This window comes from Sodalis glossinidius str. 'morsitans' (assembly GCF_000010085.1).
GTDB lineage: Bacteria > Pseudomonadota > Gammaproteobacteria > Enterobacterales > Enterobacteriaceae > Sodalis > Sodalis glossinidius.
Genome location: NC_007712.1, coordinates 2864170 through 3318931, shown reverse-complemented (window position 1 = coordinate 3318931; position 454762 = coordinate 2864170). Strand labels below are relative to the sequence as shown.

Below are 454762 nucleotides of genomic sequence, written 5' to 3'. Positions count from 1 at the left end.
GTGCGAAATATGGCTTCCGTATCGTTAAACACACGCTTGGAGTGAAACCACCGGCGCGTTCATTGCTACAGGTGGCGAAAGAGTTATTACACCGTTCAACATTACCTCAAAGCGCCTGTGAGTATGCGCTAAATATATTGGTCCATGCCAACCGGCTATCGCCTCAGCAATCCGCCGCGGTGCAGGAAACCATGGCGCACCTCGTCAATCTATCGAACGGCGGTCTGCTTTCACAGCATAAGCTTGAAGATGTCCTGCTGGATATTCAGCTCGTCACCCACAGCATGGCGTTGAGGGATCTGGAACCGGGAAAATTGGTGGTCTGCTATACGCCAGAGAATCATTACCATATGTTATTAAGTTTGGGCGACAATCATTTTGCCGGCGGGAACAATCATCAATTTAATAACAAGTTGGGGGAGAAGGATAATATCATTGGCGCCCAGCAATTAGGGTTGTTCAACAAAGGTTTTCTGCAGTAACAGGATCTTTCCTATCGGGTGTTGAGCGGGGAGGTTAACGTCGAAAAAACGCGCGTGGCCGCGCAAGGTAGCGCAAGCGCTTAATGATTTGCCTGGGGTGCCCGTTCAGGCCGGCAAGCAGGACGGTACGCGTATCATCCCCGGCGATGGCGAAAAAGAGAATCTTATCTATATTGATGCCAACGCCACCTATGATTTTACTTTCCAGTGGGCCTTGATGAATGATGATGCGCCGGCCATATTACTGCCCCAATGGGGAAGCGCTCTTTTGACGGTGCCGCTAGTGATTATCTAGATACTGGAAAATGGCACGCGGATGATCATCATGCAGCGGCGCCTGCCGCAGTGGGGCTACCACAGTAACGGGAAATTGGCCCGCTACATCGCCAGGAAATAAACGACTATACCGCGTGCCTCAAAGTTGGTAAAAAGCAGGTGCGCGCGGTACTACCGGTCGACTCGGTTGATGAAAATCTGATCTATGTTGACCCGGACTGCTTGCTACGCAGCCGATTAACGGCGAATGTGGTATTGATGGATGATGAGACGTGCGCGCCAGAATAGAACGCGCCGTCCACGACCGTGGACGGCGCATGAGTGAAGCGCGTAGTGTCTCGTTTTATTTCGCCGTAGCGATTTCGCTTACCAGAAAGTCAACGATAGCGCTGAGTTTAATCATCCGTTTCTCACCGCTGCGCCGGTTTTTGTACTCGATTTCTTCCGTGTCCAGATTGCGATCGCCAATCACCAGCTGATGCGGTACGCCGATGAGTTCCATATCGGCAAACATGACGCCCGGACGCTCTTTGCGGTCGTCGAGCAGAACGTCAATACCGCGTGCCTGCAACTGCTGGTAGAGGTCTTCCGCTACCTCTTTCACCCGGAAGGATTTATGCATGTTCATGGGCAAAATCGCGACATTGAAGGGCGCCAGGGTTTCCGGCCACAGAATGCCCCGGTCGTCGTGGTTTTGTTCGATAGCGGCCACCACCACGCGGGTAATGCCGATACCATAACAGCCCATGGTCAGCGTTTGGTTACGGCCATCTTCTCCCTGAACGGTGGCTTTCATCGCTTCTGAATATTTGGTGCCCAACTGGAAAATATGGCCCACTTCAATGCCGCGCTTGATTTGCAGTGTACCGTTACCGTCCGGACTGATATCGCCCTCGACAACCTTGCGCAGGTCGGCTACCTGCGGCAGTGGCAAATCCCGTTCCCAGTTAATCCCAAAGAAATGTTTACCCTCGGCATTGGCGCCGGCGGCGAAGTCGCTCATCACCGCCACGCTGCGGTCAATGACCAGCGGCAGCGGCAGATTGACCGGTCCAAGTGAACCGGGGCCAGCGCCCACCGCGAGACGGATTTCCTCTTCGCTGGCGAACGTTAGCGGGGCGGCAACCTGCGGCAGCTTCTCGGCCTTGACGTCGTTAAGATGATGATCGCCGCGGACCATCAGCGCCACCAGCGGATGTCCGGCGTCTTCGCGCGCACGAACCAGCAGCGTCTTGACGGTTTTTTCCACCGGCAACGAAAATTGCGCCACCAGCTCGGCGATGGTGCGGGCGTCAGGGGTATTCACCAGCCGCATGTCTTCGCCCGGCGCGGCGCGCGCGGCGGCAGGGGCGACCGCTTCCGCCAGTTCAATATTGGCGGCGTAATCTGATGCCGTTGAGAACACGATATCGTCCTCACCGCTGCCGGCCAGTACCTGAAACTCATGTGATGCGCTGCCGCCGATGGAACCGGTATCTGCCTGCACCGCGCGGAATTCCAGGCCCATACGGGTAAAAATAGCGCTATAAGCCTGGTACATGGCGTCATAGGTCGCCTGCAGCGAAGCCTGGCTGGTGTGGAAAGAATAAGCGTCTTTCATCACAAACTCCCGCGAGCGCATAACGCCGAAACGCGGGCGCACTTCGTCACGGAATTTGGTTTGGATCTGATAGAAGTTCAGCGGCAGTTGCTTATAGGAACTGACCTCGTTACGTATAAGGTCGGTTATCACCTCTTCATGTGTCGGACCCAGCACGAAGGCGCGCGCGCCGCGGTCGGTAAACCGCAGCAGCTCCGGACCGTATTGTACCCAGCGTCCGCTTTCTTGCCACAGATCTGCCGGCTGCACCACCGGCATGGACACTTCAATCGCGCCGGCGTTGTCCATCTCCTCGCGCACGATATTTTCTACTTTACGCAGCACGCGCAAACCGGTGGGCAGCCAGCTGTAAAGGCCGGACGCCAGTTTACGAATCATCCCGGCGCGCAGCATCAGCTGATGGCTGACCACTTCCGCGTCAGCGGGGACTTCCTTGAGGGTGGAGAGCAGATATTGGCTAGTACGCATGTTAGTTAAGTTCCACAAAAGCGGCTCAATGCCGGAGGCTGCCGGCAGGCAGCAAAAATATCGAAAGTGCTATAGTCTACCAGGGCCCGCCGACGGCCAAAAGGACCGGCGGGAAATTTAACGCATTACCCGGAGGCGCTGCCGGCGTCGTCGGCCTCGGGACTGCGATTTGGGCCGGCGGCGCCAGTTATGGCGTCTGAGGCAGCATCGATGGCTATAACTTCAGCCGTGTTCCCGCTCATGTGCCAACTGACATTAAAATCCAGCAGCGCCGCGGCGTAATCTCGCGTCGGCAGGCGCCTCCTGGGCAAAGCTCGCGCGGGCATCGGGCCGGCTTTCGGCATAGGGCAGATAGGGTTTGATATCCACCACCGGCGTGCCGTCCACCAGATCCAGACTGCCGAGACGTAAAATGACGTCGGCGCCGCACAACGTAACGCCTTCCAGCGCCACCAGCGACATCCCGATTGGATTAGGGCGAAAAGGCAATCGGGTAGCAAAAACCCCCAGCCGGCTATTGCCGCTAAGCCGCGGGGGCCTGACCGTCGGCCGCCAGCCGCCCGCTGAGGTTTGATGAAAAACAAACAGTAGCCAAATATGGCTGAAATCCGCCAGGCCGCGCACCGCTTCTGCTTGATTATAGGGCGGCAATAGATGTAACTCGCCGGTGCCATCCGCCACCAGCCCCGGCTGGCGCGGCACGGCGAATTTTTCTTTATAGGACGAGCGAATGACGCCTATTTGCTGAAAGCCAAAAGCTTGAGTCATTGCGACACGCTGAGCGCGGTCCCCTGGCAGATGGCCTGTTGATAGCAGCCGGCGACGGCGTTCACGATCTGGCACTGATGCAGCAAGACGCCATTGCCTTTCATCGCGGCGGCGCGGGTCTGCATATTGCGGCGGGCGGTGCTGATGCTCGGCGGCGGATCCTGCAGGCTGACTTTGCAGGTAGAGCCATAGACTTCGCCCAAATCGCGGAACGGTTTGCCTACCAGCTCTTCGGGATTTTTATACAACTTGGCCGGCAGCGGCGCGCTGCGCGGGGCGGTTTTATGCACGGCGGTGGTAGTGTCTTTGGACGGGTTTTTGGGGCCGCTTTGGGGAGCGGAAGGTGCGTGGTGTAGCCCGTAGCATCCCGTCAGCGAGAGAAGGAACAGCGAAACAGGTAATGCGCGCATCATTTTTCCTCTAATTATTGTTATAACGGCTGCTATTGAAGCAATCTACGGCAGAAATAACAAGACGGGCCGTAGCCCGTCTGATTAAAACACCTTGAAAAACTGTTATTAACAATTACCAGCCTTTGACTGCGCCGCCGTTAAAAATTTTGTTGGCGGCTTCGTTTACTTCATCGGACTGATAGGCCTGTACGAATTTCTTCACGTTTTCGGCGTTTTTGTTATCTTCCCGCGCCACGATCAGATTGACATAAGGCGAGTCTTTATCCTCGACGAACAGACCGTCTTTGGTCGGCGTCAGGCCAATCTGGCTGGCGTAGGTGGTATTGATAATCGCCAAGGCGATCTGCTGATCGTCCAGCGAGCGCGGCAACTGCGGGGCTTCAAGCTCCACCAGCTTCAGGTTTTTCGGATTGTCGGTCACATCCAGTACGGTTGGCAGCAGCCCCACGCCCGGTTTCAGACCAATCAGCCCAACTTTTTGCCACAGCAGCAGCGAACGGCCCAGATTGGTCGGATCATTAGGCAGCGCGATTTGGGCGCCGGGTTTGAGTTCGTCCAGCGATTTGATTTGTTTGGAGTAGCCGGCGATGGGATAAACAAAGGTATTGCCTACGGCTGCGAGTTTATAGCCACGATCTTTGATCTGCTGATCTAGGTAAGGTTTATGCTGGAAAGCGTTTACATCGATATCGCCCTTGCTCAGCGCTTCATTCGGCAAGACGTAATCGTTAAAAGTGACCAGCTCCACATCCAGGCCGTATTTCTCTTTGGCAACTTTCCGTGCGGTTTCGGCGACCTGTTGTTCCGCGCCGTTGATCACGCCAACTTTGATATGGTTCGGATCTTTTTCATCCTGTCCGCAGCCGGCCAGCGCCATCGCGGTTACCAATGCCGCCACCTTTGCCAGGGTTTTTACATTGAAAGACATATCCCTTTCCTCACAGTGAGATGTAGTGTCCATGCGCCGTTACATCGACGCTGGGACGGGTCGCATTATTTATGGGTAACGGCGGAGACAAGACGATCACCACCGAGTTGTATTAAATAGACCAGAACCACCAACAATACTAATACGGTATTCATCACGGTGGCGTTATAACCGATATAGCCGTACTGAATGCCGATTTGCCCCAGCCCACCGGCGCCTACTGCTCCCCCCATGGCGGAATACCCCACCAACGTAATGAGCGTGATGGTCGCGGCATTAATCAGTCCCGGCAGCGCTTCCGGCAGCAGTACCTTGCGAATAATCTGGAGTGGCGTAGCGCCCATGGCTCGGGATGCTTCTACCAGACCGGAGGGGATTTCCAGCAGCGCGTTTTCGACCATACGGGCGATAAAAGGGGCAGCGCCTATCGTCAATGGTACAATGGCGGCCTTAAGGCCGATTGAAGTACCCACTATGATACGGGTGAAAGGAATCATCCAAACCAGCAAAATAATGAACGGCACTGAACGAAATACGTTCACCAGCGCCGATGCCAGCCGGTACAGTTTGGCGTTATCGACAATCTGGCCGGGCCGGCTGACGTAAAGCAGCACGCCAATGGGCAAGCCGATGACGAAACCAAAAAAGCCCGAGACAAATGTCATCATCAGAGTTTCCCAAACTCCTCGAGACAATAGGGCAATCATTCCATCAGACATAACCCAGCACCTCTACTTTTACCTGATGTTGCTGCAGATAGGCGATGGCCGAAGCGGTGTCCGCTTCATCCCCGTCCATTTCCGTTAACATGATGCCGAATTTCACGCCCCCCGCGTAATCCATCTGGGCGCTGATGATGTTGTTGTTGACGTTAAAACGGCGCGCGGTTTCCGACAAAAGCGGCGCATCCACCGACAGACCGGTAAATTCCAACTGCAAAATGGGAATGCGGCCAGGCGCACGCTGGCGATGCATGCGCTGCTGATAGTCCTGCGGAATATCCAAATGCAGCGTGGAACGGATGAAGGCCTGGGCCAGCGGCGTCTTCGGATGGGAGAACATTTCGCTTACCGTATCCTGTTCGATGAGCTCTCCTTGACTGATTACCGCGACCTGATCGCAAATGCGTTTTACGACATCCATTTCATGGGTGATTAGCAGTATGGTCAGGCCTAGGCGCTGGTTGATGTCTTTCAATAACGCCAGAATAGAGTGGGTGGTAGCGGGGTCCAGCGCGCTGGTGGCTTCATCGCACAGCAGCACTTTGGGATTACTGGCCAACGCACGCGCGATGGCGACCCGTTGCTTCTGGCCACCCGAAAGATTTGCCGGGTAGCTATCTGCTTTATCCTCCAGCCCCGCCAGCGCCAGCAGTTCAGTGACCCGTCGGGCGATAGCGCTTTTGGGCAGGTTATCTAATTCCAACGGCAGCGCGACATTACCGGCCACCGTGCGCGAGGAGAGTAAGTTGAAATGCTGGAAGATCATGCCAATCTGACGACGTGCGTCGATCAATTTCCGCTCGGGCAGATTCGTCAAATCGATACTATTGACCACCACCGTCCCGGATGTGGGCCGCTCCAGCAGATTAACGCAGCGTATCAGCGTGCTTTTCCCTGCGCCGGACGCCCCGATGACGCCGTAAATCTGCCCGGCGGACACATGAAGGCTGACATCTGACAGCGCGGTAATCGTCTGCGCGCCCAGCGTGAATTGCTTAGTGATGTGAGAAAGTGTGATCATGCTTAATTTTTATATATAGGCCGTGTCGCGAACGTATAAAGGGGCAAACCAATGCCAACCGGCATCGAAGTGCGTGGATGTTAAGGCGTCTATACGTCTAAGTCAACTGCGTTACGTTCCATTTTATGGGTTTCTCTTCCCATGTCAAAACATGCGATACTTACGGCTTACCCGTAATCAGGAGCCTTGCAGTGGCACAGTCTGTTTCCGCAATTTTTTTAGACCGTGACGGCACGATTAATGCCGATAACGGTTATGTCCATGAGATTGACGATTTTCAGTTCATCGACGGCGTGATCGAAGCCATGCAGGAATTGAAAAAGATGGGGTTTGCCTTGGTGATGGTCACCAATCAATCCGGACTGGCCCGCGGCCTTTTCAGCGAAGATCAGTTTATGCGTCTGACGGAATGGATGGACTGGTCATTGGCGGATCGCGACGTCGATTTGGACGGTATCTACTTTTGCCCCCATCATCCGCAGGCGGTGGTTGAGGCATTACGTCAGGAATGCGATTGCCGCAAGCCAAAACCCGGAATGCTGCTGGACGCACAGCGCCACCTGCATATCGACATGGCTTCTTCCTATATAGCGGGCGACAAACTGGACGATATGCTAGCGGCCCAGGCGGCGGGGGTTGGCACGCGGGTCTTGGTGCGCAGCGGTAAAGCGGTAACGGAGCAAGCCAGCGCGGCGGCGGATTGGGTCATTGATAGCCTCGCTGCATTACCGGCCGCGATTAAACAGCGTCAAGCGGGCGCGTAACGGATATTTAGTGAACGTTTGAAAAAAAGTAAGGATATTCCCTTGTCATTTCAGAACGGCTCCCTATAATGTGCCTCCATCGACCGGTCATGTGAACATCATCACGGTGAACGGAAGGGTTCAGAAACAGGCGAAACTGCTTGACACTGAATGAGGAAGGCGTAATATGTGCCACCCGTGCGGGTCGAGAAAACAGCCGGCACTGCTCTTTAACAATTTATCAGACAATCTGTGTGGGCACTCACAAGACGATATCGACATACCGAAATATCAAGTCTTGAAGAGTGAACAACAAATATTCATATGAATACCAGTTTTGATTCTTTGAGCATCAAGCTTTTAATTGAAGAGTTTGATCATGGCTCAGATTGAACGCTGGCGGCAGGCCTAACACATGCAAGTCGAGCGGCAGCGGAAAGAAGCTTGACTTCTTTGCCGGCGAGCGGCGGACGGGTGAGTAATGTCTGGGGATCTGCCCGATGGAGGGGGATAACTACTGGAAACGGTAGCTAATACCGCATAACGTCGCAAGACCAAAGTGGGGGACCTTCGGGCCTCACACCATCGGATGAACCCAGATGGGATTAGCTAGTAGGTGGGGTAATGGCTCACCTAGGCGACGATCCCTAGCTGGTCTGAGAGGATGACCAGCCACACTGGAACTGAGACACGGTCCAGACTCCTACGGGAGGCAGCAGTGGGGAATATTGCACAATGGGGGAAACCCTGATGCAGCCATGCCGCGTGTGTGAAGAAGGCCTTCGGGTTGTAAAGCACTTTCAGCGGGGAAGAAGGCGTTAGCGTTAACAGCGCTATCGATTGACGTTACCTGCAGAAGAAGCACCGGCTAACTCCGTGCCAGCAGCCGCGGTAATACGGAGGGTGCAAGCGTTAATCGGAATTACTGGGCGTAAAGCGTACGCAGGCGGTCTGTTAAGTCAGATGTGAAATCCCCGGGCTTAACCTGGGAACTGCATTTGAAACTGGCAGGCTAGAGTCTCGTAGAGGGGGGTAGAATTCCAGGTGTAGCGGTGAAATGCGTAGAGATCTGGAGGAATACCGGTGGCGAAGGCGGCCCCCTGGACGAAGACTGACGCTCAGGTACGAAAGCGTGGGGAGCAAACAGGATTAGATACCCTGGTAGTCCACGCTGTAAACGATGTCGATTTGAAGGTTGTGGCCTTGAGCTGTGGCTTTCGGAGCTAACGCGTTAAATCGACCGCCTGGGGAGTACGGCCGCAAGGTTAAAACTCAAATGAATTGACGGGGGCCCGCACAAGCGGTGGAGCATGTGGTTTAATTCGATGCAACGCGAAGAACCTTACCTACTCTTGACATCCAGAGAACTTGGCAGAGATGCCTTGGTGCCTTCGGGAGCTCTGAGACAGGTGCTGCATGGCTGTCGTCAGCTCGTGTTGTGAAATGTTGGGTTAAGTCCCGCAACGAGCGCAACCCTTATCCTTTGTTGCCAGCGATTTGGTCGGGAACTCAAAGGAGACTGCCGGTGATAAACCGGAGGAAGGTGGGGATGACGTCAAGTCATCATGGCCCTTACGAGTAGGGCTACACACGTGCTACAATGGCGCATACAAAGAGAAGCGATCTCGCGAGAGTCAGCGGACCTCACAAAGTGCGTCGTAGTCCGGATTGGAGTCTGCAACTCGACTCCATGAAGTCGGAATCGCTAGTAATCGTGGATCAGAATGCCACGGTGAATACGTTCCTGGGCCTTGTACACACCGCCCGTCACACCATGGGAGTGGGTTGCAAAAGAAGTAGGTAGCTTAACCTTCGGGAGGGCGCTTACCACTTTGTGATTCATGACTGGGGTGAAGTCGTAACAAGGTAACCGTAGGGGAACCTGCGGTTGGATCACCTCCTTACCTAAGCGATACGTTGAGTGACGTGTCCACACAGATTGTCTGATAACTGTCACGAGCAAAGCAGCCCGTCGGCGGCTTTTTCCTGTTCACCCGGCGAGCAAGGTAAAAGTCATTGGCGGCTGAGCGAAGTTACCACCGCTTTTGCGGTCAGGGTTACCCGCTTTGCCTTACTGAAAGCGGTGCCTTCCACGCCAAAGTATCGCGATGCCCGCGCTTTTCGAGTCCCCTTCGTCTAGTGGCCTAGGACACTGCCCTTTCACGGCGGTAACAGGGGTTCGAACCCCCTAGGGGACGCCACTTTGCTTGTTATTTCAGAGCGCGTTTATCAAGCGCGCTGCGAAATACCGCTCTTTAACAATCCGGAACAAGCTGAAAATTTGAAACACATGCTGAAGTGCAAACTCAGTATGCGAGTCTCTCAAACGAAGTAAGCAAACCTGAGGTAACGCGCAAGCGTTATCACTGTAGCGCGCAGACAGCTCAGGGTTGTGAGGTTAAGTGACTAAGCGTACACGGTGGATGCCTAGGCAGTCAGAGGCGATGAAGGACGTGCTAATCTGCGAAAAGCGCCGGTGAGCTGATATGAAGCGTTATCAGCCGGCGATGTCCGAATGGGGAAACCCGGTGCAACTCGTTGCATCATTGTCAGGTGAATCCATAGCTTGACGAAGCGAACCAGGGGAACTGAAACATCTCAGTACCTTGAGGAAAAGAAATCAACCGAGATTCCCCCAGTAGCGGCGAGCGAACGGGGAACAGCCCAGAGCCATCATCAGCTTGCGCATCAGGAGAACGGTCTGGAAAGTCCGGCGACAGAGGGTGATAGCCCCGTATCCGAAGGTGCGCTTGTTGTGAGCTCGATGAGTAGGGCGGGACACGTGATATCCTGTCTGAAGATGGGGGGACCATCCTCCAAGGCTAAATACTCCTGACTGACCGATAGTGAACCAGTACCGTGAGGGAAAGGCGAAAAGAACCCCGGCGAGGGGAGTGAAATAGAACCTGAAACCGTGTACGTACAAGCAGTGGAAGCATCCTTCGGGGTGTGACTGCGTACCTTTTGTATAATGGGTCAGCGACTTATATTCTGTAGCAAGGTTAACCGTATAGGGGAGCCGTAGGGAAACCGAGTCTTAACTGGGCGTCTAGTTGCAGGGTATAGACCCGAAACCCGGTGATCTAGCCATGGGCAGGTTGAAGGTTGGGTAACACTAACTGGAGGACCGAACCGACTAATGTTGAAAAATTAGCGGATGACTTGTGGCTGGGGGTGAAAGGCCAATCAAACCGGGAGATAGCTGGTTCTCCCCGAAAGCTATTTAGGTAGCGCCTCGTGAAGTCATCTACGGGGGTAGAGCACTGTTTCGGCTAGGGGTCCATCCCGGATTACCAACCCGATGCAAACTGCGAATACCGTAGAATGTTATCACGGGAGACACACGGCGGGTGCTAACGTCCGTCGTGAAGAGGGAAACAACCCAGACCGCCAGCTAAGGTCCCAAAGTCATGGTTAAGTGGGAAACGATGTGGGAAGGCCCAGACAGCCAGGATGTTGGCTTAGAAGCAGCCATCATTTAAAGAAAGCGTAATAGCTCACTGGTCGAGTCGGCCTGCGCGGAAGATGTAACGGGGCTAAACCATGCACCGAAGCTGCGGCAGCGGACGTATCACTTAAAACGCTCCACGCGACGATGAGCGGGCGCGTGCAAGCCACATTCCCGTTAAGTCGGCAACAGCCGGACAAGGGCAAGGCGTTTTAAGGATACGTCCGTTGGGTAGGGGAGCGTTCTGTAAGCCTGTGAAGGTGGCCTGTGAGGGCTGCTGGAGGTATCAGAAGTGCGAATGCTGACATAAGTAACGATAAAGTGGGTGAAAAGCCCGCTCGCCGGAAGACCAAGGGTTCCTGTTCAACGTTAATCGGAGCAGGGTGAGTCGACCCCTAAGGCGAGGCCGAAAGGCGTAGTCGATGGGAAACAGGTTAATATTCCTGTACTAGGTGTGACTGCGAAGGGGGGACGGAGAAAGCTAGGTTTGCCGGGCGACGGTTGTCCCGGTTCAAGCGTGCAGGTGGAAAGAGCAGGCAAATCCGCTCTTTCATAACACTGAGGCGTGATGACGAGCTACCACGGTAGTGAAGGAATTGATGCTACGCTTCCAGGAAAAGCCTCTAAGCTCCAGGTCACATCGAATCGTACCCCAAACCGACACAGGTGGTCAGGTAGAGGATACCCAGGCGCTTGAGAGAACTCGGGTGAAGGAACTAGGCAAAATGGTGCCGTAACTTCGGGAGAAGGCACGCTGGCATGTAGGTGGAGGGCCTTGCGCCCCGAGCTGAAGCCAGTCGCAGATACCAGCTGGCTGCAACTGTTTATTAAAAACACAGCACTGTGCAAACACGAAAGTGGACGTATACGGTGTGACGCCTGCCCGGTGCCGGAAGGTTAATTGATGGGGTTATCCGTAAGGAGAAGCTCTTGATCGAAGCCCCGGTAAACGGCGGCCGTAACTATAACGGTCCTAAGGTAGCGAAATTCCTTGTCGGGTAAGTTCCGACCTGCACGAATGGCGTAATGATGGTCAGGCTGTCTCCACCCGAGACTCAGTGAAATTGAACTCGCCGTGAAGATGCGGTGTACCCGCGGCAAGACGGAAAGACCCCGTGAACCTTTACTATAGCTTGACACTGAACATTGAGCCTTGATGTGTAGGATAGGTGGGAGGCTTTGAAGTGTGGACGCCAGTCTGCATGGAGCCAACCTTGAAATACCACCCTTTAATGTTTGATGTTCTCACTCAGGCCCGTCATCCGGGCCGAGGACAGTGTCTGGTGGGTAGTTTGACTGGGGCGGTCTCCTCCCAAAGCGTAACGGAGGAGCACGAAGGTTAGCTAATCACGGTCGGACATCGTGAGGTTAGTGCAAAGGCATAAGCTAGCTTGACTGCGAGAGTGACGGCTCGAGCAGGTGCGAAAGCAGGTCTTAGTGATCCGGTGGTTCTGCATGGAAGGGCCATCGCTCAACGGATAAAAGGTACTCCGGGGATAACAGGCTGATACCGCCCAAGAGTTCATATCGACGGCGGTGTTTGGCACCTCGATGTCGGCTCATCACATCCTGGGGCTGAAGTAGGTCCCAAGGGTATGGCTGTTCGCCATTTAAAGTGGTACGCGAGCTGGGTTTAGAACGTCGTGAGACAGTTCGGTCCCTATCTGCCGTGGGCGCTGGAAGATTGAGAGGGGCTGCTCCTAGTACGAGAGGACCGGAGTGGACGCACCACTGGTGTTCGGGTTGTCATGCCAATGGCATTGCCCGGTAGCTACGTGCGGAAGAGATAACCGCTGAAAGCATCTAAGCGGGAAACTTGCCTCGAGATGAGTCTTCCCTGAGGCCTTGAGCCTCCTAAAGGGACGTTAAAGACGATGACGTTGATAGGTCGGGTGTGTAAGCGCTGCGAGGTGTTGAGCTAACCGATACTAATGACCCGTGAGACTTAACCTTACAACACCTGAGCTGTTTGAGAGAGGGCGAAAGCCAGAGCTGTAACGAACGTTAGCGGCAAAGCGCAAGCGACATGAACGCGAGCGCCAGAAAGACGATATCAGCGATGTTCCGGATAACGCCCGATGGTCACGCAAGTGAGGGTTGGGCAGCAAGAGCAGTCTGCATGGTGAAAGCGGTGCGGAAAACGAATTTGCCTGGCGGCACGAGCGCGGTGGTCCCACCTGACCCCATGCCGAACTCAGAAGTGAAACGCCGTAGCGCCGATGGTAGTGTGGGGTCTCCCCATGCGAGAGTAGGGAACTGCCAGGCATCCATTACGTCCTAACGGGTAGCCCGTGACGAGCAGTATCAACGAGCCCTCTGCAACCGCAGAGGGCTTTTTGTTTTTGAGGACCATGGCGACCTGCTGCCGGCGACGCAACAGTCAACGCCCCGCCGGTCGACAAGCAAGCGATAGGTAAGTACAACAGCGCACCAGAACCGCAATGACGGGCGCCAAACGGGTCGGCCCGCCGCGACAGGTGCCCTCGATTGCGGGCGTTACACAGAGCCTTTCTGTTAATAAGCGGCAACATAGCGGCGGACATTTCTGCTCTACCCTTCGACCCAGAAAGAGCGGGTCAGACTTTGATTGGCAGGTGCCAAGGAGCTAAACAGGCTATTGTAAAGACGCAGAATTGCTGCCCGGCGTGAAAAGCAGGTCATTCTGGCGCTCCGGTTGAGAAAAGCCCTCTGCGTATGTAGAGGGCTTTTTTTGTCCCAAGAGAAATAGCGCAGCGTAACCCAGCGGCATTTGTCCTTCGGAGTCTGTGCATAGAGTGTTAAGCGATGACAGGCTAGCTTCCGTGAGATCTATTTCCACTCCGCGTGCCAACGCTATCGGCAAAAAAATAAACAAAAAAAACGCGGGCAGGGCGTTCGCGTAAACACAGCCCGCAACCCCGAGCCATCGCCTCTTATAAGAAGGGAAATCGCCCCGGCGTGTTCACATGAGAGGCAGATAGTCGAGCTTCCAGCACACCTACCGGTAACCACCTTTGTGAGTAGGTGACTCAAATTTTCAAACTAAATGTTTGCGTAAGATTAATAAAATTAAGAAAAATAAAAAGACGGTAGTATTTGTAAGCCATGATTTGAATCAGGTGGCTGCTATTTACAATAAAGCAATAATCATAGAACATGGTAGTGTTGTTTTTGATGGTAACGTTGATGATGCTATTAGACTCTACACATCGCGTTGAAATTCAATCACACGGATATTGATTTGAAAGGATGTTATGGAAATATTGTCTCATCGTGGATACTGGAAAGGCCTGCTAAGAAAAACAGCACGGCTGCGTTCCGTCGTTCGTTTGAACTTGGTTATGGCACTGAAACTGACCTGAGTTATGTTAATGGCTAACTTGTCATCAGTCATGATATGCCTGACTCAAGCGCTATCGCAGTAGATGTATTATTCAGTCTATACAATAGTAGTAAATTTCAATACCGCCCCACGTTAGCGCTAAATTTTAAGGCTGATGGATTACAGAAGCTTGTTAGAGAAAAATTAAATTACTATCATATCCAAAACTATTTTCTTTTTGATATGTCTATTCCTGATCTTCTCACTTACAAGAATGAGGGCTTAAAGTTTTTTATTCGCTTTAGCAAATATGAACCTGAATTTGCTCTTCTGGAAGATGCAGCAAGGGTTTGGCTTGATGGTTTTAAGGAAACGATATTAGATGAAGCGCTTATTATCTCATTGCTAATTTGTAATAAAAAATTCTGTTTGGTGTCTCCGGAGCTTCATGCCCGGGCGCATTTCCCCGTCTGGGAGATAATTAAGCGGCTGCCTGATAGCATCTTGTTATCAAAAAACTTTCTTTTATGCATTGACTTATCTGAAGATGCAACGAGGTTTTTCTATTGTAACTAAAATCAAAGCTGTCATTTTTGATATGGATGGTATGCTTATTGAAGCAAAGGACTGGCACTATGATGCACTCAATAAAGCGCTCAATCTTTTTGGGTTAGAAATCACTAGACAGGAACATCAGATCGTTTACGATGGGTTGTCGACGAAAGATAAACTTATCATGCTGAGTCGAGATAAAGGTCTTTCCCAATCATTGCACGAATTCATCAATGATGATGAAACGAAAATATACGATGGAAATAGTCAACAATTTTTGCAAACCTATGTTCCACCATGAATATGCTTTATCGAGTTTGCAACGTGAAGACTATAGGCTTGCTGTTGTATACAATTTCATCAAGAATTCAATTGAAGTGATGATGGATAAAGCGCATTTGGCACAGTACTTAGAATTCACTATATCTAATCAAGATGTGGTTAAAGGTAAGCCTGATCCTGAAATGTATAATAAAGCGATCTCCACTTTGAATCTAATGCCGCAAGAATGTGTGATTGTTGAGGATAATGAAAACGGCATAAAGGCAGCTCGCGTCAGTGGTGCGCATGTGCTTGAGGTCGACACCGTTTATGACGTCAACTTTGATAATATTAAAAAATTTATCTTAAGTGTAGAAGGGTCTTAACACAATGATCAATATCATCATACCAATGTGTGGTCAAAGTCTTTACGAAACGTCTGATGATTTCATCTATCCGAAAATTTTAACTGAGGTTGCAAACAGAACGCTATTGGAGTATTCCCAGGACATCTTTGACACCTTGAAGGAAGAAGCTAGAAAAATATTTATCATCCCACAGGTTAGACTTAAAGAACTGGGTCTTAAAACGCTGATAGAGACTATTAGTGATTCGACGGGCATAATTGTACGCTTTACAGGGTGATACTAAAGGCGCCGTGTGTAGCTGTCTCATGGGTGTTGATGAGCTGGATTTGGAGGCGGAACTGATCATTTCGTCTGCCGATCATTATATCAAGGATGATCTGCAAAGTATTATCGAGTATTTCCGCAGCCAACAGGCTGACGCGGGCGTTCTTTCTTTTGAGTCTGTGCATCCAAAATGGTCTTTTGTTAGATTGAATGCGGATAAGCAGGTTGTCGAAGCCGCCGAGAAAATTTCCATTAGCAGCAATGCCGTGTCGCAGTTCCTCGGTTTCTTCGGCGGCTCGCGTTTCGTGCCGATTGTTTGCTCTTTTGCCGCAATTATTGTCGGCGCGGTGATGATGGTTGTGTGGCCCTGGTGTCAGAAAATTATTTTCAGTCTCGGCGGCCTGGTCGATGCCACCGGATATTTGGGTACGTTTATTTATGGCTTTGTACTGCATATGCTTGGGCTGTTTGGATTACATCATATTTTCTATTTGCCCTTCTGGACTACGGCGCTTGGCGGCAGTGAGGTGATAAACGGTCAGCTTTATGAAGGCACCCAGCGCATCTTTTTCGCGCAGCTGGCGGATCCCAACACCCCGCATTATTATATTGGTACGGCGCGTTTTATGTCCGGGCGTTTTATTACCATGATGTTTGGACTGCTCGGCGCGTGTCTGGCGATGTATCATGCGGCGCGGCCGGAAAACCGCAAGCGGGTGGGCGGGTTATTGCTGTTGGCGGCGCTCACCTCCTTTTTGACCGGCATTACCGAACCTATCGAGTTTTCATTTCTGTTTATCGCTCCGGCGCTGTATGTGCTGCATGTCGTGCTCGAGGCGTTTATGCTGGCCCATATCCTGCACATTACCATTGGCCAAACTTTCTCCGGTGGCTTTATCGACTTTATCTTGTTCGGCGTTTTGCAGGTCGAGGCGAAAACCCATTGGTTATGGGTGCCGGTAGTGGGCGTTCCCTGGTTTCTGATTTACTACTTCTCCTTCCGTTATCTGATTCGCCATTTTGATTTTAAAACGCCCGGCAGGGAAGACATGGCTGCCGTAAGCGAATCGGTGGTCAGCAGTCAGCGGGCGGAAACGATTATTAAAGCGCTGGGCGGGCGGGAGAATATTGAAGAGCTGGATTGTTGTGCGACCCGTTTGCGGGTCACGGTGCGGTCCCCGCAAGAGGTGGATGAAGCGATGCTGACGCAAAGCGGCGCCCGTGGTGTGATTAAATGTGGTAATAGGGTGCAGGTGATATTCGGCCCTCATGTCACGGTGATTAAAAATGAAATAGAGGAAGCGATTGCGTCATGACTGAGTCTATGCTGACGACGATTAAAGGGAAACTGGTGGTGTCGTGCCAGGCGCTGGAGCAGGAGCCGCTGCACGGTGCATCGATAATGGCGCGTATGGCGCTGGCGGCACAACAGGGGGGAGCGGCGGCAGTCCGCGCCAACGGTCTGGCGGATGTGGTGGCTATCCAACAGCAGGTCGCGCTGCCTGTTATCGCTATCATCAAGCGGGATTATCCCGATAGCGAGGTGTTCATCACCGCCACGGAGCGGGAGGTTGATGAGCTGATGGCGGCCCGGCCGCCAATGATTGCAATGGACGCCACCGACAAGCCGCGTTCCGCCGGCGGCTCGCTGGCCCGGCAAGTGGCCTATTGTCGGCGACAGTATCCTGATTTGCTGTTGATGGCCGACATTGCAAGCGTGGCCCAAGCGCGTCAGGCCGAACAACTGGGTTTTGATGTCATTGGCATGACGCTTTATTGTTATACCGAAGAGAGCCGGGGGCGGATGCTGGCCGAGCAGGATTTTGCTTTCCTGCGCGAGGTGCTGGCGGCGGTCAGCCGACCGGTTATCGCCGAAGGTAATGTATTGACGCCGGAAATGGCGGCACGTTGCCTGGCATTGGGCTGTCATGCGGTGTGGTGGGCGGGGCTATTACCCGTCCGCAGCAGATAACGGCGCGTTTTGTCTCTGCAATCGTCGCCGCTAACATCGTGCCAGAGGGGAATTAACCAAAGGCATCCGCCGGGAACGCGACCCACCGGTGTCTCAGGCTGGCCCGCCGGAATTAACGCCGCGAGCGCCGGGGGAAAGAATTAACGCGCCAACCTGATGATGCAACGGGAAAGAGGGAGGGTCATCATCCGCCGTGCGGTACATAGCGGTGATAGGCTAGTTGCTCAGGGCATACAGGCTGTAGCCGGCGGCGGCGCCGGCAACGTCCCAGGTAAAGTCCTTCCAGCTCCAGCCGGTGCCTCCGGGCCGGCTGTCTCAGGCCTCTTTTAGCGCGCCGAAGGTGATAGACAGCTCAAAACCAATATTACGACTGTGTGCGGGCGAGGCCGATTGATGCTCGGCGATCGCGCTGCCGGCCACCGCCAGCAGGGCAGAGCCAACAAAGTGCTGGGTCTTGTCGCGACCGGTCCAATTGTCCTGTGCCAGGTGGCTGCAGCCTGTGCACCACAGCAGTGGTAACAGCCACAACACGGGTAACGATAAACGGCGGCCTCTATGCATCAATGGGTTCCTGCTGGCACTGGCGACATAACGCTCCAGAAAGCGTCGCCGCCGGGAGAGGGCATCTCGGTTTAGAGGATCCGGCTAATTAAACGGTCAATGCGGATCCGACGCAATCGGCGGATAAGCTTGCGGACTTTAACCGGATAATCGGCGATGCTCTCAAGTTCGGTAAAATGCCGCACTACCTGGGTGTGGGTGCGGATCCGGTTGAGCTCTTTCTCACGCTGCGGGTGCAACGCCTGTGCGGGATCGTGAATAAGCAGCGCATTTTCCAAATCAAGCCGCCAGGCACGCGGGTTGAGGTTATTGCCGGTCAGCAATTGCCACTCCTCGTCTACCCATACGCCTTTCAAATGGTAACTGTTGTCGTCGTCCTTCCACAGACGTACCACCAATTGACCGTTGTCCACATACCGCTGCAGGCGGCTAAGAAAACGGCGCAAATTGATTTCGTACAAATACGGCAGGGCGCTGATAATCTTGAACTGCTGATCTTCAGGGATATAAAAATCGTTGGCGGTCTTATCGCCGACAATGATTTCCACCTGCCTGCCCAGACGCAGCAGACCGATTAAATCCCGCACCAGCAGAGCCGGTAAGTTGAAATAGGGCGTACACAGCGTCAAGGTGTCGCGGGTGGAACACAGTAAATGATGAATCGTTTTGTTCAGCGGGCTTTGCTTGCCCAATCCCACTAACGGGGTAATGGCCAATTCATTCGGACCTGCTTCACCTTGATAGCGATAGCCGGTTTCACGCAGGGTTTGGCGAAACAGGCGGGTATCATTTTTGATCTCGAGGCTTTTTGGCCGGGCGACGTTATCCAGCCGGTTTACCGCCGGCGCCGTGAGCAATTGTTGTTTGATGTAGGCAAGTAGCGTGTCGGCCAGGGAGGGATTACGGATAATCTGGTAACGATCGTAGCGATATTTATCCTGCTGATGCAGATAAACATCGTTCAGGCTGGCGCCGCTGTAAATCACCTGGGCGTCGATAATAAAGCCTTTCAAGTGCAGGACGCCCAGCGCTTCGCGGGTATTGACTGGTACGCCGAAGACCGGCACGTCCACGCCGGGATGCGCTTGCGCCATACGGCAGTACCAGTCGGCATTGGTATCAGCGGCGGCGGCACCGATACGACCGCGTTGCGCCCGGTGCCAGTCAACCAGAATCGCTACATCCAGCGATGGATCGTTACGTTTGGCGTCATAAACGGCTTCAAGCACTCGTTGACCGCCCTGATCCTGCTCCAGATACAATGCGACCAGATAGATTCGTCGCCGGGCGCCGGCGATGGCCTGTATGAGCGCATGATAGAAATCTTCAGGGCTGTAAAGCGTTTTAACATCTGCAACCGTCTGAGGGATTTTTGGCAGTTGTGCAAGGTGTTGTTGGTGTTTACTGCGTTTAGAAGTTGACAACATCACAGTGCGCTTCTTCTCTTATCATCGAAGGTTGGAATGACCCTATGCAAACAAATATTTGCGTTGAATCGATCATAATATCACTACTTCTGTTGATTGTGGGCATGTTTCAACTGCCCGGCTAATCCTTGCCCGCTATCGGCGGAATTCATGCTGTAGCCGGTTCCAGCGCCAGAGCCAGCGCGACGATACCGTCCTGCAATTGAATATCCACCGTAAACCCTAATTTGCGCGCTAGCGTTATCATGCCGCGGTTGTTGGGCATGGTGATAGCGGTCAACCGCTGCAGACCGTGGGCGCGGGCGTAATCAATCATCTTTTCCAGCAGCATGCGCCCAAGCCCCAGTTTTTTCAAATCGGAACGTACCAGTACCGTGAATTCCGCATCGGTATTGTCAGGATCGGCGATGACGCGGGTAACACCGATGATAACTTCACGATCCTGCTGTTGTATGACAGCCACAAACGCCATTTCACGATCATAGTCGATTTGCGTCATATATGCCAAATCTTCATGGGTAAATTCGCTAATTTCGCTGAAATAGCGGTAATAGAGATCCTCGCGGGTCACCAGGCCGATGAAGGCTTTCAGCAGTGGTTCATCTTCCGGCAAAATCGGTCGGAACAAACAGCGCTGCCCGTTGGTTAGCGTGACGACCGATTCCAGCTGACGCGGATAGGGGCGGATGGCCAGCCGTGCACCGGGATCGCCGTGGTACTCGCTTAATTGCAAGCTGACATCCAGCGCCGTCATATCGCTGCCGCAGGCCAGCAGCGGATGGATATTCAGCGCGGTGATTTCCGGGCAATTTACCACCAGATCGGAGACTTGCACCAGCAATTGGCTGAGCGCCGCTAGATCCAAGGGATACAGCGGGCGGTTGTTGCGCAGGGCGCCCATCTTTAACCCTTGTAGCACCAAATGATGCGCCAGCGCCATATTGAGCGGCGGTAATGCTACCGCCACCGGCGCCCCCGCGCGCCAGTCGCTTTCGCCATCGCCTAACAGGATAAGCGGGCCAAATACCGAGTCTTGTTCTACGCTGATGCGTAGTTCCTGCGTGCCGGCGCGGCTGGCCATGCTTTGTACCGCCAGCCCTTCAATGCGCGCCATGGGATAGGTGATCGCCGCGCGCTCAAGCATCGCGCTGGCCGCCTGCGCCACTTCCGCCGCGTTGCGTAGCGCGAGTATCACCCCCTGCACGTCGGATTTATGCGCGATATCGGCGGACCGCAGTTTTAGCGCCACCGGATAGCCGAGTCCTTCGCTGAGCCGTACCGCGTCGTCGCTGTCGGCGGCGATCCAGGTGGGCAATGTCTTGATACCATAGGCTTTAACGATGGGCCTGACTTCGTGGGTTTCCAGTCGGGTAATGCCCTGATCCAGCGCTTCGCGGATCATCTGGTGGACGTGGGCGGCATCGACGGTCAACCCGGCCGGCAGCGCTGGCGTTTCCATCAGTTGCCGCTGATTGCGCCGGTATTCCGCCATGTGCATAAAGGCTGTCACGGCCCCTTCAGGGGTACGGTAGGTGGGCACTCCCGCCTCGGTGAACAGGCGGCGCGCCTGCTGAGAAGAATACTCGCCGCTCCAGTTGGTCAGCAGGTTAACCGGCCCGGAGCGGGTGGCATCGGCCAGCGTGGCAATCACCTCGCGGGCGGTTTCGCTGCTGGGCGCGGCGGCGCTCGGAGCATGGATTATCAGCAGCGCATCGAAATCCTTACTGCCCAATAGCGCCGACAGCGCGGCGCGGTAACGCGCCGGTGTTGCATCGTCGGCGAGATCCAGCGGATTGCCGGGTGTTAACGTCGCCGGTAACGCGTGCGCCAGCGCCGCCAGGGTGGCGTCATCCGGCTCCGCCAACCGGCCGTGGCGGCGCAACAGCTCATCCAGCGCCAGCGCGGCGGGCGCAATACCGTTGCTGATGATCATTAAGCGTTCGCCGCGCAGGGGGCTCATATGGCTTAAGGTTTCTACCGCCGAAAACAGTTCGTGGGTGTCGCGTACCCGCAGTAGCCCGGCCCGTTGAATGGCGGCGTCATAGGCGGCATCGCGGCCGGGAGGGTAGTTGAGCAGCCGCTGCGCCTGGATGGTGCGGCCGCTTTTGATCACCAGAATCGGTTTATTGCGCGCCGCGCCACGGGCGGCAGAAAGGAAACGTCGGGCGTCGGAGAGATGCTCCAGATGCAGAAGTATCGCGCTGGTCTTACCATCGCGCGCTAGAAAATCCAGCATATCGTCGACATAGATATCAATGCTGTCGCCGAGAGCGATAAAGTAGGAAAACCCGGTGGCGCGCTGCTGCGCCCAGTCGAGCACGGTATTGGACACCGCCGCCGACTGCGAGATAAACGCCAATTTACCGCGATGGATGGGGACTGGCGAAAAGCTGGCGTTCAGATCCTGCCACGGCGCTAGCAGCCCCAAACTGTTGGGTCCCAGCAACCGCATGCCGAAACGCTGAGCACAGGCGCGCAGGTCGTCAAATTGCGTCGCCGGCGCCGACAGCACGATGGCCGTCTTGCAGCCTCGTTCGCCCAGAGCGGTGAGCAGATCCACATTGCGTCGGCCGTGGGTACACACTACCGCCAAATCCGGCGGCAGCGGCAGCGCCGCCACCGAGGGATAACTGAGCACGCCGCAGACCGCCGGGTATTTCGGCGTCACCGGCAGCACTGGCCCGCTGAAACCGCCGTCAAGCAGATTGCGCATCATCAGATTGCCGGCGCGGCCGGGTGTGTCCGACGCACCAACCACTGCAATCGATTTAGGCCGCAGCAGCGCCTCCAGTCCCCGTAAACTCATCACTGCCTCCCCCGCTGGTTGACGGGATAATTGTACGCGTTTTATTCCCTTTCTGCTGTGACGACGGGGACAATCCGCGCGGCGCATGGGATTTGCCCGCCAGATAACGATGACGAAAGAGCGCAAAATGGGCCATTAGTGCATCAGCCGTGGCATGATCACCCGTCTGGAAGAGCAAAGCGGCGGCCACCTCCGCAGTGCAATGGTGACCCTCGCCATGGCTGCCGCGCAGGCCGTATTGCGACACGGTGGGCAATTCCAGCGACAATACCGGAAAATGCGTCAGCCACGGGCTTTTGCGGAACATTTTGCCCGCCTCGGGCCAGGTACCGTCCAGCAGAATAAACAGCGGCGGCCGCGCGTCGGGCAGAATATGGTTGACGACCCGCCGCCCGCCCGGCATATGGCTTGCGGGAAACACCACATAAGGCTGACGGTCCGGATCGGCCACCGCCGCCAGCATGGCCGGATCCGGTTGGGTCCGTGACCAGAGAAACGCCTGTGTGGCGGGCAGTATATCGGCGATCAATCGGCCGGTATTGCTGGGTTTCAAGGGGTCGGCATCGAACATTACCACAAAACCGGCTGCTGGTCTGCTGCAGCATAGTGGTGGCGCATAAACAGCGCCGGCGCGGTAGCAGGCAATGCTCGCAGCATAGCACGCGGCAGCCGCGGGCGCGAAACGGGCTCGTCGATTGCTGCAAACGGAATTGGCGCAAGGCCAGAACGGCGTTTTGGGTCATGGGAAGATCGACGGTATCAAAAGAGGACGAGTGTACCGGAGCGCTGAGGGGAAGTGTAACGCTTTTTTCCTGCTTGCCGCCGTGGTGGCGCCCCGCTGCGGCATCGCACATATGGCGGACCCTGAGCAAAACACGGGTAGTGGAGACCGCCCGCCCTGTACGGTATTGCCAGTGAAACGCTTGCGGCAACGCTCGCTGTCGAGCGGCCTGCACCACCGCGCGGATAAGTCACCCGTGGCGCTCAGCGGAGCAGGTCAGACGCACCGGGCGCGTCTCACGAGGTGGTGCCTTGCAGGGAGAGTCCTTCATCCGTCACTCCTCGAAAGGGGCTTTGGGCATGGCGCCATTCAGTGAGTCCACTTTTTGTCCCTGCTTGAACAGCATAATTGTAGGAATACTGCGAATGCTGAAACGGTTACTGAGCGTCGGCTCGGCTCGGCTTCGGTGTTGATCTTGATGAAGCGCACTTTGTCGCGATGTTCGCCGGCGACGGCATCAAAAACCGGCGCGAAGCCGACGCAGGGGCCGCACCACGGCGCCCAGAAATCGATAACGACGGGAAGATCGTCTTGCAGCAGTTTGTCCAGGGTGGCGGCCGTGGAGTGGACAACCGTTCCGTCCAGTACCGGTTCGCCACACCGGCCGCAATTGGCGGCATCATTGATCCTATGGTCCGGCAGGCGATTGGTTGCCAGGCAGGATGCACAAACCGTATTCATAATGTTGCCTCTGATAAGCGAGTCTGCCGGGCGGGAGACTTTTAGACCGATTACATGCGCGCTTTTAGTGGGTAAGTCGTCAAAGTATGGTAAAAGAAATACCGGGTGACAAAATGATTTGTTCAATGGTTTCGATAGTTGCCGGCTTTTACCTTAACCCGGTAGCTATATGGATGGAGATGGGGTAATCTTCGCGCCCATCAGAGGGGGGAGGGCAATATGAGTGATAACGATTCGTTAAAGGGCAAAAACGGCAAAGTCCGCGTGATGTATGTGCGCAAAGAGGAAGAGCAGGAGCAAGCGCGCCGCCCGTCCTCGCGCGCCTCCGCTGACGATCGCAGGGGCGACCAGCGCAGTGAGGGCCGTAGCCCGTGGAACACCTCCGGCGATCGCGCCTCGGGTGAGGTGTCGCGTCGCGCCCGTCAGGACTCCCCGTTCCGCGACGATAGCACTGGCCGGCGTCCGCGCGGCGATGCGCCGGATTCGCCGTGGAAAACCTTTTACGCCGGCGATGATGATGCCACCGTGCCAGATCATGGCGGTATCAGCGGCAAAAGTCAGATTGATCCCGAACAATTACGCCGCCAGCGCGCCGAAGAAACCCGTGTCTACGGTGAAAATGCCTGTCAGGCGCTGTTTCGCAACCGGCCGGACGCCATTGTCCGGGCCTGGTTCGAGCAATCGGTGACGCCGAGGTTTCGCGATGCGCTGCGCTGGATGGCGGCCAATCGTAAAGCTTATCATGTGGTGGAATATGATGAGCTGGCCAAAGCCTCGGGCACCGAGCACCATGGCGGCGTCTGTTTTCTGATTAAAAAGCGCGCCGGACTTGATGCCGACGGCTATCTGGCCAGCGCCGCTGCGCAACAACAGGACTGCGTGCTGGCGCTGGAGCAGGTGAGCAATCCCCACAATCTCGGTGCGATGTTGCGCAGCTGTGCCCATTTCGGCGTAAATAGCGTGATGGTAAGCGACAGCGCCCTGCTGGATTCCGGCGCCGCGGTGCGCACCGCGGAAGGGGGGGCAGAGCACGTCAAAGCCATTAAATGCGATGATGTGTTGCAGGACCTGCAGCGTTTCCAACGTGCCGGTTACACCGTGGTCACGCTCGCCGGTAACAGCGGCACGTCGCTGTCGACGGTCAAAATGCCTGCTCGGACGGTGCTGGTGCTGGGAGAAGAAGGTAGCGCGTTGTCGGAAGCGGTACTGTCGCAGGCGGATATCGCTGTGACCATCAACGGCAGCGGCCGGGTACCGAGTTTAAATGTGTCCGTCAGCGCCGGTATTCTGCTGGCGGAATGGTGGCGGCAAAACCACGGCTAACGGCGGCGCAACGGCGCAAAAAAAACGCCGCGGGAGAGTCCTCGCGGCGTTTGCTAGGGTAGGCGGTTAAACGCACTTCAGCACATCTTCTTACGCGTTAAGCGTGGGTAACGGATTGACTCACTTCAGTACATCTTCTTCCACGATAAGCGTGTCCAGCTTATTCAACAGCTTGCGGGTCAGGCTTTCCAGTTGCTGCTTTTCCGCTTCATTAAGCGTCGACCATAGGGAAAGCAGGCAGTTGTACTGCGACGGCAAGAGGTTATCCAGAAACACCTGGCCGACTTCCGTCAGATGCAGATGCAAGCAACGGCGATCATTTTCGCTTTCTTTACGCTCAATCCAACCGCGTTTCTCCAACTCATCGGCGATACGGGTGGCATTGGTGCGCGATGAACCCAGCGCCGAGCTCAATTCTGACGGCTGAATGCTGTGGGTGGCCTGAGATTCCAGCGTTACCAGCGCCATAAACAGGGTTTCATTGATTCCCTGGGCTTTCAGCATACGGTTGCGATTTTCCAGCAATTTCCCCTGCATATGCATGCACAAACGGGTCAATAGCACTTCCTGCAAAGGAAAATCGCTTTTTTGCTGCGCGCGCAGCGTTAACATCTGTTCAATCGGGGTGAACGAGCTTTCCATCGTAACCTACACCTCATTAGTTGCATTATTTATAATAACAGATGTAATAAACAATGTAAATATTGTCATGATGGAAAGTTTAGGCATCTATATAAGTGTTTAGGTAATGTTAATTTAGCTGTTCCCTTACTCGGTCGGTCAAAACATCATCAGGCACTTATATACCAGGCCGTACACCAGCGCGCTGGACAGCGTCGCCAGCACAATGCTGCGGGTGCGGCCAAATAGCAGCGTCAAGGTCAAGAAACCCGCCAGTGCGGGCCACGTGCGCTGATGCTCGTGCATAATGTCGGGTAGGGTGGATACCACCAGCAATGCACAAATGGCGGCAATGCCGATACTGTCTAGTACCCGCCCCAGCAGGCCATTGCGCAGCAGCCGGCCGCCGGTGTTGCCCGCCAAGCGCAGCGGCAACCAGCGGAAAATTTGCCATGCCTACCACACAGCAATGATAAATACCGTACTACTCACGGCAGTCCTCCTGCAATGGTGATAGCAGCGCCGCCAGACAGTCGCCGCTGATGCCGCCGAGAATCGCCATGGGGATGGATACCAGCCACAGGCCCGCCAGCGTACCGAGCACCCACGACAGCCAGGCGCACAGCGCAACGCCTATCATCCAGGCCTCCGACCAGCTGCGGTTGTCCTGGCTGAGCCGGCTAATTGCGGCGGCAAACACCTCATCGGTCAGGCCGAACGCCCAAAGGGCGGTTTTACGTGGCGACAGCGCGCCAGGAATACGTTGCCGTAGCGCCGGTCCGTAGAGTAAATGACTGACGTCCATGGCCATTACCGTTAGCGCGGCCAGCCAGCCACAGCGAAACGCCGGCGTTGAGCAGGGTAGTAATTACAAACTGGCTGGAGCCGGCGTAAATGATGCAGGAAATGAACAGCCCCTCCAGCGGTGTGAAACCGAGCTTTGCGGAGTTCAAACCAAAGGCGAACGCTACGGGCAAATAGCCGATGACAATCGGCAGGCTGTCCAGGACGCCCTGCCGAAATGTCGTGGGCGCGGTTTTGGCCGCGAGGCCGGCGGTTGTAGGCTCCATAATGAACGGCTTTCTTTCCTTTGATAGAGGGCAAAAGCGCGGCCTGCGCTTGGGGCTCGGGGGTTAACTGTATCGATTGCATGAGAACCCGCCGCGCGCCGCGGCGAGCGCGGGATCAAGCGCCGGGCAGACCAGCGTCTTCGTGATGGCTGCCGCGCAGCCACAGCAATAAATTCACCAGGCAGAGCAGGCCGCCGGCGAGGCTGACGCCATTCCAGCTGGCGTTTTGGTAGGCCGTCGCCGACACCAGCGAGCAGAAGGCGCCGCCGGCAAAATAGCTGGTCATATAACCAGAGGTCAGGTGGTTGAGCGCCTCCGGCATGCAGCGGTAGATAACGCTTTGGTTGGTGATGTGCAGCCCCTGTGCCGCTAAATCGAGCACAATTATGCCGAGCACCAGCGACAGCCAGTGGTATTGACCGTACCACACCAAAGCCCAAGAGAACAACAACAGCCCGCTCAAGGTGGTGATTTTGGCTTTGCCACGGTCCGCCAGCGCGCCGGCGGCGGTCCGGGCCAGCAAAATGCCGAGCAGCAGGCCGCTCATGATGGTGCCCACCACTTTGCCGCGTCGGGAAGGATCGGCCAGCGGCACCAGGATCTGCGCCGCCACGGAAAACAGACCGGTCAGGGCAGTGCCCAATAGCATGCAGGTAACGACGGCGCTGAGGCGGTAATCACCATACCGATCACGGCCAACACCGACATCACCACGATCATGCTGCGGCGTTCAAATTTATCGCCGAGAGGCACCAGGAACATCAGACCGCAGGCATAGCTAAACTGCGCCGCCGTTACAATAAACCCCGCCTCGCGTACCGACAAATGATAGGTCCGGGCGATGGCATCCAGCAGCGGCTGGGCATAATAATTACTGGCAACGGCGAGGCCGGTAGCGATTGCTATGATGAGGGTTAAGGCTGGGGTGATCTGTGGACTTTTTCATTCAGGATTCGTTTAACCAATAGGCGGGTATTATTACCGATTAACAACAAAAAGACGAGGGGTGAATACCCCTCTCCTGTTTTTCGCCGGCATCATTACGTTGCCGGCGCGGGTGAACGTCCCTACCGGCTTTCTGGCCGGTTCCTGACGTGCTTACTTGGCGGCGGCCGCCGCGGCGGTGTGTACCCAACCGTCAAACAACGCCTGATGCGCCTTGATCCAGCCATCGGTCTGGCGTTTGATATCCGCTTCTTGCGCTTCACCCTGATGCATCCGCGCGTTTTGCGCGTTGATATCGGCAATCGGCAGCTTCATGATGGCGAACAGCTTGGCCGCTGCCGGATTGGCCTCAGCCCACTTTTTATTGGCGACGATGCGCATGCTGTTGACCGGGAAGCCGTAATCGGTGCCATTAGGCAGCTTGGTACTGATCGTTTTCTGCTCGCGCGGCAGCGAGGAGAACGGCACCTGCAGCCAGACCACATCGCGTCCCGGTACCAACACGTTGCTCACCCAGTAAGGCATCCAGGTGTAATACAGAATAGGTTTACCTTCTTTGAAGCGGCTGATGGTATCGGCCATGATCGCCGCATAGTTGCCTTGATTGTGTTCGACCGTCGCGCTCAGGCCGTAAGCCTTGATGTGATGGTTGATGACCACTTCACAGCCCCAGCCCGGTGTACAGCCCGACAAATCCGCCTTGCCGTCACCGTTGGCGTCGAACAGCTTGGCGATTTTGAGATCTTTGAGCTGGTCAATCGAGGTGATGTGATACTTCTCGGCGGTCTTTTTATCGATCAGGTAGCCCTGGGCAGCCCCTTCAACATAATTACCCTGGCGGTAAAACTTTGCTTCGCCGGCGGCGGCCTGATACTGATCCGCATGCAATGGATCCCAGTTCACCGCCATGAAAGTGGCATCGCCAGAGGCAATTGAGGTATAGGCCACGTTGTAATCCACTTCGCGCGGCGACTGGACCGAGTAGCCCAATTTTTCCAGGGCTTTATCCACCAGCAGGGTTTGAAAGGTTTCTTCGGTAATGGTGCTTTGCACCGGTTGTATCTGAATGCTTTTGCCCGGCAATTCGGCGGCAAAAGTGGTCTGTGCGGCGAAAACCGCGGTGAGAGCGAACGCTCCTAATCCTATCTTGCGCATGGGTTTACCTTGTATTGGTCGTTGTAAGAATACGCCGCGGTCCAGACCGAGGCGCCAGGTTAGTCTGCAGCCGCTTCGGCCGCGCTTATCCAGCTGTCGAACTGTTGCCGGTGCGCGGCAATCCAGCTATCCACGTGGCGGGAGATTGCCTTCGGGGTATTTTCTCCCTGATGCATCCGCCGGTTCTGCGCATTCGCATCGGCGACCGGCAAGGTCATGACGGCAAACAGCTTGGCGGAAGCCGGGTATCCTGATTGCCCGGATAGACGGAATGCGGTACCTGCAGCCAGACGACATCCCGTCCCGGCGCACCAGTTCGGCGCTGAGCCAATATGGCGTCCAGGTGTAGTACAGCACGGGCTTGCCCTGGTGGTAGCGGGCGAGGGTATCGGCGATGATCGACGAATAGTTGCCCTGATTTTGCGTCACCGTGGCTTGCAGGTTGAACCCCTTGATCTGCCCATCGATGACATTGCCGTAGACCCAGCCGGGGTTACAGCCGGTGATATACGCTTTGCCGTCGCCATCGGTGTCGAACAGTTTGGCAAGCTTGGGATCGCGTAATTGATCCAACGTACGGATATGGTATTTTTCGGCGGTCTTTTTATCGATCAAATACCCTTGGGCGGCGCCGGCGATATAGGTTCCCTGACGGTAGAATTTGCCATCGCCGCCGGCGTTGTCGTACATCTCTTCTATCTGGGGCTTCCAGTTTACCGCCAGATAGGTGGCGTCGCTGTTGGCGATAGCGGTGTAGGAGACGTTGTAATCCACTTCGTTGATGGGCTGAACATCGTAGTCCAGTTTTTCCAGTGCCTGGTTTACCAGCTCGGTCTGGAATGCTTCTTCCGCCAGTAACTTTGTACCGGTTTGACAACCACGCCGTTACCGGGCAGGGCTGCAGCACAGACCGAGCGGGCGAATAATGAAGTGAGCGCTGGCGCCCAGATAAAGGAATGACGCATGGGGGATTCCTCTTCTTTTAAGGGGGTCCGCGGCGAGTACGATGCCGCGGTCTGCCCTTGTGGAAAGGGTTAGGTCTGACGGCGAAACGGTCGGGTTATCAGGCCCAGCGGACCGCTGGTATACCAGAGACGGTTGCCGCGGCTGCGGCTGTCGCGGCCTAAAGACTGCGTCAGCCGATCAAGGATAATCGCCAGGATCACAATGCCGACGCCTCCGACTGTGGCCAACCCCATGTCAAGGCGGCCGATACCGCGCAGCACCATCTGTCCCAGACCGCCGACCGCGATCATCGAAGCGATAACCACCATCGACAGCGCCAGCATCAGCGTCTGATTGATGCCGGCCATGATGGTCGGCAAGGCCAACGGCAATTGCACTTTGAACAGCATCTGGCTCGGGCTGGTGCCGAACGATTCGGCGGCTTCGACCAGATCCGCCGGCACCTGCTTGATGCCGAGAATGGTCAGTCGCACGATGGGCGGCAGGGCGAAGATAATGGTGACCACGACGCCGGGCACGTTACCAATACCGAATAACATTACGATCGGCACCAGATAGACGAATGCCGGCGTCGTCTGCATCGCATCCAGCAATGGACGGATGATTTTCGCCGCCCTGACGCTACGCGCCAGCCAAATACCGAGCGGCAGCCCGATGATGACGCAGAACAGCAGCGACGTGAGTACCAGCGCCAGCGTCACCATCGCCTGTGACCAGGCCCCAATGGAGCCGATGATAATCAGCGACACCAGCGTCGCGGCCCCCATACTGAGCGTCGACATCTGCCAGGCCAGTAAGGCGAAAATAACCATCGCCACCGGAGCTGGCAGGCCCAGCAGCAGATGCTGAAAGCCGCTTAAAATGAAATCCACCGGGACGCGGATGCCCTGAAACACCGGACGGAAATGCAACACGACCCAATCGATACCTTCGGTTACCCAGCAATCGAGGGGAATCAGCGTCTGATGGAAAGGATCGAGCAGGCTGAAATGCGCCGGCGCGTCGGCCGGGCCGCTGTTGAGCCAGTCAGCGCTTTGCTGTGCCGCATGTGGCGCGGTGGCATCCCCTGCCAGCGCGGCGTTGGTCGCGGCCCACGGATCGGTCGTGGTGTTAGTCATTATTCATGCCCTCTTTATCCAGCGCCTGCAGCAACATGCCTTTAGAAATAATCCCGATGTATTGATTATCCTCACCGACGACCGGTACGGCGCAGGGCGCCTGGGCGACGGTTGAAATCAACTCACTTAACGGCGTTTCGGCGGGGACGGTGGCAGGCGTTGCCAGCAAGGCGTCTTCCAGCGTGCCATTGGCGGAAAGGGTGGCTTTCAGGGAATCAATGGAGACCACGCCGATGAATTTCTGACCGCGTTCCAGCACATAGCCGAAATCACGATCCTCATCTTGCAGCAGTCTCAGCGCGGAGCGCGGGCCGACGCCCGGGGTTTTACGAATCAGGGTTACCGGCCGGCGACGGGCAATATCCTTGGCGCTGAAGACCTGCGAAATATCCACACCGCGGAAGAAGGTGCGGACATAGTCATTGGCCGGGTTATTGAGGATCTCGTCCGGCGTGCCCATCTGCACTACCTTGCCCCCCTGCATGATGGCGATGCGATCGCTGATACGCATCGCCTCGTCAAGATCATGGGAGATAAAAATGATGGTGCGCTGGTGGCGGGACTGCAGCTTGATAAGCTCGTCTTGCATTTCGGTGCGAATTAACGGATCGAGGGCGGAAAACGCTTCATCCATCAGCAAAATATCGGGATTGATGGCTAGCGCACGCGCCAGGCCGACACGTTGACGCATTCCGCCGGAAAGCTCGTCGGGCCAGGAATGTGCATGCTGCTCCAGACCCACCTGCTACAGGGCTTCCAGCGCTTTGGCGTGGCGTTGCTGCTGAGGCACGCCGTCAAGCATCATGCCGAAGGCGGTATTATCCAGCACATTTAAATGGGGCATCAGAGCAAAAGACTGGAACACCATACTGATTTTCTTACGTCGCACCTCGCGCAGGGCGGTATCGGCGATCTTAGCAATATTCTCGCCGTCAATCAGCACCTCGCCCCGTGTCGGCTCTATCAGACGATTGAGAAGGCGTACCATAGTGGATTTACCCGAGCCGGATAATCCCATGATGACGAATATCTCGCCTTCTTCAATGGCCAGACTGGCATCTTTAACGCCAACCGTCAGACCGGTTTTAGCAAATATAGTATTTTTGTCTTGCCCTGCGTTAATCAATTTGAACGCCCTCTCAGGGTGTTAGCCAAATATTTTATAAAGGTTCTTTACTTCAAGTTTTACTGCCATGAAATTATAATTTTCCCGTGTGTATCTATTTTATTAAATAATCCTGACCAAAATTAAAACGCCCTATACCCTAACATACTTAGATTCTGAGACAACCCCTGAGTGCCCTAAAAATAGAATATTCCTGACGCGGAATCGGCCTAATACGGCCGAATCCACTACGGATTGCAAGGGTTTGCGGCGAATATCGCCTTGTGAAAAAAAACGCTATATTGGCTCTGAAGGGATGGCGGTATCCACGTCATAAAGCGGCGCGGAAGGGACGTTAATAAATATATTCTATCCCCATCACTGACTCTTTTTTGCGCATATTCGGCGCAAGCATGAATCCGTGCCTGCGCGATATATTACGGAGATTTATCTCGCCAGCCATGGCGGCAGGATAATAGCCAACGGCGTTTGTTGACTGTCTGGAAATAAGATTGATAGACCGAATTTAACGCAAGAATAGGAATGAGAGCGCCGTGGCGGAAGGAGCCCGGAGCGGCCCGCGCGGCCGCCCCAACCGGGCATAGGTGGCCCCAATCCTAACGGGCCGCCGGTTAAAATTTGCCACTGCTGCAGAAGGGCTCGTCAGGTAACTTTTGCCACTAATGCGAGAGGCCTCCCGCCCGGTAGTCCTTATAAGGCCAGGTCCTCATCTTTGGTGTTGACCGCCCGACCCATGACATAGGATGAACCAGAGCCGGAGAAAAAGTCGTGGTTTTCATCCGCGTTTGGCGACAAGGCCGAGAGAATGGCGGGATTGACCGCCGTCATCGAGGCCGTGAACAGCGCCTCGTAGCCAAGATTTATTAACGCTTTATTGGCGTTATAATGCAGGAATGCGGTGACGTCCTCCGTCCAGCCAACGTCGTCATAAAGCGCGGTGCTATAGGCCAGCTCATTTTCGTAGAGATCCTGCAATAAATCATAGGCGAAAAGCTTCAATGTCTCACGGTGCTCGGGCGTCGCCGCTGCCAGACCGCGCTGAAATTTGTAGCCGATATAATAGCCGTGGACCGCTTCATCGCGAATAATCAAACGAATTAAATCGGCGGTATTGGTTATCTTGCCGAGGCTAGAATAATACATCGGCAGATAGAAGCCAGAATAAAATAAGAATAATTCCAGAAAAACGCTGGCCACTTTCTTTTTCAGCGAATCATTGTCATGATAATGGCGGAGAATAATTGCCGCTTTATTTTTCAGGGCCGCATTTTCCTCACTCCAGCGATAAGCGGCGTCCACATCCGCCATGTAGCAGAGGGTGGAGAATATCGAGCTGTAGGAGCGGGCATGAACCGCTTCCATAAAGCAGATATTGGAAAATACCGACTCTTCATGGGGCGTCAGGGCGTCGACCATTAGCGCCGGTACACCGAGGGTATTTTGCACCGTGTCCAGCAGCGTCAGGCCGGTAAATACCCGGATCGTCAGCTGTTGTTCCTGGGCGGATAGAGCGTTCCAAGACGGGGACGTCTATTGGACAGCGGTAATTTTTCAGGCAGCCAGAAATTGGCGGTCAAACGGTTCCAGACTTCCAGATCTTTATCGTCCTGAATACGGTTCCAATTAACCGCCTGGACGTGCGTACGCGTAGATTCGAGGGGCATCGCTTTCTCCTTGACCTTATAGGGCGAACGACACGCAGCCGGCGACTTCAGTATCTTCCAGCGCCAACTGGCGAATGCGGATGTAATAGAGCGTTTTAATGCCTTTTTTCCAGGCGTAAATTTGCGCCCGGTTAATATCGCGCGTGGTGGCGGTATCGCGGAAAAAGAGCGTTAGCGACGGCTCCTGATCGACATGCCGGGTGGCCGCGGCGTAAGTATCAATAATTTTCGCCGGCCCTATCTCATAAGCATCCTGGTAGTAGTCCAGATTCTCGTTGGTCATATACGGCGCGGGATAATAAACCCGGCCGGTTTTGCCCTCTTTGCGGATCTCGATACGCGAGACAATAGGATGAATGCTGGAGGTCGAATGATTGATATAGGAGATGGAGCCGGTGGGCGGCACCGCCTGCAGGTTTTGATTATAAAGCCCGTGTCGTTTAACGCTCTCCGCCAGCGCCCGCCAGTCCTCCTGGGTCGGTAGCTGGATATGGCTTTTGGCGAACAAACGCCGCACGCACTCGCTTTTCGCCTCCCAGCGCTGGCTGACATAGGGCGTGAAATACTCGCCGCTGGCGTAGCGTGATTGCGCAAAACCGCCGAAAGCGCGCCCGCGCTCTATCGCGAGCCTATTGGAGGCGCGCACCGCATAATAAGTCACGGTATAAAAATAGAGATCGGTAAATTCGATGGCCTCCGGGCTGCCATAGTAAATGTGCTCGCGCGCCAGATAACCGTGTAGGTTCATTTGACCCAGACCAATGGCGTGGGAGTGCTGATTTCCTTCGGCTATTGAGGGCACGGAACCGATTTGGCTCATGTCTGACACCGCCGTCAGTGCACGCACAGCGGTATACACCGTGTGGCCAAAATCGGGCGAGTCCATTGTGTGCGCGATATTCAACGAGCCCAGATTACAGGAAATATCACGACCCACCTGACGGTAGCTCAAATCTTCGTTGTATTCGGTGGCGCTGTTGACCTGTAAAATTTCCTAGCACAGATTACTCATATTAATGCGCCCGGCGATGGGGTTGGCGCGGTTTACCGTATCCTCGAACATCATGTAGGGATAGCCGGACTCAAACTGGATTTCGGCCAGCGTTTGGAAAAAGGTGCGCGCGTTGATGGCGGTCTTGCGAATCCGCTTATCCGCCACCATTTCGTGATAGTGTTCGCCAATCGCCAACTGGGAGAACGGCTGACCGTAGATACGCTCCACGTCATAAGGTGAAAAGAGATACATCGGCTGGTTGTCCCGCTCCAGCTGAAAAGTGATATCCGGGATCACCACGCCCAGCGACAGGGTTTTAATGCGGATTTTCTCGTCGGCGTTTTCGCGTTTGGTGTCCAGAAAGCGCAGAATATCAGGATGATGGGCGTGCAAATAGACGGCGCCCGCCGAGCTGATTGGCGTAGGAAAAGGCGTCCTCAAGCATTTTCATTACCGGGATCACCCCGGACGATTGATTCTCGATACGCTTGATAGGGGCGCCCGCTTCGCGCAGGTTGGTCAACATAAACGCCACGCCGCCGCCGCGCTTCGACAGCTGGAGCGCGGCATTCACCGCCCGGCCTATCGACTCCATATTATCTTCGATACGCAGCAAGAAGCAGGAGACATACTCTCCGTGCTGCTGTTTGCCGCAGTTGAGGAAGGTGGGCGTCGCGGGCTGGAATCGGCCGGAAAGCATTTTAGCCATCATGGCGCTGGCGAGGGTTTCGTCGCCGGCGGCCAGCGTTAACGCGGACCATGCACACCCTGTCCTCAAAATCCTCCAGATATTGCTTGCCGTCGAAGCTTTTCAGCGCATAACTGGTGTAAAACTTCAGCGCGCCCATAAAAGTCTGAAATGTAAACCGTTGGGCGCGGGCTTCGGCGAACAGCGACGCGATAAACGCCTGACTGTAGGGCGCCAGCACCTTAGCTTCGTAATACCCCTCGTCGACCAGGCACTGCAACTTTTGCTCAAGCGAGGCGAAGGTGCGACTGTTCGGGATCACATGCTGCTGCCGGTAGACTTCCACCGCCAGATGATCCTTATCGAACTGGATGTGGCCCGCCTCATCATACAGGTTAAGCATGGCATTGAGGGCATGGTAATCCAGCGCCTGTAACGCGGGTTCGATTATGCTAAGTTCTGTCGCTGCCAAAATTCGGTCACTCCCTTTCGTACCTGTGTAACATCTTCCGCCGTTCCCAATAGCTCAAAACGGTAGAGCAGGGGAACCTGACATTTCTTGGCGATGATATCGCCCGCCAGACAGAAGGCTGCACCAAAGTTCCGGTTGCCGGCACCAATGACACTACGCAATAAGAAACGGTTTAACGGATCGTTGAGAAAACGGATGACCTGGCGGGGTACGGCCCTGCGCGTCGAGCCGCCGCCATAGCTCGGCAAGATGAGAATATAGGGGGCATCCGCTTTCACGCTCTAGCGCATCTCAACGAGGGATACGCAGCGCCGGCAGCCCCAATTTGCTGACGAAGCAGTGTGTACTCTCTGAACTGATGGAAAAATACACCAGCGCGGTCATACCGCGCCTTAAGCCGGAATGGCGCTGGCGGACAGCAGACTGATTTTGTCCGGGCGGAAACCGCTCCAGTACTCTTGCGGGGTTTGTACGACCGGGACTTGCTGATAACCGAGCGCCCGCACATGATGCAGCGCCTGTTCGTCGTCCAGCAGATTAACCAGCCGGTAATCGATGCCTTTATGGTCAAGCGCGCGGCAGGTGGCGTGACAATGGACACAATCCGGTTTAGTATAAATAGTAATAGCCATGATTCGTATTTACCTCTCACAGTAAAGGGGTTGCGGACTTGCGAGAGCGCTGCCGCCACGTTGTGGTGCTGAACATGTAATGCATACTATATCTAGATATAAATCAGATCAAACGTACAATATATAGTAATACCTGGCGAAGGATGCCAGCGGCTGAGTAAAAAAAGCAAATAAAAAACCCGCTCCAGGCTTGGAGCGGGTTCATCGGAGTAGTAAGCGGGAGGAAAGGCGGTGAAAAAAAATTTTCCCAGGCCTGTCACACCCTCTGCGCGTTATCGGTCTCGGTTGCTATTGGAACCGGCTATTTCAAACTAACGGCGCGCTAACAATACGCCTACCACAATGCCTACCGCGGTGGTGATGCCCAGGCTATGCCAAGTTTTTCCCACCACGAAGTTTTTGGTTTGCACCGCGGCGTCACGGTCATATTGCGCGCCATCGCGGGCGTATTGACCTATCCGGCTGTTGCCATTCAGTTTGGCACGGGTATCGCGCAACGCGCGCCTGGTTTTCGCCTGCAGGTCGCTGAGTTCGTCCTGGGTCGTCTTATCGGTCGCTTTCAGCAGCGAATCCAGGGTATCAGCCAGCAGAGAAACATCGTCTTTAAAATCCAATTGGATGTCCTGTTTTTCGGTTTTGGTAAACATGTGTTTCTCCTGTTCAAAAGTAGGTTGTTTAATTATAGACCTATTTTAGATTTCAAGCGGCGACATCGCACCGGACGCAACGGGAAAGTCTCAGCTTTTTGGATGATTCTGAAAGGCGGGAGTGCGGCTTCTCTCACTCCACCTTACCGATTACATTAGCTGTGATCACTTCACCGTGACTGAAGAGAGGACAAATAATGTACTTAGGACCCGATGAAGTAGCGCGCGAACTGGAAAATTCCGGCTTTGAGCGGGACACTATTACCCGACAAAGCTACGGTTACCGTAAAGGTCACAACTATGTCTATGTTAATTGCGAGGCCATACTGGGCAGGACCGCGCCAGTGTGAGCTATCATGCTTTTCCGCCGGATCCTGAAGGCCAGGATAGCCACTATGGTATTCCCCACGGCTTTAGCTCGCGCGCTTCCCTCGCCCGTTATCTGCAAAAAATGTTCAATTGATCTTGTGATCGCCTGAGCTCCCGCTCACCTTGACGGCGGGTCGCCCCTTCCGGCCGTAATATCACGGTCGGTAAGCGCCGCCATTCTCACGCAGATCCCTGCGCGCGTTTGCACTGAATTGATGAAAAAATCGGCGGCCTTGCACCGTCGCTGCACATATTAACACCAGTCTGCCCCCTTTCTCTCGCCGCCTGGCGTTAAGCAAAATCGCTAAAAAACGGCTAACAAAACCGCCTGAAAACGGCTCGGAGCAATGCTGGTTATTAATTAATTGATTAGTTAATTCTGACACGGGAGATTGCAAATCTGCCTAGCCGCGCGCGGATTTGCTGGGGGGAGTTTGCCGGCGGCAGGTTCATTCCCTCAGGGGAATGCAATAAATGATACAGTTTCGGGAGTAGCAAGCATGAAAAAAATCGTCGCACTCTTTCAGACAGCGCTGCTCTGCAACAGTTTATGGCTGGTTAGCCAGGCGCACGGCGCGCCGGCGGCCACGCGCTCAGTGTCGATGCCGGTCTGCATGATCAGTTGCCGGCGAAAAGCAGCGGCGTCATCAACCTGGTGACCGATGCACACTATCTGCCCTGTGAAGTGTTTGCGGAAGATAATAAAACGATGATCGGCTTTGAACCGGATTTATGGAACGCCATGGGTAAGATGCTGGGCGTCGAGATTAAACCGGTATCCATTGATTTTGCCGGCCTAATCCCCGGGGTGAAAAGCGGGCGCTATGACATGGCGATGGAATGCATCTCCGATAGCGCGGAACGCGAACAGCAGGTGTCATTCGTCAACTATGCCTATGCCACCAACGAAGTCTATACCCTGGCCGAGAATAAAAGCATTACCACCGATCCGCTGACGCTGTGCGGCCTGAAGGTCGGCGTCCAGGCCGGTACCGATTTCGAGCACGCCGTTACCGATATCCTGAATCCGAATTCCAGCAAGAACGGCAAAGCAGTAATCGCGATTACCCGCCTTCAGTCCGCCGATGCGGTACTGCTGGCGCTTTACGCTGGCCGCATCGATTTTGTTCTAAACGATGCTGCGGTGGCCGCCGAGATCAAAAAAGTGGCGTCGCGGCCAATTCGTACCGTCGTGATGTCGCTCCTGCCCAAATACTATCTCGGCATCGTCGTGCAGAAAGAAAACACGGCGCTGGTGCAGGCGCTGCTCGGCGCATTGAACGTCCTGTGGCGTAATGGTGAATACGAACGCATTATGCGTAAATGGGATCTGCAACCGGTAATGCTGGAACAGCCCGGAATCAACCTGTTCAGCACCCGGCCGATGAAATAAGTGCGCACGTATGATGAACGAACGCGTTGATAGCGCCGCGCCGCTCAGCGCCGCCCTTACCGCAGCGGTGGAGCAGTGCAAGGCGCTACTGCACCGCGTCGGGTTGTCGCACCGGCTGGATGCCTATCCCTCACGGCTGTCCGGCGGCCAGCAGCAGCGGGTGGCTATTGCGCGCGCCCTGGCGATGAAGCCAAGCCTGATGCTGTTTGATGAACCGACCAGCGCGCTCGATCCCGAGCTGGTGGGGGAGGTGCTGGACGTGATGAAAGATCTGGCGAAGCAAGGGATGACGATGGTCGTGGTGACCCACGAAATGGATTTCTCCCGGGAAGTGGGCGATCGCGTCGCCTTTATGGACAACGGTTCGATTATCGAGCAACGCTCCCCCGACGAGCTGTTTCATACGCCGCAGCATCCGCGTATCCGGGCATTTCTGGCAAAGTATTTGTCTTTATTATGTAACCTATCGTAATGAAAAATATTAATTTTAAGTTAACTAATCAATTAAATTTCCCTTTTTGCAGTCTTGACAGGCACGTTTGGTAAGAGCATGTTATTAATTAATAATCTTGGCTCGTTATGCTACTGATGTTGAAGAGAGATCCCATGACAGATAATCAGTCCTATCGCATCAGCCGCCCCGGGCGGGACGACCGTTCCCCCGCCGCGCCGTTTCCGCACGATGGGATGACGGTTGTGGAGAAGCGTTACCCGGGGCGCTGGATAACCACCGGCGTTCTGGCGCTGCTGCTGATACTTCTGGTGCGTTCGGTGGTGATGAATGACAATTTTGCCTGGCCGGTAAGTGGGGCGCTACATGTTTTCACCCATTATTTTGAGTGGGTTATGGGTCACCCTATGGCTGACGGTGGTCATTATGCTGCTGGCCATCGTGCTTGGGGTGGTCATCGCCGCCATGCGGCTGGTGAGTAACCCGCTGCTCGCCTGGTGCAGCGGCGGCTACATCTGGTTTTTTCGCGGCACGCCGGTGCTGGTGCAACTGATTTTTTGGTACAACCTGGCTGCGCCGGATCATTCTGCCGCAGGCGGTGTCGTTCATTATCCCGCCCACCGGTAATCAGGTGATCGGTATGCTGAAAACCACCTCGCTGGTGAGTGTGATTTCACTCTCGGATCTGCTTTATTCCGCACAGTCTATTTATTCGCGAACGTTTGAGAATATTCCTTTGCTTATCGTTTTCTGTATTTTGTATCTGGCGGCAACGACGCTTTTAAGCGCTATTCAGTCGCGAATAGAAAAATATTTCCGCCGCAGCCAACGCGACGCATCGGCCTGACCATGACCGGGAAATAAACCCTGTAGGCAAGGGAGGGGGGAGGGATTACCCCTACGGGTAAGGTCGCCAGAATAAAGTTATTCAGGCGCTTATTAGCGGTCGGGTAGGCTTTGTTGAATAAATCAGAACTTGTGACTACGCCCCCCTAGCAGATCGATTGTTATGCGATCCGGATGCTGTTCGGCATTCCTAACAGCGTCATTTTGTTAAGCGTTTTGAACCGGAATATAGCTATTTCAGCCACTAAGCGTCGATGATAGCCCACTTGCTTTTTCCATACATCGTTACTGCTGCTTAGACGCTGATTCGCAACGGTGTAGTTACGCTCATGGTATCGGTCTGGCCAATATTGCGCCCCACCTCGTGGAGGAATAAGAGGCCTTATTTTCTTCCTCAGCAGAGCATCATGACAGAGCGGGTATCGTAAGCGCCATCAGCCGACGCTTCCCTGATTTTCCGCTGGGTCTGGTTTATCAGAGCTGGTAGGGCCTGAGCATCCGTCGTACCGCTCAGCGATAAGTCAACACAGATAATCTCATGCGTTACACTGTCTGCGGCCATATGCAGCTTACGACACACCCTCCGTCTGTCGGCACCATGCTGTCGGACTTTCCATTCGCCTTCGCCAAAGACCTTCAGGCCGGCTCCGTCAATGACTAGAGGTGAGATTTCACCACGGGTCGGCGTTTTTATGCTGATCTTAACTGTCTTTGCTCGCTTGCTGATCAGCGAGTAGTCTGGGTATCTTAGCGGCAGCACCATCAGTTTAAAAATGGCGTCAACGAAGCCCTGTAAAGCGCTTAACGAAAGGCCAAACACGCGTTTCATCATCAGAACAGTGGTGATAGCCATATCTGCGTAGTGAAGCGGCCGGCCACGCCGTTCAGGCGTTGTTTTTTCCGTCCATGCAACAATTGCCGACTCATCCAGCCATATCGTCAGAGCCCCGCGTTGCTTGAAAGCTTTGTTGTAAGTGGACCAGTTGGTGATTTTAAACTTTTGCTTTACCATGGAGTGCAGATGTTGAAATGACGGTAGTGATCTGAGCAGACGATCACCTAAAAGTTATATTTATTCAACAAAGCCGGTCGGGTATCAATGGCCGCGTCGGGAGTGGTTGTCGGAAAATTAATGTGCGCCGGGCAATGTCCGGTGGGAACCGTGATATTCGCCGGCTGGGACGGCGAATAAAATAACGCCGGCGCGGACCTTCCGCGCCGAATAAGGTCCCGCGGTTGACATTCTTCGCCGTCGGAAATAAACGCCGCTGGAGATAAAACCGGCCGGCACAATAGCCCTTTTGTTGACCTGGAGCTGGCATGGAATTAGGATTATTTAATTTGATGTCTTATAAAGATAATGCGCACGGAATACAGGGCGTTATCAGGATACACGCAGTATGGTGTCATTGGCGGAGGAGATCGGATTTTCCACCGCTTGGTTCGCCGAGCACCATTTTACCAACTATTCCATTAGCGTTTCGCCGTTTCTGATGGCCGCCCACATGGCGGGTTATAGCAGGCGTATCCGGCTGGGGACCGCGGTTGTCGTTTTGCCGCTCTATGAGCCGATGCGCCTGGCGCAGGAAATCGCGCTGCTGCTGTCGCACTGGGACTTTATCGAGCGCACGCTGACCGATGGTCACGCCGCTGCGGCCTCCTGGCAGGGGGAGCAGGTAGAAACCGATTTTTTGCTGACCCCGTTACAATCGCCGCTACCGCCGCTATATCTCACCACCACGCAGCCGCAGGTGCTAAAACGCTTCGCGCACTTGGGGGTGACACTCTTTATGACCGCGGGCTGGCGCGGCTAAGCGCCATGGTACGCGATGCGCGGGTGAGCTGGGTCGAAGCCGGACTGGATGCGCAGATGCCGGTCGCGGTACAGCAGTATATCCACGTCACCGACAGCCATCAGGCGGCGCTGGCCTGGCTTTACAGCAAGCCCGCCGTGGTTGCACCGGTGGTGGGCGTCACGGCGCTGCGACATTTGGGGAAGATGCGCTCAGCGCCGTGGAACTGACGCTGAGCCGCGAGGAAATCGCGATGCTGGAAGCCCCCTATATCCCGCACCCGATCGTTGAACATTCATGATGCGGCGGTTTGATCGCCTATAGCAGAGCAGATTATGAAAAAGACCAACAACAATTAGCCGATCTTGAACAGCAGTTGCAGCAGCAGGGCGTGCAATATTGCATGGGCGCTTATGTGGATATTCACGGCGTGCCGAAAGGCAAAGTGGTGCCAATTGGCCATTTTCGCCAAATGGCGGCGGGATCCGAGTGTTACACCGGTTATGCCCTGGATTGTCTCGGTCAATTGCCGAACGAAGATGGACTTACCTCGATTCCGGACCTGGACGGGATCATTCAACTGCCGTGGGAGCCGAAAATCGCCTGGATGCCGGCGGACAACGCCTTTCAGGGCGAACCCTATCCCCTCAGTACCCGGGTGGCGTTGAAGAATGTGCTGGCGCAGGCCGACGCCATGGGCTTTGGCTTTAATCTGGGTATCGAGTGCGAAATCTATTTGCTTAAACACGAACCGGACGGCGGGCTGGCGGTGCCGGACTCGGATAACAAACTGAACAAGCCCTGTTACGATCTGCAGGGGTTCGTCGGCCAGTTCGCCTGGCTCGACAAAGTGTCGTCCACCATTAATCAATTGGTGTGGGATCTCTATTCGCTGGATCACGAAGACGGCAACTCGCAATTTGATTTCAAATATGCCGATGCCCTGACCAGCTGCGACCGTTTCATATTTTTCCGTTTCATGGCCAAGCATTATGCCTGGGAGTTAGGGCTGATGGCGACCATGATGCCGAAACCTTTTGCCCACAAAACCGGGACCGGCGCGCATTTCAATATGTCGTTGTTTGATAAGACCAGCGGTGAAAATATCTTCCAATCCTAGCAGGACCCGCGCGGATTGGGCCTGTCCCAGATGGGGTATTACTTCATTGGCGGTCTGCTGCGCCACGGGCGCGCGCTGTGCGCCGCCTTCGCACCCACGGTGAACAGCTATAAACGGCTGGTACGCCAGGGGGCGATGAATTATTTCTCCTGGGTGCCGGTATTCAATTCCTATGGGTTTATTAACCGCACCAATTCGGTCCGGGTACCCGCCGGCGGTGGCCGCTGCGAATCGCGCAACGCCGACGGCGCGGAAACCCCTATCTGGTGGCGGCGCTGGCGGCCGGGCTGGAGGGGATCCGCGACAAGATCGATCCCCGCGAACTGAACGAAGACAATTTATACGCCATTAGCGAGCAGGAACGGCAGGCGCGCGGCATTGATTTTTTGCCGCAGAACCTGCTGGAGGTGGTAGAGGCGTTCGACAGCGATCCCTTTGTCGAGCAGACGCTCGGTAAAGCGCTGAAGGATGAATTCGTCAAATACAAATTGCAGGAGTGGAATCAGTATCACCTGCATGTCAGCCAATGGGAGATCGAGCGCTACAGCACGATCTTTTTAGGCGCAGGTGCACAGCGAGTCGCCGGGTTAGGGAGTATAGCGATGAACGAGCAGCAGTTCATGGAGGTAGTGGTCACCGAGAAGCGGGATGAGGGAACCGGGGTGATCCTGTTAACCCTGGCGCGCCGGCGCGCATATCGCGGTCCGGCTAAGTCCCACGCTCCTGCAACACTACTCCTTGTGCGGCGATCCCGCTCAATTACACTGTTATCAGTTGGCGGTGCTGGTCACCCGGCATTCCCGCGGCGCGGGGCATTATCTGCGACAACAGGTGCAGCCGCGACAGGTCCTGTCTATCGGCGTGCCGGTGACGTTGTTCGCGCTACAAGATAAGCCCTATCCGGCGCTACTGCTGGCGGGCGGCATCGGCATTACACCGCTGTTGCCTATGGAGTTGACCCTGGCGCGACAGGGGCACGCCTACCGCCTGCATTATTTCGGCCGGCAGGACACGCTAAGCGCGTTCACGCCGCAGCGAACGTGGCGGGAGTTGCACCGGCGCTTAGGGTGCACGCTCACTCGCCGACGTAGCCAGGCGAGCTGCTTGGGCGTTGGTTGCGGCACGTCGGGAGCAGCGCTATCTATGTATGCGGCTCGCAGGATTTTACCGCGCAGGTGCGCGATTTTTGCGCCCAGCATGGCGTTGCCGATGACGACCTGCATTACGAGCTGTTCTCGCCGCCGGCTCTGGCACAGGAGGGGGGGGGTTATAGTGTAGTTGCACCCGTCAGGGCAGCGGGTGCCGGTGACGGGCGAGCAGACTATCGTCGAGGCGCTTAGCCTGGCCGGCATAGACACGGAAACTGCCTGCGGCATCGGCGTCTGTGGCACCTGTCAGGCGCGGGTAGTGAGTGGTATTCCTGAGCATCGCGACAGCTATTTGACCGCGGCGGAAAAAGCGCAAAATCACCGGATAATGCTGTGTTGTTCGCGTGCCCGTACGCCGGAATCGTCATCGAATTGCAGGACTGACCTGCCGTTTATGCCGGTTTGACCGCCAGGTGTTCAAACACAAAGTCGCGCATGAAATTAATAGCGTGATTGCATTTAAACTTCGGGAACATAACCGTGCGGAATAACACCCTGTCGAGATAGGTGGAAATAAACATCGCCATATCGTCGGGATTGACGTCGCGAAATACGCCGGCCTGGATGCCGTCGGTCAGCATGTTTTTCAGCACTACCGACTCTTTTTCATAAAACTTTTTTATGGCTTTATCGATTTGCGGCGTGCGGCCGTGGGTACCGGCATAGTCCAGGCTGATTTTTGCCAACTTTTGCAGCAAATAGAACTGCATAATATGAATTTGGATCCATAGAAACAGCACTTGCTGGGAATCCTGGGCGTCATCTTTGATTGCCTCAAACTGCTCGAATGCTTTTTCTACTGTGGATTCAATGACTTTAAGGAAGAGATTTTCTTTGGAGCCAAAACAATAATATATCAGCGCAGAGTTGTGGTCCGTAGCATCGGCTATATCTTTGATGCGGACTGAAGAGTAATTCTGCTGGGAAAGTAATTCCAGCGCGCAATTAAGCAGGGTATGTGCCATATCACCCGGCTGATTTTTCTTTCCCTTAACGGTGGCGGTGGACCCTATGACAGTCTTGGTAGCGCGAGTTTTCATAATCCTATCCGGCTCAGAGAGCCTGTTTTTCAACGAGCAAACGTTGGCAGGAAAACAGGGTTCCCAAATCGTACAGGGCTTGGGCTAAATAACACTCCGCGGCGGTGTGCACCAGCGGGTAAATAGTACCATAGACCGGAAATTAGTAACAAGTTAACTATCTGGTTAATTAATCACCGCGCGTGCGGTACAAGTAGGGGGCTTTGATGCAGGATAAGCACTATTGTGAGCTGGGGGATTTTAAGTTGCAAAGCGGCGAGCGTCTGCAAAACGCCCGGCTGAGTTATGTCACCTATGGACGTCTTAATCACTAGCGCGATAACGCCATTTTGCTGCCCTCCTGGTATGCCGCCAACCATCGCGGATGGGCGGCGCTGATTGGTGCAGGGCAGGTGCTCGATCCGGCCCGGTACTTTATTATTTGTACCGACATGTTTGGTAACGGCTTCTCCAGCTCACCCAGCCATGCCTGACCGCAGCAGGGCCGGCGCTTTCCGGCTGTGATGCTTTTGGATAACGTCCGGGCGCCGCACTGGCTGATTTGCGAACACTGGCATATCGAGCGGCTGGCGCGCTTATCGCCGGCTGGTCGATGGGCGCGATTCAGGGTTATCAGTGGGCCGCGCTGTACCCCGAGGTGGTAAGCGTACTGCTGGCGGTGTGCAGCAGCGCTAAATGCTGGCCACTGAATTAGGTTTTCCTTTCCGGCATTACCGCCGCCTTACAGGCGGATCCGCTGTTTTGCCACGGCGACTATTCGCAGCCGCCGCTGAAGGGATTGGCCGCCTTCGGCCGCTGCTATGTGGGTTGGGCCTATTCCGCTACGTTTTATCGCCAGCATCTCTACCGGCAATTAAATCTTCCGACCCGCGAGGCGCTGCTGCAATTTTGGGAGCAGGATTACCAAGGGCGCGACGCCAACGATCTGTTGTGTATGTTGCACAGCTGGCAGACGGCCAATATTGCCGATAATACCCGGTTCAATGGCGACTTCAACGCAGCGATGGCGGCGATTACCGCCAGAACCGTCGTGATGCCCTGTAGCACCGACAGCTATTTCACACTGGAAGAGGCAGAGATAGAATGCGGCAGGTTAGCGCGGGGGGAATGGCGGCCGCTGACGTCATTGTTCGGCCACTGTGCCGGCGCGTTGGGCCGGCTGCCGGCGGAAAGCGCGTTTATCTGTCGGGCTATGGCCGACCTGCTGTTGGCGTAAGGTTACACACTTGCCACCGCTGGACGAGGGCGGCGCACCGCCCCGGTCCGACCGGCCGTTATTCGACGATTTCCAGCTCGACCACCCGCCCTTGATCAAAGTAGGTTTCCAGACCGGTGACGCGCAGCTCCAGCGCCCCGTCAATCACCTCGCCGATATAGGAAATCGGCAGCGGCTCTTCGGCGGTGTCGTCGCCGTAGACGACGCAAAATTGCTGCCGCGGGCTGTAGAAGCGGACCGAGCCGGTCGCCTTGCCGTATTTCTCCCGGCGCAATTTGCCGACTTCTTCAGTTTTGTATTTATTTTCCCAGGGGGCGACGATGGGCATGGTAAAAAACACCATATCGCCAATAAGCTTGCCGTGCTGGAGAACGCTTTTCATCGGCAGTTTAGCACGCAGTTCTTTGGCTAGATTGGGCACTTTATCTTCCCAGACTTTAATAAGGCAAACCGGTTCACCGGCAACGTTTATTCGCAATTTCATGGTGGTACCCGTGTTGGTGATAGCGTGAAAAGGAAAGTCAGGCCGGTTTGACCCGGCGGAAACCGTCGCCCAACCCCCAGGGCAGGATAAAGTCGATCCACATATGCAAACGGTTTGCATAAGACAGGGCGGCATGAGAGAGGAGGCACAATTCCTCAAGTGTGGTGCAGCGGCAGGCGGCATCGACATAAAGGTGAATCAGACTCGCGGCGTGTGGCAGACTGATGAAATCGAAAAAATCCGCTTTGTATCCGATGATCTCTTTTATCAGCGATTGCAGCGTCTTCAGGTCGGCATCGGTATCTTCCACACCCGGATAAGGCCCCAGCGCTTTTACTTAGTCTGGCTGGTCGAACCAGATTTTCTCGCGCTCTTGCTCAAAACGCGCTATCACCTCATCAATGGTCATCATATTCTCCAAGTAGAGTAGGGGGACCGTGCCTGGGGCGTCTGCGTGACCCGAGCACGGGCGTGATGCTCGCCCGTAGGGGCATAGTAAAAAGCTGTTAATTAACTAATTAAAGGCAAGGATTGTGCCAATTCATTGTCATTAGGAAAGATGTTTTTTTCAGTCGGTTGTAATAAAATAACCGTGCATGCGCGCTAGGATGAATGGCGTGTTGTGCAGAAAGAGTGCAACGGAAGCACCCTTTATGTGAGTGCACCCTGCCAGGCTGAGCTTAACCTAACTCGGCTGGATCAGGCCGAGCTAGGCAGGGCAGCGGCGGAGATATTCACCGCTGCGTTCTGGTTGGCGGGCGCAGGCGGCCTAACCGGCGGCGTGTGCGGTGGCGCGGGCGACCAGAGTGGGATCCGGACGTTCGCCGGTATAAAGCACGAACTGCTCCAGCGCCTGGATCGCCACCACCTCGGCGCCGGTAATCACCGGTTTTTGCAGGGCGCGTACTGCCTGGATTAGCGGCGTTTCGGCGGGCATGGCCACGACGTCAAACACCACTCTGGCGGCGGCGATGAGCGGGTAGCTGAAAGGGAGCGTCTAGCTCTGTGCGCCGCCCGCCATGCCCAGCGGCGTCACATTGACCAGCATGCCCGCCTGTAGGCCTTGTTCATCCTGTTGCCAGCGATAGCCGTAAAGCGTGGCCAAATGGCGACCGGCGTGTTCGTTGCGCACCACAATCACGCCGTCGCGAAAGCCCGCGTGATGCAAGGCGCCGGCGACGGCCTTGGCCATCCCGCCGCTGCCGCGCAGGGCAAAGGACAGCCCCGGGTCCACCTTATGCTGGGCAATCAAACGCTCCACGGCAATATAATCCGTGTTATAGGCTGTCAAATGGCCGTCGGTGTTGACGATCGTATTGACCGATTCGATGGCCTGCACCGAGGGATACAGCTCTCTTGAACGGCATGGAAACCGCGCAGCCGCGAATACCCAGCGCACGCACCCCGCCAATGGTGGCGGCGATATCTTGGGTGGTGAACGCCTTGTAGAGATAGTTCAACCCCAGCTGCTGATAGAGATAATTATGAAAACGGGTGTCAAAATTACCCGGCCGCCCGGCCAATGACATGCATAGCTGGGTGTCTTTGTTAATGTCCATCGTGGCTCCCTGGTTGAGGATAATCCGCAGTCGCGGCAAAACGTGCCGCACACTAATCATTAAAGCTTAACCAATTCTGCTGAAAATGAAACCGCTTCCCTTGACAGGGTGTGCGCTTACTTTTGCCCTCATGGGAGGTGTCCGCGGGGATGGGTAAGCGTGTCTGGCATCGCGGGCGCAACGCCGGACGCTCGTATGCCGCGACCGGCGATTGCGCGTTACCGTCCGGCCGGTGTGGCAGCTCTGGCATAACCTTCAAAGGCGACTACACTCAGAGCGTGTGTAACGATAGCGCCGGGATGTAGTCTAGGCCAATGCGCCAAGACGTTGCCGTATGTTGGTACGCTGACCAGGCCCGTTTGTATAAGCGGGGTTTTGCTTAAGCCGGTTTGCTACGGGTAACGACCGATCCTGCGCAGGTCTGAGCCAGTGAGAGGGGAGTTCATTTTGTCATTGCGAAAGGACGCACCGACAGGGGAAGGCGGCTTCTCAACTGTCAGACTGCACAGGCGGTCTTGGCAGAAGCGAACGGACATAACTTATATTCGTGCTCAGGGGTGACTAAAGATGGCCAAGGGATCGTCGAAAAAACGTGAGGAAATCATGCCCACCTCCACCACGACAATGGCGAGCAAAGTGGATAATCAGGTGGAAGTGCTGCTGGACGGTCAAGGCGTCCACATCGCCCACCCAATACCGATAATGACATCAAACATTTGGATGCCGGCCGTATCACGCGCGTCAGAGAGGGGAAACCGGTACCACTCGGGGCGACCTGGGATGGGTTGGGGGTGAATTTTGCCATTTTTTCCGCCCATGCTACCCGCGTAGAGCTCTGCCTGTTCAATGAGAACGGCGAAGAGTATGACCGCATCGAATTGCCGGAATACACCGATGAGGTATGGCATGGCTATCTGCCAGATGCGCGCCCGGGTCTGCTATATGGTTACCGGGTGCATGGACCGTTTGAGCCGGCGCAGGGACATCGCTTTAATCCCGCCAAGCTGCTGCTCAATCCTTACGCGAAACAGATCTGGGGCGAGCTGAAGTGGGATGATGCGCTATTTGCTTACGACATTGGCTACGAAGACAAAGAATTAACCCTGGATGAACGCGACAGCGCGCCGTTTATGCGAAATGCCGGGTTATCGATCCGGCGTTCTCCTGGCCTGCCAACGGCAAAAGCTTCATCTCGTGGGAGAAGTCGCTTATCTATGAAACGCACGTGCGTGGTTATACCATACGTCATCCGGCGGTACCGGAGCATTTGCGCGGCACCTTTTCCGCGCTCAGCGTGCCGCAAATCGTTGACTACATCAAAACGCTCGGCGTCTCCGCCATTGAGCTGATGCCTATCCACGCCTTTGTTGACGATCGCCATTTACAGGAGAAGGGGTTACATAATTTTGGGGATACAACACCCTCGGCTTCTTCGCGCCGCATCCCAAATATATGGCTACCTCAACAGTCAACGAATTCAAGCAGATGATCGCCACTCTGCACGCCGCGGGCATCGAGGTCATCCTTGATGTGGTGTATAACCACACCGCTGAAGGGAATGAACTGGGGCCGACATTGTCGCTGAAGGGCATTGATAACGCGAGTTACTACCGCCTGTTCCTCGAAGAAAAACGCTATTACATCAATGATACCGGCACCGGCAATACGCTCAATTTAAGCCATCCCCGCGTGTTGCAAATGGTGACCGATTCCCTGCGCTATTGGGCAACGGAAACGGAGATGCAAATCGATGGTTTCCGCTTCGATTTGGTGACGATCCTCGGCCGGGAGAGTTACGGCTTTGACGAAGGCGGCGGCTTTCCGCTGGGATGAGCCTAATGGAACGAGCGGTATCGTGATTCGGTGCGGAAGTTCTGGCGTGGCTATGAGGGGCAACTGGCGGAAATCACCACGCGTCTGGCGGGCTCGGCCGACATTTTCAATCATCGTGGCAGCAAACCGCACGCCTCGGTCAATTTCATTACCGCTCATGATGGATTCACTCTGAACGATGTCGTCTCTTATGAACATAAGCATAATGAAGCCAACGGCGAGGATAACCGCGACGGCCACAGCGAAAATATTTCCGCCAATTATGTGTGGAAGGCCCGACCGACAACGCGGCGATCAATGCGTTGCGATTGCTGCAAATGCGCAACATGCTGGCGACGCCCATGTTCTCCCAAGGGACGCCGATGCTGCTGGCGGGTGATGAATTTGCCCGGGACCCTACAGGGCAACAACAACGGTTATTGTCAGGACAGCGAGATAAGCTGGGTAGATTGGAATATTACCGACAAAGGTCAATCGCTTATCCTGTTTACCTACCGTCTTATTGCCCTGAGTAAGCGTTTTTCCATACTGCACCGGGGCCGTTTCCTTACCGGTAAACTGAACGAGAAACTGAACATCAAAGATGTTACCTGGTTTCATCCCGGCGGCGAGGAGATGAGCGAAGAAGCATGGGGGATGCGCACCTGAAGAGTATCGGGATGTTGCTGGACGGGCGCTCCCAACCGACGGGGCTGCTGCGGGTGGGATCACAAAGCACTGTGCTGCTGCTGTTTAGCGCCTCGCATGAATATGTGGTGTTCACATTGCCGGAAGTCGCGCACGGCCGAGGCTGGCGCCATATCTTTGATACCTTCCAACCGGATGATATCAGCGAACACACCTTCGATTTCGACCACCATTATACCTGTCCATCGCGCACCGTGGTGTTATTTGAACTGGTGAATAGTAAATCGTCGATGGTGGTAGCCTGACGTGCGGCACCCGGCAGGCAGGTCGAATCGCAAGGCGGCATCTATCGGCGCTGGTCGAATCATAGGGCGATATCTAACGGCCGGTCCGGAGGCAGAAGGCATACCGCGGGTGTCCGATAGGTCAAATCGGCGGGTCAGTCGTCCTTGGCCGGCCCGGCGCGCAGCGCGCGGAACTTCTCGCGAATCACGGTCGGGTGTACTTCCGTACGGTAGGTGGCCTGCGAAGAGAAACCGCAGTCGACGCCGGCTATTACGTTTTCACGACCCACGCGTTCGGCGATCAATTCCGGGTGTTCAACGGTGTTACTGGCATGGCAAATAACCCCAGGGATAAGCCGTTTCCCTTCCGGCAGTTTAACCTGCTCCCAAAAGTGATATTCATGTTCGTGACGGACGTTACCTGCCTCGAATGAGTAATCGCTGGCGTTGATACGCAACATGAAGCGGACGAACTCGATGAACGGGACATCGTGGATACGTGGCCCTTCATTGATAATGTAGCAGGTATGGTAACGGATCTTCTCCTGCGGCAGACCGCGCAGCGCATGATTCAGGATCTCGATATAGGCATTGGCACGGCGGTGTATTGCCGCATTATCCAAGTGGCGGTCGGCAAATAAATCCGGCAGGAAGGGGTCATCAATCTGAACGCTGAAGCCGGCGTCGATAATGGTTTGGTACTCCACGCGCAGCACTTCGGCTACGGCGCTGAGATAGTCTTCTTCGCTGCCATAAAATTCATTGCTGCCCACGCCGGTCGGCGCAACCGAGGGTAAAAATGCTCCCTGGCAAGTGGTCGTTTGCAGGGCTAGCTTTAAATTGTCGATATCACGCTGCAATTGCGGCAGGCCCACATAGAGCACCGGGCCGGTGCAGGCCACCGGCACAAACGGCATCAAACGCCGCATATCCCGCGCCCGGACGGGGTTCAAATCCCTCGATGCGCTCGCGCACGTAGGAAAAGAATCCGGTTTTGGACTGTTCGCCGTCGGTCACGGTATCAATGCCGTCCGTCACCTGTTCTTCGGCGGACTGGCTGACAGCCTGACGAATGGCGCTATCCAGCTCAGCCTGGTTATCCTGTTCATCGATATTGGCTTTCATCAGATCCAGCAGGGCAATCGGGCGCGGCAGACTGCCGACATGGGTGGTGAGAATGAGCGAACTGGCTGAAACTTCTGACATACTAAAACTCCTTTAACGGCGCTCTGCATGGGCCGAGTGAGCGTGGCTCGATATTAGGTGAACAGGAATCATAGGTGAAACCCCGCATGGCGTATATTCTGTTATTAGCATGAAAGCTAATGATTATGCTGTAAAATAAAGATCACATTTCCCAGAACATTATCGGACGCCATGACGGATATTCTCCCGGTCGAACTTTCACATCCACAGCTAAACGCGCTTATCCAACAGCTTGATGACTATCAAACCGGGCTCTATCCGCCACAGAGCCAGCATTTGCTTTCGCCGGCGCAAATGGCGCGGCTGAAAACCTTTGCATGGTTGGCACGGGTCCGGGGCGAGGCGGCCGGCTGCGCGTGTTTAGTGATTCATCCAGACGGCATCGCCGAGGTGAAACGGGTCTATGTCGCGCCTGGTTTTCGTGGTTATGGCATTGCCTCAGGATTGTTATCTGCCCTGGAGGCGGAGGCCAGCGAATTAGGTCTGGACACACTGTGGCTGGAAACCGGAATTTACCAACCGGACGCCATCGCTCTGTATGACAAATGGGGGTATTTTCCCACCGCCGCGTTTGGTGCTTATTGTGACGATCCATTAAGCGTTTACTGGGTGAAAACGCTGACGAGCCCTACTGCCCAGAGGCCTAAAATAGATTGATGCCGCCCCGTGATGACGTCGATATCACAGGTCGGTAGGTGAAGAAAGTGAGATCGGTTTGCGGACTTCCCTGATTAATATAGGAATAAGAGCATGCGTTAAAGGTAAAAAGGAAAATAAAGCCTCCTATTGTCGATTTTAGCGGCACAACAGAGGTTGTCGCCTTTTCTTTTGCAGCCACACGCCTTTTTCTGTAATGATAAATAGCACGTGTTAATCAAATTATATTCACACGCTTTTAGCAAAAAAATATTTAGTGAGGGCAAAACCGGCGACGATATGCCGCAAGGAATTTAGCTTACATAATACGCTAGTATTACTATTATTCCACAGAAGGCGTCCGCCAGTCTATGATTTATTCCTTTGCCGTGATTGTACGGGGATATTTATTCTTTCTGGCGATGATTTAAGAAAAGCACTATGGCTGCGGGGGCATTTTTTTCTTGGCATGAAGTATCTCTTCGACGGGGAATAACGGCGTCAACCGTGATGAATACTTTTCTGACGGGTGGCATTAGAGCGTAAATGTGGTAGGTAACTACCGCACCCACTTCGGGCCGCAGCTAAATGATGATGTCTATTTGTAGATGAGGCCATGACCTGCAAGGAAGGATTCGATTTTTATGGTTATTGGAATGTACCCATGTTTTTGAGCGTCGGCAAACGCCCCACTCGCGGTATTTGGGATAAAGGCTCATCATTGTTCATGGAAATCGCGCGGCGATTTTCCATTGATAAGCTGACGGGAACCGATCTCAGTCTGGGCCGCCTTAAAGACTGGTGTTTCGCCGATAATTTTATCTACGATATAAGCCGTAATGCCGCATCCCTGCAAAGCACGTGGTATATGGGGTTGGGTGCCGATATTGATACCCACAGTGACTTGACACTTTTGTTATATATTTACGCAAAATATCAGTGGCAATATTATGGTGCCAACAATGAAAATAGTTGGGATGGCTATGGGGTCAAAGTAAACTATCTTTAACCTATCACACACCCTGTGGGGCGACGGCCTGAGCTATATCGGTTTCACCCATTTCGATTTGGGCTCCGATTTGGCCGAAAAGTCCGGCGGCGAGCGCAGCAAAACGCTATCGCTTCCAGACATATCCTGGCCCTGGCCTATAATCATGTGCATTGCTCGCGGGTCGCTCGCTACGTCCACTACGGTGGGCAGTGGCGCGATGGCCGCTAGCTGAACTTCGGCAACGGGCCGTTTAGCGTCCCTCCACCGGCTGGGGATAGTATTTTGTAGTGGGATATCATTTTAATGATGCATGCCGCCCCGCATGAGTGCCACCTTTTACGAGCGGCGTTTCTCGTTGCCGCTCGGCTGCCCATGCGCCATTCATCATTTTCATCCGATTCCCGTTAGATGCGGCCGCCCAAGAGACGTTTATCGTTTCTGCTCGGCCGTCATGTGGTCGGCGCCTATGTCTTGTTCAGCGCTTTATCCCGGCTACCCTGGGTGTGTGGCTACCCACGCAACATTCAGCGCTTGAGCTCACGCGCCGCGGCGCGGGCGTGTTGATATTCGTGTTGGAACAGGCACATGCGCAACGTATTGCGATATTGGCCGTTGATAAAAAACTCTTGCAGCAAAACCCCTTCCTGCTTGAAACCCATCTTGGTATAGATATGGATGGCTTTGGTATTTTCTTCATCAACTATTAAATACAGTTTATGCAGATTAAGCACCATAAAGCCGAAATTCAGCGCCAGATGCGTCGCAACGCTGGCGTAGCCTTTGCCCTGATGCTCGGGTGCCACTAAAATGGAAAACTCGGCGCGCCGGTGGATATGATCGATATCCACCAGTTCGACCAGCCCGACGCTTACGCCCAGCTTGTCAATGATAAACCGGCGCTCGCTAATATTGTGAATATTCTTTTGATAAAGATCTTTCAACTCCACATAAGCTTCATGCGGCTCTTCAAACCAGTAACGCATCATCATCTCATTATTATTGAGTTGATGAATAAAATGCAGATCCTCACGTTCCAAGGGACGGAGTTTAATATGATGATCCTCTGGATTTTTGCTTGATAGTTTCATTTTTGCATTCTCTAATATTTTAGTTAAAACATAATGATGTTGATCAGTTATCGGCGGTTTTGGAGAAAAGATTAATGATCATAACGCCGGCGATAATCAGGGCAATACCAAACATTGCCACGGCATCCAACCGTTGCCCATACAAGAAATAGCTCACGATGGCGACAAAAACAATACCTAACCCGGACCAGCTTGCATAAGCGATACCCACGGGTATGGTTTTAAGGACCAGCGACAACAGGGTAAATGAGATAGCATAGCCGACTATCACCAAAAGTGAAGGCGTCAATTTGCTAAAGCCCGCCGAAGCCTTGATGGACGAGGTGGCAATGACTTCCGCGATAATAGCAATAAACAAATAGAGATAAGCCATAGATGACTCTGAACAGGATAATTAGACGTCAAGACTAACACTTTTCGCCAACGGACAAAATAGTCTAGTCTGACACGCATTGTGAGCAGGGCGGGCCGCGATTGACAGTAACATTGCCCAATGTGTTTAAGGTAATAAAGCACCTTATTCACCGTGTAACCGGGTGGCGTCGAAAGTCACTACCCGGACAGCGTCTTCTACCAAAAGTGGTTACTTACCGGCCGTCGCCTCAAGCCGGCAGTTATCGCCAGAGGGTTGCGGCTGTTGAGCGGTTTCCCGCGCCGGCCGCCATCGCGGCGCCATTACGAAATCGACGGCGCGGGTGAAAGACTGCTGGCATTATCGGCCAGCGCCGCCGCCAGATAATCTATTAATACCCGCATTTTGGGCGGCAACTGCGGATTGGGGCGATACAGCACCCAGGCTGTCCCTTGATAGGGGCCATCATAGCGCCACTGGGGCAACACCGGCACCAGCATTCCCTCCGCCAAGGCGGCAGCGGCGGTAAAGTGCGGCAGGCAGGTAATGCCCAGATGATCCAGGACAACCGCCATGCGCGCTTCGCTGTGGTTACTTACAAAACGGCCCTGGACTTCAACCTGGCGCCGTTGCTCTCCTTGGCGAAACCGCCAGCGGTTATCCTCCGGGGTTTCGCCCAGCCAGATACAATCATGCTGCGCTAAATCTTCCGGCTGCTCTGGCGTGCCGTGCCGGTTGAGGTATTGCGGCGTGGCGCACAGCAACTGGCGTACAAACGTCAGCGGCCGGCCAGATTCTCCGGGGGGCCTATCGCCGATGGCAATAAGCATATCGAGATCGCTCGCCAGCAAATCCAGCAGGGTATCGGTTAATTGCAGCGCAACGTCCACCTGTGGATAACGCTGCAAGAAAGGGCCCATCAACGGGGCGATAACGAATTTGCCCAGCGCTTTCGGCACGCTCAGCCGGACCTGACCCTGCGGGGCGGACATCACCCGGTCGGAAATTGCCAGAACATCGCCGGTGCTGGTCAGGATCCGTTGACAGCATTGATACACCTCATTACCCGCTTCGTTCAGGCGCAGGCAGCGCGTGCTGCGTTCCAAAAGCCGCCTTTCTCCACCACCTTGACAATATCACCATATTAGGCAACAGCGGTAGCAGTTGATTTGTTCTCATAAGGAATAAGTGTTGTTCAATTTTAGATAATTATTGCTCAGACAACAAAGGAATATACTGTAACCCTTGCCAAAGATCATCGATTACGGATTAGACATGCAGAATATCGCGTCATTACTCCAAAGCCGGCCGGTGCCGCAGTTAGCCGATGCCATGCTATTGCTGGTCGCGGTAATTTGGGGAGCAGCTATGCCGCTACGAAACAGGCGCTCGTGTATTATCCGGTACTGGGTTTTATCGCACTGCGTTTTACGTTGACCTTCCTGGTGCTCCTGCCGCAGCTGCGCGGGGCCGACTGTTCGCCCCGGTCTGCCGCTGGAGCTGATTCTGCTGGGCGTATTTATCTGCGAGACGCGGGGCGTGGCTATTATCAGTGCCGGTAATGCGGCCTTCTTGATCAGCATGTTCGTCATTTTTACGCCGCTGGTGGAATGGTTGGTTTGCCGGGGGCGGCTCGACCGAAGACTGTTGCTGTCGGCGCTGCTGTCGTTGCTGGGTGTCTACTGGTTATGCGGCGGGCGTGCGCTGCATCTGGGCCGTGGGGACGGGTTGGTGACGGCAGTAGCACTACTTCGCGCCTGTCTAGTGTGTTACACCCGGCGCTTGACTGCGCACCGACCGGTGCCGGCGTTGGCGCTGAACGCGGTACAGACCGGGATGGTCGCGGTCGGTGGTTGGCTATTGCTGCTCGTCACGTTTCGCTCGCCGCCGCCTTTGCCCGCATCATGGTCATTCTGGGGCATTACCTTGTATCTGGCATTGTTTGCCACGCTATTCGCTTTTTTCGCGCAAAATTATGCCGCCGGCCGAACTTCGCCTTCGCGGCTTTCGCTGTTGCTGGGCACCGAGCCGTTTTTTGGCTCACTGCTGGCGGCTCTGCTACTCAATGAACATCTTACGACATCGGGATGGATCGGCGGCGGCTGTATCTTCTCCAGTCTGCTGATGGTGCTGACACGCCGCCGCGCCATGCTTAGCCTTGCGGGATAGTGCAACGCGATGGTCGACGATTGCCGCAAAATACCGCGCCGCGTCTTGCTCGCATGATTAAGCTTGAGAGCCGCCGGCCACGGGCAAACGTGCTCTGTTAACCCGTGTTCATCGACGTGACAGCGCCGCGAAATCTTGTCGTCTGCCGCTGCGGCATAACCTTTTGTGGCTGCCGGCATTGGATCCCATCGTCTCTGCCTTTATGATAACCGGCCGAGACCTCCCTATTAATCACTGGACGAAACTATGCTGCGCCTTTCTTTGAAGCTTTGCCCAGCCGCATTGCCACTGGTTGATTGCCAGAGTTGACGGCCAGGATATCGGGCTGGCGAAGCTTCTTTGCGAAATGTCCAGACCGGATACCGGTGCCTTGGGCGGCCAGTTGAAAAAGATCTATTTTCTGCGCGAATTCCGGTTGGGGCTATGGCAAACCCCTGTTCAGCACGGTGGAGATGTTCGCCAGGGAAGCCCGGCAATCGCAGCTCTGGCTAGAGGTACTGCCGCAAAACCAGCAGGCTAAAACCTTCTACGAAAGTCAGCAAATGGCGGTCAGCGGCGAAACCGCTTACGAGAGCGGCAGCCGGTATACGCTGCTGCTTATTCTGAGCAAAACGCTGTAGTTGCTGCGGCAGCGGCGTGGCGGTCCAGCAAACGCAGCACCAGCGCGGCGACTGCCATCATCTCCTCACGTTGCCGTCCGGCCTTGCCGACCACGCGCATTCCTTGCAGCAGTGCCAACATGAGCAGGGCGGTGTGCTCCGCATTTAACCCTGGATCGACCGAGCCGTCTTCCTGACCCGTGCGGATAAACGCGGTTATCCGGGTTTGATTGGCGTCCAGCGCCTGACGTACCAGCCGCGCCAGCGCCTCTTCCAGCGCACAAAGCTGTGTCGCGCTGTCTGCCACCAGACAGCCGCGGATCCCCTCGACGCCCTGCGAGAGCGCGGCGTAGTCTTGTAGCAGCACCGCTACCTTGTCGCGGCAGGTGACGGCCTGCGCCAGCGCCTGGCGCGTCTCCTGGCGTCGCTTACAAAGATAGAGTTCAAACACCTGTAGAAAAAGGGTTTGTTTATCGCGAAAGGCTTTGTAAATGCTACCAACCGTCAACCCCATGTCAGCGGCCAAATCGGCCACAGAGGCGGCATGATAGCCTTTGTTGCGGAACATCTGCATCGCCCGATCCAGCGCTTGCTCGGTATCAAATTGGCGTGGCCAGCCGCGGCGTTGTTTACGGAATTTTTGCCCATGGTGAGAGTATAGGAAAGGTTCTTTTCCTAAACAAGCCCGCTGCATCTGCATTACGGCCAGGGCCAGGTAAGCTGGCTGCCGTTGGCGGGCGCCGCAACCAGCGGAGCGTTATCATGAATAACTATCTGCACCAGCAACTGCGGCTGCTGTTGGGGCGCTGGCGCGATCGCGGGCTGGTGGCGTTGCCCGCGCATGGCCTGCGGCGCACGTAACGATTTGAGCGATATGGCGAGGGTAACCGTCGGGCATGCGATGCTGGCCGCAGGCGATATTCAAACCGGCGTGACCGCTATCGTGCCGCCGGGGGACAATCTTTATGCCTCACCGTTGCTGTGCGGCGCGGTGGTGCTAAATGGCTTTGCCAAACCTGTTGGTCTGGTGCAGGTAGCTGAACTGGGGCTCTTGCAAACGCCGATTCTTTTGAGTAATACCCTGGCGGTCGGCACCCTGTTCACGACGCTTGTGCGTGACGCTATCGCGCGCAACCCTGAACTGGGACGTACGTTGCTGACGGTGAACCCGCTGGCGCTGGAATGCAATGACGGCTGGCTGAATGACATCTAGGCGCTGGCCAGCGCTTCGGCATAGGTAGCCCGTGGTAGCGTCAGTGCCGGGCGTGGCATGAGCTGCTTCGGCCTTAAGGGAGGGATTGGCAGCGCTTCGCGGTTGTGCCCGACGCTGAACGCCACGCTGGGGGTGCTGGTGCTGGCTAATTTCGGCTGTCTCTCCTCTTTGACGCTGGATGGGGTGCAGTTGGGGGCGGCTATCGCGCCGTTATTGCCGGCATTGCCCGCCGCGCCGGCGCGGGACTGGGCCGCATCGGCAGTTATTGGGGGCACGGTTCAGGGGATATCGCTGTGGCGTTCTCCATCCGCCCGGTGCCCAAGCCGCCGGCGGACGAGGCGCTGGAGCCCCTCTTGGCCGCGGCGGCGGATGCCACTGAACATGCGGTTGTTGATGCGTTACTGAGCACCAGCCCCGTCACCGGTTTTCGCGGGCATCATCGTCCCGCACTGCGGCAGGTGTTAAATCGCCTGGCGCAGCAATATCTCGTTTAAGGAGCCGCACATGCGGGTATTTATTTCGGCGGATATCGAGGGCGTAGCCGGTCGCGAACAGTGCCGGGCCGGCAGCGCTGATTATCCGCTGGCGCGTGCGTTGATGGAGCAGGAAGTCAATGCCGCGATCGATGGGGCCTTCGCCGGCGGCGCCAGCGAGGTGGTAGTGGCCGACAGCCACGGCGCGATGGAAAATCTGCGCGCCAACAGAATAGACCCGCGCGCGCGACTGCTGCAGGGTAAGCCGCGGCCGTTCTCCATGGTGGAAGGATTACAACAGCAGATTTTCGACTGCATGATGTTTATCGGCTACCACAGCGCTGCCGGAGAATTCGGCGTGCTGGCCCATACCATCAATGGCTGGGCATTTTACCGCGTAACGCTCAACGACGAAGTCATGGCCGAAAGCGATCTTTACGCCGCCCTAGGCGCGGAACTGAAGACGCCGCTATGGCTGGTCAGCGGGGACGATAAACTACAGCTCTGGGATCGCGCGGCATTACCCCTTTGCCGGTTCCGTCAATGACTAGAGCACTTTTCATCTATTCCGGTTTTTTCGCATATAGCACTGCCTCAGTAGATAGAATTCCTAATCCACAGATGCGCTGAAATAGATGAAAACCGCTCTAGAGGTGAAATTTCACCACGGGTCGGCGTTTTTATGCTGATCTTAACTGTCTTTGCTCGCTTGCTGATCAGCGAGTAGTCTGGGCATCTTAGCGGCAGCACCATCAGTTTAAATAGCCATATCTGCGTAGTGAAGCGGCCGGCCACGCCGTTCAGGCGTTGTTTTTTCCGTCCATGCAACAATTGCCGACTCATCCAGCCATATCGTCAGAGCCCCGCGCTGCTTGAGAGCTTTGTTGTAAGTGGACCAGTTGGTTATTTTAAACTTTTGCTTTGCCATGGAGTGCAGATGTTGAAATGACGGTAGTGATCTGAGCAGACAATCACCTAAAAGTTATATTTATTCAACAAAGCCACTATGCCACTGATCTTTATCAGGAATGTCCTAGTTTAGCGTCAGAATTTTATTATTAAGACTAGAGGATTGCGGCTGTGGCTGGATATATTTGATGTCAAAATTGTTGATGATATTGCCTGCCAGCTTGATTTGCATGGCGTTTTCTTTATTGACTCTGACATGAATAACATAATGGGTGTCAGTGGTATTGTGCGCAAAACGATCGTATTCCAGCTTAAGATTGCCCGAGGGGCTTTGTGTGGATGCATCGCTCATCAGGCCTTGTGAAAACAGTCCTAATGCCGCCAGCACCACGAATAAAAACAGCAAGAAGGTGCCCCAGCGCTGTAACCTCCAGGCGAGGCGCTGGAATGCCATATGTTCTTTGACCGGATATTGTCTACTGCGCTAATCATCGGATGATGATCGATTCTCCATGCTTATTACCTCAAACAGGTCTGCACTAGCATGTTTTCCTCGATACGCTTTGGCAAGTATAATAGATGTAAAAAAATGATATAGAGCAAATCGCTAATCCCCTGCGACCACAGTGGCGCGTTAAGGTCGGGGGTGCTAGGATGAAAGCGAATATGTTAGCTGGATAGAGGGAATCACGGTTGTGTTCAATGACAGAACAACCGGTGGCGTAATGCCAGACGGCCTGAAACGGCGCTAGCCATGGCGCAACGCCGTGGCTGCATAATGAGGAAACCCGCTATGCTGAATATTTTCGATTTTGTACGTTTTTTTCGTGGAAAAATGCATCACGCCCAGCATCCGGAGCCGGGCGATCCGGATCTTGTCGCGCGGTGGACGCCCTTGGCGGACGGTGGAATATTCGTGAGGTGGATGTCTGTATCACCCGGTTGCGGGTGACCGTTAAAGATTTAGCAAAAGTGAACAGCGACACCTTGCAAAGCCTGGGTGCGCTGGGCGTCGTGATTTTTGGCTATCAGGTGCAGGCCGTCTTCGGCAAGCGTTCCGACAATCTGAAGCGGGAAATGGAAGAGCGGTTTGGTTTGAATGAAACGGGGAGTTAATGTCTGACGCGCATGCTGCCTGCGCACAGACTTTGCGACTGGCTTTAATAAACCGGACCGCGGCTGCGTGGCGTGTTTACCCCGCGTGCGACGCCAGATTGGCGAACGTTTTCTCTATCGCATACTCCCCCGGATCTTTATGCCCGGAAAGATTGTTGCTGTTGAGATAGGCCGAACGGCCGGCGTTCGCCTTATCCATCGTGGCGGTGGCTTCGGCATCCGCCGCCTGCTGCAGGCTATCGCCGTCGGCCAACGCTTCCAGAGCCGGCTGCAACGCATCTATCAAGGTTCGATCGCCGCGCTCGGCGCCGCCATAGTGTTTCATCCGCTCCAGCCCGGCCAGCAGCGCTTGCGCGAACGGTTGGCCCTCCGCCACTTGCTGACCGGCGGCGGTAAAGAATATCGACATCAAAACGCCATTGGAGCCGCCCATGATGGTGGCCAGTTTGTCGCCAATGACCGTCAGCAGCGCTGCGGGGTCATCCTGCGGTAATTTCCCGTCACGGTTGAGCGCGGCGATTTCGCGCGCGCCGGCGGCGAAGGTAGTGCCGGTGTCCCTATAGCCGACCAAACTGTCCAGCCGATTAAGTTCATTTTCCAGCGCTTGCAGGGTGTCGGTGACGACATCAATCATGTTACCCGTGCGGGCGTTGACGGAGGGCTTGATGGATGTCGCCGCGCGGGGATTGTCGGCCTGTTGCCGTGTCAGCGGCTGCCAGCGCACCGCCGGTTGCCAACCGGCGGTTTCTACCTCGGAGAGCAGCGCGGTGGTAAGCGTCGCGTCCAGCGCCATAAGCGAGAGCGAAAAACCTTTCATGTCCAACGCGCTGACCAGCGGCGCGGCCCGATAAGATAGCTTAGGCGTTCACCCAGCGGCGAATGGACCAACTCCTTGGTCAGCACGCTTATCTCCAGGGGAGAGACGCCGCCCAGGTTATTGATAAGCGCCGCCACCGGCCCCGATGCGGGGAGATGGGCGCTGAGTTTATCCACCATGACCTGAATGAGCTCGCGGCTATTGACGGTGGGCAGCGTTTGGGCCCCCGGCTCGCCGTGAATACCCAGACCCAATTCGACGTGGCCGTCTTTGATACGCTATGCGCCGCCTTCCTCCTCCGGTAGATTACAGTCGGTCATCGCGACGCCGATGCTGGCGGTGGCGCCGATAGCCTTGCGTGCCAATGCAGTCACCTCCGCAAGCGTTAGCCCCTGCTCGGCCGCGTAACCGGCAATCTTATGGATGAGGGCGGTACCGGCGATGCCACGCGGCTGTTTATTATCGGGCAGAGAGATATCGTCATCCACTATGACCAGCTCTACCCGATAGCCCAGGCGTTTGGCTTTTTCCGCCGCTAGGCCGAAATTGAGCCGGTATAGTTTTTCACAATCAGCAGACAGCCCGCCTCGCCGGTAACGGCCAGAATAGCGCTTAGGACGGCATCGACGCTGGGCGAGGCGAAGATGTCGCCGCAAACCGCCACGGTCAGCATACCTTTACCCACAAAACCCACGTGGGCCGGTTCGTGCCCGGAGCCGCCACCGGAAATTAGCGCCACCCGATCCTTGCGCCATGCTTTGCGCACCACCACCCGGATAAACGGGTCCACATCGAGCTGGACGAGATTTTGCCAGCGGGAAGCGACAATGGTCCCTTCGATAGCATCATTGACCAGGGCGTTTCGGGTGTTCATAAAAAATTTGGACATAGGGCAAAGGCTTTTTTATGGATGAGCAGGTTAAGCCGCGGGTGCTGCCAGAGTCGCTACAGGGCAGGTTGGCGGCGGTGAATAAGTTGCAATTATAATTGATATGGCAGGTGGTGCAGTGATATGGCTGGCAGCCAAGGGCTGCATCGGTCGTGGCGCGACCCGGCGTTGCTCCCCGCCGGGGCAGGACGGGAAGCATCGGTACGGGATCTGTGGTCGGACGCCGCGGAAGGCCGTTAATCGGGCAGGGTGATCGCCAACGTGCTGATATTAACCGGCGCCTCAGTACGCAGAGAGCGATTAGCGGCGATACCGGTCATAATCGACAGCGCGCCATCGAGAAAGCCCGCGGCGCGCTGAAGCGGATCGTCCGCTGGCGCGCCAAACAAGTCGTTAAGTATCACCTGGTCGCCGCCGCCGTTCACGTAGGATTTTTCCACCAGTTTCATCTCCAGTCTTCCCCGGCTGCCGTTGAACACGACGTTAAGTCCTTCCCAGGGAAGGTAGGCGTTAAGTGGATAGGTCATGATAGCACGGTTTTTGTAGCGCACCATGACACCCAATACGTCCTCGATGCTGATGCCATCGTCGAATACGCTTTTATCGCGGTAATAACCATCATCATGCTCCGCTTCCAGATAGAGGGCGCGCAGGATCGGACTTTGGTGGCAGCGGGCGTAGAACTCCGTAACGCCGCGCTGCTCGGCATTGGCCCGCCCGTAGAAGCGGAGATCACCTTGGGCATAAACCGTCTGCGGTTCGCTGCCCAGCCAGAAATTGACCAAATCAAAATGGTGGGTAGATTTATGCACCAGTAATTCACCGCTGTTGTGTTTGTCGCGGTGCCAGCGGCGGAAATAATCGGCGCCGTGCTGGGTATTGAACAGCCACTCAAAATGCACCTAAAACACATCGCCGATGGTACCGGCCGCCAGCAATTCACGGATTTTGCTGTGGTGCGGCGCGTAGCGATAGTTGAAGGTGACGCGTAATTGCCTGCCGGTGCGCCGGATGGCATCCACTATAGCCTGGCATTTTTCTTCATCTATGTCATTGGCTTTTCGCTGACCACATCGCAGCCCAGCTCCATTGCCCGCACGATACAATGATGGTGGGTGCGATCGACAGAAGTGACGATAACCACCTCCGGCCGTGTTTCGGCGATCATGCGATCAAACTCCTGCGCCTGATAGAGCGGCACCGGCGCATGTCCGTGTTTGCCGATGAGGCGGTTGGCGTAGTCCATTCTGACGCGGTTGGTGTCACAGAACGCCACCCAGCGCGCCCGATCGCGGAAATAGGTCGCGATGGCGTTGATATACAGGCCGGCGCGCCCGCCGGTGCCGACTAACGCATACTTTTTCATTTCCTACCTCTTGATGTTTATGATGAGCCGTCATGTCATTGACAGCCTTAGCGGGATAGTTCTATGTTGGCCGTTCTTGACGCCGCACTTATCAACGGGAGGACAGCGTGCCGCAACGTTTGCTGGAGGTGAACACGCCTCTCATCTGGCACTGGCCGCATGCGCTGTCGCTGCTGGAAACACTTGAGCGTTACCGCTTTACCGGGCTTATCATTCATCAGTAAAATATGTTGGCGCCCCCTTTGCCCTATTACCAGGGCGCGGATCGCAGCAATCTGTATCACGAGCGCGAAAGCGCGCTGTACTATCTCCAGCGTATCGGGCGACTCTGTCGGCAGCGGCGGCTCACACTGTGGCTGTAGGGGGAGGCGTTCCCCAATGACGGTAAGCTGGCCCATCAATATCCCGAGCTGCGCCTGATGGACGCCGCCGCCCAGGGACAACGGTTTTTGCAGCATTTTTATCAGGCGATTGTTAGCGCCACCCTGGCGATGTTGCCGGACGTCAGCGGCGTTATTCTTAGCCTGCAAACGCCGGAATTTCATCCGCAGCAGTGGCACGCTTCTCTGGATGCGCTTTATAGTCAGCTGCTGCGGCAGAATAAAAAGCTGGTGTTGCGCGACTACACCGATTACGATTGGTCGCGGCGCCAGTTGCAAAGCACCTTGGCGCAGATGCCGGCGGATGTGCGCGCGCAAAATCTGGATTGACATCGATTTGTGGGGTATCGATTACGGCTGGACATTGCTGCCCTGCCTGTTGATTGATGAGCTGCAGGGCAGACTCAGCTGGGCGCAGTCGGTCGCCGGCGATCGGCTGGAGACCATCACCACCCGCATCGATTGGGAATGGATCCACAACGGTCCCCTGCTGGGATCTATCAATGAAGGCAATCTTTACGGCCTGGCGCGCATTGCAGGCGGGGATGTGCCGGACGCCTTATCTTCTGGGCTGGGTGATGCACCAGCATAGCCAACTGCCGGCGGATATCGATACCGCCCTGCGCCTGCTGCATTCCGACAGCTGCAGCGCCAACTGGCGTCAGTCGTTTCAGGCGCTGTTGCCGCGTGAAGATGAGCCGACGGGCCGCGCGCAGCTGGAATTGATGCAGCTCGAACAACAGCAGAATCTTTTTTTGGCCGAATATCTGTACACCCAGGCGCAAGCCCTGGGGCGCGCTGGTGATATACCGGCGGCGTTCGCCGAGGTTTTGTGTCACGCTTGGGCTGCGGCCGTCCGCTATACCCGTCTGTTCGGTCATGCCCGCCAGGTCATCAGTTTGCGGTGGTATCTGAATCAATACGGCGAGGATCCTGCCCGTCTGGGGCATCTAATCACTGCCATTGATGCAGCACAGCATTATGCGGAAAAGACCAGCCTCTGGCTGGCAGAAGAAGACGTGAATGTCGCGCATAACCTTCCCCTGTTGCTGGATCCCTCTCGCCTTGGCCTGCTGGCCGAAAGCTGTCGGCAACCGGCTGACGCAATTTTGTAATGCAGTAATGCTAAAAGCGCGACGAAGAATTTGAAGCGATATTTTGAAATCAATAGGGGACGAGGGGAGATAAATCCGTGGAAGCGTGATAGGCATTGCAATTCACGCTAAAAACCTGTGATTTATATCACATGCTAAGTTAAAAAATGTGTGATCGAGAAGGCACGGCGCGGAAAGAAAGGTGACCTAGATCACAGCGGGGAGGTGATGCCCGAACGCCGGGCCGTCAGCAGCTATCGCGGAGAAAGCTTTGACACCATCCATTGTCGGCGTACGTTAAAAACAGTGTTTCACTGGATTGCCGGCACTCAGTTTCCGACAAGATGTGCAGATAAAGTTCCGGCTCACTTTCCTCCAGCCGCGATCCGACAAAGAGGGCGCGCAGCGAGACATCTGCCACCCGCGGGAGACCGGTTTCACCGCGCTCCCAGCGCTCAATCACCTCGCTTTGCACCCCCATCACCGACGCCAGTTCATGGACGCTCATGCTCATTTCACGGCGTAGAAAATGAATTTCATGACAGGATAAAAGGTTACGTCTATTGATGAGTAATTTTGCCAGCACCTGATGCAGGGCAGGTTTGTCCTCTATTTCTATCTGTATGCGCACTGCGTGCTTCTCACAGCGGTAGCCGTTGGTCAGCCAAACGGTTTCCAAACCACAATCAGTGTAATGATGCATAAACATTCCTTGTAAAAGCCGATCCCGTGGACTGATGACTTATAAAGAACTCTGCCGGTGTTGGCAATAGAGGTCCGTTTAACGTTTGTAGCAAAATGCCGTGGTGTGGAAACGGCGCTTGGACAAGACTTGGCACAGCCTCAGGTACTCAACGAGGGCGTAGTGAAGACGTTGGCAAGGGACGTTGTGCGTATTGCCATTGAGTGGGGTGAAAGCGTTGGCGCAGGTCACGGGTAAACTAGACAGCATGCCACCGACGGGATGGCTCAGTATGAGAAGGCTGTAGGTGACAGGGGCGCTCAACGAATGTGCAAGCGTGTATACTTTGACCACATTTGATAACGTCAACCACAATAATATTTCATTATTATTGTGGTTGTGGGCCATTTTACTATGATGCCAACATGCACTCCGCCCTACAGCCAGCACATAGAGGACGTCAAGATGATACTTAACGCATTCCAGTTAACGGGCAAAATCGCGCTGATCACGGTCTGTAATACGAGACTTGGGCAGGTGATGGATATCGCCCTGGCGGAGGATGGCTGCGATATCATCGGTGTGAATCGCAGTGAACCTGACGAGACGGCGGCGCGAATGAAAAGCCTCGGCAGGCGGTTTTATGGGATTAACGCCGATTCAAGCGATACCGCCGCGATCCCCGATATTCTCAGCTAAGCGCTGGCCCAGGCGGGGAGAATCGATATATTGGTCAACAACGCGGGCATCATTCTGCGCCAGGATGCCATTGAGTTTACCGAGCAACAGTGGGATGCGGTTATGGATCTCAATATCAAATCCCTCTTCTTTTTGTCGCAGGCGGTGGCGCGGCAGTTTATTCGTCAGGGTGACGGCGGCAAAATCATCAATATCACCCCCATTTTGGCACTAATAAAAACAAACATTTTCATAAAAATCAGTAATTTATATAACTGTAATTGCGTGCTTAAAACGAACATAGCGTGTACGTTTGGGTCAATTTGTGGATCATCAAAAAGGTACTTGACTGCTGCGATACCTAAACCGAGAGCGGTAAATACAATCCCTGCCAATCTGTTGATGAATAGTGGAGAATTCTTTGTGAAAAGCGCCAAACTCCTTGTTGATCAAGCCAAATTCTTTATTGATTTCAGCTTTAAGAGAGAGCAAATCACTTTTGGTTGAAAATTCCTCAGAGCGGGTAGTAAGCTTTGTCAAATCCATTTTGATCTCGACTACATCAGCCTCTAAGCGCTCAACTCGTTTTTCTAGTCTGTCCTGCATGCTTCCTCCTCCTCCTCCTCCTCCTCCTCCTCCTCCTACCCCATTACCATGTCTGATTATAGTCTCATTGCTTCGCCGTATATCACTATCACCCACTAGATATAATGAAAAATCCATTTCCATTATTTTACCTCGCACACTTTTTCAAGATTTTCAAGCCATTGTAAAACAGCGATAGAACGATAAAGGCTAAGGTGACCACAGTTCAAACAATGTACTTGATAGTAGCTTTTTATCAGACCGGATAGGCAGCTTTCATCACCCCAAGTTAGATATGAAACATAAGAATTTATTAAAGCGTCTTTCTTCTCAGCTACCGGTAAACTGTTAAAATTAGCTACGAATTTTTTACTCTGCAAGAGTCTTCTTTCAGGAACCGTCAACTCGTCAGAACCACATGAAGGGCAACAAAAAGAAACACCTTTCTCAGCAAGAAACTTACGGAAAAGTACTGAGGTGACTTGCATAAGAGTTTGTTTATAATTAGCTAATTTTTTATTTTTGCGTTCTTTAGCTTCTTTATTCAGTTGCTCTTCAAGAAACTTACGCATAAGAAAATTGTGGAGTTCCTCTTCGGTTGGTTTCTTAGCTTTGATTATTGTTGATTCTCCAAAGGATTAAATCTGACGGCACTTCTAAATAATCAGGTGCAAAATGCGCATAAACCATCGTTTGTAAAATACTTGAATGTCCCAAAATTCTTTGCAGGGCCAGTATGTTCCCTCCATTCATCATAAAGTGACTGGCAAAGGTATGGCGCAAAACGTGCACTGCTTGACCTGCTGGAAGGTTGGGGGCGATTTCTTTAATGCAGTCTCTTACATATCGATAGTTGAGATTTGCAAATAGCCGGCCGTTCTGAATACTGTCTCTGATTTGAGCACAAAGTTCAGTGGAAATGAAAACTGCCCTGTTTTTGTTGTTTTTTGTATTGAGATAGGTAACCTTGTTTCCTATTACCTCTTCACGCCGAAGTTTGAAAACCTCTCCCCAACGAGCTCCAGTTGCCAAGCAAAGCTTTGCGGCTTTAAGGTTATCTCCCTCTAATCTAGCGAGTAATGTGTTAATTTCCTCACGAGTTAAGAACCCCATTTCTTGAACTGGTAGCTTGATTTTTTTCATTTCTTTGAGTGGGTGCTCGCCATGGTAATGTCCTAACTCAATCAGAACGGAGAATACTGCTCCTAATTTTTCTTGATCGAGATTAATGGTTTTTGCCTTTTTTCCTTCAGCAAGGCGTAGCACTCGATAGTCAGAGAATGAAGCTTTTGTAATTTGTCTGGCTTTGGGGTTTCCCATTTTAGCCGCCATTACTCGCAACTTATGCACCGTCTTTAGGCCATCTTTAAGGTTTTGGCCGTGATGTTGAAACCAGAGTTCTATCAATTCTGTTAGTGCTCGTTGGTCAGCAGGTTTTTCCACCCAATCTTTATTGTTTTGTGTCGCAATTATCCAGCGTTCAAATTGCTGTGCCTCTACCTTGGTTTTGAATTTTTTGCGAACGCGCCTACCCTGCCGACTTTGCGGGCGAACATCTACCATGTACCCTTCGCCGTTGAGAGGTTTAATGCTCATTGCACAAGATCTCCTACCGTCACCATTCCACCTTTGCCCCAAGATTTTTTGAGCCAGTAAGCAGTTAACCAGCCTCTTGAAGTTTTTGGGATCTGGATGTGCTTGCGTGCCCATCAGGTGAGAGAGCTGGGTCAATTTGCCCGGATTCTGGAGCTATGCTTCCCGTCATTAACCACAGCGTGTACTTGGTAAATCGTGGATGATTTGTCACTTTATCTAAAATCAATGCACCAACACCTTTTACTCCTGATTCATAGTTCTTGATTGTTCCTAGGCCAATCCCCAGAGCTTCGGCAAATTCGCTTTGCGTCATGCCCTCTGCTTGTCTTATCACTTTAAGTTTTTTTGCATGCGGCATTGATAAGATCACCATAAGGATCCTATCCTCTGCGTTAGGTCACCTATGGGTGACATTTAGTAACGTTAAACTGCGTGATCTTAAAGGGTACCATTATGGGCAAAAACCGACAAAAAAAGCTTATGCATGTGAGAGTGGAGGATCTCCCATCTGACTATCCCTATGGTGACATTTTGGAAGAGTCAATCTCCGACTATGCGAGACGCATCGGGAAAAATAAGCATACGGTTCGTACCCGTGCCGATGTTGGTGACCTTCCCATTCTTCAAACCAGGCCTGGGGCAAAGCGGCGCGTAAATCTTTACGCTATTTACTTGAATGCTAAACGTTACTTCGAGAGGATGGGCAAGTGAAAGGTAAATGCGCCCTGCAAGGTTTTGTATGAAAGATATTTTGCTTATTGCGCACTACATGATCGTTCTTGGTGCCATTGGTTTCATGCTCTATGTGTTCTTCAACAGACTAATAGACATCATTCAGCAAAAACGTGCCGACGACATGCGCAAAGCCTATCAGGCCCGCAAGGCAGCGTTGAACGCCAAGCTCGCCAACGTTTGTAGGAGAAAGCCAATGCAACCGGCCTACGCCACATTGATAAATGAACTTGTGCAGGAATACCACACCAAGCGGGCAAACCTCCGCGCGGCGACAGCCACGCCGCCCGAGTTGCAGCAACAGCTAGACGACGATTACGCCTACCGGCTGAGTATTGGTCTGGAGGATGCCTTAGAAGATGCCTATTCCGCCGGAGACATCGACAGCGCCAGGCAAATAGACCGCGTTATTCGGCGGTTTTACACCGGTCAAGGGGTAGTCTATGCAGCGTGATAGCCTGAGTACTGCGCAAGATCCTTTCGAGGCGAACTCAGGACCGGGCCATGTTGTTACCTGCACAAAGTTTACGCGAGGTGGCGGCGTTATTAGCTGTGAATACCGAGCGGAAGACAATGACAGCAACACTATTGACGCGAGTCATTATGCTGCGGGGATCATTAAAAGTCTGGGGTGCGTTAATGACGACCTTCTTTGTCAAGAAATTCATGCTCATGCTCGGCGACATAAACAGCGCCTTGAAGATCAGCGATTAGCTTTTTTATCTGAGGAATAGTCAGGGCTGTCAATATTTCATCGGCAGGCGGTAACGGATTTTTACTGGATTGATAAGAAAAGCGTAGCGCATAAGCCTGACCGATGTACCTGGAATCAGCCTCAAAGATAACGAATGACTTAGCAAAGTTGAATTTATCTTCAATGCTCATGTTTATTATCTCCTTTTTGTGGGTGGTGATCATGCCCGTGTTCCGCTCAGAACATGACGGACATGGTGAGATTACCACAGAACCATGCGCCGGGCATGGCTAAAACCCGGCCATATTTTATTAACGCGAGGGTTAACATAAATGAGCGAAAAAAGTCGAAACAACGAGGCTGGCAGAATCCATGTCACTGAATTCCATCGTAGATATTTCAAAGATGGTCGTTATGTGGGAGCGCTTAAAACCAGTGGTTTTGGTTCTGCACCAGAAACACGTGAGGAATAAATCATGATATTGCAAGATTTATGGTGGATGGATTATTTGGTACCGGTACTCCTGTTACTTATTGCGCTGCCACTCTCCCTCTATGCAGTCATTATCGATATCAGGGAAAGCAGGCAGCGCAAAGATGACCAGATACGCGCCAAAGCCCACCGAAAACATGCGGCAAGGCATGTCAAAAAAGTTTATCGGGGATAAAAAGGAGTCGGTCATGAATCATTTTTATGCCGACTATATGAATGAAGCATTACGACATTATTATGTTGACTGCGCGAATAAACCGGAAAAGAGGCTGGTCTATTTTCGTATTCATGGCACATGAAATACGCGAAATTTATCAGATCGCCTTTTTCATCGGGGATAGTGGAAGTGTAGAGGCATTAAAGCCCGCACTTAAATCCCTGGCATTAGGCGATGTCCCCGGGCCGATATTGCCGAAGGAGGTGCAGCGTTATGTTATGCTGTCCTGTTCAAGCAGCTGCTAAAAATACCTGTCACCATTAAGGATTTTTATTATGAATACCGACGATATGGCCCGTATTCTCTATCATGTATTGCCCGCCATGCAAAATGATTTTTCTATTCGGGCACAGGATGATTACACCTATTTTTATGTTGATCCACAACAGTCTTACGCACAGGCATTTATTGCCGGAATAGAAAAGGATTTGAGGCGGCGCATAAAGTGGTTAATGGAGAATCACACTGATGGCTTAGTGCCACAATAATTTATTACCCGCCATTAAAGTGAAATAAAAAAGGCGCAGGGCGCTAGGGCTTCATACGGCCTGAATAAAGGAGAACTTACCATGACTGAAATAATCCATTCCCGTCAGGACGGCGCGCCGGGTCGCTACCGCCATCCGCCATCCGCCATCCGCCAAAATTTGGCGAATCTGAGTATCTGAATATTGGTGCGGAAGCCAGAAAAAACGAACTTGCTCATACGCTTGCGGTGATACGCACCATGCTGAAATCGAAACGCGAACGTGGGCTGGCGCCAGAAAAAATACTGGATGAACTGCTCGCCTGGATGCCCCGGCATTTATCGAAGCTTGACACGCATGAGGGGCCGAAGCCATGAACCACCTGATGATAGACATTGAAACCCTCGGCGTTCGCGGAAGTCGATACGGCGTTGTGGTGGTTACGTCAGGATGCACAAGCGCGCGCCGAACTGATTATTGAACCGCGCTCTTCTGCGCGAGATGCCCTGAATGACATCAACGCCAGCCAGATACCCGCTGGCCGCAAGCACCTGAATATCTGGTGCAAGGGAGGCAACTTTGACGTGGTGATTATAAGCGCCGCCTTTGAGCGCCATGGCCTGCCCATCCCCTGGCATTACTGGCGGGTGCGGGATATGCGCACTCTGCAATGTCTGGCACAGGCAACCGGCTGCTCGCCCGCGCGCCAGACCCTGAAGCACCACTCCCTTGAGGATGCCTGCTATCAGGCGCAGGTGGTGGCAGAAATCTGGCAGCGTCATTCCGACGCTTTTATCGAACATTGCTGAGGACATGCAGATGAAACCTATCCTGAAATGGGCGGGCGGCAAGTCTCGCCTGATGCCCCGCTTGCGCCCCTTCCTGCCGGCGGCTGACTGTCTGGTCGAACCTTTTGTCGGCGGTGCCTCGGTTTTCCTCGCTACTGACTACCCTCGCTATGTGCTGGCAGACATTAACCCGGACCTTATCAATTTCTACCAGGCGGTTGTTGATAGCCCGGAAAGCGTCATACAGGCAGCGCTGCCGCTGTTCAGGCACGCTAACACTTCTGTTGACTATTTTCGTTACCGCACCAATTTTGCCCAATGGCGAGCGACCAGGGGCATTAAACGTGCCGCCGTGTTCCTTTACCTCAATCGCCATGGCTACAACGGCCTGTGCCGCTACAACCTGCGTGGCGAATTTAACATCCCGTATGAACATTACAAAAAGCCCTATTTCCCCGCCGCAGAAATCCGCCTGTTCGCCGAAAAGGCGCGCGATACCCATATCCGGTTTGTCTGCCTGCCCTTTGAGGAAACACTGGCGCTCCATGTAGATGAGCACTACGCAGTGTATACCGACCCGTCTTATTTCCCGCCTGAAGACAGGGACGGCTTCACCGGTTATTACATCACGCCGTTGAGGAAATGCGCCTTACCGAGCTTCGCCGCGAGGACACTCTCCTGGCGAAAAAGCAGGTTGACGACCAGCTGGAAACGGTGAGTTCCAGTATTTACTGGCGCTTTGACCAGCGCGAAAAGCAAAAGGGCTTTGACAGCGCCCGCCGCTGGCTAACCGAGTCCGTGGTTAAGGTGATGTTGCCGCGCATTGCGTGTGCAAACGCCGGCTACCGCCTGAATGAAATAGCAGACGACGATTTCCGGGCGCTGTTTGGCGACCGCGCAACCCAATCCCCCCAGCATAATGGCGTGGTGGCCTTTTTACGCCTGCGCACCCAGCGTCAGCGTCTGCCCGACCTGGACAGTCATGCGCTCAAGTCCCTGGCGAACGACGCCGCCCATGTTGCCGCCACGGAAGTGGCCCGCCTGACCCACGCGCAGTGCGATAAAAGCGAATGGCGCATCGTCTATGACCACCTGGCCCACATTGTTCATCTGCTGGGCCTACAGCCGCCGCTCTGGCGCAAGCTAGAAAAATGTTTTGTTCCCTTTGATGCCCAACCGGCCATCAGACGAATGTGTGATGCGCGGTGGTGGCTGAACAGCCTGCGCCGTACCGCCAACGAGTGGCGCAAATGCATGGCGCTGGAAGATGGAGAGGGTAACCGTATCAGCCTGATGGATGGCTATGCCGCCAGCCAGGCCAATCCCGCCATCCGACACACTGAGCTGATGGTACGACTACAGGGGTATGAAGATATCGCCAATGAACAGGGCTATATTGGCGCATTTGTAACTGTTACAGCCCCCTCAAGCCATCACGCCACGCTGGAAAATGGGCGCGTTAACCGTAAATGGAACGGGGACAGCCCGGCAGACACCCAGCGCTACCTTAATGGCGTCTGGACTTGCGCCCGCGCCAAATGCCATCGCCAGAAGCGGCGCTTTTTCGGTATGCGTGTCGCCGAGCCGCATCATGACGGCGCGGTAGAAATCTATAGTTCAGGTTTTCACACCTGCGAATATCCGCTTGATGTCTTTAATTACGACGAGCCTGCAAATCATCGTTTTGCCGAGGTTGAAGTATTCGGCGATATCGCCCATGGAGCGAGAGGCAGCAAACTCGCCAGTAGCACAATTACCATCAAGAAGGCGCTGTCCCTCCACCAAATGGTTGGCCGCGCCGTCGAGTGCATAGCGAGTAAAATTGATAAGTCCGCAGAACGGACTATCGTTGAAGGCGACGGGTCCGCCGCCACCAACACCGGCCACCGGTCGACGGCAGACGTTAGCGGCATCGGATCGGTTGCCGCGTCTCTCGGCGCGCAGGGTAAGGCTAAAGCCGCTGAGGGCAGCGCAATCGTACTGTGCTACCGCAATGATGAGGGCGACATTATCCACATCCGCGCCAGCAAGATTGGCGACAACGGCGTGAAACCGGATACCTGGTATGTGCTTAATGCAAACGGCGAATTTGAAGAGGCCGGTGATTGAGCCCTGGGGAGCCATTTACGACGCCTTGCCGTGCGTTCCTTTAAACCAACATTTCCTGTTAAACCGAACGCCCATTCAATACTTATTAAGAGGTCATCATGCGAATTTACATTGCCGGTCCTATGACCGGAAAACCCGATTTCAACCGGACAACTTTTTCCCTGGCCGGCTATCCGCTCAGGGCGCTATTCCACTCAATCCCACCATGCTACCGGATGGTCTTTCCGAGGCTGACTGCATGCGCATCGGCCTGGCCATGTTGCAATGCACCGACGGAATTTACCTGCTGGACGGCTGGCAGGACAGTGCGGGTGCCTGTGCTGAAGTTGCCTTGGCTAAAAAGCTCGGATTGGCGTGCCTCTCTCAGACGGCACACGCTGCCATACCTAGGGCCGATTTTACAAGCGTCAACGAGGTTTCCGGCTAGAAGGGAATGACTTTTGAAGAGGCTTTCAAACGCTGCAGGATGCAGCATGCTGAGGTACTGAAAAGGCTTGCGGATAACTAAAATCACTCGTCGTTTCCAGTCCGCTGCCATCGTGATTTCTGGCTGCACAAAAGTGCACAATTTTTACCACCCCCGAAAACCCGTCTCGGGCCAGTACTGGCGCGGCGTCTCCCCCTCTGCATAGGTGCACAAAAAAGCCCCCTTTTTGCGCGCTGAGGGGTTTTGGCGGCAAGAAACCCTGCGTGCACTTACCGACGAAAAAGGCGAAAAAATACGCCGCCGCGGCACTGCACGGCGTTAAATTTTCATTGGCGGGAGGTTATCGTGTTTTTACATGTGCCTTGCTTGGTGGGCTGTTCAGGGGTTAACGAGAATGGCTATTTTTGTTTGAGTGAATTTTTGGTGCGGGCCAGACGTTTTAGACAAGATCAGGGTTCGATCTCTGAAATCGTCTTAACATGCTTTATTTGTCGTTTTCTGAGATTTCCCCTTATTGTTTCAACCTTCTATCAATAAACATTAAATTAATTTAATAAAAATCATAAATAATATATATTGATAGTTATAATAATTATTATCGTTGTTAGACACACTCATAAAAGTTAAATGTAATTTATAGTAAAGGATATGTGATATGATTATTGGCGTAATTAGTGATATACACCAGAATGGTAAGCGTGAGAATGATATACTTGAGGTGTCATTGAAAAATATGGTAAATAATGGAGCCACAGCATTAATTATGGCCGGTGATATTGGTGATTATCATAGAGATAGAGAAAAGGCTCTTTCAATTATAACAAATTGTTTCCCAAGTGATTTTCATAATCACATGATGCTTATGTTGGGTAATCACGATGTGAGAACAGGAGCTAAACCAGATCAATCTTTAGACCCGGATTTGGTTGGTTTATATCACAAACATTTAGATAAATTTGGCATTAAATACTATGATAATATGATGTGTATTGATGCTTGGTTTAATGAATATCATGTTTTATGCTTGAATACCGATCTCGGTCTTAAAGATAAAATGTATTTGAATGATAATTCAATAAGATGGCTAAAAGAAAAGTTAGCTGAAAATAGCGACATCCATAAACCAATTTTTGTTGTCACACATCAACCATTTAACTCCTCTCATTGGAGAGCAGGCCTCTTTGGTGGTTTCGGCGATCAGGATGAAATCCTAAAGGAATTATTCAACGAATATCCGCAAATCATCATGCTGAACGGCCATATACATAATGGTTTTGGAGTAATTGAATTTATTCAACGCCCTTTTGGTACACTGGTTGAAATTCCAAGTTTGACGAAAGGAGAAAATGGAGTTAAATCAGATGGTCCTGGTTGGTTAATAAAAACAAGTCGTGAATCACTAGTTTTTGAAGCATGGGATTTCTTTAACAACAAGAGATTAGACCAATATGACCAGACTATCAATCTCCCTCAATTATCGGTTTTGGCTAGAGAGCTAACTGAATTAGAGAGAAATGACCGAAATGACCTGTTGACCAATGCGTCAATATTAATGAACAAAAAATATCTTAACGATATGCCTGATGGCAACAATACCGTTAAAGAACAAAATTATTACAAAATTGATAAAATATATGATCAAAAAACCTGGCTTAAAATTGATGAATTACGGCATGAAATCATTGATTATTTAGATGAAAAATCATTCCATACTTTTCCCATAATTAATGGAAAAGATATAACCGAAGAGGCGTTGCGCAACGCATTAAATGAACAAAATCATATAATCATTAAGATGTATGATGGCGGATGGGCATCTAAAATTTTTATTCCTTCAGTTGTAGAAGAAAACAAAATAATAAAAATTGCCACGAACGCAGGCTATCAGACACACGTCTATTACGATAACAAAGAGGTGGTTCTCAATAGAGGGGATGCCTTGACGCTAACCACCAAAGTGATTTGGCATGAGTTATGAGCGTCTGATTATTAAGTCTTACTTGCTCCCAGCGCATCCAGCAGGGCATAAGACTTAAAGCGGATAACCTCCTGCCCCAGCCAGCCATTGAGGGAGAGCAGGCTTTCCATCACCGGTGTCAGTTCATTGATGGCAAAGACCTTCGCTGCCTTCTCTACGTCCCGAAATTACTGCTGCTGTTGGGGATAATCCCCATCAGCTGCGGCGGGACGCGATGCATGGCCAGCATATCGTCGCGCGTCGCGTCCTTGATGTTCATAAATTCATCTTTGGCTGCAATCTGGCTAAAAGGTTTTATCTGGATGCCGTCCTTTGAACCGCTACCGTATGTAAAAACACATTCCTGAAGGCCCCGTTGCCACGGGCACTGCTCAGGGCCTGCTCCAGTTTTTTGGCCCCTTCCGGATCTGCCAGCGCGTCCGTCAAATGGACCAGCACTCCGGCATGGCTGCCGTTCTCAAAGAAGCGGGTACGAAACAGCGTGGCCACCTGACTCAGGCTGGCGGACACCAGTCCTGCCAGATATTCCGGTAGCCCGTAAATTTCCTGATGAATATCCGGGTTCATCAGATGAAATACGCTGTCGGGGGCAAACTCATGCTCTTCCATCCAGCTTTTCACAAACCAGTAGCGCCCTGCCTGCTCACCGCGCCGCATATATTTGGCGGGCGTGCGGATTAACCGGATTACCTGTCCCAGCCGGTTACGCCTGGCTTCCAGATAGGCATTGCCAAACACCAGAAAATCCAGCACAAGCGCTTTCATATCATCATGCGTCAGCAGCAGGTGTGGCTCAACGCAGCTTATGATCACATTGCATTTAAAAAACAGCGGCGACTGGTGATAGACCGCCGAGGAAAATGCCCGCGCCAGTCCGTCAAAGCTGATGGGCGGCTCATACCAGTGCCCGCTTCAGTGCCGGGGAATACTGCAGGCACTGGGCCGCCGGAAAGAACTTACGCACCAGTGACCAGACCGCTTCACCGGCACCGGTACCGTCAATACCGATAAACTGGACCTGATAGCGCCGGGTTATCAGCCGGATGGCTTCTGCCTGCTGCTCAAACTCCAGGCCGCGTAACTGCTGGCGCTCCACGATACGAAAGGTGCCGCCGGCGACCTGTGGCGGAGCCAGCACCACCAGACCTCCGCTATCCCCCTTGCCGCCGCTGCCGGTCGGATCGTACCCCAGCCATACCGGGCGATCGCCCAGCGGGCGCGGCGCGAAGGGTTGCCAGTCTGGCCAGACGTTTTTGTTGTAGCCATCGACGGCGCAGCGCAGCAGTGCATCATAGTCGAACGCGGATTCGCCCCTGCGCACAAATTCACACATAAACAGATTGGCAAATTCGTCCGGTCTGTACTCGGCCATCAACGCATTGATATCAACGCGATCATACCCCTGGTCGATGGCATCGCGCAGGGTCACACGTTGTCGCCAGAGGTTATCTCCCCCCCCCCCCCAGCGATCGCCGTGAGCCAGTCTCACTGCATACCCTGACGGCGCACCGCTACCGCTGTGAGCAAACCAATTTCGATACCTTCCTGTCGTATACGCAGATTGATGCCTGGAGCGGCCACCCGCAGTTTCATCAGATGATAAGCGACCAGATCGCCCGCCAGGAGGCGAATGACCGGCTGATGGTGGGCTTCAACGGCACTTCTCGCGCCGCGAAGTCGGACCGGGCCAAACATCCGCTGCTGCAGGACACCAAGAAGGGCTGGTTACAGCACCTGCGTGAGGACGCGCCACAGCGCATCATGAAGGGGATCACCCTGACTCAACGCGATGAAGACGGCAAGATTGTCGCCAAAGGCAAATATGCCCACCTCGACGCCTTGGTGTATGACGCCCTTACCTCCCTGCTTAAAACGCTGGCGTACACCCTGAGAAACAGGGCCGCCGACGGGGACAGCGCCGAGGCATTGTCACTGCTGCAACAGGCCTTGCGCCTGCACAGCGGTAATCGAGGTCAAGCGGGATATCGAAGTGCTTGATCGCCAGTTGAAAAAAGCCGCTGAGTCGACACCGGCCAGCAAGACGACGAAACGCACACCGGCGGGACGAAAACGCGCCGCCGAGTGCCGGGCCTTACTGGAGCGCGACTGGGCAACGTTTTCCCGTGTGGTTGACCGTGCCGTCAGCGTACCGATGAGCGATTACCAGCGGGCGGTGCTGGTCTCCTTTAGCTACAACGTCGGTGCCGCCGCGTTTGAGCACTGGTGCATTTTTCGAGGGAGGCTTTTGAGGACGCCACCGGCGTCAGAAGACGCGTAGACCAGTCCCACACCTGGCTGATAGAGTGACCAATACCGTCAAAGACCGGGGCCAGAGGCGTAAAGACCGCCATAAACGCCTCTTTCAGTGGTGCCAGTCCTGCTCAGGCCGGTGAAAAAACCGGAGAAAAACGCCTTAAGGGGTTCCCAATACGTCCAAATCAGTACGCCCGCGGCCACCAGTGCCGCAACCAGCAGGGTAACCCCCGCTCTGGCAACATTGCACAACATACCAAAGCCCGAAGTGGCCAGCGTCCTGAGCCCATTGCCCAACACGGCCAGCGCTGCCCCCGTCCGGCCCTGGCCGCACCCCGTGACAGGCCCATCTGCAGGGCATTGCCAGCAGCGCCCCGCGGTTGCGCAATGCGCCCAGTTTCGCCGCCCGCGTGCATCAGGGCGTTAAACAGGGCGTCATACTTGCCGTTAACGGCGGCCTCCATCACCGCGCCCATGCCCACCATGGCCTCTTCGCCAAACAAATCTTTTTTCAGGCGCGCCTGGCTGGGTTGGTCAAACGTGCGCAGCGCCTGCCTGGCCTCCTTGAGGATCTCCGCCATGGCCGCCATGCTTTCCAGACTGACGCCCAGATCCGCCGCCATCGGGCCCGCATAGGTCATGGTTTCCCCCAGCTGGCGTAAATCGGTATTGGTACGGGTAAACGCACCGGTCAGGACGTCGGACACGCGATCCATCTGCCCCGCATCCAAGTAGCCCAGGCGGGTCAACGCCTGCACGCTGGACATGCCGGCATCAAAATCCCGTCCAGGGGCCAGCAGGCGTTGTGAGGCATACAGCTCGCCCCCACCCGCCGCCATGGCGTCGGCCCCTCTGCCCGCGAGCTTGCCGCGCGTCTCTTTGGCGCGGGCATAGCTGGCCTGCATGCGCGTCAGGGCACTTAAATGGCGCTGCTGCGCGACCAGCTGGCGGTTATAGCTTTCAGTGCGGCGGGTGAGCTGCGCGGTAGCGTTATCGCTCTGACGGATGGAAATGCCGTGACGGTACAGCTGGGCGGCCACCGCCTGGAGTTTTTTCTTCTCCTTCGGCAATAAGCTCATCAGTTTCTACGCAGGGACAGCGGATAACGCATCGTCCGATGTCGTCCCAGTCGCTGCCGAGTTCGGTGCCAAAAAATCAGCCACGCCCGCCGCAAACTGTGAAAAGTACTGAACATTCATGGTGATAATTTTTCCGTCAGGCGTGGGTGTGTTACGCGGGCAGAAGCGTGATCAGGGCATTCACATCACTGGTCATCACGTCATACAGTTTCAGGCCGCGCAGCGCACCGACCTGTTTTAGGGTATCGGTTATCGTCACTTCCGTGATTTCTTCGCCGCTGGTACGTTTGATGGCAACACTCAAAGGGATAATTTTAGACATAAGTCGCGTCTTCCTGTGGTTTCATAAAGGGATGGTGCCTGGCGTATCAATGACCCATGTTGGCACGGTGACTCTCCAGCAGATCCTTGCCGCCGACTTTCCAAATCATGTTAATCATATCGACTTCGAGCACATCCTCGCGTTCGATGGCGATGCGACAATAGGTATTTTTCAGCGTGTACTTGTGCTGGGTGTTTTCTCCCTCCTTGGCGGCCCCCCAGTCCAGCTCGGTAAAGCGGCCACGCGTCTAGATTTCACAGGCGACGGCCTGCCTGCTGGCAGCATCCGTGTAGGAGCCCGCGAAGCGCAGCTGCAGGCTGTCAATGGGGCCGCCCAGGGTTTTCAGCAGGCTCACTTCCAGCCCGCACATGGTCAGCTCCATATCCAGGGCGCTGCTGTCAAACCCCATCAATACCGCTACCGAGCCTGGCATGCCGGCCCCCTGATAGTCTTCGGTTTTCAACGACAGCTTGGGTGGCGTAATTTCCTCAATCAGCCCCAGATAGGTCTGGCCGTTAATATAGGTATCGAACATAAACAGCTTTTTCGGCATTCCCATGATGTCTTCCTTACCCCAGCTGATTGAAAACGGCGAAGTATTCGTCCGTGAAGGTCTGGATCAGTCCCATGCTCTCCAGTGGCGGTACCGGCGTGTATTTGTAACGGATATGTGCCTGCCCTTCGCGCAGGGTTTCTTTCGGGTTATCGGCCGGATCATACCAACAGGAAAAGCCCAGCAACCGTCCCGACGTCACCAGCTGCATCCCCTTGCGGTTGATGCCGTCGACCACATCTTTCACCAACAACGGGGTAAGCGTTTTATCCATATAGGAAAAATGCGCCTCGGCGATCATGTCCGCCAGGATCTGCGCGGTACGGGTATAGAAGCCACCACGCTTGATAAGCGTGGTGACGTGATGCGCGTTGAGGTCGCTGGCATCGGTGTCCTTGCCCTGCAACGACCACCAGATGTCCGCAGAAATCCCCAGTACGCCGTCCAGCGCCACATTCGATAACGATTTGTGCCAACCCTGCTCCGCATCCAGTTTTGCCCGTAGCCCCAGGGCATAGGCAGTGGCCGGTACGGTCTCGTTTTTACCTGACTGGGCGTTGTAGGCAATAAAATCCGGGTAGATGATCATCAGCTCGCGCTGGCTAAAGGTCTTGCGGTAGGTTTTCACCCCTTCAAGGGTCTTCTTACAATCTGGCAGGATTGCCCGCGCAGGGCCTGGCGGCAATGCTGTATGACAAAAAAGCGGAGACCGTACCATGGAATTTGTCGACACCCTGCTCAGCAATGAGGATGCCCGCCGCCCGGCGTTTGATTTGCTGATGGGCGGAAAGCGCGTCGGGACGGTGAATGACCGTCTTCTCTCCCTGACGCTGACGGATAACCGGGGATTTGAGGCCGACACGCTGGAGATGGTGCTCGACGATGCCGACGACGGGATAGATTTGCCTGCTCGTGGCGTACAAATCTCCGTCTCCCTGGGCTGGGAAGGCGAAGCGCTGGTTCATAAGGGGCTATTTACCGTCGATGAAGTGAGCCACAGTGGTCAGCGCGATAGCCGGACGCTACCGCCTGCAAACCGGCGTGAGCCGCAGTCTGAAGGACGTGGAAATTGACCACGCCGATCAGACTCAGGAGAGTGATATCAGCTTTTTAACCCGCATGGCTGAACTGCTGGGTGCCATTGCCACCATCAAGAACGGCATGTTGTTGTTTATGGTGCCAGGGCAAGGAACAACGCAAAGCGGTAAGCTGTTGCCAGCCATCAGCCTGACCCGTGCAAGCGGTGACCGGCACAGCTTTCGGGTGGCGGACTGTGACGCCTATACCGGCGTACGTGCCTACTGGCTGGATTTGAATGTGGGCAAAAAAGCGGAAACGACCCTGACGCGCAAACGGGCGTCCGACAAGAAAAAACACGCCTCCTCCCGCCGTGAAGGGGATTATCTTGCCGGCGCGACGGGCGGCAGCGGCGAAATGGTCCACCCTACAACGCGGTGCAGCGGAGTTCGGCATTACCCTGGCCCGGGGCAGACCCGATATTTACCCTGAGCTGCCTGCGCGCGTCAGCGGCTTCAAGCCGGCCATAGACAACGCCGGGTGGGTGATTGCCCGTGTGGTCCATACGCTGGGCGAGCGGGGGTATGTCACTGCTCTGGAGCTTGAGGTCAGCCTGCGGGATGCCGAGATGGCGCTGGCTGACAAGGTGTCAACATAATGACACACTATCCGTAAACAAATAGTGTCATTGTGGGAAGTTTTATGGCGTTCAAGTGTCCACGTTGCGGCGCGGTGGCAAAAACCCGCACCAGCGAGGGAATGAGTTCGGAAACCCGGCGCAGCTACCATCAGTGCCAGAATCTGTTATGCGGTAGCACCTTTACCACGCTGGAAAGAATGCTGAACACGCCGAAGTCCGTTGACTTGCCGAAAGATTTTACCCTGCCCAAAACGTTTTTCTCCGCACACATTACGGCAATGACCTGCTGACCCTGAACCTCTCTTAACTCTCTGCATCAGGCAAAAACGGCAGCCCAGGCGATGCTGTGTGCTGTCGTTGACGACAAAAGAAAAGCCCCGGAAACCGGGGCCTTTTGGTCAAAGATGGACGTTATCTGGACACTGCGAAATTAAATCCCTTTATTTTCAATGCATTGCCATTTAATTTAACGCTCCAGAGGGGGTATTGTGTAGTCGAGGAATTGACTATGAAAATCCATGAAATCGGCTCTTAGAGTTGAGTATGGGTCATTTTGTGGATTTGTATTTTAATAAATGCAAAATATCAATAAATTAAGTTAATTAAAAAAGAGGATTTATCCTCCCTTATGTCGTTTCAGGGAGGGGTACGCGTGGCGTCCTATACCGTCTCAAAAAGCGCAGTGATGGGTATCACCCGTCTGCTGGCCAATGAATGGGCACAGAACGGTATTAACGTTAACGCTATCGCCCCCGGCTATATGGCGACCAACAATACCGACGCTTTGCGCGCCTCAGAATTCCGTAACCAGGAGATTCTGGCGCGTATTCCCGCCGGCAGCTGGGGCGAGCCGGCCGATGTCATGGGGCCAGTGGTCTTTCTTGCCTCTGCCGTCGCCGATTATATCAACGGCTATACCATCGCCGTGGATGGCGGTTGGCTGGCGCGTTAAATCTCTTTATAAGCGAATTCGATATGGAGTAGACGATATGAAAATTGCTTTGATCAATGAAAATAGCCAGGCGGCGAAAAATGAACTGATTTTTAATACGTTGCAGGGTGCGGTAGCCCCACTCGGGCATGAGGTTTTCAATTACGGTATGTATTCCGCCGACGATCCTCACGTGCTCACCTATGTGCAAAACGGCATTTTGGCCGCCATTTTGCTGAATTCGGGGGCCGTGGATTATGTTGTTACCGGCTGCGGTACCGGTACCATGCTGGCCTGCAATTCTTTCCCCGGCGTCATTTGTGGCCTGGCGGTGGATCCGTCCGACGGTTATATGTTTGCGCAAATCAATGATGGCAATGCTATCTCGCTGCCGTTCGCCAAAGGATTTGGCTGGGGCGCGGAACTGAATATGCAATACATTTTTGAAAAACTGTTCGGTAGCAAAGGCGGTCAGGGATATCCCCGCGATCGGGTGGTGCTGGAGCAACGCAATAAAAAAATCCTTGATGGGGTTAAGGCCGTAGCCTACCGCGATTTGCTCTCCATCCTGCAAGATCTTGACCATGACCTGGTCAAAGGCGCCATCAGCGGCGAGAAATTCAAGCAGCACTTCTTCGCTAATTGCCAGGATAAGGCCATCGGTAGCTATATGAAACCCTGCTGACGTGACAGCGGCTGTCTAGTGTCCTGCCGTGCTAGGACCGCCGGTTCTGGTGACGACGGTGTTGGCAGGAACGACAGATTGCCAACGTCGCCAAAATTACCGGTCTTCCAACGATGCACATTGTTCGCCGCGATGCCGGAACAAGCCGGTACAAGGAGCAAGGCAGGTCGCTTATGAAGCTAACTGCCTTTTTATGCCCTTTAAAGGCCTTGTAAGCTGCCTTACAACCGCCTGCCGATGACGTTTACGCCTGGCAGGGCGCCGAAATGGATGCCATGTTCAGCGCCATGTGCTGTGAAAATATCCCGGTTTATATCCCCGCAGACGTTTGGCAGCGCGTTAGTGAGTTGACCGCTAGCGCCTAGCGGGCGTGATGCACCACCCGCATTCCTCTTTTTCTCAGTCCGCCTGACGCAGAAAAGACGTTCGTCCACCGGTGCCTGCAGGGCTCCAGAGGCGGGCGTTGGTACCTTGGTTCGCTCTGTAGCGCCCCTACGGCGCCCAATGGGCGTTTTTACCCTCACTTCCCGGCGGTGTATGACTATGCCGCTGCGTCGGGCAGCGGCACTAGGCCGTCAGGCGCGCGGCGTAGGCATAAAGAAGGGTAAAAATCCACCGTCGGTTGCTGCTTACCAATATCGCACGTGATTTTAGGCCTATCATTGATATATGTCTTTATGAAGCTCAGGGTGGCCGCCTCTATTTACATAATATTGGAAAGCAGGGATCATTTTATTGCGCAAGTCGTTTCGTTAATCCTATGCCTGGCGGTACCCACGGCGTGTGAATAATCTTATTGGCTCGATGTAAGAAAATTAATAATCAGTGTGTAAAATGATGTCAGGCTATAACATTATACTGCATAAGGGAGTGATCGGCGGTTATGACACGCGCGGGGCAGTGCTATTGTCCGCAACCTATGTGATAATTAAACTGATTATGGCGAACGGTTCTTCCGGCCGCATCAACGCTCTTTAAGTTTTCATCTTCTATCCGATAAATCCGAAACGTGCGCTTCGTCGTGGTAGGTTAAGGATATGTGGTTTGGTCAGTGTGCGATTTTTTTATCGTCTTGTGACCCACCGGCCGATGAAGATAGTCTATATTTAGCGCGCAATTAAAATATCATAAGTGAAAGCATTCTGACTAAGTACCTGTAATACGGTTTAATTTAATGACGGAGGCGCGATGAACAGCGGAAAAATCACCCCGAAGCATGCCCGGCGGCGGTGAGAATATTTTTCTAACACCCGGCGCGGCGCCGTAATAGATCCCATGACGGCGCCTGATCTTACCGCTATGTTTCGCGCGCATTTCGTCCTGCCCGACCCGGAGCAGGCCAGTAGAGCTATAGTTATTAATCCGGTACCGTAGTTTGGGTAGCGTATAAAAAAGGAGAATTCACCTATGATCACACGCTCTTTCCGGTGGACCTGGAAATCTTTTATCACACTAGGAGCTGTATTAAGCACAGCGTCCGGGCTGGTAAAACCCCTGCCACCAGTAAAGCGCACGCCGCAGGATGAAACGCTGCAATCGCCCGATATCATGCTGGGACAGCTTTACATCGATGTACAAACCGCCAAACTGTATCCCGATCAGAAAACCTTTGCCGATGCGGTTCCGCGTCGCGCGCCGTCGGCTATCATTGCGGACTATCAAAACAAACGTTTGCGCAAAAATTTTAATCTGCGCCATTTCGTCGATAAAAACTTCATTTTCCCTACCGACCGGGTGAAATATGTGACGCCGACCGGCCAAAGTTTGCGTGAACATATCATCACGCTATGGCCGGTATTAACGCGCAATGACGCCAGGGTCCGCCCGCATGACTCGCTGTTGCAGATGCCCCATGACTATGTGGTGCCGGGTGGCCGTTTCCGCGAGATCTATTATTGGGACAGCTATTTTACCATGTTGGGGCTGGCGGAAAGCGGAAAATGGGACCTGGTGCGTGGCATGACTGAAAATTTCGCCCATGAGATTAACGTATTTGGCCGAATTCCCAATGGTAATCGCAGTTACTATATCAGCCGCTCCCAGCCGCCGTTTTTCTCGCTGATGGTGGATTTGGTTGCCAGCCAGGATGGCGCTGAGGTATATCAGCGCTATTTGCCGCAATTGAAGAAAGAGTATGACTATTGGATGGAGGGCTATGAGACCCTCGATCCTGGTGTAGCGGCCGGACGTTTGGCCCGTATGCACGATGGTGCCTTTTTGAACCGCTATTGGGACGACGAGGATACGCCGCGTACCGAATCTTATCTGGATGATATTCTTACCGCCAGCGAGGCAAAGGACCGTCCTGTGGCGGAAGTCTATCGCGATTTGCGTGCAGGTGCAGCCTCTGGCTGGGATTTCAGTTCGCGCTGGTTCGATAATCCTTTGGAGCTCTCTTCAATTCGCACGACCTCCATCCTGCCGGTGGATTTGAATGCGTTGATGTATCACCTGGAGCACACGCTGGCCAATGCCAGCCATATGGCAGGCGACAATGAGGCGGCCGGCCGCTACAGCCTTGCCGCACAATCCCGTAAGGCGGCGATTAATCAGCATTTGTGGAATGAAGCCGAAGGCTACTATGCCGACTATGATTGGTTGCTGGGGAGGCTGCGCGACCAATTGACCGCCGCAACGGTTTTTCCGCTTTACAACAAAATTGCGCCGCCGGACTACGCCCGCTGTACCGCGGTGGTGATACGACAGCAGTTGCTTAAGCAGGGCGGTATGATCACCACGACCAATGTTTCCGGCCAGCAATGGGATGCACCCAATGGCTGGGCACCGCTGCAATGGGTAGCGGTTGAAGGCTTGCGTCACTACGGCGAAGAGGCCTTGGCAGAGCAGATAGCCACCCGTTTTCTCGGCAATGTGCAGCGACTTTACAATAACCAGCATAAACTGGTGGAAAAATATGTGGTGGAAGGGAGTGGGCTTGGGGGCGGCGGCGGTGAATATCCGTTGCAGGATGGCTTCGGCTGGACCAACGGTGTGACCCTGAAGTTGATGGTGATGTATTGCGGTAAATCGCAAGACAATGTGGAAAATGTCGAGGCGCTATTGGCAGAAGCAGATACCAGCCAGCGTGCCCTGGTGACATCTTGACGCTTGGGGCGGCGATATCGCGCTCTACGCCTGTCCGTCGCGGCGGGGGATTACCTCGTCGGTGCGAAAATACTGCCTGCTATCGCGGCGGTAGTTCCCCTAACGTGTCCCCGCTAGAGTGTCGTGTATTCCCACGCTGTCGGGGCGGTCTTTGCCTCACCTCCGAGCTAAGGAGTTGGCGCTGGCCGGCAACCGTTTGGTTCCCGGTAAATGGGTTGCCCAGGTGATGGTTATCTCCCTCTGCCTCATTTTGCGTCCGGCGTCCAGCATTCTGCATTCTGCATCTGGCGTCTGGCACAGTCGTTTAAACCTTCCTCCCAGCGATGATAACCAAAGTAATCCCTGTGGCGCTGCTGGCTAAATCCCATCCCTCGCAGCGGTTATTGCCGTTCACGCTAGGAAAATGTGTTGATCCGTTATTGTAATGAGACATATTTAAATTGGTGCAACTAATGCTGTGTGTGATAATAAATTAGGAAAGGTAATTAAGTCTAGGACCAATATTTCCCGGTAGGCTGCGCTTTTGTTCAATGCGTTTTACGATGCCAACAGGCGATGACAATGGCTATATTGAAGCGGCTTAATCAGCTCGCCGACACATTTTCCGATCATAACTTTGCGCTGGCAAAAAAGATAATAATTGGCGTGGTGATCCTGCTGGCGGTTTTTTTAATTGGCCGTATTTATGAGTCGTAGCAAGGTCCGGTGCTGCATCGCTGGCATACCTGGGTACCAGATGAAATGACAGCCGCCGATATTGATAACGCCAGTTTCGCGGAATATCTGGCCCGGGAAGAAAACCTGTTTCGCGACATGAAGGCGAACGTGACGGATAAAATCACGCCTGAGGAAGCAACGCCGCTCAACCGTTATTACGCCGGCAGCTTGATTTATCTGGGAAAATTGGCCCGTGACTGGAATCGCTAGTACGTACTGATGCCGGCAGGCCAGCCTCGTGGCGCGGTGCTGCTGCATGGGCTGACCGATACGCCCTATAGTCTGAAAAGCATAGCGGAAGACTATCAGCAGCAGGGCTTTGTCGCCGTGGCGCCGCGTTTGCCCGGGCACGGCACGGTGCCGGCGGCGCTCACCAATGTCGATTGGGAGGATTGGCTGGCGGCGACGCGGTTGGCCGGGCCGTCAATGCCGCTGCATCTGGTCGGTTTTTCCAACGGCGGTGCGCTGGCGATGAAATATTCGCTGGACAGCTTGCAGGATACGACGCTGAGCAAACCTCAACAAATTATTTTGCTTTCGCCGATGATTGGCGTCACCTCCTTTGCCCGGTTTGCAGGTCTGCCGTCGATTTTTCCGGCATTTGCCAAATCAGCGTGGCTCGGTGTGGTGCCGGAATTTAATCCCTTCAAGTATAATTCATTTCCGGTCAAGGCGGCGCGGCAGTCCTATTTACTCACTCAGGCGCTGCAGCGGCAGATTATTCATGATGCGCGCAGCCATAAGCTCGACGAACTGCCGTCCGTGTTGACATTACAATCGGTTATGGACTCTATGGTGAGCACGCGCGCGGTCGTGCAATCGTTATATAACCATCTTAAGGATAACGGCAGTGAACTGGTCATTTTCGATATTAACCAGGCCGCCAGTTTCCGCCCCTTATTCCGGCGCTCCTCCTGGACCGCGGTGACGACGCTGTTACCGGTGCAGCCACGGCGATATACCACGTCGGTCATCACCAATGCTTCGGAGACGTCGCTGGACACCGTGGCAAGAATTACCCCCGCCGGGCAGGTAAATGAACAAATCCAGCCGCTGAATATTCGTTATCCCGAGGAGATGTATTCTCTCTACATGTGGCCGTTCTGTTCCCGGTTTCCGACTCCTTATACGGCAGCCAACCGGCCGGCGAGAAGGAATACGGCATCAGCTTCGGTACCCTCTCTTATATCTCGATCATTGTACTCAGGGTATTATGCTCCCCGACTGATCATCGGGAAGTCGTGGGTGAGATGGAACCCTCCCTCGGGCTTAGAGCCTGTCCAATAGATTCATCCCCCACGACTTATCTCCCGCCTTCAAGACTGGACGGTATCCTGTGCCTGGAGCACGTATCTATAAGGAAGGTCATGGCGGTTTCCTGATTCACCCAGAAGGAGATAGCACGTGCAAATTCTCACCCCTGTCGGCATTGATGTTGCTTCCCAGAAATTTGACGTTGCAGTCTGGAAAGGTAAAGCAGCCTACAAATCCAAAGCCTTTTCTAACACGCCTAAGGGTTTCGATGCGCTGAAAAAATGGCTTGAGCCGTTCGGTGACTGCCATATATGCATGGAAGCAACAGGTGCTTACAGTGAGCCATTGTCTACTTTCCTGGCTGATGCAGGTTACGCTGTAAGCGTGGAAAATCCAGCATGCATAAAATCATTCGGCTGCAGTGAACTGAGTCGTAACAAGACAGATAAAGGCGATGATAGCAGCAAAGCTGTCGTGGCTTGGGCTGGTCTGAATCCGATGTTGCAGGAGTCTGGGCTGTGGAAAGGTAAAAGTCAGATATCAAAGGTGGGCAACGCCATGATACGTAAAGCCCTGTATATGCCGGCTCTGACGGCAATGCGCTATAACCCAGCAATAATAGCGCTGAAAGAGCGTATGAATGCACGTAATAAATCAGGGAAAGTTGTCGTGTGTGCGGCAATGAAGAAACTATTGCAACAAGCTTACGGAGTGCTGAAATCAGGACAGGTGTTCGATGCTGGAATATGTCTTGCAAGATAACTGGCAAGACGGTATCTATTCGGGGAGAATCATCGGCTCTAATCGTTGGGCTTGACGCACTGATGCGGGCGACCTCCAATCCGTTTTTCCCGTATTTGCTGGCACGCATTAACCATAATATCGCCTGTAGCCATCAGCCGGATGTGGTGCAATGCTTACGGTCATTGTAACTTTCTGGCCAGCGGGGGGCAAAGGCGAGATATCGGGTCCTGTAAAGGCAATCTATCTTGCGCGACGGCCCTTTTGAGCGCTGCCGGACTAAAAGCGTAGCCTGTTTACCGCCCGCCTGATACTTTGGTGGGGGATGGCGTGATGTGCTGCGGTTATTATTAAAAACGGTGCTCGATGAGCACGATATTTCCAGACAGTTGTTAAAAAAAGACGTGCATTTAAGAAAAAATAACGATTCACTTTCTTTCTTTTAATATCTATCGGTTATTGTGTTGCAATGACATTACCAAGGGAATCGCTATTCTAGCGATAATAGCTCAATATTAATTAAAAGTTATCACTTTGGCCTCGGCGAAGACGAGGTAAAAGCACGTACGCCACGACCGTCAGGAGAGGGTTAATCAGGGCAGGGGGTTGAGACGTTAAAAACACGGTGCGTTAGGGATTTTTTTTATGCTGAAACAGGTAATCATACGGCATGAAATACAATGAAAGTTAAATGAGTTTATAATTATTACTTGCTGGTGGCTTTTTTTACCTATAGCGCTTAATGCTCATTGATAATGTTATATTGTAATAGGGTTTTTAATATATTGAGGTGTCACTTCACAAGATTAATCGCATTGTACGACGTTTTATGGCTGTCTGGCCCGAGTTAACTTTCTATTGCTCGAGCAGGAGTGTTTTGTTTATTCATCCTGTTTTTGCTTAGGGGGCAGCCATTTATCGCATCTGCTTAAGTAATAATTAGGATAGCTGTCATGTACAACAATATACTCGTGCCGGTCGATAAGGCCTTCCTCCATGGCTTTGTTGAATAAATATAACTTTTAGGTGATCGTCTGCTCAGATCACTACCGTCATTTCAACATCTGCACTCCATGGCAAAGCAAAAGTTTAAAATAACCAACTGGTCCACTTACAACAAAGCTCTCAAGCAGCGCGGGGCTCTGACGATATGGCTGGATGAGTCGGCAATTATGGACGGAAAAAACAACGCCTGAACGGCGTGGCCGGCCGCTTCACTACACAGATATGGCTATCACCACTGTTTCTGATGATGAAACGCGTGTTTGGCCTTTCGTTAAGGGCTTTACAGGGCTTTGTTGACGCCATTTTTAAACTGATATTCCTCCACGAGGTGGGGCGCAATATTGGCCAGACTGATACCATGAGCGTAACTACGCCGTTGCGAATCAGCGTCTAAGCGGCAGTAACGATGTATGGAAAAAGCAAGTGGGCGATCATCTAAGTCTGCGTGACTATGATGCGCAGGTAGGTGAGGCAATGGCGATGGTCAAAGCGCTTAACAAAATGACGCTGTTAGGAATGCCGAACAGCATCCGGATCGCATAACAATCGATCTGCTAGGGGGGCGTAGTCACACAAGTTCTGATTTATTCAACAAAGCCAAGCGACACTGGACATTGCTGCCAGCAGTGATATTGCTCAGTTTACGGTCAGTAATGACTCTGACGGACGGTTTTGATGCTATTACTGATGAACTGAGAAAGTATCCGGTGGTGTTGGTTCTGATAGAGGCCACTGGTGGACTTGAAGCTGCCGTGGCCTGCTTGTTTCAGGCTGAAGGCTTTGACGTCGCGGTGGTCAATCCCAGACAGGCTCGTGACTTTGCCCGCACTATGGGCTATCTGGCAAAAACGGACCGTATTGATGCACGGGTGCTTGCACAAATGGCGGAGGTCATTAATCGACATCCAGGGCGGGAACGCTTTATCCGTGCCATGCTGGATGCGGAGCTTCAGGTTCTTGCTGCGATGGTAGTGCGCCGACGCCAGCTGACAGCGATGTTGATTGCTGAGCGTAACCGTCTTTATCCCGTTCATCCACAGAGCAGGAAAAGTATCAATATCATCATCAAAGAGCTGGCTGCCAGACTGAGCAGTATTAAAGGGGTTGGTACGATGACGGTTGCAGCGTTGCTGGTGGAGGTTTCCGACCTGGGTAGCCTCTCGAGACGAGCCATCAGCGCGCTTGTAGGCGTTGCTCTCATAAACCGGGACTCGGGTACCATGCGGGGCCGGCGAACCATCTTTGGCGGAAGGGGCGGAGTCCGAACAGCGCTTTATATCGCCGCACTTGTCGCAACCCGCTTTAATCCGGTGATAAAAGCATTTTATACGCGGCTGCTTGCAGCGGGAAAAGCCAAAAAAGTCGCTCTGGTTGCCTGTATGCGTAAACTTCTGACTATCCTGAACGCGATGCTCAGAAAGAACGAAGAGTGGGATGAATCGTACCATCACGTTTCTCTATAATTTTATCGTTCAAGACAGTTGCTTCTCTTCATTCGTCGGAATCACCGCCACGATGGGCGAGCCGTGTACTGATATTATCCCCTCGTGGCCTGCAAACAGTTGCACATTCTTCACCGTATCGAGTTGTACACCGAATACGGCCAACCTCTGAGTGGTCAATTCACGCACCAGTGCCGAGTTTTCCCCAATACCGCCGGTAAAAATCAAGGCATCAAAGCGATGCAGCGATGTGAGGTGCGCACCAAGATGACGGGCAAGACGGTGCACCATTACGTCAATGGAAAGTGTAGCGCCTGGATCGCCGTTACTGCGTGCTTCCTGCAATGTGCGGCAATCGCTAGAAAGCCCGGATAAGCCCAGTAAGCCTGAGTCGTTGTTCACCATTTTGTACAGCGACTCGATGGTCTGACCGGTGCAGCGGGCAATATAGGCAGCGGCACCAAAATCCAGATCGCCACAGCGCGTTCCCATCACCAGTCCTTCCAGCGGCGTCATGCCCATTGAGGTATCCACGCTTTTGCCGTTTTTTACGGCGCATACCGACGACCCATTGCCAAGATGGGCAATAACAATGCCATGATCGGAGGGATCAAGGTTCAATCGGGCAACGGCTTCTGCGGCGATAAACCTGTGTGACGTGCCATGGAAACCGTATCGCCTGACCTGATGAAGCTGTTGATAGGCAAGAGGAATGGCGTAGGTATAGGCTGCCGGTGGTAGGGTCTGGTGGAAGGCCGTATCAAACACGGCAACCTGCGGCAGATGCGGTAATAACGACATTGCCGCGTCGATACCCGTCAAGTTCGCCGGGTTATGCAACGGGGCCAGAACGGAGAGTTCACGAATGCGGGTAATGACGTCATCGGTGAGCAGCACGGAGTGTTTGAAATCGCTGCCGCCATGGGCCCACGCGGTGGCCAATCGCGCAGACGCGCGAAAGTAACGCCAGATGTTCAAGTTTTGTGAACAGCGTTTTCAGCGCGCAGCTGTGGCTGGCGTCAGTCAGTCGCTCCGTTGCTTTATTACCCGCCGCATCTTTGAAGGTAATACAGGCCTCTCTGCCTGCCCCAGTTTTTCCGCCAGACCGGAGAGCACAGGGGCGTCGTCATTGAGCGGGATCGCTGAAAATTTCAAAGAAGATGAACCACAGTTAATGACCAAAACCAGTGACGCTAACGACATAATGACCTCTGTCTGTCTTTTTTATTTTGACAACTATTCGTTGAAAGGGATGAGAGGAAATTGCTCATAGATGAAACGAGTTGGCGCCTTACTGGCAATAGCAATATCTTCTTCCGCCGTACCGCCGCTGATGCCGATAGCGCCGAGCAGTACGCCACCTGACCAACAGGGCAATCCGCCGCCAAAGCAGCAAATCCCTGGTTCGTTTTGTAGGCCATAAAGTCTGGCACCAGGCTGCACTTGCGTTGCCAGTTTGTGCGTCGGCATTTTCAGTGCCACCGCCGTCCAGGCTTTTTGTCCCGCTAGCGTGTGGCTGACGAGTAGGGCGTTATCCATGCTAAAGAAGTAACGCTGCTGACCGCAGGCATTCACCAGACTGAAAACGATGGGTACGTTAGCTTCATCTGCGGCATCAATGGCCAGAGTAATACGGTGTTCCAGTTCAGCATTGTGTTCAGGGAGCATGGGGTTTCCTCGCGTGGACACTACTGACCGTTAAAATCGAGTGAATCGACAATGCCGACAACAGCAGCATCAATGACGGAATGTTCTTTACTGGTACTCATGCGTGCGGAACTGCCTGTCGTCACGATCACCGTTTCCCCATTACCTGCACCGACAAAGTCCACGGCAACCTGCGCGGTGCCCGTGGGGCGATAGTGTTCATCCAGGCGAGCGACAATGAGCAATTTTGCGCCATTAAGCGAAGCGTGTTTAGTGGTTGAAACTAATGCACCGGTTACCTTTGCCAGATACATGTGTCCTCCTGGTGACATTGAACAATGACGAGGCCGCGGTCCCGGATTTTATCACGGTCTGCGGGGGTTATTAGCGTGCGATTGCCGATATAGAGTGTCTGCCCTTTCTGATACTGGCGTATGTCGCAAAGGGTGACCAGCTGCTTATGGACATTGGCTAACGGTGTTTGCTCTGGACAGATGTGTGCTGGCCTATCACGGTGAAGCCATATTTCACAAGCGTGCCGGCATAATGCGCAAGGCGTGCCCGCAATGCCTGCGGTAGTGCACTGTTTTGGTCGGGCTGGCATTCGGCATTGAGCGTCACGATGGCTATTTTTTTCATCCAGAGCGCATAAAATGCCCATCGACATACCAGGTTATCGCGGATACCCAGAGTGATTTTGCTCAGGCTATTGGTAGACAGCGCCGGAAAATAGACGTCGCCACAGGGTTTACCCACCGGCGATTCCTCCTGATTCCCGCACATCACATTAATGCCACGTTGGGTCAGTGCTTCAAGGCAGGCGGATTGCAATGATGATTGGCTGGCGCTGTGGGAAAACACCATGTCCAGCAAATAGCTACAATGGTGCAGGGTGCTTAGATACGCCAGGGTCGCCGGCAGTGACGTAAGACTTCCCCGCTTAAAATCACGTGCATCATTTTATTTGGCGTCTGCAAGCGCAATCTGCGTTGTTTCAGAAGGTCTTCAATCATGGTGTCGAGCAGGTATGAGAGTCGTTGCTAGTCCATCGTTTCCTTCTCAGTGGCTGTGCATCGCAATGCAAAGGGGGGTGACCAAAAGCGGGTGCGCCGCCTGAATCACCTGCTTGCCAGTGGTTTGGCGAAAGACATCTGCAAACTGATAAAAACTACTTGCGCCGCCCACCAAATAGATCACTTCCGCCGGATAATGCGCCAGCCATCCGGCCACCAGATGGACCATTTTTTCCGCCACCGGGCGAACTATGGCGAAGACCTGTTCTTCATGTTCGGGCGCTTTCTTCATCTCTTCCGCTTCGGCAAAAGAGATACCCAGCGCCCCGGCTAGTACCAGCGTCATATGGTTGCCGCCGGTAGGCTCGTCAGCGCTGAAGATGACGTCACCCTCACGCAGAATGCTTATTCCGGTGGTGCCGCCCCCGACATCAACGACCGCACCGCCACGTATGTTTAGCGCCCGGGCTGCTGCCACTGGTTCATCTACGATCTCAGTCACCTCAAATCCGGCAGCCTCCACCATGTTGATAATCACTTTGGTATTGCCAGGGAGGATACCAGGCGGAATAGCGGTTGCCGCATGGGTTAGTGTTCTGTTTAGCCGTTCCTCCAGCGTCGCCTTCAGGCCGCTGATCACCCGGCTGGCCGTGAGAAAATCCACCACTACGCCATCTTTTACTGCGCGGGAAGGATGGCTGATACCGGCTACCGGGTTGTCCTCTTCATCCAGCACGACTAATGCGATATTTGCCGTACCCGGATCGACACCCACTTTCAATGCGCCCTGGCAGGGCCGGCAGTCACCGCTTCTGACCTTTTCTGCCAGGTCCTGTAAACGCAGGGTCCCAGGGCTGTCAGCCATAATGGCATTCCGTCAGAACGCGCTTAACGCAATCGCCATTGCGTAGGCTAAAACCATTGGCCTCTTCCACGTCGATATGCATTTCCAGAACGGCATCGGCGCTTACGCGCACGACAACATGGCTCAAAATGCCGCCACTATGGCCATCAATACGAACATCGATCTCCATTCCGTCGCGCAGACCGTAGTGTTCCGCTTCGGCGGGTAATATATGGATGTGTCGCCAGGCTATGATTGCGCCACCCGTTTTGGTGACGCGTCCTCGTGGACCGATGATGTCAATGCCTGGTGAGTCCTGCAGATCACCTGACATTCTGACAGGAGCTTTCATGCCCAGAACAAAGCCATCGGAAACAGAAATTTCAATTTGGGTGGCGCTGCGCAGCGGGCCGAGCACGCGCACTTTGGTTAATTCACCTTTGGGGCTGCGCAGGGTCACGGTCTCTTCGGCGGAAACTGGCCAGGCTGCTTTACCGCTTTCATGCGGGTGAGGGTGGAACCGTAGCCGAATAGGGCGTCCATGTCTTCCCGACTTAAATGCACATGGCGATTGGAAATACCGACGGGAATTTCCAGTGTCTGCGGTCTCGGTGGTTCCGGGCGACTAAACAGGCTGTCGTGGGTCGCGAGTTCCTAAATAATTTGTTGGGTAATCCTTTCGGCTTGCTACTGGTTGTAATTCATAACGTCAACGACCTGAAAATGATGAAGGGAGCAATATCCAGAATATATTGCCCTGCGTTGGGCTTTTTGCCGTCACATAGGACTTTTTTGACCGCCCGGTGAGCAAAGGACAAACCTGTCCAGATCTACCCGGCAATTTGTGTCAGTAGCAGATCCACATCTGCGGCGGTAGGCTGACAAGGATTTGACGCGGTGCAGCCATCGGCTAACATGGCGCTGATTAGCGACTGGCGCAAGGACTCGAAATCGGAGAGATCTTTACCCAGCTCACGTAACGGGAATGCCAAAACGTTGATTAATCTTTCTGATACGGTTTATCAGTGCATTCAGGGTGTGTTTTTGTGTGCCGGTCTGAATACCCATGATGGCGGCACATTTCAGGTAACGTGGTAGCGCATGCGGGGCATGGCGAGCATTCCAGTCAATAACGAGGGACAGCAACATGGCGTTAATTTTGCCATGGGGTATATACAACATACCGCCGATGGCGTGTGCCATGCCGTGCACCAGCCCCAGTCCAGCAGAGTTAAACGCCATTCCGGCCATGCAGGATGCATTGTGCATATGCGCGCGGGCCTGAATGTCTTTCTCATCCTGGAAAATATCGTGCAAGTATTGCCAGGTTAGCGCAATCGCTTTTTCCGCCAGTGCGTCGCTAAAATCATTTGCGCCGGAGGAGACCAAAGCTTCAATCGCATGTGTCAGTACATCCATACCGGTATCGACCGCGACCTGAAGAGGAACCGATAACACCAGATGCGGATCCAGGATGGCGTAATCGGGAACCAGTTCCTCGGCAATCAGGGGATATTTTCGGCCATTTTGCGGATCGGAAATAATGGCATAGGAGGTGACCTCTGAGCAGGACCCGCTGGTGGTGGGGATGGCAATAAGAACTATCGTATGGTCGGGGAAAGGTTGTGCACAGGCAGGATTATGTTGTTGTTGTGTCAGGTGACTGACAAAAAAATACAGGGTGAGGGAAAAGAGGGCAGAAAAAGCCTCGCTGGCGACCAGGCGGGTAATAACTTTCGGGGCGTGAGTCGAATAACCGACACGTTGTAATGAACGCGCTGTGGGCCAACCAAATGCATGAAAATCCATGCCTTTGATTTATGCTGTTGCGCCTTGTTTGCGCCGACAACGTATAGGGTAAGCATTAGCAGCAGACCGCCAAAAATGGCCCATGGGGGTAAGTTCGCCATGGGGGATGACGGGGCGTGTGGCATAGGGTTGAACAAGTAAGTGAATGGATAGGTGAGTGAGTGTTTCTAATGCGTTAGCCAAATGGGACAAAAAAATCCACGCCAGTGCGTGGATTTCAGTGGTTTTCATGAGACGGCATCCAACTTCATGAGACAATAAAGTTGATTTAGACGTTGAACAGGAAATTCATCACGTCGCCGTCTTTCACCACATATTCTTTTCCTTCGGAACGCATTTTGCCGGCCTCTTTCGCGCCTTGCTCCCCTTTATAGGTAATGAAATCGGCAAAGGAAATGGTCTGGGCGCGGATAAATCCTTTTTCAAAGTCGGTGTGGATTTTCCCGGCCGCCTGCGGCGCGGTGGCGCCGACCGGGATGGTCCAGGCGCGCACTTCTTTGACCCCGGCGGTAAAATAGGTCTGCAAATTGAGAAGCTCATAGCCGGCGCGAATGACGCGATTCAGGCCCGGCTCTTCAAGCCCCAGCTCCGCCATAAATTCTTCGCGCTCTTCTTCATCGAGCTCGGCGATATCGGATTCCACCGCGGCACAGACCGCGACCACCACCGACCCTTCAGCCGCAGCAATGGCGCGCACCTCATCTAGATAAGGATTATTCTCGAAACCGTCTTCGTTGACGTTGGCAATGTACATCGTGGGTTTCAGCGTCAAGAAGCTTAGATAGCGAATGGCGCTTTTCTCTTCGACAGACAAGTCAAGCGTGCGTAGCATGCCGGCATTGCTCAGGTGGTGCATGCATTTTTCCAGCGCCGACAGCTCCAGTTTGGCATCTTTATCGCCACCCTTAGCCCGTTTTTGCACCCGGTGGATGGCGCGCTCGCACGCCTCCAGGTCGGACAAGGCCAGCTCGGTATTGATGACATCAATATCTTCCGCCGGACAGACTTTCCCCGCCACATGAATGATATTGTCGTTTTCAAAGCAGCGCACGACATGGCCGATGGCCTCGGTCTCACGGATGTTGGTCAGGAACTGGTTGCCCAGACCTTCCCCTTTAGACGCGCCTTTCACCAGTCCGGCGATATCGACAAACTCCATGGTCGTCGGCACGGTACGTTGCGGCTTGACGATCTCCGCCAATTGATCCATGCGCGCGTCGGGCATCGGCACCACACCGGTATTCGGCTCAATGGTACAAAACGGGAAGTTGGCTGTTTCGATGCCCGCCTTGGTCAGCGCATTAAACAAAGTGGATTTGCCCACGTTGGGCAACCCGACGATACCGCATTTGAAACCCATGGTAATTTCACCTTAAATAGCTATATTATCAGCCGGTTAACTGCCATTGCCGGCATGAGATCATTCTAAACATTCATTATACACAGAATCCGGCCATTACTTGACGCCCGGTGTTTAACCGGGGCGATAGGCATGCAGGCGATTCATGGCCTTCACGGCATCCTGGGTCACGAGGATCTCCGTGCAGCGTACCGCTTCGTCAATGGCGCTATCTATTAGCTGGCGTTCTGCTGTGGGCGGTTTGCCAAGCACGAAGCCCACGACTTGATTTTTGTCCCCCGGATGGCTGATGCCGATACGCAGGCGGTGAAACTGGGGATTGTTGCCCAGGCGGCTGATGATGTCTTTCAGACCGTTATGGCCGCCATGGCCTCCCCCCAGCTTCAGCCGGGCGCTGCCGGGCAACAGATCCAGTTCATCGTGTGCGACCAGAATGTCCTCCGGCGCGATGCGGTAAAACGTGGCCATCGCCGCCACCGCTTTCCCGCTAAGATTCATAAAGGTCGTGGGCACCAACAGGCGGACATCCTGGCCGCCGAGGGTCAGCCGGCCGGTATAGCCGTAGAATTTACTTTCTTCTTTCAGCGTCTGCCGGTAGCGCTCCGCCAGTAACTCAACATACCAGGCGCCGGCGTTGTGGCGGGTGGCGGCGTACTCAGCGCCGGGATTGGCCAGGCCTACAATTAATTTGATCTTCACGTCTTGTCTTACTCTCATCGGGCGGTTTGCGTGTTAGTTTACTCTGCCCGGGCAAAACAATTCAAATCCACGGCAGGGCCGTGTCGGTGCGGTTTGCGTCGATTTGTGTGATTTATTGAAAGGTCTGTGATCGTCACCACAAGGTGAGAAATTTACTCTGGCTATACTTTAAGCAGTACAAGGATTGACGCCGGGCAGGGCGTCAGAACGAACATTCAGGAGGTGTAGCATAAGACGTAAATCAGCAATGCTGGTCGGCAATGACCTCATGGGCGCAGGCATGGTACTGATGGTTGCCAGTATCGCCGTATCGGTACTGAACCAGTTGCCCCAGATCACTATGCTTGCACTGATGGCCAACGGCGGCATTATGGGCATTTTTGTCGGCGCACTGTTGTGGCGCGCGTATGAGCGGTCACGAGGAAATTTCGGATCGCTACTGGTGGCATCGCCGTTTTGACGCGCGTTGCCGAAAAAACCAGAATGCCCGCTACCATTAACGCGTAGCCCGATCCCGCCCAGACGGGCAATGCAAGGCTGACATAAGACGTGCGGCTGGGACAGGGTATGGTCAAAATCGTACGCACCGCCGTGCCTAGAGCAGGGAGGGATCCCCGGCTGCTGCGGTTATACCGTTAGCCTTACCGGCAATGGCTTTAAGACTAAATCGCACAGTGGCTACAAGCTTATGCGAATCCCCTGGTGGGAGATAAACAGACTGTGCTTTTTGGGCAAACCGCGGTGATATTTCCGGGCGCCGTCTGACCAGCGCGGGCGCCCCTGTATGATCAGTGCTCAAACATGGCCGAGATGGATTCTTCATTGCTAATGCGGCGAATCGCCTCCGCTAGCATCCCGGACAGCGTCAGCGTACGCACGTTGGGCAGCGCCTTGATGGCCGGATCCAGCGGGATAGTATCGCAGACGATCACTTCATCTATGACCGAATTCTTGATGTTCTCATAGGCATTGCCCGAAAAAATCGGGTGCGTGGCGTAGGCAAATACCCGCTTGGCGCCGCGTTCCTTCAGCGCTTCGGCGGCTTTGCACAAGGTACCGCCGGTATCGATCATATCATCCACCAGCACGCAGTCGCGACCCGCCACGTCGCCGATAATATGCATAACCTGAGACACGTTGGCGCGCGGGCGGCGCTTGTCGATAATCGCCATGTCGGTATCGTTAAGTAGCTTGGCTATTGCACGTGCGCGCACGACGCCGCCGATATCGGGGGAAACGACGATCGGATTTTCCAAATCCTGCTGCAGCATATCTTCCAGCAGGATCGGGCTGCCGAACACGTTGTCCACCGGCACGTCGAAGAAGCCCTGAATCTGTTCAGCATGCAGGTCGACTGTCAGCACGCGGTCAACGCCGACGCTTGACAGAAAATCGGCCACGACTTTGGCGGTAATCGGAACGCGGGCGGAACGGACGCGGCGATCCTGACGCGCATAGCCAAAGTATGGGATAACGGCGGTGATACGACCGGCGGAAGCCCGGCGCAGCGCATCAACCATGACCACCAGTTCCATCAGGTTGTCATTGGTGGGCGCGCAGGTGGACTGAATGATGAAAATATCGCCACCGCGAACGTTTTCATTGATTTGCACACTGACTTCACCGTCGCTGAAACGGCCGACGGCGGCATTGCCGAGACTAGTATATAAACGGTTGGCAATACGTTGCGCCAGTTCCGGGGTAGCGTTTCCAGCAAAAAGCTTCATATCGGGCACGAGAAGAACCTCAGGCTTGCGTCCAGAGAAGGTATTGCGCCAGCCTGACGCCGGGGAAGGCGGCGGCGCCATTCGGGGCAATGCCATACGGGTAATGCATCAGGCCACCGTCAGGCGGCTCATTGCGCCCCTGACAACGCGCGGTGCAGCGGGGAAACGTTAACGCCTCGGGCCACAAAACCGCGCATCCATGCCGGGGCCTGCGATAAAACCTGACGGGCGGCGGCCTCGGTATCGAATTCGGCAAATACACAAGCGCCTGTGCCAGTCAGTCGTGACGGCGCGTATTCTAACAGCCATGAAAGATGCTGTTCAACCGCGGAAAAATGTTTTCTTGCGATCGGCTCACAATCATTATGAAAAGGCGCGGTCATGAGCTGGGCTAGTGAGCGCTGCGGTGCGTCTCTATTAAGCTCAGGATCGCCGAAAATGCGTGGCGTGGCAATACTGACCGGCGGCACGGCGACCAGATACCATTTTTCCGCCGGGGCAGCCGGCGTGAGGCGCTCGCCGATGCCTTCGGCAAACGCCGCCTCGCCGCGCACAAATACCGGTACATCGGCGCCGAGCGACAGTCCTAACTGCGCCAGAGTGGCCACATCCAGCCCGCAGAGCCACTGGGCATTAAGCGCTACCAGCACGGTGGCGGCGTCGGAAGATCCTCCCCCGAGACCCCCACCCATCGGCAGGACTTTCTCCAACTGAATATCTGCTCCCGGCGCCGCGGGGTCACCCGCTGCAAAACAGTGGCGCTGCAAAAGCCTTGCGGCGCGCACGATAAGGTTGTCTTGTTCCGCTACGCCCGCGATCGGGTTCATCAGGCGAATGCGGCCGTCGGCGGTGGGCGTGATGGTCAGCGTGTCGCCATAATCCAGAAACTGGAATAGCGTTTGCAGCAAATGATAGCCATCGGCGCGTCGGCCGGTGATATATAAAAACAGATTAAGTTTGGCCGGGGCCGGCCACTGGCGTGTCATTACAGGCTCCAGCTATCCATTTTCAATTTGATGCGATTGTCGCCCTGGCGCAACTTCAGATTCGACGGCAGCGCCGGGACGGTATCGTCGTGATAGCCTTGATAGGTCACGGTCCAGAGCTGCCCGTTGTGGCTATAATTCAGGGTATGCAGATAGCCGCGGGAATCCAGGGTAAAATCGGTGGCATCGCCTGGCAGGCCGAGCATCCATTGGCGCAGGTCGTTGAGCGGGATAGACATGCCGGCCAGCTTCTGGATCATCACCTCGGGATCATCGCTGACATAGCGTTTGCCCTGATTGTTGACAAGCTGGGCCACGCCAGGCTGAACATTCAGATCCATCTCGGTGCTGCCGAGCGGGTTGGTCAAAATCAGCCGGTAGCGATCGGCGCTGGTCTGCTGCCAATTGAAGAGGGCGTAAACTTTCTGCTGGCTGGAAAGATAGGCGAAGGCGCCGCGGGTCTGGTAACGGCCGAGTGCGGAGAGCGACTGCTGGTGGGCGCGCCATTCCGGCGACGTCTGGCTTTTGGCCGGGCCGGAAGGCGTATGGACACTACAGGCTGCCAGCAGCAGACTGGCCAGCGGCAGCAAACGGAAAACGGCGTAATTACGCTCATGCATGACTTCAACTTCCTTCAATATCGCGGGATGATTGGCTTTCTTTCACGCTAGCGGAGGGCATCGTTAGCGTCAATGGCTTTAATAGTTTGATTTTATACCCTTACAAGTTGTACACCTTAAGGGGAGGAAAGTGCGGTGCGGCTTTTCTTGCACCTGTGCATCAAGTAGAATGCGCGCAGACGATAACCATATTAACGCTTGTACTACTCTGTAACCTTAATCCATGACATTGCTCGCACTCGGTATCAATCACAAAACAGCGCCGGTCGCTTTGCGCGAAAGGGTGGCGTTCTCACCCGAGACCCTCGACCAGGCGCTGGGCAGCTTGCTTGCGCACCCGCTGGTGCAGGGCGGCGTCGTGCTGTCTACCTGTAACCGCACTGAGCTGTATTTGAGTGTTGAGCAACAGGCTGATTTGCAAGAGGCGCTGGTACGCTGGCTGTGCGATTATCACCAGCTGGAGCCGGACGAGGTGCGCCAGAGTCTTTACTGGCATCTGGGCGACGAAGCCGTCAGCCATTTGATGCGCGTTGCCAGCGGCCTGGACTCTTTGGTGCTCGGCGAGCCGCAAATTTTGGGACAGGTAAAGAAAGCCTTCGCTGAATCCCGCCGGGGGCACGGCCTGTCGGTGGACCTGGAGCGATGGTTTCAGAAATCCTTTTCGGTTGCCAAACGGGTCCGCACCGAAACCGAGATCGGCTCCCACGCGGTGTCGGTGGCGTTCGCCGCCTGCACGCTGGCGCGGCAGATATTTGAATCCCTGGCCGACGTGACGGTGCTGCTGGTGGGCGCCGGCGAAACGATTGAGCTGGTGGCGCGCCACCTGCGCGAGCATAAAGTCAAGCGCCTGCTTATCGCTAACCGCACCCCCGAGCGGGCGCAGCGGCTGGCGGAAGACGTTGGCGCTGATGTCATCAATCTGGCGGAAATTGATAGCCAATTGGGTGAGGCAGACATTATTATCACCTCTACCGCCAGCACGCTGCCGATTATCGGTAAAGGAATGGTGGAGCGAGCGTTGAAACAGCGCCGTTATCAGCCCATGTTATTGGTGGATATCGCCGTACCGCGCGATATCGAACCGGAGGTGGCAAAGTTGGCAGATGCCTATCTGTATACGGTGGACGATCTCCAGGCCATCATAGAAAAAAATCTGGCGCAGCGTAAACATGCCGCGGTATTGGCGGAAACCATCGTTGCGCAGGAAAGTATGGATTTTATGGGTTGGCTGCGCAGCCAGTCGGCGGTGGAGGCGATTCGCGATTACCGCACGCAGGCCGATAGCCTGCGGGAGGAGTTTGAAGCCCGCGCGCTGGCCGCACTGCGCCTTGGCGCCGACCCGGAACAGGTGGTGAAAGACATGGCGTACAAGCTGACCAACCGTCTTATCCATACGCCGACCAAATCGCTGCAGCAGGCCGCCCGCGAAGGCGACGCCGAGCGTCTACAAATTTTGCGCGACGGTCTCGGACTGGACACGCACTGATATACATAAGGTAAACCACCACGTATGAAGTCCTCGATAGTCGCCAAATTGGAGGCGTTGCAAGAGCGCCGCGAAGAAGTGGAAGTTCTGCTCGGCGATCCCGGCGTCATATCCGATCAGATCCGTTTTCGCGCCCTGTCGAAGGAGTACGCGCAGCTGTCTGATGTTACCCGCTGTTTTCAGCATTGGTGGCAGGTACAAGAAGATATCCACACCGCGGAGCACCTGCTGCAGGATCCGGAAATGCGCGACATGGCGCAGGAGGAGCTGCTGGCGTCCGGCGCCAGTCTGGAGCAGCTTGAGCAGCAATTGCAGGTGCTGCTGTTGCCGCGGGATCCCGATGACGAACGCGGCTGTTTTCTGGAAGTGCGTGCCGGCACCGGCGGAGATGAGGCGGCGCTGTTCGCAGGCGACCTGTTTCGCATGTACAGCCGTTACGCCGAGACCCGGCGCTGGAAGGTGGAAATCGTCAGCGCCAGCTACGGCGAGCACGGCGGCTTCAAAGAGGTCATCGCCAAGGTGTCCCATGAGGGCGCCTACGGACTACTGAAATTTGAATCCGGCGGTCATCGCGTGCAGCGCGTACCGGAAACCGAATCCCAGGGCCGTATCCATACCTCTGCCTGCACCGTGGCGGTGATGCCGGAAATCCCGGAGGCGGAGCTGCCGGAAATCAACGCCGGCGATCTACGCATCGACACCTTCCGCTCCTCCGGCGCGGGCGGTCAGCATGTCAATACCACTGACTCGGCTATCCGCATTACCCATCTGCCCACCGGGCTGGTGGTGGAATGCCAGGATGAACGCTCCCAGCACAAGAATAAAGCCAAGGCCCTGGCGGTATTGGGCGCGCGTCTGCGCGCCGCCGAAGTCCAGCGCCGGCAGCAGGAAGAGTCCTCCACGCGCCGTAATCTCCTGGGCAGCGGCGATCGGTCCGATCGCATCCGCACCTACAATTTTCCCCAGGGGCGGGTGACCGATCACCGTATCGGCCTGACGCTTTACAGGCTGGATGAAGTTATCGAAGGCAAGCTCGACATGCTGATCCAACCTATCATGCAGGAGTATCAGGCTGATCAGCTCGCCGCGTTGTCCGAGACGCCCTGATGACCTGGCAGCAATGGCTGTCCCAGGCCGTGTCCCGGCTGCGCGCGTCCCAAAGTCCCAGCGCCAGGAGCGATGCCGAAATTCTGCTGGCGCAGCAGACCGGCGTGGCGCGCACCCGTCTGCTGGCTTTCGGCGAGACCCCGCTGACGGATGCCCAGCATGCTACGCTTGAGGCGTTATTAGCGCGGCGGGAACGGGGCGAACCCGTAGCCTATTTGACCGGCGAGCGTGAGTTCTGGTCTTTGCCGCTACGCGTGTCGGCCGACACGCTGATTCCGCGCCCCGACACCGAATGTCTGGTTCAGCGCGCTCTGGACTTGCTGTCGCCCGGCCGCGCCGAGGTGCTGGATTTGGGTACCGGCAGCGGCGCCATCGCGCTGGCGCTGGCTTCGGAGCGGCCCGAATGGCGGATAACCGGCATCGATCGCCTGCCCGGCGCCGTGGCGCTCGCCCGCGCTAACGCCGCGCGCTTGGGGCTGAGAAATGTGCAGTTCCACGAAGGTGACTGGTTTAAACCATTGCAGGCGCAACGCTATCGTCTTATTGTGAGTAATCCGCCTTATATTAAGGCGGACGATCCCCATCTCATGCAGGGCGACGTACGCTTCGAGCCACGTAGCGCACTGGTGGCGGGGGAGGATGGGCTCCAGGATCTGGCGGCAATCTGCCGCGGGGCGGGGGCCCATTTGGAACCTGGCGGCTGGCTGGTGTTAGAGCACGGCTGGTGCCAGGGGGCAGCAGTGCGCGGCCTGCTCGCGGATACCGGTTTTGGTCAGATAGCCACGCTGCGCGATTATGGCGACAATGAGCGCGTCAGCCAGGGACAATGGTCGCCCGCGCAAGCGTGACCGACGTCAAGGGGGAGGAAATGCGTGCGCGACGAGCGACAACGGGATGATCGAGGACCAGGAATGGTCGCACCTGCCAGCAGTTTCACCGCGGTATGCCCGTCCGGACCATGTTTACCGCCGCTTGTTCCCGGGTGCCATTTGTTTGTCACGCCGGCTGCATCGCCGGCGCTTATCAGACTCACCCTGTTAACAGGACCATTATGAGTACGATTGCCGATTTTGAATATAACCAGCATCCTTTAAGCGAGGGGATGCTGCGCGTAACCCAGGCCATCCGGCCCGATTTTGCCATCGAAAGCGTCCGCGCCCGGTTACAAAGCCTGACGGAAGAAGCACGGCGCCGTATTCCCGCCGACCTGGCGCAGGATGATCAGCTCGACCTGCTGATCGAGCTCTTTTACCGCACCTGGGGCTTTGGCGGCGTCGGCGGCGTTTACCGTCTGTCCGATGCACTGTGGCTGGATACGGTATTGGACCGCCGTCAGGGGCTGCCCGCGTCACTGGGGATTATTTTGCTGCATATCGCCCAGGCACTGGGGATCCCCTTGATGCCGGTAATTTTCCCGACGCAGATGATCCTGCGCGCCGACTGGCTGGACGGCGAGATGTGGCTGATGAATCCCATCAATGGCGACCCGCTGGATGCGCATACGCTGGATATCTGGCTGCGGGGTAATCTCGGCGAGGGGGTGCAGCTTGCTGAAGAAGATTTGGAAGAGGCGGATAATAATACCGTGGTGCGCAAATTGCTCGATACCCTGAAAGGGGCGCTGATGGACGAAAAGCAAATGGAGCTGGCGTTGCGCGCCAGCGAGGCTATGCTGGAATTTGACCCGGCGGATCCCTACGAAATCCGCGATCGCGGCCTGATTTATGTCGAGCTGGAGTGCGACCACGTGGCGCTCAACGACTTAAATTACTTTGTCGAGCAATGTCCGGAAGATCCGGGCAGCGAGATGATTAAGGTTCAGATTCACTCCATCGAGCAAAAATCGGTTACCCTACATTGATCGGCGGCGGTGTTTGCCACCGGTTGCCGGACAATTTTAATCAAAAAGGTGAAGCATGAAACATTTGGTGGTCAATATTGGCGACATCCAGGCAGCGAACGATCTGCCCTTCGTGCTGTTTGGCGGCATGAACGTGCTGGAGTCGCGCGATCTGGCGATGCGCATCTGCGAACACTATGTCACCGTGACGGAGAAACTGGGCATTCCCTATGTGTTCAAGGCCTCGTTTGATAAAGCCAACCGCTCCTCCATCCATTCCTATCGTGGACCGGGTCTGGATGAGGGGATGAAGATCTTCTCCGAGCTGAAAGCGCAGTTTGGCGTGAAGGTGATAACCGATGTGCACGAAGCCGGCCAGGCGCAAAGCGTGGCGGACGTAGTAGATGTGATTCAATTACCCGCATTCCTTGCCCGCCAGACCGATCTGGTGGAGGCCATGGCCCGCACCGGCGCGGTGATAAACGTAAAAAAACCGCAGTTCATCAGCCCGGGGCAGGTCGGTAATATCGTCGATAAGTTCCGGGAAGCCGGCAACCACCAGGTGATCTTATGCGATCGCGGCAGCAATTTCGGCTATGACAATCTGGTCGTTGACATGCTCGGCTTTAATGTGATGAAACAGGTTTCCGGCGGCTGTCCGGTGATTTTCGATGTGACTCATGCCCTGCAGACCCGTGACCCGTTTGGCGCCGCCTCCGGCGGGCGCCGCGCACAGGTGAGCGAATTGGCCCGCGCCGGTATGGCGGTCGGTATCGCCGGCCTGTTCATCGAAGCGCATCCGGACCCGGCGAATGCCAAATGCGATGGCCCTTCGGCCTTGCCGATTGCCAAGCTGGAGCCGTTCTTGCGCCAGATGAAAGCGATTGATGAATTGGTCAAATCCTTCCCCGAACTCGATACCGGCCACTAACGCCGGCAGAACGCATTGGCAGGGAGAGTTCCCCTGCCAGTCATCGCGCCAGTAAAACCTCCGCGCCCGGCCACCCGGCAATGTAGTTCCCGCGCCCGATACCGCTGTCGTAACACCTTCGCGCGCGCCGGGCACCCAGGTGGTGACCCTGCCATAGCTGTCGCCTGGCGAGCATACCGTCTGAAAACCCCGCACGCTGAGCGGGCAACTCGGCGCGAGAGGTTGGACGGGGGCGCCAGCCCCCAACGTTGTCCACGTCGCAATGAGCGGCTTTGCTCCGCGTTAACCCGCTTTGCACTCGGCGTGCGAGCCCGCGGGGTTACCTTCTTTTCCCCGCGTCCGTCAGGGTGTGTGAGTCCCGCATGGTGCCCTTCTTTATCCCGCGTCCATTATGGCGTGAGAGCACCGCGTGATCCCTTCCTTTACCCCGATGTCGGTCTTAGGGCGGCATTAACCCTTGCCGAGCAGGGCAACCAGCGTTCAAGCAGGCCGCGCACCATGTCCGTTAATAATGCAGTACCACCGGCGCCGGCAGGTGTGTTAACGCCTGCGGCAGGGTGCTGCAAAATGACAGCCGGCCGGGGATTGGCAGGACATTGGCGCGCGCCAGCGTTTTTAACGGCTGAAACGGAATATCGGTCACCAGCACATGCTGGCCCGCGGGCAGTCTGTCGCAGAACTGCATGAAGGCCTGCAGTCCGCCGGCATCCAGTACCGGCACCGTATCCCATTGCAAGATGAGGTATTTATCCTCGGGCGTTAGCGCACTGAGCTCGGCAAAGATACGCTCGGCGGCAGCAAAGAACAGCGGGTCGTTGACGCTTACCATCCGCGTCGCCGGCAGGTCACACGGCAGCTCGGTCAAACGGGTCATGCGGCGCATAAACAACAGTGACGCCAGCACGATCCCAACGGTAATAGCGATAACCATATCGAACAACACGGTCAGCGACATGCACAGCAGCATAACAATGATGTCGTCTTTCGGCGCCCGTCGCAGCAGATAAATGACCTTATGCGCTTCGCTCATGTTCCAGGCGACCAGCAGCAGTAAGGCTGCCATGGTGGATAACGGCAACCAGGAAAGCGCGGGGGCCAGCACCAGCAGCGCCAGCAACACCAGCAGGGCATGCACCAGCGCCGAGACGGGGGAAGTGGAGCCGGCGCGCACATTGGCGGCGGATCGCGCGATGGCGGCCGTCGCGGTAATGCCGCCGAAAAACGGAGCCAGCACGTTGCCGATGCCCTGGCCGATGAGCTCATTATCAGATTGATGCTTTTTACCGGTCATACTGTCCAGCACCACGGTGCACAGCAGCGATTCAATCGCCCCCAGCAGCGGCCAGTAAATCAGTACCCCAAGAGTCACAATACCCACCAGCGTATCGGCAACAGTAAACATGGGCAGCGCCGAGAGCAGGCCTGCCACTTTGCCAAGATAATGTTCCGGCAGCGAGGCGGTATGCAGACCAAAGAAATCTTTGATCTGCATGGTGCTGATAGTAATGGCGATACCTGAGGTAAAGCCCAGCGTGACCGGCAGCGGAATAAATTCGATCAAGCGGCCAAGACGCGCCAGCCCCTGATAATCAGCAGTAATCCGGACATCAGTGTGGCAATCAGCAGCCACGCCAGCCCGAATTGCTGCTATACCGGGTAGAGGATTACCACGAAAGCTGCGGTCGGACCCGACATGCTGAACCGCGAGCTGCCGCAAAGGGCGATCGCGATCCCCGCAACGGCGGAGGTATACAGCCCGTATTGCGGCGCCACCCCGCTGGCAATCGCCAGAGCCATCGCCAGCGGGATGGCGATAATGCCGACGGTGATGCCGGCGATGATATCTTTGAGCAGGCGTTGCGAGGTGTATCGCTCCTTCTAGCACGCACCAATAAGCGCGCTGAAAGGGCGTATGCCGGAGAAAAAATGCGTCTTCATTAACTCAGTAAATCAAAGCAGGAAAAACGTCGGCCGGCCGTTGAGATGAACTCCTACCATACGCCGAGCGGCAGCAAAAAAACCAGCACCAAATCAAGGCAGAAGGAAAAAAGTGAACCACAGCCGCATTGGGGCGATGCGGAAGGCGCCGCAGGCGAGGGCGGTGAGCGCAGGTTACAGCATAATTGTCATCAGATAAGCGACAAACAGCGCCAGATGGGCGGCACCGTTCAGCACATTGGTGCGTCCGGTGGAGAGAGAGACCTGGCACACTATCAGCGCGGTTAACATGACTACGATTTGCGGCAGCGACAAACCGAACGTCAGCTGATTGCCGGTGAAGATGGCGATAAGCGTCACCGTCGGCACCGTCAGAGAGATGGTCGCCAGAATCGAACCGAAAAACAGATTCATCGCCCGCTGAACCTGATTGGCCAACATGGCGCGGATGGCGCCCAGGCCTTCGGGAGAAAGGATCAGCAGCGCCACCAGGAAGCCGGTCACCTGTTTCGGCGCATTGATAGCGGTCAGCAAATGATCGAGCGGATCGGCATTGACTTTGGTTACTGCGACCACCGCGATAAGGTGAATGATGAGCTACGCGCCGTGCCACAACGACCCATGGGCAGAGGGTTTGCCGTGCGGATCCTCACCGTCTTCGTCCTCATGCTCATAGATAAACCATTTCTGGTGCGTGCGTGTCTGGATCAGTAAAAAAACACCATACATGGCGGCGGAGACGGCGCCGGCAATCAACATTTGCGCGACGGTGAAATTCCCCCCCCCCCCCCGGCAGCGCGGCGGGAAAGACTAGCACGATAACCGCCAGCGGCATGATCGCCATCAAATATTGTTTGATGCCCGCCAGATTGAGTGACTGGGTAGCGAATTTACTGCCGCCCAGCAGCAACGAGAAACCGACCAGGCCGGTCGTTACGATCATGATGACCGAGTACAGCGTGTCGCGCATCAGCGCCGGTGGCCATCAGCGCCGAGATGAGGCTGACTTCAAGAATGACCACGGACAGGGTGAGTATCAACGAACCGAGGGGCTCACCCAGGCGATGCGCCAGCACGTCGGCGTGGCGCACCACGTTGAAGGCGCTGACCAGAATACCGAGCAACGCCAGCAGATTGATCACCACCAGTGCACCTAATCCTGTAGCGGTGCCCCAGAGGCTGAGCACGCTAAGCGCGGCCAGAGGGAAAAGCAGGCTATATTCTTTATGGCGGGTCTTAACCGCGGGGGTGGTAGACGTCATGGTTGGCGCTCTCTCCTGAATAAAACGCGGGATCTCTTGCCCGCGATGCCGCCACGAGCGCGTACCGGTGACCATTACCGGCAGCGATAAGTTTAACATAAAGCCAATCGGGCCAGGGTGATATTTGCATAAATTGACGTTTAGGCCAAGAAATGGCGTAAGAGGGCTATAACTTTTATTGTAAAATAATGTTCATTAACATATATTTGATTATATAGACTTTTTCCATTTATTTTTGACATTACAGTGATAAATATTGTCAATATCTTGCCAAATAAGGCGCTTTTTGGCCTATGATGAATGAAGTAAATGTGGGTCAGTTAAGAAAAATCTGCTTGCGTGGCAAAACGAGCAATGAACTTCCCAGCGACAGCACCGGGCGTCAATGAGGGAGCACTGACTGGGCCATCTATGGCGCCGTACCCGCCGACAGACGGGGACCCGCCACCTATACTGAATAATGCCAATGTATATCAATGAGGCTGTATGCTCTATCAATCCAATTCGTCTTTGCCGGACAGCGTTACCGGGTGCTTGCCCAAGCACGCGCAAGATATTTATCGCGAAGCCTTCAACAGCGCCTGGGATCAGTATAAGGATGCAGCCGAGCGCCGCGGCCACGAATCGCGCGAGGAAGCAGCGCACAAAGTTGCCTGAGCGGCCGTGAAACATAAATACCAGAAAGGGGATGACGATCGCTGGCATCCCAAAAAGGCCGTTTCAGGGGCTAAACAATAACGCATAGACTCTGCGGAGGGGGCTGGGCCAGCCCCCGCAAATTGTCGCTTGCGACATCCCGCGGTTGACCGTGGTTTTGTCTCGGTCTTAGGCCTCGGCTGTATGAGCGAGCCGCAAGAAAATGGCTTAACCGCGCGGCCACGATGACCGCTGAGAGCCATCAAGGTGAGCCGCCAGACGCGATCATCCCCTGCTGCGGCAGTGCTATTCGCTCCTGTTGGCGTTGTTAGGCTGTCCTCAGCGGCAACAAGGGCGCCATTATCGATTTTTATTCTAAATGTGACTCGCTTCAAACTTGATTGCGGCGCTGGAAACACATATGGTCATATTGTTGATAATTTAATTATGAGCAATAGAACTTAAGAATATTGTTGCGCATTGGTGGCAAAGCTTTGCCGCCGCGTTTGAGTGTGATTGCCAGGAGAAAGTAAGCTATTGTTAAAGCGAGACTTTTTACAGAAAGCGGATTGTAAAACGGCCTTCGGCATTATCGATGAATCGCTGCTGTTGACGCCGGAACAACGGCGGGCATCGCTGGCGTGTATGCTGAGGCGCCGGCCGGATAATAGCCCGGTGTGGGTTTTCGGCTACGGGGCGCTGATGTGGAACCCCATCTTTGAAGCGGAGGAAGTGCGTCCGGCCACGCTCGCGGGCTGGCATCACGCATTCTGTTTGCGTCTTATCTCCGGTCGCGGCACTACGGCGCAGCCGGGACGCATGTTAGCGTTAAAAGAGGGCGGTCAGACCACGGGGCTGGCGTTTCGGCTGCCCGAAGCGCGGTTACATGAAGAGCTGGAGATGCTGACCGGCTGCTATATTCCCACCTGGAGTGAATTAACGCTCGATAGTCGTGACAGTGTCACCACACTGGTCTTCGTCATGGATCCTTGCCACCAACGCCAGTATCTCTTCGCCCTGGAGCAAGAGCTGAACAATTACGGCATGCAGAATGAGTGTATGGTGGAATTGGTCAAGCAGGTGCGCCGGCTGATTCAGGGGCGGGCGGCGGTGAACCAAACGCCGCGGGATGAACCGCCGCTTGCGGTATAGCTCCGCGCTACATAAGAGATGCCGCCGCAAAGGGCGGCGGCCCCAGGAGGCCATGCCGCAAACGCAGACATCTCCATGCGACACTGCCGTGTCTTAGCTGACGCCCTCGCGCTCCCAGCTTCCGTTAGGGTTCTCTGGCTGCCATCTGGTGCCTCTGCGTGCGCAATCAGGATCCGCTGGTTTTTATCGCTGTTTTGCCGGTTCGCGCCGTAGCGGGGGTGATAAAGCGGGCCACCAACCGTTTTCTGACCCGCACCACAAATTGCTCCTGAAACAGCACACACACCGTCACGGTCAGTATCAGAAACAAGGCATAGCCGGTCAACGACAGCTGCACGTTGGCGGCTGCCGCCACGCAGTCGCTCCACTGGTTAAGGCACTGTCCGGGAGCGCCCCGCACCAACTGTTCCACTGTCATGAACAAATTGTACAGCGGCACATGCAGGGCGAACATGGACAACGAGGCCGCGCCGAGGCGGGGTGACCAGTGGCGCAGCCAGGCACTGTCCGGATTGCGCGCCAGCGCGCACAGATAGAGAAGCATCAACTGCGACGGCAACAACAGACCGTTATGCAACAGGAAGTACCAATATTTGGGGCCGTGGGTAAACAGCACGGTGGCCGTCAGGAAACACGCCACGATAAACAGGACCATGGCTCGGCGTGCGCTAGCCGACAGCACATGCCCTGCTTGATGTATCCGTTTGAAGAGGGCGTAAGCCAGGATGCCGCCGAAAAACTCCGGCACGCGAAACAGCGGCAGACGCTGCAGCAGTCCGGTATATGGCATGCCAAACTGTTGCTGCCAGATAACCCATACCGGCGGCAGCAGATAGGCCAGCATGCAGATCCCGAGCCAGAGCCAGGGATTGCGCACATTCATCAGCCGCGGCGCTGCCCAGGGGAACAATAGGTAAAAGAAAAACAGCGCCGACAGCGACCAAAGCGGCGCATTAAACGTCAGAAAATAGGGATTCCACGCCTGCAGCATCAAGAGCTGCAGCACGCTGTTGAACGCCAACTGAACATTATCCATGTAATGGCGGAACAGTTCCGGGTGGGTCTGGCCCAGCACTTCATTGGTGTCATAAACCACAAACCGGATTGTCGCGCCGGGGCCTTCGGGCGGTATTGCCAGCCATTGCATGAGGGTGACGACCAGCATGGACGACAGCAGCGCCACAATGTGAATGGGATATAGATTGAACAGCCGTTTACGCCAGAAATTGCTGGCCGGTTCGCGCAGTCTACGGCCGCGTACATATACGTGGGCCAATAAAAATCCGGACAGGGCGAAGAAGGCGCTGGTGGCGAAAAAGCCCATACTGGTCAGCTCGCTCAGCCCGAACACCGCTTTGAATTGCGGATAGTGATGGGCGGTATGATAAATCATAACGTAACAGCCAAGCAGGAAGCGTAGCCACTCCAGGCCGATAAACCGTTCCTTTTCCAGTTGCGTCATTTTTCCTTCTCCGGGCTGTAAGCATCAAATACGGTAACGGACAGGTCAAACATATAGATATTTAGCAGTATATTTCTTGTGGTTTAGAATGGTAAGTCATCTCACTGTCTATGCCCATTCTGAATGTGTTAGAGTAAGCGTTATCGGGTTACTTTATGAGCAGTCCGGCAACTTGCCGGTCATCAAAGCAACGGCCACAGCGGCACAGCGGCGAACAGAGAGACCCATGAACGTCTTTATACCAAACCGGCGGCTTCGCGCCGTCACGTCACCTGTCATTATGAGAGTTTTCTTAGGCACCCTGGCGGGTAACGCCTTCTTCTGTTCGCTCCCCGCCGCCGCGTGGGTAACCCAGCCGGAAAATGACGCTGCGTTGCTAAGCCAGCAGCAAGCGCTGCCTAATCTTGGGAGCGCAAGTGTAAACGAAAGCGGTACGGAAAAGAAGTTGGCGACGTTAGCGCGACAAATGGCGGAAGTCAACCAGGATGAAAATACCGATCAGACCTGGCGCAGTTATCTGCTGGGGGAGGCGAAGGATCGCGTGTTGGACCGATTGCAGCAAAAGAGCGAAGCGTTGCTGTCTCCCCTTGGCTACACGACCGTCACCCTTGACGTGGATGAACGCGGTCGCTTTAACGGCAGTTCTGGTCAGTTATTGCTGCCGCTGGTCGATCAGAAAACGCGCGGTCTGACCTACAGTCAACTAGGGTTGCAGGGCGTCGATGACGGCGTTGTCGGCAATATGGGCCTCCGCCAACGCTGGAACGCCGGGCGCTGGCTACTGGGCTACAACGTATTTTATGATCAATACCTGAACCAGGATGCGTCGCGTCGCGGCAGCATCGGTGCGGAAGCGCGCAGCGATTATCTCACGCTGTCCTCCAACTATTATTACCCTCTGTCCGGTATGCATGCCGCCAATGATGACGAAGATGAGCTCTTACGCATGGCCCGGCTACGATATCACCACCCAAGGATATCTGCCGTTTTATCGCCAGCTGGGCGCGTCGGTAAAATACGAGCACTATTTCGGCCAGCGGGTAGATCTTTTCGATAGCGGTAATTATCGCTCAAATTCGGCAGCGGTGGAGCTCGGCGTAAGCTATACTCCCGTGCTGCTCATGACGTTGTCCGCTAAACATAAGTTGGGGGACGGCGGCGAAAGCGCGGAACAGTATCAACTCACCCTCAATTACCGCCTTGGGGTCCCGCTGCATAGGCAACTGTCGGCGGATTACGTCGCAGAGGTGCACTCGTTGCGGGGCAGCCGTTATGACCTGGCGCAGCGCACTGCGGTGCCGGTGCCGGAATTTAAACAGCGCAAAACCCTGTCGGTATTTCTGGCGACGCCGCCCTGGTCGCTACAGCCGGGAAGCTCATTGGCGCTCGAAGTCCAGGTTTCGGCGCGTTACCCTCTGACCACGGTGAGCTGGCAGGGCGATACCCAGGTGCTAAGCCTGACGCACGTAACGAGTACCGCCTATCGGTGACGGTGGAAGATGAGAAGCAACAACGGGTAACCTCCAACTGGATAGTGTTAAAACTTAGCGCGCCGCTGCAGGCGGTCGCCCATCCCGACGAAGTGTTAATGTTTCCTGCCGGCGACGCGACATGAGTTAATGTGACTTTCGGCGCGTCGCCATAGCACGAAGGTGAGCGTTGCTACTGGCGCGGGAAATAGGGGTTGGGGTAAAAAGCGATGGAATGTATTCCTTTCCTCGCGGTGGTGAAATAGCACAGACGAAACAGCAGGGGGGATGAATATTGTTGGCAATGCCTGAAAATCGCGCTACTTTATCTTAAGGCTCAATGCGAAGCGCTTCATTAAATATCACAACGGTTTTATAGCCTATTCTCCATTTTTTCTTCATTATTGCGCATAAATTGAGTGATAGGCTTTAACATATTTACTCAGGCTCGTACTACTTGAAGTTAACTCGCGTAAAGTTATTCTTGTAATGCACGCCACGGTGTTTGATTCTTGCCGAGGCATACAGGTAAAAATAATGAGGAAATATCATGCGTAAATTAACTGCTTTCGCTCTGGCCATTACAATGATGTTAGGTATCGTCCAGCTTGCTTCCGCCGCCGATACGGCCACGGCGCCGGCCGCATCGGAGAGCGCAAAAATGTATCATCATCCGAAGCACGGACCGATGATGGAACAAATGTTCAAAGGCTTAGATTTGACGACCGCACAGCGGGAACAGATGCGTGATATCGCACGCGATGCGATGAAAAATATGAAGAAGCCATCGGCTGATGAACATAAACAGCTCCATGATGTCATCGCTGCCGATAATTTTGACAGTAGCAAAGCGCAGGCACTCGTCACCAGCATGACGCAGGCGCAAAATGAGAGAATGCTGGCCCATCTGGAAATGCAGAATAAAATGTATAATGTCCTGACGCCGACGCAGAAACAGGAATTCAATAAGAAATTTGAAGAGCATCAAACGAAAATAATGGAACACGGAAATAATTAATTCCACCAAGATGTCATTATTCCATCGCAGCCTGAGGCTGCGATTTTTTTTACCTGAAAATCCTGGGCGCTGGCCCAACGGATATGTTTCTGGCGGTAGTCCTGCGGGTGCACTGTTCAAGGGCCATAAATTCTCTTATTATGCGGGAGAGAAGGTCGATACCGGCATTCGTCTCAGACCGTCGGCCTGGAGCGCCAACCATGCGGTTACGTCATATCGAAATCATTCACGCCATCATGGCGTCCGGCAGTATCAGCGGCGCGCCGGCTTAATGTCTCGCAGCCCAACATCAGCCGCGTGCTGGCCCATGCCGAACAGCAACTCGGTTTCGCCTTGTTCGACAGGCTGCCTTCCAGCCTGCAGCCCACGCCGCGGGCACAGCGGCTAATGCCGGAAATCGAACAGCTTTATCTGCATTTGCAGCGTATCGACCAGCTTGCCCAGCGTTTGCGCGAACCGCAGCCGCAGCAGTTGCGCATCGGCGCTGCGCATGCGATGGGTCAAGTTTTTATGGCGCAGGTACTGATGGACTACCGTCGTCTGGCGCCGCCGCTGTCGGCGGAGGTAGAATTGGTGACCGGTCATCAGGATACCCTATGCCAGGATCTGCTGGCTGAACGGCTGGATCTGGTGCTGGCGTTTGGTCAATCGGTGGCGCCGGGCCTGACGGCAGAAGTGCCTTATCGTGCCGATATGGTGCTAGCCGGCGGCGGTGTGGGGATTGTCGATACGTTTACCGCCAGCCGCTACGCCGCGCAGTTGCAGGTGGTCGCAATCCAGGAGGCGCTGCCGTTTGAGGTGCAGTGGCTGACAACCGCGTCTCAGGCCGCCGAACCAGCGGTGTTGCTGATGCGCAGCATCATTAGCCGGCAACGGGAACCGTGGCGTGATGCGTTGCATTGTGCTCGGACACGGGACGTGAGGGCAGGCTGGTGGCAGCCTTCCCGTGGGATGTAAGCCCCGGCATGACGCACAGGCAAGATATCGCGGCAACGTGCCGGCGCACGGCTGTCCACGCCTCGGCTGTGTGCTATTTCCAGAAATCGTCAAAGACCGTCACCGGTGGGTGGCGCTTGTGCTCGGTGCGCAGATACCAATTTTCAATCACGCGCGCTGCGGCAGCATCGATGGTTTTGCCTTCCAGATAATCATCGAGCATCTCGTAAGTGACGCCCAGCGCTGTTTCATCCGGCAATGCGGGGCTCTCCTCCTCCAGATCGGCAGTCGGTGCTTTCAGATAAAGATGCTCAGGGCAGCCGAGGTGCTGCAATAGGGCGCGACCCTGCCGTTTATTCAGCCGAAAGAGGGGATTGATATCGGTACCGCCATCACCGTACTTGGTGAAAAACCCGGTCACCGCCTCCGCGGCATGATCGGTACCCACCACCAGACCAGCGGTCATGCCGGCAATGCTGTATTGCGCTTTCATGCGTTCGCGGGCTTTTTCATTCCCTTTGACGTAATCGCTTAATACGATACCCGCCTCGCTCAGGGTCGCTTCGCTGGCCTGGATGGCGCTTTTGATATTGATTGTGATCACCCGGTCAGGCTCGATAAACGCAATCGCGTCCTTGCAGTCCGCTTCGTCTTTCTGCTCGCCGTGGGGCAGGCGAACGGCGATGAATTGGTAATCGGCAATGCCGGTTTCCTGCCGCAGTTCGCTAATGGCCTGTTGGCAGATCTTGCCCGTCAGCGTCGAATCCTGGCCGCCGCTGATGCCCAGCACCAGGGTGCGCACAAAAATATGCTTTTTCAGGTAGGCTTTGAGAAACTCCACGCTGACCCGAAATTCGGCCGCCGGGTCAATCGTGGGTTTCACGCCCAGCGCCGCTATTATTTCTTGCTGTATTGCCATTCGCTTTGTCTCCTGAAACGTAAAGCTACGGATATTGCAAACGTCATGGTGAGGGTGATGCCAAAAGTGTAAAGCCTAACGCTTAGAAGAGAAAGCGTTACCCGTCTACGATGACATTATCCGTTCCCACCCTTGGCGTTTATCAAAAATAAGCACCAAAATGAACGACCTATTTGAAAAAATGCGTTTTGGCATCTAGGCTTACTGATACACACAATGAATGAGGTAACCTCGATGAGTAATAAAATGGTTCTGGCTCTTTCCGCCGCTGCGGCGATTTCTTTCCTTTCCGGCTGTACCGCTTACGATCGCGCCGACAGCTATGTGAATAAGCCTGTCGTCAGCGATGTGAAAAAAGGCATGACCAAAGAGCAGGCGCGGGCCATCGGTGGTGTGCCGGCGACGTCCTCGACCATGATTAACGCGCGTGGGACCTGTGATTCTTACGTACTGGGCAACCGTAACGGCAAACCCATCAATTATTTCGTCAGCTATGATGAAACCGGTAAGGTCCTGAATAAAGGGTTCCAGAGCTGCCAGGAATACGACACCAATCCTCAGCAGGGCCAATAAATCTGCCCATGACGGACTTGAGTGCGCAGCGCTATCTTCCGCTTTGCCCCAAGGCGGCGTAACAGCAACGGGTCAAGTTAACTGAGGCTTTAACGCTGTCGTACTGACGTATAACGTTGGCTGCTGGATCGGGTCGACGTCCTGCAACAGGGGATTTAGCCCGTGCCCCCCGGTGGGGGTCACGCGGCACACGCACTGCACGCTTTAGCGCATTATCCCGGGCAAAATCCAAACGCGTTGCTGCCCCGTCGCGATCAGGGTACGCCTCGTCGCTCAGCGGCGGGAGGCGCTATCGCGTCAACGCCTTCGACGGTTAACCACTCCCTAGCGACGGTCAACCACTTTCGCACCTAAACGACGGTTAACGGTCCTTGGCGGTAGACGTTACTTCCACGCTGATTCTTGGTCGTCACCGACAAGCGCCATCGCTTCACGCTAAGCGGGTCGTTATCAACGCCCTCCCTTGTCCCTCGTCTCGCCAGGTCGTCCCCCGCGGACAGACGCGCATGACGTTCCACCACTCGGCATCGGCCGGGATGTTAAGAAACATGTCTTCGTAACAGGTATTTTCGTTTTTTTTTACCTATCGGTCCCCTCGGCACGTTAGTGCCCGCAGGTATAATGAGAGTGAACATTCATTATGGTATTAGGCGCGATGTCTCTCTTAAGATTTTTGGCGGTAGGTCTGATATTTTTCGTCGTGGCCTGCGATCGGCAACCGGAAGCCAGTCCCGACGATGTGGTAACCGAGGTGGGTGTGAAAACGTTGCAGGCTCAGCCGGTTACGTTGATCAGCGACTTGACCGGTCGGGTAAAAGGTAGGCTGGTTTCTGAGGTTCGCCCCCAAGTGGACGGTATCATTCAAAAGCGGCTATTTACCGAAGGCGATGAGGTCAAGGAAGGGCAGGCGCTGTATCAAATCGACCTCGTCAGCTACCAGGCCAGCTATGATGAGGCGCTGGGGCAATTGAAAAATGCCGTCGCGGTGGTGAACAGTAGCAAACTTAAGGCGCAGCGCTATGCGGCGCTGGTTAAGGAAAACGTCGTCTCCCACCAGGACGCCGATGAAGTGGCGGCCACATGGCAACAAAATGTCGCCGCGGTGGATCAATATCGTGCCGCGGTACAAAGCGCGCGTATCGATCTGCAACGAACGCTTATCAAAGCGCCTATTTCCGGCCGCATCGGGATATCGTCGGTTACCCCCGGCGCTCTGGTAGAAGCCAATCAGTCCGACGCGCTGGCCACGATCCGCGCGCTGAATCCTATCTATGTCGATCTTACCCAGTCCAGCAGTCAGCTGTTGCAACTGCGCCGCCAGCAGGCGTCGCTGAAGCAGGAAGGCGACACGGTACCGGTGAAGGTCACGCTGGAAGACGGCTCGCGCTACCCGCATACCGGTAAACTGGAACTGATCGAGGGTGGCGGTGGATGAGGCAACGGGCACCGTCACGCTGCGCTCTATTGTACCCAATCCCCAGCAGGGCATAACCCGCGATGCCAAAGGTAATGCGACCGCTCTGGTGGTCGGCAACTATAACAAAGTGGCCAGCCGTCAAGTGACCGTCGATCGGGTTATCGGCAGTCGTTGGCTGGTCAGCGCAGGATTGCAGGCGGGCGATCAGGTGATCGTGGAAGGCACCAGCAAAGTCCAGGTCGGGATGACGGTGAAGGCGGTTGAAACGGACACGTCGTCCAGCGCCGCGCAAGCGACCGACGATCGCGGAGGAGAGTGACATGTTGGCTGGTTTTTTCATCCGCCGCCCGGTTTTTGCCTGGGTGATTGCCATTATTATTGTGCTGTTTGGTCTGTTAAGCATCAACACCCTGCCGGTGGCTCAATATCCGGACGTGGCGCCACCGCAAATTACCATTGAAGCTACCTATACCGGCGCCTCGGCAGAGACGCTGGAGAGCAGCGTGACGCAGGTTATCGAGCAGCAGCTTACCGGCCTTTGACGGGCTGTTGTATTTTTCGTCCACCAGCACGGCCTTCACCGGCCAGTCTAAAATTACCGTCATCTTTGAACAGGGCACCGATCCGGAATTGCGCAGGTCCAGGTGCAAAATAAAATCCAGCAGGCGGAAAGCCGGCTGCCGGATTCGGTCACGGCGCAGGGGGTCACGGTGGCGAAAGCGTAGTCCGACTTTCTGCTTATCATGACGCTTTATGATAACGCCAATAAAAGCACCTCCTCGGACGTGGCGGATTACCTGATAAGCAACATGCAAGACACTCTGGCGCGCGTACATGGTGTCGGGGATGTGCAGGTGTTCGGCTCTGAATATGCGATGCGCATCTGGCTCGACCCGGCGAAACTGGCGGCGTATTCCCTCATGCCATCCGATGTGGAAACCGCCCTGGAAAGCCAAAATACCCAGGTCTCCTCGGAGCAAATAGGGGCGCAGCCCACCGGTAAAGAACAACAACTGGTGGCAACGGGACGCGACGGCGAAATCCATGGAGGAAATTACCGGCGCTCTTATCGGCATCGCCTTGGTCCTGTCGGCGGTATTCCTGCCTATGTCGTTTTTCAGCGGGTCGACCGGGGTCATTTACCGACAGTTTTCCATCACCATTGTGTTTTCCATGATTCTGTCAGTGGTGGTGGCGCTGACCCTGACGCCCGCGCTATGCGCCAGCTTTCTCAAGCTGCATGATGACGAGCATAGCGAAAAGGGGTTTTTCGGCGGCTTTAACCGTTACTATAACGCGCTGCAAGCGCGCTACGAAAATCGCGTCGGGCATGTCATCCACGGCCCGGTCCGTTATCTGCTGCTGTATGCGGTTTTGCTTTTGGCCTGCGCCGTGATGTATCTGCGTTTGCCCACCGGCTTTCTGCCGACGGAGGATCAAGGGTACATCATGGTGCAATACTAACTGCCGTCAGGCGCTACGGATAGTCGAACGCAACAGGTGAGCCGCGAGATCCAGCAGTACTTCCTGCCAAAGAAAAAGACAACATCAACGTCGGCATGTTGGTGAACGGTTTTAGCTTTGCTGGCGGCGGTCAGAACGCCGGGGTGGGTTTTATCGCCCTGAAAAATTGGAGCGATCGTCAGGGAGCGGCAAACACGGCGGACGCCATCGCCCAACGGGCGATGAAACAATTTGCCAGAGTGTGCGCCAATACGCTGCCGGATTAGCCAGTTCCAGCTTTTCTGAGCAGACTGGAGCAGCTTAAATACCATTGACAGGGTGGTTTTTCTCGAACCACACTTCTTTGCGCGTCTACTTCGTAGCCTCACAGTCGCAAAAGCCGATTCAATCGGCTTTGTCGTTCTTATTGATGCCCAGTGCTCTGACGGGAAGTCGTAGAATGCCAGCAGTTCTTTTCGATCTTTCTCCAGCTTCTTCATCGCTGCAGGATACTTCGCTGAAAACCTTGCCAACAAAACATCAAAAGCGTCATTAGCGGCATCGCGGCTATTTCGAGGAAATGCACCGTGCAATTAAATACCAGTTTCACTGCATCTGGGATTCAATGCGAGCCAGAGAATACTGAAGAAAGCGACTTCCAGAAATGGATATCTTTGTACTGGCTGATGTTTTAACGGACTTATACAGTGTCACAGGACATGCATACAAGGAAAGACACGGACTAAAAGAATAATTACCACTGAATGACTTATATTGCTACTCTTTTTTAAGGTAAGAAATGATGATATTACAATGTTTATGGTGGATGAATTATTTAGTGCCGGTACTCCTGTTATTTATTGCGCTGCCGCTCTCCCTCTGTGCGGTCATTATCGATATCAGGGAAAGCAGGCAGCGCAAAGATGACCAGATACGCGCCAAAGCCCACCGAAAACATGCGGCAAGGCATGTCAAAAAAGTTTATCGGGGATAAAAAGGAGTCGGTCATGAATCATTTTTATGCCGACTATATGAATGAAGCATTACGACACGGGCACAGGATGATTACACCTATTTTTATGTTGACCCACAACAGTCTTACGCACAGGCATTTATTGCCGGAATAGAAAAGGATTTGAGGCGGCGCATAAAGTGGTTAATGGAGAATCACACTGATGGCTTAGTGCCACAATAATTTATTACCCGCCATTAAAGTGAAATAAAAAAGGCGCATGGCGCTAGGGCTTCATACGGCCTTAATAAAGGAGAACTTACCATTGTGGTGCTTTCGGGCAGCAATACCCCCAGGGTTTTACGTTTCACTATACGCATGCCCATTACAGCATCGCCGCCAGGGGGGCCAGTCTTGGTAAGGCTGGGAAAGTGATTGCCACGCTGTCCGCTCCCGGCACCTGTACGCAGGAGGCGGCATGAGTCGCGGTGCCTGGTACAACGAGATTGACCCCTTTGTTGCGCAGTGGCTCCGAAACCTGATTGTCGCCGGTCATATTGCGCCCGGTGATGTTGATGAACGCTCAATTGAGGATGTGAACCCCGATGACTTGCGAGACTACACGCAGTGCCATTTCTTCGCCGGTATCGGCGTCTGGTCGTATGCCCTGAGTAACGCCGGCTGGCCGGACGACAGTCCCGTATGGACAGGTTCCTGCCCCTGCCAGCCTTTCAGCGCGGCAGGCAAAGGAGGCGGGTTTGATGACTAGCGGCACCTGTGGCCTACGTTCCATTGGCTCATCAGCCAGTGCCGCCCTGAGTGCGTGTTTGGCGAACAGGTTGCAGGCAGCCATGCAAATATCTGGTTCGACCTTGTACAGGCTGATCTGGAGGCCATGGACTGCGCCTTCAGGTGTGTGCCGTTTCCGTCTGCGGGCGTCGGTGCCCCGCACATCCGCGACCGCGCCTACTGGGTGGCCTACGCCGACCACGCGGGACTGGAAGGACGGTTACGAATGCCTGAACGTTCCCCTGAATGCGTTGCTGGGCCGCGTAGTGTGGTTAGCGGGCTGGCCGACGCCGAAAGCGTTGGACGAACAAATGGCGAGGCACAGCCGAGAGGCGGCAGTCCGTTTTTCGGAGCGACCCCGCAAATCGTCCGAACTGGGAATAGCGGTACTACTGACCGAGCCCATGCGAATAACGGCTTCTGGCGAGAGGCTGACTGGCTCTTGTGCCGGGATGGAAAGTGGCGGCCACGCTGTTTGTCCACGCTTTCCGCGCCGGCGTGACGGAAGGGAAGCCTGATATGTCACAGTCCAGCGCCGTCATCCGGTTGCAGAAAATGATTGAGCTGACGGAGGGCGAGGAATGACCGATTACGACGCTTTACTTAAAGCCGCCTTTGAGGTGTGGGCCGGCAAACGCCATTTTGATCTCACAGAGTTGTCGCCACATATTATCGATAACCTGGGCGATGATATTAATCACTATCAGCACCCTGAGACCACTCTGGTTTTTACCTGCTTCCGCGCCGGTTTTGATGCAGCTGACGCGCTGTTGCCGGGGTTTTATGAAGGGCTGGGGAAGTTGCCTGATATGCCGCAGTCCAGCGTCGTCTATCCCTGGAACAATAAGCCCCTGCTGCCTATTGAGCGGTGCATCCCGACCCATGAGGAAATGCGCCTTACCGAGCTTCGCCGCGAGGACACTCTCCTGGCGAAAAAGCAGGTTGACGACCAGCTGGAAACGGTGAGTTCCAGTATTTACTGGCGCTTTGACCAGCGCGAAAAGCAAAAGGGCTTTGACAGCGCCCGCCGCTGGCTAACCGAGTCCGTGGTTAAGGTGATGTTGCCGCGCATTGCGTGTGCAAACGCCGGCTACCGCCTGAATGAAATAGCAGACGACGATTTCCGGGCGCTGTTTGGCGACCGCGCAACCCAATCCCCCCAGCATAATGGCGTGGTGGCCTTTTTACGCCTGCGCACCCAGCGTCAGCGTCTGCCCGACCTGGACAGTCATGCGCTCAAGTCCCTGGCGAACGACGCCGCCCATGTTGCCGCCACGGAAGTGGCCCGCCTGACCCACGCGCAGTGCGATAAAAGCGAATGGCGCATCGTCTATGACCACCTGGCCCACATTGTTCATCTGCTGGGCCTACAGCCGCCGCTCTGGCGCAAGCTAGAAAAATGTTTTGTTCCCTTTGATGCCCAACCGGCCATCAGACGAATGTGTGATGCGCGGTGGTGGCTGAACAGCCTGCGCCGTACCGCCAACGAGTGGCGCAAATGCATGGCGCTGGAAGATGGAGAGGGTAACCGTATCAGCCTGATGGATGGCTATGCCGCCAGCCAGGCCAATCCCGCCATCCGACGGACTGAACTGATGGTGCGTATAAGGGGTTATTTACTGATATTTGCCCGCCTGGAAGACATGCCCCGCATCCTGGAAATCCTGCGCGACTATGCCACGGCGGCAGACTGCGAAGAATTACGCAGCGCCGTCGCGGCAAACGCCCGATTTGATGCCAAAGCCATTGACCCGGAAAAAGGCAGCGCCACCGCCTGGGTTTCACGCTGGGGCATTCGTCAGTTTCAGTTTATCGGGTGCATTCCCGTCACCGTCTGGCGGGAGCTGCGCTGCCTGAATGACAGCGAAACCGCGCACGGCCTGAGCGTGGAATTTGCCGCCTGCCACGATGCGGCCAACGCCCCGACTGGGCCGGGTATGTCAATGCACAGGGTGGGCCACTGGTCAAGCGTTATGATCTGGCGGTGCGCACCTGACGAGGGTGCATCATTATGGCTTGCGCGATCGCATCAGCCGACACGGCCCGACGGTACGCTATGCCCGTCGTCAGCTGCTGGGCTTTACCGACGCCGACCGTGACTGGATAGCCGATCTGGCGCTGGCCCACCTCGCCCGATAGCCGCCTTGTAACGCCCCTGACACAAGCCCTACCTCGTGCCGCGCCCCCCCCCCCCCGACGCGGCACACTGACAGATGAAAACTGCACTCGCTGACATTAAACGCCTGCTGGCCAACCTGATCCGCTTAGGTGTCGTCTCCCGCGTGGACACCACCACCGGCCGCTGCCGGCCGTCTTTTCCGACATCCACTCGGCGCCCTCCGCCGCGCCGGATGTGGTACACCTGACGTTCCCGGATGGCGCGGTGATGGAATACGATCCGGACACCGGCGCACTGACGGCGCGCGGCATCAAAACCGCCCAGATTCAAGCCAGCGAATCGGCCGCGGTGACGACCCCCATAGTCCTGGTGACCGCCAGTGAGCGTATCACGCTCGATACGCCGGAGGTCGTTTGCACCCAGCATCTGCGCGCCCGCACTCTCAGTATCACCGAGGGCGGCACGATGCAGGGCACCCTCACCCACAGCGGCGGTAGCCTGACCTCCAACGGCGTGACGCTGGACAGCCACCGGCAAAGCGGCGAGGGGCTGTCCGATATGGCCCATCTGCGCCAGTCAGTGGCTGATATCCTGCAAACGCCCACCGGTAGCCGCGTTATGCACCGGGACTACGGCTCGACACTCTTTGCGCTGATTGACCAGCCGCAGACGCCGGCATTAAGGCTGCAAATCATGGCCGCTCTCTACGGCGCGCTGCTGCGCTGGGAAGATCGCCTGACGCTCACCCAGCTCCGGCTATCCAGCGCGGCCAGCGGAAAAATGACGGTTGACCTGGTGGGACAGCGTACCGATACTGCCGCACCGCTCACCCTGACGCTGCCCTTAGGAGGATAACCGTGGCGACCATCGATTTAAGCCAGCTTCCCGCGCCCAACGTCATTGAGTCCCTCGACTTTGAGACGCTGTTTGCCCAACGCAAGGACAGCCTGATAGCCCTTTATCCACCAGAGCAGCGCGAGACGCTGCAGCGTACGCTGCGCTATGAATCCGAGCAGCTGGTTAAGCTGTTGCAGGAAAACACCTACCACGAGCTGTTGCTGCGTCAACGCATCAATGAGGCTGCACAGGCGAACATGCTGGGCTACGCCACCGGCACCGACCTCGATCAGTTGGGCGCCAACTATAACGTCCAACGCCTGGTCATCACACCGGCGGATGACACCCAACTTCCGCCAACGCCGGCGGTGAAAGAAAGCGATCGGGATTTTCGCCTGCGTATCCAGCAGGCGTTTGAGGGACTGAGCGTCGCTTACCAGTTCCACGGTCGCAGTGCCGATGGCCGCGTCGCGGATATCTCTGTTATCAGTCCGCAGCCCGCCTGCGTGACCGTTTCGGTACTTTCCCGCGAGGGCGACGGCACCGCCAGCGCCGAGTTGATAGCGAAAGTTGCCGCCGCCCTGAATGCCGACACCGTGCGCCCGGTTGCCGACAGGGTGACCGTGCAATCCGCGCGCATCGTACCCTATGAGGTGGAGGAGGCCTCCATCTGTTACCGGGACCGGAAGCTGGCCCCATCCGCCAGGTGGCAGAGCAACGGCTTGACGCCTACGCCCGCGACCAGCATCGGTTGGGGCGGGATATCCGGTTGTCCGCACTCTATGCCGCCCTGCATGTGGAGGGCGTGCAGCGCGTGGTATTAACACGCCCCGAGGCGGATATCGTGCTGGATGCCACCCAGGCGTCATACTGCCAACGCCATACACTGACCCTGGGAGGCAGCGATGCATAACGGTCGTTTACTGCCGTCAGGCTCGACGCCGCTCGAAGTGGCGGCTGCTGCGGCGTGCGCCCAGCTGGCACAACTACCTGTCCCGCTGCGTCAGTTGCTCAACCCACAGACCTACCCGGTGAATTTGCTGCCGTATCTGGTGTGGGCCTTTTCCGTTGACCGTTGGGATGAAAGCTGGCCGGAGGCGGCCAAGAGTCAGGTGATTGCCAGCAGCCATTTCATTCATCGCCACAAGGGCACTATCAGCGCCTTGTGAAGCGTGGTAGAGCCGCTGGGCTACCTGATAGAGGTGCGCGAATGGTGGCAGCTGAACGAAACGCCCGGCACGTTTCGCCTGATTGCGGACGCAAAACCCGTCAGCCGCCACATGACCGGGCTGTCGGTCAATCTCGACGTTAACGGCCAACTTCCGGTCGCCGTCGGCAGCTATGATGGCGATATCCTGACCGTGAGCATCACATCATGAGCATCAAATTTTTTGGCATCCTGACCCACTAGGGTGCGGCGCGGCTGGCGAACGCCGCCGCGCGGCCCTCAATCAACTGAGCGTTGACCCGCTTAACGGCAACCAGATCATTACCGAGCAGGTTATCCCGGAAAATGAGGGCGGATGGTGGATAAGGGAAATGGGCCTGTTTGACAAAGACGGCACCCTGATAGCGGTAGCCAACTGCCCGGAAAGCTACAAACCCCAGATGCAGGAAGGCAGCGGGCGCACCCAGACCATTCGCATGATCCTGATCGTCAACAGCACCGAGGAACTGGCGCTGAAGATTGACCCGTCCATCGTGCTGGCGACGTGGCACTATGTGGATGATGGCGTTATCGAGGTGAAAGCCTATGCCGATACGCTGATGAAAGCCCATCTCAATCATGCCGATCCGCATCCACAGTATGCGCCCAAGGCCAGCCCGGTTTTCACCGGCACACCGATTGCACCGACGGCCAAAACCTTTCCGCTCAATACGCCGGTATTGCTGACCGACGTGCTGGACGCCAGCGGCAAGGCTGGCAATAAAGGGACACTGGCCCGCGCGCTGGATGCTATCGCCGCCCAGGCTAAACCGGTCACTGTGGTAGTGTGTGTTCCCCAGGGCAAGACCGAAGCGGAAACCACCACCCATATCATCGGCGGCGTCACCGCCGAGGGCAAAAAAACCGGTATCAAGGCGCTCTTGGCCGCACAGGGCCAGCTCGGCGTCAAGCCGCGTATTCTCGGTGTGCTGGGGCATGATACCCAGGCGGTCGCTGCCGAGTTGCTGGCCGCCGCACAGCGCCTGCGCGCCAAAATCGATGAGCAGACCGGCGCTGGCATAAAACCCTGTCCAATGTCGGCGTTAATGGCGTCACCGGCATCAGCGCGGATGTGTTCTGGGATCTGCAGGACACAGGCACTGACCTGCTGAACCAGAACGCCGTCACCACGCTCATCCGCAAGGACGGCTACCGTTTTTGGGGCTCGCGCACCTGCTAGGATGATCTACTGTTCCAGTTTGAAAGTGCCACCCGTACCGCCCAGGTGCTGGCCGATATCCTGGCCGAGGCGCAAGATGTGGGCCGTTGACCAACCGCAACATCCCTCGCTATGGCGGGATGCGTCCGCCAACGACAAGGAAACGCTCAGGGCGGGCAAGCTGACGATTGATTACGACTATACGCCGGTACCGCCGCTGGAAAACCTGGCGTTACGCCAGCGTATTACCGATCGTCATCTGATGAACCTCACCCCAGGGTGTCAAAGGTTAAATGGAGGAGGCCATGGCCTTACCACGCAAGTTTGAAGCGTATCGCGGTGCCGGCATGGGCGGCGCGGTGAATGTTGATATGGGGCTCGAAGACGGCGAGCTAGATGCAGAAATCACCCTGGGTGGTATCGATCCGCAGATTTTCCGCCAGTGGGCTATTACGAAGGCCGACGGTATCCCGCTGCGCTTTATGGGCAGCTACCAGCGTGACGACACCGGCGAAATCATCGCCGCTGAGGTGGTGATGCGCGGCTGTTTCGCTGAATTTGATTTTGGCAACCATAAATACGGCGACAACACCCAGACCAAGCTCAGCGTCAAAAACGTTTATTACAAACTGAACCTAGGCGGCGAGGTGTTGATTGAAATCGACACCCTCAATATGGTGGAAGTGGCCGGCGGTGACGATCGCCAGGCCGAACACCGTCGCGCCATTGGCCTGTAATACAGAGGAGACCGTACCATGAAAGACATCACCGTCCCGGAAACAGCGGAGATCCAGGCACTAAAACAGAAGCCCGTCACCCTTGAAGTGCCTATCACGCGCGGCAAAACCTGTATCAGCTGGCGGCTATCCTGAAGCTTTTTTTGTGCCGAACTCGGCCCTGTCCGCTTCCCCGACAGACTGACGGTCGACGATTTAATGGCGGCATCAGGCCCTGATCCGCAGTGGAGCGGTTGATGAGTGATAAAGACCTTCACCTCCAGGTAATATTAAGCGCGGTAGACAAGCTTACACGCCCGTTTAAGGCCATGCAGGCCAGCAACAGGACGCTGGCGTCAGCGGTAAAATCCGCCAAGGACTAACTGAAACAGCTGGAGAAGCAGTCAGGCCAGCTGCAAGGGTTCGTCAAAACCAAACAGCAGGCCGCCCAGGCCGCTAGCGCGTTACGCGCCGCCCGCGACCAGGCCAGCCGTCTGGCGCTCGCCATGAAAAGCACCGACGCCCACGCCACTCGCCAGGTCAGGCAATTTCAACAGGCCCGCGCGGCCGTCGCGCAACTGCAGGCCAGGTACAGCACGTTGCAGACAGTCAGTGCACCGCCCTGCAACAAAGCGGCATCGCCACCCGTCAACAGCTGACGCCCAGCGTGCCTTAAAATTCCGCACCGCCGAGGCCAATATCCATCTGGCTACCCAGCAGCAACGCCTTGAACAGCAGGCCGCCCAATAAAAGTGGGTTAACCGATACCCGCAGCCGTTACCATCAGGCACTGGGGGTATGCAACCAGCTCGCCAGCACCGGCGCGGCCATGGCGGTCACCGGCGGCGCCACACTGCTGGGCATGAAACCGGCGTTAAGCGAAGCGGCGGCCTATAGCCAGCATGTGCAGTGTTTCAGGGCGCAGGGAGTCAGTGAGCTGCAAGTACGAAATGCAAAGGACTTTGTCGCCAGCCATCCTGTGCTGGGCAACAGTCAAACGGAATTAATGAAGTTATACACGGAATCATGGGCCATCACCCGCGACCCGCACCACACTCAGGATGCCACCGTGCAGCTTGCCCGCGCAGAAACCGCTATCAAGATGCTGGGCAATCAAGGTTTGCTTACCCCTGAGCAGACCGAAAGTTTCAATCAGCTGTCTTACGCCATGCTGAAGAACGCCGAGCTGCGCAACGAGATCCGAAACGGCTCGCCAGCTTTATCAATGAATCGGTGAAGGCGTTTGCTGTCACACAAACCATGGTGACGCCGAAGGATACCAATGATTTTATGAAGCGCGGCGGCTCAGCAACCAAGGATATCGACAGAAGCGAATATTTTTATGCCTTCGGGCACTTAATCCAGGAAATGGGCGGCGAGTACACCGGGAACACCCTGAACTCTGCCCGGCGTAACTGGATTGGCAAGAGCATTACCGAGCGCAGCAAGGATTGAGATGGATCGCATCGGGCTGATTAAAAATACCATCTACTCCAAAACCGGCCATGTCAAGGATTTTAACCTGGTTAACCAGGAAAAATTCATCAAAACGCCGTTTAAATATTTAATGGAAGAGGTGGTGCCTTTTCTCTGCTGTCCAAGGCGATACGGCGTACTGCCACGGCGGGACGTTTGCTTCTGGTGGGTACCCTTCGGCATATTGGTACTGCCATTGTCTGGCTGGGGCGCCTGATGTTCGCCAACCCGATCCTGGCGATAATTGGCGTCATCGCCGGTACGGCGGTGCTGATATGGCAAAACTGGGATACGCTGGGACCCAAATTCACCGCGCTATGGGAGTCCGTCAGCCAGACGACGCGGGAAAAATGGCAGGCTATCCAGGATTATTTACAGGCGCTGCCTGGCCGATTTAAGGATTTTGGTACCCGTATCATCGATAGCCTGATGGACGGCATCAATGAAAAATGGCAGGCGCTGAAAAATAAACTGACCTCGCTGACCGACTACCTGCCGGACTGGATGAAGGGCAATACCACCGTGCAGGCGACTGCCGCGCTGCATCCGCTGGCAAACTACGCCGGCGAGCACGACAGGGGCGGGCGTATCCCGGCCGGGCGCTTTGGTCTGGTGGGCGAAGCCGAACCGGAAATCATCAGCGGGCCGGTCAATGTCACCAGCCGCCGCGCCACCGCCAGCCTGGCCGCTGCCGCCCTGATGATGGGCGGTATGTCGTCCGCCCTTGCCCAGGCACCGCTGCATCCTTACAGCCTGCCGGCCAGCCATTATCGCACCCAGCAGGGCAACCAGGCTCCCGCCGGCGGCGTGACCCATATCAGTATTGAGGCGCCCATTCAGATTGTGGCGCAGCCGCACCATAGCCCGCAGGATATCGCGCGGGAGGTGGCCCGCCAGCTTGACGCCCGTGAACGCCAGACCCGCGCTCACAGCCGTTTTGAAGACAGCGAGTAAACAACGATGATGATGGCATTAGGCATGTTCGTTTTTATGCCGCACACCGTGCCCTATCAGGAATTTCAACACCAGATGGCCTGGCGTCACCCGTCCAACAGCCGGATAGGCCGCCGCCCGCAAAGCCAGTTCCCCGGCCCGGATGAAGAAACCGTCACCCTGAGCGGCGTCCTGTTGCCGGAAATCACCGGCGGCCGCGTCTCGTTAATGGCGCTGCAAAAGATGGCGGAAACCGGTAAAGCCTGGTCGCTGATTGAAGGTAACGGGGCTATCCATGGGATGTTTGTGATTGAAAACCTGAGCCGCATCAAAAGCGTGTTTTTTTCCGACGGCACCGCGCGGCGCATAGAATTTACCCTGACGCTTAAACGCACCGATGAAAACCTCAAAGAGATGTTCGGTGACCTGTCGCAGCAGCTGAACGACCTGAGTGGCGCACTCTCCGACACCCTGGGCGGGCTGCTATCATGAGCCTGTCGGCCTTGCTTGATAGCGCCACCGGCGGCCATACCCCGGACTGGCGGCTGAGCGTCGACAGCGTCGATATTACCGGCAACATAGCACACCGCCTGATGTCATTAACCCTGACGGATAACCGGGGCTTTGAGGCGGACCAGCTGGATATTGAACTGGATGACAGCGACCGTAGTCTGCTCTTGCCCCGCCTGGAGGCTAACGTTGCCCTGTCTCTCGGCTGGAAGGAAACCGGGCTGATAAATAAAGGCACCTTCCGTCGATGAAATCGAGCACAGCGGCGCCCCAGACCGGCTGACGATACACGCCCGCAGCGCTGATTTTCGCGCCTCGCTCAACGTCCAGCGCGAAGCGTCCTACCATAACACCACCCTCGGCGATGTGGTGAAAACGCTCGCCGCCCGGCATAAGCTGACGCCGGTGATGAGTCAGGCGATGGCCCGCACCAAACTGGCCCACAGCGACCAGAGCCAGGAATCAGACGGTAGCTTCTTAACGAGACTGGCAAGGGAACATGGCGCAGTGATGGCGGTTAAACAAGGGAAAATGCTGTTTTTTAAACAGGGGCAGAACCAGACCCTGAGCGGTAAACCGCTTCCGGCGCTGACCCTCACCCGCCAGCAGGGCGACAGTCATCAGTTTACACTCGCCGACCGCGACGCCTATACCGGCGTGGTGGCGCACTGGCTTAATACCCGTAAGGTCAAATCCGAGGCGGTCCGCGTCAAACGCAAGCGGAAAAAGCGGTCCACCAACACAGAAAAACAGGGCGACTATCTGATAGGCAGTGAGGAAAACGTGCTGGTTCTGTGCCACACCTACGTCTCAAAGCACAATGCCGAACGGGCGGCCAGAGCGAACTGGGAACGGCTGCAACGCGGCGTCGCCACCTTCTCCATCACGTTGTCACGTGGCCGCGCGGAACTCTCTCCTGAAATGCCGGTCAAGGTCAGCGGCTTTAAACGTGAAATCGACCAGGCCGCCTGGACGCTGGTTACCGTGACCCACACGCTGAATAGCAGTGGATTTACCACCGCCCTGGAGTTGGAGGTGAAAATCGATGCGCTTGAAATGGAATGAGAAAAGCCAGAATGCTATACTGGCGCTACGACCGACCTTAGTCGGGCGCGTATGGAGAGCACTCACGCCATGATGCATTGCCCCCTTTGCGGCCAGGCCGCCCATACCCGTACCCGCCATTACATTACCACCACCAGAGAGCGCTACAATCAATGCACTAACATTAATTGTGGTCACACCTTCATCACGCATGAAACCTTTACCCGTTCTATCTGTGTTCCCCGGCAGATAGAACCCGCCCCACCACACCCAAGCCAGAGCGGCCAGGGAATGCTACAGTTTGGATAGCCCGCCCTAAAAATCATAAGCGTCTGCGATATTTTCAAAAAAAAGCCCCGGAAATCGGGGCCTTTTGGTCAAAGATGGACGTTATATGGACACTGCGAAATTAAATCCTTTTATTTTCAATGCATTGACCTTTAATTTAATGCACCCGAAGGTGGCTTTTTTGTGCACGTCGTGCGCAGGTTTTGGGGGGGAACGGCATATCAGTGGGAAGGGCAGAGAAACCAAAACACCGGCGCATCAGCCAGTACGATGGCGTTCATCAAGGTGTTGTCTGTCAGGTGGTGGTACGGTTTACCACGTTTTCTGTTTTGGCTGCGGGTAAATGACGCCCGATACCATAACGATAAATCGCTGCCCCAAGGATCCCGCCGATAACAGGCGCAATCAGCGGTACCAGGAAGTAGGGAATCTCTCTGCCACCCGTCATCGCAACCGATCCCCAGCCATTGAGGAAGGTGAAGAATTTGGGACCAAAGTCGCGTGCTGAGTTCATGGCAAAACCGGTCAAGGGCGCCGTTTGCTGCGCTGATAACGGCCACCAGCATACCGATCAGAAGGGGCGCAAGCGGCCCTTTAGGAACGCCGTTACCATCATCGGTTAGCGCCATGATGAGTCCTAGCAAAATTGAGCTGATGATGATTTCCACTAATCCCGCCAGCCATACGCTGATGGAGGCGGCCGGATAAGTTGAAAATATACTGGCCAGAAACAGGCTATCCTGGCGGCCTCGTATCATCTGATGAGCATGCTCGTACTCGGCAAACATATTGTGGTAAATCAGATAGGTCAATGCCGCGCCGCAAAACGCGCCGGCCATTTGCACCGCAATGTAGGGCACCACTTTTTGGGGGTCAAAACTGGAAAACATCCATAAGGATATCGTCACCGCCGGATTAAGATGAGCGCCGGAGATACCTGCTGTCAGGTAGACCGCAAGCGCAATGCCGAGCCCCCACACCACGCAAATTTCCCAAAGACCAAAGCTGGCCCTCGCCACTTTTGCCGCACTCAGAACGCTGGTGCCGAAAAAAATAAATAAGCCGGTACCCATAAATTCTGCAATGCAAAGTCCGGTTATCGATTCGTAATATTTACTCATGATGGTTTCCTGTATTAAGCACGGTATTTATCGCTTAACGGTGTAAGAGTGCAAAGGACGTGAAAAATCACTGCATTATTTCTATTGCTGATTAAACGCCAATATGGCAATGAAATCCCATTAATTCGACCATTTTTTTCAGACTTTCTATTTTGTCTTCGGGGTGCGATTTAGCGTTACGCATCGGATAAATTCTACCGAGCAGGTTATATTTATTTTCCCCGAAGGGGTGGTAAGGAAACAGGTGGATCGTATCGATGCCGGACATCAATCGGGCGAACTCTGCAATACCACAGATTTCATCCGGGTTGTCGTTGACGCCGGGAATAACCGGAATGCGGACAATGACTTTTGTGATAAAGGAAATTCGGATCAGGTTATCCAGAATTTTGCTGTTATTTACCCCCGTGTTCTCTTCATGAACGGTAGGATTAATGGCTTTAATGTCGGTTAATGCCAGGTCAATCCAGGGGAAAACATCTTCAATGACTTCTTTCGTCGTCAACCCGGTGGTCTCTATGGCGGTATGCCACCCTTTTTCTTTGCACGTTTTTAATAATTCGCGCGCGAATTCGGGTTGTGCTAGCGGTTCCCCGCCCGATAGCGTAACGCCGCCGCCAGAGCGCCGAAACAGATTTTCCTCTTTATTGCAATTCCCGTATCACGTCACTTACCGTCATCCGTTTGCCCTTCATCTCCAGAGCCTGGGTCGGGCAAACACGCGTGCAGTCACCTCACTGGATGCAGAGCTCACGATCAACAAAAAAAGGGTTGTCGGGAGATAGTGCCTTTTTCTTGCAGGCATCAATGCATTTTCCCAGAGGATACAATCGCTTTTTTTATAAATTAGTTCAGGCTGCGGGCGTTGTGATTCCGGATTGCTACACCACTTGCAAGACAGAGGGCAGCCTTTAAAAAACGGTATTGTGCGGATGCCGGGGCCGTCGTGTAGGGAATAGCGTTGAATGTTGAATAAAACGCCCTCGGTATCGTATTCGACTCACTTCATAACATTACTCGTCAAAAAAGCGATCACAGGTAACAGCCAGTCAGCCGCTAACATCGGGTCTGATAGAGGGCCATGCTGGTACGCATGGCCCTGACAGGGGGGGCAAAATCAGAAGTGCTGCTCGGTACGGCTGATGATGTCATCCTGTACTTCTTTGGCCAGCGCCACGAACTGAGCGCTATAGCCCGCAACACGAACCACAAGATCCTGATGCTGCTGCGGGTTTTTCTGCGCTTCCACTAACGTGTTGCGGTCAATGACGTTGAACTGTACGTGCATCCCTTTCTTATCGAAGTAGTTACGCACCAGCCCGCCAAAGTTACGCAGGCCTTTCTCTCCTGCCAGAGAAGAGGGCAGGAATTTCTGGTTATAGAGCGTGCCGTTCGATGCGATGAAGTGATCCAGCTTCGCCACAGAGTTCGCTGCTGCGGTTGGGCCCTGAGTATCTTTTCCCTGACGCGGCGATACGTCGTCCGCCAGAGGTTCTTTCGCCAGGCGGCCATCCGGCAGTGCGCTCACGTCTTTGCCAAACAGAACGTTAGCCGATACCGGGTAGATGTCCGCCTGGAACTGCCCGCCGCGCGGGTTGGTGTATTTTTCCACTTCCTGGCAGTAGAGCAAGGCGCAGTTGCGGGCGACAAGGTCCACTTCGTCAATGTCGTTGCCGAAGCAGGGTGTGTTTTCCAGAATGTGATGGATCTCTTCATAACGAGCGTTGCCTGCTGCGGGCGTAACCGTGGTACTGGAGAGTTGGCGGTACACTTCATTTTTGATCGCCGCCGGATTGAGGGAACCGTGCTGGTCGATAATGCGTTTTACCACCTCATAGATGTCTTGCTCGCCCAGAGACGTTTTTGCTGAGGAGCCCTGTGGATTCGCCGCGCCCACCGGGTAACTGAAGTTGGCATCCAGGGCACCTTTCAGTTCCTGGAGTGTCAGGTGCTTGTCTTCAAACACCTGTTTCTGGATGGCATATACCGAGCCGCCGGTATCTGCCACGCCGGATGCCTGTGGGCCGGTAAAGTTATAGATTGCGCCACCTTCCTGCAGGGATTTACCCCGTCCGATGCAATCATCCACCAGTGCAGAAAGGAACGGCAGTGGGCAGCGTTCGCCATGCGCAATATCCATACTGTTACAGGCTTCAACCAACTGGTGCACGAAATGCGCCATCTGTTTTTTGGAGGCCGTGTAGAAGTCATCTATGCAGGTTTACTGGGTCATTACCCCGTGACCTTGCCGAGCTGTTTGCTGCCTGAGCGGCCGTTGTTAAGGGTAATTTCCAGCACTTTTGCCACGTTAAAGAACGCGGCATCATGCCAGCCTTCAGTGCGATGTGGTGCCTGAGGTTCTACGCAACCGATGATGCAATAGTCCCGTGCGTCATGCAGGGAGACGCCACGGTTTTGCAACGCCGGTATGATAACCTCATCGTTATACATGGCCGGCACACCCAGCCCCAGACGCACCAGTTCGCAGGCACGATAGAGGAATTCATCTGGCGTGCCCTGCCAGACGCGAATCGAGAAGGATGGCTGCGGTAGGCGCACATGTGTGGTCGCGTCCAAACACATGTAGGTCATGGGTTGGTGGCGTCGCGGCCATCTTCCGTTTGTCCACCGACGCACAGGTTCTGAAACACGGCATAATCTGCAAATGCTTGCGCGGACACTTCGTCGCGGGTTTTGTTGATGTCGTTAAGCTTGATCCAGCAGTAATCTACCAGCTCCTGGGCAAAGTCATGGCTTATCGAGTTGTCTGCAGCAAGGTAGGGGTACATATACTGATCGAAGCGCCCCAGAGAGATCGAGTGACCACTGGATTCAATTTGCAGCATGCTCTGGATAAACCAGAACGTCTGACATGCTTTCCAGAACGTGGTGGCGCCAGATTCCGGCACACGGGTACAGTTCTGGGAGATGTGTTCCAGTTCGCGCTGGCGAGTTGGGTCGCGTTCTTCTCGCGCCAGGCGAGACGCTTCCTGAGCATAGTGATGGGCGAAGTTGATAGCCGCCTGGTAACTTATGATTACAGAGTTATAGAACTGTTCTTTTTTAATGCAATCCGACGAGCTGCGATCAAGATTCTCCAGCGCGCGGGTAACTTCATTGATGATGACGCGAAAACCGATTTTCAGCACTTTACTGTAGTCAACGCTCACATGGCCTACACCACCGAAAAAGTAGTTGCCGACGGTGAACACACCATTTGCCCATACTCTCTTTGGTCCCCTCCGACATATAAGAGGCAGACAGCGAACTAGTGGTTTTAGTATTGAAACGCCTGGTGCAGTTCCTCCACCGTTTTTTCTCGATAATAAAGGGATCAGCAACACGGTGTGCCATGGTGTCAAACTCTTTCTCAACCCAATCGTATGAGAATTCTGGGCAGATCTCGGTCGATCGAGGATTAATTGTTACTGCACCAACAATTAATTCATCCGGGCGAATCGTGATGGGTAATTCATTGAATATTTTCTCAATGACTTTTGCCCGGTGTATAATGGCAGGAAGATGCTCGTTCTCTCTATAAGCCTCGGTTGCCAACACTGCGCGCTCTGATTCTACGTAAGGTTTTGCATGCAGAATCGTATTCTTGAGTCTTACAACACGATCGGTCGGATTGGTAAATATTTTCTCTAACATATAATTACCACCGAAATGATATTGGCGTGATCGAGCAACCACACCTGAATTGTTTAACCTGACGGCAGTGCCGGGTACACTAATGAATAATGCTGGTGTCTATTAAGCTAATAAACTGACGTAATATCGCTGGGTTCCCCATCCAGCTGGCTGTGGTAACAAGGTTGCCGTCCTGAACGGCTTCATCCTCTGCTACAATAACCCGCTGACCACCCGCCATTTCAACCTCTGGCTTTAAGGTAAAATATCCCGTCAGTTTCTTTCCCTTTATCACGCCAGCTGCAACCAGAATTTGTGGCCCATGGCAGATTGCAGCGATGGATAGTAAAATGTTATTCGCATAATGAATAATGTTCAGTACCGATTCACTAAGGCGAAGATACTTGGGGGGACCGACCCCCAGTAATATATACGCCAGCGTACTCTTGCAGCCTGATTTCATCAAAGGATGCGGTTAATCGAAATAAATGACCGGGTTTTTCGGTATAGGTTTGATCGCCTTCAAAATCATGGATGGAGGTCTTAATATAGTCCCTGGCGCGTTTCCCTGGGCATACTAAATCTACTCTTAAACCTAACATGCTTAATGCCTGCTATGGCACTATGACTTCATAGTCTTCAGAGAAATCGCCTGCGAGTATCAGAATTCTTTTCATAAGCGAACTCTCAGAATGTACTGGCATCATCCTCAATATTGCGCATGGCTTCATTCACGGCGGCAACCTCGCCGAATATGACCAGTGTCGTGGGCAACTGCCTACCGGGCATTTTTTGCGCGGCAACGCGGTTTTTTATCAATTTGTCGGCATAATTACCTATTCCCGTCTCTTCCACGGCCATTCTGGAAATGGCCTGCAACACCTCTTCCTGTAGAAAAAGCTGGCGAATACCAGCAACAAAACGGGCACGATCCTGCATTGAGCCGTGGCGATACTGAATTTGCGCATGCTGTACTGCGGTGATGGCTTCATCCATTGTCGCAAAAGCGCCATCGCAGTTGGAAAGGGCGGCGGTAGGCTCAGCGCTCACACGGCTCGCCAGCACGCTGGCGACGATTGCTTCAATGCTGTTGCGGTCAGGCGCAGTCGACAAAGCAGGGGCGTTGTGTTCCTGCGCTTGCGGCGCTGTTTTGGTGTATTTACTCAGGACGCGGGAGATGGCCTGGGTAATTTCAAGATCGTTCATGTTCTACTTTCCTTACTCCACGTCACACAGGTTGCCGCTTGTCATCAAATGTACGGTGTAGTTGTCGATTTGATCGGCGTTGGATCCAGGGTGGCCAGCAGTTGCTTCCCGACATCTCTTGCCGCAATCACTGCCTGACGCACCGCGCCCGAGTCACCTGCGAAAGTGAAGATCACTTCGTTACTAAAACTGGTGCCTTTCGCCGGGCTGGAGTAGCCACCGGTTCAATCACTGCCGCTTTCGCCGCGGCATCGGTAACCACTACGCCAATCGCCGCAGGCGAGGCGAACGTTATGCCGAAGGATTTACCCAGCGGTGCGCCGAGAGCTTTATTCAGGGCATAGCTGGCACGTGCGGTGTATTGGAATTCCAGATGACCAGCCGGTGTCCCATAGACATCACCCATTGTTCGCTCAATTTCAGACAGGGGGACTTCCACCGCACGGCGCATATCGGACACCCCGAAAATGATCAAGCAACCGTGCCCGCCGCCACCTTCGGTATCGCGGGCCAGTTCGATAGAAATAATCTCACTGTTGGTGGCTTTAATGGCTTCATCTGCGGCGAAAATATACGGGCCGGCACCCGTGCGTGTGCCAAGAATACAGATTGAGCGATATTTCTTGTCGATATGATGATCAACATTGGCAATAACCAGCCCGATAGTATGTCCCAGTTCCGTACCGACAAACTCCGTTAAACCACAGCCGGCAAAGCTCGCTGCTGTTTTGTTGTTAGTGCGCACGTCGGTCTGTTTATTCATTACTTCAGAGATAATCTGTTCAACAAGATTATCTCTCATTGTCAGTATACTCTGGCTTTATTAACTAACAGCTTTCGGCAGAATTTTTTCCACTTCGATATGCGGGCGTGGAATAATATGAACAGAAACCAGTTCACCCACTTGACCTGCTGCTGCCGACCCTGCATCAGTTGCTGCTTTTCTGCGCCAACATCACCACGGACCATGACGGTAACCAATCCAGAGGCTTTGTTGAATAAATATAACTTTTAGGTGATCGTCTGCTCAGATCACTACCGTCATTTCAACATCTGCACTCCATGGCAAAGCAAAAGTTTAAAATAACCAACTGGCCCACTTACAACAAAGCTCTCAAGCAGCGCGGGGCTCTGACGATATGGCTGGATGAGTCGGCAATTGTTGCATGGACGGAAAAAACAACGCCTGAACGGCGTGGCCGGCCGCTTCACTACGCAGATATGGCTATCACCACTGTTCTGATGATGAAACGCGTGTTTGGCCTTTCGTTAAGGGCTTTACAGGGCTTCGTTGACGCCATTTTTAAACTGATGGTGCTGCCGCTAAGATGCCCAGACTACTCGCTGATCAGCAAGCGAGCAAAGACAGTTAAGATCAGCATAAAAACGCCGACCCGTGGTGACTCTAGTCATTGATGGAGCCGGCCTGAAGGTCTTTGGCGAAGGCGAATGGAAAGTCCGACAGCATGTTGCCGACAGACGGAGGGTGTGGCGTAAGCTGTATATGGCCGCAGACAGTGTAACGCATGAGATTATCTGTGCTGACTTATCGCTCAGCGGTACGACGGATACTCAGGCCCTACCAGCTCTGATAAACCAGACCCAGCGGAAAATCAGGGAAGCGTCGGCTGATGGCGCTTACGATACCCGCTACTGTCATGATGCTCTGCTGAGGAAGAAAATAAGGCCTTTTATTTCTCCACGAGGTGGGGCGCAATATTGGCCAGACCGATACCATGAGCGTAACTACGCCGTTGCGAATCAGCGTCTAAGCGGCAGTAACGATGTATGGAAAAAGCAAGTGGGCTATCATCTAAGTCTGCGTGACTATGATGCGCAGGTAGGTGAGGCAATGGAGATGGTCAAAGCGCTTAACAAAATGACGTTGTTAGGAATGCCGAACAGCATCCGGATCGCATAACAATCGATCTGCTAGGGGGCGTAGTCATGAGTTCTGATTTATTCAACAAAGCCCAATCCGGAACTAATTTTCTCGTAACCTACCAGCGTAACGTTCGCAGATTTAACCATAGTATCTGCGGCTTCGATTGTGGATACCAGACCTTTTGTTTCAACCATACCTAATGCTTCTTGTTGCATAACGACCTCAATATTTCCAGGTGAGAGTAAAAGTCAGTAATAAATTAACCCACTGGGGGTTGTCCATATACATTAAAAATTCATGCAATATTATATTATGGCGCTAAGGGTAAAATGTTTTGCCCGTTAGAGAGATTTTCTTGTTATTCGGTTTTACCCTGGACAAGGCTTTGTTGAATAATAGGGAATCATGCTGTTTTGCCATACTCGTTTTGGTGGAAAATGCTTGTCACCCTAGGTGTGCTGTTTTTTTACGCGGCCTAACTGCATGATTTTACGTTGCCAGGATCAGCAGTTGTACTGGAGGGGCAGCATAAAATCGGTTTATTCAACAAAGCCGCTGGACAATAAAATCCTCCCTGTAGGCAAAGGGTGGCGAATAACTCAGGCGATGCCCTCAAATGCGCAAGAGATAGCGGCGGCATCCTGAGCGATCATCTTTGTATCTTGAAATTTAGTTAGCATGGTGACGAATAGATTTGTCAAGGTGTATGTAGTCTGATTCATCCCAGGGTTTATAGCCCGTAGAGAAGCTAATGACGTCTATACTGAGCCACTCATCTGAAACCCGAACAGTTGTTCGTACTCCATAACGTATTTGCAAGGATGGGTAATAATGAGTCTGCCAAATCCACTTTTTGTGGGAGTTAATGTTTCTAAATCGACACTGGACATTGCTGCCAGCAGTGATATTGCTCAGTTTACGGTCAGTAATGACTCTGACGGTTTTGATGCTATTACATCAGGAACCACTTCAAAAAGCTGGCTGCCAGACTGAGCAGTATTAAAGGGGTTGGTACGATGACGGTTGCAGCGTTGTTGGCGGAGGTTCCCGACCTGGGTAGCCTCTCGAGACGAGCCATCAGCGCGCTTGTAGGCGTTGCTCTCATAAACCGGGACTCGGGTACCATGCGGGGCCGGCGAACCATCTTTGGCGGAAGGGGCGGAGTCCGAACAGCGCTTTATATCGCCGCACTTGTCGCAACCCGCTTTAATCCGGTGATAAAAGCATTTTATACGCGGCTGCTTGCAGCGGGAAAAGCCAAAAAAGTCGCTCTGGTTGCCTGTATGCGTAAACTTCTGACTATCCTGAACGCGATGCTCAGAAAGAACGAAGAGTGGGATGAATCGTACCATCACGTTTCTCTATAATTTTATCGTTCAAGACAGTTGCTTCTTTATTCCGCCCGGCGCCATGGCGTATAAATGTGATAACCCCAATGCACGGGTGGAGTTGTTGGACACAGGACATTTTGCTCTGGAGACGCATGCGGCACACATCGCCTGACGTATTCGGGAAACGTTTGCAAATGATAATGGTTGAGGGCGTCCGGCTATTGTTAATCACTATTCAACCCATTTGATGGTGCGAACTTGGTGCTGCAGAGTATAAGCAGGCGCTATTGCCCCTAATGCTGATGGCAGAGGGAGTTGCAGAGGGCTTATTTCCTGGGGAACCCGAGAGTGCAGATCGGTGCAGGGCGGCTAACTTGCCTCAAAATACCTAAGGGGGAACACGCCGGGGTTCCGCACACCTGGGTTTTCCCGCTATCGATAAGCATATCATTGCTGCCAAGCGGGAACCCATTGCCGTGTGCTTATACATGAGCATATAAATGATCACTGTGCTCGTTATGACAAGATCATCTAACAGCCAAGTCAGTAATTAGACTCCATTGGTTCCTTCTGCACATTGTTAGACAGTTTTAATGCCTTGTAATCCTCACTATACTGGGTGAGATAATTAAATGACCGCTCCCATGCTATTGATAAAGCATCACTAAGGGCTTTTTCACATTGCGTATTTTTATAAATAGCCACAAAAGATTCATAATCTGAGATAAATCCATCTAGATCTTTATTACAGGATTTGGTTTTGCTTAGATTGATTCCTTTTTGGTTGGCCACCCAAAGAGACTCGTGAATAGAGTGACCGCCATCGTAATTCATAAACATAATTGAACCTAGCAAACCCATTCGTAGATCGATATCGGTGCCTTGATTTTTTAAATGATTTATAATAGATAGCATGATACCAGTCGAGCCCGATACCCCACCAGAGTAAGGTAAACCATGCTGTAATGCATTTTTAACGGCTGGAAAATTGTTTATATTTTCTGCTGAGGGGATGTGATATCGGTTACATGGTCTGACTTCTGATGTCATGCGATCAGCATTGCTAACCGCAGGTGGTTGGTAACGTAGCGTTATTCCAGCGGTAGGTATTGGGATAACGTTGGATTCTGCGATCTCCTTTTTTTCCATAGTACGGCCAGTGCGTGGCTGTATATACCGTTTATAATTAACGTTGGTCCATATTTGCCACAATTCGTGCTTTATTACAGGCAAGCCATTGATCGCATTGAAAAGTTTAACTGCTAAATAAGGAACTGCGATGCATTGCTCACCGGTTTTGATATCAGCGCACAGAATTTTTTGCAGTTTTGTAAGAAAAGAGGGCAATTCAAATGTCGATGTGGACAATGCTTTTATTTCAGGGAATGCTTTAAACCAGAATCTTTTATCCCCAACAATCTGTCGATGAAGCCCTTTCAGCACTTTTCTCAGCATTCTGTCTTGCTTGTTACAGGATAGTGTAGACAGATAAGTAGAGTAGTAATGGGCTATGGTAGACATGGCAGATTTTACTTCATCAGGGGGATTGGCAACCAGCGATGCTATCCAGTTTGATTCAAATACGCGACCATACACGTTATCATGAAGACGCGTTGGCGACAGGTCGCTATCTGCTGTCGGTAGTTGTCTTAATAAACATGGGACCACACTTTGTACCTTAGAATCAACCACATTGGCCAAAGTTTCTAATCCCGCACGGCGTAGAAGGTTTGCATCTTCCTTTAAAAATTTACGTGTCGAGGAAAGCGTAAGCGTTTGGTGATTAAGATATCTGGATTGCCATGCTTTAAACAGATTAATCATCAGATCTGCGGATTCGTTTTTTAAGTCGATAGCGGCATCACGGAGTATATACATCCACAGAAACACTACTTCGGAGGGTGTTTTATATACTTCATCATGTTTGAATATCGAAAGTGGCTCTTCCTTATATATTCTTTTTAACTCCTCAAGACTACTTTCTTTGAGGCGTTTCAGATCGCCTGCTGTAAAATGATTACTAGGTAAATATTCCGAAGAGTCTTCTATAAAGTAATGCATAAAATCAGGAAGATTACGCAGATAAGATGCAGCGTCAGCAGCGTATTTAGTCAATCTGGCTGATTGTTTGACCTTATTTTCATCATCAAATGAAAAATGAAGATTGCTGGGGAATTCTTTCTTCAAGACAAGTATATTGTCATCTGGGATTTTATCCGAGATCAGATTTGCTATATTAACCCATGAGGCGCGTGACTTTATTGGCATTACATCGAAGTTTTTTAACGCTGCCAATCTTGCCATGGCGGGTTGATGCAATGCAGCATCCAAGTGGGGAATATTTATCTCGTTTAAAAAATCATGAACATGAGAAAAAAATAACGCATTATCGTAATGCTTTTCGCGGTTGCTTGTTTCTGAAGTTTGGCGCTCCTCTTTTTCTGTGTTTAAAAATGTATCATTATTTTCTAGCGTCTTGTGGCTGGCGTTTGGTTTCATTAAATCATTGTTTATTACTAAAGATAATGCACTATCCTTATTCTGCTCTTGATCTAAGCTGCATTCTACTCGCAATGCACCCTCGATGATAAATTCCAAGTCCCAGCCGCCCTGGGGATTTTCTGTGATCAGTGCTTTAAATTTATCTTGGTAAGCGGCGCCCACCATTGTACTGAGGGAGTGAAATGCTTTTATGCATTGCAATGCGAACTGAGGTTTGGACAAGTTGCCTTGATGTGTCAAATCATAAATGTGACCTAGCGCTTCTTTTTTTCTTGTGCCACAGAACCAATCTTTAATCTTATCCCAAATCCTCATTACCGTGGCGTCTTCTTTCGTCATTGCCAAATTTTTAACGTATGCAATTCTTGCATCGCTAATTGTTTCTGATATGAACGGTAAGGTGTTACTTTTAATCGTCATTGCCATAATTTTATTCCTTCATAAGAATTGATTTAAGGTGTCTATTTCTGTCTGAATTTATATATTTCTAATTATAACTCCACAGTGTGAGCTGCAGGATTTTAGGCATATGGTTCGGCTTGGGCATTTTTCGGCTTCTATTGCCAGTTTAATTTACTTATTGATAATCATATAATTGTTGTGTTTCCCAGCTTAAAAATGCCAGCTTTCTATTAGGTGAACTGAAGGAAATGCCTCCTATTTTCTTTGCTATGTGTAGCAAGATACATGAATAATGTAATATGTGTGTGCGCACAATCGAAATTGTGCACAAATAAGGTAAAAGCTTGAGTTCCACAGTCAGGCCGCCCTAAAACCGCCCGATAATTTGAGCGGCCAAAGGGATGCTTAGTAACGCTGAAGTGCTGGTGGGGAAGTGTACTCGTAGCGGCATGACGGAGGGCAGTAAGGCAAAGTTGGATATGCCGGAAAACGTTTACGCCGTCAATTTGTAGCTACTGACTTGTCCCCGTTGGTGCTTGCGCCAAAAAAATAAAATGTTTAGGGTTCGGCATCACAGCGGGGCACAATACTTAGCCCTTACTTGAACTCCAGTCCCCGTCGCTTAAGAAACGCTGTTGTCATCTGGCCCATGATGTCACGCTCAATGTCGCGTTTAACCTCTATGCCGAGTTGACGCGAGGCATCATCATCGTCTATCAAACCTACAGCCTTTAACCGGAGGGTCAACATCCGGTTAAAGTCAGCGTTCATCGCCTCCTGTAGTTTAGCGTGCTGCTGGTGATAATCGGTGGGGGCAATTCTTTTTAGTACCGCTTGCCACGGTTGCCATTCGGTGGAGAGATAATAAAAGAATTCTTTTTTTTCAGTACGTTCGACCCTTTCCTTCGCGTTTGCCAAATCCTCTTCCGTGACCCATGACACATTAAAGAAGCGCATATCCACTGTATCCAGTGGAAGCGATAACGCGGCGCGCAGCTTAATTTGATAAGCCAGATAGACTTCAATTTCATCAACAAAATTTAATGAATTTGTTTTCTCGCGGGCAATATCACTCAAAATTTCCAAGCGAAACAACCCCCGCGCAAGTGCAATCAATTCATTTATGCGTTCATCATAATGCCCCTTCTCGATTTCATCAGTCAAGATCAGCATTTTCATTTCATTGTAGGCCAAAGATACTCGATCTTCGCAGCTCTGGCTCGCCTCTTCAGAAATTTGAAACGTCATGGTGCGTAATACTGTATTTTCCTCATCTGCCAGTTTAGTCAGCCAGGCCGATACGGCATTTTTAAAGTTCGTGTTTCCGTAGTTGACGCTGTAGGATAAACGGTCTAGAAAAAGGGAAAATGCACTGGCGCCCGGCTCTGCCTCAATTTCTTGCCAGCGCTCAATGGATTGCTGACCCCATTTGGCAACGCATATGCTTAGGGCGGGAGGGGGAAGGGTAGAATGGCTGGACGGCATGGAAAAAATGATACGAGGCCCTCTGTAGCGTACCCCGTTGACTCTACGCTCAAGCCGCTCGACTTCTCTAATTGGCAAAGGATTGAGGGTAACATTTACCAAGGCATTCTGTGGCAGCGATTCCAGCCCCGCTGTCAAGCGGGTTAATTGGTTTTTTTTAGATCAAGATCATACAATCCGGTCGGAAAACGAACCGGCAGGTATTCGATGTTGTTATTCCCGGCTTTAAGCGTACGGAGCAATGGCGGCAGGTTTTCCGGCAGCCTGGTAATCTGGTTATTGCCGACAGCGAGTTCTTCCAGAGCCATCGGTAAGTTTTCCGGTAAATATGTTAACTCATTGTAGGGAACCACCAGATTTCTCAGCTCAGGTGGTAGGTTTTCGGGCAGCGACGTTAAGTTGGCCTCGCTAGCCCGGAAAAAAGTTAAATTCGGCGGCCAGTATTCTGGCAGTTGGCCCAACGGATTCACGCTGGCATTCAGCGATTCTAGAAATAAAGGCAAATATTTCGGTAGTCGAGTCAATTGGTTATTGCTGACATCCAGCGTACGTAATCGTGGCGGCATTTTTTCCGGCAGTTGGTCTAGCTTGGCGCTACTGACGTTCAAATCGCATAGACTGTGTGGTATAGAATTCGGCAGCTTGGTTAACGGGTTGCCGCGGATATCAAGCTTAGATAATCGACTCGGTAGCAGTTCGGGCAGATGCCTTATTTGGTTGTTGCTGGCCTGTATCGTGGTCAGTGTGGACGGTAAAGCTTTAGGTAGAGAGGTCAACGAATTATCGCTGACTTGAATCGATTCCAGCTCGGCTGGCAGCAGCTCAGGCAACCGAGTCAATTTGTTATCGCTAACATCGAGTTCCTTGAGATTGGGAGGTAGTTTTTCCGGTAAACTTCTTAGCCCTAGCTTGCTTAAATCCAGACAACTCGCATCTCTTGCGAGGCAATCATTCAATCTCTCGACCGCGATATCCCGTAACTCTCCCGCTTTCTTATTGCCTTGTTGCCATGTCTTCCACTCGTTCTTTATTGCTGTGTTTGTCTTTCTAGGTTTTGAGGGCCGAATATAATCCTTTACAGAATTAAAAAAATTAACATACATATCATATACTCCTTTGTGTGTGTAATTAGATAAGCCTCTGTTTCCAAAAATAACTGCGCATGCACTCACCCTCGCGTCAGGAAAGAGCTTGACGGGAAATACGCTATGCATGCGCATTAGCTCAGTCCTGTTAACTGTTATGTCCGAATACGACAAAAATCCGTTGATAATATGGATTTTATTTGAATGAGCGAAGCAAATATTATTTATATCACCAGCTCACATTATACTGTTATTTATTCAACCAAGGTTAAATAAGCTAGGATTTTGAAGATTTATGCGGCAATGTGTTAGTTTAGTTCAAATACTGATTATCATATGAATTTATTTGTATTGGTTCTATAATGCTTAAAAATTATAAATTACTCTATTTAATTTTTTATTATTTTATAACGCTGGGCGGAAGGGTTAATAAAACCTTGTGGGTCTCTAGCCAAACGTAACAACGCCTGCTGCTCAGGACTTTTGTCTTTTGGCTGGATATTTTACCTGTGCACAGTGCGGGAAAAAATAGTCGCTATAACTGACGCCCATGACGCGAATGCCCAAGATGCACGTCCACCCGATGCGATATTTTATCATCAGATGCCCAAAGCATGTACCGCTTGGCTTCACGTCGATCCCTCTTGTCGAAACGCGCCACGTCATTTCATCCCTTCATCATTCAAACGTCATTGCGTCGTCATAATCCCACCCCCACCCCATGCTGGGCTCAGTTTAGCGCGCCGGGGAAGTCACCGGCGTCCCTTGTCTACGGCAGCGGGAATTTTTTTATGATGCACTTATCTAGACCTCCGACCACACGCTATCAGGCTATCGCCATTCAGCTTGAAAATGAATTACACCGCCATTACCGCTGCGGCGAATACCTGCCTTCGGAAAAGCAGCTTGCCGAGTGTTTTGCCGTTAACCGGTACACGCTGCGCCGGGCTATCGAGGAACTGGTCAATAAAGGCCTAGTCCAGCCTCGTCAGGGCGTCGGCATTTTGGTGTTGATGCGGCCGTTTAATTACCCTTTGCACTCACAGGCGCATTTCAGCCAAAACCTGTTGGAGCAGGGTAGTCATCCGACCAGTGAGCGTCTTTTGGCCGTGCTGCGCCCCTGTCACGCCGATGTGGCCGCCGCGCTGGCCTGCGAGGAGGGGGACAACGTTATCCATTTGCGTACGCTGTGTTGCGTTAACGGCATCTCGGTGTGCGTCATAAACCATTATTTGTCCGATCTCAGCTGGTTGAAGCGCTGCAACGCTTCAACCAAGGGTCGCTGCACGACTTCATTCGCCAGGAGATTGGCTATCCCCTCAGTCGTCATCAAACGCGTGTCAGCGCACGTCGGGCGGATGCGCAGGTAAGTAAATTGCTAACCCTATCGCTGCAGTCGCCGCTGTTGTGCATACGCACTCTGAATACTTTATCCGGTAGCAACATAATGGCGGAGTATTCCGTCAGCCTGACGCGAGCCGACATGATTGAACTCACCCTGGAGCATTAAATGGATGCACCCGAAGCCCGCCAATGCTGGATGTCTGTATTGGCACGCATGGGCGGAACCGGCCGGCGTTTTATTCTCGGTGATGCCACGGTAACCCGGGCCGTAATACGTCTTGATGACGGCACCTGCGGTTACAGCTACATCCTGGGTTGAGACAAAGATCATGCCGAGCTTTGCTCCCTCCTTGACGCACTACTGCAACAGGGCGGGCTCTGGGCGAGAGCTTTATCGCCGCGTTATTGCGCCGCTGGCGGCCGAGCAGAGCAGCCTGCGCGCCCGGGAGGTAGCCAGCAGCCGCGTTGACTTCTTTACGCTGGTCAGGGGGGACAATCTGTGATCTTACTCGCCGGTTTTACCCGTCCGGTGGCGGACGCACAGCACACGTTTCGCCGTACCCTAAAAGCGATGAGCGAACCGGGTACTCTCGTCACTCTGCCGGTTATCGCCGCCTTGGGCCGTCTTTCGTCCGCCGCGACGGCGGTGTTGATGACGCTGGTCGATCGGGAAACGCCCCTGTGGTTGGATCCCGCGTATCAGTCTGCGGTTTCACACCGGTGCGCCGGTGACGGAGGAGTGCACTGCGCCCTTCGACATTCTGCACGTCGATAGCCTGCAGCCTCTCAGTGCATTTTGCGCCGGCAGCGCGCTATCACCGGAAAACAACACCACGGTAATAATGGACCTGCCCTCCTTGCACGGCGGCGAAACGCTGCGCCTGAGCGGTCCTGGGATCCAGGGTGCGCACGAGGTCGCACCACGGCTGCCGAGTAACGTATTGCAATACCTTACCGATCGGCCGCACCGCTTCCCGCAGGGCCTCGATCTGATTTTCACGTCCGGCAGCCAATTGCTGGCGCTGCCGCGGACAACCCATGTGGAGGTGTACTGATGTACGTTGCGGTAAAAGGGGTCGAAAAGGCCATTGAAGCCGCTCATTCATTGCAAGCCGCCCTGCGGCGCGGCGAGTCTGACCAGCGGGAACTGGGCACCGGCCAGATCGAACAGCAACTGGGGTTGGCGGTCGATCGCGTGATGACGGAAGGCGGCGTCTACTATCCTGAACTGGCCGCGCTCGCGATCAAACAGGCCAGCGACGATTTGGTGGAAGCGATTTTTTGCTGCGCGCCTATCGCACTACGTTGCCGTGGGTGGCCGATAGTCTGCCTCTTGAAACCGGCCAAATGCGCCTTGAACGCCGTATTTCCGCCGTCTACAAAGATCTCCCCGGCGGACAAGTGCTGGGTCCGACTTATGACTATAGCCACCGCCTACTCGATTTCACCCTGTTGGCCGAGGGAGAGGCGCCCGTGGAGCCGCGGGCCGCCTGTTCACATATGTTCGACCTGATGACGGCGGAAGGTCTGGCGGCTCATGAAAAAGATGATGGTAGCGAACCGCCCGGACATTACCCGTCAACCCCCCAGCTATCCCGCGCCGCGTGCGGCGCGATTGCAGCAATTGGTGCGTGGCGACGAAGGTTTTCTGCTGGCGCTGGGCTATTCCACCCAGCGGGGCTACGGCCGTAACCATCCGTTCGCCGGCGAAATCCGTACCTCGACCCTGCTGCCCTCGTTATACGCTAATTATCTGCCCGATAGCGGCCATATTTGGGTGAACCACGGAGGGGACTGGACCGATTTGGTCGCCGCACCGGTGCGTCAAATCTTACTCTTGCGCCGCGATACTCTCGGTTAAGTGAGCCAGTTTCTGCGCTCGACATTGTCATGCAACCGCTGCTGGAGCGCGGAGTGGGGCGTGACGAGAGCGCCGCGCCGGCCAAAACGTTGCTGACCCGATTGAATGTGCCCGAACGGCTGTGGCATCTGGCGCCGTCTACGTTTTCCGGCGGGGAACAGCAGCGCGTCAATATTGCCCGCGGGTTTATTGCCGAATACCCGATTCTGCTGCTGGATGAGCCGACCGCGTCCCTTTACAGCGTCAACAGCGCTGCGGTGGTGAAGCTGATTGAAGAGGCGCGGGCGCGCGGCGCCGCCATTGTCGGCATTTTTCACGATAACGCGGTCCGTGAGCGCATCGCCAACCGTTTATACGTTCTACATCCAGTGACTTAGGAGGCCGCGGTATGATCATCAATAATGTCAAGCTGGAGCTGGAAGATGAAGTGGTCAGAGGATCGCTATCGGTTGAACAGGGCGTGATACAGGCCTTTTCGGATACCGCAAGTCAGCTGCCGCAGGTGATTGACGGAGAAAGCGGCTGGCTGATGCCGGGCATGGTTGAACTGCATATCGATAATCTGGACAAATTCTTTACCCCGCGGCCGAAAGTGGACTGGCCGGCCCATTCGGCGATGAGCAGCCACGATGCGTTGATGATCTCAAGCGGAATAACTACCGTGCTCGATGCCATTGGCGTCGGCGACGTGCGCGACGGGTGCCATCATATGGAAAACCTGAGCAAAATGCTCCAGGCGATTCGCTATAGCAACCGGCACGGCCTGAACCGCGCCGATCATTTGGTACATCTGCGCTGTGAATTCCCCCATGACTCGACGCTTGGCCTGTTTGAGCAGTTGAAAACGCTGGAAGAGCTTGCGCTGGTTTCGCTGATGGATCACTCACCGGGACAGCGATAATATGTTTCGCTGGAGAAGTATCGTGACTATTTTCAGGGCAAATACGGTCTTAATGATTTGGAAATGGGCGCTTTTGAACGTGATCAATTGGCGCTCGCCGAACGCTGGTCCCAGCCGAACCGCCTTGCCATTGCCGCATTGTGCAAAGAGCAGGGCATTCCGGTCGCAAGCCATGACGACGCCACCGAAGCCCATGTGGATGAATCTCATGCGGTCGGCAGCGTGATAGCCGAATTTCCTACTACGCTTGATGCCGCGAAGGCGTCTCGCCAGCGCGCCATGAAGATATTAATGGGTGCGCCCAATATTGTCCGCGGCGGATCGCATTCCGGTAACGTTGCCGCCGCTGAACTCGCGGCGCACGGGCTACTGGACATTCTGTCCTCCGACTACTATCCGGCCAGCCAGTTGGATGCCACGTTCAGTATTGCCTTCGCCGAAGATAATCCCTATGACCTCCCGGCCGCCGTTGCGCTGGTGACGCGCAATCCGGCACAGTCGATTGGACTACAGGATCGCGGTGTGGTGGCAGAAGGGAAAAGTGCAGACCTGTTACGTAAAAGCCCATCGGCAACAGGTGCATGTTCAGCGCGTCTGGGCGCAGGGGCGGACGGTCTATTGATGGCGAGGCTTATCTGGTTGATGGGCGCTTCAGGCGCCGGGAAAGATACGCTGTTGCAAGCGTTGCGGGAAAGCATGCCGACGGGCCTGCTGGTGGCGCATCGCTACATTACCCTTGCGGTGGATGCCGGCGGTGAAAACCACATCGCCTTGAGAGAAGTGGAATTTCAGCGCCGCTGGGAGGCAGGGTTGTTTGCCGTTCACTGGCAGGCGCACCATCAGCATTATGCGCTGGGTATTGAAATCGACCTTTTGCTCGCCCGCGGGCTGGACGTGTTGGCCAATGGTTCGCGTCTGCATTTGCCCGCGCTGACGGCCCGCTACGCCGGCAGGCTGTTGCCGGTCTGCCTGAAGGTATCGCTCGGTGCTGGCAGAGCGTCTGCGCCGGCGCGGTAGGGAAGACGAAATGGCGATCGACGCACGATTGGCGAGGGCAGATGCGCCGGTGCCGCCTGGGTGTTACCACATCAGCAATGAATGATGTGCCGCTCAACACGACCCTGGCGGCGTTACACCAAGTATTGGAGCGCACGCGATGCAGCTGACCTTTCTGGGGACCGGCGACGTACAGCAGGTGCCGGTATTCTGCTGTGACTGCGCGGCCTGTTTGCGGGCGCGACAGCGGTCCGTGCTGCGCCGTACCCCAACCAGCGCATTGATTCGCTGCGAAGATGAGGTGATTTTGCTGGATGCTGGCCAGACGCATCTTGAGCAGCGTTTCGCCCCGGGGGAGATTAAGAGCATTCTGCTGACGCACTATCATATGGACCATGTGCAGGAGCTGTTTTTACTGAGGTGGGGAAAGGCCAGCGTATCCCGGTTTATGGACCGCTGGATGAACAAGGGTGTGACGACCTCTATCGCCATCCGGGACTCTTGCACTTCGAGCCGTTTTTGGCGCCGTTTGTGCCACAGGTGTGGGGAGCGCTGACCCTGACCCCCGTCCCGTTAACCCATTCCAAGGTCACTTTCGGTTATCTCATCGGGTATCGCGACCAATAGTTGGCCTATCTCACCGACACGGTGGGCTTGCCGGATGATACCACCCATTTTCTGCAGCGGCAGTCGTTGACAGCGGCCGTGCTGGACTGCAGCCATCTCCCGAGCAAAGCGATACCGCGCAATCATAACGATATCACCCGCGCGCTGGAGATCCACGATAGGCTACAGCCGCAAGACGCCTGGCTGACGCATATCGGTCATGAGGTGGATAACTGGCTGATGCAGCATGCTTTACCTGCGGGTGTCCACGTCGCCTCCGACGGACTGACGCTAAACCTGGCATAACGTCGACGGCGCCTTTTTTTCATCATCTTTTTGTCATCAGCGCTTCATCTGCGTCGCCCTTAATAAAGATCTCTACACAGTTTCTCAAGCGACGGTAAAACTTATGGCACAGGCAATATCACGACCCGTCCCTGCCGAGCAGACCATGCCGGCGTGGTCAGTGAAAAAAAGTGCTCGCGGTAAAAGGTTTGGCCAAAGCCTATAGCGCCCATGCGCGGGTATTGGACGAGATTCATTTTGATCTGCACGCCGGTGAGATGGTGGCGGTTATTGGCCGTTCCGGCGCCGGCGGGGCAAATTATTCATCTGCATGATGACGGCAGCGAACACAATATCGTCGAATTCAACGCCCGGTAACTGCGCCAGTGGCGCAGCGAATGCAGCATGATATTTCAAGATTTCTGCCTGGTGCCCCGTCTCGATGTGCTCACCAATGTACTGCTCGGTCGCTTGAGTCAAACCTCGACGCTAAAATCCTTTTTCAAGGTTTTTATCGATGAAGACTGCGCCCGCACCATTGGCCTGCTGGAATGGCTGAATATGCTGCCACAGGCGCTGCAACGCGCGGAAACCCTCTCGGGCGGCCAGATGCAGCGTGTCGCTATCTGCCGCGCGTTGATGCAAAACCCGAAGATCTTACTGGCGGACGAGCAGGTCGCCTCGCTGGATCCGAAGAATACCCATCGCATTATGGAAGTACTGCGCCAGGTAAGCGAAAACGGCATCAGCGTGATGGTTAACCTGCACTCCGTCGAATTGGTGAAAGCGTACTGCACGCGCCATTGGCATAGTGAAAGGACGCATCGTGTTTGACGGCCACCCTTCCGAGCTTAACGAAAACCTTCTTCATACCCTGTATAGCGAAGACCTCAGCCAACTTAACTAACTTTCACGGGAAACGGACGCAGCAATGAAAACACTCGTAACGCTCACCGCGCTTATGGGCGGAATACTGATGTTCACCGCCGCTCGGGCCGAAACGCCGAAACAATTGAATCTGGGTATTTTGGGCGGTCAAAACGCGACACAGCAGATTGGTGATAACCAATGCGTAAAAACATTCTTCGATAAAGAGTTGGGCACCGATACGCAGCTACGTAATTCGTCTGACTATTCAGGCGTTATTCAGGGACTGCTGGGCGGCAAGGTCGATATGGTATTAAGTATGTCGCTGTCCTCCTTTGCATCGATTTATATCAAAGATCCGCAGGCGGTGGATATCGTGGGTATCGCCACAGATGATACCGACAAGTCTACGGGTTATCACTCGGTGGGGCTTTGTTGAATAAATATAACTTTTAGGTGATCGTCTGCTCAGATCACTACTGTCATTTCAACATCTGTACTCCATGGCAAAGCAAAAGTTTAAAATAACCAACTGGTCCACTTAAACAAAGCTCTCAAGCAGCGCGGGGCTCTGACGATATGGCTGGATGAGTCGGCAATTGTTGCATGGACGGAAAAAACAACGCCTGAACGGCGTGGCTGGCCGCTTCACTACGTAGATATGGCTATCACCACTGTTCTGATGATGAAACGCGTGTTTGGCCTTTCGTTAAGGGCTTTACAGGGCTTCGTTGACGCCATTTTTAAACTGATGGTGCTGCCGCTAAGATGCCCAGACTACTCGCTGATCAGCAAGCGAGCAAAGACAGTTAAGATCAGCATAAAAACGCCGACCCGTGGTGAAATCTCACCTCTAGTCATTGACGGAACCGGCCTGAAGGTCTTTGGCGAAGGCGAATGGAAAGTCCGACAGCATGGTGCCGACAGACGGAGGGTGTGGCGTGAGCTGCATATGGCCGCAGACAGTGTAAAGCATGAGATTATCTGTGCTGACTTATCGCTCAGCGGTACGACGGATGCTCAGGCCCTACCAGCTCAGCGTCTAAGTGGCAATAACGATGTATGGAAAAAGCAAGTGGGCTATCATCGACGCTCAGTGGCTGAAACAGCGATATTCCGGTTCAAAACGCTTATGGGCGATCATCTAAGTCTGCGTGACTATGATGCGCAGGTAGGTGAGGCAATGGCGATGGTCAAAGCGCTTAACAAAATGACGCTATTAGGAATGCCGAACAGCATCCGGATCGCATAACAATCGATCTGCTAGGGGGGAGTAGTCACACAAGTTCTGATTTATTCAACAAAGCCGTGTTAAGATTAAACTTTTGATAAAATCTGGAATACATTTCACCAAGATTTTTTTCATTTCTATCTTTCCCGAAAGACTCTTGTCAGATACTATTTTAACCTCATGGCCACCCACTTTAAAGGTTGTTTCATATAAAGGTTCCGGCTTTGGCTTGTCACGATTTTGCACAATATCACCATGTTGTGGTGCATCCAGTACTCTGCTGAGGTCTAACTTCTCGAGAAAATCTCGTTAGGTTTTTTTCTTTATAGGTTCCAATAACAATATCATTTTGAAAAGGGGTGTGAAAAGCATTTTTAGGATGAGATGCCGCACCTCCTTGTTTACCCCTAACGTCATCCCTGCTGTTATGGCAGGCTTTTGTATTTGAAAATACAGTTGATAAAGGGACATTAATTTTTTTTGGTCTATTCTGGGGGTTTTGTCCGTTTGACACTGAATTGATTTTATCAATTATTCCACCTAGTCGATTCTTGCTTGATAAATTACGTGGCATGACATTTACATCATAATCACTTATGTGTTTTAAGATAAATAGATCCTCTAGGCGCATAATTATTCCTTCTCGACGTAATGAAAATGCTCTTGCAGTAGAAATTCCTAAAGCCCGCGACGCACATAGTTAAACGCTTCCAGGTTGCCACCATCAGTTTATGGTGGCGGTGTACCTAAGTGAAGTAATGTTAATGTAATCGAAGAGACCGTCGTTGACTAGAAACTTAATAGCGCTCAGTCGCCTGATTATGTGCAGCAGTACGAGAAACGGTCATCTCCTTCGTCTTGACGTAATGTTGTACTCGTAAACAAGAACGGAAATAAACGCAGCATTTAACCGGTCTCCAATGGCCGGTTTTTTTTGCGAGGCACGCGCATAGCAGGCGGCGCACTGACAGAACAAAGAGCGCAGCCGGATGGCCGCTGGGACCCGCGCAAGCGGTGCGGCTTAACTGGATACCCCGTAACACCGCCATGCGGCTAAGCCGGTCAGTTTACGGCGGTGTATGCACCATGGCAGTTTGCTTCGCAACGCGCCATTACGATACGCACAGCACAGCGATGGTATTTATTCACTGAATGGAGTGCAAAACCGTAAAAAGGCGTTGCGGTATATCTTGGGATGCTTACGGGGTAAAAATCGCGCCACGGACTGGGACTTGGCGCGAAACGGATTGCATTTTTCACGTAGCGACGCCTTGATGCGCATAATACTAGTTATGTTAAATTTAGTTAACCATTTTCTGTCCACGCCGCCCAGATGCTGGCGGCTGGCAAGAGGCCGTTTTATTTTCGAGTCAGGGCTCCGCCCTGACGTTTACTTTGGTGATGTGTCGTCTGTCCATTCGGAATCTACGTTAGCATCGTCTTCGTCGGAAGAAGACTCTGATTCCTCTACTACCACCATTCGCTGCAATCATCCTCTTCGTCGGAAGAAGACGATGATTCCTCTACCATCACCCTGCGCTGCAATATTGTACCAATGTCCGACGGACGATTATTTTTTTTCTCAACTTTTACTTTTTCTATTATTCTTAAAATTTCTTCTTTCTCTGCTTCAGTCATATTTACAGGCACCCTACGTTCCGCCATTGATATCCTGTGCAACGGAATATCCCCTTCGTTACTTTTTACCCTTATTGTTTTTCTTAATTTTCCTTTCGCATTTATTAGCGAGCTAACGTCTTGGAAGGGGGAATTTGTACCCATTTTTTGCGGTGGCGGTGGCGGTGGCGGTGGCAATTGATCCTTTTGCATAAAGTCAGGTGCTTTGTGACTCTGGTTTGATGATGAGTTAATCTGCGCATGAGGCACTGGGGTTGTTGAAGTGCTGCTTTCTGTAGAGAGATTGCCTGTTGGCGATTCTGAAGGCTGTTCCAGATCTCTTCGGACTTCTGGTTTTTGTTGGTTTTTAGATTGATCGTGAATCATATCAAGATCTGCACCCTGGTGGTCTGAGTCCTGCGTTGTCTCAAGCTCAAATGGAGGGGGCACCATTGGTGCCAGTACTTGCGGTAGTGGTAGCTGCTGCTTAAGCGGAATGTGCGGTTGGCCTGATGATGGCTTGCTACCTTCATGAGATTCAGCGGCCGATGATTGGCTGTTTTTTGAGGCCTGGGGGGCTAAGGTCGTGTGATCATCAGACTTTCGCAATTCAAACTCCTTATGCACTTCACCCTTTTCTAAGGTGGCACGTCGTGTTGCATTCTTTTCAAAGAGTTCACCTTCTACACCAGGAGATGAGCTCTCTATCGGCGTTTTTAAAGGCTGGTTTTGATCTCTCTGTACGTTTGTTTTTTTTTGCTCTCCAAATAGATGTTGAGGCTTCTCAGCACTGGACATAAAAGGCCTAGTTGGTGGTGGAATAACGGGCGTGTGTTGAGTCTGACCTGATGATGAAATGCACTCTTCTTGAGATCCAGTATTTAGCGGTTGGCTAATATCTGAAGAAGTGGGAGGGTTTCCGGGCGAGTCATTATTGTACTCCTGTGCTTGAGTAGGTACGTTTTCACTTTCCCCTTGGTTTTCCCTATTGGTTTGCGCGCTGATATGGTTTGCAGGAGCTAGCATAGGCTTGTCGCCGCTATTGTTTTGAGAGGATTGATCTGCGGTGGTACTGTCGCTGGCTTGATGAGTCGGCGCGGTTGAGCGGCTTTCGTCAGCTTGCGGTTCCTGATATGAGGAATCGCTAACGCTGGACAGAGGTTGGTGATGAGAAGAGGGGCCACTATCGTTTTGCTGCCCTTGAGAGACCTCGTCATTTCCTATAAGCTGGGCATACTGCTGTAATGGCAAGACAGACACGGTTATCTCACTGCGGTTCGAGGTATTGCCGTGCTCATCATTTGCCACTGCCGAGATAATCATCTGATTACTGCCCGCAGGTTGATGATAAGGAAAATGGATGGCGAATGCCTGTGCGCCTAATTGTCTTATATTCCCCCCCCTTGCGCGTAGCGCGTGGTCATCCCATTGAATAGATTTCAGTCTGAAAGCACTTCGGAAAGTGTATTTGAGCAGTTTCGTTTCTCCAGGATACCCCTCAATCGTCGGTGGAAGTGAAAACTCAGGCTGCTGGCTTGTCTGTTGGTAATCCAAAACAATATGATTATTGCGTTCCACCAAACGATAACGGCTATCGGCCACTTTTCCTTTTATTGCTAAATTGCCAGGGTCCAATTGTTGGGCTAATGGGACGCCGAGTTGGTAATTTAGCGACAGCCCGAAAGTGGTGTTACTCCCGCCATGGCGATAAAAGATGTTATCCAGACCGAAGGTGATTAATGGCACCGGCGTATAGCCTATACCTAGTGTAAGAGCATAAGGATTGCGGCCGCGAGAAGCATGCTTGCCAAAAGCGACGCCTTCGCCAAAATAGTTTTCAAATTTGAGTTTTCCGCTAAATTGCGGCAGTGAGGGGAGCCAGCCTTGCGCGCGAATGTCGTAGCCATGGGCTACGCGCTCATCATGTCCCGATATGGCGTGTACAGCACGCCAGCCGGTAAGGCCGTAATAACCATTAACGGCGAGATGGAGGTAGTCACGACGATACTCGACACCCAATCCGAGGCGTTGATGCGGACTACCCGATATTTGCGCGTCGTAAAAAGCGTTGTAACCCGCAAGCCAGCCTGCACCATAATGCCGCTGTCCGAGACCAAGATTAAGGATATTGCGGTTTTCGCTGCGACGTAAGCCCAGCTGATTAAACAATAAGCGTTTATCATCTTCATACAGAGGATAAAGTACATCTAATGAGCCGCTCGAGATTTGACTTTCTGATAAGGGTAAGTTTACCCGCGCCTCACCTGCTGCTTTATTAGCGCTGGCGCTATTTTCCTCAGATGGCGTCGACATCCTCGAAGAGGGAATCGGCGGGCCCAGTGAGGAGGTCAACATGTGTTTGCGACGCCCTGATTCAGTCGATGCGGTGTGATTAGATTGATGAGGACTCGGGGCAGCTTCGATCTCTTTATTCCTTGACCACTTATTGCAGCTAACTAATGAGGTGACTAAAATTAAGGCAGAGATATATCCTATAACTTTGCGCATAGAATTTGACTTTTATAAAATGATTGATGTTAACCGGTTTGATTGACGTGGGGGCTAAGTAGAACAAGTAAAGCCGCCCTGTCCGCAATTTCTCACACGGTCTAAAATTAGTTTGTATGGGCTGAAACTAAACGACGAGTTTAATATAACTTCATTCTGCCTCCCGGTGGTTTAAAATAGGGCTATTTTAAGCTGTCTTTCTGGCGATAATGTTATGATCAAAGAATAACGCACAAGAAAAACCTCACGGCGCTCCAAGACGAAAATGTCTTTCGGCGTCGCTCTATATTAATGGGTTATTTTGCATGTAATTATCTGTTTACAAAATTAGGGTTGTTAATTCTTTCCTACCTCGTTACTGAATTTGCATCCCTTCGTGGCGACAGGGTGACAATGCTTTTTAATATCGTTAGCAAAAAATACAAGAAACTATTGCAATCTAATTGCAAAAAACACTTATTTCATTGTGTCCAATGCTGTCGGGTGCCGTTAAGCTTGTTGGGTCATAAGAGCTTTTAATGTTCCGGCAGAGTGAATCAACATCTGTATTTCTTAGCGATAACACTGCCCCATAACGCATGCAGATATTCCCGTTGTGTTAGATCAATAAAATCCCGGTAGTCTCATGCACCCGACACGGCTTTTTTGATAGAATCTAGTTCATTATCGCTGCTTGAGATTTTCTGCACAGCGGGTTGGGAATGTGTGCGGATAAGGGCAATAAACGCGCTATATAGCAGCACGGTTTAATCAATCCCAGTGCCACAGCATGAATTGCTGCTCTAATGTATTGGCGTGCAGGCAAGGTAAAACAAAACATACTTTGGCGTCCAGCCTGGAGGGTAGCATATAGACACGGGTGAGAACGGTTGAAGCAACAATGAATACGAAAAGCGCGATTGCTTTTTTTAATTAATACTCCATCACGGCTTTGTTGAATAAATATAACTTTTAGGTGATCGTCTGCTCAGATCACTACCGTCATTTCAACATCTGCACTCCATGGCAAAGCAAAAGTTTAAAATAACCAACTGGTCCACTTACAACAAAGCTCTCAAGCAGCGCGGGGCTCTGACGATATGGCTGGTATGAGTCGGCAATTGTTGCATGGACGGAAAAAACGACGCCTGAACGGCGTGGCCGGCCGCTTCACTACGCAGATATGGCTATTTAAACTGATGGTGTTGCCGCTAAGATGCCCAGACTACTCGCTGATCAGCAAGCGAGCAAAGACAGTTAAGATCAGCATAAAAACGCCGACCCGTGGTGAAATCTCACCTCTAGTCATTGACGGAACCGGCCTGAAGGTCTTTGGCGAAGGCGAATGGAAAGTCCGACAGCATGGTGCCGACAGACGGAGGGTGTGGCGTAAGCTGCATATGGCCGCAGACAGTGTAATGCATAAGATTATCGGTGCTGACTTATCGCTCAGCGGTATGACGGATGCTCAGGCCCTACCCGCTCTGATAAACCAGACCCAGCGGAAAATCAGGGAAGCGTCGGCTGATGGCGCTCACGATACCCGCTACTGTCATGATGCTCTGCTGAGGAAGAAAATAAGGCCTCTTATTCCTCCACGAGGTGGGGCGCAATATTGGCCAGACCGATACCATGAGCGTAACTACACCGTTGCGAATCAGCGTCCAAGCGGCAGTAACGATGTATGGAAAAAGCAAGTGGGCTATCATCGACGCTTAGTGGCTGAAATAGCTATATTCCGGTTCAAAACGCTTAACAAAATGACGCTGTTAGGAATGCCGAACAGCATCCGGATCGCATAACAATCGATCTGCTAGGGGGGCGTAGTCACAAGTTCTGATTTATTCAACAAAGCCCTCCGCCATGCTGAGTTTTTGGCAAAAAGCTCGGCAGGGCAGATTCATTTAGTGAATATTATCCAGAAATTCTCACCGTTGCTGATGTGTGGGTTTGTTTCCGATGCGCGCAAGATGGAAGAATTTCTTACGCAATCGGCGAGAGAAAAGCTGAGTGATTTCGCCAAGAAAATCGCTATACCGCAGGACAATGTCCATTGTCATATCCGCGCCGGCAATGTTCGCGACAAGGTGACGCGGGCGGCGGATGAACTGGCGGCCGATGTCATCATTATTGGTTCACGTAATACCAATATTCAGACCCACCTGCTTGGATCCGATGCAGCGGACATTGTGCGTTATGCCCGTGTGCCGGTTTTTGTTATTCGCTGATTGCCTAAGCCGGAAGAAGATACGTTTTATGAAGACAGAAAACCAATTACACGCGGTGGAGTCGATGCCGCATTATTACCAGCTGTCGGTGACGGAAACGCTGGAGAAATTAAACAGCACGGCGGAAGGATTAAGCTGTGAATAGGCCGCTATGCGTCTGCGAACGCACGGTGAGAACGTGCTGCCGCAGAAAAAAGGCCGGCCGGCATGGTTACGCTTTCTTGCACATTTTCAATGACGTATTGATTTATGTGCTTTTGGCCGCCGCGGTATTGACTGCCGTGATGGGGCATTGGGTAGATACTCTGGTGATTCTGGGCGTGGCGGTGGTGAATGCGCTTATCGGACATATACAGGAAAGCAATGCGGAAAAATCTCTGCAAAATATCCGCAACATTCTTTCCAGCGAAGCGGTCATTATTCGGCAAGGAGCCCACGAAACGGTGCCCACCGCAGCGCTGGTGCCGGGGGATGTCGTGGTTATCCGCGCCGGCGATCGCATTCCGGTGGATCTGAAAATTATCGAGGCGCACGGTCTGCGCGTTGAAGAGGCCATCCTCACCGGCGAATCCACGGTCGTGGAAAAAACCACCGTCGCGCTGGCGGGCGAGCTATCGCTTGGCGATCGCACCAATCTGGTGTTCTCCGGGACAACCGTGAGCTCTGGCGCCGGCAGGGGCGTGGTGGTGGCGCCCGGCGGCGCGACCGAATTGGGTCATATTAACCAGATGATGTCCGATATCGAGCAGCACCATACGCCGCTGCTGGTGCAAATGGACAAACTGGGCAAAAGCATTTTCATCAGCATCTTGGTCATGATGGCCGCGTTGTTTGCCTTCAGCCTGCTGTTTCGCGAGATGCCGCTGACGGAATTGATGCTGTCTCTTATCAGCCTGGCCGTGGCCTCGGTGCCGGAAGGGCTGCCCGCCATTATCTCCATTATTTTGTCCCTTGGCGTACAGACCATGGCGCGTCAGCACTCCATCATTCGCAAGCTGCCGACCGTGTAGACGCTGGGCGCGATGACGGTCATCTGTTCCGATAAAACCGGCATGCTGACCTGAATGAAATGACGGTGAAAGCGGTGATTATCGCCGATCGGGTGTATCGCGTTGAGGGGGACAGCTATGCGCCGGTGGGCGCCATGCACCCCGTGGACAGCCAAACGCCCGTCGCCGTCGCCGTCGGTTCGTTGCTGGAGCGGTATTTGCGCACAATCGATCTCTGCAACGACAGTCAATTGATGCAGGATGAAAATGGCCACTGGCAGGTTACCGGCGGACCGAGGAAGGCGTGCTGAAAGTGCTGGCGGCCAAAATGACGCTGCCCCCCGTCACCACCGCGTTGCGCAGTAAAATTCCCTTCGATTCACAGTATTAAGTACATGGCGACGCATCATCTTGTCGGTGATGAGGAGTGTATTTTGCTGACCGGCACGCCGGATGTTCTGTTCCGGCTGTGCCGTGAAGAGCAAACGGAAAACGGTCTGCAGCCGTTTGATCAACTTTATTGGGAAAGTAAAATTGCTGAGTATGCTCGCGAGGGGCTACGCATGGTTGCCGCCGCCTGGAAACCGGTTACAGCCGGGCAGGGGGAACTGACGCATCAGGATCTTGAGCAGGGCGTAATTTTTCTCGGTATCAGCGGCATGATGGATCCGCCTCGTCCCGAAGCGATCGTTGAGATTCGCGACTGCCTGCAGGCCGGCATCCGGGTGAAGATGATCACCGGCGACCATCCGCAGACGGCGATGAGTATCGGTCAGATGCTGGGTATCGGCAACGCGCACCAGGCCATCACCGGTCAAGAACTGGAGGCGATGGACGATAACCAGCTCAGCGAAGCGGCGCAGGCGTATGATATTTTCGCGCGCACCAGCCCGGAGGATAAATTCCGTTTGGTGCGGGCGCTGCAAAGTCAACAGGAGATCGTCGGCATGCGGTGATGGCGTGAATGACGCGCCGGCCTTGAAACGGGCCGATGTCGGTATCGCGATGGGCATCAAAGGCACCGAGGTGACCAAAGAGGCTGCCGATATGGTGCTGACGGATGACAACTTCTCCACCATCGCCAGCGCGGTACAAGAAGGACGGCGCGTTTATGATAACCTGAAGAAAACCATTTTGTTCATCATGCCGACCAATCTGGCGCAGGGGCTGCTGATCATTATTGCGTTGATCGCAAGGAATCTGATTCCGCTTACGCCCTTGCTGATTTTGTGGATGAATATGGCAACCTCCGCCACGCTTTCCTTCGGCCAGGCGTTTGAGGCGGGCGAGGCGAATATTATGCGACGGCCGCCGCGCGATCCCCGCCTGCATGTGATGGACAAGTTTGCCCTCTGGCGCGTAGCGTTTGTCGGTGGCATGATCGCCTTTAGCGCCTTTGTGTTGGAGGCCTGGCTGCAACCGCGCGGGCATTCTCCGGAATTTATACGCACCGTGCTGCTGCAAACGCTGGTGTCAGCACAGTGGTTCTACATGATTAACTGCCGCGTTGTGGACGGCTTCTCACTCAATAAAGGCCTGCTGGCTAACCGGGGGGATTTGGGTGGTCAGCGCCGTGCTGCTGCTCCAGCTGCTGATTATTTATGCTCCCTTCATGCAGACGCTGTTTGGCACTGAAGCATTGCCGTTCCGTTACTGGGTTATCACGTTGGTGATCGCCCTGCGTTGCAGGGCGCCCGCCTTTAAGGGGCTTGGCGACATCAAGGACAGTTCTTCTACCGCGAAACGTCGAGTAGTGCTGTCGTCAGCCGACGCTTATCGGGATGCCGCTGCGGGGTCCACCTGCCAACCGCCGCCCAAAGCGTGGTAAAGATCGGTTTGCGCCTGCAGCAGATCGTTTTGTAGTGTGATTACGCTTATCTGGGTGGCATAAAGCGTGCGCTGTGCGTCCAACTCCTCCAGATAGGACGCGTAGCCGTTAATATAACGGTTATGCGCGATACGTAATTGCTCCTGCACCACCTCCTGCTGCGAGCGGGTTTGCGCAAGCTGATCGCGCAGCTGCAATATATTGTCCAGGCTGTTATTGACTTCGCCAAAGGCGTTGCGTACCGTTTTCTCGTAATTATATAGCGTTTGGTTACGCGAGGTGGCGATGTCCACCTGCGTATTCAGCGCTTCACGGTTAAGTAGCGGGGCCAGAATACTGCCGCAGACGCTCCACAGACGGAAAGGGTTATCAAGCAATTTCGCCAACGCGTCATCCTGCAGTGTGCCGGTGGCGGTCAAATTGATCGACGGCAGAAAATTGGTGCAGGCGGCGGCCAGAGGTGTCAGCGTCAATCAGCTGGCGTTCTGCCTGCACGATATCGGGATGACGGCGCATCAGCTCCGACGGCAGCACCGCGGGCAGCGGCAACGCGACAATATGATTCATGTCGGCGCCGCGAACCACGCTGCCGGGATTGCTCCCACCAGGATGCGCAACGCGTTTTCCTGCTCGGTGATTTGATGCGTCAACTGCGGTATTTGCGCCCGCGCGGCCTGATATTCCGCTTGCGATTGCTCCAGCTCCAGCCGTGAGGAGTAACCGGTTTCAAATTGCCGGCGCGCCAGGTTGAGCGAGTTCTGCCGCGTTTGCAGCGTTTCCCGGGTCGGCGTCAGTTTTTCATCCAACGAACGCAGCGTGAAATAACCCGAGGCGACGGTCAGCATAGCCGCGGCCGCCTGCTGTGCTTCCAGAATTGCCCGTGCCACGGCGGCGCTGTCGCGCTGCGCCCCCAGAGATCGACATTGTCGCTGGCTTGTAATCCCCCCCTGATAAAAGGTGCTGTGGATAGGCAGACCGGTCACCGAGGAAAGCGTGCGGGCACGGCTACCGTTGATTTGTGCCTAAAGCGTCGACAGCCTGTCGCCCTGAATTGCCCGCAGGAGGGCGCGGTATTCCTCGACCCGCGCCCGGTGGTGAGGATATCGGTGTTATTGCGTAGCGCTTGTTCCACCAGTGCGGAGGGGGCCTGTGTTGGGTCGATTGGTGGGCTGGAGCCGTCTGGCCCCAGACGCAACTGGTTAAAGGGCGGCGCAGGCATTGACGGGCCGTCAGTGTTTCACTCCCTCTGCCGCACCAGACACAGCCGGCGTGCTATCAGGGGCTGTTGAGGCGCCGTCCGGAGACGCCGGTGTCGTGTCAGGGTCAACCTGAGCTCTCTCCTGCACGGCCGGCGAACTGTCGGTGTCGATATCCACCTCCACCGACATCCCGGGACGCAGCAGTCGGTACAGGGCATTATCGTGGTCGATGTGCACGCGCACGAGAATACGCTGGGCGATTTTGACGAAATTACCGGTGGCATTGTCGGATGAAATGGCGCTGAACTCGGATCCGGTAGCCGGCGAGATACTCTCCACCACGCCGTTGAAGGTAGCATGATCAAGGGCGTCGACGCTGAAGCTGGCCCGCTGTCCCAGCCGGATCCGGGCCATTTGCGTTTCTTTCATGTTGGCTATGATCCACATGTGTTCCGGTACCAGCTAGGTCAAATGGGTGCCGGCACTGACATAGGCGCCCTGACGCACCGAAATCTGGCCCAACTGGCCGTCGCGAGGTGCAACAATGTGCGTATTGGCCAGATCGATTTGCGCCTTTTCCAGCGAGGCTTTGGCCTGGGCGATATTGGCGACCGCCTGACTGGCGCTGGCGCGTGAGGCATCACGCTCACGCAGCGATAACGAACTGTCGGCGACCAGATTCTCCACGCGTTGCAAATCCAACTGCGCTTTGCGTGCCTGCGCTTCGGCGTTTTTCACCTCGGCGCTGCTGTACGTTATTATCCAACGCCGCGCGCTTCATCAATAATTGCGCTTGAGCTTGATGTACCTGCTGACGATAAATGCGCTGATCGATAACCATCAGCATATCATCCCGCCGGACCCAGGCAAAATCCTGCACCCGCACTTCGGTGATATAGCCGCTGAGCTGGGGGCTGATGACGGTGACTTGCCCCCCTCCCCCCCCCGGACATAAGCGTTGTCGGTTGACTGAACCTGGCGGGTGAAAGGGGGCAATTGACAGGCGTAGAGAATCATCAATACGCCCATAAGCGCGATCGCCGCCGAAATCATGATGGTTAAAATGCGCGCGTTACTGCTTTTTTCTTTTTCCGGCGCCGCCGCCGTTGCCGCTTGTCTTATCGTCGTGGCCCTGTGCACGTCGCGCCTGAATGCGCAGCCGCAGTAAACGCCATAGAATCCATACCAGCGTCACCAGCGCAATCGCTGTGGTCAGCAGGTAGACATCGTTATAGGCCAGCGTATTGGCTTCGCGGCTTGCAATGCTTTGCAACTGCGACAACCCCTGTACCCCTTGTAGATAGCTGTCGTTCAACACGCCACCGTAGGCGGCGGTATAACTGTTCACACGCTCCGCTACCAGCGGATTCGCCAGCGTCAACCGCTCGGTCAGTTGGCTGGAGTGAAATTTTTCGCGCAACACCTGAAAAGTGCCCAGCAGGCCGCCGATATTCTGACTCATACCGAAGAGCACCGAAAAACTGACCAGATTGCGCGGCTCGGCCACCACGCCGCCTATCCCCGCCAGCAAGGCCGGCGCCAGAAAGAAGGCGCCGCCGAAGCCGAGCAGAAACTGGCTGAAATAGAAGTTTTCCGGCCGGGTTAGGCTATTGGAATGAGCGTCTTCTCACCGCCGGCCGGTGGCGGGCGCAAACAATGACTCTCCCCGTCAGCCGATGGTGGGCACAAGCAATACCCGCCAACGGCACCTTGGCAGACGGGGTGATTTTTCCTCCCGATAAGCGGCGCTGCCGCAACGCCCCCCTGCCGACAGCCGGTTGCGGTCCGAATTCTGGACCGTCTGGCCGCTATGCTGCGAAACGCATCATGGCCTTGCCTGCCAGCGCCAGTCCCTGACTTCAGGCAAATCGTCGCCGTGGGTGCGCACATAGTGATAGTGCTCATCAAGCTTGCGGCGGAACAGCCCGAGAGCCGCTGTCGCCGCCGGCGTGTGTTGCAGTCCCGGTACCCGCTCAATGGCCTCTATCGCTAAATGGAAACGGTCCACCTCGTTGAGCACTGTCATATCGAACGGAGTGGTGGTGGTCCCTTCCTCCATAAACCCGCGCACGTGGAAATTGGCATGATTTTGACGTTTATAGGTCAGGCGATGGATCAAATAGGGGTAGCCGTGATAGGCGAAGACCACCGGACGATCCGGCGTGAAAATCTCATCGAAAAAGGCGTCGGTGTGGCCGTGGGGATGCTGCTGTTTTGCCTGTAGACCGAGTAAATCGACCACGTTGACGACGTGGATGATCATCTCGGGCAGATGTTGGCGCAGTAAATCAACCGCCGTCAGGGTCTCCATGGTCGGCACATCGCCGGCGCAGGCCATGACCACATCAGGACCCTTACCGCACTTACCGCCGCTTTCGTTGCCGGCGACGATGACATTGATCCGGTCAAAGGTATTCAGGCAGTGATCGCCGACCCACAGCAGAGTATTGGCGACCAGATCGACGAATTCCGGATCCTGATGGCTGTAACCGTTATGATCCTGGCGCCAGACGTGGGAGGAAAGCAGGTAGTTAAGGGACGATACCGGCTTGCGCCAGGGCAGGGCGCGTGACACCTTCAGCCATTTGGCGTGTTGATTGAACATGGAATCGACGATATGGATGAACGCTTCATAACAGGTAAACAAGCCATGCCGGCCGGTGAGTAAGAGCCTTCCAGCCAGGTATTGACCACCATGCCCGGCCCGCCGTGACCGGGGCCGTAAATGTAAATCACATTGGCATCGCGCGCGCGAATAATGCGGTTCAGGTGGACATAGATAAAATTCAATCCCGGGGTCGTGCCCCAGTGGCCCAGCAGGCGGGGTTTGATATGTTCGGGTATCAGCGTCTGACGCAAAAGCGGGGTGTCCAGCAGATAAATTTGCCCGACCGAGAGATAGTTGGCCGCCGACCAGTAGCGATGCATTAGCTGAAGTTCTTCGGGCGAAACGGCGGTCGCGGGCCGCGTAGCAGGGGTGTCCATCTGAGCTGTACCTCCAAAGGCTGGCTATGTGGAACGTCTACCCCAAGTCTAGACCGGCTTGCCCGGCCTTGCCGCCTTGGCGGGCCAGGGAACTGTTGGTGAATGTTACCGACCGCGCGGCGACGCAGGGCGCCTCCGCGGGGAAGACTTTATAGTAGCGGCTGCTCTGCCGCGTTACCGTGTGCGGGTGTTGGCCGACTGCGCGGCGCCTGGCGCAGCAGCCGCAGGCCGTTGGCCACCACCAGCAGGCTGGTGCCCACATCGGCGAAGACCGCCATCCACATGGTGCCCGCGCCTGCCAACGTCAATAGTAAAAACACTGCCTTGATGCCCAACGCCAGCGCAATATTTTGTATCAGAATGCGGTGGGTGGCACGCGACAGCCGGATAAACTGCGCAGCCTTGCGCAAATCGTCATCCATCAGGGCGACATCCGCGGTTTCAATGGCTGTGTCGCTGCCCAACGCGCCCATAGCGAAACCGATATCCGCCCGGGCCAGCGCCGGCGCATCATTGATGCCATCGCCTACCATTCCTACCGTGCCCCGGTCCGCCAGCTGGTTTATCTTTTGCAGTTTGTCTTCCGGCAATTGATCGCCATAGGCTTCATCGATTCCCGCCTGCGCCGCAATTGCCCTGGCGGTGTGCGTGTTGTCGCCGCTGAGCATCAATATTTTGACGCCGGCCTGGTGCAATTGTGCGATGGCTGCGCGGCTATGTGATTTCAGCGTATCCGCCACCGCAAACAGCGCCTGTACTTTTCCCTCGCCCATCAGCATTACCAGGGTTTTGCCTTGCTGTTCCAGCGCGGCTGCCCGCGGATCGAGGACGTCGGTTGACAGCCCCAGTTCATCCGCTAGCCGCCGGTTGCCGAGATACCACTGGCTGTCCGCCGTCACTCCCGTGATACCGCGGCCGGGCAGGGCTGTGAAATCGGTTACCCTGACGGGAGCGTTGCCTTCCCGTTCGGCCGCCTGGATAATGGCCTGCGAGACCGGATGATCGGAGCGGGAAGCCAGCCCGGCCGCCAGTTGATAGAGCGCCTCTGCGTCCCGTACGCCGAAGGTGTGGCGATCGGTCAGGATGGGTTTCCCGTGCGTCAACGTGCCGGTTTTATCGAGCGCCAGCCAGCGCAGGCTCCGCCCTTTTTCCAGATAAACGCCGCCTTTAATCAAAATACCCTGCCGCGCCGCGGCGGCTAGACCGCTGACGATAGTCACCGGCGTTGAAATGACCAGAGCGCACGGACAGGCGATCACCAGCATCACCAGAGCTTTGTAGATCCACTCATACCAACCGCCGCCCAGCAATAACGGCGGCAAAAGCGCTACCAAGACCTCGAGAACTAGGATCAGAGGGGTATAGATACGCGCGAAACGGTCGACAAAACGCTGGGTCGGCGCGCGGTTCCCCTGCGCTTCGCTGACGGCGTGGATGATACGGGCCAGGGTTGTATCGCCGATGGTGGCGGTGACCCGGTAGCTAAATGAACCGGCCTGATTGAGCGTGCCGGCAAAGACCGTATCCCCCGGCCGTTTTTCCACCGGCAGGCTCTCACCGGTGATAGACGCCTGATCCACCGTTGAATTTCCTTGCTCAACCGTGCCGTCAAGGGCGACGCGTTCGCCGGGTTTGACCCGCAGCAGGCTGCCGACCGGTACCGTATCGACCTCAACCTCTTGCCAACTGCCGTCGGCCTGCTGCTGGCTGGCGGTCGCCGGCACGCTTTGCAGTAAACCGCTGATGGCGTTGCGGGCGCGATCGAGGGAACGGGCTTCTATCAGTTCGGCGAGGGTAAACAAGACCATAACCATCGCCGCCTCAGGCCATTGCCCGATTAACAGCGCGCCGGTGACGGTGATGCTCATCAGCGCATTGATATTCATTGTCCCCTGCCGCAGGGCCAGCCAGCCTTTTTTATAGGTCGTCAGGCCACAGGCGACGACCGCCAGCAATGCTAGCACGGCGCTGATTCCGTCCGGCCACGACAACCAGTGGCTGATTTCCGAGGCAAAGGCGGCGATAGCGGCCAGCACCAGCGGCCAGCGGCGTTGACGCGGCAGATCGTCGTCGGCGAGCGGCGCGTCGGCCGCCGCGATCTGCGGGGTAAAACCCAGGGACCGTATTGCTGCAAGGATGCTGTCAAGGCTGTCCGGGCGATGGACCACCATCAGCACCCGCTGCATAAGATTGAATTCCATCGCCGTTACCGCAGGCAGAGACGCGAGTTTCTTGCGGATCATCCCTTCTTCGGTGGGGCAGTCCATCTGCATGATACGAATAGGCGTGCGCACGTCGCCGTCCACTTCCCGCGCCGCCGCGAGGGGTTCTTGTCGCGGCTCGCTTCGCGTGGCGCCGGCACCCTGCGGGCGGGCGCCGCAGCAGGTGTTGCCGCGGGTCTGGACGCCATCCGCAATCGTAGCACCAGCGGCAAGGGGGCGTGCCGTGGTAATTTTCGCGGCGCGACGGGGTAATTTCTCGTTGCCGTTCATGGTGGCAGTCTCCCGATGGCTTGTCGTTAGTTGTCAATTTAACACCCTGAAGCTACTATAGGGTCAAGAGAGTATTGAGGAGATCGGAATGAAAATCGGCGAATTGGCCCGTCAGGGCGGCTGCCCGATAGAGACGGTGCGTTATTACGAGCGGGAGCAACTGCTGCCGGCGGCACTACGCGACCAGAACAACAACTACCGCCACTATGACAAGCGCCACCTGGAGCAGTTGGTCTTTATCCGTCGCTGCCATTCGCTGGAGATGACCCATGACGAAATCCGCGAACTGTTGGCGGCACGCCAGGAGCCTGATGCCAGCTGTAGCGCAATCGATGGTTTGATTGAGGCGCATTTGGAGCACGTCCGCACCCGCATGGCGGAGCTACAGGCGCTGGAGGCGGAGCTTAACGATTTGCGCGGCCGCTGCGATGCCGCGCGCGCGACGCATCATTGCGGCATTTTGCATGAGCTTGATCATAAAGCGCCGCCGACGCGGGAGCAGACCGCAGCGCACGGCAGTCATGTCGCTGGCCGCCTGCATGGCACCGACGTCAGCGGCAGCGCTTGAGCGGCCGCACAGCACACGCCGCCCGACATCAGGGTGATCTGGCCCGTGGCAACCTTCTTTCCTTTTCCATTCGAGGCCATACCATGACGGATAAAAAGCCGGAAGAAACGACGATCGATGAGGGATTGGCAAAGCTGCATGAAGCGAGCAAGCAACTGACGGAACAGCAACTTGACGCCCTGGCGCCAGCCGCGAAGAATAAACCGGACTGACCACCAGGTTGTCTGTAGCCGGCGATGCAGCCGTATGGCTGCGCAGGTGCGGCCGTCAACCGGTAGATTCACAGGCAACGCAACTGGTAGTAAACCACCCTTTCCTCTTCTCGCCTCTTTTAGGGGCTTGCCACGCTATTTTTTCAATTACGCTTACAGACGTGCCAATCATTAATTGATTGGTTAATTAACTATTTAGTCATTGAAGGAGGCGCCCTATGTCATCTGATTATCCTTTCCCTCCGCTGCCGGAGCAAAACCATCCCTTCCTGGTCCTTTTGACGATGGATCCCCGCCCGGATCATGGTGAAAATCACTATCGCGGCTCTGGACGCCTGGCGGGTAAAAAAAGCCCTCATTACCGGCGGCGACTCCGGCATGGGCCGTGTGGTCGCTATTGCCTACGCCCGTGAAGGGACGGATGTGTTGATTGCTTATTTGAATGAACACGACGATGCCAAAGATACCGCCCGTCTGGTGCAAGAAGTGGGGCAGCAGGTGAAGCTTGCGCCGGTTTATGTGATGCTGGCCTGCGATGAAGCATTATCGGTCAAGGGTAAAAAAACTGAATGATATCTCTGGACAGGACATAAACAAACTCAGCGGGAATCAGCGCCGGCGCCACGGAGGATATGCGGTCGCCCGCCAGTAATTGATAGCTTTACCAGGTCACCAGCAACATACCCGTTATTCGGGTTATCGCGCTTGTGGGCGTTGTTCGGCGAAGGGCGAAATCAAGCACCAGCCCGCCGCCCTGGATCAATAAAGGCGTTAGCGAAGCGCAGCATCCTGCCGTTTTTAACACCGAGAGGTATTTTTCATCGACGTGCTGGAGCAAGCCATAACGAACGGCTTCCCTGGCGAAAGTGGGGAGCCCTACAGAAAGGGTGCAGCGCAGTAGCGCCAAACGAACATTATGCAGGTGGCGTTCAATTTCAGATACGCCGGACGCGTCGTTGTTTCGCGCAATGTTCGTCGGAGAAAGGAAAATATTCTCAGCGCTGGGCACAAAGCCGCGTTAGGGGAAACCGGGCCTGTTATTTCTCTCGGGGGGAACCAAACGCTGCCTCAGCGTTCAGTATAAAAAGGCGTCATTAACGGTGTCGGCGTGCAGGGGTTTTGCAGGGCCAGCGCTCGTTCACCGCCAGACGAGCGCCAGCTTGGCCGTAGCGGAAGAATGCTGTTCCTGTCTGGTGCGGCTGATGTCTCATGGCCACCCTACGCTATTGCCCGTCGGTATGATGCAGGGATGTTTGTTCGCGCCAGGTCAGCCAGACGCGCATATCAAATTCCCATTGATGATAGAGGGGGTCCATATGGCAGCATAATTGATAGAAAGACTTGTTATGCTCCTTTTCTTTAAGATGGGCCAGCTCATGTATCACAATCATTTTGAGGAATGCTTCCGGCGCGGCGCGGAATAAGGCGGCGATACGGATTTCGTTTTTGCTTTTAAGCTTGCCGCCTTGAGGGCGAGAGACGAACGTGTTGGTGCCCAACGTCCCTTTGATGGGATTTTGCCGGTTATCAAAATAGACCTTGGCGAGGGCGGAGGTGTTTTTCAGATAGCGCTGTTTTAGTTCGCTTACATACTGATACAGCGCTTTATCCGTTTGGATAGCATGACGGTCGGGATATCGGCTCTCCAGCCAGGGGCCGATCCGGCCCTGCGCCATCAGGTGACGAACGCGGTCGACCAGGTCGGCGGGGTAACCGGTTAAATAAGGGAGATCGCTCATTGCGGTTGCGTCATGTCTGCTCTGAAGACTGGTGCTTAAAAGGGACGGCTGGCGTAGCCGGTGACTTCCTTCAGCCCCGTCTCCCGCCCAAGCGCCGTCATAGGGTGCACCACGACCAGACCGCGCACTTTTTTCTTCAGCGCGCCCATGTCGGCCTGCTCTTTTTTACTGATTGGCCGGCTGAACGATAATGTCTGTAACTGTTGCGCTTGTTTGCTCAGCTTTGCCACGCGCAGGTTTTTCAACCGGTGAATTTCCGCTTCCAGAGAGGTTTTTTCCTCGCGATGCTGCGCCATAATGCCGGGATCGCCCTGTGCAATGACGCTTGCCTCTTTATGATTTAAAGCATCCAAACGGTCGCTGAGGCGTTTGATTTCTGTTTTTTCCTGTTCTTTCATGTTATCCGATCCGTACCCGCGTGTTTACCGATGTCATCAGGGGTAATGTCCTTAGTGTATCAGGATGCGCGCCGCTTTGCTGCGGCATAGTTGCCGGTCGGGCGTTGTCGGCTCCCCCTGGTACAGGCTCACAGGCTCACAGGCTCACAGGCTCACAGGCTCACAGGCGCCGGCAACATTCTGTCCGCTGCTTGCTGGGCGTCGCCGGTCAGCCCTATTCGGCTTCCTCCGCCTGCATCTGCCGCACCGCCAGCAGCAGTTGTTGCTGCAGCCACCGGCTTGCGCTATCGCCACGACCACTTACCATATCCAGGCTGAAGGCTGTGTCAGCCAATTCAGGGGGTAGGGAGTGTATATGCAGTGGCGCGATCGGCGATGCAGACAAAATCCTCGCGGTACAGCGGCACCACCCTCATGCGTTTCGGCGGCGTCAGATGCCCCCCGATAGCGATGTCGACCTGTGCATTATCCAACTGGGTATAGATCCGCTCCCGATCCAGCGTACACAGGTGCAAATCGATACCGGGCGCCAGCCGGCGCAGGCGGCGAACAATATGGGGAATCAGGACAATATCGGCATAATCGCTGGCGGCCAGCGTAAAGCGGCGGCCGTGAGCCCGATCGGGATCAAATGCGCTGTCCCGGTTGAGTGTGTTGCGCAATTGGTCAAGAATCGCAGCGATGGCCGGTATCAGCGTCTGCGCTTTTTCGGTGGGCACCATGCCGCCGGCGGTGCGTACGAACAGCTCGTCCTGAAACAGCAGACGCAACCGGCCCAATGCATTACTCACCGACGGCTGCGCGCGGTTGAGCCGTTTGCCGGCCAGAGTGACGTTTCCCGTTTCGTACAGGGCCTCAAACACCACCAGTAAGTTAAGATCCACGGCTGAAAGATTCATAAAATCAATATTAGAAATATTGTTTATCCATTTCAAGAATTGTTTGTTCTCCGGCTATCATGCTGCGATAACGCGAGGTGATAGGAGAGGCGCCATGTCAGTTGTACTTGTAACCGGTATCGAACTTTTTGATGGTGAAAGCCTGAACCCTTCCTGGGAAGTCGCGCGCAGGCTGGATGGAGAACAGGTGGATGGAGCGACGCTGGTGGCGCGCCAACTGCCGTGCGTAATCGGGCGGGTTAACCCGGCGTTGTTTCAAATGCTGACGGCGCTGCGTTCGTCGCTGGTCCTTTGCCTCGGTCAGGCCGGCGGCCGTGTCGATATCACGTTGGAGCGGGTGGCGATTAATATTGTCGACGCGCGTATTCCCGATAACGCCGGCCAGCAGCCGGTGGATGAACCGATTTTCCCGCAGAGACCCGCCGGCTATTTTTCCACGTTGCCCATCAAGGCCATGGTGCGGGCGCTGCGCCGACAGGGGATCCCCGCCTCTGTTTCCCAGACCGCCGGTACCTGTAATTGTAACGCGATTTTTTACGGTCTTTGCCACTATATCGCCAGCCGGCAACCCCCATGCGCGGCGGATTTGTCCATTTACCCTATTTGCCGGAGATGGCGGCGGCGCATCCCGGTGCGCCCAGTATGGCGTTGGCGACCCAACTTGACGCCGTAAAGACGTTAATCCGCACCGCCTTAACCACTACCAGCTATATTCGCGTGGGGCCGGCGCGCTGCATTGACGTGGGAAATAGGGCGAAACCCCCTCTTCACCGGGGCTTATTCACGCTTCGTGGCGGTGGACTATCCGGTATAGTTGCCGCGATAGCGCCCGCTGACGACTTCTGGCGCGGCGCCGGAAATGAAGAGAATGAACAGAAAAACAAAACGACGGTGCCCAGACGGTCTGTGTCTGAATGGCGTCTGGGCAGGGTGGATCCTGGCGCTGGCGGCGTATCTGACGGACAAAACGCTGTTGTGCGCCGCGGCAGCTTGCGCCGCGCTGGGTCTGTTAGGCCTATATTTTGTCAAAACGAGGGTGGGAAACCGGACTATGTTTGGAAAAAAAATGCCTGCGCAAGCGTCGCTTCCGCCGGAGCCTGCGCCCATGCCTGCAGGCGCTTCTCCGCGGCTGGAAAAACAGCACGCTACCTTGATTGCCAAAAGCGCCGTGTTTACCGGCGATATCGATATTGAAGGCGATATCCATATCTGGGGCAAAATTACCGGCAATATTCGCGTCAAAGAAGGGGCTATCCATGTGATGCATGCGGGCCAGGTCGAAGGGGAGTTGCTGGCGCCTGAGATCATTATCGATGGCAAGGTGGAAGGCACCTGTTGTGCCACGACCTTGGATATTCTGGAGCACGGCGAACTGCACGGCGTCAGCCGCTGCGCCGGTATGACCATACAGCGCGGCGGGCAATTTGTCGGCCAGTCAGAGAGCGGTGAACCGCTTTCTCTGCAAAGCGGTACCCAGGACGCATTAAGCCGCCGCCGCGGCACCAGCCATGATAGCAAGGGCGCCAGTCATGAGAACAGCGGTGACCCTCGCGACGGCAGCGGCACTCACGCCAGCAGCGGCGTCAGGCAAGACCGCCGCGCTCGTGAGGATCGGCCAAAAGTCTCTCCGGCGCCGGCGACCCATGACGGGAAAGCCACGGCGGAGTAAACCCTTGCCTGTCCATGATGGGGCGAATTGGCGAATGCGCGTTTGGCGCCGGCGCGGGACGTTTTAGCGGTCGTGACCGACGTCCTGCGGCGTTAAGGGGCGTGCCACCCGGCAAGGATTACCGAACGCCAGTACCGAAGCCGGTATATCCCGCGTGACCACGATACTGGCACCGATAACCTTATTGTCGCCGATGGTGACGTCCGGCAAGATAGTCACGCCGCCGCCTATACAAACGTTATTGCCGATGGTGATCGATGCGCAGTCGAGGATGACCAGATTGACGTTGGCATAAACCTGTGCGCCTAGGTGAATATTGTAGCCATGTCGCAGTTAAACGGCGGCTCTATACATAATCCTTCGCTGCTGCTGCCCAGCAGGCTCTTCAGCAGGCTCTTCAGCAGGCGTTGACGCCTCGCGTCGTCCCGTGGATCGCATTGGTTATACTGCCATAGCGTCACTTTGGCCGCCTGCCGCGCCTGACTAAGTCGCGGATCTCCTCAGGGGTGGTAAAGCAACCCCATCGCCGCTTTTTCTTTCATTGTCGTCTCCTCTCTTTGCCGTCAGGGTCGCGCCGTGGCCGGCAGCGAGAATTCCCACATCGCCGGCGCCAGGGAGATAGCGAGTGCGACCATCGCCAGCGCGAAGCCGGCGTAAATCAGCGAACCGGACGTGGCGTTGAAACCGCGCCCATCCACCATTAGCAGCAGCAGCCAATCGCTGGCCGAGCCTTCCGCCAGCTCCATCGCCAGCACGATGACGCCTATCATTAGCAACTGACGGTTTTTCATCACTTTCAGCAGCGATTCGCTGCGCCGCTTTTCTGCCGCCGCCTGGGCCTGACCCGTACCGGCCGGGATCGCACGCCATCCCCAGGGAACCGTCGGCAGCGCGATACCTGCAATCAGCAACAGATGCCATTGAATGGGGAAAATTACTCATCGCAAAATAGCCACCGCCGCCGATGTGCCGCTGGGGTCGATGACGTATTATTTCGCGGGTATGCAACAACTGCTGAAAGAAGCGTTCAGCCAGTTTGCAGTCGCGATGTCGGCGGATTATGTGGCTCGGCTCGGGCTGGCCCGCAGCGCTGACGAGGTGGGGGATGCTATCGTGGATATCATCTGCAGCGACGAGACTACGCGGGGGCGCAATTTACTGTTGAGCTATGAATTGTACCTTTACGGCAGCCGACATCCCGAGCTGAAACCGGTGATGCAGGACTGGATGGCCCGCAGTCAGCGTGCGCTGTTGCGCTTTTTCGATCTTCCCACCGCCCGGGCGCTGGATGCGCTGATTGAGGGAATGACGCTGCATCACTCGGTGGATCGGACCCCCGCCAGCCGGCAATTGTTTGCAGTTGCCCCTTATTCTTCGCACCGTCCCCGGTGGCCTTTCGCCTATCCTCTGCCGTCTGAAGTCTGAGACTTCCCTATGGCCTCCACCTGTAGCTTTTTCTCTTTTCCTCGTTTGTCGCTTATGGTCGGGATGACATGGAAAACGTGGCGCCGGCGGATTTTTAAGCGTTCCGAGACGTATTTGTTTGAACTATATCGCTTGCGAGCGCCCACTAATTTCACAGAAACCGCTTTTTATACTAGCCTGTATATATACATCACTCATGAGGAGGTAGCGATGAATGAACGTCCTTCTAACCTGGCGAATAACGGACATCGGGTCCTGCTGGAGACCCTCTACTATGGCGAAACAAAAGCCACCTATTTGATGCGCGCCTGCGAGGCGATCGCTACCTGCGGCATCCGCGCCGGTGCTCTACTGGTGATCGACCCGGCGGCAAAGCCGCGGGACGGCAGTATTGTGGTCATCCAGATTGGCGAAGATCTCTCTTTGCGGTGGCTGCGCGGCTGCGGCCGGAAAAATATCTGGAAAATCTCGACGCGCCCGGACGACATCCTGCTGTGGTAGGACGACGATACCGCACCAAGCGGCATTATCTTTTGGGGAATGTTGATCTATATAGTGAACGGCGAGTCGACACAATAGTCAAATAATCATAATCAATTCTCTTCGCCTACCGCGCGATATTTCCATTTTTCCGTAAAAGAGCGCGCCAAAGAATTTATCCGCGCTTGTTGATGTTCCTATTTTTTCCCGATCCGTACCGCTGCGTTTACAATAATCGCCGTATGTGATTATGCGCAGTCTCATCAGCTATCCTGGCGCATTACGCCTTTTATTATCACGGCTGCCGACGGCAAACATTTTTATTATTTGCCGCTTCAAACACCTACCATTTGCCGTTTCTGCTTCGCTTCACAAGTTTAATATTCCATGTTTTATACTGTATGTAAATATAGTAAAAAAACATTCGGAGCCATGAAGTATGCTCTTTTTTCGCGCAGATGATGATGCCGGCGTTATATATATTTCCATTTTTGTTGAACGTGTACCGGCCGGTTTTCCAATTCCGGCGCAGGATTATATTGAGAACCGCATTGATCTCAACCTTGGGCTTCGAGGATATTAATTGCGTTTCGGTGGACAATCAACAGGGGATGCGTCTGGCGATGGCGCACCTGCAACAGCGCCAGTGCGATGCCGTCACGCTGTTTACGCCGCCGCCGGACACGATTTCTCCTCGTATCGAGCGCGTGCCGGTCTGGCTTTTCCTCGCGACCTGTTGTTTATCGGCTTCGATGATACGGAATGGGCCTCGGTTATAGCCACGCCGCTGACCGTTATTGCGTAGCCGATTTATGACATCGGCGCCGGCGCAGCCAATAAGCTTATCGCGGTGCTAACCAAGGAAAAAAGCATCAGCGACAGTTGTCAGACCCGATTGCCCGTCACGCTGATTGAACGGCAATCGACAATAAGAAATAAGACAGGAGAATAAGGCATTATGCGAGTCACTGAAATTAACACTCAATTGCTTAAGGACAAGCTTGCTGAGAAATTTGGCATGTCGCAATGGTATTGGGATGTCCGCGCAATTTGCCTGGTGGAAATTAAAACCAACGATGGGACCCCGGCTGGGGTGAGTGCTTTGGTCCGGCCGAAACCAATGCCGTATTGATAAAAGAACTTTACGCGCCGCAGCTCATCGGCCGCGTCGCCATGTTTGGGAAACGCTTTATAACCGTACGTGCGATTTCCGCCTTGTCGGGAATCGATATCGCCCTGTGGGATATTTACGGTCAATATATTAATCAGCCGATAGGTCAATTGCTTGGCGGTGATCTAGCGCAGCCGGTGTTACCTGATGATTTTGCCGGTTATCGCGAGGTAAGGGATTTACTGGCCGCAGCAATTCAGATTTGCCCGGGCGTGGTTTACGAAAGAAGAGATTACCCTCGGCACTAACCTGATACATTTTTACGGCTAATTCCTGGCCCTGTCGTTAGGCTTTCTGATCCTGACGCCGATATTTACCTATCTGAGCTGGCAATAGGTATTTTATATTACCGGTGGGCTTGGCGTCCTGATTGTGGTCCCCATGTTCCTTATTTTTCTCAAAAATGTACCGGATTCACCGCTTGAAAACAATGCCGCGGCCAGCACCGAGGATGCGCCGGTTAAAGGGATGGTGTCTTTTCGCGATTTAGGCGGCGCGCCTTTTTTGTTGCTGATTTTCAGTTATTTCGCCAACGGTATGCTGTTTTGGGATGTGACCCTGTTCATTCCGATGGTGGTAAGCTCACTCGGATTCAGCGGCTTGTGGCAGGGGCTGGCCAGTTAATTGCCGCCGCCGGATTGTCGGTGGCGGGGATCTTGCTGATGATGCTTCCCCTGATTGCCAGTCCGGTGGTGAAAATGGCTGTCATCACTCTCTCCATAGCCTGGTTTACCAGCTGTTTTACCACCAATATCTGGTCCATTATCACCTCCAGCGTCAGAAAAGAGGCGGTCGGGGCGGCATCCGGAGTCATTAACGGTATCGGCGTGGGCATCGGGGGTACCACGGCGGGCTTTGTGGTCGAGTTTCTTCACGGCAGCACGGGCTCCTATCTGCCGGGCTTTATGGTCATCGGCGCCGTCGCGATAGCGCAGCTGGCCAGCGCCGGGATCATAACCGGGAAGCTGAACGTTCCCATCAGCACTTCCAAAACAAATAACGCACCGGCCAGCAGCACGTTATACACCGCCGCCAGCCCCGCGCCCACTTCGCGGGGCGCGACCTCGCGGCCCAGGGGCGATCCCAGCGCCAGTGATAATTTGCAACAGTGCGTGGATAAGCGTTGCCACCACCGGCATGGCCGGTTTTGCGGCTGCCAATGCCCGGGCAATGCTGACCAGCGGGCAGCCATAGCGATCAGCCACCAGCCGGCGCCCGCCACCAGACCGCAGAACAGCAACACGCCTGCCCGGCGCGCGGGGGCGGTAACGCCCTGCAAAAAACTTTCCTGACTGATGAGATGCGGCAAGCTGTAGCCGAAAAAGAGGTGCTGTATGGCATGAAGCAGCATTGCCAGCAGCATACCGCTAATGCCGGCGACGATGCCGGTGAGGATGACCACCAGAGCCAGATGAAATATGAGCGTGATGGAGATTTTGTCATGATGCGATTTAAACGGTTGGGATTGAGATGATAGCGTCATTAAAACGACATTGCCCGGTGAAGATGAACCCTTTAAAGCAAATTACCACGATAAGGGCTGCTGTTACCCGCGATAAACGGTTACCGAGGGGGACAATGGTGTTTTTCTTTTGTTTATTTAAGGATGGTTTACTCTTTAGCCTACATTCAGACGGGCTTCCTGTGTAGCAGGGTGTAGCGGGGCGCAGTGCGACAGCGAGGCAACCCTGTGGAAAGCTTTTTGCGATCGGCCTGGCGCGATCAGGTGTTGGCTAACAAAGCTGTATATGATAATAATTATCACTTTCAAATATAGAGACAGGGTATACATGTTTTTAAAATCAAGATGATAATAACTTTAGGGGCGCTGTGCGCTGCGGCGAACTTGCCTGGCAAGCACCTATCCATTGACCCTAACCGATATGGACGGCCAAACGCTCACTCTGGCGAAAGAGCCTGAACATGTCATATTGCAAGACGGTCGCGATATCCTTTCCTTGGCGCTGCTAGATCGGGAAAATCCTTTTCGCCGCGTGGTGGCCTGGAATAATCTACCTAAAAAGCAGGATGTCCAGACCTGGGCGTTGCTGAAAAAAACTGGCCGGCCGCCGGCAACATTATCGACATGGGATTTAACGATCAAGGACAGGTCAACCTGGAGAGCGTTATTGCCCAGAAACCGGACCTGATGATAGCTCAGCTACGGGCAAAACCAGCGCTGGAGCAGAGACCGGCGTTATCAGCAATCTGCAACAGTTGGGTATTCCGGTGCTGTTTATCGATTATGAACTGTATCCGGCACAAAACACCGCCCCGTATCACTTTGTTAGGCAAGGCGTTAAATTAAGAGGCGCGCGCCGGAGAATATACTGCGTTTTATCAGCAACGCTTCGCCCATATTCAGCAAACCATTAATAATATTAAAATTAAATCCACGGTATTTATCGAGCCTATCGCTAGCAATAGCGATTGCTGCTGCTTTACTCATGGTCACAACGGCTGGGGCGGACTCGTGGAATCTGTCGGCGCCTACAATATCGGTTCATCCCTGTTGCCGGGCGCATCTGGCTTTGTTTCGTTAGAAAAAATCATCGCCATGAAGCCGGACGCTTATATAATGACAGGTTCCAAACGACCGAATAACAATATATTGCCATTTGGTTATGGCGTTAGCTATGAGCAGGTGCTCAGTATTTAATACCTTTATTCACCGCACCGGTTTGGACGCCATCGCGCCGGTCAAGGCGGGGGCGGTTTTTGGGGTATATCATTATTTTTATAACCATCCATATAATATCATCAGAATGTAAATTCTGGCCAAAGACCTCTATCCACAAGCGTTCCCCAGCCTGGATCCGACGGCGGATTATCACCACATTATTATCACCTTCACCCGCATCCCGGACACGCTGAGCTACCAGCCTTAGCCTTAAGGCGTGACTGCTGTCAGCCGGCGACCGGGTGAGAAGTCACCGCGGAGCGTTTGACGCCATAAGGTGCGCCGCCGGTGATTTATGGTCAGGGGGAACGTTGACGACGTACCCCCCCTCAACAGTAGAGAAGGGCACAGACGCGGGGCGAATGTGCACGCCACCGCCACCGCTTTCGGCGGCAGAAAATGACGGCGAAGCAGGGCGTCGACGCACAGGCATAGGCCGCCGACCTACCGCGCACGGCGTTCAGAATGGCGCCAACGCAGGACAGCCGGCGGCAAAAACGCCGTCATGGGGTCGGACCTCAGTCCGCGGCCGTCATGCCTTTATACGATGTCCATAGCACTCTCTTACTCAGCCAGCGCAGGCTTTGGAACTCTTGGGCGAGGCGCATTTCATCACGCCTGCCTACCGCGATATCTCAACGACGATATCCGCGAGCGCGCACCTGTTTCTTACTCATAAGGAATACGCAAGTAATGTGTGCGTAGAAAAAGGAAACTTTGTCAACCTTTTCGCCGATGTTGCAGCCGCCGGAAAAGTGGGCTTATGGCAATTATCAGGTCAAGCTTATTGATTTCATTAGGGTGCGCTTTAATTATTTACCTGAATAAAGTGAAAAAAAGGAGATGTCATGCGAAAGCAAACGATTTCATTTATTGCGCTGATTTACCTATCGTGGCCGAGACTAATAGAAGTCAATACAGCAATGAGAAAAATGTTACATAGTGTGATGAAAGAATATCTGCGTATGAGTGGGTAAACATAACTTAAACGAACATTTAAAAATAGCCCTATTCATTGCCACTCCTAATTTTCATTTAAGGAAATTCAGTTAAGATCGCTCCGGTTTGTAGCGTGGTCATTCATTACAGAACTTTACCGTTCGGCGGAAATACAGCTCACGCCAATTATGCTGCTTGCTGCTGCTCGATCTTGGCTCGCCATTTTTAAGGGAAATCAAATAATGTCTGAATTTTTGCCGTTCTCCCGGCCTGCGCTGGGCGACGCCGAGCTTGCCGCCGTCGGGGACGTGCTGCGGTCCGGCTGGATCACCACCGGGCCGAAATGCGCGCAGCTGGAGCAGGCTTTTTGTCAATTGACCGGCAATCGACATGCCATTGCCGTGAGCTCTGCGACCGGCGGTATGCACGTGACGCTCATGGCCTTGGGGCTAGGGCCGGGCGACGAGGTGATTACTCCTTCGCTAACCTGGGTTTCCACCCTGAACATGATCTGTCTGCTTGGCGCCGAACCCATCATGATTGATGTCGACCGTGACACGCTGATGGTGACGCCGGCGTTGATTGAAGCGGCGATCACACCGCGTACCCGCGCGATTGTACCGGTACATTACGCCGGCGCGCCGGCGGACATCGACGCCATTCGTGCGCTGGGCGAACGCTACGGTATTCCGGTGATTGAGGATGCGGCGCATGCAGCGGGAACCGCTTACAAAGGTCGTCACGTGGGCGCCGCCGGCACCGCCATTTTCTCGTTCCACGCCATCAAGAATATGACCTGCGCCGAAGGGGGGATGGTGGTGACGGATGACGATGCGCTGGCGCAGCGTATCCGCAGCCTGAAGTTTCACGGCCTGGCGGTGGATGCGTTCGATCGCACCATGCAGGGCAGGGCCCCGCAGGCGGAAGTGATTACGCCGGGCTACAAATATAATCTGGCCGATATCAATGCCGCCATCGCTCTGGTGCAGCTCGAAAAACTGACGCAGCACAATGCGCGCCGGGCGGCGCTTGCCCAGCGCTATTTGCACGGCCTGGCAGACACGCCGTTTTTGCCGCTGGTGCCGCCAGCCTGGGAACACCACCACGCCTGGCACCTGTTTATCATCCGCGTCGACGAGCGGTGGTGCGGTATCGATCGCGACGGCCTGATGCAGGCGCTGAAAGAATGCGGTATCGGCACCGGCCTCCATTTTCGCGCCGCCCATACGCAGCGTTACTACCGCGAGCGTTTTCCCGATATGGTCTTGCCGGCCACCGAGTGGAACTCCGTGCGTATGTGTTCACTGCCGCTTTTCCCCTCCATGAACGATGACGATGTCGAGCGTGTGATTACCGCGCTGCGCGCCATTGCCAAGGTTTGATATGACGACACCCATGAAAATTGACAAAGTTTCGATCGTAATTCCGGTCTATAACGAGCAAGAAAGCCTGCCAGAGCTGATGCGCCGCACGGTGGCGGCCTGTGAACAGCTCGACGCCGCCTATGAAATCTTGCTGGTGGATGATGGCAGCAGCGACGATTCCGCCGCCGTGCTGACCGCCGCGGCGGAAGCGCCGGGCAGCCATATCGTCGCGGTATTGCTCAACCGCAATTATGGTCAGCACTCCGCCATCATGGCGGGGTTCAGCCATGTTACCGGCGACCTGGTGGTGACGCTCGATGCGGATTTGCAGAATCCGCCGGAAGAGATCCCGCGGCTGGTCGAGGTGGCGGCGCAGGATTACGACGTGGTGGGCACCGTGCGCCAGAATCGGCAGGACAGCTGGTTCCGCAAGCGTGCCTCACGCATGATTAACGCGTTGATCCAGCGTACGACCGGCAAAGCGATGGGTGATTACGGCTGCATGTTGCGCGCCTACCGCCGCCACATTATCGACGCCATGCTGCACTGCCACGAGCGCAGCACGTTCATACCGATTCTGGCCAATACCTTTGCCCGCAAAACCATCGAAATACCGGTAATGCATTCGGAAAGGGAGTTTGGCGATTCCAAATACAGTCTGATGAAGCTCGTCAATCTGATGTACGACCTCGTCACCTGTCTGACGACCACGCCGCTGCGCATGCTGAGCGTTATCGGCAGCATGATTGCCCTGCTGGGGTTTGCCTTTTCCCTACTGCTCATCACGTTGCGCCTGTTTCTCGGCTCCCATTGGGCGGCTGAAGGTGTCTTTATGCTGTTTGCGGTGCTGTTTATTTTTATCGGCGCGCAATTCATCGGCATGGGGCTATTGGGAGAATATATCGGCCGTATCTACAACGATGTGCGTGCCCGTCCCCGTTATTTCGTCCAGTGTGTGGTCAGTCAAAATCCACTCTCGTCTCAACAGGAAACACAATGAAAGCTGTCATTTTTGCTTATCATGATATGGGCTGCGTGGGCGTCACCGCCCTTATCAACGCAGGCTATACTATCGAGGCCATCATTACCCATCCTGATGCGCCGTCAGAGAAAACGTTTTTTGGTTCAGTGGCGCGCATCGCCGCGGAACACAATATTCCGGTTTTCGTGCCGGATGACGTTAACCATCCGCTATGGATAGCGCGCATCAAAGCGCTGGCGCCGGACGTGATTTTCTCGTTCTACTATCGCCAGCTGCTTTGCCAGGACATCCTGAGCCTGCCGACGGTCGGCGCGTTCAACCTGCATGGTTCGCTGTTGCCGCGCTACCGTGGCCGCTCGCCGCTGAATTGGGTGCTGGTTAACGGAGAACAGGAAACCGGTGTCACCCTGCATCGTATGACGGCGCGCGCTGATGCGGGCGCCATTCTGGCGCAGCGCAGCGTGGCGATTACGCTGCAGGATGACGCGCTGACGCTGCACCGCAAGCTGTGCGAAGCGGCGGCCGGGGTGCTGGAGAAGGTATTGCCGGCGATTCGCGAGCAGCGGTGCACTGAAACGCCGCAGGACGAGAGCATCGCCAGCTATGTGGGCCACCGCACACCGGAAGATGGCCGCATCGACTGGGGGCAGCCGGCCGCGACCCTGGCCAATCTGGTACGTGCCGTGACCGATCCCTGGCCGGGCGCCTTCAGCTATGCCGGCGGCGAGAAATTTATCATTTGGAAGGCGCAGGTACGGCCGAATAGCGCCGACGCGCAGCCCGGTACGGTACTCTCCATCGATCCGCTGGTTATCGCCTGCGGCAGCGATGCGCTGGAGGTTCAGACCGGCCAAAGTCAGCAGGGCGTGTATATGCAGGGCGGCCAGCTGGCACATGCGCTGGGACTGGTGAAGGGTGCCTTGCTGAATCCGCGTCCGCTGGTCAGCCATAAGCGTCGCACCCGCGTACTTATCCTGGGCGTCAACGGCTTTATCGGCAACCATTTGACCGAACGCCTGCTGCGCGACGGCAATTACGAGATTTACGGTCTGGATATTGGTACCGATGCGATAAGCCGCTTTATGGTGAACCCGCTATTCCATTTTGTCGAGGGCGATATTAGCATCCATTCGGAGTGGATCGAATATCACATCAAGAAATGCGATATTGTCTTGCCGCTGGTGGCGATTGCCACGCCCATTGAATATACGCGTAATCCGCTGCGGGTGTTTGAACTCGATTTTGAAGAGAACCTGAAAATTATCCGTCACTGCGTTAAATACCAAAAACGCATTATTTTCCCGTCGACGTCGGAAGTCTATGGGATGTGTACCGACCCGGTATTTGACGAAGATGACTCCAGCTTGATAGTGGGGCCCATCAATAAGCAGCGCTGGATTTACTCGGTGTCCAAACAGCTTCTGGACCGCGTCTTGTGGGCCTATGGCGAAAAAGAAGGGCTGCGCTTCACGCTATTCCGTCCCTTTAACTGGATGGGGCCGCGGCTGGATAACCTGAACGCGGCGCGTATCGGCAGTTCGCGCGCCATTACGCAGCTGATTTTGAATCTGGTGGAGGGTTCGCACATCAAACTGGTGGACGGCGGTGCGCAGAAACGGTGTTTTACCGATATCAGCGATGGCATTGAGGCACTGTTCCGCATCATTGAGAACAAGGACAATAATTGCGATGGTCAGATAATCAATATCGGTAACCCGGACAATGAAGCCAGTATCCGGCAGTTGGCGGAATTGCTGCTGGCAAGCTTTGAGCGTCATCCGTTGCGTCAGCATTTCCCACCGTTTGCCGGCTTCCGGGATGTGGAAAGCAGCAGTTACTACGGTAAAGGCTATCAGGATGTGGAGCACCGTAAGCCGAGCATTCGTAATGCCAAACGCTTGCTGGGCTGGGCTCCTTCGGTGCCCATGGCTCAGACCATTGACGAAACGCTGGACTTTTTCCTGCAAACCGTCGATTTGCCGGACGCGGCGCAATGAAAAACGTCGGCCTGCGTATAGATGTCGATACCTGGCGCGGTACGCGCGACGGTATGCCGCGCCTGCTGGAATTGCTGGCGGCGCAGCAGATCCAGGCGACGTTCTTTTTCAGCGTTGGGCCGGATAATATGGGGCGTCATTTGTGGCGCCTGGCAAAACCGCAATTTTTGTTGAAGATGTTGCGCTCCCGCGCCGCTTCGCTTTACGGCTGGGATATCCTGCTGGCCGGCACCGCCTGGCCGGGTAGAAAAATCGGCCAGGGGCTGGCGGCGCAGATCCGCGCCGCTGCAGCCGACCATGAAGTCGGGCTGCACGCCTGGGATCATTTTGCCTGGCAAACCTGGGCTGGCGTATGGAGCGAGCGGCAATTGACGGAACAGATTCGACTGGCGCGGGATGCGCTGACCGCCATTATCGAGCGGCCGGTGACCTGTTCAGCGGTCGCAGGCTGGCGTGCGGACGATCGCGTGGTGCAGGCCAAGCAGCCCTTTGACTTTCACTACAACAGCGACTGTCGCGGCACGGAGCCGTTTCGGCCGTTGCTGGCCAACGGCGCGTTTGGCGCGGTGCAGATCCCGGTGACGCAGCCTACCTTTGACGAGGCCATCGGGCAGACGACTACCCGTGCCGGCTACAACCATTTCATTCTCGACAGCATCAAGGCCGATCGCGGGACGCCGGTTTACACCATTCACGCCGAGGTTGAAGGGATTGCGCTAAGCGGAATGTTTCAGGAACTGTTGTCGATGGCGGTGGCGGAAGGAATCCGCTTTTGTCCGCTGCGAGAGCTTCTCCCCCAGGATACTGCAGCACTCCCGGTCGGTCAGGTGGTGCGCGGCGAGATTCCGGGACGAGAAGGGTGGGTTGGATGTCAGCGCTTGTTAAAGTGAGTCGATAATGAAATCCCTTAAACCCGGTATCGGGCTGATGTGCATTATTGCCCTATATTATCTTTTGCCGCTGTCGTTTCGCAGCCTGTGGCAGCCGGATGAAACCCGTTACGCTGAAATAAGCCGCGAAATGCTGGCGAGCGGCGATTGGATTGTCCCCCATTTCCTGGGGCTGCGTTATTTTGAAAAACCGTCCGTCGGCTACTGGATTAATAACCTTAGCCAGTGGGCTTTTGGCCACACCAATTTTGCCGTGCATTTTGGTTCCGCGTTCTCGATTGCCCTGACGGCGCTCATGGTGTACTGGCTGGCGTTGCGGTTATGGCAGGACCGGTGGCTTGGTCTGACGGCGGCGGCGATATACAGCTCCTGCCTGCTGGTTTACAGCATCGGGACCTATGCGGTGCTCGACCCGATGATCGCCTTGTGGCTGGCGGCCGCTATGTGCGCTTTCTGGCAGGCGGTACAGGCGCCCCGCGGCTGGCGTAAGGGGCTGGGTTATCTAGCGCTGGGCATCGCCTGCGGGCTGGGATTCATGACCAAAGGCTTCCTGGCGCTGGCGGTACCGGTGCTTAGCGTTCTGCCGTGGGTCATTGCGCAAAAACGCTGGAAAGAGGTGTTTATTTATGGGCCGCTGGCGCTACTCGGCGCCGTAGCGACAAGTCTGCCGTGGGTTATCGCCATCGCGCGCCGTGAGCCGGATTTTTGGCATTATTTTATCTGGGTCGAGCATGTTCAGCGCTTCGCGGAAGACAATGCCCAACATAAAGCCCCTTTCTGGTATTACTTGCCGGTGCTGTTGGCGGGGACGTTGCCCTGGCTGGGGCTGCTGCCAGGCGCGCTGCGTCGCGCCTGGCGTGAACGTCAAACGCAGAGTGGGGCGTTCTATCTGCTGGGCTGGGTCGTCATGCCGCTGCTGTTTTTCAGCCTGTCGAAAGGCAAGCTGCCGACCTATATTCTTCCCAGCTTCGCGCCGCTGGCCCTGCTAATGGCGCGCTATGCAGCGACGTGTGGCGGGCGGGCGCTAAAGGTTAACGGCGTCCTGAATCTGCTGTTCGGTCTGTTGTGCGTCATCACGGTAGCCAGCGTGTTGGCTCCCTGGGGCCTGGCGCAGCATCCGCTCTTTGTGCAGAATGAAGTTCGCAAAGTGCTGCTGGGGGTGCTCGGTTTCCTGGTCTGGGCGGCGGTGGGCGGGCTGACCCTGCGCGCGCCAACCGTATGCTGGCGCTGGGCGGCGCTGTGTCCGCTGGGGATTGCTCTGCTTGTAGGGCAGGCGATACCACAGCAGGTGATCGACGCCAAGCAGCCGCAGTCATTTATCCAGACCGTGCGGCCGCAGCTGGAAAAAAGCCGCTTTATTTTCGCCAATAGTGTTGGCGTGGCGGCAGGGCTTGCCTGGGAGCTGCAACGTAGCGATATTTCGTTATTTGAACTCCAGGGAGAGCTGGCCTACGGTCTGAGCTATCCCGACGCCGCAGACCGTTTCATCCGTGAAGAGGATTTTTCCGACTGGCTTCGTGAGCGCTGCAAAGAAGGCTCGGTGGCGCTGGTGGTGCTGCTCCCTGACGGTGAGACGCAGATTAGTCATCTGCCGCGTGCGGATGAGACGTACCGGCGCGGACGGCTGGTGCTATTAGCGTACCATCAGCGCCGGCCATGATGTATCTGCTGATTTTTCTCGTGAGTCTGCTCAGCTGCGCCGGGCAGCTGTGTCAGAAACACGCCGCCGGTGCTTCATCCGGTGCCGGCGAGCTGCGGCATCGGGTGCGCTGGCTGGCAATAAGTCTGTTGCTGCTGGGTGGCGCCATGCTGGTGTGGCTCTGGGTCTTGCAGAGGGTCCCGGTAGGCATTGCCTATCCGATGTTCAGCCTCAATTTTGTGCTGGTGACCCTGGCCGCCCGTTGGCTGTGGCGAGAACCTGTATCGTTACGCCACGGCTGCGGTCTGCTGCTGATAGTCGCAGGCGTGATGTGCATGGGGGTGAATTTGTGATGGGCTACGGCTGGGCGTTGTTCAGCGTGGCGTTGGTCAGCGCCGCACAGCTGCTGTTGAAATGGGTAATGATGCATTTGCCGCCGCTTGGCGCCCTCCGACTTTGGCTGGACCCGGCTTACGCGGAACCCCTCGCTTTGCTGATGGGGGGCTTGCTGGCCTATGTCTGTTCCATGGGATGCTGGTTTATGGCGCTGCGCCGTTTGCCGTTGAATAAAGCCTATCCGCTGCTCAGCCTGAGTTATGTCCTGGTGGCCGCTTGCGCGCTGATGATCCCCGAATTCAATGAGCGGTTTACGTTTTCGCGCCTGATGGGCGTGGCGCTAATTTGCGGCGGCCTGTTGTTGATTTGCCTGCCCGCCGGCGGCAAGGGCGACACGCCGCGCCGCTGAGATATCCAACGACGGCAAGGGCGACACGCCGCGCCCTGGCGATTATCGGCGTGGTCCTAATGTTGCCTTCAGGTCAGGGTGGCATAATAGGCCACTGCGACACATGGCGTGCTGTGCAGGCGCCAGCCCGCGACGTTTACTATCGAACGCCGCCCGACAAATGACGTACACCGATGTGCGCTTTCCCCCGCTTTTACTTACTATGCATGCTATGACCACATTCTCGCCGGCTCTGGAAAAGCTTAACGTTTATTTGTTTCAGTTAATCAATGCCCCCGCCGCAATTAGCGCCGGCATGCTGCGGGTGGGAATGTTTTTCGCCAGCGACGCCGTGGCGTTGTTTCCGCTGGTATTGCTGTTCGATTGGTTCTGGCGCGGAGAAGAGCAAAAAAAGCCGTGCTCTACGCCACGCTCAGCATGCTATTGGCGCTGGCGATCAATATTGCGCTGGGTATGATTTGGCAACACCCGCGGCCGTTCATGATCCCCCTCGGGCAAAATTTCCTTTATCACGCGGCCAATAATTCTTTCCCCAGCGATCACATGTCGCTAGCCTGCGCCATAAGCTTTAGCCTGATAGCCCGCGGTACCCTGCGTCGGCAGGGGCTGGCGCTGTTCGCCCTCAGCGTGATGGTCGCCTGGGCCCGGGTGTATATGGGCGTTCATTTTCCGCTGGATATGATGGCATCGCTCGGGGTTGCGCTGGTGAGCGCGGCGTTAAGCCTGCGCTGTGCCAGGGCGATAAATACCGTTTATGCGTATGTTTATCCGCTTTATCATGCTCTGCTCGCCTCGGGTATACGCAAAGGAATAATGAGATAATCAACGTTCTGCGCCAGGGTAATGCTTCCTGAGGAGGCTGTAAGTTCTGCCGATTATTCGGCTAGCCTGGCGCTGCACCTGCATACCACACCCGCATCTACACCCACATACCGCATCTGCATCCTCACCTGCTGGCGATTAGGGCAAACGGCCGGTCAAACGTCGGTGAAAATCGCCGCTGCGTGCGTCAAGACGGGTTAATGGTCACTTCGGCGCTGTGGGCCTGATATTTGGTGACAATGGCGTCCAGCGCCGCCACGCTTGAGGTGTCCCAGATTTGCGCGTGGGTCAAATCGATGATCACCTTTGTCGGATCCTGACCGTACTCAAAGCGCTCGATTAAATCATTGCTGCTGCCGAAAAAGAGCGGGCCGTGCCCGATACTGTACCATGCTGCCATCGGCGGCCAGTTCGCGCTCGGCATTAATCACATGCGCCGCACGGGTGCTGTACGGTTCAAGAAAGAGATAATGTGAATGACTAACGTTTTCAGGATCAAAACATCTGCGCTCATGTGCTCAATAGCATTAGCCCTGCCGCTGATGGCGGGGCGGAAGAGACCATTGTGGTGACCGCCCAACAGGACGCGGGCGCAGACGCTCCCACCGCCGGATATACCGCCAAGACCAGCACTGGCGCGACCAAAACCGATAAGCCGCTTATCACCACCGGACAATCTATTTCCGTCATTACCCGTCAGCAGATAGACGATCAGGGCGCAATGGATTTAAATCAGGTGCTGAATTATACCCCCGGTGTTTTTACCAATTTTGCCGGTGCGGCGACGCGTTTTGACACCATTTCGCTGCGCGGTTTCCACGGTGGTGTGTGGATAATACCTTACTGGACAGTTTTGAAGATATCAAAACCTACAGCGGCAATTATGACCTGTGGATTCGCAATTAGCAGCAAACGCTTAGGAATTTGGCGCAATTCGGCATCCGGACGGTGTGTTACAACTTCGCCGATTCTGGATTGGACGCGCACCGATTTGGAATATGAATTACCGGACGGTGCCAAAGCATTGCGGTTCGACCAGGTGGCCTTCGCCGTCTTTGAGCTGCATATTCTGCGGCGCGCCGGTGCCGAGGTGGATTACAGCGCCGAGGAAATTCAACAGGCGGCGCAGCGCTTCACCGAGATGAGCGACGAGGACAAAACGCGCCTTGCCCGCAATATCATCGCCGGCCTACCGGGCGCTGAAGAGGGCTATACGCTTGACCAATTCCGCGCTCAACTCGCGCGGTACGAAGGCATCGATCACGACATATTGCGTGAGAACTTCGCCTATTTCCTGCGCGCCATTATTCCGGTCGCGGAAGAAGTGGGCGTCCGGATGACGGTACATCCTGACGATCCGCCGTGGCCAATTCTGGGGTTGCCGCGTATTGTTTCTACCGCTGACGATATGCAATGGATGGTGGATACCGTAGCGAGCATGGCTAACGGCTTTACCTTCTGTACCGGCTCCTACGGCGTGCGCGCCGACAACGATTTGGTGGGAATGATCGCGCGGTTCGGGCCGAGAATTTATTTTGCCCACCTGCGCTCGACCCAGCGCGAAAGCAATCCGCGCAGTTTCCACGAAGCCGCACATCTGGCGGGAGATGTGGACATGTTCGCGGTCATTAAGGCCATCGCACACGAAGAACAACGGCGTAAGAACGCCGGCGACGAAGACGCAATCCCGATGCGTCCCGACCACGGCTACCAGAGATGCTCGACGATCTGACCAAGAAAACCAATCCGGGGTATTCCGCTATTGGCCGGTTGAAAGGTCTGGCGAAAATACGCAGCGTCGAACTGGCTGTCCAAAGCGTCTATTTTGCTCATCACTGAACCGCTTTGGCACGGTAGATCCGTGCCGTTTGCTAAAAATCCCTTCGGCTTATCGTCCGGTCATTTTGCCGGCGGGCCTAGGGGCAGGAGGCTTTCATGGAAACAACTATCGCCACCGGTATGCTGAGCGTTGCCCGGCCCGCCTGGGATACCTCACGCCTGACGGCGCGGATGGTGCATTTAGGCTGCGGCGCCTTTCATCGCGCCCATCAAGCGCTGTTCACCCATCATCTGCTGGAAACGACGACATCGGACTGGGGGTATTGCGAAGTCAATCTGATGCCCGGCAACGATCGGCTTTTGATTGATGCCCTGCGCAAACAACACTTTCTCTACACTGTCGCGGAAAAGGGCGCCGAGGCCACCGAACTGAAGATTATCGGTTCAATGAAAGAAGCACTGCATCCCGAGCTGGATGGTTGTCGCGCCACTCTGGAAGCCATGGTCCACCCGGAAACGGCCATCGTATCGCTGACCGTGACCGAAAAAGGGTATTGCGCCGAAGCGGCCAGCGGTGAACTCGATCTGACAAATCCACTGATTAAGCATGACTTGGCCACGCCAGATCAACCACGTTCCGCCATCGGCTATATCGTTGAAGCGCTGCGCATGCGTCGGCAACGGGGCCTACCGCCCTTTACCGTGATGTCCTGCGACAATCTGCGCGAAAATGGCCATGTGGCGCGGGTAGCCGTTCTGGGACTTGCCTGGGCGCGCGACGCCGGCCTCGCCGACTGGATAGCGAATAAGGTGACTTTTCCCTGCACGATGGTTGACTGCATTGTTCCCGCCGCGACCCCGGAAGTGTTAGACGAGATTGCCGGCAGCCTCGGGATTTACGATCCCTGCTTCATCGCCTGCTAACCTTTCCGCCAGTGGGTAATCGAAGATAACTTCGTCAACGGCTGCCCCGATTGGGACCGCGTCGGCGCACAGTTTGTGGATGATGTGGTTCCCTTTGAAATGATGAAACTACGCATGCTGAACGGTAGCCACTCTTTCCTCGCCTATTTGGGGTAGATGCAGGAACAGGCGCCGACTTTGTCCATGCCCGCCGGTACGGATTTGGCGGCCTAAGCCAGACTGTTAATTGAACGATTCAGTAACCCCTCGCTGCGTCATCGCACCTGGCAAATCGCCATGGATGGCAGCCAGAAACTGCCGCAGCGCATGCTGGAACCTATCCGTCAGCACCTGGTGCAGAGAACGGATTATCGCCATTTGGCGGTGGGTGTGGCGGGGTGGATGCGCTATATCCTGGCAGAGGATGAGCAGGGCAACGCCATTGAGGTAGTGGATCCTCTAAATGGTACTCTCCAGGCCGTTAACCGGCAACATCCCAGCGGTCCGGCGCGTGTGCAAGCATTGCTCGGCATCCGCAGTATTTTTAATGACGATTTGCCGGCGAATGCGCAATTTGTTGCGGCGGTCACCGACGCCTATGAGTGGCTTTGCCGGTTGGGGGCCAGGGCCGCGGTGGAAGCGCTGAGCCGCTAACCTTCCGCACGCGCGGAATGTTTCGTGGCCTGGCGCCCGGCAGGGTCGTCAGACAGGTATTTGCTTTTGCGCTTGCCTGTCCGGCCGCGCGCGGGCTAAATGCGGTCCGACACGGCACAGCACAGCATGTCAGCGAGCGACAGTGGCTGAATCTTTCGACCGCTGCCGGCCGTGTAGAATTATGCCGCCATCCGTTACGCCGGCTGGTCAACCAAATTGACAAGAGAGCGCCCAAAATGGCATCGCGGTTGAAAGTATGCCATGATAGCGACAGGGCCAAGGGCCGGCGCTAAGGCGGTATTTGGCTATTGCCGCCGCGCTTTTCCCAGTGAAAGATGTTAACCGACAGTGACAAAGCCACTATGAAATCGAGTCTCATATAACAGCATCCTTATCAGGAAGTGGGCGGTATTCTGCGTGACATGATTGCGCAAAAGCGTTACGTACTCGGCGAACGTTTGCACCCCCGAGCGAGAAATTGCCGATAGGTTGAACGTGAGTCGGACCTTGATTCGCGAAGCGCTTATTATGCTGGAGCTGGAAGGACTCATCGAGGTCCGGCGCGGCGCGGGCATTTTTGTCATCAGCACACCCGTGAAGACATCGTCAGTATGTGTCAGGCGTTGTCGCTAGAGGAAGAAGAGCTGGCCTCCGATTCTCCCAACGGCCTGGAAAATGGCGATATGCATTTTCACCTCGCGGTGGCCGCCGCAACCCATAACAGCATGTTGGGGAGCTGTTCAAACAGTCCTGGGAGTGGCGCGAAAATAATCCCATGTGGATCCAGCTGCACCGCCATTTGGCGAACACCCGCTATCGTAAAGAATGGCTGCATGACCATAAACAGATTCTGGCGGCGCTGATTAAAAAAGATCCGCGTAGTGCTAAATACGCTATGTGGCAGCATCTGGAAAACGTCAAATTGCGCCTGCTTGAATTCTCCGACGTGGATGATATCTACTTCGACGGTTATCTGTTTGAATCCTGGCCGCTGAGCCACAGCGAGTAAGCTTTCGGCAAGCGGGTCGGCGTGCAAACTCTCGCGGCCTCTGTTTCTCTGTCCTATCACCGCTCATTTCTCTTAGCCGATAACGAGCAATCTTAAACGCTCAACTTTGGCGCATGGGTGGTATACCTGAGTCTGAACCTGAGCCTCAGCGTAAGTAAGGGCATGGCAAAGACCCCACACCTTATCAAATACTTAGCGTTTGTCCCTGGCGATGAGGTCACACCTACGCGCGCTGGCGTGAAGCAGGCTATCTAAATCAATTACCTGATGGCCTTGAACCTTATGACCTTTATAGTGGAATAGTTTTGTTTCGCCAAAAGCAACCCTCTGTATCGCACAGTGAAGCAACGCTTATAAAGGAAAATACTATGTCAATTGAGATTAAAAGCTCGCTCTTGTTACCTTTTAATAGAACGATATTGAACGTGCTATCAACAGCGAGAGTAAGGCAGACGCAGTGGCGTTAACGCTGTGGGATAAAATTAAAGATTGGTTCTGTGGTACAAAAACCAGTGAGGTACTGGAAAGAATTTTTATGCTCACTCAATATTGAGGATAACGTTAATACGGAATAGGCTTTGTCTGTCGCCCTTGCATTTTATCAACTGAGAGATATGGCGTATCTCATTCATTTTGATAAATTCCGTGCCTCCGTCACGGCGGATAAAGAAGGACATAATGCTATCAGTTTTGAGATTGACGGTGTGATGGATAAACGTAGTATCTCTTATGGCCGGCATCACGAAGATGTAAATGCTATCAAACGGCAAACTTTAACGAATTCCGGTGAGTTTTTAGACAGTGCCCATGTCGGCGATAGACAAATAGAAGCCGCTTTGGCAGAGGTTAGTTACGATAAAGATCTTAACCTGTTTACGGTAGTATACCAGGGTAACTGGGACAGATTGTGTTTAGACAGGCTAACTACGGCGACCAAAGACGCGATGGCAATGCACCCCAGCCTCGCGCAAGAGTGGCTGACTCTACATATGAAATCTTTTGATTATTTTGCCAGACTCCGTTCTTCCCGAGTTATGCTCATTTCTGGTGTATGAGGTTTCGGAGAAGGTGGCGTATCCTGCTGATTGATTCCGTGGATGATTTCAACAACAGAGAGACGATACGCCATGAAAAAGTCTACCCTACAGGTCTCCGCAGAACCAGATATTACCGGTGAGCCCTTGCATGAACTCATCCGTCATGGTGCCAGACAACTGATAGCCGCCGTCGTTGAGGCTGAGCTCGAAGCCATGCTGAACGCCGTCTTGACGATGGGCGTCATGCCGTCGTCCGTAACGGTTATTTGCCACAGCGTTCAACAGCGCGTTGCTGCCGCCTTATCTGAAGCGAGCAAAAAGCGTCGAAGCGTTGCTGCCATGGCTGTATCTGCGAGGCATATCCACCGGTGATTTTCATGAAGCCCCGGGGGCTCTACTCGGTGAAAAAGCCCATGGCCTCTCCGCGAGTACCATCAGCAGACTAAAACAGCAATGGCTTGAAGTGCACAGGCAATGGTGCCTGCGTGATTTAAGCGATACGCGCTACGTTTATTTCTGGGCTGATGGCATATACAGCTATGTCAGGCAAGATGATCGCCTTTGCCTACTGGTTATTATCGGCGTCACTGAGCATGATCGCCATACACCAGATTTGATAATAACTCTTCCTCCCTTGAAACTGAGACAAAGATGGCCGAGATTGAAAAGAGTGGAATTCTGTCTTTTGGCCGTTCGATTGATGCCCTGCACAAAAATAGAATTGAAATGTTTGCGGTGGAGTTTAATGAGAGATGTCATAACAGTATTAAGCAGGGTATTTTCGCCGGGGGAATACAATGACATCTGATCCTGCCACGGCTGGACCGGGTTCGGAAGAACCGCTTTACGCACAACCTTTTTACGCAAAACCCGCTTACGTAGTACCTGCCCCTACAGTACTTGCCCATCACGAACCTGCTTACTCTGAACCTGTGGGTCCGGAACCTCTTTATGCGGAACCCGCTTTTGTAAGCCCCGTTTATACTAAAGCGTCGTCTACGAGACCGGAACACGATGAACCCATTTACGCTGAACCTGTTTACCTTGAACGCTACACGGAAGCATTCTCTCGTTTGGGGCGCCTTACGGCCAGCGTTCCAAGGTCAAGGAGGGTATTTTTTCACGAACACGAAAGGAGGAAGATAACGATCGCGTTACTAGCGACAGGTACCTTGATAACGCCGCGGCTCAGACAGCCATACCCTCAACTCATTATTATCAAGGCCCAGGAAATGGCAATGTTTATGGCTTTATTGAATAAATATAACTTTTAGGTGATCGTCTGCTCAGATCACTACCGTCATTTCAACATCTGCACTCCATGGCAAAGCAAAAGTTTAAAATAACCAACTGGTCCACTTACAACAAAGCTCTCAAGCAGCGCGGGGCTCTGACGATATGGCTGGATGAGTCGGCAATTGTTGCATGGACGGAAAAAACGACGCCTGAACGGCGTGGCCGGCCGCTTCACTACGCAGATATGGCTATCACCACTGTTCTGATGATGAAACGCGTGTTTGGCCTTTCGTTAAGGGCTTTACAGGGCTTCGTTGACGCCATTTTTAAACTGATGGTGCTACCGCTAAGATACCCAGACTACTCGCTGATCAGCAAGCGAGCAAAGACAGTTAAGATCAGCATAAAAACGCCGACCCGTGGTGAAATCTCACCTCTAGTCATTGACGGAACCGGCCTGAAGGTCTTTGGCGAAGGCGAATGGAAAGTCCGACAGCATGGTGCCGACAGACGGAGGGTGTGGCGTAAGCTGCATATGGCCGCAGACAGTGTAACGCATGAAATTATCTGTGCTACTTATCGCTCAGCGGTACGACGGATACTCAGGCCCTACCAGTTCTGATAAACCAGACCCTGCGGAAAATCAGGGAAGTGTTGGCTGATGGCGCTTACGATACCCGCTACTGTCATGATGCTCTGCTGAGGAAGAAAATAAGGCCTCGTCTAAGCGGCAGTAACGATGTATGGAAAAAGCAAGTGGGCGATCATCTAAGTCTGCGTGACTATGATGCGCAGGTAGGTGAGGCAATGGCGATGGTCAAAGCGCTTAATAAAATGACGCTGTTAGGAATGCCGAACAGCATCCGGATCGCATAACAATCGATCTGCTAGGGGGGCGTAGTCACAAGTTCTGATTTATTCAACAAAGCCGATGTTTATGCGAAAATCGAGCGAACCACGAGCAGTTTAATGGAGGAAATTGTGAGTGATGTGAGAAGGCATGAAGAAAAATACCCGCTACTTACGGAGTATTTGCGCAGGTATAATTTTATGTAAAGTGTTGTAATTAATGTTATAAATCGCTAACTAATCTCATTGCTTCATTAAGCCATGCTGAAGCCTGGTCATTTAAGGCGCATGGCCGCTTTGTCCGGTGTTTATTGAAAATATACGGCTACCGCCGATGCGGTTAACATTCTGTTATTATGAAGCGGGGCGCATTTATCGCTGTTGTGGTTAGGAGGATAATTATTAATTATGCGACAGAAATTGAAGGTGCTAGGTAATACTCAATCAGTGACGCCTCTGCATGTATTAGTTACTGGGATTAGCCGAAGGCGTTAGTCATAAATTCGAGCTATGATACCGTATCGGTCGTTATATTTACCGCACCATTTTCCGCTGAAGAGTTATAAACTTATCATTATCTCACATAAATTAGCTTATACGCTTGTTCCTTATGGCCATCGAGGCAACAATAAGGGCAACTTCCCATTTTTAGACTCCATTGTATTATTAAGGTTAATGCCGTAATTCAGTGCGATGATACCGAATTTTAATAGAATTAATTTGGCATTGGGTTTATGGTTTCTACATATTTACTGATACGAACAGAGAGATAAATATGAGTCTACTTCCCATGGCATTTGGCGGATGGCAAAATGGTTATTTACGTTTCGGTAATAAACAAGCGCTAACGACCGCGCCCGGCAGCGCAAACAGCCTCACGCGCGCGGCGATAATGGGGAAGGTATATAAATTTGCTAGTAAAGTGACGAGCGTCAAAAATACGGTGCTTGATTTTGTGAGAAAACATCCCAAGACCCTTACTGCGACCATTGGTATTACCACATTGCTGGTAGGCGTCAGTCTGGCGAACCCTGGGCTAGCGAGCACGGGCATTGCCGCTATTATTACCGCTATTGTTTATATCTCACCCGCAACGGCGGCGTCCCCGACGAAGCCGGATTAGACTGCCAGCGTCATAATAAAACCCGGGCCGCGAATGGCCGTTGTCATTTAACTTATCTCGTTCACAGCAATGGTCGGTCTGCCCTGATTTTTAAAGAGCAGGGTTGCCCGACGGCAGGCAATCAAAGCAAACGTTCACCGGTGAGACTTAATGCGCGCGGCACTATCGACACCGTCAGACGGCGCTTTTGGCGCAAAGCGGGGGCTGTTGCGGGTGATGCCCGGTTATAGCGGACGTTTTAACCCTGCCATGATAAGTGCGATAATGTGAGTCAGCGCGGATAGCTGCGCTTGTGCAGGACCGCTGGTGGCAACCAGGTCTGGATGGTGATACTGATAGGTGGCATTCAGGAGTGCGATGGCCGTGGCATGGGTATCGCCTACGCCCGGCAAGGTGCCATCACGCCGCCCCTCGTCGAGAATATGCGTCACCTGGTGCGATCAGATGTGCTGAATGCGCCTTTTCAACCTGGGGGGCCTCTTTTACCACTCTGCCAAGCGCTCGTCCGCAGGACCCGTGCGCTGCGCAATCGCCTGCGTTTGAGCGGTGATCCGCGCTAGCCAACGTTCAATCACTGCTGCCCGCAGCGCGGCCTTGGTGGGAATATACCGATAAACGTTGCCATGGCTCATTTTCATGGTTTGCGCGACTTCGGTTACGGTCAGTTTTCCAGCCCGTGTCTGCGCAACAGCGCTTCCGCAACATCCAGAATGAGGGGCAGCATCTCCCCCGGGTCTACTTGCGGGGCCGGTTGTGTACTATCGTGATTCGTCATTTATCTGTAGCCATAAAACGATCGCCTTGTATGGTGTCGTAGGGGACCACCACTTCAATAACGGCCAGACTCTCTGCCGAGAGCGTTAGCGGCGAAGCCAGTGCTTCCGCCAGATGCTTCGCCGTGCGTGAACCCACTAAAGGTATGATATCCCGCCCCTGGCTGGCAACCCATCCGATGGCTGCCTGTGCCGCGCTGATCCCCTCTTTGGCGGCAACGGCGGCAAGCGCATCCACCAGCCGCGCGTTGCGTGTCAGATTATCGCCCTGAAAGCGCGGGTAGTAGGCGCTGCGCATATATCCCGCGCCGCTGCCGCCGGTCAGCAAACCTCGGCCCAGTACGCCATAAGCGGTAACGCCGATGCCTAGCTCACGACAAAGCGGCAACATTTCCTGTTCAATATCCGGCGACATCAGGCTGTATTCAAATTGCAGGGCGGTGAGGGGACAAGTGCTATGCGCACGTCGCAGGGTATCGGCATCCACATTGGTGATGCCGATATAACGCACGTAGCCTTGCTGTACCAATTCATCGATTGCACCGATCGTGTCTTAACCGGTACGGCAGGATCCCGCCCGGTTTGATACAGATCGACGTAATCCGTCCCCAACCGCCGCAGACTATACGCTAGCGCCGTTTTCAGGGCCTCCTGACGTGCGTTAATCCCTATAAATGCCCCGTCAGGCCCGCGTTGCGCGCCCGATTTAAGCTAGATGAAAGCCTTTTCGCGCTTACCGCGTAGTCCTTCCGCCAGCGACGCTTGGCGATAGCTGTGTCCATAGAATTCGGACATCCCCATACAGCCTAGTTCTATAGCTGAAACGGTCGGACCGTTGTGACCTAAAATACGCGTGGCGAAAGTCATAGTTTCAACTCCTCAACAAGGGACAGGCTTTCATCGTAATCGCTAAAGTAACAAATGACAAAATAATTTTTTTGTCATTTTCCATGTAACATTGGCACCAAGCATAAGGTATAAGGCATTTGTCGATTGGTGGTTTTCGTTGTCGCAGCACAGGTATATAGCCCAGAACGGTTGCCGCGAGGATGATGATGATGTGTACCACGCAGGGAGAGAAGGAGACGGCGCTGCGCCGTCAGGCAGACAACGGGACGGAAGGCGTCAACCGTCCCTCTCCTGACATCAAAGGCGCAGGGATGCAGGCGCCGGGCGTAGATACGATGGCTTACTGGCCTGCCCGTGGGTGGTGAACCGCGTCGTTAAGCGTTGTCACAGCTTAGTCGAAGCGGTGTTCGGACTCGGCCTTGCGCTGAAATAAGACACGCTATATGAGGATCTCGGCGGGCGTGGGTTGCTGCTGAAATAACGTCATGGCCTCATCATGAATGCCGCCAGCGGCAGCGCGCCGGGCGGCTTGTCCCGGCGTCAGCTCTGTCCGGAGCCGGGGTGGAATCAACTCGATGACCTCGATTTTCCCTTTCAGAGCTTCGCGCAAACATAGCTGTAATTTCGAGTAAACATGTCGATTCTCTTTTGTTATCAATTGGCAGATGAATCAATCCAGAAGCTTAAAACTTTAGAGAATCGCTTTTCTAATGCGTAACTATTCAGTTGGCGGCGTCAGGATCATGATGATATTCCACAGGGTAATTGCCCGGTGACACCGCGGAGGAACCAGCGGCTGCTCGGGTATTGCCGCCTTGGCGCTGTACCTGTTGCCGTGATGGCCATAGAGTCGTTCACTGGCATCACCTTGCCCCAGTACCGCGCATTCAGGTTGCCTGTTGCCAGCTTTTGAAGACAAATTCCAGGCTATACCCATCAGGATCTCTGACTTGAGCAGCGTAGTAGCGTGGGTCATAGTGCAGTTGCGGACCCGGGGGATGTATTTCGTTTGCCCCTGCCGATAATGCTTCGGCATGGTTTACCCTCTCCTGAGATTTGGTCGCGAAGCCAATGTGGATGGAATCCGTTGCCACTGTTCCTTGCCTGAGCCAGAAGGCTATCCGGCCGTTAGCGCCAAACCCTTTTAGGTCGGGATGGCCTGCAGATCCGTCTTTGCCGTTATAATCATAGCGACGGTCGAGGCCGAGTAAGGGAAGCACCCTGGTATAAAAGGCGAGGGCGCGCTCCATATCGCTTATGGTAATAAAGACATGATCCAGCATGCTGCACTCCTGTATCTGAGAATAACCGCCCGAAACCTCTGCTCTCCGGGCATAAATTTCACCGCCACCGGCGGGAGCAATAAAGCAATAACAGATGAGAAATCTGACACAGCCAATATTACGCCAGGCCAGCAGGCGCGGCTGATGCAATGCTGTTTAAAGGTTGCCTAATCCTGCTTTTCTCTTGTTGCCGGTGTACGGCCATGGTATTTATCGTCAATAGAAAAACAATGGTATGAACTCCGCCAGCTGGCCTCGGGCGCCGGCAATCAGCGCACCGAAACCGGACTACCGCATGTGGCGATGGTGCAGGGAGAGATCCCCGAACACCGCCTGACCGCGGTCTATGAACCGATGATTAATCTCATCCTGACCGGATCAAAAAGCATGACGGTGGGGAACAGAACCTACCAATACGATCCTGCCACCTATTTTGTAATGTCGATGGCTTTACCGGCCATCGGTAAAGTGCATGCGGATGATAAAACCGGCGCGCCGTATCTCGACGTCAGCCTGACGCCTGAACCGGGGATTATCGCGGACCTGCTGGCCAATATGCCTGATTCTGGCACCGCACCGCTGCACGGCGCAGGATTTGCGGTCGCGCCGGTGACAGCGGAATTATTGGATGCCTGGATAAGGTTGCTACGTTTGATGAATAAGCCGGACGACATCACCGCGCTTAGCCCTGTGCAGTACTAAAAACGGATTCGATTAATGCAAGTCCGGGCAAAGCTCGTCGCCCGACGTGAAAATATCACCACAATTGCCCTCTCTGTCGGCTATCAAAGCCATACGCAGTTCAGCAGGGAGTACTCACGCCTGTCGGCCGGCCGCCGTCAGTGGACTTCGCCAGACTAAAAACACGGCAATGGCGGCGCAAGATAAAGCGGAGTGCCTACTCGCTCTCTATTACTAACCGTTCGTCGTACGTTAACCGCTCGGCTAACCACCATAGGTGTGCGAAGCCCGTGGCGGCGAAAAAAAAGCCTGCGCGGCGGAAATGTACCACAAGAGAGACGGGACTGGCTTGGGTGTTAGATTGGTGAAAGTTAACATTGCTTAGTGATTTTAATCGTTAACGGTGGATGGGGTGAGTGAATCAGTCTGCCTTCCTCTGTTGCTGCAAATGGGCAGTATGCGGGTGAAGCAGGATAGATACCGTCTTGCCAGTTACTTGCAAGACATATTCCAGCATCGAACACCTGCCCTGATTTCAGCACTCCGTAAGCTTGTTGCAATAGTTTCTTCATTGCCGCACACACGACAACTTTCCCTAATTTATTACGTGCATTCATACGCTCTTTCAGCGCTATTATTGTGGGTTATAGCACATTACCGTCAGGGCCGGCATATACAGGGCTTTACGTATCATGGCGTTGCCCACCTTTGATATCCGACTTTTACCTTTCCACAGCCCAGACTCCTGCAACATCGGATTCAGACCAGCACGCGCGATCATGCGTGCATCGCCTTTATCTGTCTTGTTACGACTCAGTTCACTGCAGCCGAATGATTTTATGCGTGCTGGATTTTCCACGCTCACAGCGTAACCTGCATCAGCCAGGAAAGTAGACAATGGCTCACTGTAAGCACCTGTTGCTTCCATGCATATATGGCAGTCACCGAACGGCTCAAGCCATTTTTTCAGCGCATCGAAACCCTTAGGCGTGTTAGAAAAGGCTTTGGATTTGTAGGCTGCTTTACCTTTCCAGACTGCAACGTCAAATTTCTGGGAAGCAACATCAATGCCGACAGGGGTGAGAATTTGCACGTGCTATCTCCTTCTGGGTGAATCAGGAAACCGCCATGACCTTCCTTATAGATACGTGCTCCAGGCACAGGATACCGTCCAGTCTTGAAGGCGGGAGATAAGTCGTGGGGGATGAATCTATTGGACAGGCTCGAAGCCCGAGGGAGGGTTCCATCTCACCCACGACTTCCCGATGATCAGTCGGGGAGCATAATACCCTGAGTACAATGATCGAGACCAGGCTAAGGGCGACGACAGACACAAAAAAGCCTGTAGGGCTTGCGCCGTGCGGGCTCTTAGGACTTCATCGGAGACTCTGGTAATCACCGATGGAGAATTTTGGTGGAGCTGGCGGGATTTGAACCCGTGGTGTTATTTTTATAATCTGATGAATAGATTAAATTTATTTCTTTATGGATGCAGTGCGGCGCTTTTACGGAGCCTTTGAGGTCTTTTTGTGGTACACACTTCATCTATGGAAAATTATTTTGCACTCCTGTATTTCCATCATACTCTTTTAGGTATGTACCATAGTGTCGGAAAAGCATTTCTGGCCCTTTATGCCCCATTTGCCCCGCAAGCCAGAACAGGTTGACGCCACGACTGATGTGACGAGTTGCAAAAGTATGCCTTGTCTGATAAGGGTTACGATACCGTATCCCAGCCTTTCTTAATGTTGGTACCCAAGCCTTTTTTCTTATGGCGTCAGCTCCCGCCCAAGCTTTATTGGTTTTAGGATCATTAAAAACAGTATCTCCTTTCAAAAAAGTAAATTCTTTTTGCTCGATCAGTGCGCGTATCGCCTCATCATCAAGAGCAATAGTTCTAGTTCCGGCCTTTGTTTTTGTCCCTTTTATAATACCAACTACACTCGCCTGTGAAATAGAGACCGACCGATGAATAAAATCAACATCACTCCACCGTAGAGCACATAGCTCAGAGCTACGCATGCCTGTATAAAATGCAAATCGAAAAATATTTTCCCATTGCTTATAAGTTGTATTATTGAGAATAGCGTTGACCCCCAGTGGGCTGAATGGATCAACAATGTACTCACTATCTTTTTGTCTTTCACTAGATTGATATCGAGAAGCAGTAACTAGTGACACGGAATTTATATTTATTAAACCATCAGTTACGGCTTCGTCAATAGCGGAGCGTAAGAATGATAACTGGTTCCTGATGGTTTTTAAAGTAGTAGCTTGTGATTTTATCCAATTTTTTATAATTGCAGGTGAAAGATCCGTTATCGTTAGATTATGGACATCTTTAAGCGCAGACCAACACTTACGATATCCACATATAGTTGATGGTGAAAGACTTCTTTTTGTACATATCACCAAATACTCATCTAGATAATCTCTTACGAGTTTGCCTTTGCTATTATTTCCAAAAATTTTTAGCTTAGATGATTCAGGAAACTGCTCCGTATAGACAAAAATCCCTCTTTCTATTTTGTTATATATTTCACCAATTAGCCGCTCAGCATACTTGATATTTTTAGGATTAACAGTAAGATTGGATAATGGTTCTCGGCATTTTATTCCTTTATATATAAAAGTTATATTTATTGTTTCACCTGAGCGGTGTTTTCTTACCGTGACTCCGCGCGGTAGTTTGCTACGTTGTTTTTCCTAGCCCACTTGAATACCTCACTTAAATCTATCCATCGTTCTTTTACACCATCAATTTTTAAAACTTGGACGCCCTCACGACAAAGTCCTCGCTGGATTCGTTTGTTTATTGCTTCAATATTTTCTCCCGTATTTTTGCAGTATGTTGATATTGGTATGCATTCAAAGCTGATCATAATATATCTCCATGATTATTGATGTTTATTGCATTCAATTTTTATGTTTTAAAATAAAGCCACTGCGCCGTTCGTTATTATGATGAACAGGTGATGAGTTATAAATCGTAGAAGTGTTTTGTGTGTAGTGACTCAGTGTGAGGGGAAGTATTTACATCCATCCGTTCCGCAAACATGATTTGCAGTAATCTTTACGCGCCATTGCCCAACACATGTTATGCGGTGATTTAGCTTGCTTGGCAGCCTTGCCCCATTGCACTATTGCCTCAGCAAATTCACGATTGCTTTCGAGAGCTTTTGCTAACAGCACTTCTTTGAATTACTTCACGTTCTTCATGGCAGCTAAATCTCGTTGTTGTAGGTGGCATGGCTCATCACGTCCCAGTGCCGCCCGTTGTCTTTTGATAATGCCCGCCATCTCCGATTAACGGGGATTGATAGATATTTGCGTCGGTAGGTGCGTTTGGCGTAGATGGCACCTGAGCGCCACAGGCGGATGAGCATTTTAGCCCGCCGACGGATGTCGACGGGAATTCGGGGTTTCATGCACGGTTCCTCTTACGATGCGAAGCTGATTTGCTTTTGATGGGTAAAATCGCCGTTCCAGCTGAGTTTCATTGGCACCTTGCCGCGACGGTATAGGTCATAGATGCGCTCAGCCCCTTTACGCAGTAATACTGGCTGGTATTTAATGAAGTCGTCTGCACCGTGAACGCTAATCATGTGTTGGTGCTCAGTCAGGTATTTGTCGCGAGCGTACGATGTGGCCCGCCAACGGATGCCGGATTTGCTTTCGTTGTAGAGCCAATTGCGTTCAGCGAGCCAGCCGTTAACCTTTTGGGTATTGACGCCGTTGAGCATTTTGCAGAACTGGGTAGAGGTCATGCCCTCCTTGAATAAGTTCTTGAGGTCGTGAATTTCTGCCTCCTGTTCTTTTTTGACTAATACCAGTGCAGCTTCACTCTTTTTCGATTCCAGCAGGGCTTCCAGCGCAGAGATGTAATTTTCTGGCAATGCAGGGGCTGCGGTGATTGCCTGCGCTTTACCAGACTCAAGAGCGAACCAGCGATCAATGACGGAAGCACGACGTTTCACGTCAGCCGGTAATGAGGATTTCGGTATGACGGCGGTCGAGAAGGAACTCGCCGACATAGCCACGCCCATCAATAGCAACGATCACACCTTCAACTATCGTAACCTTTTGATTTTTATGATCACCCAAAGTTGGGGCATCTTTTTCTATCTGATAAAGCTGTCCAAGCATCTCCCATACGTCACGGATAACATGGTCGTGTCGTTTACCGACAAGCTCCGCAATCTCGCGGCTGGACATGGTCAATGTTTGTGCAATGGTTAAATTTTGCATACAGATATACCTCGTTGGTTAAAACGATAATGGAACCCCGGCACGATACCGGGATTAAAGAATTAGTGTTTTCTGATAAGTGGCTTATCTAGAAGATCTGGACTGGCATCACCAGACATTACCAATGTGCGGCAACCAAAGTCCTGTAGTATCTTAACAAGCGAGTGGATATCGTGGCGTAGGCGTCGGACATAGTCTGAGTCAACACAATCCTTGTCATCGATGTTAATTACTCTGTGGTGTCTATGCTGGTAGAAGACTAACCAGCGGCCTTCCGAGGGGATGGTTACTTTGATCGATTCATCAGATATGGGTGCATATAATTGAGCCTCCATGCGGTTAAACTCTGCAATGTAAGCTTCCTTGAACGCTGCTGCCTTCTTGCCGGTGAAGCCCATAACGAGGAAGACGAAGCCGTCTTTTGTCATTTCATAGGTTTCAATTTCACGTTTGTCGAAGCCAGCCTGTACTTCCACTCCGACGGCGCAAAAGTTCGCCGTCGTGAAAGCTGCTGAGCATTCGAGTGATCTGATCTTTTTTAGTACGTCCTTGTGCTGCTTTTCAAAATATTCAGCGACAGCAATAGACGTTGTAACGGCTTTACCGTTATGAATGGTAACTTTAGGTATGGCAAGAGATGTGTGAAGAGCCATGATAGCCTCCGAATAGTGAACTAAACTTATTCACCACCGTCGAGACCAATCTAGGGTGGCGAACTGAACGGAGTTGGTCTTACCGGGTTCACCTTCCGGCGAGCCTTTCGGCTCCCCCATCCAGCCCACCATTGAGATGTGGCTAAATGTGCGACATAAAAAACACGCTCGCGGCGTGTCATTCTGTCGCGGTGAATCTCGGCGGGAGACCAATCCCGGCACCTGAATTTCCAGATGCAGATTGACTATAGCGCATGGGTTATCCTTGCGTCAATGGGGCGGTGGATTTCTGTTTTTAGTGGCTGGATAGGGAATTGTAAATTACTGATTAATAATTAATTTTACTGCACACCCCCCGGTTACGCCACCATGTCAACGCGTACTCCATTGGCGGTATAGCCCTGCACCCGAACACCGTTCACACGGTGGCGTTTCCGGGTCAAGAACCGAATATGGTCGTCATAGACGTATAGCCATTTACCATCAATGGCGACATGCTTAAAGCCGAATCTTTCAACTTTCGATGCCTGGACAAAAGGAATAAAAGCCTTTTTAGACAATTTCTTACCTGCACATACCCCCTCATCTAGCAGACCCTTACCTCTGATTCGGTAGACCCAGAAGCTTTCAAAGCGCCCGGTAATTTTTCGTGCGGATGCTCACATAACCAAGCAGGGTCATCAATCGGCTGAATTCAGCATCATTCCTGAAGATGCCGGTCAGGTAGTCTACGGAGTACCGATGCCAGTCCAAGCGCTGATAATTTTTGGCGAGGCCCGAATAGCGCTTTGTATCCAGCAACTCGTACTTATCCGATTGGTGTGGGTTCTGGAAGACGAACCAGCCATCCGTTGCCTTCCGCCGCACACCTAAATCTATTTGCAAGGCAAATGTTGATAATGGCTTGCCATTGCGACGCTGCTTAAAACGAGTACATGCGGAACTGTTAATCAGGATATTCAGGCAATAATCGTCAAGCTTACGAGGCTGCACAAAAGACAATAAACCTTTATATTTCAATTTATTATCTGCACATACCCCCTCATGGTACTCATGAGATACTTTATCGCTCCCCGCCAACCCGGTATCGCTATCAGTCTCATGCGCAGAGACGCCGGAATGCAGCCAGACAAGGCCGTTACCGTTATGCCGCAAGCCAAGGTCGGTCAGCGTGCATGTGCCGTTGTTGATGGGCGTCCAGTCACCGGAGATGACGTGACGGCGTAGAGTGGCTATATCGCGCTCTGCTGGCCGGATTTCGGGCGCAGCGAGGGCAGGGAGCGCTAACTCCCGATTTTGTAATTGCATGGTTGAACCTCGATAGGGTGGTAGGTGGGATTACGCCTGCATCAAAGTATTCATAAGGTGATTGCGCAACTTCGGTGTGAGGACATAGCGAACGATGGCAACGCCCATTTCGGCGAACTCCAGGACGATATTGTCTTTGCCATCCCGTGAGATTTTTAATTCGTAGATATGTGGCTGCCATTGCTCGAGACCTGTTGGCGTAGGCAAGGTTTGGTTATAGTTCATGGAGGTAACTCCTTCCGTTGATGTGGTGGATACGCTACACTTGGCCTAAACAGGAGGATTTCCCCATGGGCCAAGTTGCATTTGATACATTGCAGGCGTCAGAAGAGCTTGAAACCGCTGGCATCTCTAGAGATCAGGCTAGGGCGATTTCGCTCGTTGTACGCAAGTCTCATGAGGTGACGGATGTTGCAACCAAGCGTGACCTTGAGGACGTGCGCAAGGATCTGACTTTTCAGATAACTGACGTTCGCAAGGATATGCAATTAGTCCGCAAAGATTTACAGCTTGAGATGGCTGGGATCCGCTCTGAGCAAAAGGTAATACGCTGGATGCTCGGCTTTGGGGTTATCGGTATTCTTTCTTTGGTCGTGAAAGCGTTTGTAATGCCTGCGCTGTAAAACGGGTGATTGTGGTGTATGCCTAGATTCAGTAAAAACAATACATCTGTTTGTTTTTACTAAAATTATAAGTGTTAATCTTTATCCTCAGCGACACACCCACGCTAATAAAATGTTTATTCCAGCAAAGCCGGGCAATTCACTAAATTGACGTCAAAAGGGGATTGAATCCTCGTAAGCATCGACTGGCGGTACGTCGTGGGATGGCTGTCCGCTGTAATGCGGGTTATGGCGGCGATCGTCCTTATCCTTGAGTGTAGAAAGCATACTATCGATAGTCTTGGCATTCTGGCTTTCGAGACGCTCTTTGATGGTCTGCTTCGTATCAGGATAGAACGGGATACGGATTTCAAAATTGTAGGTGTCTCCGCCGTCCTGCTTGGTGCGTAAAATCTTCTGTAACAGTAGCCCTACACGCTTTCCTGCGAACTTAGGAACGATAGTTTGGCTGGCGCTGAGCATCTTTTCGCTGATGCTTTTGACTTCGGTACAGCCCATGATGGCTTGGATCATGTTAACGCCGTAGCTATTGGCCGAGCCGTCTTTCTTGTTAATGCAGACGGAAAGGTATTGGATAAGTTGTCCGTCTGTTGATTCGCCTGAAAACTCAATGAACGTCGCGCCACCTGGACTTTTCACTACCTTGGCTTCGTCGATAGTGATAACGTAAGCACCGGATTCTTTGATAAAGTTGCTCTGGCCTGCGGATATGGCGGCTGATTCGTCGTAGGTGAATAACGCCTTGCTCATAGTATAATTTACTTTAAATTTCAGATGGTTATAAAGCTATAGTAGCGATAAAGTGGCTGTGAATACACTCAATTTAGCTCGAAACTTGTTGAACTTACATCATCCTTGATGAGTTCTGGAACATATTCCTTAATAAATTCAACCAATTCTTCGGCAACGGCCATTACGTCTCTGTGCATATTGGGATATGCATAAAAACTTATCGGCATAAACTGTTTGATGAGATAGGTACCGGGATTGGCCGCCGGCTGGTATTTACTGAACAAGTTGTAAGTAAATTTTCTTGCACTGAACCAGTCAAGATAGCAGCGCCATTGCAAACTATCGGTATAGTTCTCTGGGTCTAGAGAGCCGGTAAGCTTGTGGTCGTAGATAGTGGTCGCATCCATAGCATCGACAATGCCGACAAAGGTTACGCGCTCACCATTAACCATTTGCTGTCTGGTAATTTTCCTCTTTCTTGTTTCTGGTAAAGCTATTTCACTTTCTATTTTACTAAAATCAAAAGTGAACCCGTCCGTTTGCTCGATATTCAACTCCCCCAAAGAAGCCTTTTCTAAGACTTTGTGAAAAGCTGACCCTGCGGCCATAGCTTCCGTTGGAGGCGTCTTTTTCAGCAGATAGTTAATAATTTCATCCAGTTCTGCATCGGGATGAGCCTTCCATCTGCGGAAGGCTTCAAGATTGGTGGCAGATATCCTGATCATTACGCTGCCACCTTGATGTATTTACCTTCGTCTTTATTGAACGAGAATCCTTTACTTTTAGCTATTTCGTTCAAAAGGCGTTTATGCTCTGAAGGTGCTTCCCAGAAATGCTCTACGGCATCCTGAAAGTCTTCTTCGCTTTCGAGGCATTGTAGATCAACTCGAAGACGCTGTAGATCTTCTTGGGATTTTCTCGCTTCTTCAGACTGTTTATTTAGCTCTTGCTTGATGGCACTGATGATAGCTGATAAATAATCTGGGCATTGACTGAAATGCGGGACTTCCTGAACTGGCAGCTGTGCCGGATTTTTGCCGAAGCCGGAGGCGCTGGGATTAAAGTCGAGCAATCTTTTTGTATTCTGGCCTGAGCCTTCAATGCGGATTCGTCCCATAACGTTGGCGACTTTGTAAATCTCACCTTTAGAGCCACCTTGAATATCAAGACGTTCAACTAAATCCTCTCCAACCTGCTTTTCTTCCATGTGAGCTATCAGGATAATATCTTTACCAAATGATTTAAGCAGATTTAGCCATCCCGAAAATCCTGCTTTCAAGGCACCGAAACCCTGTAAAGATAGCTGTCCGCCAATTCCCTTGAACTTTGGATTTTTGCGTATCAATTCGGCAGAAAGTGAATCGAGCACCCGACCCGCGGTATCAACCACAACGGTATTGTAAGTCGCCAAGTCAGTAGCGGTGATTTGCTCTATTTCGCTCCAGCTGGCTATTTGGACTGTATCTTTACGAAACTGTGAGCGGTAAGCACCGTTATCAAAGTCGAGCAACACAGGAGAATCAGCGGTAAAGGCCATGGATGTTTTCCCCAGTCCCGGTGGTGCGTAAAGGCAGGTGATTAGGTTTTTTACTTCGATAGGTTGGGATACTTTAACTATTTTTAATGCCATTATGCTACCTCACTATAATCTATGATGGAGTCTTCATTTTTTCTGTTTAACAAAATGCCTTCAGCGACATTGACGCAAAGAGAATAAAAATAGTCATCCCATGATTTGACGGCTTCAGGGCTAAAAATGGAGCCATTTTTGGTTATCTCTTCCGGCAAGGCATGGCAAAGACCAAACTCTTCAGCTCCTTTGAAATGTTTCTCAAACAGCTCTGTGGCTATTTTCCTTATAAAATCTTCATCTTCTATTTTTTGTTGATGCTTCTTCTCAAGATAGTCGTAATATTTATCTTGTGCTAAATAAGGGTTCATTATGGCCTCCCGGGGCTGCGAAGAAAATCAATCAGACGATCAAGCAAGCTTTTCTTATCGGAAATCATGACTTTCTTGCCGGTTAATTTATTGGATTGATGGTGCTGAATAGACAGCACAGGGTCAAAAGGGCGAGCGGATGTCGCCCCTGCAATAGCGAGGTACATAGAATTATTCCTTGTGTTATTTGATGGGGTTTATTGCTTGGCGATGACGCGTTTAAATATTAAAATAAGTGTCAGCTACGATGTTTGCCAGTATCTCATGTGCTGGTGATTTCTTTGCCAAGCCTTTTTCATAGATATCCAGAATTGATTTTTTAAAATCTTTCTCATCTTTCAAAAGCCATTCCTGCCCTTCGGCCAGTGCCTTCCATTTTTCCAGTTCGCCTTTGAGTGACATAATTTCATCGTTGGCATTTTCTAAGTCTGTGATAAGAGTATCTTTACTTAACCAGCCAAGCATGCTTTCTTCTGCGCGGTTTAGCTCTTCTGTGGCAATGGCCGATAATTTTGGCGCGTAATTGATTACGGAATCGTCATGGAATAAAACAACTTCGTTTATGCTGTCGCTACAAATGATGTTATTCATAGAGTTGCTCCTTTGGTTTTAACATATCAAGAATTTTATTTAAGGTTTCAGCTTGCACGAATTGAACAGCAATGCACTCAAGAAAAAGGCGGCTGAACATTAGTGCGATAGCTGAGAAGATAACTATCTTTGGCTCTGCATCCATGATGCCAATGACAGTGGTTATCCCTGCCGCTATCCATGTCATAATTGAAATGACGTTAATGATTTTCAGTGTCCAAAAAGTTTTAAACATATCTTTTTCCTTATTATTTTTGCATAGTAATTTTCCGCATTAAGGATTAATCTCATCCATCTGATATCTCAACTTTGGCTCAGGACTGTACATCTGCCATAATGCTTCAACCAGCGCTGCTTTAATTAGATTTTCGCCATTTACATGATAATCGTACATTGAAGGTAATAACTCAAAGAGAACCTTACCGTCATCGGAAATAATTTTTACTCTCATTCCTGCTTCACTTAAAAATATGTTCAGCATTTCTGCGGTTATTGCGATATCCCGCCTGAAATAAATCCACATTCTCCAAGCAGCACGAACCCTCCTCAAATTCCACTACCGTCCCACGATGTGGATATCTGGCTTTCATGTGCTTGTGGGCGGAAAGGGTGATTTGCTCTTGGTACTGAAATAAATTCGTTAGGGTGATTGGGGATACTGCTTTGTTTATCCTGCTAACTTTTCTCTTGCTGGCTAATTCAACCTTTGACGGGGTGGGGCGGCTAATCGTTAGTGTTGTGCCGAAATCATTAACGTCTATTGGCTGCAAATGAGCACGACGCTCACGGCGACGCGCAGCAGATGAGCCTTTGTACGCTGTTCTGCGTTGCATATGACCTCCTACATAGGCTTTGGTGGTGTGGTGGCCGGTGCTGATCTCCGACATTCCGCCACATTGAGGCCATGACCCTCCCCTCTTTTCAGGCGGCCATTAGGGGAACTTGTGCATCAGCCTGCACATTCACCATACCCTAAAACTCACGCTTGGGTATTGATTAGCCTTTCGGCTACGTAGAGCGCATGGCTCATTGTTAAAAGAGCGGTTACTGCTTCCCACCAGCTGACTCGTCTTGCGTCTGTCTGGTGGGTTGATGGAGTGATAATAGCTATATCTATATAAGGCTTTTATTTTCCTCTATAGCGATATCTGGCTGTTTACCAAAGAAATTTTTTTGATAGAAAAATGCGTTTTACTAGATTTGTTCTAAATGAAGAGCGTTAGAAGGGGGGAGTGCGATTACCAAGTATGGGAAGACCAAAAAACTTGACCAATTACTCGGATACATTCTCTGAATTCATTCAACGACATCACTTCGTCGGGATATTCTTCTCTGTTAAAAGAGCGAATAACGACCTTGCCTGGAGCAGATATTAATGTCTTTATGCGTAAAACATCATCATGACATATTGCATACGTTTTACCATCTTCGATTGATGTCTTGTCAATGTTAATGCCTACTATATCCCCATTATTCAAAGCAGGCTCCATGCTACTACCAGACACACGGACAAGTTTTGCAGCTGATGGAGAAACGCCCATATTATGAAGAGAATACTTACTAAAAATTATTGAAAATTCAGAATCTTCATTTAGTTCGCATGATCCAGATCCCGCAGATAATTTAACATTCAATAATGAAATCTCCACGAACTTATCTGAAAAATCATAATTATTCTCTACATCCCCCCAGACACTGATTTTTTGGCGTGTACTTGTGATATCTGAGATAGAGTGTTTATTACTTACGTCACTATTATGCATTTCCCCTATCCCGCTAGCAAGCCATTCGGGGCGAACTCTTAAAAACCTAGCGATCTCAACAACCTTGGTTGAACTTTTGGCGGCACCCGATGTTAGTTTCCACACGCTTGACTGTGCCATACCAACAGCCTTTGCTAGAGTGCTTTGAGTACAGTTTGCCTCTCTCATGGCAGTTTTTAATCGTTCTGAAAAGTTCAATTTCATCAACCTCTTGGTTTACCAACCTCATTCTATCGCTTAAGCGATATGAGGTCAAAGGGAGCAATAGCTATTGACTTTTCGCTATTGCGATAAATATAATCACCCTGGCTTTATAGAAAAGGTGATTTATGAAGAATATTGCGGTAAAAATGGCTATTGAAATTGCCGGAAGTCAAACCGCATTAGCCAAAAAATGCGGGAAAGCGCAATCAACAGTTTGTGATTGGTTAAACGGCAAAAAAAGAATTTCTCCCGAGCATGTACCTGCACTAGTCGAAGCGACTAAGGGGAAAATTCCTGCTTACAAGTTTCGTCCGGATCTTCCGGAACTGTTCCCCCATCCGGAACAGACAGTCTAACCAGTAGTACCCGCTCTCTAACAATCGGCCTTCTGCCGTACGTCGCTGAAAAGCGAACTCAACATCCCACAGTACCCACTCACTGTGACTCGCTCACGGCATTGTCACGTCTATTGATTACCACACAAAGGATTATCACTTATGGATTATGCAAATCCAAACAAACCTGACACACATGAGATTAACCGCGTCGAAACCGACCTGCTGCTGGCTATGTCTGCACTGACCCAGCGCGGCTTTTCAAAGCTGGCAGGGTGGAATGAATCCAATGTCAGCCGCTACAACCTGCGCGACATGGCGACTGCAATGGTGATTTTAGGTCAGGCATGGGCAGTCAGTCCAATCGCTCAGATAGCGAAACAGGCGGTAGCTGCCGTGCTGGCACCTAAAGAAAACGCCCCCGGCACGGAGATGCTGGAGGCGTGAGACATAGCGAAGATATTCGTAAGTAGCGGAGAAATCATGAAGCCACTACATGAAAAATGCAAGCAAAAACATCATCACCCGCCGGATTATCCCGGTGGGTTAGAGGACATCGCCCAGCGCAATACGGCTTTTGGTAAGCGTCTGGTGGAAGAATTCCGCAAGTTGAAGGAGAAGTCAGAAAAATGAGTATGTCATTGATAGCTAAGGCTATGAATATCAAAGTCGGTAACCCTATACGTAAACTGGTTCTCCTTAAGCTGGCTGATAATGCCAATGACAAAGGGGAGTGCTGGCCTTCGTATCAGCATATTGCCGATCATTGTGAATGCAGTAAAAGCACAGTTCGAGATCACATTGATGCACTGGAAAAAGCGGGTTTGTTGGTAAAAGAAAATCGTACCGGCACAAATAATGGTAAAGGTAATACATTCAACGTTTACCATCTGAAATTGGATAACCCTATGCCGACTCCCAGCACACCCCCTATGCCGACAGGCGGCACCAGAATTAGTCACTCTTTTGAACCAGTTATGGAACCTAAAACCCCCTTACCCCCTACCGGGGGCCTCTCCCCGGAACCGGCAGGAAAAAACCAAACCCCCAACCAAAACCTGACCAGCTTTCCACGCAGGACTATCAGGTAGCACTGGCAATCTACAACGACACGGTAGCCGACAGACTCCCCCACGCTGTAGAGCTTAACGACAAGCGGCGCGAGGGTATCAAACGACTCATGGGTCAGCTGGCACGAAAAGACCTTCAGGGGTTCCGGGCCTACGTGGAGGCGTTTGTGACCCACGCGCCGCCGTTTTACTTCGGGGGACAATGACCGGGGCTGGACGGCCAATCTTGACTACCTGCTTCGTGTTGACACCCTGACCAAAGTCCGGGAGGGCACGCTGTGACAGACCAGGAAATCGAAGCCAGTGTCATCGGTGGTCTGCTGCTAGGCGGTTACACGCCTGATGCGGCGGATGTCCTCGCTACGCTGCTGGATGACGACGCTTTCACCGCCAGCCTGTACCGTGAGACGTTCCGCGAAATTCGGCGGCAGGCGAAAACCCGTGGCTTGATTGACGGGCTGATGGTGGGTGAGGCGATGGGGAGCGGCAACTTTGGCGCGGTGATGGAAACGGCGAAGAAGTGTCCCAGCGCAGCGAATCTCAAGGGGTATGCGCGGGTACTGGCAGACTATCAGCGTGTGCGGCGGGCGCTTCACGGCGTTGTTGGGCGATGGACTGGAGCAGATACGCCAATCCTCGAACCATGAACGTGCGTTGGCAGTGATGGGGCAGGTGTTAGCCTCCCTGCGTGATATCGACTGCCCCGCCGACGAAGTCCGCCCAATGCATATCGACGAGCTGATAGCCCCCTACACCGCGCTTTTGGAAAAGCGCCTTAAGAATGGCGAAGCCTCGGACTCACTGAAAACGGGCATTGACGCACTTGATGAAATTCTTGGTGGTATCAATCCGGTGGATCTGGTGATTGTTGCCGCCCGTCCCGGCATGGGAAAGACTGAATTTGCCTTGAAGGTGGCGGAGGGTGTCGCTGCACAGCATACCACACGCCAGATTGACACGGAGAACGGCGCGATAACTGAAATCGAACGCAAGGGAGTATTGATCTTCTCGATGGAAATGGACGCGATGCAGGTTATCGAGCGCTCATTGGCGGGAGCCAGCCATCTTCCGGTTTCAACGTTGCGAAAGCCTTGCCGGATGGATGACGAAGGCTGGGCAAGAGTATCCGAGGGGCTTCGACGCTTACAGGGGCTTGATGTTTGGGTCGTGGATGCATCATCACTGACCATCGAGCAGATACGGGCCATTTCTTACCGGCACAAGCTTACCCACCCTGCGTTATCGCTGATTATGGTTGATTATCTTGGCCTGATTGAGAAGCCCCGAGCAGAGCGTAATGACCTTGCCGTCGCGCATATTTCCGGCAGCCTCAAGCGTATGGCAAAGGAGCTTAAAACGCCGGTGATGTCGCTAAGTCAGCTATCCAGAAATGTAGAACAGCGCACCAATAAGCGGCCTACCTGTGCTGATTTAAGGGATTCAGGCAGCATCGAGCAGGACGCCGATAGCATCATCATGCTCTACCGCGATGCGGTGTACAACGAGAATAGTCCAGCGGCGAAATACGCTGAACTCATTGTCACTAAAAACCGGTTTGGCACCTAAGGAACGGCTTACCAGGAATTCAAAAACGGGCATTTTATGCCAACCGATCAGAAACAAGCTGCGAACGCTTGCCAGAGCAACACTAACGTCGCGCCAATGAAACGTTATGCCAGTGGTGCAGCAGTTTAACGTAAACAGCAAGGAAAATACGAATGACGGCATATTTAACAGAAGAACTCGAGGGGCCGCTTTTCATTGCAGCCCTTTTTGTTTGGGTGGGTAAATTCAGAGGTGCTGATGGAAAAAAGAAGCTTCCTGCTGCGTGATGAACGAATACGAGAAAACCTGAAAGCGTTTATTGATTCACTCCCACCGACGAACACCGCCCCCTCGAAATCACCATCAACGACAGCACAAGAAGTGTGACGCAAAACAGTCTGCTGCATGCGCTATGCACCGATGTCTCGTGGCAGGTCTTGTGGGCAGATAAACCCCGCTCGAAATTGGACTGGAAAGCGTTATTCGTCTCCGGCCATGCCATCGCCACAGGTAGGCCAGGGGAAGTCGTTACAGGGCTGGAGGGGGAGTTTTGCAGCATCCGCGAGAGCACGGCTCAGATGGGCGTGAAGCGCATGAACAGTTTGATTGATTACGCGCAAGCCTGGGCAGTGGGAAACGGTGTCAGGCTGCGGGAGGTGCGTTATTCAGGGGATTATTTTGGAAGGTCAACATGAAAAAGAGATTACAGAACACCAGTATTACTTTTCGGATGATGCAGCACTGCTTATTCAGGCCGACCGGGCGCTCGCGCAATAAAGTCCGCGAGATACCGTGCGAGGAGGCGGTGACCACTTACGACTACAGCGCTCATATGCGTGATGTGCGGATGATGCGCGCCCGGGCGCGGAGCAGAATAGCCGAAGCAGAGATGAATTGATTAACCGAATTTAGGGGTGAGTATGATTATCGAGCTACCTTTCCCGCCGAGCGTCAACCATTACTGGGTGCGCAACGCAAGACGTGTTTACCTCAGTGAAGCAGCTAAACGCTTTAAACGCCTGACTGGGATTGCTGTAGCTAGAGCTCGAATGAAATACGGGCATCAAAAATTCTGCGGCGAGGTGTCGGTGCTGATGAATCTCTATCTCCCGGATAAACGCATGAGGGATGTAGATAATTACAGTAAAGAGGTATTTGATGCGCTGACGAAAGCGGGTATTTGGAACGACGACGGTCAGGTGCGAGTGATGACCGTCAAGAAGATTGATGACAACGGCGGCGTCAAGGGCGGGAAGTGTGTGGTGGTGATTGATGAATATTGCGGGGAGGCGGCATGAAAGATATTCGATACCTGTTAACGGCATGGGGAAATTGGAGCGGCTCACGCATTGGCACCGAGTACAAGGCAGCATGGCCTATTGTCACGGCCAGCAGTGATATCCGGCCCATGCTGTCCGATGAGGACGGGGAGATAGTTGACCGGGCGGTAGGGCGGCTCAAGTACTTCGACCCGCTGGGCTACGATATCGTGGTGGCGTATTACAAGGGCAAGGTGTCGTGCAGGGCGATAGCACAGGAGTTAGGGAAGCCCACCTACTACATAACGGGCTTCCTTGCTCGTGCCGAGGCTTACATAGCGGGTAGAGTTGCTGAACTTTTGGAGGCAGCCTGATGTTACACTGATGCTACAAAAAACGCTTTGATAATCAGTGAGGCTACGCCAGCAATGAGTGCGCTAAGCATCCATCGGATGAGCTTTTGTTCGGAGCGAATACCTGCCATCTCAAGCTGCAAATCTTTGCGAACTAAAGATATTTGAGAATCTATTTTAGTGTCGACTTTCTCGAAACGAGCTGCCATATCTTTACGCACATCCTCTAGGTCTCGCTTAGTAGCGACATCAGCCACTTCGTGAGACTTACGGACTGCAATAGAAATCGCTTTGGCTTGCTCTTTCTTCAAGCCTGACTTTTCCAGCGTTTCTACGAACTCTTGAGTATCAAATGTAACTTGACCCATAGTGATCCTCCTGTTTAAAGCAAGTGTAAGCGATCTAGGCGCTAACCTGCAAAATTTTGCAAGTTCGGTTTGACAATGCATACAGCTATCGAGATACTGACCGCACTAGAATCTAAACAGCGGTTAACCGCACCCGATAGCCATGCGGCTTTTTTATGCCCGTAAAACGGCGTAATTACATCCGAAGGCCGGGTGGAGAGGTGTAATACAATACCCGCAAGGGGAATATGCCCGGAGCGTCTGTTTAGGCTCTAGTTGACACCCGGCTACCAGCCACTAACTGGTAGTCCGAACTGAAACTAAACAGAGAAGGAGCCAGCTATGGCTAATCGCGTATCTACAAAATCCCTGAGCGTCATCACTCATAGAAATATTCCTGTTATTACTACTGAGCTTTTAGCCGAACTTTACGGGACAGAGCCAGCTAGAATTCGCAAAAATCACAACCGTAATGCTGATCGATTTGTTGATGGCAAGCATTTTTACAAAGTAACCGGAAGTGATCTCGATAATTTGAGAGTGTCTTTAAGACACTTGCAAATCTCATCTAAAACTCGCAGTCTCATTCTCTGGACAGAACGCGGTGCGGCACGTCACGCGAAGATGCTCGAAACCGATCAGGCATGGGAAGTGTTCGAGCAACTGGAAGATTGTTACTTCAATACTGAACGCGCTAATAATCCGCCACATTACCAGCCTGAAGCTCGAGAGCCACTAACCGCCGACGATACATCACATCTTGCGCGGCTTATCTGGGGTATGGCAAACGGCTTCCGATTCGAGCGCTCATGGAGCAATGCCATCTGGCACGCACTACGCTATGCGGCGGGCGTCTCTTCTCCACAGCATTTTGGCGTCAGTCATATCCCGATACTCGCGGAAGAGTGCCAACGCATTTACAGCTTCACGAATGCGCTGAAAGAGGTCATGTGTGACGCTGAAAAGCAAGCTGTCCGGCGAGTTCTCAAGAATCGTGAGGATGCGGATGCCGTGGTATCAGAGATGAAGCAACTACTTGATGAAACCAATCAATCGCACAATCTGTTACTGACGAATACGTTAGCACGATGGCAACAAGCGGATATCCAGCATTTCTTACAACGGCATTGACGGCATGAGGCTAAATAACTGATCAAAAGATCAGTAAAATGCTTGACTGTTATAACGTTATAACACATAATAGTTCCATGCTGCGGCAAAAGCGAGCAGGACATGAAGCCTCAACTCCCTCAGGTGGTTGGGGCTTTTGCTATTGACAGCTACTGATTGCTGAATAAAATTATTGGGTCGCACATCTGATTGTTGTCCAGTCCGTATCAGTTTTGCACAGATGTGCGATAGGGCCTCGGCTAATGCCGGGGCTTTTGCTTTCTAAAGGTTTCAGCGCTGACTATCAGCTTTGCATTTTGGACAAAAGCGCGATAGAAACTCGCACAGCCCCGTGGTTTTATCATTGGAATCTGAAGAGTGAAGTAATGCACTGAATTCTGATTCCAGCTGTTCAAACTTTTTCAGGTAATCGGCAGGGCTTAGCTCCTCGGACAGTCTGCGAAGGTATTCAAAAGCAAGTTGATGGGCTGTCGGTTTATTGTTCATGGCGATGTCCTTTTCGTTATGGGTAGGCAGTCTGATAAGTACTGGTAACTCAAGTTAAGCATAATTCGTGTTTGACGCATTTTTCAAGGCTACGCTCCGGCGTGGCCTTTTTTCTGACTGATAGCCACCCCGGACGAGGTAGCGTAATAACTCCAAGAATACCCATGGAAAAATTTACTACCGGCTCTGCCTACAGTTGGGCCCTTGTCACGTGCCTGCTGGGTGCGTTCTCGCTCAGTGAATGGGCATTGATTACCGGTATCGCCTGTACGCTGGCGACCTTTTTGCTGAACTGGATTTATCGGCACAAGGAATACCGTTTTAGGACGAAGCGCGAGCGATGAATCCTGAAATACGCAACCGATTGATAAAAGCCACAGTAGGCGGCGCTATTGCCATGGCCACGGACTTATCCAATGGCACGAAGGCGTACGCTACACCCCGTACCGGGATTCCGGTGGCGTGTTATCGGTCTGCTATGGGCATACCGGTAGCGATATCGTTCCCGGCAAGCGCTACACCGCTACGGAATGCCAGGCCCTGCTGGAGAGTGACCTGAAAGCGGCAATGGCCGTCGTTGACGCTAATGTCACCGCACCACTGACTGAGAGCCAAAAAGCCGCGCTCGCCTCGTTCGTCTACAACGTGGGAAGCGGTGCGTTTGAGTGCTCGACGTTGCTGAAGATGCTGAACGCCGGAGACAGAGTCGGTGCCTGTAACGAGATACGGCGCTGGAAGTATGTTGACGGCAAAGTCTCCAGGGGGCTGGTCAGTCGGAGAGCGGTAGAGCGCGAGCTGTGTCTGAAGTCTCTGTCATTCTTTAATCCAAACCCATGAGCCTCGGCATCGTCCGGGGCTTTTTTTCGCCTGCGCATCCTCGTGCGCATACAACCAAGAGTCTTTCGGGATATGAGCCTGAGACAGAGTGGCGGTTTCATCGCTAACCCCTCTTGGGCCACTCATGTCTGCGAGGCAGGCTCTATCACCAAAAGGAAATAGTGATGCAATTAGTGGAAATAAAGAAATTTGATCTTGTAGCGAATACTATGGCGATTGCTGAGGGTGTTGAGAAAGATCATGACACCATTATCAAGCTTGTTGACCGTAACAAAGCTGATCTGGAAGAGTTTGGGCCACTCGTATTTGAAATCCGTATGGTTGAGAGAAGCCAAGGCGGTGGCAAGCCTCTTCGTGTTGCATTTCTCAACGAGCAGCAAACTACACTCTTAATTACCTACATGCGCAACAATGATGCTGTTCGTGTATTCAAGAAGAAGCGGGTTTCCGAGTTCTTCCGTATGCGCAATGCATTGGCGGGCAAGAAGATGGATCGCAATACCGCCCGGATTGAGTACCGCCCAATGACCGATGCCATCAAACACGAACGCGAAGCTCAGGGGAAAACCATCGCGCCACACCATTTCAGTAACGAGGCTGATTTAATAAACCGCATTGCACTTGGTATGACATCTGCAAAATTTCGTGTCCACCATGAAATAGGCAAGAAAGAATCTATCCGTGACTATCTGACGCCAGAGCAGATCCACTGCATTACCGAACTGCAACGCGCCAATACGGTATTTATTGGCATGGGCTGGGACTTCGAGCAACGCAAGGCCACGCTGATGGGAATATTCAACAAAAACCATCGTCAGCCATTGATTGAAGAACAGCACCGACTGGCAGCATGATGCGCTGGAAACTCCTCACGCTCGCCGCAATGCTGCTCACTATGACAGCTCTCGCTATAGTGGTTAGAATTCAGAGCCTCGACATCACCACCCGCCTAAAGCAGGCTAATCAATCGATGGTCGCCGAGCGTGACGCCGCCCGCGCACAGTTTACCCACTATGAACAGGCGGTAGCGCTGTTCAACCAGATAGCCGGAGCAACACAGGATGCACATCAGCACGCGGTGCAGGACTTTCAGCCGCGCATTATCCAAATACGCGAGGCCCTTACGCCTGAGCGCTGTGCTCGTCTGCCTGTGCCTGCCAGTGCTGTTAACCGGCTGCGGGCGCACGCAGACCAGATACCTGCCCATCCCGCACGCGCCGATACCGGCCACACTGCTCGATGATTGTCCAGCGCCAGTTATCCCGGAGCGCATGACGTGGGGCGACAGCGTGATACTCAACGAGAAGCTGCTGCTGGCATTGGAGATGTGCAATCAGGATAAAGCCGCGCTGAGGCAGATAGAGGATATAAGACATGGGACGACAAACAAAAAATAAAGTCGGTCGCCCGAGTGAGCTTGCACAAAGTCTGGAAAAGGCTAAAGCGTATTTGTTAGGGGACTATGAAAAGCTGGGTGATGTTGTCCCGAGCATCGCCGGATTGGCTTGTTACCTGGGAAAAAGTCGCTCGCGCGTTTATGAATACAGTGAACAGAATGCTGAATTTAAGGACATCTTAGAGGGCATTCTGGCTCTGCAGGAAAATCGCTTAATTAACAAAGGATTACAGGGCGAATTTAACGCAACGATTGCCAAGCTTATGCTGACCAAACATGGCTACTCGGATAAGCAGGAACTGACCGGTAAAGACGGCGGCGCACTTCAGGTAGAGACCAAACCACTCTCCTCACTATTTCATGATGACGACTCTTAATGCTATTTTCCGTCCATTTATTCAGCCACATCGCTACAAGATTGCCAAAGGTGGGCGGGGAAGCGGTAAATCATGGGCTATCGCACGGTTACTGGTAGAAATAGCGCGACGAGGCACTTATCGCTTTCTTTGCGCACGTGAGTTCCAGGCCAGTATGGCCGATTCTGTTATCCAGTTGATTGCAGACACTATCCAGCGCGAAGGTTATCTGAAGGAGTTCGAGATTCAGAAAGCGTATATCCGCCATCTTGCCACCGATAGCCTGTTTATGTTTTACGGTATAAAAAATAACGTTACCAAAATTAAATCGCTGGAAGGCATTGATATTGCGTGGGTAGAAGAAGCTGAAGCGGTGACCAAGGAGAGCTGGGATATTCTTATCCCCACTATCCGCAAACCGGGCAGTGAAATCTGGGTTAGCTTTAATCCGAAGAATATCCTCGACGACACCTATCAACGCTTTGTTGTCAATCCACTGGATGATATCTGCCTGCTGACGGTGCATTACACCGACAATCCCCATTTCCCTGAAGTACTCCGCCTGGAAATGGAGGAATGCAAGTGCAAGGACTATGACCTGTATCTGCATATCTGGGAAGGGGAGCCGGTCGCGGACAGCGACCTGGCGATTATCAAGCCGTTGTGGATTGCTGCGGCGGTCGATGCGCATATGACGCTGGGATTTGACGCTGTGGGAGAAAAGCGTCTCGGCTTCGACGTTGCTGATGAAGGTGAAGACTGCAACGCCTTGTGCTTTGTGCAGGGCTCAGTCGTGCTAGACCTTGATGAATGGCATCGAGGCGATGTGATTGCTTCCTCCAATCGGGTTAATCGCTACGCGATAGAGCGTGGCATCACCTGCATTATCTACGACTCTATCGGTGTAGGCGCTGGCGTCAAGGCACACCTGAAGCGGATAGCCGCCATCAACGTTAAAGGGTTTAACGCCGGTGAAGCGGTCAAAGATCCTGATGCACTGTATATGCCGGGAAAAACAAATAAAGATATGTTCGCCAACATTAAGGCACAGGCGTGGTGGGCGGTACGAGAGCGATTCTATAAAACATGGCGCTGCATTGAGGCCAAAAAACAGGATCCCAAAGCGGCATTGCTCTACCCAACAGATGAACTCATCAGCCTGTCAACGACGAACATCAAAAGACTGGAATACCTGAAGGCGGAATTATCCCGGCCTCGGGTGGATTACGACAATAACGGACACGTCAAGGTTGAGAGTAAAAAAGACATGAAAAAAGAGGCATTCCCTCACCGAATATGGCGGATGCGCTCATTATGGCTTTTGCGCCGACAGATCGCGCCTTGGATACATGGGCATTGCTGGGGAGAAAGGCTTAAATGTCACGAAAACGCCATGCCCGCCATCAGGCGAAAAATCATGCCATCAGGCAACACACCGTGGATGGTTACGAAAACTTAACGGCGCGTCTGGGGATAAGAGCCCCCAATCTCAGCAGTGACGGCACGTATTTTCCCAGTTTCACCTCACGTAACCGGACGTTGGTGGAATTTGCCTATCGCTCCTCCTGGCTGATTGGCGCAGCAGTGGACACCATTGCCGACGATATGACGAAAAAAGGCGTCAGCATCACCTCGCAGGTCGCGCCTCAGGCAAGAGGCCGGCTGGAAGGGCGCTGGGAAGCGTTGGCGCTCTGGAATGCACTTAACGATACCCTCAAGTGGTCGCGGCTCTATGGCGGAGCAATCAGTGTCATTCTGATTGACGGACAGGATATGAGCCAGCCGTTACGCATGGAAACCATTGGGCGAGATGCGTTCAAAGGTGTACTTCCCCTTGACCGTTGGATGCTGAACCTAACGAGTACCGAAATAATTACCGATCTCGGGCCTGATTTGGGCAAGCCCAGGTTTTACGAGGTGGTCGGTACTGCCCAGGGCATTCCCGGTTGGAAAATACATCATAGCCGCGTGATACGCATGGACGGTATTGGCCTACCTTACCAACAGGCGTACACGGAAAACGGTTGGGGCATGTCGGTGATTGAGCGCATTTATGATCGCCTGTTGGCTTATGACAGTGCCAGTACGGGCGTGGCTCAACTGATCCACAAGGCGCACCTGCGTACCTATAGCATAGACAAGCTGCGCGAAATCCTTGGCATGGGCGGAGAGCTTGAGGCTGGACTGATGAAGCACCTCGATATGATCCGCCTGTTCCAGTCCATTGAGGGCATGACCATCATGGACACCCAGGATGAATTCCAGACGCATTCTTACTCATTTAGCGGACTTTCTGATGTGCTGGCACAGTTTGCCCAGCAAATTGCTGGTGCATCGGGGATCCCGCTGGTGCGCCTGTTTGGTCAGTCTCCTGCCGGATTTTCAACCGGGGAGACTGATCTGGCCAACTACTATGACAATGTCAGTACCTTGCAGGCGCGTAGACTGCGTCGGCCTGTCAGACGCCTGTTTGAAATCCTGCATCGTTCTGAGTTTGGTACGCCCTTGCCTGATGACTTCGCCTTTGAGTTTACGCCGCTCTGGCAGATGAAGGAGACCGACCGGGCTACGGTGGCACTGAATACCATCGAGGCACTGAGTAAAGCGGTAGAAAATGATTTGATGCCATTACACGTCGCCCGTGCAGAGTTGCGTGATGCGGCGAAAATGACCGGCATCGGTGCCAACATCAGTGATGAGGACATTGAGGATGCGAAAGACATCGACCCGCCCGCGTCCGGCGATTTCCACGCGCCAGACCTCGACGCGACAGGAAAGGCTTTACGCGACCCAACTGCGTAAGGTGGCGCAGGCGGTGGGCGATATCGTCAACGGCACTTACGATAGCTCACAAATCTCCGCGCGGGACGCGACACAACGACTCCGCCAGTATGCCGACATCATCAGTCCATGGGCCGAAACCGTGGCCACGCGTATGCTGAACGGCGTCGCACACCAAGAGGAAAAACAATGGCGTACGCTATCCCGTGACATTTCGGCAGAACTGCGCCATCAAATGAAAAACACCGCCATTGGTCAGGCGGCCCGCAGCATTATTGAGGAAAATATCCAGTGGATGAAGTCTGCCCCACTGCATGCGGCTGACCGGATCGCGGATATCCAATCTCAGGCTATCGAAGCCATGATCCGCGGCGAGCGCCCCACCGCATTGATGGACGCTCTTTTGCGTACCGGAGAGGTGGCCAAATCCCGCGCCAGACTGATTTCCCGCACGGAAATTGCTCGTGCCACCCAGGCACTGACACAGGCGCGGGCCACGGCTATCGGCTCTGAGGGCTATATCTGGCGCACGGCCCATGATCCTGATGTTCGTCATTCTCATGCCCATATGGAAGGCACGTTTGTGCGCTGGGAAAATCCGCCTACGCTGGACGGCATGACCGGTCATGCGGGCACGTTACCCAATTGCCGCTGTTACTGCGACGTCGTGATACCGGAAAACTAACCATGAAATATTTCTTTAAGACGCGGCTGGGGGAAACCCGTTACCTCATGGCTGATGGCTCGCTATTGTGCGAAGCCGTCCCCGTCGCCCGCACCGGGAGCCAGATTTATCCAGCGATCCACATTCCTCATATTGAACCGGACAGCGACGGTGATATTGACGTCATCCGAACGCCTGATGCGGTTTTTAACCCCGCGTCGATGGCATCGTTTGAAGGTATCGCCGTGGTGATTAACCATCCTCGGGATGCTCGCGGTGACATCCTGTTCATTGCGCCAGACAACTGGCAAAGCCTGGCGCAGGGGCATGCGCAGAATATCCGCCGGGGCACCGGTGAACAGGCGGATCTACTGCTCGCCGATCTGGTGATTAAAAACGACGCCGCCATTCGTGCTATTGACGCTGGGCTGCGTGAGATTTCATGCGGCTACGACGCCGACTATATCCAGACGGGTGTCGGTAAAGCCGAGCAAATCAATATTGTGGGTAACCATATCGCGCTTGTCCCTGAAGGACGGGCTGGGAAACGTTGTTCAATTGGAGACAGTCAATCTATGACAACCAAAAATACAGGCTGGTTTACCAGCTTAAGGCGCGCCATTAAAACGGGGGATTCGGTGGAGGCGGAAGCCTTGCTTAAAAATGCACCGGACAATCTCACCGGCGATGACGCTGTTGAAACGCCTACCGTGATTTTAAAGGTGGAGGCGGCAGAAAAAACTGAGTCAGACACGCCTACCGCCGATGAAAACGAGACCGGCATAGCCGAACGGCTCGCCGCACTGGAAACGGCGCTGCAATCCATTCTCGAGAAACTGACGCCGTCATCAACGACGGTTGATGAAACCACAGAAGAAGAGGAAGAAAAGGACACGCGCCGATTGACCGGCGACGCGGCTTATCAACAGTATGTGGTCGCCCGTGCTGAACTGATTCTGCCCGGCTTCTCTCTGCCTGAGGGGGCCAAGCCGGGAACACTCAAGCGGCAGGTATTAAGTACCGCCTGCAAGACCACCGATGGCAAGGCGTTACTTGCCTCACTGACTGACGCTGATGCCGATTTTATGACGATGCCCTTCGCCACCGTCGACAGCGTTTTTAACGGCGCCAGTGAAATTGCCCGCTGGCGCAATAACGCCAAACAGCAGATGCCCGCCTTCAATCTAGCCGGGTGTAGCAACACCATCGCCGAACTGAATAAAACCAAAGCAGATTTCTGGAAAAACAAAGGAGCCACGGCATGACCGGTTCATCGATTCTCTTTACGCCCGATTTCGGGTACGCCGGCGCATTAACGCGGCCTTCCCATTCCACTGTCGAGCCGGTAGTGATGAGCACCGACAAACCCTTCGCCGGTGACGGCCTGATGGGAAAAAAGGTAGCCGGTAAATTTGTGCCTATCTCGGAAGGGGATGCGGTCACCGTTTTTTTCGGTATTCGTGTGCGCTCTTATCCGTTTATGTCGGACAGCGATTTGGCACGACAGCTAACCACACCGTACAACCATACCGGGGATGCGCTGACCCGCGGCTATATCGCCGTCAAGGTCAATGCGGGCACGGTCACGGATAACGTCCCCGTTTTTGTCCGCGTCAAGGGTGGCACCAAAGAGAAACCGATCGGCGGCTTTGAAGCCGAGGCCGACAAGACCGAAGGCAACACGGTAGCGCTCACCAACGCCCGGTTTATCGGTGCTGCAGATGCTAATGGCATCGCAGAAGTGGCCTTCAACATTTAAGGAACGCACACGTCATGTATACGTTTGACCAAAAGACTTTTGATCATAAGACCGCCGACAGTGCGGGCGCTTTTTTACTGGGCCAGCTTGAACGGCTGGATCAAACCCTTAACCTGCCGCTGCTGGCCTATACCTGGAGCCGCGACGTTAATCTGCGTGAGGATGTCTCCATTGCGGATGAAATGGCGAGTTTCACCAACAGCAGCTTTGCCGCGCCCAGCTCTGTTGGTGCGGATGGCGAATCGTGGATCAGCCACAGTACCAATGTCATTGCCGGTATTGACCTCGATATTAATAAAACCACACTGCCTCTGACTCCCTGGTCACGTCAATTAAGCTGGACGGTATTTGAACTGGCGTCGGCTATGCAGCTAGGCCGACCCGTCGATTCACAAAAGCTGGATGCGATGAATCAGGTCTATCAGCTTAATGTTGACCGCCAGGTCTATGTTGGCAGCAAGCTTCTCAGTGTGCAGGGGCTGCTCAATCAAGCGAGCGTGAAAAGGTCCAAAGCGGGCAAACCATGGAAACAGAGTACTGCCGATGAAATTCGCGCGGCTATCGATGCCGGCTTGACAACCGCATGGAAACAGACCGGACGGGCGGTGGTACCGGATAAGATGCTGGTGTCTCCCGATGAGTACGCCCTGCTGGTCAGCACCATAGTTTCCTCGGCAGGTAACCGGTCGTTGCTGGATTACCTGAACGAGAACACTATTGCGTTCAAACAGAATGGCAAGCCACTGGATATTCAGCCGGTGAAATGGCTTGAGAAGGGTGACGAATTCACTGCCAATCGCGCCGTGCTCTACAGCCAGGATCGCAAGTACGTGCAGTTCCCGTTGGTGCCGCTACAGCGCACGCCGATGGAATACCGGGACTTACGCCAGATTGTCACCTACTACAGCAAGGTGGGGGCGGTGGAGCTGCGCTACAGCGATACCATGCATTATGTAGACGGCATTTGATGAGGAGGCGGCGGGATAATGGCTAATCCATCCATGCCAACGATTGAAACGTTTAGAGCCGACTTTCCCGTCTTCGCTGATCCCCTGCGCTACCCCGATCCACAAATCCGGTTCCGCCTGGATCTGGCGGATATGTTGCTGGATGAGAAACGGCTGGGCAAACTGTTTGTGTATCTGGTGGAGCTGTTTGTAGCGCACTATCTTACCCTGTTCGCCGCAGATAACCGTTCGGCGGTAATCGGTGGGGCAGGGGGAGCGAATAGTGGCATTGTGTCGTCAAAATCCGTCGATAAGGTCAGTGTGAGCTATGACAGCAGTGCCACACTTAACCCCAGCGCGGGATTTTGGAATAACACACGCTATGGCGCGGAGTTCTACCAGTATCTGTGCCTGTTGGGTGCCGGAGGGCGGCAGCTATGAAAAGCGGTGTTAGGTTGAAGGTAGATAAGGCGCAATCCCTTCTGGAGGCGCTTAAAACGCTCGGTAACCGAGATGTGTTGGTGGGCATTCCCGCCGCTGACTCTGCGCGTGATGATGTCCCCTTCGGCAATGCCGGCATTGGCTATATCAATGAACATGGCTCTCCCGCGCAAAATATTCCGGCCAGACCCCATCTGCAACCCGGCGTTAAATCGGTGCAGGATAAAACGCTACCCCTGTTGAAACAGGCCGCGCTTTTTACGCTTGACGGCAATATATCGGGCGCCGAGAGGTTGCTTAATCAGGCCGGGGCTACCGCAACAGATGGGGTAAGACGTTTTATTACCGCCTCAAACTTCATTCCGCTGGCGGACAGTACGGTAGCCGCCCGCGCCCGTAGGGGAAGGAAAGGTGCCAAAGCTGAACTTGAAAGCCGTGCTGCGGGTAACGCACCTGATAATGCAAACGCCAGACCACTTATCGACACCGGGCAGTATCGGCGGTCGATCACTTACGTCGTGAGGGATAAAAATGCCAAATCTTGATGTAACAGACGTCCTGTTTGATCCCGACTTCTGTGATACTCATCTAGTGGTCACTCGCCGGTTTCAGCAGACGGATGCAGATGGCATCACGACCAGTGCGGAAGAACACTCTGGCTTTTCGGGTGTGGTGACGGTTGATCGCTCACTGGAAAACCGCCGAATGCAGGCCGGCCAGGTGATCAGCGGCGCCATATTGGTGGTGACGACGGAACGCCTGAGCAGCGGAGAAACGGGACGTGATGCTGATATTGTCACGTATCAGAATCGCGATTATCGGGTGACGTTTGTTGACCTCTATACGGCGTACGGTGCGGGCTTTGTGCAGGCGCATTGTGAATTGCTGCCCTTTTATCCCTTATACCGCCCTGAAAGATGGCTCGATTGATTTGGCTGATATCGCACGCATGAACGACTGGATTGGGTTAACACAGGATAACGAAGCGCGGATAGCGCGATGGAGAGAGACAAACCGTGACTAATGTTGACACTATCCGCGACTTCCTCGTCAGCCTCAGTTTTCAGGTGGATGAATCGGGGATGCGGAAATTTGAGCGCATCCTCACCGGCGTCACCGCTAATGTGTTAAAGCTGGGCGTGGCAGTCGAGGGGGCAGCGCTGTCCGTACTGAGTTTTACCACACAGATAGCCGCTGGACTGGATAAGGTGTACTGGGTGTCACAACGTACCGGTGCCAGTGCGGCGGGCATAAAGGCATTGGGCTATGCGGCAGCCCAAACCGGCAGCAGTGCCGAAGCAGCGCAGGGCGCGCTGGAGAGCCTGGCGCGATTGATGCGCAATACCCCCGGTGCAGAAGGCTTCCTGAACTGCCTGGGGGTGCAAACACGGGATGCCCGCGGACGGATGCGTGACATGTCGGCGATCTTTACCGGTGTCGGGCAAAAACTCGGCCAGATGCCCTATTACCGGGCAAACCAGTATGCACAAATGCTGGGCATCGATGAAAATACCTTGATGGCGATGCGCAGGGGATTGAACGGCTTTACGGCGGATTATCAGTCTATGCTAAGCCGTACCGGTTTTAACGCAGAAAAAGCCGCTGCGCAGTCTAATAAGTTCATGACGGCCATGAAGGGGCTAACGGCGTTATTCGGTATCCTGCGCGATAAGGTCGGCGCAAATCTGGCCGGGGGACTGGCGGGCTTTCTGGACGACCTGAGAAAGAAAATACTCGAAAACTTTCCCAAAATCGAAGACGTGTTGACCCGGATCGTCCGGGGAATGATCCGCGCTGGTGAGATGGTGGGCCGCGTTATCTGGCGCCTGATACAGGCAGCGGGCCAAATTTTTGACTGGTGGCACCGCCTGGATGGTCAGAGCAAAAAGGTGATAACCACGTTTGGAGCCTTGACTGCCGCGATATGGGCGCTGAACCGGGCGTTTTTCTCCTCGCCGATGGACATCATTACCGGGCTGGCAGCCGCGATATTATTGCTGTGGGATGATTACCAGACCTGGAAGGAAGGGGGAACGTCCTTTATTGACTGGTCGACGTGGGGATCGGAAATCGAACAGGCGAAAAAGGCGTTCGCGTGGATAGGCGATAAAATCACCGGACTGGTTAACGATGTCGGGGGCTGGCAAAACACCCTGAACATGCTCGCCACCTTTATCGCCGGCGCCTGGGTATCAAAAGTCCTCGGTGCGTTCGGCAAGATTGCCGGTCTGCCCATCCCTCCCTGGTTAAAACTCTGGGGACTGTATGCCGGTTATCTGGTCTCAGACAGAGAAAACATTGTCACCAGCGCCAAAGCGTCCTGGGACTACAACACCCGACAGATAAAACGTGGCGTGGGCGATAGCCTGAAAGCGCTAGGGATAGATAACGCCTGGGCCAGCAAACATCGCGGCGATGCTTCCGCCGATCCACTGGCGCTCCCGCACGGGATCCGCAACAACAATCCGGGGGATCTGAATTATGCGGGGCAGGCGGGCGCAGAAAGAGAGTCGCCCGGTGGCCGCTTTGCCCGCTTTCAGACGCCGTTTGAGGGGCTGCGGGCCATGGTCTCAACACGATTGAAAAAATCATCAACACCTGGGCACCGGGAAGTGAAAACAACACGGGCGCCTATATTGCGGCGATATCCCGCCAGTTGGGAGTCGCCCCGGATGCGGCGCTGAACCTGGGCAATCCTCAGCTGATAGCGTCGCTGATGGGCGGCATTATTCAGCATGAGAATGGGCGTAATCCCTATAGCAGTGAACTGATTGACCGTGCGGCGCTCGCGGGGATAGGCGGGAAAAGTCTTCAGCAAGAAACGACGATTAATGTCTATGGCGCAAGCGATCCGGCGACCACCGGCACGGATATCGCCGACAGGCAGACCGGTGTTAACGCCCGCTTGATTGGGCAGTTCAGGCAGAGGGCCTACTGATGGATATTCTTTCCACACTGTTCTCGCAGCCCTCGCGCAAAATTGGGTTGTTGGTGCCGGATGTGGTGATTTCGGAGAAACACCAGGACCAGCTTGACATCACCGAGCATCCGGTGGAAATCGGCGCTGAAATCGCTGACCACGCCTATCAGCGGCCCGCTGAGCTGACGATGGAGGTGGGGTTTGCCGGCGGCGGCTCACTGCTCTGGATAACCGATTAATCCGCACTGGCAGTTTTTTTACGGAAAACACCATGCCTCAGAACTGGATAAGACAATGCTCGCTGATCGTCGCCGATGAAAAAGGTGAGGGTATCGAACTGTCCGCCTTTCGCACCACGTTCAGTATTTCATGGCCGGATACACGCTGGCCGCGCACGGCCGTGTTTAAAGTCTGGAACCTGAAACCGGAGACGGTGAATCGCATTCAGGCGGACGAGTTTGCTCGTGTGCAATTAATGGCAGGGTATCAGGATAACACGGGGTTGATTTTCACCGGAAACATCTGCTATTCCCTGACCGGCAGAGATAACCCGACCGATACCTTTGTGATGATTCAGGCGGTCGATGCCCATGATGCTTACGATTACGCCACTCTTAATACAACCCTGGGTGCAGGCCATACCCAAGCCGAACAACACCAGACGCTACTCACTGGCCTGGCCCCCTACGGTATTGTGAAAGGCACGACGCCTGATTTTGAGGCGACGCGCTTTCCCCGTGGAAAAACCTACTTTGGCATGGCGCGGGATGCGATAGATAACCTCGCAGGGCAGTGTCGCGCGTCCTGGCAATATATCAACGGACAGCTGGTGATGGTACCGGAAGAGACCTACGTGCAGGAGGCGGTGGTGCTCAACAGCGCCACAGGGCTGATAGGTTTGCCGCAGCAGACGATTGAGGCCGGTGTCAATGTTCGCTGTCTCATCAACCCGACAATTCAGGTGAATGGCCTTATCCTGCTGGATGAAGCGCTGGTTTACCGCACGATGTTACCCGAACGCGATATTGCCGCGGTGCCGGGCCGGATAGGGACGGTCAATCATGGCAGCGTGCAACAGACCGAAGGGGCATTATCGCCACCGGCGAGCCTGGCGACCGATGGGGCGTATATTGTGAAGAATATTACCTACAGCGGCGATACGCGGGGTAAAGCCTGGTATATGGATCTGGTGTGCGTGGCGAAAGGCGCGGCGGATTTGATGAAAACCTCAACACTGAACAAGGTGGGATAATGACGATTTCCGTATCAGAACGCGCGGGGGATAAGCAGGCGCTGCTTGAGGTCCTGCGCCACACTATATTGTCCCAGCTGCGGGTCGCTCTGCCGGGGATTATTCAGTCATTTGATGCGGAGGCTATCACCTGCACGGTACAACCGGCAATTAAGGGTGTTATCAGTGACGCGCAAGGCCGAGCGCAGTCTGTCGCGTTGCCGTTACTGGTAGATGTTCCTGTCATTTTCCCTCGTGGCGGTGGCGTTACGCTGACGTTTCCTGTTGCCGCAGGTGATGAATGTCTGGTGGTGTTTGCTGACCGCTGCATCGATTTCTGGTGGCAGAACGGCGGCGTGCAGGAAACGATTGACTAACGTCAACATGATTTGCCGGATGCGTTTGCGTTTGTTGGCCCACAGTCGCAGGCAAAAAAATCAGTGGTATCAGCGTGCATGCCGCCCAGCTGCGCAGTGATGATGGTGCTGCCTTTGTCGGGGTGGCGGCGGGACACGCCATTACCGTTACCACACCGGGTACCTTAAAGGCCACGGCGCAGGGCGGTGTGGACGTCACTGCGCCGACCATTGTGCTCAATGGCAATGTCACCATCAATGGCAATCTGTCGCAGGGCATGGGGGATAGCGGGGGAAGCGCCAGCATCAACGGCCCGGTCAGTGTGAAAAACGACATTACGGTGGCGGGTATCAGCCTGACAAACCATGTGCATACCGGCGTTCAGTCCGGTGGCAGTAAGACGGGTAAACCGCAATGAGATACCGATCTGGTAAACAGCCCTGAGTGTGTTGCCCAGGCGGTGAAAACGCGTCTTGAATTATGGCGCGGGCAATGGTTTCTGGATAGCGAGGAGGGGACGCCCTGGCGTCAGGCGGTGCTGGGTAAGCATAACACTGAGGCTTACGGTCTGGCCATCAAGCAGCGTATTCTTAACACCCCCGGCGTCCGTGGTATCAACGATTTTAACGCGATTACCTCCCACGAAACCCGAAAAATTACCGTGACCGTGCGGATACAGACGCTCTACGGCGAGACCGCAGTCATAAGCGAGGTCTAATGCTCCCTCTCGATACCCTTGGCCTATCGGCGACCGTCACCGACAGCGGCATCACTGCACCTGATTATCAGACGATACTGCAACAGCTCACCGGCTATTTTCGCCAGATTTACGGCCGGGAGTGCTATCTGTCGCCGGACAGCAAGGACGGCCAGATGATAGCGATTTACGCGCTGGCTCTCCACGATGCCAACAACGCGGTTATCGCCGCCTACAACAGCTTTAGCCCCATGACCAGTACCGGCGCGGCCCTGTCTAACACGGTGGCGATTAACGGTATCACCCGGCATGCCTCGGGGTATTCCCAGGCTGATGTCCTGCTGACCGGTCAGGTTGGCACCGTTATTACCCACGGCAGCGTAAGCGACCGCAATGGCCAGACCTGGCGCCTGCCTGAGCGGGTGACTTTCGATACGCACGGTGAGGCCAGAGTGACCGCCGTCTGTACGGCAGCCGGTAATATCACGGCGGCTCCCGGCGATATCAGCGACATAGCGACCCCGACGCGGGGGTGGCAGACGGTGACCAACCCGGCCGCTGCCACACCCGGCAGGCCGGTTGAGCGGGACAGCGCATTACGTGCTCGGCAGAAGAAATCCGTTGCCTTACCGTCGCGCACGGTGCTGGACGGTATTCAGGGCGCGGTCAGTTTACTGCCCGGTGTGGTACGGTTGCGGGGATTTGAAAATGATACGGGCGAGACAGATAAAAACGGCCTGCCAGCGCACTCTATTGCCATGATAGTTGATGGCGGTGATGTCAATGCGATTGCCCAGGCGATAGCGTTGAAAAAAACGCCTGGCGCAGGCACCTATGGCGATACCCTGGTCAAGGTCATCGACCGTTACGGTTTGCCGAAAGATATCCGCTTTTCCCGTCCTCGCGAAGTCAACGTGGCGGTGGAAATAACCCTGACTGCCTTTACCGGCTACACTACGCTAACCGGCGATAAAATCCGCTCAGCGGTGGCGGCCTACATTAACCAGCAGCTGATTGGCGATAATCTTTATCTGACGCGTCTGTATCTGCCGGCCAATCTGCCCGGTGACGAAGAAGGACAGACCTACGACATCACGGCAATAAAAATCGGGCGCTCGGCCCAAGCGGTTAAAGAAGAGAATCTGCTTGTGGCCTTCAATGAGGCGCTCAGCGGCACAACCGAGCATCTCACTTTGGTGGTGACCACATGAGGGATTACACCGACTTCGTGACGCCGCAGCATTGGGCGGCGCCAAAGTTTGTGCGCCATATCCAGCTTATGACGCGGCCGCTTCAAGATATCGCCGCGCTGGCGGGCCAGCTTAACGCGCTGTTCAGCCTGGAGGGCGCCTTTGGGAAACAACTGGATGCCATCGGAGAGTGGATAGGGCTATCGCGCTATGTGAAAACACCGATTACCGGGGTGTATTTTGCCCTCGATACTGACCGGGTGGGATTCGACCAGGGCAGCTGGAAAAGGCGCTTTGATGCCGACAGCGGTTTTACCGAGCTGGATGATGAGACCTACCGCGCCATACTGCGGGCCAAAATTCGAGCCAATCACTGGGACGGTACCTGTGAGATGTTGGCGGCTATTTATCAAGGGGTGATACCGGATAGAACGGTGAATATCTTCTTTACCGACAATCAGGATATGTCGATGGACGTCTATCTGACCGGCGGGGTGGTGCCTGAAGTCATCAAGGCGGTAATACGTCAGGGGTATCTCAATATCAAACCAGAAGGGGTGAAGCTCAATGCCTACAGTGGCTCAGAGGGCGACAACGGCATTTTTGGTTTTGATATCCGTAATGGTTATGTGGATGGATTTGATACCGGCAGCTGGTCGGTAAAACTGTAAGGAATAATGATGGCCAAGAATGAATTTTTACCGTTTGCGACGGCAGACGGCGCTAACGTTTTGTCGGCGGAAGACTATCAGACGTTGCGCTCGCGCAGTAATGGCTTTAGCGCGGGTGTCGCCCGTTCGCAGGAGCTCAATACGGTCTGGCGGCAGGCATCGGTGATTGCGCATGTGGTGGCGCAGTTTATTGCCGATACCAATAATAGTGATGTGGCTGACGACGGCGACCTGGATAAACTTCAGGCGGGGTTAATTCAAGCGCTCTCTAAGAATGTCAATAATACCGTGCCAGCCGCATCACTGAAAACGGCGGGTATCACCCAACTCAGCAGCGCCACTAACAGCGACAGTGAGACGCTGGCTGCGATGCCAAAGGCGGTGAAAGCAGCGATGGATTTAGCCGCTTCTTCAGCCGTGAAGAGTGTTAATGGCAAAAAAAGGCGAGGTGAAATTAACCCCTGACGATATCGGGGCGTTAGCTCAAACCGGCGGCACTGTCACTGGTACACTGCATGTTACTCACTCTGTTAATATCGGGGACGTTGACTCAGGGCTTATTGCCAATGGTAACGGCAATGTAGCGTTCTATGCCAATAATGTCAAAACGGGTGAATGGAATAATGACCGGCTGCACTGGATAAAAAACATAGAAATAGGAGGCGCACTCAATGTTTCCGGTGATGCAAATTTCATTAAAAACATTAACACAAAAGAAAATATCAATGCTTGGGATTTAAAAGCAAATGGTGGGGTATATGACCAAGGGCAGCGAGTATACAGTTTTAAAAATCCGCCAATCAGTGCAAATTTATCTCAAAATGGATGGTACAAGGATAATACTACAGGATTTATCTATCAATGGGGTTATATTGGAAGTACCAATGTGATACAGAATTTCCCTATTACATTCCCGAGAAATTGTTTAAATGTGATTGTAAGCAATGCTGATGCACAAGGAGATACAGTAGATAATGCTTTCGGATATCCTGTTAACAATGCTTCTTTTTACGTAGCAACGAAAGGCTCTGTACGCGGAAACATCGCTGGTTTTCCTGTGTATTGGTCAGCTGTAGGATTTTAAGGTGACAAAATCATGAATGATTACTTTTATAGTGCCACAACAAATGGCTTTTATCATATATCTATGAAGTCAATCTATGAAGACTCGGATAATGGCTGGCCAGAGGATGCCGTCCCCGTGAGTAATGAGCTTTATCAAGCGCTTCTTGAGGGACAGTCAAAAAATAAAATAATTAAAGCTAACAAGAATGGAATGCCTGTATTAGGAGATAGGCCAGCACCAACAGAAGAGCAAAATCTTTCTATGGCTCAGTCAAAAAAAAGTATGCTGTTAGAGCAGGCCACAGGGAAAATTATACCATTACAAGATGCGGTTGATCTGAACATGGCAACACAAGTCGAAGAAACGACACTGCTGATGTGGAAAAAATATCGAGTGATGCTTACCCGACTTGATGTTAGCAAAGCGACGGATATAGCGTGGCCGCAGTGTCCTGAATAGCTTTTTTTATAAAATGGGGCTTTGTTACATAATAGGGAATCATACTGTTTTGCCATGCTCGGTTTGGAAGAAAATGCTTGTCACCTGAGGTGTGCTGTTTTATTACGCAACCAACTGCATGATTTTACGTTTCTAGGATCAGCGATATCACTGGGCTGGCAGCATAAAATCTATTTATGCAACAAAGCCTAAAATGGGGTGTCACACTATTAAAAGTAGCACTACCCATAATGGAATTCATGCTGAGAGTATTTTTCTTTTTAGCCAATTACTCAGCTGTATTTCAATGTATTTATGTGCGAAGTGTGCAAAAATAAGCGAAAGTAATATAGCCATTAGCACATAAGGAATTCCAATAGCTGGCGCATAGGCTGCCTTTTCCACGCGGTCAAATAAAGCGAAGCCAACCGGTAGGTGTACAAGGTACAGAGAAAAAGATATGTCTCCCAACCACAATGAAAATTTTGGTATAAATATCTTAATTTTGTTTTCAGCAAGAGTTGAAAACAGCACAAGAAAACCTATTGGTAATGAAATTTTGACGTTTATACCATGTTGCATATCCTGTGGATATTGCATAAAAAATATAGAATAGCAATACCAATGATATAAAAAATGATATATTTGAAATATTAAGGCCTTTCACTCTTATGTATGGAGATCCCGCTGCTGCACCTATTAAGAACTCTATAATTAGAGGATTAGATAAAAAACCGTATAACGCAGTTTGTACTTCGTAACCTGATGTCTCTAGCGTTGGAGCATTCCCATAAAAAACTGGAATGACTGCTATAGCTAAAAGGCACCATGTAAATAAAATTGCAAATCGATATTTAAATAGCAAACAAATGGAAAACACCATATAAAAATAAAATTCATAATTTAGAGTCCAACGCACTGGATATATACCATGATTTATATCCATATAGTAAGGTGCAATATTGGGGGGTGTAAACTATAAAGCTTATGGCGTAAATGAGATCTTGAGTTCTATCATTCATAATGAAAGATACTCATTACACCACCAAAAAGGAAAGATAAAAATAAGAATAAGTAATAGTTTGGTATAATCCTAATTATACGATTTAGTATAAAGTTCTTTGACGATTCAATGCTGGCGGGATGATTAACTGTAGTATATGCCATAATAAAGCCATTAATTACAAAAAATATATCAACGCCAACGATCCCCCATCCTAGTAATCCATCCCATAAATTTTTATAGATTTCATTTTGATGTAAATATAGCCGGTAATGGCTTAAAACCACAGCCATCGCCGCAATACCACGAAGAGCCTGTATTGTTTTTAATCTTTGGCTCATGACAACCTCGTGTCAAAAAGCTAATTTACCATCATCCTACAATTCCAGCCTTAGATCGAAACTGTTGTTGATGGTTAAGATTAACGAAAAGAAAATTACGAACGAGTCAAATCATTCAACTCATGGTCAGATAGGCCAGTGGATAATTTGACAATTGAGCGATCAACACCGTTAGCAATAAGTTGGTGAGCGATACTGCGTGCGGATTCTTGACGGCCTTCTTGCAACCCTTCCTGACGGCCTTTTTGCAGCCCTTCCTGCCGACCTTTCTGCTCGCCAAGCTGGATGCCCTTCTGGATGCCCCTTTGCTCACCCTTAGCTTCGAGCTGTTCTGCAATGGTCATGATGTCCTCCTGGTAGTCAGTAGCTATGGTGGCGATATGCTGTAGAAATTGCGATTCATCCGAAGTATTTCCCCGCTCTGCGATATAGTACATCAGGCTACGGAACTGCTCTTTCGGTATCGCCCATAGATTGAGTAGACGAGCGATATCAGTGGCTAGTTCCAACATATCGCGTGTTCTGATGTGCTTCTGCACCAATTCTAGCAGCGCTACCCGCCGATGAGACAGTATTTCATCATCCGGCATCGCGGTGATATCAACGAGCGGGAACGCTTGCCTGTAGACTGATTCTGCCAGTTCAGGGTCAGCAAAGCAATCCAGCCATTGAGTGCTGTAGGGATAGGGCGACGTGGTACCATGATAGAACAGCAGTGGGATGACCACAGGCAACTGCTCGTTGCCTTGTTCGAGGTGCCGCTGCATCGCGGCGACCGCGTACCGTAGCAACCGGAACGCCATCAGTTTTTCCGGGCGGCTCTGGTGCTCGATGAGACAGTAGACGTAGCCATCATGGCCCGCAGTGGTCTTCATTGAATACAGCATATCCGAGCATTGGCCCTTGAGGTCGTCTTCGATGAAGCTGCCCGACTCCATCGCCAGGGTGCTGAAATCGCAGCGCTCACGCAGATGCGGCGGCAGATGGATTTCCAGAAAGTCCCGAGCTACAGTGATATCACCGAGGAACTTTTTGAACAGGGCGTCGTGTTGGGATAATGAGGATGTAGGCATATTTACACCGACTCTGGCACAGAGTACAGTACCTTAACGTTTCTGCTTATCGGGTAGCAAGAGGTATTGAAATGTCGTAGAGAACGTGGGATTTACATTGGTCAAACATGGGGCGCTCAGCGGTCGAATCTGAGCAATATTGGCGTAGTTGGCAAGTAGAAATGAGCTGTGGATTATAGTAACAGCCATTAATAGCATGGTATCAACTCTTCCTTTCTGGGTTATAGCACTAAGCCTTGCTGCCCGGGGTTCGGATGTGGCTATACCGTTTTACGGGTATAAAAAAACCGCAAAGCTATCAGGTTTGATGGCCGCTTTATTGGTTCTAGAGCAGCCAGCCTACGATAGCTATTGCAGTATTGCTAATAGTTCATTTAAAACTTGAACAATATCTAACATCTTCCTCGAAGATTGGGAATGCACCTATGATTAAAGCAGCGAAAACTCGCGGCTCTTTTGCGTACCCTTTTTAGTCCCTTCGGTGTCTGCATCATCTATTTAGTGTTTTGTTTTATAAAGCATTGTCATGGTACTGTCCTACTAAAAGTGGTGGAGCTGGCGGGATTTGAACCCGCGTCCGGAATTTCTACGCCTTCGGCACTACATGCTTAGTCCAGTCTTTACATTCACCTGTCAGCTGCGGACGGACACGCCACTAACAAACTAGCCTGATTAGTTTTAACGCTTCAGCCCCAGGCAGGACATCCACGCGATCTCTTTTGGGTTTGACCTCTCTTTATCCCCGTCCTAAGAGAGGAGGCTAGGGAGAGAGGGAATCTTCAGGTTATTAAGCTGATTAAGCTGCTAAAGCAGCGTTAGATTCGAATTGCGAGTCGTTTGCAATTATTTTTTTGAGGTTTTTTACGAGGCCAGCCTCACCTCGGCATGCACCTTAGGTTTCGCAAATCCCGTCGAGTCCAGGATCAGCCCCAAGTTTTTAATTTCATTATAGCAAACTTACAGTGGCAGGGCAACGCTATCGGCTGGCGTGCTTCATAATGCGCGACTTATCCAACTGCCATTCGCGTTCCTTGATATCTGTTCGTTTATCGTACTCTTTTTTACCCTTCGCCACGCCGATTTTCACTTTTACCCACGCGTTTTTCCAATACAGCGAGAGCGCCACAACGGTGTAGCCTTCGCGGTTTACGCGGCCGAACAGTGAATCTAGTTCACGCTTATTAAGCAAAAGCTTGCGGGTTCGCATCGGGTCACAGACCACATGCGAAGAAGCCACCGTCAACGGTTGGAAGGTGGCGCCAAAAAGATAGGCCTCGCCGTCTTTAAGCAGCACATAGCTATCGCCGATGTTCGCTTTGCCGGCGCGTAGCGATTTCACTTCCCATCCCTGCAGCGAGAGTCCCGCCTCGAACTCCTGTTCTATAAAGTATTCGTGTCGGGCGCGTTTGTTTTGCGCAATGGTAGCTGAACCGGGTTTGTGTTCTTTTTTCTTTGTCATAGTGCTCAATATTATACAGTTAACCTCGGGGAAGAAAGGCTTTCCTCTAAGGCGTACGGGCTTTTGATCACGGACGTGGCATAGAGCACGTAATGGTCTTTTTGTCTCGTTGGAGATAAATGATAATATTAGGGTGAATCGATAAAAACAGGAAAGATTATGCCTCATATTACGCGCTCCGCGCTGGTTCCTTATAGCGCAAAGCAAATGTTCGCCTTGGTTAATAATATCAGCGCCTATCCGGAATTCATTCCAGGCTGTACCGCCAGCCGGGTGCTTGAGCAGAACGGCAGCGAACTGACCGCAGAGATGAATGTCTCTAAAGCGGGCATAAGCAAATCCTTCACCACCCGCAATGTTATCACTGAAAATCAGAGTATTGTGATGCGCTTGGTGGAAGGCCCCTTCAGCTCCTTTGCTGGCGACTGGCGTTTCATCCCCCTTAGCGAAGAGACCAGCAAGGTTGAATTCCATCTCGATTTTGAATTCAAGAGCAAGCTGATTGAACTGGCGTTTGGGCGTATTTTCAAGGAGATGGCGAACAGCATGGTCATGGCGTTCACCCGCCGGGCCAAAGAGGTTTACCATGCCTGACATCCGGGTCGAGGTCGTTTACGCCCTGCCGGAGCGCCAGTATCTGCGACAGCTGGTGCTGGAGGAGGGGAGTACCCTGGAGCAGGCGATTCACGCATCGGGTCTTCTGGCACTACGGCAGGATATCGATCTCAGCGTGAATAAAGTGGGCATCTTCAGCCGGCCCGCCAAATTGGAGGATACACTCAGTGACGGCGACCGGGTGGAGATCTACCGGCCGTTGCTTATCGATCCCAAGGAACTGCGCCGTCAGCGCGCGGATCGCACGCGAAAATAACTCGCCGCCATAGTATCGGTTAACGCCACTTATTAACTGGTGCTGGGGCCTTCGAGCGTCGGTTTGTTGTCTATATGCGTCAGGATGTCGCTGCTGTTAAAGGTCAGCGTCAGAGTTTGCTGCGAGACCGCTTCATGGCCCGGTTCGCGGCGGAAAATGTAATACCAGGTGTTCGAGCCGAACGGATCCTTCATCATTGAAGTGCCAAGGGTATAGGCCACCTGCTGCTTGGTCATGCCGGTGTGTATTTTGGCGACGTCAGCTGCGGTCAGATAATTGCCCTGATTGATGTCGGGACGATAAACCACTCTCTCGAATACGGAGCAACCGGCGGTAAACATCAGCACAATGACAGTAGCAGCAGTCAACGTCTTACAGCTCATAATAATCACATTCCTTTTGGGCATAGGATGCCGATGATAATAGACCTTGCCGGTGTTGGGAACCTCTGCAAGGCCCATCTATGACCGCAGGATGAGAAAAAAGTTGAGCTTTTCTAAGCGGCAAGCAGCTCCCTAGCGTTCGCCAGCGTATTTTTTGTGACTTCGCTGCCGCCCAACAGGCGCGCCAGCTCCCGCAGCCGGGCTTTTTTATCCAGCGCCAGCATTTGCGTTTCGGTGGCGCTGCCGTCGGTATTTTTACTGACGAAAAAGTGATAATGCCCGAATCCGGCAACCTGTGGTAAATGCGTCACGCATATCACCTGGGTGGATTCGCCCAACTGACGCAGCATTTTGCCCACGATAGCGGCCGTCGGCCCGCTGATGCCTACGTCGATTTCGTCAAAGATCAGCGCCGGCGTGTCCATTTTGCGGGTGGTAATGACCTGTATCGCCAGCGCAATGCGGGATAGCTCGCCGCCGGAGGCCACTTTTGCCAGCGGCTGTAGCGGCTGGCCGGGGTTGGTGGTCACCATGAACTCCACGCGATCGGCGCCGTCGGCGTTAAGTTGCTCAGGCTGGAAATGCACTTCAATGGCCAGCTTACCGTGCGGCAGGGACAGCTCATGCATGCTGTGGGTGATATAGCCGGCCAGGCTGCCGGCGTGCTCAGCACGGCGCTGGTGGAGCTGGCGGGCGAGATTCATCGCTTGCTGATGGTGACGCTCGACCGCCTCGGCCAGTGTGTCGGCGCAGGCGTCGTGCTGCACCATAGCCTCCTGTTCTCGCAGGAGCTGCTGATGGTGCTGTGCCAGGGCTTCCGGTTTCACATGATGCTTACGAGCCAGACTGATTTGACGCGACAGGCGTTGCTCCAGCTCATGCAGGCGACCGGGATCAAGATCGATACGATCGCCGTAATGACGCAGCTCATTGCTCGCTTCGGTAAGCTGGATAGCGGCATCCTCCAGCAGCGTCATCACGTCGGAGAGGGACGCATCCAGCGTAACCAGCTCGCTCATCACCTGACGGGCGGCGTGCAGCTGGCTGAGCAGATTAGCCTCGTCGCTTTCGCTCAAAAGCTCCAGCGTTTGCTGTGTGGTGGTAATCAGCTGCCCGCTGTTTGCCAGCCGCTTGTACTCTTGATCAATCTGCTCGTATTCGTCCGCAACCGGCGCGAATTCGTTCAACTCTTTCAATTGATACTGCAGCAGCTCGCGCCTAGCGTCGCGTTCGGCGGCCTGCTGGCGCGCGCTGGCGAGATCCAGGCAGCTTTGGTGCCACTGGCGGTAGGCGGCCGCCATGGCCTGCTGGAGGTCTTTCTCACAAGCGTAGGCGTCCAGCAAGCGCTTTTGGTGATCGGGACGCAGCATCAGCTGGTGGGCGTGCTGACCGTGAATCTGAATCAGGAATTGGCCTAGCTCGCGCAACTGTGACAGCGGCACCGGCATACCGTTGATAAAGCCGCGTGAGCGACCGTCCTGGTTTACCACGCGGCGCATCAGGCATTCATTGCCGTTATCGAGCGCGTTATCGACCAGCCAGCGGGCGGCCAAGGGGGTATCGTTGAGCAAGAAACGCGCGCAAATATCCGCCCTGGCGGCGTCGGGCCGTACCATGCTGGCCTCGGAACGGCCTCCGAGACACAGACCGAGCGCATCGATCGCAATGGATTTCCCTGCCCCGGTCTCACCGGTAATCACGCTCATCCCCGACTGAAAATCAATCGTTAACGCGCGCACAATGGCGAAATTGGCAATGGTCAATTGAGCCAGCATAGTTACCTTTCTGTATATAAACACACCGCTGTAGTTAATCATAGTATAAACTGTTTTTTTATACAGTAAAGCGGCGGCGGCCAAAATTTAGAATAATTTTTTCGACCAGCCTAATTTGCTACTTAACGTGTTGAAATAATTGTAATCATTGGGGTGAATTAAATCGAGATAATAGTCGCTACGGCGAATAAAAATCTCCTCGCCATCCTGGATCGGCAGCGCTATCTGACTGTCGCAGCTGATTTCCAGGTCCGGCGTCAGTTGGGAAAATTTCAACCGTATCGTGCTGCCGCCGTTAATCACCAGCGGGCGCGAGGAGAGGGTATGGGGAAACATCGGCACCAATGCAATAGCATCCACCAGCGGAGTAAGTATAGGACCGCCGGCGGAAAGGGAATATGCTGTGGAGCCGGTTGGCGTGGCGATGATAAGGCCGTCGGAACGCTGGGAAAAGGCGAAGGTATCATCAATATAGACCTCGAATTCGATCATGTGCGCCACCTTGCCGGGATGCAGAACCACCTCGTTAATGGAGCTGCTTAATCTGCCGCACACATCGCCCCGGCAAACCTGGGCTTCCAGCAAAAAGCGTTTTTCACTGCGAAAGTGACCTGCCAGAACGTCGGATAATTGCGCCAGCGCCGAGTCGGGATCGAGGTCGGTCAAAAAGCCGAGATTGCCACGGTTGATACCAATAACTTTAATATCGTAGCGCGCCAAAATGCGCGCCGCGCCGAGCATGTTGCCATCGCCGCCGATCACGATTGCCAGATCGGCCTGCTGACCGATATCGGCCAAACTGCCGGTAATGGCTTCGTGCAACGCCAGATAGCGGGCGATCTGATGTTCCATGATAACGTGGTACCCTTTTTCGTTCAGCCAGTGGTACAGTGTCTCATGCGTGGCCAGCGCATTGGGGTGACGCGGATGGCCGACGATGCCTATAGTCTGAAAAGTGCTAGTCATTTGATTGCTGATCCCCGGCGTATTTTTGCAAGCTTCATTATGCGTCATCCCTTGAATCCCCGCTATTCATCCCCATAATAACCGGACGAGCGAGAATAATGCTGAACCGCGGAGAAAACTCATGATGAGTAGTAAAGAACAGAACACCCCTGACGAGCAAGTCTCACAAGAGAGTGAAATGGAGCAAGGGCAGCAAGCGGAAGCGGCGCCTGAGACGGTTGATGTTGTGGATCCGCGAGATGAGCGTATTGCTGAATTGGAAGCGGCGTTAAGCCAGGCGCAACAGCGTGAGCACGATAGCGTGCTGCGCGCCAAGGCGGAAATGGAAAACGTGCGTCGCCGCAGTGAACAGGATGTCGAGAAGGCGCATAAATTTGCGCTGGAACGTTTCGCCGGTGAACTGTTGCCGGTTATCGATAATTTAGAGCGCGCGCTGGATATGTCGGATAAAGCTAACGCCGAGCTGGCGTCCACGATTGAGGGAATCGAGCTGACGCTCAAATCGTTGCTGGACGCGGTACGCAAATTCGGCCTGGATGTGGTGGGAGACACGCACGTGCCGTTTAACCCCGAGGTGCATCAGGCGATGACGATGCTGGAGTCCGACGAGCATGAGCCCAACCAAGTGATGATGGTGATGCAAAAAGGCTACACCCTCAATGGCCGGCTTATCCGCCCGGCAATGGTTGCGGTATCGAAAGCCAAAAGCTGACGTTTTTCCCTCCTGCCGCCCGCGGCGGGAGGGGCCACCCCGATAGCCGCCGCCGTTGATAAAAGCATAGACCGGCGGCCAGCGACCGCCCTTAACGGCCCCCACAATAGTATTACGTTGCAACGCCCACCCGCTTTTTAACCGCTGCCGCTAGAAGGCTCAAAAAGCCGGCCGCATTTTGTACCGCTGCGCCTGTGCTATTATCTTTCGTGCCCTGTTTTGCGTGCGCAGGATGATGTGCCATCACGCCGCCGGCAACGTCGGCGTCCAATCAATGGGCTGTTGGCCTTGCTGTTCCAATAGCGCATTGGCCCGGGAGAAATGGCGGCAGCCAAGAAAGCCGCGATGGGCAGATAGCGGCGAGGGATGCGGCGCTTTAAGCACATGGTGGCGTTTGGGGTCGATAATCGTGCCTTTTTTCTGGGCATGGGAGCCCCACAGTAGAAAAACGATGCCTTCACGCTGCGCGTTGAGGACCTTGATGACCTTGTCGGTAAAGGTCTCCCAGCCCAGACTGGCGTGGGAATGCGCTTTACCCGCCTCCACCGTCAATACCGTATTGAGCAGCATCACACCCTGTTGCGCCCAGCTTTGCAGACAGCCATGGTTCGGGATAACAAAGCCGGGAATGTCGCTGGCCAGCTCTTTATAAATATTGACCAGCGAAGGCGGGGCGGGCACGCCTGGCTTGACCGAAAAAGAAAGACCGTGGGCCTGATTGGGGCCGTGGTACGGATCCTGGCCGAGGATCACCACTTTCACCGCGTTCAGTTCCGTGAAACGAAAAGCATTAAACACATCTTTGGCTGGCGGATAGACAGTCATTCCCGCCGCCCGCTCTCTGGCGACAAACGCCAGCGTTTCCTGGAAATAGGGCAGAGTTTTTTCCTGTGCGAGAGCATCGCGCCAGGTGAGCATTTGCGTCATGATACGCTCCATGATAGTGACTGGCATAAGCTTAACGTTTTCTCACTGCGGGTTAAACGTTTTCCCGCCCCGTCATGACGGAAATTATCGCCTTTGCAACAGGATTAAGGCGGCTTTTAAAATTGATCTAAATCAATAAGTTTGCGCAGGAAGGTCACCACTTTCCCTCAGAGATTGATTTAAATCAAAGTATCGGCCCCGGTTGGCGGGTGTATAATTAGTTTTAGAAATTGGTTTTACCAAATGTCCAGGCAGGCTAAATGATGAACGGCACGTGTCTGGACGCAGTATGGTACCCCTACCACGGAGGCATCTATGATTATCGGAACACAAATTACCGAGGCTGAAAACAAAGCGCTGGTAAACTCTTTCTGGCTGCTGGATGAGACTAACAAACAAGCACGCTGCCTGGTCGCCGTTGCCGGTTACGCTGACGACCAGTTAATTCCCCTGCATGAATTGGGCAAATTCGAGTATCGTGAAATTCCGCTAGAGCATAAGGAAGTGGTGCGCATCGAAGGCGGGCAACATCTGAATGTCAATGTGCTGAGCTGCGAGACGCTGGAAGACGCCGTCGCGAATCCGGAAAAATATCCGCAACTGACTATCCGCGTGTCGGGTTATGCGGTGCGCTTCAATTCCCTCACGCCAGAGCAGCAGCGGGATGTTATTACCCGTACCTTCACCGAAAGTTTGTAATCTCGGCGCATCCTGCGTGCAAGGGGCCTTTGGCCCCTTTTTTATTGTAAACGGACTCGCGCCAACGCGAGTACCGGGCCGACAGCAGCTCAATAGGGAGGGTGGCGAGACCCTAGGCCTCCGAGGCAAAGGAATACGGAAGGCAGGCTCACCGCGTATGCGCAGGGCAAAGGTATATTCGCGGTGAAACCACGGCCTTCGTGAAGGCAGCGGTTAGAGTTGGCGGCAGCCCGGAGCTGAAAGCTGACAGCCGTAAGCGGCGTTTGGCTCGAAGTGCCGTGGATAAGCGCCAAAAGGCCCTGTTTCATTGCGCTTATCGCGGCCCAGACCGGGAATGAAATCGTCCCGCCGTGGCAAAAGTGAACACGTCACGACGCTAGGTGCGGTGACGATTATTTGATTGATAAAAAACGAATTTTATTATTTTCATCACGAGTGCAACATGCCGGTTACTTTTTGCTAACTATTAATAACACGTTGGCGGCGGGCACCGCGCTAACGTCGCGAAAGCACGGCTTTCATTGAGGTAGATCCATTCTATCGTGCTGCGTTTACTGGCCCGCTGCTGTTTTTATCAACATCCCATCGTAGCCGGTCGCGCGACAGCTTAATCGTCACTTTCCGGCTTGGTTACGGTTATGGCATCCGGCACCACTTTCGGCATACGACGTTTGCCAATATTCTTTTTATCGCGCAAACGCACCTTGGTTTTGTCTTTCGTCCGCGCCTGTTCTTTCTTTTCTTTGCGCTTCGCCAACACTTTTTTTGACGGCTTGCCGCTCATCTTTTCTGCCGGGGCGCGCGTGGTGGGACGCAATTCATCAATTGTGCGAGCCTTTAAGGGTTCGTTAAGGTAACGACTGATCTTTCCCAACAGCAAATGATCGTGCGTTTCCACCAGCGAAATGGCGCAGCCTTTGCGGCCGGCGCGAGCGGTGCGGCCTATCCGGTGGAGATAAACATCCGCCGTCGCGGGCAGGTCGAAATTGATGACATGGCTGATGTCCTCGATATCCAGACCGCGCGCCGCGACATCCGTTGCTACCAGAACATTCATCCGGCCGTCGCTTATGCGCTTGATGGCCTCATTGCGTTTGGCCTGGACCAGTTCCCCCTCCAGATAACATGAGGGAATGCCGGAGTCGCGCAGCCAGCCTACCACCTCATGCAGCCGCTCGCGTTTGCGGACGAAGACGATAGCTTTGCTGACCTCAGGCTGTTTAAGCAGCTTGCAAAGCAAGGCGGTTTTATGCGTCAGATCGTCGGCGCGATAATACCATTGCACGATTTTTTTGCGCTCGCGACGCGATGGCGAGGCGTCGATCTCCACTGGATCGTTTAGCAGGCGTCCGGCAAAATCCTTGACCGCGTTCCCTTCCAGCGTGGCCGAAAACAAAAGCGTCTGCTTGCGCCAGCGTGTTTCGGCGGCGATCTGCTCGACGTCCAGGGCAAAACCCATATCCAGCATCCGATCCGCCTCGTCCAGAATCAGCGTTTCAACCGCCCGGCAGTCAAAATTCTCTTCTTTGATGTACTGCAACAGGCGACCAGTGGTGGCCACCACGATATCCTGATTCTCGCTGAACACTTCCGCATGATTCATATAGGCCACGCCGCCGGTAATGGTGGCGATATCCAGATGGGTGTGGGCGGCCAGCTGTTTGGCCTGTTCCGCTACTTGCATCGCCAGCTCGCGGGTAGGGGTGACGATCAAAACCCGCGGCGGACCAGATTTCTTGCGAGGGAAATCAAGGAGATGTTGCAAGACCGGCAATAAATATGCGGCGGTTTTGCCGGTGCCGGTCGGCGCCGAACCCAAGACGTCACGTCCGTCCATGGCTGCCGGAATAGCTTCAGCCTGAATGGCGGTGGGGCGCTCAAAGCCTTTGTCGCTTATGGCTGCGAGCAGGTCTTCGTGAAGCTCGAGTTCGGAAAATTGGGTTACAGTCATGGGCTACCTCTGGTTGGGGCGCAGATTATAGACGGATCCCACGTAATCTTCATCTGTTTTTGCGCGTCAGTTTATTTTAAAGTAGCGGTATACGCCTGCAGGAGCCACATGAATATGCTATCCACGGCCGTCACAAAACCGCTGCGGCGGGACGGATTTACCTTTAAACAGTTTTTTGTCGCCCACGATCGGTGCGCAATGAAAGTCGGCACCGATGGTGTGCTGCTGGGCGCCTGTCATTGAGGCGGGCAGGGCGCTGGATATCGGCACCGGCAGCGGCCTGGTCGCGCTGATGCTGGCGCAGCGTATGCACGGCGTTATTCCGATTGAGGCTGTTGAACTGGACCCGGACGCCTGCCGTCAGGCGCGGGACAATTTTGCCGCCAGCCCTTGGGCGAGGTCCCTATGCGTTGTCGAGGGCGATATCTGCGCCTATGTCGACAGAGCGTTATGGCGCTATAAAATGATCGTCAGCAATCCGCCCTATTTTGACGTGGGGCCGGCCTGCGCTACCCCTGTGTGTGTGTGCGGGCACGCTATACCCGGAGCCTGAGCCATCAGGCGCTGCTGACGGCCGCCACCGCGCTGCTGGAAGAGGACGGCACGCTGGCGCTTATCCTGCCGTATGCTGCCGGAGAGACGCTCATTGCCCGCGCATTGGCACAGGGCTGGTGGGTGCAGCGGCGCACCGATGTCAGCGACAGAGCAAATTTGCAACCGCACCGGCTGCTGCTGGCCTTGACGCGCCGGCCGATGCCGATAATTCATGATACGCTGATTTTACGCGACCTGTCGGGCGCCTGGACGCTGGCGTTTCGCACCCTGGCCGGCGAATTTTATTTAGCGTTTTAACCGCCGAGCCGTTCTGGGTTGCAGGTGCGTGGCAGCTTCGCAGTGGCAAACCTGTTACTTCATGAAGCAGATGTGCAGGGACCGCATTCCCGCGTTCATTCTGTTCCCGTCCGTTATCAACATTGAATATCTTATCCGCCCTTGGGATAATCCGTGCCTATTGCGAAGTAAAAATGAGTGGATAACCTATATAGAGTTTCTATCTTTATTCCCCCTCTATCATTATCTCTCCTCTATCTTTATTTTCTTTTCAAAGAGAGAAGTGCCCCGTTTTAATTGCATGGACATGAATTTCTGCCGTGCAGTGTTATGCCGTCAAGCTCGCTGTGGCTAAAAGTGAAATATAGCACGAAGTGCGGCGAGCAATATTCTTTGGTGACAACCTGGAAATTATGTGCGGGACAGCTTTCGGAAGTCCTGTCGTCATGGAATAGGCATGGGCTTGGTGTTTTTATGTCTTCACCACGGTATCATGATTTGGCCCCATAGAAAGACGCTAATAAATCGTCTAAAAATAAAGTAATTTGTTTATGTAAATAGTGAGGATAATTATGGATACAGATAATACTATGCTTAGACATGGCCGCATCACTTTCCCGGAATCACGGTCTGAAAAAATGGGACAATGGTGGGCAAATGCATTAGAGAGTGGAAAGTTCTTCCCCGCAACGTAGGCTGGTTTAGCCGATAAATTTGCCCCAAGTGATGAACTTAATGCCCTCCCGCCGAAAGATGGCCAGATTGCCAGTGCCGGTTTCACGGATGGCGGCATTACCACTGCACCGCTCAAACTGGATGAATACGGTGAAGACCGCTGGGAAAAGAATTAAATCAAAGCCAATTCTGTGGTGGATTTCACCTGGCACTATACCAAAACTCACGCCACACGGCGTTGGAATTATTTTATTACCAAGGATGGCTGGAACCCTAATGAACCCCTGAGCCGCGCACAGTTTGAGCAAACACCTTTTTTCATGGTGCAAAATCCGCAGCAGCCGCATTGGGAACATGCTAATGAATTGATGCCAAGTGCCGAGGGGACGGTTCATAAAATTCAAATGCCCAACAAAAAAGGCTACCATGTTATTCTCGGCGTATGGGAAATCGCCAACACTGCAAGGGCCTTTTATCAAGTCGTCGATGTTAATTTTGTCTGAATATGACTGTCCGAGAATGCTCTTTGTTTAATTAAAGGCAATGGTCATGTCATCCGTGTCGGTATGCGTTGGACGCTTATTTTAATTACTCTTTCACTGACAACGCATACCGCCGTGCTTAGCGTTATTCACATGCCGTGTCGTTAAATGACTTCATTGATGTCAGCAAATAAGTGGGGAAGCGAGCGCGTCACACTACCCACGCAGCAAGGAGGAAATAGACAGTCAGATAGCCTTATGGGAATCGAAGAAAATAGCGTTAATGCCAATGTGAGTCTCTTTTCTCATTGGCATTATTCCTTATGGCCAGGATATTTTTGGTACCCATACCAGCTCTGCCATCGCCATCCTTGATATAAGCGCGTATTAAAGGAGGGCGTCATTTTCCCCATGCCTCCTGCGCTATAGCACAGTGGCAACGGGATAGTCATCACCTGTTGCGTGTTCAATAGGTGATAATCTCAATCAAGGCTGCAAAATGGTGGGCTGCGGGTCAGGCTGCATAGCGGGGTAATCCAGCGTGAAATGCAGGCCGCGACTCTCCTTGCGCTGCAGTGCGCTTTTGACGATCAGCTCGGCCACCTGTACCAGATTGCGGACCTCCAACAAATTATTGGAAATGCGGAAATGGGAATAGTATTCGTCGATTTCGCGCGTCAGCAGCTCTATGCGGTGCAGCGCGCGCTCCAGCCGTTTGGTGGTGCGGACGATGCCAACGTAGTCCCACATAAATAGCCGTAGCTCATGCCAGTTATGTTGCAGCACCACCACCTCGTCGGAATCGCTGACCCGGCTTTCATCCCAGGGAGGCAGTTGGCGAACCTGGGTGATGGCCGGCAGACGGCGTCGGATATCTTCCGCCGCCGACCAGCCATAAACTAGGCACTCCAGCAGGGAATTGGATGCCAGGCGGTTGGCGCCGTGCAGGCCGGTATAGCTGACTTCCCCGATGGCATATAGACTGTCAAGATCGGTGCGTCCGTGTTTATCCACCATTACGCCGCCACAGGTATAATGGGCCGCCGGAACGATAGGGATGGGCTGGCGGGTCAGATCGATATCCAGCGTCAGCAGCTTGTCATAAATGGTCGGGAAATGCTGGCGGATAAACGCCTCCGGCCGGTGGCTGATGTCGAGGTACATGCAGTCGGCGCCCAGCCGCTTTATTTCATGATCGATTGCCCGGGCGACAATATCCCGCGGCGCCAGCTCGGCGCGTGCGTCGAAATCCGGCATGAAACGGCTGCCGTCGGGCCGGCGCAAATAAGCGCCTTCGCCGCGCAGCGCTTCGGTCAGCAGGAAGTTGCGCGCCTGAGGGTGGAACAGGCAGGTGGGGTGGAACTGGTTAAACTCTAAATTGGCGACCCGGCAGCCGGCGCGCCAGGCCATGGCGATGCCGTCACCGGAGGAAATATCGGGGTTGGTGGTATATTGATAGACTTTGGACGCGCCGCCGGTGGCAAGCACCACCGTGCGTGCGCGGCACAGCTCCACCCGCTCTTTGGCGCGGTTCCAGATATACGCTCCCACCACCCGCCGCGTGCCCGGCAGTCCCAGGCGGTTGGAGGTGACTAGATCCACCGCGTTGCAGCGTTCCAGGATCTGAATGCCCGGGTGCGCTGCCGCCTTGCCAACCAAAGTGGTTTCCACTGCTTTGCCGGTCGCGTCTGCGGCGTGCAGAATACGGCGATGGCTGTGGCCCCCCTCGCGGGTGAGGTGGTAGCGGTCGCCGGTCGGCGTCGAGGTTTCAGTGTCAAACAGCACGCCTTGATCTATTAGCCACTGCACACAATGGCGGGCGTTGCCGGCGATGAATTCTACCGCCTCACGATCGCAGACGCCAGCGCCGGCTATGAGCGTATCGTCGACGTGGGAATCGACGCTGTCGGTTTCATCGAATACCGCCGCGATGCCGCCTTGAGCATACAGCGTGGAACCCTCATTGAGCGGGCCTTTGCTCAGGACCATGACATCGCAATGCCCGGCCAGACGCAACGCCAGCGATAACCCGGCCGCACCGCTGCCGATAACAAGGACATCGGTGGCATATTCAGTTGATGGTTGCATAGCGGATGGTGTGTATTCCGATAGAAAAGACTGTTTGGCAATGGTACCACCCAATGCCGGCTGGCTGTACCGCTTTTTGACGCGGTTTTATTTACGCATGTTTACTGACAGCATAGCGAATTCACGTTACCCTGCGCTTTTTATTGCGACTGTTTCGAGCGGGGCTTTGGCCCTGCGAGAATCCGGGTACCGACTATTCTATTTATGGTAGTCTGGTACAAAGCCCGGCCGGCGGCCATGGCGTAATTGTGGCCGCGCCCCTTATTTTAAGAAAAACACAAGGCGTGGCGGAACTTTATGATTATCATTAACACCAATCGCGAGCTTGCTCGTAAAATTGGTTCAGAAGCTGGCGGTACTATTTTTTTGCGCGTGGAGAAAAATTTGAGGAGACATTACCTCGGATGAGCGAGCAGTTAACGGATCAGGTGCTGGTTGAACGGGTCCAGAAAGGCGACCAGAAAGCGTTCAATTTACTGGTCGTTCGCTACCAGCATAATGTGGCGAGCCTCGTGTCGCGCTACGTCCCGCAGGGGGATGTGCCCGACGTGGTGCAGGAATCGTTCATCAAGGCCTATCGGGCCCTGGCGTCGTTTCGCGGCGACAGCGCGTTCTATACCTGGTTGTACCGTATTGCGGTCAATACGGCGAAGAATTACTTAGTGGCTCAGGGACGGCGTCCGCCCTCCAGCGATGTGGACGCCATCGACGCGGAAAATTACGAAAGTGCCGGCGCATTGAAAGAAATATCGAACCCTGAGAATTTAATGTTGTCTGAGGAGTTGCGACAGATAGTGTTCCGCACTATCGAGGCGTTGCCCGAAGACTTGCGTATGGCGATTACGTTGCGCGAGCTGGATGGCCTAAGCTATGAAGAGATAGCCTCCATCATGGATTGCCCGGTAGGAACGGTACGCTCACGTATTTTCCGTGCGCGCGAAGCAATTGACAATAAAATTCAACCACTTATTCAGCGTTAACGGCGGCAGGAGAAGGTACCCAGGCATGCACAATGAAAAGCTTTCCGCTCTGATGGATGGGGAATCGTTTGACAGCGAACTGTTTAACGATTTGTCCAGGGATGTTAAGTTGCAGCAAAGCTGGCAACGGTATCACCTCATTCGCGACGTAATGCGCGGTGACGCGAGCGAAGTTCTTCACCTCGATATTGCCGATCGTGTGGCCGCCGCCATTGCCGAAGAGCCGGTGCGTATCGCGCCGCAGGCCGTAACGGAATCGCAGCCGACGCCGGACGCCTGGCACCGCTCACCGTTCTGGCGCAAGGCACGGCCCTTTACCTCGCGCGTTGCCCGGTTAGGCGTCGCGTCACACCTTACCCAAATCGGCGTCGCGGCCTGCGTCTCACTGGCGGTTATCGTCTGCGTGCAGCATTACAATACCCAGCAGGGCGTCGGTCAGGACAGCAGTCAGCCAGAAAACCCCGTATTCAATACTTTGCCGATGATGGGCCAGGCGTCGCCGGTCAGTCTTGGCGTCCCTTCGGCCAACGGCGCCGGGGTGGATAACGGCAATCAGGAGATGCAGGTTCAGGAACAGCGCAGGCGCATCAACGCCATTTTGCAGGACTATGAGCTGCAGCGTCGCCTGCATGCTGATACTCTACAGTTCGATCAGCAAGACGCGCAGCAGGCCGCCGTGCCGGTGCCGGGCACGCAATCATTAGGAATGCAGCCGCAGTAATGAAGCAACTTTGGTATGCCGTGTGTTTGTTGACGGGCAGCCTGCTCTATTCCATCCACGCGCCGGCTCAGACCACCTCATCCGGCGCGTTGCTCGCGCAAATGAGTCAGGCCAGCCAGACGCTGGACTATGAATATGCATACGTGCTGGTCAGCAAGCTGGGCGTCGACTCGCTGCGCTACCGCCACGTGGTTATCGATAAACAACGGTTGGCGCAGCTGCTGCAAATGGACGGTCCGCGCCGCGAGATTGTCCAGCGTAACGGCGAGATCAGCTATTTCGAGCCCGGCCTGGAGCCTTTTACCCTTCTGGGCGATCACATCGTTGATTCTCTTCCCTCGATTGTCTACGCCAATTTTGAACGCTTGGCGCACTTCTACGATTTTATTCCTGTGGGCCGCGCCCGTATTGCCGATCGTCTGTGCGAGGTGGTGCGGGTTGTCGCGCGCGACGGCACCTGGTTCAGTTATATCGTCTGGATTGATACCGCCACTAAACTCCCGCTGCGCGTCGATCTGCTGGATCGCGATGGCGAAGCGCTGGAACAGTTTCGCGTCATCGCATTTAACGTCGATAAGCAGGTCGAAAACAGCATGGCCGGGTTGGAAAAGGTGACCTTGCCGCCCCAGCTGGCGTTGCCGGCCTCCACCACCGCCAATTTCGACTGGCGCGTTAACTGGTTGCCGGTGGGCGTGTCCGAAGCCTCCCGCAGCCGTCGTACGCTGCCTGGCATCAATGAACCGATTGAGGCCAGGCTGTATACAGATGGCTTGTTCAGCTTTTCGGTGAACGTCGGCCAGGCGAATACCGTCACTAATTCCGGCAATAGGGAACGTCTCATTCGCACCGGGCGACGTACTATCCATACCGAACAGCGCGGCAACCGGGAAATCACCGTCGTGGGCGAACTGCCGCCGGCCACGGCGAAGCGTATCGCCGACGGCGTCGTTTTCCAGGCGCAGCCATGATTAAAGAATGGGCTACGGTCGTCACCTGGCAGCAGGGCATTGCGCAGGTGCGCTGCGAGACGCGTGAAGGGTGCAGCAGTTGCCACGCCCGGCAAAGCTGCGGTACCCGTCTTCTCGACAAAATGGCAACCGGCACACAGCATCATTTAGAGGTCGCCAGCCCGTTGCCGCTGGTACCGGGACAGCGCGTGGAGGTGGGTATCAATGAGGGTAGCCTGCTGCGCTCCGCTTTTCTGGTGTATATGCTGCCGCTGCTGGGACTTATCGGCGGCGAGGCGATTTTCCAAGGCATGCTTGATACCGATCCGCCTGCCGCCTGTGGCGGCGTGGCGGGCGGTGTCGCCGGTTTTCTTTGCGCGCGCTATCTGGCCCGCCACACATCTGAGACGCGCGCCAATCAGCCGGTGATTTTACAGGTGGCCCTGCCGCCTTCGTCATTGCATGTCCAGGACTGACGCTCGCGCCCCGGCGGCGTTGAGGGTTGGGCGTGGCGCTACGGCGTGCGGTGCGCGCGCTTGTTTCGGCCCCTGCCGTATTCGGGACGGTGTGGCGGCTTGCAATTATGCGGGCCAAGACGCCTTGTGCCACCGTCGGGACGACCGTCCGGAGTGCCGCATCTTGAACGGTGGCGCGGTCTACGCCCCCCGGCAATGGCCCCCGCCATTCTTCCTTGCTTCCATCAGACAGTGTAAGATGCGTCCATTATTTTGTGGGCCGTAGGGGTCACGTTCCCCGCAGTGCGACCACCGGAACGACTTAGAGCGCCTGTTTAAGAGAAAAACTTATTAAAATGAAGAATATACGCAACTTCTCCATTATTGCCCATATCGATCACGGCAAGTCGACGCTGTCCGACCGCCTGATACAGACCTGTGGTGGTCTGAGCGAACGTGAAATGGCGGCTCAGGTGCTGGACTCCATGGATCTGGAGCGTGAGCGCGGTATTACCATCAAAGCGCAAAGCGTGACGCTGGACTATAAAGCGCCCGATGGTCAGGTTTATCAGCTGAATTTCATTGATACCCCGGGGCATGTGGACTTCTCCTATGAAGTTTCCCGATCGCTTGCGGCATGCGAAGGCGCGCTGCTGGTGGTGGACGCCGGACAAGGGGTGGAGGCCCAGACGCTGGCCAACTGCTACACTGCGATGGAAATGGATTTGGAAGTGGTGCCGGTGCTGAATAAAATCGACCTGCCCGCCGCCGATCCCGATCGCGTAGCGCAGGAAATCGAAGATATCGTCGGCATTGACGCCACCGACGCGGTGCGTTGTTCGGCCAAAACCGGTGTCGGCGTACCCGATGTGCTCGAACGGCTGGTGCGCGATATCCCGCCGCCGGAAGGCGATCCAGCCGCACCTTTGCAGGCGCTGATTATTGACTCCTGGTTCGATAATTATTTGGGCGTGGTCTCGCTGGTGCGTATTAAGAACGGCACCTTGCGCAAAGGTGACAAAATCAAGGTAATGAGCACCGGTCAACTTTACAACGCGGACCGACTGGGTATTTTTACCCCGAAACGTATCGACCGTGAGGTGCTTAACTGCGGCGAAGTCGGCTGGCTGGTCTGTGCCATTAAAGATATTCACGGCGCGCCGGTGGGGGATACTCTGACGCTGGCGCGTCAGCCGGCTGATAAAGTGCTGCCGGGCTTCAAGAAAGTGAAGCCGCAGGTTTATGCCGGTCTGTTCCCGGTGAGCTCCGACGATTATGAGGCGTTTCGCGACGCCCTCGGCAAGCTCAGCCTCAACGATGCCTCGCTGTTTTACGAGCCTGAAAGTTCAACCGCGCTCGGCTTCGGCTTTCGCTGCGGCTTTCTTGGCCTGCTGCATATGGAAATCATCCAGGAGCGGCTAGAGCGTGAATACGATCTTGATCTGATCACCACCGCGCCGACGGTGATTTATGAGGTGTTGACGACCGATAACACGACGGTATACGTAGACAGCCCCTCCAAGCTGCCGCCGCTGAATGGTATTAACGAATTGCGTGAACCTGTCGCCGAATGTCATATGCTGCTGCCGCAGGCTTATCTGGGTAATGTCATCACGCTATGTATCGAGAAGCGTGGCGTTCAGACCAACATGGTCTACCACGGCAGCCAGGTGGCGCTGACCTATGAGATCCCCATGGTCGAAGTGGTACTGGATTTCTTTGACCGGCTGAAATCCACCTCGCGCGGTTATGCTTCGCTGGATTATGGGTTCAAGCGTTTTCAGAACTCGGACATGGTGCGGGTCGATGTGCTGATTAACGGCGAACGGGTCGATGCGCTGGCGCTGATTACCCATCGGGATAATGCGCCGTACCGTGGCCGCGAGTTTGTTGATAAGCTCCAGGAACTCATCCCGCGCCAGCAGTTTGATATCGCCATTCAGGCGGCCATCGGCAACCATATTATTGCCCGTTCCACTGTCAAGCAGCTGCGCAAAAACGTGCTGGCAAAATGCTACGGCGGCGACGTGAGCCGTAAGAAAAAGCTGCTGCAAAAGCAGAAAGAAGGTAAAAAACGCATGAAGCAGGTAGGTAACGTTGAGCTTCCGCAGGAAGCGTTCCTGGCAATTCTGCATGTGGGTAAAGACAGCAAATAAGTTTGAGGAGATTGCATGGCCAATATGTTTGCCTTGATAATGGCAATTGCGACGCTTATCACCGGGATCCTCTGGTGTTTGGAGCGTTTTAAACTTGCGCCTGCCCGCCGCCGTCTGGGGCAGCAGCCCGGCCAGCAACGACCAGAAGCTGTGGGGGGAACGCCCGGTAATGATGTCGCGGTAAAGGTCAGCCATAAGCCGGGCTGGATTGAAACCTGCGCGTCGATTTTTCCGGTCTTGTTACTGGTCTTTGTCGTGCGCTCATTTATTTTCGAGCCGTTTCAGATTCCCTCAGGATCGATGATGCCGACGCTTCTGGTCGGTGATTTCATTCTGGTGGAAAAATTTGCCTACGGCATTAAAGATCCCATTACCCATACAACCCTGATTGAAACCGGCCATCCCAAACGCGGCGACGTGGTGGTGTTTAAATTCCCGCTTGACCCCAAGCTGGACTATATTAAACGTGTTGTAGGGTTGCCGGGCGACCGGGTCAGTTATGATCCTGTCAACAAGCGCTTAACGGTGCAGCCTGGCTGCGCCAGCGGTCAGGATTGCGCCACGGCGGTGCCGATTACTTACAGCGAACGCGCGCCGAGCGATTTTGAGCAAACCTTTAATTCAACCGGTGACGGCGAAGCCAGCAGTGGCTTCCTGCAGGTGCCGCCCGATCGGGAGGTGGACGGCGCCATACGCCTGGCGCAGCGTAAAGAATCGTTGGGCGGCGTAGTGCACAACATTCTGATGGTGCCGGGGAAACAGGATCAACTGGGGATTTATTACCAACAGCAGGGCAGTTTGCTGGCGGAGTGGGTGGTGCCCCAGGGGGAATATTTCATGATGGGCGACAATCGGGATAATAGCGCCGATAGCCGTTTTTGGGGTTTCGTACCGGAAAGAAATCTGGTGGGTAAAGCGACGGCTATCTGGATGAGTTTCGAGAAGCAGGAAGGCCAATGGCCGACAGGCGTGCGCTTAAGCCGTATTGGCGGCATTCATTAATTCCTTTTTTAGCGAAGCATTATTTCGCTTACCGATGTAGAATACCTCTCAGGTAATAAAAGGCTGGCTCCCTTCGAGGGAGCCACTGCAAACGAAACAGTTTTGGACAGGCGTGCTGATCCCAGACCTGTTCCGTCTGCTGCGGTTTTTTTACGCATGGTTGAGTTATTTGTAACGCATGAATCCCATCTTAACAAATAGGCTCCAGAAGAAACTGGGCTACACTTTTCAACAGCACGATCTATTGTTACAGGCGTTAACGCACCGCAGCGCTAGTAGCAAACATAATGAGCGGCTGGAATTTTTGGGCGATTCTATACTGAGCTATGTTATCGCCAACGCGCTTTATCAGCGTTTCCCCCGCGTTGACGAGGGCGACATGAGCCGGATGCGCGCGACGCTGGTCCGCGGCAATACGCTTGCGGAAATGGCGCGTGAGTTTGAGCTGGGCGAATGTTTACGTCTGGGGCCGGGAGAGCTAAAAAGCGGCGGTTTTCGCCGTGAATCGATTTTAGCCGACACCGTGGAAGCGTTAATCGGCGGCGTATTCCTGGACAGCGATATCCGAACCGTCGAAAAGTTGATTCTTGACTGGTACCGCTCCCGTCTGGATGAAATCAGCCCCGGCGATAAACAAAAAGACCCGAAAACCCGATTGCAGGAATATCTCCAGGGACGCCATTTGCCGCTGCCAACTTACCAGGTGGTGCAGGTGCGTGGTGAGGCGCACGATCAGGAGTTTACTATACATTGCCAGGTCAGCGGGCTGGCGCAGCCGGTGGTCGGTAATGGCTCAAGCCGTCGTAAAGCCGAGCAGGCCGCGGCGGAGCAGGCACTCAAATTGTTGGAGCTTGAATGAGCGAACAGACGACCTATTGTGGGTTTGTGGCGATAGTGGGCCGGCCGAACGTCGGTAAATCCACGCTGCTGAATCAGTTTTTAGGGCAGAAGGTCTCTATTACTTCGCGCAAACCGCAAACCACCCGCCACCGCATCATGGGGATCCACACCGAAGGACCATATCAAGCTATCTATGTGGACACGCCGGGACTGCATATTGAAGAGAAACGGGCGATTAACCGGTTGATGAATCGCGCGGCCAGCAGTTCCATCTGCGACGTGGAGTTGGTGATTTTCGTGGTGGAAGGCACCCACTGGACGCCGGACGATGAGATGGTGGTGAACAAACTGCATGACGTTAACTGCCCGGTCGTGTTGGCGATCAACAAGGTAGATAACGTGACTGATAAAGAACAACTGCTGCCCCATATGCAGTTCCTCAGTCAGCAAATTTCGTTTCATCACATCGTACCAATCTGCGCCGAGAACGGCATGAACGTTGAAACCCTGGCCGGGATTGTGCGTAAAGCGCTGCCGGAAGCTGTGCACCATTTTCCGGAAGATTACATTACCGACCGTTCCCAACGTTTTATGGCTTCGGAAATTATACGCGAAAAGCTGATGCGTTTTCTGGGCGATGAGCTTCCCTATTCCGTCACGGTAGAGATTGAGCGTTTTGCCAGCAACGATCGCGGCGGTTACGACATACATGGGCTTATTCTGGTGGAGCGCGAGGGCCAGAAGAAGATGGTTATCGGCAATAAGGGCAGCAAAATCAAGACCATTAGTATTGAAGCCCGGCAAGATATGGAAGCCATGTTCGAGACGCGGGTGCATCTGGAACTGTGGGTGAAGGTGAAATCGGGCTGGGCCGATGATGAACGTGCTCTGCGCAGTCTGGGCTACGTCGACGATCTGTAGGCAACGCTGATGGACGGTTGGCAACGCGCCTTCGTACTCCATGCTCGCCCTTACAGCGAAACCAGCCTGCTTCTGGACTTTTTCACCGAACAGCAAGGGCGGGTGCGCGTTTTGGCCAAAGGCGCGCGTTCCCGCCGCTCCGCGCTTAAAGGGGTACTACAGCCTTTTACGCCATTACTGGCCCGCTGGAGCGGCCGCGGCGAAGTAAAAACCCTGCGTAGCGCCGAGCCCGTCTCGCTGGGGCTGCCGCTCAGCGGTCTGATGCTGTATAGCGGACTCTATATCAACGAGCTGCTCTCACGCGTGCTCGACCATGAAACCGATTACTCTAAGCTGTTTTACGATTACCTCCACTGTTTGCAATGGCTGGCGGGCGCCACGGGTTCGCCGGAGCCGGCCCTGCGTCGCTTTGAGCTGGCGTTGCTGTCGCATTTGGGTTACGGCGTCGATTTTCTCCACTGTGCCGGCAGTGGTGAGCCGGTCGATGATGCGATGACCTACCGTTACCGGGAAGAGAAAGGTTTTACCGCCAGCGTACTTTTAGATCGCTACAGCTTCAGCGGGCGAGAGCTGCGGGCCTTGGCAGAGGGGGAGTTTCCCGATATTGATACGTTGCGCGCCGCCAAGCGGTTCACCCGTATGGCGCTCAAACCCTATTTAGGCGGCAAACCGTTAAAGAGCCACGAGCTGTTTCGTCAGTTTCTTGACCGGCGCCCACAGGCTAGCGCCGGCGTGGCTGCCGCGCGCAAGGCGGGGGGAGACGGGTCTGACGGTGACGAAGGCGAGCAATAAACTGGTCTGGGCTACAGCGCTGGTTTACACTGCGACACAATACCTACCAATGTAAGGGGAAAGGGATGTCTGAATTGTTGCTGGGCGTGAATATCGATCATATTGCGACGTTGCGCAATGCGCGCGGCGTGGCGTGGCCGGATCCGGTTCAAGCGGCTTTTATCGCCGAGCAGGCGGGCGCTGACGGTATCACCGTGCATCTGCGCGAAGACCGCCGGCATATTACCGATCGTGATGTCCAACTGTTGCGCAAGACGATTCAAACCCGAATGAATCTGGAAATGGCGGTGACGGAAGAGATGATCTCTATCGCCTGCGATGTGGCGCCGCATTTTTGCTGTCTGGTGCCGGAAAAGCGCCAGGAAGTGACCACCGAAGGCGGGCTGGATGTCGCCGGCCAGCCGGATAAGCTGCGCCAGGCCGTGACCTGTTTAAGCGCTGCCGGTATCCAGGTGTCGCTGTTCATCGACGCTGATGAGCGGCAAATTGCGGCGGCAGCGGACGTGGGCGCGCCCTATATTGAAATTCATACCGGCGCCTATGCCGATGCGACCGACGAGGTTTCCCGCGCGGTAGAGTTCGCCCGTATCCGTCAGGGCGCGGACTTTGCCGTCAAGCTGGGTTTGAAAGTCAATGCCGGCCACGGGCTTGATTATCACAATGTCAAACCGGTGGCCGCGTTGGCGCAGATGCAAGAGCTGAACATCGGCCACGCGATTATCAGCCGCGCCGTCATTGGCGGCCTGGCGGACGCGGTGAGGGACATGAAACGTCTGATGCGTGAAGCGCGCAGTTGATGGCGATTGTCGGCATCGGTACCGATATCGTCGAGATAGGACGCATTGAGGCGGTCGTTTCTCGCAGCGGCGATCGGCTGGCGCGGCGGATCCTTAGTCCCGATGAGTGGCGGCAGTATCAGCAGCACAATCAGCTGGTACGGTTTCTCGCCAAACGTTTTGCGGTGAAAGAGGCGGCATCCAAGGCGTTGGGTACCGGTATCCGTGATGGGCTGGCCTTTACCCAGTTCGAGGTCTGCAATGATGCGTTGGGTAAACCTTCGCTGCGGTTGTTTGATCAGGCGGTGGTGCTGGCCAATCGGTTAGGCGTTACCGGTATGCACGTTACCTTGGCCGATGAGCGGCACTATGCCTGCGCGACGGTCATTTTTGAGCGATGACGCCCGTGCGGTTTGCGGCGTTATCGGACTACAAACGATCGGCGTGGTGGTGCAGCACAAACTTTTCCCACAGCGCATCGCTGTTTTCCACCCGCTGCGGATTGGCGATGATGGTGTTATCGATAGGGCAGACCTGCTGGCAGGTGGGGCGATCGTAATGACCGATGCATTCCGTACAGCGATCGGCGTCGATCTGATAATACTCCGCGCCCATGCTGATAGCTTCGTTCGGGCACTCCGGCTCGCACATGTCGCAATTGATGCAGCGTTTAGTGATAAGTAATGACATTTCAACAAATTACCATTCAAACCATGTTAATTAGTCAACGAGAGTGAATGCGTCTGATTGATTTTCCTCTGCTTACCGTCGGTGGGCCGGACGCGGTTAACGCGCTAACCGCAGTCCGGCAACTCGCCACCACCACCCACAATTGCTCTCCGCCGCCGTTTTTTGCCTGTAAAAGGCAGACGCGTATAAGCTTGATTGCGCGCCTTAATTCATTAGGAGCGAGAGTGTCGCGCACTGTAGCATATAAACTCGTTAACCCCAATCATGGCGACCTTTTCGCCCCGTCATCGCACTGTAAAAGAGTACTGTCCCCTTACTTCAAAGGTAATGCTGAAGTGGGCGGACAGTCGCAGAAACCTTGTCCGGCGGCCTTTAACCTAATCACCGCCGCCGCGCCTGTTGCTGTTGCTAAGGACAAAAGACTGACATAAAACCGTCATATTACGGGCATAACATGGACAAAAGCTTCGTATTCCCCCTTGCTGAGAAGGAATTCCCCATGTTTTTGTTACGCTTTTCCGCGCTGATGTGTGCTTTATTCATCCCTTATGGCGTACTGACTCAGCCTGTCGCAGATGCCACCCTGCCGCAAACTCTGCGCCGGCGATGGCGGCAAAGTCACCCGCGCCCATCTGGACGATGCGTAACAAACGGCGCAACAGGCTGACAGCGCCTGGCTGCGGCAGAGCGGCTATGATTTTGCCCTACCCCGCCAATTAGCAAGCTGGCATCGCGCTGCTGGAAAGCTTCAACGCCCTTTCGCCGTCCGTTCAGCAGCAGAGTCTGATTAATCAAAACGCGACCCGCGGCGTGCGTCAGCAGGCCTTGGTGGATGCGGAGGGCATTTCTTATCTCTATTTTCTGGCGGATGCGCTCGGACCACGTCTGGGGGAGGACTTTATCAACGCCTATGATAAAAGGGAGCTCAGTAAGGCGGCCGCCTTAATCAAAGCCAGCGAAGTCAGCACTTCGGCGGCGAAGAAACATTTCAATTATCCGCGGCCGTTCCTCCGCCCGGGCAACCACATCTTGCCGGTACCGGATGACATTGTGGTGCGCGACAATCATCCCTACACCGCCGACGGCGGCGCATTTCCAAGCGGCCATACCAACACCGGTTATACCGATGCGTTATTGCTGGTGGAAATGATCCCGGAACGCTTTGTCCCGCTGGTCGATCGCGGCGCAAAATATGGCTATTCCCGACTGGTGCTGGGCGTGCATTATCCGCTGGATGTGATCGGATCGCGGATGGTGGCGGAGCGCAATGTAGCGGATTATCTCAACGCTCCGGCTTACCGGGCGTTATTTGACCAGGATAGACAACAATTGCGCGGCGCGCTGGAGAAAGAGTGTGGTACCACTATCGCCCAATGCGCGCAGAGCGGTCAGGGAGACGATCCTTATACCCAGAGCGGCATGACGGCATTTTACCGCTATAGCATGACTTATCGCCTACCGCGCACCGAGGTGACGACCATACAGGCGGTGACCGTGCCCGAGGGGTGCTGGCGTTTCCGTTGCCCAATCTCAGCGCCAGCCAGCGGCTGAATCTGCATGAGGCCGTAATGCGCGCCCGCGCGGGTTGATACGCTCTCAGGCCAGTTTTTTGACCAGCTCTTCACTGTGATGGATGCGGTCCGGGGCGTGTGCCAGATCTTGTTGTACCAGCCCCATAAACAACATGATAGGATCGTCGCTGAGGATTTGGTATGCACCGGTATCGACGGGGGCTCCTGGCGGTTGACCAGCGCTTCGCTCAACGCCAGCTTCAGCGCGGTAAATCCCTTGTAGCCCAGCTTCTGGGCGAATTTCACTAACGTTTGACTGGCTGACGCCGGTCATCTGTGCCACGCGTTGGGAACTGAGATGGCGCGCTTCTTCGGTATGATGCAGTAAAAAATCCGCCAATTTCTGATCATTGCGCGACAAAGAGCGATAGAGCTGGCGTATTCGTAATAAACTGCTTATGGGGTGGTCTTCGGCGTCGCGCCGTCGTGTCGAAACGATGGCAAGGCTCCCTGTTATCAGGCGGCGGGATTTCTCTCGCCTGCAAGGATTATCTATTCGATAATAGTGTTTATTATTTGAATTAAAAATTCAACGGTGGCTGTATGAATTTAGGGGCATTAGTATCGGAAACACGTCATCCGGATTCGATGGCGTTGGATACCTTATCGACGCTTAAGATGGTGACATTGTTTAACCAGCAGGACCGGCTGGTGCCTGAGGCTATCGCCGCCGAGTTGCCGGCGGTGGCTGCGGCTATTTATCGAGCGCCGGCGGCCCCGGCGCACTGCTTAAGGCGGTAGAAGGCGCGGAGGACGATATGGTGGTAGGGCTGGCAGCGCCGGGCCGGACGCCGTATGTGTTGGGTGTGCTGCGTTATGCCCGCGCGTTGGGCTGTGCCACCGTCGCGATTTCCTGTAATCCCGACTCGCTCATTGCCCAAGCGGCGGACATCGCGATATCGCCGGTAGTGGGGCCTGAAGTGCTGACCGGCTCGACGCGCATGAAGTCCGGGACCGCGCAAAAACTGGTGCTGAATATGATTTCCACCGGCGCCATGGTTAAGCTGGGTAGGGTCTATCAAAACCTGATGGTGGATGTTCGGGCCACCAATGCGAAGTTACGCGATCGCGCTTGCCGCATTGTCTGCGAAGCTTTCGGGGTCGAGGCGGAGCAGGCGTCGGCAGCTCCTGGCGCAGACCGACTATGAAGTTAAACTGGCCATTCTGATGCTGCTTAGCGGCAAAAGCGCCGCTGAAGCGCTGGTGGCGCACGGAGGCTATCGCGGGCGGCGCTGGCCGACATTAGCGCGTAACGGGGCGGCATGCGTTACCTGCCGGCAGGCGTATGCCCTCAGTAGCCGCCGGTGTAATGCAGCCTCGCAATCAGACGCGACATAACGGCGCGCCGCGTGTCCCGCGGTGAAAAGGACGATAGCTTCGCGTCTCCTGCCAGGCGGTGCGCCAACGTTAACGGGACGGGAGCCCATAATGCATCAAAGCGAAAGCGTAGCGGCCGCGCTGCTGGCCGGCCTGGGCGGACAATGTGCTGAGGCTTGAGAACTGCATGACCCGGGTGCTGGTGGAGGTGCTCGACGACCGGCGCGTTGATGTGGCTGCGCTGCAACGGGCTCAGGGCGTTAAAGGCTATCTTATGCAGGGCCGGCAACATCAGATCTTCGCCGGCCCGGGCGCCGCGGCGAAGATCGTTGACGCCATGCGCCGCCTTATGCCTGACGCGCCGGCTGCATCGTCCGGTACGAGGTCGGTGGATAGCGCGGCGCAAACGCGTGAGCGCATTAAAACGCGATACGCGACCCCGTCAGCGGCGCTTTGCGTCAGCTGGCTAATGTGTTTATCCCGCTCATCCCGGTCTTTATCGCCTCCGGTCTCATTACGGGGCTGGTTAATCTTCTGACGTGTTCGGATTTCAGCGGCGATATTGCGCGGCACTATCCCAATTTGATCGGGCTGCTGGCGCTGTTTGGCAGCGCAGTATTCGCGATCATGACTATTTTGGTGGGGGTGAACGCGGCGCGGGTGTTCGGCGGTTCCCAGGCCATGGGCGGTGTCATGGCCGCCATTCTGAGCAGCCCTGGCCTGGCGCAGATCCGGCTTTGCGACGAGCCGCTACAGCCCGGTCGCGGAGGCGTTATTGCCGTCTTGCTGGTAGTGGCCCTGATGTGCTGGGTGTAAAAAGCGTTGAGGCGTCGCTTACCGGAGTCGATTGAGCTGATAGTTAATCCGCTTCTGAATACACTGATAACTGCATCGCTGGCGATAGTGGTGTTACAACCGCTCGGCGAGGCTATTTCGGACGCTATCGCCCACGGGGTGAATGTGGCGATTGACCGGGGCGGCATGGCGGTCGGGGCAGTGCTGGCGGGAAGCTTTTTGCCGCTGGTGCTGACCGGCCTGCATCAGGGGATGGTGCCGCTGCACGTGGAGCTTATCCAAGCCCACGGCGTGAATCCACTGCTGCCGATCCTGGCCATGGCCGGGGTAGGGCAGGTGGGCGCGTCATTGGCGAGCCGCTGATTTTCGGCTTCACGTTGCCTCTGGGACGCCCGTTTGTCGCCGCCTGCCTCGGTGGGGCGGTGATAAATTATCTCAAGGTGGCGACGCTTATTACCTTTGGCCTGTCGGGAGTGCCGCTGGCGCTGACTATCGTCACCGGAAAGGTCGCAGTCTATCTGCTGGGGTGGGCGGCTTCCGTGGTGGCGGGATTTATCTTTACATGGCTGATTGGATTTAGAGATCCGGAGGAGTAGCTTTTGAATAACCCAACCGCCCGGCGCGTTGTGTTTTTTGATTTGGACGGCACGCTACATCAACAGGATATGTTTGGCTGCTTTCTGCGCTATCTGCTTGCGCATCTGCCGCTGAATGTCGTATTGGTGATCCCCGTTCTGCCGGTGGTGGCGCTTGGACTGCTGGTCAAGGGCCGTTCGGCCCGCTGGCCGATGAGCCTGCTGCTGTGGTCGATTACCTTCGGCCACAGCGAGGCGAGGTTGCAGGCCTTGGAGGCGCGGTTTGCGGCTGTTTTCCGCCGACGCGTGCGGCGTTTCCCGCAGGTGCTGGCGCGCCTGGACGACTATCTCGCCAGTCACGACGCCCAGGTGTGGCTGATTACCGGCTCGCCAGAGTCGCTGGTAGAGAAGGTTTACCACGACGCGGTATTTTTGCCGCAGGTGCGGCTTATCGGCAGCCGGATGCACCGGCGTTACGGCGGCTGGATACTGACGCTGCGCTGTCTCGGGCATGAGAAAGTGGCGCAGTTGGAGCGCGAATTGGGCATCCCGTTAAAATTATACAGCGGCTATAGCGATAGCATTTATGACAGTCCGCTGCTTTATTTTTGCCAATACCGCTGGCGGGTAACACATGACGGCCAACTCAAGCAGCTGGATTGATTCTGCCTTCCTTCTCTTTACCCGGGCCGGTATAATCCGCGGCGGTTATCAGCGGAGAGGGCGGTCATGAGCGAGCGCTGCAGCGATGAAGTTTGGATGCGTCACGCCCTGATGTTGGCCGGGCGCGCTGAAGCCGAAGGCGAGGTGCCGGTCGGTGCGGTCCTGGTGCTAAATGGCGCGATTATCGGCGAAGGCTGGAACCGTTCCATCGGCCATCACGATCCCACCGCCCATGCCGAAATCATGGCGCTGCGCCAGGGGGGGCAGCAGGCGGGTAATTATCGTTTGCTGAAGGCGACCTTGTACGTGACCCTGGAACCGTGCGTGATGTGCGCGGGTGCGATGATCCACGCCCGTATCGGCCGCCTGGTGTTCGGCGCGCGGGACGAGAAAACCGGCGCAGCGGGATCTCTCATGGATGTACTCGGTCATCCGGGTATGAATCATCGGATTGAGCTTACCGGCGATATGTTGGCGCAGGCGTGTGCCGCCCAGCTCAGCGATTTTTTCCGCCGCCGCCGGGCGCAGCAAAAAGCGCAGCGGCAGGCGCTGAAACTGCCAGATGGCCCCTGTTAACGGCGTTAAACGATCCAAGCCGGACGAACCCCAGTAATGGCGCAGCAGCGCCGCCGCTCGTAACGGAATCGGTTTTGCTCGGTGGCGTCCGTAGCGCCGTCAGGGGGCCACGACAGTGCTGGCCGGCGCCAGCGCGCGCAGATCTTCCGTTGTTACGACCGGGTAGGCGTTGACGGGATCGGCATTCTAGTCCGCAAGCTGGGCCGCCTTTTTCTCTTTTTCCTGCAGGTAGCCTACCAGGCTGATTTCATAGCGGCGGATGTTTTCCACGTAATTATACGCCTGCTGGCCGCGGGCATAACCGTAAAGGGTTTGCTTGTAGTAGCGCGGCTGGCTCAGCATCGGCAATCGCAGCTTCACATCGACCCAGCTGTCGGCATTGCCCTGCTGCTTTGCCGTCAAGGCGCGTGCGTCCAGCATATGGGCATAGCCCATATTATAAGCCGCTAGGGCAAACCAGATCTTTTCATCCTCGGGGATGGTGTCCGGCAAACGCTGCATCATACGCGACAGATAAAGGGCGCCTCCGCGCACGCTTTGTTCCGCATTGGTTCTGTCACCGATTCCCAGACTATCGGCGGTGGGACGGGTAAGCATCATCAGCCCGCGTACCCCCGTGGCCGAAGTGGCCAGCGGATCCCAATGGGATTCCTGATAGGAAATGGCCGCCAGTAACTTCCAGTCGATATCGTGGGCATACCGTTCAAACAGCGGCTGCAGCGCCGGCAAGGTGGCATCGATAGCGTTAAGGAAAGTTTTGGTATCGACATAATCAAACCCGCCAACGTGACCGAGATATTTTTCCTCCAGCCGCGCCATGATGCCGTTGTCGTTCAATTGGCTGAAGAAATCCAGCAGCGCGGCCGATAGCCCCTCGCTATCGCTACGCCGGAGATACCAGGTGACCGGCTTTTCCTCGGTAATGTCAAATGCCACCGCCAACTGCGGATGTACACGCTGCAGCAGCCCGACGCTGGCCGAGTCGGCCAGCGTATAGTCCAGCTTGCCATCGGCGACTTTTTCCAGCAGCGACCGGCTGCTGAGATCGGAGGATACCTCCCAGGCGAGCTGCGGATACTGCTTCTTTTTCAACTGCCGAAGTTGGGTGATTTGCGCCGAACCTGACGCCACCGCAAGCCGCCCGCGCAAATCGCCCAGATTTTTCGGCCGCGGCTGGCCCAGGCGATACACCAGCTGCTGCGAAACCGAGTAATAGGAGGGACCGACAGTGAATCGGTTCAATCGCTCGGCATTGTAAATCAGGCTGGCCGCCAGGATATCGGCGTTGTCATTTTCCAGATCGTCAAACAGCTGATTCAGGTTGCTGCGCACGCGTACCTTGAGGGTAACGCCAAGGTAATCGGCAAAGCGTTGCGCCAGGTCGTAATCAAAGCCCGACGGTTGATTATTGACGCTATAATAGCTCAGCGGCGCGTCAAGGGTGCTGATACGAAGTTCGCCGCGCGCTTTAATGGCCGCCAGGTTATCCTGATGGGCGTTTCGCCAAGGGACGGTAGTCCAGAGGGACCAGGTGAGCAAAATGGCGATAAGGCCGATGATAAAATAATTTAATTTAAATCGCTTCAAAGCGTTATCTCGTGCCGGAGGCAGGCCTCGCTGTCGTTAACGGCAACATTATTATGGTTTTTTCTCCTAACAGGAGGGCATTTTGCGCAAAAAATCACCAACGTGCAACAAGATTGATGCATGTCCGCGCCCGGGCGAGGGGAAATAAAGGATGAAAGAATAACTGCGTAAACGGTTTCGTCCGCAGCCGGGATTCTCTATAATGACGCGCGTTTTCCCCTGTTGTTGCGCCCCATGAATGGTCGAGCCACACACCTGCGGCCAACGGTTCAAAGACGAGAGATCTGTTACTATGGAAATATTGCGTGGTTCGCCCGCCCTGTCCGCATTTCGCATTAATAAGCTGCTGGTTCGCTGCCGGGACGCCCGACTGGCGGTCGACGATATCTATGCCGAATACATCCACTTCGCCGATGTCAGCGCCGCGCTTGACGAGGATGCGTTAAGCCGGCTGCAGCGGCTGTTGAAATACGGTCCCTCTCTCGCTGAACATCAGCCGCAAGGGCGGCTGCTGCTGGTCACACCCCGGCCCGGTACGCGCTCTCCCTGGTCGTCAAAGGCGACCGATATTGCCCACAACTGCGGACTGCCGCAGATAAAACGTCTGGAACGCGGTCTGGCCTATTATATTCAGGCGCCTCAATTAAGTGAGCCGCAGTGGGGGTACCTCGCCGCCCTGTTGCACGACAGGATGATGGAAACGGTATTCACCCGCCTGGAGGAGGCAGCGGCGCTCTTTGCCCAGCACGCGCCGGCGCCGGTAACGCTGGTGGACGTTTTGGGCGAGGGGCGCGGCGCGCTGGAGGCGGCAAATCTGGCGCTGGGTCTGGCGCTGGCGCAGGACGAAATCGACTATTTGTTCGCGGCGTTCACCCGCTTGGGGCGTAACCCCAGCGATGTCGAGCTGTATATGTTCGCTCAGGCCAACTCCGAGCATTGCAGGCATAAAATTTTCAACGCCGATTGGGTGATCGACGGCCAGCCGCAGGCCAAGTCACTGTTCAAAATGATTAAAAACACCTTCGAGCAGACCCCCGAATATGTGTTGTCGGCCTACAAGGACAATGCCTCGGTGATGGAGGGATCGGCGGTAGGGCGTTTCTTCCCCGACGCGCAGGCGGGGCGCTATGACTATCATCAGGAAGCGACGCATATCTTGATGAAGGTCGAAACCCATAACCATCCGACCGCCATCTCGCCCTGGCCCGGCGCGGCCACCGGTTCCGGCGGTGAAATCCGCGATGAAGGCGCCACCGGTCGCGGCGCCAAGCCGAAAGCCGGTCTGGTCGGGTTCTCGGTTTCCAATTTACGTATTCCCGGTTTTGAACAGCCCTGGGAAGAAGACTTCGGCCGCCCCGAGCGTATTGTCAGCGCACTGGATATCATGACTGACGGCCCCCTGGGAGGCGCGGCGTTCAATAACGAATTCGGCCGTCCGGCGCTGACCGGCTATTTCCGCACCTATGAAGAGCGCGTGGACAGCCATAACGGTGTGGAGCTGCGCGGTTACCATAAGCCCGTCATGCTGGCCGGCGGCATTGGCAATATTCGCGCGTCGCACGTGCAAAAAGGTGAAATCAGCGTGGGCGCCAAGCTTATCGTTTTGGGCGGTCCGGCGATGAATATCGGCCTTGGCGGCGGCGCGGCCTCGTCTATGGCTTCCGGTCAGTCCGATGCCGATTTGGATTTCGCCTCGGTGCAGCGCGACAATCCTGAAATGGAACGCCGCTGTCAGGAAGTCATCGACCGCTGCTGGCAACGGGGGGAAGAAAACCCGATTCTGTTTATCCATGACGTGGGCGCCGGCGGTCTGTCAAACGCCATGCCGGAGTTGGTCAGCGACGGCGGACGCGGCGGGCGTTTTCAGTTGCGCGAGATCCCCAACGACGAGCCGGGCATGAGCCCGCTGGAAGTCTGGTGTAATGAATCACAGGAGCGCTACGTTATGGCTGTCGCCCCTGAGCGGCTGGCGGAATTTGACGCCATTTGCCGCCGTGAGTGCGCGCCCTATGCGGTGATAGGCGAGGCGACCGACGCGTTGCATCTCAGCCTGGACGACGCGCATTACGACAACCGGCCGATAGATTTGCCGCTGGATGTCTTGCTCGGCAAGACGCCGAAGATGCAGCGGGAAGCCGTCAGCCTGCAGGCCGCCGGCTTCCCGCTGAACCGCGATGGCATCAAGCTTGCCGAGGCGATTAACCGCGTGTTGCATTTGCCGGCGGTGGCGGAAAAAACCTTCCTTATCACCATTGGGGATCGTAGCGTGACCGGGATGGTCGCGCGCGATCAAATGGTCGGCCCGTGGCAGGTGCCGGTGGCGGATTGCGCCGTGACCACCGCCAGCCTGGACAGTTATTACGGCGAAGCGATGTCGCTGGGTGAGCGGGCGCCGGTTGCGCTGCTGAATTTTGCCGCCTCCGCCCGTCTGGCGGTAGGCGAGGCGCTGACTAACCTGGCCGCTACGCATATCGGTGATATCAAGCGGGTGAAACTCTCCGCCAACTGGATGGCCGCCGCGGGTCATCCCGGTGAAGATGCCGGCCTGTATCAGGCGGTGAAAGCGGTGGGCGAGGAGCTCTGTCCGGCGCTGGGGCTCACCATCCCGGTGGGTAAAGATTCCATGTCGATGAAAACCCGCTGGCAGCACGGGGCCGAATCACGGGAAATGACGGCGCCGCTGTCGCTAGTCATCACCGCCTTCGCCCGCGTGGAGGATGTACGCGCTACCGTGACGCCGCAATTGCAGCCGGCGCGCGATAATGTGCTGTTGCTCATCGATCTGGGTGCCGGCCATCATGCGTTGGGCGCCACTGCCCTGGCGCAGGTTTATCGCCAGCTCGGGGATGAAACCTCTGACGTGCGCGACGCCGGTCAGCTGGCCGCCTTTTTCCGCGTCATGCAACAACTGGTGGCGCAAGGGTGGCTTTTGGCCTATCACGACCGCGCCGATGGCGGCTTGTTGGTGACGCTGGCGGAAATGGCGTTTGCCGGCCACTGCGGTATCGATGCCGACATTGGCCCGCTGGGGGATGATGCGCTGGCCGCCCTGTTTAATGAAGAGCTGGGGGCAGTAATCCAGATCGACGAGGCCGATCGCGACGCGATTACGGCGCTTTTCCACCAGGAGGGGCTGGCGGACTGCCTGCACTATCTTGGCACGGCCCAGCCCGGCGACCGTTTTATCCTGCGCGCTGGCGAGCGTTCGCTGTACAGTGAAAGCCGTACCACCCTGAGAACCTGGTGGGCAGAAACCAGTTGGCAGATGCAGCGGCTGCGTGACAATCCCGAAAGCGCCGATCAGGAACACGCCTCCCGTCAGGACGACAACGATCCGGGCCTGACGGTGGCCTTGAGCTTTGATCCTAAGGATGATATCGCTGCGCCGTTTATCGCCAAAGGCGCGCGGCCGAAAGTCGCCGTGCTGCGGGAGCAAGGTGTGAACTCCCATGTGGAGATGGCGGCCGCTTTTCACCGTGCCGGGTTTGAGGCTATCGATGTGCATATGAGCGATCTGTTCACCGGTGTGCAAACCCTTGAGGGTTTCCATACGCTGGTGGCCTGCGGCGGTTTCTCCTACGGCGATGTGTTGGGCGCCGGGGAAGGTTGGGCGAAGTCAGTCTTGTTTAACCTGCGGGTGCGCGATGAGTTCGAGGCTTTTTTCCACCGTCCCCAAACCCTGGCGCTCGGGGTCTGCAATGGATGTCAGATGATGTCCAATTTGCGCGAACTGATCCCTGGCGCGGAGCTGTGGCCCCGTTTCGTGCGCAACAAGTCCGAGCGCTTTGAGGCGCGGTTCAGCCTGGTGGAGGTGACGCAGAGCCAGTCGCTGCTGTTGCAGGGCATGGTCGGTTCCCGTCTGCCTATCGCCGTTTCCCACGGCGAAGGGCGGGTGGAGGTGCGCGACGCGGCGCATCTGGCCGCGATTGAGCATGCGGGCCTGGTGGCCCTGCGCTATGTGGACAACTATGGCAAGGTTACCGAAAACTATCCCGCCAACCCCAACGGCTCACCTAACGGAATCACCGCTGTAACCAACGCCAGTGGACGCGTTACCCTGACCATGCCGCATCCTGAACGGGTTTTCCGCACTGTCAGCCACTCCTGGCACCCTGCGGAGTGGGGCGAGGACGGGCCCTGGATGAGGCTGTTCCGCAACGCGCGCAAGCAACTGGGCTAACGCGCATAGGTTATTCTGCGCCGGCTTATGGTCGGCGCAGAGGCACTGCACAGGGGTTTGCGGCTCTGCCTGTCGTGCAGCCGGTAACGATGTTGGCTTAGGCCTGCGGCTCACGCCGCCGCAGACGAAGCTGACGCGGCGCGAAAGTGAGCGGGGATGATAGGCGCGCGCCAGGTGTCGCTTTTTCCACGCGAGCGGCTAACAAACTGTCGCCGATAAGAGACATTTATCTCTCTGATTTTTGATGCTTTATAGCAGAACATAATTTTATGTCTCCCGTAGGAGACATTTTCATTTGCTTCGCCATAGGAGGCCGCCCTTAGACTGGACAAAAAGGAATTAAAAATACTTATTAATCATATGGATGTCCGTAATATTGGCGATTTGGCACGGTTTCTGCTATATCTAAATCAGTCGCTCATTCACCTTGATATGACAGCGTCACACGCTAGGCAATACGACCGCTCCATATCTGCCGAATGATGCCAATGTATGGTGCCTACTGTCCAACGTAACCGTTAATCGCTGCCTTGGCGGCGATTAACAATCACAGGGCGACACGTTGAGTGAGGCACCTCCTATTTCACCAAAAAGGTACTTGACCTCCGGCCAAGTGCCTTTTTTGGTCTTCCCCTGCCGGCGACAGTCGGCTAGCATCAAAGCCTGTCCCTAATCCTCTGAGGACGATGACCGTGAACAAGTAGCGTCCGTTTGGATCCGAAGTCGCCTTAGCGGGCAGCATATTGTACTTGAGCTGGCCAATAGCGGAACGCCCATCGCCGAGGCGGATAGCCCGCTGATTTTCAAGCCGTTTTACCAAGGCAGCATTCAGCGTAAAGGCGCGGTAAAAGGCAGCGGATTGGGATTAAGCATCGCCCGGGATTGTATTCGCCGCATGCGTGGCGAACTCGATTTAGTACGGGTAGATTACGCCCCGGTCTGCTTTCGCATTACCCTCCCTCGGGCTTAGAGCCTGTCCAATAGATTCATCCCCCACGACTTATCTCCCGCCTTCAAGACTGGACGGTATCCTGTGCCTGGAGCACGTATCTATAAGGAAGGTCATGGCGGTTTCCTGATTCACCCAGAAGGAGATAGCACGTGCAAATTCTCACCCCTGTCGGCATTGATGTTGCTTCCCAGAAATTTGACGTTGCAGTCTGGAAAGGTAAAGCAGCCTACAAATCCAAAGCCTTTTCTAACACGCCTAAGGGTTTCGATGCGCTGAAAAAATGGCTTGAGCCGTTCGGTGACTGCCTATATGCATGGAAGCAACAGGTGCTTACAGTGAGCTATTGTCTACTTTCCTGGCTGATATAGGTTACGCTGTGAGCGTGGAAAATCCAGCACGCATAAAATCATTCGGCTGCAGTGAACTGAGTCGTAACAAGACAGATAAAGGCGATGCACGCATGATCGCGCGTTATTGTAAGCTGCATGCTCCCGTGTTGTGGCAAGCGTTGCCGCTGAATGAAAGAAAGCTGAAAGCGTTGGTCAACCGGCTAATAAATCTGTAGGAAATGAAGCAGATGGAAGAAAATCGCCTGGAAACAGCCCCCCCGTTAGTACAGGTTTCCATCCGCGCGGTCATCGCTGCGCTGGATACCCAAATAGCAGAGATAAAACAGGCGATGGACAATCATATAGGCAACGATCCAAGTCTTAAGCAAAACAGGGAACTGTTGGAATCGATCCCTGGGATAGCTGGCGTGTTGAGTAGCATGATATTGGGCTATTTTGGTGATATGTCACGGTTCGATAGCAGCAAAGCTGTCGTGGCTTGGGCTGGTCTGAATCCGATGTTGCAGGAGTCTGGGCTGTGGAAAGGTAAAAGTCGGATATCAAAGGTGGGCAACGCCATGATACGTAAAGCCCTGTATATGCCGGCCCTGACGGTAATGTGCTATAACCCAGCAATAATAGCGCTGAAAGAGCGTATGAATGCACGTAATAAATTAGGGAAAGTTGTCGTGTGTGCGGCAATGAAGAAACTATTGCAACAAGCTTACGGAGTGCTGAAATCAGGGCAGGTGTTCGATGCTGGAATATGTCTTGCAAGATAACTGACAAGACGGTATCTAACCGGTGAGAATGGTTAATACATGACTGGAGCAGCACGTTCATCGCGGCAGACCCCGTGCTTTTTCTCGCCGCGCTAATGGCGGTGCTGATGCTGTTACTGCTCTCGTCCTGCCAGCAGTATGGCGGCCTTCACTCGTTGCTCAGCGAGGTCCCGGGGCCTCATACCCATTTGGCGCCGTCAACGCTTGCCAAAGTGTGCGATGACATCTGGCAGGATGATGATGGCAGGGTGAATCAGCCTGATTATTGGTTGAGTCTCATGGAATGTGCTTCACGCATGACGCCGGCGCGTGCAGAAGCGTGGCGACACCAGGATGCAAGCTGGCAGGACAGTTTTCGCCAGAGTATTTTACTGGACGCTGCGGATATCGATGTCGCCGGGCGGCGTCAGGCCTATCATCATCTCTTAGGCTATCGTGATGCTTTCCCGACTGGTATCTATCCGCTGTTTTCCCTTTGGCGCCAGCAGCAGGAAAGCGACAGGCAGATCCGCACGCTCACGGCGCGCGAACAACAACTCAATCAGGCGCTGGCGACCACCACCCGCAAGCTGCAAAATCTTACCGACATTGAGCGACGTCTGTCCTCGCGCAAGTGGCAGAACACGGAGGATGACGGCACGAGCGATAATAACAAACCGGCAGACGCAGGGGGAGGAGGGCTCGCGCGCTGTTGACGGCGATTCGGCGGATGCGTCCCTCGCCCATGTCCTTCCTCCCGCTGCAGTGCCCAAGACGCGAGAAACACGCCCATGACGGCCCGCAGACATGCCCATCTCTTGCTGGTGGATGATGATACCAGCCTGTTGAAACTGCTTGGCATGCGGCTGACTAGTGAAGGGTTCACGGTGACTACTGCGGAGAACGGTCAGGAGGCGCTACGGCTGTTGCAGCGCGGTAAAATCGACCTGGTCATCAGCGACTTGCGTATGGATGAGATGGACGGTATCGCGCTGTTCAAGGCAATACAGCAGCAGCCTGGTTTACCGGTGATCATTCTTACCGCCCATGGCTCGATACCGGACGCGGTGTCCGCCACCCAGGAGGGGGTGTTCAGCTTTCTGACCAAACCGGTGGATCGCGACGCGCTGTATTGCGCCATTGATGGGGCGCTGGCGTTGACCCGTCTCGCCGGCGACGAACGCTGGTGGGATGCCATCGTCACCCGTAGCCCGCTCATGCTGCGTTTGCTGGAGCAGGCGAAGATGGTGGCCCAATCGGATGTCAGTATCCTGATAAGCGGTCAGAGCGGCACCGGCAAAGAGATTCTGGCGAAGGTAATCCACGCCGCCAGCCCGCGCGCCCACGCCCGGGGGGCTTTCACCGGCGTGGTCAGCCAGCGTGAAGGGTTGTTTCAGACCGCCGATGGGGGCACGCTTTTTCTCGATGAGATAGGCGATATGCCGCTGTCATTACAGGTTAAACTGCTACGGGTGTTGCAGGAGCGCAAGGTGCGTCCACTGGGCAGCGACCGCGATTGCGCTATTGATGTACGTATTTTGTCTCCACCGATTGGGATTTGCCCAAGGTGATGGCGGCGGGGGAATTTCGTGAGGATCTGTATTATCGGTTAAATGTCGCCGCTTGAAACTGCCCGCCTTGCATGAGCGGGCGGAGGATATTCCCTTGCTGGCACAACATTTATTGCGCCTGGCCGCGCAGCGCCATAAACCGTTTGTGCGCAGTTTTTTCGCGGATACCATGAAAAGGCTGGCCGCCGCCGGTTGGCCCGGTAATGTACGCAAGCTGGTGAACGTGATAGAACAGTGTGTCGCGTTGACGTCAACGCCGGTTATCAGCGATGCGCTTGTGGCGCAGGTTTTGGCGGACGATACCACGGTGATGCCGACCTTCGCTGAGGCGCGTCATCAATTTTAGCTGCGCTATTTACGCAAGTTATTACAAATAACCCGCGGAAATGTGACGCAAGCCGCACGGATGGCTGGTCGCAACCGTACAGAATTTTATAAACTCTTGTCCCGCTATACGCTGGACCCGAATGAATTTAAACATTAATCGGCCCTCGTTTCCGATGATCGACGGTAATCTGCTAACTAGGTGAAGTAATGAAAAAAATCGATGCCATTATTAAACCCTTCAAATTGGACGACGTGCGCGAAGCGCTGGCGGAAGTCGGCATTACCGGTATGACGGTAACCGAAGTTAAGGGTTTCGGCCGCCAAAAGGGGCACACAGAATTATACCGCGGTGCGGAATATATGGTGGATTTTCTGCCCAAGGTGAAAATCGAACTGGTAGTGCCGGATGATATCGTCGACAGCTGCGTCGATACCATTATGCATACCGCGCAGACCGGCAAGATCGGCGACGGCAAGATTTTTGTCTTCGACGTCGTGCGCGTGGTGCGCATCCGCACCGGCGAGCAGGACGAAGAGGCCATTTGAGGCCGCAGCCTGATACCAGAAGCGAGCGCGGCATAACCCCTACTCTTCGCCCTCGGGTAAACGGCAGTTTCTGTGAGCGATATGGATTACGTCCTCGCGGGTGCGCCGCATGAAATTTTCCTCTGGCGCGATGAAAATATTTCGTCATGCGGCGTTAGCAAGGGAATCGTTTGCGTAAAAAGCGGCGCTGGCCCTATCGGAAGCCAGGCAAAAAAGATTACACTGACGGCCGGTCATTCCTCTATTTTAATCGCCGTAGTCAGTTAGCTGAGAGTCAGGAGAAACAGATGTTAAAGCGTGATATGAACATTGCGGATTATGATGCCGAATTGTGGCATGCAATGGAGCAGGAAGTAGTGCGCCAGGAAGAGCACATTGAACTGATTGCATCTGAAAACTACACCAGTCCGCGCGTTATGCAGGCGCAGGGCTCACAGCTGACCAATAAGTACGCTGAAGGCTACCCCGGCAAGCGCTACTACGGCGGATGCGAATATGTCGATGTGGTAGAGCAACTGGCCATCGATCGTGCCAAAGCCCTGTTCGGCGCCGATTATGCCAACGTGCAGCCTCACTCGGGCTCTCAGGCCAACTTCGCCGTTTATACCACGTTGCTGCAGCCGGGCGATACGGTGCTGGGTATGAACCTGGCACACGGCGGCCATTTGACTCACGGCTCGCCGGTCAACTTCTCCGGCAAGCTGTATAATATCGTACCTTACGGCATCGATGAGAGCGGTCATATCGATTATGACCAATTGGCCGAGCTGGCGAAAACTCATCAGCCGAAAATGATCATCGGTGGCTTCTCCGCCTACTCCGGGGTGGTTGACTGGGCCAGAATGCGGCAGATTGCCGATAGCATCGGCGCCTATTTGTTTGTAGATATGGCACACGTGGCGGGTCTTATTGCCGCCGGCGTGTATCCGAACCCGGTGCCCCACGCCCACGTTGTGACTACAACCACCCACAAAACTCTGGCCGGTCCGCGTGGTGGTTTGATCCTGGCCAAGGGCGGTAGCGAAGAGCTGTATAAAAAGCTGAATTCTGCCGTATTCCCCGGCGCGCAAGGTGGCCCGTTGATGCATGTGATTGCCGCCAAGGCAGTTGCGCTGAAAGAGGCGATGGAGCCGGCGTTTAAAACCTACCAGCAGCAGGTGGCCAAAAACGCTAAAGCCATGGTAGAGGTTTTCTTGTCACGCGGTTTCAACGTTGTCTCCGGCGCTACGGATAATCACCTGTTCCTGCTGGATCTGGTGGATAAGAATCTGACCGGCAAAGAAGCGGATGCGGCCTTGGGCCGTGCCAATATTACCGTTAATAAAAACAGCGTGCCCAATGATCCGAAAAGCCCGTTCGTCACCTCCGGGATGCGTATCGGTACGCCGGCGGTGACGCGTCGCGGTTTTACCGAGGCCGACGTGCGCGATTTGGCGGGTTGGATGTGTGACGTGTTGGAAAATATCCATGACGACGCCGTAATCGAGCGCACTAAGAATAAAGTGCTGGATATCTGCGACCGCCATCCTGTTTACGCGTGATGATAAGGCGGGGCCGGTTTTTTTTGCCCTGGCGGAACCGAAGACTGCGTCGCTTTTGACGGCGGCTGGGGTATCTCATGTCAATCGGCGCGGTGCCGGGCCGGCCGGGAGGCGGCCGAGTTCAGGATTCAAGCAAATCGCGGATCCGCTGACGTTGTGCCTGCGGTAGCGGCATGCGCACCTGCAACAGCGGCGGTGAATACAGGGGGAGCTGCACCTGAAAAGGAGTAATCACCAGCACGGTATTTTTGGGAGCGCCGCGGGCCTGAAATTCGCTCACCGACTGAAATTTGATATTCAGCGGCAACAGCGTCAGTTCCCGGATTTGCAGCTCCAGTTTGCGCTCCTGCTCTCCCCCGATTGACTTAAAATTACCACCTGCTTTTCCTGCAAATCCGTCTCCTGCATAAGCCAAGCGCCGAAAATGACCGCAATCAACCCCATCTCTTCCCGGCTGAAACGAATACGGTACTCAGCGGTATCATCGCCACGCGGGTGGCGCGCAGCATGCTCGGATATTTCTCTTCAACCTCGCTTTGCAGGCTGCTGTCGATACCCATATGGGAATGGCGGCGTTCCAGCGCGGTGCTCAGATGGAAAAACAGCTGTTCCGCCAGCGCGTCCTCCTGGGAAAAGGTTTTGCCGGAAAGCTGGGCGAAACGTCGGATAAGCTGATCGACCGCCTGACTCAGCCGCCTATCGTCGGCACAGTCCGGATCGGCAGAGTGGGGATGCCGCAGTAGACTAATAAGCAGCGTTAGCCCGAACAGTTCGCGGCCGGCAGGGGCCAGTCGTGAAAGGCTTCCCGTACCGCCGGGTACACCTGCTTCTGGATAAGCCATTGCCGCTGGTGCTGATTAAAGATCGGTAGTTGCCGCCGATGGCATTGCAACTGCAGGTAACGCAGCCAGAGGGAGAGGAACTGGCGGTTGCTTTCGGCGCGCTTATCGGGCAGTAATGGCAAAAAGCGCTCCAAGGCTTCCACCAATTGCGCTGGCGGGATTTGCAGCGCGGGTGCAGGTCGTGCCACTGGTGCGTTAGTGCCGCGGTAAAACCGCGCTCGACGCGATCCGGGCAGAGGCGCAGCGCCCGACGCAGGCCATTGAATAGACACAACCGATGATTGAGAACGTTGCCCTCAATACGGTATGACCCCTCCCGGCAGATTAGGGCAAGCCGGTATAGGGTGCCTATTTCGGCGTCAAGCTGCGCGAGATCGCTTTGAACGGTATCGGGATCGGTCCCGCACCGATGTGCCAGTGAGCAAGACTCCATCGCCGAGTATAAAAGCAGCAACAGATGGCTACGCCGGCCGGAAGCGGACAGCGCGGGCGCCTGTGAAGTGGGCGGACTCATGGGTCATATACCCTTTTGGCTATCGTAACAGCCTTAATCATAGTCAACCGCTATCTCCCCACTGGCGGTGCGCAAAATTTGTTTCATAGCTTTTAGCCGTGTCACATTTTTCCCGCCGCTGCCGAACAGACCGTTAATCCTGTCGCTAATGGAAAAGGGGGGATGGATCGTCGCCTAAGTTATGTTATTTTATAATATCATCGAGCTACGGGCGTCCGGCGCCTGTCGGGAGACGCTATGACAAAGATTAACGATAACGTCCTGCGGCCGGGGGAGCCCCGTCCATACCGCCTCTGGCTGAACTTGTGGCCGCTAGGGGCATTTGTAGCGGCGCTGGCGAGCCATTGGATCTGGCTGCGCTGGTCGCAAATCCTGTTGCAGATGGTCCACTGGCAAAAGCAGCTGCACCAACACATGGTCGTGCTGTTGCAAGAGGTGCAGGCTAAGCCAGAGTACTATGGCGCCACTCTGCTGTTGTTCAGCTTCGTATACGGCATCCTGCACGCAGTCGGACCCGGCCACGGCAAAGTGGTCATAATCACCTATCTCGCTACCCACCGTTCACGACTGCGTCAGAGCTTGCTGATGACGCTGGCCGCGGCGCTGTTGCAGGGCACGATGGCAGTCATGCTGGTCACGGTGACGCTGAATCTGCTGCGTCTGTCTTCATGCACGCTGCACCTTGGCCAATTCTGGCTGGAAAAGGCTAGTTTTGTGCTGGTGGTGGGATTGGGCGTCTGGCTGTGCTGGCGTGCGCTCAGGCGCCTGTTACATCTCCTGCATACGGCCGCGACGTTTGAGGGAAGGGCGCTGGTGTTCCGGGCGATATCGCCGGCGAGTCACCACCACCATGTAGACTGTGGCTGCGGTCATCGTCATTTACCGCGGGATGAGGAGCTGCAGGCGGCCGACGGCTGGTACAATCGCGCCGCCGTGGTCGTCGCTATGGGCTTGCGCCCTTGCTCCGGCGCGGTCTTGGTGTTGCTGTTCGCCAAAGTGATCGGCGTCTATACCTGGGGCGTGTTGTCCGCGCTGATGATGGCTGTGGGCACGGCGCTGACGCTTTTGACGCTGGCGCTGCTGGTGTTTTTTGGCCGGACTGTTGCTGAACGACTGATTAAACCGCGCGCCCCGGCGCTTTGGCGCGATGTGGTATGGGCAACGCTGGCGCTCGCCGGCGGGGTCGTGCTGGTAGGCGCCGGCGCGCTGCTGTATTTCAGTGAAGTGCCGGAAATGGTAAGCGGCATCCGCCCATTTGGCGTCTAATCACACCACCGCCGCCATCGACAAACAGCAAGTGGCCATTGACAAAATCCGCAGCGGGGGAGGCGAGGAGAACACCGCCGCGCCCATCAGTTCCTGAGGATCGCCCCAGCGCCCGGCGTGCGTGCGCTGATAAAGCTACCGATTGATAGTGTGGTGGTCATTTCGGTTTTGAAATAACCTAGCGCGATACCGTTGACCTGGATATTGTAAGGCGCCAGTTCGGCGCACATCCCGCGGGTCAGCATTTTGACCGCTCCTTTAGCGGCGGCGTAAGGTGTGATGTTCGGCCGGGCCAGCTCGCTTTGCATTGAGCCGATATTAATGATTTTGCCCCGCCGGCGCGTCACCATCCGTTTTGCAACCTGTTGCGAAGTCAGAAATACCTCCTTCTGATTCACATTGATAATCTCATCCCAGTCGGCTTCAGGAAAGGTGAGCAGCGGATGTCGACGCTGAATGCCCGCGTTATTGATCAGAATGTCAATCGGGCCCTGTTGCTGTTCCAATTGTTCGATCGTGCGGCTGACCTTGGCACCCTGGGTAATGTCAAAGCTCACGCCCTGCTCATCCAGGCCCTCGGCGCGCAGCTGTTCTGCCGCCCGCTCGGCATTCTCTGTGGTCGTCGCACTGACGATAATGCCTGCGCCATGACGGCCGAGACCGCCGGCCAGCAGATAACCTATCCCCTGGGAGCCTCCGGTGATGAGCGCACGTTTCCCCGTTAAATCAAACAGATTTTGCATAATATCCGCTTTGCTGATGAGTCTGTGAGATGAGGAAAGGTTTGCCGCGGCTGTTTTCCCCCTACTCCCTTCTCTACCACGAATTGTCCGGCATGGGAATAATTCTGCTGGCATAGGAACGGCAGAGTCAGTGAAAGAAACAGTGGCGCCGGGGCGTGGCGACAAAAAAGTGGCTCGGAAGGCGTCGGGAAAGCCCGCTACGTCAGGGCCGGCGGTGATGCCGGCCTTGACTAACGCTTAGCGCTTCAGCGCCTCGCTCAATTCGTCGCGTAGGGTTGAAAGCATCGCTTTCACCACACGGGGATTGCCGGCCACGATATTGCCGGAGAGCAAGTGATTGTGGCCACCGGTGAAATCGGTGACCAGACCGCCCGCTTCACGCACCAGCAGTTCGCCGCCGGCGAAGTCCCAGGGCTTCAGACCGATCTCAAAAAATCCGTCCACGCGGCCGGCGGCCACATAGGCTAAATCCAGCGCGGCTGAACCGGTACGGCGGAAATCCGCGCATTGAATGAACAGTTTACTTACCAGGGCGATATAGCTGTTGGAATGCTGTTTCTGTTTAAACGGAAAACCGGTAGCCAGAATAGTACCGTCCAGATCCCGTCCGGTACCGCCGCGCAGACGATAGCCGTTCAACTGGGCACCTTGACCGCGGGATGCAGTAAACAGCTCATTGCACATAGGATCATAGACCACGGCAACTTCCGTGCGGCCTTTGATGCGTACGGCGATGGAAACGGCAAAATGAGGGAAACGCTTGATGAAATTGGTTGTGCCATCCAGTGGGTCGATAATCCATTGTACGTCGTTGTCTTCGCCGGCCAACTCGCCGCTCTCTTTGCCGATAATGGCGTGTTGCGGGTAGGACTTGCGGATAACTTCAACAATCAAACGTTCTGCTTCGCGATCAACGTTTGTGACAAAGTCGTTGGTGCCTTTCTGACTGGCTTCGACGGCATCAGGGGTTTCATAATGTTTGGCAATAAAATTACCCGCCTTTCGCGCAGCGCGAATGGCGATGTTGAGCATCGGATGCATGGATATCGTGTCCACTAGAATGTTAAAGAACTAAAACAGCGCGGAGGAGTATAGCAGAGCGTCAGCGAAAAACCTACGGCTATGCTACGATATTGCCCACATTTCCTCTGACTTGTAAGACTATGCTGCACAATATCCGCATCGTTTTGGTTGAAACTTCTCATACCGGCAATATCGGCTCCACCGCTCGTGCGATGAAAACCATGGGGTTAAGTAATCTGTATCTGGTCAATCCCCTGCACAAGCCAGATGCGCAGGCTATTGCCTTATCTGCTGGCGCCAGCGATATTATTGGCAATGCCTCCGTGGTTGATAATCTTGATCAGGCGCTGGCCGGGTGTAGCCTGGTGGTGGGCACCAGCGCCCGCTCGCGGACGCTTCCCTGGCCGATGCTGGAGCCGCGGGAATGCGGCGTGAAAAGCATCCAGGAGGCGGCGCAGGCCCCGGTGGCGCTTCTGTTCGGCCGGGAGCGAGTCGGCCTGACCAATGATGAGTTGCAAAAATGCCATTTCCACGTCCAGATCCCGGCTAATCACGAGTACAGTTCGCTTAATTTGGCGATGGCGGTGCAAATTCTGGCCTATGAAGTCCGTGTCGCCTGGCTTGATAGTCAACGTCAGGACGCGACGGTGCAAGAGGCTTCGGTCTATCCTGTGGCGGAAGATCTTGAGCGTTTCTATCAGCATCTGGAGCAGGTGCTAAGCGGTACTGGTTTCATTCGCCGTGCCCATCCGGGGCTGGTGATGAACAAGCTGCGCCGGTTGTTTAATCGTGCGCGGCCGGAAAGCCAGGAATTGAATATCCTGCGCGGCATGCTGACCTCCATTGAGCACACGCAAAAGCCGGAAACGCCAGCGCCGGATACCGGCCACGGCCGCCCGCAAGCGTGATGCCCTCCTACCGCCGGAAGTGCCCGTTGTCGTGATGCTTTCGTGCCTCCGGGCGCAAGAGTGCTTGCCGGCGGAAAGGGAATAAATACTTGAGCAAATTACTCGGTTAAATAGTTGACTATTTTAGTCAGAAATGTCAGACTTTTGCTACGTTATTTTCACCGGTATTCTGATTATGAGACTGACTTCCAAAGGCCGCTATGCGGTCACCGCAATGCTTGATGTCGCCCTCCATTCCGGTAAGGGGCCTGTGCCGCTCGCCGAAATTTCCGAGCGTCAGGGCATTTCCCTTTCCTATTTGGAACAGCTTTTCTCCCGCCTTCGCAAGCATGAGCTGGTGGCCAGCGTGCGGGGACCCGGCGGCGGCTATTTGCTGGGGCGTGACTCTGATCAGATTGCCGTCGGCGCGGTTATCACTGCCGTGGATGAATCCGTAGACGCCACGCGTTGCCAGGGTAAAGAAGGCTGCCAAGGTGGCGACCGCTGCCTGACCCACGTGCTTTGGCGCGATCTCAGCGTGCGCATCAGCGAGTTTCTCAACAACATTACCCTGGCAGAACTGGTCAGTAATGAAGAGATCCTCGATGTCGTCGATCGCCAGGACAACGATACCCGTCGTCCGCTTACCAACGGCCGGCCGCAGGAAACGATTAACGTCAACCTGCACGCTTGAGTACAATAAGGGCATCCGCTGTTATTGATGCCTGGAGTTAATGCTTCATGAAATTACCGATTTATCTTGATTACTCTGCCACTACGCCGGTCGATCCGCGGGTGGCGGGTAAGATGATGCAGCATCTTACGCTGGGCGGTATTTTCGGTAATCCGGCTTCCCGCTCCCACCGTTATGGCTGGCAGGCAGAGGAAGCCGTTGATATTGCCCGTAATCACATCGCCGCCCTGATGGGCGCCGATCCCCGCGAAATCGTTTTCACTTCTGGCGCCACCGAGTCCGATAATCTGGCCCTCAAAGGGGCGGCTCATGCCAGCCGTGCCAAAGGCCGCCACATTATTACCGCCATAACTGAACATAAAGCGGTATTGGACACTTGCCTGCAATTGGAGCAGGAAGGTTTCACTGTCACCAGACTGGTGCCGGCGGCGAACGGTATCGTCACTCCGCAGCAGTTGGGCGATGCGCTACGTGATGATACGATTCTGGTGTCGTTAATGCATGTCAACAATGAAACCGGCGTGATTCAGGACATCGCGGCATTCGGCGATCTGTGTCGTGCCCGCGGGGTGCTTTTCCACGTGGACGCCACCCAAAGCATAGGGAAATTGCCTATCGATCTTACCACGTTGCCGGTGGATCTGATGTCGTTCAGCGGCCACAAAGTGTACGGGCCGAAGGGCATCGGTGGCTTGTTCGTGCGCCGCACGCCGCGGGTGCGGATCGAAGCCCAAATCCACGGCGGCGGCCACGAGCGGGGCATGCGCTCCGGGACGCTGCCGGTACATCAAATTGTCGGGATGGGGGAGGCCTATCACCTCGCGGCGCAGGAGCTGGCGAGCGAAATGCCGCGCCTGAGGGCTTTGCGTGACCGCTTGTGGCAGGGACTGCAACAGATCGGCGGGGTGGCGGTGAATGGCTGTCTAGATCAGAGCGTGGCGACGGTGCTGAATGTCAGCTTTCGCGATGTTGATGGCGAATCGCTTATTATAGCCCTGAAAGATCTGGCGGTATCAACGGGATCTGCCTGCACCTCCGCCAGCCTTAAGCCGTCTTATGTGCTGCGCGCGATGGGGTTGGATGAAGAGCTTTCCCACAGCTCCATCCGCTTCTCTATAGGGCGCTTTACCACTCCTGAAGAAATAGAGTATGCCATCAGTCATACCCGAACGGCCATTGCGCGTCTGCTTGAGGTTGCCCCTCAATGTGCCGCCGGCGCGGTGAACTGGTGCAATGCTAAGCCATAATGCCGACTTACGTAGGTAGCGTTACCGCTCTCCGACTGCGCCAGCGCGTGCGGATAATGACGCCAAGAGACGGCAGCGCTTTTATTCCGCTTTGCCTCAAATAGTCGGCGCCGCCGATCCGCTGAGGAGCGGTTTTCCGTCACCTGTTGTCGCCGTTTTAGCCACCGCGGGCGTTGTCGTTGGGGTTAAACCGCCAACGCAGCGGCACGCGCGGCCAAGATCCTGCGGGGTAAATTTGTCATTTTTCTGTTATCGATTTCAACGACCATAACCCCGCCGCTGCTTTTCCCGACAGTTGCCCGCGCCGGAAGAAAAACTGCTGGCGGCGACCGTGAGGGTCTGGTTAGATGAGCGCAATAGCAGGTGGTCACGAACCGCGATGACACCCTACTGTACCGGATATGTACAGACGGCATTACTACCCTAATTATTGGAGCAGTCTCATGATGACCGAAGCGATGCATCTCACGCTATCTACCGCACCCGCCGACCCGCGCTGGGGTGAAAAAGCGTTATTGAGCGCCGATGAGCGCGGAATGACCATCCATTTGACGGGCGATGATGCGCTAAGCGACATTCAGCGCGCGGGGCGCAAAATCGACGGGCAAGGGATAAAGCAGATTGCGTTGGTGGGAGATGCGTGGGATCTGGCGCGCTGCTGGGCATTCTGGCAAGGCTATCGGTCCCCCAAAGGCGAGCGCCAGGTGACTTGGCCGACGCTGCCCGAAACGGCGCGCAATGAGCTGGACGACCGACTGCAAATCATTGACTGGGTGCGTCATACAATCAATACGCCGGCGGAAGAGCTGGGTCCGGAACAACTGGCGCAGCGCGCGGTGGACATCATGTCTGCCGTGGCTGACGATGCCATCAGCTATCGCATCATGAAAGCCGACGATCTGTTTGATAACCAGTATACGGGGCTGCATACCGTCGGCCGCGGTTCCGATCGCCAACCGGTGTTGTTGACGCTGGACTACAATCCTGGTGGCGATGCGGAGACGCCGGTGCTGGCGTGTCTGGTGGGGAAAGGAATCACCTTCGATACCGGCGGTTACAGCCTGAAAGGCAGCAGCTCCATGGATTCCATGAAGTCTGATATGGGCGGTGCCGCCACGCTGACGGGTGCGCTGGCGCTGGCCATCAGCCGCGGCCTGAACAAACGGGTACGGCTGATTTTGTGCTGTGCCGACAATATGGTGAGCGGCAATGCCTTCAAATTGGGCGATATCATCCGTTATCGCAACGGCAAATCGGTCGAAGTAATGAACACCGACGCTGAAGGCCGCCTGGTATTGGCGGACGGACTTATTGACGCCAGTGCGGCCAAACCGCAGCTGATTATTGACTGCGCCACCCTGACCGGCGCCGCAAAAACCGCGTTGGGCAATGATTATCATGCGTTGTTCAGCTTCGATGACGCTCTGGTGGCGGCGCTGATGCAAAGCGCCAATGAAGAGAATGAACCTTTCTGGCGTCTGCCGCTGGCGGAGTTCCACCGTCAGCATCTGCCGTCCAATTTCGCCGACATGAGCAATTTAGCGGGCAGCGCGCACAGCGTAGGCGCCAGCACCGCCGCGGCGTTCTTATCTCATTTCGTGGAAAATTATCGTCAGGGCTGGCTGCATATCGACTGCTCCGCCACCTACCGTAAAGGCGCGGTGGATCAGTGGTCCGCCGGCGCGACCGGGCTGGGCGTACGCACGCTGGCCAATCTGCTGCTGGCCCAGGCGCAGGACTGATGCCCATGCACGTCGATGCGACTGTCGCCTGGATGCCCGTAACAGCCCGCGCGCGGGTCGACCAACCGTTTGACATGACGGCCGCTCAGGCGGCGACTGGAATTGCAAAGTATGACGTCCTCACAAGATAACGCTCTGGAGGAGGCGCTACAGCGCGCCGCCGGCGAGCCGGCGTATCGCCCGGCTTTTTTCAAGCTGTTGCTGGCGGCGACGGTGTATGTGCCGGGTGAAGCCGGCGATGATTGGATAGCCGGCGCCGTGCGCGACGACGGCGCATCGCCGGTCACGTTGCAGCATTGGGAAAAGCAGTATGGCGGCTCCGCCATCCCCTTTTTTACCTCGGTGTCCGCGCTGGAAAGGGCGGTGACGGGTCCCCAGCCTTTCGTCGCGCTGCCGGTGCGAACATTATTTGCCATGACCGCCGGCGCAGAGCTGTTTCTGAATCCCAAGCTGCCTTACGGCAAGTCCTTCGCGCCCGATGAAGTGGCGGCGCTGTTGAGCAACGACGGTGACGCGTTGACTGAATGGCAGGTTTTGGCAGGGGAAATGCGTATGACCCTCAGCGAGCCTAAGGACATGCCGGTACAGATGGTGGACTCGCTGACCGTCCTATTCGCGCAATATAAACAGGTGCGGCGGGCTTTTCTGGTACAGGTGCGGGACGATGCGGAGCAAGAGCCGCACTGGCTTATCGGCCTGGAATGCGACAGCGATGCCGAAGAGGCCATTCAGGAGACGGGGCAGGTGGCGACCGATACCGCGCCGGACGCGCTGCCGGTGGATATATGCCTGGTGGAGGAGGGCGAGGCGGGCATCAGCCATTATTTCCTCCACCACATTACTCCTTTCTATGAACGGCGCTGGGGCAGCTGGCTACGGTCGGTGAAAGACGCAGGCCGGTCCTGAGTGCTTTTTTAAACGCCGAGGGGGCCGGACCATCGCTTTACGCCGCTGCCAAATAGCATTGGCGGGTGCGTCGCGCCACCGCGACAGCGTGCGTCCGGCGCTTCGCGGTCAAACTCACCAAGGTGCGGCCCTGCGCTTGCGCCGCGATGTCGCCGAGCGTTATTTGGCGTCGGCGATGGGCGTATCGCCACGGGTGCCCTATTCACTCCAGGAGCCGTCATACAAACTGATGTCCTGTGCGCCCAGCGCTGTGAGAGCCAGCACCGCCACCGCCGCGGTGACTCCGGAGCCGCAGCTGGCAACGACCGGCCGCCTCGGATCAATGCTCGCCTGGCGCAGTTGTTCCTCCAGCACCGGCTGGGGCTTTAGCTGCCCATCTTGTACCAGTTGGTCCCAGGGTAAGTTCAGCTGCCGGGGATATGATCGCGCAGCAGGCCGGAGCGGGGCTCCGGCGCATCGCTGTGAAAGCGTGCCGCGGGAGGGGCATCGACAATTTGCGCCGATCCGTCGGTGCTGATACGGCGGATGTCGTCGAGTGAACGCACCCGGTTGGCCTCAATGTGTGGGGTAAAGGTTTGCGGCGCGGGCGCCGGTTGTCCCTCTTCCAGCGGCATGCCGCCAACCGTCCAGCCCTCCCGCCAGCAACGACACCTGCCGGACGCCGCTGGTTTGCAGCATCCACCAGGCGCGCGGGGCAGAAAACAGTGTACCGTCATCGTAGATTACGCCGTGGTGTGTGTTGCTAACACCTAGCGCACCCATATCGCGGGCAAACTGCGCCGGGGAGGTCAGCATATGGGGCAGGGGAGAGGCGCTATCGGACAGGGCCTCGATATCAAAAAATACCGCACCGGGCAGATGACCCGCGCGAAATTCCGCAGCACTTTCGCGCAGCCCTTGATAACCGGGCGGCAGCATGCGCGCGTCAAGAATGCGCACCTGAGGATCATCGAGATGCAGCAGCAGCCATGTTTGGCTAACGAATAACGAATGGGTCATCATAAGCTCCGTCTGGGGTGCGCCGCGCATTGTGCCGGCGCCATTGCATTGCCTGGCATTGTCGGCTTTTTTGCCGTTGGCTTCAAGCCGGGGCGGCGAAGGGATGTCGCCCTCGGTGCGGCGGCGCTTTTTTTAATGAAATGTTATTTTTAAAGGTAGCGGAGCGCTTCGCGCGCCCCTATAATCTGCGCCACTTGCACCGGCCGGCGTAACAGCGAATTAGCGCGGCCATAACAAAAATCACCTAGAGGTTCTTATGACCATTGAACGTACCTTTTCCATTATCAAGCCGAACGCCGTGGCCAAAAACGTCATCGGTGCCATTATCCAGCGTTTTGAAAGCACCGGGCTGACCGTGGTTGGCGCTAAAATGCTCCAGTTGACCCGTGAGCAGGCGGAAGGATTCTATGCCGAACATAAAGGCAAACCGTTCTTCGACAGCCTGGTGGATTTTATGATCTCCGGCCCCATCCTGGTGCAGGTGCTGGAAGGCGAAGACGCCGTGCGCCGCAATCGTGAAATCATGGGCGCCACCAACCTGGCCAATGCTTTAGCCGGCACCCTGCGCGCCGATTATGCTGACAGCTTTACTGAGAACGCGGTACACGGCTCGGATTCCGCTGAATCTGCCGCGCGCGAAATTGCTTATTTCTTTGCCGATGGCGAAGTTTGCACCCGTATTCGCTAATCCTTGCCTCACAACAGGGAAAAAAGGCTTGCTTCACCTTTTAAGCCAGGCAGCTCTGCGCTAAAATCAGTGTCCAACGTGCCCCGGATGAGGTGGTGATCCGCACTCGGCCGGGGCATTTCTTTAATGTATTTCGCGCCATAACGTGTAATAACGAGGCATGCAACAAAATGATGTCTGAACAACTTTTGTCTGAACTTTCACCCGTGGCGGCAACGTCTCCTTCCCCGGCGCCCGCAGCCCAGCAGAAATTGAACCTGCTTGATATGAACCGCCAGCAGCTGCGCGAGTTTTTTTCTTCGATGGGGGAAAAGCCCTTCCGCGCTGATCAGGTAATGAAATGGATCTATCACTATTGCTGCGATGATTTCGATCAGATGACGGACATCAACAAGCATTTGCGCGCCAGGCTGAAAGCGCTGGCGGAAATCCGCGCGCCGGAAGTCGCCGAGGAGCAGCGCTCCGCCGACGGTACCATCAAATGGGCCATCAAGGTGGGCGACCAGCAGGTCGAGACGGTCTACATTCCCGAGGATGATCGCGCCACGCTGTGCGTCTCCTCCCAGGTCGGCTGCGCGCTGCAATGCACTTTCTGCTCCACCGCGCAGCAGGGCTTCAACCGTAATCTCCGGGTGTCGGAAATTATCGGCCAGGTCTGGCGCGCGGCAAAGATCATCGGCGCCGCCAAGGTCACCGGCCAGCGCCCTATCACCAATGTGGTAATGATGGGCATGGGCGAGCCACTGCTCAATCTCACCAACGTGGTGCCGGCGATGGAGATTATGTTGGACGATTTCGGCTTCGGGCTGTCCAAGCGGCGCGTCACGTTGTCCACCTCCGGCGTCGTGCCGGCCCTGGAGAAGCTCGGCGACATGATAGACGTGGCGCTGGCGATTTCGCTCCATGCGCCAAACGATACGATTCGCGACGAAATTGTGCCGATTAACCGCAAATACAATATCGAGACTTTCCTGTCGGCGGTGCGCTGTTATCTTGACAAGTCCAACGCCAATAAGGGCCGCGTGACCGTGGAGTACGTGATGCTCGATCACATCAACGACGGAACCGAGCACGCACATCAACTGGCGGCATGTTTGAAATATACGCCGTGCAAGATTAACCTTATTCCCTGGAACCCGTTTCCCGGCGCCCCCTACGGCCGCAGTTCCAATAGCCGGGTGGATCGCTTCGCCAAGGTGCTGATGGGCTACGAGTTCACGACCATCGTACGTAAAACGCGCGGCGACGATATCGATGCCGCCTGTGGGCAACTGGCGGGAGAGGTGATCGACCGCACCAAGCGTACCCTGCGTAAACGTATGAACGGTGAATCGATTGAGGTAAAGGCGGTCTGATGGCAAGCGCTGGCGCTGGCCTTTGACCCACCACGTTAACGGAAATAGCGTAACGATAAGGGAGCCGGCATGAAGCTGATTCGGATGGGTGGAGTCGTAATTATCATCGCTCTGGTGGGCGGTTGCGCCGGTGAAAGCTGGCAGGCGCAGCGCGACGGCGGGCCGTTGCCGCAGTCCGCACCTACGCGCTTGCAACTGGGGATGGCCTATCTGGTGGCGGGTAATCTAGATGCTGCCCGGCAGAATCTGTCAATGGCGGTGAAAGCCGCGCCCGACGATTACCGGACCCAGCTCGGGATGGCGCAGTATGAACAGCGGATTGGTGAAACCGCCGTCGCAGAGAATCGCTACCGCCTGGCCCTGAAACTGGCGCCGCAAAATAGCGAAGTTCTGAATAATTACGGTGCGTTTTTATGTGGTTTAGGGCAGTATGTACCGGCGCAACAGCAGTTTTCCGCGGCTGCGCAATCGGCGGATTACGGCGAGGCTGTCGATAGTCTGGAGAGCGCCGGCTACTGTTTTTTTCAAGTCAGGGGACGGCGCACAGGCGCGTTCCTTGATCGCGCGCACTCCTGAAAAAGGCGTGGCACTGGTATTTGAAGCGAACCGGCAATTAACGGCGGGTCGCGCTGACAGAGCGCAGCGGCTTTTGGATATTTATCAACATGTGCTTCCGGCCAGCGCCGAAAGTTTATGGTTACAGATTCGTTTCGCTGCGTTAGCCAACCGGCCGAATGACGTGTAACGTTATGGCACGCGGCTTGCGCGAAGTTTTCCATAATCCGAACAGTACCAGCAATTCCTAGCTAATGAATACTGAAGCCCTGCAAGATCAAGCACCAACCACGACGGGCGGACGCCTGCGTCAAGCCCGCGAAAATATGGGATTAAGCCAGCAGGCGGTGGCCGAGCGGCTGTGCCTGAAGGTCTCCACCGTGCGGGATATCGAAGACGATCACGTCAATCCCAACCTCTCCTCAACGTTCCTACGCGGCTATATTCGCTCTTATGCGCGCCTGGTGGATATTTCTGAAGAAGAACTGACGCCGATGATGGCCAAACAGGTGCCGATAAAGGCCTCGAAGGTAGCGCCGATGCAGAGCTTCTCGCTGGGCAAAACCCGCAAGAAACGCGATGGCTGGCTGATGGGGTCCACCTGGCTTATCCTGTTTGTGGTGATTGGTCTGACGGGCGCCTGGTGGTGGCAAAATCATCAGGCCCAGCAGCAGGATATCGCCAACATGGCCGATCAATCCTCCGCCCAGTTATCGCGTGGGGATGATGCCACGTTGGTCCCGTTTGGCGACGGCGCGGACGACGTCGGTCAGCCGCCGGCGGATCAACCGGCCGACGCGGATGCCGGTGTGCCGGCTGCGGCGCCGTCTTCATCACCCGCAAGCGCGGCGCCCGCCCCGGATATCGCCGGCCAGACCGCCGGCCGCACGTTGCCAGTGCCGGCGACGGTTAGCCCCTCCGCGCCGACAACGTCCGCCGCACCGGAGACCGGCGCCGCTGATGCCGACGGCAACGCGCTGGTGATGAATTTTACCGGCGACTGTTGGCTGGAGGTGTTCGATGCTGGCGGCAAGAAACTGTTCAGCGGTATTCAGCATAGCGGCGCCAGGCTGAATCTCACCGGCCAGGCACCGTACAAATTAAAAATCGGCGCCCCTGCCGCAGTGCAGGTTCATTACCAGGGCAAGCCGGTGGATCTGAGCCGGTTCATCCGGTCAAATCAGGTTGCGCGACTGACCGTAGCCGCCCAGTAAAGAGTTAAGCCAGTCGGCAAGGTTGGAGAAAGTTCAATGCATAATTCCGCACCCATAACCCGTCGAAAATCGAAACGTATTTACGTCGGCAAGGTGCTGGTGGGTGACGGCGCCCCCATCGCGGTACAGTCAATGACCAACACCTGTACCACCGATGTCGCGGCGACGGTGCAACAGATACAGGCGCTGGAGCGCGTCGGTGTTGATATCGTACGCGTATCGGTGCCCACCATGGACGCCGCCGAAGCGTTCAAACTTATCAAACAGCAGGTCGCTGTTCCGCTGGTGGCGGATATCCATTTCGATTATCGCATCGCGTTGAAAGTTGCCGAATATGGCGTTGACTGTTTGCGTATCAATCCCGGCAACATCGGCAATGAGGGGCGTATCCGTTCCGTGGTGGATTGCGCGCGCGATAACAATATCCCGATTCGCATCGGCGTTAACGCTGGCTCCCTTGAGCGCGATCTGCAGGAAAAGTATGGCGAACCCACGCCGGAGGCCCTGTTGGAATCGGCCATGCGCCATGTGGATATCCTTGACCGGCTCAATTTCGATACGTTCAAGGTCAGCGTGAAAGCTTCCGACGTGTTCCTGGCGGTGCAATCCTACCGCCTTTTGGCCTCGCGTATCGATCAGCCGCTGCATCTGGGTATTACCGAGGCCGGCGGCGCCCGCAGCGGGGCGGTGAAATCGGCGATTGGTCTTGGCCTGCTATTAAGCGAAGGCATCGGCGATACGCTGCGCATCTCGCTGGCGGCGGATCCGGTAGAGGAAGTAAAGGTCGGTTTCGATATTTTGAAGTCGCTGCGTATTCGCGCCCGCGGCATCAACTTCATTGCCTGCCCGACGTGTTCGCGTCAGGAGTTTGATGTTATCGGCACCGTCAATGCCCTGGAGCAGCGGCTGGAGGACATCGTCACGCCAATGGATGTCTCCATCATTGGTTGTGTAGTGAATGGTCCCGGCGAAGCGCTGGTGTCCACGCTGGGTGTGACCGGCGGCCATAACAAAAGCGGCTACTATGAAGACGGCGTTCGCCAGCGCGAGCGTTTCGATAACGAACTGATGATCGACCAATTAGAGGCCCGTATTCGCGCGAAAGCGGCGATGCTGGACGAGAATAATCGCATCACGGTCAATCTGATAGAAAAATAACACAGGTAGAGATTCGACATGGCAAAGAACATCCAGGCCATTCGCGGCATGAACGACTATTTGCCGGAAGAGACGGCATTCTGGCAGTGCGTGGAAGGGACACTTAAAAACGTGCTGGCCAGCTACGGCTACAGTGAAATCCGCCTGCCGATCGTCGAGCAGACCCCGCTGTTCCAGCGGGCTATCGGTGAAGTTACCGATGTAGTGGAAAAAGAGATGTATACCTTCGCCGATCGCAACGGCGACAGCCTGACCCTGCGTCCGGAGGGCACCGCCGGCTGCGTGCGCGCCGGTATTGAACACGGTTTGCTGTACAATCAGGAACAGCGGTTGTGGTATGTGGGGCCGATGTTTCGCTATGAGCGTCCACAGAAAGGCCGCTACCGTCAGTTCCACCAGATGGGTGCCGAGGTATTTGGTCAACAGGGACCGGATGTTGACGCCGAGCTTATTCTGCTGACCGCCCGCTGGTGGCGTGCGCTGGGTATCCAGGAACATGTGGCGCTGGAGCTGAATTCCATCGGTTCGCTGGAGGCGTGCGCGCGCTACCGCGAGGCGCTGGTCGCGTTTTTGCGCCAGCATGAAGACCGCCTGGATGAAGATTGCCGCCGTCGCATGCATACCAATCCAATGCGGGTATTGGACACGAAAAACCCCGATATTCAGGTGCTGCTCAACGACGCACCGGTTCTGACCGATTACCTTGATGACGATTCCCAGGCCCACTTTTCCGGTCTGTGTGAACTTTTAGACCTGGCCGGCATCCCATATACGGTTAATCCGCGTTTGGTGCGCGGCCTGGATTATTACAACCGGACGGTTTTCGAGTGGGTAACCACCCGTTTGGGGTCGCAGGGCACCGTTTGCGGCGGCGGCCGCTACGATGGGCTGGTGGAACAGCTGGGCGGTCGCGCCACCCCCGCCGTGGGTTTCGCGATGGGGCTGGAGCGGCTGGTGCTGCTGGTGCAGGCGGTCAACCCGGATTTCGCCGCCGCAGCGCGTGTGGATGCTTATCTGGTGGCGGCCGGGGACGGCGTGCAGCGTGAGGCGCTGCGGCTGGCGGAGCAGTTGCGTGACGAGCTGTCTTCCCTGCGGCTGATGACCAATTACGGCGGCGGCAGCTTTAAAAAGCAGTTTGGCCGTGCCGACAAGCACGGCGCCCGCATCGCGCTGGTTCTCGGAGAAAGCGAAGCGGCGGCGGGACAAGTAGTGGTGAAGGATTTGGCCACGGGTAACCAGGAAACGCTGGCGCAGAGCGATGTCGCCGCGCGGCTGGCATCGATTTTAGGTTAAGGAGAGGTACACCGTGGAAGTCTACAGCACTGATAACGAACAGCGCGATGCGCTGCGCCGTTTCTTTGTCGATAACGGCAAGGCGCTGGCGATAGGCGTCGTGCTCGGCGTTGGAGCTCTGGTGGGCTGGCGTTACTGGCATAATCACCATAACGACGCGATGATGGCGGCATCAAGCGCCTGGCAGCCGGTGAACGCCGGCCTGAGCGGCCAGGCGGCCCAGCCGCAGCTGGACGCCGCGCAGCATTTTGCCGACGCCAACGATAACAACTATGGCGCGCTAACCTCGATGGGGCTGGCGCGGCAATTCGCCGAGCGGGGCGATTTCCCCGCCGCGGAGAAGCAGTTGCAAAAAGCGCTTGGCCAGACCCGCGAGGCCAATCTGCAATCGCTTATCAATCTGCGGCTGGCGCGCGTGCAGCTGCAGCAGAAAAACGTGGATGGCGCATTGAAAACCCTCGACGGCGTGAAGGATCAGGGATGGACGGCGCTAGCGGAGGATACCCGTGGCGATGCGCAGGTGATCAAAGGCGATCAACAGGCCGCCCGTACCGCCTATGAAAAAGCGTTGCAGTCCGGCGCGCCGCAGGCGCTGGTGCGCATGAAACTGAATAATCTGTCCAGCTGAGAGGGACCCCATGCAATTGCGTAAGACGATGTTTGTAGGACTGTTATCGGTCACCCTGCTCAGCGGGTGCTCGTGGTTCAGCGGCGAGGAAGACGTAGTGACCATGTCGCCGCTGCCCAAAGTGGACAACCAGTTTCAGCCGACGACGGTATGGAGCCGCTCGGTCGGTAGCGGTTCCGGCGAATTCTATTCCAACTTGCACCCCGCCTGGCAAGACGACCGCGTATTTGCGGCGGATCGTCGTGGTGTTGTTAAAGCGCTCGATGCGGACAGCGGCAAAGAGATTTGGTCGACCAACCTTTCCATCCATACCGGCTTCTTCTCACGCAATCGTCCGGCGCAGCTCTCCGGCGGCGTGGCGGCGGCGGGCTCGCGGGTTTACATGGGCAGCGAACTGGCCAAGGTTTATGCGCTTGACGCGCAGGACGGCAGCGTCGCCTGGGAAACGACGGTTGCCGGCGAGGCCCTGTCTACGCCGGTGCTTAGCGATGGCGTGGTGCTGATCCATACCAGCAACGGCATTCTACAGGCCCTAAACGAGGCCGACGGCGCGGTAAAATGGACCGTCAACTTTGATGTGCCGCCGCTTACGCTGCGCGGTGAATCCTCGCCGACGACGGCGTTTGGCGCCGCGATCGTGGGCGGTGATAACGGCCGGGTCAGTGCGGTCATGATCAATCAGGGCCAGCTGATTTGGCAGCAGCGCATCTCGCAGCCGAGCGGTGCCACCGAAATCGCCCGGATCAACGATGTGCAAACCACGCCGGTCGTGGTTAACGGCGTCGTGTACGCCCTGGCCTATAACGGCAACCTTGCGGCGCTGGATCTGAGCTCCGGCCAGGTGATGTGGTCGCGGGAAATCGGTTCCGTAACCAATCTGCTGGTGGACGGCGGCCGGATTTACCTGGTGGATCAAAATGACCGCGTTATTGCGGTGGACACCCAGGGCGGCGTCATCCTTTGGCGTCAGAGCGAGCTGCTGCACCGTAACCTGACCTCGCCGGTGCTGTATAATGGCTACATTGTCACCGGTGACTCGGAAGGCTACCTGCATTGGATTAACACCGATGATGGCCGCTTCGTCGCTCAGCAAAAAGTGGATAGCGCCGGCCTTCTGGCGGCCCCTATCGTTGCCGGCGATAAACTTATTGTGCAGGCAAAAAATGGCGAGGTTTACGCCATTACCCGCTAAGGCGTGCTATCATCCGGCGCCGGTAGCCGGATATGCGCTTCCCGCAACGGCTCCTGACATGTTCAGGAGCCGTTTTGTCTTATATAATCGGTCCTGTTTCGTCTTTGCCGTTTTTAACCTGATGAGGTTGTAATAATGATACCTGTCGTCGCGCTGGTCGGGCGCCCGAATGTAGGAAAATCCACTCTCTTTAATCGACTAACGCGCACTCGTGATGCGCTGGTGGCGGATTTTCCGGGGCTGACGCGTGACCGCAAGTATTGTCGTGCCGAATGGGAAGGCCATGAGTTTATCGTTATTGATACCGGCGGTATTGATGGCACTGAGGAAGGGGTGGAAACCCGCATGGCCGGTCAGTCGCTGGTGGCGATTGAAGAGGCCGACATTGTGTTGTTCATGGTAGATGGACGCGCCGGGCTGATGGCGGCCGATAAAGGTATTGCCAGGCATCTGCGCAGCCGCGAGAAAACCACGGTGATTGTCGCCAATAAAACCGACGGGATCGATGCCGACAGCGCGGTGGGGGATTTTTATTCCCTGGGCATGGGCGAGATAGTCCCTATTGCCGCCTCGCACGGGCGCGGCATCAACAGCCTGTTGGAGCAGGTTTTGTTGCCGCTGGTGAGCGATGGTTTGGCGGAGGCGGAGGACGAATTTGCGCCCTGGCCTGACGACGAGGCAGAGGTGCTGGCGCGGGAAGAAGAAGAGGAGCCTTTTGATCCTCAATCGTTGCCGATAAAGCTTGCGATCGTCGGGCGTCCCAACGTGGGTAAATCCACGCTCACCAACCGCATTCTCGGCGAAGAGCGTGTGGTGGTCTATGACATGCCCGGCACTACCCGCGACAGCATATATATTCCCATGGTACGTGACGAGCGGGAGTATGTCCTGATCGATACCGCCGGCGTGCGCAAGCGTGGCAAGGTCACGGAAACCGTGGAGAAATTCTCTGTGATCAAAACGCTGCAGGCTATCGAAGATGCCAATGTCGTATTGCTGGTCATCGACGCCCGTGAAGGCATTTCCGATCAGGATTTGTCGCTGCTGGGCTTTATCCTCAACAGTGGCCGCTCGCTGGTCATTGCGGTCAATAAATGGGATGGTCTGTCCAGCGAGACGCGTGACGAAGTGAAAGAGGCGCTGGATCATCGTCTTGGTTTTATCGATTTTGCCCGCGTGCATTTCATCTCTGCCCTGCACGGCAGTGGCGTCGGCAATCTGTTTGAATCGGTGAATGAAGCCTACCAATGCGCCACCAAGCGGGTGAGCACTGCGCTATTGACGCGCATCATGCGCATGGCGGTTGATGAACATCAACCGCCGCTGGTGCGCGGTCGGCGCGTTAAACCCAAATATGCCCATGCCGGTGGCTACAATCCTCCGATTGTGGTGATCCACGGCACACAGGTTAAAGATTTGCCGGATACCTATAAGCGCTATCTGATGAATTATTTCCGCCGCTCGCTGGGGATTATGGGTACGCCGATTCGCATCCAGTTCAACGAGGGCGCCAACCCCTTCGCCGGGCGGCGCAATACCTTGACACCGACGCAGCTGCGTAAACGCAAGCGGCTGATGAGTCATATCAAGAAAAACAAATAAGCGTGATGGACATGGCACACTGTGAGATTTGCCAACAGCCGCTGGTTACCGCGGGCAATAAGCTGCATTGTCCCGCCTGCGGGCAAGACTATCGTGAGTCTGCGCGTTGCCCCGATTGCGGGCAGCCGCTTGAGATCCTGAAAGCCTGCGGTGCGGTGGATTATTTTTGCCCCCATGGCAATGGCCTCATCGCTAAAAAACGGGTGACGCTGTCGCTCGTCACCTTCTAGGACGGGTAATGCGGTGCTGGAGGTTCATCCTCCAATTGCCCGTGTCGCCATAAAGCCTGCAGCTCGGTCGGCGCGCGGTTGATTAGAGCGCATAACCGTTCGCGTTTTGGCGCTGGCAAATCCCCCAGCACGAAGCGCTGCTGATCCGCCAGCGCAGGGATAAAAGCGAAACCGCCCTCCCGCGATAGCGCAATCACGGTATGGTTATTCAAAACAGGTGATCTGCCCATGCTGTCCTCCCGAGGGCGCAGCGACATTTTCCGCCGAACCGCCCCCTTATGTTAAGACACCTACCTGCCGCCAGGCGTTGTAGACAGCCTCGCCGATTTTTGCATCAAATTGCTCTGTAGCGTGACTTACGGTCAATCTCGCGAAATCAGCAAAACTGGCGTTCTGCAGCAGTTTTTTATCCGTCAGCGTAGCATACAAATGGTGCCGGCCTTTTCCCAGGCATTGCCTCCCAGAGCGATAGCCGTCAGGTAGAACGCACGATTGGGGATGCCCGAATTAATATGGACGCCGCCATTATCTTCGCGGGTGTGGACGAAGCCGACCATGTCTGCCGGCTGCGGATCTTTGCCCAGCACCGGATCGTCATAGGCGGTGCCGGTTGCCGGCATCGAGCGCAGCCCGTCGCCGTGAATGCCGTCTGCCAACAAACCCGCACCGATAAGCCAGTCCGCCTGCTGCGCAGTTTGTTGCAAATGGTATTGTTTCACTAGGGAACCAAAGACATCGGATAGCGATTCATTCAGCGATCCCACCTGTTCAAAGTAAATCAAATTGGCTTCATGTTCCGTTACGCCATGGGCCAACTCGTGCACCACGACATCAAGCGCAATAGTGAAACGGCTAAAGATCTCACCATCGTCATCGCCGAACACCATTGGTTCCCCATCCCAGAAGGCGTTTTGGTAAGCACTACTGTAATGGACGGTACCGGCCAGCGGCAATCCCTTAGCATCCAGCGAATTACGCTGAAATACCCGCCAATAAAAATCGTGAGTGATGCCTAAATAGTCATAGGCTTCATTCACCACCACATCTTTTCCCGGCGGTTGCGCGTGCAAGTAATGCGCAACCGCCGGCGTGCGGCCCATCAGGTTATGCACGTGAGTAAGGGTATGGCGCGCAAACAGGTGCTGATGCTCATTCCCTTTTTCCATAATGCGTTTTAAAAGGTAAGGGGGGAATTACGCTGGCAAAACGCGGGTTGCTGATGTCCGTCAACAAACCTCCTGCGTCTGGAGAAAGGATCCCGCCGCCGTAGCAGGAAGCTCGGAGGGAAAGCGCATATTTAATTATAATTGTAAATTAATTTATAATATATATTTATTATTATTTTTATTTTAGTTATGTGTAAGAATTGGCTTGAGGCCGGTGCATCGGCAGCGCACGCCTAGCGGCGGCGGCCGCAGCAGGCCGTACCGCGCTGCACGCTGGTGCACGAGGCGGGAAATGGCTAAGCCCGTTGTGCGCGACGGTTAAGGCGGCCGCTTGACACCCGCTGCAGCGAAGGGTAAACGCTTGCGAAGGGAGATTCGTCACTGCGTAACGTTTGCCCAAGCCGGGAAACCGCCATAGTGATTATCTAAACGTGGGGGCGTGTGCGCCGTGATGTGTACAGCACAGATGAAAAAACCGGCCGGTGGCCGGTTTATGCGCCTGCTCAGGCAGACTCAGGGCGCCAAATAGCGATAGACGACCGAAATATCGCTTTCGCCGTGGCCGGCGTCCACCGCCTGCTGCCAGATCTCGCTGATACGTTTCAATCGGGCAGATTGCGCGAGTTCGCCGCCTTGAGCGCCAGCCGGGCGTCCTTAAGTCCCCATATTAGCGCCATTTGCGGATCATAGTTATCTTATTTAATCATCGCCAGCTGGCCCTTGACATAAGGCGCCGCCAGCTGCGTGCTTTCTGCGATACCTTGCATCATGACGATCAGCCAGGCATTGACGACCAGCTTCATCCGGTTACCGGCTCCGGCAGGACCGAGCCACCGGGTGCCTTTGGCAATGGTGGCAAATACCGGCTCAACTGCGCTCGCCGCCTGACGATCGCCGCTCGCCAGCACCAATACCTGGGCGTTTTCAGCCGGCACTTTGGTGCCGGAAACCGGCGCATCAATAAAAACGATATCGTCGCGCGCCTGCTTGACCGCCGCGATGAGCTCCTCCGTGGCTTCAACACCCAGGGTGCCCATTTGGGCAAGGACAGCATGCGGTTTCATGGCTGCCAGTACGCCTTCGGAACCCAACATACAGTACGCGTCGTCGGGCCGTCAGGTAGCATCGTCAGCACCACATCGGCCTCGCGCACGACTTCCGCCGGACTGGCGCACAAAATAGCGCCGGCTTCGGCTAAGTCTTCGCCGCGCGACCGGGTCCGGTTCCATACGCGTGTCGCCAGACCCGTTTTGCGCAAATTGGCGGCAAAAGCATGGCCCATGGCGCCCAGCCCAGCACCGCGACCGTTGGTTGCTTATTCATAACGACCCCACTCCTTTCATTAACGCTGATATTTTATGAAATCGGTTTTGCGGGCGATCTTATCGTATAGCCTCATCGCCTGATGATTATCGCTCTGCGTCATCCAGTATACGCCAGCCAACGCTTCACGATCGGCATAGTGGTAAACCTGTTCAATCAGGCGCCGGCCAATGCCTTGTCCACGGACAAGATCGTCCACGTAAAGATCCTGTAAATAGAGCATTGGCTGCTGATACCATCCGTGATCGTGCACAATACAGTTGGCAATCCCCACCAGACGGCCGTTGCGCTCGGCGACGAAACCGCACATGGCAGGGTAGGCGCTATCCGTCAAACGCGCAAAAGTGTGTTCATACAGTGCATCATCGCGGATAGTCGAATAAAAACTCAGATAGCGACGCCACAGAAGTTTCCAGTCATCCCTATCGCCAGGGACGAGGGTGCGGAGGGTAACAGCGCGGTTATCCATGATAGAAGCCTCCCGAAGATAAAGCGTAAGCCATGACGTTATCGGCAAAACCTTTACCCTGTCAATGGCAGACCGAGGGGGCCGTCAAGCACTTATGAAGGCATTGCCATCAGGTTTATCTCCTGACGCGGATGCGCTGGGCAACGCATGTGGGGAGGACAGAGCAATGGGTCAAGCGCAGGAACAACCGACAAGGCAGAGGCGAAAGTCTAAAGGGGGAGGGCGCAACAAAGGCGCAGAATGAGAGGCGGGATACAGGGCGTTTGAGCGGACGGCGCTGCGGCCAAACCGCCCCACAGGGCGGCCTGGTGAGGGAGAACCGGTTCCAGGCCACGGGCTGATGATGACGGCCGCCTGTGACGCCGCGGCCGTTACACATTATTCGTAAGGCCATTCCCGCCAATAGAGGGCGGCGCCTGCCCTGCTGACGACGTGTTGCGTTATTGTCTGAGGTAAGGCGTTGCGTCTCGTACCGGCGCTTATTACGGCAGGGGGTTTATGTCGGCATCAATCACCTGATAGAAGGCCTTGGCAGTGTTGGCAATATCCCAGACGCCAAGTATGACATGATAGCCTGAGCGGGAAGGTACGTCACACTCCAGCTTGACCACATCTCCCGGCAATGCGCCTTGAAACTCTTTTTGGCAAAAAGGCGTCAACGCAAAGTCGGCCCGCGCCAGCGGGGGGGGGATCCCAATTTTCTTGAGTGATAAAGAATCTCATGGCGGTGGTGGCATGCTGCTTGGTAATAGTTCACGTAAACTTGTTTTTACCCGAATTTAATTTGACATGGTGCCAGCGATCGCTGCTTTGCTGGTTCAATACGTCAAAAAGGGTATTCTCCCGCTGGCAATTTCACCATCCTTCGGCCCGGCTGCTGGAAATCCTTTCGGACCTTCAATAGATTGATAATCTTTCGGGACATTATTGCCACAATCTTCATTTTTCATCGTATAACATAAGTAAGCACGGCTCTGCGGATTTTGGATATAGCCATGTCTAGGCGTTATTTCGTAAGATGCTGCGAAAGTCGATGCGTTAAACAGTAATGCTAAAGTAGGAATAATCACTTTTTTCATGTTAATGCTCCATATCTGGACTGATCTTGTGCCGATATTGGCTAAGGCAGTGCCAGAAATTTCAGCCGGGAATAAGTCTAAGGCTGGACCAGACAATGATTTTACCGTCATTGTCTGGCCAGTGGTGTTAATAAGCCTCATTATTCAGAGTGAGGCTCTTTTATTTACTGACGGGTAAGAATGAAATCGAACATTTTCTCGCCCACGGATTTAATTTCGATAGTAAGATTTTCTAAGAGTGTCATTTCAATATCAGCAAATTTAATGGTGTCAGACGCGCTATCGTAATGAAGCATTATTCCCTCATTAAAAGGCCAGCAGCCGGTATTCTTGTCACGGATCGCCACATGCACTTTGCAGCTCATAGAGTCGGTTTTACTATCCAGGAAAGTATATTCTTTATCATCCTCAGACACCGAGTTGACATCTATATTTCCTATGCTTTCACGATTGGTTTTAAAATGGAGGGGATATTTCCCGTCTTTATTTTGAACTTTATCAACCAGGCGAAAACCTAAATTAAAACTCATAATATGTGTCCTTATGTTATTAATGAGGAAGTGCTGTCGTAATCGCGAAGGGATCATCCTAATCCTGTCCGCATTAAGAGAATATTCTTTATAAAAATGTTGTTTCAAGCGAGCAACGTTGTGTTGTGGAAGGTTAAGTTGGTGGGTATTTTTGTTGAGTAAAAATCATATTATCTCACGTTATTGCGCTGGTATTATTATTTGAAAGCGATGTACTTTGTTTGCCAAATTATACAGTCAAGAGATTGAGTTATTCGCTTAATATATCACTTTCAGCCCGCTACCGTTTGTTGCACACCGCATCGCCCCGCTGCAGTCGGGAAAACGACCGGCCCCGGATAAGGGCAACGGTGAGGCTGGCAAACGAAACGTCTACCGACTTTCGTTCGCCTCTGCAAGTCGTCGTCATCCGCGCGTTTAATCGGCGTTGATGGGCGGCTCCCAGCGCATATGCCACGCGTAATCATCGCCGGTGATGATAGTAAAACCCAGCCGCAGATAAAGGTTTTTAGCGGGATTGTTTTTTTAACACCTTTAGTTCTACCGCTAAATTTTCCCGCTGCGCCTGCTGCATAACTCCCTCCAACAATTGCTGGTCGATGCCCCGACGCTGAAATTCCGGCGCCACCTGGATTTGGCCGATAAACCAGGCATCATCGGTAAGATAATATTTAAACAGGCCGGCCAGTTGATCCTCCACCAGAATAATATGGGCATCGTTCCAGTAGTCGATAATCTTGCTCAAATGCGTCTGTTCATCCTCATTGATGCCGTCATTGATGAGATAACCCTCCATAGGTGGCGAGTCTTAACGCATATAGGGCGGGAATATCACTGACGTCCGCCCGGCGCAGTCTGAGAGAGGTTGAGCTCATAGTTACTCCAGAAAACAAAGGGGAGATTATGCGTGCTGGCGGGATAATGGGCAATAGGGAGGGCATTAACGGCAGCGTGGGTATTGGGCTCCTAGGCCATTAGCGTGGCCACGCCCGCTGGACGCGCTTGGTGACGCGCGGTTATATCGCTCGGGCCAGGCGTGGCAAAGAGGCCTGGTTGTCGCCGACATTGATGCCGCGCTATGCCTTAATCGGTACAACTGTGCTTAAGACGGATTTGACCCCAGCTGTTTGTGTCCTCGCTGGCGCTCACCCTTAAGCCTGACTCAGACGATTTTGCCGGACTGCGTCGCCGGCGCCGTCAACGCTTTATGACGCACCGTCAACAAAAACGCAGAAATGAGGGTAAATGACAAAGTGATCAGATCCAGCACCAAATAGGCTTGGTGGAAACCAACCTGATCATACATTCTCCCCACCCACGTGGACAATTACGACGCCGGATAATTGCTTCGATAAATTGAATCCGATAAGAAACAGTTTTGCGGATAGACGTGGATCGAACACCGAAGAAATATATTTAAACGCCCCGACTAACAAAAAAGGAAGTTCAAACATATGCAGCGTTTTTAATATGATCACCTCAATACCGCTGGTGGCAAAGGACGATCCAAGAATGCGCACCGACATGATGAGGCCCGCCACCAACAGCGCGTTCTTGCTGCTGATACGGTTGATAATCGCCGGGGTAAAAACATAATCAAACCGTTTAGCAATTCCCCGCCGGTGGTAACAAAGCCAAAGATTTCAGTACCGCGTTGCGGGCTGGCAAAAAACTTTGAAGAAATTGGCGAATTGCTGATCAAAAAAATCGTAAATACTGGCTACCCCAATCACATAAACAATGAATGCCCAGAAACGCGGCATGACCAACAGCTCAGCCGCCATTTTTAACGAAAAGGCGCGCCGGTTGGCGCCCAGTTTATCCATGACCTGTGCGTTCATATTGCTTTCCGGGCGCGACAGGAACAGCAATATCGCCAGTACGACCGCGAAACCCGAGGCAATCCAGAAGGTAATGTTGGGATCGATGCTAAACAAAATACCGGTCAGCGAGGCGCAAATGGCCCAACCCACACAGCCTGAAACGAGCACTCTGCCATATTCAAAATAGTTAGCACGGCTAACACGCTCGATAAACGCTTCCACCGCCCCGGAACCGCTGGAGAACACGAAACCGAGATACAGTCCGCCTGCCAGCGCGCCGGCGTACATATTAAACTGGAGCAGCGGCGACAGCACAAAGATGAAAAAGGGCGCAAACAAAATCAGCAGGATGGTAATACTCCACAGCAGATGTTTACGTAGCCCCAATTTGTCGGAGATCAGGCCAAATAGCGGCTGAAAGACGATAGCGAAAAACGAGATTGAGGAGAACACCATGCCGGTCTCGGTTTTACTAAGGTGATTGACGTCCGCCAGCCAGATGGGGAAAAACGAAAAATAGACGGACATAATGAAATAATAGAAAAAGAAGAACAGCATAAAATAGATAAAATTATGCTTCTCCTGGATCGTCAGCATCGCAGTCTTCATCGTCGTCACCATGCCAGGTCGGTATCAGAAGGGGATAAGGGGGGCGAACCCCCTCAGTTCAACTGCCAGCGCAAGGAATAGCGGTAGCGCTCTGCATCCAGCAGGTAGGCCTGATGAACGCTTGGACTCCACGAATCGTCCCCGCCGACGCCCATATGCGCGGTATCCAGGTTGAGCCAGAGGCCGGCTTCGGGACGCAGTTGGTGCCAGTGACGGGCCGCGGTCAACTGTTGCGTACCGTAAGGGCTGACCGAAAAATGGAACGCGCCGGTGACACGCAGTGGGCTGACGTCGAGTTCGCGGCTATAGCAGCGCATGCCGTTTTCGCTGGGAAAGATATACAGGGTGGTCATTTCGTCTAGCGGTCGCCGCCAGCGGGAGAAACGCGCGGCGGTGCGGCGGTCGGGATAGTTTTCATGCGGGCCGTCACCCAGCCAGCCGATCTCCTGCGCCTCACTATTTATACGACAGGTGACACCGACTTGGGCAACGGCGGCAGTTGTGACGAACGCACTGCCTCGATATCGGTCACCAGGGCACCGTCGGCGGTAAAGCTTAATTGCCAGCGGCTGAGCACTAGCAGGGTCTGGTGATGGAAATAGCCCACGTTCTACCCAGGCATTGGGATCAATTCTGTCCACCTCGCTAATGCCGATATCGTTATCCAACGGTGCGCGGATAAACTGGTCGGTCAAGGGAGTTTGCAGCAGAGAAAGCTCCCCTTGATGCCACTCTTGCAGATAGCCGCTGCGTTTGTCGACTCGCCAGCGTTGTGTCTGATGTGTGATGATAAACTCACTGCGGTCTCAAGGAACTGCGGTACATCGCCGAAGGGCGCCTGCTGCTGCGCTGGCGCGGCCAATGTGCCCGGCAGCGGCCAGTGTTCCCAGGCGCTGATATGCCCGGCCGGCGACCAGGGCGTCGCCGCGGGTTGTTGTACGTAAACCTGCAAGGTCAGCGTGCCGGCTTGGGCAGGAGACGACCATTGCGGGTCAAGAGTAAGAATACGTCGTTCCCCCGGTGCCAGCCGCAACGGCAGCTCGCCGCCGTGTAGAAGCTCACCTTCCAGCTCTAGCCACCAGATCAGGTTTTCATTGTCGTTGGTGCGAAACAGATACTCGCTTTCAACGCTTATTTGCAGCCAGGCGGCCTCCACCAGGGCGAATTGGAAGAATTGCTGCTGTTTTTTCACCTCAACATGCCGGGATGGAGGGTGCGATCGGGGAATACCAGCCCGTTGAGGCAAAATTGCCGATCGTTGGGGGTGTCGCCGAAGTCACCGCCGTAGGCCCAATGGAGAGTGCCCTGCTCCAGCGCCTGGTCGGCCCAATCCCAAATGAATCCACCCTGCAAGCGGGGATATTGGCGGAACGCCCGCCAATAATCGGCAAAGCCGCTGAGGCTGTTACCCATGGCGTGGGCGTATTCGCACAGGATAAGCGGACGCTGCTCGCCGGGAGCCCTATCCATTTTTTGATAGCCCATTTCGGCACCGCCGGGATGGGCAAATCCTCCTCGACCTGCGCATACATCGGGCAAAGAATATCGGTGGCGGCGGTATCGGCGGCGGCGCCTTCATATTGTACCGGTCGCGACGGGTCCTGCGTTTTGACCCAGCGATATAACGCATCGTGAGTGGCGCCATGGCCCGCTTCGTTGCCGAGCGACCAGATAATGATACTGGCATGATGACGGTTGCACTGCACCATTCGGGTAACCCGCTCGCTAAAGGCGGCAAACCAAACCGGGTCGTCCGCCAGCCGGCTCATGGGCTCCATGCCGTGCGTCTCGATATTGGCTTCGTCCACCACGTAAAGACCATAGCGATCGCACAGACGATACCAAAGGGGGGTGTTGGGATAATGAGAACAGCGGACGGCATTAAAATTATTCTGCTTCATGAGCAGAATATCCTGCACCATGGTCTGCTCGTCCATGGTCTGCCCGTTGGCCGGGCGGTGTTCATGGCGGTTGACGCCGCGTATTAGCAGGGGTTTGCCGTTTAGCTGTAGCAGCCCGTCACGCACGCTAACCTGGCGGAAACCCACATCATAGGCTTCCGCTTCAATCAGCGTGCCTTCACCGTCCAAAAGCGCTACGACTACGCGATACAGGGTGGGATCTTCCGCGCTCCATAGCCTCGGCGCCGCGACCGGCACGCTTCTGCAATTCGCCGTGGCTGAACAGCGCATCCAGAGCGGTATCAAGGCGGATGTCGCTGAAGGTTGAATCAGGTTTGTGCAGTAACGCCACCGAGCGGAAGATACCGCTCATCCGCCACATATCCTGGTCTTCCAGATAGCTACCGTCGCTCCAACGGAGTACCAGCACACATAAGCGATTAGCGCCGGGACGCAGGGCGTCGGTGAGATCGAATTCAGCCGGCAGGAGGCTGTCCTGGGAGTACCCGAGCCATTGGCCATTGCACCAGACATAAAAGGCGGCGCTGACGCCGTGAAAAATAATGCGCGTACGGCCGCGCGCCTGCCAGTTGGCCGGTAACTGCACGCTGCGCGTATAACAGCCGGTGGGATTGAGCGCCGGCACGCGTGGGGGGTCAACTGGAAAAGGGTATTTAACGTTGGTATAGATAGGGCAATCGTAGCCGGCCATCTGCCAGTTACCGGGGACGTTAATGGTGCGGGCGTCGTCCTCATCCTGCACCAGCCAGCTTTCCGGCACCGCTTCCGGTTGGGTGAAATAACTGAACTGCCATTCGCCATCCAGTAACAGGCGGCTGGGGGAGTCGCCGCCGGCTCGTGCTGCGTCGCTATCCCGGTAGCTCATAAATGACGCATGGGACGGCAACTTGCCGTAATGGGTTACCGCCGGGTTTTCCCAGTCCCGCCGCGACAGGACGTCAGACAGGGCTGCAGGCGCCGCCGGCCGCGGTTGATGAACAGCGTGGGTCATAATTCGCCTTAAAGTTAACAAAAAAATCCGCGAGAGTGAGTAATGTTATTCGCTCACATTTTGTCAGCAGTTAACGGCTTTCCAGTGGCTTTCCGCAAGTGTCTATCGGGTTAAAGATGATCATTTTCAAAGAAAATCGGTGAAAGATAACGAATAAAGCGATATGTATCACAATTATGGGGTATGTGAGCATATCACTTTTTCACTCCGCTTAGCGTTTGCCGTGGTTTGATTTATGATGTAAGGAGAATGCGATCTAGCCCTATATGAGTTTGCTGCAGGAACAACATTGTGAAGCACAAGAACGCCACCCTTGACGATGTCGCCCGCCATGCCGGCGTTTCTTATCAGACGGTTTCCCGAGTTTTGAATGGATCGGCGCACGTGGCGGACGCGACGCGCGCACGGGTCAACGAGGCCATTAGAACGTTGAATTATGTGCCCAACCGGATGGCCCAGCAGCTGGCCGGCAAGCGGGGCTGTACCCTGGGGCTCATCACCGCCTCGCTCGGGTTCCATGCGCCGTCGCAAATCGCTTCCGCCATCAAGGGCGTCGCCGGTCAGCGCGGGTTTTCTGTGCTGATTGCCATGGCTGACCCACAGCACGAAATTGGACTGCAAGACGCGCTAAATGAGCTGAAGGCGCAGCGGGTGGAGAGGGTTATCATCAATTTGCCGCTGGCGGCGGAGAGCGCTGCGGCAATCGTTGCCGATAATTCCGAACTCGTGTGCTTGTTCCTGGATGTTCCGACGGATGCCGGCGTGTTTCACGTCATGTTTAATCCTGGCGACGGCACGCGCGCAAGCGTTGATCATCTTTATCGCCTGGGCCACCGGCATTTTGCGCTGCTGGCAGGTCCGCAAGATTCTGTCTCCGCACGCCTGCGCCTCGACAGCTGGCGCTTGCCGAGTATCATCTGCACCCGGTGGCGTCAGCTCAGGGCGACTGGAGCGCCGCCAGTGGTTTTCGCTGTATGGTCACGATGCTCAAGGCGCAGGCGTCATTCAGCGCCGTATTGGTCTCCAACGATCAGATGGCCCTCGGTGCGATTAGCGCGTTGCATCAGCAGCCGTTGGCGGTGCCGGAGCACGTTTCGGTGATAGGCTATGATGATACCGAGGACAGCGCCTACTTCCTGCCAGCGTTGACCACCGTTTCTCAAGATTTCGACCGGCTGGGGCAGGAGGCGGTGAACCGGCTGCTGGCTCGGTTAGGCTAGGGTGGAGGCGCGGAAGGGCAGCAGTCAATTATGCTGCCCACACACCTGGTGACCCTCCATTCCACCGTTGCGCCGCCGGACGGTAAGCCGAGCCTGGGCCTGCTGGCCGACGAGCTACAGCGGATAGCGGCGTTATTAAGGCGTTGAGGCGGATCCCACGTTCGCCCGCCGTTGAGCGGGCGACGCTAGGCTAACCACAGCAGCGGTTTGACGGCGCGTCCGGATTGGTAAAAAAGCGTCAGCGCTTCGCGCCAGCGGCGACAGCTGCGCACAGCGCAGCAAGGGCCAGAGCGTCGCGCAGATGAAATCGCTGCAGCATCGCGCCACCGGGCGTCACGGGGAGCGGGTGTCCCGAGAGTAGACCATAGCTTATCAGCGTCGCGGAAGGGCGCAGTGCCGCCAAGCCGGCCCCCACGGCGTCAAACACCAGACTGCTCTGGGCTGCCAGCCGCAAGATCTCGCTCTCGCGGTGCATGGCCAGCGGTTGTATGCCCAACCGGCTCAGGTGTGGCGCGCGGTGTAGGCCTATCACCCGCCGCACACCGCCTGCCAGCGCCCATTGCCCTAAAAGCCGTGCGCAATCCGAGCCTGCCGCGGTCAGTATTATCTGTTGGTCCCGTACCGGCCAGCGCCGCAGCATCAGCCGTGCGGCCAGCGGATTGATATAGCCGCGCAGCGCAATGTCGTCCGCAATATCTTCCGGCACCGGCTCCAACCATTGTCCGGTGCAATTCAGCCGCTGTTGCCAGGTGCCGTCGCCTCGCAGCGGCAGAACGCGCTGACCTAGGCTGAAAGGCAGAGCGTCAGAGGTAACGACCGGCCAAGCGCCTCATAGCCCGCGACCCGAGGCGGGCTGACCCAATGCGCATAGGCGCCGGTAATTGGGATAACATCAGAGGGATTGATCGGTGCCGCTATCATCTTTACCTGCACCTGGCCTGCGGTGGGAGGGACGAGCGGGGTGCTCTCCAGCGACAATACCGCTTCGGGCTGGCCGAAGCGGTGATACCACAGCGCGCGATTCATCGGCTTACATTGCTTTTTGCAGCCCTTCCCATTTGCCGTCTGCCGGCTCGCCGGGCAAGGGTTTGGCCTCGATATAGGTCAGCCCCAGGACCTCGGAGGTCGAGAGACGAATCTCATTGGTCAGTGCAAGGTTACCGTTAATCGTCTGGCCGTAGGAGGGAACCATCTCTTTCAGTTTTCGCTGCCAGGCATCGGTGGTCACCTGCTCTTTAAACATCGAGGCCAAAAGCTCCAGCATGATGGGGGCAGCGGTGGAGGCGCCGGGCGAAGCGCCAAGCAGCACCGACAGCGAGCCGTCGGCCGAGCTGACTACTTCGGTGCCGAACTGCAAAATACCGCCTTTGCCGGCATCTTTTTTGATCACCTGCACCCGCTGGCCGGCCTCAATCAGCGACCAATCAGCCATTGTGGCCTGGGGATAATATTCGCGCAGGGCATTCAGGCGATCTTTATCCGACATCAGCAACTGGCCGATGAGATAGCGCATCAGTCCGAAGTTATCCAGCCCGACGCGCAGCATGGGCAACAGGTTTTGCCGCGTGAGCGAATGGAACAAATCCAGCCAGGACCCTCGCTTGAGGAATTTGCTGCTAAAGGTGGCAAACGGGCCGAACAGCAGCGCCTGCTTGCCGTCAAGAATACGGGTATCGATATGCGGCACCGACATCGGCGGCGCGCCGACCGACGCTTTACCGTACACTTTGGCGTGATGGTGGCCAACCACCTCGGGATTGGTCGCGACCAGAAATTGCCCGCCAACCGGGAAGCCGGCATAGCCATTTACCTCGGGAATGCCAGATTTTTGCAGCAGGGTCAGTGACGCGCCACCGCCGCCGATAAAGACATGGCGGGCGCACACCGTGGACTGTCGGCCGCCATTGCTGTGATCGGCAACACGCACGCTCCATGTTTGATCGGCGTTGCGCTTGATATCCACCACGTCATGCTGAAGATGCAAATGAAACTGGGGGTATTGCTGTAACGCCGCCAGCAATTGCTGCGTCATCTCACCGAAGTTCACGTCGGTGCCCATAGCCATACGGGTGGCTGCCACTTTTTGAAATGTGTCACGTCCATCCATGACCAGCGGCGCCCATTCGCGGATCTGCTGCGGGTTTTCAGAGTACTCCATGCCGCGGAACAGCGTGCTGGTTTGCAGCGCATCGAAGCGTTGGCGTAGAAAGCGGATATTGTCTTCTCCCCACACGAAGCTCATATGCGGGACATTATTGATAAAGCTTTGCGGATTGGTGAGAATTTTTTGCTTTACCAGATAGGCCCAGAACTGGCGTGATATTTCAAAAGATTCGTTTACCGCGACCGCTTTAGAGATATCCACCGAACCCGCCGGGCTGAGCGTGGTGTAGTTCAGCTCGCAGAATGCGGCATGGCCGGTGCCGGCATTGTTCCAGCCGTTAGAACTTTCCTCTGCCGTTTTTTCCAGACGCTCATACATATGAATGGTCCAGCCCGGCTCAAGCGCTTTCAGATAAGTTCCCAGCGTGGCGCTCATGACTCCGCCGCCAATCAGTATGATGTCCACCGGGGGGTTATCCACAACCTGATGCTGTTTGGCTGACGCAGAGACCGTCATGCCAAGGGCTGCGATAAAATTCTCTTTCATGCGCAGTATCTCGTTTAAGAAAATGAAGCCGACGCCCGGGCCGTTTTCGTTCGGGTTGGCGCCCAAGGGAGTCTGCTAATACTATTCGATTCTATTAGTCACTACCAGTTAAGTAAACTACAAAATTATTGCAATTGCGACTAACAGTAACGAATGCTAATGATTGATAATGTATTGAAATTAATAAAAATTAATCATATGACAAATTCATGCTTAACATATGATTAATCAGAATTTACCATCTTTATTTTAAAGCTATAACAAGGATTTTAAGTGTGAGCCACTGCATAAAAATAAAGTTACGGTTTTAAATACTGCCAAAAAAATTTTTTAGAATCATCATAATGATGAGCACCAATGAAACCCGTGCAATAAAGTTGTTTTCATCGGCAGGCCGCTGATATGATTTTTATTACTACAGGAGAGATAATGTTGCCCCGCCAGGTCTTAACACTCCGGCGCCTCTGCCGATAGGAGAAGACGATGTTGGTTGACGACCTATGGATGCCAGGGGATGACACATGATTGACATTAGATCTTACCGTGAACGGGATAGGCAGGCGGTAGCGGCCATCATTTTGCCTATCCAGCAGCAGGAGTTTGGTGTCGCCATTAATGCCGCCGACCAGCCTGACTTGCAGGACATCCGCGGTTTTTACCAAACTGGTAGCGGCGGTTTTTGGGTGGTCTGCCACCGGGGGGAAGTAGTTGGCACCGTTGGTCTGAAAGATATCGGCGGCGGGGCTATTGGAATATGCGCGCGCCCATGCCCGGACACATCGCATCAGCGATATTTATCTTGGCACCACCTCCCAGTTTATTTCTGCCCAACATTTTTACCGCAAGCAGGGCTTCAGCGCCGTAACGCGCGACGACCTGCCCGCCGTTTTTCCCTTGATGGCGGTCGACACTCTCTTTTTCCATTTGTAGCTAGCCCAGCGATAAACCCCTGATCTGCGCAGCCGGCTCCGCTGATGCTGCGGCGCCCGAGTGCACAAATGCTTTTCATTTCTAACCCGCGATGAAGGATTGGTATGATGCAAAACGGTAGTTTAACGCCTGATATTAGTGGCGCTGCGTTTTTGTATGGGGCTGGCATTGGGCGGGCTGTTGCCCTGTATCGCCAGAGTGATTCGCCATACCGTACCGCCCGAGCGGGCCGGCAGCGTGCTGGGCCTGTCGACATCCGCGCAGTACGTCGGCCAGGTTACGGGACCGTTATTGGGCGGCGTGGAGTGGTGCGATGATGCGAACGGCCATGTGCCGTGCGGTGGCGCGTCGTTCGTGCGGTCATCCACCGCCGTTAGCCGAGGAAAGGCGGCATGAGCAGGCGCCTGCCATGGCATCAGTCTTGTGAACGTCGCGGGCGTCTCGCCGGCTGACGGGTTATCTCGGTTACCTGACTCTCTACCCAGCCATCGCGCAGCCGGGTCGTCAAACGATCGCCGGCGCTCAGCTGACGGGTTTGCTTCACTACCGCGCCGTGGCTGTCTGTCGTGACGCTAAACCCCCGCGCCAGCGTTTTCAGCGGACTCATGCCCTCCAGACGGGAGCAGAGCGCGACAAAGGCATTATTTTGCCGGTTTACCCGCAGGCTTATTCCCTGGCTCAATTGGTATCGCAACGCCTGCAAACGCTGCTGCGCCCGGTTGATACGCGCCGCGGGCGCCTGCTGCACCATACGCTGGCGCACATAGTCGTGACGGCGCTGCGCCTGGCGCAACTGCCCCTGTACCCCGTCGTCAAGGCGGCGGCGCAGGGTCATCAGCGCGGTGTGCTGGCGGGCGAGCCGCAGTTGGGGATGCTGCTGCTGTAGGCGGTGTTGTAAACGGCTGTATCGCTGCTGGCGCTGCGCGAGGAAATAATCCATCGCCATTTCCAACCGCTGCTGTTGCGACTGAAGTTGCCGCAATAGCTCCAGCTGATTGCGGCTCACCAGTTCGGCGGCCGCCGAGGGCGTTGGCGCGCGCAAATCGGCGACAAAATCGGCAATAGTCACATCGGTTTCATGACCGACGGCGCTAACCACCGGCAGGCGGCTGGCGAAAATCGCCCGCGCCACCCGTTCATCGTTGAAGCTGGCGAGATCCTCCAGCGAACCGCCCCCGCGTCCGACGATCAACACATCGCACTCAGCGCGCCGGTTGGCGGCTTCGAGGGCGCGCAAAATCTGGGCCGGCGCTTCCTGTCCTTGCACCGCGGTGGGATAAATCACCACCGGCAGCGACGGGTCACGGCGTTGCAACACCTGCAAAATATCATGCAACGCCGCCCCGCTGGCAGAGGTAATCACCCCCACGCGGCGGGCCGGACTGGGCAGCGGCTGCTTGAATTGCTGACTGAACAGCCCCTCGTCGCTTAATTGCTGCTTTAGCTGCTCGAACTGCTGTTGCAGCAAGCCGTCGCCGGCCGGCTGCATGCTTTCGGCGATGAGCTGATAATCGCCGCGCGGCTCGTAAAGCGTAAGGGATGCGCGCACCAGCACCTGCTGACCGTTGCGCGGCGCAAAGGTTGTACGGCGATTGGTGTTGCGAAACATCGCGCAGCGCACCTGGGCGCGGTCGTCCTTCAGTGTGAAGTACCAATGGCCCGATGCGGGTTGGGAAAAATTGGAGATCTCGCCCGTCAGCCAAATCTGCCCCATCTCGCCTTCCAGCAATTCGCGAACCGTTTTATTCAGGCGGCTAACGGTAAAAATCAGGGATGAGGGCGGGGTAGACATGTGAGCGGGATCAAATTCCATTGCAAAGCCTTAATTGATTGATATTACTTATTGTGAAACGGTAAGCAAGAGATTTTTGAAAATAACACTGGAGGCAACCGATTACGTTCTGTATAATGCCACGGCAATATTTTATCTGTTTCACATCCACCTTGGTGAGATATTGCTATGTTACGTATTGCTAAAGAAGCTCTGACATTCGACGACGTTCTGCTCCTTCCCGCCCACTCCACGGTTCTGCCCAACACCGCCGATCTCTGCACCCGATTGACTCAGAAAATTCGCCTGAATATTCCCATGCTGTCCGCGGCAATGGATACGGTAACTGAATCCAGCCTGGCCATCGCTCTGGCGCAGGAAGGCGGTATCGGTTTCATTCACAAAAACATGTCTATCGAACGCCAGGCCGAGGAAGTAGGTCGCGTAAAACGCCATGAAAGCGGCGTCGTAACCAATCCCCAGTGCGTCACGCCCAATACTACCCTGTCCGAGGTGAAAGCACTGACCGCGCGCAACGGTTTTGCCGGCTACCCGGTGGTGACGGATGAAAATGAATTGGTAGGGATTATTACCGGCCGCGACATTCGCTTTGTCACCGACTTAAGCCAACCGGTTTCCGCCGTGATGACGCCGAAAGAACTCCTGGTGACGGTAAAAGAAGGTGAAGCCCGGGAAGTGGTGTTGGCAAAAATGCACGAGAGGCGCGTTGAAAAAGCGCTGGTAGTGGACGAACAGTTCCATCTGCTCGGCATGATTACGGTAAAAGACTTCCAAAAGGCCAAGCGCAAACCCAATGCCTGTAAGGATGAACATGGCCGCTTGCGCGTCGGTGCCGCGGTGGGCGCAGGAGCCGGCAATGAAGAACGTATTGATGCCTTGGTGAGCGCCGGCGTTGACATTTTACTTATCGACTCCTCCCACGGCCATTCCGAAGGCGTGCTGCAACGTATCCGCGAAACACGTGCCAAATACCCCGACCTGCAAATCATCGGCGGCAACGTCGCCACCGGCGCCGGCGCGCTCGCGCTGGTTGCGGCCGGCGTTAGCGCGGTGAAAGTGGGCATCGGCCCCGGCTCTATCTGTACCACACGTATCGTAACCGGCGTGGGTGTGCCGCAGATCACTGCTATCTCTGATGCGGTGGAAGCCCTGGAAGGGACGGGGATTCCCGTCATCGCCGACGGCGGCATCCGTTTTTCCGGCGATATTGCCAAAGCCATTGCCGCCGGCGCCGCCTGTGTCATGGTGGGATCGCTTTTGGCAGGCACCGAAGAATCACCGGGAGAAATTGAACTGTTTCAGGGCCGATCCTTCAAATCTTACCGCGGCATGGGATCTCTTGGCGCAATGTCTAAAGGTTCGTCCGACCGGTATTTCCAGACCGATAACGCCGCCGACAAATTAGTGCCGGAAGGGATCGAGGGCCGCGTGGAGTATAAAGGACGCCTGAAGGAAATCGTCCATCAAAAAATGGGCGGGTTGCGTTCCTGTATGGGGCTGACCGGTTGTTCTACTATCGACGACCTTCGTACCAAAGCGGAGTTTGTCCGTATCAGCGGTGCCGGCATCCAGGAAAGCCACGTTCATGACGTCGCCATCACCAAAGAATCCCCGAACTACCGCCTGGGTTAACGAATTTCCCTCGGCGCGCGGGCCTCGCCGGTCCGCCGCCGTTCTGTCCAGTCTCTGACGACCGGGCATTGATACTTTTTGCTACACGCTCTCGGAATACTCCATCAATGACAGAAAATATCCATAAACACCGCATTCTGATTCTGGACTTCGGCTCGCAATACACCCAACTGGTGGCTCGCCGGGTGCGCGAATTGGGCGTCTATTGCGAACTTTGGGCATGGGATGTAACCGAAGCACAAATACGCGAATTCAACCCCAGCGGCATCATCCTTTCCGGCGGTCCGGAAAGCACCACCGAGCAGGACAGCCCGCGCGCGCCGGATTATGTGTTTCAGGCAGGCGTGCCGGTGCTGGGCGTTTGCTACGGCATGCAAACCATGGCGATGCAGCTTGGCGGCAAAGTCCAGGGTTCGACGCAGCGCGAGTTTGGTTATGCCCAGGTAGAAGTGTTGACTGACAGCTTACTGGTGCGCGACATCCAGGACGACATCGGCACCGGCGGAGCGCCACTGCTGGATGTCTGGATGAGCCATGGCGACAAAGTTACCGCCATTCCGGCGGATTTTGTCACCGTTGCCAGCACCGAAACCTGCCACTTCGCCATTATGGCCAATGAAGAAAAACGGTTCTACGGCGTGCAATTTCACCCCGAAGTCACCCATACTCGTCAGGGTCAGCGCATGCTGGAACGCTTCGTACTTGATATTTGCCGGTGCACGCCGCTGTGGACGCCGGCCAAAATCATCGAAGATGCCGTCGCCCGTATCCGCGAACAGGTTGGCAACGATCGGGTCATTCTCGGTTTATCCGGCGGCGTAGATTCGTCGGTTACCGCCATGCTGTTGCACCGGGCCATCGGCGAACGGCTGACCTGCGTGTTCGTCGATAACGGTCTGCTGCGCCTTAACGAAGCCAGTCAGGTGATGGAAATGTTTGGCGATCACTACGGCTTGAACATTATCGCTGTACCGGCGGAAGACAGGTTTCTTTCCGCGCTGGCCGGCATTGACGATCCGGAAACAAAACGGAAAACCATCGGCCGGGTATTTGTCGAGGTGTTTGACGAACAGGCTCTGAGCCTCTCCGACGTGAAATGGCTGGCGCAGGGCACCATTTACCCGGACGTCATCGAATCTGCCGCGTCCGCCACCGGCAAAGCCCATGTCATCAAGTCGCACCATAACGTTGGCGGCCTGCCGAAAGAGATGAAAATGGGCTTGGTGGAGCCGTTGAAAGAGCTGTTCAAGGATGAAGTACGCAAGATAGGCCTGGAACTCGGCCTGCCTTACGATATGCTTTATCGCCATCCGTTCCCCGGACCGGGTTTGGGCGTGCGGGTGCTGGGTGAGGTGAAGAAAGAGTATTGCGATTTGCTGCGCCGCGCCGATGCTATCTTTATCGAAGAACTGTACAAGGCGGATCTGTACAACAAAGTCAGCCAGGCCTTTACCGTCTTTTTGCCCGTGCGCTCCGTCGGTGTCATGGGCGACGGCCGCAAATACGACTGGGTGGTTTCGCTGCGAGCGGTTGAAACCATCGACTTTATGACCGCCCATTGGGCGCACTTGCCTTATGATTTCCTGGGCCGCGTTTCCAACCGTATTATCAATGAGATCGACGGTATTTCCCGGGTCGTGTATGACATTTCCGGCAAACCGCCGGCGACGATTGAGTGGGAATAAAGACCGTAGTCATACATGTTAATTTAGAAAATGCCGACCATTATTTAATGGTTGGCATTTTCTCGCCCTGCTTTATTGTATATACAATTGAGATTTTGTGGTATGCCTCTTTATTGAAATCCTATCGCTTAAATATGAGTTTCTTGGGTCATATAAAATACAAAATATTGGGGTGTTTGTAGATGAATAATTAGGATCATTCCCTGAAATGAGACTTTTATTTTAGGAGAATTGATGTACTTGAATGCGTTGAGGGGGTTTTTGTTATTTTGATTTAACGAATGTCATGCCAACCTATTGAAACCTGGTTACGTCTGCACTAAGTTGATGCGGATAAAATCATTCAAGCAGGTGACATATGTTCGACTTGAAGGTGAAAAAATGCCTAAAATATGCCACTGTTACACTCAGAAGCTTAAGTTCAAGTTAAGTGGTATCTACCTAGCTATTCATAGCAACCAATTTGTAATGATCTGATTTTTAGGTTTTTAAAGTTAGGGCGCTGTTGCACGAACTTGCTTGCTGCTGAGCCTTGCAAGCTGATTCAAATGGAAGTCAGCCTCAAAGAGAAAACATTCCCAACGATCTTTTCGTAAGAAGAAATGGAGTTTTCACGTTATATTCCGGGTCATGAAAGGACAATGCAAAGCATATTATATACACAATAGGGTGAGCCATTGAATTGAACGTCAGCTATCAGTGAGGAAATATTGTGAAAGTCGGTTTTGAAAAGCTCAAAATTGGGGAGGGGTATGAACGTCCCTTTTTGGAAAAACTTTGGGGGTATAGTAAATTTCAAGCGATTTCCAGAGGTGTTATAACACCTTCAGGGTGCAACTACATTATTTTATTTGTGAAAAAAACAAACAAGAGGCACTTACCCAGTACAAAGATTTACTAGATAATGGGGTGCTTCACTGGGAGGGTGAGAAAAAATATTTTGCAGATAAAAGAATTATCAATGCGGAATCTGAAAATGAGAAAATACATCTTTTTTATCGAGAGATGCACCATTATTCATTCATTTATTACGGAGAGATTTTCCTCATAGGATGTAAACTACGTACAGAGGTGCCCAGTCAATTTATATTCAAAATTGGTCAAGGAAAGCTAGGATTAGATTTGTTAGATGAAATTGAATTACATAAAAATGAGTTTTATTCATTCAGTAAAACTGAAAAAGACGCCATCATTAAAAGTCGTATCGGACAAGATTTTTTTAGGGATGGCGTGATAAATCTGTGGGGTTGCTGTGCAGTAACGGGATTAAAAAACATCTCTTTTCTTCGTGCATCACATATAAATCCATGGAAGGATTTTTCCAATCAAGAACGTTTGGATCCTATGAATGGTTTGCTCCTGCAACCGATGCTAGATCACCTTTTTGATGCGGGCTTGATTACATTTAGCGCAAGCGGCGATGTAATGTTTTCACCCCAGTTATCACAAAACGATATACAGGATTTAAGGCTGAGAAGAAATTTAAGACTGCGGAAAATCTCTAATGAATTAGAAGAATATCTGACCTACCATAGAGAAAAAGTGTTCAAACATAGCTGTGAAAACCTTTACCGGCAGCCATAAAAATTTTTGGTAAGCGGGTACTGAAAAGTGTTTAGATCTTGGCAAAGCATTAAGCGGGATCACACGACGATGACCTTATATATTTCATAAGCGTTGAGTGTTGTAAAAGCTTTGTTGAATAAATCAGAACTTGTGACTACGCCCCCCCTAGCAGATCGATTGTTATGCGATCCGGATGCTGTTCGGCATTCCTAACAGCGTCATTTCGTTAAGCGCTTTGACCATCGCCATTGCCTCACCTACCTGCGCATCATAGTCACGCAGACTTAGATGATCGCCCATAAGCGTTTTGAACCGGAATATCGCTGTTTCAGCCACTGAGCGTCGATGATAGCCCACTTGCTTTTTCCATACATCGTTACTGCCGCTTAGACGCTGATTCGCAACGGCGTAGTTACGCTCATGGTATCGGTCTGGCCAATATTGCGCCCCACCTCGTGGAGGAATAAGAGGCCTTATTTTCTTCCTCAGCAGAGCATCATGACAGTAGCGGATATCGTAAGCGCCATCAGCCGACGCTTCCCTGATTTTCCGCTGGGTCTGGTTTATCAGAGCGGGTAGGGCCTGAGCATCCGTCGTACCGCTGAGCGATAAGTCAGCACAGATAATCTCATGCATTACACTGTCTGCGGCCATATGCAGCTTACGCCATACCCTCCGTCTGTCGGCACCATGCTGTCGGACTTTCCATTCGCCTTCGCCAAAGACCTTCAGGCCGGTTCCGTCAATGACTAGAGGTGAGATTTTACCACGGGTCGGCGTTTTTATGCTAATCTTAACTGTCTTTGCTCGCTTGCTGATCAGCGAGTAGTCTGGGTATCTTAGCGGTAGCACCATCAGTTTAAAAATGGCGTCAACGAAGCCCTGAAAGCCCTTAACGAAAGGCCAAACACGCGTTTCATCATCAGAACAGTGGTGATAGCCATATCTGCGTAGTGAAGCGGCCGGCCACGCCGTTCAGGCGTTGTTTTTTCCGTCCATGCAACAATTGCCGACTCATCCAGCCATATCGTCAGAGCCCCGCGCTGCTTGAGAGCTTTGTTGTAAGTGGACCAGTTGGTTATTTTAAACTTTTGCTTTGCCATGGAGTGCAGATGTTGAAATGACGGTAGTGATCTGAGCAGACGATCACCTAAAAGTTATATTTATTCAACAAAGCCTATTGTAAAGCGTCATCCGCGTTAAATACTCGCTCTCGTGAGGAGGTTATTTTTCTCATTTGGCGAGTTGCTACATTTTTTTAATTGTGAAGATAATTTTGTTGGTGCTAAGTGCAAAACTAACCACCACAATCTTTCATTTATCCTGTCGCAAGCGGCTGTTATTGCAAAAGGTCATTTCTGCCAATGGACCTTTCCCAGCGGTTTCCGCTCTACCGTCGGATGTAATCTTAATACCGATTTGGGTGTTCATTTCGCGACAGCGGCATTACCCTAAAGAGTCCTTCCCCCGTCGTGACGGAGATGCTATGGTTTTTGACCACCCACCACCCACCACCCACCACCCGAAATATACAAAGGATCATGCATGCGACTATCCAATCGAACTTTATCTGTTTGTATATATTTTACTTTTCTCATCATTTCTTTTTTACCCAGGCAGATGAAAACGATAAAGATGGCGGCGTTAGCGTTGAAAAACTTCTCGAGACCGAAAAGTCTTGGGATGGTGTTTCATATCAGGCTTACCCAAAAGAGTTATGCTCATTTCTGGTGTATGAGGTTTCGGAGAGGGTGGCGTATGCTGCTGATTGATTTCGTGGATGATTTCAACAACAGAGAGACGATACGCCATGAAAAAGTCTACCCTACAGGTCTCCGCAGAACCAGATATTACCGGTGAGCCCTTGCATGAACTCATCCGTCATGGTGCCAGACAACTGATAGCCGCCGTCGTTGAGGCTGAGCTCGAAGCCATGCTGAACGCCGTCTTGACGATGGGCGTCATGCCGTCGTCCGTAACGGTTATTTGCCACAGCGTTCAACAGCGCGTTGCTGCCATGGCTGTATCTGCGAGGCATATCCACCGGTGATTTTCATGAAGCCCTGGGGGCGCTACTCGGTGAAAAAGCCCATGTCCTCTCCACGAGTACCATCAGCAGACTGAAACAGCAATGGCTTGAAGTGCACAGGCAATGGTGCCTGCGTGATTTAAGCGATACGCGCTACGTTTATTTCTGGGCTGATGGCATATACAGCTATGTCAGGCAAGATGATCGCCTTTGCCTACTGGTCATTATCGGCGTCACTGAGCATGGACGTCAGGAGCTGGTTGCGGTCGAAGAGGGTTATCGAGAATCAGAAGCAAACTGGGCCGAACTTCTCCATGGCCTGCGAGCACGTGGCCTAACCGTATCTCCCAAGCTGGCTAAGGGAGACGGTGCCCTTAGTTTTGGAATGCAATGGCAAAGATATTCCCGGACACGCAGCACCAACGCTGTTGGGTGCACAAAACGGCTAATGTGCTTTTTGATGTTTTGTTGGCAAGGTTTTCAGCGAAGTATCCTGCAGCGATGAAGAAGCTGGAGAAAGATCGAGAAGAACTGCTGGCATTCTACGACTTCCCGTCAGAGCACTGGGCATCAATAAGAACGACAAAGCCGATTGAATCGGCTTTTGCGACTATGAGGCTACGAAGCAGACGCGCAAAGAAGTGTGGTTCGAGAGAAACCACACTATCAATGGTATTTAAGCTGCTCCAGTCTGCTCAGAAAAGCTGGAACCGGCTAAGAGGATTTGACCTGCTGACCCTGGTGATAAACAACGTCCAATTTCAGGATGGAGAACAGATTCACGAAGCATCAGAGCAGAACGTAGCCTGATCGCCATACACCAGATTTGATAATAACTCTACCCAAAAGGTACGCCGCAACTTTCCGTTCTGAAAATCACTATTGCACTCAATTCCACACTGGCCTGGCATGAACATCCCATCCCTAATTCCGCCTATGTGCAGGAAGGGGCGCTGACGGTGGAAAAGAAAGCCAATGGCCAAAAACGCACGCTTAAGGCAGGAGAGGTCATATCCGAGATGGTCGACAGCGCTCACCGTGGTTACACAGGTAAAGAAGGTGTCACCCTGGTGGTGTTTTATACGGGGCAAAAAGGGATCTCCTTATCTAAATCCGCCGGATAATCAGCCTCTTGGAGAGCCGTTTCTCCTCCGAAATTACCGTTTAAGCCTCGATATTCTATTGGTTATTGACTGTCGTAACGTCCACTAGGGGTTTATTAAGGCAACAATTGTAGGTACCCCATTCCAGGGGAATTAGTGATCTTTGCCAAACGCAAATGCTCTCTGTACGCAGCGTGATGAGGGCGCCAAGCCCCCGTAATCACTGTATTCGTGCCCGGCCATAAACGCGCTTTGTCAGTTTCTGTCACGCTGTTGGACCTGTTTGTTTTGCGTTCTTTGAGTGTTTACCGCCGTGTCATCATCGCTTGCGCAAGGACAGGGGCATCTTTTGCGGGAACCGGCGCGGATACTTAGCACAGCTGCAAAAGCTCACAATAGCTACATCGCTATGGTACGGGAGAAATCACCGGCAGGACAGGCACGTTTCTATTTTCACCGACATCGAATTACCGGAATCGCCGGGGCGTTATAAATGAATCGTTATAGGTTAAGGTTGTTCTCTATTTTTTAGCGTAATGGCCTAATTATTCTTGCGACGCCAATAGGTGAGAGAGGAATGCTTTTGCTAAATATCAAATTGGCAGGCTTCAATAAAAGTCAGTTTAATCGACTTCGTCAGGACGTCCGTACTAGACTTTTTATATTTTATTACTGTAATAATAATCTGAGTTTTGCAGCAGATAATGCTGTCACCGTAATAACCCACCGCTCACAATACAGAAACTACTCTGTCGTGTCAGGCGCTGGCAGGAATTCCTCTTTTTGCTCTGCCCATTTAAGCATGGCGTCTAACGCCGGGCATAATGCCTGGCTCCATTCCGTCAGGCGGTATTCCACTTTTGGGGGAACTTGCGGATAAATCTTGCGCGCCACGATCCCGTCCGCTTCTAGCTGCCGCAATTGCTGGGCGAGCATTTTCTATGAAATGCCCGGGATAAATTTTTCCAAATCGGAATAGCGCTGTATTTTGCCGTCAAACAGGTGGAACAGGATGATGAGTTTCTATCTGCCTTCTAGCAGTTTAAGTACGTTTTCCACGCCATGGGCGGCGGTCACCGGATATATGTCTTTCTCATGGGTAGGTAACTTACTTTTCTGTGTGTTCTTGATAAAGCGTTAGCTTATGAAGAAAATGACCGTACGGCAATGATTAATTAGGACAACCATGACGCTATTATTACCCGAAGCGCTTGTGACCTTTTTTGCGGTCAGCAACGACGTGGCATTGACGCGATTGACCACTGTTTCGCTCCCAATGCGGTCGTGATGGATGAAGGGCAGTGTTATCACGGATATGACGCTATTGCTTGTTGGTGCGTGAAGCGCAACAGAAGTACGCCTACAGCATCGAAGCGTTGAAAAGTGTGCGGCAGGGAGAATGGGTGATAGTGGTCGCTAAAGTCGTTGGTGATTTTCACGGAAGTCCCGTGCAGCTGCGGCACCTGTTCAAACTCGCGGACGATAAAATCCTCACTCTGGAGATAAGCTGATGCATTGGGATATGAAATTACAAGGTCAGCGTGTGCTGGTCACCTCGGGGACCAAAGGCGTCGGCAAAGCGGTGGTACAGGTAATGCAAGAACTGTGCGCCTGCTTACTCACCACGGCGCGCAACCTGCCGGTGGAGATGCAGGCTGATTTTTTTGTCACGGCCGACCTGACCACCCAGAGGGCTGTAACATCGTGGCGAGCGTGGTCAATACATATTTAGGGGGCGTCGATATCTTGTGCATGTGCTGGGCGGCTCGTCTGCGCCGGGAGGAAGTTTCGCCGTGCTGGGGGGAGGAGGAGTGGGAGCTGAATCTTAACCTTAACCTTGTATCTCGATCATTGTACTCAGGGTATTATGCTCCCCGACTGATCATCGGGAAGTTGTGGGTGAGATGGAACCCTCCCTCGGGCTTAGAGCCTGTCCAATAGATTCATCCCCCACGACTTATCTCCCGCCTTCAAGACTGGACGGTATCCTGTGCCTGGAGCACGTATCTATAAGGAAGGTCATGGCGGTTTCCTGATTCACCCAGAAGGAGATAGCACGTGCAAATTCTCACCCCTGTCGGCATTGATGTTGCTTCCCAGAAATTTGACGTTGCAGTCTGGAAAGGTAAAGCAGCCTACAAATCCAAAGCCTTTTCTAACACGCCTAAGGGTTTCGATGCGCTGAAAAAATGGCTTGAGCCGTTCGGTGACTGCCTATATGCATGGAAGCAACAGGTGCTTACAGTGAGCTATTGTCTACTTTCCTGGCTGATATAGGTTACGCTGTGAGCGTGGAAAATCCAGCACGCATAAAATCATTCGGCTGCAGTGAACTGAGTCGTAACAAGACAGATAAAGGCGATGCACGCATGATCGCGCGTTATTGTAAGCTGCATGCTCCCGTGTTGTGGCAAGCGTTGCCGCTGAATGAAAGAAAGCTGAAAGCGTTGGTCAACCGGCTAATAAATCTGTAGGAAATGAAGCAGATGGAAGAAAATCGCCTGGAAACAGCCCCCCCGTTAGTACAGGTTTCCATCCGCGCGGTCATCGCTGCGCTGGATACCCAAATAGCAGAGATAAAACAGGCGATGGACAATCATATAGGCAACGATCCAAGTCTTAAGCAAAACAGGGAACTGTTGGAATCGATCCCTGGGATAGCTGGCGTGTTGAGTAGCATGATATTGGGCTATTTTGGTGATATGTCACGGTTCGATAGCAGCAAAGCTGTCGTGGCTTGGGCTGGTCTGAATCCGATGTTGCAGGAGTCTGGGCTGTGGAAAGGTAAAAGTCGGATATCAAAGGTGGGCAACGCCATGATACGTAAAGCCCTGTATATGCCGGCCCTGACGGTAATGTGCTATAACCCAGTAATAATAGCGCTGAAAGAGCGTATGAATGCACGTAATAAATCAGGGAAAGTTGTCGTGTGTGCGGCAATGAAGAAACTATTGCAACAAGCTTACGGAGTGCTGAAATCAGGGCAGGTGTTCGATGCTGGAATATGTCTTGCAAGATAACTGGCAAGACGGTATCTATTGGCGGCTGTCCGTCTGGATCGCGCGCTGTTGCCCGGGATGCTGGCGCAGCAAAACGGCGTCATCATCTACGTCACATCAATTCAGCGCGAGCTGCCTTTGCCTGAATCAACGACGGCCTATGCCGCGGCCAAAGCGGCACTGTCGACGTACAGTAAAAGCTTGTCAAAAGAAGTGACGCCAAAAGGCATCTGGGTTGTCCGTGTGGCGCCGGGGTGGATAGGGACCGAGGCCGCCGTCGCGCTGGCCGAACGCTTTGCCCGGCAGGCGTGAACTGAAAACGTATCATCATGAACGCTCTTGGCGGCATTCCACTCGGACGGCTCTCTACGCCTGCCGAGGTCGTCCATCTTATTGCGTTCCTGGTGTCACCCCTGGCCGCAGCGATTTCCGGTACGGAATACGTCATTGACGGGGGCACCGTTCCTACGGTTTAAATAGTTTAATGGTTCGATGCTGTGACGCTTGCATAAACTCGTGAATCTCAGCGTGGCTCGCCACGCAGTGGGACAGGTGCTCAGCACGTGATTGACCAAACCTTCCAGCATCTCCTTTGACGCGCCGGCCTTCGCCTATACCGCCATACCCTGCGAGACGGCCATGATATAGGAGGCCATATTTGCCGTGTTTACCCACGCCGGCAAATAGCCCTCTGCCTGAGCCTGTTAAAGACGCATGCCTAACGATGATTGTGCTGACTCGCGCCGGCGCACCAGCTTGCAACGAATCGATTCGGCGTCGTTAGAACAGGCGAGGGCGCCGTTTATGCCCAGGCAGCCAAGGTGTGCAGAGCCAAGGCGCCGCGCAGCATGTGTTCCACTACCTTTAACGAGGTCGGTTGTTCCAAGGCCTCCGTCATGAAACACAGGTATTTTGTCTCATAAAGGTCAAGGGCTTTACCAACCAGCGACGCCTTATTGCCAAAATGCTGCGTAAAGGCCGGGACGTGCCACGCCCGTTGCCTTGGTCAAATCTTCAAACGAGGCGCCTTCATAACCTTTCTGCCAGAAAACGGTTAATGCTGCGTCCAGCGCTTCGCATTCATCAAACTGTTTATGTCGTCCCACAATCTGCTCAGCGTTAATTCAGTAATGCTCATTATAAAATGCGTAGCGGCCTTTGTAAAAGCCCCCTGCCGATCGGGAACAGAACGATCGTAACGCTATCAATGGAAACACTATTGGCGCCGACACCTGTTGCATTTCCCCGTCGAACGGGAAACAGGGGAGTGCCACACAGGATGGAAAGCGTTCTATTCCATTTTCTTTACCCTATTCCCAGGCACAGGGTTGCAATAATGATCCACCGCCTTTTAATGAGATCGCCCTGATTACCGGTGTTAAACGCGGGCTGAGCCGGCAACCACCGTCGCACCGGTGGCGCAGGGTGCGGATGAAGCCATAAATTATGTGGCATCTGCAATACTGGCGACCGTCGCGGTCATCGGTCATGCTGCTAAAACGCGGGAGGGGCAGCAGCATTTCAGGCTGACCAGGCTGTCTCGGTGCACGAAATATTACCGTCAAACGGTTACAGGCGGGGGGAGAGATACCAAGATGGCAGCAAATGTGGACGGCAAGATGCCGCAAATCCTTGCGGAAGCCCCATGCCATTGCGCACTATACCCGGCAGCAAAAGTTGCTGAGACGCGCGTTATTCTGGCGGGAGCGCGGCTTTTATCACCGGTGCGGTGATCGCCGGCGGTGCGCAGTACGGCGTCAGGTCGGGTTCATTTCGGCGGCGTTTTAGGTGTGAAACGTGCCTCGGTCATTTCCGTACGTACAGGGGGATCCATGGCCTCGACGGCTTTTTGCAGTTCGGATAAAGCGAATTTCAGGCGCTCAACTTCCTGTTGCAGCGCCTGAAATTCCAGCGCGGCGCGGTTGGCTTTGGGGAAGGCGTCCAGCACATCATCCTGGTGAAACATTCGCACCTGGCGATTGTTGTGAAACACCAGTTGGTATTTCAACCGCCCACTGTTGATGGCGTTGTAAACGGTTTTGCGGCTCACCATGGCGATGTCGATCACCTGGCTAACCCTCAACATGGCTTTATTCACCGCCGTCTTCCCCTTTGCTCTTTGGCTGTCTCCCCATTCTAGCGAGTTGTGATGGCCTGAAAGAATGTTTTTGCTATCTCCGCCGGCGAGTATTCGCTGATTTTGTTCACTGCATCAACATCCGCCAGCAGGGCGAAGAGAGATTGGACAATCGCGACCTTTTCGCAGGTCGGGTCGATGGCCATTAGTACTACGATAGCCGGTTTCACCCGCAGCGCCGGATCGTCGGTACGGTGAAACTCAACGCCAGCGCGGTTGATGGCGACAGCAAAACCGGTATGGTTAACGTGCTCGTATTCGATATGCGGAATGGCGATCGCATGGGTTTCCATATCGATGCCGGTGGGATATTCCTTCTCGCGTGCCAGTACGCCGCCGAGAAAACTGTCTTTGACCAGGCCATCGGCCAGCAGGCTGTCCGCCAGCCGGGTCAGTAATTGCTCCCGGCTGACCGGCTGGTCAACCACGAAGACACGTTTTTCGCTAAACATCATGATGCATTCCCCACATTGGTTTCAGCCTGCTGCGCTTGTGCCAGTTCGCGCGCTTCCTGGAGGATTTTGCGCCGGTTCCATAGCGCCAGCAGTACGGTTATTACGGTGAGGACCACGACGCTCACCACTTTTAATTTGAAACCCTGGATCATTGCCCAAGGCAGCATAGCGCCGGCGTAGTCAACGCTGCTGATGTTGGAGGCGCCGTTAGGCAGAGAAAAGCCGGTGCTGGATCACCTCGGTATCAAGTTTAATGTTGCGTACATAAGGGATGCGATCCACCACGAAATTCACAGTCAGGCGTCGGGAACGAACGAAGCGGAGAAGCCGTGGGGGACGGAAATACCCAGCAGGCTGAGGTATTTTTCCACATCTTTACTGGTACGATCGGTGATCACCATGGTGATGGCGCAGTTAAGCACCGCCGCGAACAAACCCAGCCACAGGTTATCGGTGATGATGGCCACCAGCGAACCGGCAAAGGCGTGATGCCAGAGGTTCCAGATATCGACGTTCAGGATACGTGTGGTTTTGGTGTATAGCATCAATACATTCAGCGCGACGCACACCGGTATCACCAGAGCACCGACGCGGGTGCCCATCGCCACCGCGGTCGCGGCAGGCCAGCCCATATCCAGTACGGTCAGGTTCAGGCCGAAGCGATTAACGATGGCATGACTGACCGGTGTAAGCGAATCAATCATCAAATTAACGGTAATACTAAGACCGATAAACCCAATGCTCACCATCAGGCCGGCTTTGATCGCCTGCGATATCCGCAGCCGCAGGATAAGTCCCAATACAATAAAGATCAGCGGCATTATCACTGACGCGCCGTTACTGATAATGTAGTCGATAATAAACATGGCGGGACACTCAGCCTCAGCCCAGGATCTGGGCTTTAACGCTCTCAAATACTTTCTCGGTGCCGATGCCGGTCAACAGCGGCAGCGCATTAATCACCTCTACCGCCACCTTGGCGGTAGAGGTGGAGACGATAAAATCCAGGTCGCTGCGTGTGGCGGCTTCGGCCACGGTACCCTGCGAAATTCTTACCTTGTCGAGCAGGCCTTCCGCCGTCAGATAAGCTTCCAATTTTTTCAGCGCTACGGTACTGGTCGCCACACCGGCGCCACAGCAGATCATCATGTGTTTCATAATCAGTTCTCATTGAAAAATGTGAATTAATTAAATCAATTCTAATGAAATCGAAATATGGTAACTGTATAATTTTACACACTAGAGGAACGTTTTCTGACGAAACGGAAATCGAAATGGTGCCCAAGCGAAGGTTATAATTGAGAGAGTTTCTAGTATATTTATGATTTTATTTTTTTTTATATGGGTGACGTTATAGGGGAAGGAGAGTAAACGTTTGGCGCGCCTGTGGATGTTCTGTGTAATTTCACAGGACGATTGCCACAAGGTTTCCGCGAACAGGATACCGCCGTTGTTGCCAAAGCTTGCGGCCGTGACGGTAACTATCGCCATTGTGGTGCCGAGAGAGCCACGGCAGTCGTTGCCATAGCACCGAGCTCGTGGCGATCATCTCGTTGTCGTGTTCTCAGGCCGCCAGCATCGCGATTGCCACGCCGATAAGCACCATACAGAAGGCAAACTTCAGCCACGTCACGGGCAGCTTGTGCGCTAAAGCGACGCCCCAGGATACGCTGATGATCCCGCCCAGCGCCAGCGGCAGGCCGATACTCCAGTCCGCGTTGCCGGCTTGCGCATAGGAAAACAGAGCCGTCAGGGCGCCAGGGACCACCAGAGCCAGGGCGATCCCTTGCGCCTGCTTTGGCTAAAGCCGAACAGCGATACCAGCGCCTGTACCACCACCAGTCCGCTGCCGACGGTGAAAATGCCCGACATGAAACCGCTGGCGATACCGAGAAGGGGCAAAAAGCGGGTGGGCAGGAGGGCAACGGCAACCGGATGGCGGTGGCTGTCGAACCACTGCCAGAGGTAATAGGCCGCAAGCAGCAGCAAAAACGCGGCAAACGCTTTTTGCAGTCTGTCGACTGGTATGGCCGATGCCATCCTGCGCGGCGAACCAGGCGGAAACGGTGGCAATCAGGCACAGCTTTAATGTTTGCCGCAGATCGATCTGGTTATGCTGACGGTAGCGCAAAAAACCGATCAGCACATTGGGGGTTACCATAATCAGCTCGGTGCCTTGGGCAAGAAGCTGATCCATATGGAACAGCAAGCTCAACACCGGGATGGCGATCAATCCGCCGCCAATGCCCAGCATACCGCCGCATATTCCAAGCCCGACGCCGAGAACGAGACAGGACAACATTTCAGACACTATCATAGCAACATCAAATCCATTTCCACCGTGGAATCAACTTTCCCCGTGGCGTTCCGCCAGCCAGGACGACTGGGGCGAAGCACCTATCGCCGTTAGTTGTATCTCAATCAAATACCCGTGATGCAGCGCCGGCACAGGCATCAACGCCCGGGCCGGCTTATAGTCTTGCAGAAACTGCGCGTATAGCCGGTTGAAGTCGGGCCAATGGTCTATGCCGACGATATAGGCCGTGCATTGCACCACCTGCGGCCAGCCGCAATCCGCTGCTGCCAGTATGTGCCGGCACAGATTAAGCGCCGCCTCGGCCTGAGCGGTGAAACTTGCCTGGGGCGACACCGTCACCGGTAGCACGCCGGAAACGAAAACCCAGTTGCCCGCTTTTACCGCATGGGAATAAGTGGCCGGCCGGCGGCGGCACGTCCGGGGCGGTGATGCACTGTAACGCAACGTGCGATGTATCAGTCATAATCAACCTTATTGGTTTGTCAGACAACAGGGAACGGTATTCTTGGCATCCGGCATCCGTTGTCAGCGCAGCATTCAGCACCGGCAGTGCGCCCGGTGGTACGCCTGCGGCACGCGCCGACCGGTCCGCGACCTTCATAAGGGCGTCCGCGGCGGCAAGTAGCGCTCGACCAGACGTGACCAGTAAGCGGCACCTAACACCAGATTATTATCGTTAAAGTCGTAGCCCGGGTTGTGCAACATCTTATTGGCTTGCGCTTCACCGTTACTGATGCGTATCAGACAGCCGGGACTCGCCTGTAGCATGTAAGCGAAATCCTCGCTCCCGGTCAGCAAATCCATTTCGCCATCGACCTTGTCCTCGCCCACCAGTTCCGCGGCGACCTGCAGCGCCAGGGAGGTTTCCGCCTCGCTGTTGCAGACCACCGGATAGCCCTCGATATAATTAATCTCGGCGCTTAATCCCAGACTAGCCGACTGTAACTGCACAATGTCGGTATACGCTGGCGCAGCAGCGCGCGAATGACCGTCGAAGCTGCGTACGCTTAGCCTTAACTGCACTTCTGCAGGGATCACATTCAGCGCTTTGCCGCCTTGCAGCATGCCGATGGTAATTACCGCCGTCTGATCGGGTGGCACATTACGCGCCACCACGGTTTGCAGCGCCATGATAATGCTGGCGGCACCCACCACCGGATCCTGCGCCAGATGCGGGCGCGCCGCATAACCGCCCATGCCGCGAACGGTAATGAATACCCGGTCGCCGGCGGCCATAAACTGGCCGCGGCGGCTCATCAGTTGTCCGCAGGGCCGGCCGGGATGATTATGCATGGCAAACACGGCGTCGCAAGGAAAGCGGTCGAACAGCCCTTCTGCGACCATTCTTTGCGCACCGCTGTCGAAACCGCGCTCCTCCGCCGGCTGGAAAATGACATGCAGGGTACCGTTAAAGCGGCGTGTGGCGGCCAGATAGCGCGCCGCACCCAGAAGCATGGTCATGTGGCCGTCGTGGCCGCAGGCATGCATTTTACCGGACTCACTGCTTTGGTAATCGAAGGTATTTTCTTCGCTTATCGGTAAGGCATCCATATCGGCGCGCAGACCGATGGCGCGGTTAGCATCGCCCAGTCGCAGGGTGGAGACGCCCCCCGTGCCCGCGACGCCGGTGGTGACCTGATAGCTGTATTCGCCGGGCTGTCGCGCGATGGTAGCGGCGGTGTGGTGTTCTTCAAACGCCAGCTCAGGGTGTTGGTGAAAATGGTGTCGCAAAGCGATTAGCTCGTCGTGCCAGGGGGAGAGATCCGCCACCGTGGCGCCGTTTAAAGGTGGTGTCATGGCATTCTTCCTGTCGTTGGCGCGGCTTAAAAGGGACCCCATTGGATTTGCACGCCAATAATGATGGCGATAATGGAAATCACCAGCCACAGTAGCGTAAGAGGAAAGACGAAACGCAGCCACTGGCCATAGCCGATGCGGTCAATGGCCAGCACGGCCATCATGACCCCGGAGGTGGGATTGACCGAATTGATGACTCCTTCGCCAAGGAGAATGGTTTCAACCGTCACCTGACGAGTGATGTGCAACGCATCGCCCAGCGGGACATACAGCGGCACCAGCGCAGCCGACTCACCCGAATCGGAGGAAATGGCGATGTGCATTACCACGGCGGCGAACATTTCATTTAACGGCGCCAGCAGGCCGGCAATGGCGTTAACGAGAGTATCGAGAATGTGCCTATGCCCAGCACCAGCGCAATGGCTCGCGCCAGCCCGACTATCAGCGCGCCGGGAATCAGCTGGGCGCAGCCTTGTAAAAACGTGTCGGCGATAGCGCCGCCGCGCATACGGGCAATGAGGCCGACGCCGAGTGCTACGATGACAAACATCGCCGACATTTCATTTTCTGACCAGACGTAATTAACCGCGCTATAGATAAATGTCATAAGGGCGAGGGCGGTAAATGCCAGGATAAGCCAGTGGGAGGTCGAGATTTGCGCGGTAATGTGCTGCTGTGCGCTCGGGTCTTCATTGGTAAGCCCATCGCGTCGACAACGGCGGGCATAAAGTGCAAGGAAAACGATTGCGCAGAGGGCAAAAGCCAGATAAATCCCGAGGCGAAACCCCATGCCAGAAAACAGCGGCAGCTCGGCCAGACGTTGGGCCAGTCCGGTGGTGCCGGGATTAATGATGGCGGCGTTGAAGCTGGCATAGGTGCCCAGATAAATCAGGCCGACGCCAAAGATACGCGGCAGGTTCATCGAGCGAGCCAGGAGCATGCCTAACGGAATAAACTTCACCACCGAGTTGATGACGACACCGGTGGTGCCCGGCACCGAGAAGACCGCGCAGACGCTGAGAATGATGACCGTATCGCTACTGCCTTTCCGCCGTGCCGCCGGTAAACAGGATAAGGAAAATAATCGGCGCGGATTTGACCATGCTTCGGCGATAAAGGTAAACAACGTTCCCGGAACGATACCGCTGCGTGCGACAGATGGGGAGGCTGCCCGGAACGGCAAACTTTACCCCTCGCGCAGGACATGCTCGAATTCACCAGGAGGAACGATCCAGGTCGCCGCGGCGGTAATCACCAGCATGATGAACAAGAGAACATAGGGATTGAGGGGTCCCGGTGTTTCGATGGCGCTTTGTCGCTGGTGCGTTTTGCGCCGGACTTACGGTGATATTGTGCTGCATGATTGCCCCTCCCAAAGTAAATTAATAAGTCATCGTTTGAACCTCAACTGCTTACCTTCGGGTAGCCTTTCCCGTTGGCCGACGGTGTCACGTCGGCAAATCCTTGCTTTCGAGGTCGTTAATGCTTTCGCTGCGACCCATGTTTGCGCAGCGCTCATAGGCCCGCTGCGTTCAGTGCTTTCGCCGCGCCGGCGCCGTCGTCTGCGTGACGCGGGCGTCTTACCAGCCCTGGAGCCGTGCCCAGGGCGTGGTGAAGCCCTGCTTATCGCAGGCGTAAAACACCGCGTGCTGCGCGCCGGTGGCGCAGGCGTGATTGGGCAAAATGCGTAGTTGCGCGCCCAAGGGGAACAAGGTGGTAATATCGGCCGCAGCCTGGCCAGGCTCGGCGGCAATGATGCCGTGCTCCTGATTGGTGCCGATAACGGTAAAGCCGGCGAAGGGCGTCCCATCCAGCCGGCATCCACCATAATCCAGCCTTTCTCCTGCTGGTGGCCGATGACCGTGGTTAACACGCTTAAAGCAATCTCATCCAGTTCGCACACGCCGACGTTGTGCATCACCAAATCGAAAAAAGCATAGACCCCGGCGCGCACCTCACTCACGTCCGTCAATTGCTGCGCGGCAAAGGCGGTGGGGGTCAAACCCACACTGACCTGTTTACAAGGGATCCCAGCTTGACGCAGTCGATTGGCGGCCAGCACCGCGCCGGCGCGCTCTTGTTCCGCCAGGGCGGCAAGTTTTTCCGGCGAATGCAGTTCATAGCTCGAGCCGGCATGGGTCAGTACGCCGCCTACGACGGCGCCGCTGTCATGTAATAGCCTCCCACCGTTAATAACTCGTCTTCTGCTGGATCAATACCGACGCGGCGTTATCGACAATAATTTTCAGATCGCAGCCCTGACGGCGCAGCGCCGGCATTATCGAGGAGATCGCCGGGCTGATGGAGGCGCTGCACGCCCGCCGCCACGGTATAGTCGGCCGGCTCGCCATTAATGCACCGTTTGGTTTCGGCCGGCGCTATGTTGTGTCGGTGGTCGCCGCCTTTCGCCAGCGCTATCCCGACGTGGATATCAGGATGACACTCTCCGTCAACCTCTGGTCGCCAGCAGCGATCGGAGCGATTTGGTTATTCATATTGGCGAACTGCACTCGTCGAGTCTGATAAGCCATTACATCGCCCCTAACCGGCGCATCCTCTGCGCCTCGCCGGCGTTTATCGCGCGGCACGGCGCACTACGGTAAATATTCGCATTCAGCCGATACTTATCAGCAACGATGGAGAAGTGATCCGCCAATGGGCAGTGGAGGGGCTGGGGATCATCATGCGCTCGGAGTGGGACGTGGCCGATGCCCTGGAGGAGGGAAAACTGGTGCCACTGTTGCCAGACTGGCACCCGCCCGACACCAACGTCGTGGCGCTTACCCATCAGGGCGCGGGGTTGCCGGAGCGGACGCGCGCGTTTATGCGGATGATGCAGGAACAATTTCGGCCCAGGCGCCCTGGCGCCAACGGCTGCAGGCGACGGAGCGTCGCGGCGATTAAACCGTAGATATCTGCTCGGTGGAGGGGGAAATATTTTTTCTTTATATAGTATGGTGTTTGGCTATTGGAAGGCTGTAAATGTGAGGGGAATAATTAATCATCCTTATTGTTTTGATGTTGAACATTAATTATGCTGCAAAAACTTTTCACCGGACTCCTTTGCGGTGTGCTACTCGGCTTTGTTATGCAACGGGGACGATTCTGCCTGACGGGCGGTTTTCGTGATATGTATCTGGCCAAAAATAATCGCCTGTTCTACGCCTTGTTAATTGCTATCGCGATTCAGAGCCTCGGCGTGTATATCCTGATTGCCGCCGGTCAGTTCAGCTATGACGCCGGCGCTTTCCCCTGGTCGGGCACCATCGTCGGCGGTTACGTCTTCGGCATCGGAATCGTCATGGCCGGCGGCTGCGCGACCGGCACTTGGTACCGCGCCGGCGAAGGATTGATCGGTAGCTGGATTGCCTTGGCCGCCTACATGGTAACCAGCGCCGTTATGCGCTCTCCGCATCTGGCCGCATTCAACCAGCAGATGATGTCTTACAGTACCGCGCACAATGCGATAGCTGAAACTTTCGGCCTGTCTTCCTGGCCATTTATTGCACTGTTGGTGCTGGTGGCCCTCTGGCTGGCGCGTAGGGAACTGAAAAAACCCAAGTTAGCGGGGTCGCCGCTTTACCGGCCAAAAAAACCGGCCTGGCCCATTTGCTGTTTGAAAAACGCTGGCATCCGTTTGCCACCGCCGTTCTGATAGGTCTCATCGCTACGCTCGCCTGGCCGTTGAGCATCGCCTCCGGACGCCACTTTGGCCTTGGCATTACCGCGCCGAGCGCCAATGTTGTGCAGTATATGGTCATAGGGGATGACAAATTCATCAATTGGGGTGTGTTTTTAGTGTTAGGGATCTTTCTTGGCGCGTTTATCGCCGCCAAGGGCAGCGGTGAATTCCGCCTACGCGCCGCCGATGCTGCCACCTCGGTCCGCAGCTGCGCCGGCGGTTGTTCCATCGGCAACGGTCTGGTGATGACCGCCATGCTGACCTGGCAGGGTTGGATCGGTTTGGCCTTTATGATTCTCGGTGTATGGACAGCGTCATGGTATCTGTTCGTCCACCTGCGGCGTCAAGAAACGGTACGCGCCGCATCAATCTGATGATTACCTCAATAAGGAAACAAAATGATTAAGAAACTTGATGTCATCAGCCAGGTCTGCCCTTTCCCGCTTATCGAAGCGCAGTCCGCTATGGCGGCATTGCAAGTCGGTGATGAACTGGTTATTGACTTCGACTGTACACAGGCGACGGAAAGTTTGCCGCAATGGGCGGCGGAGCAGGGACATGTCGTGACCGATTATCAGCAAGTGGGCTCAGCCCAGTGGAGCATCACGCTGAAAAAAGCTTAGGATGGCGTTGCGGACGCCGCATCAAGGGTGTCCGGAAGCGGTCTGCCGCCGCGAGGATGCCGAAGGGGGGCGGTGATGCATCAGATAGTATTCACCGTTTTCCGCCAGGCCGGTGGTAATGACCCGCCAGCCGTTGTTCAGATAAAAGCGCAGCGCGCGCTGGTTAAGGATCAGGCATTTTAGCGCCATCGTGCCTCGGCATAAGGGATAGCAGGCGTCCAGCAAAGCGGTGCCGACCTTTTGCCGTTGCCATTGTGGCGCTATAAACAAATTGTGTAAAAAGCGATCCTGCACCGAAAGTGAAGCAAAGCCGGCGATAGTCTGGTTGATTTCCGCCACCAGAATTTTTTCCCCCAGCGTAACCGCGTCAAAATCCTCCAACTGCCATTGGCTATCGTCCAGCCATAACCAATTCGCTTTGCGCGAAGCCAAAAATAGCGTGCGCAAGAAAGGACGGTCCGCTTCCTGATAGTGTCTGACGGTAATTGCGCCGCTACTCCTGTTCATTGCGTGTCCTGCTTGCCGGATGACTAAAGAGGTGTTGGGGATATAATTATAGTACACGTTATTTAATGTTTAGGCTAATCATAGCGGCCGAGTCAAGGGGTATTACGTGGCGAGATACTGTGACAGATAATTATAAACAACTCTGTTAGTGGTTGCTTCTATTGTGGGCTTCTTATACTATCCAATAATCATAAAGTAAAATAACTGCAGCGCCGGATTTCCATCACCGGTGCGATTATTCCGTTCATTCAAATAAATATAACAGGTAGAGATAATGGGTGACCCAAGCGATAAGGATTATATGCTATTCATCAACCAGATGAAGAAAAATATTAAACTTTATCTTTCACATATATTTAACGATTCCGATCTTTTTACTTTTGCCTACTTCATGATGAATAAGGATGATGGACAACCTGCCTTTATGATATCTGATTACCCGGCGGGTTGGCTAAATCAATATCGTAATTATGGTTATCAAAAAATTGACCCGGTAATGCTGATCGCCTGCCGTAAGTTTACGCCTTTTAGCTGGAAAAATAATCCCAATATGCCAGATCAAAACTTTTATAAGATGTCGAGTGATTACGCACTTGATAATGGTTATACCTTCACGCTACATGATCCCGACAACAACCTGGCCACGCTAACGATAAGCCAGATGAAGCAAAATGCTGTATTCTATGATATAATAGAAAAAGAGAAAGATAAGTTTCAGATGTTGCTCATCACCACCCATGAAAAGGTTATCCGCTTTTTCGACGCACGTAAGGAGCAAGGGAGTGAGTCAGAAGAGGAACCCTGCCGGCTTTCGCCGCGGGAAAAAGAGGTGCTGTTCTGGGCAAGCGTGGGTAAAACATATAATGAAATCTCGACTATCCTGTCAATTCGCGAAGGAACAGTTAAATTCCATATTCGCAATATTATCAATAAACTTGGTGTGGCTAATGCGAAACATGCTATCACCCGGGCAATGGAACTTAAATTGTTAAGCTAGCCGGGGAGAAATTTCCATCTCGATCCCTCGGCACCCTGTTAATTAATCAATTGTATTTATTTAATATGTGAAAAATACGTTGCTGAGAAGGATGCCTATTCCATTCCTTTAGTTCCTTCAACAGTGATGTACTTTGCTCCCAGAGCAGCCTGGCGCCCCTATGACGGCGTGGACAAATAATATGAGTATAGGGTAGCAACAAAACTTTCAGATTGAATAAACACGCCGTGAGGCCTTGGCCACTCCGTGCTGGCTGGCGGTGGGTGTGCCGAGCCGGCAGCACGCGTGACGAGGGCCGAGCGTTAACCTATTTGCCGGACGTACAAGGGTAAATCGATTGTATTTCGCTTGGGCATTACGCTATCCTGCCTGCAGGAATAAACAGATATAAAGCAATAAAACCACATATTTATCAATGAATAAGGGCGCCCTAACCGCCAGGTGAAGGCTGAGAAATACCCGTATTACCTGAACTGGATCATGCTAGCGTAGGGAAGTCACAGTATCCATTCACCCGCGGAACCGCCTTCTTGATCGCCGGTGGGAGAATGAAAGCCATGCAACCCTCCGAACTGCCGGGCGCGATTGCCGCCTATACCTTACAGCAGCTGCGCCATCAGGCGCAGCTGGTCCACTGTTTCACCAATGACGTAGTGCAAACCCTCACCGCCAACATACTGCTGGAGTTGGGCGCCTCCCCTCCCCCGATGGTCGTGGAGCCGGAAGAGGCCGCGCAATTCAGCGCTATCGCCGATGCCCTATTGATTAATATAGGTACGCTGTGCCAGCAGCGGGTGGCCGCCATGCTGGCCGGTATTGCTCCTGCCGGTCGCTGCGTTGATAGCGGCGATGATTCCGTGCAGGCGCTGCCCGCCGCTCGGGTCTTGGCTAAAGCGTGCGGCGCAATAGTGGCGGTGACCGGCGCGGTGGATCTGATTACCGACGGTAACCGTACCTGGCAGGTAGACGATGGTCATCCGTTAATGACGCGTGTGACTGGTACTGGTTGTGTCCTGTCGGCGGTGGCGGCGGCCTGCTGCGCCTTGCCCGGTGAGCGGCTGGATAACGTTGCCGGCGCTTTTTCCATTGAGAATAAGGAGCGACGCCGACTGTTTTGGCACCTGTGTTTCCATTGAGGCTATTTCCTTGCTGAATCGAATAGTTTTCCCCCCACGGAGGCTGCATTTATTAATCATAGATACTATCTTGGACGACGGAAAAGTCGAGCGTCGGCGAGAAGAATTCTCATGATGCGCCGGGCGGGTATTAGGCCAGACACAGGCAGGGAAGGGTAAAACAAAGTGCCAGCTCAAGGGAAGATGAGCTGGCAAAAGAGGTGGTCCTGGTGAGTAACTGGTCGTTGCTTTCCATTTTTTCAGCAAACGGATTATACCCCGTTGTGGGGGACGGGATTGTGACCCAATTCTAATTACTGGGTAAAAATCAGGCGATAGCGGCGTCCGGCCTGCCGTGGGGCTGGCGGGTGGTGGTACCGTCTAGATTGCGCAACAGCAACGCATAGTGGAGGCTGACCTCCGGCGGCACCGGCAGATAAACCGTATGGCCGTTACCAGGGGCGACATCAATGGCTTCGTCCCGGCTATTGGTCATATTTTCCACGGTAAAGCGGATGTTTCCCTGCGGGGTCATCAGTTCGACGCTGTCGCCGCAGGCGAACTTGTTTTTCACAAGCACTTCTGCCCGCTCGCCACGGCGTTCGCCGCTGAATTCGCCGACGAATTGCTGCCGGTCGGATACCGAGTAGCCATAGTCATAGTTTTGTAGTTCCTGATGCGTATGGCGGCGCAAGAAACCTTCGGTATAACCGCGGTGCGCCAGCCCTTCCAGCGTGCTGAGCAGGCTGGGATCAAAGGGCTTGCCGGCGACCGCGTCGTCAATCGCCCGGCGATAGACCTGGGCGTACGGGCACAGTAATAGTACGACTTGGTGCGCCCCTCGATTTTCAGCGAGTGTACGACAATGCCCGCCAGCCTTTCCACATGTTGCACCGCGCAGGTCACGTGAATTCATGATATAGGTGCCGTGCTGATCCTCGAAGGCGGACATGTATTCGCCGGGACGTTGGCTTTCTTCAAGCATGAACACGCGATCCGTCGGCGCCCCTTCCCCCAGCGGCAGGCGTTGGTGCAAGTGCCCTGATTCGGATCCCGCTTGTTAATATAGCCCGACAGTAGGCAGCGCCCGGAGTAGGCCATACACAGCACGCCGTGGACGAACACCTCGATCTCCATTTCAGGCACCCGGGCGCGAATTTCGCCTATTTCCTCAAGCGAAAGCTCGCGCGACAAAATCACCCGGCTCAGGCTGGCCTGCTGCCAAAATTTTACCGTTGCCCAGTTGACCGCGTTGGCCTGTACCGACAAATGAATCGGCATGGCCGAAGGCTTCGCGCACCAGCATAATCAGGCCAGGGTCAGACATAATCAGGGCATCTGGCGCCATGGTGATGACCGGTTCAAGGTCGCGTAAAAAGGTTTTCAGTTTGGCGTTGTGCGGGGCGATATTGACCACAACGTAGAATTTTTTACCCAGTTCATGGGCCTACACGATGCCCAGCGCCAGATTCTGGTGATTAAATTCGTTATTGCGCACCCGCAGGCTGTAGCGGGGCTGGCCGGCATAAACCGCGTCGGCGCCGTAGGCAAAGGCATAGCGCATATTTTTTAGCGAGCCAGCGGGGGAAAGTAATTCCGGTGTCAACATGGGATTCTCGTCTGATGTCAGGTCAGGCTGCCCGGCATGGGCAGTTTAGCGGAGGTGATTTTAGCGCCTGGCAGGAAAAAAATCAGGAAGGAATGCGGGGGAAGGCGGTTTATTCGCCCATGGCTTGATCCCGGGCAAAAAAGGATAATTGGCGCAGCGGTTGTCTCTTCAGTCATAGGCAATTACAGGTCTGGGGTCGAGCGGTAATTCTAGCGTGATTTGCACACCGCCTAAAGGCGAATCTGCGGCGCTGATGCGCCCGCGGTGGGCATCGACGATGTTGTGGCAGATAGCCAGACCCAGTCCCGATTCGCTGCTGGCGCGATTGCGTGACGCCTCGGTGCGGTAAAAGCGTTCAAAAATGTGCGGCAGCTGTTGCGGCTCGCCCCCGGCGCGCTGTCGTAAAAGCGCAGGATAAGCACGTGGTTATCGAGGTCGCCGACAATCCGCAATTGGCCGCCTTCGTCGGTATAGCGCAGGCTGTTCTCCAGCACATTATGAAACAATTGGCTCAAGCGCTCGGCGTCGCCGAACACCGTCACCGCCGGCGGTAATTGCTGGCTGAGCACGATGCCTTTTTGCTGAAAACGATCGGCAAATCCCTCCAGTGATCTTTCCAGCAGCGCTATCAGATCCAGCCGGGCTTTGCGGTAGCTCAACGCGCCGGAATCCGATAGGGAAAGCTGGTGCAGATCCGCCACCAGTTTCGTGAGCAGCGCCACCTCGCCCAGGAACTAGTTCAGCGATTCCGGGCTGGCACGCCTCACGCCGTCCTGCAACGCCTCCAGTTCACCGCGCAGCACCGCCAGCGGCGTGCGTAGTTCGTGGGAGACATCGGCCATAAACGCCCGGCGCGTGGCCTGATTCTTTTCAAGTGTCATCGCCAGCAGGTTGAAATCCCGCGCCAGCCGGCCCAGCTCATCGCGCGAGCTTTCCGGCACCCGGGTTGAAAAATCGCCGGCGGCCAGCCGGTGGGTCGCCATAATAAGGAGTTTGACCGGGGCCAGCAGACCGCGGGGGTAAACCATGCCGCCGCCAGTAAACCGGCAAGGGCCACGATAAACCAACTGGTGCGCCGCTGTTGTGTGTCAAAAGTGATATCGGCATTGCGGGTCAGCCGCTCTATCGGTATGGAGACCAGCCAGCCAACAATCTGGCCCTCGGCGCGGATAGGATAGCATAGCGCGGCCCCTCCTGCGGCGGGGGGCCGACCAATTTGCGCTGCCGGTTGTCCAGTACCCAAATCTGGGTACGCCAGCCGTGGGCGGTAAATCTCTGCTCTCTTCGGCACTTTGTTCAAACGAGTGTAGCAGTTGATACACCAGCTGCTGATTATTGTGCAGAAATTCCCAGTTGCCGTGCAGGGCGTATTGCTCCGCCAGGGCGTTGCCGAGCAGGCTGATACGTTGGGTATTACTGCGTTTGATATAGTGGATGAAACCGTGCTCGAAACTGACTCTGACGCCCCACTGTATGGTGATGACCACCAGCATGCAGGTCGCGAACAGTGCGAAGAACAGCTTGGTGGTGATACCTGAGCGCATCATGATTCTTCGCCGTTACGCCCGGCGAGCGTCGCGTTTTGTCCGGTATCCGCCGGCACGCGGGTGAAAATTAGCGCCGGCAGCGCGATGACGACCGCCATGCACAGGTAAGTGGCGATAAACACTTCGTGCATATTGGTGTTGCCGTCCAGGGGATGGGCCGGTACAAACAGGCCCAGCAGGATGCCGGCAATGGTTACCCCGAGGCTCATCGACAGCTGCATGACCATCGATAACAGACTGTTGCCGCCGCTGGCCAGCGTGTCCGGCAGATCTTTTAAGGTCAGAGTGTTCATCGAGGTAAAACGCATCGCGTTGACCATGCCCTGCAACAGCAGTACCACCGGAATCGCGTACAGCCCGCCCGCCAGCGCCACCAGCGGAAAAATCAGGTTGATCACGGCAAGACCCAGCGTAGCGCCGGTGAGCACATGCCGATAACCAAAACGGTTAACAATTTGCACTATCAGCAGTTTAATCCCCATGCTGCCGATGACCATCGGTATCATCATCAGCCCGGCGTGAAACGGGCTGAAGCCGAGTCCTAGTTGCAAAAATAGCGGTGTCATAAACGGCAGCATACCGCTGCCGATCCGGCCCAGCAAACTGCCGGTCAGGCCGAGGGAAAAAGTGGGCGTATCGAACAGGCGCAAGGTAAAAAGCGCATTATCGTTGCCGCGCGCATGCAGGTAATAGCACAGCAGCGCCAGCACGCCGACCCCCACGAGCGCCGTCACGTTACTCAAGCCGAGATCCAGGCTCTTATGTCCGTCAAGGGCCAGCGTCAGCGTCGCCATTCCCAGCGCCAGCAGCAGGAAGCCGCCAAAATCGAAACGGCGGGTCTGCATAGTGTAATTCGGCATCAGCCACCAGGTAACCATGGCGCCGATGATCCCAACCGGCAGATTGATTAGGAATATCCAGTGCCAACTGGCATATTCCACCAAAAAAACCTCCGAGCGCCGGTCCCACCAGCGGGCCAATCTGGCCGGGCAGGGTGACAAAGGCCATCGCCGCCATATATTGCGCCCGCGGCACGATCTTCATGACCGTCAGTCGCCCGACCGGTACCATTATCGCGCCGCCGACCCCTTGCATGACGCGGGACAGCACCAGCTCTTGCAGGCTCGTGGCGCACACACACAGCAGCGAGCCCACGGTGAACAGCACAATGGCGCTGAAAAACACTTTCTTCACGCCGAAACGATCCGCCAGCCAGCCGCTGGCGGGCAACATTACCGCCACCGTCAGGACATAGCTGACGATGACGTAATGCATGCGCAGCGGGCTTTCGTTAAAGCTGTGCGCCATTGAGGGCAGGGTCGTATTGACGATAGTTGTGTCCAGCGTTTGCATAAAGAAGCCGAAGGCTACGGTCCAGAGCTGCCAGCGCACCGTTGCGGATTGAACGGGCTACATGTGTTCTGTACGGGGACGAAACAAAAGCCTGAACATAAAATGCGATTACCCCTCTTAGGACATGGGTGACGGAACGCCGGCGGTGCTGCTGCGCACAGAGTGTATCAAAAAAATAGCCTTTGGCGGCAGGGGTGCCGCCCAGCGCGCTCGCGTTGGTGTCGTAAGCCATGTTGCGCCGGCATCAGAACATCGCGCCTTGCCGGTGGTCTGATGCTGGGTCTCAGACCTGGCCGTTTGCACGGTTCAGGTTAATTGCGCTGTAAAATGCTATTAAGTGTAGCCAATGACGATAGGGGAAAAATGGAGGAAATATGGAGGTCTCTCCTCCCGCGTCAAGCATCTCGCCTATCCGCCTCACAGGTGACCTGGCCGGCGATGCCGCAGTGCGTTTTGAGCCAGGCCAGTCGCGGGATGTGAACCTGGTGGCCTACGGCGGCAAACGGGAGGTGTATGGTTTTCGCGCACACATCATGGGCAAACCGGAGGCAGAGTCATGAGCCATATTTCCCGGCGTGCTTATGCGGACATGTTCGGACCCACCACCGGTGACGCCGCACGGCTGGAGGATACCGATTTGTGGGTTGAAGTCGAGCAAGATTTCACCTGTTACGGGGAAGAGGTCAAATTCGGCGGCGGTAAGGCGATTCGCGACGGGATGGGGCAGGGGTAAATGACCGCTGCGTACTGCGTCGATCTGGTCCTCACCAACGCGCTGATTATCGATCACTGGGGTATCGTGAAGGCGGATATCGGCGTAAAGGACGGCAGTATCCTGTGCATCGGCAAAGCCGGCAATCCGGATGTCCAACCGGGGGTTACGGTGCCCATCGGCCCCTGGACCAAGGTAGTGGCGGAGGAGGGAAAATTGTCACCGCCGGCGGTATCGATGCTCATATCCACTTTATCTGCCCGCAGCAGGCGCAAGAGGGTGCTATGCTCCGGCGTGACGACCCTCATCGGCGACGGAACCGGCCCCGTGGCCGACACGAACGCCACCACCTGTACTCCGGGACCCTGGTATCTGGACCGTATGCTGCCGGCGGCGCTGGAAGAGCAGGTACTGGCAGGCGCTATCGGTCTCAAACTGCATGAAGACTGGGGGACTACCCCGGCGGCGATTGATTGCTGCCTTGGCGTGGCGGATCGCTATGATGTGCAGGTTGCTATTCACACCGATACGCTAAACGAAGCCGGTTTTGTCGAGGATACGCTGGCGGCGATCGCACGATTCACACCTACCATACTGAAGGGGCAGGCGGCGGCCACGCGCCGGATATTATCCGCGTCTGCGGCGCGAGCAATATTCTTCCTTCGTCCACCAACCCCACCATGCCTTATACGGTCAATACTATCGACGAGCATCTGGACACGCTGATGGTCTGCCACCATCTGGATGCCGGCATCGCCGAGGACATGGCGTTTGCCGAACCGCGTATTCGCCGTGAAACCATCGCCGCCTAGGATATTCTGCACGATTTGGGCGCCTTTTCGATGCTGTCTTCCGACTCCCAGGCGATGAGACGGGTCGGTGAAGTCATATTGCATACCTGGCAGGCGGCGCACTGCCGGAGGAGCGTGGCGATAACGATAATTTCCGCGTTAAACGCTATATTGCCAAATACACCATTAATCCGGCGATCACCCACGGTATTGCCCATGAAGTGGGTTCAATCGCGACGGGGGCAAACTGGCGGACCTTGTTGTGTGGTCGCCGGCGTTCTTTGGCGTCAAGCCCGCTCTGGTTATCAAAGGTGGCGTGATTGCCACGGCGCCGATGGGCGATCCCAACGCCTCCATCCCCACGCCGCCGCCGGTGCATTACCGGCCGATGTTCGGCGCGCTGGGAGGCGCCCTGCAGGCGACACGTATGACATTTTTGTCGGCGGCAGCGCGCGCAGACGGCTTACCTGCGCGGCTCGGGCTTGCCAGCCTGATAGGCGAGGTACGCCAGTGCAGGACGGTGCGTAAGCAAGACATGATCAATAATCACTGGCAGCACATTATCGAGGTAGATGCGCAAACGTATCAGGTGCGCGCCAACGGTCAACTCTTGACCTGAGAATCGGCCGCGCTGCTGCCGATGGCGCAGCGTTATTTTCTTTTTTAAGCCGACAGGAACTGCGGATGATTGTATTGACCCAACGCCTTGACCATGCTCACACCGTTACCGTTACCGTTACCGTTACCGTTACCGTTACCGTTACCGTTACCGTTACCGTTACCGCCAGCGCGACGCTGGAACTGGATACGCGGTTAAATGGCAGGGCAGGGAGAGCCAGCCATTTTTCCGTCGCGCCGCCTATCCCCAGTAGCGGCATCAACTGCTTGAACGCCAGCATAATATCTAGATCGTTGCCGCCCACCCGGCACCCGCTGTGTCCCAGCAGGCTGTGCTGCCGGTCGCGCAGTTCACGCCAGCGCGGGCCCATCAGCAACAGTGAGCAGTCGGTGGTGCCGCCGCCGATATCCACCACCAGCACCCGGCTTTCCGCGGTCAGGCCGGCTTCAAAATCCAGCCCCGCCGCGACCGGCTCATATTGAAAGGCCACCTCCTGAAAGCCGGCCCACTGAGCCGCGCGCGGCAAAATGCCCTGCGCCTGACGATTGGCTTCCTCCAGACCGCTACCCTTGAAGTTAATCGGCCGGCCGATCATCGCCTGCGTGATCGTGGCCTGCACGTGCGCTTCCACCTGGCGCTTGATATGGCACATCATGGCGCATACCAAATCCTCGAACAGGGCGATTTGCTGCGGTTTCAGGCCATTGGCGCCGAGAAATGATTTTGGCGATTTTACAAAATAGCTGTCTTCGGGATCGGCGATATAGCTGGCCAGGGCCTGACTGCCGAATTGCAGGCTGTCGTTATGTAGCGGGATGCTGCCCGCGTAAGCAGCAACTAGTTCTCATCGCTGCCGGTAGGGAGGTGCCAGAAACGATGCAGATATTCGCTGACGGCTTCGCGTGTGGGGGCGCTCAGCATCGATGCCATAAAGGGCGAGTCGCCCTCCAGCGGCAAAAGCCGCGGTGTGTCTTCCGTCATGACCGCTACCGAACAGTTGGCGGTGCCGTAGTCAAAGCCAATAAACATTACTGCCTCCCATGCCGATGAGGCGGGAGACTTTAGCGCAAAGCGACCGGGCTACAATCCCGGCCTAAACGCCGCCAGCTAAATCGATAAAACTGCCGGTCAAGTAAGAGGCCCGCTCCGATAGCAGCCAGGCGATGGCTTCGGCGACCTCCCTCTGCTCCCCGCCGGCGGCATGCATATCGGTGTCGATAAACCCCGGGCGGACGCCGTTCACGCGGATCCCCTGACTCGCCACCTAGCGGGACAGCACTACGGTTAGCGTATCCACCGCACCTTTAGAGGCGGTATAGTCGATGTATTCATGAGGGGCGCCAAGACGCGCCGCGGCCGAGGAGACATTGACAATAGTGCCGCCGTTACCGCCGTGCCATTCGTTTCACCGCTTCACGCGCGCAAAGGACCGTACCGGTGACATTGGTCGTGAGAATATGGTTGACCCGGGCGGCATCCATCTGTTCTATACCCGATTGGGGCAATAAAATGCCGGCATTGTTCACCAAACCGCTTATCGGCGGCAGACGGCTATCCAGCTCGGCGAAAAGCGCCTGCACGCTTGACTCATTGGCGATATCCACCTGTAGCGCCAGCGCCTTGCCGCTGGATTTCTTCTACCACCCGCTAGGCTTGCTCTCGGTGCGACAAATAACTCAGGCATACCCAATGGCCTTCGGCGACCCGCCGGTAATCAGCGTCACTTTTTCCATCTCACTATCCTTTCGGTGGAACTGACGAAGCCATGGCCGAAAATTGTCTTGAATATCAGCATGGTGGGCTGTCACCGTTTAACGAATCAAGAATAGCGTCGCCAGGCCGAGAAAAATAAAGAATCCGGCGGTATCGGTAATGGCGGTGATCATGACGCTTGAACCTACCGCCGGATCGCGGCCGATACGGATCATCAACAGCGGGATTAAGACGCCCATCAGCGCCGCCAGCAGCAGATTAAGCAACATCGCCAGCATCATCACGCCGCCGAGACCAGCTTCGCCGTATAATAGCCAGGTAACGATGCCCATGATACTGCCCCAGACCAGTCCGTTAATGACCGCTACCCCGAGCTCGCGCAGGATGAGAAAGCCGGCGTTACCCTTTTCCAGCTGATGCAGTGCCGCTGCGCGGACAATCATGGTGATGGTCTGATTACCGGTATTGCCGCCGATGCCGGCGACGATGGGCATCAGCGCCGCCAGCGACACTAGTTGGGCGATGGTGCCATCAAACAGGCCGATGACGCGCGAGGCGATGAATGCGGTGCAAAGATTCAACGCCAGCCAGGTCCAGCGGGTGCGCACCGCTTTACGTACCGGCGCGAAAATGTCCTCCTGCGGACTTATCCCCCCCAGCCTGCGAAGGTTGCTATCACTCTCTTCAAAATAAACGTCGACCATTTGTTCAATGCTTAACCGGCCCATCAGCTTGCCTTTGCTGTCGATAACCGGCGCGGTGATCATATCGTAACGTTCAAAGGCGCCGGCGGCGTCTTCCGCCCGATCATCAGGATGGAAAGTGGTTGGATGTGCGTCCATCACCTCGCTTACCCGCCGGTGCAGCGGATTAAGCAGCAGCGCAGACAGTGTCAATTCACCGACCAGAGTGTTATGACGATCGACAACAAAGAGCTTGTCGCTGTTCTCCGGCAGCTTTTTCCGCCAGCGCAGCCAGCGCTGTACCGTGGTCAATGTAACGTCGGGTCGGACCGTCGCCAACTCGAAATCCATGTGATGACCGACACTTTCGCGATCGAAATGCATCATTTCACGCACCTGGGAACGGCGTTGCGGTTCGAGAGCGGTCAGCATCCGTCCGACCAAATCGCGCGGCAGGTAACGGGCCAGATAGGCCTGTTCGTCCACATCCAGCGGGCTGATGGCGTGAAGAATATCGCGGTTGGACATCTCAGCGATAAGGCTTTCCCAGACGTTCTCCGACGCCTCTACCAGGGTTTTCCCGCGCTTATTGTTGTCTACCAGCCGCCACAGCGCCAGGCGCTCGTCGTGGGGCAGGCTTTCCAGCAAGTCCGCAAGATCCGCGGCGTGAAGCTGGCGCACAATTGCCAGCAGTTCGGCGGTTTGATCCAGTATAGGACGGTTATCGCCGGCCGGTTCTCGCGTGGGGTGGTTGAGGATACTGTCGATAAGCGGCCGGTTTGCCAGTAAAACGCTTAACGTTTGGTGCCGCAGTTCGGCAAGTTGCGGGGCCTGATGTTTTACGGCTGGCATAATTCCCTGTTCCCTCCCGGCTGGCCGGACGATGAAGATAGACTCGCACTCACTAAAGATAGCGTAACTCTGTCAAAAGACGGTGGATTTGGCGCGGTCGTGCCCCTTCAAGGGCGTCAGGGTTGCTCAGGCGGCGTGGGTTTGACCGTCTGTTCCGCCGGCGTGACGCGTTTGTTTTGGTGATGGTGCCAGGCGCCCACCGTGGCATACAGCAGACGGCCCAAGAGAATGATAAAACTGATAAGCAATATCCAGCGGGTCATCCGCCCGGTGGTGGGTCGTCTTCGCATGCGCAATGCCGCTTTCAAAAGGTGGGCCTCTTACGGGCCGAGGCGGAAACGGGTTGATGGGCCGATTGTAGAGCATAAGCCGGCGCCGTTTCAAGAAGGCGACACCTCGGTGCCTCCCGTCGGGGAAGCTTAGTGCAAGTAAGCTCGGTGAGTGGCGCAGCGGTACCGCAGCGCCTCGCGGAAACGTTAAGGCCACTGGCGGCGCCGTTATCCTCTCGCCCCCCGGTTTGTGCCCGGCTCACGGCGGCGATACCGCGTCAGCGACGGCGTCGGGTTCGGCCTCTTGTACCTGCAAACACCAGCCGGGAATATCCGCCCAGTAGGCCTGCTCGCGCTCCAAATCCAGCTGCATCAGGTTATTTTGCGCAAAAAAACCGGTAGGAAATGTCAACGTCCAGTGATTAACGTCTGTCGTAAGCTGCACCGTTACCGGGGACGTCGCCTGACGCTGGTTATTGAGCAGCACGCCCAGACGCAGCAATTGCAGGCAAGGTAAGAAATGCTTTTTTCTGAACAGGTTAAAGCGGGGAAGATCGTCTATTTTGATTGCTTTACGGTGATAGCGCACCAGCGTCGCCAGCAGCAATTGCTGCTCTTGATTGAAACCGGGCATATTGGTCTGCTGCAAAATATAGGCCGAATGACGCTGCATACCGCTGTGGTTAATGCCCAGTCCCACCTCGTGCAACTGAGCGGCCCATTTGAGCAGCGCCGCGAGTTGTGGCTGCTCGAGATCGGCGTTTTGAGCCTGCCATTGCAGATACAGGGCGCCGGTGGTGTCCCATACCCGCCGGGCCTGATCGCTGTCGATGTTATAATGCTCCGCCAGGCTTTTCGCGGTGCGCATGCGGATATCCTGGTGGCGGAACCGGCCTTCCATTTCATACAGCACGCCCTCGCGCAGGGCGCAGTCAGACAGCTTAAGCTCCTTGACGGCCAGCGCGTCCATCACGCCGCACAGAATGGCGAGCCCTGGAACAAATACCGCTTTGCGCTCCTCGGATAAGCCCGGCAGGCTAAGCGCGGTGAAGTGAGTGAACTGAAGCACTTGGTCACGCAGCATTTCCAGCCGCTCGGGGGTGATCAAACCGTCTTTGGCGCCCATTTCGGTCAAGACTTTGCAGGCCGCTTTAAAGGTGCCGGAAGCACCGAGCGCCACCTGCCAGCCCATAATGCGGTATTGCCAGGCCAGCGTTTCGAGTTTTTGCGCCGCCGCCAGCCGTGCCCGGTGGAAATTGGCCGGACTTATCTCGCCGTCGGGGAAAAAAAAATGGCCAAAGCTGATGCAGCCCATGCGACGGCTTTCCACCAGCAGCGGCTCGAAGTTTTCGCCGATGACCAGCTCGGTAGACCCGCCGCCGATATCGATAACCAGCTTGCGGCCCTTTTCTGCCTGGGTGTGTTCGACGCCCATAAATGTCAGGCGCGCCTCTTCATGACCGGAAATAATTTCGATGGGGTAGGGGATTACCGTCGCGGCCCGGTCGAGAAAGATCTGCGCGTTAACCGCTTCCCGTAAAGCATGGGTACCGACGATCATGACCCGCAACGGCGAAAAGCCCTGCAGGCGCTCGGCGAAAAGGGCGAGGCAGCTCAGGCCGCGTTCCATCGCCTCGTCGCTCAGGCGGTGATCTGCATCAAGACCGTCGGCCAGATGTACGCGTTGTTTCAGGCGGCTCAGTACCTGCATGGCGCCGTTGACGACGCGCGCCACCACCATATGGAAACTGTTGGATCCGAGATCGATGGCGGCGAATTCTTCCGGCCTGGGTATGGTCGTCGATGTTAAGAGCATAAATTAGTCCTGCTCTCCGGCGTTTTCCAGTTGCTTGATATAATCATAAATGGCCATTTGCGCGCGTACTTTGCGGCGGTTACCGCGTGGAACATAATAGTTGTTGAGATCGACATCGATATATCGGGCTTTAACGGTATCGCTAAACAACAGCGCCAGAATATCCAGCACCTGCTGTTTTAACCGCGGATCCAGCAGCGCTACCCCCACCTCGATGCGATAATCAATATTGCGGGTCATCCAGTCGGCGGAAGAAAGAAACACCTTTTTATCACCGCCGTTCTCAAACACATAGATCCGATCGTGCTCCAGGAAACGGTCCACGATACTGGTCACCTGGATGTTATTGCTGATGCCCGGCAAATCCGGCACTAACGAACACATGCCGCGCACCAGGATGCTGATAGTCACTCCCACGCCGGAAGCGGCATAGAGACGGTCGATTAAGCCTTGATCCACCAGGTTGTTCACCTTGAGGGTAATGCCTGCTGCTTTGCCCTCCTGCGCATTCGCAATTTCCTGATCGATCATTTGATACAGCATATGCCGCGAATTTTGCGGCGATACCATCAGGTAATCGAACCTGACCGGGCGGTAGGGGTTCTCGATAAAATTAAACACCCACCGCACTTCATTGGTAATGCGTGCATCGGACGTCAACAGAGAATAATCGGTGTACAGACGGGCGGTTTTCTCGTTGAAGTTGCCGGTACCGATATGTGCGTAGCGCACGATATCGTCGCCCTCGCGGCGGGAAATCAGAAACAGCTTGGCATGTATTTTCAGCCCCGGGGCCGAAAAAATAACGTGAACGCCGGCCTCGGTAAGCCGCTTGGCCCAATGAATATTGGCTTCTTCGTCAAAGCGGGCCTGCAGCTCCACCACCACGGTCACTTTTTTCCCGTTATGCGCCGCGTGGATCATCGCGTCGATGATATGCGAATCCTTGGCGACGCGGTATATATTGATTTTGACCGATAGAACGTTGGGATCGAACGACGCCTGACGCAGCAGTTCCAGCACGTGGCTAAAGGTGTGGTAGGGGAAGTAGAGCAGGACGTCATGATGGCGAATGGCGTCGAAGGCATTGCGGAATTTATCGAACCACACGTGACGCAATCGCGGCAGCGGGCGATTAACCATGTTGGCTTTGCCGACGTTGGGGAAGCTGATGAAGTCCTTAAAATTATGATAGCGCCCGCCGGGGATAACCGAATCATAGGATGAGATACCAAGTTTGGTCTTAAGCATCTCTACCATAGCGTTAGGCATATCCCGCTGATAAACGAACCGAACCGGCTCTGCGGTCAGTCGCTGCTTCAGGCTTGAGGACATCAGCTCCAGCAGGCTGGATTCCATTTCGGTGACCAGATCGTATTCGGCATCCCGCGTCATTTTCATCGAATAGGTGTTGAGCACGTCATAATCGAAGAAACCGGTGAAAATATCATCCAGGCAATAGCGCAAAATATTGTCCAGCAGAATCATTGGCCGACGGCGGCGGGGCGATTCCACCGGCAGATTGATAAAGCGAGGCACCTTATCAGAAGGAATTTCCAGCAGGGCATAGCGCAGCGTCTGACCTTGGATAATTTCCACCGCCAGATAGGTGTAATCATCTTTCAGGAACCGCACCAGGTTGGTATCGTGCTGTATCAGAATCGGGGTAATATGCTGGCGCAGCTGTTGTTTAAAGTACTGACGCAGCCAATCCTGCTGGCGGGGAGACAGTTGCCGTTCGTTGATAAGGAAAATCTGGTTGCGGGCCATCTCCAGCAGCAGGTCGTTGTACAGATTGTCAAATTCCTGCTCGGCGTTGAGCACTTTGGCCTGGATACGATTTAGCAGATGGCGCGAGGCGCCTCGGGTACCCTGTTCTTCGCTTATCAAAATACGCCGTTTCAGCTCGGCAAAACGGACCTTGTAAAATTCATCCAGATTATTGGAATAAATGCCCAGAAATCGCATGCGTTCAATGAGCGGATTGCTTTTGTCAGCAGCTTCCTGCAAAACCCGTTCATTGAAAGACAACCAGCTTAATTCTTTCTCTATATAGAGCTTTTTTTGACTCATTTCCACTCCATTGATCTGTTCAGGAAGGGAAAATCCTGCGTTAAGCTATTATCGTCTCCCGGGCGGTAAAGTCCAACATAACCCACAAACGCCGGCCAAAGATTGTTATCTTATTTTCTTACAGGCAACAATTGACGCTGGGCGCAGATGCCGCCGCCGGCTGGGCCTGGGGTATAGATCGTGCCGGCCAGGGGCTTGCCCGTCCGCTGAACGGCGCTCACGCCCTCAAGCCGGTAGCGTTGCTGGCGCAACCGACGCACGTCGCTAGAGCTAGCGGCGGACAACCGCTCTACTGGCTGACCGATGCTTTGGGGCAGGGGGATACTGGCCTGCTTCGATAGCGCGGCCGCCGGCACCGTAGCGGTCCAGCGTCAGCCGCTAACCCAAGCGGGCCAAGAGGTAGACTGCCTGCTGTTGTCGCCCGATGGCCGTTTGCTTTATCTGCTCTCCGGTAGTCAGCTCAGTCTCTGGCCGCTGGCCGCTGGCCGCGGCAGGCCCGTTATCGCTGTTTATGCTGCCGGTGGAAGGGGCTTTGCTGGTGCGCGACGGCGACGGCCATCTGTCGCTGTGGTTTGACGCCGCCCGGGATGACGGACCGCAATTGACCCCGATTCTTACTTATGCCGTTACCCTGGATGACGGCGCCGGCGCGCCGGGGTGGTTTCGCCGTACTCGACGCAGGGGGACGGTTAACCTTGTTTAGCACGCGCGATGCACACCCCCGTGGTCGCCTGACGCTGCCGGGGAGTGCGCGGCCTGACGAGGGAGTATCCGCCGTGAAAAAGCAGGCCGACGGACGCGGCGATGTGCTTGCCGGAACCCTATCCGCAGACGGGGGGGCACCGCGGAACGCTGCTGGCAGCGCTGTCGCCCCAGGGGAACCAGCTGGTGAGCGCCGGCCCTGATGCGTGGCACGTATGTACCCTGTCGCCCGGCTCAATGGAACTCAGTTGGAGCACTTTGAACCAGAAGATTTGGTATCCCGGCTATCCGTCACCGGCGTGGGTGTGGCAGTCCACGCCGGCCGGCGATAGTTTTGCGGCGGGCAAATACAGTCTGGTGCCGCTGGCGGTTGGCACGCTGAAAGCCGCCGCCTGCGCCATGCTCTTCGCCACGCCCCTGGCGTTGGTCGTCGCCATGTACAGCGCCTGGTTCATGTCCGCCGGACTGCGCCGCTGGGTCAAGCCGGCGATGGAGATCATGGGGGCGGTACCGAGCGTGATCGTCGGTGTGATAGCCGGCCTGTGGCTCGTGCCGAATTTGGCCGCTGCGCTCGGCGGCATCGTGCTGTTGCCGGTGCTGCTGCCGCTGCTTATTCTTGCCGTGGCGTATCTGGCCGGTCGCCTACCGCCGCGCTGGCGCCGCCGTTGGCCTGCCGGGCTGGAATGTCTATGCTTGTTGCAGCTTATCGCGCTCGTCTTGTGGGGATGTTTTACTCTTGCGCCGCCGCTCGAGTGCTTGCTGTTCGGTATGCCGCTGTCGCAGGTTTTAGGTGACAACTACAACCCGCTCAATGCGCTGGTGGGGGATCGCGCTGGGCTTCTCGCTCATTCCGTTACTGTTCACCCTCGCCGAAGAAGCGCTGTTCGGTGTACCGACGCGCCTGATCCAGGGGTCGCTGGCGCTGGGCGCGACCCCCTGGCAGACCCTGATGGGAGTCCCGCTGCCGGCGGCCAGCGCCGGTTTGGTGTCGGCCTTTATGCTGACACTCGGCCGTGCCATGGGCGAGACGATGATCGTGCTAATTGCCAGCGGCAACCTGCCGCGTGTCGATGGCAGCGTTTTGCAGGGCTTACGCGCGCTGGCGGCCAATATCGCCATTGAAATCCCCGAAGCGTTGCGCAGTTCGGAGCATTACCGGGTGCTGTTTCTCAGTGCGCTGCTGTTGCTGGTATTTACCTTTATTATTAACAGCATAGCGGAACTGTTACGTTTGCGTCTGCAGCACCGCTATTGTCAGCCTGACGGGGGGCCTTATGAAAGCATTGTGGTGCTCGGGTCGGCCGTGGGTATGGTTGACCGCCGGCGCGGTGAGCCTGAGTCTACTGGCGCTGCTGGTGAGTCAATCGCTGCAACTGCTCTGGCCGCAGCCGATTTACCGCTTTACACTCTCAGGCTCTCCGGCGTGCTGCTGGGCGTACGTGCTGAGGTACAGCGGCCGCATGCACCGGCGGCGTGCGAGATCTGGTTCATCAATACCGGTAATCGGCCGCAGGATCGTTATTGGGTACCGGCAGCTGAGGTTCGCTCTAGCCGGTTACCGGCCGATGTGCTGGTGGTGCAGCGCCGTAGCGGCGCACAGCTTTATGGCTATCTTGCCGGAATGCACGAGGACGGACAGCCGCTCACCGCCGCGCTGGATCAACGGCTGCGGTTGACCGCCACACAGTGCCGTTTGGCGGCGCAGGTAGAACAGCAGCGAAACGCGGTGCGGGTGAAACGGGCGCAGCAGCTTCAGCAGGAGCAACAACGCATGTTGCATCATCAGGGCGCGCTCACCGAGCAGCAACAGGCCGCCCAGCGTGCGGCGTTTAACGAACTGCAGACGGCCTATGACGATTTGAGTGAACAACTTGCCGGTATTGAGCGTGAGCGGGGGCGCGTACAGCTGATCCTCGCCGATGCGCAAGGCCAGCGCCAGATCATTGCGTTAAGCGATATCGACAGCCTGTGGTATCTCAACGCGATGAACCTGGGGCAAAAACTGCGCCATCTGACTGCGCAAACCTGGCGTTTCGTCAGCTTTGATGACCCCGCCCGCGAGGGCAATGGCGTTTTTCCGGCGATTGTCGGCATGCTGTTGCTGGTGATGCTAATGTCGGTGCTGGTCATGCCGTTTGGGGTGATGGCGGCCATTTATCTGCATGAATATGCAGGACGAAACGGTTTGACCCGGCTTATTTGTATCGCGGTGGGCAACCTCGCCGGCGTGCCGTCGATTGTCTACGGCATTTTCGGCCTGGGATTCTTCGTCTATGCGGTCGGCGGCTCGCTGGATAAACTGTTTTATGCCGAGGCGTTACCGGCCCCGACATTCGGTACGCCCGGATTATTATGTGCAGCATTGACGCTGGCGCTCGGCGCAACCCAGTTGGAAACGTTATGGCGGGTAGTATTGCCGGGCGCGGCGCCGGCGATAATGACCGGCCTTATTCTGGCGGTGGTGCGTGCGGCTGGGGAAGCCGCACCGCTAATGTTGGTCGGGTCATCAAATCGGCGCCGAAGCTGCCGCTCGACGGCGAGTTTCCTTGTCTTCACCCCGAAAGGCAATTTATGCATCTCGGTTATCAGATCTACGATTTAGCATTCCAAAGTCAGGACGGTGATGCGGTTCAGCCGCTGGCGTTCGCCACCGCGCTGTTATTGATTGTCATTGTCGTGGGGCTGAACCTGGCCGCGATCGGTCTGCACCACCGGCTGCGTGAAAAATACCGAGCGTTAACGTTATGATGGAGAACAGGCCGTTATGTCGCTAGTCCCCTCTTTATTCTCGAACGGCGAGATCGCCTCGCCAGACGGGGTGTCGCCATCGGCGCTGGCGCTGGAAACCGAACACCTGCGGGTGCGTTACGGCGATCGTCTGGTGCTGGACGATATCTCACTGCCCATTGCCAAAGGGCAAATTACCGCCCTGATCGGCCCTTCTGGGTGCGGTAAATCGACGCTGCTGCGCTGCTTTAACCGCATGAATGACCTGAGCGACGACTGCCAGATTAGCAGCGCGGTGCGTTTGCAAGGGCAGGACATTTATGATGCAAGTCAGGAGGTGGTAGCGCTGCGCTGGCGGGTGGGAATGGTTTTCCAGCGGCCCAACCCGTTTCCCAAATCCATTTATGACAACGTATTGTACGGCCTACGGCTTTTGGGTATCGGCGAACGCAGGCTGTTGGACGACGCCGCGTAGCGAGCGTTGCGCGCGGCGACGCTGTGGCATGAGGTTAAAGATCGCCTGCGGGATAACGCCTTCAAACTGTCCACCGGCCAGCAACAGCGGCTGGTGATCGCCCGCGCTATCGCCATCGAGCCGGAAGTATTACTGCTCGATGAGCAGACCTCGGCGCTGGATCCTATTTCCACCTTGACCATCGAAGAGCTGATGATCTCGCTCAAAGCCCATTTCACTTTGGTTCTGGTGACGCATAACATGCAACAGGCGGCGCGTGTTTCCGACTATACCGCCTTTTTGCATCAGGGCAAGCTGGTGGAATATGCCGCCACCGACCGGCTGTTTACTGCCCCGGCGCAGCGCAAAACCGAGGAATATATCACCGGCCGGCTGCGCTAGCGGTTATCCGCCGGTCGGGTTTCATTGCTGCATTATCGGTATGAGCAAAGGACGGCTATCAGGTCGGCGACCGTGCGGAAGACTGGATAAGACGTAACGCTGCCCATGGCGAACCCACAAGGCCAGCGTCAGGGGCAATGGGCGGCGAGACTAAATCACCGAACGCCGAGCCTGCGCCCTCAGCCACCGCTACCTGTGGCTGCACGCAGTCGATACGGTGGTTTCGCGCAATCGATGAGGGAAACAACATTAATGCTGAAGTGTTGATGCTGCGAGTGGCGCCCGTTTAAGATACCGACTGGGCTAACGGACATTTTTACGTCGCATTCTCTTTTTTCGCAAAACCTACTTCATCGACGCCGATATGGCCTGTACAAGCGCTTATTCTTGCGATAATGACGCATAATTTCCTGAATCGCAGCAGCGAAACCCAGCGTTGTGGTCTGTTCTCCGAACAAGCGCATCAGGGCCTGACGCCAAATCCTCATTTTAAGTCACAATGTGTCCACCGGTAGCCAGTCGTGCTTAGTCCACTACGCATGACTTAGAGAGCAAGATGAGGAGGGGATTTTATTTTCTTCCGTCTGTCTGTCATAGTCTGCGACTGAACGGATAATGGGATTGCAAGATCAGATTTATTCCAAAATAACAATTTTGCTAACAGGTGATATAATGTCGAGTGTTATGACTCAAGCGGAATCTACCCTGAATTGAATTTACTCAGCATAGAAATAATATTCTCTTATGCAGTAGATTGAGGTAAATAGTCAAACTCATCTCGTATCGGCTTAGGCAAATAAGCTTAATTGGAATGCTCAAGTATAGAGTATTTATTTACAATGCTAAGCCATGCGAGGTAAATTTTACCTAAAGCGGTAAGACAACCGCTTAAGCGCTGGTTGCCTTATTAAGGCATTTAATTGATGTAACCTCCTTTGCTTTTTCCGTGTAGGGTAAAGAACTCAACAATTGAAGGATTATTTTCAGGTTTTCCAGAATGATAATTTTTACCTAAATGTTTTTTATAGGCTTCATCAGGATTTGTTTTAAAGTCCTTTAAGGCCGTTCTCAAAGCATCAGACAGTAAGGGTTATTTATTTGGCTTAGAGTTTTATACAGCAGAAATCTTAAATGAGATAGGTTTTTGATAGAATCGCACGTTTGTTGGTTGATGGGAAGGCTGCTAGCTAAAGCGTTGTACTTCAGCTTTCTTTTTTCACTTTTAAGGGAATTAGGCTTTAATGAGCTTTGTTTCACGCTTAACAGTTTTTTGGCGTAGGTGATATCCTTTTCTCGTAGTTTTCCTTTAGACATGTTATGGGCTAATTTTGCCGCTGAGTTAGTACTTTTAAAATAATGGGCTTTTACATGATGGAAGGCATGGTTTAATGTTTTCATTTTCACCTCTGGGTTAATGTGGAGATGAAAATATATCAGCTTTTTTTGCTAAAAAATAAAATAAAACCGGGGGGGAGTTAACTCTTATATTGGCTAATTACACTATTTACTTTCAAATAAAATAATGTAATTGTTCTTAGCCTATACCGTGCGCTTTCGGCATTAATTACACCCTGGTTCAATGCGCGATAATATTAGAGCCATAGGAGCAGCTTATTTTACTTTTACAATGTTAGCATTTGAATAATATCTATAATAATCAGGTGATGGACGGTAATATTTTCTGAACCAATTAGGGTTGAACTCAAGGGCAGACATCCTCTTACTGACCCGTTTCGTTCATTCCGGTACACCCTGGACGTGCCTGGGGAAAGGATTGTTTCAGCCATCATCTCTCTGGAAGGGGAGTATTGCGGGGCGAGGTGAGGGCTTACGGTGAATAACACTGAGGCGCTGTTGATCATGGCATGCGATTAACAGCGCCTCGGCTCCCACGCAGGCGGGCTAAGTAGATTTAATCCGGCGGTCGGCAGAGGCGCGCCGTCCAGCCAGGCGACGTTATCGCGCAGCGATAACCGGCCCGTTAGCAGCCAATTAATGACCAGCGGATAGATGGCGTGCTCTTGGGTTTTCACCCGTTGCGCCAGTATCTGCTCATCATCTTGCGCAAAAATGGGTACCCGCGTCTGTAAAATTACTGGGCTGCCATCCAGCTCGTCGGTGACGAAATGCACCGAGGTACCGTGCTCGGCATCGCCGTTGGCAAGCGCCTGGGCGATGGGTATGCAGTCCAGGATAGCGCGGCAACAGCGAGGGATGTACGTTGAGCATGCGGCCGGTATAGCGCGCGACAAAGGCCGAGGTTAGAATGCGCATAAAGCCGGCGAGTAGCGGTCGATAAGGGCGGCGAGCGCCCGATCGTAGTCTTCACGGCTGGCGAAATCCGCCGGGCTAAGCGTCTTGGCCTCGATCCCGGCGGCCGCGGCGCGCGTAAGCCCGTCGGCGTCGGCGCGATGACTGATGACCGCCGCGATCTTGCCCTGCTGGCAAGCATCAATCAGCGCCTGGAGGTTGCTGCCTTCGCCTGAAATCAGCACGACCAGGTGTTTCATCAGCGGATGATCACCTGATGCTCGCCGTCGGCGGGGTGAATTTGGCCGAGCACCCAGGCGGTTTCGCCCAGATCGGCCAGGATAGCCAGAGCTTTGGCGGTGCTATCCGCGGGCACGGCAATGACCATGCCGACGCCGCAGTTAAAGGTGCGGTACATTTCATGGCGACTCACATTGCCGGCCTGCTGTAGCCAGCGGAAAACCGCCGGCCATTGCCAGCTGTTTTTATCAATCACTGCCTGGGTACCGGCCGGAAGAACGCGCGGGATGTTTTCCCAGAAGCCGCCGCCGGTCAAATGCGCGATGGCATGTACCTCGGTCTGCGCGATAAGGGACAGCAGCGCCTTGACGTAAATGCACGTCGGCGCCAGCAGATGGTCCGCCAGCGATTTGCCTTCTACCTGCGTCTGTTCGGGGTCGGTCTGACTGAAGGACAAAATCTTACGCACCAGCGAGTAACCGTTGGAATGAGGGCCGCTTGCGGCCAGCGCCAGCAGGGTATCGCCGGCCTGCACCTTGCTGCCGTCGATGATATCCGCTTTTTCCACTACGCCGACGCAGAAGCCGGCGACGTCGTAATCCTCGCCGTGGTACATGCCGGGCATTTCCGCCGTTTCGCCGCCGACCAGCGCGCAGCCGGACTGTTTACAGCCCTCGGCGATGCCGGTTATCACCGCGGCCGCGGTATCGACGTCCAGTTTGCCGGTGGCATAATAATCGAGGAAAAACAGCGGCTCGGCGCCCTGAACCACCAGGTCGTTCACGCACATTGCCACCAAGTCGATGCCGATAGTATCGTGGCGTTTCAAATCCATGGCCAGACGCAGTTTGGTCCCGACGCCGTCGGTGCCTGAAACCAGAATCGGCTCGCGATACTTCTGTGGCAGCGCACACAGGGCGCCGAAGCCGCCCAGCCCGCCCATCACTTCTGGGCGTTTGGTCTGTTTCACAACACCTTTGATACGGTCTACCAATGCGTTGCCGGCATCGATATCCACACCTGCGTCTTTGTAACTGAGAGAGGTTTTATCGGTCACTGCAAGATCTCCAAGGAGATAACCTGTTGCTTAAAATGGGGCGCTGCCAATTCTAACAGCGTGGGCAATCGTTTGCGAGAGCTGTTGCATTCGAGCCGGCCTTTTTATTGACTATAGTAATTCCATTAAAGCCTTGATCAAGATCAGGCAAACTCATGTGGTGCGACGGGGAAAAGGGGTTATAATCTCGCGATTTTTTTGACCGTTCAGTGCTCTAGGGGAGAGATAATATGAAGATCGTTGAGGTTAAACACCCGCTGGTGAAACACAAGCTGGGGTTGATGCGCGCTCACGATATCAGTACCAAACGCTTTCGCGAACTGGCGTCGGAAGTGGGTAGCCTGTTGACCTATGTCGCGACCGCCGATATGGAAACCGAAAAGGTCACTATCGAGGGCTGGTGCGGGCCGGTTGAAATCGATCAAATCAAAGGAAAAAAAATTACCGTTGTACCGATTTTGCGCGCCGGGCTCGGCATGATGGACGGTGTTTTGGAAAATCTGCCCAGCGCGCGTATTAGCGTGGTCGGCGTTTACCGTGACGAAAACACTCTGACGCCGGTACCTTATTTTCATAAACTGGTGTCGAGTATCGATGAGCGCATGGCTCTGGTGGTGGATCCGATGCTGGCGACCGGCGGCTCGATGATCGCCACTATCGATTTACTGAAAAAAGCCGGCTGCCCCTGTATTAAGGTATTGGTGCTGGTGGCGGCGCCTGAAGGCATCGCGGCGCTGGAAAAGGCGCATCCCGACGTGGAACTTTATACCGCGGCTATCGATAAGGGACTTAACGAAAAAGGCTATATCATGCCGGGCCTGGGTGACGCGGGCGACAAAATCTTTGGTACCAAATAACCCTGAACCGGCCATTGAGTCGGTTTTTTTTGACCCTGAATTCTGAGGAAAGTCACCATGACCCGTCGCGCCATCGGGGTGTCGGAACGCCCGCCGCCGCTGAAAACCATCCCGCTGAGTCTGCAGCACCTGTTCGCCATATTTGGCGCCACGGTGCTGGTGCCGATTTTATTCAAAATCAACCCCGGCACCGTCCTGCTGTTTAACAGCATCGGTACCTTGCTGTATCTTTTCATTTGCAAGGGCAAAATTCCCGCTTATCTCGGCTCCAGCTTTGCCTTCATCTCGCCGGTATTGCCGCTGAGCTATGAGCTGGCGCTACGGGGATTCATCGCCTGCGGCGCGTTGTTCTGCGTGGTGGGGCTTATCGTGAAGAAGGCCGGCGTCGCGGCTAATATGGCGGGCCTGCTGCCGAGCGCCGATGCGCCGGTGGACGGCACCACGGTGGCCATTTCCATGGCGACCCTCGGCGTAACGGTGCTAGGCTCGGTGTTGTTCCGCGGTTTCCTGGCCATCATCCCCAGGCAAAGGCGATCATCTTGCCTGACATGGCTGTATATGCCATCAGCCCAGAAATAAACGTAGCGCGTATCGCTTAAATCACGCAGGCACCATTGCCTGTGCACTTCAAGCCATTGCTGTTTCAGTCTGCTGATGGTACTCGCGGAGAGGCCATGGGCTTTTTCACCGAGTAGCGTCCCCCAGGGCTTCATGAAAATCACCGGTGGATATGTTTCGCAGATACAGCCATGGCAGCAACGCTTCGACGCTTTTTGCTCGCTTCAGATAAGGCGGCAGCAACGCGCTGTTGAAGCATATTCCGTCGCCGCTGCGATCCCTGACCTTAGGCACTTTAATTTCAACATCGCCAATACCCGTCTGTATGGTTCGCTGTGGCAAATAACCGTTACGGACGACGGCATGACGCCCATCGTCAAGACGGCGTTCAGCATGGCTTCGAGCTCAGCCTCAACGACGGCGGCCATCAGTTGTCTGGCACCATGACGGATGAGTTCATGCAAGGGCTCACTGGTAATATCTGGTTCTGCGGAGACACCTGTAGGGTAGACTTTTATTCATCTCGGCCCGTCGAACTGAAGGGCATGGTGTTGGCTATCATAGTGAGTATCGCGCTGAGCCTGATATTCCGTGTTATCACGTTGCTGCGTGGTGAAGAGAAAATTCTGGAACCCGATGAAGGCACGCCCTCCTGATGGCCGTACCGCGCCGTCCTCGCGGCGCGGTAAAGTTATGGTAAACTGGAAAGGATCTTTGCCAGAACGCAAGAGGTACATCTGAACACGCCGGTGCAGCTTTCTTTACCGCTCTATTTACCCGATGACGAAACTTTCGCCAGCTTTTATCCTGGCGAAAATGGCGCGTTGCTGGCGGCGTTGCAGGCTATGCTGGACCACGAACACGGCAGCTACCTTTATTTCTGGTCGCGTAAGGGTGGTGGCCGCAGCCATTTGCTGCATGCCGCCTGCGCGGCGCTATCGGCGCGCGCAAAGGCCGTAGGTTATGTGCCGCTGGACAAGCGAACCTGGTTTGTTCCAGAGGTGCTGGAGGGCATGGAGCAACTGGCGCTGGTGACGATGGATAATATCGAATGTATCGTCGGCGACCTGCCGTGGGAAATGGCTATTTTCAACCTCTATAACCGCATTCAGGAAACCGGGCGCACCCGGCTTATTATCAGCGGCAATTGTCCGCCCCGCCAATTGAATCTCAGCTTGCCAGATTTGGCCTCGCGCCTAGATTGGGGGCAAATTTATCGCCTGCAGCCGCTTTCCGATGAGGAAAAGGGCTATGCCTTGCAAATGCGGGCGAAACTGCGCGGCTTCGAATTGCCGGAGGATGTCAGCCGTTTCTTGCTGAAAAGATTGGAAAGGGATATGCGCACCTTGTCGGCGACGCTGGATCAGCTGGACCATGCCTCTATCCGCGCCCAGCGCAAACTGACCATTCCCTTCGTGAAAGCGATTCTGAACCTTTAGGGGGTACGCCTTATAACCCTGTATCGGCAGGATGAGCGCTGCGGGCGGCTTATATTACCTATTCCGTGCAGGGCTGACGCTGAACTCTCCCTGCGTTACTGCATCCTGCCTGTTGGCATTCTGCGCCCGGGATCGCCTGCCCGGGTACCTTGCCCAGCGGTGCCATAAGGCGGCGCCTGTATGGCTCCAGGTGCTGGCATGTCTCACCGTTCTTCCAAACCGGTGCGGGTGCTGGCCTCGAAAGATTCTGCCAAGCGTTAGCGCGTGCCCGGTCAGGTTGCCTGCGGCGTAACTATCGGCGTGCGCCTTTGTTATACTGCGCGAAGCGCAACTGCAACTGCCTGAGCTGATCGATACGCGCGTCATAGCGCGCCTGCTGCAAACTGCCCAGTTTCACCCGGCTACTGGCTTCGCTTAACGCCCGTACCGCCTGGTCCAACTGTCCCATCAGCGCCAGCCGCTCGGAGCGCGCCGCCAGCTCTTGATCGCCCAGACCCTGACCGGCGCACGCCTGGGCCAGTAAATCCCAGCCATTGGTATCGTCGGGATGGGAAAAGGTATAGCGATTGAGGATCCGCACGGCATCGCTATAGCGATGCCCCTCGACGTAAGTATTGGCGAGGTTGAGCAGCAGCACTGGGTTGGCATCGCTCTCATTGCCGCGTACCAGTGCTTCCAGGCGGCTGATGGCCTGCGGAGCCTGTTTCAGCGCCAGATCGATATCGGTCATCAAATCCACTAGCCAGATGTTGGACGGTTGTCGGGTAAGCAAAGGCTGCAGCGTACGTTTGGCATCGTCGTATTTTTTCGCCTGATAAAACAAAATCACCTGGCCGTACTGCGCGGCCAGCTGTCGGCGGGCGTTGCCTTTTTTCCAGACTTCGAGCACATCGTTGCGCAACAGATTGTCGCTGGAGCCGAACATTCCCAGAATGCGCGCCTTCGCCAGATAAAAGTCCTGGGATGAGTCGATAACGATATGCTTCATCTGGTTGGCGCGGTTGCGGGTATCCGCCAGCCGGCTTAGCGGCAAGGGGTGGGTTTGCAGCATTTCCGGCGGCGCGGTGGAATATCGGTTCTGATCCGCCAGTTTCTGCAAGAAGTTCGGCATCGCCTGGGGATCAAAACCGGACCGCTGTAGTACCTGCAAACCAATGCGATCCGCCTCTTGCTCGTTGGCCTGGGTGAAACTGATGTTGCCCTGCGCGGAGCCGGCGATGGTGCCGGACAGCGCGGCTATGCCCAGCTGCGGATTGGCCATGGTGAGCAGAATGGAGCCTAGCGCGCCGACCCAGGTCAGCGGGGCGCTGCGACGCTTTTCCTCCATGGCGCGCGCCAGATGACGCTGGGTGACGTGGGACAATTCATGGGCCATGACCGACGCCAGCTCGCTTTCGTTGTCGGTATAGTTAAACAGCGCCGAATGCAGCACCACGTTACCGCCGAAAAAGGCAAACGCATTGAGCTCGTCGCTACGCAACAGGAAAAAATGAAAGGGGGTACGCACCGAGTTGGCATGGGCCACCAGCGTGCCTCCCAGATGATTGATGTATTGATCAAGCAGTGGATCGTTGATAATCGGGGCACTGCCGCGCAGCTGGCGCACGAAATAGTCCCCCATTTGCATCTCTTCGCCAATGCTTAGCGTACTGCCGGCGGTGGTCCCCATATCCGGCAAATTGTCCTGAATCTCGTCTGCGTGCGCCGGGAACGTGCTGGCCAACGCTGTCAGCACCAGCGTGATAAGGCTTTTTTTCAAGCGAGTAACCATAGATGACCCATTTTGCCGGCGGCGGCCGGCCGTCATCCCGCGTCGCCGTGAGGGCACGTCAATCTGCGCCGCGGGCTGTGTTCAAACGCTTTTCAGATAGGCCAGCACGATATCGTGGTGATTGCTGGTTTTGAAATCGTCGAACACTTTCTCGATGGCGCCGTCGACACCCACCAGGAAACTGATGCGGTGAATGCCATCGTAGGTTTTGCCCATAAAACTCTTCTCGCCCCAGACGCCGAACTGGCCGGCAACCTGATGGTCCTCATCGGAGAGCAAGGTGAAATTCAACAGCTCTTTTTCGGCGAAGCGGGACAGCTTTTCGGGTTTGTCGGTACTGATGCCCAGTACCTCCACCCCGGCCTTTTTCAGGTCGTCCATATTATCGCGCAACCCGCACGCTTGCACGGTACAGCCTGGTGTCATCGCTTTGGGATAAAAGTAGACCAATACTCTTTGTCCCTGGAAGTCGGTAAGGCTGATGAGTTCACCGTCCTGATCGAGCAGGCTAAATTGTGGTGCTATATCACCGGCTTTCAGTGGCGTCATTGCAATACTCCGTCTCTATTCCTGATACTGTGGATGATTGATAACTCTAATACTGCCTTGCGCATGCAGTTCTGTACAGAGTTGATAAACCTCTGTTCAATCAGCAGAACTTGACCTCCGGCCGGACCGTGTGCGGTCATCAAGAGCGTCAGCCGGGAGGGGGATTGCGCACTCGCCGGTTGCGTTTTCGACGCCAGTTCGGCCAGCGTCATCTGATGGCTATCAAATAAATCGGTATAGCACTCAATAAGATGGGGGGAGTCATCCACCTCCACCGTCACCCACACCGTCGTCGGATTTGCCGGCTGCTCTTGGGCCGTGGTGCGCTTCATCACAATCAATAAATCCAGTTCGGCGCCTTTTAGCGGCAGGGTGGATTCTATCTGGGCAATGGCGTTACAGCCCCCTGAGAGCAGCATAATAAAGGTAAATTCCTCGCCCAGCATGGCGAGGCGGCTATCTTCTATGTTGCAGCCGCAACTGCTGACGTGGCGGGTAATGGTATTGACAATACCAGGCCGGTCTGTGCCCAGTGCGGTGATAACCAGATAATGTTGCTGTAACGGTGGCAAAATGGTGCTTCCTGTCCGGCGGGTTGTGATTTACATGGTAACCCTAAAAAAAACCTGCTGCCAAGGGCTTACCGGGCCGATGTTTGCTTGCTTTTGGATAGGTGACAAAAGTACCATGAATAACCTGTTTGTGGAGAGATGGTCAATGTTTACGGGAAGCATAGTTGCACTGGTTACTCCGATGGACGAAAAGGGCGCCATCGACCGGGTCAGTCTGAAAAAATTAATCGATTATCATGTCGCCAGCGGTACCGCAGCGATCGTGGCCGTGGGAACGACCGGTGAAACGTCTACCCTGAGCCACGAAGAGCATGGTGATGTGGTGATGTGGACCCTTGAGCTCAGCGACGGGCGCGTTCCCGTTATCGCGGGCACCGGTGCCAATTCTACCTCCGAGGCCGTGTCGCTGACCCGCCGCTTTAACGACAGCGGAGTGGTGGGATGCCTCAGCGTTACGCCGTATTACAATCGGCCGAGTCAGGAAGGGTTGTTTCAGCATTTCAGGGCCATCGCCGAAAGAAGCGATTTGCCGCAAATTCTGTACAATGTGCCGGCGCGCACCGGCTGCGATATGCTGCCGCCTACCGTTGCCCGTCTGGCGGAAATCAAAAATATTATCGGTATTAAGGAAGCAACGGGGAACTTAAGCCGTGTCAGCCAGATCCAAGAGCTGGTCAATGACGATTTCCTGCTGCTGAGCGGCGACGACGCCAGCGCATTGGACTTCATACAACTGGGCGGCAAAGGGGTGATTTCCGTGACGGCGAACGTTGCCGCGAAGGAGATGGCGCAGCTTTGTGCCCTTGCGGCCGACGGCAATTATGCCGATGCGCGCCGTCTTAATCAGCGCTTGATGCCGCTGCATCAGAAACTCTTTTTTGAACCCAGCCCCATACCGGTTAAATGGGCTTGTAAAGCATTGGGATTAATGGCGACCGACACCCTGCGCCTGCCGATGACGCCCCTGACCCGGGCGGGCAGCCGCGTGGTAAGACAGGCGTTAACGGATGCGGGTTTGCTGTAACTCTTAGGGAGATTTAATGGCTTATTCAATGCAAAAGTCGCAGGTAGCGAAAGTGGTCGGCGTCTCGCTTATCATGCTGCTCTCGGCCTGTACCAGCGATCAGCGCTATAAACGTCAGGTAAACGGAAACGAAGAGTACCTGAAAGCGCCTCCGCTGCGCGCGCTTAGCAGCCCTTCCGGTATGATTTTGCCCCTGCAGAACGGCGACTATGAGATTCCTGCTGTCCCGCGCAACGGCGCCGTGGGCAAAGGGCTGGATATTCGGCCCCCTGCACAGCCGCTGGCGCTGCTGAACGGTTCCCGTTCACAATATTCCGGCAATAGAGCCGTTATTCAGCTGGAGAACAGCGCCCAGGGTCGTGATCTGTGGTCGCAGGTCGCGGCGGTGGTACAAAGCAAAGTCTATCCGATCGCCTCACGTCAGGACGCGCAGCTGAGCCTGAATACGGATTGGATCGCCTGGACCCGTGCTGATGAAGATGAACAGTACAGCGGCCGCTATCAGATAAGCCTGGCGACCCAGGGCTATCAAGCTTCGCTCCAGGTAACGTCCCTTGGCCTGCAGCAGCAGGGTAAACCCGTTACCAATCCTGCGCTGGTACAGCGCTATACCGTTGAGATGCTTAACAGCGTCGCGAGCGGGCTGCAGCAGCTTAACGACGATCGCGCCAACCGTGTCGCCCAGGGCGAAACCGCCGATCTGAGCGTACAAAGCGGCGCTGACGAAAGCGGACTGCCGCTGCTGGTGGTGCGCTCGTCGTATAATACAGTATGGACGCATCTGCCGTCGGCGTTGTCGCGCATCGGTATGAAGGTGAAGGATAGTAGCCGTCCGCTGGGTACCGTTTCGGTTACCTATGACGCGCCGGGCAGCGGTACCTGGGACGATTTGGGCGCCAAAGACCCTGATTTGCGCAATGGCGACTATAAACTGCAGGTCGGCGACCTTGGCAACCGCAGCACGCTGCAGTTCACCGATCCGAAAGGGCATACCCTGACCCAGTCGCAAAATGACTCGCTGGTGGCGGTATTCCAGGCGGCATTCAGCCGGTCAACATCCCATTAAATCAACAGGGGGCTTCGGCCCCCTTTTTTACCTGTATCAAAGCGTTATTTGCCACTGGAGTATGTAAAGATGCAAAAATTAGCTGAGTTGTATCGCGGAAAAGCGAAAACGGTTTATACCACAGAGGATCCGGATTTGCTGATCCTGACGTTCCGCAACGATACGTCAGCACTGGACGGTCAGCGTATTGAGCAATTCGATCGCAAGGGCATGATTAACAATAATTTTAATTACTTTATCATGACCAAGTTAGCCGAGGCCGGCATTCCAACCCAGATCGTGCGCCTGCTTTCCGATAATGAAATGCTGGTGAAAAAACTGGCTATGGTGCCCGTGGAATGCGTGGTGCGCAACCGCGCGGCCGGCTCGCTGGTAAAACGTTTAGGCGTAGAGGAAGGCCTGGTCCTGGATCCGCCCCTGTTCGATCTGTTTTTGAAAAACGACGCCATGCACGATCCGATGATCAACGAATCCTACTGTACCACCTTCGGCTGGGTCAGTGAACCCCATCTGGCACGGATGAAGCAGTTGACCTATCAGGCTAATGACGTGCTCAGCAAGATTTTCGACGATGCCGGGCTGATTCTGGTGGACTTCAAGCTGGAATTTGGTCTGTTTAACGGCGAGATTGTGCTGGGGGATGAATTCTCCCCGGACGGAAGCCGTCTGTGGGATAAAACCACCCTCGACAAAATGGACAAAGACCGGTTCCGCCAGAACCTGGGTGGCGTTATCGAGGCCTATGAAGAAGTCGCCAAGCGTATCGGCGTCACGTTGGACTAACTGCGCAATCGTTTACCTGGGCGGCAGTACCGCTGCCTGTCCAGGGTTATATGTTATCCTCATCATTAAATGATTAACGTTTAACTGGGGATGACGATGCGTTGGCAAGGCGGTCGCGAAAGTAATAATGTGGAAGACAGGCACGGACAGTCATCCGGTCTGGGGGGCGGTGGTTTCCGGCTGCCGATTCGCGGTAAAGGCGGCATCGTGCTGCTCATCGTGGTGGTGGTAGCGGGCTATTATGGCATCGATCTCACGCCGCTGCTTACTGGCGGCCAGTCGGGTTCGCAGGTGAGCCAGCAAACCCGCATCAGTCCCAACGACGACGAGGTGACCAAGTTTACCGCGGTTATCCAAAGATACCTGGCAGCAGATTTTCCAGCAGATGGGCAAAACCTATCAGCCGCCAAAGCTGGTCATGTATCGCGGTGCGACGCATACCGGTTGCGGTACCGGTCAATCGGTCATGGGGCCGTTATATTGCCCGGCGGACAGTACGGTCTATATCGATCTCTCTTTTTACGACGACATGAAAAATCAGCTTGGTGCCGGCGGCAATTTCGCCCAGGGCTATGTGGTCGCTCACGAGGTCAGTCATCACGTGCAAAAACTGCTTGGGATTGAAAGCCTAGTTCGCCAGCAGCAGGGCGCGCCGGAAAAAACGGTTAGCGCACTGTTGGTAAAGCTGGAATTGCAGGCGGACTGTTTCGCCGGCGTGTGGGGCCACAGCATGCAGCAGCAGCAAATCCTCGATGAGCAAGATCCGCAGGAAGCGCTGAATGCCGCACGGGCCATCGGCGACGATCGGTTACAGCAGCGGGGACAGGGCAGGGTGGTGTCGGACAGTTTTACCCATGGCACTTCAGAGCAGCTCTATCATTGGTTTAAACGCGGATTTGACAGTGGTGATATTCATCAGTGTGATACTTTTGCCGGTGGTTAAGACATTTTTCAGGGACAGTGTATGAATTTTTCCGATCCGACGCTGCTGATCCTCCTGGGTCTCGCGGCGCTCGGTATTATCAGCCACAACAATATCGTGACCGTGGCGATCTTGGTGTTATTGATTATTCGCCTTACGCCGATGGAACAGTACTTCCCCTGGGTGGAGAAACAGGGATTAACCATTGGCATTATCATCCTTACCATCGGCGTGATGGCGCCCATCGCCAGCGGTACGCTGTCGGCGTCTACCGTCCTCCACTCCTTTTTGCACTGGAAATCGCTGCTGGCGATAGTGATTGGCGTGGCAGTTTCATGGCTGGGTGGCCGCGGCGTCTCGCTGATGTCCAGCCAGCCCTCCGTAGTCGCCGGACTGTTGGTAGGTACGGTGCTCGGGGTGGCATTGTTCCGCGGCGTGCCGGTGGGGCCGCTCATTGCCGCTGGGCTGCTGTCGCTGCTCGTGGGCAACACCTGAGGTGACTTCCCTGCCGCCGCCCTGGCTGGCCTGCCTGCGTGCAGAAACGGCGGCAATGAAACGAGCCGGCGTGCGGCGTTTGCTGGTGATTAGCGGCGCGTCTGACTGGTGTGCCCAACAGGCGGCGGCGCTTGGCGACGCCCTTGACGGCGACTGGCTATGGGTGGGGGAGCAAAGCGAATGCGGTACTGGTAGCCGCCCGGCGGCGCTGAAAATCCTGCTCGGTCGTGAGTTCCTGCATGCGGTGTTCGATGCCCGTCAATCGCTGGCGGTGGATACGTTGGCGGCGCTGGCCGGTACGCTGGTGGCGGGCAGCTGGTTGGTGCTGCTGGTGCCGCCCTGGTCGCGTTGGCCCCGGTTGCCGGATGGCGATTCGCTACGCTGGAGTGAACAGCTACAACCGATCGCAACGCCGCACTTCACCCGCTATTTTCGCGCTGCGTTGTCGGCGGATCCGGCGGTGGCGCTGCTGCGCCAGGATCGCGCGCCGCAGATAACGCTTCTGGTGTCCCGCCTGCCGTGGCATCCCCCCGTCCCCGGCCGACCCACCGCCGATCAGGGCCGGCTTTTGCGCCGGTTGGCGCAGGCAAAGCCCGGCATCTATGTGATGATTGCGCCGCGCGGCCGCGGCAAATCGGCGCTGGCCGGCATGTTCGCCCAGACGCTTGATGATGCCTGCTGTATTACCGCGCCCACCAAAGCCGCTGTGGACATCTTGCGCCGCTACGCGGGCCCGGGCGCTCCCTTTTTCGCCCCCGATGCGCTATTGGCCCGCTGCCGGGCGGGGATGAGCGCCCGCTGGCTGCTGGTGGATGAAGCCGCCGCGCTGCCCTTACCGCTGTTGCGTCAATTGATGGGGTATTTTTCCCATGTGCTGCTGACCACTACCGTCGCGGGGTATGAGGGCACCGGGCGCGGATTCCTGCTGAAGTTTTGCGAAACGCTACCGTGTTGGTGCCCGCTCAGGCTGGATGCGCCGTTGCGCTGGGCGGCGAATGATCCGCTGGAGCGCTGGCTGACCGAAACGCTCATGCTTGAGGACGCCGAGGTAGTGGCCCCTGCCGGCAAAGGCGCGCCGCAGAATACGGATGCGGGCGCCGCAGGGGCAGGGCGATGGCGCATCGGTAAAGTCGGCGCCCAGACGTGGCGGCGCCAGCCCGCGGCGCGGCAGGCTTTTTATCAATTATTGACCCGTGCCCATTACCGTACTTCCCCTATCGATCTACGCCGATTGCTGGATGCACCCGGTATGTCCTTCTTTACCGCGCACCACCACCGCCAGCTTATGGCGGGTCTGTGGCTGGTAGAGGAAGGGGGGTTGACGTCACGCCTCGCGCACGACGTCTGGGCGGGCTACCGCCGGCCGCCGGGCAGTCTGGTCGCGCAATCGCTGGCGGCGCACGGGAGCGCCTGGCGAGCGCCGCGGCTGCGCTCCCGGCGAATCAGCCGTATCGCCGTGACGCCTACAGAGCGTCGACGCGGTATCGGGCTAGAGCTGATTGCTAAGGCGGCAGAGCAGGCTGCCGGTGAGGGGCGCGATTTTCTGTCGGTCAGTTTTGGTTATACCGCCGCGCTGTGGCGTTTTTGGCAGCGGGCGGGCTTCAAACTGGTACGAATGGGGACACACCGCGAGGCCAGCAGCGGCCTGTACAGCGCCATGGCGCTGCTGCCCCTGAGTGACGCGGGGCGTAAACTGACGCTGCGGGCGGCGAACGGTTTCGAGCGCGATTGCCGGCTGGCGGCCGGCGAGCAACAGGATCTTAGGATGGAGGATTGGCGCTGCCTGGCGGGTTTTGCGTTCGCCCAGCGACCGCCGGAAGCCTGCCGCAGCGCGCTGACCCGACTTATTAACCGCAGCACGCTGCCGCTACCGGCGTTGCGCCTGTGGTTGACACAGCCCATGCCGGACGCCACGCTGGTGGCACGGTTGGCGCTCAGCGGGAAAAAAGCGCTCTGGCGGCACTGGCGGCAGGAAACGGCGGCGGCCATGGCGGCGGCAGATGCGCGCTTAACGCACCGCTGGCAACGGATCTGTCAGCAGCAGGCGCGCTAAAACCGAGGGCGTTATGGCTTTTTCGGCCAGTCGTCTTCCTCATCCCACTGCGCGTTATTGTCCCGATGCGGCGGCAACTCGGGGCGATTTTTCAGATAGCTTGTGGCATCCACCCGGCGTAATGCTTTCACACCGCCAATCAGCATGCCCGCCAGAACCAGCAGCACGACCCACCAATAATCCGCTAACCATCCCATAGACCTACTCCTTATCGATATTGTCAATGTAGCGCCGGAAGAGATACGCCAACTGCGGCGCCAGCCACGCGCTACCTCCTGGCCGCGCCAGGCTTGCAGCAGCACCGTGGGGGTTAGCGCCTGCGCGGCGCGGTCCGCCAGCGGTCGGTAGCTGATGTGCTAGGGTTCCACCGCCACACCACCGCGATCGCGCGCGTAAGGCCGGAAAAAGCCGTAGTTCCCCAGATGCTGATCCAGCCAGCGGGTGAGAGGGGCGAAATAACCGCTGGGCAAATACTCTTCGGGCGTCAACTGCAACCGTGCGCCGGGAGGCAGCAAATCGGGATCGTAAATATCCAGATCGGTACCCCAATGGTGGCGGCTGGCGCTAGGCAGTGCCGACCAGTGCAGGATTGCCTCACAGCGCGCTCCTGTCGCCAAAGTAAGCGCATCAAGAGGCCGGCTTTGTCGATCCAATAATGGTCGCTGACCGCGAAATTTGCCATTCCAGATGTACAATTGCCGGTCAAAGTCACGAAAACTTCTGGCAGGGCGCAGGGAAAATCCCGCCTGGGCCGCCGCGTGCTGGAGTTGAACGAAGGCCGCCACCGCTTCCGGCTGGAGCTGATAGCCCGGCTCCAGGGGAATACCATGCCTATCGGTGCGGCCGGTGACCGTCAGGGCATCCATCATAGAATCAACTGTTCCATGATGCGCTGGTACATCCGGCTCAGCAGTTGCAAATCGGCGGCGCTGACGCATTCGTTGACTTTATGAATGGTGGCGTTCACCGGGCCGAGTTCCACCACCTGCGCGCCTAGACGTGCGATGAAGCGACCATCGGAAGTGCCGCCGGTGGTTTCCAGGCGCGGCGTTAGCTCCTGATAATGCTCCACCGCCCGAACTGCCGCGTCTACTAGCTCACCGCGCGCCGTCAGGAAGGGCTGGCCGGAAAGCGACCAATCAATGCGGTAGCGCAGCCCGTGATGCTGCAACAGCGCTTCTACCCGCTGACGGATAATGACGTCGGTCAACTCGGTGCTGAAACGGAAGTTGAATTGCACCAGCAGCTCGCCGGGAATGACATTGTTGCTGCCGGTCCCGGCATGGATATTGGCAATTTGCATCGTGGTGGGTGGAAAAAAGGAGTTGCCCTCATCCCATTGGGTTTCCACCAATTCTTTCAGCGCTGCCATCGCGCGATGGAAAGGGTTGTCCGCCAGATGCGGATAGGCGACGTGGCCCTGTACGCCCTGCACGACCAGATTGGCGGTCAGCGAGCCGCGTCGACCGTTTTTGACGATATCCCCAACCTGACGGCTGCTGGACGGCTCGCCTACCAGGCAATAATCCAGCCGTTCCTGACGCGCCATCAGCGCGTCTACCACTTTGACGGTGCCATCCTGAGCGTCGGCTTCCTCATCGGAGGTAATCAGGAACGCCAGCCGGCCCTCATGCTGCGGATGCTGGGCGACAAAACGTTCGGCGGCGACAACCATGGCGGCCAGCGAGCCTTTCATATCGGCAGCGCCGCGGCCGTAAAGCATGCCGTCGCAAAGCGTTGGCTCGAACGGCGGGTTATCCCAAAGCTGAAGATCACCGGCCGGCACAACATCGGTATGGCCGGCAAAGGCCAGCGTACTGCCCTGTCCGCGCCAGGCCCAAAAATTCAGCGTATCGCCGAACGACATCTGTTCAATGGTGAAACCCAGCGCCTGCAGGCGAGCCGCAATGAGTGCCTGGCAGCCGGCGTCGTCGGGGCTTAGGGAGGGCCGTTTGATCAACTGTTGCGTGAGTTCTAGTACGGGACAAGGCATCTTAAACCTCGCTGGCGGTAAAGCTGTGGTACGCTTGCGGGGAAAACCCCAGCAGCAGACGGCCATCCGCGGCCTCCAGCAGGGGACGCTTAATAATCGCTGGCTGGCTGAGCATCAGCGCCGCCGTCCCGGCGGCGCTGTCGGCCGCCGCGCGCTGGGATTCGCTAAGTTTGCGCCAGGTGGTGCCGCGGGTGTTGAGCAGCGGCTGCCACCCCAACTGGTCGATAAAGCGCTGTAAAAGATCGGCATCGAGGTCATCGCTGCGGTAATCATGAAACCGGTAGGGCATCTGCCGATCGTCAAGCCAGCGGCGGGCCTTTTTGACCGTATCACAGTTTTTGATGCCGTAGAGTGTAACTCCGGGGTGCTGCAAATCGTTGGACATACCAAAAGCTACCTTAAGCGGGAAGGAAAGCGCCTGCCGGCTCTTTTTTCCGACCGGCCAGGTGAACGCACGCTCCCATGATGAGGGAAAAAGACGGCGGGATCCAGCGCCTTGGCCAGCTTGTGCGATGCAGACGCCAGCGGCGTATGCGCTCTTTGCACTGTGGCCAGTAAAGATGGGCACGGTGGTACCCTTTAGACGCACGTCGGTCGGCGCTGGTGCGGTGGCCGAAAGCGTGGAGGAGGACCAGGGCCCGCATTGTTGGTAATAAAAAGAGTGATTCGGGATTAGGGCTGCAATCATCTAATGGCGCTAAACATAATAAGCTGGATAAATAAATATTATTGATAATTGTTTGTATATTAATAATATTTATTTAAGTTAATTATGCGTCCGGCTGCGGCCTTGCCAAGAGTATTATATGACAACTCGGCATTAGACGTGTAATCTTAATAGCACAATGTTAAAGCCAGTTTATGAATAATCGCTCTTTTAGGCCTGTATCAAGTCGATAATGGCTATCTAATCCTGCTGATAATTGACTTTCCCGCCAACGCGCGGCAGCGCGCCATTGGGTGTTGTGGTGTCCGTACGGATAACGTGGGTCATCTTTTCTTCTCGCCGGCTGCGGGCTGACGTGGAACGCCACACACACTGCTTGAGGTTGCCAAATCTCTCTTTGCCCTGCGCGGGGCAGGGGGTATCAGAAACGCTATACCGCCATTTTCCCAACCGTGACACGGTGATGCGCTGATGGCGGCTATTTATTGATTTTCTCGACAGGCAGACCTAAGGGGCGTGCTCAACACGATGATTAACGGTCCCGAACCGCTTCACAACGCCACGCCGGCGCGGTTGTCGCTATGCTTCAACCTGCCGGGCACACAGGGGCGTAAAGCCGCGACGCCGCTTTAGTAGCCGCAGATTAAACAAATTAATTTGTCGGGTTGATAATTGTTAATTCAATTAAAAGATATTTTATCAAATATATGCCATCTATTTTACTTTTACCGAATACAGGACCTGCGTGCCCGATTTTGGTACCGATTTATTTCCTCTTCTGCATTTTCTTCATTGTTGATTATATTTTTTGTGCGCTCAAGGGTGTTATTAGTATCGGGCGCTGGGTATAATGCCGCCAGGATTAATATGAGGTTGTTATGTTAGATAAAGAATTAGGCAATTGGAAAGACTTTATAGAAGCCATGCTGCGCAACCAGCAGCAATCAGTACCGGTAAGCGCATAAAGTTTCGCGGTAACACTGAGCAGAGGGTGCAGACCAAGGCACGGTATTCGCGCCGCCGGCAGTTTTATTTTTTTGGGTGTTCAGCCCAGGCGTAGTGCCCTTAATCTAAAAGGGTGCGCAGTTGTCTCTGCAATTTATTCCCCGTCGTGCTCACGCCATTCAACTGCTGACTGTTCCACGCAGCAACGGTGCCGGAAATCCAGCACGATGCAACGGTTGGGAGAGAAAGGTATCTTTTTCACCCGTGAACGCTCCCGGTGCTGACCTGGGCATCACGCCTCGGGCCCCGTCTTCTGCGAGTTGCTGACGGTTGTCGACACTGTCGGCGGCGTATCGGGCGTTAGCGGGAAGCGCCGCCGGATCAGCACATAGAACAGCGGAATGAAAAAGATCGCCAGGAAGGTGGCGCTAAGCATACCGCCGATGACGCTGGTACCTACTGCATGCTGGCTGTCGGAGCCGGCGCCTTGACTGCTGGCCATCGGCAGTACCCCGAAGACGAACGCCAGCGATGTCATTACTATTGGCCGTAACCGTATCCGTGCCTCCTCAAGTGTCGCCTCCATCAGCGCCATGCTGCGCAGATGCAGCTCATTGGCGAATTCAACGATAAGAATCGCATTTTTGGCCGACAGGCCAATGACCGTTAACAGTCCCACCTGGAAATAAACGTCATTATCCAGGCCGCGGAACCAGGTAGCCAGCAGCGCCTCCAGCACCCCAAGCGGAACCACCAGCATGACCGAAAAAGGAATACGACCAGCAGAGAGATGGCATAGAGCGCGGGCACCTGAGCGCCTGATAGCCGCTCCTGATAAGACATGGTGGTCCACGAGCACGCCCGGCAACTGGCGCACCAGCTTTTCCATTTCGTCCATCGCGGCGCCGTTGCTGACGCCCGGCGCCGCTTCGCCGACGATCTCAAGCAAGGAGTAGCCGTTATAGCGTTCCAATCGCGGTGCGCCATATTCCCAGCGCGAGCTGGCAAAGGCTGAAAAAGGAACCATGCTGCCGCTGCTGTTACGGACATACCAACGATAAATATCCTGCGGCAGCATGCGGTATTTGGCCGCCGCCTGGACGTACACGCGTTTGACCCGTCCGCGATCGAGAAAATCATTGACGTAGCTGGAGCCCCAGGCGGTTTGCAGCGTGCTGTTGATATCAGCCACCGACACGCCGAGCTCCTGTGCTTTGCGCTATCGATTTGCAACTGCTGGCTGTCATCAAGGCCGTTATGCCGCACGCGAGTCAGCAACGGAGAATCCGTGGTGGCGGACAGCAGTTGATCCCGTGCCGCCATGAGCGCATCGTGGTCGATGCCGCTATGATCTTCCAGCATCAAATCAAAACCGGCGGTGTTGCCCAGCCCCGAAATGGCCGCCGGGTTGTTGGCGAGCACTTTCGCCTCTGGGATCTTGTTAAAGGCCTTCGTGGCTCGTTCGATAATGGCAAAGGACGAGCGATCGACGCTCGCGCGATCCTCCCAATTCTTCAGCCGGATGAACAGGCGTGCAACGTTCTGGCCGTTACCTCCGGGGCCAGCGCCTACCGTGGAAAACACCGACAGCACATTGTCCTTTTCCTGGGTCATGAAGTATTTCTCGACCTTCTCACCACTTTCAGTTTAAGCAGCGTGGCGCACAGCGCGGGGGTCAGTATCATCGCCACCAAGACCGACAACACCATCGCCGCCACGATAGTCATGGAAAACTGGCGATATATCGCCCCCGTGGTGCCGCCGAAAAACGCCATCGGCACGAATACTGCGGATAACACCATCGCAATGCCGACCAGTGCACCCTGGATCTGGCCCATGGATTTACGTGTTGCCTCGCGTGGAGAAAGCCCTTCCTCGCTCATCACCCGTTCGACGTTCTCCACCACCACGATGGCGTCGTCCACCAGCAGACCGATGGCGAGCACCATTGCGAACATGGTGAGAGTGTTAATACTAAAATTGAACAGGTAAAGCACCGCTAAGGTACTCAATAACACTACCGGTACGGCGATGGTGGGAATAAGCGTGGCGCGGAAGTTCTGTAAAAACAGGTACATTACTAAAAACACCAGCACGATGGCTTCGCACAGGGTTTTCACCACATCGCGGATCGAGGCGCTGACGAACGGGGCAGTTTCGTAGGCGATTTTCGCCTCCAGACCGTGGGGAAAGAACGGCGCCAGCTCTGCGATTTTCTTTTTCACCGCCAGTTTGGTTTCCAATTCATTGGCCCCGGAGGCCAATTTGATGTCCATGCCATTGTAGTGCGTCAAATAGTCATAGTTTTCCGATCCCAGCTCCACCGTGGCGACATCGCCCAGTGTGATATAGGAACCGTCCGGATTGACGCGCAATGTAATGGCGCGAAATTGATCCTGCGTTTCAAGCTGCGCCTGCGCATTGATGGTGGCGTTAAGGGCTTGGTTGTCCACCGCAGGGGTTCCGCCTAACTGGCCCACCGCCACCTGGCTGTTTTGCGCCTCAATGGCTGAAACCACGTCATCGGTCGTCAGGCCGTAGTCGAGGTTAAGCCAGATGCGCATCGCATACTGTGAGCCGTAGGCGTCTATACTGCCGACGCCGCTTACCCGGCTTACCGGATCTTGTACATGGCTGACCACATAGTCGGCGATATCCTGTTTATCCATGGACCCGTCGGTAGACACGAAAGCCACCATCATCAAATTGGTGTCGTCGGTTTTGCTTACGGTCATGCCCTGGCTTTGCACCGCCTGGGGTAGACGGCGCTGTGCGGCCTGCAGTTGATTGCACCTGCTGCATTGCCTCGTTGGGATCGGTCCCGGCGAGAAAGGTCAGCGTGGTAGTGGCTCGGCCGGTATTGGTGCTTTGTGATGCCATGTACAACAGATTATCAAGGCCGGTCATGTTCTGTTCGATAATCTGGGCGACGGTATTTTCCAGCGTTTGCGCAGAGGCGCCGGGATAATTTAGAGGAAATACGGATCGTCGGCGGCGCCCGCCGGGGATATTGCTCTATCGGCAGCGATATGATGGCCATCACGCCAGTCAGGCAAACAATAATTGCCAGCACCCAGGAAAAAATAGGGCGATCAACAAAAAAATTAGCCATCCAGTCATAACCTCAAGGCAATAGCTTATTGGGTCGGCGCTACGCGAACCTTCGCACCGGTGCCGGCTTTGTTGAATAAATCAGAACTGTGACTACGCCCCCCTAGCAGATCGATTGTTATGCGATCCGGATGCTGTTCGGCATTCCTAACAGCGTCATTTTGTTAAGCGCTTTGACCATCGCCATTGCCTCACCTACCTGCGCATCATAGTCACGCAGACTTAGATGATCGCCCACTTGCTTTTTCCATACATCGTTACTGCCGCTTAGACGCTGATTCACAACGGCGTAGTTACGCTCAGACTTCGCCCGGTAAGTCATCAATGGATCGCGCTTGACCGGCCACCTCCGCCGCCGCCTTGGAGCCTTTCCTCCCAGCCCCTGGGTGCGGATATTGCGCAGATGAACGGCCAATTTTTTGGGCACTTCGCGCAGCACTCCTTCGGGACTCAAAGTATATTTGATCCCGCAAATATCGCAGTTGTATAGGTTGATGCGTACGAAAACCGTCTGCCCGCGATAGGTATCGCCCGCCAACGCCAGTAGGGGCACCTAACGTCACGGGAATCAATGTCAACCTTACCAATGCTTATCATCAAAGCGCCCTGTGGTTGGCAACCGCCCATGGCAAAATGGTGGTTTTTAAGCGGCTGCTTCATTGCCAGGATGTCGACGTTAATATTGCCGATATCGATGGCAATACCCCGCTGATGGAGTGTGTCAGACAGGGTAAATATCACCGCATGAGGCGACTCCTTCAGAACGGGCGGTTGAACCTTAACCTGCAAGACAAATGGTACAAAGCGGCGCTAATGCTGGCGATTGAATACCGCTGGCCTCAGATGTTTGATGAATTACTTGCGTATAACGGGCTAAATACCAGTCTTGATGATTACTTAGGCAAAACGGTGCTGCATTTGGCGGTGGAATCGCGCAATTTAACCTACGTTCAGAAACTCATGGCAAAAAGCACTGACGAGATTAACGCGACGGATTATGACGGCAACACCCCGTTGCATAAAGCGACCTGTGCCGGTAAACAGGCCATCGCCGAGCAGTTGCTCACGGCAAAGGGTATCAACGTCACGCTCAAAAACCGCCACGGGGAAGATGCCCAATATTGCGCCGCTCCGCTGGAACATTTCGACACGAACTGAGTGATTATAGACTTTATGATCCTACATAATATCAGCTCCAACGATGACGAGATTGCCGACGACAAGATTGTCGTTGATTGACGGGGGGCGCCTCTGCGCCGTTGACTGAAGACGTACGTTCTATGCCGGCAACCTACCAATGATCGTGCGCGGGCTGAGTCGCGCATTATTGGGTAGGCAAGCGGCGTGTGTTGGCGCATCCCCAGGCGAATTTGGTCTCGACGGCGCGTGGCAGCGTTGGTGAGCGGATACCAAGCGCAACGGGGTAAAGGGAATAACAAACAAAACGCCGGTACCCGAGGGTCGCCGGCGTAAGGAGAGGCGAAGTCTTATTTCAACAGCGAACGCGCTTTGTTCAGTACGTTCTCTTTGGTGAAGCCGAACACCTTGAACAATTCTTCTGCCGGTGCCGATTCACCGAAGGTGGTCATGCCGACGATCTGTCCGTCAAGGCCCACGTACTTATACCAGTAATCGGCGATGCCGGCTTCGATAGCAACCCGGGCCGTCACCGCTTTCGGCAGCACCGATTCGCGATAATTGTCGTCCTGCGCATCGAAAAAATCGCTAGAGGGCAGGGATACGACGCGCACTTTGCGGCCTTCAGTCTGCAACTGCTCATAGGCGGCTACCGCCAGCTCCACTTCCGAACCGGTCGCAATGAGGATCAGTTCCGGCTGACCTTCGCAATCTTTCAACACATATCCGCCGCGAGCGATATCCGCCACCTGCTGCGCCGTGCGATCTTGCTGCGCCAGATTCTGACGCGACAAAATAAGCGCGGTAGGACCGTCGTGGCGTTCGATGGCTCTCTTCCAGGCAACCGCAGTTTCCACCTGATCGCAGGGACGCCAATTGCTCATGTTCGGCGTCATGCGCAGGCTGGCTAACTGCTCGACCGGCTGATGGGTCGGGCCGTCTTCACCCAGACCAATAGAATCATGGGTATAAACCATGATGTGGCGCGCTTTCATAAGCGCCGCCATGCGCACTGCATTACGAGCGTATTCGACAAACATCAGGAAGGTAGCGGTATAGGGCACAAAACCACCGTGATGGGCGATGCCGTTACCGATAGCCGTCATGCCAAATTCGCGTACGCCGTAGTGGATATAATTACCGGCGGGGTCGTTGGCAATGGAGGTGGATTTCGACCAGATCGTCAAATTACTGGGCGCCAGATCCGCCGAGCCGCCCAGGAACTCCGGCAGCATGGGGCCAAAGGCTTCCAGTGCGTTCTGCGAGGCTTTACGGGTGGCGATCTTCGCTGGCTTGGCCTGGAGCTGTTCAATGATTTTCTGGCTTTCCGCCTGCCAATTCGTTGGCAGCTCACCGTTCATGCGGCGTTTGAATTCGCGCGCCAGTTCGGGGAACGCTTTTTCATAGGCGGCGAATTTATCATTCCAGGCCGCTTCTTTCTTTTTGCCCGCCTCTTTCGCGTCCCAGCCTTGGTAGATTTCCGCTGGGATGACAAAAGGCGGCTCGTTCCAGCCCAGCGCTTTGCGCGTAGCAGCGATTTCATCGTCGCCTAAAGGCGCGCCGTGGGCGCCGTGGGTGCCAGCTTTGGTCGGTGCGCCGAACGCGATGACGGTTTTACACATCAGCAGCGACGGTTTATCGGTGACGGCGCGGGCGTTTTCGATAGCCACCTTAACGGAATCGCTGTCGTGGCCGTCCACGCCGCGTACGACATGCCAGCCATAGGCTTCAAAACGGGAGGCTGTGTCATCGCTGAACCAGCCTTCGACGTCGCCGTCGATAGAGATGCCGTTATCGTCGTAAAACGCCACCAATTTGCCCAACTTCATCGTGCCGGCCAGCGAGCAGACTTCATGGGAAATGCCTTCCATCATGCAGCCATCGCCGAGGAAAACATAGGTATAGTGATCGACAATTTCATGGCCGTGACGGTTAAACTGCGCCGCCAGCGTGCGCTCACCGATCGCCAGACCGACGGCGTTGGCAATCCCCTGGCCCAGCGGCCCGGTAGTGGTTTCCACGCCATCGGTGTAACCGTATTCCGGATGCCCCGGGGTTTTGGAATGCAACTGCCGGAAGTTTTTCAATTCTTCCATCGGCAGATTATAGCCGGTGAGATGCAGTAGGCTGTAGAGCAGCATTGAGCCGTGGCCGTTCGACAGAATAAACCGGTCGCGATCGGCCCATTTCGGATTGGACGGGTTATAGTTCATGTAATCGCGCCACAGGACTTCGGCGATGTCCGCCATGCCCATCGGCGCGCCGGGGTGGCCGGAATTGGCTTTTTGCACGGCATCCATGCTTAACGCACGGATAGCGTTGGCAAGCGCTTTTCTTGATGTCATTAGATGCTCCAAAGGTTACAGTTTTGCCGCCAAAAGATCTTCCAGGCTTTGTTGGTCAACCGCGAACTGGCGGATACCTTCGGCCAGTTTGTCCACGGCCATCGCATCCTGGTTATGTTCCCAGCGGAATTCCGGTTCAGACAGCGGGGCCGGCTGATGAAAACCTTCGGTGGAGGGAGACAGTTTACGCTCAACGCGTGTGTCGGCTTTATGCAACTCTTCCAGCAGGGTGGTGGAGATGGTCAGGCGATCGCAGCCGGCCAGCGCCAGAATCTGTTCCACTTTACGGAAGCTGGCGCCCATGATAACGGTTTGATAACGGTGCTGTTTACAATAATCGTAGATTTTGCGCACCGAGACCACACCCGGATCCTCGTCCGCCACGTACGGATCGAGCGGTTTACGCTGGTTATACCAGTCATAGATACGGCCGACGAACGGCGAAATCAGATACACGCCGGCTTCGGCGCAGGCGCGCGCCTGGGCGAAAGAGAACAGCAGCGTCAAGTTACAGTTAATCCCTTCTTTTTCCAGTTCTTCAGCGGCCTTTATCCCTTCCCAGGTGGAGGCCAGCTTGATGAGAATGCGGGATTTATCGATCCCCTGTTCCTGATACAGGGCAACCAGTTTGCGGGCCTTGGCCACACACATGCCACGATCGAAGGAGAGGCGCGCATCCACTTCGGTAGAGACACGTCCTGGTACGCTTTTCAAGATCTCCACTCCGATATTGACCGCCAATTTGTCAGAGGCGTTAATAATCTGGGTTTCGCGGGTGCCGCCCTGTTTGCGGGCATAGGCCAGCGTATCTTCAAACAGCGGTTGATAGGCAGTGAGGCTGGCGGCTTTCAGGATCAGGGACGGATTGGTGGTGGCATCTTGCGGCGTATAGTGGCGGATGGACTCGATGTCTCCGCTGTCGGCCACGACGGTAGTAAATTGTTTCAGACCTTCTAACTGGTTCATTTCTCTACTCCATGAATTGAATACTATCACCCGCATAAGTGACGGTTAACTTTAGGATAACACTGCATCAACAAGACGTAGAATGAAATACGCTTTTTCTGATTATTATGATGACTCTAATCGATGGCCGGCGCTGTCGCATAAGATCAACAATCTACCTACTTTATCTTCTCATAAATAATTGTGAAAGAGTGCTATATATTAACGCCGTGCCTGAACCTGGTGCAGCCATTTATCCAGCTGGCGCGCAAATTCCTGGCGCTCGCGTTGCCCGAGCGGCGGCGGACCGTCCGTTTGGATGCCGCTGCCGCGCAGGGTATCCATAAAATCGCGCAGGGTGAGTTTCTCGCGAATCGTGGCCTGTTGGTAAAGTTCGCCGCGCGGGTTAAGCGCCAGCGCCCCCTTTGCCAGCACTTCCGCCGCCAGCGGAATGTCGGCGGTAATCACCAGATCGCCCGCGGCGGCGCGTTTGACGATTTCGTTGTCCACCACGTCGAAACCGGCGGCCACGCGCAGCGTGCGGATAAAGCGTGACGGCGGCACCGGCAGCGATTGATTGGCGACCAGCGTGGTCTGTATCTCATGCCGTACTGCGGCGCGAAACAAGATCTCTTTTATGACCCGTGGACAGGCATCGGCATCCACCCAGATTTCCATAATGTTACTCCTTAAGCCAATCGCGGGCCGGCAAAAAGTCGCGATATAGCGCGGCCTCGGGGCTGTCGTGTGCCGGATCATAATGATATTGCCAGCGGGCCAGCGGCGGCATCGACATCAGAACTGATTCGGTGCGGCCGCCTGATTGCAGACCGAATAATGTGCCGCGGTCCCAAACCAGATTAAATTCGACATATCTGCCGCGGCGGTAGAGCTGAAACTGCCGCTCGCGCTCGCCCCAGGGATGGGACTTGCGCCGCTCGACGATGGGCAGATACGCATCCAGATAGCCTTGGCTAACGGCTCGGCAGAAGGCAAATGCCTCGTTGAAATTGGGGGCGGATAAGTCATCGAAAAACAGCCCACCGATGCCGCGTGCCTCGTTGCGATGCTTGAGAAAAAAATAATCGTCACACCAGCGCTTATAACGGGGATAGACCGTGTCGCCGAATGGCTGGCACAGCGCCTGTGCCGTGCGGTGCCAGTGGACCGCGTCCTCGTGGAAACCGTAAAACGGCGTGAGGTCGAAACCGCCGCCAAACCACCATATCGGTTCTGCCCCCGGTTTTTCAGCAATAAAGAAGCGCACATTAGCGTGGCTGGTGGGAATATAGGGATTTTCCGGATGCACGACCAGCGACACGCCCATCGCCTGATAGGATCGCCCCGCTAATTCCGGCCGGTGGGCGGTGGCGGAAGCCGGCAGGGCGCCGCCATACACGCGCGAGAAATTGACGCCGGCCTGCTCAAAGACCCGACCCTGGCGCAATACCCGCGTTCGTCCGCCGCCGCCTTCGTCCCGCTGCCAGAGGTCTTCATGGAAAACGGCGCCGCCATCGGCGGCGGTTAACGCGGCGCAGATTGTTTCCTGCAGCGCCAGTAGATAAGCGTTGATGTGTTCGATATCCGGTTGGTCCATCGCGAAAATCCCTGTAGGTAAGCGGCGAAAAGGTGAGGCCAGGCCAGTATAACGCCGGCGGGGCCGTAACACTAACCGTTGCGGGCGAAAACGGCGCCTGCAGGGACCGCTTGCGCCTTCACTATGAACAACAACGGCGATGTAGAGGAAATTCGAGCGAAAAGGGGCGAAATAGTCATAAACTGCCCCAGAGTTGTTTGCCTTCATCGTAAATAACGTGATAATCAGCTAAATCATTCATTACTCTGCACCGGCGGCGGCTATTATGGAAATTCGGGTATTTCGTCACGACGATTTTGAAGAGGTGATTACGCTTTGGGAACGCTGCGATTTACTGCGGCCGTGGAACGATCCCGAAATGGATATCGAGCGTAAGCTAAACCATGATCCAGATCTTTTTCTGGTAGCGGAAGTGGCCGGGGAAGTCGTAGGGTCGATAATGGGGGGCTATGACGGCCATCGCGGCGCCGCTTATTATCTGGGGGTCCATCCGGATTATCGCGGGCGCGGCATCGCCAACGCGCTGATAAGTCGCCTGGAAAAGAAACTGATAGCCCGCGGCTGCCCCAAAATCAATCTGATGGTCCGCGGCGATAATGATGCGGTCATCAGCATGTACGAAAAACTCGAATATGAAATGCAAGACAGCGTACTGCTGCTGGGCAAACGGCTGATTGAAGATCAAGAGTATTGAAGCAGGGCGACGCCGGCGGGGCTGCGGTGTCGCCTGTTACGCTTACTGTTTTTGCAATTGCTGAACGTTGACCGTTTCCCCCTGCGGGCCTTTATGCAGCGTACCGCTTACGATGATGAGATCGTCGGGGGAGATATCGGCTCCGTGCCAGCCGTCCGGGGCGATGTGCAGCGCCAGCGAGCCTGTTTTATCATGGAATTCATAACTATCCTTACCTAACTGCCGGTGAATATTCCCGGTCAGGGTCACCCACGCGCCATCGCGCAGGGTTTTCACCTGCTTTATCGGGGTGGGGCGCAGGTCTTCCACGCCGCGAATACCGTTGTCTTTTTTTGCGGCAGCAGCGGGGCTTTGTCGGGGGAAACCGCCGTCGGGGGCGGCCAGAACGCTGGGGCTAGTTAAAGCCATGAGCAGCGCGAAAGTGGTTTTCTTCATCCTGACTCTCCTTTTTATCAATCTGATTTGTCTGGCTGCGGCCGGCCAGGGATAGTAACATCCTCATATTGAGGCCATGTCGATACCCCTTTAAGCATGGCACAGCGACGCCGATTTGCGAGCCAGTGCCGTCCTGTTATTCAAGGAAAAATGATGAAGTCGTTCCGTCCATTAATCATTGGCCTGCCCCTTATGCTGGCCGGGTGCTCGACGCTATCCGGCCTTTCCTAGTCAAGTTTTTCCCCTTTCCATTGGTTCGGCGAAAGCCGCAAGGTGAGCGATCAGGGTGTCGGTGAAATCACCGCCGCCACGCCGATGACGCAACCCGCCCTGGAGAAGGCGCTGGACGGCGATTACCGGCTGCGCGGCGGTATGGAAACCCGCAACGGCGAAATTGTCAGCGTTTACCAGGCGCTTGCCAAGGATCAGGTCAAACTTACCGTTTACGAGCCGTCGCCCGGCTGGGTTGCCGGCGTGGTCGTAACCGATGAGGCCATCGAAAGCGCCTGGGGCGTCAAGATCGGCACGCCGTTCAGCGCTGTTATCAGAAAGCCTATGGCGGCAGCGGCGAGGATCGCGATGCGGTCGTCTGTCAGGCACCGCAAAGCGATCATGTTAGTTATGTGTTCAAGGGCATCTGGCATGGACCCGAATCGCTGATGCCGGCCGACGACCAACTGCGGACCTGGCGGGTGAGTAAAATCATCTGGCGCGCGCCAGCGCCGGCCGCGGGCTGAATGTTCCTCCTGTCGACCACGCGGCGGGATGCTTAAGCTTAGACCTATCGGCTGATGTTCCTTTCGTTGGCCCCGCGCCGCGACGACCCGCAACCTTCTCGATCGGCGAGTCTGGCTGGCTTCTTCCCTGCCGTGCAGGCCGCTGCCTTATGCCTTTTGTGACTTGCAAATCACCAATCGATATATAAAAGCGTTATAGGTTATCCCCTCGTTATAAATAAACTGTAAGACTCTCAGGGCGGCCTTTTTGTCCATCAACATCAGGACACAACATGACCTTTACGCTTTTTTTCGGGCGGGCAAGACAAATTTGCGCCGTAGTGGCATTGTTGGCATACGGACAAGCACAGGCCACCACATTGCTTAACAGCTCCTATGACGTGGCACGTGAACTTTTCGCGACCCTCAATCCCGGTTTTATCGCGCAGTGGCAGCAGGAACATCCGGGCGACAAACTGACCCTGCGCCAGTCGCACGCCGGCTCTTCCCGGCAGGCGCTGACCATACTGCAGGGATTTCCGGCGGATGTGGTGACCTATAATCAGGTCACCGATGTACAGATTCTCCACGATCGCGGCCAATTGATTGCCGCCGATTGGCGTGACCGCTTACCCAATCAGAGTTCGCCTTATTACTCAACCATGGCGTTTCTGGTGCGCAAAGGAAATCCAAAAGGGATCCATGACTGGCGCGATCTGGCCCGTGACGGCGTGCAGCTGGTGTTTCCCAATCCCAAGACCTCGGGAAACGGTCGCTACACCTATTTAGCCGCCTGGGGCGCGATGGAGCAGGCGTTTGGTGGCGACCGCACCCGCACCTGGATGCAGAAATTTCTGGCCAACGTCGAGGTGTTCGATACCGGCGGGCGTGGCGCAACGACGACCTTCATCGAACGCGGTCAGGGGGATGTGCTGATTAGTTTTGAATCAGAGGTCAACACGCTGCGCGATCAGGCCGGCGCCGGCGACTACGAAGTTATCGTGCCGGACACGGATATTCTGGCGGAATTTCCGGTGGCCTGGGTAGATAAGAACGTGGAAGAGAACGGAACCGCGCAGGTGGCGAAAGCGTACCTCAACTATCTCTATAGTCCGGCGGCGCAGCACATTATCGCCGGGTTTTATTATCGGGTAAACGATACACAGATGATGAACGTAAACAAAAGCAAATTTCCACCGACCCGGCTGTTTCGTGTTGAGGATATATTCGGCGGTTGGCATTCGGCTATGGCGACGCACTTCGAGCGCGGCGGCGAACTGGATCAATTATTGGCGGCGGGCCATCGCTGATGCTGGTCCTGACCACCAAACGGGTCCTGCCCGGTTTTAGCCTGAGCCTCGGCGGCAGCGTGCTGTTCGTTTGCTTGATCCTGCTGCTGCCGTTAAGCGCGCTGGTTATGCAGTTAGCGCAGATGAGTTGGTCACAATACTGGGAGGTCATCACCGGCCCGGAGCTGTTGGCGGCCTATAAAATCACGCTGATCTGCGCAGGGGTGGCGTCGTTTTTCAATGCGGTGTTCGGCATGCTGATGGCCTGGATCCTGACCCGCTATCAATTTCCCGGCCGTGCGCTGCTGGACGGCCTGATGGATCTACCGTTCGCCCTGCCTACCGCGGTGGCAGGTTTGACGCTGGCCACGCTATTTTCCACCACCGGCTGGTACGGCGGCTGTCTGGCCCAGTTTGACATTAAAGTCTCCTACACCTGGCTCGGTATCGCCGTGGCGATGGCCTTCACCAGCATCCCGTTCGTGGTGCGTACCGTGCAGCCGGTGCTGGAAGAGCTGGGGCCGGAATACGAGGAAGCGGCCCAAACGCTCGGCGCCGGGCACTGGCAGACCTTTCGCCGCGTTATTCTGCCGGAAGTTGCGCCGGCGCTGCTGGCGGGGACCGCGCTGTCGTTCACCCGCAGCCTGGGCGAATTCGGCGCGGTGATCTTTATCGCCGGCAATATCGCCTGGAAAACCGAGGTCACCTCTTTAATGATTTTTATCCGCCTGCAGGAGTTTGATTATCCCGCGGCCAGCGCTATCGCCTCGGTAATCCTGGTGGCGTCGCTGCTGCTGCTCTTCGCCATTAACGTGCTGCAATCCCGCTTCGGCCGTCGGTTGGGAGGACAATGATGACAGATTTCTCCGTGTTCAACGGCGCCGCGCGCGCGCCTTTTCCCTGGGGAAAATGGCTATTGATCGGCCTCGGCTCAGTGGTATCGCTGCTGTTGCTGGTGGTGCCGCTGATTTCAATTTTCGCCACCGCACTGGCGGAAGGACTGGCGGCGGTGGGGCGCAATCTCAACGATAGCGACATGCTGCACGCCATTTGGCTGACGGTGCTCATCGCGCTGATAACCGTACCGGTGAATGTGGTGTTCGGCACCTTAATGGCCTGGCTGGTGACGCGCTTCAATTTTCGCGGCCGCCAGCTATTGCTTACGCTGATGGATGTGCCTTTCGCGGTATCGCCCGTGGTGGCGGGATTGCTATACCTCCTGTTTTACGGGACTAACGGCCCCCTCGGAGGCTGGCTGGACGAGCATAATATGCAGTTGATGTTCTCATGGCCGGGGATGGTGCTGGTGACGATATTTGTTACCTGTCCGTTTGTGGTGCGCGAATTGGTGCCGGTGATGCTGAGCCAGGGCAGCCAGGAGGACGAGGCCGCGATCCTGTTGGGTGCATCCAGTTGGCAGATGTTTCGCCGCGTCACGTTGCCCAACATCTACTGGGCGCTGCTGTATGGCGTGATCCTGACCAACGCCCGCGCAATCGGCGAGTTCGGCGCGGTATCGGTGGTATCGGGGTCTATCCGCGGCGAAACCTATACCCTGCCGCTGCAGGTGGAATTACTGCATCAGGATTACAACACCGTGGGCGCGTTTACCGCCGCCGCGCTGCTGACTCTGATGGCGATTGTGACATTATTCTTGAAGAGCGGGCTGCAGTGGCGTCTGGCGCGCCATCAGGCAGAGCTTCAACCGGGGGACACACAATGAGTATAGCGATCGATAAGGTCGGCAAGTTTTTTGCCAACAGCAAAGTATTGAACGATATTTCGCTGGATATCGCCTCCGGGGAAATGGTCGTGCTGCTGGGACCGTCCGGCTCCGGTAAGACGACGCTTTTGCGCATCATCGCGGGGCTGGAACACCATAATAGCGGCCATCTCCGTTTCGGCGGCAAAGACGTCAGCCGGGTTCACGCCCGCGATCGTCACGTGGGGTTTGTGTTCCAGCATTACGCTCTGTTTCGCCATATGACCGTTGCCGAGAATATCGCTTTTGGCCTGACGGTTCTGCCGCGGCGCGAGCGTCCCAGCCGTGCTGCCATCAAGCAAAAAGTCGCCAGTCTGTTGGACATGGTGCAATTAAGCCATCTGGCCCCACGCTATCCTTCTCAGCTTTCCGGCGGTCAGAAGCAGCGCGTAGCGCTGGCACGCGCCCTGGCGGTAGAGCCGGAAATCTTGTTGCTCGACGAGCCGTTTAGCGCCCTGGATGCGCAGGTGCGTAAAGAGCTGCGCCGCTGGCTGCGCCAACTGCACGAAGAGCTCAAATTTACCAGCGTGTTCGTCACCCACGATCAGGAAGAGGCGATGGAAGTCGCGGATAGGGTAGTGGTGATGAGCCACGGCAATATTGAACAGGTGGGAACGCCGCAGGAGGTTTGGCGCGAACCGGCCAGCCGCTTTGTACTGGAGTTTCTGGGCGAGGTCAACCGGTTGGACGGCGACATTCGCGGTGCCCAGCTATTTGTCGGGCCGTACCACTGGCCGCTGAATTATGCGTCGATTTATCAGGGGCAGGTGGAACTCTTCTTGCGGCCGTGGGAAATGGCGTTAAGCGATCAGCCCACCGCACGCTGCCCGCTACCGGTACAAATCATTGATGTCAGTCCGCGCGGCCACTATTGGCAACTGGTTGTACAGCCGCTGGGCTGGCACCAGCACCCCCTGACGGTAGTGGCGTCCACGGAAACGGCCGGCACCCCTGTCCGCGGCGAACGCCGTTATTTGGGGGGGCAGAACGCCCGCCTTTATGCCGGGGATAAGGCCCTGCAGCCGGTGGCCTTCGCCGAAAGCGCCTGAGCGCTCCTTCCAGCATGATCCGCCTGATGCGCGGTTCTGCCCGCCGTTGCCTTCCTTCGCCGGGCGCCGCGCCAGATAACCCGCGATGCACAGGGAGGAAAAGCCCGTGCAGTTAAAGTCATCAGCGGCATTTGCGGCTTAATAGTAGGGTAAACAATAATACTAAGGGCTGACCTGGCGCGGACGGTGGCCGAAGGCCGTCATATTTGTGGTTGAAAATTGAATTCCCTATCGAGGTGAGTAATGGCTGAACTGTTTGAACCCGTGAAGATTGGCGCTATTGAGCTAGCTAACCGTATCGTAATGGCACCGCTGACCCGGATGCGCGCCGATGATCAGCGTGTGCCCGGGGGAGCTGGCGCAGGAATATTATGCCCAGCGTGCCAGCGCGGGACTTATCGTCACCGAAGCGACCTCGGTGTCGCCCCAGGGGATCGGCTACCCCAATCCCCCGGGGATTTGGTCGGCCGAACAAACAGCGGGCTGGGCAAGGGTAACGGCGGCGGTACATCAGGCCGGCGGTAAGATCGTCTGCCAACTGTGGCACGTGGGGCGCATATCTGATCCCGTTTACCTTGGCGGGGAACTGCCGGTCGCTCCCAGTGCGATTGCGCCGGAGGTATTTTTCTCGGTGATCCGTCCGCAAAAAAACTATGTTACGCCCCGTGCGCTGTCCACCGACGAGATCGCCGGGATCGTCGACGACTATCGGCGGGCGGCGGAGAATGCCAAGCGTAGCGGCTTTGACGGCGTCGAGCTGCATGCCGCCAATGGTTATCTGTTCGACCAGTTTCTGCATGACGGCTCCAATAAACGCACCGATCGCTACGGCCGTTCGATAGCCAACAGCACCCGCTTTTTATTGGAGAAGGTAGACGCGCTTTTGACCGTCTGGCCCGCCGATCGCCTGGGGGGTGTGCATCTCAACTTGATGTCATATACCCACAGCATGCGTGATTCCGATCCCAAAGCGATGTTCAGATATGTGGCGCGGGAGCTGAATGCGCGCGGGCTGGCCTTTATTTTCGCACGCGAGGCGCTGGATTTCCCCAACCGGCTGGCGCCAACGCTGCGGGTGCGGCTGAAGCGGTGGTGTTCGGCAAACTGTATATCGCCAACCCGGATTTAGTGGCGCGTCTGCGTGATAAGGCGCCGCTGAACGAAGTCAATCCGCAGACTATCTATGCCCGCGGCGCTGAGGGCTATACCGATTATCCGGCCTTAAAGGATCAGATCGCCTGCTAACGGTGTAGCCGTTTGGTCATGGGCTGCGTCGGGTGGCGTCTTCCCACGAGGCCGCGTATAGGCCGCGCCCGCTTTTCTTATGGTGGGAATCTGATACTATTTGGTAAGGACGGAGGGGGACGCTGCGCAAGTCGCGTGTTACCTCACTGCACGACTAACAGGGCGGCCGTACGGTCGCCTGTTTTTTTTATTGGGAACCCCAGGCCGTGAAGACGCTTGAACATTGCATAGGCAACACCCCGCTCGTAAAGCTCCAGCGTATGGCTCCCGCCGGCGGCGGCGAAATCTGGCTGAAGATGGAAGGCAACAATCCGGCGGGATCGGTGAAAGATCGCGCAGCGTTATCCATGATCCAGCAGGCGGAACGGCGCGGCGAGATTGCGCCCGGTGATGTGTTAATTGAGGCGACCAGCGGCAATACCGGCATCGCCCTAGCGATGATTGCCGCGCTGAAGGACTATCGCCTGAAACTACTGATGCCGGACAATATGAGTATCGAGCGGCAGGAGGCGATGCGCGCCTACGGGGCTGAATTGATTTTGGTGGATCACGTCATGGGCATGGAGGGCGCGCGCGATCGGGCACGCGCCATTGCTCAGGCGACGGGTGGGAAAGTCATGGATCAATTCAATAACCCCGATAATCCGCTGGCGCATTTTACCACCACCGGTCCGGAAATCTGGCGTCAAACCGACGGGCGCATCAGTCATTTTGTCTCCAGCATGGGCACCACCGGCACCATCATGGGCGTCAGCCGATTTCTTAAATTCCGGCGGCCGGACGTGACCATCGTCGGGCTTCAGCCGGCGCCGGGCAGCAGCATTCCCGGCATCCGCCGCTGGCCGTCCGCTTACCTGCCGGCTATTTTTGACCCTACGCTGGTGGACTTGACTCTGGATATCGACCAAGAGGCAGCGGAAAACACCCAGCGCCGTCTGGCCCGGGAAGAAGGCATTTTCTGCGGCGTCAGCTCAGGCGGCGCGGTAGCCGGCGCATTGCGCGTGGCCGCGAAGGCGCCGGGCAGTCTGGTGGTCGCCGTCTGCTGCGATCGTGGCGATCGTTATCTGTCCACGGGCATTTTTCACTCAGACTGACGTTGCGACAGTCTTTTTGTCTAATTGGGGCCTTTGGCAGCACCTTTTTGCCTGTTGCAGGTCAAACAGTGGCAGGTCTCTGGCCTGGTGAAATAAGGAAGGCTGTCTGGCGATAACGCAGGAGAGCAATGGCGTGGTATGTGGAGAGAGAAAATGAAAATTTTGCTGGTTGATGACGATCGGGAACTGGGCAAAATGCTGAGCAAATATCTGACCGCGGAAGGTTTTGATACAACATTGGTGCTAACCGGCCAGGAAGGTGTGGACGGCGCGCTTTCCGGCGACTATACCGCTATGATTCTGGATATCATGCTGCCGGATATGAGCGGCACCGATGTTTTGCACCAGGTTCGCAAGAGTAGCCGCATGCCGATTATCATGTTGACCGCGAAAGGCGATAATATTGATCGCGTCATCGGCCTGGAAATGGGGGCGGACGATTATATGCCCAAGCCCTGTTATCCCCGTGAATTGGTCGCGCGGCTGCGCGCAGTGCTGCGCCGTTTCGACGAGCGTCCGGAGCAGCCGGCCGAGGCGGGCGTGGCGAGTTTTGGCGATTTGCTGCTGAACCCCGCGACCCGCACCAGTCTCTGGCAGGGTAAACCGTTTGACCTTACCGCCTCTGAATTTAACCTGCTGGAGTTGCTTATCCGCGCGCCCGACCGGGTGGTATCCAAAGATGACCTGTCGGAAAAGGGCTGGGTCGGTGCCGCGAAGCCTATGATCGCAGCGTTGATGTGCACATCAGCAATATCCGCCAAAAACTGTCACTGTTGCCCGGCAGCAGCCTGGGTATTGAAACGGTACGCAGTATCGGTTACCGGATCCGTTGATGAGACTACGCGGGCGTTTGTTCTGGAAGATCCTGCTATGGTTCTAGCTGATTTTTCTACTGATTACCCAGGGGCTGTGGGTTGTTTTCATCCTGTACGGCAACCGCCATGAACCGTCGGAAGAATCTATCGCCCGGCGCTTTATCAATTTGCAGATGGTATCGGCTGAGTCGGCGCTGAAAGCGGACGGTGAGCAGACCCTGCTGACCGCCACGGCGCTAAGCGACGCCGCCGATGAAACCAGAACGATAGCAGGGGGCGATCCCTACTCCACCGACAAGGGCGCGAGTCCTGTTGCCGTGCCTGGGGCAGGGGCCGTCGATGACGGCACCGCACCTGCCGCCACTCGACATGGGGCGCCGGGATACCCGGCGTTGCAGCGGCTGGAACGTATTGCCAACAGGCAGGTCACGGCAGCCGATGGGCAGCAATATCTGCTGCATTATGACGTTGAAAACTTATGCAGGCTGTATCATAATGGCCATAGAAGCAACATCCTCAATATGCGCAGCCCGCTGTTCTGGCTGGGATTGACTGGCGGTTTGCTGTTCAGTTTTCTCCTGGCGTGGAACCTAACTCGCCCGATGTGCCAGCTACGTAGCGCCTTTGAGCGCGTGTCGCTGGGCGATTTGTCGGTGCGCCTGCACCCCATTATGCGCAGCTGCCACGATGAGATAACCGAAGTGTCCAAGGATTTTGACGCCATGGCCGAGCGGCTACAGGTTTTGGTCGCGGCGCGCGAGGCGCTGTTGATGACATTTCCCATGAACTGCGCACGCCGCTGGCCCGATTGCAGCTGGCCATAGGACTGGCGCATCAGAAACCGGCGAATGTGGACACCTCTCTGGCACGTATCAAGCAGGAAGCTGAGCGCCTTGACCGCATGGTGGGGGGAGTCGCTGGCGCTTTCACGCGCGGAGCATCAGGGCATGGTGACGGAGGAGTATTTTGATCTGCTGGGGCTGGTAGAGGCGGTGGTCAATGATGCCCGCTACGAGGCGCAGCTCACCAAGGTAACCATCACGCTCACCGCCCGGCAGCCGGCGGATTATACCGTCAAAGGCAACGCGGAAATGATGCGCCGCGCGGTGGAAAATATCGTGCGCAACGCGTTGCGTTTCTCCTTGCCGGGGCAAGAGATTGCGGTGATGCTGGCGGCGGAAGATCGTCTGCTGACGATTAGTGTGGGCGGATCAGGGGCCGGGCATCGCCGAAGAAAAACTCTCCAGCATTTTCGATCCTTTCGTGCGGTTGAATTCTTCCCAAAGCGGTAAAGGTTACGGCCTGGGTTTGGCTATCACCCGAAAGGTACTGTTGGCACACGGCGGATCGGTCGAGGCGCATAATGGTCGCGAGGGCGGGCTGCAAATTCATCTGCGGCTACCGTACTGGCAGTAACCGCTTTCGGGTTGACCGCGGTTGTCAGGGCGGCGCTCGCCGTCGGCTCTTGATACGATAGTATTGCTGCGGCGACGAGCATGTTGGGGCTTAGCGGAGCTTGATGCTACAAGCGCGCTGCGCCGGTAAGAACGTCACATCGGGATCCCTCCGACTTTGTTGCTGGCTCAGGTATACGCGGCATGGCGGTGTCTGACGGGATTGGGCGATTGGGCCGGCATCCTTTCCCCTTGCGATCCTGTTGCCTGTACGACAGCGTATCGCTGTAAGACGCGGCGAAAAAATTAACGGCGCTCATTGAGCGCCGTTAGCGTTATGCCCGCGATGGGGACGAAAGAAAAGCGTGGGCCTACTTGCGGATGCGGATGATCGGGGTTTCGCCGACCACGACGCTGCCAGACAATTTCACCAGTTCTTTGATTTCATCCATATTGGAAATAACCACCGGTGTCAGGGTCGATTTCGCTTTTTCTTCCAGCAACGGCAGATCGAACTCAATCACAACGTCACCTTTTTTCACGCGTTGACCTTCTTCAGCAATACGGCGGAATCCTTCGCCTTTCAGCTCAACGGTATCGATACCGAAATGAACAAACAGCTCAATGCCGCTGTCGGATTCGATGGAGAAAGCGTGATTAGTCTCGAAAATTTTACCGATCGTGCCGTCTACCGGGGCGACCATTTTATTGCCGCTGGGCTTGATGGCGATTCCATCGCCCACGATCTTTTCAGCGAAAACCACGTCAGGAACATCTTCAATGTTTACAATTTCCCCCGAAAGAGGTGCAACTATTTCAATGCTTCCCGTGTCTTTCTTGTCATCGGAAACCAGAGATTTCAGTTTATCGAACAAACCCATGATCTTCTCCTAAGCATTTATATCGGGTCAGCGTCGTGAAATCAGCAGAGCGTTTTTTCTTCAATAAATTTGTTGACTAGATTCATCAACTCTTCCGCTGTTGGCTGAGCTAATGCTTCCTCTGCTAATGCCTTTGCATCGCCAAAATTGGTATTGCGAATAATTTTCTTGATGCGCGGGATAGAGATAGCACTCATGCTGAATTCATCCAGTCCCATCCCTAATAACAGTAGTGTAGCACGTTCATCTCCCGCCAGCTCGCCGCACATGCCGGTCCATTTGCCTGCAGCGTGAGACGCGTCAATGACTTGCTTGATTAATGTCAGTACCGCCGGAGACATGGGATTATACAGATGAGAGATGAGCTCATTACCGCGATCCACGGCAAGAGTATACTGGGTCAGATCGTTTGTCCCAATACTAAAGAAATCGACTTCCTGTGCCAGATGGCGTGCGATAACCGCAGCGGCGGGCGTTTCTACCATCACGCCGACTTCAATGCCCTCGTCGAAGGCCTTACCCTCTTCACGCAGTTGGCCTTTCAACAGCGACAGTTCCTGCTTCAGGGTACGCACTTCTTCTACCGAAATAATCATCGGATACATAATGCGCAGTTTGCCGAACGCCGAGGCGCGCAGGATGGCGCGTAGCTGAGCGTGCAGCATTTCTTTACGGTCCAGCCCGATGCGGATGGCGCGCCAGCCGAGGAACGGATTGTCCTCTTTTGGCAAATTCATATAGGGTAAATCTTTGTCGCCGCCGATATCCATGGTGCGCACGATAATAGAGCCGGTGGGCATGGATTCCGCCACCGCTTTGTAAGCCTGAAATTGCTCTTCTTCGCCCGGCAGGGAATCGCGGTTCATAAACAGAAACTCGGTGCGATACAAGCCTACCCCTTCTGCGCCGTTGCGCTCGGCGCCCGCGACGTCGCGCACGGTACCGATATTGGCGCAGACTTCGACTTGATGGCAATCAAGCGTGACGGCGGGCAGATCTTTGAGTTTGGCCAGCTCGCTCTTCTCGGCGGCGTACTGGCTTTGCAGCGCTTTCAACTCTTCGATCACCGCCGGTTCGGGATTGATGTAGATCTGGTTATTGATCGCATCCAGAATCAGATAATCGCCGTTGGCGATCTGCTTGGTAATGTTGCCGGTTCCCACGATAGCCGGCAGCTCCAGCGAGCGCGCCATAATTGACGTATGGGACGTCCGGCCGCCGATATCGGTGACAAAACCCAGAACTTTATCCAGATTCAGCTGCGCGGTTTCCGACGGCGTCAGATCCACCGCGACCAGTACGGCTTCCTCACTGATGGCACTCAGATCGATAATTGGCATCGCGAGGATGTTGCGTAATAAACGTTTACCGATGTCGCGCACGTCGGTGGCGCGTTCTTTAAGGTATTCGTCATCAAGTTCTTCCAGCGCTTTGGCCTGCGTTTCAATCACGGAATAGACTGCGGCATCCGCGCTGGCGAGATCTTCTTTGATAAGGGCTATGATGTCCTGCTCAAGCTCTTCGTCTTCCAATAACATGATATGGCCTTCGAAGATGGCTTCCTTTTCTTCACCGAAGGTTTCACCCGCTTTGGTTTTGATCGCTTCCAATTGCGCGGAAGCTTTGGCACGTCCGGCAAGAAAACGTTCAACTTCCTGCTCAACCTGGTCCGCGGTGATCTTTTTCCGGTTGATGACAATCTCATCTTCCTTCAGTAGCAGCGCTTTACCAAAGGCGATGCCCGGTGATGCTAAAATGCCTGAAATCATAACATTACCTTACTAATGACACATGTTAACTTAAAAGACCGGGCCGTATATTACTCGAGCTCTGCCATCAGTTTAACCAAATGTTCTACCGCCTTTTGCTCATCCTCGCCTTCCGCGGCGATAGTTACGACGGTACCTTGCGTCAAGCCTAGGGTTTGCAGTTTGAACAGGCTTTTGGCGCTCGCGCTTTTGCCATTGGAGGTCACGGTGATTTCGGAACTAAAGCCTTTAGCTTCCTTGACAAACTGGGCGGCGGGACGGGTATGCAGACCGTTAGGAGCAGTAATCGTAACTTCTTGCTGGTACATTTTATTTCCCCAACTTATTAGATGATATCAGTGTTATGGGGCTAAAGTTTAGCCTAAAGGTTCACTTTAGCCTATATGGTTGTCGTGGAGTCTGTGGCGCAATCGTAGGCGTTACTCGTCCTGACAGTGCGTCACAGCATTAATTGCTTAATCACGCCATCCAGGGGCATGATTGCTTTTGACATTAATCATTATGCCGCTTTTCGTCGGAAATCTATAGGCCGGCGAGCGTTTCTGTTTTCTGTATAATAAATATCATGATTAATTTAATACTACGAAATAATTGTCCGCTTAAATACAAGACAGGACCAACAAAATCAATTCGCGGTGGGTGGAAAGTATGATCCATCCCACAAAAAAGCACCCTGGCGGGTGCTTTTTTCAACAAACCGGCTATAGCGGGCGTTATTGTAATTCAGGTAAAGTAAACAGATCGGCAAACAGGGCGGTGCTGAGGTAACGTTCGCCGGAAGAGGGCAGGATCACCACGATAGTCTTGTTGGCGAAGTCCTCCTCGGCCTGCAGTTTCAATGCTGCCGCAACGGCGGCGCCGGAGGAGATGCCGGCCAGAATGCCTTCTTCTTCCATCAGACGACGCGCGGTGCTGATCGCTTCATCGTTGGTAATTTTTTCTACCCGATCGATAAGCTTCAAGTCCAGATTATCGGGGATGAAGCCGGCGCCAATCCCCTGGATTTTGTGCGGGCCGGGCTTGATTTCATCGCCGGCCAGCGCCTGGGTGATGACGGGGGAGTCGGTCGGCTCCACCGCGACCGTGAACACATTCTTACCCTGGGTATTTTTCAGATAACGGCTAACGCCGGTAATCGTGCCGCCGGTGCCCACGCCCGCGATAAACACGTCCACTTCGCCGTCGGTATCCTGCCAAATCTCCGAACCGGTAGTCTGTTCGTGGATGGCGGGGTTGGCCGGGTTACTGAACTGCTGCAGCATCAAGAAACGCGCAGGATCGGTCGCGACAATCTCCTCTGCCTTGGCGATGGAGCCTTTCATCCCTTTCGGACCGTCTGTCAGCACCAGATTGGCGCCCAGAGCCTTGAGGAGCTTGCGGCGCTCGCTGCTCATAGTTTCCGGCATAGTCAGCGTCAGTTTGTAGCCGCGGGCCGCCGCCACATAGGCCAAGGCGATACCGGTATTGCCGCTGGTGGGCTCCACCAATTCTACGCCCGGTTTTAGCACACCCCGTTTTTCCGCATCCCAGATCATATTCGCGCCGATGCGGCATTTGACGCTGAAGCTGGGATTGCGGGATTCCACCTTCGCCAGGATGCGACCATTGCCGATACGATTTAAACGGACCAGCGGAGTATGGCCGATAGTCAGTGAATTGTCTTCATAAATTTTGCTCATGACCAGTCCTATAGTTCAGGTGCGAAAGAAAGGGATTTTCAGCAAAGCATACCCTTTCAGCATAGGGGTGGAAGTGACAGAATCGTATATCGTTATGTTATTAAGAAATAAGTTTTTTATTCCCAAACACGAAATAACAATAGATGTTTCATATGGTTAAGGGATTTATCATTTTCTTCTGCAAAACCCTTCTGCAAAATTGTATGTTTTTTATCCAATCAATTACACAGCAATCACAGTCCAATTACGGCCTCTATCATCATTGTACTTATCGGTCATTTGCTGGTTTTTATGGCCAAGCAACGATTTCGTATCTATTCCTTGCTCTCTGTATAAACGTTCAGATAAAGAACGTTGTTCATGAAATGTTGGAGGTGTGCCTTCCTTCCATTTGATGCCGCTCGCATCTCTAGCGGCACTAAACGCGCCAGTGATTGTTTGTTCTTGAATTCGGCCACCGCGTTTTGCTCTAGCTACTGAATGATGATGGTGTAAAAGATATGGGCTGACAATGCTATCACGGCACATGGAAATAATTTCTGATAAAGTAATATTAATGGCTTTGCATTGAATAGATAAGGGAATGGCAATACGTGATCCGGTTTTATTCTGAATGACATGCAAATGATTATCCCATACATCAGAAAATTTCATGTTTGATATATCCCCAAGTCTTTGTACCGTGACTATAGCGAGTAGCATTGCTTTCTGTAGGTAAGGCGGTAACGAACCTGCACGGTCATAAATACCTCTCCATTCTTCAAGTGCTAACCTCTGACGTTCAACTTTAACTCGTGGCTGCCGAGATGCTTGTGCAGGGTTGTATCCGGGGGGAACTTCTCCTGCTTGCTGTGCCTCTTTAAAAACATCTATCATTAGGCTACGCACTACTTTAGCCATTCCATTTAATCCACGGATTTTATAATCATTCAATATCTCTGTTACATCTCTCACAGTTACTTCTGAAATAATCTTATTGCCAAGATGTTGACGCATCACGTTAACAGGATTTTTTTTCTGATTGACGGTAATGGCTTTGATTTCACCGATCCGTTGACGCTCTTCTTGTATTTCCCAATAGCGGTCAAGCCAACCGCTAACAGAAATACCTTCTCCAATGTGTTTACTGATATTGTCACGAGCAGTAAATAGTTGTCCCATCTTATGTTCAGCTAGACGAGTGTTAGCCTCTACTGCAATTTCTCTGGCAGAGTCTTCATCTGTTCCAAGCCCGTGAAATTTGCCGGTTACAGGGTGCTTGTAACGCCAGTAAACACGTTTTGTTCTCTTGTCGATAAAGCACGACAAGCCAGGAATAGTGACGTTATATTTACGTGGACGTCCCATCTGAGAGAATCCTTTTTAAACGGTCATCATCGTCTTTTTTTATAATGGGTTTATTGGAGATGCCAACAAAGCGTGCGGTTTTTTCGACCCACCATGTTCGCCCAGCCTTTTTAGGGTGAGGGAAAATCATTTTATTTTTTGCATAAAATAAAAGAGTTGCATAACTTGGTGGATTTTCACCAAACTCATCGTTAGCCCAATCTTTTATGCGTTGCATACGTGCCATTGGTCATACCTCAATACGACCGTTCAACATACTAAATATGCTGTCCGGATTGATTTTGATTTTTGAAAATCAGTTTTTAAAAATTGCTAGTGCATTATGCTACATTACTATCAGTTCGGCGCAGCGTTACTGCGCCCCGTAGTTATTCAGAACGTGGCTCGATGGCGACAGCAAAGACGGTGGGATATAGCGGTCCGTCCCGTTTTCGCGGCAGTACATCGCCAGCCCCCTGTTACAATGCGTTCCGGTCTTCTGATAAATATCTTGAAGCTTGTTTTCAACTGTGCGATGAGAGATACCCAGCCGCCGTCCGGTCTCCTTGCTGGTCAAGTTATGCAAGGCAAAGAACACGATTTGCTGTTCGCTTGGCGTAAATAGCGTATCAGGCTCAAACATCGCCGGGCGCGGCGCTTCCCCATCTACGCATTCCAGCGTCGAGCCAAACTTGAACGGGCGCGCATGGCAGATGGTGCCGATGCACTCGAATTCCACGTCCTTCGACTGGTCATCAACGCAGTCAAATTGCGGGCAGAAATCGAAAAGGTAGGGCTGCAGCGTCTGCTCAGGGCCATAGGGCTGGACATTCTGCACCTAGAAAAATTGACCACTTTCGCGGGCTTTTTCCTCTTGCGCTCGAAACAGCTCAAGAGCCAAAGGTGAATCAAGCAATAACGCCTTCATCGCCTGATTGAAAAACGGAAGACCGTTCTTACTCGTTACCGCACAAGGCGTGGTCAGATGCATGCAGGTGTACATCGAAGATTCGTTCATGCCGCACCCCCGTTTTTCACTGAATTTGGCAATAATGTATTTACAGTTGGTAAATCTGGCAGGTGCATCCAGTGAGTTACGTACCCATTTAAAAATCCCTGACAATCTCCGTCATCAAAATATGCAATATCAATATGCCCATTGCCGGTTACAAGAAGCATCAGCCCATCTTTTGGCATTTGCTCGCCGCAAGCAATCCACCCATTTTTTTCTGCATCGCAGTTTTCGTTCGGCCCATCAAGAGAGGCTAGCGCAAACCGGGCAAGTAATACCTCTTCATTCTGAATTTTATGGATGTAATATGATGGCATCATGACATCGTGTATTTTGAAATGATGGATAGTACCATCTTGTTCAGCAACGCATAGTTCAGGTGACCAACTACCACTAATAATTTTATATTCCTCGTCTAGCTCGGCCCATATCTCAGCGGCTTCATCTGGACTACCTGCTTCTATCTCATGTCCATCGTCGAAATCTTCTCCGTTCTCAGGACACCATGCAAAAAATACATTCATTCGGCATTCCTTTTATTAATGATTGGTGTGATAAAAGGTGTTGATTGGTTTCATTCTATGCAGTGCATTGTTCACCAGGGACGCCAATATTTCTTCTTTCGACAATCTATTTCGGATTCCTTTTTCATATTCTTCTATTATCTTTCTGTCAGCATCATGTTGAGCGAATTGGTTGTCACCCATCATATTCCATCGCTCGGCCTCTGCGATATTTTCCATCTGGATAATGTGTCTTTCCAGTTTTTCGATTTCTTCGATAAGTCAGGTTTCCCGGCGTGCAATTAACCCGGTAAGTAAACCATTCATGTTTCACTTCATGAAGTTAAATCTTTAGTCATTAAGAAATGTTAATTCCACTGTTCGCCAAAGGTAAATCCAAGTTCAGCTAACGCCATATCCATTCTTTCTATGAATTCTGGAATGGCCTCTTCAAACTTTGAAATATATTTATCGTCTTGTTCAATAATGACGTTGTGAAGTCCTTCACGTTTCATTCGAGGGTCATAGTTAGCAAAATGCCATGCTTCTTTACCCGTAACCCACATGCTAAACTGAACCTGAGCCATATATTCCGATTTGATGCCGTCAAAGCCATTCAGTCTAAAATTAATAAAATCACGTGATGTAAATAGACACTTTAATTCAAGTCCCAGTCCATCACTACAGTCGCCATCGGGGGAGCACGCTACACGCATATCTTCCTCCTTGAATATGATGGGGACGTCGATAACGGTTAACCCTGTAGTGAACTCAAACAGTCGTCTTGCTACCTCTTCGTTTTCTTTATCCCCATTCTAGCGGCCTTGCCTTCACTTCAGGAGATTGCCCGGTACAAATCTCGGCAATCAGCTTATTGAAGTAAGACCGCTTCGTATCCGTCCATTTGTTGCCTGAACGTGGGTTGGAAATCACGCAGGAAGCCTCTGAGGCGGTTATGGTGCCAAGGCGCAAGCGCAACCACTCTTCGGCTACCCTGTTGCACCTGCGTGACGTCTATGCCCGTTTTAGACAGAATAATGTCGGCGTCTATCATGCTGCATCCTTGGTGGCTCTTTTCCGCAAGAAGTCGAGCGCCTTTAATGCCTCCTGGTCGGTCAGCTCTGCCGCTTTGCTGACCTGCCGTTTGAATACTGTTGAGCAAAGGGGAAGGAAATCTTCATCCCAGGTTTTGTCTAGAGATAAAAGCAGGTCATTGATAGCTTGCAGCGTTTCAGTTGTTGCACTCTTATGACTCGTTGAGTGGCTTGCTGATGGTGTGACATCGCGCGCGTCAATAACATCCAGCGTCTTGCCTTCCATCTCCTCGGCTGTGGGCTGCTGACCGATTTCCGGCCATGCCTTGCGAAGTGCCTGAGCCTCTGCGCACTTTGCTATCTGGCCGTAAGGGCGCTTTTTCCACATTGCATTAGGTGCGCTGGAATCCCTGCCTGCGGTCGCATAGTTTTCCAGCCAATATTCTTTCGCGCTGTACTCAACAATCTGTCCGCTGGGCATCATCTTGCATACTGTATATTTGCACCACTGTGGAAAAGTGACTTCTATGCCCTTAAAATTTTTGGTTTCATCCGCTCCAAAGATTTTTGTTTCATCCGGTCCAAATTCTGGCTCCTTGGCACCTGCGTAATTTCCTGACCGGTCTGCCTGTATTCGATACAGTTCGACACCCGGCATAACTATGTCTCTTTGCTGTCCCTTGCCGGTTTTGGCGTCTGTAATATACATTGGCACCAGATGCACCGGCTTCATTAATGGGTCAAGCTGACGCGCTCGGCAATAATCCAATGCCATCATGACAGATTCATCTTTAGCGCCGGGATAAATACTATTTTTTAGTGCGCTCCATGTGGCAAAATCAACGCCTTTTTCGGCTAAAATCGCAGAGGTTGTATTTAATTCATTTGCCATTACGCCACCTCGTCAAAAGTTTCATGATAATAGAGCATATTAATAGATCGCTGGTTTTTTACCGCCTGTGCCACCATGTTGTAGACCGCAATCATAAATTCGTCATTGTTTTGCATCGCTAATAGCAGTGCCTTTTCTCCACATCCTGAAATAACCGCTGCTAATTTCTGGGCCAGATATTCATAACTCCATTCGTTGTTGGACCATTCAACTTCTCTTGCAAGGTTTTCCTCTTGCTCCGGTGTGAATCTTTCAACCGTGCGGCGAATTTCGTTTTCGGTTTCAATATTCATTTCATCTCCTTTTATAGCCAAGCTCATATCTAACCGTTGCCGGATGACGTAAAGCGGTCTATAATCCCTGCGTCCAATGATGGAAGTCATTTGTCATGCCTCGCAGGAGTTGGTTTGGTCGCCAACTCCGCCGTCACCGGGACGTAAAGCCGGTAGAGACGCCCGCCCTGACGCGGGCTTTTTTACGTTTCTTGCTGATTATTGTTTACTGCCGCCTTTAAGCATTTCCAGTAGTTCATTTTCTTTGAACATCAGATAGCCAAGCTTTCCGGCGAACCAACGGAATTTGTTAATATCGCCAACGAAAGCATCCGCGGGAACGTCTTCGGTAAACAGGATCTTGCCTGTGTAGTCAAAGGCAAGCATGATGCGGCTAGCGACAGCATTTTTCTGATTGTTGGGCAATGCTTACGGTGTCCCGTGCAGCGTTGCTTCCATGTGGTTAAACTCGCTGATATACGCTTCTTTGAACCGCGCTGCACGTTTGCCAGTGAAACCCATTGCCAGGAATGCGAAGCCGTCTCGGGTGATCTGGTAGCAGGGGAGAGTTGCCTTCCTGTTGAGTCGGTGTATTCACTGGGCGAAAAATTTCGCTCAGTGAATTCAGCCGAACATTCCAGACGTGCGATCTTTGCCAAAACGTCTTTGTGGGGCTTTTGAAAATACTCCGCAACAGCGATTGAAGTCGTGACAACGTGGCCATCAGCGATCGTAACAACGGGCGAGGTTTGGATAGGGGTAGTAGTAGCCATATGGCAGCCTCCAGATTGAGAAATCTATTGCTACCACCAGAGGTCTCAAGCTCATTGGTGGCAGCCCAGACGGGGTTGAGACTACCGGTCAATCTGGAATCCGGCCAGCCCGAAGGCTGCCCCGCCTGAGCCACCATTGAATGATGGGCTACAGGCAACAAAAAAAACGCTTTGGGTGCGTGTCTTGGCACCAGATCGATATACGGGGTCTCAAACCCGGCAACGGAATTTGCCGCTGCAAGGTGACTATAGCGCCCGTCAATCATCGAATCAAGCCCAAACGCGAACATAACCTTATTGCTCGATTCTCCGTCTATTGAAAAGGAAATAAGTAAGGCTATCAGTGCACTGCATGCGCTCCAAAAAAGGCCGGTTTACGGTAACTACTGCCGGGCGTAGCGAGGTATAACCAATGATTTTATTAAGTACTAGCCTGTTTCAAGGATTTAAGGTGTTCTGATTGCGCGATTTCGGCAAGGTTTCCCCACAGTTTTGGATAGGTAAGACCGGCCGTGATTTAAAAAAATGGTGCCGGAAGCACTCATCGTCGCGATGTATTTGCTTACCAGCCCTCATGCAAACATGCTCGGGTTGTACTACATCCCTGTGCAGCACATTGCGTATGAAACTGGCTTGGGAATGGAAGGGGCTTCAAGGGGGTGTAGAGGCCGGTTTTTGCCACTACGATTTTGAGTCAGAAATGGTTTGGGTCATTTGAGATGGCTAAATACCAAATCGGAGCCTATCTAAAACCCAAAGATAACCAGTGTCTCGGCATTCAAAGATTATACGACTCTCTGCCAGAAAACTATTTACTTTCAATGTTTTTCAAGTACCACCAGAGTTTTCACTTAACAAATTGCCGTGAAAATTGCCGTGGATTTGGGCGAAAAAAAGCAAGGGCCTCCGAAGGGGCTTACAAGGCCCTCCAAAGCCAGGAGAAGGAGAAAGAGAAGGATAAACACCTTCTGCCCGGAGCTGAAAAAACTCAGCTCCAGGCCGGCGAAAAATCATGCGGCGAGTTACCCGATGGTTTTTCAGGGTCAGAACCCGATGCCGAAATCCCATGCCCAACCGGAGACCGGAGTGCGGCCACTGAGCGATGGTGCGTCGAAGCGAGGGGAAGCCACGCAGCGCAAGGGCGCTGGTCTGCATTCCCCGTCTGAACCCATGTTTATCTCGCTGCCGCTGAACGACGGGAGTGAATTTTCCGTCACCGAGGCGCTTGTGACCGAATTCGAGTCGCTCTACCCAGCTGTGGACGTCAGGCAGGAGCTTCGCAATCAGCGGGGATGGCTGCTTGCACAGCCCCGACGGCGGAAGACCCGCAGGGGTATCCGGCGGTTCGTGAGTGGCTGGATGTGCCGTGAGCAGGACAGGGCGGGACGGACGCGTTCCCCCACGGCTCAGGCAGTTACAGGACTTGACTGGGACGACACGAAGTGGGCTAACGAGCTGATTGACAAGGGGATTCTGTGATGCGGAATGTCAAAATAGCCGGGGTGGCAATCCTCCAAGCGTTTTGCTCAAGAGGCGAATTTCGGTCTCCGTTGCAGTTCAGGAATCGATTTTAAGGCACCTAAGAAGCTCGTGACGGCGTTTTCTCCGTTAAAACGTACATTAGCTACTCAGATCAAAAAACGCGTAGTGAGGCTTACAGGAGGTTTTTTGGGATGTGTGGCTGAAACCCACTTTTCTGGTCGTTTTTTGAGCAAAAAACTTTGGGCTCTTCGACGCAAACACTCAAGGTTACCAACGGGCTAACAGGGAGATTCCGTGATGGCTGATGTAAAAACATTCGTGTCGCCGCTGCTGAACGACCGGCAGTTGCTGGCGGTACGCCTGTTCAACGAGGTTTTTAAAGCGCTGCGCCAGATTTTCCCTGCGCCCATGGCAAACATCAAGACCGCCGATGACTTAGACATGCTGCGCCGACAGTGGGTTATGGCCTTTGCCGAGAACGGGATAAACCACATGGGGCAGATTGAGGCCGGGCTTGCGATGGCACGAAAAACGGCCTCGCCGTTCCTGCCGTCGCCGGGCCAGTTCATCGCGTGGTGCCAGCAGGGCAATTCACAACACGCCGGGCTACCCACGGCAGAGCTACAGCGAGTTTCTGACCTACTGTAAACGCCGTGGTGACTACGAGAGTGCGGAGGATTATCCCTGGAAGTCCGCCGCTCTGTACTGGCTGGTAACGGACCTTTTCGACTCCATGCGGCGACACCGTCTGACGGACGAAGAGGTTAGAAAAAAATAGAAATTTTTATTGTCAAAAATGGAAAAAGATTAGGGCGGGGTGACGTTATTCCGGCACCTGTTAAACGCATTGCGCCGCCGAGGCATCCATCAGGCCCCACGCCCGCCGAATTGCTGTATGCCAAATACCAGCAGCGCAAGGAGGCTGGGCTGATATGAAAGCAGTTGCTAACTATATCGTTAATACCCGAGAGGTATTGGCTGCTCCGGTATTGTCGCTGATGGCATGGATTCATCAAGTGTGCCGGTGGTGCGTATTACGCCATCTCAGGCGGTTTTGGGAAGATAATCAGCACCTGCGCCAGATTGCCCGCGAACATCACTGGGATTTGGTGCTAAGTACGTTCAATACTGACGACAACTATCGTTTTATCAAGGTGGAGGCGCGTACTCGCCAGCAGAAGGGGATCTTATAAACATGACTCAGTGCCGACCCCGAGAAAAGCTCAAGCGGCAGGTTCTCGATTATATCAAAGCGAATGACGGAACGAATCGCCTTGATCTGGCTGCCGCGTTGCATACCGATGGCTCCAATATCAGCAAGGTTGTTCGCGAGTTGATCGCCGAGAAATATTGCCGAAATAATCTTGTTTACCGGTTCGATAAATTACTACTGGCGGTGAGAAAAAATGATAGTCAGCCAAACGCCAAAAGCATGTAAGGACAAATGGCAAACACCGGTCGAGATATTCCGTGCGCTGGATGCAGAGTTCGGGTTCGGCCTTGATGCTGCAGCTGACTTCGCCAACGCCCTGTGTCGCCGCTATTTGACCGAAGAGGATGATGCCCTGAATTGCGAATGGCACACCCGGGGTGCAATTTTCTGCAACCCGCCCTACAGCAACATCACGCCGTGGGTCAGTAAGGCCGCCGAGCAGTGTGCGGTACAGAAGCAGACGATTGTGATGCTGCTTCCCTCTGATACCTCAACGGGCTGGTTCAGGATGGGGTTGGAAAGCGTCGACGAGGTGCGCGTTATTACCGGGGGCAGGTTGTCGTTCATCAGCGCTGCAACCGGGGTGTGCGGCAAGAACGGTAACAGCAAGGGGAGCCTGTTGTTTATCTGGAGGCCGTTTATTAAAAACCGTTGCCAGTTCACCACGGTAGACAAAAGCGATCTTATTCGCATCGGGACTGAAGCGGTACGCGAAGTTGCAGCGTGATATAGGCCAGATATCGCAGCCCATGGCGTCAGGAGCCGTTATCTGATGAGAGACGGAATGGAATAGGTTTAAGCGAGAAAACAGAATGTGAAGCCGTACAGAGCGTTTTGTGGAAGAAGGACCGTTAACAATTTGCTAACGGTCAAGTCAATGCTAACTTAAATATTCATGCGAGGTATTAACGTGATCTCTAATAATTTATCAGTTAATCATGGCTTTGTCACTGATAGAAGCATCGATAGCCAATCATTGCTTGAGATGGTCAATTCGGCGCGGAAGGATTGTGCAGAAAGTATGGTGCATAACAATGTTTTTGTTGAGCGAATCAAAGACGAATTGGATGGCGAGACCTACAAAATTTTTGTAGGTCAAAAAAACGGCGCCACAATCGATATTGTTGAGATGAGTATCAAGCAGGCGCTCCGCGTCGCTGCTCGTGAATCGAAAGCGGTACGCCGCGCTTTGGTCGATAAACTTGAAGCAATGCAGGAAGCATATATTCAAAAAAGGCGTTCAGGTAGCGGCCTGGTTGAATACCGTCTTGCCAAGGCAGATCAACTGCGAGCACAAGCTCTCGAAAGGAACTTGGCATCTGCTCGTGAGTTGATGGCAATGTGTCCCAACCTTAGTGAATCAGCCAATCAGGTTATTGTAGCGTCATTGGTTAATCCTTTGTTAGGACAGGCAGTAGTGCCGCTGCCCGTTCTTAAAGAGCACTATTACAGCGCCAGCGAAGTCGGCGAAATGCTCGATGTATCCGCCAACAAAATCGGCAGGATCGCTAATGCGCACAACCTGAAAACTGAGCAGTATGGGAAATTCTTTCTCGATAAATCCGCGCATTCCAGTAAGCAGGTCGAAGCGTTCCGCTACAACACAAATGGCGTTGCAGCTTTACGTCAGCTTCTTCACGGCACTGAGGTCGCTTAAAGATCATGAGCGTGTTTGGGCTTGATTCGATGATTGGCGGGCGATATAGTCACCTTGCAGCGGCAAATTCCGTTGCCGGGTTTGAGACCCCGTATATCGTATCGGTGCCAGAACACGCACCCAAAGCGTGTTTTTTGTTGCCTGTAGTTACCCATTCAATGGTGGCTCAGGCGGGGCAGCCTAAGGGCTGGCCGGGTTCCGATACGACCGGTAGTCTCAACCCCGTCTGGGCTGCCACCAATGAGCTTGAGACCTCTGGTGGTGGTTGTTTTACCATCGTATCGGAGGCTGTCATAATGACTACTACCCTCACCCAAGCTAAGACTATTGAAATCGTAGAGCCGAAAGTTTTTGAACAGAACGGTAAAATTTTAACTACTTCCTTTGATGTTGCAGCATATTTCCGTAAACGCCATGACGATGTACTAAAAAAATTCGAGCCGTTATAGCCGATTGTGAGCGTGACTATCATGTCAGCAATTTTGCGGAGATGTTCCAAGAGGTCGAAGTTGCCAATGGAGCAGTGCGTAAAAGCCCGTACTTTGAACTCACCCGCGATGCCTTCGTGCTGATCGTGATGGGCTTCACAGGCAAGCGGGCGTTGCAGTGGAAAATTGATTACATTAAGGCCTTTAATCGTATGGAAGCCACGCTATACGGGACACAGGCAGGACGATCAAAACAGTTAGGGAATGTTGCTAAACGCATTTTGCTTTATCTTGATCGAGCAGAAAATATTCTATTTACCGAAGAAATACCACTCAATGCGATTGTCGGCGATATGGATAAATTTCGGTGGTTTGCCGGAAATCTTGGCTATTTGGTATTTAAAGAAGATGAACTTCTCAAATTCTTAAAGGGCGGTAGCAAGTGAATCTTTCTCTCCCGTTCCCGCCGAGCGTTAACGGCTACTGGCGAGCACCGAACCGGGGAAAGCTTGCAGGGCGGCATCTTGTCAGTGAGCGGGGCAGAAGGTATCGAGCTGAGGCGGTTGCGGAAATTCTTGAGCAGCTCCGCGGTATGCCTCAGCCAGTGAAGGGCGACTTAGCCGTATCGGTAATGTTTTGTCCGCCGAGCAGAGCAAAGCGGGATCTTGATAATTATTTCAAGGCATTGTTTGATTCGGTGATTAATGCCGGGATCTGGATTGACGACAGTCAAATCAAAAAGCTTGAAGCCGAGTGGGGACCAGTGACGAAGGGGGGAGAGTGTATCTTTCTATTGTTGAAACACCACAAAATTTAATAAGTGTACGAGTAAGCTAATAATTTATGGCCGATAGCATCGATATAGCCAGCCAGAACGAGGAAGCATTTCGTCAACATGTGATAGCGAATCATCGTGGTGAGCCTTTGCCGCTTACCGGGCGATGCTACAATTGCGCAGATCCGACAGAGGGTAATTTCTGCTGCAAAGAATGTGGAGAAGATTGGGAAAAGCGGAAATATTTTGAAAGTCAGAAAATTAAAGAGTAAATGTAAACGAATACCCTTGACGCTCAACAGCGGCACCGCAACTTGTAGCGACTATAAATTTACCAACATCCGAAATCTCAAGGAAACCGTATCATGAGCAAAACCTTGTTCACCTATGACGAATCAGCAGCTGTATCGGCCGGGCAGAGCAACTTTATCAAGCGGTTATCCATCTCAAGGAATACCGCCCGTCGATGCGTACGAGGATTCAATCCCGTTCTGAAGATAATTTGGGGCTGGGCGTGGGTTGCCAAGAAAGGTTAGATGAGGATTTTGACAAGCGTGACCGCAATGCCAAGAAGTGCCGTCATCATGGCAGCCATCTTAATGAGCAACCACGTTGATATGCTTTCAACATCCTTACGCAAAAGGGCTATCTGGGTCGCCGTTTCTTTTCTGGCATCGGCGATTTGGGAATCGGTTTTTTCAAAGCGAGCTTGCATTTGTGTTTCGTGCTTCTCGAAGCGGGCTTGCATCTGAGCTTCGTGTTTCTCAAAGCGAGCTTGCATCTGAGCTTCATTCTTCTCGAAACGAGCATCCATATCTTTACGAACGTCAGCTATCTCCGCAGATAAGTCCTTGCGGACGTCTTCAATATCGCGCTTGACGCCGGTAATTTCAGTCGAAAAATCTTTACGTATATCAGCAATGTCACGTCTTACATCGTTGACATCTGCTTTGGTAGCAAGATCGGCGACTTCGTGAGATTTACGCACAACGAGGGAAATCGCCTTGGCCTGATCTTTTGGCAACCCGGCGCTTTCCAGCGTTTCGACGAACTCTTGTGTATCAAATGCGACTTGGCCCATATGCGTATCCTCTTGGTGATGCAGACAGTATAGCGGTGAGCGGCATGGCAAGGCAACTTTGTGTCACTACCGATCCAAAACTGACCCACTGTGCCAATTTAAGCGCTACCACCTGCGGAAAAACCTCAAAGAAAAATTCCCGTAGGAGACAATAAAAACCCAACACAACAGATGCCCGTCAGAAGATGCATATTTAGCCTCTCGCCGCCGCCATTTCAATATGTCAAAAAGCGGCTCAGCAGCGAGCTGGCGAGGTTTCCGGGGCCATGCTAGTGCAGAAGTTCGCTTCGCTCACGTATCGGCGCGCTGAAGCTCCTGAGGGCATTTAAAGTACTTTTCGCGCCTCCCATGCCTACGGCATAGACCACCCAAAACAGAAGCAGGTGGGTCAGTTTTACTTCGGCATGGTGGGTCAGATTTCAATTGGCACTGACAACTTTGCTGGTAGTTTGCTATAATCACCACGCCAGCCTGAACAACTGACACCCCCTCTAACTCAACTGCTGTGCCGTCCAACCCAGAGGGTAAGATGGTGCAGGCGGCATATCAAAAAACGAGACCTACCACACTGACCACGGCGACAGCCGAGGCCGGCGGTGTGTTGCAACCGGCAAAAACACGCTCTCAGGATCGCACGCGCGCGCGTTTTAAAGCGTGCCAGTAGTTGCAACGGTCAAAACCGACTGGTTCCGGGTGATAAACGACATTACCCGCGCCGGCATTCCGTTACAGGAAATCGCCAGAGAGCTAGACGTGTCCAAGTCTGCGATTATTGGCTGGAAGCAGGGCGCGGCACCTAATCATCACACCGGCGAGGCGCTGATTGATTTCTGGTGTTATGTGACACATCGCCAGCGCACAGAGCTGCCCGTGCAGGTATCATCGCGGCGCTTTGTGTACGCCTGGCGCAACAAACGCTAGCCCCCGCTTCCGCAACAGCGTATTTGGTCGGGATCCCGCCCGGGCATCCCTTTCACACTGGTGGCTCTATTATCGACAGGAGCCACGACAATGGCACGAAAGAGAAAAACCGTCGAAATCCCGGGGCAGGAGTCCACAACCGCCGCAGAGGTTGCGACAGACGAACAGGCGGGCAATCAGACATTGCCTGAGGGTGTCGGCACTGCCGATGAGCAGACCGTGCAGCAGAGGGTTTCTGCACTGCTAGACAGCACTGTGCAGGCTAAGCGTAACGCTATCCTGTCCATGCTTGACGCGCAGGCCGCAGCCATCATCACCCGCTTTGACGCGCTGGGCTTTACCGATATGGCCGACCAGAAGCTGACCGACAATCTCTCTTTCCTCGAACTCGTCAAGAAAGCCATCACGGCAGCACCCGTTGCGCCGCTTGGGGTTGTGACGAATAATGAAGAGGGTAAACGTCAGCCCGTACTGGGTAAGCCGATTTTAACGGAACACGGCTGGCACGTGCCGGGCTAAGGAGAACGTGATGTGTGGAGGGAGTGCACCCCAGATCGTACGAACGGATCCGCAGGCTGAAGCCAATGCGGCGGCTGACGCCGCGGCAAAGGCGGCGAACGCAGATGCCGCCGCGCGCAAGAAACGCTCGTCTTTGCTGGCCAGTGGTGCAGAAGGGGCCGCGGACTCAGGCAGCTCTTTGTTGTCTTCGGGCGCGCAACCGGCGCAGAAAAAGGCATTAGGGGCGTAACCAATGGATGAACTCGCCGTCAAGCTGATTACGCGTGCTGATGCGCTAAAATCCCATCGCCAGCGGCATGAAAGCGTCTGGAGCGAGTGCTACGACTACACCTATCCGTTGCGTGGCGCCGGTTTTTCAGCTGACGTGCTGGACGCACAGAGCGCTAAGTCGAAGGTGGCGAAGCTGCTGGACGGTACCGCCACCGATAGCGCCCGCATGCTGGCCTCGGCGCTCATGTCCGGCATGACCCCGGCCAACGCACAGTGGCTCAATCTCGACTGTGAATCGCTGGCTGACGAGGACAAGGCCTGGCTCTCCACCTGTGCCACATTGGTATGGGAGAACATCCACGCTGCTAATTTTGACGCGGAAGGCTATGAGGAGAATCTTGACGTCGTGTGCGCGGGCTGGTTCGTGCTGTACATCGACGAGAACCGGGAGGAGGGCGGCTATACGTTCCAGCAGTGGCCACTGTCGCAATGCTACGTTGCGTCAACCCGCAAAGACGGCATTGTCGATACGATTTATCGCTGCTACCAGATGACCGCCGAGCAGGCTATCGCCGAGTTCGGGGAGGCGGGCGTCAGCGAGAAAATACGCCGTGCTGCCAGGGATAAGCCGGATGACAAGTTTGATTTCTTGCACGCGATATTCCCGCGTACGAATTATGGGGTAAACGCCTGTTTGGCTAAGCATTTACGCTTTGCCTCTTTTCACGTGGAGAGACAGGGAAAGCGCATAGTGCGAGAATCGGGTTACCACGAATTCCCGGTTTGCGTACCGCGCTGGATGAAAATCCCTGGCGGCGCGTACGGCATTGGCCCGGTATATGATGCGTTGCCAGACTGCAAGGAGCTGAACGAAACCAAACGCATGGAGAAGGCCGCGCAGGATTTGGCCATTTCGGGCATGTGGATTTCCGAGGATGACGGTGTCATAAATCCGTACTCCGTCAAGGTCGGCCCGCGCCGTATTATTGTGGCGAGCAGCGTGAACAGTATGAAGCCCTTACTCACCGGGGCTGATTTTCAGGTCGCGTTTACCGCGGAAGACCGCCTGCAGGCCAGCATTCGCAAAATCATGATGGCCGACCAGCTGCAACCACAGGATGGTCCGGCGATGACCGCGACCGAAGTCCATGTCCGCGTTGCCCTGATCCGCCAACTGTTGGGGCCGGTCTACGGCCGGTTTCAGGCGGAATACCTGCAACCGCTGGTTGAGCGCTGTTTCGGTATTGCCTTCCGCGCAGGCGTCTTCCCGCCTCCCCCGGACAGCATGCAAACCGCGCATTTTAATGTGCTCTATATCTCTCCGCTGGCCCGCGCACAGAAGCTGGAGGACGTGACGGCGGTTGAACGTCTTGGCGCGAACGTGGCGCAGCTCTCTCAGGTTAGCCCGGAGGTCGTAGATCTGGTTGACACCGATGAGGCGACGCGCGTGGTGGCCGATGCGCTAGGCGTACCGGCGAAGGTGATCCGCTCGGCGGCGGATGTCACCAGCCTACGCGACCAGCGCGCCAGGGCGCAGCAGCAAGCGCAACAGCAGCTGATGATGCAGGCCGGGTAGGAGGCCGCCAGCGCCGCCGGGCAGGCCGCGGGGAGCGTGCCGTGCTAGATTTCATTCTCATGAGAATTAACCAGGCTGACGGAGTATACGACGATGTGGACGATTAAACCGCTATTCATGAACGCCGATGCTGGCGAGGACGCGGGGGGCAGCGGTGGCGATGAATCTGTTAATTCTGATGCAGGTCATTCTTTGCTTGGCACCGGCGCACAGGCGCCAGCGGCCGAGGCGGATTGGGTACCAGAAAAATTCCGCGTTATGGGCGATGACGGCAAGCTCAACGTGGAAAGCTCTGCACGCAAACTGGCAGAGCCTTATACGCATCTTGAGAAGCGTTTAGGTCACGGTGACGCCCCTCCGAAGTCCGTTGATGACTACACGCCGAAGGTAGACGCCGAGGGGTTTCAATGGGATGAATTCAAAGCCGATCCTGAAATGCAGGGCTTTCTCAAAGCCGCTCACGCCAAGGGCATCACGAATGACCAAATGGGCTTTATTCTGGGCGAGTACCTGCAACGTGCCTCGGCGTTAGTGAACGGTGCGGCCGAGCTGGATGCGGACGCCGCGGGGACACAGTTACGCGCGGTGTAGCAATCTGACGCTGAATTTAACAAAAACATCGGTCTGGCCTACCGTGCGTTTCATACGCTGGCCGATGAAGGCGACAAAGATCGCCTGGATGATATCGGCAATAATCCGCTGGTTATCCGCCTGCTGGCGAAAGTGGGGGTGGAGATGCAGGAGGATACGCCCGCCGGGGCGGACGCTAACCCGACGGCGCAGCAAGTCATCCGTGACCTGATGAAGTCGGAAGCCTATGCCGACCCGAAACATGCCGATCATGATCGTGTTGCTGCACAGATACGTGCATTCTACCAGAAGACGTACGGCACACATTCTGTCGCGTGACGTTCAACAGGCCGGCTGCGTGGCTGGCCTCGTTTCATTTGGTCGGGATCCTGACCGCACATCACATTCACAATCCTCACAAAGCAGCCCGGCTGGGTAGCCGGATACCTGATCCCCCCTGTCCGTCAGCGCCAACCGGGCAGCGTTGAAACGAGCCGGGAGACCGACACCTCGCAGGCGATTAATCACTATTCGGAGTGTGCATTATGGCTTTTGATGCCAATAAGAACATGATCACCGCTGCGTTTGTGCAGCAGTTCCATGATTCGTTTGAAATTGCCTCGCAGCAAAAAGACTCTCGCCTGCAGGCCGCAGTTACTGACCGAGGCCATATTACCGGGGCATCCTTCACCATCAACGATATGGGCACTATCGAGATGACCCAAATCACTACGCGGTTCGGTGATACGGTCTGGAATGTCCCTGAAGCGGGGACGCGTAACGCCTTGATGGCGGACTACGGGGTCTTCGTGCCGGTGGAGAAGCGTGACCTGCGCAAACTGATTGCTGATCCGCAGGGGCCCTATTTACAGCTGACCCTAGCTGCGGCTAACCGCAAAAAGGACGACATTATTTATCGGGCGTTGCTCGATACCGTTTTGCGCAAAACATCGGATACCGGTGCTTATGCGCCCGTTGCCCTGCCGACAACGCAAAAGATTGTCGCAGGCAAAACCGGCATGACCAAGGCCAAGCTTATCGCTGCCAAGGCCATGTTTCGCCGTAACGAGTGCGATGAACAGAACGGTGAGGAGCTGTATATCACCTACAATGCCGACATGTTGACGCAGATCCTCAGCGATACCACGTTGACCAGCGCCGACTTTATGGCGGTGAAGATGCTTCAGGAGGGCGCGGTGTTCGGTAACTGGCTGGGCTTTAAGTGGCTGGCGTACGAAAAGCTGGACGAAGCGAAAGCAGGCGAGCCTGCCGTCACCACCAAAACCGCCGCTGCTTGGTGTAAATCTGCGGTGCATTTGGGGACGGGCGCACAATACAACGTCGATATCTGCCTGCGTCGCGATAAAAACAACACCATCCAGATTTCTGTCGATGCGTCTTATGGTGCTGGTCGGGCAAACGAAAAAAAGGTCGTCGCTATCGAGTTTGTGGCGTAAGCCGCCGGGATCTTTGCCGGGGGATCCCCGGCCTTTCTCATTTGAGGTGTCGCCATGAGTTCTAGCGTATCTATCTGCTCTAACGCGCTGCTGGCGCTGGGGGTGCATCCGATCAACAGTTTCGATGAGGCGACCTCGCACGCCAGACTCTGCGCCAATATTTACCCTTCTGTACGCAATAACCTGCTGCGCGCCCATCCGTGGCACTGTGCCATTAAACGTGTTGTGCTCTCTCCCGTCAGTACCGCCCCCGCTTTCGGTTTTGGCTACCAGTTCCCCCTTCCGGCGGATCTTATCCAGGTGTTGTCGGTGGGGGAGCGGTATGACGATATCCCGTATCGCATTGAAGGAAAACGCCTGCTGGCGAACGTACAGGAGGCCTGTCTGCTCTATATCTTTCGCAGTGAGGATGAATCGACCTGGGACGTGGCATTGGTTAACGTCGCCGAAGTGACGATGCAGGCAAAACTGGCCTATGCCGTGACGGGATCTGCCAGTTTGCGCGACAGTCTGACCCAAGAAGCCGCTTTCCTGCTCCAGCAGGCGAAATCCATTAACGGACAGGAAGATCCGCCGGAGAGGCTGGACGGTTTCCCCACCCTGGCGTCGAGGCACTGAGATGCGCGCCAATCTGATTAAAACCAATTTCACCGCCGGGGAAGTCTCGCCGCGCTTGATGGGCCGCGTTGATATTATGCGTTACGCCAATGGCGCGGATGCGGCCATCAGCTTTACACTGTCGTCTGATCAGCTTAACCCGATCGTCCACCTGGCACAAATGAACACGCTGATTGTGCTGACCTACGGCGGTGAATTTACCATTACATCGGGAAACGACGCGTCTATCACGCCCACCAATATTTCGGTCAAGAATCCCAGCCCGTATGGCTGTAACCGTATTCGTCCGCTGCGCGTCGGTACCGAAATTCTGTTTATCCAGCGGGCCGGGCGCAAGCTCTATGCCGTGGCGTACGATCCCGACAGCTTCGTGTCCTATGCTGCTAACGATTTGACGGTACTGGCGGAGCACATCACGGCGGGCGATGTGCGCGATATGGCTTACCAGCAGCAGCCGGACGGATTTATCTGGCTGGTGCGTGAAGATGGTGTCGCCGTAACGGTGACGATGGATCGCGCTCAGGATGTGGTTGCCTGGTCACGCTAGATGACAGAGGGTGCTTTTGAGTCCGTGATGTCCATTCCCTGCGAGCGGGATGACGTGCTGTATGCGCTGGTTCGCCGTCACATTAACGGGCAAACCGTACGCTACGTCGAAGTGTTCGATAACGTGCTGAATACCGATGCGGCAATCACCGGGCGCAGCGAGGCCGGTGCTACGACCTGGGCGGGGCTTCGGCACCTGGAGGGCAAGACGGTGGATGTGGTTGCCGATGGGTCGGTCATGCCGCGTGCCGTTGTCTCTGGCGGACAGGTCACGCTGGCGCGTAAAGCGAAGACCGTAGAGATAGGCCTCCACTACGACACCACGATAGAGACATTAACGCCTGAAGTTGCCACGACGGAGGGCATAACGCAGAACGCGCGTAAGCGGACCAGCGAAGTCACGATGCGTTTTCTTGACACCATCGGCGCAGAGTGCAACGGCCAGATTATCCCTTTTCGCACATTCGGCCCGAAGGTTTTGGATAAACCTGCTCAGGTGTTCACGGGGGATCACTATATGGGCAAACTGGGCTGGGAGCGCGGTGAGGATACCTTGATTGTGCAGCAGCGCCAGCCGTTGCCGTTTCACCTTCTGGCCATTATCACCACGTTTACCAGCAACGGGGGCTAACCATGATCCGAACTGCAACACGAAACGATATCCCGGCGTTAATTGCGCTGGGGGCCAGCATGTACCAGGAATCACGCTACGCGGAAAACTCGCCGTTTGACGCGCTAAAATGCGCTGACTTGGCCGATCACCTTATCAACGCCGATGCCGGTTGCGTTCTGGTGGCAGAGCACAACGGGCAGATCATCGGCTGGCTGGCCGGTGGCATCGGGGAACAGTGGTTTTCGCGCCAGTTGATGGCGTTTGAGTACGGCGTCTTCATTTCCCCGAACCATCGTGGCGGGGGGTCGGCCGGCGCGCGGTTGATCAAATCCTTTATGGCCTGGGCGAAAGACCACGATGCCGCGGTGATCAACATGGGTATTACCACGGGGGTGCACGAGGAACGCACCGGCGAATTATATTCACGGCTTGGCTTGTCACGCACCGGGCTGCTTTATTCGATGGAGGTGTGAGATGTGTACAGGCGTCGAGATTGCGCTGGTTGCATCGTCGGTATTGGCGGCAGGCGGTGCCGTCGTGCAGGGGCAGCAACAGCAGAAGATGGCGAATTATCAGGCCGCGCAGGCTGAGGCAGACGCTGATGCAGCTAAAGCGGCGGCAAAGGTGCAGGCGGAAAAAATCCGTAAGGCGGGCCAGCATCAGGCGGCGCAGGCGAATGCCGCTGGCTGCCTCCGGGGTAGAAACCGGGGCGGGCACTGCGTTACGCATTACCTCTGGCATTACCGGCGATGCGGAAGAGGATGCCTACACCACGATAGTAAACGGCATGAACACCAGCGCACGCTACAGGGCGCAGGCGCAAGCCGACCGCATTAGCGGCAGCAATGCGGCATCAGCGGGATATATCAATGCCGGCAGCGCGTTATTACAGGGAGGGGCAAAGGCTTATTCCGGCTGGAAGAAAGCTAACCCGACGACAGACGCCGCTTCAAGTAACCTTTTCGCGAATATGGGGATCCGCTGATGCGTATTCCAGTGGGGAATTTTGGCAATGCGACGACTGCCACGCAACCGACCCGCGTTGACGTGGGCAACACCGGCGCCGTCGCGAATGCGCTGCAGCATTTGGCGTCGGTAGGCATCGGGGTCGCGGAGCAGCAACAGCGGCGCATCGAGCAGGAAAGACAGAGTCATTTACAGGCACTGACGCTGCAGCTTGATGATTTCACCCATGGCCTGGTCAATGACCCCGAACACGGGCTGCTTTCGTTGCAGGGGACAAACGCAGAAGGGGCTACGGGTAATTACACGCGGCAATACGAGGATTTCGCCAATAAATTGGCGGCGGAGTTGCCCTCAGATATGCGCGAGCCGTTCCAGCAGCAGGCTATCGCGCGGCGTATCCAACTCGAGCGAACCGGCTTAAGCCATGAGTTGGGGCAGCGTCGGCGCGTTGAGCAGGGGAATTTTGAATCAACGATAGCCAACAGCCAGACGCGCACCGCCGGGTTTTGGCATGACAACGTCAGTTACCAACTGGAAGTCGGGAGCGCGCAACAGCAGATCGCCGAGTACGGCAAGGCGCACGGTTGGACCCCGGAACAGATAAGTGAGCAGCAGAACAATTATGTGAAAACAACTGCGTTGACTACCGCGCAGAATATCGCGGTATCGAATCCCGCTGATTTTGTCCGGCTGGCGGGAGAGCCTTCAGACGCCGGGGGGGGGGGCGCTATAGCGGCGGCAGCGCAACCGAGCCGGTCGGCGTGCGCAGTAACAATCCGGGGAATCTGGTACGCACGGAAAACACCTGGGAGGGGGAGACCAAAGGCGACGGACGATTTGCGTCATTCGCGACGCCTGAGCACGGCCTTCGCGCGTTGTGCAAAAACCTGCTGGCCTACAATAAACGCGGTTACAACACGGTCGAGCAAATCATCGGACGCTGGGCGCCGTCGAATGAAAACGACACGGCATCGTATATTGCCGCTGTCTCTAATGCATTGAAAGTTCCCGCCGACAAGCGGCTTGATTTGACGGACATCAATACGCTAACCGCGCTGTGTGCGGGAATAACCCAGCATGAAAATGGCGGTAACCCCTATTCCAAAGACCAAATCTCAACGGGGGCAATGTCCGCGCTGGGTCTGGTGACGCTACCCACGCCGGACGGTAACAACTTGCGCGCGGCGGGCGCGACTACCGCCGTGACCCAGTTAGATCCGGTACAACTCGCCCGGTTGCGCAGCGTGGCGCAGGGGCAGCTCAGTCAGCAGCAGCGGGAATATCGTGTTGAATTAGAGGGTGAGCTGAAAGATTTCACCGCGGCGGCGTTACGCGGGAAGAATTACCCCCGTGAATTCACAGCGGACGAATTTACCCGCGCCTACGGCTACGATGCGGGCCAGAAAGCGTACGCAAATTATCTCGATACCCAACAGCTAGGCAGCGATATCTCAACGGTCCAGCAGTTATCACCGGTGGGGCAGCAGGCCTTGCTGAATGCGCGCGAACCCGTGCCAGGAGAAGGTTACGCCGAGGCGGCTAAACGGCATGAGACATTGCAAAAAGCCGTTGAATACGTCAACAGGGCGCGAATGCAAGATTCTATTCAATACGCCGCGGAACAAAAACAGATTGACCCTCTCGATATGCAAACGCCAGAGGCCTTCAGCGCGGGGCTATCGGCGCGGGCGAGCTTAACCCCTGATCTGGCCCGGCATTACGGCACTCCGTTAGCCATTTTTTCTCAGTCGGAAGTGTCTCAGATAGGCGAAATGCTGCGTTCTGCGCCGGCGTCACAGTCCGTCGCTTATCTGGATGCAATGCGGCAGGGGCTGGGATCAGGGGCGCAGTACTCAGCCGCGTTACAGCAGGTGAGCCGCTACGCGCCGTCGGCGGCGGTTGCCGGTGCCATCATGGGAAAGCGCGGTAATGTGACAGGGAATGAGGGATTTTGGTGGGGGAGCGCCGATGTAATGGTCACCCCGGATGATGCAGCGAAAACGATTATCGAAGGGGCCAACGCCCGCACCGGCGTGACGACCAACGTCAACGGGGTCGAGAATAAAACCCGCGGGATTGAAATGTCTAAAGATACTGATTTACGCCCTGAGTTTGTCGACAAGGTAGGCAAGGCTTTTGTGGGGGATGCCGAAGGCGCTGCGCAGGCGTACGATGTCGCGAAGGATTATTACGCTGGCGTCATGGCACGCAAGGGGAACGTTTCTGGGGAATACGACAAAGACACTTGGACCCAGGCTATCAACGTGGCGACCGGGGGCGTTTACAACTACGGAGGACAGGGGGACGTGTTGTCACCTTGGAAGATGTCAGAAAGCCAGTTCAATAAAGCGGTGGGCGTAGCCTGGAAGAAACAAGTGTTGGACGACGGAATCAAGCCGCCGCCCGTGCGATACGGCTTACAGAGCCAAGGTGATAGTCAGTATTTGGTAAAACTGGGGGCCGGGTATCTATTAGGAAAAGACGACAGACCGGTGGTGTTGCACATTGACGCAGAAAAGCTCCGCTTTGGCGAGGAGGGCATTCCTCAATGAGCTATTTCAGTTTTAGCCCGACACAACAAAATAAAGCGCTGGCCTACGCCGCGGAACATCCCATCGGCACAGGTACGCTGCAAGATGCGGCTTTCTTCGATGGCGCGGGGACTGCCCTTTTTAAAGGACTTTGGTCTGGCGTAAGACAGGCGGATCAAGTGGGATGGGCGGCGCTGGATACCGCGATATCGCCTGTTGCCGACGCGGTGAGTGAAACCTTTGGCGTGCGTGATTTCTCTGCCGATTTTTTCAAGGCACAGCGGAAACTGGCTGAAACAAGGGTCCGCGAACTCACGCCCGATCTGGGAACAACCGGAACCGCGGGGCAAGTGCTGTTCTCTCTGGGGCAACTAGGCGGACAGGCTATCGCAGGCTCTCTCATGGGTGGTCCTTGGAGCGCTGCCGCAACCGTGGGCACGCTGCAAGGATTCTCCTATTACGAAAAGTCACGAGCCGACGGCGTCGATTACGGGACCGCCGTTGATAAGGCGCTGGTCACCGGCGGCACGGCGGCATTAGGTGCGGTTCTCCCTATGTCGCTGGGGTTGCGAGCAGGGGGCGCGGTGGCCGAGGGGGTAAGTGCCGCGCTGTCTGTTGGCAGAGGCGCCTCGGGGGCATTAGCCGGTGCCGTGGCCCGCGCTGCACCTGACCTGTTTTATTCGGCAGGTACTAATATCGCTATGGGTATGGCCCAGCGTGGGTTATCCGCCGAGACTTTACGACGTGGCGGTTACGAGGACATGGCGCGCCAGTATGACGTTATGGCCTCTCAAGCACTGGCAACCGATGCCGTTCTGGGGCTTGCGCCCGGTGGGCTGGGGCGCTTCATCAATAGCCGTGGTGAGGATGTACCGGTAAGGCGCGTTTCCCCGGAAGAGATTGATGCCGCACTGACGAGCAGCAGCCATGTTAACTTTGAAGTGACCGTGGCGCCGGGGGTGCCTGTCAGCGTACTTTCCTGCAATGCCCATGCCCAGGCGATGAATAAGGCGATGGCGGGCGTACTGGCAGGTGAACCTGTCGATGTCGGCGCGCTGCTTGAGGGGGCGGAATTTCTGCAAAAGACGCCAAGAGTCAATCTGGCTTCACAGTCAGTGCGGGAGGAACTAGGCCTTAGGGGTGAAGCCACCACGGCAGCGGAGCAGTATCAAGCGGATGTCGCAGGGATGAGTGGGTTATCAACGCCTAAACCCCGCACAGTGGCGCAGGTGAGACAGGACCAGTTAGCCGCGGGGGAACGTCTGGCCCGCGGTAACGACACCGTGGGTGATGAATATGATTTCCGGCATGCAGAGCGCGCCGTGATGGAAAATCCCGATCTTGAGGTGCATGTTGTGGATCATGACGACAGTGTGACAGCGGTAAGGGCAGCGGACTTGTTGGCTCAAGCCAACAAGGATGTTGAAAACGCTCAGCACGACGCCAGTTTATTTGATGTGGCCGTGAGCTGCTTCCTTGGGAGAGCGTAGTATGCGACAGGAATGTATACAGGCGATCACCGCGGCGTCGAAACGCACGTTGACCTCAGCAGAGATTCAGGGGATTGAAGATCGCATCGTGAAAAATATGCGCCATTTGGCGCGTAACGACCCGACATCATGGCGGAGTTTAAGCGAGTCAGAGCGGATGCAGCGCGCGGGACACATGGCGGCGGAAGCGTTAGAGCGCGAGGCCACGCTGAAAAAGCGGCGGGTGGCGCTGACGATAGCGGCGCGCCAGCGGTTGGATAATTTTATCGCTGGCTATAAGGGAAAAGGCGGCAAGCTGGAAGCCTTGAACCGAAAGATTGCATTTCACGCTGATGGCAAAGCCCCTTTTCTATCGGTGGAATCTCGCACCAAGGCGACGCGGGATTATGCCCTAAGCCAACTGGATGAATTATTCAGCGCCATTGACCCGCGTTTCTTTCAGCTTTTTGAGGATAAGCAGTGGATCCGCGATCTGGTCTACGAAATGCGTGGGCAGGATACCGGTAACGTGAGGGCAAAAAAGGGGGCTGAAGCGTGGAAAAACGTCTCCGAGCTGTTGCGACGTCGCTTTAACGATGCCGGAGGCGATATCGGTCACCTGGAAGACTGGGGCATGCCGCAATACCATTCAATGGAAAAGGTAGGCAAAGCCACGCAATCCGACTGGGTCGGGTTTGTGATAGGGAAACTTGACCGCAATAAGTACGTCAAAGAGAACGGTGAGCTGATGAGTGATAAGGACGTTGCCGATTTTCTTGGTCATGCTTACAAAACCATAGCGACCGGCGGTATGAACAAACTGGGTGATTCGGGGCGACGCCTGTCTGGCGCGCGCGCCAATCGTGGCAACGCTGAAAGGCAAATTCATTTCAAAGACGCGGAAGGGTATATAGCCTATCAGCAGCGCTTCGGGGAAAAGTCGATGTGGGATATTCTGGTCAACCACCTGGACGGCATTAGCAAAGATATCGCGTTGGTGGAAACCTACGGCCCTAATCCCGATCATGTGTTCCGCTCCCTGCTTGACGAGCTGGCGGCTAAAACCGCTGACGAAACGCCATCACGAACCGGCAAGATAAAAAAACTGAAGAACAAAACAGAAGACCTTTACAACTTTATCGCTGGGAAAACGCAGCCGGTCGCCAATCCTCATATTGCCCGCTGGGCGGATCACGTGCGTAACTGGCTAGTGGCTTCGCGGTTGGGGTCGGCGCTGATTTCTTCGCTTTCCGATAACGGCACAATGTACCTGACTGCCAAGGTCAATAACTTGCCGATGGCACAGCTATTACGCAATCAGCTTGCGGCGATGAACCCAGCGAATAAGGACGAGATCCGGTTTGCCCGCGGCGCGAGTCTGGCGATGGAAACCTTGTTGGGAAGCGTCAACCGCTGGGCGACCGATAATATGGGCCCCTCGCCCTCTCGCTGGGTTGCTAACGCGGTAATGCGAGCAAGTGGGCTATCCGCGTGGTCGGACGCGCATAAGCGGCCTACGGTGTTACCATGATGGGCGGTATCGGCAACCTTGTACGCAAGCACGCCGACATTGCGAAAATCGCCGATGAGGACGCGCGCATACTCAAAAGCAAAGGCATTACGTCGCAGGACTGGAAGGTCTGGAAGCTGGCCGAGCAAGAGGACTGGGGAAATGGCAACAACACCATGCTGACCCCGGAAAGTATTATGCGCATCCCGAATGAGAAGCTTGCCGGGTTGGGGAACGCCGAGCTGGTGAAATTTGAGGCGATGCGCAAATTGCTCGGCGCCGTGAGCGATGAAGTGGATATAGCGGTGGTTACGCCCGGTGCGCGCAAGCGAATGGTGACCGGCGCGGCGATGCAGCGCGGGGACTGGCGGGGCGAGCTTGTGCGTAGTGTTTTTCTCTTCAAATCTTTCCCCATCGCGGTCATGATGCGTCATTGGTCCCGTGCGTTGAATATGCCCTCTGCGGGCGGTCGTGCGGCGTATCTGGCGGCCTTTCTGGCGAGTACGACAGTATTGGGTGCGATGTCCCAACAAATTAGCGAAGTTATTGCGGGAAGAAATCCACGGGATATAACGGGCGATAAAGCCCTGCAATTTTGGGTCAATGCCTTTTTAAAGGGCGGCGGTGCGGGCTTGTATGGTGATTTTCTGCTTTCCGACCACACCCGGTATGGCTCTGGCGCATTGGCCTCCATGCTCGGGCCGGTGGCGGGGGTCGTTGATGACGCCATTAAACTGTTGCAGGGTATCCCGCTCAACGCGGTCGAGGGTAAGCCGGAACAAACCGGGGGCGATCTCGTCAAGTTTGCCAAGGGCATGATCCCAGGGCAAAATTTATGGTATACCAAAGCGGTGCTTGACCATATGGTCTTTAATCAGCTACAGGAAATCTTTTCACCGGGCTACTTGCGTCGAATGGAAAAGCGTTCCCGGAAAGAGTTTAATCAAACCTATTGGTGGCGTCCGCAGGACAGGCTGCCGCAATAAACCCGCTCGCGCTAATCGGTCGGGATCCCGACCTTTCAGCAAGTCCATGATAGCCCTGTGATAATCACGGGGCTTTTTTATGCATAACGATGAAAAAACACGCCTCAGCAAGCTGAGTGATAAATTAACGGATGTGGTGCTGGAAGAGGCCGATCCGGATAACTGGCCTGGTGCCGGAAAGGCCATTGACGCGCACACTAAACAGGAGCGCGGCGATCGTTACTGGTGCAAGAAGAACGCGGCGACGACGCTGACGCTGTTCCAAGGTGCATACGCTTATCGGCCTGCAAATGCGTGGGGGAACGCCAGGAGGCCGCCCTAGCGATGATGATGAGGCGTTCGAGCTGGGTCAACAGGTTGCCAGTGCCGAGCGAGAAGCGGAGAAAATCATTGCGCGCATACAGAAAGGGAAGACATGACGTCTTTCCTCGCTTTCTTCCTGATATGGGCGGAGCGCATGGGATGGGATGTGCCCGACTGTCATTACCGCGCGTGCTACTGGTTGGAGCATCGCGGCAATCTGGCGGTGCTCCGTTGCTTTCGTGGCTTCGGTAAATCGACTATTCTGGCCGTCTATAATGCCTGGCGGTATTACCGCGATCGGCAGTACCGTATTCTTCATCAGTCCGAATCGGATTCCACCGCCCGTAAAACCAGTCGCGACACGCAGAACGTGCTGCGTAACCATCCGCTGACGAAAGGTATGTTGGCTAAAAGCATCGGTGCCGTTGAGCAATGGTCGGTTGAGGGCGCGCGTGCGAACGAATGCCAAAACGATGACGTGGAAGTCCCCGGCAATATTCAGACACCAGAAGCCCGCGAAAAGCTGCGTTACCGTCTGAGTGAGCAGACGCATATTCTTATTCCCGGAGGCCGAAAATTGTTTATCTGTACACCCCATACCTACGACAGTCTGTACGACGAGATGGAGGCCGCGGGCGCGGATTGTCTGACCATCAAACTGTTTGCGCACGAGTATCGCATTGAGGCTAATGAGGCGGTCAGTCTGCACTATACGCTGCCGTTTCGACCTGACTATGTCTTTATGGGGATCCACAATGGGGCACGACTGCTGGTCGAGCACGTGGATTATCGGCTGACAGAAGACGGTATCGCGTTTGCGGCGCCACCCGAAACGATGATTGACTGTTACGCGGGCTGCCAATGGCCCGAACGTTTCAACGCGGAAGAGCTTGAAACCCGGCGTAAGGATTGTCGCACGGTTAACGAATGGGACAGTCAATATCAGCTGCACAGTAAGCCCATGGGTGAGGTGCGTCTCGATCCTGACCGCATCCGTGAGTACAACGTGCAGCCGGAGATACGCTACGCAAACCGGGCGTGCTCGTTGTGGCTGGGGGCGACGCAGATTGTGGGTGCCGTCGCCTGGTGGGACGTGGCATCCGGGAAAGTAAAAGCAGATGTCAGCGCCTTTTCCTTGATGCTGACCGATGCGCGCGGTCACCTTTACTGGCAGGTATGCCAGGCGTTCATCGGCGATCTGGCCGAGTTCGATGACAAGAACAAACTCATCGGCGGGCAGGTGATGCAGATTAAAGCACTGGTACTCAAATACCAGATCCCGGTCGTCTGTGTCGAAGTCAACGGTCCCGGTCTCTTTGTCGGCAAAATATTGCGTCAAGCGCTAAAGGGGAGCGGTTGCGGTGTTCGTGAAGAGATAAGCGTAATCAAAAAGCAGAAACGTATTCTTGATGCGTTTGAAGCGCCATTATCATCGCGTTTCTTGTGGGCGCACAGCGATGTGCTTGACGGTCCGATGTACGACCAGATGTGGGAGTTTAACCCTGCGCTTACCGATCAACCGGATGACTATATTGATTCCGGCGCCGGTGCCATTAGTCAAACGCCGGTACGTATCGGTAAAGTAGTCGGGATCCCGACCACTCGGGCGCGCGAAAATTGGCAGTTAAGTGACGGCGAGCACAGCGTCGACGTCGATTACTAGCCAGGAGAATGCGCCATGTCGGTACCCAATCAGACGCCCTACGTTATTTACACCGCGAACGGGGTGACAACGGTTTTTCCGTTTGAATTTTATATTATCAGTGCCGCAGATCTTCAGATCACGGTTAACGGCGTCGATGTGAATACGGGGTATACCGTGACAGGTACGGGTAATCTGGGCGGTGGCAATGTGACATTCCTTACCCCACCCGCCACGGGTGCGACGGTGATGCTGGAGCGTGTGGTGCCAACGACCCGGCTGACGGATTATCAGGATAACGGCGACATGCTGTCCGATACGGTTAACAAGGATTTTGACCGCCTTTGGATGGCTATTCAGCGTTCTTTTATCCAGATTGGTTTGGTGCTACGTCGTCCGCTGACGGGGTTACCCTTTAACGCTGAAGGTTATCGTATCTCTCGGCTGGGATCCCCCCTGGATAGCCAAGATGTGGCCACGCGAGCCGGAAAATTACTCTCCTTTGATGCATTGGGTGCGCTGATTGCGGCGTTGCCGCCCACAGGCAGTGCCGCCGATGTGTTAACCAAACTGGCGAAATCCGATGGTGCGACGAAGATGGGCAGTCAGCGGGCAGACGGTAAAAGCGAAACCGTGCAGTAGGCGTTAACGAGCATCCGTGAAGAAGCAAACAAGAAATTCGATAAAACCGGCGGCACCGTTAATGGAGTCGTCATCGTAGAGGGGAACAAACTCGTCCTGAAGGGGGATGACCGCAAGCATTTGGGTTTTCATAATCAGGATGGTAGCGTTCGCATGTAGCTCTACAAAGACAAGGGCGGTGATGGCGTTCGGTTAAACAACGGCAATGATGGCGGCGGAGATTGAATATTTAATAAAAATGGGAATTTTTACGCGCCATCCGGCATTTTTGCCGGCGGAAATATCACCGTTTCATGGGGCGGTAGAACCGCGCATTATCTTGAAAACGGGGAAGTGGAGGGTCCCGTTTGGGGCGGGGCGTTGAGTGCCTATCTCCACAGAACATTCGTCAAGAAAGGTCGCCTGACGGGCATCACTTGGACGGGGGAGATAGGCTATGCGCAGCACACGTTTGGCGATGGCGGAGTCATTGTTGGCGTTAAAGCTAATGCTTATATCACCTCTACCATATTCGCGGTTCGCTATTTTCAGTTATTGGTTGGTGATACCTGGGTCAGTGTTGTTAACGATTAAAGAAGAAGGCCATGCAAACATTAAGAAATTTTAAGCGCTACAAACCCGATGAAAATTCAGCGGTATTTAAGAAATTTGGCCCCTATACCAAACTGTTTTTGCAAGACGAAAACGGCAATGACTGGTACGACGCTCAAAAACTTTTTTCATCAGGGACATTAAAAATAGCGTATATCGAGGAAAACGGATTAATCAAAATGGCGGCAATGGATGCGGACATGCTGGTACCCATTGGCCTCTCCGTCACCGAGGTTGATGCGGGCATTTTGCAGACGGTCGACAAGGATACTCTCATTGAAGGGGAGTGGATGTATCGAGACGGAAAAATTCAACCGCGAATTTACAGTGCTGAAGAGCACCGCAAAGCCGCAGCCATGCTGAAAGAAGAAAAGCAACGACAGGCTGAGAACAAAATAGCCCCGCTGGCGCGCGGTGCGATTGGGTATGGCAACGGAGGAAGAAAAAACGGCGCTCACACAGTGGGAGACTTACAGTGTGCTACTTAACCGCGTGGATATCACCCAAGCGCCGGATATTGAGTGGCTGGAGCCACCCGAATTCTAAAAATCCAATTCACTTTTTATAGTCAGGATCCCGACCGCTCGCACGCCTTACTCTCCGTGGCATAACACAGTGTGATTCCCTACGGGGGTAAGGCATGAGAATGAATAACATTTCGGACGTTGCGGCGGGGCTATCCTACGGCACGTCATTGGGAAGCGGCGGCTATTGGCTGCTTCAGCTTATGGACACCGTCAGTCCGGGGCAATGGTCTGCTATCGGCGTGCTGGCATCGGTATTTTTTGGTCTTTTGACCTATCTCACCAATCTGTATTTCAAAATCAAAGATTACCGGCGAAAAAGGCACTGAGCGATGGCGAGCAAAAGTAAACTCAGTGCGGCCATGTTGGCGTTAATCGCTGCCGGTGCGACGAGCACGGTAATGATGTCGCAGTTTCAGGATGAAAAAGAAGGGCTACGGACAGCGGCATACCAGGACGGGGGCGGTGTCTGGACTATCTGTGGCGGCACTACCTTCGTTAACGGTAAGCCGGTAGTTCAAGGGATGCGGTTGTCTGTAGACCAATGCGAGAGAATTGATAAGGTCGAGCAGGCTAAAGCATTGGCTTGGGTTGAGCGGAATGTGCGTGTGCCTCTGACCGAGACGCAAAAAGTGGGCATTGCCTCATTCTGTCCGTGGAGCATAGGCCCGGCTAAGTGCTTTTCGTCCACGTTCTGGAAAAAGCTCAACGCCGGGGATCGCAGTGGTGCCTGTGCCGAAATCAGGCGCTGGATTTGGGATGGTGGTCGAGATTGCCGTATCCGTTCAAATAACTGCTACGGTCAGGTGCTGCGGCGTGAACAGGAAGCAGAGCTGACATGCTGGGGACTTGATGAATGAACGCAACTTATCGCGCTGATTACCGTTCTTGCTGTGGTCTCCGGGGCATTCTGGGCCGGTTATCTAAAAGGCTGGTACGCCCACAGCGAGCATGTAAACAGACAGGCCAGGGCAAAGCGTTTGGAAGCAGAAAAAGCAGTGAATACCGGCGAGAAGAAAGCTGTTGATGCCAACGTGGTGGCCAAAGTGATTTACCGAACCGTTTACCGCAATGTGGTGAAGTATGTTGACAGCCCGAATCGTAGTGTATGCCAGTTTGATGATGACGCTGTGCAGTTGCGGCAGCGTTCAATCGACGCGGCCAACCATATCCCCGGATTTGATGATGCCGCCGTGCAAGGTAAGTGACGCAGGGAAGAACAGCGACGAAGATTTGCTGGCGGACATTCAGACCGATGAATGCGCACGTGAACTGCGCACCACAATCTACCGCTGGCAGTCGTGGTATAGAGCAACTGAGTGATTTCGCCTCTGGGTGGACTGGTCGAATTTCAACCTATGCCAGCGAGTGAATGTGCTGGTAAGGTGAAAAAATCAGGCCAAAACCCTCCTGCAAAACTATTTTTAATTAGTTGTTTTTACTGGTGATTTACTTTTTCATTTTGCTCATCCTAATGAAGGTGAAAGTCATAAAAAATTAATAAATAACATTAGCTTATATTGAGTATTAGTATGTTCTATTAAGAAATAAGTTTTTAAGAACCGGATACTGTATAGCCGGCGCGGTATTTATCCACCCACATCGCCGTGGCGCCGCAAACCGCCACCGGCAGAATCACCAGATTCACGATCGGTATCAGGGTAAACACGCTTACCAACGCGCCGAACTGCATATTCGCCACCTTGTAGCGCCTCAGTGCGGCGCGCATGGTCGGGAACGGGACTTTATGATTATCAAAGGGATAATCGCAATATTGAATGGCCAGCATCCAGACGCTAAACAAAAACCACAGCACAGGCACCAGCGTTTGGCCAATGGCCGGAATAAAATGCAACGCCAGTAAAATCAGCGCCCGCGGCAGGTAGTAACACAGCTTCACCCATTCGCGGTGCAGAATACGTGGCGTATCGCGCATCAGATCCACCAGTCCGCTGTCCGGGCTGGCATGGCCGGTCAGGTGCGTTTCCAGCCGTTCGGCCAGCAGGCAGCTGAAGGGCGAGGCAATCACATTGGCCACGGTACTGAAGAAATAACCAAATATCAGCAGCACCGCCAGCACGCATAACGGCCAGAGAAGATAATTCAGCCAATGCAACCAATCGGGAACGTAACTCATCAATTGCGGGATCCACAGACTCAACTGGCGATACAGCCACCAAAAGGTGCCACCTAATAGCGCTATATTCACCAATAGCGGCAGCAGGACATAGCGTTTAATGCCGGGCAGCATGATTAAACGCCAGCCGGCGAAAAAATAATGTACGCCGCTGCGGGAAGTTATCTCGTTTTGCATAGTGTTTTGCGCCATTTATGTCCGAACAGATAGGGGTATGATCACAGTTTTCGGCGTTAATAACGGCCGTTTGGTTCATTTTGTCTGAAAAAGCAGCAAAAAAATAACTTGCCAAACTCTTTTTGCCAGAAAGTACCCTGTAGACTTGCACTTGTCTACGCAGGCAAATACAGTTAAGAGAGTAAATGTTTGCCGCTATGGCAATGTGCAATGAATTAGAACAGCTGAGATGGCAATGATGCAGGATTTGCGTCTGATATTAATCGTCGTAGGTGCAATCGCGATTATAGCGTTACTTTTACATGGTCTTTGGACCAGCCGTAAAGAGCGCTCGGCAGTTTTTCGCGACCGCCCGGTCAAACGACTGAAACAAGAACGTCAGGATCAGGACGAACCGCCGCTGTCTGAGCGGGATGAAGGGGTGGGTGAAGTCCGCGTCACGCGCGTGCGCCACGACGACGATGCGCCGTTATCTCGCCTGGCCAGCCGCGTCGGCGAGGGAGAACGCGATGATGCTTCTGATCCTCTTCTGGCGGATGGCTTCGGGCAGCCCGTCTCCAATGCCCCCCGAGCCCACCGCGAGCCGCCGCAAATCCGTTCCGCCGAGCCAGCCATGCCTGCACGTGAGCAGGTTGCTTCTGACAGCGACGACATGGGGGGGGGCGATGACGACGATCCGCTGTTGCCTGCCGCCAGCCGCGCCGCTGCGCCCCAAACTGATTACCGGTCATCGGCGCCTGCCGCCGACGCGCCCGCCCCGGCAGCAGAGAGTTCGGTAAAGGCGGCTCAGGTACCGGAAAAAGAAACGGTGCTGGTACTGCATGTCGCCGCCCATAACGGTACGGTGTTAAGCGGCGAAGAATTGCTGCAAAGCGTACTGCAGGCGGGTTTTCAGTTTGGCGAAATGAATATATTTCATCGTCATCTCAACCCTTCCGGCAGTGGGCCGGTGCTGTTCAGTCTGGCCAATATGGTCAAGCCCGGTTCGTTCAATCCAGAAGATATGGCTGATTTCACCACGCCGGGTATCTCCATGTTCATGATGGTTCCCTCCTATGGCGATGCCCATCAGAACTTCAAGCTCATGCTGCAGTCCGCCCAGCGTATCGCCGATGATTGCGGCGGCGTGGTGCTTGACGATGAGCGGCGGATGATGACCCCGCAGAAACTGGACGGCTATAAAGCGCGCATTCGTCAGGTGTTGGAGGCGAATGCCGGTGTCTGATGTGCGCCCCTGGCTGTGAGTCTGCACCGGTTACCGTTCCCCCTGCAACGGTCACGGTCAGGCTTATCTTGCCCATAGCGTCTTTTTCCATCTGGCCGGCGGCGGTTATACTTATCTTGCCGGTCATCACTAACCGGAACCGGCCGGTTGCTGCTGAAATAGCGTTATTCTCAGCCCCCGCTTGCGGGGGTTTTTGCTGCTGATGGTGCATCATGGAACAGATTGAACAACATATCCTGCGGTTACGTAAGCAACTGCGACACTGGGAATACCTCTATTACGTGGAAGCCGCCCCTGAAGTGCCCGACAGTGAATATGACCGGTTTATGGCGGAACTGCGCACGCTGGAGGCCGAACGGCCAGATCTGCTGACCGCCGATTCCCCCAGTCAGCGCGTCGGCGGACAAGCGCAGAGCAGTTTTGGACAGGTGCGCCATGAAGTGCCCATGCTGTCGCTGGATAATGTTTTTGAAGAGCCGGGTTTTTTGGCGTTCGACAAGCGGGTGCGCGACAGGCTTAAGCGCGACGACGACATGACCTATTGCTGCGAGCTGAAGCTGGACGGTCTGGCGGTCAGCCTGCTTTATGAGAACGGCGAGCTGGTGCGGGCCGCCACCCGCGGCGACGGCGCCACCGGTGAGGATATCACCGCCAACGTGCGCACAATCCGCACCATTCCGTTGCGTTTGCAAGATCACGACAACTTGCCGAGGCTGCTGGAGATCCGCGGCGAAGTATTCATGTCTGAAGCGGGCTTTCTGCGACTGAATGAGACCGCCAAACGGGAAGGGAGCAAAGTCTTCGCCAATCCGCGCAACGCCGCCGCCGGCTCCTTACGCCAGCTGGATCCCTCGATTACCGCTAGGCGGCCGCTGACGTTTTATTGCTATGGCGTCGGCCTGCTGGAAGACGGCGAGTTGCCGGAGAGTCATTGGGAGCGCTTGCAGCAGTTCAAAGCCTGGGGGGTACCGGTCAGCGACCGCGTCCGCCGCTGCACCGGTAGTGCGGCGGTGCTGGATTTTTATCGGCAGGTGCACGAGGCGCGGTTATCGCTCGGGTTCGATATCGACGGCGTCGTGATAAAAGTCGACTCGCTGGCGCTGCAGCAGCGTCTGGGCTTTGTCGCCCGCGCGCCGCGCTGGGCTATCGCCTATAAATTTCCAGCCCAGGAGCAGTTGACCCGGGTACGCGACGTAGAGTTTCAGGTGGGAAGGACCGGCGCAATCACGCCGGTCGCGCGCCTTGAGCCAGTACTGGTTTCCGGCGCCATGGTCAGTAACGCCACCCTGCACAACGCTGATGAGGTCGAGCGGCTGGGGCTGATGATTGGCGATACGGTCATTGTGCGTCGCGCCGGCGATGTCATCCCGCAGATTGTCGGCGTCGTCACGTCCGAACGGCCGGCTGAGGTGCGCCCGGTAGCGTTTCCGACGCAATGCCCGGTTTGCAGCTCGGACGTCGAGCGGGTGGAAGGCGAGGCGGTGTTGCGTTGCACCGCGGGCTTAGTTTGCGCCGCACAGCGCAAGGAAGCGCTAAAGCATTTCGTTTCCCGCCGGGCGATGGACATCGACGGTATGGGCGATAAGATCATTGATCAGCTGGTGGAGCGGGAGCTGGTGAAAACCCCGGCCGACCTGTTCCGGCTAAATAAAGAAATCCTGACGCGGCTGGATCGGATGGGGTCGAAATCGGCGCAAAATTTGCTGGAGGCGCTGGAAAAAGCCCGGCAGACCACCTTTGCGCGCTTTCTGTACGCGCTTGGGATCCGCGAGGTGGGCGAGGCCACGGCCGTCAATCTGGCTGCCGCTTACGGCACGCTCGACGCGCTGATTGCCGCCGATATCGATTCGCTGACGGGCGTGCAGGATATTGGCAACATTGTCGCGACCCACGTGCGCCACTTTTTTGAGGAAACGCATAATATCGAAGTGATCCAGGATTTGTTGAGCCCGGCAATCGGTATTCGATGGCCTGAGCCTGTGGCAGCGCCCGTCGCGGCGAGCGATAATCCCTTCGCTGGGAAAACCATTGTCCTGACCGGATCGCTAAGCAGCCTGTCGCGGGATGAGGCCAAGGATCATCTGGTCGCGCTCGGCGCGCGGGTCAGCGGCAGCGTTTCCGCCAAAACCGATCTGCTCATCGCGGGGGAGGCGGCGGGGTCCAAATTGTCCAAGGCACAGCAGTTGAATATTCCGGTGATGGATGAGGCGGAAATGATGCGTCTTCTTGGAGAATCTTCGGACGCATAAGGGGGCGAAAATGGAAAAAGAGGATCTGGTGGCTATTGCCAATACCGCGATGCCGTTTGGTAAATATCAAGGGCGGATGCTTATCGATCTTCCCGAACCTTATCTGCTCTGGTTTGCCCGTAAAGGGGAGTTCCCGGAAGGGCTGCTGGGCTAGAGCACTTTTCATCTATTCCGGTTTTTTCGCATATAGCACTGCCTCAGTAGATAGAATTCCTAATCCACAGATGCGCCGAAATAGATGAAAACCGCTCTAGCTTATGAGCCTGGTGCTAGCGATAAAAATAGAAGCAACTGTCTTGAACGATAAAATTATAGAGAAACGTGATGGTACGATTCATCCCACTCTTCGTTCTTTCTGAGCATCGCGTTCAGGATAGTCAGAAGTTTACGCATACAGGCAACCAGCGCGACTTTTTTGGCTTTTCCCGCTGCAAGCAGCCGCGTATAAAATGCTTTTATCACCGGATTAAAGCGGGTTGCGACAAGTGCGGCCATATAAAGCGCTGTTCGGACTCCGCCCCTTCCGCCAAAGATGGTTCGCCGGCCCCACATGGTACCCAAGTCCCGGTTTATGGGAGCAACGCCTACAAGCGCGCTGATGGCTCGTCTCGAGAGGCTACCCAGGTCGGAAACCTCCGCCAGCAACGCTGCAACCGTCATCGTACCAACCCCTTTAATACTGCTCAGTCTGGCAGCCAGCTCTTTGAAGTGGTTCCTGATGTGGTTGTTCATGTCTTCATCGATTCTGGCAAGCTCATCTTCCAGCGCTTTGATGATGATATTGATACTTTTCCTGCTCTGTGGATGAACGGGATAAAGACGGTTACGCTCAGCAATCAACATCGCTGTCAGCTGGCGTCGGCGCACTACCATCGCAGCAAGAACCTGAAGCTCCGCATCCAGCATGGCACGGATAAAGCGTTCCCGCCCTGGATGTCGATTAATGACCTCCGCCATTTGTGCAAGCACCCGTGCATCAATACGGTCCGTTTTTGCCAGATAGCCCATAGTGCGGGCAAAGTCACGAGCCTGTCTGGGATTGATCACCGCGACGTCACGGCAGCTTCAAGTCCACCAGTGGCCTCTATCAGAACCAACACCACCGGATACTTTCTCAGTTCATCAGTAATAGCATCAAAACCGTCAGAGTTATTACTGACCGTAAACTGAGCAATATCACTGCTGGCAGCAATGTCCAGTGTCGCTTTAGAAACATCAATTCCCACAAAAAGTGGATTTGGCAGACTCATTATTACCCATCCTTGCAAATACGTTATGGAGTACGGACAACTGTTCAGGTTTCAGATGAGTGGCTCAGTATAGGCGTCATTAACTTCTCTACGGGCTATAAACCCTGGGATGAATCAGACTGCATACACCTTGCCAAATCTATTCATAACCATGCTAACTAAATTTCAAGATACAAGGGTGGGAAAGCCTTATCACGCCGCTAAAGGCGTGTTAACGGCAACCTGCGCCTCTGTGGGGTCGGATCGTTGCTGATGAAAACGCGCCTGCCGGGCGCTGTGAAGCGAAGCATCGTCCATCTTTCTCGACTGTCAGGTGTCAGCCATCAACATCAAATTGGGCGCGATGCGCAATATGTCGTCAGTGTCCCTGGTTTGGTGCACGGCGCCAATGTATCCTCGCGCGGAAGTTGGAGGGCAACGTTATCGCGCGCCCCGCGTCCACAGGGCGCCCAGCGCGGCGGGCAGAGCAGCCCGGCGTCCGAAAAGAACGAGCACCAGCATCACGGTGGCGAAGGGCAGCATCTGGATCACATCGGTCGGCAGGTTTACCCCCAGCACCTGTAGCGCTGTGGTCAGCGACAGGCACGCGCCGAACAAAAGCGCTCCCGCCAAAACCCACAGCGGTCGCCCGCGCGCCAGCACAATGGCGATAAAACCATTGCCCTGAGTCATAAACGGCACAAAAATACCGGCGCCGACCTGCGCCATATAAGCGCCGCCCAATCCCGACAGTGCACCGGTAGCCAGCACCGCCAGCGTGCGCGTCCTCTGCACGCTCACACCGGCCGCATCCAGTGCGGCGGGTCGATCGCTGGCCGCCTGCAGCGCTAGAACCGCATTGCTGGCGCGATAAAGCCAGGCCAGCAGCGGGATGCAAGCGATGGCCAAATATACCACCAGCGGCTGCACGAACAGGGCTTTGCCCACCACCGGCAGTTCGGTAAGCCAGGGTAGCCTGATGCTGTCGATGCTGCTCAGGAGGGGATAACTGTGGCTGAAAGCCATCTACTGCAGAAGCGCGGTGGCGCCCTCAGCGCCCAGGGTCAGGGCGATACCGATGACTATCTGATTGAGTCACAAACACAGTCCCGCCATCAGCACCGCCACCAACATCCCGACTGCGGCCCCAGCGCATAGGCCCAGCACCATGGAATCGTGACGCCAGGCCACCAGAAAGCCCAGCCAGGCGCCGTCCAGAATCATCCTTTCCAGACCGATATTCAGCACGCCGGCTTTTTCGGACAGTTGTTCGCCCAGGCCCGCCAACAGCAGCGGTATGCCGGCGACGATGGCCCCCATGAGGAGGGAGGTGATAAAACCTCTGGTTAACCCTTCCATTTTGTCTCCATCGCCGGCGCTAAGCCTCTGTCGTCGTGTTGCGCAGAGTCCGCTGGCGCAGTGCTTGCCGTAGTCGGGCAACGGCCAGACGGGTCAAGCCCGGCACAATTAATAACAGCGCGACGGTCAGCAAGGTGAAATGGTTAGGGACGCCCATTCGCCGCGCCGCGCTTTCGCTGCCGATGGAGAGCACCGAGAACACGAAAACGAGGGCGAGACTGCCAAACCCGTTGAATTGCGCCAGAAACACCAACGGTACAACAACCAAACTGTAGGCCGGATTCCAATCAGCACGCACATTGCCCTGTATAGTCATGATTTCAACCGCGCCCGCCAGACCGGCCGAAAGCGCGAATACCGCAAGCGTCAGGGCGCCTACCGGCAGTCCGGCATGCTGCGCCGCACCAGGATTGGCGCCCAGCACTCGCATGCGCAAACCGAGTGCCGTGTGGTTTATTAACCCGTGCGTCAGCAGCACAGCCAGCAGACCGAGCAACAGTCCGCTAGAAACTTGACCGCCGAACAGCATCGGCAATCTTTGTTTCCAGGGCAGGTTGCGGGTTTACGGCACGGTTGTCGCCGGATCCGCCAGTAGCAATTTGACCAGCACATTGGCCAACGAAACTTTGAGAAACGGTATCATGAGTCTGGTAATGATTTCGTTAATATTACGCCAGATTTTTAATATCGCCGGCAGCAGGCCCCACAGCATTCCGCCCAGCGCCCCGGCCAGCAGCTCCAGAGACAAAGTGATCCCCAAGGGGACGCCGCGGGATAACAGCGCCGGCGCGATGGCCGAGGCCAGTACCGCGCCCAGCATAAACTGCCCGTCGCCGCTCAGATTCCATAAACCGGCGCTGAACGCCACCATCAGGCTGGCGGCGATCAGCAGCAGCGGTCCCATGCGCGTTAGCGATGCTTACAAACCGGCGGGCGCCAGCAGCCCCTTACGCACGATAAAGCCATAGTAGGCCAGGTGAGCGACTCCCAACAGCCACAGCAGCAGGCCGGCAATAAAAATCGCCAGCCCGATAGCCAGCAGAGTGAATCCCATTTCCAGGCACAGGTGTTTGCCCCTCGTGCCGACGTTACGGCACCTAGACCGGCCTATCATGGCGTTTCTCCGCTTATCAGTGCGCCGATGCGCCGGCGGGCGTGAGCATCGTTGACAACCATGCCCGTTATTTGCCCTCGACGCAGTACCGCCACGCGATGAGGCAATGCCAACAGTTCGTCAAGGTCGGTGGAAATAAGCACCACTGCCACGCCTTGCGCCGCGGCCTGGCGAATACGTTCCCGAATGGCCAGGCTATTGTGCAGATCGAGGCTATAGATAGGCTTGGCAAAAATCACCGCGCGGACGCGGTGGTTAAGTTCGCGCGCCAGCAGGATTTTCTGGACATTCCCGCCTGACAACGTGCCGACAGGGATTTGCGCCTCGGGAGGGCGGATATCGAACGCGCGAATACGCCGGTGGGCAAAGGCGTCGATGTGCGCCGGGCCACTTATTCCGCCGCGCCAGAAGGGCGGAGCGCCAATTTGCTTGAGCAACAGATTTTCCGCTACCGTCAGTGTGGCAACGGTACCTTCGCCTAGCCGGTCATCGGTGACGTAGCTCAACTCGCGCCGGCGTCGCTCGCGCAGGCTGCAATCTTGCAATGCCTGTCCGGCCAGCCAGATGCGCTCGGCGCTCAGCGTCCGCTGTCCCGCCAGAGCTTCCGCCAGTTGCGTTTGCCCGTTGCCGTCGATACCGGCGATGCCCAAGATTTCGCTGCCGGCGACGCTAAAATCAATGTCGCGCAACGCAACGCGCGCATCCGCCACCGATAGCCGTTGCTCCAACAGCAACGGAGTTGAACCTGACTGCCCGGGCGGTGGACGGTCATTGCCAGGGCTCGGCGCGGGTGCTGCTGCCGCGGACGGTTCCCCGTCGCCGCTGCGGTGAAACATCCAGTCCAATATTTCCCGTCTGGCTGCGGCTGTGAAAGCGTCTGCAGGCGTGCTGGAGGAATTTCGCCCACCTTGCGGCCGAGGCGTAGCACGCTGATGCGGTCGCCCCAGGCTAACGCTTCGTTCAGCTTATGGGTGATAAACACCACTGCCAACCCCTGCGCGACCAGACGACACATCAACAGGCCAAGCCGTTCGGCGTCGTGTGGCGTTAGCAGTGCGGTCGGCTCGTCGAGGAGTAGCACCCGACTGCCGCGTAGCATCGCGCGTAGGATTTCCGCCTGCTGCCGTTCTCCCAACGATAACGCCCTGACCCGCGTGCTGGCGTCCACCGTTACGCCCAGGCGTGCGACATCCGCCGCGTAGCGCCGCCGGGCGGGGCGGCGCCACCAGGGGTCGCCCAACGCCATATTCTCCGCCAGCGTTAATGTCGGCACCAGCATCGGGTGCTGAAACACCGTGCCGATGCCCAGCGCCAGCGCCTGGTGCGGCGAGCCGATACGCTGCGCCATCCACCTCGATGTAACCGCGGTCGGGCTGCAACACGCCGGACAGCAGTGCCACTAGCGTCGATTTGCCGGCGCCGTTTTCCCCCAACAGCACATGCACTTCGCCGGGCCACAGCGCCAGATGGATAGCCGCACCAGAGGCGTACCGGCGGGGAGAGCAATGTCCACGCGCTATTTTCCGGCCAGCAGCGCGTGCAGCGTGCTGGCGTCATAATCCGCCGGCACGTGGATTTCACCGCTGATAATGCGATCGCGCACCGCTTGAACCTGCGCCCAGACATCATCAGGAATATGGGGTGTTTTTAATAAACTGATGGCGCCGTTAGCCAATGACGTCTGGTAGTTGTGGCTGCCAAAGTGATTATTTTTGAGATCCCTAATCATGGCGGTATATACCGGGGTCAGATTCCACAGCACCGAACTCAGCAGATGTCCTTTGTCGATAGGGGATTTGTCGCCGATGACATCGATAAACCAGACTTTGCCGCTGTCCTGGGCGGGTGTAGTTTCTACCGCTTGCAGCATGCCGAAGCTCGAACCGTTTCCCTCACCGAAAATGACGTCGGCGCCGGCGGCAATCACCGAGGCGGTAACGCGTTTGCCTCCCGCCACATTGCTGTAGGTGGCGGGGCCAATGACCGCATAGCGGATCTGAATCGAAGGTCGCGACGCCTGGGCGCCGAGCATGAAGGCCGCGGCCTGCGCGTTCCAGGCGCGCGGTTCACCTGACACCACGATCCCGAGCGTACCGCTGCGCGACATTTTGGCCTCCAGGGTACCCGCAAGCCAAGCGCCTTCCTGGCCGCTTACGGTATAATCCGCGACGCGGCTGGCCTTCAACGAGGACCGGATGTCGGTAATTGCCACCGGTATTCCGGTCTGGGCGCCGATTTCCGGCGCCGCCTGATTATAGCCGTTGGCGTGGGTAATAAAGAGCTACGGGCCGTCGTCGGCGAGATCCCGCAGGGTGGGGCGCACATCGCCATAGCCGAGATTTTCGGCCACCAGCACCAGGGCGCTCACGCCGGTTCTCCAACCGGTAAACTTCATTGTTCGTCCTCAAAAAGCGTATATTAACGCCTTAATACAGTACACCGCCGGCTATTGCCGGCGCCAATCGTCATACATGACGGAGATGTCGATGAACGCGCGGGGAATGCTTTTGTCCGGATTGTTGCTATTAACCTGCACTGTCAGCGCGGGCGATACGGTAAAATACCACCGCGGCACCGCCGGGCTGCAGCAGGCTTTTTCTGTAACCCTTCGATTTATGGGGTGGCCAGCGGGCCGCCTGGGAAGCGGCGGTCGGCCGCGCCAACGCCAGCGAAGTGGACAGGCAGGTGGCCCGACTGACACTGGCGGCCAATGTGGCGCGCGCCTATAACGATTATGGCGAAGCCCAGGCGATGTACTACCTGGCGCAGCAGGATTTTAAAACGAACCCACATCATGCTGGGTCTGGCGCCGCGCCGGTTTACCACCGGGCTTGACAGCAAGTTTCAATATCAACAGACCAGAAAGTCTGGAAGCGGCGGCGCAGGTGATGCTGACCGCCGCGCGTCAAGACGTGACCGCCGCAGGTATCCGTCTGGCGGTGCTGCTGGGCCAGGGCCCCGACGCCGCCCGCGCTTTGCACCGGCCGCAACTGATAGCGCCGACCGCGGTAAGCCTGCCTTCGACGCTGCCGGAACCAAATCGCTGTTGGGCAACGCGTTTTTCGGCGCGCCCAGCCGCTACTTCACGATCGACCCGGCGCTGTCGTTGCCTATATTTGACGGCGGCCGCCTGCGTGCGGACCTGGCGAGCAGCAATGCCGATTACGATCTGGCGGTGGCGCAATATAACCAGTCGCTGGTCAGCGCCTTCGGCGATATTGGCGATGCCATAACCCGCCTGTCGTCGCTGGAAATCCAGTTGCAGCAGAAAACGCGCGCGCGGGACATCGCCCGTGAATCCTGGGATAACTCCATGCAGCGCTACAGCGCCGGCATTGGTAACTATCTCGATGCGCTGAGCGTGGAACAACGCTGATCCAGGCCGAACGCGATCTGGCCAGTATCAACGCCCAGCGCACCGATACGGCCATTGTGCT

At 54.6% G+C, this 454762-nt stretch carries 406 protein-coding genes, 1 tRNA gene, 3 rRNA genes, 1 other RNA gene and 145 pseudogenes (1 of these 556 cut by a window edge); 322 read left to right on the top strand and 234 right to left on the bottom strand.

The genetic code is table 11. The annotated features are described in order from the left end of the window. Nucleotides 1–482, top strand: the 3' portion of a protein-coding gene (locus SGP1_RS17705) for a hypothetical protein (RefSeq protein ID WP_148203569.1). Its footprint begins 238 nt before the window's first position; only the last 482 of its 720 coding nucleotides appear in the window; its start codon lies beyond the left edge, outside the window; its stop codon occupies nt 480–482. A 97-nt stretch (nt 483–579) separates the two neighbouring features. Further along, nucleotides 580–777, top strand: coding sequence for a hypothetical protein (locus tag SGP1_RS17700; RefSeq protein ID WP_041867162.1), 198 nt, complete (start codon nt 580–582; stop codon nt 775–777). A 324-nt stretch (nt 778–1101) separates the two neighbouring features. Here the strand turns inward: SGP1_RS17700 and proS are convergent, their stop codons facing one another. The 6 genes and pseudogenes from proS to metN form a co-directional block, all read right to left on the bottom strand. Then, a complete protein-coding gene (gene proS / locus SGP1_RS17695) occupies nt 1102–2826 on the bottom strand; it encodes a proline--tRNA ligase (RefSeq protein WP_011411651.1) in 1725 nt (574 codons plus the stop codon). Between the two features lie 294 nt (nt 2827–3120). Further along, nucleotides 3121–3594 (bottom strand): annotated as a pseudogene (gene tsaA / locus SGP1_RS17690) (tRNA (N6-threonylcarbamoyladenosine(37)-N6)-methyltransferase TrmO); the annotation flags it as partial. Further along, on the bottom strand, nt 3591–4004 hold the full coding sequence (gene rcsF, locus SGP1_RS17685) for an Rcs stress response system protein RcsF (protein WP_011411860.1): 414 nt from the start codon (nt 4002–4004) through the stop codon (nt 3591–3593). The pseudogene tsaA and the gene rcsF, both read right to left, overlap by 4 nt. Before the next feature lie 115 nt (nt 4005–4119). Beyond that, nucleotides 4120–4935, bottom strand: coding sequence for a MetQ/NlpA family lipoprotein (locus tag SGP1_RS17680; protein WP_011411859.1), 816 nt, complete (start codon nt 4933–4935; stop codon nt 4120–4122). 65 nt (nt 4936–5000) lie between these two features. Further along, entirely contained in the window at nt 5001–5654 is a 654-nt protein-coding gene (locus tag SGP1_RS17675; RefSeq protein ID WP_011411858.1) for a methionine ABC transporter permease MetI, read from the bottom strand. After that, entirely contained in the window at nt 5647–6678 is a 1032-nt protein-coding gene (metN, locus tag SGP1_RS17670) for a methionine ABC transporter ATP-binding protein MetN (RefSeq protein ID WP_011411857.1), read from the bottom strand. Before metN ends, SGP1_RS17675 begins: the two co-directional genes overlap by 8 nt. Nucleotides 6679–6869: 191 nt before the next feature. Here metN and gmhB point away from each other — a divergent pair, with 191 nt between their 5' ends. The 12 genes and pseudogenes from gmhB (at nt 6870) to SGP1_RS17620 (ending at nt 17643) form a co-directional block, all read left to right on the top strand. Further along, the gene (gene gmhB / locus SGP1_RS17665; protein ID WP_011411856.1) at nt 6870–7442 is read left to right on the top strand and encodes a D-glycero-beta-D-manno-heptose 1,7-bisphosphate 7-phosphatase; all 573 of its coding nucleotides are present in this window, start codon (nt 6870–6872) and stop codon (nt 7440–7442) included. A gap of 340 nt (nt 7443–7782) precedes the next feature. Then, nucleotides 7783–9325, top strand: a 16S ribosomal RNA gene (locus tag SGP1_RS17660). A gap of 35 nt (nt 9326–9360) precedes the next feature. Further along, nucleotides 9361–9561 (top strand): hypothetical protein, encoded by a 201-nt coding sequence (locus tag SGP1_RS30165; protein WP_148203372.1) that lies wholly within the window; start codon nt 9361–9363, stop codon nt 9559–9561. After that, nucleotides 9547–9622 (top strand) — tRNA-Glu (locus tag SGP1_RS17655). Before SGP1_RS30165 ends, SGP1_RS17655 begins: the two co-directional genes overlap by 15 nt. 195 nt (nt 9623–9817) lie before the next feature. Next, nucleotides 9818–12822, top strand: a 23S ribosomal RNA gene (locus tag SGP1_RS17650). Nucleotides 12823–13018: 196 nt separating this feature from the next. Then, nucleotides 13019–13134 (top strand): 5S ribosomal RNA (gene rrf / locus SGP1_RS17645). The 16S, 23S and 5S rRNA genes sit together here with 1 tRNA gene alongside, the layout of an rRNA operon. A 1111-nt stretch (nt 13135–14245) precedes the next feature. Beyond that, entirely contained in the window at nt 14246–14746 is a 501-nt protein-coding gene (locus SGP1_RS17640) for a hypothetical protein (RefSeq protein ID WP_050747798.1), read from the top strand. Then, on the top strand, nt 14718–15023 hold the full coding sequence (locus SGP1_RS34275) for an HAD hydrolase-like protein (RefSeq protein ID WP_243466092.1): 306 nt from the start codon (nt 14718–14720) through the stop codon (nt 15021–15023). Before SGP1_RS17640 ends, SGP1_RS34275 begins: the two co-directional genes overlap by 29 nt. Beyond that, nucleotides 14980–15369, top strand: a complete 390-nt coding sequence (locus tag SGP1_RS34270) for an HAD family hydrolase (RefSeq protein WP_243466091.1) — start codon at nt 14980–14982, stop codon at nt 15367–15369. The genes SGP1_RS34275 and SGP1_RS34270 overlap by 44 nt, the downstream gene beginning before the upstream one ends. Nucleotides 15370–15373: 4 nt before the next feature. Continuing rightward, nucleotides 15374–15628 (top strand): hypothetical protein, encoded by a 255-nt coding sequence (locus tag SGP1_RS24800; RefSeq protein WP_050747797.1) that lies wholly within the window; start codon nt 15374–15376, stop codon nt 15626–15628. Between the two features lie 28 nt (nt 15629–15656). Beyond that, complete coding sequence (locus SGP1_RS17625) at nt 15657–16931, top strand: PTS transporter subunit EIIC (protein ID WP_083764893.1); 1275 nt, start codon at nt 15657–15659, stop codon at nt 16929–16931. Continuing rightward, nucleotides 16928–17643, top strand: a pseudogene (locus tag SGP1_RS17620) (N-acetylmannosamine-6-phosphate 2-epimerase). The gene SGP1_RS17625 and the pseudogene SGP1_RS17620 overlap by 4 nt, the downstream one beginning before the upstream one ends. Before the next feature lie 160 nt (nt 17644–17803). Here SGP1_RS17620 and SGP1_RS17615 read toward each other — a convergent pair. From SGP1_RS17615 to trxC, 5 genes and pseudogenes are all read right to left on the bottom strand, one after another. Then, nucleotides 17804–18148 (bottom strand): annotated as a pseudogene (locus SGP1_RS17615) (YfiM family lipoprotein). A gap of 71 nt (nt 18149–18219) precedes the next feature. Further along, entirely contained in the window at nt 18220–19575 is a 1356-nt protein-coding gene (gene pssA, locus SGP1_RS17610) for a CDP-diacylglycerol--serine O-phosphatidyltransferase (RefSeq protein WP_041867161.1), read from the bottom strand. Between the two features lie 148 nt (nt 19576–19723). Further along, nucleotides 19724–22381: a bifunctional acetate--CoA ligase family protein/GNAT family N-acetyltransferase gene (locus SGP1_RS17605; RefSeq protein ID WP_011411852.1), complete on the bottom strand. Its 2658-nt coding sequence runs from the start codon at nt 22379–22381 to the stop codon at nt 19724–19726. Continuing rightward, complete coding sequence (locus tag SGP1_RS17600) at nt 22344–23027, bottom strand: tRNA-uridine aminocarboxypropyltransferase (RefSeq protein ID WP_083764891.1); 684 nt, start codon at nt 23025–23027, stop codon at nt 22344–22346. Before SGP1_RS17600 ends, SGP1_RS17605 begins: the two co-directional genes overlap by 38 nt. Nucleotides 23028–23436: 409 nt before the next feature. Beyond that, nucleotides 23437–23843: pseudogene (trxC, locus tag SGP1_RS17595) on the bottom strand (thioredoxin TrxC). Nucleotides 23844–24062: 219 nt separating this feature from the next. Between trxC and SGP1_RS17590 the strand changes: the two are divergent. Next, nucleotides 24063–25166, top strand: a complete 1104-nt coding sequence (locus SGP1_RS17590) for a tRNA/rRNA methyltransferase (RefSeq protein ID WP_011411850.1) — start codon at nt 24063–24065, stop codon at nt 25164–25166. Nucleotides 25167–25286: 120 nt separating this feature from the next. Here SGP1_RS17590 and mprA read toward each other — a convergent pair whose 3' ends face one another. From mprA to SGP1_RS17525, 13 genes and pseudogenes are all read right to left on the bottom strand, one after another. Beyond that, nucleotides 25287–25808, bottom strand: coding sequence for a transcriptional repressor MprA (gene mprA, locus SGP1_RS17585; RefSeq protein WP_011411849.1), 522 nt, complete (start codon nt 25806–25808; stop codon nt 25287–25289). A 138-nt stretch (nt 25809–25946) separates the two neighbouring features. Next, the gene (locus SGP1_RS17580) at nt 25947–26234 is read right to left on the bottom strand and encodes an AzlD domain-containing protein (protein WP_050747796.1); all 288 of its coding nucleotides are present in this window, start codon (nt 26232–26234) and stop codon (nt 25947–25949) included. A 37-nt stretch (nt 26235–26271) separates the two neighbouring features. Next, nucleotides 26272–26860 (bottom strand): annotated as a pseudogene (locus SGP1_RS17575) (AzlC family ABC transporter permease). Nucleotides 26861–26972: 112 nt separating this feature from the next. Further along, nucleotides 26973–27787, bottom strand: a pseudogene (locus SGP1_RS17570) (MFS transporter). A gap of 168 nt (nt 27788–27955) precedes the next feature. After that, nucleotides 27956–28957 carry a glycine betaine/L-proline ABC transporter substrate-binding protein ProX gene (gene proX, locus SGP1_RS17565; protein WP_011411848.1) on the bottom strand — a complete coding sequence of 334 codons (1002 nt, stop codon included), beginning with the start codon at nt 28955–28957 and terminating at the stop codon, nt 27956–27958. A gap of 59 nt (nt 28958–29016) precedes the next feature. Further along, nucleotides 29017–29922 (bottom strand): annotated as a pseudogene (gene proX, locus SGP1_RS17560) (glycine betaine/L-proline ABC transporter substrate-binding protein ProX). A gap of 69 nt (nt 29923–29991) precedes the next feature. Then, nucleotides 29992–31041: a glycine betaine/L-proline ABC transporter permease ProW gene (proW, locus tag SGP1_RS17555; protein ID WP_011411847.1), complete on the bottom strand. Its 1050-nt coding sequence runs from the start codon at nt 31039–31041 to the stop codon at nt 29992–29994. After that, nucleotides 31034–32236 (bottom strand): annotated as a pseudogene (gene proV / locus SGP1_RS17550) (glycine betaine/L-proline ABC transporter ATP-binding protein ProV). The gene proW and the pseudogene proV overlap by 8 nt, the downstream one beginning before the upstream one ends. Before the next feature lie 621 nt (nt 32237–32857). Beyond that, nucleotides 32858–33831: pseudogene (nrdF, locus tag SGP1_RS17545) on the bottom strand (class 1b ribonucleoside-diphosphate reductase subunit beta). Between the two features lie 16 nt (nt 33832–33847). Further along, a pseudogene (gene nrdE, locus SGP1_RS17540) lies at nt 33848–35916 on the bottom strand (class 1b ribonucleoside-diphosphate reductase subunit alpha). A gap of 44 nt (nt 35917–35960) precedes the next feature. Next, nucleotides 35961–36369: pseudogene (gene nrdI, locus SGP1_RS17535) on the bottom strand (class Ib ribonucleoside-diphosphate reductase assembly flavoprotein NrdI). 8 nt (nt 36370–36377) lie between these two features. Further along, nucleotides 36378–36617 carry a glutaredoxin-like protein NrdH gene (nrdH, locus tag SGP1_RS17530; protein ID WP_011411846.1) on the bottom strand — a complete coding sequence of 80 codons (240 nt, stop codon included), beginning with the start codon at nt 36615–36617 and terminating at the stop codon, nt 36378–36380. Nucleotides 36618–36928: 311 nt separating this feature from the next. Next, nucleotides 36929–37264, bottom strand: coding sequence for a glycine zipper domain-containing protein (locus tag SGP1_RS17525; protein ID WP_041867160.1), 336 nt, complete (start codon nt 37262–37264; stop codon nt 36929–36931). Nucleotides 37265–37461: 197 nt separating this feature from the next. Between SGP1_RS17525 and SGP1_RS17520 the strand changes: the two are divergent. The 7 genes and pseudogenes from SGP1_RS17520 (at nt 37462) to SGP1_RS34250 (ending at nt 40324) form a co-directional block, all read left to right on the top strand. Then, a pseudogene (locus SGP1_RS17520) lies at nt 37462–37727 on the top strand (DUF2002 family protein). Nucleotides 37728–38133: 406 nt separating this feature from the next. Further along, nucleotides 38134–38292, top strand: a complete 159-nt coding sequence (locus SGP1_RS30890) for a hypothetical protein (protein ID WP_158302429.1) — start codon at nt 38134–38136, stop codon at nt 38290–38292. Next, nucleotides 38256–39026 (top strand): ABC transporter substrate-binding protein, encoded by a 771-nt coding sequence (locus SGP1_RS17515; protein WP_243466089.1) that lies wholly within the window; start codon nt 38256–38258, stop codon nt 39024–39026. Before SGP1_RS30890 ends, SGP1_RS17515 begins: the two co-directional genes overlap by 37 nt. 64 nt (nt 39027–39090) lie before the next feature. Further along, a pseudogene (locus tag SGP1_RS17510) lies at nt 39091–39498 on the top strand (amino acid ABC transporter ATP-binding protein); the annotation flags it as partial. Nucleotides 39499–39632: 134 nt separating this feature from the next. Continuing rightward, nucleotides 39633–39959: a hypothetical protein gene (locus SGP1_RS34260; protein ID WP_166506772.1), complete on the top strand. Its 327-nt coding sequence runs from the start codon at nt 39633–39635 to the stop codon at nt 39957–39959. Further along, nucleotides 39904–40104: an ABC transporter permease subunit gene (locus tag SGP1_RS34255; RefSeq protein WP_243466088.1), complete on the top strand. Its 201-nt coding sequence runs from the start codon at nt 39904–39906 to the stop codon at nt 40102–40104. Before SGP1_RS34260 ends, SGP1_RS34255 begins: the two co-directional genes overlap by 56 nt. Then, a complete protein-coding gene (locus SGP1_RS34250) occupies nt 40076–40324 on the top strand; it encodes a hypothetical protein (protein ID WP_243466087.1) in 249 nt (82 codons plus the stop codon). Before SGP1_RS34255 ends, SGP1_RS34250 begins: the two co-directional genes overlap by 29 nt. 160 nt (nt 40325–40484) lie before the next feature. On the opposite strand, the pseudogene SGP1_RS17500 reads toward SGP1_RS34250, so the two are convergent. Next, nucleotides 40485–41335, bottom strand: a pseudogene (locus SGP1_RS17500) (IS5 family transposase). A 388-nt stretch (nt 41336–41723) separates the two neighbouring features. On the opposite strand from SGP1_RS17500, the gene SGP1_RS35790 reads away from it, so the two are divergent. From SGP1_RS35790 to SGP1_RS17485, 5 genes and pseudogenes are all read left to right on the top strand, one after another. Continuing rightward, on the top strand, nt 41724–42137 hold the full coding sequence (locus SGP1_RS35790; protein WP_050747793.1) for an LLM class flavin-dependent oxidoreductase: 414 nt from the start codon (nt 41724–41726) through the stop codon (nt 42135–42137). A 5-nt stretch (nt 42138–42142) separates the two neighbouring features. After that, a complete protein-coding gene (locus tag SGP1_RS35785; RefSeq protein WP_050747792.1) occupies nt 42143–42346 on the top strand; it encodes a hypothetical protein in 204 nt (67 codons plus the stop codon). A gap of 173 nt (nt 42347–42519) precedes the next feature. Further along, nucleotides 42520–44129: pseudogene (glnT, locus tag SGP1_RS36735) on the top strand (type III glutamate--ammonia ligase). A gap of 222 nt (nt 44130–44351) precedes the next feature. Then, entirely contained in the window at nt 44352–44576 is a 225-nt protein-coding gene (locus SGP1_RS30885) for a hypothetical protein (RefSeq protein WP_158302428.1), read from the top strand. Beyond that, entirely contained in the window at nt 44542–44790 is a 249-nt protein-coding gene (locus tag SGP1_RS17485) for a 2Fe-2S iron-sulfur cluster-binding protein (RefSeq protein WP_158302427.1), read from the top strand. The genes SGP1_RS30885 and SGP1_RS17485 overlap by 35 nt, the downstream gene beginning before the upstream one ends. Here the strand turns inward: SGP1_RS17485 and SGP1_RS17480 are convergent. Next, on the bottom strand, nt 44777–45424 hold the full coding sequence (locus SGP1_RS17480; RefSeq protein ID WP_041867159.1) for a TetR/AcrR family transcriptional regulator: 648 nt from the start codon (nt 45422–45424) through the stop codon (nt 44777–44779). The genes SGP1_RS17485 and SGP1_RS17480 overlap by 14 nt on opposite strands. Before the next feature lie 541 nt (nt 45425–45965). Between SGP1_RS17480 and SGP1_RS34230 the strand changes: the two genes are divergently transcribed. Both SGP1_RS34230 and SGP1_RS34225 read left to right on the top strand, forming a co-directional pair. Then, entirely contained in the window at nt 45966–46118 is a 153-nt protein-coding gene (locus SGP1_RS34230) for a hypothetical protein (protein ID WP_243466084.1), read from the top strand. A gap of 84 nt (nt 46119–46202) precedes the next feature. Further along, nucleotides 46203–46640, top strand: coding sequence for a hypothetical protein (locus tag SGP1_RS34225; protein WP_243466083.1), 438 nt, complete (start codon nt 46203–46205; stop codon nt 46638–46640). Nucleotides 46641–46698: 58 nt separating this feature from the next. Here SGP1_RS34225 and SGP1_RS17470 read toward each other — a convergent pair whose 3' ends face one another. The 3 genes and pseudogenes from SGP1_RS17470 to SGP1_RS17460 form a co-directional block, all read right to left on the bottom strand. After that, nucleotides 46699–47124 (bottom strand): hypothetical protein, encoded by a 426-nt coding sequence (locus SGP1_RS17470; RefSeq protein ID WP_041867158.1) that lies wholly within the window; start codon nt 47122–47124, stop codon nt 46699–46701. Between the two features lie 37 nt (nt 47125–47161). Beyond that, the gene (locus SGP1_RS17465; protein WP_243466082.1) at nt 47162–47434 is read right to left on the bottom strand and encodes a hypothetical protein; all 273 of its coding nucleotides are present in this window, start codon (nt 47432–47434) and stop codon (nt 47162–47164) included. A gap of 459 nt (nt 47435–47893) precedes the next feature. Continuing rightward, nucleotides 47894–48683, bottom strand: a pseudogene (locus SGP1_RS17460) (shikimate 5-dehydrogenase). 567 nt (nt 48684–49250) lie between these two features. On the opposite strand from SGP1_RS17460, the pseudogene SGP1_RS17455 reads away from it, so the two are divergent. Further along, nucleotides 49251–51448 (top strand): annotated as a pseudogene (locus SGP1_RS17455) (glycogen debranching protein). A 134-nt stretch (nt 51449–51582) separates the two neighbouring features. Here SGP1_RS17455 and SGP1_RS17445 read toward each other — a convergent pair. Beyond that, nucleotides 51583–52356 carry a hypothetical protein gene (locus tag SGP1_RS17445; protein WP_198408739.1) on the bottom strand — a complete coding sequence of 258 codons (774 nt, stop codon included), beginning with the start codon at nt 52354–52356 and terminating at the stop codon, nt 51583–51585. Further along, nucleotides 52277–52633, bottom strand: a complete 357-nt coding sequence (locus SGP1_RS32070) for a hypothetical protein (RefSeq protein WP_041867156.1) — start codon at nt 52631–52633, stop codon at nt 52277–52279. The genes SGP1_RS17445 and SGP1_RS32070 overlap by 80 nt, the downstream gene beginning before the upstream one ends. Before the next feature lie 171 nt (nt 52634–52804). On the opposite strand from SGP1_RS32070, the gene SGP1_RS17435 reads away from it, so the two are divergent. Together SGP1_RS17435 and tsx are read left to right on the top strand one after the other, a co-directional pair. Further along, a complete protein-coding gene (locus SGP1_RS17435) occupies nt 52805–53290 on the top strand; it encodes a GNAT family N-acetyltransferase (RefSeq protein WP_011411842.1) in 486 nt (161 codons plus the stop codon). Between the two features lie 527 nt (nt 53291–53817). Continuing rightward, nucleotides 53818–54538, top strand: a pseudogene (tsx, locus tag SGP1_RS17430) (nucleoside-specific channel-forming protein Tsx). A gap of 246 nt (nt 54539–54784) precedes the next feature. Here tsx and speG read toward each other — a convergent pair. The 3 genes from speG to SGP1_RS17415 form a co-directional block, all read right to left on the bottom strand. Then, entirely contained in the window at nt 54785–55348 is a 564-nt protein-coding gene (gene speG / locus SGP1_RS17425) for a spermidine N1-acetyltransferase (RefSeq protein ID WP_011411841.1), read from the bottom strand. Between the two features lie 43 nt (nt 55349–55391). Further along, nucleotides 55392–55721 carry a DMT family transporter gene (locus tag SGP1_RS17420; protein WP_011411840.1) on the bottom strand — a complete coding sequence of 110 codons (330 nt, stop codon included), beginning with the start codon at nt 55719–55721 and terminating at the stop codon, nt 55392–55394. Between the two features lie 302 nt (nt 55722–56023). Then, complete coding sequence (locus SGP1_RS17415) at nt 56024–56806, bottom strand: substrate binding domain-containing protein (RefSeq protein WP_050747788.1); 783 nt, start codon at nt 56804–56806, stop codon at nt 56024–56026. Between the two features lie 433 nt (nt 56807–57239). On the opposite strand from SGP1_RS17415, the gene SGP1_RS17410 reads away from it, so the two are divergent. Next, the gene (locus SGP1_RS17410) at nt 57240–57869 is read left to right on the top strand and encodes a DMT family transporter (RefSeq protein WP_198408738.1); all 630 of its coding nucleotides are present in this window, start codon (nt 57240–57242) and stop codon (nt 57867–57869) included. Nucleotides 57870–58321: 452 nt separating this feature from the next. Further along, complete coding sequence (locus SGP1_RS30880) at nt 58322–58489, top strand: hypothetical protein (RefSeq protein ID WP_158302426.1); 168 nt, start codon at nt 58322–58324, stop codon at nt 58487–58489. Here the strand turns inward: SGP1_RS30880 and SGP1_RS17400 are convergent. Further along, nucleotides 58467–59162 (bottom strand): TetR/AcrR family transcriptional regulator, encoded by a 696-nt coding sequence (locus tag SGP1_RS17400; RefSeq protein WP_050747940.1) that lies wholly within the window; start codon nt 59160–59162, stop codon nt 58467–58469. The two genes, SGP1_RS30880 and SGP1_RS17400, sit on opposite strands and share 23 nt — an antisense overlap. A gap of 68 nt (nt 59163–59230) precedes the next feature. Here SGP1_RS17400 and SGP1_RS17395 point away from each other — a divergent pair. Both SGP1_RS17395 and SGP1_RS17390 read left to right on the top strand, forming a co-directional pair. Beyond that, a pseudogene (locus SGP1_RS17395) lies at nt 59231–60175 on the top strand (P1 family peptidase). Between the two features lie 10 nt (nt 60176–60185). Then, nucleotides 60186–60687 (top strand): annotated as a pseudogene (locus SGP1_RS17390) (M55 family metallopeptidase); the annotation flags it as partial. A 115-nt stretch (nt 60688–60802) separates the two neighbouring features. Here SGP1_RS17390 and SGP1_RS30160 read toward each other — a convergent pair. Further along, nucleotides 60803–61082: pseudogene (locus tag SGP1_RS30160) on the bottom strand (transposase); the annotation flags it as partial. 105 nt (nt 61083–61187) lie between these two features. Beyond that, a complete protein-coding gene (locus SGP1_RS17385; RefSeq protein ID WP_041867155.1) occupies nt 61188–61517 on the bottom strand; it encodes a hypothetical protein in 330 nt (109 codons plus the stop codon). Nucleotides 61518–61834: 317 nt separating this feature from the next. On the opposite strand from SGP1_RS17385, the gene SGP1_RS17380 reads away from it, so the two are divergent. Next, nucleotides 61835–62179, top strand: coding sequence for a glucose PTS transporter subunit EIIB (locus tag SGP1_RS17380; protein ID WP_070108786.1), 345 nt, complete (start codon nt 61835–61837; stop codon nt 62177–62179). A 76-nt stretch (nt 62180–62255) separates the two neighbouring features. On the opposite strand, the pseudogene SGP1_RS17375 reads toward SGP1_RS17380, so the two are convergent. Next, nucleotides 62256–63885, bottom strand: a pseudogene (locus SGP1_RS17375) (dihydroxyacetone kinase subunit DhaK). A gap of 236 nt (nt 63886–64121) precedes the next feature. Further along, a pseudogene (locus tag SGP1_RS17370) lies at nt 64122–65251 on the bottom strand (Gfo/Idh/MocA family protein). 227 nt (nt 65252–65478) lie between these two features. Here SGP1_RS17370 and SGP1_RS35305 point away from each other — a divergent pair. The 4 genes from SGP1_RS35305 to SGP1_RS17350 are packed head-to-tail and all read left to right on the top strand — an operon-like array spanning nt 65479 to nt 66746. Further along, nucleotides 65479–65613, top strand: a complete 135-nt coding sequence (locus SGP1_RS35305; protein ID WP_279379407.1) for a hypothetical protein — start codon at nt 65479–65481, stop codon at nt 65611–65613. A 57-nt stretch (nt 65614–65670) separates the two neighbouring features. Next, the gene (locus SGP1_RS17360; RefSeq protein ID WP_041867153.1) at nt 65671–65961 is read left to right on the top strand and encodes a hypothetical protein; all 291 of its coding nucleotides are present in this window, start codon (nt 65671–65673) and stop codon (nt 65959–65961) included. Beyond that, nucleotides 65936–66223 (top strand): hypothetical protein, encoded by a 288-nt coding sequence (locus tag SGP1_RS17355; RefSeq protein WP_041867152.1) that lies wholly within the window; start codon nt 65936–65938, stop codon nt 66221–66223. Before SGP1_RS17360 ends, SGP1_RS17355 begins: the two co-directional genes overlap by 26 nt. After that, nucleotides 66135–66746: a hypothetical protein gene (locus SGP1_RS17350; protein WP_158302425.1), complete on the top strand. Its 612-nt coding sequence runs from the start codon at nt 66135–66137 to the stop codon at nt 66744–66746. The genes SGP1_RS17355 and SGP1_RS17350 overlap by 89 nt, the downstream gene beginning before the upstream one ends. Before the next feature lie 226 nt (nt 66747–66972). On the opposite strand, the gene SGP1_RS17345 is transcribed toward SGP1_RS17350, so the two are convergent. Beyond that, nucleotides 66973–67428, bottom strand: coding sequence for a transcriptional regulator (locus SGP1_RS17345; protein ID WP_050747787.1), 456 nt, complete (start codon nt 67426–67428; stop codon nt 66973–66975). Between the two features lie 444 nt (nt 67429–67872). Here SGP1_RS17345 and SGP1_RS34220 point away from each other — a divergent pair. Next, nucleotides 67873–68316 (top strand): annotated as a pseudogene (locus SGP1_RS34220) (SDR family NAD(P)-dependent oxidoreductase); the annotation flags it as partial. A 497-nt stretch (nt 68317–68813) separates the two neighbouring features. Here the strand turns inward: SGP1_RS34220 and SGP1_RS28120 are convergent. From SGP1_RS28120 to SGP1_RS17330, 3 genes and pseudogenes are all read right to left on the bottom strand, one after another. Next, the gene (locus SGP1_RS28120) at nt 68814–69242 is read right to left on the bottom strand and encodes a hypothetical protein (protein WP_083764881.1); all 429 of its coding nucleotides are present in this window, start codon (nt 69240–69242) and stop codon (nt 68814–68816) included. 44 nt (nt 69243–69286) lie between these two features. Next, a pseudogene (locus SGP1_RS17335) lies at nt 69287–70266 on the bottom strand (phage integrase). Between the two features lie 64 nt (nt 70267–70330). Continuing rightward, complete coding sequence (locus tag SGP1_RS17330; protein WP_041867151.1) at nt 70331–70639, bottom strand: helix-turn-helix domain-containing protein; 309 nt, start codon at nt 70637–70639, stop codon at nt 70331–70333. An 80-nt stretch (nt 70640–70719) separates the two neighbouring features. Here SGP1_RS17330 and SGP1_RS17325 point away from each other — a divergent pair, with 80 nt between their 5' ends. Next, complete coding sequence (locus tag SGP1_RS17325; RefSeq protein ID WP_050747784.1) at nt 70720–70977, top strand: hypothetical protein; 258 nt, start codon at nt 70720–70722, stop codon at nt 70975–70977. Between the two features lie 28 nt (nt 70978–71005). Further along, a complete protein-coding gene (locus SGP1_RS28115) occupies nt 71006–71452 on the top strand; it encodes a hypothetical protein (protein WP_148203567.1) in 447 nt (148 codons plus the stop codon). A 182-nt stretch (nt 71453–71634) separates the two neighbouring features. Here SGP1_RS28115 and SGP1_RS17315 read toward each other — a convergent pair whose 3' ends face one another. Continuing rightward, nucleotides 71635–71883: a hypothetical protein gene (locus SGP1_RS17315; RefSeq protein WP_148203362.1), complete on the bottom strand. Its 249-nt coding sequence runs from the start codon at nt 71881–71883 to the stop codon at nt 71635–71637. 285 nt (nt 71884–72168) lie between these two features. On the opposite strand from SGP1_RS17315, the gene SGP1_RS30155 reads away from it, so the two are divergent. The 7 genes and pseudogenes from SGP1_RS30155 (at nt 72169) to SGP1_RS17270 (ending at nt 78171) form a co-directional block, all read left to right on the top strand. Further along, nucleotides 72169–72360, top strand: coding sequence for a hypothetical protein (locus SGP1_RS30155; RefSeq protein ID WP_148203361.1), 192 nt, complete (start codon nt 72169–72171; stop codon nt 72358–72360). 317 nt (nt 72361–72677) lie between these two features. Continuing rightward, nucleotides 72678–72890 carry a hypothetical protein gene (locus SGP1_RS17305; protein ID WP_041866620.1) on the top strand — a complete coding sequence of 71 codons (213 nt, stop codon included), beginning with the start codon at nt 72678–72680 and terminating at the stop codon, nt 72888–72890. Between the two features lie 374 nt (nt 72891–73264). Next, a complete protein-coding gene (locus SGP1_RS17295; RefSeq protein WP_050747399.1) occupies nt 73265–73678 on the top strand; it encodes a 3'-5' exonuclease in 414 nt (137 codons plus the stop codon). A gap of 10 nt (nt 73679–73688) precedes the next feature. Then, nucleotides 73689–74375 (top strand): Dam family site-specific DNA-(adenine-N6)-methyltransferase, encoded by a 687-nt coding sequence (locus SGP1_RS28110; protein WP_011410445.1) that lies wholly within the window; start codon nt 73689–73691, stop codon nt 74373–74375. Continuing rightward, the gene (locus SGP1_RS31525; RefSeq protein ID WP_173340356.1) at nt 74300–75766 is read left to right on the top strand and encodes a replication endonuclease; all 1467 of its coding nucleotides are present in this window, start codon (nt 74300–74302) and stop codon (nt 75764–75766) included. Before SGP1_RS28110 ends, SGP1_RS31525 begins: the two co-directional genes overlap by 76 nt. A gap of 98 nt (nt 75767–75864) precedes the next feature. Then, nucleotides 75865–76193, top strand: a pseudogene (locus SGP1_RS17275) (DUF4406 domain-containing protein). A 655-nt stretch (nt 76194–76848) separates the two neighbouring features. Then, the gene (locus tag SGP1_RS17270) at nt 76849–78171 is read left to right on the top strand and encodes a metallophosphoesterase family protein (RefSeq protein WP_011410444.1); all 1323 of its coding nucleotides are present in this window, start codon (nt 76849–76851) and stop codon (nt 78169–78171) included. Nucleotides 78172–78465: 294 nt separating this feature from the next. Here SGP1_RS17270 and SGP1_RS34215 read toward each other — a convergent pair whose 3' ends face one another. Together SGP1_RS34215 and SGP1_RS17260 are read right to left on the bottom strand one after the other, a co-directional pair. After that, nucleotides 78466–78936, bottom strand: a complete 471-nt coding sequence (locus tag SGP1_RS34215; protein WP_243466081.1) for a phage portal protein — start codon at nt 78934–78936, stop codon at nt 78466–78468. A 130-nt stretch (nt 78937–79066) separates the two neighbouring features. After that, the gene (locus tag SGP1_RS17260; RefSeq protein ID WP_083764665.1) at nt 79067–79660 is read right to left on the bottom strand and encodes a hypothetical protein; all 594 of its coding nucleotides are present in this window, start codon (nt 79658–79660) and stop codon (nt 79067–79069) included. On the opposite strand from SGP1_RS17260, the gene SGP1_RS17255 reads away from it, so the two are divergent. Together SGP1_RS17255 and SGP1_RS30150 are read left to right on the top strand one after the other, a co-directional pair. Then, complete coding sequence (locus SGP1_RS17255) at nt 79660–80169, top strand: P2 family phage major capsid protein (RefSeq protein WP_083764664.1); 510 nt, start codon at nt 79660–79662, stop codon at nt 80167–80169. The genes SGP1_RS17260 and SGP1_RS17255 overlap by 1 nt on opposite strands. Continuing rightward, nucleotides 80162–80449: a glycoside hydrolase family protein gene (locus SGP1_RS30150; RefSeq protein ID WP_050747395.1), complete on the top strand. Its 288-nt coding sequence runs from the start codon at nt 80162–80164 to the stop codon at nt 80447–80449. Before SGP1_RS17255 ends, SGP1_RS30150 begins: the two co-directional genes overlap by 8 nt. Before the next feature lie 160 nt (nt 80450–80609). Here SGP1_RS30150 and SGP1_RS17245 read toward each other — a convergent pair whose 3' ends face one another. From SGP1_RS17245 to SGP1_RS17230, 4 genes and pseudogenes are all read right to left on the bottom strand, one after another. Next, nucleotides 80610–81503: a phage tail tape measure protein gene (locus tag SGP1_RS17245; protein ID WP_041866617.1), complete on the bottom strand. Its 894-nt coding sequence runs from the start codon at nt 81501–81503 to the stop codon at nt 80610–80612. Nucleotides 81504–81654: 151 nt separating this feature from the next. Further along, nucleotides 81655–81825, bottom strand: a complete 171-nt coding sequence (locus tag SGP1_RS35780; RefSeq protein ID WP_341532823.1) for a hypothetical protein — start codon at nt 81823–81825, stop codon at nt 81655–81657. A gap of 46 nt (nt 81826–81871) precedes the next feature. Further along, a pseudogene (locus SGP1_RS17235) lies at nt 81872–82378 on the bottom strand (phage major tail tube protein). A gap of 16 nt (nt 82379–82394) precedes the next feature. Continuing rightward, nucleotides 82395–83018, bottom strand: a pseudogene (locus SGP1_RS17230) (phage tail sheath subtilisin-like domain-containing protein); the annotation flags it as partial. 76 nt (nt 83019–83094) lie between these two features. Between SGP1_RS17230 and SGP1_RS17225 the strand changes: the two are divergent. From SGP1_RS17225 to SGP1_RS17180, 10 genes and pseudogenes are all read left to right on the top strand, one after another. Beyond that, a pseudogene (locus SGP1_RS17225) lies at nt 83095–84053 on the top strand (contractile injection system protein, VgrG/Pvc8 family). Nucleotides 84054–84097: 44 nt separating this feature from the next. Continuing rightward, nucleotides 84098–84325: an ogr/Delta-like zinc finger family protein gene (locus SGP1_RS24760; RefSeq protein ID WP_148203359.1), complete on the top strand. Its 228-nt coding sequence runs from the start codon at nt 84098–84100 to the stop codon at nt 84323–84325. Between the two features lie 332 nt (nt 84326–84657). Then, nucleotides 84658–84987: pseudogene (locus SGP1_RS17215) on the top strand (SDR family oxidoreductase); the annotation flags it as partial. A 37-nt stretch (nt 84988–85024) separates the two neighbouring features. Next, entirely contained in the window at nt 85025–85651 is a 627-nt protein-coding gene (locus SGP1_RS17210; RefSeq protein WP_011411831.1) for an RpiB/LacA/LacB family sugar-phosphate isomerase, read from the top strand. Between the two features lie 1407 nt (nt 85652–87058). Beyond that, on the top strand, nt 87059–88756 hold the full coding sequence (treA, locus tag SGP1_RS17205; RefSeq protein ID WP_011411830.1) for an alpha,alpha-trehalase TreA: 1698 nt from the start codon (nt 87059–87061) through the stop codon (nt 88754–88756). Nucleotides 88757–89317: 561 nt separating this feature from the next. Further along, nucleotides 89318–89452, top strand: coding sequence for a hypothetical protein (locus SGP1_RS35300; RefSeq protein WP_279379406.1), 135 nt, complete (start codon nt 89318–89320; stop codon nt 89450–89452). A 9-nt stretch (nt 89453–89461) separates the two neighbouring features. Continuing rightward, nucleotides 89462–90657 (top strand): annotated as a pseudogene (locus tag SGP1_RS17200) (alpha/beta hydrolase); the annotation flags it as partial. Nucleotides 90658–90877: 220 nt separating this feature from the next. Continuing rightward, nucleotides 90878–91489: an IS110 family transposase gene (locus SGP1_RS17195; protein WP_011411829.1), complete on the top strand. Its 612-nt coding sequence runs from the start codon at nt 90878–90880 to the stop codon at nt 91487–91489. A 1052-nt stretch (nt 91490–92541) separates the two neighbouring features. Next, nucleotides 92542–93016, top strand: a pseudogene (locus SGP1_RS28095) (transposase). 43 nt (nt 93017–93059) lie between these two features. Continuing rightward, nucleotides 93060–93936: pseudogene (locus tag SGP1_RS17180) on the top strand (IS110 family transposase). Between the two features lie 9 nt (nt 93937–93945). Here SGP1_RS17180 and tdcD read toward each other — a convergent pair. From tdcD to pth, 9 genes and pseudogenes are all read right to left on the bottom strand, one after another. Next, nucleotides 93946–95118 (bottom strand): annotated as a pseudogene (gene tdcD, locus SGP1_RS17175) (propionate kinase). Nucleotides 95119–95151: 33 nt separating this feature from the next. Continuing rightward, the gene (locus tag SGP1_RS17170) at nt 95152–95583 is read right to left on the bottom strand and encodes a GlcG/HbpS family heme-binding protein (protein WP_041867149.1); all 432 of its coding nucleotides are present in this window, start codon (nt 95581–95583) and stop codon (nt 95152–95154) included. A gap of 20 nt (nt 95584–95603) precedes the next feature. After that, on the bottom strand, nt 95604–95876 hold the full coding sequence (locus SGP1_RS17165) for a EutN/CcmL family microcompartment protein (protein WP_011411828.1): 273 nt from the start codon (nt 95874–95876) through the stop codon (nt 95604–95606). Nucleotides 95877–96033: 157 nt separating this feature from the next. Then, complete coding sequence (locus SGP1_RS34210) at nt 96034–96426, bottom strand: hypothetical protein (RefSeq protein ID WP_243466080.1); 393 nt, start codon at nt 96424–96426, stop codon at nt 96034–96036. Between the two features lie 195 nt (nt 96427–96621). Next, on the bottom strand, nt 96622–97440 hold the full coding sequence (gene eutJ / locus SGP1_RS17155; protein WP_011411827.1) for an ethanolamine utilization protein EutJ: 819 nt from the start codon (nt 97438–97440) through the stop codon (nt 96622–96624). Further along, nucleotides 97433–98052: pseudogene (gene pduL / locus SGP1_RS17150) on the bottom strand (phosphate propanoyltransferase). The gene eutJ and the pseudogene pduL overlap by 8 nt, the downstream one beginning before the upstream one ends. Before the next feature lie 339 nt (nt 98053–98391). Then, a complete protein-coding gene (locus SGP1_RS17140; RefSeq protein WP_279379403.1) occupies nt 98392–99228 on the bottom strand; it encodes an iron-containing alcohol dehydrogenase in 837 nt (278 codons plus the stop codon). A gap of 268 nt (nt 99229–99496) precedes the next feature. Continuing rightward, nucleotides 99497–100588, bottom strand: a complete 1092-nt coding sequence (ychF, locus tag SGP1_RS17135) for a redox-regulated ATPase YchF (RefSeq protein WP_011411826.1) — start codon at nt 100586–100588, stop codon at nt 99497–99499. Nucleotides 100589–100702: 114 nt separating this feature from the next. Next, nucleotides 100703–101305, bottom strand: a complete 603-nt coding sequence (gene pth / locus SGP1_RS17130; RefSeq protein ID WP_041867147.1) for an aminoacyl-tRNA hydrolase — start codon at nt 101303–101305, stop codon at nt 100703–100705. A 211-nt stretch (nt 101306–101516) separates the two neighbouring features. Between pth and ychH the strand changes: the two are divergent. Beyond that, nucleotides 101517–101787, top strand: a pseudogene (ychH, locus tag SGP1_RS17125) (stress-induced protein YchH). Between the two features lie 288 nt (nt 101788–102075). Here ychH and prs read toward each other — a convergent pair. The 3 genes from prs to lolB form a co-directional block, all read right to left on the bottom strand. Then, nucleotides 102076–103023, bottom strand: coding sequence for a ribose-phosphate diphosphokinase (gene prs, locus SGP1_RS17120; RefSeq protein ID WP_011411824.1), 948 nt, complete (start codon nt 103021–103023; stop codon nt 102076–102078). A 119-nt stretch (nt 103024–103142) separates the two neighbouring features. Further along, on the bottom strand, nt 103143–104000 hold the full coding sequence (gene ispE / locus SGP1_RS17115; protein ID WP_011411823.1) for a 4-(cytidine 5'-diphospho)-2-C-methyl-D-erythritol kinase: 858 nt from the start codon (nt 103998–104000) through the stop codon (nt 103143–103145). Beyond that, complete coding sequence (gene lolB, locus SGP1_RS17110; RefSeq protein ID WP_011411822.1) at nt 104000–104620, bottom strand: lipoprotein insertase outer membrane protein LolB; 621 nt, start codon at nt 104618–104620, stop codon at nt 104000–104002. The genes ispE and lolB overlap by 1 nt, the downstream gene beginning before the upstream one ends. Nucleotides 104621–104843: 223 nt before the next feature. Between lolB and hemA the strand changes: the two genes are divergently transcribed. The 5 genes from hemA (at nt 104844) to kdsA (ending at nt 109984) form a co-directional block, all read left to right on the top strand. Next, the gene (hemA, locus tag SGP1_RS17105; protein ID WP_011411821.1) at nt 104844–106106 is read left to right on the top strand and encodes a glutamyl-tRNA reductase; all 1263 of its coding nucleotides are present in this window, start codon (nt 104844–104846) and stop codon (nt 106104–106106) included. Between the two features lie 24 nt (nt 106107–106130). Next, nucleotides 106131–107213, top strand: a complete 1083-nt coding sequence (gene prfA, locus SGP1_RS17100) for a peptide chain release factor 1 (RefSeq protein ID WP_011411820.1) — start codon at nt 106131–106133, stop codon at nt 107211–107213. Beyond that, complete coding sequence (gene prmC / locus SGP1_RS17095) at nt 107213–108061, top strand: peptide chain release factor N(5)-glutamine methyltransferase (protein WP_011411819.1); 849 nt, start codon at nt 107213–107215, stop codon at nt 108059–108061. The genes prfA and prmC overlap by 1 nt, the downstream gene beginning before the upstream one ends. Nucleotides 108062–108264: 203 nt before the next feature. After that, nucleotides 108265–109074, top strand: a complete 810-nt coding sequence (gene sirB1, locus SGP1_RS17090) for an invasion regulator SirB1 (protein WP_011411818.1) — start codon at nt 108265–108267, stop codon at nt 109072–109074. A gap of 55 nt (nt 109075–109129) precedes the next feature. Further along, nucleotides 109130–109984: a 3-deoxy-8-phosphooctulonate synthase gene (gene kdsA, locus SGP1_RS17085; protein ID WP_011411817.1), complete on the top strand. Its 855-nt coding sequence runs from the start codon at nt 109130–109132 to the stop codon at nt 109982–109984. A 505-nt stretch (nt 109985–110489) separates the two neighbouring features. Here the strand turns inward: kdsA and SGP1_RS17080 are convergent. Then, nucleotides 110490–111838 (bottom strand): annotated as a pseudogene (locus tag SGP1_RS17080) (SulP family inorganic anion transporter). Between the two features lie 258 nt (nt 111839–112096). Further along, nucleotides 112097–113184, bottom strand: a pseudogene (gene chaA / locus SGP1_RS17075) (sodium-potassium/proton antiporter ChaA). 486 nt (nt 113185–113670) lie between these two features. Here chaA and SGP1_RS25855 point away from each other — a divergent pair. Then, nucleotides 113671–113841: a ChaB family protein gene (locus tag SGP1_RS25855; RefSeq protein WP_011411816.1), complete on the top strand. Its 171-nt coding sequence runs from the start codon at nt 113671–113673 to the stop codon at nt 113839–113841. A gap of 516 nt (nt 113842–114357) precedes the next feature. Beyond that, nucleotides 114358–114972 carry a gamma-glutamylcyclotransferase gene (locus SGP1_RS17065; protein ID WP_011411815.1) on the top strand — a complete coding sequence of 205 codons (615 nt, stop codon included), beginning with the start codon at nt 114358–114360 and terminating at the stop codon, nt 114970–114972. A gap of 166 nt (nt 114973–115138) precedes the next feature. On the opposite strand, the gene SGP1_RS17060 is transcribed toward SGP1_RS17065, so the two are convergent. Further along, entirely contained in the window at nt 115139–116434 is a 1296-nt protein-coding gene (locus SGP1_RS17060) for an acyltransferase family protein (RefSeq protein ID WP_011411814.1), read from the bottom strand. An 88-nt stretch (nt 116435–116522) separates the two neighbouring features. On the opposite strand from SGP1_RS17060, the pseudogene SGP1_RS36730 reads away from it, so the two are divergent. The 4 genes and pseudogenes from SGP1_RS36730 (at nt 116523) to SGP1_RS17045 (ending at nt 119878) form a co-directional block, all read left to right on the top strand. Further along, nucleotides 116523–117924: pseudogene (locus SGP1_RS36730) on the top strand (inverse autotransporter beta domain-containing protein). Continuing rightward, entirely contained in the window at nt 117921–118049 is a 129-nt protein-coding gene (locus SGP1_RS35290) for a hypothetical protein (RefSeq protein WP_279379402.1), read from the top strand. The pseudogene SGP1_RS36730 and the gene SGP1_RS35290 overlap by 4 nt, the downstream one beginning before the upstream one ends. A 404-nt stretch (nt 118050–118453) precedes the next feature. Then, nucleotides 118454–118921: an ATP-independent periplasmic protein-refolding chaperone Spy gene (gene spy, locus SGP1_RS17050; RefSeq protein ID WP_011411812.1), complete on the top strand. Its 468-nt coding sequence runs from the start codon at nt 118454–118456 to the stop codon at nt 118919–118921. Between the two features lie 297 nt (nt 118922–119218). Beyond that, nucleotides 119219–119878 (top strand): LysR family transcriptional regulator, encoded by a 660-nt coding sequence (locus SGP1_RS17045; RefSeq protein WP_011411811.1) that lies wholly within the window; start codon nt 119219–119221, stop codon nt 119876–119878. A gap of 73 nt (nt 119879–119951) precedes the next feature. Here the strand turns inward: SGP1_RS17045 and nadE are convergent, their stop codons facing one another. Continuing rightward, nucleotides 119952–120776, bottom strand: a complete 825-nt coding sequence (gene nadE, locus SGP1_RS17040; RefSeq protein WP_011411810.1) for an ammonia-dependent NAD(+) synthetase — start codon at nt 120774–120776, stop codon at nt 119952–119954. Between the two features lie 234 nt (nt 120777–121010). Here nadE and osmE point away from each other — a divergent pair, with 234 nt between their 5' ends. The 3 genes and pseudogenes from osmE to SGP1_RS28085 form a co-directional block, all read left to right on the top strand. Then, nucleotides 121011–121349 carry an osmotically-inducible lipoprotein OsmE gene (gene osmE / locus SGP1_RS17035; RefSeq protein ID WP_011411809.1) on the top strand — a complete coding sequence of 113 codons (339 nt, stop codon included), beginning with the start codon at nt 121011–121013 and terminating at the stop codon, nt 121347–121349. 655 nt (nt 121350–122004) lie between these two features. After that, nucleotides 122005–123085: pseudogene (locus SGP1_RS17030) on the top strand (efflux RND transporter periplasmic adaptor subunit). A 1-nt stretch (nt 123086) separates the two neighbouring features. Further along, nucleotides 123087–124209: pseudogene (locus SGP1_RS28085) on the top strand (efflux RND transporter permease subunit); the annotation flags it as partial. Nucleotides 124210–124502: 293 nt separating this feature from the next. Here SGP1_RS28085 and SGP1_RS28080 read toward each other — a convergent pair. Then, nucleotides 124503–124775 (bottom strand): annotated as a pseudogene (locus SGP1_RS28080) (transposase); the annotation flags it as partial. Nucleotides 124776–125008: 233 nt separating this feature from the next. Between SGP1_RS28080 and SGP1_RS30130 the strand changes: the two are divergent. The 20 genes and pseudogenes from SGP1_RS30130 to SGP1_RS28055 all read left to right on the top strand — a co-directional run bounded on the left by SGP1_RS30130 (nt 125009) and on the right by SGP1_RS28055 (nt 136260). Next, complete coding sequence (locus SGP1_RS30130; protein ID WP_148203564.1) at nt 125009–125203, top strand: hypothetical protein; 195 nt, start codon at nt 125009–125011, stop codon at nt 125201–125203. Nucleotides 125204–125639: 436 nt separating this feature from the next. Further along, nucleotides 125640–126419: pseudogene (locus SGP1_RS17020) on the top strand (DNA cytosine methyltransferase); the annotation flags it as partial. Continuing rightward, nucleotides 126410–126535 (top strand): hypothetical protein, encoded by a 126-nt coding sequence (locus tag SGP1_RS35285; RefSeq protein WP_279379474.1) that lies wholly within the window; start codon nt 126410–126412, stop codon nt 126533–126535. The pseudogene SGP1_RS17020 and the gene SGP1_RS35285, both read left to right, overlap by 10 nt. 788 nt (nt 126536–127323) lie before the next feature. Further along, a pseudogene (locus SGP1_RS28075) lies at nt 127324–127943 on the top strand (replication endonuclease); the annotation flags it as partial. Further along, nucleotides 127940–128089 (top strand): annotated as a pseudogene (locus tag SGP1_RS28070) (phage virion morphogenesis protein); the annotation flags it as partial. The pseudogenes SGP1_RS28075 and SGP1_RS28070, both read left to right, overlap by 4 nt. Before the next feature lie 214 nt (nt 128090–128303). Then, a complete protein-coding gene (locus SGP1_RS36725; protein WP_424141124.1) occupies nt 128304–128924 on the top strand; it encodes a phage baseplate assembly protein V in 621 nt (206 codons plus the stop codon). A 2-nt stretch (nt 128925–128926) separates the two neighbouring features. Continuing rightward, nucleotides 128927–129819, top strand: a pseudogene (locus SGP1_RS17000) (baseplate assembly protein). Then, nucleotides 129812–130285: pseudogene (locus SGP1_RS16995) on the top strand (phage tail protein I). Before SGP1_RS17000 ends, SGP1_RS16995 begins: the two co-directional pseudogenes overlap by 8 nt. Before the next feature lie 7 nt (nt 130286–130292). After that, nucleotides 130293–130559 (top strand): annotated as a pseudogene (locus SGP1_RS36720) (phage tail protein); the annotation flags it as partial. A 204-nt stretch (nt 130560–130763) separates the two neighbouring features. Further along, nucleotides 130764–131600, top strand: a pseudogene (locus tag SGP1_RS34195) (phage tail sheath subtilisin-like domain-containing protein); the annotation flags it as partial. After that, nucleotides 131578–132009 (top strand): phage major tail tube protein, encoded by a 432-nt coding sequence (locus tag SGP1_RS16985; RefSeq protein ID WP_243466078.1) that lies wholly within the window; start codon nt 131578–131580, stop codon nt 132007–132009. The pseudogene SGP1_RS34195 and the gene SGP1_RS16985, both read left to right, overlap by 23 nt. A gap of 236 nt (nt 132010–132245) precedes the next feature. Then, the gene (locus SGP1_RS35280) at nt 132246–132371 is read left to right on the top strand and encodes a hypothetical protein (RefSeq protein ID WP_279379473.1); all 126 of its coding nucleotides are present in this window, start codon (nt 132246–132248) and stop codon (nt 132369–132371) included. Nucleotides 132372–132494: 123 nt separating this feature from the next. Then, the gene (locus SGP1_RS30875; protein ID WP_158302374.1) at nt 132495–132647 is read left to right on the top strand and encodes a hypothetical protein; all 153 of its coding nucleotides are present in this window, start codon (nt 132495–132497) and stop codon (nt 132645–132647) included. 68 nt (nt 132648–132715) lie between these two features. Then, on the top strand, nt 132716–133225 hold the full coding sequence (locus SGP1_RS16980) for a hypothetical protein (RefSeq protein ID WP_011411032.1): 510 nt from the start codon (nt 132716–132718) through the stop codon (nt 133223–133225). Continuing rightward, nucleotides 133222–133443 carry a hypothetical protein gene (locus tag SGP1_RS16975; protein ID WP_041866881.1) on the top strand — a complete coding sequence of 74 codons (222 nt, stop codon included), beginning with the start codon at nt 133222–133224 and terminating at the stop codon, nt 133441–133443. The genes SGP1_RS16980 and SGP1_RS16975 overlap by 4 nt, the downstream gene beginning before the upstream one ends. Nucleotide 133444: 1 nt before the next feature. Continuing rightward, nucleotides 133445–133681 (top strand): hypothetical protein, encoded by a 237-nt coding sequence (locus SGP1_RS16970; protein ID WP_041866880.1) that lies wholly within the window; start codon nt 133445–133447, stop codon nt 133679–133681. Then, on the top strand, nt 133681–134418 hold the full coding sequence (locus SGP1_RS16965) for a hypothetical protein (protein ID WP_041866879.1): 738 nt from the start codon (nt 133681–133683) through the stop codon (nt 134416–134418). Before SGP1_RS16970 ends, SGP1_RS16965 begins: the two co-directional genes overlap by 1 nt. A 6-nt stretch (nt 134419–134424) precedes the next feature. Next, on the top strand, nt 134425–134889 hold the full coding sequence (locus SGP1_RS16960) for a phage tail protein (RefSeq protein ID WP_011411031.1): 465 nt from the start codon (nt 134425–134427) through the stop codon (nt 134887–134889). Continuing rightward, nucleotides 134886–135972: pseudogene (locus tag SGP1_RS16955) on the top strand (phage late control D family protein). Before SGP1_RS16960 ends, SGP1_RS16955 begins: the two are co-directional and overlap by 4 nt. Before the next feature lie 69 nt (nt 135973–136041). Then, nucleotides 136042–136260 (top strand): ogr/Delta-like zinc finger family protein, encoded by a 219-nt coding sequence (locus SGP1_RS28055; protein ID WP_011411806.1) that lies wholly within the window; start codon nt 136042–136044, stop codon nt 136258–136260. A gap of 274 nt (nt 136261–136534) precedes the next feature. On the opposite strand, the pseudogene SGP1_RS16950 reads toward SGP1_RS28055, so the two are convergent. From SGP1_RS16950 to SGP1_RS28050, 7 genes and pseudogenes are all read right to left on the bottom strand, one after another. Then, a pseudogene (locus SGP1_RS16950) lies at nt 136535–137360 on the bottom strand (MIP/aquaporin family protein). Nucleotides 137361–137451: 91 nt separating this feature from the next. Beyond that, nucleotides 137452–138327: pseudogene (locus tag SGP1_RS16945) on the bottom strand (glycyl-radical enzyme activating protein). Nucleotides 138328–138477: 150 nt separating this feature from the next. Then, a pseudogene (gene grpM / locus SGP1_RS16940) lies at nt 138478–141014 on the bottom strand (glycyl radical diol dehydratase GrpM). Between the two features lie 79 nt (nt 141015–141093). Next, nucleotides 141094–141670: pseudogene (locus SGP1_RS16935) on the bottom strand (DJ-1/PfpI family protein). Between the two features lie 10 nt (nt 141671–141680). After that, the gene (locus SGP1_RS16930) at nt 141681–142199 is read right to left on the bottom strand and encodes a hypothetical protein (RefSeq protein WP_041867144.1); all 519 of its coding nucleotides are present in this window, start codon (nt 142197–142199) and stop codon (nt 141681–141683) included. A 44-nt stretch (nt 142200–142243) separates the two neighbouring features. Then, nucleotides 142244–143001: pseudogene (gene pduB, locus SGP1_RS16925) on the bottom strand (propanediol utilization microcompartment protein PduB). Between the two features lie 21 nt (nt 143002–143022). Further along, nucleotides 143023–143186, bottom strand: a pseudogene (locus SGP1_RS28050) (BMC domain-containing protein); the annotation flags it as partial. 75 nt (nt 143187–143261) lie between these two features. Between SGP1_RS28050 and SGP1_RS25845 the strand changes: the two are divergent. Continuing rightward, nucleotides 143262–144120: pseudogene (locus SGP1_RS25845) on the top strand (IS5 family transposase). Nucleotides 144121–144173: 53 nt separating this feature from the next. On the opposite strand, the pseudogene pduA reads toward SGP1_RS25845, so the two are convergent. Then, nucleotides 144174–144299, bottom strand: a pseudogene (gene pduA / locus SGP1_RS16910) (propanediol utilization microcompartment protein PduA); the annotation flags it as partial. 616 nt (nt 144300–144915) lie between these two features. Here pduA and SGP1_RS34190 point away from each other — a divergent pair. From SGP1_RS34190 to SGP1_RS34185, 3 genes and pseudogenes are all read left to right on the top strand, one after another. Beyond that, the gene (locus SGP1_RS34190) at nt 144916–145077 is read left to right on the top strand and encodes a hypothetical protein (protein WP_243466077.1); all 162 of its coding nucleotides are present in this window, start codon (nt 144916–144918) and stop codon (nt 145075–145077) included. A gap of 23 nt (nt 145078–145100) precedes the next feature. Continuing rightward, the gene (locus tag SGP1_RS16905) at nt 145101–145451 is read left to right on the top strand and encodes a transposase (protein WP_424141123.1); all 351 of its coding nucleotides are present in this window, start codon (nt 145101–145103) and stop codon (nt 145449–145451) included. Nucleotides 145452–145473: 22 nt separating this feature from the next. Beyond that, nucleotides 145474–145587: pseudogene (locus SGP1_RS34185) on the top strand (alpha/beta hydrolase); the annotation flags it as partial. A 371-nt stretch (nt 145588–145958) separates the two neighbouring features. Here the strand turns inward: SGP1_RS34185 and SGP1_RS16900 are convergent. From SGP1_RS16900 to SGP1_RS30115, 3 genes are all read right to left on the bottom strand, one after another. Beyond that, nucleotides 145959–148343: a hypothetical protein gene (locus SGP1_RS16900; RefSeq protein WP_011411803.1), complete on the bottom strand. Its 2385-nt coding sequence runs from the start codon at nt 148341–148343 to the stop codon at nt 145959–145961. A gap of 573 nt (nt 148344–148916) precedes the next feature. After that, entirely contained in the window at nt 148917–149942 is a 1026-nt protein-coding gene (locus tag SGP1_RS24720; RefSeq protein ID WP_148203563.1) for an NEL-type E3 ubiquitin ligase domain-containing protein, read from the bottom strand. 5 nt (nt 149943–149947) lie between these two features. Further along, complete coding sequence (locus SGP1_RS30115) at nt 149948–150907, bottom strand: hypothetical protein (protein ID WP_158302423.1); 960 nt, start codon at nt 150905–150907, stop codon at nt 149948–149950. A gap of 773 nt (nt 150908–151680) precedes the next feature. Here SGP1_RS30115 and phnF point away from each other — a divergent pair. The 12 genes and pseudogenes from phnF (at nt 151681) to SGP1_RS16840 (ending at nt 159001) form a co-directional block, all read left to right on the top strand. Beyond that, a complete protein-coding gene (phnF, locus tag SGP1_RS16890; protein WP_279379401.1) occupies nt 151681–152259 on the top strand; it encodes a phosphonate metabolism transcriptional regulator PhnF in 579 nt (192 codons plus the stop codon). Further along, nucleotides 152148–152399 carry a UTRA domain-containing protein gene (locus SGP1_RS35275; RefSeq protein ID WP_279379471.1) on the top strand — a complete coding sequence of 84 codons (252 nt, stop codon included), beginning with the start codon at nt 152148–152150 and terminating at the stop codon, nt 152397–152399. Before phnF ends, SGP1_RS35275 begins: the two co-directional genes overlap by 112 nt. Nucleotides 152400–152441: 42 nt before the next feature. After that, nucleotides 152442–152736: pseudogene (phnG, locus tag SGP1_RS35775) on the top strand (phosphonate C-P lyase system protein PhnG); the annotation flags it as partial. 68 nt (nt 152737–152804) lie between these two features. Next, a pseudogene (phnH, locus tag SGP1_RS16880) lies at nt 152805–153288 on the top strand (phosphonate C-P lyase system protein PhnH). Then, nucleotides 153288–153953, top strand: a pseudogene (locus tag SGP1_RS16875) (carbon-phosphorus lyase complex subunit PhnI); the annotation flags it as partial. The pseudogenes phnH and SGP1_RS16875, both read left to right, overlap by 1 nt. Further along, nucleotides 153954–154471: pseudogene (locus SGP1_RS31240) on the top strand (phosphonate C-P lyase system protein PhnL); the annotation flags it as partial. It abuts the pseudogene before it with no gap. A gap of 11 nt (nt 154472–154482) precedes the next feature. Next, nucleotides 154483–155617 (top strand): annotated as a pseudogene (gene phnM / locus SGP1_RS16865) (alpha-D-ribose 1-methylphosphonate 5-triphosphate diphosphatase). Next, a pseudogene (phnN, locus tag SGP1_RS16860) lies at nt 155617–156097 on the top strand (ribose 1,5-bisphosphokinase). The pseudogenes phnM and phnN overlap by 1 nt, the downstream one beginning before the upstream one ends. A gap of 54 nt (nt 156098–156151) precedes the next feature. Beyond that, nucleotides 156152–156903, top strand: a pseudogene (gene phnP / locus SGP1_RS16855) (phosphonate metabolism protein PhnP). A 164-nt stretch (nt 156904–157067) separates the two neighbouring features. After that, nucleotides 157068–157716 (top strand): annotated as a pseudogene (locus SGP1_RS16850) (phosphonate ABC transporter ATP-binding protein); the annotation flags it as partial. Nucleotides 157717–157843: 127 nt separating this feature from the next. After that, nucleotides 157844–158176, top strand: a pseudogene (locus tag SGP1_RS16845) (phosphonate ABC transporter substrate-binding protein); the annotation flags it as partial. A gap of 76 nt (nt 158177–158252) precedes the next feature. Beyond that, nucleotides 158253–159001: pseudogene (locus tag SGP1_RS16840) on the top strand (IS5 family transposase). Nucleotides 159002–159230: 229 nt separating this feature from the next. Here SGP1_RS16840 and SGP1_RS30100 read toward each other — a convergent pair. Both SGP1_RS30100 and SGP1_RS24710 read right to left on the bottom strand, forming a co-directional pair. Then, nucleotides 159231–159611 (bottom strand): hypothetical protein, encoded by a 381-nt coding sequence (locus tag SGP1_RS30100; protein ID WP_148203560.1) that lies wholly within the window; start codon nt 159609–159611, stop codon nt 159231–159233. Nucleotides 159612–160450: 839 nt separating this feature from the next. Then, nucleotides 160451–162952 (bottom strand): inverse autotransporter beta domain-containing protein, encoded by a 2502-nt coding sequence (locus SGP1_RS24710; RefSeq protein WP_158302422.1) that lies wholly within the window; start codon nt 162950–162952, stop codon nt 160451–160453. Nucleotides 162953–164107: 1155 nt separating this feature from the next. On the opposite strand from SGP1_RS24710, the pseudogene SGP1_RS16825 reads away from it, so the two are divergent. From SGP1_RS16825 to SGP1_RS16815, 3 genes and pseudogenes are all read left to right on the top strand, one after another. Further along, nucleotides 164108–164886, top strand: a pseudogene (locus SGP1_RS16825) (IS5 family transposase). Nucleotides 164887–164958: 72 nt separating this feature from the next. Then, complete coding sequence (locus SGP1_RS16820; protein ID WP_083764873.1) at nt 164959–165312, top strand: universal stress protein; 354 nt, start codon at nt 164959–164961, stop codon at nt 165310–165312. Between the two features lie 28 nt (nt 165313–165340). Then, nucleotides 165341–167976: pseudogene (locus SGP1_RS16815) on the top strand (HAD-IC family P-type ATPase); the annotation flags it as partial. A 98-nt stretch (nt 167977–168074) separates the two neighbouring features. Here SGP1_RS16815 and SGP1_RS36715 read toward each other — a convergent pair. The 6 genes and pseudogenes from SGP1_RS36715 to SGP1_RS16785 all read right to left on the bottom strand — a co-directional run. After that, a pseudogene (locus SGP1_RS36715) lies at nt 168075–168929 on the bottom strand (TolC family protein); the annotation flags it as partial. Between the two features lie 549 nt (nt 168930–169478). Beyond that, nucleotides 169479–170381, bottom strand: a pseudogene (locus SGP1_RS28035) (HlyD family secretion protein); the annotation flags it as partial. 19 nt (nt 170382–170400) lie between these two features. Further along, nucleotides 170401–170952, bottom strand: a pseudogene (locus SGP1_RS16800) (MFS transporter); the annotation flags it as partial. A gap of 201 nt (nt 170953–171153) precedes the next feature. After that, a pseudogene (locus SGP1_RS16795) lies at nt 171154–172010 on the bottom strand (phosphoketolase); the annotation flags it as partial. A 33-nt stretch (nt 172011–172043) separates the two neighbouring features. Then, a pseudogene (locus tag SGP1_RS36710) lies at nt 172044–172256 on the bottom strand (hypothetical protein); the annotation flags it as partial. Between the two features lie 206 nt (nt 172257–172462). Beyond that, entirely contained in the window at nt 172463–174805 is a 2343-nt protein-coding gene (locus SGP1_RS16785) for a heavy metal translocating P-type ATPase (protein ID WP_011411800.1), read from the bottom strand. 88 nt (nt 174806–174893) lie between these two features. Between SGP1_RS16785 and cadR the strand changes: the two genes are divergently transcribed. From cadR to SGP1_RS16770, 3 genes are all read left to right on the top strand, one after another. Next, nucleotides 174894–175373 carry a Cd(II)/Pb(II)-responsive transcriptional regulator gene (cadR, locus tag SGP1_RS16780; RefSeq protein ID WP_011411799.1) on the top strand — a complete coding sequence of 160 codons (480 nt, stop codon included), beginning with the start codon at nt 174894–174896 and terminating at the stop codon, nt 175371–175373. Nucleotides 175374–175456: 83 nt separating this feature from the next. Then, nucleotides 175457–175585, top strand: a complete 129-nt coding sequence (locus SGP1_RS35270) for a hypothetical protein (RefSeq protein ID WP_279379400.1) — start codon at nt 175457–175459, stop codon at nt 175583–175585. Between the two features lie 303 nt (nt 175586–175888). Then, a complete protein-coding gene (locus SGP1_RS16770; protein ID WP_041867135.1) occupies nt 175889–176158 on the top strand; it encodes an SDR family NAD(P)-dependent oxidoreductase in 270 nt (89 codons plus the stop codon). A gap of 88 nt (nt 176159–176246) precedes the next feature. Here SGP1_RS16770 and SGP1_RS30095 read toward each other — a convergent pair whose 3' ends face one another. The 4 genes from SGP1_RS30095 to SGP1_RS16755 all read right to left on the bottom strand — a co-directional run bounded on the left by SGP1_RS30095 (nt 176247) and on the right by SGP1_RS16755 (nt 178621). Beyond that, entirely contained in the window at nt 176247–176594 is a 348-nt protein-coding gene (locus tag SGP1_RS30095; protein ID WP_148203559.1) for a hypothetical protein, read from the bottom strand. A gap of 214 nt (nt 176595–176808) precedes the next feature. Then, on the bottom strand, nt 176809–177324 hold the full coding sequence (locus SGP1_RS16765; RefSeq protein ID WP_011411798.1) for a YgjP-like metallopeptidase domain-containing protein: 516 nt from the start codon (nt 177322–177324) through the stop codon (nt 176809–176811). Between the two features lie 35 nt (nt 177325–177359). Continuing rightward, nucleotides 177360–177722, bottom strand: a complete 363-nt coding sequence (locus SGP1_RS16760) for a YibL family ribosome-associated protein (protein WP_011411797.1) — start codon at nt 177720–177722, stop codon at nt 177360–177362. 335 nt (nt 177723–178057) lie between these two features. After that, nucleotides 178058–178621, bottom strand: coding sequence for a LysR family transcriptional regulator (locus SGP1_RS16755; protein ID WP_083765137.1), 564 nt, complete (start codon nt 178619–178621; stop codon nt 178058–178060). Nucleotides 178622–178715: 94 nt separating this feature from the next. Between SGP1_RS16755 and pcp the strand changes: the two are divergent. Then, nucleotides 178716–179344: pseudogene (pcp, locus tag SGP1_RS16750) on the top strand (pyroglutamyl-peptidase I); the annotation flags it as partial. Between the two features lie 145 nt (nt 179345–179489). Further along, nucleotides 179490–180290 carry a bactofilin family protein gene (locus tag SGP1_RS28030; protein WP_243466072.1) on the top strand — a complete coding sequence of 267 codons (801 nt, stop codon included), beginning with the start codon at nt 179490–179492 and terminating at the stop codon, nt 180288–180290. Between the two features lie 63 nt (nt 180291–180353). On the opposite strand, the gene SGP1_RS35265 is transcribed toward SGP1_RS28030, so the two are convergent. The 3 genes from SGP1_RS35265 to SGP1_RS16735 form a co-directional block, all read right to left on the bottom strand. After that, nucleotides 180354–180509 carry a hypothetical protein gene (locus SGP1_RS35265; protein WP_279379399.1) on the bottom strand — a complete coding sequence of 52 codons (156 nt, stop codon included), beginning with the start codon at nt 180507–180509 and terminating at the stop codon, nt 180354–180356. A gap of 86 nt (nt 180510–180595) precedes the next feature. Continuing rightward, nucleotides 180596–180751, bottom strand: coding sequence for a maltose acetyltransferase domain-containing protein (locus tag SGP1_RS36705; protein WP_198408737.1), 156 nt, complete (start codon nt 180749–180751; stop codon nt 180596–180598). A gap of 102 nt (nt 180752–180853) precedes the next feature. Further along, the gene (locus tag SGP1_RS16735; protein ID WP_041867134.1) at nt 180854–181201 is read right to left on the bottom strand and encodes a hypothetical protein; all 348 of its coding nucleotides are present in this window, start codon (nt 181199–181201) and stop codon (nt 180854–180856) included. A gap of 13 nt (nt 181202–181214) precedes the next feature. On the opposite strand from SGP1_RS16735, the gene SGP1_RS16730 reads away from it, so the two are divergent. The 5 genes from SGP1_RS16730 to SGP1_RS24690 all read left to right on the top strand — a co-directional run bounded on the left by SGP1_RS16730 (nt 181215) and on the right by SGP1_RS24690 (nt 183990). After that, entirely contained in the window at nt 181215–181715 is a 501-nt protein-coding gene (locus SGP1_RS16730; protein ID WP_070108780.1) for a TetR/AcrR family transcriptional regulator, read from the top strand. A gap of 210 nt (nt 181716–181925) precedes the next feature. Then, nucleotides 181926–182216, top strand: a complete 291-nt coding sequence (locus SGP1_RS16725) for a S24 family peptidase (RefSeq protein ID WP_041867133.1) — start codon at nt 181926–181928, stop codon at nt 182214–182216. Between the two features lie 518 nt (nt 182217–182734). Further along, nucleotides 182735–182974, top strand: a complete 240-nt coding sequence (locus tag SGP1_RS30090) for a hypothetical protein (protein WP_148203558.1) — start codon at nt 182735–182737, stop codon at nt 182972–182974. Nucleotides 182975–183323: 349 nt separating this feature from the next. Next, nucleotides 183324–183614 (top strand): hypothetical protein, encoded by a 291-nt coding sequence (locus SGP1_RS16715; RefSeq protein WP_041867131.1) that lies wholly within the window; start codon nt 183324–183326, stop codon nt 183612–183614. Between the two features lie 133 nt (nt 183615–183747). Beyond that, on the top strand, nt 183748–183990 hold the full coding sequence (locus tag SGP1_RS24690; protein ID WP_050747770.1) for a hypothetical protein: 243 nt from the start codon (nt 183748–183750) through the stop codon (nt 183988–183990). Here the strand turns inward: SGP1_RS24690 and SGP1_RS24685 are convergent. Both SGP1_RS24685 and SGP1_RS16705 read right to left on the bottom strand, forming a co-directional pair. Further along, nucleotides 183959–184201, bottom strand: a complete 243-nt coding sequence (locus SGP1_RS24685; RefSeq protein ID WP_166506759.1) for a hypothetical protein — start codon at nt 184199–184201, stop codon at nt 183959–183961. The two genes, SGP1_RS24690 and SGP1_RS24685, sit on opposite strands and share 32 nt — an antisense overlap. Nucleotides 184202–184255: 54 nt before the next feature. Further along, complete coding sequence (locus SGP1_RS16705; RefSeq protein ID WP_050747768.1) at nt 184256–184849, bottom strand: chloride channel protein; 594 nt, start codon at nt 184847–184849, stop codon at nt 184256–184258. 352 nt (nt 184850–185201) lie between these two features. Here SGP1_RS16705 and SGP1_RS16700 point away from each other — a divergent pair. The 11 genes and pseudogenes from SGP1_RS16700 (at nt 185202) to SGP1_RS16660 (ending at nt 195424) form a co-directional block, all read left to right on the top strand. Continuing rightward, nucleotides 185202–186254 (top strand): annotated as a pseudogene (locus SGP1_RS16700) (ABC transporter substrate-binding protein). 376 nt (nt 186255–186630) lie between these two features. Then, a complete protein-coding gene (locus SGP1_RS30085; RefSeq protein WP_148203557.1) occupies nt 186631–186837 on the top strand; it encodes a hypothetical protein in 207 nt (68 codons plus the stop codon). Between the two features lie 390 nt (nt 186838–187227). Next, the gene (arnB, locus tag SGP1_RS16695; RefSeq protein ID WP_011411792.1) at nt 187228–188367 is read left to right on the top strand and encodes a UDP-4-amino-4-deoxy-L-arabinose aminotransferase; all 1140 of its coding nucleotides are present in this window, start codon (nt 187228–187230) and stop codon (nt 188365–188367) included. A gap of 1 nt (nt 188368) precedes the next feature. Next, nucleotides 188369–189349 (top strand): undecaprenyl-phosphate 4-deoxy-4-formamido-L-arabinose transferase, encoded by a 981-nt coding sequence (gene arnC, locus SGP1_RS16690; protein ID WP_011411791.1) that lies wholly within the window; start codon nt 188369–188371, stop codon nt 189347–189349. Beyond that, a complete protein-coding gene (gene arnA / locus SGP1_RS16685; RefSeq protein WP_011411790.1) occupies nt 189346–191328 on the top strand; it encodes a bifunctional UDP-4-amino-4-deoxy-L-arabinose formyltransferase/UDP-glucuronic acid oxidase ArnA in 1983 nt (660 codons plus the stop codon). Before arnC ends, arnA begins: the two co-directional genes overlap by 4 nt. After that, a complete protein-coding gene (arnD, locus tag SGP1_RS16680; RefSeq protein ID WP_011411789.1) occupies nt 191325–192218 on the top strand; it encodes a 4-deoxy-4-formamido-L-arabinose-phosphoundecaprenol deformylase in 894 nt (297 codons plus the stop codon). Before arnA ends, arnD begins: the two co-directional genes overlap by 4 nt. Before the next feature lie 7 nt (nt 192219–192225). After that, nucleotides 192226–193878: a lipid IV(A) 4-amino-4-deoxy-L-arabinosyltransferase gene (gene arnT, locus SGP1_RS16675; protein ID WP_011411788.1), complete on the top strand. Its 1653-nt coding sequence runs from the start codon at nt 192226–192228 to the stop codon at nt 193876–193878. Then, nucleotides 193875–194210, top strand: coding sequence for a 4-amino-4-deoxy-L-arabinose-phosphoundecaprenol flippase subunit ArnE (arnE, locus tag SGP1_RS16670; protein ID WP_011411787.1), 336 nt, complete (start codon nt 193875–193877; stop codon nt 194208–194210). The genes arnT and arnE overlap by 4 nt, the downstream gene beginning before the upstream one ends. Beyond that, nucleotides 194210–194602 carry a 4-amino-4-deoxy-L-arabinose-phosphoundecaprenol flippase subunit ArnF gene (arnF, locus tag SGP1_RS16665; RefSeq protein WP_041867130.1) on the top strand — a complete coding sequence of 131 codons (393 nt, stop codon included), beginning with the start codon at nt 194210–194212 and terminating at the stop codon, nt 194600–194602. The genes arnE and arnF overlap by 1 nt, the downstream gene beginning before the upstream one ends. 211 nt (nt 194603–194813) lie before the next feature. Then, nucleotides 194814–195059, top strand: coding sequence for a hypothetical protein (locus SGP1_RS28020; RefSeq protein ID WP_148203556.1), 246 nt, complete (start codon nt 194814–194816; stop codon nt 195057–195059). Further along, the gene (locus SGP1_RS16660) at nt 194999–195424 is read left to right on the top strand and encodes an undecaprenyl-diphosphatase (protein ID WP_158302420.1); all 426 of its coding nucleotides are present in this window, start codon (nt 194999–195001) and stop codon (nt 195422–195424) included. Before SGP1_RS28020 ends, SGP1_RS16660 begins: the two co-directional genes overlap by 61 nt. A 138-nt stretch (nt 195425–195562) precedes the next feature. Here the strand turns inward: SGP1_RS16660 and SGP1_RS16655 are convergent. Then, nucleotides 195563–195876: pseudogene (locus SGP1_RS16655) on the bottom strand (STAS domain-containing protein); the annotation flags it as partial. A gap of 403 nt (nt 195877–196279) precedes the next feature. Between SGP1_RS16655 and uxuA the strand changes: the two are divergent. The 8 genes and pseudogenes from uxuA to SGP1_RS16610 form a co-directional block, all read left to right on the top strand. Then, nucleotides 196280–197263 (top strand): annotated as a pseudogene (gene uxuA / locus SGP1_RS31720) (mannonate dehydratase); the annotation flags it as partial. A 96-nt stretch (nt 197264–197359) separates the two neighbouring features. Further along, nucleotides 197360–198760: pseudogene (locus SGP1_RS16640) on the top strand (fructuronate reductase). 422 nt (nt 198761–199182) lie between these two features. Continuing rightward, nucleotides 199183–199769: pseudogene (locus SGP1_RS16630) on the top strand (FCD domain-containing protein). Between the two features lie 578 nt (nt 199770–200347). After that, on the top strand, nt 200348–200824 hold the full coding sequence (locus SGP1_RS16625; RefSeq protein ID WP_011411783.1) for a hypothetical protein: 477 nt from the start codon (nt 200348–200350) through the stop codon (nt 200822–200824). Nucleotides 200825–200896: 72 nt separating this feature from the next. Next, nucleotides 200897–201401: pseudogene (locus SGP1_RS28010) on the top strand (transposase); the annotation flags it as partial. Between the two features lie 56 nt (nt 201402–201457). Beyond that, nucleotides 201458–201607: a hypothetical protein gene (locus SGP1_RS31235; protein WP_162010786.1), complete on the top strand. Its 150-nt coding sequence runs from the start codon at nt 201458–201460 to the stop codon at nt 201605–201607. A gap of 520 nt (nt 201608–202127) precedes the next feature. Further along, nucleotides 202128–202918, top strand: a pseudogene (locus tag SGP1_RS16615) (IS5 family transposase). Nucleotides 202919–203666: 748 nt separating this feature from the next. Next, nucleotides 203667–204014: a hypothetical protein gene (locus tag SGP1_RS16610; protein WP_148203555.1), complete on the top strand. Its 348-nt coding sequence runs from the start codon at nt 203667–203669 to the stop codon at nt 204012–204014. A 224-nt stretch (nt 204015–204238) separates the two neighbouring features. Here SGP1_RS16610 and SGP1_RS16605 read toward each other — a convergent pair whose 3' ends face one another. Next, nucleotides 204239–204445: a hypothetical protein gene (locus SGP1_RS16605; protein ID WP_041867124.1), complete on the bottom strand. Its 207-nt coding sequence runs from the start codon at nt 204443–204445 to the stop codon at nt 204239–204241. Between the two features lie 340 nt (nt 204446–204785). Beyond that, on the bottom strand, nt 204786–205298 hold the full coding sequence (locus tag SGP1_RS32055; protein WP_198408736.1) for an aldo/keto reductase: 513 nt from the start codon (nt 205296–205298) through the stop codon (nt 204786–204788). A 538-nt stretch (nt 205299–205836) separates the two neighbouring features. Between SGP1_RS32055 and SGP1_RS30860 the strand changes: the two genes are divergently transcribed. Then, nucleotides 205837–206001, top strand: a complete 165-nt coding sequence (locus tag SGP1_RS30860; protein WP_158302419.1) for a hypothetical protein — start codon at nt 205837–205839, stop codon at nt 205999–206001. A gap of 74 nt (nt 206002–206075) precedes the next feature. Here the strand turns inward: SGP1_RS30860 and SGP1_RS30855 are convergent, their stop codons facing one another. Both SGP1_RS30855 and SGP1_RS16585 read right to left on the bottom strand, forming a co-directional pair. Beyond that, nucleotides 206076–206246 carry a hypothetical protein gene (locus tag SGP1_RS30855; protein ID WP_158302418.1) on the bottom strand — a complete coding sequence of 57 codons (171 nt, stop codon included), beginning with the start codon at nt 206244–206246 and terminating at the stop codon, nt 206076–206078. Nucleotides 206247–206523: 277 nt separating this feature from the next. Beyond that, nucleotides 206524–206919 (bottom strand): VOC family protein, encoded by a 396-nt coding sequence (locus SGP1_RS16585; protein WP_011411781.1) that lies wholly within the window; start codon nt 206917–206919, stop codon nt 206524–206526. Between the two features lie 303 nt (nt 206920–207222). Here SGP1_RS16585 and SGP1_RS36700 point away from each other — a divergent pair, with 303 nt between their 5' ends. Then, the gene (locus SGP1_RS36700) at nt 207223–207621 is read left to right on the top strand and encodes an AraC family transcriptional regulator (protein ID WP_424141122.1); all 399 of its coding nucleotides are present in this window, start codon (nt 207223–207225) and stop codon (nt 207619–207621) included. Between the two features lie 350 nt (nt 207622–207971). Here SGP1_RS36700 and SGP1_RS36695 read toward each other — a convergent pair whose 3' ends face one another. The 12 genes and pseudogenes from SGP1_RS36695 to SGP1_RS16550 all read right to left on the bottom strand — a co-directional run bounded on the left by SGP1_RS36695 (nt 207972) and on the right by SGP1_RS16550 (nt 214034). Further along, nucleotides 207972–208217 (bottom strand): hypothetical protein, encoded by a 246-nt coding sequence (locus SGP1_RS36695; protein ID WP_424141121.1) that lies wholly within the window; start codon nt 208215–208217, stop codon nt 207972–207974. Between the two features lie 17 nt (nt 208218–208234). Beyond that, nucleotides 208235–208693, bottom strand: a complete 459-nt coding sequence (locus SGP1_RS16575) for an IS110 family transposase (protein ID WP_011411780.1) — start codon at nt 208691–208693, stop codon at nt 208235–208237. Between the two features lie 452 nt (nt 208694–209145). Further along, nucleotides 209146–210291 (bottom strand): annotated as a pseudogene (locus tag SGP1_RS16570) (Arm DNA-binding domain-containing protein); the annotation flags it as partial. Next, nucleotides 210267–210482 carry a hypothetical protein gene (locus SGP1_RS34145; RefSeq protein WP_011411779.1) on the bottom strand — a complete coding sequence of 72 codons (216 nt, stop codon included), beginning with the start codon at nt 210480–210482 and terminating at the stop codon, nt 210267–210269. The pseudogene SGP1_RS16570 and the gene SGP1_RS34145, both read right to left, overlap by 25 nt. 151 nt (nt 210483–210633) lie before the next feature. Next, nucleotides 210634–210741 carry a hypothetical protein gene (locus SGP1_RS36690; protein WP_424141179.1) on the bottom strand — a complete coding sequence of 36 codons (108 nt, stop codon included), beginning with the start codon at nt 210739–210741 and terminating at the stop codon, nt 210634–210636. 83 nt (nt 210742–210824) lie between these two features. Further along, nucleotides 210825–211028 (bottom strand): hypothetical protein, encoded by a 204-nt coding sequence (locus tag SGP1_RS27995; protein WP_083764867.1) that lies wholly within the window; start codon nt 211026–211028, stop codon nt 210825–210827. 12 nt (nt 211029–211040) lie between these two features. Then, complete coding sequence (locus SGP1_RS16565) at nt 211041–211577, bottom strand: phage antirepressor KilAC domain-containing protein (RefSeq protein WP_341532822.1); 537 nt, start codon at nt 211575–211577, stop codon at nt 211041–211043. Between the two features lies 1 nt (nt 211578). Beyond that, nucleotides 211579–211848: a Rha family transcriptional regulator gene (locus SGP1_RS35770; RefSeq protein WP_341532821.1), complete on the bottom strand. Its 270-nt coding sequence runs from the start codon at nt 211846–211848 to the stop codon at nt 211579–211581. Nucleotides 211849–211910: 62 nt separating this feature from the next. Continuing rightward, nucleotides 211911–212501: a Rha family transcriptional regulator gene (locus SGP1_RS35765; RefSeq protein WP_050747765.1), complete on the bottom strand. Its 591-nt coding sequence runs from the start codon at nt 212499–212501 to the stop codon at nt 211911–211913. 359 nt (nt 212502–212860) lie between these two features. After that, nucleotides 212861–213061, bottom strand: coding sequence for a hypothetical protein (locus tag SGP1_RS24670; RefSeq protein WP_050747764.1), 201 nt, complete (start codon nt 213059–213061; stop codon nt 212861–212863). A 67-nt stretch (nt 213062–213128) separates the two neighbouring features. Beyond that, nucleotides 213129–213809 carry a hypothetical protein gene (locus tag SGP1_RS16555; RefSeq protein ID WP_011411649.1) on the bottom strand — a complete coding sequence of 227 codons (681 nt, stop codon included), beginning with the start codon at nt 213807–213809 and terminating at the stop codon, nt 213129–213131. Nucleotides 213810–213839: 30 nt separating this feature from the next. Next, complete coding sequence (locus tag SGP1_RS16550) at nt 213840–214034, bottom strand: hypothetical protein (protein WP_041867123.1); 195 nt, start codon at nt 214032–214034, stop codon at nt 213840–213842. 65 nt (nt 214035–214099) lie between these two features. On the opposite strand from SGP1_RS16550, the gene SGP1_RS16545 reads away from it, so the two are divergent. Continuing rightward, the gene (locus tag SGP1_RS16545; protein WP_011411648.1) at nt 214100–214432 is read left to right on the top strand and encodes a hypothetical protein; all 333 of its coding nucleotides are present in this window, start codon (nt 214100–214102) and stop codon (nt 214430–214432) included. 153 nt (nt 214433–214585) lie between these two features. Here SGP1_RS16545 and SGP1_RS16540 read toward each other — a convergent pair whose 3' ends face one another. The 10 genes from SGP1_RS16540 to SGP1_RS27985 form a co-directional block, all read right to left on the bottom strand. Further along, nucleotides 214586–215182 (bottom strand): hypothetical protein, encoded by a 597-nt coding sequence (locus SGP1_RS16540; RefSeq protein WP_011411647.1) that lies wholly within the window; start codon nt 215180–215182, stop codon nt 214586–214588. A 68-nt stretch (nt 215183–215250) separates the two neighbouring features. Continuing rightward, nucleotides 215251–215889: a PD-(D/E)XK nuclease family protein gene (locus SGP1_RS16535; protein ID WP_011411646.1), complete on the bottom strand. Its 639-nt coding sequence runs from the start codon at nt 215887–215889 to the stop codon at nt 215251–215253. Next, complete coding sequence (locus SGP1_RS16530) at nt 215889–216794, bottom strand: ATP-binding protein (RefSeq protein ID WP_011411645.1); 906 nt, start codon at nt 216792–216794, stop codon at nt 215889–215891. Before SGP1_RS16530 ends, SGP1_RS16535 begins: the two co-directional genes overlap by 1 nt. Continuing rightward, nucleotides 216794–217105 carry a hypothetical protein gene (locus SGP1_RS16525; protein ID WP_041867122.1) on the bottom strand — a complete coding sequence of 104 codons (312 nt, stop codon included), beginning with the start codon at nt 217103–217105 and terminating at the stop codon, nt 216794–216796. Before SGP1_RS16525 ends, SGP1_RS16530 begins: the two co-directional genes overlap by 1 nt. Then, nucleotides 217105–217272 (bottom strand): hypothetical protein, encoded by a 168-nt coding sequence (locus SGP1_RS31515; RefSeq protein ID WP_166506757.1) that lies wholly within the window; start codon nt 217270–217272, stop codon nt 217105–217107. The genes SGP1_RS16525 and SGP1_RS31515 overlap by 1 nt, the downstream gene beginning before the upstream one ends. A 52-nt stretch (nt 217273–217324) precedes the next feature. After that, nucleotides 217325–217696 carry a hypothetical protein gene (locus tag SGP1_RS16520; RefSeq protein ID WP_041867121.1) on the bottom strand — a complete coding sequence of 124 codons (372 nt, stop codon included), beginning with the start codon at nt 217694–217696 and terminating at the stop codon, nt 217325–217327. Beyond that, nucleotides 217689–217931 (bottom strand): hypothetical protein, encoded by a 243-nt coding sequence (locus tag SGP1_RS16515; RefSeq protein ID WP_041866683.1) that lies wholly within the window; start codon nt 217929–217931, stop codon nt 217689–217691. Before SGP1_RS16515 ends, SGP1_RS16520 begins: the two co-directional genes overlap by 8 nt. A 39-nt stretch (nt 217932–217970) precedes the next feature. Next, nucleotides 217971–218177 carry a hypothetical protein gene (locus SGP1_RS30070; protein ID WP_148203553.1) on the bottom strand — a complete coding sequence of 69 codons (207 nt, stop codon included), beginning with the start codon at nt 218175–218177 and terminating at the stop codon, nt 217971–217973. Further along, nucleotides 218155–218583, bottom strand: coding sequence for a hypothetical protein (locus SGP1_RS34135; protein ID WP_243466070.1), 429 nt, complete (start codon nt 218581–218583; stop codon nt 218155–218157). The genes SGP1_RS30070 and SGP1_RS34135 overlap by 23 nt, the downstream gene beginning before the upstream one ends. A gap of 351 nt (nt 218584–218934) precedes the next feature. Then, on the bottom strand, nt 218935–219663 hold the full coding sequence (locus SGP1_RS27985; RefSeq protein WP_148203552.1) for an XRE family transcriptional regulator: 729 nt from the start codon (nt 219661–219663) through the stop codon (nt 218935–218937). Nucleotides 219664–219788: 125 nt separating this feature from the next. Here SGP1_RS27985 and SGP1_RS16505 point away from each other — a divergent pair, with 125 nt between their 5' ends. From SGP1_RS16505 to SGP1_RS16460, 9 genes and pseudogenes are all read left to right on the top strand, one after another. Then, nucleotides 219789–220019 carry a transcriptional regulator gene (locus SGP1_RS16505; RefSeq protein ID WP_041867119.1) on the top strand — a complete coding sequence of 77 codons (231 nt, stop codon included), beginning with the start codon at nt 219789–219791 and terminating at the stop codon, nt 220017–220019. A 141-nt stretch (nt 220020–220160) separates the two neighbouring features. Next, the gene (locus SGP1_RS16500) at nt 220161–220445 is read left to right on the top strand and encodes a CII family transcriptional regulator (protein ID WP_041867118.1); all 285 of its coding nucleotides are present in this window, start codon (nt 220161–220163) and stop codon (nt 220443–220445) included. Between the two features lie 36 nt (nt 220446–220481). Further along, entirely contained in the window at nt 220482–220631 is a 150-nt protein-coding gene (locus tag SGP1_RS30850; protein WP_158302417.1) for a hypothetical protein, read from the top strand. After that, nucleotides 220628–221350: pseudogene (locus tag SGP1_RS36685) on the top strand (helix-turn-helix domain-containing protein). Before SGP1_RS30850 ends, SGP1_RS36685 begins: the two are co-directional and overlap by 4 nt. Continuing rightward, nucleotides 221347–222763, top strand: a pseudogene (locus SGP1_RS16480) (replicative DNA helicase). Before SGP1_RS36685 ends, SGP1_RS16480 begins: the two co-directional pseudogenes overlap by 4 nt. A gap of 108 nt (nt 222764–222871) precedes the next feature. Continuing rightward, nucleotides 222872–223308, top strand: a pseudogene (locus tag SGP1_RS16475) (recombination protein NinB). After that, entirely contained in the window at nt 223305–223511 is a 207-nt protein-coding gene (locus tag SGP1_RS16470; RefSeq protein WP_041867115.1) for a NinE family protein, read from the top strand. The pseudogene SGP1_RS16475 and the gene SGP1_RS16470 overlap by 4 nt, the downstream one beginning before the upstream one ends. Nucleotides 223512–223533: 22 nt before the next feature. Further along, nucleotides 223534–223911: a RusA family crossover junction endodeoxyribonuclease gene (locus SGP1_RS16465; protein WP_041867114.1), complete on the top strand. Its 378-nt coding sequence runs from the start codon at nt 223534–223536 to the stop codon at nt 223909–223911. Further along, nucleotides 223908–224246, top strand: coding sequence for an antiterminator Q family protein (locus SGP1_RS16460; RefSeq protein ID WP_041867113.1), 339 nt, complete (start codon nt 223908–223910; stop codon nt 224244–224246). The genes SGP1_RS16465 and SGP1_RS16460 overlap by 4 nt, the downstream gene beginning before the upstream one ends. 2 nt (nt 224247–224248) lie before the next feature. On the opposite strand, the gene SGP1_RS16455 is transcribed toward SGP1_RS16460, so the two are convergent. After that, nucleotides 224249–224593, bottom strand: coding sequence for a hypothetical protein (locus tag SGP1_RS16455; RefSeq protein WP_041867112.1), 345 nt, complete (start codon nt 224591–224593; stop codon nt 224249–224251). 321 nt (nt 224594–224914) lie between these two features. On the opposite strand from SGP1_RS16455, the pseudogene SGP1_RS36680 reads away from it, so the two are divergent. After that, nucleotides 224915–225289 (top strand): annotated as a pseudogene (locus SGP1_RS36680) (ORF6N domain-containing protein); the annotation flags it as partial. Between the two features lie 684 nt (nt 225290–225973). Here SGP1_RS36680 and SGP1_RS30055 read toward each other — a convergent pair. Further along, the gene (locus SGP1_RS30055; RefSeq protein ID WP_148203551.1) at nt 225974–226189 is read right to left on the bottom strand and encodes a YdiH family protein; all 216 of its coding nucleotides are present in this window, start codon (nt 226187–226189) and stop codon (nt 225974–225976) included. 164 nt (nt 226190–226353) lie between these two features. Between SGP1_RS30055 and SGP1_RS16445 the strand changes: the two genes are divergently transcribed. The 27 genes and pseudogenes from SGP1_RS16445 (at nt 226354) to SGP1_RS16325 (ending at nt 243961) form a co-directional block, all read left to right on the top strand. Beyond that, nucleotides 226354–226533, top strand: coding sequence for a phage holin family protein (locus SGP1_RS16445; protein ID WP_041867111.1), 180 nt, complete (start codon nt 226354–226356; stop codon nt 226531–226533). Beyond that, nucleotides 226530–227026, top strand: a pseudogene (locus SGP1_RS16440) (lysozyme). The gene SGP1_RS16445 and the pseudogene SGP1_RS16440 overlap by 4 nt, the downstream one beginning before the upstream one ends. 164 nt (nt 227027–227190) lie before the next feature. Next, complete coding sequence (locus SGP1_RS16435; protein ID WP_041867064.1) at nt 227191–227880, top strand: Rha family transcriptional regulator; 690 nt, start codon at nt 227191–227193, stop codon at nt 227878–227880. After that, entirely contained in the window at nt 227877–228269 is a 393-nt protein-coding gene (locus tag SGP1_RS16430) for a hypothetical protein (RefSeq protein ID WP_011411494.1), read from the top strand. The genes SGP1_RS16435 and SGP1_RS16430 overlap by 4 nt, the downstream gene beginning before the upstream one ends. Then, nucleotides 228163–228423, top strand: a complete 261-nt coding sequence (gene lysC / locus SGP1_RS36675) for an Rz1-like lysis system protein LysC (protein WP_083764761.1) — start codon at nt 228163–228165, stop codon at nt 228421–228423. Before SGP1_RS16430 ends, lysC begins: the two co-directional genes overlap by 107 nt. Beyond that, nucleotides 228401–228799, top strand: a complete 399-nt coding sequence (locus tag SGP1_RS16420; protein ID WP_011411641.1) for a DNA-packaging protein — start codon at nt 228401–228403, stop codon at nt 228797–228799. The genes lysC and SGP1_RS16420 overlap by 23 nt, the downstream gene beginning before the upstream one ends. Further along, on the top strand, nt 228783–230237 hold the full coding sequence (locus tag SGP1_RS16415) for a PBSX family phage terminase large subunit (protein WP_243466069.1): 1455 nt from the start codon (nt 228783–228785) through the stop codon (nt 230235–230237). Before SGP1_RS16420 ends, SGP1_RS16415 begins: the two co-directional genes overlap by 17 nt. Continuing rightward, complete coding sequence (locus SGP1_RS16410) at nt 230156–231580, top strand: DUF1073 domain-containing protein (RefSeq protein WP_011411639.1); 1425 nt, start codon at nt 230156–230158, stop codon at nt 231578–231580. The genes SGP1_RS16415 and SGP1_RS16410 overlap by 82 nt, the downstream gene beginning before the upstream one ends. A 1-nt stretch (nt 231581) precedes the next feature. Continuing rightward, nucleotides 231582–232244 carry a phage head morphogenesis protein gene (locus SGP1_RS16405; RefSeq protein ID WP_011411638.1) on the top strand — a complete coding sequence of 221 codons (663 nt, stop codon included), beginning with the start codon at nt 231582–231584 and terminating at the stop codon, nt 232242–232244. A gap of 2 nt (nt 232245–232246) precedes the next feature. Next, nucleotides 232247–233488: a DUF2213 domain-containing protein gene (locus SGP1_RS16400; protein WP_011411637.1), complete on the top strand. Its 1242-nt coding sequence runs from the start codon at nt 232247–232249 to the stop codon at nt 233486–233488. Further along, nucleotides 233485–233982, top strand: a complete 498-nt coding sequence (locus tag SGP1_RS16395) for a structural cement protein Gp24 (RefSeq protein ID WP_011411636.1) — start codon at nt 233485–233487, stop codon at nt 233980–233982. Before SGP1_RS16400 ends, SGP1_RS16395 begins: the two co-directional genes overlap by 4 nt. Before the next feature lie 14 nt (nt 233983–233996). Further along, complete coding sequence (locus tag SGP1_RS16390; RefSeq protein ID WP_011411635.1) at nt 233997–234950, top strand: DUF2184 domain-containing protein; 954 nt, start codon at nt 233997–233999, stop codon at nt 234948–234950. Nucleotides 234951–234968: 18 nt separating this feature from the next. Next, nucleotides 234969–235370 carry a DUF4054 domain-containing protein gene (locus SGP1_RS16385; protein WP_011411634.1) on the top strand — a complete coding sequence of 134 codons (402 nt, stop codon included), beginning with the start codon at nt 234969–234971 and terminating at the stop codon, nt 235368–235370. Further along, nucleotides 235367–235915 carry a hypothetical protein gene (locus SGP1_RS16380; protein ID WP_011411633.1) on the top strand — a complete coding sequence of 183 codons (549 nt, stop codon included), beginning with the start codon at nt 235367–235369 and terminating at the stop codon, nt 235913–235915. The genes SGP1_RS16385 and SGP1_RS16380 overlap by 4 nt, the downstream gene beginning before the upstream one ends. Further along, the gene (locus tag SGP1_RS16375; RefSeq protein ID WP_011411632.1) at nt 235902–236300 is read left to right on the top strand and encodes a hypothetical protein; all 399 of its coding nucleotides are present in this window, start codon (nt 235902–235904) and stop codon (nt 236298–236300) included. The genes SGP1_RS16380 and SGP1_RS16375 overlap by 14 nt, the downstream gene beginning before the upstream one ends. Beyond that, entirely contained in the window at nt 236245–236394 is a 150-nt protein-coding gene (locus SGP1_RS34130; protein ID WP_148203678.1) for a DUF6889 family protein, read from the top strand. The genes SGP1_RS16375 and SGP1_RS34130 overlap by 56 nt, the downstream gene beginning before the upstream one ends. Further along, entirely contained in the window at nt 236387–238054 is a 1668-nt protein-coding gene (locus tag SGP1_RS16370) for a hypothetical protein (protein WP_011411482.1), read from the top strand. The genes SGP1_RS34130 and SGP1_RS16370 overlap by 8 nt, the downstream gene beginning before the upstream one ends. Continuing rightward, complete coding sequence (locus SGP1_RS34125) at nt 238027–238308, top strand: hypothetical protein (RefSeq protein WP_083764840.1); 282 nt, start codon at nt 238027–238029, stop codon at nt 238306–238308. The genes SGP1_RS16370 and SGP1_RS34125 overlap by 28 nt, the downstream gene beginning before the upstream one ends. After that, nucleotides 238308–238514 (top strand): annotated as a pseudogene (locus SGP1_RS16365) (phage baseplate protein); the annotation flags it as partial. The gene SGP1_RS34125 and the pseudogene SGP1_RS16365, both read left to right, overlap by 1 nt. Nucleotides 238515–238561: 47 nt before the next feature. After that, complete coding sequence (locus SGP1_RS16360) at nt 238562–239542, top strand: phage protein (RefSeq protein ID WP_011411481.1); 981 nt, start codon at nt 238562–238564, stop codon at nt 239540–239542. Continuing rightward, nucleotides 239542–240296, top strand: a pseudogene (locus tag SGP1_RS16355) (phage baseplate assembly protein V). Before SGP1_RS16360 ends, SGP1_RS16355 begins: the two are co-directional and overlap by 1 nt. Next, nucleotides 240297–240596, top strand: a pseudogene (locus tag SGP1_RS16350) (hypothetical protein); the annotation flags it as partial. Then, complete coding sequence (locus SGP1_RS16345) at nt 240596–241786, top strand: baseplate J/gp47 family protein (protein ID WP_011411480.1); 1191 nt, start codon at nt 240596–240598, stop codon at nt 241784–241786. The pseudogene SGP1_RS16350 and the gene SGP1_RS16345, both read left to right, overlap by 1 nt. Next, nucleotides 241783–242436: a DUF2612 domain-containing protein gene (locus SGP1_RS16340; RefSeq protein WP_011409961.1), complete on the top strand. Its 654-nt coding sequence runs from the start codon at nt 241783–241785 to the stop codon at nt 242434–242436. Before SGP1_RS16345 ends, SGP1_RS16340 begins: the two co-directional genes overlap by 4 nt. A 6-nt stretch (nt 242437–242442) precedes the next feature. Then, on the top strand, nt 242443–242901 hold the full coding sequence (locus tag SGP1_RS16335; protein WP_243466068.1) for a phage tail protein: 459 nt from the start codon (nt 242443–242445) through the stop codon (nt 242899–242901). Continuing rightward, nucleotides 242867–243520 (top strand): gp53-like domain-containing protein, encoded by a 654-nt coding sequence (locus tag SGP1_RS24665; protein WP_050747761.1) that lies wholly within the window; start codon nt 242867–242869, stop codon nt 243518–243520. The genes SGP1_RS16335 and SGP1_RS24665 overlap by 35 nt, the downstream gene beginning before the upstream one ends. A gap of 12 nt (nt 243521–243532) precedes the next feature. Beyond that, nucleotides 243533–243961 (top strand): tail fiber assembly protein, encoded by a 429-nt coding sequence (locus SGP1_RS16325; RefSeq protein ID WP_011411630.1) that lies wholly within the window; start codon nt 243533–243535, stop codon nt 243959–243961. A 237-nt stretch (nt 243962–244198) separates the two neighbouring features. Here SGP1_RS16325 and SGP1_RS16320 read toward each other — a convergent pair whose 3' ends face one another. From SGP1_RS16320 to smpB, 5 genes are all read right to left on the bottom strand, one after another. Further along, entirely contained in the window at nt 244199–244522 is a 324-nt protein-coding gene (locus tag SGP1_RS16320) for an acyltransferase family protein (RefSeq protein WP_041867110.1), read from the bottom strand. Nucleotides 244523–244954: 432 nt separating this feature from the next. Further along, complete coding sequence (locus SGP1_RS27955; protein WP_083764863.1) at nt 244955–245284, bottom strand: acyltransferase family protein; 330 nt, start codon at nt 245282–245284, stop codon at nt 244955–244957. Between the two features lie 95 nt (nt 245285–245379). Next, nucleotides 245380–246357, bottom strand: coding sequence for an Rpn family recombination-promoting nuclease/putative transposase (locus SGP1_RS16315; protein WP_011411629.1), 978 nt, complete (start codon nt 246355–246357; stop codon nt 245380–245382). A 547-nt stretch (nt 246358–246904) separates the two neighbouring features. Continuing rightward, nucleotides 246905–247288, bottom strand: a transfer-messenger RNA (tmRNA) gene (gene ssrA / locus SGP1_RS25825). Nucleotides 247289–247333: 45 nt separating this feature from the next. Further along, nucleotides 247334–247816, bottom strand: coding sequence for an SsrA-binding protein SmpB (gene smpB / locus SGP1_RS16310; protein ID WP_011411628.1), 483 nt, complete (start codon nt 247814–247816; stop codon nt 247334–247336). Between the two features lie 159 nt (nt 247817–247975). On the opposite strand from smpB, the gene SGP1_RS16305 reads away from it, so the two are divergent. Beyond that, nucleotides 247976–248410, top strand: coding sequence for an SRPBCC family protein (locus SGP1_RS16305; RefSeq protein ID WP_011411627.1), 435 nt, complete (start codon nt 247976–247978; stop codon nt 248408–248410). Further along, nucleotides 248403–248687, top strand: a complete 285-nt coding sequence (locus SGP1_RS16300) for an RnfH family protein (protein ID WP_011411626.1) — start codon at nt 248403–248405, stop codon at nt 248685–248687. Before SGP1_RS16305 ends, SGP1_RS16300 begins: the two co-directional genes overlap by 8 nt. A 32-nt stretch (nt 248688–248719) precedes the next feature. Here SGP1_RS16300 and bamE read toward each other — a convergent pair whose 3' ends face one another. The 3 genes from bamE to nadK form a co-directional block, all read right to left on the bottom strand. After that, nucleotides 248720–249070: an outer membrane protein assembly factor BamE gene (gene bamE, locus SGP1_RS16295; RefSeq protein WP_011411625.1), complete on the bottom strand. Its 351-nt coding sequence runs from the start codon at nt 249068–249070 to the stop codon at nt 248720–248722. 113 nt (nt 249071–249183) lie between these two features. Further along, nucleotides 249184–250845, bottom strand: a complete 1662-nt coding sequence (recN, locus tag SGP1_RS16290; RefSeq protein ID WP_011411624.1) for a DNA repair protein RecN — start codon at nt 250843–250845, stop codon at nt 249184–249186. Between the two features lie 87 nt (nt 250846–250932). Further along, the gene (gene nadK / locus SGP1_RS16285) at nt 250933–251811 is read right to left on the bottom strand and encodes an NAD(+) kinase (protein ID WP_011411623.1); all 879 of its coding nucleotides are present in this window, start codon (nt 251809–251811) and stop codon (nt 250933–250935) included. Between the two features lie 124 nt (nt 251812–251935). Here nadK and grpE point away from each other — a divergent pair, with 124 nt between their 5' ends. Then, entirely contained in the window at nt 251936–252523 is a 588-nt protein-coding gene (gene grpE / locus SGP1_RS16280; protein WP_011411622.1) for a nucleotide exchange factor GrpE, read from the top strand. A gap of 243 nt (nt 252524–252766) precedes the next feature. Here the strand turns inward: grpE and ung are convergent, their stop codons facing one another. Beyond that, a complete protein-coding gene (gene ung / locus SGP1_RS16275; protein WP_011411621.1) occupies nt 252767–253450 on the bottom strand; it encodes a uracil-DNA glycosylase in 684 nt (227 codons plus the stop codon). 315 nt (nt 253451–253765) lie between these two features. Here ung and grcA point away from each other — a divergent pair, with 315 nt between their 5' ends. Continuing rightward, nucleotides 253766–254149, top strand: a complete 384-nt coding sequence (grcA, locus tag SGP1_RS16270) for an autonomous glycyl radical cofactor GrcA (RefSeq protein WP_011411620.1) — start codon at nt 253766–253768, stop codon at nt 254147–254149. A 607-nt stretch (nt 254150–254756) separates the two neighbouring features. On the opposite strand, the gene srmB is transcribed toward grcA, so the two are convergent. After that, a complete protein-coding gene (srmB, locus tag SGP1_RS16265; RefSeq protein WP_011411619.1) occupies nt 254757–256100 on the bottom strand; it encodes an ATP-dependent RNA helicase SrmB in 1344 nt (447 codons plus the stop codon). A gap of 114 nt (nt 256101–256214) precedes the next feature. Between srmB and SGP1_RS36670 the strand changes: the two are divergent. Continuing rightward, nucleotides 256215–256952: pseudogene (locus tag SGP1_RS36670) on the top strand (tRNA1(Val) (adenine(37)-N6)-methyltransferase). 845 nt (nt 256953–257797) lie between these two features. Beyond that, nucleotides 257798–258109 (top strand): lytic polysaccharide monooxygenase auxiliary activity family 9 protein, encoded by a 312-nt coding sequence (locus tag SGP1_RS32050; RefSeq protein ID WP_198408735.1) that lies wholly within the window; start codon nt 257798–257800, stop codon nt 258107–258109. 465 nt (nt 258110–258574) lie between these two features. Here SGP1_RS32050 and nadB read toward each other — a convergent pair whose 3' ends face one another. Continuing rightward, a complete protein-coding gene (gene nadB / locus SGP1_RS16250; RefSeq protein ID WP_011411618.1) occupies nt 258575–260176 on the bottom strand; it encodes an L-aspartate oxidase in 1602 nt (533 codons plus the stop codon). Nucleotides 260177–260580: 404 nt separating this feature from the next. Between nadB and rpoE the strand changes: the two genes are divergently transcribed. From rpoE to acpS, 11 genes are all read left to right on the top strand, one after another. Further along, entirely contained in the window at nt 260581–261156 is a 576-nt protein-coding gene (gene rpoE / locus SGP1_RS16245) for an RNA polymerase sigma factor RpoE (RefSeq protein WP_011411617.1), read from the top strand. Nucleotides 261157–261181: 25 nt separating this feature from the next. Then, on the top strand, nt 261182–261877 hold the full coding sequence (gene rseA / locus SGP1_RS16240) for an anti-sigma-E factor RseA (protein ID WP_011411616.1): 696 nt from the start codon (nt 261182–261184) through the stop codon (nt 261875–261877). Further along, entirely contained in the window at nt 261877–262845 is a 969-nt protein-coding gene (gene rseB / locus SGP1_RS16235) for a sigma-E factor regulatory protein RseB (RefSeq protein ID WP_011411615.1), read from the top strand. The genes rseA and rseB overlap by 1 nt, the downstream gene beginning before the upstream one ends. Beyond that, nucleotides 262842–263300 (top strand): SoxR-reducing system protein RseC, encoded by a 459-nt coding sequence (gene rseC, locus SGP1_RS16230; RefSeq protein ID WP_011411614.1) that lies wholly within the window; start codon nt 262842–262844, stop codon nt 263298–263300. Before rseB ends, rseC begins: the two co-directional genes overlap by 4 nt. A gap of 335 nt (nt 263301–263635) precedes the next feature. Next, the gene (gene lepA, locus SGP1_RS16225) at nt 263636–265435 is read left to right on the top strand and encodes a translation elongation factor 4 (protein WP_011411613.1); all 1800 of its coding nucleotides are present in this window, start codon (nt 263636–263638) and stop codon (nt 265433–265435) included. 15 nt (nt 265436–265450) lie between these two features. Further along, nucleotides 265451–266437: a signal peptidase I gene (gene lepB, locus SGP1_RS16220; RefSeq protein ID WP_011411612.1), complete on the top strand. Its 987-nt coding sequence runs from the start codon at nt 265451–265453 to the stop codon at nt 266435–266437. Between the two features lie 178 nt (nt 266438–266615). Next, on the top strand, nt 266616–267296 hold the full coding sequence (gene rnc / locus SGP1_RS16215) for a ribonuclease III (RefSeq protein WP_011411611.1): 681 nt from the start codon (nt 266616–266618) through the stop codon (nt 267294–267296). Beyond that, nucleotides 267293–268198 carry a GTPase Era gene (gene era, locus SGP1_RS16210; RefSeq protein ID WP_011411610.1) on the top strand — a complete coding sequence of 302 codons (906 nt, stop codon included), beginning with the start codon at nt 267293–267295 and terminating at the stop codon, nt 268196–268198. Before rnc ends, era begins: the two co-directional genes overlap by 4 nt. Before the next feature lie 9 nt (nt 268199–268207). After that, entirely contained in the window at nt 268208–268990 is a 783-nt protein-coding gene (gene recO / locus SGP1_RS16205) for a DNA repair protein RecO (RefSeq protein WP_011411609.1), read from the top strand. A gap of 65 nt (nt 268991–269055) precedes the next feature. Beyond that, the gene (gene pdxJ / locus SGP1_RS16200; protein WP_011411608.1) at nt 269056–269787 is read left to right on the top strand and encodes a pyridoxine 5'-phosphate synthase; all 732 of its coding nucleotides are present in this window, start codon (nt 269056–269058) and stop codon (nt 269785–269787) included. Beyond that, nucleotides 269787–270167, top strand: a complete 381-nt coding sequence (acpS, locus tag SGP1_RS16195) for a holo-ACP synthase (RefSeq protein WP_011411607.1) — start codon at nt 269787–269789, stop codon at nt 270165–270167. The genes pdxJ and acpS overlap by 1 nt, the downstream gene beginning before the upstream one ends. A 28-nt stretch (nt 270168–270195) precedes the next feature. Here the strand turns inward: acpS and SGP1_RS16190 are convergent, their stop codons facing one another. Further along, a complete protein-coding gene (locus SGP1_RS16190; RefSeq protein ID WP_011411606.1) occupies nt 270196–270456 on the bottom strand; it encodes a YfhL family 4Fe-4S dicluster ferredoxin in 261 nt (86 codons plus the stop codon). Nucleotides 270457–270503: 47 nt separating this feature from the next. Between SGP1_RS16190 and SGP1_RS34110 the strand changes: the two genes are divergently transcribed. Next, entirely contained in the window at nt 270504–270887 is a 384-nt protein-coding gene (locus SGP1_RS34110; protein ID WP_148203548.1) for a hypothetical protein, read from the top strand. Between the two features lie 379 nt (nt 270888–271266). Next, the gene (locus SGP1_RS16185) at nt 271267–272007 is read left to right on the top strand and encodes an acid phosphatase (protein ID WP_050747760.1); all 741 of its coding nucleotides are present in this window, start codon (nt 271267–271269) and stop codon (nt 272005–272007) included. Between the two features lie 129 nt (nt 272008–272136). On the opposite strand, the pseudogene SGP1_RS31230 reads toward SGP1_RS16185, so the two are convergent. Further along, nucleotides 272137–272427, bottom strand: a pseudogene (locus SGP1_RS31230) (MurR/RpiR family transcriptional regulator); the annotation flags it as partial. Nucleotides 272428–272570: 143 nt separating this feature from the next. Here SGP1_RS31230 and SGP1_RS27950 point away from each other — a divergent pair. From SGP1_RS27950 to tadA, 4 genes and pseudogenes are all read left to right on the top strand, one after another. Next, nucleotides 272571–273248: pseudogene (locus SGP1_RS27950) on the top strand (N-acetylmuramic acid 6-phosphate etherase); the annotation flags it as partial. Between the two features lie 207 nt (nt 273249–273455). Then, nucleotides 273456–274735: pseudogene (locus tag SGP1_RS16170) on the top strand (PTS transporter subunit EIIC). Between the two features lie 3 nt (nt 274736–274738). Beyond that, the gene (gene yfhb / locus SGP1_RS16165) at nt 274739–275377 is read left to right on the top strand and encodes a phosphatidylglycerophosphatase C (RefSeq protein ID WP_011411605.1); all 639 of its coding nucleotides are present in this window, start codon (nt 274739–274741) and stop codon (nt 275375–275377) included. 66 nt (nt 275378–275443) lie between these two features. Next, the gene (gene tadA, locus SGP1_RS16160; protein WP_011411604.1) at nt 275444–275953 is read left to right on the top strand and encodes a tRNA adenosine(34) deaminase TadA; all 510 of its coding nucleotides are present in this window, start codon (nt 275444–275446) and stop codon (nt 275951–275953) included. 186 nt (nt 275954–276139) lie between these two features. Here the strand turns inward: tadA and mltF are convergent, their stop codons facing one another. Next, entirely contained in the window at nt 276140–277540 is a 1401-nt protein-coding gene (gene mltF / locus SGP1_RS16155) for a membrane-bound lytic murein transglycosylase MltF (protein WP_011411603.1), read from the bottom strand. A gap of 319 nt (nt 277541–277859) precedes the next feature. Between mltF and purL the strand changes: the two genes are divergently transcribed. From purL to glyA, 10 genes and pseudogenes are all read left to right on the top strand, one after another. After that, the gene (gene purL / locus SGP1_RS16150; RefSeq protein ID WP_424141178.1) at nt 277860–281720 is read left to right on the top strand and encodes a phosphoribosylformylglycinamidine synthase; all 3861 of its coding nucleotides are present in this window, start codon (nt 277860–277862) and stop codon (nt 281718–281720) included. A 694-nt stretch (nt 281721–282414) separates the two neighbouring features. Continuing rightward, nucleotides 282415–282690: pseudogene (locus SGP1_RS27945) on the top strand (sensor histidine kinase); the annotation flags it as partial. Between the two features lie 131 nt (nt 282691–282821). After that, nucleotides 282822–283040, top strand: a complete 219-nt coding sequence (locus tag SGP1_RS34105) for a hypothetical protein (RefSeq protein ID WP_243466059.1) — start codon at nt 282822–282824, stop codon at nt 283038–283040. After that, nucleotides 282986–283237 (top strand): IS110 family transposase, encoded by a 252-nt coding sequence (locus tag SGP1_RS34100; RefSeq protein WP_243466058.1) that lies wholly within the window; start codon nt 282986–282988, stop codon nt 283235–283237. Before SGP1_RS34105 ends, SGP1_RS34100 begins: the two co-directional genes overlap by 55 nt. Before the next feature lie 12 nt (nt 283238–283249). Then, nucleotides 283250–283783, top strand: a complete 534-nt coding sequence (locus SGP1_RS34095) for a transposase (RefSeq protein WP_243466065.1) — start codon at nt 283250–283252, stop codon at nt 283781–283783. Nucleotides 283784–283857: 74 nt separating this feature from the next. Further along, on the top strand, nt 283858–284478 hold the full coding sequence (locus SGP1_RS24660) for a hypothetical protein (RefSeq protein ID WP_050747758.1): 621 nt from the start codon (nt 283858–283860) through the stop codon (nt 284476–284478). A 75-nt stretch (nt 284479–284553) separates the two neighbouring features. Further along, nucleotides 284554–285817, top strand: a pseudogene (locus SGP1_RS16135) (sigma 54-interacting transcriptional regulator). 50 nt (nt 285818–285867) lie between these two features. Next, on the top strand, nt 285868–286206 hold the full coding sequence (glnB, locus tag SGP1_RS16130) for a nitrogen regulatory protein P-II (protein WP_011411600.1): 339 nt from the start codon (nt 285868–285870) through the stop codon (nt 286204–286206). Between the two features lie 72 nt (nt 286207–286278). Beyond that, on the top strand, nt 286279–286473 hold the full coding sequence (locus SGP1_RS16125) for a hypothetical protein (protein WP_041867109.1): 195 nt from the start codon (nt 286279–286281) through the stop codon (nt 286471–286473). Between the two features lie 20 nt (nt 286474–286493). After that, nucleotides 286494–287747: a serine hydroxymethyltransferase gene (glyA, locus tag SGP1_RS16120; RefSeq protein ID WP_011411599.1), complete on the top strand. Its 1254-nt coding sequence runs from the start codon at nt 286494–286496 to the stop codon at nt 287745–287747. Between the two features lie 121 nt (nt 287748–287868). Here glyA and SGP1_RS24655 read toward each other — a convergent pair whose 3' ends face one another. From SGP1_RS24655 to SGP1_RS30040, 3 genes are read right to left on the bottom strand one after another with little or no spacing between them, the layout of a single operon-like run. Next, nucleotides 287869–288162 (bottom strand): hypothetical protein, encoded by a 294-nt coding sequence (locus SGP1_RS24655; protein ID WP_050747757.1) that lies wholly within the window; start codon nt 288160–288162, stop codon nt 287869–287871. Nucleotides 288163–288181: 19 nt separating this feature from the next. Beyond that, a complete protein-coding gene (locus SGP1_RS24650) occupies nt 288182–288589 on the bottom strand; it encodes a PRD domain-containing protein (RefSeq protein ID WP_050747756.1) in 408 nt (135 codons plus the stop codon). Beyond that, nucleotides 288505–288777, bottom strand: coding sequence for a hypothetical protein (locus SGP1_RS30040; RefSeq protein ID WP_148203547.1), 273 nt, complete (start codon nt 288775–288777; stop codon nt 288505–288507). The genes SGP1_RS24650 and SGP1_RS30040 overlap by 85 nt, the downstream gene beginning before the upstream one ends. A 563-nt stretch (nt 288778–289340) precedes the next feature. On the opposite strand from SGP1_RS30040, the gene SGP1_RS16110 reads away from it, so the two are divergent. After that, nucleotides 289341–290369: a nickel/cobalt transporter gene (locus tag SGP1_RS16110; protein WP_011411598.1), complete on the top strand. Its 1029-nt coding sequence runs from the start codon at nt 289341–289343 to the stop codon at nt 290367–290369. Here the strand turns inward: SGP1_RS16110 and SGP1_RS16105 are convergent. Both SGP1_RS16105 and suhB read right to left on the bottom strand, forming a co-directional pair. Next, nucleotides 290320–291112, bottom strand: a pseudogene (locus SGP1_RS16105) (SDR family NAD(P)-dependent oxidoreductase). The gene SGP1_RS16110 and the pseudogene SGP1_RS16105 sit on opposite strands and share 50 nt — an antisense overlap. A 237-nt stretch (nt 291113–291349) precedes the next feature. Continuing rightward, on the bottom strand, nt 291350–292153 hold the full coding sequence (suhB, locus tag SGP1_RS16100; RefSeq protein WP_011411596.1) for an inositol-1-monophosphatase: 804 nt from the start codon (nt 292151–292153) through the stop codon (nt 291350–291352). 122 nt (nt 292154–292275) lie between these two features. Between suhB and trmJ the strand changes: the two genes are divergently transcribed. From trmJ to sseB, 5 genes are all read left to right on the top strand, one after another. Continuing rightward, nucleotides 292276–293043, top strand: a complete 768-nt coding sequence (trmJ, locus tag SGP1_RS16095) for a tRNA (cytosine(32)/uridine(32)-2'-O)-methyltransferase TrmJ (RefSeq protein WP_011411595.1) — start codon at nt 292276–292278, stop codon at nt 293041–293043. A gap of 175 nt (nt 293044–293218) precedes the next feature. Beyond that, nucleotides 293219–293716, top strand: a complete 498-nt coding sequence (iscR, locus tag SGP1_RS16090) for a Fe-S cluster assembly transcriptional regulator IscR (protein WP_011411594.1) — start codon at nt 293219–293221, stop codon at nt 293714–293716. 47 nt (nt 293717–293763) lie between these two features. Next, on the top strand, nt 293764–294963 hold the full coding sequence (locus SGP1_RS16085; RefSeq protein ID WP_011411593.1) for an IscS subfamily cysteine desulfurase: 1200 nt from the start codon (nt 293764–293766) through the stop codon (nt 294961–294963). Nucleotides 294964–295409: 446 nt separating this feature from the next. Next, on the top strand, nt 295410–296705 hold the full coding sequence (gene pepB / locus SGP1_RS16080; RefSeq protein ID WP_011411592.1) for an aminopeptidase PepB: 1296 nt from the start codon (nt 295410–295412) through the stop codon (nt 296703–296705). Between the two features lie 111 nt (nt 296706–296816). Then, nucleotides 296817–297611, top strand: coding sequence for an enhanced serine sensitivity protein SseB (gene sseB, locus SGP1_RS16075; RefSeq protein WP_041867108.1), 795 nt, complete (start codon nt 296817–296819; stop codon nt 297609–297611). Between the two features lie 198 nt (nt 297612–297809). Here the strand turns inward: sseB and sseA are convergent. Continuing rightward, nucleotides 297810–298610: pseudogene (gene sseA, locus SGP1_RS27940) on the bottom strand (3-mercaptopyruvate sulfurtransferase). 256 nt (nt 298611–298866) lie between these two features. Here sseA and ndk point away from each other — a divergent pair. From ndk to SGP1_RS16020, 10 genes and pseudogenes are all read left to right on the top strand, one after another. Next, nucleotides 298867–299298, top strand: a complete 432-nt coding sequence (ndk, locus tag SGP1_RS16065; RefSeq protein ID WP_011411588.1) for a nucleoside-diphosphate kinase — start codon at nt 298867–298869, stop codon at nt 299296–299298. Nucleotides 299299–299471: 173 nt separating this feature from the next. Next, nucleotides 299472–300653 carry a bifunctional tRNA (adenosine(37)-C2)-methyltransferase TrmG/ribosomal RNA large subunit methyltransferase RlmN gene (locus tag SGP1_RS16060; protein WP_011411587.1) on the top strand — a complete coding sequence of 394 codons (1182 nt, stop codon included), beginning with the start codon at nt 299472–299474 and terminating at the stop codon, nt 300651–300653. Between the two features lie 69 nt (nt 300654–300722). Further along, nucleotides 300723–301434 (top strand): annotated as a pseudogene (pilW, locus tag SGP1_RS16055) (type IV pilus biogenesis/stability protein PilW). Between the two features lie 28 nt (nt 301435–301462). Beyond that, the gene (gene rodZ, locus SGP1_RS16050; RefSeq protein WP_011411585.1) at nt 301463–302422 is read left to right on the top strand and encodes a cytoskeleton protein RodZ; all 960 of its coding nucleotides are present in this window, start codon (nt 301463–301465) and stop codon (nt 302420–302422) included. A gap of 36 nt (nt 302423–302458) precedes the next feature. After that, on the top strand, nt 302459–303580 hold the full coding sequence (ispG, locus tag SGP1_RS16045) for a flavodoxin-dependent (E)-4-hydroxy-3-methylbut-2-enyl-diphosphate synthase (protein ID WP_011411584.1): 1122 nt from the start codon (nt 302459–302461) through the stop codon (nt 303578–303580). Nucleotides 303581–303598: 18 nt separating this feature from the next. Beyond that, complete coding sequence (gene hisS, locus SGP1_RS16040; RefSeq protein WP_011411583.1) at nt 303599–304873, top strand: histidine--tRNA ligase; 1275 nt, start codon at nt 303599–303601, stop codon at nt 304871–304873. Between the two features lie 13 nt (nt 304874–304886). Beyond that, nucleotides 304887–305501 carry a YfgM family protein gene (locus SGP1_RS16035; protein WP_011411582.1) on the top strand — a complete coding sequence of 205 codons (615 nt, stop codon included), beginning with the start codon at nt 304887–304889 and terminating at the stop codon, nt 305499–305501. Nucleotides 305502–305511: 10 nt separating this feature from the next. Further along, nucleotides 305512–306693 (top strand): outer membrane protein assembly factor BamB, encoded by a 1182-nt coding sequence (gene bamB / locus SGP1_RS16030; RefSeq protein WP_011411581.1) that lies wholly within the window; start codon nt 305512–305514, stop codon nt 306691–306693. Between the two features lie 135 nt (nt 306694–306828). Beyond that, a complete protein-coding gene (gene der / locus SGP1_RS16025; RefSeq protein WP_011411580.1) occupies nt 306829–308295 on the top strand; it encodes a ribosome biogenesis GTPase Der in 1467 nt (488 codons plus the stop codon). 5 nt (nt 308296–308300) lie between these two features. Further along, nucleotides 308301–308525: a zinc ribbon domain-containing protein gene (locus tag SGP1_RS16020; protein ID WP_041867107.1), complete on the top strand. Its 225-nt coding sequence runs from the start codon at nt 308301–308303 to the stop codon at nt 308523–308525. Here the strand turns inward: SGP1_RS16020 and SGP1_RS16015 are convergent. The 11 genes and pseudogenes from SGP1_RS16015 to SGP1_RS15965 all read right to left on the bottom strand — a co-directional run bounded on the left by SGP1_RS16015 (nt 308522) and on the right by SGP1_RS15965 (nt 318437). Beyond that, the gene (locus SGP1_RS16015) at nt 308522–308755 is read right to left on the bottom strand and encodes a protealysin inhibitor emfourin (RefSeq protein ID WP_083765130.1); all 234 of its coding nucleotides are present in this window, start codon (nt 308753–308755) and stop codon (nt 308522–308524) included. The genes SGP1_RS16020 and SGP1_RS16015 overlap by 4 nt on opposite strands. Nucleotides 308756–308801: 46 nt before the next feature. Further along, nucleotides 308802–309691 (bottom strand): annotated as a pseudogene (locus SGP1_RS16010) (M4 family metallopeptidase). A 695-nt stretch (nt 309692–310386) separates the two neighbouring features. Further along, on the bottom strand, nt 310387–310755 hold the full coding sequence (locus SGP1_RS36665; protein ID WP_424141120.1) for an NAD(P)-binding domain-containing protein: 369 nt from the start codon (nt 310753–310755) through the stop codon (nt 310387–310389). Then, a complete protein-coding gene (locus SGP1_RS36660) occupies nt 310752–310973 on the bottom strand; it encodes an NAD(P)-binding domain-containing protein (RefSeq protein ID WP_424141119.1) in 222 nt (73 codons plus the stop codon). Before SGP1_RS36660 ends, SGP1_RS36665 begins: the two co-directional genes overlap by 4 nt. 60 nt (nt 310974–311033) lie before the next feature. Continuing rightward, nucleotides 311034–311483 (bottom strand): GNAT family N-acetyltransferase, encoded by a 450-nt coding sequence (locus SGP1_RS16000; RefSeq protein WP_011411579.1) that lies wholly within the window; start codon nt 311481–311483, stop codon nt 311034–311036. 482 nt (nt 311484–311965) lie between these two features. Next, nucleotides 311966–312163, bottom strand: coding sequence for a lytic polysaccharide monooxygenase (locus SGP1_RS34090; protein WP_279379470.1), 198 nt, complete (start codon nt 312161–312163; stop codon nt 311966–311968). A gap of 138 nt (nt 312164–312301) precedes the next feature. Continuing rightward, a complete protein-coding gene (locus tag SGP1_RS34085; RefSeq protein ID WP_243466063.1) occupies nt 312302–312562 on the bottom strand; it encodes a lytic polysaccharide monooxygenase in 261 nt (86 codons plus the stop codon). A 164-nt stretch (nt 312563–312726) separates the two neighbouring features. Further along, on the bottom strand, nt 312727–313092 hold the full coding sequence (locus SGP1_RS15980; protein ID WP_041867103.1) for a hypothetical protein: 366 nt from the start codon (nt 313090–313092) through the stop codon (nt 312727–312729). A gap of 508 nt (nt 313093–313600) precedes the next feature. After that, a complete protein-coding gene (locus SGP1_RS27935; RefSeq protein ID WP_050747755.1) occupies nt 313601–313888 on the bottom strand; it encodes a GNAT family N-acetyltransferase in 288 nt (95 codons plus the stop codon). Between the two features lie 366 nt (nt 313889–314254). Beyond that, a pseudogene (locus tag SGP1_RS15970) lies at nt 314255–315524 on the bottom strand (oligosaccharide MFS transporter). A 53-nt stretch (nt 315525–315577) separates the two neighbouring features. After that, a pseudogene (locus SGP1_RS15965) lies at nt 315578–318437 on the bottom strand (glycoside hydrolase family 2 TIM barrel-domain containing protein). 291 nt (nt 318438–318728) lie between these two features. Between SGP1_RS15965 and SGP1_RS36655 the strand changes: the two are divergent. Continuing rightward, nucleotides 318729–319804: pseudogene (locus SGP1_RS36655) on the top strand (LacI family DNA-binding transcriptional regulator). 91 nt (nt 319805–319895) lie between these two features. Here the strand turns inward: SGP1_RS36655 and SGP1_RS34070 are convergent. From SGP1_RS34070 to SGP1_RS34060, 4 genes are all read right to left on the bottom strand, one after another. Then, nucleotides 319896–320363, bottom strand: a complete 468-nt coding sequence (locus SGP1_RS34070; RefSeq protein ID WP_243466061.1) for a hypothetical protein — start codon at nt 320361–320363, stop codon at nt 319896–319898. A 77-nt stretch (nt 320364–320440) separates the two neighbouring features. After that, nucleotides 320441–320683: a hypothetical protein gene (locus tag SGP1_RS34065; protein WP_050747753.1), complete on the bottom strand. Its 243-nt coding sequence runs from the start codon at nt 320681–320683 to the stop codon at nt 320441–320443. A gap of 4 nt (nt 320684–320687) precedes the next feature. Beyond that, nucleotides 320688–322307 carry a malate dehydrogenase (quinone) gene (gene mqo / locus SGP1_RS15950; RefSeq protein ID WP_011411575.1) on the bottom strand — a complete coding sequence of 540 codons (1620 nt, stop codon included), beginning with the start codon at nt 322305–322307 and terminating at the stop codon, nt 320688–320690. A gap of 744 nt (nt 322308–323051) precedes the next feature. Further along, the gene (locus tag SGP1_RS34060; RefSeq protein WP_176579774.1) at nt 323052–323231 is read right to left on the bottom strand and encodes a hypothetical protein; all 180 of its coding nucleotides are present in this window, start codon (nt 323229–323231) and stop codon (nt 323052–323054) included. Between the two features lie 141 nt (nt 323232–323372). Between SGP1_RS34060 and SGP1_RS34055 the strand changes: the two are divergent. Then, nucleotides 323373–323540, top strand: a pseudogene (locus SGP1_RS34055) (MFS transporter); the annotation flags it as partial. Between the two features lie 112 nt (nt 323541–323652). Here SGP1_RS34055 and xseA read toward each other — a convergent pair. Then, nucleotides 323653–325029: an exodeoxyribonuclease VII large subunit gene (gene xseA, locus SGP1_RS15935; protein ID WP_011411574.1), complete on the bottom strand. Its 1377-nt coding sequence runs from the start codon at nt 325027–325029 to the stop codon at nt 323653–323655. Between the two features lie 168 nt (nt 325030–325197). Between xseA and guaB the strand changes: the two genes are divergently transcribed. From guaB to SGP1_RS24625, 3 genes are all read left to right on the top strand, one after another. Then, on the top strand, nt 325198–326661 hold the full coding sequence (gene guaB, locus SGP1_RS15930; RefSeq protein WP_011411573.1) for an IMP dehydrogenase: 1464 nt from the start codon (nt 325198–325200) through the stop codon (nt 326659–326661). Nucleotides 326662–326768: 107 nt separating this feature from the next. Next, nucleotides 326769–328346 carry a glutamine-hydrolyzing GMP synthase gene (guaA, locus tag SGP1_RS15925; protein ID WP_011411572.1) on the top strand — a complete coding sequence of 526 codons (1578 nt, stop codon included), beginning with the start codon at nt 326769–326771 and terminating at the stop codon, nt 328344–328346. Nucleotides 328347–329177: 831 nt separating this feature from the next. Beyond that, nucleotides 329178–329930: an HNH endonuclease gene (locus SGP1_RS24625; protein WP_011411571.1), complete on the top strand. Its 753-nt coding sequence runs from the start codon at nt 329178–329180 to the stop codon at nt 329928–329930. A gap of 162 nt (nt 329931–330092) precedes the next feature. Here SGP1_RS24625 and SGP1_RS15915 read toward each other — a convergent pair. Beyond that, nucleotides 330093–331015, bottom strand: a pseudogene (locus tag SGP1_RS15915) (IS5 family transposase). A gap of 378 nt (nt 331016–331393) precedes the next feature. Here SGP1_RS15915 and SGP1_RS15910 point away from each other — a divergent pair. From SGP1_RS15910 to SGP1_RS34050, 3 genes and pseudogenes are all read left to right on the top strand, one after another. Beyond that, the gene (locus SGP1_RS15910) at nt 331394–331684 is read left to right on the top strand and encodes a hypothetical protein (RefSeq protein ID WP_148203546.1); all 291 of its coding nucleotides are present in this window, start codon (nt 331394–331396) and stop codon (nt 331682–331684) included. A 38-nt stretch (nt 331685–331722) separates the two neighbouring features. Continuing rightward, a pseudogene (locus SGP1_RS15905) lies at nt 331723–332751 on the top strand (IS256 family transposase). Between the two features lie 149 nt (nt 332752–332900). Next, a complete protein-coding gene (locus SGP1_RS34050) occupies nt 332901–333065 on the top strand; it encodes a hypothetical protein (RefSeq protein WP_243466060.1) in 165 nt (54 codons plus the stop codon). Nucleotides 333066–333788: 723 nt separating this feature from the next. Here SGP1_RS34050 and SGP1_RS15895 read toward each other — a convergent pair. Further along, nucleotides 333789–334130 (bottom strand): annotated as a pseudogene (locus SGP1_RS15895) (winged helix-turn-helix transcriptional regulator). Between the two features lie 242 nt (nt 334131–334372). Here SGP1_RS15895 and SGP1_RS32045 point away from each other — a divergent pair. The 6 genes and pseudogenes from SGP1_RS32045 to SGP1_RS15875 all read left to right on the top strand — a co-directional run. Then, the gene (locus SGP1_RS32045; protein WP_050747750.1) at nt 334373–334555 is read left to right on the top strand and encodes a hypothetical protein; all 183 of its coding nucleotides are present in this window, start codon (nt 334373–334375) and stop codon (nt 334553–334555) included. An 11-nt stretch (nt 334556–334566) separates the two neighbouring features. Next, nucleotides 334567–334776, top strand: a complete 210-nt coding sequence (locus SGP1_RS35760; RefSeq protein ID WP_148203545.1) for a hypothetical protein — start codon at nt 334567–334569, stop codon at nt 334774–334776. A gap of 326 nt (nt 334777–335102) precedes the next feature. Further along, on the top strand, nt 335103–335321 hold the full coding sequence (locus SGP1_RS34040; RefSeq protein WP_243466059.1) for a hypothetical protein: 219 nt from the start codon (nt 335103–335105) through the stop codon (nt 335319–335321). Continuing rightward, nucleotides 335267–335518 (top strand): IS110 family transposase, encoded by a 252-nt coding sequence (locus SGP1_RS34035; RefSeq protein ID WP_243466058.1) that lies wholly within the window; start codon nt 335267–335269, stop codon nt 335516–335518. The genes SGP1_RS34040 and SGP1_RS34035 overlap by 55 nt, the downstream gene beginning before the upstream one ends. A gap of 12 nt (nt 335519–335530) precedes the next feature. Further along, nucleotides 335531–336064: a transposase gene (locus SGP1_RS34030; RefSeq protein WP_243466057.1), complete on the top strand. Its 534-nt coding sequence runs from the start codon at nt 335531–335533 to the stop codon at nt 336062–336064. A 15-nt stretch (nt 336065–336079) separates the two neighbouring features. Next, a pseudogene (locus tag SGP1_RS15875) lies at nt 336080–336519 on the top strand (SDR family oxidoreductase); the annotation flags it as partial. A 477-nt stretch (nt 336520–336996) separates the two neighbouring features. On the opposite strand, the gene SGP1_RS34025 reads toward SGP1_RS15875, so the two are convergent. From SGP1_RS34025 to SGP1_RS34015, 12 genes and pseudogenes are all read right to left on the bottom strand, one after another. After that, nucleotides 336997–337149, bottom strand: coding sequence for a helix-turn-helix domain-containing protein (locus SGP1_RS34025; RefSeq protein ID WP_243466056.1), 153 nt, complete (start codon nt 337147–337149; stop codon nt 336997–336999). A 662-nt stretch (nt 337150–337811) separates the two neighbouring features. Further along, a complete protein-coding gene (locus tag SGP1_RS15860; protein ID WP_243466055.1) occupies nt 337812–338141 on the bottom strand; it encodes a helix-turn-helix domain-containing protein in 330 nt (109 codons plus the stop codon). Between the two features lie 38 nt (nt 338142–338179). Continuing rightward, a complete protein-coding gene (locus SGP1_RS15855) occupies nt 338180–338635 on the bottom strand; it encodes a PTS sugar transporter subunit IIA (RefSeq protein ID WP_011411570.1) in 456 nt (151 codons plus the stop codon). Further along, complete coding sequence (locus SGP1_RS34020) at nt 338632–338802, bottom strand: hypothetical protein (RefSeq protein ID WP_243466054.1); 171 nt, start codon at nt 338800–338802, stop codon at nt 338632–338634. Before SGP1_RS34020 ends, SGP1_RS15855 begins: the two co-directional genes overlap by 4 nt. Nucleotides 338803–338931: 129 nt before the next feature. After that, entirely contained in the window at nt 338932–339501 is a 570-nt protein-coding gene (locus SGP1_RS15850) for a PTS transporter subunit IIC (protein WP_050747748.1), read from the bottom strand. Nucleotides 339502–339517: 16 nt separating this feature from the next. Then, complete coding sequence (locus SGP1_RS15845) at nt 339518–339793, bottom strand: PTS sugar transporter subunit IIB (protein ID WP_011411569.1); 276 nt, start codon at nt 339791–339793, stop codon at nt 339518–339520. A 406-nt stretch (nt 339794–340199) separates the two neighbouring features. Beyond that, a pseudogene (locus tag SGP1_RS15835) lies at nt 340200–340889 on the bottom strand (sulfite exporter TauE/SafE family protein). 93 nt (nt 340890–340982) lie between these two features. After that, nucleotides 340983–341396: a RidA family protein gene (locus tag SGP1_RS15830; RefSeq protein ID WP_198408732.1), complete on the bottom strand. Its 414-nt coding sequence runs from the start codon at nt 341394–341396 to the stop codon at nt 340983–340985. A 153-nt stretch (nt 341397–341549) separates the two neighbouring features. Next, nucleotides 341550–342749, bottom strand: a complete 1200-nt coding sequence (locus SGP1_RS15825) for a M20 aminoacylase family protein (RefSeq protein ID WP_011411568.1) — start codon at nt 342747–342749, stop codon at nt 341550–341552. Nucleotides 342750–342775: 26 nt separating this feature from the next. Beyond that, nucleotides 342776–343090: a hypothetical protein gene (locus SGP1_RS35255; protein WP_050747747.1), complete on the bottom strand. Its 315-nt coding sequence runs from the start codon at nt 343088–343090 to the stop codon at nt 342776–342778. A 5-nt stretch (nt 343091–343095) separates the two neighbouring features. Further along, nucleotides 343096–343932, bottom strand: coding sequence for a hypothetical protein (locus SGP1_RS35250; protein ID WP_279379397.1), 837 nt, complete (start codon nt 343930–343932; stop codon nt 343096–343098). A gap of 397 nt (nt 343933–344329) precedes the next feature. Next, on the bottom strand, nt 344330–344530 hold the full coding sequence (locus SGP1_RS34015; RefSeq protein WP_341532869.1) for a hypothetical protein: 201 nt from the start codon (nt 344528–344530) through the stop codon (nt 344330–344332). Here SGP1_RS34015 and SGP1_RS34010 point away from each other — a divergent pair. The 6 genes and pseudogenes from SGP1_RS34010 (at nt 344441) to tsuB (ending at nt 347054) form a co-directional block, all read left to right on the top strand. Continuing rightward, nucleotides 344441–344689 carry a hypothetical protein gene (locus tag SGP1_RS34010; protein WP_041867098.1) on the top strand — a complete coding sequence of 83 codons (249 nt, stop codon included), beginning with the start codon at nt 344441–344443 and terminating at the stop codon, nt 344687–344689. The two genes, SGP1_RS34015 and SGP1_RS34010, sit on opposite strands and share 90 nt — an antisense overlap. 95 nt (nt 344690–344784) lie before the next feature. Continuing rightward, nucleotides 344785–344925 (top strand): hypothetical protein, encoded by a 141-nt coding sequence (locus SGP1_RS35755; RefSeq protein ID WP_341532819.1) that lies wholly within the window; start codon nt 344785–344787, stop codon nt 344923–344925. A gap of 125 nt (nt 344926–345050) precedes the next feature. Beyond that, a complete protein-coding gene (locus tag SGP1_RS30030; RefSeq protein WP_050747745.1) occupies nt 345051–345272 on the top strand; it encodes a hypothetical protein in 222 nt (73 codons plus the stop codon). A 121-nt stretch (nt 345273–345393) separates the two neighbouring features. Beyond that, nucleotides 345394–345660: a LysR substrate-binding domain-containing protein gene (locus tag SGP1_RS24600; protein WP_050747744.1), complete on the top strand. Its 267-nt coding sequence runs from the start codon at nt 345394–345396 to the stop codon at nt 345658–345660. Between the two features lie 123 nt (nt 345661–345783). Next, nucleotides 345784–346805, top strand: a pseudogene (locus tag SGP1_RS15800) (YeeE/YedE thiosulfate transporter family protein). Nucleotides 346806–346829: 24 nt separating this feature from the next. Continuing rightward, a complete protein-coding gene (gene tsuB, locus SGP1_RS15795; protein WP_011411566.1) occupies nt 346830–347054 on the top strand; it encodes a thiosulfate utilization sulfurtransferase TsuB/YeeD in 225 nt (74 codons plus the stop codon). Nucleotides 347055–347075: 21 nt separating this feature from the next. On the opposite strand, the gene SGP1_RS15790 is transcribed toward tsuB, so the two are convergent. After that, nucleotides 347076–347561 carry a GNAT family N-acetyltransferase gene (locus tag SGP1_RS15790; protein WP_243466053.1) on the bottom strand — a complete coding sequence of 162 codons (486 nt, stop codon included), beginning with the start codon at nt 347559–347561 and terminating at the stop codon, nt 347076–347078. Nucleotides 347562–347835: 274 nt separating this feature from the next. Between SGP1_RS15790 and SGP1_RS15785 the strand changes: the two genes are divergently transcribed. Together SGP1_RS15785 and SGP1_RS15780 are read left to right on the top strand one after the other, a co-directional pair. After that, nucleotides 347836–348558, top strand: a complete 723-nt coding sequence (locus SGP1_RS15785) for a helix-turn-helix transcriptional regulator (RefSeq protein ID WP_011411564.1) — start codon at nt 347836–347838, stop codon at nt 348556–348558. 557 nt (nt 348559–349115) lie between these two features. Continuing rightward, nucleotides 349116–349694, top strand: coding sequence for a hydroxyethylthiazole kinase (locus SGP1_RS15780; protein ID WP_011411563.1), 579 nt, complete (start codon nt 349116–349118; stop codon nt 349692–349694). A 307-nt stretch (nt 349695–350001) separates the two neighbouring features. Here SGP1_RS15780 and SGP1_RS15775 read toward each other — a convergent pair. The 3 pseudogenes from SGP1_RS15775 to mdtD form a co-directional block, all read right to left on the bottom strand. Further along, nucleotides 350002–351282: pseudogene (locus SGP1_RS15775) on the bottom strand (peptidase U32 family protein). Between the two features lie 168 nt (nt 351283–351450). Then, a pseudogene (gene baeS, locus SGP1_RS15770) lies at nt 351451–352826 on the bottom strand (two-component system sensor histidine kinase BaeS). Beyond that, nucleotides 352826–354182 (bottom strand): annotated as a pseudogene (gene mdtD, locus SGP1_RS15765) (multidrug transporter subunit MdtD). The pseudogenes baeS and mdtD overlap by 1 nt, the downstream one beginning before the upstream one ends. Before the next feature lie 374 nt (nt 354183–354556). Between mdtD and SGP1_RS36650 the strand changes: the two are divergent. Next, entirely contained in the window at nt 354557–354742 is a 186-nt protein-coding gene (locus tag SGP1_RS36650) for an urease subunit beta (RefSeq protein WP_050747742.1), read from the top strand. Next, nucleotides 354739–356304: pseudogene (locus SGP1_RS15755) on the top strand (urease subunit alpha). Before SGP1_RS36650 ends, SGP1_RS15755 begins: the two are co-directional and overlap by 4 nt. A 172-nt stretch (nt 356305–356476) precedes the next feature. Here SGP1_RS15755 and yegD read toward each other — a convergent pair. The 6 genes and pseudogenes from yegD to ppk1 form a co-directional block, all read right to left on the bottom strand. Next, nucleotides 356477–357333, bottom strand: a pseudogene (yegD, locus tag SGP1_RS15750) (molecular chaperone); the annotation flags it as partial. Between the two features lie 64 nt (nt 357334–357397). Then, nucleotides 357398–357935: pseudogene (locus SGP1_RS15745) on the bottom strand (SDR family oxidoreductase); the annotation flags it as partial. A 180-nt stretch (nt 357936–358115) separates the two neighbouring features. Continuing rightward, the gene (locus SGP1_RS15740) at nt 358116–359552 is read right to left on the bottom strand and encodes a magnesium transporter (protein WP_041867096.1); all 1437 of its coding nucleotides are present in this window, start codon (nt 359550–359552) and stop codon (nt 358116–358118) included. 116 nt (nt 359553–359668) lie between these two features. Continuing rightward, nucleotides 359669–359842 (bottom strand): YfgG family protein, encoded by a 174-nt coding sequence (locus tag SGP1_RS27910; protein WP_083764855.1) that lies wholly within the window; start codon nt 359840–359842, stop codon nt 359669–359671. A 238-nt stretch (nt 359843–360080) separates the two neighbouring features. After that, a complete protein-coding gene (gene ppx, locus SGP1_RS15735; protein WP_011411561.1) occupies nt 360081–361637 on the bottom strand; it encodes an exopolyphosphatase in 1557 nt (518 codons plus the stop codon). Nucleotides 361638–361640: 3 nt separating this feature from the next. Beyond that, nucleotides 361641–363710: a polyphosphate kinase 1 gene (gene ppk1 / locus SGP1_RS15730; RefSeq protein WP_011411560.1), complete on the bottom strand. Its 2070-nt coding sequence runs from the start codon at nt 363708–363710 to the stop codon at nt 361641–361643. Between the two features lie 131 nt (nt 363711–363841). Here ppk1 and SGP1_RS15725 point away from each other — a divergent pair, with 131 nt between their 5' ends. After that, the gene (locus SGP1_RS15725) at nt 363842–364051 is read left to right on the top strand and encodes a hypothetical protein (protein ID WP_041867095.1); all 210 of its coding nucleotides are present in this window, start codon (nt 363842–363844) and stop codon (nt 364049–364051) included. 83 nt (nt 364052–364134) lie between these two features. Continuing rightward, complete coding sequence (locus SGP1_RS15720) at nt 364135–364413, top strand: hypothetical protein (RefSeq protein WP_041867094.1); 279 nt, start codon at nt 364135–364137, stop codon at nt 364411–364413. 283 nt (nt 364414–364696) lie between these two features. On the opposite strand, the gene SGP1_RS30845 is transcribed toward SGP1_RS15720, so the two are convergent. After that, on the bottom strand, nt 364697–364993 hold the full coding sequence (locus SGP1_RS30845) for a hypothetical protein (RefSeq protein ID WP_083764853.1): 297 nt from the start codon (nt 364991–364993) through the stop codon (nt 364697–364699). Between the two features lie 230 nt (nt 364994–365223). Between SGP1_RS30845 and SGP1_RS27900 the strand changes: the two are divergent. From SGP1_RS27900 to pstB, 3 pseudogenes are all read left to right on the top strand, one after another. Beyond that, nucleotides 365224–365592: pseudogene (locus SGP1_RS27900) on the top strand (ABC transporter permease subunit); the annotation flags it as partial. 94 nt (nt 365593–365686) lie between these two features. Next, a pseudogene (locus SGP1_RS15710) lies at nt 365687–367160 on the top strand (phosphate ABC transporter permease PstA). Nucleotides 367161–367176: 16 nt separating this feature from the next. After that, a pseudogene (gene pstB, locus SGP1_RS15705) lies at nt 367177–367995 on the top strand (phosphate ABC transporter ATP-binding protein PstB). Between the two features lie 1068 nt (nt 367996–369063). On the opposite strand, the gene SGP1_RS30020 reads toward pstB, so the two are convergent. The 3 genes and pseudogenes from SGP1_RS30020 to purM form a co-directional block, all read right to left on the bottom strand. Further along, the gene (locus SGP1_RS30020) at nt 369064–369393 is read right to left on the bottom strand and encodes a hypothetical protein (RefSeq protein WP_148203543.1); all 330 of its coding nucleotides are present in this window, start codon (nt 369391–369393) and stop codon (nt 369064–369066) included. Between the two features lie 473 nt (nt 369394–369866). Continuing rightward, nucleotides 369867–370505, bottom strand: a pseudogene (gene purN, locus SGP1_RS15700) (phosphoribosylglycinamide formyltransferase). Further along, nucleotides 370505–371542 carry a phosphoribosylformylglycinamidine cyclo-ligase gene (gene purM / locus SGP1_RS15695; RefSeq protein WP_011411556.1) on the bottom strand — a complete coding sequence of 346 codons (1038 nt, stop codon included), beginning with the start codon at nt 371540–371542 and terminating at the stop codon, nt 370505–370507. The pseudogene purN and the gene purM overlap by 1 nt, the downstream one beginning before the upstream one ends. 230 nt (nt 371543–371772) lie before the next feature. Between purM and upp the strand changes: the two genes are divergently transcribed. Both upp and SGP1_RS15685 read left to right on the top strand, forming a co-directional pair. Then, nucleotides 371773–372399, top strand: a complete 627-nt coding sequence (gene upp / locus SGP1_RS15690) for a uracil phosphoribosyltransferase (protein WP_011411555.1) — start codon at nt 371773–371775, stop codon at nt 372397–372399. A gap of 57 nt (nt 372400–372456) precedes the next feature. Next, a pseudogene (locus SGP1_RS15685) lies at nt 372457–372921 on the top strand (solute carrier family 23 protein); the annotation flags it as partial. Here SGP1_RS15685 and SGP1_RS27895 read toward each other — a convergent pair. Then, nucleotides 372921–373456, bottom strand: a pseudogene (locus SGP1_RS27895) (transposase); the annotation flags it as partial. The pseudogenes SGP1_RS15685 and SGP1_RS27895 overlap by 1 nt on opposite strands. A 211-nt stretch (nt 373457–373667) precedes the next feature. Here SGP1_RS27895 and hda point away from each other — a divergent pair. Next, complete coding sequence (gene hda / locus SGP1_RS15670; protein ID WP_041867090.1) at nt 373668–374396, top strand: DnaA inactivator Hda; 729 nt, start codon at nt 373668–373670, stop codon at nt 374394–374396. A 292-nt stretch (nt 374397–374688) separates the two neighbouring features. Here the strand turns inward: hda and SGP1_RS15665 are convergent, their stop codons facing one another. The 3 genes from SGP1_RS15665 to SGP1_RS15655 all read right to left on the bottom strand — a co-directional run bounded on the left by SGP1_RS15665 (nt 374689) and on the right by SGP1_RS15655 (nt 377288). After that, nucleotides 374689–376167: a tetratricopeptide repeat protein gene (locus SGP1_RS15665; protein ID WP_011411553.1), complete on the bottom strand. Its 1479-nt coding sequence runs from the start codon at nt 376165–376167 to the stop codon at nt 374689–374691. 81 nt (nt 376168–376248) lie between these two features. Continuing rightward, a complete protein-coding gene (gene bcp / locus SGP1_RS15660; protein WP_011411552.1) occupies nt 376249–376716 on the bottom strand; it encodes a thioredoxin-dependent thiol peroxidase in 468 nt (155 codons plus the stop codon). Next, nucleotides 376713–377288, bottom strand: a complete 576-nt coding sequence (locus SGP1_RS15655; protein ID WP_011411551.1) for a glycine cleavage system transcriptional repressor — start codon at nt 377286–377288, stop codon at nt 376713–376715. The genes bcp and SGP1_RS15655 overlap by 4 nt, the downstream gene beginning before the upstream one ends. Before the next feature lie 145 nt (nt 377289–377433). On the opposite strand from SGP1_RS15655, the gene dapA reads away from it, so the two are divergent. From dapA to SGP1_RS15625, 6 genes and pseudogenes are all read left to right on the top strand, one after another. After that, complete coding sequence (gene dapA / locus SGP1_RS15650; RefSeq protein ID WP_011411550.1) at nt 377434–378312, top strand: 4-hydroxy-tetrahydrodipicolinate synthase; 879 nt, start codon at nt 377434–377436, stop codon at nt 378310–378312. Between the two features lie 16 nt (nt 378313–378328). Continuing rightward, complete coding sequence (gene bamC, locus SGP1_RS15645) at nt 378329–379378, top strand: outer membrane protein assembly factor BamC (protein ID WP_011411549.1); 1050 nt, start codon at nt 378329–378331, stop codon at nt 379376–379378. A 69-nt stretch (nt 379379–379447) separates the two neighbouring features. Further along, nucleotides 379448–380161, top strand: a complete 714-nt coding sequence (purC, locus tag SGP1_RS15640) for a phosphoribosylaminoimidazolesuccinocarboxamide synthase (protein ID WP_011411548.1) — start codon at nt 379448–379450, stop codon at nt 380159–380161. 96 nt (nt 380162–380257) lie between these two features. Continuing rightward, nucleotides 380258–381104 (top strand): annotated as a pseudogene (ypfJ, locus tag SGP1_RS15635) (KPN_02809 family neutral zinc metallopeptidase). Nucleotides 381105–381125: 21 nt separating this feature from the next. Then, nucleotides 381126–381578, top strand: coding sequence for a DUF441 domain-containing protein (locus SGP1_RS15630; protein ID WP_011411546.1), 453 nt, complete (start codon nt 381126–381128; stop codon nt 381576–381578). A gap of 1 nt (nt 381579) precedes the next feature. Continuing rightward, nucleotides 381580–383631, top strand: a complete 2052-nt coding sequence (locus SGP1_RS15625) for a tRNA(Met) cytidine acetyltransferase TmcA (protein WP_011411545.1) — start codon at nt 381580–381582, stop codon at nt 383629–383631. A gap of 11 nt (nt 383632–383642) precedes the next feature. On the opposite strand, the gene SGP1_RS15620 is transcribed toward SGP1_RS15625, so the two are convergent. The 4 genes and pseudogenes from SGP1_RS15620 to SGP1_RS15605 form a co-directional block, all read right to left on the bottom strand. Beyond that, on the bottom strand, nt 383643–383828 hold the full coding sequence (locus tag SGP1_RS15620; protein WP_011411544.1) for a YpfN family protein: 186 nt from the start codon (nt 383826–383828) through the stop codon (nt 383643–383645). Nucleotides 383829–383832: 4 nt separating this feature from the next. Further along, a pseudogene (locus tag SGP1_RS15615) lies at nt 383833–384500 on the bottom strand (M15 family metallopeptidase). Further along, entirely contained in the window at nt 384497–385624 is a 1128-nt protein-coding gene (dapE, locus tag SGP1_RS15610) for a succinyl-diaminopimelate desuccinylase (protein WP_011411542.1), read from the bottom strand. The pseudogene SGP1_RS15615 and the gene dapE overlap by 4 nt, the downstream one beginning before the upstream one ends. 1 nt (nt 385625) lies before the next feature. Continuing rightward, nucleotides 385626–386009: an ArsC family reductase gene (locus SGP1_RS15605; RefSeq protein ID WP_011411541.1), complete on the bottom strand. Its 384-nt coding sequence runs from the start codon at nt 386007–386009 to the stop codon at nt 385626–385628. A 1160-nt stretch (nt 386010–387169) separates the two neighbouring features. Between SGP1_RS15605 and ypfM the strand changes: the two genes are divergently transcribed. Continuing rightward, nucleotides 387170–387256 carry a protein YpfM gene (gene ypfM, locus SGP1_RS30015; protein ID WP_148203676.1) on the top strand — a complete coding sequence of 29 codons (87 nt, stop codon included), beginning with the start codon at nt 387170–387172 and terminating at the stop codon, nt 387254–387256. 272 nt (nt 387257–387528) lie between these two features. Here ypfM and SGP1_RS33990 read toward each other — a convergent pair. The 4 genes and pseudogenes from SGP1_RS33990 to SGP1_RS30010 all read right to left on the bottom strand — a co-directional run. Then, a pseudogene (locus tag SGP1_RS33990) lies at nt 387529–388850 on the bottom strand (efflux RND transporter permease subunit). Then, nucleotides 388847–390155, bottom strand: a pseudogene (locus SGP1_RS33985) (efflux RND transporter permease subunit). Before SGP1_RS33985 ends, SGP1_RS33990 begins: the two co-directional pseudogenes overlap by 4 nt. Then, nucleotides 390130–390348, bottom strand: coding sequence for an efflux RND transporter permease subunit (locus SGP1_RS35245; RefSeq protein WP_279379396.1), 219 nt, complete (start codon nt 390346–390348; stop codon nt 390130–390132). The pseudogene SGP1_RS33985 and the gene SGP1_RS35245 overlap by 26 nt, the downstream one beginning before the upstream one ends. 117 nt (nt 390349–390465) lie before the next feature. Continuing rightward, nucleotides 390466–390648 (bottom strand): annotated as a pseudogene (locus tag SGP1_RS30010) (IS5/IS1182 family transposase); the annotation flags it as partial. Between the two features lie 311 nt (nt 390649–390959). Between SGP1_RS30010 and SGP1_RS15590 the strand changes: the two are divergent. Further along, nucleotides 390960–391505, top strand: coding sequence for an ankyrin repeat domain-containing protein (locus SGP1_RS15590; protein WP_011411540.1), 546 nt, complete (start codon nt 390960–390962; stop codon nt 391503–391505). 329 nt (nt 391506–391834) lie between these two features. Here SGP1_RS15590 and tkt read toward each other — a convergent pair whose 3' ends face one another. The 4 genes from tkt to hemF form a co-directional block, all read right to left on the bottom strand. Next, nucleotides 391835–393829 carry a transketolase gene (gene tkt / locus SGP1_RS15585; protein WP_011411539.1) on the bottom strand — a complete coding sequence of 665 codons (1995 nt, stop codon included), beginning with the start codon at nt 393827–393829 and terminating at the stop codon, nt 391835–391837. A 15-nt stretch (nt 393830–393844) separates the two neighbouring features. Continuing rightward, nucleotides 393845–394795 (bottom strand): transaldolase, encoded by a 951-nt coding sequence (gene tal / locus SGP1_RS15580; protein WP_011411538.1) that lies wholly within the window; start codon nt 394793–394795, stop codon nt 393845–393847. A gap of 201 nt (nt 394796–394996) precedes the next feature. Further along, on the bottom strand, nt 394997–395452 hold the full coding sequence (locus SGP1_RS15575; RefSeq protein WP_011411537.1) for a YaiI/YqxD family protein: 456 nt from the start codon (nt 395450–395452) through the stop codon (nt 394997–394999). A 4-nt stretch (nt 395453–395456) separates the two neighbouring features. Further along, entirely contained in the window at nt 395457–396371 is a 915-nt protein-coding gene (gene hemF / locus SGP1_RS15570; RefSeq protein ID WP_011411536.1) for an oxygen-dependent coproporphyrinogen oxidase, read from the bottom strand. Between the two features lie 265 nt (nt 396372–396636). Here hemF and SGP1_RS15565 point away from each other — a divergent pair, with 265 nt between their 5' ends. Continuing rightward, on the top strand, nt 396637–397065 hold the full coding sequence (locus SGP1_RS15565) for a GNAT family acetyltransferase (protein WP_011411535.1): 429 nt from the start codon (nt 396637–396639) through the stop codon (nt 397063–397065). A gap of 42 nt (nt 397066–397107) precedes the next feature. On the opposite strand, the gene SGP1_RS15560 is transcribed toward SGP1_RS15565, so the two are convergent. Next, nucleotides 397108–397500: a YgiW/YdeI family stress tolerance OB fold protein gene (locus SGP1_RS15560; RefSeq protein ID WP_041867088.1), complete on the bottom strand. Its 393-nt coding sequence runs from the start codon at nt 397498–397500 to the stop codon at nt 397108–397110. A gap of 273 nt (nt 397501–397773) precedes the next feature. On the opposite strand from SGP1_RS15560, the pseudogene SGP1_RS15555 reads away from it, so the two are divergent. The 9 genes and pseudogenes from SGP1_RS15555 (at nt 397774) to SGP1_RS15515 (ending at nt 406886) form a co-directional block, all read left to right on the top strand. Then, nucleotides 397774–398237 (top strand): annotated as a pseudogene (locus SGP1_RS15555) (DUF1131 family protein). A gap of 272 nt (nt 398238–398509) precedes the next feature. Beyond that, a complete protein-coding gene (locus SGP1_RS15550; protein ID WP_011411533.1) occupies nt 398510–399526 on the top strand; it encodes a sulfate ABC transporter substrate-binding protein in 1017 nt (338 codons plus the stop codon). Then, entirely contained in the window at nt 399526–400359 is an 834-nt protein-coding gene (cysT, locus tag SGP1_RS15545; protein ID WP_011411532.1) for a sulfate/thiosulfate ABC transporter permease CysT, read from the top strand. The genes SGP1_RS15550 and cysT overlap by 1 nt, the downstream gene beginning before the upstream one ends. Beyond that, nucleotides 400359–401228 (top strand): sulfate/thiosulfate ABC transporter permease CysW, encoded by an 870-nt coding sequence (gene cysW / locus SGP1_RS15540; protein WP_011411531.1) that lies wholly within the window; start codon nt 400359–400361, stop codon nt 401226–401228. Before cysT ends, cysW begins: the two co-directional genes overlap by 1 nt. Further along, entirely contained in the window at nt 401225–402316 is a 1092-nt protein-coding gene (gene cysA, locus SGP1_RS15535) for a sulfate/thiosulfate ABC transporter ATP-binding protein CysA (protein WP_011411530.1), read from the top strand. Before cysW ends, cysA begins: the two co-directional genes overlap by 4 nt. A gap of 243 nt (nt 402317–402559) precedes the next feature. After that, nucleotides 402560–403561, top strand: a pseudogene (locus SGP1_RS15530) (alkene reductase). A 206-nt stretch (nt 403562–403767) separates the two neighbouring features. After that, on the top strand, nt 403768–404655 hold the full coding sequence (cysM, locus tag SGP1_RS15525) for a cysteine synthase CysM (protein WP_011411529.1): 888 nt from the start codon (nt 403768–403770) through the stop codon (nt 404653–404655). A 153-nt stretch (nt 404656–404808) separates the two neighbouring features. Next, nucleotides 404809–405488 (top strand): annotated as a pseudogene (locus SGP1_RS15520) (response regulator transcription factor). Between the two features lie 47 nt (nt 405489–405535). Then, nucleotides 405536–406886: pseudogene (locus SGP1_RS15515) on the top strand (ATP-binding protein). A 349-nt stretch (nt 406887–407235) separates the two neighbouring features. On the opposite strand, the gene crr reads toward SGP1_RS15515, so the two are convergent. The 17 genes and pseudogenes from crr to SGP1_RS36635 all read right to left on the bottom strand — a co-directional run. Further along, on the bottom strand, nt 407236–407745 hold the full coding sequence (gene crr / locus SGP1_RS15510) for a PTS glucose transporter subunit IIA (RefSeq protein WP_011411527.1): 510 nt from the start codon (nt 407743–407745) through the stop codon (nt 407236–407238). A gap of 41 nt (nt 407746–407786) precedes the next feature. Then, on the bottom strand, nt 407787–409514 hold the full coding sequence (ptsI, locus tag SGP1_RS15505) for a phosphoenolpyruvate-protein phosphotransferase PtsI (protein WP_011411526.1): 1728 nt from the start codon (nt 409512–409514) through the stop codon (nt 407787–407789). A gap of 50 nt (nt 409515–409564) precedes the next feature. Then, a complete protein-coding gene (ptsH, locus tag SGP1_RS15500; protein WP_011411525.1) occupies nt 409565–409822 on the bottom strand; it encodes a phosphocarrier protein Hpr in 258 nt (85 codons plus the stop codon). 405 nt (nt 409823–410227) lie between these two features. Then, nucleotides 410228–411193, bottom strand: coding sequence for a cysteine synthase A (cysK, locus tag SGP1_RS15495; protein ID WP_011411524.1), 966 nt, complete (start codon nt 411191–411193; stop codon nt 410228–410230). A gap of 222 nt (nt 411194–411415) precedes the next feature. After that, nucleotides 411416–412540 (bottom strand): phage integrase Arm DNA-binding domain-containing protein, encoded by a 1125-nt coding sequence (locus SGP1_RS15490; protein ID WP_011411523.1) that lies wholly within the window; start codon nt 412538–412540, stop codon nt 411416–411418. Beyond that, nucleotides 412524–412766, bottom strand: coding sequence for an excisionase (locus tag SGP1_RS15485; protein WP_041867087.1), 243 nt, complete (start codon nt 412764–412766; stop codon nt 412524–412526). The genes SGP1_RS15490 and SGP1_RS15485 overlap by 17 nt, the downstream gene beginning before the upstream one ends. 126 nt (nt 412767–412892) lie before the next feature. Then, complete coding sequence (locus tag SGP1_RS15480) at nt 412893–413357, bottom strand: helix-turn-helix transcriptional regulator (RefSeq protein ID WP_011411522.1); 465 nt, start codon at nt 413355–413357, stop codon at nt 412893–412895. Continuing rightward, nucleotides 413358–413537: a hypothetical protein gene (locus SGP1_RS32040; RefSeq protein ID WP_041867086.1), complete on the bottom strand. Its 180-nt coding sequence runs from the start codon at nt 413535–413537 to the stop codon at nt 413358–413360. It lies immediately after the preceding gene. Then, complete coding sequence (locus SGP1_RS15470; RefSeq protein WP_041867085.1) at nt 413534–414055, bottom strand: DUF551 domain-containing protein; 522 nt, start codon at nt 414053–414055, stop codon at nt 413534–413536. The genes SGP1_RS32040 and SGP1_RS15470 overlap by 4 nt, the downstream gene beginning before the upstream one ends. A gap of 15 nt (nt 414056–414070) precedes the next feature. Continuing rightward, complete coding sequence (locus tag SGP1_RS15465; RefSeq protein ID WP_041867084.1) at nt 414071–414274, bottom strand: hypothetical protein; 204 nt, start codon at nt 414272–414274, stop codon at nt 414071–414073. Between the two features lie 128 nt (nt 414275–414402). Further along, a pseudogene (locus SGP1_RS15460) lies at nt 414403–415085 on the bottom strand (lambda exonuclease family protein). Then, complete coding sequence (gene bet / locus SGP1_RS15455; protein WP_011411521.1) at nt 415085–415960, bottom strand: phage recombination protein Bet; 876 nt, start codon at nt 415958–415960, stop codon at nt 415085–415087. The pseudogene SGP1_RS15460 and the gene bet overlap by 1 nt, the downstream one beginning before the upstream one ends. Beyond that, on the bottom strand, nt 415960–416253 hold the full coding sequence (locus SGP1_RS15450) for a hypothetical protein (RefSeq protein WP_158302416.1): 294 nt from the start codon (nt 416251–416253) through the stop codon (nt 415960–415962). Before SGP1_RS15450 ends, bet begins: the two co-directional genes overlap by 1 nt. Before the next feature lie 198 nt (nt 416254–416451). Next, nucleotides 416452–416658: a hypothetical protein gene (locus tag SGP1_RS15445; protein WP_041867082.1), complete on the bottom strand. Its 207-nt coding sequence runs from the start codon at nt 416656–416658 to the stop codon at nt 416452–416454. Between the two features lie 3 nt (nt 416659–416661). Continuing rightward, nucleotides 416662–416754 carry a hypothetical protein gene (locus tag SGP1_RS36645; RefSeq protein ID WP_424141118.1) on the bottom strand — a complete coding sequence of 31 codons (93 nt, stop codon included), beginning with the start codon at nt 416752–416754 and terminating at the stop codon, nt 416662–416664. Nucleotides 416755–416867: 113 nt separating this feature from the next. Next, nucleotides 416868–417005: pseudogene (locus tag SGP1_RS36640) on the bottom strand (Rha family phage regulatory protein); the annotation flags it as partial. Continuing rightward, a pseudogene (locus SGP1_RS36635) lies at nt 416993–417271 on the bottom strand (ash family protein); the annotation flags it as partial. The pseudogenes SGP1_RS36640 and SGP1_RS36635, both read right to left, overlap by 13 nt. 763 nt (nt 417272–418034) lie before the next feature. Here SGP1_RS36635 and SGP1_RS24590 point away from each other — a divergent pair. The 10 genes and pseudogenes from SGP1_RS24590 (at nt 418035) to SGP1_RS15395 (ending at nt 422832) form a co-directional block, all read left to right on the top strand. Continuing rightward, the gene (locus SGP1_RS24590; protein ID WP_050747739.1) at nt 418035–418484 is read left to right on the top strand and encodes a hypothetical protein; all 450 of its coding nucleotides are present in this window, start codon (nt 418035–418037) and stop codon (nt 418482–418484) included. Between the two features lie 300 nt (nt 418485–418784). After that, nucleotides 418785–419265 (top strand): annotated as a pseudogene (locus SGP1_RS24585) (replication protein P). A 154-nt stretch (nt 419266–419419) separates the two neighbouring features. Further along, entirely contained in the window at nt 419420–419680 is a 261-nt protein-coding gene (locus SGP1_RS15425; RefSeq protein WP_041867081.1) for a hypothetical protein, read from the top strand. A gap of 2 nt (nt 419681–419682) precedes the next feature. Next, nucleotides 419683–419925 (top strand): MarR family transcriptional regulator, encoded by a 243-nt coding sequence (locus SGP1_RS15420; RefSeq protein WP_041867080.1) that lies wholly within the window; start codon nt 419683–419685, stop codon nt 419923–419925. After that, complete coding sequence (locus SGP1_RS15415; protein ID WP_011411518.1) at nt 419894–420427, top strand: phage N-6-adenine-methyltransferase; 534 nt, start codon at nt 419894–419896, stop codon at nt 420425–420427. Before SGP1_RS15420 ends, SGP1_RS15415 begins: the two co-directional genes overlap by 32 nt. A gap of 183 nt (nt 420428–420610) precedes the next feature. Continuing rightward, nucleotides 420611–421357, top strand: coding sequence for a hypothetical protein (locus tag SGP1_RS15410; RefSeq protein ID WP_041867079.1), 747 nt, complete (start codon nt 420611–420613; stop codon nt 421355–421357). 11 nt (nt 421358–421368) lie between these two features. After that, the gene (locus SGP1_RS15405; protein ID WP_158302414.1) at nt 421369–421806 is read left to right on the top strand and encodes an ash family protein; all 438 of its coding nucleotides are present in this window, start codon (nt 421369–421371) and stop codon (nt 421804–421806) included. Nucleotides 421807–421847: 41 nt separating this feature from the next. After that, nucleotides 421848–422231 carry a Rha family transcriptional regulator gene (locus SGP1_RS24580; RefSeq protein WP_050747737.1) on the top strand — a complete coding sequence of 128 codons (384 nt, stop codon included), beginning with the start codon at nt 421848–421850 and terminating at the stop codon, nt 422229–422231. Continuing rightward, nucleotides 422228–422602: a RusA family crossover junction endodeoxyribonuclease gene (locus SGP1_RS15400; RefSeq protein WP_011411516.1), complete on the top strand. Its 375-nt coding sequence runs from the start codon at nt 422228–422230 to the stop codon at nt 422600–422602. The genes SGP1_RS24580 and SGP1_RS15400 overlap by 4 nt, the downstream gene beginning before the upstream one ends. A 26-nt stretch (nt 422603–422628) precedes the next feature. Further along, nucleotides 422629–422832: a hypothetical protein gene (locus SGP1_RS15395; RefSeq protein ID WP_041867078.1), complete on the top strand. Its 204-nt coding sequence runs from the start codon at nt 422629–422631 to the stop codon at nt 422830–422832. 260 nt (nt 422833–423092) lie between these two features. On the opposite strand, the gene SGP1_RS15390 is transcribed toward SGP1_RS15395, so the two are convergent. Beyond that, nucleotides 423093–423641: a coiled-coil domain-containing protein gene (locus SGP1_RS15390; protein ID WP_011411515.1), complete on the bottom strand. Its 549-nt coding sequence runs from the start codon at nt 423639–423641 to the stop codon at nt 423093–423095. A 654-nt stretch (nt 423642–424295) separates the two neighbouring features. Between SGP1_RS15390 and SGP1_RS15385 the strand changes: the two genes are divergently transcribed. The 5 genes from SGP1_RS15385 (at nt 424296) to SGP1_RS33975 (ending at nt 427458) form a co-directional block, all read left to right on the top strand. After that, on the top strand, nt 424296–424562 hold the full coding sequence (locus SGP1_RS15385) for a hypothetical protein (protein WP_025246086.1): 267 nt from the start codon (nt 424296–424298) through the stop codon (nt 424560–424562). Nucleotides 424563–424652: 90 nt separating this feature from the next. After that, on the top strand, nt 424653–425081 hold the full coding sequence (locus tag SGP1_RS15380; protein WP_041867077.1) for a hypothetical protein: 429 nt from the start codon (nt 424653–424655) through the stop codon (nt 425079–425081). 10 nt (nt 425082–425091) lie between these two features. Next, the gene (locus tag SGP1_RS15375) at nt 425092–425310 is read left to right on the top strand and encodes a hypothetical protein (RefSeq protein ID WP_041867076.1); all 219 of its coding nucleotides are present in this window, start codon (nt 425092–425094) and stop codon (nt 425308–425310) included. 3 nt (nt 425311–425313) lie between these two features. Beyond that, nucleotides 425314–426867 (top strand): portal protein, encoded by a 1554-nt coding sequence (locus SGP1_RS15370; protein WP_011411513.1) that lies wholly within the window; start codon nt 425314–425316, stop codon nt 426865–426867. Nucleotides 426868–426960: 93 nt separating this feature from the next. Then, entirely contained in the window at nt 426961–427458 is a 498-nt protein-coding gene (locus SGP1_RS33975; RefSeq protein WP_011411512.1) for a hypothetical protein, read from the top strand. Here SGP1_RS33975 and SGP1_RS33970 read toward each other — a convergent pair. After that, complete coding sequence (locus SGP1_RS33970) at nt 427444–427710, bottom strand: hypothetical protein (protein WP_243466052.1); 267 nt, start codon at nt 427708–427710, stop codon at nt 427444–427446. The genes SGP1_RS33975 and SGP1_RS33970 overlap by 15 nt on opposite strands. Nucleotides 427711–427982: 272 nt before the next feature. Here SGP1_RS33970 and SGP1_RS15360 point away from each other — a divergent pair, with 272 nt between their 5' ends. The 17 genes and pseudogenes from SGP1_RS15360 (at nt 427983) to SGP1_RS15280 (ending at nt 443043) form a co-directional block, all read left to right on the top strand. Beyond that, on the top strand, nt 427983–428894 hold the full coding sequence (locus SGP1_RS15360; RefSeq protein WP_041867075.1) for a phage capsid protein: 912 nt from the start codon (nt 427983–427985) through the stop codon (nt 428892–428894). Nucleotides 428895–428948: 54 nt separating this feature from the next. Next, complete coding sequence (locus tag SGP1_RS15355) at nt 428949–429512, top strand: hypothetical protein (RefSeq protein WP_041867074.1); 564 nt, start codon at nt 428949–428951, stop codon at nt 429510–429512. A 1-nt stretch (nt 429513) separates the two neighbouring features. Then, the gene (locus SGP1_RS33965) at nt 429514–430059 is read left to right on the top strand and encodes a hypothetical protein (protein ID WP_243466051.1); all 546 of its coding nucleotides are present in this window, start codon (nt 429514–429516) and stop codon (nt 430057–430059) included. Beyond that, nucleotides 430060–430689: a hypothetical protein gene (locus SGP1_RS33960; RefSeq protein ID WP_243466050.1), complete on the top strand. Its 630-nt coding sequence runs from the start codon at nt 430060–430062 to the stop codon at nt 430687–430689. Between the two features lie 2 nt (nt 430690–430691). Then, nucleotides 430692–431144, top strand: a complete 453-nt coding sequence (locus tag SGP1_RS15345; protein ID WP_011411510.1) for a GNAT family N-acetyltransferase — start codon at nt 430692–430694, stop codon at nt 431142–431144. 1 nt (nt 431145) lies between these two features. Continuing rightward, a pseudogene (locus tag SGP1_RS35750) lies at nt 431146–431656 on the top strand (hypothetical protein). Between the two features lie 856 nt (nt 431657–432512). After that, nucleotides 432513–434189, top strand: a complete 1677-nt coding sequence (locus SGP1_RS33950; protein ID WP_243466048.1) for a hypothetical protein — start codon at nt 432513–432515, stop codon at nt 434187–434189. Then, nucleotides 434186–435658, top strand: coding sequence for a hypothetical protein (locus tag SGP1_RS15325; RefSeq protein WP_011411509.1), 1473 nt, complete (start codon nt 434186–434188; stop codon nt 435656–435658). Before SGP1_RS33950 ends, SGP1_RS15325 begins: the two co-directional genes overlap by 4 nt. A 1-nt stretch (nt 435659) precedes the next feature. Next, nucleotides 435660–438133, top strand: a pseudogene (locus SGP1_RS15320) (hypothetical protein). A 79-nt stretch (nt 438134–438212) separates the two neighbouring features. Continuing rightward, nucleotides 438213–438455: a hypothetical protein gene (locus SGP1_RS15315; RefSeq protein WP_243466047.1), complete on the top strand. Its 243-nt coding sequence runs from the start codon at nt 438213–438215 to the stop codon at nt 438453–438455. A gap of 93 nt (nt 438456–438548) precedes the next feature. Further along, nucleotides 438549–440099 (top strand): phage terminase large subunit, encoded by a 1551-nt coding sequence (terL, locus tag SGP1_RS15310; RefSeq protein ID WP_041867073.1) that lies wholly within the window; start codon nt 438549–438551, stop codon nt 440097–440099. Between the two features lie 15 nt (nt 440100–440114). Then, nucleotides 440115–440720 (top strand): phage tail fiber protein, encoded by a 606-nt coding sequence (locus SGP1_RS15305; RefSeq protein WP_041867072.1) that lies wholly within the window; start codon nt 440115–440117, stop codon nt 440718–440720. Between the two features lie 360 nt (nt 440721–441080). After that, on the top strand, nt 441081–441293 hold the full coding sequence (locus SGP1_RS15300; protein WP_148203537.1) for a hypothetical protein: 213 nt from the start codon (nt 441081–441083) through the stop codon (nt 441291–441293). 11 nt (nt 441294–441304) lie between these two features. Next, a pseudogene (locus SGP1_RS33945) lies at nt 441305–441857 on the top strand (tail fiber assembly protein). A 100-nt stretch (nt 441858–441957) separates the two neighbouring features. Continuing rightward, on the top strand, nt 441958–442164 hold the full coding sequence (locus SGP1_RS15290) for a class II holin family protein (RefSeq protein ID WP_011411029.1): 207 nt from the start codon (nt 441958–441960) through the stop codon (nt 442162–442164). A gap of 3 nt (nt 442165–442167) precedes the next feature. Then, nucleotides 442168–442695, top strand: a complete 528-nt coding sequence (locus SGP1_RS15285) for a lysozyme (protein ID WP_011411506.1) — start codon at nt 442168–442170, stop codon at nt 442693–442695. Nucleotides 442696–442815: 120 nt separating this feature from the next. Then, nucleotides 442816–443043, top strand: a complete 228-nt coding sequence (locus SGP1_RS15280; RefSeq protein WP_243466046.1) for a hypothetical protein — start codon at nt 442816–442818, stop codon at nt 443041–443043. Nucleotides 443044–443390: 347 nt separating this feature from the next. Here SGP1_RS15280 and cysZ read toward each other — a convergent pair whose 3' ends face one another. Further along, the gene (cysZ, locus tag SGP1_RS15275) at nt 443391–444149 is read right to left on the bottom strand and encodes a sulfate transporter CysZ (RefSeq protein ID WP_041867069.1); all 759 of its coding nucleotides are present in this window, start codon (nt 444147–444149) and stop codon (nt 443391–443393) included. Between the two features lie 235 nt (nt 444150–444384). On the opposite strand from cysZ, the gene zipA reads away from it, so the two are divergent. From zipA to SGP1_RS15260, 3 genes and pseudogenes are all read left to right on the top strand, one after another. Then, complete coding sequence (zipA, locus tag SGP1_RS15270) at nt 444385–445374, top strand: cell division protein ZipA (protein ID WP_011411504.1); 990 nt, start codon at nt 444385–444387, stop codon at nt 445372–445374. 212 nt (nt 445375–445586) lie between these two features. After that, nucleotides 445587–447623 carry an NAD-dependent DNA ligase LigA gene (ligA, locus tag SGP1_RS15265; RefSeq protein WP_011411503.1) on the top strand — a complete coding sequence of 679 codons (2037 nt, stop codon included), beginning with the start codon at nt 445587–445589 and terminating at the stop codon, nt 447621–447623. Between the two features lie 10 nt (nt 447624–447633). Next, nucleotides 447634–447774 (top strand): annotated as a pseudogene (locus SGP1_RS15260) (DUF3820 family protein); the annotation flags it as partial. 158 nt (nt 447775–447932) lie between these two features. Here the strand turns inward: SGP1_RS15260 and SGP1_RS15255 are convergent. The 9 genes and pseudogenes from SGP1_RS15255 to SGP1_RS15235 form a co-directional block, all read right to left on the bottom strand. Then, a pseudogene (locus tag SGP1_RS15255) lies at nt 447933–448873 on the bottom strand (IS110 family transposase). Between the two features lie 420 nt (nt 448874–449293). Next, nucleotides 449294–449878 carry an ABC transporter permease gene (locus SGP1_RS32035; RefSeq protein ID WP_198408731.1) on the bottom strand — a complete coding sequence of 195 codons (585 nt, stop codon included), beginning with the start codon at nt 449876–449878 and terminating at the stop codon, nt 449294–449296. A 69-nt stretch (nt 449879–449947) separates the two neighbouring features. Further along, nucleotides 449948–450211 carry a hypothetical protein gene (locus SGP1_RS32030; RefSeq protein WP_198408730.1) on the bottom strand — a complete coding sequence of 88 codons (264 nt, stop codon included), beginning with the start codon at nt 450209–450211 and terminating at the stop codon, nt 449948–449950. Nucleotides 450212–450230: 19 nt separating this feature from the next. Beyond that, nucleotides 450231–451082, bottom strand: a pseudogene (locus SGP1_RS33940) (ABC transporter permease). A 48-nt stretch (nt 451083–451130) separates the two neighbouring features. Then, complete coding sequence (locus SGP1_RS35240) at nt 451131–451265, bottom strand: hypothetical protein (protein WP_279379395.1); 135 nt, start codon at nt 451263–451265, stop codon at nt 451131–451133. Nucleotides 451266–451321: 56 nt separating this feature from the next. Then, on the bottom strand, nt 451322–451975 hold the full coding sequence (locus SGP1_RS24565) for an ATP-binding cassette domain-containing protein (protein WP_050747734.1): 654 nt from the start codon (nt 451973–451975) through the stop codon (nt 451322–451324). Beyond that, nucleotides 451903–452673, bottom strand: coding sequence for an ATP-binding cassette domain-containing protein (locus SGP1_RS33935; protein WP_050747733.1), 771 nt, complete (start codon nt 452671–452673; stop codon nt 451903–451905). Before SGP1_RS33935 ends, SGP1_RS24565 begins: the two co-directional genes overlap by 73 nt. A 46-nt stretch (nt 452674–452719) precedes the next feature. Then, nucleotides 452720–452764, bottom strand: a pseudogene (locus SGP1_RS36630) (hypothetical protein); the annotation flags it as partial. Nucleotides 452765–452841: 77 nt separating this feature from the next. Next, nucleotides 452842–453537: a BMP family lipoprotein gene (locus SGP1_RS15235; RefSeq protein WP_050747732.1), complete on the bottom strand. Its 696-nt coding sequence runs from the start codon at nt 453535–453537 to the stop codon at nt 452842–452844. Between the two features lie 461 nt (nt 453538–453998). Here SGP1_RS15235 and SGP1_RS32025 point away from each other — a divergent pair, with 461 nt between their 5' ends. Together SGP1_RS32025 and SGP1_RS32020 are read left to right on the top strand one after the other, a co-directional pair. After that, complete coding sequence (locus SGP1_RS32025; protein WP_243466045.1) at nt 453999–454160, top strand: hypothetical protein; 162 nt, start codon at nt 453999–454001, stop codon at nt 454158–454160. 211 nt (nt 454161–454371) lie between these two features. After that, nucleotides 454372–454701, top strand: a complete 330-nt coding sequence (locus SGP1_RS32020; RefSeq protein WP_198408729.1) for a TolC family protein — start codon at nt 454372–454374, stop codon at nt 454699–454701. The last annotated feature ends 61 nt before the right edge of the window (nt 454702–454762 follow it).

Excerpts from the sequence above, each read along its gene's own strand:
- SGP1_RS16415 (WP_243466069.1), top strand. The coding sequence starts at position 228,783 with ATGATGACGACTCTTAATGCTATTTTCCGTCCATTTATTCAGCCACAT.
- SGP1_RS24760 (WP_148203359.1), top strand. The coding sequence starts at position 84,098 with ATGGCGTTCAAGTGTCCACGTTGCGGCGCGGTGGCAAAAACCCGCACC.
- SGP1_RS15825 (WP_011411568.1), bottom strand. The coding sequence starts at position 342,749 with ATGACACCACCTTTAAACGGCGCCACGGTGGCGGATCTCTCCCCCTGG.
- SGP1_RS16315 (WP_011411629.1), bottom strand. The coding sequence starts at position 246,357 with ATGCCTACATCCTCATTATCCCAACACGACGCCCTGTTCAAAAAGTTC.
- SGP1_RS24580 (WP_050747737.1), top strand. The coding sequence starts at position 421,848 with ATGTTCCAAGAGGTCGAAGTTGCCAATGGAGCAGTGCGTAAAAGCCCG.
- SGP1_RS35270 (WP_279379400.1), top strand. The coding sequence starts at position 175,457 with ATGACGGATAAAAAGCCGGAAGAAACGACGATCGATGAGGGATTGGCA.
- pdxJ (WP_011411608.1), top strand. The coding sequence starts at position 269,056 with ATGTCTGAATTGTTGCTGGGCGTGAATATCGATCATATTGCGACGTTG.
- SGP1_RS16400 (WP_011411637.1), top strand. The coding sequence starts at position 232,247 with ATGAAATATTTCTTTAAGACGCGGCTGGGGGAAACCCGTTACCTCATG.
- prmC (WP_011411819.1), top strand. The coding sequence starts at position 107,213 with ATGACCTGGCAGCAATGGCTGTCCCAGGCCGTGTCCCGGCTGCGCGCG.
- pepB (WP_011411592.1), top strand. The coding sequence starts at position 295,410 with ATGACCGAAGCGATGCATCTCACGCTATCTACCGCACCCGCCGACCCG.
- SGP1_RS16015 (WP_083765130.1), bottom strand. The coding sequence starts at position 308,755 with ATGGGCAGATCACCTGTTTTGAATAACCATACCGTGATTGCGCTATCG.
- ispG (WP_011411584.1), top strand. The coding sequence starts at position 302,459 with ATGCATAATTCCGCACCCATAACCCGTCGAAAATCGAAACGTATTTAC.
- SGP1_RS32035 (WP_198408731.1), bottom strand. The coding sequence starts at position 449,878 with ATGGCTTTCAGCCACAGTTATCCCCTCCTGAGCAGCATCGACAGCATC.
- SGP1_RS28115 (WP_148203567.1), top strand. The coding sequence starts at position 71,006 with ATGAAAGATATTTTGCTTATTGCGCACTACATGATCGTTCTTGGTGCC.
- SGP1_RS35765 (WP_050747765.1), bottom strand. The coding sequence starts at position 212,501 with ATGGCTCTTCACACATCTCTTGCCATACCTAAAGTTACCATTCATAAC.
- SGP1_RS16545 (WP_011411648.1), top strand. The coding sequence starts at position 214,100 with ATGGGCCAAGTTGCATTTGATACATTGCAGGCGTCAGAAGAGCTTGAA.
- SGP1_RS16470 (WP_041867115.1), top strand. The coding sequence starts at position 223,305 with ATGAAAAAGAGATTACAGAACACCAGTATTACTTTTCGGATGATGCAG.
- SGP1_RS15415 (WP_011411518.1), top strand. The coding sequence starts at position 419,894 with ATGATAGTCAGCCAAACGCCAAAAGCATGTAAGGACAAATGGCAAACA.
- nrdH (WP_011411846.1), bottom strand. The coding sequence starts at position 36,617 with ATGGCTATTACTATTTATACTAAACCGGATTGTGTCCATTGTCACGCC.
- SGP1_RS24650 (WP_050747756.1), bottom strand. The coding sequence starts at position 288,589 with ATGGCTTATCCAGAAGCAGGTGTACCCGGCGGTACGGGAAGCCTTTCA.
- SGP1_RS16540 (WP_011411647.1), bottom strand. The coding sequence starts at position 215,182 with ATGAGCAAGGCGTTATTCACCTACGACGAATCAGCCGCCATATCCGCA.
- SGP1_RS15355 (WP_041867074.1), top strand. The coding sequence starts at position 428,949 with ATGAGTTCTAGCGTATCTATCTGCTCTAACGCGCTGCTGGCGCTGGGG.
- SGP1_RS16730 (WP_070108780.1), top strand. The coding sequence starts at position 181,215 with ATGGGGAAAATTACTCATCGCAAAATAGCCACCGCCGCCGATGTGCCG.
- SGP1_RS30030 (WP_050747745.1), top strand. The coding sequence starts at position 345,051 with ATGGAGGCGCTGCACGCCCGCCGCCACGGTATAGTCGGCCGGCTCGCC.
- SGP1_RS34275 (WP_243466092.1), top strand. The coding sequence starts at position 14,718 with ATGCAACGAGGTTTTTCTATTGTAACTAAAATCAAAGCTGTCATTTTT.
- SGP1_RS16380 (WP_011411633.1), top strand. The coding sequence starts at position 235,367 with ATGAAAAGCGGTGTTAGGTTGAAGGTAGATAAGGCGCAATCCCTTCTG.
- SGP1_RS17400 (WP_050747940.1), bottom strand. The coding sequence starts at position 59,162 with ATGCAGCGGGCTTGTTTAGGAAAAGAACCTTTCCTATACTCTCACCAT.
- ychF (WP_011411826.1), bottom strand. The coding sequence starts at position 100,588 with ATGGGTTTCAAATGCGGTATCGTCGGGTTGCCCAACGTGGGCAAATCC.
- SGP1_RS35300 (WP_279379406.1), top strand. The coding sequence starts at position 89,318 with ATGGCTATATTGAAGCGGCTTAATCAGCTCGCCGACACATTTTCCGAT.
- SGP1_RS16500 (WP_041867118.1), top strand. The coding sequence starts at position 220,161 with ATGGATTATGCAAATCCAAACAAACCTGACACACATGAGATTAACCGC.
- SGP1_RS15630 (WP_011411546.1), top strand. The coding sequence starts at position 381,126 with ATGAATTTTTCCGATCCGACGCTGCTGATCCTCCTGGGTCTCGCGGCG.
- SGP1_RS16085 (WP_011411593.1), top strand. The coding sequence starts at position 293,764 with ATGAAATTACCGATTTATCTTGATTACTCTGCCACTACGCCGGTCGAT.
- SGP1_RS17060 (WP_011411814.1), bottom strand. The coding sequence starts at position 116,434 with ATGACGCAACTGGAAAAGGAACGGTTTATCGGCCTGGAGTGGCTACGC.
- SGP1_RS30890 (WP_158302429.1), top strand. The coding sequence starts at position 38,134 with ATGAAAAAAATCGTCGCACTCTTTCAGACAGCGCTGCTCTGCAACAGT.
- SGP1_RS16445 (WP_041867111.1), top strand. The coding sequence starts at position 226,354 with ATGGAAAAATTTACTACCGGCTCTGCCTACAGTTGGGCCCTTGTCACG.
- cysZ (WP_041867069.1), bottom strand. The coding sequence starts at position 444,149 with ATGCAAAACGAGATAACTTCCCGCAGCGGCGTACATTATTTTTTCGCC.
- SGP1_RS30130 (WP_148203564.1), top strand. The coding sequence starts at position 125,009 with ATGATGATATTACAATGTTTATGGTGGATGAATTATTTAGTGCCGGTA.
- SGP1_RS16765 (WP_011411798.1), bottom strand. The coding sequence starts at position 177,324 with ATGAGCGATCTCCCTTATTTAACCGGTTACCCCGCCGACCTGGTCGAC.
- SGP1_RS16385 (WP_011411634.1), top strand. The coding sequence starts at position 234,969 with ATGGCTAATCCATCCATGCCAACGATTGAAACGTTTAGAGCCGACTTT.
- SGP1_RS17210 (WP_011411831.1), top strand. The coding sequence starts at position 85,025 with ATGAAAATTGCTTTGATCAATGAAAATAGCCAGGCGGCGAAAAATGAA.
- SGP1_RS16060 (WP_011411587.1), top strand. The coding sequence starts at position 299,472 with ATGTCTGAACAACTTTTGTCTGAACTTTCACCCGTGGCGGCAACGTCT.
- SGP1_RS35790 (WP_050747793.1), top strand. The coding sequence starts at position 41,724 with ATGGTGTCATTGGCGGAGGAGATCGGATTTTCCACCGCTTGGTTCGCC.
- cysT (WP_011411532.1), top strand. The coding sequence starts at position 399,526 with ATGCTGGTCCTGACCACCAAACGGGTCCTGCCCGGTTTTAGCCTGAGC.
- SGP1_RS34100 (WP_243466058.1), top strand. The coding sequence starts at position 282,986 with ATGGAAGCAACAGGTGCTTACAGTGAGCTATTGTCTACTTTCCTGGCT.
- SGP1_RS17165 (WP_011411828.1), bottom strand. The coding sequence starts at position 95,876 with ATGTATCTGGCAAAGGTAACCGGTGCATTAGTTTCAACCACTAAACAC.
- SGP1_RS30070 (WP_148203553.1), bottom strand. The coding sequence starts at position 218,177 with ATGCTGAACATATTTTTAAGTGAAGCAGGAATGAGAGTAAAAATTATT.
- SGP1_RS15850 (WP_050747748.1), bottom strand. The coding sequence starts at position 339,501 with ATGTTTATTATCGACTACATTATCAGTAACGGCGCGTCAGTGATAATG.
- SGP1_RS17625 (WP_083764893.1), top strand. The coding sequence starts at position 15,657 with ATGGGTGTTGATGAGCTGGATTTGGAGGCGGAACTGATCATTTCGTCT.
- SGP1_RS24685 (WP_166506759.1), bottom strand. The coding sequence starts at position 184,201 with ATGCCCACGCCGATACCGTTAATGACTCCGGATGCCGCCCCGACCGCC.
- bamB (WP_011411581.1), top strand. The coding sequence starts at position 305,512 with ATGCAATTGCGTAAGACGATGTTTGTAGGACTGTTATCGGTCACCCTG.
- SGP1_RS32030 (WP_198408730.1), bottom strand. The coding sequence starts at position 450,211 with ATGGAAGGGTTAACCAGAGGTTTTATCACCTCCCTCCTCATGGGGGCC.
- SGP1_RS15980 (WP_041867103.1), bottom strand. The coding sequence starts at position 313,092 with ATGAGTTTTAATTTAGGTTTTCGCCTGGTTGATAAAGTTCAAAATAAA.
- SGP1_RS16420 (WP_011411641.1), top strand. The coding sequence starts at position 228,401 with ATGGGACGACAAACAAAAAATAAAGTCGGTCGCCCGAGTGAGCTTGCA.
- SGP1_RS31515 (WP_166506757.1), bottom strand. The coding sequence starts at position 217,272 with ATGTACCTCGCTATTGCAGGGGCGACATCCGCTCGCCCTTTTGACCCT.
- SGP1_RS15785 (WP_011411564.1), top strand. The coding sequence starts at position 347,836 with ATGGGTGACCCAAGCGATAAGGATTATATGCTATTCATCAACCAGATG.
- purC (WP_011411548.1), top strand. The coding sequence starts at position 379,448 with ATGCAAAAATTAGCTGAGTTGTATCGCGGAAAAGCGAAAACGGTTTAT.
- SGP1_RS16460 (WP_041867113.1), top strand. The coding sequence starts at position 223,908 with ATGAAAGATATTCGATACCTGTTAACGGCATGGGGAAATTGGAGCGGC.
- mprA (WP_011411849.1), bottom strand. The coding sequence starts at position 25,808 with ATGGAAAGCTCGTTCACCCCGATTGAACAGATGTTAACGCTGCGCGCG.
- SGP1_RS16325 (WP_011411630.1), top strand. The coding sequence starts at position 243,533 with ATGAATGATTACTTTTATAGTGCCACAACAAATGGCTTTTATCATATA.
- SGP1_RS15665 (WP_011411553.1), bottom strand. The coding sequence starts at position 376,167 with ATGGTTACTCGCTTGAAAAAAAGCCTTATCACGCTGGTGCTGACAGCG.
- guaA (WP_011411572.1), top strand. The coding sequence starts at position 326,769 with ATGACAGAAAATATCCATAAACACCGCATTCTGATTCTGGACTTCGGC.
- rcsF (WP_011411860.1), bottom strand. The coding sequence starts at position 4,004 with ATGCGCGCATTACCTGTTTCGCTGTTCCTTCTCTCGCTGACGGGATGC.
- ptsH (WP_011411525.1), bottom strand. The coding sequence starts at position 409,822 with ATGTACCAGCAAGAAGTTACGATTACTGCTCCTAACGGTCTGCATACC.
- lepA (WP_011411613.1), top strand. The coding sequence starts at position 263,636 with ATGAAGAATATACGCAACTTCTCCATTATTGCCCATATCGATCACGGC.
- SGP1_RS15390 (WP_011411515.1), bottom strand. The coding sequence starts at position 423,641 with ATGGGCCAAGTCGCATTTGATACACAAGAGTTCGTCGAAACGCTGGAA.
- SGP1_RS16725 (WP_041867133.1), top strand. The coding sequence starts at position 181,926 with ATGAATGAACGTCCTTCTAACCTGGCGAATAACGGACATCGGGTCCTG.
- SGP1_RS15325 (WP_011411509.1), top strand. The coding sequence starts at position 434,186 with ATGAGCTATTTCAGTTTTAGCCCGACACAACAAAATAAAGCGCTGGCC.
- SGP1_RS15305 (WP_041867072.1), top strand. The coding sequence starts at position 440,115 with ATGTCGGTACCCAATCAGACGCCCTACGTTATTTACACCGCGAACGGG.
- SGP1_RS32070 (WP_041867156.1), bottom strand. The coding sequence starts at position 52,633 with ATGTCAGAAGTTTCAGCCAGTTCGCTCATTCTCACCACCCATGTCGGC.
- SGP1_RS34215 (WP_243466081.1), bottom strand. The coding sequence starts at position 78,936 with ATGAAAGCGCTTGTGCTGGATTTTCTGGTGTTTGGCAATGCCTATCTG.
- SGP1_RS27910 (WP_083764855.1), bottom strand. The coding sequence starts at position 359,842 with ATGCGAAGACGACCCACCACCGGGCGGATGACCCGCTGGATATTGCTT.
- nadB (WP_011411618.1), bottom strand. The coding sequence starts at position 260,176 with ATGCAACCATCAACTGAATATGCCACCGATGTCCTTGTTATCGGCAGC.
- phnF (WP_279379401.1), top strand. The coding sequence starts at position 151,681 with ATGATGCACTTATCTAGACCTCCGACCACACGCTATCAGGCTATCGCC.
- SGP1_RS25855 (WP_011411816.1), top strand. The coding sequence starts at position 113,671 with ATGCTCTATCAATCCAATTCGTCTTTGCCGGACAGCGTTACCGGGTGC.
- bet (WP_011411521.1), bottom strand. The coding sequence starts at position 415,960 with ATGGCAAATGAATTAAATACAACCTCTGCGATTTTAGCCGAAAAAGGC.
- ung (WP_011411621.1), bottom strand. The coding sequence starts at position 253,450 with ATGACGCAAATGCTCACCTGGCGCGATGCTCTCGCACAGGAAAAAACT.
- ppk1 (WP_011411560.1), bottom strand. The coding sequence starts at position 363,710 with ATGAGTCAAAAAAAGCTCTATATAGAGAAAGAATTAAGCTGGTTGTCT.
- SGP1_RS31525 (WP_173340356.1), top strand. The coding sequence starts at position 74,300 with ATGCGCCTTACCGAGCTTCGCCGCGAGGACACTCTCCTGGCGAAAAAG.
- SGP1_RS17590 (WP_011411850.1), top strand. The coding sequence starts at position 24,063 with ATGAGTGATAACGATTCGTTAAAGGGCAAAAACGGCAAAGTCCGCGTG.
- SGP1_RS15560 (WP_041867088.1), bottom strand. The coding sequence starts at position 397,500 with ATGAAGAAAACCACTTTCGCGCTGCTCATGGCTTTAACTAGCCCCAGC.
- SGP1_RS17245 (WP_041866617.1), bottom strand. The coding sequence starts at position 81,503 with ATGAGCTTATTGCCGAAGGAGAAGAAAAAACTCCAGGCGGTGGCCGCC.
- SGP1_RS35770 (WP_341532821.1), bottom strand. The coding sequence starts at position 211,848 with ATGCAAAATTTAACCATTGCACAAACATTGACCATGTCCAGCCGCGAG.
- SGP1_RS27955 (WP_083764863.1), bottom strand. The coding sequence starts at position 245,284 with ATGAGCCAAAGATTAAAAACAATACAGGCTCTTCGTGGTATTGCGGCG.
- tkt (WP_011411539.1), bottom strand. The coding sequence starts at position 393,829 with ATGACATCAAGAAAAGCGCTTGCCAACGCTATCCGTGCGTTAAGCATG.
- SGP1_RS35245 (WP_279379396.1), bottom strand. The coding sequence starts at position 390,348 with ATGGCTAATTTTTTTGTTGATCGCCCTATTTTTTCCTGGGTGCTGGCA.
- SGP1_RS16535 (WP_011411646.1), bottom strand. The coding sequence starts at position 215,889 with ATGATCAGGATATCTGCCACCAATCTTGAAGCCTTCCGCAGATGGAAG.
- SGP1_RS16585 (WP_011411781.1), bottom strand. The coding sequence starts at position 206,919 with ATGCTGGATCATGTCTTTATTACCATAAGCGATATGGAGCGCGCCCTC.
- arnB (WP_011411792.1), top strand. The coding sequence starts at position 187,228 with ATGTCTGAATTTTTGCCGTTCTCCCGGCCTGCGCTGGGCGACGCCGAG.
- SGP1_RS16555 (WP_011411649.1), bottom strand. The coding sequence starts at position 213,809 with ATGCAATTACAAAATCGGGAGTTAGCGCTCCCTGCCCTCGCTGCGCCC.
- SGP1_RS16705 (WP_050747768.1), bottom strand. The coding sequence starts at position 184,849 with ATGACGCTATCATCTCAATCCCAACCGTTTAAATCGCATCATGACAAA.
- SGP1_RS33965 (WP_243466051.1), top strand. The coding sequence starts at position 429,514 with ATGCGCGCCAATCTGATTAAAACCAATTTCACCGCCGGGGAAGTCTCG.
- SGP1_RS30055 (WP_148203551.1), bottom strand. The coding sequence starts at position 226,189 with ATGAACAATAAACCGACAGCCCATCAACTTGCTTTTGAATACCTTCGC.
- glnB (WP_011411600.1), top strand. The coding sequence starts at position 285,868 with ATGAAAAAAATCGATGCCATTATTAAACCCTTCAAATTGGACGACGTG.
- rpoE (WP_011411617.1), top strand. The coding sequence starts at position 260,581 with ATGAGCGAGCAGTTAACGGATCAGGTGCTGGTTGAACGGGTCCAGAAA.
- SGP1_RS15425 (WP_041867081.1), top strand. The coding sequence starts at position 419,420 with ATGAAAGCAGTTGCTAACTATATCGTTAATACCCGAGAGGTATTGGCT.
- SGP1_RS16430 (WP_011411494.1), top strand. The coding sequence starts at position 227,877 with ATGATGCGCTGGAAACTCCTCACGCTCGCCGCAATGCTGCTCACTATG.
- acpS (WP_011411607.1), top strand. The coding sequence starts at position 269,787 with ATGGCGATTGTCGGCATCGGTACCGATATCGTCGAGATAGGACGCATT.
- SGP1_RS15285 (WP_011411506.1), top strand. The coding sequence starts at position 442,168 with ATGGCGAGCAAAAGTAAACTCAGTGCGGCCATGTTGGCGTTAATCGCT.
- SGP1_RS17680 (WP_011411859.1), bottom strand. The coding sequence starts at position 4,935 with ATGTCTTTCAATGTAAAAACCCTGGCAAAGGTGGCGGCATTGGTAACC.
- ndk (WP_011411588.1), top strand. The coding sequence starts at position 298,867 with ATGACCATTGAACGTACCTTTTCCATTATCAAGCCGAACGCCGTGGCC.
- SGP1_RS30850 (WP_158302417.1), top strand. The coding sequence starts at position 220,482 with ATGAAGCCACTACATGAAAAATGCAAGCAAAAACATCATCACCCGCCG.
- SGP1_RS16520 (WP_041867121.1), bottom strand. The coding sequence starts at position 217,696 with ATGAATAACATCATTTGTAGCGACAGCATAAACGAAGTTGTTTTATTC.
- SGP1_RS24710 (WP_158302422.1), bottom strand. The coding sequence starts at position 162,952 with ATGTTGACCTCCTCACTGGGCCCGCCGATTCCCTCTTCGAGGATGTCG.
- SGP1_RS15375 (WP_041867076.1), top strand. The coding sequence starts at position 425,092 with ATGTGTGGAGGGAGTGCACCCCAGATCGTACGAACGGATCCGCAGGCT.
- SGP1_RS16905 (WP_424141123.1), top strand. The coding sequence starts at position 145,101 with ATGACGGTTGCAGCGTTGTTGGCGGAGGTTCCCGACCTGGGTAGCCTC.
- SGP1_RS27985 (WP_148203552.1), bottom strand. The coding sequence starts at position 219,663 with ATGAAATTGAACTTTTCAGAACGATTAAAAACTGCCATGAGAGAGGCA.
- SGP1_RS16435 (WP_041867064.1), top strand. The coding sequence starts at position 227,191 with ATGCAATTAGTGGAAATAAAGAAATTTGATCTTGTAGCGAATACTATG.
- SGP1_RS16970 (WP_041866880.1), top strand. The coding sequence starts at position 133,445 with ATGGATCGCATCGGGCTGATTAAAAATACCATCTACTCCAAAACCGGC.
- SGP1_RS24690 (WP_050747770.1), top strand. The coding sequence starts at position 183,748 with ATGTTCCTTATTTTTCTCAAAAATGTACCGGATTCACCGCTTGAAAAC.
- SGP1_RS15450 (WP_158302416.1), bottom strand. The coding sequence starts at position 416,253 with ATGAATATTGAAACCGAAAACGAAATTCGCCGCACGGTTGAAAGATTC.
- suhB (WP_011411596.1), bottom strand. The coding sequence starts at position 292,153 with ATGCATCCGATGCTCAACATCGCCATTCGCGCTGCGCGAAAGGCGGGT.
- SGP1_RS15470 (WP_041867085.1), bottom strand. The coding sequence starts at position 414,055 with ATGAATGTATTTTTTGCATGGTGTCCTGAGAACGGAGAAGATTTCGAC.
- SGP1_RS34030 (WP_243466057.1), top strand. The coding sequence starts at position 335,531 with ATGGAAGAAAATCGCCTGGAAACAGCCCCCCCGTTAGTACAGGTTTCC.
- SGP1_RS30875 (WP_158302374.1), top strand. The coding sequence starts at position 132,495 with ATGAAAAGCACCGACGCCCACGCCACTCGCCAGGTCAGGCAATTTCAA.
- SGP1_RS17675 (WP_011411858.1), bottom strand. The coding sequence starts at position 5,654 with ATGTCTGATGGAATGATTGCCCTATTGTCTCGAGGAGTTTGGGAAACT.
- SGP1_RS16760 (WP_011411797.1), bottom strand. The coding sequence starts at position 177,722 with ATGAAAGAACAGGAAAAAACAGAAATCAAACGCCTCAGCGACCGTTTG.
- SGP1_RS15605 (WP_011411541.1), bottom strand. The coding sequence starts at position 386,009 with ATGTCCAACGATTTGCAGCACCCCGGAGTTACACTCTACGGCATCAAA.
- rseA (WP_011411616.1), top strand. The coding sequence starts at position 261,182 with ATGCACAATGAAAAGCTTTCCGCTCTGATGGATGGGGAATCGTTTGAC.
- SGP1_RS15910 (WP_148203546.1), top strand. The coding sequence starts at position 331,394 with ATGCTATGGTTTTTGACCACCCACCACCCACCACCCACCACCCGAAAT.
- SGP1_RS30020 (WP_148203543.1), bottom strand. The coding sequence starts at position 369,393 with ATGAAAACATTAAACCATGCCTTCCATCATGTAAAAGCCCATTATTTT.
- SGP1_RS17350 (WP_158302425.1), top strand. The coding sequence starts at position 66,135 with ATGAAGGCAATCTTTACGGCCTGGCGCGCATTGCAGGCGGGGATGTGC.
- era (WP_011411610.1), top strand. The coding sequence starts at position 267,293 with ATGAGCGAACAGACGACCTATTGTGGGTTTGTGGCGATAGTGGGCCGG.
- tadA (WP_011411604.1), top strand. The coding sequence starts at position 275,444 with ATGAGCGAGCGCTGCAGCGATGAAGTTTGGATGCGTCACGCCCTGATG.
- SGP1_RS16110 (WP_011411598.1), top strand. The coding sequence starts at position 289,341 with ATGACAAAGATTAACGATAACGTCCTGCGGCCGGGGGAGCCCCGTCCA.
- sseB (WP_041867108.1), top strand. The coding sequence starts at position 296,817 with ATGACGTCCTCACAAGATAACGCTCTGGAGGAGGCGCTACAGCGCGCC.
- SGP1_RS35240 (WP_279379395.1), bottom strand. The coding sequence starts at position 451,265 with ATGGGATTCACTCTGCTGGCTATCGGGCTGGCGATTTTTATTGCCGGC.
- srmB (WP_011411619.1), bottom strand. The coding sequence starts at position 256,100 with ATGACTGTAACCCAATTTTCCGAACTCGAGCTTCACGAAGACCTGCTC.
- cysA (WP_011411530.1), top strand. The coding sequence starts at position 401,225 with ATGAGTATAGCGATCGATAAGGTCGGCAAGTTTTTTGCCAACAGCAAA.
- SGP1_RS28030 (WP_243466072.1), top strand. The coding sequence starts at position 179,490 with ATGAACAGAAAAACAAAACGACGGTGCCCAGACGGTCTGTGTCTGAAT.
- SGP1_RS34065 (WP_050747753.1), bottom strand. The coding sequence starts at position 320,683 with ATGAATCGCGCGCTGTGGTATCACCGCTTCGGCCAGCCCGAAGCGGTA.
- bamE (WP_011411625.1), bottom strand. The coding sequence starts at position 249,070 with ATGAGCTGTAAGACGTTGACTGCTGCTACTGTCATTGTGCTGATGTTT.
- SGP1_RS16610 (WP_148203555.1), top strand. The coding sequence starts at position 203,667 with ATGAGTCTACTTCCCATGGCATTTGGCGGATGGCAAAATGGTTATTTA.
- osmE (WP_011411809.1), top strand. The coding sequence starts at position 121,011 with ATGAGTAATAAAATGGTTCTGGCTCTTTCCGCCGCTGCGGCGATTTCT.
- ptsI (WP_011411526.1), bottom strand. The coding sequence starts at position 409,514 with ATGATTTCAGGCATTTTAGCATCACCGGGCATCGCCTTTGGTAAAGCG.
- SGP1_RS16465 (WP_041867114.1), top strand. The coding sequence starts at position 223,534 with ATGATTATCGAGCTACCTTTCCCGCCGAGCGTCAACCATTACTGGGTG.
- smpB (WP_011411628.1), bottom strand. The coding sequence starts at position 247,816 with ATGACAAAGAAAAAAGAACACAAACCCGGTTCAGCTACCATTGCGCAA.
- tal (WP_011411538.1), bottom strand. The coding sequence starts at position 394,795 with ATGAACCAGTTAGAAGGTCTGAAACAATTTACTACCGTCGTGGCCGAC.
- SGP1_RS17355 (WP_041867152.1), top strand. The coding sequence starts at position 65,936 with ATGTGCGCGCGCAAAATCTGGATTGACATCGATTTGTGGGGTATCGAT.
- SGP1_RS27935 (WP_050747755.1), bottom strand. The coding sequence starts at position 313,888 with ATGGAGGGTTATCTCATCAATGACGGCATCAATGAGGATGAACAGACG.
- SGP1_RS15720 (WP_041867094.1), top strand. The coding sequence starts at position 364,135 with ATGGCCGTTTGCTTTATCTGCTCTCCGGTAGTCAGCTCAGTCTCTGGC.
- SGP1_RS16345 (WP_011411480.1), top strand. The coding sequence starts at position 240,596 with ATGCTCCCTCTCGATACCCTTGGCCTATCGGCGACCGTCACCGACAGC.
- SGP1_RS34190 (WP_243466077.1), top strand. The coding sequence starts at position 144,916 with ATGAGTCTGCCAAATCCACTTTTTGTGGGAGTTAATGTTTCTAAATCG.
- ypfM (WP_148203676.1), top strand. The coding sequence starts at position 387,170 with ATGTTAGATAAAGAATTAGGCAATTGGAAAGACTTTATAGAAGCCATG.
- SGP1_RS15465 (WP_041867084.1), bottom strand. The coding sequence starts at position 414,274 with ATGGAAAATATCGCAGAGGCCGAGCGATGGAATATGATGGGTGACAAC.
- SGP1_RS35760 (WP_148203545.1), top strand. The coding sequence starts at position 334,567 with ATGAAATTACAAGGTCAGCGTGTGCTGGTCACCTCGGGGACCAAAGGC.
- SGP1_RS36645 (WP_424141118.1), bottom strand. The coding sequence starts at position 416,754 with ATGGGTTTCACTGGCAAACGTGCAGCGCGGTTCAAAGAAGCGTATATC.
- terL (WP_041867073.1), top strand. The coding sequence starts at position 438,549 with ATGACGTCTTTCCTCGCTTTCTTCCTGATATGGGCGGAGCGCATGGGA.
- tsuB (WP_011411566.1), top strand. The coding sequence starts at position 346,830 with ATGATTAAGAAACTTGATGTCATCAGCCAGGTCTGCCCTTTCCCGCTT.
- SGP1_RS16900 (WP_011411803.1), bottom strand. The coding sequence starts at position 148,343 with ATGGCAATGACGATTAAAAGTAACACCTTACCGTTCATATCAGAAACA.
- arnC (WP_011411791.1), top strand. The coding sequence starts at position 188,369 with ATGACGACACCCATGAAAATTGACAAAGTTTCGATCGTAATTCCGGTC.
- SGP1_RS16770 (WP_041867135.1), top strand. The coding sequence starts at position 175,889 with ATGGTGAAAATCACTATCGCGGCTCTGGACGCCTGGCGGGTAAAAAAA.
- SGP1_RS16755 (WP_083765137.1), bottom strand. The coding sequence starts at position 178,621 with ATGAATCTTTCAGCCGTGGATCTTAACTTACTGGTGGTGTTTGAGGCC.
- SGP1_RS28120 (WP_083764881.1), bottom strand. The coding sequence starts at position 69,242 with ATGCGTAAGTTTCTTGAAGAGCAACTGAATAAAGAAGCTAAAGAACGC.
- SGP1_RS35280 (WP_279379473.1), top strand. The coding sequence starts at position 132,246 with ATGAGTGATAAAGACCTTCACCTCCAGGTAATATTAAGCGCGGTAGAC.
- sirB1 (WP_011411818.1), top strand. The coding sequence starts at position 108,265 with ATGAGTACGATTGCCGATTTTGAATATAACCAGCATCCTTTAAGCGAG.
- SGP1_RS30115 (WP_158302423.1), bottom strand. The coding sequence starts at position 150,907 with ATGTATGTTAATTTTTTTAATTCTGTAAAGGATTATATTCGGCCCTCA.
- SGP1_RS34145 (WP_011411779.1), bottom strand. The coding sequence starts at position 210,482 with ATGATCAGCTTTGAATGCATACCAATATCAACATACTGCAAAAATACG.
- cysW (WP_011411531.1), top strand. The coding sequence starts at position 400,359 with ATGACAGATTTCTCCGTGTTCAACGGCGCCGCGCGCGCGCCTTTTCCC.
- SGP1_RS16190 (WP_011411606.1), bottom strand. The coding sequence starts at position 270,456 with ATGTCATTACTTATCACTAAACGCTGCATCAATTGCGACATGTGCGAG.
- SGP1_RS36660 (WP_424141119.1), bottom strand. The coding sequence starts at position 310,973 with ATGGGCCATGCTTTTGCCGCCAATTTGCGCAAAACGGGTCTGGCGACA.
- SGP1_RS30860 (WP_158302419.1), top strand. The coding sequence starts at position 205,837 with ATGATGATGATGTGTACCACGCAGGGAGAGAAGGAGACGGCGCTGCGC.
- SGP1_RS33935 (WP_050747733.1), bottom strand. The coding sequence starts at position 452,673 with ATGGCGCAGCGTATCGGCTCGCCGCACCAGGCGCTGGCGCTGGGCATC.
- SGP1_RS33975 (WP_011411512.1), top strand. The coding sequence starts at position 426,961 with ATGTGGACGATTAAACCGCTATTCATGAACGCCGATGCTGGCGAGGAC.
- SGP1_RS34270 (WP_243466091.1), top strand. The coding sequence starts at position 14,980 with ATGGAAATAGTCAACAATTTTTGCAAACCTATGTTCCACCATGAATAT.
- SGP1_RS16525 (WP_041867122.1), bottom strand. The coding sequence starts at position 217,105 with ATGAACCCTTATTTAGCACAAGATAAATATTACGACTATCTTGAGAAG.
- rseC (WP_011411614.1), top strand. The coding sequence starts at position 262,842 with ATGATTAAAGAATGGGCTACGGTCGTCACCTGGCAGCAGGGCATTGCG.
- rnc (WP_011411611.1), top strand. The coding sequence starts at position 266,616 with ATGAATCCCATCTTAACAAATAGGCTCCAGAAGAAACTGGGCTACACT.
- SGP1_RS35305 (WP_279379407.1), top strand. The coding sequence starts at position 65,479 with ATGTTGGCGCCCCCTTTGCCCTATTACCAGGGCGCGGATCGCAGCAAT.
- SGP1_RS16530 (WP_011411645.1), bottom strand. The coding sequence starts at position 216,794 with ATGGCATTAAAAATAGTTAAAGTATCCCAACCTATCGAAGTAAAAAAC.
- recO (WP_011411609.1), top strand. The coding sequence starts at position 268,208 with ATGGACGGTTGGCAACGCGCCTTCGTACTCCATGCTCGCCCTTACAGC.
- SGP1_RS28020 (WP_148203556.1), top strand. The coding sequence starts at position 194,814 with ATGACCACATTCTCGCCGGCTCTGGAAAAGCTTAACGTTTATTTGTTT.
- SGP1_RS34135 (WP_243466070.1), bottom strand. The coding sequence starts at position 218,583 with ATGTCGGAGATCAGCACCGGCCACCACACCACCAAAGCCTATGTAGGA.
- SGP1_RS17325 (WP_050747784.1), top strand. The coding sequence starts at position 70,720 with ATGGGCAAAAACCGACAAAAAAAGCTTATGCATGTGAGAGTGGAGGAT.
- SGP1_RS24800 (WP_050747797.1), top strand. The coding sequence starts at position 15,374 with ATGATCAATATCATCATACCAATGTGTGGTCAAAGTCTTTACGAAACG.
- SGP1_RS16395 (WP_011411636.1), top strand. The coding sequence starts at position 233,485 with ATGACCGGTTCATCGATTCTCTTTACGCCCGATTTCGGGTACGCCGGC.
- SGP1_RS16305 (WP_011411627.1), top strand. The coding sequence starts at position 247,976 with ATGCCTCATATTACGCGCTCCGCGCTGGTTCCTTATAGCGCAAAGCAA.
- SGP1_RS16505 (WP_041867119.1), top strand. The coding sequence starts at position 219,789 with ATGAAGAATATTGCGGTAAAAATGGCTATTGAAATTGCCGGAAGTCAA.
- nadE (WP_011411810.1), bottom strand. The coding sequence starts at position 120,776 with ATGGCAATACAGCAAGAAATAATAGCGGCGCTGGGCGTGAAACCCACG.
- SGP1_RS36665 (WP_424141120.1), bottom strand. The coding sequence starts at position 310,755 with ATGAAACCGCATGCTGTCCTTGCCCAAATGGGCACCCTGGGTGTTGAA.
- bcp (WP_011411552.1), bottom strand. The coding sequence starts at position 376,716 with ATGACGCCACTGAAAGCCGGTGATATAGCACCACAATTTAGCCTGCTC.
- SGP1_RS36650 (WP_050747742.1), top strand. The coding sequence starts at position 354,557 with ATGGAGGTCTCTCCTCCCGCGTCAAGCATCTCGCCTATCCGCCTCACA.
- kdsA (WP_011411817.1), top strand. The coding sequence starts at position 109,130 with ATGAAACATTTGGTGGTCAATATTGGCGACATCCAGGCAGCGAACGAT.
- SGP1_RS28110 (WP_011410445.1), top strand. The coding sequence starts at position 73,689 with ATGAAACCTATCCTGAAATGGGCGGGCGGCAAGTCTCGCCTGATGCCC.
- SGP1_RS15780 (WP_011411563.1), top strand. The coding sequence starts at position 349,116 with ATGCAACCCTCCGAACTGCCGGGCGCGATTGCCGCCTATACCTTACAG.
- lepB (WP_011411612.1), top strand. The coding sequence starts at position 265,451 with ATGGCCAATATGTTTGCCTTGATAATGGCAATTGCGACGCTTATCACC.
- cysK (WP_011411524.1), bottom strand. The coding sequence starts at position 411,193 with ATGAGCAAAATTTATGAAGACAATTCACTGACTATCGGCCATACTCCG.
- SGP1_RS15290 (WP_011411029.1), top strand. The coding sequence starts at position 441,958 with ATGAATAACATTTCGGACGTTGCGGCGGGGCTATCCTACGGCACGTCA.
- SGP1_RS34035 (WP_243466058.1), top strand. The coding sequence starts at position 335,267 with ATGGAAGCAACAGGTGCTTACAGTGAGCTATTGTCTACTTTCCTGGCT.
- SGP1_RS15790 (WP_243466053.1), bottom strand. The coding sequence starts at position 347,561 with ATGAACAGGAGTAGCGGCGCAATTACCGTCAGACACTATCAGGAAGCG.
- SGP1_RS17140 (WP_279379403.1), bottom strand. The coding sequence starts at position 99,228 with ATGGATTTTCATGCATTTGGTTGGCCCACAGCGCGTTCATTACAACGT.
- SGP1_RS16340 (WP_011409961.1), top strand. The coding sequence starts at position 241,783 with ATGAGGGATTACACCGACTTCGTGACGCCGCAGCATTGGGCGGCGCCA.
- upp (WP_011411555.1), top strand. The coding sequence starts at position 371,773 with ATGAAGATCGTTGAGGTTAAACACCCGCTGGTGAAACACAAGCTGGGG.
- SGP1_RS30155 (WP_148203361.1), top strand. The coding sequence starts at position 72,169 with ATGATATTGCAAGATTTATGGTGGATGGATTATTTGGTACCGGTACTC.
- grcA (WP_011411620.1), top strand. The coding sequence starts at position 253,766 with ATGATTATCGGAACACAAATTACCGAGGCTGAAAACAAAGCGCTGGTA.
- rseB (WP_011411615.1), top strand. The coding sequence starts at position 261,877 with ATGAAGCAACTTTGGTATGCCGTGTGTTTGTTGACGGGCAGCCTGCTC.
- SGP1_RS36695 (WP_424141121.1), bottom strand. The coding sequence starts at position 208,217 with ATGAATGCACGTAATAAATTAGGGAAAGTTGTCGTGTGTGCGGCAATG.
- SGP1_RS16515 (WP_041866683.1), bottom strand. The coding sequence starts at position 217,931 with ATGTTTAAAACTTTTTGGACACTGAAAATCATTAACGTCATTTCAATT.
- crr (WP_011411527.1), bottom strand. The coding sequence starts at position 407,745 with ATGGGTTTGTTCGATAAACTGAAATCTCTGGTTTCCGATGACAAGAAA.
- SGP1_RS15315 (WP_243466047.1), top strand. The coding sequence starts at position 438,213 with ATGCATAACGATGAAAAAACACGCCTCAGCAAGCTGAGTGATAAATTA.
- SGP1_RS15855 (WP_011411570.1), bottom strand. The coding sequence starts at position 338,635 with ATGATGTTTAGCGAAAAACGTGTCTTCGTGGTTGACCAGCCGGTCAGC.
- SGP1_RS17345 (WP_050747787.1), bottom strand. The coding sequence starts at position 67,428 with ATGCATCATTACACTGATTGTGGTTTGGAAACCGTTTGGCTGACCAAC.
- SGP1_RS17170 (WP_041867149.1), bottom strand. The coding sequence starts at position 95,583 with ATGCTCCCTGAACACAATGCTGAACTGGAACACCGTATTACTCTGGCC.
- hisS (WP_011411583.1), top strand. The coding sequence starts at position 303,599 with ATGGCAAAGAACATCCAGGCCATTCGCGGCATGAACGACTATTTGCCG.
- SGP1_RS15740 (WP_041867096.1), bottom strand. The coding sequence starts at position 359,552 with ATGCCAGCCGTAAAACATCAGGCCCCGCAACTTGCCGAACTGCGGCAC.
- prfA (WP_011411820.1), top strand. The coding sequence starts at position 106,131 with ATGAAGTCCTCGATAGTCGCCAAATTGGAGGCGTTGCAAGAGCGCCGC.
- SGP1_RS15420 (WP_041867080.1), top strand. The coding sequence starts at position 419,683 with ATGACTCAGTGCCGACCCCGAGAAAAGCTCAAGCGGCAGGTTCTCGAT.
- ligA (WP_011411503.1), top strand. The coding sequence starts at position 445,587 with ATGGAACAGATTGAACAACATATCCTGCGGTTACGTAAGCAACTGCGA.
- hemA (WP_011411821.1), top strand. The coding sequence starts at position 104,844 with ATGACATTGCTCGCACTCGGTATCAATCACAAAACAGCGCCGGTCGCT.
- xseA (WP_011411574.1), bottom strand. The coding sequence starts at position 325,029 with ATGTCTACCCCGCCCTCATCCCTGATTTTTACCGTTAGCCGCCTGAAT.
- SGP1_RS16390 (WP_011411635.1), top strand. The coding sequence starts at position 233,997 with ATGTATACGTTTGACCAAAAGACTTTTGATCATAAGACCGCCGACAGT.
- SGP1_RS30100 (WP_148203560.1), bottom strand. The coding sequence starts at position 159,611 with ATGCGCCTAGAGGATCTATTTATCTTAAAACACATAAGTGATTATGAT.
- SGP1_RS36700 (WP_424141122.1), top strand. The coding sequence starts at position 207,223 with ATGGTGCAGGGAGAGATCCCCGAACACCGCCTGACCGCGGTCTATGAA.
- SGP1_RS15380 (WP_041867077.1), top strand. The coding sequence starts at position 424,653 with ATGGCACGAAAGAGAAAAACCGTCGAAATCCCGGGGCAGGAGTCCACA.
- bamC (WP_011411549.1), top strand. The coding sequence starts at position 378,329 with ATGGCTTATTCAATGCAAAAGTCGCAGGTAGCGAAAGTGGTCGGCGTC.
- arnA (WP_011411790.1), top strand. The coding sequence starts at position 189,346 with ATGAAAGCTGTCATTTTTGCTTATCATGATATGGGCTGCGTGGGCGTC.
- SGP1_RS17640 (WP_050747798.1), top strand. The coding sequence starts at position 14,246 with ATGCCTGACTCAAGCGCTATCGCAGTAGATGTATTATTCAGTCTATAC.
- SGP1_RS34110 (WP_148203548.1), top strand. The coding sequence starts at position 270,504 with ATGCGTCTGATTGATTTTCCTCTGCTTACCGTCGGTGGGCCGGACGCG.
- SGP1_RS31235 (WP_162010786.1), top strand. The coding sequence starts at position 201,458 with ATGGCCGAGATTGAAAAGAGTGGAATTCTGTCTTTTGGCCGTTCGATT.
- pth (WP_041867147.1), bottom strand. The coding sequence starts at position 101,305 with ATGAGAGTAAGACAAGACGTGAAGATCAAATTAATTGTAGGCCTGGCC.
- SGP1_RS17480 (WP_041867159.1), bottom strand. The coding sequence starts at position 45,424 with ATGAAAACTCGCGCTACCAAGACTGTCATAGGGTCCACCGCCACCGTT.
- hemF (WP_011411536.1), bottom strand. The coding sequence starts at position 396,371 with ATGGACCAACCGGATATCGAACACATCAACGCTTATCTACTGGCGCTG.
- proX (WP_011411848.1), bottom strand. The coding sequence starts at position 28,957 with ATGCGCAAGATAGGATTAGGAGCGTTCGCTCTCACCGCGGTTTTCGCC.
- SGP1_RS33960 (WP_243466050.1), top strand. The coding sequence starts at position 430,060 with ATGACAGAGGGTGCTTTTGAGTCCGTGATGTCCATTCCCTGCGAGCGG.
- SGP1_RS17420 (WP_011411840.1), bottom strand. The coding sequence starts at position 55,721 with ATGGCTTATCTCTATTTGTTTATTGCTATTATCGCGGAAGTCATTGCC.
- SGP1_RS15370 (WP_011411513.1), top strand. The coding sequence starts at position 425,314 with ATGGATGAACTCGCCGTCAAGCTGATTACGCGTGCTGATGCGCTAAAA.
- dapE (WP_011411542.1), bottom strand. The coding sequence starts at position 385,624 with ATGCCTTGTCCCGTACTAGAACTCACGCAACAGTTGATCAAACGGCCC.
- SGP1_RS33970 (WP_243466052.1), bottom strand. The coding sequence starts at position 427,710 with ATGATCGGCATGTTTCGGGTCGGCATAGGCTTCCGACTTCATCAGGTC.
- treA (WP_011411830.1), top strand. The coding sequence starts at position 87,059 with ATGATCACACGCTCTTTCCGGTGGACCTGGAAATCTTTTATCACACTA.
- proS (WP_011411651.1), bottom strand. The coding sequence starts at position 2,826 with ATGCGTACTAGCCAATATCTGCTCTCCACCCTCAAGGAAGTCCCCGCT.
- speG (WP_011411841.1), bottom strand. The coding sequence starts at position 55,348 with ATGAAACTATCAAGCAAAAATCCAGAGGATCATCATATTAAACTCCGT.
- arnF (WP_041867130.1), top strand. The coding sequence starts at position 194,210 with ATGGGCTACGGCTGGGCGTTGTTCAGCGTGGCGTTGGTCAGCGCCGCA.
- glyA (WP_011411599.1), top strand. The coding sequence starts at position 286,494 with ATGTTAAAGCGTGATATGAACATTGCGGATTATGATGCCGAATTGTGG.
- SGP1_RS16375 (WP_011411632.1), top strand. The coding sequence starts at position 235,902 with ATGCCAAATCTTGATGTAACAGACGTCCTGTTTGATCCCGACTTCTGT.
- rodZ (WP_011411585.1), top strand. The coding sequence starts at position 301,463 with ATGAATACTGAAGCCCTGCAAGATCAAGCACCAACCACGACGGGCGGA.
- arnD (WP_011411789.1), top strand. The coding sequence starts at position 191,325 with ATGAAAAACGTCGGCCTGCGTATAGATGTCGATACCTGGCGCGGTACG.
- SGP1_RS16455 (WP_041867112.1), bottom strand. The coding sequence starts at position 224,593 with ATGGGTCAAGTTACATTTGATACTCAAGAGTTCGTAGAAACGCTGGAA.
- SGP1_RS34210 (WP_243466080.1), bottom strand. The coding sequence starts at position 96,426 with ATGGTGTTTTCCCACAGCGCCAGCCAATCATCATTGCAATCCGCCTGC.
- SGP1_RS15845 (WP_011411569.1), bottom strand. The coding sequence starts at position 339,793 with ATGAAACACATGATGATCTGCTGTGGCGCCGGTGTGGCGACCAGTACC.
- SGP1_RS16000 (WP_011411579.1), bottom strand. The coding sequence starts at position 311,483 with ATGGATAACCGCGCTGTTACCCTCCGCACCCTCGTCCCTGGCGATAGG.
- SGP1_RS16335 (WP_243466068.1), top strand. The coding sequence starts at position 242,443 with ATGATGGCCAAGAATGAATTTTTACCGTTTGCGACGGCAGACGGCGCT.
- SGP1_RS17445 (WP_198408739.1), bottom strand. The coding sequence starts at position 52,356 with ATGCGGCGTTTGATGCCGTTTGTGCCGGTGGCCTGCACCGGCCCGGTG.
- SGP1_RS16320 (WP_041867110.1), bottom strand. The coding sequence starts at position 244,522 with ATGCAACATGGTATAAACGTCAAAATTTCATTACCAATAGGTTTTCTT.
- metN (WP_011411857.1), bottom strand. The coding sequence starts at position 6,678 with ATGATCACACTTTCTCACATCACTAAGCAATTCACGCTGGGCGCGCAG.
- SGP1_RS24590 (WP_050747739.1), top strand. The coding sequence starts at position 418,035 with ATGGTTTTTCAGGGTCAGAACCCGATGCCGAAATCCCATGCCCAACCG.
- guaB (WP_011411573.1), top strand. The coding sequence starts at position 325,198 with ATGTTACGTATTGCTAAAGAAGCTCTGACATTCGACGACGTTCTGCTC.
- SGP1_RS15345 (WP_011411510.1), top strand. The coding sequence starts at position 430,692 with ATGATCCGAACTGCAACACGAAACGATATCCCGGCGTTAATTGCGCTG.
- dapA (WP_011411550.1), top strand. The coding sequence starts at position 377,434 with ATGTTTACGGGAAGCATAGTTGCACTGGTTACTCCGATGGACGAAAAG.
- nadK (WP_011411623.1), bottom strand. The coding sequence starts at position 251,811 with ATGACTAGCACTTTTCAGACTATAGGCATCGTCGGCCATCCGCGTCAC.
- lolB (WP_011411822.1), bottom strand. The coding sequence starts at position 104,620 with ATGCATGAGCGTAATTACGCCGTTTTCCGTTTGCTGCCGCTGGCCAGT.
- SGP1_RS17270 (WP_011410444.1), top strand. The coding sequence starts at position 76,849 with ATGATTATTGGCGTAATTAGTGATATACACCAGAATGGTAAGCGTGAG.
- SGP1_RS17305 (WP_041866620.1), top strand. The coding sequence starts at position 72,678 with ATGAATACCGACGATATGGCCCGTATTCTCTATCATGTATTGCCCGCC.
- grpE (WP_011411622.1), top strand. The coding sequence starts at position 251,936 with ATGAGTAGTAAAGAACAGAACACCCCTGACGAGCAAGTCTCACAAGAG.
- SGP1_RS17385 (WP_041867155.1), bottom strand. The coding sequence starts at position 61,517 with ATGGCATTCCAGCGCCTCGCCTGGAGGTTACAGCGCTGGGGCACCTTC.
- SGP1_RS24665 (WP_050747761.1), top strand. The coding sequence starts at position 242,867 with ATGGCAAAAAAAGGCGAGGTGAAATTAACCCCTGACGATATCGGGGCG.
- spy (WP_011411812.1), top strand. The coding sequence starts at position 118,454 with ATGCGTAAATTAACTGCTTTCGCTCTGGCCATTACAATGATGTTAGGT.
- trmJ (WP_011411595.1), top strand. The coding sequence starts at position 292,276 with ATGCTGCACAATATCCGCATCGTTTTGGTTGAAACTTCTCATACCGGC.
- SGP1_RS16410 (WP_011411639.1), top strand. The coding sequence starts at position 230,156 with ATGTCACGAAAACGCCATGCCCGCCATCAGGCGAAAAATCATGCCATC.
- SGP1_RS17525 (WP_041867160.1), bottom strand. The coding sequence starts at position 37,264 with ATGTTTACCAAAACCGAAAAACAGGACATCCAATTGGATTTTAAAGAC.
- cadR (WP_011411799.1), top strand. The coding sequence starts at position 174,894 with ATGAAAATCGGCGAATTGGCCCGTCAGGGCGGCTGCCCGATAGAGACG.
- SGP1_RS16985 (WP_243466078.1), top strand. The coding sequence starts at position 131,578 with ATGGCCTTACCACGCAAGTTTGAAGCGTATCGCGGTGCCGGCATGGGC.
- pssA (WP_041867161.1), bottom strand. The coding sequence starts at position 19,575 with ATGTTGTCAACTTCTAAACGCAGTAAACACCAACAACACCTTGCACAA.
- SGP1_RS35785 (WP_050747792.1), top strand. The coding sequence starts at position 42,143 with ATGGTACGCGATGCGCGGGTGAGCTGGGTCGAAGCCGGACTGGATGCG.
- arnT (WP_011411788.1), top strand. The coding sequence starts at position 192,226 with ATGAAATCCCTTAAACCCGGTATCGGGCTGATGTGCATTATTGCCCTA.
- SGP1_RS15550 (WP_011411533.1), top strand. The coding sequence starts at position 398,510 with ATGACCTTTACGCTTTTTTTCGGGCGGGCAAGACAAATTTGCGCCGTA.
- arnE (WP_011411787.1), top strand. The coding sequence starts at position 193,875 with ATGATGTATCTGCTGATTTTTCTCGTGAGTCTGCTCAGCTGCGCCGGG.
- SGP1_RS28055 (WP_011411806.1), top strand. The coding sequence starts at position 136,042 with ATGATGCATTGCCCCCTTTGCGGCCAGGCCGCCCATACCCGTACCCGC.
- SGP1_RS15485 (WP_041867087.1), bottom strand. The coding sequence starts at position 412,766 with ATGGCACGTATGCAACGCATAAAAGATTGGGCTAACGATGAGTTTGGT.
- SGP1_RS27995 (WP_083764867.1), bottom strand. The coding sequence starts at position 211,028 with ATGAAACCCCGAATTCCCGTCGACATCCGTCGGCGGGCTAAAATGCTC.
- SGP1_RS34260 (WP_166506772.1), top strand. The coding sequence starts at position 39,633 with ATGACAGATAATCAGTCCTATCGCATCAGCCGCCCCGGGCGGGACGAC.
- SGP1_RS34255 (WP_243466088.1), top strand. The coding sequence starts at position 39,904 with ATGCTGCTGGCCATCGTGCTTGGGGTGGTCATCGCCGCCATGCGGCTG.
- SGP1_RS34020 (WP_243466054.1), bottom strand. The coding sequence starts at position 338,802 with ATGCTGCCTTGGGCAATGATCCAGGGTTTCAAATTAAAAGTGGTGAGC.
- SGP1_RS16930 (WP_041867144.1), bottom strand. The coding sequence starts at position 142,199 with ATGAACGATCTTGAAATTACCCAGGCCATCTCCCGCGTCCTGAGTAAA.
- SGP1_RS15360 (WP_041867075.1), top strand. The coding sequence starts at position 427,983 with ATGGCTTTTGATGCCAATAAGAACATGATCACCGCTGCGTTTGTGCAG.
- SGP1_RS15490 (WP_011411523.1), bottom strand. The coding sequence starts at position 412,540 with ATGGGACGTCCACGTAAATATAACGTCACTATTCCTGGCTTGTCGTGC.
- recN (WP_011411624.1), bottom strand. The coding sequence starts at position 250,845 with ATGCTGGCTCAATTGACCATTGCCAATTTCGCCATTGTGCGCGCGTTA.
- eutJ (WP_011411827.1), bottom strand. The coding sequence starts at position 97,440 with ATGGCTGACAGCCCTGGGACCCTGCGTTTACAGGACCTGGCAGAAAAG.
- SGP1_RS16300 (WP_011411626.1), top strand. The coding sequence starts at position 248,403 with ATGCCTGACATCCGGGTCGAGGTCGTTTACGCCCTGCCGGAGCGCCAG.
- SGP1_RS17435 (WP_011411842.1), top strand. The coding sequence starts at position 52,805 with ATGACGGATATTCTCCCGGTCGAACTTTCACATCCACAGCTAAACGCG.
- SGP1_RS17315 (WP_148203362.1), bottom strand. The coding sequence starts at position 71,883 with ATGAGCATTGAAGATAAATTCAACTTTGCTAAGTCATTCGTTATCTTT.
- SGP1_RS34085 (WP_243466063.1), bottom strand. The coding sequence starts at position 312,562 with ATGAAAAAAGTGATTATTCCTACTTTAGCATTACTGTTTAACGCATCG.
- ispE (WP_011411823.1), bottom strand. The coding sequence starts at position 104,000 with ATGACACGCCAGTGGCCGGCCCCGGCCAAACTTAATCTGTTTTTATAT.
- SGP1_RS34095 (WP_243466065.1), top strand. The coding sequence starts at position 283,250 with ATGGAAGAAAATCGCCTGGAAACAGCCCCCCCGTTAGTACAGGTTTCC.
- SGP1_RS16785 (WP_011411800.1), bottom strand. The coding sequence starts at position 174,805 with ATGAACGGCAACGAGAAATTACCCCGTCGCGCCGCGAAAATTACCACG.
- SGP1_RS16550 (WP_041867123.1), bottom strand. The coding sequence starts at position 214,034 with ATGAACTATAACCAAACCTTGCCTACGCCAACAGGTCTCGAGCAATGG.
- SGP1_RS17330 (WP_041867151.1), bottom strand. The coding sequence starts at position 70,639 with ATGGTGATCTTATCAATGCCGCATGCAAAAAAACTTAAAGTGATAAGA.
- SGP1_RS30845 (WP_083764853.1), bottom strand. The coding sequence starts at position 364,993 with ATGCCGCCGAGCGCAGCGGCCAAATTCGGCACGAGCCACAGGCCGGCT.
- ppx (WP_011411561.1), bottom strand. The coding sequence starts at position 361,637 with ATGCTCTTAACATCGACGACCATACCCAGGCCGGAAGAATTCGCCGCC.
- SGP1_RS15565 (WP_011411535.1), top strand. The coding sequence starts at position 396,637 with ATGGAAATTCGGGTATTTCGTCACGACGATTTTGAAGAGGTGATTACG.
- SGP1_RS16360 (WP_011411481.1), top strand. The coding sequence starts at position 238,562 with ATGCCTCAGAACTGGATAAGACAATGCTCGCTGATCGTCGCCGATGAA.
- SGP1_RS17470 (WP_041867158.1), bottom strand. The coding sequence starts at position 47,124 with ATGAAATTGCGAATAAACGTTGCCGGTGAACCGGTTTGCCTTATTAAA.
- SGP1_RS34060 (WP_176579774.1), bottom strand. The coding sequence starts at position 323,231 with ATGGAAAAAGAGAGTGTCGACCGCCATCAAGGGAAAAACGGCGGGCAG.
- SGP1_RS15395 (WP_041867078.1), top strand. The coding sequence starts at position 422,629 with ATGGCCGATAGCATCGATATAGCCAGCCAGAACGAGGAAGCATTTCGT.
- SGP1_RS15620 (WP_011411544.1), bottom strand. The coding sequence starts at position 383,828 with ATGGGATGGTTAGCGGATTATTGGTGGGTCGTGCTGCTGGTTCTGGCG.
- iscR (WP_011411594.1), top strand. The coding sequence starts at position 293,219 with ATGAGACTGACTTCCAAAGGCCGCTATGCGGTCACCGCAATGCTTGAT.
- SGP1_RS30880 (WP_158302426.1), top strand. The coding sequence starts at position 58,322 with ATGTTCGCCAGGGAAGCCCGGCAATCGCAGCTCTGGCTAGAGGTACTG.
- SGP1_RS35780 (WP_341532823.1), bottom strand. The coding sequence starts at position 81,825 with ATGTCTAAAATTATCCCTTTGAGTGTTGCCATCAAACGTACCAGCGGC.
- proW (WP_011411847.1), bottom strand. The coding sequence starts at position 31,041 with ATGACTAACACCACGACCGATCCGTGGGCCGCGACCAACGCCGCGCTG.
- mqo (WP_011411575.1), bottom strand. The coding sequence starts at position 322,307 with ATGAAAGAGAATTTTATCGCAGCCCTTGGCATGACGGTCTCTGCGTCA.
- SGP1_RS17360 (WP_041867153.1), top strand. The coding sequence starts at position 65,671 with ATGGACGCCGCCGCCCAGGGACAACGGTTTTTGCAGCATTTTTATCAG.
- SGP1_RS17605 (WP_011411852.1), bottom strand. The coding sequence starts at position 22,381 with ATGAGTTTACGGGGACTGGAGGCGCTGCTGCGGCCTAAATCGATTGCA.
- SGP1_RS16020 (WP_041867107.1), top strand. The coding sequence starts at position 308,301 with ATGGACATGGCACACTGTGAGATTTGCCAACAGCCGCTGGTTACCGCG.
- der (WP_011411580.1), top strand. The coding sequence starts at position 306,829 with ATGATACCTGTCGTCGCGCTGGTCGGGCGCCCGAATGTAGGAAAATCC.
- SGP1_RS16965 (WP_041866879.1), top strand. The coding sequence starts at position 133,681 with ATGTTCGCCAACCCGATCCTGGCGATAATTGGCGTCATCGCCGGTACG.
- SGP1_RS32040 (WP_041867086.1), bottom strand. The coding sequence starts at position 413,537 with ATGAACGAATCTTCGATGTACACCTGCATGCATCTGACCACGCCTTGT.
- SGP1_RS35255 (WP_050747747.1), bottom strand. The coding sequence starts at position 343,090 with ATGTTCGCCGCCGTGGTAATGCACATCGCCATTTCCTCCGATTCGGGT.
- SGP1_RS16960 (WP_011411031.1), top strand. The coding sequence starts at position 134,425 with ATGATGATGGCATTAGGCATGTTCGTTTTTATGCCGCACACCGTGCCC.
- SGP1_RS15575 (WP_011411537.1), bottom strand. The coding sequence starts at position 395,452 with ATGGAAATCTGGGTGGATGCCGATGCCTGTCCACGGGTCATAAAAGAG.
- zipA (WP_011411504.1), top strand. The coding sequence starts at position 444,385 with ATGATGCAGGATTTGCGTCTGATATTAATCGTCGTAGGTGCAATCGCG.